This window comes from Aquihabitans sp. McL0605 (assembly GCF_049993875.1).
Lineage (GTDB): Bacteria > Actinomycetota > Acidimicrobiia > Acidimicrobiales > Iamiaceae > Aquihabitans.
Genome location: NZ_CP188252.1, coordinates 4,142,989 through 4,599,415, shown reverse-complemented (window position 1 = coordinate 4,599,415; position 456,427 = coordinate 4,142,989). Strand labels below are relative to the sequence as shown.

Annotated in this window: 426 protein-coding genes, 7 tRNA genes, 1 other RNA gene, 3 pseudogenes and 1 riboswitch (2 of these 438 running past the window's edge); of the genes and pseudogenes, 168 read left to right on the top strand and 269 right to left on the bottom strand. The window is 71.8% G+C overall.

All coding sequences use genetic code 11. The annotated features are described in order from the left end of the window. The 21 genes from ACPPVX_RS21355 to ACPPVX_RS21255 form a co-directional block, all read right to left on the bottom strand. On the bottom strand, positions 1-138 hold the beginning of the coding sequence (locus ACPPVX_RS21355; protein WP_426572600.1) for a TraR/DksA C4-type zinc finger protein. It extends 573 nt beyond the left edge of the window; the window shows 138 of its 711 coding nt (coding positions 1-138); the start codon lies at positions 136-138; its stop codon lies beyond the left edge, outside the window. A 5-nt stretch (positions 139-143) separates the two neighbouring features. Beyond that, a complete protein-coding gene (locus tag ACPPVX_RS21350) occupies positions 144-1,313 on the bottom strand; it encodes a DivIVA domain-containing protein (protein WP_426572599.1) in 1,170 nt (389 codons plus the stop codon). Between the two features lie 122 nt (positions 1,314-1,435). Then, positions 1,436-2,014: a cell division protein SepF gene (locus ACPPVX_RS21345; RefSeq protein WP_426572598.1), complete on the bottom strand. Its 579-nt coding sequence runs from the start codon at positions 2,012-2,014 to the stop codon at positions 1,436-1,438. Positions 2,015-2,024: 10 nt separating this feature from the next. Beyond that, positions 2,025-2,711 carry a YggS family pyridoxal phosphate-dependent enzyme gene (locus tag ACPPVX_RS21340; protein WP_426572597.1) on the bottom strand — a complete coding sequence of 229 codons (687 nt, stop codon included), beginning with the start codon at positions 2,709-2,711 and terminating at the stop codon, positions 2,025-2,027. Then, the gene (locus ACPPVX_RS21335; RefSeq protein ID WP_426572596.1) at positions 2,708-3,355 is read right to left on the bottom strand and encodes a laccase domain-containing protein; all 648 of its coding nucleotides are present in this window, start codon (positions 3,353-3,355) and stop codon (positions 2,708-2,710) included. Before ACPPVX_RS21335 ends, ACPPVX_RS21340 begins: the two co-directional genes overlap by 4 nt. 11 nt (positions 3,356-3,366) lie before the next feature. Then, complete coding sequence (gene ftsZ / locus ACPPVX_RS21330) at positions 3,367-4,479, bottom strand: cell division protein FtsZ (RefSeq protein WP_426572595.1); 1,113 nt, start codon at positions 4,477-4,479, stop codon at positions 3,367-3,369. Between the two features lie 157 nt (positions 4,480-4,636). After that, positions 4,637-5,479, bottom strand: coding sequence for a cell division protein FtsQ/DivIB (locus ACPPVX_RS21325; RefSeq protein WP_426572594.1), 843 nt, complete (start codon positions 5,477-5,479; stop codon positions 4,637-4,639). Next, a complete protein-coding gene (gene murB / locus ACPPVX_RS21320; RefSeq protein ID WP_426572593.1) occupies positions 5,476-6,417 on the bottom strand; it encodes a UDP-N-acetylmuramate dehydrogenase in 942 nt (313 codons plus the stop codon). The genes ACPPVX_RS21325 and murB overlap by 4 nt, the downstream gene beginning before the upstream one ends. After that, positions 6,414-7,841: a UDP-N-acetylmuramate--L-alanine ligase gene (gene murC / locus ACPPVX_RS21315; RefSeq protein ID WP_426572592.1), complete on the bottom strand. Its 1,428-nt coding sequence runs from the start codon at positions 7,839-7,841 to the stop codon at positions 6,414-6,416. Before murC ends, murB begins: the two co-directional genes overlap by 4 nt. Beyond that, positions 7,834-8,946, bottom strand: a complete 1,113-nt coding sequence (locus tag ACPPVX_RS21310; RefSeq protein WP_426572591.1) for a UDP-N-acetylglucosamine--N-acetylmuramyl-(pentapeptide) pyrophosphoryl-undecaprenol N-acetylglucosamine transferase — start codon at positions 8,944-8,946, stop codon at positions 7,834-7,836. The genes murC and ACPPVX_RS21310 overlap by 8 nt, the downstream gene beginning before the upstream one ends. Further along, positions 8,946-10,163, bottom strand: coding sequence for a putative lipid II flippase FtsW (gene ftsW / locus ACPPVX_RS21305; RefSeq protein ID WP_426572590.1), 1,218 nt, complete (start codon positions 10,161-10,163; stop codon positions 8,946-8,948). The genes ACPPVX_RS21310 and ftsW overlap by 1 nt, the downstream gene beginning before the upstream one ends. Then, positions 10,160-11,509 carry a UDP-N-acetylmuramoyl-L-alanine--D-glutamate ligase gene (murD, locus tag ACPPVX_RS21300; protein WP_426572589.1) on the bottom strand — a complete coding sequence of 450 codons (1,350 nt, stop codon included), beginning with the start codon at positions 11,507-11,509 and terminating at the stop codon, positions 10,160-10,162. The genes ftsW and murD overlap by 4 nt, the downstream gene beginning before the upstream one ends. Continuing rightward, entirely contained in the window at positions 11,506-12,573 is a 1,068-nt protein-coding gene (mraY, locus tag ACPPVX_RS21295) for a phospho-N-acetylmuramoyl-pentapeptide-transferase (RefSeq protein ID WP_426572588.1), read from the bottom strand. Before mraY ends, murD begins: the two co-directional genes overlap by 4 nt. Then, complete coding sequence (locus ACPPVX_RS21290; RefSeq protein WP_426572587.1) at positions 12,570-14,006, bottom strand: UDP-N-acetylmuramoyl-L-alanyl-D-glutamate--2,6-diaminopimelate ligase; 1,437 nt, start codon at positions 14,004-14,006, stop codon at positions 12,570-12,572. The genes mraY and ACPPVX_RS21290 overlap by 4 nt, the downstream gene beginning before the upstream one ends. 4 nt (positions 14,007-14,010) lie before the next feature. Next, complete coding sequence (locus tag ACPPVX_RS21285) at positions 14,011-16,137, bottom strand: penicillin-binding transpeptidase domain-containing protein (RefSeq protein WP_426572586.1); 2,127 nt, start codon at positions 16,135-16,137, stop codon at positions 14,011-14,013. Next, on the bottom strand, positions 16,134-16,673 hold the full coding sequence (locus tag ACPPVX_RS21280) for a hypothetical protein (RefSeq protein WP_426572585.1): 540 nt from the start codon (positions 16,671-16,673) through the stop codon (positions 16,134-16,136). Before ACPPVX_RS21280 ends, ACPPVX_RS21285 begins: the two co-directional genes overlap by 4 nt. Further along, positions 16,670-17,653, bottom strand: coding sequence for a 16S rRNA (cytosine(1402)-N(4))-methyltransferase RsmH (gene rsmH / locus ACPPVX_RS21275; RefSeq protein WP_426572584.1), 984 nt, complete (start codon positions 17,651-17,653; stop codon positions 16,670-16,672). Before rsmH ends, ACPPVX_RS21280 begins: the two co-directional genes overlap by 4 nt. Positions 17,654-17,669: 16 nt before the next feature. Continuing rightward, the gene (locus ACPPVX_RS21270) at positions 17,670-18,200 is read right to left on the bottom strand and encodes a division/cell wall cluster transcriptional repressor MraZ (RefSeq protein WP_426572583.1); all 531 of its coding nucleotides are present in this window, start codon (positions 18,198-18,200) and stop codon (positions 17,670-17,672) included. A gap of 81 nt (positions 18,201-18,281) precedes the next feature. Further along, positions 18,282-18,971, bottom strand: coding sequence for a lipoyl protein ligase domain-containing protein (locus ACPPVX_RS21265; protein ID WP_426572582.1), 690 nt, complete (start codon positions 18,969-18,971; stop codon positions 18,282-18,284). Beyond that, positions 18,968-20,074, bottom strand: coding sequence for an enolase C-terminal domain-like protein (locus tag ACPPVX_RS21260; protein WP_426572581.1), 1,107 nt, complete (start codon positions 20,072-20,074; stop codon positions 18,968-18,970). Before ACPPVX_RS21260 ends, ACPPVX_RS21265 begins: the two co-directional genes overlap by 4 nt. Beyond that, positions 20,071-20,325 (bottom strand): hypothetical protein, encoded by a 255-nt coding sequence (locus ACPPVX_RS21255; protein ID WP_426572580.1) that lies wholly within the window; start codon positions 20,323-20,325, stop codon positions 20,071-20,073. Before ACPPVX_RS21255 ends, ACPPVX_RS21260 begins: the two co-directional genes overlap by 4 nt. Positions 20,326-20,436: 111 nt before the next feature. Between ACPPVX_RS21255 and ACPPVX_RS21250 the strand changes: the two genes are divergently transcribed. The 3 genes from ACPPVX_RS21250 to ACPPVX_RS21240 are packed head-to-tail and all read left to right on the top strand — an operon-like array spanning position 20,437 to position 24,787. Continuing rightward, the gene (locus tag ACPPVX_RS21250) at positions 20,437-21,423 is read left to right on the top strand and encodes an AAA family ATPase (RefSeq protein WP_426572579.1); all 987 of its coding nucleotides are present in this window, start codon (positions 20,437-20,439) and stop codon (positions 21,421-21,423) included. 2 nt (positions 21,424-21,425) lie between these two features. Continuing rightward, complete coding sequence (locus tag ACPPVX_RS21245) at positions 21,426-22,586, top strand: DUF58 domain-containing protein (protein WP_426572578.1); 1,161 nt, start codon at positions 21,426-21,428, stop codon at positions 22,584-22,586. Beyond that, on the top strand, positions 22,583-24,787 hold the full coding sequence (locus ACPPVX_RS21240; RefSeq protein ID WP_426572576.1) for a transglutaminase TgpA family protein: 2,205 nt from the start codon (positions 22,583-22,585) through the stop codon (positions 24,785-24,787). The genes ACPPVX_RS21245 and ACPPVX_RS21240 overlap by 4 nt, the downstream gene beginning before the upstream one ends. 53 nt (positions 24,788-24,840) lie before the next feature. Here the strand turns inward: ACPPVX_RS21240 and ACPPVX_RS21235 are convergent, their stop codons facing one another. The 4 genes from ACPPVX_RS21235 to ACPPVX_RS21220 all read right to left on the bottom strand — a co-directional run bounded on the left by ACPPVX_RS21235 (position 24,841) and on the right by ACPPVX_RS21220 (position 27,932). Next, positions 24,841-25,257, bottom strand: a complete 417-nt coding sequence (locus ACPPVX_RS21235) for a DUF3040 domain-containing protein (RefSeq protein ID WP_426572575.1) — start codon at positions 25,255-25,257, stop codon at positions 24,841-24,843. Positions 25,258-25,359: 102 nt separating this feature from the next. Next, complete coding sequence (locus ACPPVX_RS21230) at positions 25,360-26,676, bottom strand: DNA polymerase IV (RefSeq protein WP_426572574.1); 1,317 nt, start codon at positions 26,674-26,676, stop codon at positions 25,360-25,362. Next, positions 26,673-27,161, bottom strand: coding sequence for an NUDIX hydrolase (locus tag ACPPVX_RS21225; RefSeq protein ID WP_426572573.1), 489 nt, complete (start codon positions 27,159-27,161; stop codon positions 26,673-26,675). Before ACPPVX_RS21225 ends, ACPPVX_RS21230 begins: the two co-directional genes overlap by 4 nt. A gap of 39 nt (positions 27,162-27,200) precedes the next feature. Then, positions 27,201-27,932 (bottom strand): polyprenol monophosphomannose synthase, encoded by a 732-nt coding sequence (locus tag ACPPVX_RS21220; protein ID WP_426572572.1) that lies wholly within the window; start codon positions 27,930-27,932, stop codon positions 27,201-27,203. 90 nt (positions 27,933-28,022) lie between these two features. Between ACPPVX_RS21220 and ACPPVX_RS21215 the strand changes: the two genes are divergently transcribed. The 6 genes from ACPPVX_RS21215 (at position 28,023) to ACPPVX_RS21190 (ending at position 32,958) form a co-directional block, all read left to right on the top strand. Next, entirely contained in the window at positions 28,023-28,352 is a 330-nt protein-coding gene (locus tag ACPPVX_RS21215; protein ID WP_426572571.1) for a hypothetical protein, read from the top strand. Then, positions 28,349-29,149: an inositol monophosphatase family protein gene (locus tag ACPPVX_RS21210; protein ID WP_426572570.1), complete on the top strand. Its 801-nt coding sequence runs from the start codon at positions 28,349-28,351 to the stop codon at positions 29,147-29,149. Before ACPPVX_RS21215 ends, ACPPVX_RS21210 begins: the two co-directional genes overlap by 4 nt. 85 nt (positions 29,150-29,234) lie before the next feature. Then, the gene (locus tag ACPPVX_RS21205) at positions 29,235-30,119 is read left to right on the top strand and encodes a carboxylesterase family protein (RefSeq protein ID WP_426572569.1); all 885 of its coding nucleotides are present in this window, start codon (positions 29,235-29,237) and stop codon (positions 30,117-30,119) included. 78 nt (positions 30,120-30,197) lie between these two features. Next, positions 30,198-30,878: a response regulator gene (locus tag ACPPVX_RS21200; protein ID WP_426572568.1), complete on the top strand. Its 681-nt coding sequence runs from the start codon at positions 30,198-30,200 to the stop codon at positions 30,876-30,878. A gap of 5 nt (positions 30,879-30,883) precedes the next feature. Further along, the gene (locus tag ACPPVX_RS21195; RefSeq protein WP_426572567.1) at positions 30,884-32,380 is read left to right on the top strand and encodes an ATP-binding protein; all 1,497 of its coding nucleotides are present in this window, start codon (positions 30,884-30,886) and stop codon (positions 32,378-32,380) included. Then, the gene (locus tag ACPPVX_RS21190) at positions 32,377-32,958 is read left to right on the top strand and encodes a GerMN domain-containing protein (protein ID WP_426572566.1); all 582 of its coding nucleotides are present in this window, start codon (positions 32,377-32,379) and stop codon (positions 32,956-32,958) included. Before ACPPVX_RS21195 ends, ACPPVX_RS21190 begins: the two co-directional genes overlap by 4 nt. Before the next feature lie 10 nt (positions 32,959-32,968). Here ACPPVX_RS21190 and ACPPVX_RS21185 read toward each other — a convergent pair whose 3' ends face one another. Further along, positions 32,969-34,027, bottom strand: a complete 1,059-nt coding sequence (locus tag ACPPVX_RS21185) for an ATP-dependent 6-phosphofructokinase (protein ID WP_426572565.1) — start codon at positions 34,025-34,027, stop codon at positions 32,969-32,971. Positions 34,028-34,088: 61 nt separating this feature from the next. Between ACPPVX_RS21185 and glpK the strand changes: the two genes are divergently transcribed. Next, the gene (glpK, locus tag ACPPVX_RS21180; RefSeq protein WP_426572564.1) at positions 34,089-35,600 is read left to right on the top strand and encodes a glycerol kinase GlpK; all 1,512 of its coding nucleotides are present in this window, start codon (positions 34,089-34,091) and stop codon (positions 35,598-35,600) included. A gap of 29 nt (positions 35,601-35,629) precedes the next feature. Here glpK and ACPPVX_RS21175 read toward each other — a convergent pair whose 3' ends face one another. Then, on the bottom strand, positions 35,630-36,286 hold the full coding sequence (locus ACPPVX_RS21175) for an ACT domain-containing protein (protein WP_426572563.1): 657 nt from the start codon (positions 36,284-36,286) through the stop codon (positions 35,630-35,632). 103 nt (positions 36,287-36,389) lie between these two features. Here ACPPVX_RS21175 and ACPPVX_RS21170 point away from each other — a divergent pair, with 103 nt between their 5' ends. Further along, positions 36,390-36,998, top strand: a complete 609-nt coding sequence (locus ACPPVX_RS21170) for a TetR/AcrR family transcriptional regulator (RefSeq protein WP_426572562.1) — start codon at positions 36,390-36,392, stop codon at positions 36,996-36,998. A gap of 62 nt (positions 36,999-37,060) precedes the next feature. On the opposite strand, the gene ACPPVX_RS21165 is transcribed toward ACPPVX_RS21170, so the two are convergent. Both ACPPVX_RS21165 and ACPPVX_RS21160 read right to left on the bottom strand, forming a co-directional pair. Continuing rightward, positions 37,061-38,059 (bottom strand): LLM class flavin-dependent oxidoreductase, encoded by a 999-nt coding sequence (locus tag ACPPVX_RS21165; protein WP_426572561.1) that lies wholly within the window; start codon positions 38,057-38,059, stop codon positions 37,061-37,063. 60 nt (positions 38,060-38,119) lie between these two features. Continuing rightward, positions 38,120-39,295, bottom strand: a complete 1,176-nt coding sequence (locus tag ACPPVX_RS21160; RefSeq protein ID WP_426572560.1) for an aminotransferase class I/II-fold pyridoxal phosphate-dependent enzyme — start codon at positions 39,293-39,295, stop codon at positions 38,120-38,122. 113 nt (positions 39,296-39,408) lie between these two features. Here ACPPVX_RS21160 and ACPPVX_RS21155 point away from each other — a divergent pair, with 113 nt between their 5' ends. After that, a complete protein-coding gene (locus ACPPVX_RS21155) occupies positions 39,409-39,915 on the top strand; it encodes an inorganic diphosphatase (protein WP_426572559.1) in 507 nt (168 codons plus the stop codon). A gap of 65 nt (positions 39,916-39,980) precedes the next feature. Here ACPPVX_RS21155 and ACPPVX_RS21150 read toward each other — a convergent pair whose 3' ends face one another. From ACPPVX_RS21150 to ACPPVX_RS21105, 10 genes are all read right to left on the bottom strand, one after another. Next, the gene (locus ACPPVX_RS21150) at positions 39,981-42,548 is read right to left on the bottom strand and encodes a hypothetical protein (protein WP_426572558.1); all 2,568 of its coding nucleotides are present in this window, start codon (positions 42,546-42,548) and stop codon (positions 39,981-39,983) included. A gap of 88 nt (positions 42,549-42,636) precedes the next feature. Then, complete coding sequence (locus tag ACPPVX_RS21145) at positions 42,637-42,936, bottom strand: hypothetical protein (protein WP_426572557.1); 300 nt, start codon at positions 42,934-42,936, stop codon at positions 42,637-42,639. After that, positions 42,933-44,207: an ArsA family ATPase gene (locus ACPPVX_RS21140; protein ID WP_426572556.1), complete on the bottom strand. Its 1,275-nt coding sequence runs from the start codon at positions 44,205-44,207 to the stop codon at positions 42,933-42,935. Before ACPPVX_RS21140 ends, ACPPVX_RS21145 begins: the two co-directional genes overlap by 4 nt. Continuing rightward, positions 44,204-44,647 carry an SRPBCC family protein gene (locus tag ACPPVX_RS21135; RefSeq protein WP_426572555.1) on the bottom strand — a complete coding sequence of 148 codons (444 nt, stop codon included), beginning with the start codon at positions 44,645-44,647 and terminating at the stop codon, positions 44,204-44,206. The genes ACPPVX_RS21140 and ACPPVX_RS21135 overlap by 4 nt, the downstream gene beginning before the upstream one ends. Positions 44,648-44,719: 72 nt before the next feature. Then, positions 44,720-45,166: a hypothetical protein gene (locus tag ACPPVX_RS21130; RefSeq protein WP_426572554.1), complete on the bottom strand. Its 447-nt coding sequence runs from the start codon at positions 45,164-45,166 to the stop codon at positions 44,720-44,722. Beyond that, the gene (locus tag ACPPVX_RS21125) at positions 45,163-46,290 is read right to left on the bottom strand and encodes a glycosyltransferase family 4 protein (RefSeq protein ID WP_426572553.1); all 1,128 of its coding nucleotides are present in this window, start codon (positions 46,288-46,290) and stop codon (positions 45,163-45,165) included. Before ACPPVX_RS21125 ends, ACPPVX_RS21130 begins: the two co-directional genes overlap by 4 nt. Next, a complete protein-coding gene (gene queG / locus ACPPVX_RS21120) occupies positions 46,287-47,441 on the bottom strand; it encodes a tRNA epoxyqueuosine(34) reductase QueG (protein ID WP_426572552.1) in 1,155 nt (384 codons plus the stop codon). Before queG ends, ACPPVX_RS21125 begins: the two co-directional genes overlap by 4 nt. A 20-nt stretch (positions 47,442-47,461) precedes the next feature. Beyond that, a complete protein-coding gene (locus ACPPVX_RS21115; protein WP_426572551.1) occupies positions 47,462-47,680 on the bottom strand; it encodes a hypothetical protein in 219 nt (72 codons plus the stop codon). Positions 47,681-47,745: 65 nt separating this feature from the next. Further along, positions 47,746-49,125 carry an NYN domain-containing protein gene (locus ACPPVX_RS21110; protein WP_426572550.1) on the bottom strand — a complete coding sequence of 460 codons (1,380 nt, stop codon included), beginning with the start codon at positions 49,123-49,125 and terminating at the stop codon, positions 47,746-47,748. Positions 49,126-49,185: 60 nt separating this feature from the next. Beyond that, positions 49,186-49,419 (bottom strand): hypothetical protein, encoded by a 234-nt coding sequence (locus tag ACPPVX_RS21105; RefSeq protein WP_426572549.1) that lies wholly within the window; start codon positions 49,417-49,419, stop codon positions 49,186-49,188. 69 nt (positions 49,420-49,488) lie between these two features. Here ACPPVX_RS21105 and ACPPVX_RS21100 point away from each other — a divergent pair, with 69 nt between their 5' ends. Genes ACPPVX_RS21100 through ACPPVX_RS21090 form a run of 3 tightly spaced genes read left to right on the top strand, consistent with a single transcriptional unit; the run spans position 49,489 to position 52,090 of the window. After that, the gene (locus ACPPVX_RS21100; RefSeq protein WP_426572548.1) at positions 49,489-51,177 is read left to right on the top strand and encodes a DEDD exonuclease domain-containing protein; all 1,689 of its coding nucleotides are present in this window, start codon (positions 49,489-49,491) and stop codon (positions 51,175-51,177) included. Beyond that, positions 51,174-51,803: a hypothetical protein gene (locus ACPPVX_RS21095; protein WP_426572547.1), complete on the top strand. Its 630-nt coding sequence runs from the start codon at positions 51,174-51,176 to the stop codon at positions 51,801-51,803. The genes ACPPVX_RS21100 and ACPPVX_RS21095 overlap by 4 nt, the downstream gene beginning before the upstream one ends. 11 nt (positions 51,804-51,814) lie before the next feature. After that, the gene (locus ACPPVX_RS21090) at positions 51,815-52,090 is read left to right on the top strand and encodes an Lrp/AsnC family transcriptional regulator (RefSeq protein ID WP_426572546.1); all 276 of its coding nucleotides are present in this window, start codon (positions 51,815-51,817) and stop codon (positions 52,088-52,090) included. A 1-nt stretch (position 52,091) separates the two neighbouring features. Here the strand turns inward: ACPPVX_RS21090 and trpD are convergent, their stop codons facing one another. Next, entirely contained in the window at positions 52,092-53,156 is a 1,065-nt protein-coding gene (gene trpD, locus ACPPVX_RS21085) for an anthranilate phosphoribosyltransferase (RefSeq protein ID WP_426572545.1), read from the bottom strand. Between the two features lie 81 nt (positions 53,157-53,237). On the opposite strand from trpD, the gene ACPPVX_RS21080 reads away from it, so the two are divergent. From ACPPVX_RS21080 to ACPPVX_RS21070, 3 genes are all read left to right on the top strand, one after another. Next, positions 53,238-53,885, top strand: coding sequence for a cytochrome b N-terminal domain-containing protein (locus tag ACPPVX_RS21080; RefSeq protein WP_426572544.1), 648 nt, complete (start codon positions 53,238-53,240; stop codon positions 53,883-53,885). 85 nt (positions 53,886-53,970) lie between these two features. Next, positions 53,971-54,942, top strand: a complete 972-nt coding sequence (locus ACPPVX_RS21075; protein ID WP_426572543.1) for a GlxA family transcriptional regulator — start codon at positions 53,971-53,973, stop codon at positions 54,940-54,942. Between the two features lie 82 nt (positions 54,943-55,024). Further along, positions 55,025-55,678: a DJ-1/PfpI family protein gene (locus tag ACPPVX_RS21070; protein ID WP_426572542.1), complete on the top strand. Its 654-nt coding sequence runs from the start codon at positions 55,025-55,027 to the stop codon at positions 55,676-55,678. Between the two features lie 12 nt (positions 55,679-55,690). On the opposite strand, the gene ACPPVX_RS21065 is transcribed toward ACPPVX_RS21070, so the two are convergent. The 6 genes from ACPPVX_RS21065 to ACPPVX_RS21040 form a co-directional block, all read right to left on the bottom strand. After that, entirely contained in the window at positions 55,691-56,176 is a 486-nt protein-coding gene (locus ACPPVX_RS21065) for a hypothetical protein (protein ID WP_426572541.1), read from the bottom strand. A gap of 92 nt (positions 56,177-56,268) precedes the next feature. Then, complete coding sequence (locus ACPPVX_RS21060) at positions 56,269-57,333, bottom strand: hypothetical protein (RefSeq protein ID WP_426572540.1); 1,065 nt, start codon at positions 57,331-57,333, stop codon at positions 56,269-56,271. A 2-nt stretch (positions 57,334-57,335) separates the two neighbouring features. Then, positions 57,336-57,758, bottom strand: a complete 423-nt coding sequence (locus tag ACPPVX_RS21055) for a nitroreductase family deazaflavin-dependent oxidoreductase (RefSeq protein ID WP_426572539.1) — start codon at positions 57,756-57,758, stop codon at positions 57,336-57,338. 122 nt (positions 57,759-57,880) lie between these two features. Continuing rightward, positions 57,881-59,050, bottom strand: a complete 1,170-nt coding sequence (locus tag ACPPVX_RS21050) for an acyl-CoA dehydrogenase family protein (protein ID WP_426572538.1) — start codon at positions 59,048-59,050, stop codon at positions 57,881-57,883. Between the two features lie 79 nt (positions 59,051-59,129). Further along, positions 59,130-59,636, bottom strand: coding sequence for a GNAT family N-acetyltransferase (locus ACPPVX_RS21045; protein ID WP_426572537.1), 507 nt, complete (start codon positions 59,634-59,636; stop codon positions 59,130-59,132). Positions 59,637-59,638: 2 nt separating this feature from the next. Then, entirely contained in the window at positions 59,639-59,869 is a 231-nt protein-coding gene (locus ACPPVX_RS21040; protein WP_426572536.1) for a WhiB family transcriptional regulator, read from the bottom strand. 415 nt (positions 59,870-60,284) lie between these two features. Between ACPPVX_RS21040 and ACPPVX_RS21035 the strand changes: the two genes are divergently transcribed. The 12 genes from ACPPVX_RS21035 (at position 60,285) to ACPPVX_RS20980 (ending at position 70,830) form a co-directional block, all read left to right on the top strand. Next, positions 60,285-61,946 carry a glycerol-3-phosphate dehydrogenase/oxidase gene (locus ACPPVX_RS21035; RefSeq protein WP_426572535.1) on the top strand — a complete coding sequence of 554 codons (1,662 nt, stop codon included), beginning with the start codon at positions 60,285-60,287 and terminating at the stop codon, positions 61,944-61,946. A gap of 92 nt (positions 61,947-62,038) precedes the next feature. Further along, positions 62,039-62,332, top strand: a complete 294-nt coding sequence (locus ACPPVX_RS21030) for a putative quinol monooxygenase (protein ID WP_426572534.1) — start codon at positions 62,039-62,041, stop codon at positions 62,330-62,332. Positions 62,333-62,378: 46 nt separating this feature from the next. After that, positions 62,379-62,558, top strand: a complete 180-nt coding sequence (locus ACPPVX_RS21025; protein WP_426572533.1) for a DUF1059 domain-containing protein — start codon at positions 62,379-62,381, stop codon at positions 62,556-62,558. A gap of 66 nt (positions 62,559-62,624) precedes the next feature. Then, positions 62,625-63,521 (top strand): N-carbamoylputrescine amidase, encoded by an 897-nt coding sequence (gene aguB / locus ACPPVX_RS21020; RefSeq protein ID WP_426572532.1) that lies wholly within the window; start codon positions 62,625-62,627, stop codon positions 63,519-63,521. Next, complete coding sequence (locus ACPPVX_RS21015) at positions 63,521-64,525, top strand: agmatine deiminase family protein (RefSeq protein ID WP_426572531.1); 1,005 nt, start codon at positions 63,521-63,523, stop codon at positions 64,523-64,525. Before aguB ends, ACPPVX_RS21015 begins: the two co-directional genes overlap by 1 nt. A 20-nt stretch (positions 64,526-64,545) precedes the next feature. After that, positions 64,546-66,063, top strand: a complete 1,518-nt coding sequence (locus ACPPVX_RS21010) for an FAD-binding oxidoreductase (RefSeq protein ID WP_426572530.1) — start codon at positions 64,546-64,548, stop codon at positions 66,061-66,063. 10 nt (positions 66,064-66,073) lie between these two features. Further along, positions 66,074-66,571: a hypothetical protein gene (locus ACPPVX_RS21005; protein WP_426572529.1), complete on the top strand. Its 498-nt coding sequence runs from the start codon at positions 66,074-66,076 to the stop codon at positions 66,569-66,571. Continuing rightward, positions 66,568-68,007 carry an FGGY family carbohydrate kinase gene (locus ACPPVX_RS21000; RefSeq protein ID WP_426572528.1) on the top strand — a complete coding sequence of 480 codons (1,440 nt, stop codon included), beginning with the start codon at positions 66,568-66,570 and terminating at the stop codon, positions 68,005-68,007. Before ACPPVX_RS21005 ends, ACPPVX_RS21000 begins: the two co-directional genes overlap by 4 nt. A 129-nt stretch (positions 68,008-68,136) precedes the next feature. Continuing rightward, complete coding sequence (locus ACPPVX_RS20995; RefSeq protein WP_426572527.1) at positions 68,137-68,805, top strand: ferritin-like domain-containing protein; 669 nt, start codon at positions 68,137-68,139, stop codon at positions 68,803-68,805. A 25-nt stretch (positions 68,806-68,830) separates the two neighbouring features. After that, a complete protein-coding gene (locus tag ACPPVX_RS20990; RefSeq protein WP_426572526.1) occupies positions 68,831-69,547 on the top strand; it encodes a hypothetical protein in 717 nt (238 codons plus the stop codon). Positions 69,548-69,612: 65 nt separating this feature from the next. Next, positions 69,613-69,994: RNase P RNA component class A (gene rnpB / locus ACPPVX_RS20985), an RNA gene on the top strand. A 137-nt stretch (positions 69,995-70,131) separates the two neighbouring features. After that, the gene (locus tag ACPPVX_RS20980) at positions 70,132-70,830 is read left to right on the top strand and encodes an SDR family NAD(P)-dependent oxidoreductase (RefSeq protein ID WP_426575067.1); all 699 of its coding nucleotides are present in this window, start codon (positions 70,132-70,134) and stop codon (positions 70,828-70,830) included. Between the two features lie 83 nt (positions 70,831-70,913). Here the strand turns inward: ACPPVX_RS20980 and ACPPVX_RS20975 are convergent, their stop codons facing one another. Continuing rightward, positions 70,914-71,132 carry a hypothetical protein gene (locus tag ACPPVX_RS20975; RefSeq protein WP_426572525.1) on the bottom strand — a complete coding sequence of 73 codons (219 nt, stop codon included), beginning with the start codon at positions 71,130-71,132 and terminating at the stop codon, positions 70,914-70,916. Between the two features lie 97 nt (positions 71,133-71,229). Then, positions 71,230-72,888 carry a LuxR C-terminal-related transcriptional regulator gene (locus ACPPVX_RS20970; protein ID WP_426572524.1) on the bottom strand — a complete coding sequence of 553 codons (1,659 nt, stop codon included), beginning with the start codon at positions 72,886-72,888 and terminating at the stop codon, positions 71,230-71,232. 212 nt (positions 72,889-73,100) lie between these two features. On the opposite strand from ACPPVX_RS20970, the gene ACPPVX_RS20965 reads away from it, so the two are divergent. The 3 genes from ACPPVX_RS20965 (at position 73,101) to ACPPVX_RS20955 (ending at position 76,375) form a co-directional block, all read left to right on the top strand. Then, positions 73,101-73,919: a class I SAM-dependent methyltransferase gene (locus ACPPVX_RS20965; protein WP_426572523.1), complete on the top strand. Its 819-nt coding sequence runs from the start codon at positions 73,101-73,103 to the stop codon at positions 73,917-73,919. 129 nt (positions 73,920-74,048) lie between these two features. After that, entirely contained in the window at positions 74,049-74,606 is a 558-nt protein-coding gene (locus tag ACPPVX_RS20960) for a dihydrofolate reductase family protein (RefSeq protein WP_426572522.1), read from the top strand. Positions 74,607-74,719: 113 nt separating this feature from the next. Beyond that, entirely contained in the window at positions 74,720-76,375 is a 1,656-nt protein-coding gene (locus ACPPVX_RS20955) for an alkaline phosphatase D family protein (protein WP_426572521.1), read from the top strand. An 18-nt stretch (positions 76,376-76,393) separates the two neighbouring features. Here ACPPVX_RS20955 and ACPPVX_RS20950 read toward each other — a convergent pair whose 3' ends face one another. From ACPPVX_RS20950 to ACPPVX_RS20940, 3 genes are read right to left on the bottom strand one after another with little or no spacing between them, the layout of a single operon-like run. Next, complete coding sequence (locus ACPPVX_RS20950; RefSeq protein WP_426572520.1) at positions 76,394-76,870, bottom strand: hypothetical protein; 477 nt, start codon at positions 76,868-76,870, stop codon at positions 76,394-76,396. 13 nt (positions 76,871-76,883) lie between these two features. Beyond that, a complete protein-coding gene (locus ACPPVX_RS20945; protein WP_426572519.1) occupies positions 76,884-77,606 on the bottom strand; it encodes a zinc ribbon domain-containing protein in 723 nt (240 codons plus the stop codon). Continuing rightward, the gene (locus ACPPVX_RS20940; protein ID WP_426572518.1) at positions 77,603-79,750 is read right to left on the bottom strand and encodes a transglycosylase domain-containing protein; all 2,148 of its coding nucleotides are present in this window, start codon (positions 79,748-79,750) and stop codon (positions 77,603-77,605) included. The genes ACPPVX_RS20945 and ACPPVX_RS20940 overlap by 4 nt, the downstream gene beginning before the upstream one ends. Before the next feature lie 214 nt (positions 79,751-79,964). Between ACPPVX_RS20940 and ACPPVX_RS20935 the strand changes: the two genes are divergently transcribed. Continuing rightward, entirely contained in the window at positions 79,965-82,859 is a 2,895-nt protein-coding gene (locus ACPPVX_RS20935; RefSeq protein WP_426572517.1) for an EAL domain-containing protein, read from the top strand. Here the strand turns inward: ACPPVX_RS20935 and ACPPVX_RS20930 are convergent. Together ACPPVX_RS20930 and ACPPVX_RS20925 are read right to left on the bottom strand one after the other, a co-directional pair. Next, complete coding sequence (locus ACPPVX_RS20930) at positions 82,843-84,960, bottom strand: alpha-galactosidase (protein ID WP_426572516.1); 2,118 nt, start codon at positions 84,958-84,960, stop codon at positions 82,843-82,845. The genes ACPPVX_RS20935 and ACPPVX_RS20930 overlap by 17 nt on opposite strands. A gap of 110 nt (positions 84,961-85,070) precedes the next feature. Further along, positions 85,071-87,253, bottom strand: a pseudogene (locus ACPPVX_RS20925) (ArnT family glycosyltransferase). A gap of 174 nt (positions 87,254-87,427) precedes the next feature. Between ACPPVX_RS20925 and ACPPVX_RS20920 the strand changes: the two are divergent. Next, positions 87,428-89,338, top strand: coding sequence for a DUF4214 domain-containing protein (locus ACPPVX_RS20920; RefSeq protein ID WP_426572515.1), 1,911 nt, complete (start codon positions 87,428-87,430; stop codon positions 89,336-89,338). 98 nt (positions 89,339-89,436) lie between these two features. Then, positions 89,437-90,621 (top strand): NAD(P)/FAD-dependent oxidoreductase, encoded by a 1,185-nt coding sequence (locus tag ACPPVX_RS20915; protein WP_426572514.1) that lies wholly within the window; start codon positions 89,437-89,439, stop codon positions 90,619-90,621. A gap of 46 nt (positions 90,622-90,667) precedes the next feature. On the opposite strand, the gene ACPPVX_RS20910 is transcribed toward ACPPVX_RS20915, so the two are convergent. The 4 genes from ACPPVX_RS20910 to ACPPVX_RS20895 form a co-directional block, all read right to left on the bottom strand. Beyond that, a complete protein-coding gene (locus ACPPVX_RS20910) occupies positions 90,668-90,931 on the bottom strand; it encodes a YciI family protein (RefSeq protein WP_426572513.1) in 264 nt (87 codons plus the stop codon). A 95-nt stretch (positions 90,932-91,026) separates the two neighbouring features. Beyond that, a complete protein-coding gene (locus ACPPVX_RS20905) occupies positions 91,027-92,157 on the bottom strand; it encodes a peptidoglycan-binding domain-containing protein (RefSeq protein ID WP_426572512.1) in 1,131 nt (376 codons plus the stop codon). A gap of 237 nt (positions 92,158-92,394) precedes the next feature. Then, a complete protein-coding gene (locus tag ACPPVX_RS20900; RefSeq protein WP_426572511.1) occupies positions 92,395-92,760 on the bottom strand; it encodes a cupin domain-containing protein in 366 nt (121 codons plus the stop codon). A 142-nt stretch (positions 92,761-92,902) separates the two neighbouring features. Further along, positions 92,903-93,490 (bottom strand): hypothetical protein, encoded by a 588-nt coding sequence (locus ACPPVX_RS20895; protein ID WP_426572510.1) that lies wholly within the window; start codon positions 93,488-93,490, stop codon positions 92,903-92,905. A gap of 289 nt (positions 93,491-93,779) precedes the next feature. Between ACPPVX_RS20895 and ACPPVX_RS20890 the strand changes: the two genes are divergently transcribed. From ACPPVX_RS20890 to ACPPVX_RS20860, 7 genes are all read left to right on the top strand, one after another. Continuing rightward, positions 93,780-94,625, top strand: coding sequence for an alpha/beta fold hydrolase (locus ACPPVX_RS20890; protein WP_426572509.1), 846 nt, complete (start codon positions 93,780-93,782; stop codon positions 94,623-94,625). A 114-nt stretch (positions 94,626-94,739) separates the two neighbouring features. Next, positions 94,740-95,414, top strand: a complete 675-nt coding sequence (locus tag ACPPVX_RS20885; RefSeq protein ID WP_426572508.1) for a response regulator transcription factor — start codon at positions 94,740-94,742, stop codon at positions 95,412-95,414. After that, positions 95,411-96,745, top strand: a complete 1,335-nt coding sequence (locus tag ACPPVX_RS20880) for an ATP-binding protein (RefSeq protein ID WP_426572507.1) — start codon at positions 95,411-95,413, stop codon at positions 96,743-96,745. Before ACPPVX_RS20885 ends, ACPPVX_RS20880 begins: the two co-directional genes overlap by 4 nt. A gap of 74 nt (positions 96,746-96,819) precedes the next feature. Further along, complete coding sequence (locus ACPPVX_RS20875) at positions 96,820-97,170, top strand: PepSY domain-containing protein (RefSeq protein ID WP_426572506.1); 351 nt, start codon at positions 96,820-96,822, stop codon at positions 97,168-97,170. Then, on the top strand, positions 97,167-97,973 hold the full coding sequence (locus ACPPVX_RS20870; RefSeq protein ID WP_426572505.1) for a hypothetical protein: 807 nt from the start codon (positions 97,167-97,169) through the stop codon (positions 97,971-97,973). The genes ACPPVX_RS20875 and ACPPVX_RS20870 overlap by 4 nt, the downstream gene beginning before the upstream one ends. Before the next feature lie 87 nt (positions 97,974-98,060). Further along, positions 98,061-100,847 carry a hypothetical protein gene (locus ACPPVX_RS20865; RefSeq protein WP_426572504.1) on the top strand — a complete coding sequence of 929 codons (2,787 nt, stop codon included), beginning with the start codon at positions 98,061-98,063 and terminating at the stop codon, positions 100,845-100,847. 305 nt (positions 100,848-101,152) lie between these two features. Next, the gene (locus ACPPVX_RS20860; RefSeq protein WP_426575066.1) at positions 101,153-102,889 is read left to right on the top strand and encodes an adenylate/guanylate cyclase domain-containing protein; all 1,737 of its coding nucleotides are present in this window, start codon (positions 101,153-101,155) and stop codon (positions 102,887-102,889) included. Here the strand turns inward: ACPPVX_RS20860 and ACPPVX_RS20855 are convergent. Beyond that, positions 102,849-102,922, bottom strand: a tRNA-Val gene (locus ACPPVX_RS20855). The two genes, ACPPVX_RS20860 and ACPPVX_RS20855, sit on opposite strands and share 41 nt — an antisense overlap. 148 nt (positions 102,923-103,070) lie before the next feature. On the opposite strand from ACPPVX_RS20855, the gene ACPPVX_RS20850 reads away from it, so the two are divergent. Beyond that, positions 103,071-103,478 (top strand): DUF3224 domain-containing protein, encoded by a 408-nt coding sequence (locus ACPPVX_RS20850; RefSeq protein ID WP_426572502.1) that lies wholly within the window; start codon positions 103,071-103,073, stop codon positions 103,476-103,478. A gap of 19 nt (positions 103,479-103,497) precedes the next feature. On the opposite strand, the gene ACPPVX_RS20845 is transcribed toward ACPPVX_RS20850, so the two are convergent. Both ACPPVX_RS20845 and ACPPVX_RS20840 read right to left on the bottom strand, forming a co-directional pair. Beyond that, entirely contained in the window at positions 103,498-103,926 is a 429-nt protein-coding gene (locus ACPPVX_RS20845; protein WP_426572501.1) for a PaaI family thioesterase, read from the bottom strand. Next, a complete protein-coding gene (locus ACPPVX_RS20840; protein WP_426572500.1) occupies positions 103,923-105,179 on the bottom strand; it encodes a cytochrome P450 in 1,257 nt (418 codons plus the stop codon). Before ACPPVX_RS20840 ends, ACPPVX_RS20845 begins: the two co-directional genes overlap by 4 nt. A gap of 194 nt (positions 105,180-105,373) precedes the next feature. On the opposite strand from ACPPVX_RS20840, the gene ACPPVX_RS20835 reads away from it, so the two are divergent. Further along, positions 105,374-106,096: a hypothetical protein gene (locus ACPPVX_RS20835; RefSeq protein WP_426572499.1), complete on the top strand. Its 723-nt coding sequence runs from the start codon at positions 105,374-105,376 to the stop codon at positions 106,094-106,096. Between the two features lie 36 nt (positions 106,097-106,132). Here the strand turns inward: ACPPVX_RS20835 and ACPPVX_RS20830 are convergent, their stop codons facing one another. After that, positions 106,133-106,618, bottom strand: a complete 486-nt coding sequence (locus ACPPVX_RS20830) for an NUDIX hydrolase (RefSeq protein WP_426572498.1) — start codon at positions 106,616-106,618, stop codon at positions 106,133-106,135. A gap of 30 nt (positions 106,619-106,648) precedes the next feature. Continuing rightward, positions 106,649-107,416, bottom strand: coding sequence for an inositol monophosphatase family protein (locus ACPPVX_RS20825; protein WP_426572497.1), 768 nt, complete (start codon positions 107,414-107,416; stop codon positions 106,649-106,651). 85 nt (positions 107,417-107,501) lie between these two features. On the opposite strand from ACPPVX_RS20825, the gene ACPPVX_RS20820 reads away from it, so the two are divergent. After that, positions 107,502-108,074, top strand: a complete 573-nt coding sequence (locus tag ACPPVX_RS20820; protein ID WP_426572496.1) for a hypothetical protein — start codon at positions 107,502-107,504, stop codon at positions 108,072-108,074. A gap of 85 nt (positions 108,075-108,159) precedes the next feature. Beyond that, entirely contained in the window at positions 108,160-108,957 is a 798-nt protein-coding gene (locus ACPPVX_RS20815; protein ID WP_426572495.1) for a uridine kinase family protein, read from the top strand. A 296-nt stretch (positions 108,958-109,253) separates the two neighbouring features. Here ACPPVX_RS20815 and ACPPVX_RS20810 read toward each other — a convergent pair whose 3' ends face one another. The 11 genes from ACPPVX_RS20810 to ACPPVX_RS20760 all read right to left on the bottom strand — a co-directional run bounded on the left by ACPPVX_RS20810 (position 109,254) and on the right by ACPPVX_RS20760 (position 120,618). Then, on the bottom strand, positions 109,254-110,783 hold the full coding sequence (locus ACPPVX_RS20810; protein ID WP_426572494.1) for a sialidase family protein: 1,530 nt from the start codon (positions 110,781-110,783) through the stop codon (positions 109,254-109,256). A 98-nt stretch (positions 110,784-110,881) separates the two neighbouring features. Next, the gene (locus ACPPVX_RS20805) at positions 110,882-111,589 is read right to left on the bottom strand and encodes a VIT1/CCC1 transporter family protein (RefSeq protein WP_426572493.1); all 708 of its coding nucleotides are present in this window, start codon (positions 111,587-111,589) and stop codon (positions 110,882-110,884) included. A gap of 82 nt (positions 111,590-111,671) precedes the next feature. Further along, positions 111,672-111,747: transfer RNA gene (locus ACPPVX_RS20800), tRNA-Ile, on the bottom strand. A gap of 44 nt (positions 111,748-111,791) precedes the next feature. Then, positions 111,792-112,412: an LON peptidase substrate-binding domain-containing protein gene (locus ACPPVX_RS20795; protein WP_426572492.1), complete on the bottom strand. Its 621-nt coding sequence runs from the start codon at positions 112,410-112,412 to the stop codon at positions 111,792-111,794. A 47-nt stretch (positions 112,413-112,459) separates the two neighbouring features. Beyond that, the gene (locus tag ACPPVX_RS20790) at positions 112,460-113,527 is read right to left on the bottom strand and encodes a hypothetical protein (protein ID WP_426572491.1); all 1,068 of its coding nucleotides are present in this window, start codon (positions 113,525-113,527) and stop codon (positions 112,460-112,462) included. Positions 113,528-113,676: 149 nt separating this feature from the next. Then, positions 113,677-113,752, bottom strand: a tRNA-Asn gene (locus ACPPVX_RS20785). A 93-nt stretch (positions 113,753-113,845) separates the two neighbouring features. Further along, positions 113,846-115,153, bottom strand: coding sequence for an RNA polymerase sigma factor RpoD (gene rpoD, locus ACPPVX_RS20780; protein ID WP_426575065.1), 1,308 nt, complete (start codon positions 115,151-115,153; stop codon positions 113,846-113,848). A gap of 5 nt (positions 115,154-115,158) precedes the next feature. Next, positions 115,159-116,940, bottom strand: a complete 1,782-nt coding sequence (gene dnaG / locus ACPPVX_RS20775) for a DNA primase (protein WP_426572490.1) — start codon at positions 116,938-116,940, stop codon at positions 115,159-115,161. Positions 116,941-117,060: 120 nt separating this feature from the next. Next, positions 117,061-118,275, bottom strand: a complete 1,215-nt coding sequence (locus ACPPVX_RS20770) for a TerC family protein (protein ID WP_426572489.1) — start codon at positions 118,273-118,275, stop codon at positions 117,061-117,063. Between the two features lie 161 nt (positions 118,276-118,436). Continuing rightward, positions 118,437-119,276, bottom strand: coding sequence for a class I SAM-dependent methyltransferase (locus ACPPVX_RS20765; RefSeq protein ID WP_426572488.1), 840 nt, complete (start codon positions 119,274-119,276; stop codon positions 118,437-118,439). A 16-nt stretch (positions 119,277-119,292) separates the two neighbouring features. Beyond that, entirely contained in the window at positions 119,293-120,618 is a 1,326-nt protein-coding gene (locus tag ACPPVX_RS20760; protein ID WP_426572487.1) for a glycine--tRNA ligase, read from the bottom strand. 81 nt (positions 120,619-120,699) lie between these two features. On the opposite strand from ACPPVX_RS20760, the gene ACPPVX_RS20755 reads away from it, so the two are divergent. Both ACPPVX_RS20755 and ACPPVX_RS20750 read left to right on the top strand, forming a co-directional pair. Continuing rightward, positions 120,700-121,638, top strand: coding sequence for an RDD family protein (locus tag ACPPVX_RS20755; protein WP_426572486.1), 939 nt, complete (start codon positions 120,700-120,702; stop codon positions 121,636-121,638). Positions 121,639-121,678: 40 nt separating this feature from the next. Next, positions 121,679-122,503 carry an RDD family protein gene (locus ACPPVX_RS20750; protein WP_426572485.1) on the top strand — a complete coding sequence of 275 codons (825 nt, stop codon included), beginning with the start codon at positions 121,679-121,681 and terminating at the stop codon, positions 122,501-122,503. Positions 122,504-122,510: 7 nt separating this feature from the next. On the opposite strand, the gene recO is transcribed toward ACPPVX_RS20750, so the two are convergent. Continuing rightward, entirely contained in the window at positions 122,511-123,218 is a 708-nt protein-coding gene (gene recO / locus ACPPVX_RS20745) for a DNA repair protein RecO (RefSeq protein ID WP_426572484.1), read from the bottom strand. A 12-nt stretch (positions 123,219-123,230) separates the two neighbouring features. Then, positions 123,231-123,962 carry a polyprenyl diphosphate synthase gene (gene uppS / locus ACPPVX_RS20740; RefSeq protein ID WP_426572483.1) on the bottom strand — a complete coding sequence of 244 codons (732 nt, stop codon included), beginning with the start codon at positions 123,960-123,962 and terminating at the stop codon, positions 123,231-123,233. Between the two features lie 108 nt (positions 123,963-124,070). On the opposite strand from uppS, the gene ACPPVX_RS20735 reads away from it, so the two are divergent. After that, entirely contained in the window at positions 124,071-125,003 is a 933-nt protein-coding gene (locus ACPPVX_RS20735; RefSeq protein ID WP_426572482.1) for a YihY/virulence factor BrkB family protein, read from the top strand. Between the two features lie 251 nt (positions 125,004-125,254). Beyond that, complete coding sequence (locus ACPPVX_RS20730; protein ID WP_426572481.1) at positions 125,255-127,147, top strand: ATP-dependent DNA helicase; 1,893 nt, start codon at positions 125,255-125,257, stop codon at positions 127,145-127,147. 38 nt (positions 127,148-127,185) lie between these two features. Here the strand turns inward: ACPPVX_RS20730 and era are convergent, their stop codons facing one another. The 4 genes from era to ACPPVX_RS20710 form a co-directional block, all read right to left on the bottom strand. Then, positions 127,186-128,028, bottom strand: coding sequence for a GTPase Era (era, locus tag ACPPVX_RS20725; RefSeq protein ID WP_426572480.1), 843 nt, complete (start codon positions 128,026-128,028; stop codon positions 127,186-127,188). Next, the gene (locus ACPPVX_RS20720; protein ID WP_426572479.1) at positions 128,025-129,488 is read right to left on the bottom strand and encodes a hemolysin family protein; all 1,464 of its coding nucleotides are present in this window, start codon (positions 129,486-129,488) and stop codon (positions 128,025-128,027) included. Before ACPPVX_RS20720 ends, era begins: the two co-directional genes overlap by 4 nt. Before the next feature lie 88 nt (positions 129,489-129,576). Beyond that, complete coding sequence (ybeY, locus tag ACPPVX_RS20715; RefSeq protein ID WP_426572478.1) at positions 129,577-130,134, bottom strand: rRNA maturation RNase YbeY; 558 nt, start codon at positions 130,132-130,134, stop codon at positions 129,577-129,579. Beyond that, positions 130,131-131,099: a PhoH family protein gene (locus ACPPVX_RS20710; protein ID WP_426572477.1), complete on the bottom strand. Its 969-nt coding sequence runs from the start codon at positions 131,097-131,099 to the stop codon at positions 130,131-130,133. Before ACPPVX_RS20710 ends, ybeY begins: the two co-directional genes overlap by 4 nt. Positions 131,100-131,226: 127 nt before the next feature. Between ACPPVX_RS20710 and ACPPVX_RS20705 the strand changes: the two genes are divergently transcribed. Then, positions 131,227-131,781, top strand: coding sequence for a hypothetical protein (locus tag ACPPVX_RS20705; protein ID WP_426572476.1), 555 nt, complete (start codon positions 131,227-131,229; stop codon positions 131,779-131,781). Between the two features lie 15 nt (positions 131,782-131,796). Here ACPPVX_RS20705 and ACPPVX_RS20700 read toward each other — a convergent pair whose 3' ends face one another. Then, positions 131,797-132,024 (bottom strand): helix-turn-helix domain-containing protein, encoded by a 228-nt coding sequence (locus ACPPVX_RS20700; protein WP_426572475.1) that lies wholly within the window; start codon positions 132,022-132,024, stop codon positions 131,797-131,799. Between the two features lie 168 nt (positions 132,025-132,192). Here ACPPVX_RS20700 and ACPPVX_RS20695 point away from each other — a divergent pair, with 168 nt between their 5' ends. Next, on the top strand, positions 132,193-133,512 hold the full coding sequence (locus ACPPVX_RS20695; protein WP_426572474.1) for a hypothetical protein: 1,320 nt from the start codon (positions 132,193-132,195) through the stop codon (positions 133,510-133,512). A 4-nt stretch (positions 133,513-133,516) separates the two neighbouring features. Here the strand turns inward: ACPPVX_RS20695 and ACPPVX_RS20690 are convergent, their stop codons facing one another. Beyond that, positions 133,517-134,275 carry a cupin domain-containing protein gene (locus tag ACPPVX_RS20690; protein WP_426572473.1) on the bottom strand — a complete coding sequence of 253 codons (759 nt, stop codon included), beginning with the start codon at positions 134,273-134,275 and terminating at the stop codon, positions 133,517-133,519. Positions 134,276-134,373: 98 nt separating this feature from the next. Here ACPPVX_RS20690 and ACPPVX_RS20685 point away from each other — a divergent pair, with 98 nt between their 5' ends. Beyond that, positions 134,374-136,605 (top strand): hypothetical protein, encoded by a 2,232-nt coding sequence (locus tag ACPPVX_RS20685; protein WP_426572472.1) that lies wholly within the window; start codon positions 134,374-134,376, stop codon positions 136,603-136,605. A 27-nt stretch (positions 136,606-136,632) separates the two neighbouring features. Here the strand turns inward: ACPPVX_RS20685 and ACPPVX_RS20680 are convergent, their stop codons facing one another. The 7 genes from ACPPVX_RS20680 to ACPPVX_RS20650 all read right to left on the bottom strand — a co-directional run bounded on the left by ACPPVX_RS20680 (position 136,633) and on the right by ACPPVX_RS20650 (position 145,164). After that, entirely contained in the window at positions 136,633-137,145 is a 513-nt protein-coding gene (locus ACPPVX_RS20680; protein ID WP_426572471.1) for a DUF4395 domain-containing protein, read from the bottom strand. Between the two features lie 55 nt (positions 137,146-137,200). Continuing rightward, positions 137,201-139,780 carry a DNA translocase FtsK gene (locus tag ACPPVX_RS20675; protein ID WP_426572470.1) on the bottom strand — a complete coding sequence of 860 codons (2,580 nt, stop codon included), beginning with the start codon at positions 139,778-139,780 and terminating at the stop codon, positions 137,201-137,203. 193 nt (positions 139,781-139,973) lie between these two features. After that, positions 139,974-141,635: a ribonuclease J gene (locus tag ACPPVX_RS20670; protein WP_426572469.1), complete on the bottom strand. Its 1,662-nt coding sequence runs from the start codon at positions 141,633-141,635 to the stop codon at positions 139,974-139,976. Beyond that, positions 141,635-142,522, bottom strand: coding sequence for a 4-hydroxy-tetrahydrodipicolinate synthase (gene dapA, locus ACPPVX_RS20665; RefSeq protein ID WP_426572468.1), 888 nt, complete (start codon positions 142,520-142,522; stop codon positions 141,635-141,637). Before dapA ends, ACPPVX_RS20670 begins: the two co-directional genes overlap by 1 nt. Positions 142,523-142,685: 163 nt before the next feature. Next, a complete protein-coding gene (locus tag ACPPVX_RS20660) occupies positions 142,686-143,846 on the bottom strand; it encodes a ferritin-like domain-containing protein (protein WP_426572467.1) in 1,161 nt (386 codons plus the stop codon). A 12-nt stretch (positions 143,847-143,858) separates the two neighbouring features. After that, positions 143,859-144,497, bottom strand: a complete 639-nt coding sequence (locus ACPPVX_RS20655; RefSeq protein WP_426572466.1) for a TetR/AcrR family transcriptional regulator — start codon at positions 144,495-144,497, stop codon at positions 143,859-143,861. 85 nt (positions 144,498-144,582) lie between these two features. Then, complete coding sequence (locus ACPPVX_RS20650; protein WP_426572465.1) at positions 144,583-145,164, bottom strand: TetR/AcrR family transcriptional regulator; 582 nt, start codon at positions 145,162-145,164, stop codon at positions 144,583-144,585. 61 nt (positions 145,165-145,225) lie between these two features. On the opposite strand from ACPPVX_RS20650, the gene ACPPVX_RS20645 reads away from it, so the two are divergent. Further along, positions 145,226-145,687: a universal stress protein gene (locus ACPPVX_RS20645; protein ID WP_426572464.1), complete on the top strand. Its 462-nt coding sequence runs from the start codon at positions 145,226-145,228 to the stop codon at positions 145,685-145,687. A gap of 6 nt (positions 145,688-145,693) precedes the next feature. Here ACPPVX_RS20645 and ACPPVX_RS20640 read toward each other — a convergent pair whose 3' ends face one another. Further along, complete coding sequence (locus tag ACPPVX_RS20640) at positions 145,694-146,569, bottom strand: SURF1 family protein (RefSeq protein WP_426572463.1); 876 nt, start codon at positions 146,567-146,569, stop codon at positions 145,694-145,696. Positions 146,570-146,688: 119 nt separating this feature from the next. On the opposite strand from ACPPVX_RS20640, the gene ACPPVX_RS20635 reads away from it, so the two are divergent. After that, positions 146,689-147,036: a hypothetical protein gene (locus ACPPVX_RS20635; protein ID WP_426572462.1), complete on the top strand. Its 348-nt coding sequence runs from the start codon at positions 146,689-146,691 to the stop codon at positions 147,034-147,036. Positions 147,037-147,063: 27 nt separating this feature from the next. Here the strand turns inward: ACPPVX_RS20635 and ACPPVX_RS20630 are convergent, their stop codons facing one another. After that, positions 147,064-147,291 (bottom strand): hypothetical protein, encoded by a 228-nt coding sequence (locus ACPPVX_RS20630; RefSeq protein WP_426572461.1) that lies wholly within the window; start codon positions 147,289-147,291, stop codon positions 147,064-147,066. Positions 147,292-147,552: 261 nt separating this feature from the next. Then, on the bottom strand, positions 147,553-149,184 hold the full coding sequence (locus tag ACPPVX_RS20625) for a long-chain fatty acid--CoA ligase (RefSeq protein WP_426572460.1): 1,632 nt from the start codon (positions 149,182-149,184) through the stop codon (positions 147,553-147,555). Between the two features lie 185 nt (positions 149,185-149,369). On the opposite strand from ACPPVX_RS20625, the gene ACPPVX_RS20620 reads away from it, so the two are divergent. Genes ACPPVX_RS20620 through ACPPVX_RS20605 form a run of 4 tightly spaced genes read left to right on the top strand, consistent with a single transcriptional unit; the run spans position 149,370 to position 153,320 of the window. Continuing rightward, the gene (locus tag ACPPVX_RS20620) at positions 149,370-150,128 is read left to right on the top strand and encodes a DedA family protein (RefSeq protein ID WP_426572459.1); all 759 of its coding nucleotides are present in this window, start codon (positions 149,370-149,372) and stop codon (positions 150,126-150,128) included. After that, positions 150,125-150,856 (top strand): hypothetical protein, encoded by a 732-nt coding sequence (locus ACPPVX_RS20615; protein ID WP_426572458.1) that lies wholly within the window; start codon positions 150,125-150,127, stop codon positions 150,854-150,856. The genes ACPPVX_RS20620 and ACPPVX_RS20615 overlap by 4 nt, the downstream gene beginning before the upstream one ends. Next, positions 150,853-152,229, top strand: a complete 1,377-nt coding sequence (locus ACPPVX_RS20610) for an NAD(P)/FAD-dependent oxidoreductase (protein WP_426572457.1) — start codon at positions 150,853-150,855, stop codon at positions 152,227-152,229. The genes ACPPVX_RS20615 and ACPPVX_RS20610 overlap by 4 nt, the downstream gene beginning before the upstream one ends. Further along, positions 152,226-153,320: a hypothetical protein gene (locus tag ACPPVX_RS20605; RefSeq protein WP_426572456.1), complete on the top strand. Its 1,095-nt coding sequence runs from the start codon at positions 152,226-152,228 to the stop codon at positions 153,318-153,320. Before ACPPVX_RS20610 ends, ACPPVX_RS20605 begins: the two co-directional genes overlap by 4 nt. A gap of 3 nt (positions 153,321-153,323) precedes the next feature. On the opposite strand, the gene ACPPVX_RS20600 is transcribed toward ACPPVX_RS20605, so the two are convergent. From ACPPVX_RS20600 to ACPPVX_RS20590, 3 genes are read right to left on the bottom strand one after another with little or no spacing between them, the layout of a single operon-like run. Continuing rightward, positions 153,324-154,103 (bottom strand): class I SAM-dependent methyltransferase, encoded by a 780-nt coding sequence (locus tag ACPPVX_RS20600; protein ID WP_426572455.1) that lies wholly within the window; start codon positions 154,101-154,103, stop codon positions 153,324-153,326. Positions 154,104-154,109: 6 nt separating this feature from the next. After that, the gene (dapB, locus tag ACPPVX_RS20595) at positions 154,110-154,901 is read right to left on the bottom strand and encodes a 4-hydroxy-tetrahydrodipicolinate reductase (protein ID WP_426572454.1); all 792 of its coding nucleotides are present in this window, start codon (positions 154,899-154,901) and stop codon (positions 154,110-154,112) included. Next, positions 154,901-155,362: a hypothetical protein gene (locus ACPPVX_RS20590; RefSeq protein WP_426572453.1), complete on the bottom strand. Its 462-nt coding sequence runs from the start codon at positions 155,360-155,362 to the stop codon at positions 154,901-154,903. The genes dapB and ACPPVX_RS20590 overlap by 1 nt, the downstream gene beginning before the upstream one ends. Before the next feature lie 144 nt (positions 155,363-155,506). On the opposite strand from ACPPVX_RS20590, the gene ACPPVX_RS20585 reads away from it, so the two are divergent. The 3 genes and pseudogenes from ACPPVX_RS20585 (at position 155,507) to ACPPVX_RS20575 (ending at position 157,775) form a co-directional block, all read left to right on the top strand. Further along, positions 155,507-156,838: a class I SAM-dependent methyltransferase gene (locus ACPPVX_RS20585; RefSeq protein ID WP_426572452.1), complete on the top strand. Its 1,332-nt coding sequence runs from the start codon at positions 155,507-155,509 to the stop codon at positions 156,836-156,838. A 28-nt stretch (positions 156,839-156,866) separates the two neighbouring features. Continuing rightward, a pseudogene (locus ACPPVX_RS20580) lies at positions 156,867-157,244 on the top strand (VOC family protein); the annotation flags it as partial. A gap of 45 nt (positions 157,245-157,289) precedes the next feature. Then, positions 157,290-157,775 carry a DinB family protein gene (locus ACPPVX_RS20575; protein WP_426575064.1) on the top strand — a complete coding sequence of 162 codons (486 nt, stop codon included), beginning with the start codon at positions 157,290-157,292 and terminating at the stop codon, positions 157,773-157,775. A 12-nt stretch (positions 157,776-157,787) separates the two neighbouring features. Here the strand turns inward: ACPPVX_RS20575 and ACPPVX_RS20570 are convergent, their stop codons facing one another. From ACPPVX_RS20570 to ACPPVX_RS20545, 6 genes are all read right to left on the bottom strand, one after another. Further along, positions 157,788-159,812, bottom strand: a complete 2,025-nt coding sequence (locus ACPPVX_RS20570; protein WP_426572451.1) for an acyltransferase family protein — start codon at positions 159,810-159,812, stop codon at positions 157,788-157,790. A gap of 17 nt (positions 159,813-159,829) precedes the next feature. Continuing rightward, positions 159,830-161,074 carry a M16 family metallopeptidase gene (locus ACPPVX_RS20565; protein ID WP_426572450.1) on the bottom strand — a complete coding sequence of 415 codons (1,245 nt, stop codon included), beginning with the start codon at positions 161,072-161,074 and terminating at the stop codon, positions 159,830-159,832. Between the two features lie 117 nt (positions 161,075-161,191). Further along, the gene (locus ACPPVX_RS20560; RefSeq protein ID WP_426572449.1) at positions 161,192-163,627 is read right to left on the bottom strand and encodes a polyribonucleotide nucleotidyltransferase; all 2,436 of its coding nucleotides are present in this window, start codon (positions 163,625-163,627) and stop codon (positions 161,192-161,194) included. 198 nt (positions 163,628-163,825) lie between these two features. After that, on the bottom strand, positions 163,826-164,089 hold the full coding sequence (gene rpsO, locus ACPPVX_RS20555; protein ID WP_426575063.1) for a 30S ribosomal protein S15: 264 nt from the start codon (positions 164,087-164,089) through the stop codon (positions 163,826-163,828). A gap of 158 nt (positions 164,090-164,247) precedes the next feature. Then, entirely contained in the window at positions 164,248-165,384 is a 1,137-nt protein-coding gene (locus ACPPVX_RS20550; RefSeq protein WP_426572448.1) for an alpha/beta fold hydrolase, read from the bottom strand. Between the two features lie 85 nt (positions 165,385-165,469). Further along, positions 165,470-166,426 carry a bifunctional riboflavin kinase/FAD synthetase gene (locus tag ACPPVX_RS20545; protein ID WP_426572447.1) on the bottom strand — a complete coding sequence of 319 codons (957 nt, stop codon included), beginning with the start codon at positions 166,424-166,426 and terminating at the stop codon, positions 165,470-165,472. Between the two features lie 433 nt (positions 166,427-166,859). Between ACPPVX_RS20545 and rsgA the strand changes: the two genes are divergently transcribed. Both rsgA and ACPPVX_RS20535 read left to right on the top strand, forming a co-directional pair. Further along, positions 166,860-167,927 carry a ribosome small subunit-dependent GTPase A gene (gene rsgA / locus ACPPVX_RS20540; RefSeq protein WP_426572446.1) on the top strand — a complete coding sequence of 356 codons (1,068 nt, stop codon included), beginning with the start codon at positions 166,860-166,862 and terminating at the stop codon, positions 167,925-167,927. A gap of 228 nt (positions 167,928-168,155) precedes the next feature. Beyond that, complete coding sequence (locus tag ACPPVX_RS20535) at positions 168,156-168,395, top strand: helix-turn-helix domain-containing protein (protein WP_426572445.1); 240 nt, start codon at positions 168,156-168,158, stop codon at positions 168,393-168,395. 42 nt (positions 168,396-168,437) lie between these two features. On the opposite strand, the gene ACPPVX_RS20530 is transcribed toward ACPPVX_RS20535, so the two are convergent. The 5 genes from ACPPVX_RS20530 to ACPPVX_RS20510 form a co-directional block, all read right to left on the bottom strand. Then, positions 168,438-169,328, bottom strand: a complete 891-nt coding sequence (locus tag ACPPVX_RS20530) for a hypothetical protein (RefSeq protein WP_426572444.1) — start codon at positions 169,326-169,328, stop codon at positions 168,438-168,440. Between the two features lie 212 nt (positions 169,329-169,540). Continuing rightward, a complete protein-coding gene (locus ACPPVX_RS20525) occupies positions 169,541-170,758 on the bottom strand; it encodes a hypothetical protein (protein ID WP_426572443.1) in 1,218 nt (405 codons plus the stop codon). After that, positions 170,755-171,822: a WxL protein peptidoglycan domain-containing protein gene (locus ACPPVX_RS20520; protein WP_426572442.1), complete on the bottom strand. Its 1,068-nt coding sequence runs from the start codon at positions 171,820-171,822 to the stop codon at positions 170,755-170,757. The genes ACPPVX_RS20525 and ACPPVX_RS20520 overlap by 4 nt, the downstream gene beginning before the upstream one ends. Positions 171,823-171,951: 129 nt before the next feature. Further along, positions 171,952-174,186, bottom strand: coding sequence for a WxL domain-containing protein (locus tag ACPPVX_RS20515; protein ID WP_426572441.1), 2,235 nt, complete (start codon positions 174,184-174,186; stop codon positions 171,952-171,954). Between the two features lie 127 nt (positions 174,187-174,313). Then, positions 174,314-176,008, bottom strand: coding sequence for a hypothetical protein (locus tag ACPPVX_RS20510; RefSeq protein ID WP_426572440.1), 1,695 nt, complete (start codon positions 176,006-176,008; stop codon positions 174,314-174,316). A 338-nt stretch (positions 176,009-176,346) separates the two neighbouring features. Between ACPPVX_RS20510 and ACPPVX_RS20505 the strand changes: the two genes are divergently transcribed. After that, complete coding sequence (locus tag ACPPVX_RS20505) at positions 176,347-178,026, top strand: class I adenylate-forming enzyme family protein (RefSeq protein ID WP_426572439.1); 1,680 nt, start codon at positions 176,347-176,349, stop codon at positions 178,024-178,026. 6 nt (positions 178,027-178,032) lie between these two features. Here the strand turns inward: ACPPVX_RS20505 and ACPPVX_RS20500 are convergent, their stop codons facing one another. Continuing rightward, a complete protein-coding gene (locus ACPPVX_RS20500; protein WP_426572438.1) occupies positions 178,033-179,505 on the bottom strand; it encodes an MFS transporter in 1,473 nt (490 codons plus the stop codon). A 211-nt stretch (positions 179,506-179,716) separates the two neighbouring features. On the opposite strand from ACPPVX_RS20500, the gene ACPPVX_RS20495 reads away from it, so the two are divergent. Both ACPPVX_RS20495 and ACPPVX_RS20490 read left to right on the top strand, forming a co-directional pair. Further along, a complete protein-coding gene (locus tag ACPPVX_RS20495; RefSeq protein ID WP_426572437.1) occupies positions 179,717-180,094 on the top strand; it encodes a TraR/DksA family transcriptional regulator in 378 nt (125 codons plus the stop codon). 1 nt (position 180,095) lies between these two features. Next, positions 180,096-180,566 carry a hypothetical protein gene (locus ACPPVX_RS20490; protein ID WP_426572436.1) on the top strand — a complete coding sequence of 157 codons (471 nt, stop codon included), beginning with the start codon at positions 180,096-180,098 and terminating at the stop codon, positions 180,564-180,566. Positions 180,567-180,617: 51 nt separating this feature from the next. On the opposite strand, the gene ACPPVX_RS20485 is transcribed toward ACPPVX_RS20490, so the two are convergent. The 5 genes from ACPPVX_RS20485 to ACPPVX_RS20465 form a co-directional block, all read right to left on the bottom strand. Continuing rightward, positions 180,618-181,859 (bottom strand): hypothetical protein, encoded by a 1,242-nt coding sequence (locus ACPPVX_RS20485; protein ID WP_426572435.1) that lies wholly within the window; start codon positions 181,857-181,859, stop codon positions 180,618-180,620. Between the two features lie 87 nt (positions 181,860-181,946). Next, complete coding sequence (locus ACPPVX_RS20480; RefSeq protein ID WP_426572434.1) at positions 181,947-182,234, bottom strand: hypothetical protein; 288 nt, start codon at positions 182,232-182,234, stop codon at positions 181,947-181,949. A gap of 272 nt (positions 182,235-182,506) precedes the next feature. Next, complete coding sequence (locus ACPPVX_RS20475; RefSeq protein ID WP_426572433.1) at positions 182,507-185,629, bottom strand: DEAD/DEAH box helicase; 3,123 nt, start codon at positions 185,627-185,629, stop codon at positions 182,507-182,509. Between the two features lie 212 nt (positions 185,630-185,841). Further along, positions 185,842-186,954, bottom strand: a complete 1,113-nt coding sequence (locus ACPPVX_RS20470) for a DUF1214 domain-containing protein (RefSeq protein ID WP_426572432.1) — start codon at positions 186,952-186,954, stop codon at positions 185,842-185,844. A gap of 89 nt (positions 186,955-187,043) precedes the next feature. Then, the gene (locus tag ACPPVX_RS20465) at positions 187,044-188,093 is read right to left on the bottom strand and encodes a DUF4328 domain-containing protein (protein ID WP_426572431.1); all 1,050 of its coding nucleotides are present in this window, start codon (positions 188,091-188,093) and stop codon (positions 187,044-187,046) included. A 206-nt stretch (positions 188,094-188,299) separates the two neighbouring features. On the opposite strand from ACPPVX_RS20465, the gene ACPPVX_RS20460 reads away from it, so the two are divergent. Next, on the top strand, positions 188,300-190,645 hold the full coding sequence (locus ACPPVX_RS20460) for an MMPL family transporter (protein WP_426572430.1): 2,346 nt from the start codon (positions 188,300-188,302) through the stop codon (positions 190,643-190,645). On the opposite strand, the gene ACPPVX_RS20455 is transcribed toward ACPPVX_RS20460, so the two are convergent. Next, positions 190,646-190,918, bottom strand: a complete 273-nt coding sequence (locus tag ACPPVX_RS20455) for a hypothetical protein (RefSeq protein ID WP_426572429.1) — start codon at positions 190,916-190,918, stop codon at positions 190,646-190,648. 159 nt (positions 190,919-191,077) lie between these two features. Here ACPPVX_RS20455 and ACPPVX_RS20450 point away from each other — a divergent pair, with 159 nt between their 5' ends. Beyond that, on the top strand, positions 191,078-191,983 hold the full coding sequence (locus ACPPVX_RS20450; protein WP_426572428.1) for an alpha/beta fold hydrolase: 906 nt from the start codon (positions 191,078-191,080) through the stop codon (positions 191,981-191,983). A gap of 268 nt (positions 191,984-192,251) precedes the next feature. Here the strand turns inward: ACPPVX_RS20450 and ACPPVX_RS20445 are convergent, their stop codons facing one another. Beyond that, complete coding sequence (locus tag ACPPVX_RS20445; RefSeq protein ID WP_426572427.1) at positions 192,252-195,182, bottom strand: vitamin B12-dependent ribonucleotide reductase; 2,931 nt, start codon at positions 195,180-195,182, stop codon at positions 192,252-192,254. Positions 195,183-195,806: 624 nt separating this feature from the next. Between ACPPVX_RS20445 and ACPPVX_RS20440 the strand changes: the two genes are divergently transcribed. Continuing rightward, positions 195,807-196,247 (top strand): MarR family winged helix-turn-helix transcriptional regulator, encoded by a 441-nt coding sequence (locus ACPPVX_RS20440; protein ID WP_426572426.1) that lies wholly within the window; start codon positions 195,807-195,809, stop codon positions 196,245-196,247. A gap of 34 nt (positions 196,248-196,281) precedes the next feature. Here the strand turns inward: ACPPVX_RS20440 and ACPPVX_RS20435 are convergent, their stop codons facing one another. Then, entirely contained in the window at positions 196,282-198,543 is a 2,262-nt protein-coding gene (locus ACPPVX_RS20435) for a molybdopterin-dependent oxidoreductase (protein ID WP_426572425.1), read from the bottom strand. Between the two features lie 37 nt (positions 198,544-198,580). On the opposite strand from ACPPVX_RS20435, the gene ACPPVX_RS20430 reads away from it, so the two are divergent. Continuing rightward, the gene (locus ACPPVX_RS20430; RefSeq protein WP_426572424.1) at positions 198,581-199,315 is read left to right on the top strand and encodes a dihydrofolate reductase family protein; all 735 of its coding nucleotides are present in this window, start codon (positions 198,581-198,583) and stop codon (positions 199,313-199,315) included. A gap of 36 nt (positions 199,316-199,351) precedes the next feature. Here the strand turns inward: ACPPVX_RS20430 and nrdR are convergent, their stop codons facing one another. Then, positions 199,352-199,837, bottom strand: coding sequence for a transcriptional regulator NrdR (gene nrdR / locus ACPPVX_RS20425; protein ID WP_426572423.1), 486 nt, complete (start codon positions 199,835-199,837; stop codon positions 199,352-199,354). 42 nt (positions 199,838-199,879) lie between these two features. Then, entirely contained in the window at positions 199,880-200,320 is a 441-nt protein-coding gene (locus tag ACPPVX_RS20420) for a LysM peptidoglycan-binding domain-containing protein (protein ID WP_426572422.1), read from the bottom strand. Between the two features lie 208 nt (positions 200,321-200,528). On the opposite strand from ACPPVX_RS20420, the gene lexA reads away from it, so the two are divergent. Next, the gene (lexA, locus tag ACPPVX_RS20415; protein WP_426572421.1) at positions 200,529-201,161 is read left to right on the top strand and encodes a transcriptional repressor LexA; all 633 of its coding nucleotides are present in this window, start codon (positions 200,529-200,531) and stop codon (positions 201,159-201,161) included. A gap of 4 nt (positions 201,162-201,165) precedes the next feature. Here lexA and ACPPVX_RS20410 read toward each other — a convergent pair whose 3' ends face one another. The 12 genes from ACPPVX_RS20410 to ACPPVX_RS20355 form a co-directional block, all read right to left on the bottom strand. Then, a complete protein-coding gene (locus ACPPVX_RS20410; protein WP_426572420.1) occupies positions 201,166-201,627 on the bottom strand; it encodes a peroxiredoxin in 462 nt (153 codons plus the stop codon). A 90-nt stretch (positions 201,628-201,717) separates the two neighbouring features. Further along, positions 201,718-202,440, bottom strand: a complete 723-nt coding sequence (locus ACPPVX_RS20405) for a hypothetical protein (RefSeq protein ID WP_426572419.1) — start codon at positions 202,438-202,440, stop codon at positions 201,718-201,720. 7 nt (positions 202,441-202,447) lie between these two features. Then, positions 202,448-203,512 carry a succinyl-diaminopimelate desuccinylase gene (gene dapE / locus ACPPVX_RS20400; protein WP_426572418.1) on the bottom strand — a complete coding sequence of 355 codons (1,065 nt, stop codon included), beginning with the start codon at positions 203,510-203,512 and terminating at the stop codon, positions 202,448-202,450. Then, a complete protein-coding gene (locus ACPPVX_RS20395; protein WP_426572417.1) occupies positions 203,509-204,573 on the bottom strand; it encodes a hypothetical protein in 1,065 nt (354 codons plus the stop codon). The genes dapE and ACPPVX_RS20395 overlap by 4 nt, the downstream gene beginning before the upstream one ends. A gap of 77 nt (positions 204,574-204,650) precedes the next feature. Continuing rightward, positions 204,651-205,757 (bottom strand): pyridoxal phosphate-dependent aminotransferase, encoded by a 1,107-nt coding sequence (locus tag ACPPVX_RS20390; RefSeq protein WP_426572416.1) that lies wholly within the window; start codon positions 205,755-205,757, stop codon positions 204,651-204,653. A 5-nt stretch (positions 205,758-205,762) separates the two neighbouring features. Next, entirely contained in the window at positions 205,763-206,794 is a 1,032-nt protein-coding gene (dapD, locus tag ACPPVX_RS20385) for a 2,3,4,5-tetrahydropyridine-2,6-dicarboxylate N-succinyltransferase (RefSeq protein ID WP_426572415.1), read from the bottom strand. Positions 206,795-206,834: 40 nt separating this feature from the next. Further along, the gene (gene hflX, locus ACPPVX_RS20380; RefSeq protein WP_426572414.1) at positions 206,835-208,283 is read right to left on the bottom strand and encodes a GTPase HflX; all 1,449 of its coding nucleotides are present in this window, start codon (positions 208,281-208,283) and stop codon (positions 206,835-206,837) included. Continuing rightward, positions 208,280-209,128, bottom strand: coding sequence for a diaminopimelate epimerase (gene dapF, locus ACPPVX_RS20375; RefSeq protein WP_426572413.1), 849 nt, complete (start codon positions 209,126-209,128; stop codon positions 208,280-208,282). Before dapF ends, hflX begins: the two co-directional genes overlap by 4 nt. Before the next feature lie 72 nt (positions 209,129-209,200). Next, positions 209,201-210,166, bottom strand: a complete 966-nt coding sequence (gene miaA, locus ACPPVX_RS20370; protein WP_426572412.1) for a tRNA (adenosine(37)-N6)-dimethylallyltransferase MiaA — start codon at positions 210,164-210,166, stop codon at positions 209,201-209,203. Continuing rightward, positions 210,159-211,979 carry a glycoside hydrolase gene (locus ACPPVX_RS20365; protein WP_426572411.1) on the bottom strand — a complete coding sequence of 607 codons (1,821 nt, stop codon included), beginning with the start codon at positions 211,977-211,979 and terminating at the stop codon, positions 210,159-210,161. The genes miaA and ACPPVX_RS20365 overlap by 8 nt, the downstream gene beginning before the upstream one ends. A 4-nt stretch (positions 211,980-211,983) precedes the next feature. Continuing rightward, complete coding sequence (gene miaB, locus ACPPVX_RS20360) at positions 211,984-213,426, bottom strand: tRNA (N6-isopentenyl adenosine(37)-C2)-methylthiotransferase MiaB (protein ID WP_426572410.1); 1,443 nt, start codon at positions 213,424-213,426, stop codon at positions 211,984-211,986. Between the two features lie 61 nt (positions 213,427-213,487). Beyond that, positions 213,488-214,177: an SDR family oxidoreductase gene (locus ACPPVX_RS20355; protein ID WP_426572409.1), complete on the bottom strand. Its 690-nt coding sequence runs from the start codon at positions 214,175-214,177 to the stop codon at positions 213,488-213,490. A 267-nt stretch (positions 214,178-214,444) separates the two neighbouring features. On the opposite strand from ACPPVX_RS20355, the gene ACPPVX_RS20350 reads away from it, so the two are divergent. Both ACPPVX_RS20350 and ACPPVX_RS20345 read left to right on the top strand, forming a co-directional pair. Continuing rightward, positions 214,445-214,843 (top strand): hypothetical protein, encoded by a 399-nt coding sequence (locus ACPPVX_RS20350; RefSeq protein ID WP_426572408.1) that lies wholly within the window; start codon positions 214,445-214,447, stop codon positions 214,841-214,843. A gap of 105 nt (positions 214,844-214,948) precedes the next feature. After that, the gene (locus ACPPVX_RS20345; protein ID WP_426572407.1) at positions 214,949-215,521 is read left to right on the top strand and encodes a hypothetical protein; all 573 of its coding nucleotides are present in this window, start codon (positions 214,949-214,951) and stop codon (positions 215,519-215,521) included. A gap of 269 nt (positions 215,522-215,790) precedes the next feature. Here the strand turns inward: ACPPVX_RS20345 and recA are convergent, their stop codons facing one another. Together recA and ACPPVX_RS20335 are read right to left on the bottom strand one after the other, a co-directional pair. After that, positions 215,791-216,825 (bottom strand): recombinase RecA, encoded by a 1,035-nt coding sequence (gene recA / locus ACPPVX_RS20340; RefSeq protein WP_426575062.1) that lies wholly within the window; start codon positions 216,823-216,825, stop codon positions 215,791-215,793. Between the two features lie 316 nt (positions 216,826-217,141). Continuing rightward, positions 217,142-217,891 (bottom strand): sulfite exporter TauE/SafE family protein, encoded by a 750-nt coding sequence (locus tag ACPPVX_RS20335; RefSeq protein ID WP_426572406.1) that lies wholly within the window; start codon positions 217,889-217,891, stop codon positions 217,142-217,144. Positions 217,892-217,961: 70 nt separating this feature from the next. On the opposite strand from ACPPVX_RS20335, the gene ACPPVX_RS20330 reads away from it, so the two are divergent. The 3 genes from ACPPVX_RS20330 to ACPPVX_RS20320 all read left to right on the top strand — a co-directional run bounded on the left by ACPPVX_RS20330 (position 217,962) and on the right by ACPPVX_RS20320 (position 221,417). Next, a complete protein-coding gene (locus ACPPVX_RS20330) occupies positions 217,962-218,882 on the top strand; it encodes a LysR family transcriptional regulator (protein ID WP_426572405.1) in 921 nt (306 codons plus the stop codon). Between the two features lie 122 nt (positions 218,883-219,004). Continuing rightward, entirely contained in the window at positions 219,005-219,472 is a 468-nt protein-coding gene (locus ACPPVX_RS20325; protein ID WP_426572404.1) for an RNA polymerase sigma factor, read from the top strand. Next, positions 219,465-221,417, top strand: coding sequence for a hypothetical protein (locus ACPPVX_RS20320; protein ID WP_426572403.1), 1,953 nt, complete (start codon positions 219,465-219,467; stop codon positions 221,415-221,417). Before ACPPVX_RS20325 ends, ACPPVX_RS20320 begins: the two co-directional genes overlap by 8 nt. Positions 221,418-221,439: 22 nt before the next feature. Here ACPPVX_RS20320 and ACPPVX_RS20315 read toward each other — a convergent pair whose 3' ends face one another. Next, positions 221,440-222,762 (bottom strand): competence/damage-inducible protein A, encoded by a 1,323-nt coding sequence (locus ACPPVX_RS20315; protein WP_426572402.1) that lies wholly within the window; start codon positions 222,760-222,762, stop codon positions 221,440-221,442. Between the two features lie 71 nt (positions 222,763-222,833). On the opposite strand from ACPPVX_RS20315, the gene ACPPVX_RS20310 reads away from it, so the two are divergent. After that, complete coding sequence (locus tag ACPPVX_RS20310; RefSeq protein WP_426572401.1) at positions 222,834-223,751, top strand: class I SAM-dependent methyltransferase; 918 nt, start codon at positions 222,834-222,836, stop codon at positions 223,749-223,751. After that, entirely contained in the window at positions 223,748-224,302 is a 555-nt protein-coding gene (locus ACPPVX_RS20305; RefSeq protein WP_426572400.1) for a hypothetical protein, read from the top strand. Before ACPPVX_RS20310 ends, ACPPVX_RS20305 begins: the two co-directional genes overlap by 4 nt. Before the next feature lie 7 nt (positions 224,303-224,309). On the opposite strand, the gene pgsA is transcribed toward ACPPVX_RS20305, so the two are convergent. Beyond that, positions 224,310-224,924: a CDP-diacylglycerol--glycerol-3-phosphate 3-phosphatidyltransferase gene (gene pgsA / locus ACPPVX_RS20300; RefSeq protein WP_426572399.1), complete on the bottom strand. Its 615-nt coding sequence runs from the start codon at positions 224,922-224,924 to the stop codon at positions 224,310-224,312. 8 nt (positions 224,925-224,932) lie between these two features. Then, positions 224,933-226,222 (bottom strand): 30S ribosomal protein S12 methylthiotransferase RimO, encoded by a 1,290-nt coding sequence (rimO, locus tag ACPPVX_RS20295; RefSeq protein WP_426572398.1) that lies wholly within the window; start codon positions 226,220-226,222, stop codon positions 224,933-224,935. A 101-nt stretch (positions 226,223-226,323) separates the two neighbouring features. Here rimO and ACPPVX_RS20290 point away from each other — a divergent pair, with 101 nt between their 5' ends. Then, complete coding sequence (locus ACPPVX_RS20290) at positions 226,324-227,181, top strand: galactose-1-phosphate uridylyltransferase (RefSeq protein WP_426572397.1); 858 nt, start codon at positions 226,324-226,326, stop codon at positions 227,179-227,181. Further along, positions 227,178-228,176, top strand: coding sequence for a galactokinase (galK, locus tag ACPPVX_RS20285; RefSeq protein WP_426572396.1), 999 nt, complete (start codon positions 227,178-227,180; stop codon positions 228,174-228,176). Before ACPPVX_RS20290 ends, galK begins: the two co-directional genes overlap by 4 nt. 24 nt (positions 228,177-228,200) lie before the next feature. On the opposite strand, the gene ACPPVX_RS20280 is transcribed toward galK, so the two are convergent. Both ACPPVX_RS20280 and ACPPVX_RS20275 read right to left on the bottom strand, forming a co-directional pair. Then, positions 228,201-228,908, bottom strand: a complete 708-nt coding sequence (locus tag ACPPVX_RS20280) for a helical backbone metal receptor (protein ID WP_426572395.1) — start codon at positions 228,906-228,908, stop codon at positions 228,201-228,203. Beyond that, positions 228,905-229,576, bottom strand: coding sequence for a PH domain-containing protein (locus tag ACPPVX_RS20275; RefSeq protein ID WP_426572394.1), 672 nt, complete (start codon positions 229,574-229,576; stop codon positions 228,905-228,907). The genes ACPPVX_RS20280 and ACPPVX_RS20275 overlap by 4 nt, the downstream gene beginning before the upstream one ends. Before the next feature lie 73 nt (positions 229,577-229,649). On the opposite strand from ACPPVX_RS20275, the gene ACPPVX_RS20270 reads away from it, so the two are divergent. Then, positions 229,650-231,746 carry an ATP-dependent helicase gene (locus tag ACPPVX_RS20270; protein ID WP_426572393.1) on the top strand — a complete coding sequence of 699 codons (2,097 nt, stop codon included), beginning with the start codon at positions 229,650-229,652 and terminating at the stop codon, positions 231,744-231,746. A gap of 28 nt (positions 231,747-231,774) precedes the next feature. After that, entirely contained in the window at positions 231,775-232,269 is a 495-nt protein-coding gene (locus tag ACPPVX_RS20265; RefSeq protein ID WP_426572392.1) for a DUF2505 domain-containing protein, read from the top strand. On the opposite strand, the gene ACPPVX_RS20260 is transcribed toward ACPPVX_RS20265, so the two are convergent. Next, positions 232,270-233,022: a PaaI family thioesterase gene (locus ACPPVX_RS20260; RefSeq protein WP_426572391.1), complete on the bottom strand. Its 753-nt coding sequence runs from the start codon at positions 233,020-233,022 to the stop codon at positions 232,270-232,272. A gap of 32 nt (positions 233,023-233,054) precedes the next feature. Beyond that, entirely contained in the window at positions 233,055-233,825 is a 771-nt protein-coding gene (locus ACPPVX_RS20255) for an exodeoxyribonuclease III (RefSeq protein ID WP_426572390.1), read from the bottom strand. 43 nt (positions 233,826-233,868) lie between these two features. On the opposite strand from ACPPVX_RS20255, the gene ACPPVX_RS20250 reads away from it, so the two are divergent. Beyond that, entirely contained in the window at positions 233,869-234,489 is a 621-nt protein-coding gene (locus ACPPVX_RS20250) for a DsbA family oxidoreductase (RefSeq protein WP_426572389.1), read from the top strand. A gap of 61 nt (positions 234,490-234,550) precedes the next feature. On the opposite strand, the gene ACPPVX_RS20245 is transcribed toward ACPPVX_RS20250, so the two are convergent. After that, complete coding sequence (locus ACPPVX_RS20245) at positions 234,551-235,975, bottom strand: histone H1-like repetitive region-containing protein (RefSeq protein WP_426572388.1); 1,425 nt, start codon at positions 235,973-235,975, stop codon at positions 234,551-234,553. A 77-nt stretch (positions 235,976-236,052) separates the two neighbouring features. Here ACPPVX_RS20245 and ACPPVX_RS20240 point away from each other — a divergent pair, with 77 nt between their 5' ends. Further along, positions 236,053-236,670, top strand: a complete 618-nt coding sequence (locus ACPPVX_RS20240; RefSeq protein ID WP_426572387.1) for an HAD-IA family hydrolase — start codon at positions 236,053-236,055, stop codon at positions 236,668-236,670. Between the two features lie 28 nt (positions 236,671-236,698). Here ACPPVX_RS20240 and ACPPVX_RS20235 read toward each other — a convergent pair whose 3' ends face one another. Together ACPPVX_RS20235 and polA are read right to left on the bottom strand one after the other, a co-directional pair. Next, on the bottom strand, positions 236,699-237,133 hold the full coding sequence (locus ACPPVX_RS20235; RefSeq protein WP_426572386.1) for a nuclear transport factor 2 family protein: 435 nt from the start codon (positions 237,131-237,133) through the stop codon (positions 236,699-236,701). A 38-nt stretch (positions 237,134-237,171) separates the two neighbouring features. Then, positions 237,172-239,847 (bottom strand): DNA polymerase I, encoded by a 2,676-nt coding sequence (gene polA, locus ACPPVX_RS20230; RefSeq protein ID WP_426572385.1) that lies wholly within the window; start codon positions 239,845-239,847, stop codon positions 237,172-237,174. A 158-nt stretch (positions 239,848-240,005) separates the two neighbouring features. Here polA and ACPPVX_RS20225 point away from each other — a divergent pair, with 158 nt between their 5' ends. Beyond that, on the top strand, positions 240,006-240,383 hold the full coding sequence (locus tag ACPPVX_RS20225; protein ID WP_426572384.1) for a glyoxalase superfamily protein: 378 nt from the start codon (positions 240,006-240,008) through the stop codon (positions 240,381-240,383). A gap of 2 nt (positions 240,384-240,385) precedes the next feature. On the opposite strand, the gene ACPPVX_RS20220 is transcribed toward ACPPVX_RS20225, so the two are convergent. The 3 genes from ACPPVX_RS20220 to ACPPVX_RS20210 form a co-directional block, all read right to left on the bottom strand. Then, positions 240,386-240,964: an ANTAR domain-containing response regulator gene (locus ACPPVX_RS20220; RefSeq protein ID WP_426572383.1), complete on the bottom strand. Its 579-nt coding sequence runs from the start codon at positions 240,962-240,964 to the stop codon at positions 240,386-240,388. A 24-nt stretch (positions 240,965-240,988) separates the two neighbouring features. Continuing rightward, a complete protein-coding gene (locus ACPPVX_RS20215) occupies positions 240,989-241,231 on the bottom strand; it encodes a hypothetical protein (RefSeq protein WP_426572382.1) in 243 nt (80 codons plus the stop codon). A gap of 93 nt (positions 241,232-241,324) precedes the next feature. Further along, positions 241,325-242,551: a serine hydrolase domain-containing protein gene (locus ACPPVX_RS20210; protein WP_426572381.1), complete on the bottom strand. Its 1,227-nt coding sequence runs from the start codon at positions 242,549-242,551 to the stop codon at positions 241,325-241,327. A gap of 143 nt (positions 242,552-242,694) precedes the next feature. Here ACPPVX_RS20210 and ACPPVX_RS20205 point away from each other — a divergent pair, with 143 nt between their 5' ends. From ACPPVX_RS20205 to ACPPVX_RS20175, 7 genes are all read left to right on the top strand, one after another. After that, positions 242,695-243,831, top strand: a complete 1,137-nt coding sequence (locus tag ACPPVX_RS20205) for a winged helix DNA-binding domain-containing protein (RefSeq protein WP_426572380.1) — start codon at positions 242,695-242,697, stop codon at positions 243,829-243,831. 26 nt (positions 243,832-243,857) lie between these two features. After that, entirely contained in the window at positions 243,858-245,747 is a 1,890-nt protein-coding gene (gene malQ, locus ACPPVX_RS20200) for a 4-alpha-glucanotransferase (RefSeq protein WP_426572379.1), read from the top strand. Positions 245,748-245,827: 80 nt separating this feature from the next. After that, the gene (locus ACPPVX_RS20195) at positions 245,828-246,187 is read left to right on the top strand and encodes a YciI family protein (RefSeq protein ID WP_426572378.1); all 360 of its coding nucleotides are present in this window, start codon (positions 245,828-245,830) and stop codon (positions 246,185-246,187) included. Positions 246,188-246,237: 50 nt separating this feature from the next. Continuing rightward, positions 246,238-247,377, top strand: coding sequence for an RNA polymerase sigma factor (locus ACPPVX_RS20190; protein WP_426575061.1), 1,140 nt, complete (start codon positions 246,238-246,240; stop codon positions 247,375-247,377). 86 nt (positions 247,378-247,463) lie between these two features. After that, positions 247,464-250,166 carry a LuxR C-terminal-related transcriptional regulator gene (locus tag ACPPVX_RS20185; RefSeq protein ID WP_426572377.1) on the top strand — a complete coding sequence of 901 codons (2,703 nt, stop codon included), beginning with the start codon at positions 247,464-247,466 and terminating at the stop codon, positions 250,164-250,166. Between the two features lie 66 nt (positions 250,167-250,232). Next, a complete protein-coding gene (locus tag ACPPVX_RS20180; RefSeq protein WP_426572376.1) occupies positions 250,233-250,487 on the top strand; it encodes a hypothetical protein in 255 nt (84 codons plus the stop codon). 2 nt (positions 250,488-250,489) lie between these two features. Beyond that, complete coding sequence (locus ACPPVX_RS20175) at positions 250,490-251,320, top strand: DUF4386 domain-containing protein (protein ID WP_426572375.1); 831 nt, start codon at positions 250,490-250,492, stop codon at positions 251,318-251,320. 75 nt (positions 251,321-251,395) lie between these two features. Here the strand turns inward: ACPPVX_RS20175 and ACPPVX_RS20170 are convergent. From ACPPVX_RS20170 to ACPPVX_RS20155, 4 genes are all read right to left on the bottom strand, one after another. Next, positions 251,396-251,481: transfer RNA gene (locus ACPPVX_RS20170), tRNA-Leu, on the bottom strand. Positions 251,482-251,540: 59 nt separating this feature from the next. Beyond that, positions 251,541-252,005, bottom strand: a complete 465-nt coding sequence (gene bcp, locus ACPPVX_RS20165; protein ID WP_426572374.1) for a thioredoxin-dependent thiol peroxidase — start codon at positions 252,003-252,005, stop codon at positions 251,541-251,543. A gap of 44 nt (positions 252,006-252,049) precedes the next feature. Then, complete coding sequence (locus ACPPVX_RS20160) at positions 252,050-252,457, bottom strand: globin (protein WP_426572373.1); 408 nt, start codon at positions 252,455-252,457, stop codon at positions 252,050-252,052. A gap of 11 nt (positions 252,458-252,468) precedes the next feature. Then, a complete protein-coding gene (locus tag ACPPVX_RS20155; protein WP_426572372.1) occupies positions 252,469-252,804 on the bottom strand; it encodes a hypothetical protein in 336 nt (111 codons plus the stop codon). A gap of 32 nt (positions 252,805-252,836) precedes the next feature. Between ACPPVX_RS20155 and ACPPVX_RS20150 the strand changes: the two genes are divergently transcribed. Together ACPPVX_RS20150 and ACPPVX_RS20145 are read left to right on the top strand one after the other, a co-directional pair. Further along, positions 252,837-253,505 (top strand): dienelactone hydrolase family protein, encoded by a 669-nt coding sequence (locus ACPPVX_RS20150; RefSeq protein WP_426572371.1) that lies wholly within the window; start codon positions 252,837-252,839, stop codon positions 253,503-253,505. A gap of 51 nt (positions 253,506-253,556) precedes the next feature. After that, a complete protein-coding gene (locus ACPPVX_RS20145; protein ID WP_426572370.1) occupies positions 253,557-254,045 on the top strand; it encodes a hypothetical protein in 489 nt (162 codons plus the stop codon). 6 nt (positions 254,046-254,051) lie between these two features. On the opposite strand, the gene trpA is transcribed toward ACPPVX_RS20145, so the two are convergent. The 8 genes from trpA to ACPPVX_RS20105 form a co-directional block, all read right to left on the bottom strand. After that, positions 254,052-254,861, bottom strand: coding sequence for a tryptophan synthase subunit alpha (gene trpA / locus ACPPVX_RS20140; protein WP_426572369.1), 810 nt, complete (start codon positions 254,859-254,861; stop codon positions 254,052-254,054). Further along, entirely contained in the window at positions 254,858-256,051 is a 1,194-nt protein-coding gene (gene trpB, locus ACPPVX_RS20135) for a tryptophan synthase subunit beta (protein ID WP_426572368.1), read from the bottom strand. Before trpB ends, trpA begins: the two co-directional genes overlap by 4 nt. Before the next feature lie 102 nt (positions 256,052-256,153). Then, the gene (locus ACPPVX_RS20130; RefSeq protein ID WP_426572367.1) at positions 256,154-256,843 is read right to left on the bottom strand and encodes a phosphoribosylanthranilate isomerase; all 690 of its coding nucleotides are present in this window, start codon (positions 256,841-256,843) and stop codon (positions 256,154-256,156) included. 10 nt (positions 256,844-256,853) lie between these two features. Further along, entirely contained in the window at positions 256,854-257,756 is a 903-nt protein-coding gene (locus tag ACPPVX_RS20125) for a cytochrome c oxidase assembly protein (protein ID WP_426572366.1), read from the bottom strand. Between the two features lie 13 nt (positions 257,757-257,769). Then, a complete protein-coding gene (locus tag ACPPVX_RS20120; protein ID WP_426572365.1) occupies positions 257,770-258,444 on the bottom strand; it encodes an SCO family protein in 675 nt (224 codons plus the stop codon). Further along, complete coding sequence (locus ACPPVX_RS20115) at positions 258,434-258,946, bottom strand: copper chaperone PCu(A)C (RefSeq protein WP_426572364.1); 513 nt, start codon at positions 258,944-258,946, stop codon at positions 258,434-258,436. Before ACPPVX_RS20115 ends, ACPPVX_RS20120 begins: the two co-directional genes overlap by 11 nt. Before the next feature lie 90 nt (positions 258,947-259,036). Next, entirely contained in the window at positions 259,037-259,822 is a 786-nt protein-coding gene (gene trpC / locus ACPPVX_RS20110) for an indole-3-glycerol phosphate synthase TrpC (RefSeq protein WP_426572363.1), read from the bottom strand. Between the two features lie 21 nt (positions 259,823-259,843). Continuing rightward, complete coding sequence (locus ACPPVX_RS20105; protein WP_426572362.1) at positions 259,844-260,407, bottom strand: J domain-containing protein; 564 nt, start codon at positions 260,405-260,407, stop codon at positions 259,844-259,846. Between the two features lie 97 nt (positions 260,408-260,504). Here ACPPVX_RS20105 and ACPPVX_RS20100 point away from each other — a divergent pair, with 97 nt between their 5' ends. Both ACPPVX_RS20100 and ACPPVX_RS20095 read left to right on the top strand, forming a co-directional pair. Further along, positions 260,505-261,188, top strand: a complete 684-nt coding sequence (locus ACPPVX_RS20100; protein ID WP_426572361.1) for a response regulator transcription factor — start codon at positions 260,505-260,507, stop codon at positions 261,186-261,188. A 5-nt stretch (positions 261,189-261,193) separates the two neighbouring features. After that, the gene (locus tag ACPPVX_RS20095) at positions 261,194-262,552 is read left to right on the top strand and encodes an ATP-binding protein (protein ID WP_426572360.1); all 1,359 of its coding nucleotides are present in this window, start codon (positions 261,194-261,196) and stop codon (positions 262,550-262,552) included. Here ACPPVX_RS20095 and ACPPVX_RS20090 read toward each other — a convergent pair. The 6 genes from ACPPVX_RS20090 to ACPPVX_RS20065 all read right to left on the bottom strand — a co-directional run bounded on the left by ACPPVX_RS20090 (position 262,545) and on the right by ACPPVX_RS20065 (position 267,385). Continuing rightward, complete coding sequence (locus ACPPVX_RS20090; RefSeq protein ID WP_426572359.1) at positions 262,545-263,405, bottom strand: YgfZ/GcvT domain-containing protein; 861 nt, start codon at positions 263,403-263,405, stop codon at positions 262,545-262,547. The two genes, ACPPVX_RS20095 and ACPPVX_RS20090, sit on opposite strands and share 8 nt — an antisense overlap. A gap of 18 nt (positions 263,406-263,423) precedes the next feature. Further along, a complete protein-coding gene (gene trpE / locus ACPPVX_RS20085) occupies positions 263,424-264,953 on the bottom strand; it encodes an anthranilate synthase component I (RefSeq protein WP_426572358.1) in 1,530 nt (509 codons plus the stop codon). Between the two features lie 2 nt (positions 264,954-264,955). Continuing rightward, positions 264,956-265,312: a phosphoribosyl-AMP cyclohydrolase gene (gene hisI / locus ACPPVX_RS20080; RefSeq protein WP_426572357.1), complete on the bottom strand. Its 357-nt coding sequence runs from the start codon at positions 265,310-265,312 to the stop codon at positions 264,956-264,958. A gap of 44 nt (positions 265,313-265,356) precedes the next feature. Further along, a complete protein-coding gene (locus ACPPVX_RS20075) occupies positions 265,357-265,650 on the bottom strand; it encodes a GroES family chaperonin (protein ID WP_426575060.1) in 294 nt (97 codons plus the stop codon). A 123-nt stretch (positions 265,651-265,773) separates the two neighbouring features. Beyond that, positions 265,774-266,556, bottom strand: coding sequence for an imidazole glycerol phosphate synthase subunit HisF (gene hisF, locus ACPPVX_RS20070; RefSeq protein WP_426572356.1), 783 nt, complete (start codon positions 266,554-266,556; stop codon positions 265,774-265,776). A 43-nt stretch (positions 266,557-266,599) separates the two neighbouring features. After that, positions 266,600-267,385 (bottom strand): GNAT family N-acetyltransferase, encoded by a 786-nt coding sequence (locus tag ACPPVX_RS20065; RefSeq protein WP_426572355.1) that lies wholly within the window; start codon positions 267,383-267,385, stop codon positions 266,600-266,602. A 62-nt stretch (positions 267,386-267,447) separates the two neighbouring features. Between ACPPVX_RS20065 and ACPPVX_RS20060 the strand changes: the two genes are divergently transcribed. Next, positions 267,448-268,455: an NADP-dependent oxidoreductase gene (locus tag ACPPVX_RS20060; RefSeq protein ID WP_426572354.1), complete on the top strand. Its 1,008-nt coding sequence runs from the start codon at positions 267,448-267,450 to the stop codon at positions 268,453-268,455. A gap of 22 nt (positions 268,456-268,477) precedes the next feature. Here the strand turns inward: ACPPVX_RS20060 and hisA are convergent, their stop codons facing one another. Continuing rightward, entirely contained in the window at positions 268,478-269,212 is a 735-nt protein-coding gene (gene hisA, locus ACPPVX_RS20055; RefSeq protein ID WP_426572353.1) for a 1-(5-phosphoribosyl)-5-[(5-phosphoribosylamino)methylideneamino]imidazole-4-carboxamide isomerase, read from the bottom strand. A 242-nt stretch (positions 269,213-269,454) separates the two neighbouring features. Between hisA and ACPPVX_RS20050 the strand changes: the two genes are divergently transcribed. Further along, entirely contained in the window at positions 269,455-270,291 is an 837-nt protein-coding gene (locus ACPPVX_RS20050; RefSeq protein WP_426572352.1) for an acyl-CoA thioesterase, read from the top strand. Between the two features lie 24 nt (positions 270,292-270,315). Here ACPPVX_RS20050 and ACPPVX_RS20045 read toward each other — a convergent pair whose 3' ends face one another. The 8 genes from ACPPVX_RS20045 to nth form a co-directional block, all read right to left on the bottom strand. Continuing rightward, a complete protein-coding gene (locus ACPPVX_RS20045) occupies positions 270,316-271,293 on the bottom strand; it encodes an LLM class F420-dependent oxidoreductase (RefSeq protein ID WP_426572351.1) in 978 nt (325 codons plus the stop codon). A 170-nt stretch (positions 271,294-271,463) separates the two neighbouring features. After that, positions 271,464-271,754: a hypothetical protein gene (locus ACPPVX_RS20040; RefSeq protein WP_426572350.1), complete on the bottom strand. Its 291-nt coding sequence runs from the start codon at positions 271,752-271,754 to the stop codon at positions 271,464-271,466. 180 nt (positions 271,755-271,934) lie between these two features. Beyond that, on the bottom strand, positions 271,935-272,570 hold the full coding sequence (hisH, locus tag ACPPVX_RS20035) for an imidazole glycerol phosphate synthase subunit HisH (protein WP_426572349.1): 636 nt from the start codon (positions 272,568-272,570) through the stop codon (positions 271,935-271,937). Between the two features lie 10 nt (positions 272,571-272,580). Next, the gene (gene hisB / locus ACPPVX_RS20030; RefSeq protein WP_426572348.1) at positions 272,581-273,177 is read right to left on the bottom strand and encodes an imidazoleglycerol-phosphate dehydratase HisB; all 597 of its coding nucleotides are present in this window, start codon (positions 273,175-273,177) and stop codon (positions 272,581-272,583) included. Next, positions 273,174-274,247 (bottom strand): histidinol-phosphate transaminase, encoded by a 1,074-nt coding sequence (hisC, locus tag ACPPVX_RS20025; RefSeq protein WP_426572347.1) that lies wholly within the window; start codon positions 274,245-274,247, stop codon positions 273,174-273,176. The genes hisB and hisC overlap by 4 nt, the downstream gene beginning before the upstream one ends. Before the next feature lie 4 nt (positions 274,248-274,251). Continuing rightward, positions 274,252-275,541, bottom strand: a complete 1,290-nt coding sequence (hisD, locus tag ACPPVX_RS20020; protein WP_426572346.1) for a histidinol dehydrogenase — start codon at positions 275,539-275,541, stop codon at positions 274,252-274,254. Positions 275,542-275,684: 143 nt separating this feature from the next. Next, entirely contained in the window at positions 275,685-275,879 is a 195-nt protein-coding gene (locus ACPPVX_RS20015; protein WP_426572345.1) for a hypothetical protein, read from the bottom strand. A gap of 335 nt (positions 275,880-276,214) precedes the next feature. Continuing rightward, positions 276,215-276,871 (bottom strand): endonuclease III, encoded by a 657-nt coding sequence (gene nth / locus ACPPVX_RS20010; protein WP_426572344.1) that lies wholly within the window; start codon positions 276,869-276,871, stop codon positions 276,215-276,217. A gap of 72 nt (positions 276,872-276,943) precedes the next feature. On the opposite strand from nth, the gene mshD reads away from it, so the two are divergent. Together mshD and rlmN are read left to right on the top strand one after the other, a co-directional pair. Then, positions 276,944-277,723 carry a mycothiol synthase gene (mshD, locus tag ACPPVX_RS20005; protein WP_426572343.1) on the top strand — a complete coding sequence of 260 codons (780 nt, stop codon included), beginning with the start codon at positions 276,944-276,946 and terminating at the stop codon, positions 277,721-277,723. Then, positions 277,723-278,790: a 23S rRNA (adenine(2503)-C(2))-methyltransferase RlmN gene (gene rlmN, locus ACPPVX_RS20000; RefSeq protein ID WP_426572342.1), complete on the top strand. Its 1,068-nt coding sequence runs from the start codon at positions 277,723-277,725 to the stop codon at positions 278,788-278,790. Before mshD ends, rlmN begins: the two co-directional genes overlap by 1 nt. 19 nt (positions 278,791-278,809) lie before the next feature. Here the strand turns inward: rlmN and ACPPVX_RS19995 are convergent, their stop codons facing one another. Then, a complete protein-coding gene (locus tag ACPPVX_RS19995) occupies positions 278,810-280,972 on the bottom strand; it encodes an FG-GAP repeat domain-containing protein (RefSeq protein ID WP_426572341.1) in 2,163 nt (720 codons plus the stop codon). 73 nt (positions 280,973-281,045) lie between these two features. Next, positions 281,046-281,810 (bottom strand): NTP transferase domain-containing protein, encoded by a 765-nt coding sequence (locus ACPPVX_RS19990; protein ID WP_426572340.1) that lies wholly within the window; start codon positions 281,808-281,810, stop codon positions 281,046-281,048. A 109-nt stretch (positions 281,811-281,919) separates the two neighbouring features. On the opposite strand from ACPPVX_RS19990, the gene ACPPVX_RS19985 reads away from it, so the two are divergent. Then, positions 281,920-282,378 (top strand): MaoC family dehydratase, encoded by a 459-nt coding sequence (locus tag ACPPVX_RS19985; protein ID WP_426572339.1) that lies wholly within the window; start codon positions 281,920-281,922, stop codon positions 282,376-282,378. A gap of 27 nt (positions 282,379-282,405) precedes the next feature. On the opposite strand, the gene ACPPVX_RS19980 is transcribed toward ACPPVX_RS19985, so the two are convergent. Next, positions 282,406-283,209, bottom strand: coding sequence for a VIT1/CCC1 transporter family protein (locus tag ACPPVX_RS19980; protein WP_426572338.1), 804 nt, complete (start codon positions 283,207-283,209; stop codon positions 282,406-282,408). Positions 283,210-283,351: 142 nt separating this feature from the next. Between ACPPVX_RS19980 and ACPPVX_RS19975 the strand changes: the two genes are divergently transcribed. Then, a complete protein-coding gene (locus tag ACPPVX_RS19975; protein WP_426572337.1) occupies positions 283,352-284,932 on the top strand; it encodes an AMP-binding protein in 1,581 nt (526 codons plus the stop codon). A 9-nt stretch (positions 284,933-284,941) separates the two neighbouring features. Here the strand turns inward: ACPPVX_RS19975 and ACPPVX_RS19970 are convergent, their stop codons facing one another. Then, positions 284,942-286,219 (bottom strand): septum formation family protein, encoded by a 1,278-nt coding sequence (locus tag ACPPVX_RS19970; protein WP_426572336.1) that lies wholly within the window; start codon positions 286,217-286,219, stop codon positions 284,942-284,944. A 207-nt stretch (positions 286,220-286,426) separates the two neighbouring features. Here ACPPVX_RS19970 and ACPPVX_RS19965 point away from each other — a divergent pair, with 207 nt between their 5' ends. Next, complete coding sequence (locus tag ACPPVX_RS19965; RefSeq protein ID WP_426572335.1) at positions 286,427-288,058, top strand: acyl-CoA synthetase; 1,632 nt, start codon at positions 286,427-286,429, stop codon at positions 288,056-288,058. A gap of 12 nt (positions 288,059-288,070) precedes the next feature. Here the strand turns inward: ACPPVX_RS19965 and ACPPVX_RS19960 are convergent, their stop codons facing one another. The 3 genes from ACPPVX_RS19960 to coaE are packed head-to-tail and all read right to left on the bottom strand — an operon-like array spanning position 288,071 to position 290,446. Beyond that, a complete protein-coding gene (locus ACPPVX_RS19960; protein WP_426572334.1) occupies positions 288,071-288,700 on the bottom strand; it encodes an MBL fold metallo-hydrolase in 630 nt (209 codons plus the stop codon). Continuing rightward, entirely contained in the window at positions 288,700-289,797 is a 1,098-nt protein-coding gene (locus ACPPVX_RS19955) for an S-(hydroxymethyl)mycothiol dehydrogenase (RefSeq protein WP_426572333.1), read from the bottom strand. The genes ACPPVX_RS19960 and ACPPVX_RS19955 overlap by 1 nt, the downstream gene beginning before the upstream one ends. A 49-nt stretch (positions 289,798-289,846) precedes the next feature. Beyond that, positions 289,847-290,446 (bottom strand): dephospho-CoA kinase, encoded by a 600-nt coding sequence (gene coaE, locus ACPPVX_RS19950; RefSeq protein WP_426572332.1) that lies wholly within the window; start codon positions 290,444-290,446, stop codon positions 289,847-289,849. Between the two features lie 54 nt (positions 290,447-290,500). Between coaE and ACPPVX_RS19945 the strand changes: the two genes are divergently transcribed. Then, positions 290,501-292,213: a histidine kinase gene (locus ACPPVX_RS19945; RefSeq protein WP_426572331.1), complete on the top strand. Its 1,713-nt coding sequence runs from the start codon at positions 290,501-290,503 to the stop codon at positions 292,211-292,213. A 56-nt stretch (positions 292,214-292,269) separates the two neighbouring features. Continuing rightward, a complete protein-coding gene (locus ACPPVX_RS19940) occupies positions 292,270-292,920 on the top strand; it encodes a response regulator (RefSeq protein ID WP_426572330.1) in 651 nt (216 codons plus the stop codon). A gap of 98 nt (positions 292,921-293,018) precedes the next feature. On the opposite strand, the gene ACPPVX_RS19935 is transcribed toward ACPPVX_RS19940, so the two are convergent. The 11 genes from ACPPVX_RS19935 to ACPPVX_RS19885 form a co-directional block, all read right to left on the bottom strand. After that, positions 293,019-293,246 (bottom strand): Flp family type IVb pilin, encoded by a 228-nt coding sequence (locus tag ACPPVX_RS19935; RefSeq protein ID WP_426572329.1) that lies wholly within the window; start codon positions 293,244-293,246, stop codon positions 293,019-293,021. A gap of 78 nt (positions 293,247-293,324) precedes the next feature. Then, positions 293,325-294,863 (bottom strand): hypothetical protein, encoded by a 1,539-nt coding sequence (locus tag ACPPVX_RS19930; protein ID WP_426572328.1) that lies wholly within the window; start codon positions 294,861-294,863, stop codon positions 293,325-293,327. Positions 294,864-294,873: 10 nt separating this feature from the next. Then, positions 294,874-295,785 (bottom strand): type II secretion system F family protein, encoded by a 912-nt coding sequence (locus ACPPVX_RS19925; protein WP_426572327.1) that lies wholly within the window; start codon positions 295,783-295,785, stop codon positions 294,874-294,876. A gap of 7 nt (positions 295,786-295,792) precedes the next feature. After that, positions 295,793-297,724 carry a type II secretion system F family protein gene (locus tag ACPPVX_RS19920; protein ID WP_426572326.1) on the bottom strand — a complete coding sequence of 644 codons (1,932 nt, stop codon included), beginning with the start codon at positions 297,722-297,724 and terminating at the stop codon, positions 295,793-295,795. Next, positions 297,724-299,121 (bottom strand): CpaF family protein, encoded by a 1,398-nt coding sequence (locus ACPPVX_RS19915; RefSeq protein ID WP_426572325.1) that lies wholly within the window; start codon positions 299,119-299,121, stop codon positions 297,724-297,726. Before ACPPVX_RS19915 ends, ACPPVX_RS19920 begins: the two co-directional genes overlap by 1 nt. Positions 299,122-299,276: 155 nt before the next feature. After that, on the bottom strand, positions 299,277-300,542 hold the full coding sequence (locus tag ACPPVX_RS19910; protein ID WP_426572324.1) for an AAA family ATPase: 1,266 nt from the start codon (positions 300,540-300,542) through the stop codon (positions 299,277-299,279). A gap of 72 nt (positions 300,543-300,614) precedes the next feature. Then, entirely contained in the window at positions 300,615-301,478 is an 864-nt protein-coding gene (locus ACPPVX_RS19905; protein WP_426572323.1) for an RcpC/CpaB family pilus assembly protein, read from the bottom strand. Positions 301,479-301,666: 188 nt separating this feature from the next. Then, complete coding sequence (gene rpsA, locus ACPPVX_RS19900) at positions 301,667-303,139, bottom strand: 30S ribosomal protein S1 (protein WP_426575059.1); 1,473 nt, start codon at positions 303,137-303,139, stop codon at positions 301,667-301,669. 39 nt (positions 303,140-303,178) lie between these two features. Then, the gene (locus tag ACPPVX_RS19895; protein WP_426572322.1) at positions 303,179-303,934 is read right to left on the bottom strand and encodes a class I SAM-dependent methyltransferase; all 756 of its coding nucleotides are present in this window, start codon (positions 303,932-303,934) and stop codon (positions 303,179-303,181) included. A 28-nt stretch (positions 303,935-303,962) separates the two neighbouring features. Further along, complete coding sequence (locus ACPPVX_RS19890) at positions 303,963-304,991, bottom strand: hypothetical protein (RefSeq protein ID WP_426572321.1); 1,029 nt, start codon at positions 304,989-304,991, stop codon at positions 303,963-303,965. 66 nt (positions 304,992-305,057) lie between these two features. Further along, a complete protein-coding gene (locus ACPPVX_RS19885) occupies positions 305,058-305,762 on the bottom strand; it encodes a YaaA family protein (RefSeq protein ID WP_426572320.1) in 705 nt (234 codons plus the stop codon). A 38-nt stretch (positions 305,763-305,800) separates the two neighbouring features. Here ACPPVX_RS19885 and ACPPVX_RS19880 point away from each other — a divergent pair, with 38 nt between their 5' ends. Both ACPPVX_RS19880 and ACPPVX_RS19875 read left to right on the top strand, forming a co-directional pair. Further along, on the top strand, positions 305,801-306,499 hold the full coding sequence (locus tag ACPPVX_RS19880; RefSeq protein WP_426572319.1) for a ubiquinone/menaquinone biosynthesis methyltransferase: 699 nt from the start codon (positions 305,801-305,803) through the stop codon (positions 306,497-306,499). After that, positions 306,496-307,758, top strand: a complete 1,263-nt coding sequence (locus ACPPVX_RS19875) for an isochorismate synthase (RefSeq protein ID WP_426572318.1) — start codon at positions 306,496-306,498, stop codon at positions 307,756-307,758. The genes ACPPVX_RS19880 and ACPPVX_RS19875 overlap by 4 nt, the downstream gene beginning before the upstream one ends. 201 nt (positions 307,759-307,959) lie before the next feature. Here the strand turns inward: ACPPVX_RS19875 and menD are convergent, their stop codons facing one another. Further along, positions 307,960-309,708 carry a 2-succinyl-5-enolpyruvyl-6-hydroxy-3-cyclohexene-1-carboxylic-acid synthase gene (gene menD / locus ACPPVX_RS19870; protein ID WP_426572317.1) on the bottom strand — a complete coding sequence of 583 codons (1,749 nt, stop codon included), beginning with the start codon at positions 309,706-309,708 and terminating at the stop codon, positions 307,960-307,962. Positions 309,709-309,743: 35 nt separating this feature from the next. Between menD and ACPPVX_RS19865 the strand changes: the two genes are divergently transcribed. Further along, positions 309,744-310,487, top strand: a complete 744-nt coding sequence (locus ACPPVX_RS19865) for an alpha/beta fold hydrolase (RefSeq protein WP_426572316.1) — start codon at positions 309,744-309,746, stop codon at positions 310,485-310,487. Here the strand turns inward: ACPPVX_RS19865 and ACPPVX_RS19860 are convergent. Next, entirely contained in the window at positions 310,480-311,361 is an 882-nt protein-coding gene (locus ACPPVX_RS19860) for a 1,4-dihydroxy-2-naphthoate polyprenyltransferase (protein WP_426572315.1), read from the bottom strand. The two genes, ACPPVX_RS19865 and ACPPVX_RS19860, sit on opposite strands and share 8 nt — an antisense overlap. 71 nt (positions 311,362-311,432) lie before the next feature. On the opposite strand from ACPPVX_RS19860, the gene ACPPVX_RS19855 reads away from it, so the two are divergent. Beyond that, complete coding sequence (locus ACPPVX_RS19855) at positions 311,433-312,632, top strand: AMP-binding enzyme (protein WP_426572314.1); 1,200 nt, start codon at positions 311,433-311,435, stop codon at positions 312,630-312,632. On the opposite strand, the gene ACPPVX_RS19850 is transcribed toward ACPPVX_RS19855, so the two are convergent. From ACPPVX_RS19850 to ACPPVX_RS19815, 8 genes are all read right to left on the bottom strand, one after another. Continuing rightward, entirely contained in the window at positions 312,629-313,063 is a 435-nt protein-coding gene (locus ACPPVX_RS19850; RefSeq protein ID WP_426572313.1) for a CBS domain-containing protein, read from the bottom strand. The two genes, ACPPVX_RS19855 and ACPPVX_RS19850, sit on opposite strands and share 4 nt — an antisense overlap. Positions 313,064-313,154: 91 nt before the next feature. After that, complete coding sequence (locus ACPPVX_RS19845) at positions 313,155-314,108, bottom strand: sulfate/molybdate ABC transporter ATP-binding protein (protein WP_426572312.1); 954 nt, start codon at positions 314,106-314,108, stop codon at positions 313,155-313,157. Then, entirely contained in the window at positions 314,105-314,935 is an 831-nt protein-coding gene (locus ACPPVX_RS19840; protein WP_426572311.1) for a sulfate ABC transporter permease subunit, read from the bottom strand. The genes ACPPVX_RS19845 and ACPPVX_RS19840 overlap by 4 nt, the downstream gene beginning before the upstream one ends. Beyond that, positions 314,928-315,671 carry a sulfate ABC transporter permease subunit CysT gene (gene cysT, locus ACPPVX_RS19835; RefSeq protein ID WP_426572310.1) on the bottom strand — a complete coding sequence of 248 codons (744 nt, stop codon included), beginning with the start codon at positions 315,669-315,671 and terminating at the stop codon, positions 314,928-314,930. The genes ACPPVX_RS19840 and cysT overlap by 8 nt, the downstream gene beginning before the upstream one ends. Positions 315,672-315,817: 146 nt before the next feature. Next, complete coding sequence (locus tag ACPPVX_RS19830) at positions 315,818-316,852, bottom strand: sulfate ABC transporter substrate-binding protein (RefSeq protein WP_426572309.1); 1,035 nt, start codon at positions 316,850-316,852, stop codon at positions 315,818-315,820. Between the two features lie 219 nt (positions 316,853-317,071). Next, entirely contained in the window at positions 317,072-317,725 is a 654-nt protein-coding gene (locus tag ACPPVX_RS19825) for a transglycosylase family protein (protein ID WP_426572308.1), read from the bottom strand. A gap of 377 nt (positions 317,726-318,102) precedes the next feature. Then, a complete protein-coding gene (locus tag ACPPVX_RS19820) occupies positions 318,103-318,702 on the bottom strand; it encodes a nitroreductase family protein (RefSeq protein WP_426572307.1) in 600 nt (199 codons plus the stop codon). Positions 318,703-318,742: 40 nt separating this feature from the next. Then, positions 318,743-319,411, bottom strand: a complete 669-nt coding sequence (locus ACPPVX_RS19815) for a hypothetical protein (protein ID WP_426572306.1) — start codon at positions 319,409-319,411, stop codon at positions 318,743-318,745. A gap of 190 nt (positions 319,412-319,601) precedes the next feature. Between ACPPVX_RS19815 and ACPPVX_RS19810 the strand changes: the two genes are divergently transcribed. Both ACPPVX_RS19810 and ACPPVX_RS19805 read left to right on the top strand, forming a co-directional pair. Further along, positions 319,602-319,883 carry a hypothetical protein gene (locus ACPPVX_RS19810; protein ID WP_426572305.1) on the top strand — a complete coding sequence of 94 codons (282 nt, stop codon included), beginning with the start codon at positions 319,602-319,604 and terminating at the stop codon, positions 319,881-319,883. Then, positions 319,873-320,178: a hypothetical protein gene (locus ACPPVX_RS19805; RefSeq protein ID WP_426572304.1), complete on the top strand. Its 306-nt coding sequence runs from the start codon at positions 319,873-319,875 to the stop codon at positions 320,176-320,178. The genes ACPPVX_RS19810 and ACPPVX_RS19805 overlap by 11 nt, the downstream gene beginning before the upstream one ends. A gap of 5 nt (positions 320,179-320,183) precedes the next feature. Here the strand turns inward: ACPPVX_RS19805 and ACPPVX_RS19800 are convergent, their stop codons facing one another. After that, positions 320,184-320,936 (bottom strand): sulfite exporter TauE/SafE family protein, encoded by a 753-nt coding sequence (locus ACPPVX_RS19800; RefSeq protein WP_426572303.1) that lies wholly within the window; start codon positions 320,934-320,936, stop codon positions 320,184-320,186. Between the two features lie 89 nt (positions 320,937-321,025). Here ACPPVX_RS19800 and ACPPVX_RS19795 point away from each other — a divergent pair. The 5 genes from ACPPVX_RS19795 to ACPPVX_RS19775 all read left to right on the top strand — a co-directional run bounded on the left by ACPPVX_RS19795 (position 321,026) and on the right by ACPPVX_RS19775 (position 324,515). After that, positions 321,026-321,100 (top strand) — tRNA-Cys (locus tag ACPPVX_RS19795). A 308-nt stretch (positions 321,101-321,408) separates the two neighbouring features. Continuing rightward, the gene (locus ACPPVX_RS19790; RefSeq protein WP_421119445.1) at positions 321,409-321,609 is read left to right on the top strand and encodes a cold-shock protein; all 201 of its coding nucleotides are present in this window, start codon (positions 321,409-321,411) and stop codon (positions 321,607-321,609) included. Positions 321,610-321,707: 98 nt separating this feature from the next. Continuing rightward, positions 321,708-322,685: a Bax inhibitor-1/YccA family protein gene (locus tag ACPPVX_RS19785; RefSeq protein WP_426572302.1), complete on the top strand. Its 978-nt coding sequence runs from the start codon at positions 321,708-321,710 to the stop codon at positions 322,683-322,685. 67 nt (positions 322,686-322,752) lie between these two features. Beyond that, positions 322,753-323,673, top strand: a complete 921-nt coding sequence (locus ACPPVX_RS19780) for a zinc ribbon domain-containing protein (RefSeq protein ID WP_426572301.1) — start codon at positions 322,753-322,755, stop codon at positions 323,671-323,673. Then, complete coding sequence (locus ACPPVX_RS19775) at positions 323,670-324,515, top strand: SDR family oxidoreductase (protein ID WP_426572300.1); 846 nt, start codon at positions 323,670-323,672, stop codon at positions 324,513-324,515. Before ACPPVX_RS19780 ends, ACPPVX_RS19775 begins: the two co-directional genes overlap by 4 nt. On the opposite strand, the gene ACPPVX_RS19770 is transcribed toward ACPPVX_RS19775, so the two are convergent. Then, the gene (locus ACPPVX_RS19770; RefSeq protein WP_426572299.1) at positions 324,492-325,091 is read right to left on the bottom strand and encodes a TetR/AcrR family transcriptional regulator; all 600 of its coding nucleotides are present in this window, start codon (positions 325,089-325,091) and stop codon (positions 324,492-324,494) included. The two genes, ACPPVX_RS19775 and ACPPVX_RS19770, sit on opposite strands and share 24 nt — an antisense overlap. A 92-nt stretch (positions 325,092-325,183) precedes the next feature. On the opposite strand from ACPPVX_RS19770, the gene ACPPVX_RS19765 reads away from it, so the two are divergent. Both ACPPVX_RS19765 and ACPPVX_RS19760 read left to right on the top strand, forming a co-directional pair. After that, the gene (locus ACPPVX_RS19765; protein ID WP_426572298.1) at positions 325,184-326,713 is read left to right on the top strand and encodes a flavin-containing monooxygenase; all 1,530 of its coding nucleotides are present in this window, start codon (positions 325,184-325,186) and stop codon (positions 326,711-326,713) included. 21 nt (positions 326,714-326,734) lie between these two features. Continuing rightward, complete coding sequence (locus ACPPVX_RS19760; RefSeq protein WP_426572297.1) at positions 326,735-328,222, top strand: right-handed parallel beta-helix repeat-containing protein; 1,488 nt, start codon at positions 326,735-326,737, stop codon at positions 328,220-328,222. Here the strand turns inward: ACPPVX_RS19760 and ACPPVX_RS19755 are convergent. Beyond that, positions 328,210-329,403: a low temperature requirement protein A gene (locus ACPPVX_RS19755; protein WP_426572296.1), complete on the bottom strand. Its 1,194-nt coding sequence runs from the start codon at positions 329,401-329,403 to the stop codon at positions 328,210-328,212. The genes ACPPVX_RS19760 and ACPPVX_RS19755 overlap by 13 nt on opposite strands. A 38-nt stretch (positions 329,404-329,441) precedes the next feature. Here ACPPVX_RS19755 and ACPPVX_RS19750 point away from each other — a divergent pair, with 38 nt between their 5' ends. From ACPPVX_RS19750 to ACPPVX_RS19740, 3 genes are read left to right on the top strand one after another with little or no spacing between them, the layout of a single operon-like run. Next, a complete protein-coding gene (locus ACPPVX_RS19750; protein ID WP_426572295.1) occupies positions 329,442-330,947 on the top strand; it encodes an AMP-binding protein in 1,506 nt (501 codons plus the stop codon). After that, complete coding sequence (locus ACPPVX_RS19745; RefSeq protein WP_426572294.1) at positions 330,944-331,636, top strand: hypothetical protein; 693 nt, start codon at positions 330,944-330,946, stop codon at positions 331,634-331,636. The genes ACPPVX_RS19750 and ACPPVX_RS19745 overlap by 4 nt, the downstream gene beginning before the upstream one ends. 58 nt (positions 331,637-331,694) lie before the next feature. Beyond that, positions 331,695-332,252 carry a hypothetical protein gene (locus ACPPVX_RS19740; RefSeq protein WP_426572293.1) on the top strand — a complete coding sequence of 186 codons (558 nt, stop codon included), beginning with the start codon at positions 331,695-331,697 and terminating at the stop codon, positions 332,250-332,252. A 29-nt stretch (positions 332,253-332,281) separates the two neighbouring features. Here ACPPVX_RS19740 and ACPPVX_RS19735 read toward each other — a convergent pair whose 3' ends face one another. Then, positions 332,282-332,710, bottom strand: a complete 429-nt coding sequence (locus ACPPVX_RS19735) for a PPOX class F420-dependent oxidoreductase (RefSeq protein ID WP_426572292.1) — start codon at positions 332,708-332,710, stop codon at positions 332,282-332,284. Positions 332,711-332,762: 52 nt separating this feature from the next. Between ACPPVX_RS19735 and ACPPVX_RS19730 the strand changes: the two genes are divergently transcribed. Next, on the top strand, positions 332,763-333,224 hold the full coding sequence (locus ACPPVX_RS19730; RefSeq protein ID WP_426572291.1) for a universal stress protein: 462 nt from the start codon (positions 332,763-332,765) through the stop codon (positions 333,222-333,224). A 9-nt stretch (positions 333,225-333,233) separates the two neighbouring features. Here the strand turns inward: ACPPVX_RS19730 and ACPPVX_RS19725 are convergent, their stop codons facing one another. Then, positions 333,234-333,986 (bottom strand): ArsR/SmtB family transcription factor, encoded by a 753-nt coding sequence (locus tag ACPPVX_RS19725; RefSeq protein ID WP_426572290.1) that lies wholly within the window; start codon positions 333,984-333,986, stop codon positions 333,234-333,236. Between the two features lie 69 nt (positions 333,987-334,055). Then, the gene (locus tag ACPPVX_RS19720) at positions 334,056-334,529 is read right to left on the bottom strand and encodes a polyketide cyclase (RefSeq protein ID WP_426572289.1); all 474 of its coding nucleotides are present in this window, start codon (positions 334,527-334,529) and stop codon (positions 334,056-334,058) included. Between the two features lie 94 nt (positions 334,530-334,623). Between ACPPVX_RS19720 and ACPPVX_RS19715 the strand changes: the two genes are divergently transcribed. The 3 genes from ACPPVX_RS19715 (at position 334,624) to ACPPVX_RS19705 (ending at position 338,254) form a co-directional block, all read left to right on the top strand. After that, positions 334,624-336,159, top strand: a complete 1,536-nt coding sequence (locus ACPPVX_RS19715) for an SDR family NAD(P)-dependent oxidoreductase (RefSeq protein ID WP_426572288.1) — start codon at positions 334,624-334,626, stop codon at positions 336,157-336,159. Between the two features lie 113 nt (positions 336,160-336,272). Beyond that, on the top strand, positions 336,273-337,724 hold the full coding sequence (locus ACPPVX_RS19710; RefSeq protein WP_426572287.1) for a DUF4214 domain-containing protein: 1,452 nt from the start codon (positions 336,273-336,275) through the stop codon (positions 337,722-337,724). 14 nt (positions 337,725-337,738) lie between these two features. Further along, positions 337,739-338,254, top strand: a complete 516-nt coding sequence (locus ACPPVX_RS19705; protein ID WP_426572286.1) for a DinB family protein — start codon at positions 337,739-337,741, stop codon at positions 338,252-338,254. A 33-nt stretch (positions 338,255-338,287) separates the two neighbouring features. On the opposite strand, the gene ACPPVX_RS19700 is transcribed toward ACPPVX_RS19705, so the two are convergent. The 14 genes from ACPPVX_RS19700 to ACPPVX_RS19635 form a co-directional block, all read right to left on the bottom strand. Beyond that, complete coding sequence (locus ACPPVX_RS19700) at positions 338,288-339,268, bottom strand: ketopantoate reductase family protein (protein WP_426572285.1); 981 nt, start codon at positions 339,266-339,268, stop codon at positions 338,288-338,290. Between the two features lie 83 nt (positions 339,269-339,351). Next, positions 339,352-339,424, bottom strand: a tRNA-Gly gene (locus ACPPVX_RS19695). Between the two features lie 47 nt (positions 339,425-339,471). Continuing rightward, entirely contained in the window at positions 339,472-340,473 is a 1,002-nt protein-coding gene (locus ACPPVX_RS19690; protein WP_426572284.1) for a zinc ribbon domain-containing protein, read from the bottom strand. 68 nt (positions 340,474-340,541) lie between these two features. Then, on the bottom strand, positions 340,542-341,171 hold the full coding sequence (locus ACPPVX_RS19685; RefSeq protein WP_426572283.1) for a DUF4202 domain-containing protein: 630 nt from the start codon (positions 341,169-341,171) through the stop codon (positions 340,542-340,544). Next, complete coding sequence (locus ACPPVX_RS19680; RefSeq protein WP_426572282.1) at positions 341,164-341,394, bottom strand: hypothetical protein; 231 nt, start codon at positions 341,392-341,394, stop codon at positions 341,164-341,166. The genes ACPPVX_RS19685 and ACPPVX_RS19680 overlap by 8 nt, the downstream gene beginning before the upstream one ends. 34 nt (positions 341,395-341,428) lie before the next feature. Next, positions 341,429-342,109, bottom strand: coding sequence for a hypothetical protein (locus ACPPVX_RS19675; RefSeq protein WP_426572281.1), 681 nt, complete (start codon positions 342,107-342,109; stop codon positions 341,429-341,431). Positions 342,110-342,128: 19 nt separating this feature from the next. Further along, positions 342,129-342,926, bottom strand: coding sequence for an Fpg/Nei family DNA glycosylase (locus ACPPVX_RS19670; protein WP_426572280.1), 798 nt, complete (start codon positions 342,924-342,926; stop codon positions 342,129-342,131). Then, positions 342,919-344,118: a trans-sulfuration enzyme family protein gene (locus tag ACPPVX_RS19665; protein ID WP_426572279.1), complete on the bottom strand. Its 1,200-nt coding sequence runs from the start codon at positions 344,116-344,118 to the stop codon at positions 342,919-342,921. The genes ACPPVX_RS19670 and ACPPVX_RS19665 overlap by 8 nt, the downstream gene beginning before the upstream one ends. Further along, positions 344,115-345,344: a homoserine O-acetyltransferase MetX gene (gene metX / locus ACPPVX_RS19660; RefSeq protein ID WP_426572278.1), complete on the bottom strand. Its 1,230-nt coding sequence runs from the start codon at positions 345,342-345,344 to the stop codon at positions 344,115-344,117. Before metX ends, ACPPVX_RS19665 begins: the two co-directional genes overlap by 4 nt. Before the next feature lie 59 nt (positions 345,345-345,403). Further along, positions 345,404-345,524, bottom strand: a riboswitch (SAM-I-IV-variant riboswitch). A 126-nt stretch (positions 345,525-345,650) separates the two neighbouring features. Then, entirely contained in the window at positions 345,651-347,036 is a 1,386-nt protein-coding gene (locus tag ACPPVX_RS19655; protein ID WP_426572277.1) for a DUF222 domain-containing protein, read from the bottom strand. 255 nt (positions 347,037-347,291) lie between these two features. Next, positions 347,292-348,455, bottom strand: a complete 1,164-nt coding sequence (locus ACPPVX_RS19650; RefSeq protein WP_426572276.1) for a DEAD/DEAH box helicase — start codon at positions 348,453-348,455, stop codon at positions 347,292-347,294. Positions 348,456-348,634: 179 nt separating this feature from the next. Beyond that, positions 348,635-349,120, bottom strand: coding sequence for a glutathione peroxidase (locus tag ACPPVX_RS19645; RefSeq protein ID WP_426572275.1), 486 nt, complete (start codon positions 349,118-349,120; stop codon positions 348,635-348,637). Positions 349,121-349,144: 24 nt separating this feature from the next. Beyond that, positions 349,145-349,708 carry a hypothetical protein gene (locus tag ACPPVX_RS19640; RefSeq protein ID WP_426572274.1) on the bottom strand — a complete coding sequence of 188 codons (564 nt, stop codon included), beginning with the start codon at positions 349,706-349,708 and terminating at the stop codon, positions 349,145-349,147. A 68-nt stretch (positions 349,709-349,776) separates the two neighbouring features. Then, positions 349,777-350,025 (bottom strand): MGMT family protein, encoded by a 249-nt coding sequence (locus ACPPVX_RS19635; protein WP_426572273.1) that lies wholly within the window; start codon positions 350,023-350,025, stop codon positions 349,777-349,779. Positions 350,026-350,100: 75 nt separating this feature from the next. Here ACPPVX_RS19635 and ACPPVX_RS19630 point away from each other — a divergent pair, with 75 nt between their 5' ends. Both ACPPVX_RS19630 and ACPPVX_RS19625 read left to right on the top strand, forming a co-directional pair. Next, positions 350,101-350,898 carry a phytanoyl-CoA dioxygenase family protein gene (locus ACPPVX_RS19630; protein ID WP_426572272.1) on the top strand — a complete coding sequence of 266 codons (798 nt, stop codon included), beginning with the start codon at positions 350,101-350,103 and terminating at the stop codon, positions 350,896-350,898. Then, positions 350,891-351,724: a serine hydrolase domain-containing protein gene (locus ACPPVX_RS19625; protein ID WP_426572271.1), complete on the top strand. Its 834-nt coding sequence runs from the start codon at positions 350,891-350,893 to the stop codon at positions 351,722-351,724. The genes ACPPVX_RS19630 and ACPPVX_RS19625 overlap by 8 nt, the downstream gene beginning before the upstream one ends. 10 nt (positions 351,725-351,734) lie before the next feature. On the opposite strand, the gene ACPPVX_RS19620 is transcribed toward ACPPVX_RS19625, so the two are convergent. The 4 genes from ACPPVX_RS19620 to ACPPVX_RS19605 all read right to left on the bottom strand — a co-directional run bounded on the left by ACPPVX_RS19620 (position 351,735) and on the right by ACPPVX_RS19605 (position 356,639). Next, positions 351,735-352,700: a TauD/TfdA family dioxygenase gene (locus ACPPVX_RS19620; RefSeq protein WP_426572270.1), complete on the bottom strand. Its 966-nt coding sequence runs from the start codon at positions 352,698-352,700 to the stop codon at positions 351,735-351,737. A 102-nt stretch (positions 352,701-352,802) separates the two neighbouring features. Beyond that, a complete protein-coding gene (locus tag ACPPVX_RS19615) occupies positions 352,803-353,690 on the bottom strand; it encodes a MurR/RpiR family transcriptional regulator (protein WP_426572269.1) in 888 nt (295 codons plus the stop codon). A gap of 52 nt (positions 353,691-353,742) precedes the next feature. Further along, a complete protein-coding gene (locus ACPPVX_RS19610; RefSeq protein ID WP_426572268.1) occupies positions 353,743-354,786 on the bottom strand; it encodes a phosphotransferase family protein in 1,044 nt (347 codons plus the stop codon). A 56-nt stretch (positions 354,787-354,842) separates the two neighbouring features. Further along, positions 354,843-356,639 (bottom strand): acyl-CoA dehydrogenase, encoded by a 1,797-nt coding sequence (locus ACPPVX_RS19605; RefSeq protein WP_426572267.1) that lies wholly within the window; start codon positions 356,637-356,639, stop codon positions 354,843-354,845. Positions 356,640-356,717: 78 nt separating this feature from the next. Here ACPPVX_RS19605 and ACPPVX_RS19600 point away from each other — a divergent pair, with 78 nt between their 5' ends. Both ACPPVX_RS19600 and ACPPVX_RS19595 read left to right on the top strand, forming a co-directional pair. Beyond that, the gene (locus tag ACPPVX_RS19600; protein WP_426572266.1) at positions 356,718-357,482 is read left to right on the top strand and encodes a response regulator transcription factor; all 765 of its coding nucleotides are present in this window, start codon (positions 356,718-356,720) and stop codon (positions 357,480-357,482) included. Then, positions 357,479-358,477, top strand: a complete 999-nt coding sequence (locus tag ACPPVX_RS19595) for a sensor histidine kinase (RefSeq protein WP_426572265.1) — start codon at positions 357,479-357,481, stop codon at positions 358,475-358,477. Before ACPPVX_RS19600 ends, ACPPVX_RS19595 begins: the two co-directional genes overlap by 4 nt. Positions 358,478-358,486: 9 nt before the next feature. Here the strand turns inward: ACPPVX_RS19595 and ACPPVX_RS19590 are convergent, their stop codons facing one another. Beyond that, a complete protein-coding gene (locus ACPPVX_RS19590) occupies positions 358,487-359,320 on the bottom strand; it encodes a polyphosphate kinase 2 family protein (RefSeq protein ID WP_426572264.1) in 834 nt (277 codons plus the stop codon). A gap of 10 nt (positions 359,321-359,330) precedes the next feature. Further along, positions 359,331-360,038, bottom strand: coding sequence for an AMIN-like domain-containing (lipo)protein (locus tag ACPPVX_RS19585; protein ID WP_426572263.1), 708 nt, complete (start codon positions 360,036-360,038; stop codon positions 359,331-359,333). Between the two features lie 68 nt (positions 360,039-360,106). Here ACPPVX_RS19585 and ACPPVX_RS19580 point away from each other — a divergent pair, with 68 nt between their 5' ends. Continuing rightward, positions 360,107-361,795 carry an N-acyl-D-amino-acid deacylase family protein gene (locus ACPPVX_RS19580; RefSeq protein WP_426572262.1) on the top strand — a complete coding sequence of 563 codons (1,689 nt, stop codon included), beginning with the start codon at positions 360,107-360,109 and terminating at the stop codon, positions 361,793-361,795. Here ACPPVX_RS19580 and ACPPVX_RS19575 read toward each other — a convergent pair whose 3' ends face one another. Continuing rightward, positions 361,796-363,574, bottom strand: coding sequence for a hypothetical protein (locus tag ACPPVX_RS19575; RefSeq protein WP_426572261.1), 1,779 nt, complete (start codon positions 363,572-363,574; stop codon positions 361,796-361,798). It lies immediately after the preceding gene. Between the two features lie 156 nt (positions 363,575-363,730). On the opposite strand from ACPPVX_RS19575, the gene mutM reads away from it, so the two are divergent. From mutM to ACPPVX_RS19560, 3 genes are read left to right on the top strand one after another with little or no spacing between them, the layout of a single operon-like run. Next, complete coding sequence (gene mutM, locus ACPPVX_RS19570) at positions 363,731-364,531, top strand: bifunctional DNA-formamidopyrimidine glycosylase/DNA-(apurinic or apyrimidinic site) lyase (RefSeq protein ID WP_426572260.1); 801 nt, start codon at positions 363,731-363,733, stop codon at positions 364,529-364,531. Positions 364,532-364,559: 28 nt separating this feature from the next. After that, positions 364,560-365,354: an SDR family oxidoreductase gene (locus ACPPVX_RS19565; RefSeq protein WP_426572259.1), complete on the top strand. Its 795-nt coding sequence runs from the start codon at positions 364,560-364,562 to the stop codon at positions 365,352-365,354. Positions 365,355-365,369: 15 nt separating this feature from the next. Next, the gene (locus tag ACPPVX_RS19560) at positions 365,370-365,972 is read left to right on the top strand and encodes a hypothetical protein (protein ID WP_426572258.1); all 603 of its coding nucleotides are present in this window, start codon (positions 365,370-365,372) and stop codon (positions 365,970-365,972) included. Between the two features lie 93 nt (positions 365,973-366,065). Here the strand turns inward: ACPPVX_RS19560 and ACPPVX_RS19555 are convergent, their stop codons facing one another. The 4 genes from ACPPVX_RS19555 to ACPPVX_RS19540 all read right to left on the bottom strand — a co-directional run bounded on the left by ACPPVX_RS19555 (position 366,066) and on the right by ACPPVX_RS19540 (position 369,152). After that, positions 366,066-367,199 carry a ferritin-like domain-containing protein gene (locus ACPPVX_RS19555; protein WP_426572257.1) on the bottom strand — a complete coding sequence of 378 codons (1,134 nt, stop codon included), beginning with the start codon at positions 367,197-367,199 and terminating at the stop codon, positions 366,066-366,068. Between the two features lie 147 nt (positions 367,200-367,346). After that, positions 367,347-368,270, bottom strand: coding sequence for an amidohydrolase family protein (locus ACPPVX_RS19550; protein WP_426572256.1), 924 nt, complete (start codon positions 368,268-368,270; stop codon positions 367,347-367,349). A 31-nt stretch (positions 368,271-368,301) separates the two neighbouring features. Further along, entirely contained in the window at positions 368,302-368,613 is a 312-nt protein-coding gene (locus ACPPVX_RS19545) for a hypothetical protein (protein ID WP_426572255.1), read from the bottom strand. Further along, the gene (locus tag ACPPVX_RS19540; RefSeq protein ID WP_426572254.1) at positions 368,610-369,152 is read right to left on the bottom strand and encodes a hypothetical protein; all 543 of its coding nucleotides are present in this window, start codon (positions 369,150-369,152) and stop codon (positions 368,610-368,612) included. Before ACPPVX_RS19540 ends, ACPPVX_RS19545 begins: the two co-directional genes overlap by 4 nt. A gap of 342 nt (positions 369,153-369,494) precedes the next feature. On the opposite strand from ACPPVX_RS19540, the gene ACPPVX_RS19535 reads away from it, so the two are divergent. After that, positions 369,495-370,091 (top strand): DUF433 domain-containing protein, encoded by a 597-nt coding sequence (locus ACPPVX_RS19535; protein WP_426572253.1) that lies wholly within the window; start codon positions 369,495-369,497, stop codon positions 370,089-370,091. Positions 370,092-370,097: 6 nt separating this feature from the next. After that, positions 370,098-370,604: a DUF5615 family PIN-like protein gene (locus ACPPVX_RS19530; protein ID WP_426572252.1), complete on the top strand. Its 507-nt coding sequence runs from the start codon at positions 370,098-370,100 to the stop codon at positions 370,602-370,604. Positions 370,605-370,667: 63 nt separating this feature from the next. On the opposite strand, the gene ACPPVX_RS19525 is transcribed toward ACPPVX_RS19530, so the two are convergent. From ACPPVX_RS19525 to ACPPVX_RS19505, 5 genes and pseudogenes are all read right to left on the bottom strand, one after another. After that, a complete protein-coding gene (locus ACPPVX_RS19525; RefSeq protein WP_426575058.1) occupies positions 370,668-371,609 on the bottom strand; it encodes a class I SAM-dependent methyltransferase in 942 nt (313 codons plus the stop codon). A gap of 258 nt (positions 371,610-371,867) precedes the next feature. Further along, positions 371,868-372,056: pseudogene (locus tag ACPPVX_RS19520) on the bottom strand (GNAT family N-acetyltransferase); the annotation flags it as partial. A gap of 201 nt (positions 372,057-372,257) precedes the next feature. Further along, positions 372,258-375,917 carry a multifunctional oxoglutarate decarboxylase/oxoglutarate dehydrogenase thiamine pyrophosphate-binding subunit/dihydrolipoyllysine-residue succinyltransferase subunit gene (locus ACPPVX_RS19515; protein WP_426572251.1) on the bottom strand — a complete coding sequence of 1,220 codons (3,660 nt, stop codon included), beginning with the start codon at positions 375,915-375,917 and terminating at the stop codon, positions 372,258-372,260. 46 nt (positions 375,918-375,963) lie between these two features. Beyond that, entirely contained in the window at positions 375,964-376,836 is an 873-nt protein-coding gene (locus ACPPVX_RS19510; RefSeq protein WP_426572250.1) for an ABC transporter permease, read from the bottom strand. Then, on the bottom strand, positions 376,833-377,807 hold the full coding sequence (locus ACPPVX_RS19505) for an ATP-binding cassette domain-containing protein (protein ID WP_426572249.1): 975 nt from the start codon (positions 377,805-377,807) through the stop codon (positions 376,833-376,835). The genes ACPPVX_RS19510 and ACPPVX_RS19505 overlap by 4 nt, the downstream gene beginning before the upstream one ends. A gap of 107 nt (positions 377,808-377,914) precedes the next feature. Here ACPPVX_RS19505 and ACPPVX_RS19500 point away from each other — a divergent pair, with 107 nt between their 5' ends. The 4 genes from ACPPVX_RS19500 to ACPPVX_RS19485 all read left to right on the top strand — a co-directional run bounded on the left by ACPPVX_RS19500 (position 377,915) and on the right by ACPPVX_RS19485 (position 382,163). Then, positions 377,915-378,421, top strand: a complete 507-nt coding sequence (locus ACPPVX_RS19500; protein ID WP_426572248.1) for a MarR family winged helix-turn-helix transcriptional regulator — start codon at positions 377,915-377,917, stop codon at positions 378,419-378,421. A gap of 92 nt (positions 378,422-378,513) precedes the next feature. After that, the gene (ettA, locus tag ACPPVX_RS19495) at positions 378,514-380,190 is read left to right on the top strand and encodes an energy-dependent translational throttle protein EttA (protein ID WP_426572247.1); all 1,677 of its coding nucleotides are present in this window, start codon (positions 378,514-378,516) and stop codon (positions 380,188-380,190) included. After that, on the top strand, positions 380,187-381,389 hold the full coding sequence (locus ACPPVX_RS19490; RefSeq protein WP_426572246.1) for a hypothetical protein: 1,203 nt from the start codon (positions 380,187-380,189) through the stop codon (positions 381,387-381,389). The genes ettA and ACPPVX_RS19490 overlap by 4 nt, the downstream gene beginning before the upstream one ends. A gap of 114 nt (positions 381,390-381,503) precedes the next feature. Continuing rightward, complete coding sequence (locus tag ACPPVX_RS19485; RefSeq protein WP_426572245.1) at positions 381,504-382,163, top strand: GAP family protein; 660 nt, start codon at positions 381,504-381,506, stop codon at positions 382,161-382,163. 12 nt (positions 382,164-382,175) lie between these two features. On the opposite strand, the gene ACPPVX_RS19480 is transcribed toward ACPPVX_RS19485, so the two are convergent. Then, on the bottom strand, positions 382,176-382,778 hold the full coding sequence (locus tag ACPPVX_RS19480; RefSeq protein ID WP_426572244.1) for a DUF998 domain-containing protein: 603 nt from the start codon (positions 382,776-382,778) through the stop codon (positions 382,176-382,178). 53 nt (positions 382,779-382,831) lie between these two features. Here ACPPVX_RS19480 and ACPPVX_RS19475 point away from each other — a divergent pair, with 53 nt between their 5' ends. After that, complete coding sequence (locus tag ACPPVX_RS19475; RefSeq protein ID WP_426572243.1) at positions 382,832-383,524, top strand: HAD family hydrolase; 693 nt, start codon at positions 382,832-382,834, stop codon at positions 383,522-383,524. 18 nt (positions 383,525-383,542) lie between these two features. On the opposite strand, the gene ACPPVX_RS19470 is transcribed toward ACPPVX_RS19475, so the two are convergent. Together ACPPVX_RS19470 and hemW are read right to left on the bottom strand one after the other, a co-directional pair. Next, a complete protein-coding gene (locus ACPPVX_RS19470) occupies positions 383,543-384,481 on the bottom strand; it encodes a hypothetical protein (protein WP_426572242.1) in 939 nt (312 codons plus the stop codon). Positions 384,482-384,518: 37 nt separating this feature from the next. Next, a complete protein-coding gene (hemW, locus tag ACPPVX_RS19465) occupies positions 384,519-385,580 on the bottom strand; it encodes a radical SAM family heme chaperone HemW (RefSeq protein WP_426572241.1) in 1,062 nt (353 codons plus the stop codon). A 214-nt stretch (positions 385,581-385,794) separates the two neighbouring features. Here hemW and ACPPVX_RS19460 point away from each other — a divergent pair, with 214 nt between their 5' ends. Next, positions 385,795-386,364 (top strand): transcriptional regulator, encoded by a 570-nt coding sequence (locus ACPPVX_RS19460; RefSeq protein WP_426572240.1) that lies wholly within the window; start codon positions 385,795-385,797, stop codon positions 386,362-386,364. Here ACPPVX_RS19460 and ACPPVX_RS19455 read toward each other — a convergent pair. The 6 genes from ACPPVX_RS19455 to ACPPVX_RS19430 form a co-directional block, all read right to left on the bottom strand. Then, a complete protein-coding gene (locus tag ACPPVX_RS19455) occupies positions 386,345-387,061 on the bottom strand; it encodes an RsmE family RNA methyltransferase (RefSeq protein WP_426572239.1) in 717 nt (238 codons plus the stop codon). The two genes, ACPPVX_RS19460 and ACPPVX_RS19455, sit on opposite strands and share 20 nt — an antisense overlap. 7 nt (positions 387,062-387,068) lie before the next feature. Further along, positions 387,069-388,184 (bottom strand): molecular chaperone DnaJ, encoded by a 1,116-nt coding sequence (dnaJ, locus tag ACPPVX_RS19450; RefSeq protein WP_426572238.1) that lies wholly within the window; start codon positions 388,182-388,184, stop codon positions 387,069-387,071. A gap of 2 nt (positions 388,185-388,186) precedes the next feature. Then, positions 388,187-389,185 (bottom strand): heat-inducible transcriptional repressor HrcA, encoded by a 999-nt coding sequence (hrcA, locus tag ACPPVX_RS19445; RefSeq protein WP_426572237.1) that lies wholly within the window; start codon positions 389,183-389,185, stop codon positions 388,187-388,189. 96 nt (positions 389,186-389,281) lie between these two features. Further along, a complete protein-coding gene (locus tag ACPPVX_RS19440) occupies positions 389,282-390,658 on the bottom strand; it encodes a cryptochrome/photolyase family protein (RefSeq protein ID WP_426572236.1) in 1,377 nt (458 codons plus the stop codon). Positions 390,659-390,709: 51 nt separating this feature from the next. After that, positions 390,710-392,494 (bottom strand): translation elongation factor 4, encoded by a 1,785-nt coding sequence (gene lepA / locus ACPPVX_RS19435; protein WP_426572235.1) that lies wholly within the window; start codon positions 392,492-392,494, stop codon positions 390,710-390,712. A 70-nt stretch (positions 392,495-392,564) separates the two neighbouring features. Beyond that, positions 392,565-392,819, bottom strand: a complete 255-nt coding sequence (locus ACPPVX_RS19430; RefSeq protein WP_426572234.1) for a hypothetical protein — start codon at positions 392,817-392,819, stop codon at positions 392,565-392,567. A 150-nt stretch (positions 392,820-392,969) separates the two neighbouring features. Between ACPPVX_RS19430 and rpsT the strand changes: the two genes are divergently transcribed. Next, positions 392,970-393,236, top strand: coding sequence for a 30S ribosomal protein S20 (gene rpsT, locus ACPPVX_RS19425; RefSeq protein ID WP_426572233.1), 267 nt, complete (start codon positions 392,970-392,972; stop codon positions 393,234-393,236). A 91-nt stretch (positions 393,237-393,327) separates the two neighbouring features. On the opposite strand, the gene holA is transcribed toward rpsT, so the two are convergent. From holA to trxA, 6 genes are all read right to left on the bottom strand, one after another. After that, the gene (gene holA / locus ACPPVX_RS19420) at positions 393,328-394,362 is read right to left on the bottom strand and encodes a DNA polymerase III subunit delta (RefSeq protein ID WP_426572232.1); all 1,035 of its coding nucleotides are present in this window, start codon (positions 394,360-394,362) and stop codon (positions 393,328-393,330) included. Further along, complete coding sequence (locus tag ACPPVX_RS19415) at positions 394,359-394,712, bottom strand: hypothetical protein (protein WP_426572231.1); 354 nt, start codon at positions 394,710-394,712, stop codon at positions 394,359-394,361. Before ACPPVX_RS19415 ends, holA begins: the two co-directional genes overlap by 4 nt. 33 nt (positions 394,713-394,745) lie before the next feature. Further along, entirely contained in the window at positions 394,746-396,542 is a 1,797-nt protein-coding gene (locus ACPPVX_RS19410) for a ComEC/Rec2 family competence protein (RefSeq protein ID WP_426575056.1), read from the bottom strand. After that, positions 396,535-397,314, bottom strand: a complete 780-nt coding sequence (locus tag ACPPVX_RS19405; protein WP_426572230.1) for a helix-hairpin-helix domain-containing protein — start codon at positions 397,312-397,314, stop codon at positions 396,535-396,537. Before ACPPVX_RS19405 ends, ACPPVX_RS19410 begins: the two co-directional genes overlap by 8 nt. A gap of 112 nt (positions 397,315-397,426) precedes the next feature. Next, the gene (locus tag ACPPVX_RS19400; RefSeq protein ID WP_426572229.1) at positions 397,427-397,753 is read right to left on the bottom strand and encodes an eCIS core domain-containing protein; all 327 of its coding nucleotides are present in this window, start codon (positions 397,751-397,753) and stop codon (positions 397,427-397,429) included. 56 nt (positions 397,754-397,809) lie between these two features. Beyond that, positions 397,810-398,532, bottom strand: coding sequence for a thioredoxin (gene trxA, locus ACPPVX_RS19395; protein WP_426572228.1), 723 nt, complete (start codon positions 398,530-398,532; stop codon positions 397,810-397,812). 72 nt (positions 398,533-398,604) lie between these two features. Here trxA and ACPPVX_RS19390 point away from each other — a divergent pair, with 72 nt between their 5' ends. The 5 genes from ACPPVX_RS19390 (at position 398,605) to ACPPVX_RS19370 (ending at position 402,832) form a co-directional block, all read left to right on the top strand. Further along, the gene (locus tag ACPPVX_RS19390) at positions 398,605-399,642 is read left to right on the top strand and encodes a phosphotransferase family protein (protein WP_426572227.1); all 1,038 of its coding nucleotides are present in this window, start codon (positions 398,605-398,607) and stop codon (positions 399,640-399,642) included. 5 nt (positions 399,643-399,647) lie between these two features. Continuing rightward, positions 399,648-400,523: a proteasome assembly chaperone family protein gene (locus ACPPVX_RS19385; RefSeq protein WP_426572226.1), complete on the top strand. Its 876-nt coding sequence runs from the start codon at positions 399,648-399,650 to the stop codon at positions 400,521-400,523. A gap of 7 nt (positions 400,524-400,530) precedes the next feature. Then, positions 400,531-401,067 carry a gamma-glutamylcyclotransferase family protein gene (locus ACPPVX_RS19380; RefSeq protein WP_426572225.1) on the top strand — a complete coding sequence of 179 codons (537 nt, stop codon included), beginning with the start codon at positions 400,531-400,533 and terminating at the stop codon, positions 401,065-401,067. A gap of 144 nt (positions 401,068-401,211) precedes the next feature. After that, positions 401,212-401,763 carry a hypothetical protein gene (locus tag ACPPVX_RS19375; protein WP_426572224.1) on the top strand — a complete coding sequence of 184 codons (552 nt, stop codon included), beginning with the start codon at positions 401,212-401,214 and terminating at the stop codon, positions 401,761-401,763. A 58-nt stretch (positions 401,764-401,821) separates the two neighbouring features. Further along, a complete protein-coding gene (locus ACPPVX_RS19370; RefSeq protein ID WP_426572223.1) occupies positions 401,822-402,832 on the top strand; it encodes an LLM class F420-dependent oxidoreductase in 1,011 nt (336 codons plus the stop codon). 16 nt (positions 402,833-402,848) lie between these two features. On the opposite strand, the gene ACPPVX_RS19365 is transcribed toward ACPPVX_RS19370, so the two are convergent. Then, a complete protein-coding gene (locus ACPPVX_RS19365; protein ID WP_426572222.1) occupies positions 402,849-405,701 on the bottom strand; it encodes an ATP-dependent DNA helicase UvrD2 in 2,853 nt (950 codons plus the stop codon). 137 nt (positions 405,702-405,838) lie between these two features. After that, entirely contained in the window at positions 405,839-411,142 is a 5,304-nt protein-coding gene (locus tag ACPPVX_RS19360; RefSeq protein WP_426572221.1) for a DUF7507 domain-containing protein, read from the bottom strand. Positions 411,143-411,829: 687 nt separating this feature from the next. On the opposite strand from ACPPVX_RS19360, the gene leuS reads away from it, so the two are divergent. The 3 genes from leuS to ACPPVX_RS19345 are packed head-to-tail and all read left to right on the top strand — an operon-like array spanning position 411,830 to position 415,494. Then, a complete protein-coding gene (gene leuS / locus ACPPVX_RS19355; protein ID WP_426572220.1) occupies positions 411,830-414,655 on the top strand; it encodes a leucine--tRNA ligase in 2,826 nt (941 codons plus the stop codon). Positions 414,656-414,679: 24 nt separating this feature from the next. Then, a complete protein-coding gene (locus tag ACPPVX_RS19350; RefSeq protein ID WP_426572219.1) occupies positions 414,680-415,102 on the top strand; it encodes a hypothetical protein in 423 nt (140 codons plus the stop codon). A gap of 5 nt (positions 415,103-415,107) precedes the next feature. Then, positions 415,108-415,494 carry a hypothetical protein gene (locus ACPPVX_RS19345; RefSeq protein ID WP_426572218.1) on the top strand — a complete coding sequence of 129 codons (387 nt, stop codon included), beginning with the start codon at positions 415,108-415,110 and terminating at the stop codon, positions 415,492-415,494. Here the strand turns inward: ACPPVX_RS19345 and ACPPVX_RS19340 are convergent. From ACPPVX_RS19340 to ACPPVX_RS19305, 8 genes are all read right to left on the bottom strand, one after another. Further along, positions 415,475-415,921, bottom strand: coding sequence for a nuclear transport factor 2 family protein (locus ACPPVX_RS19340; protein ID WP_426572217.1), 447 nt, complete (start codon positions 415,919-415,921; stop codon positions 415,475-415,477). The two genes, ACPPVX_RS19345 and ACPPVX_RS19340, sit on opposite strands and share 20 nt — an antisense overlap. After that, complete coding sequence (locus ACPPVX_RS19335) at positions 415,918-416,811, bottom strand: TIGR03619 family F420-dependent LLM class oxidoreductase (protein WP_426572216.1); 894 nt, start codon at positions 416,809-416,811, stop codon at positions 415,918-415,920. Before ACPPVX_RS19335 ends, ACPPVX_RS19340 begins: the two co-directional genes overlap by 4 nt. Before the next feature lie 20 nt (positions 416,812-416,831). Continuing rightward, positions 416,832-417,614, bottom strand: coding sequence for a PfkB family carbohydrate kinase (locus tag ACPPVX_RS19330; protein WP_426572215.1), 783 nt, complete (start codon positions 417,612-417,614; stop codon positions 416,832-416,834). After that, entirely contained in the window at positions 417,611-418,639 is a 1,029-nt protein-coding gene (locus ACPPVX_RS19325; RefSeq protein WP_426572214.1) for an N-acetylglucosamine kinase, read from the bottom strand. The genes ACPPVX_RS19330 and ACPPVX_RS19325 overlap by 4 nt, the downstream gene beginning before the upstream one ends. A gap of 343 nt (positions 418,640-418,982) precedes the next feature. Further along, a complete protein-coding gene (locus ACPPVX_RS19320) occupies positions 418,983-419,615 on the bottom strand; it encodes a TetR/AcrR family transcriptional regulator (protein WP_426572213.1) in 633 nt (210 codons plus the stop codon). A gap of 123 nt (positions 419,616-419,738) precedes the next feature. Continuing rightward, positions 419,739-421,196, bottom strand: a complete 1,458-nt coding sequence (locus ACPPVX_RS19315; RefSeq protein WP_426572212.1) for an aldehyde dehydrogenase family protein — start codon at positions 421,194-421,196, stop codon at positions 419,739-419,741. Further along, complete coding sequence (locus tag ACPPVX_RS19310; protein WP_426572211.1) at positions 421,193-422,107, bottom strand: SDR family NAD(P)-dependent oxidoreductase; 915 nt, start codon at positions 422,105-422,107, stop codon at positions 421,193-421,195. Before ACPPVX_RS19310 ends, ACPPVX_RS19315 begins: the two co-directional genes overlap by 4 nt. Further along, positions 422,107-423,396: an amidohydrolase family protein gene (locus tag ACPPVX_RS19305; RefSeq protein ID WP_426572210.1), complete on the bottom strand. Its 1,290-nt coding sequence runs from the start codon at positions 423,394-423,396 to the stop codon at positions 422,107-422,109. The genes ACPPVX_RS19310 and ACPPVX_RS19305 overlap by 1 nt, the downstream gene beginning before the upstream one ends. A gap of 81 nt (positions 423,397-423,477) precedes the next feature. On the opposite strand from ACPPVX_RS19305, the gene ACPPVX_RS19300 reads away from it, so the two are divergent. The 9 genes from ACPPVX_RS19300 to ACPPVX_RS19260 all read left to right on the top strand — a co-directional run bounded on the left by ACPPVX_RS19300 (position 423,478) and on the right by ACPPVX_RS19260 (position 437,505). Further along, positions 423,478-424,143 (top strand): TetR/AcrR family transcriptional regulator, encoded by a 666-nt coding sequence (locus ACPPVX_RS19300; RefSeq protein WP_426572209.1) that lies wholly within the window; start codon positions 423,478-423,480, stop codon positions 424,141-424,143. A gap of 25 nt (positions 424,144-424,168) precedes the next feature. Further along, positions 424,169-424,933 carry an acetoacetate decarboxylase family protein gene (locus tag ACPPVX_RS19295; RefSeq protein ID WP_426572208.1) on the top strand — a complete coding sequence of 255 codons (765 nt, stop codon included), beginning with the start codon at positions 424,169-424,171 and terminating at the stop codon, positions 424,931-424,933. Positions 424,934-424,962: 29 nt separating this feature from the next. Further along, the gene (locus ACPPVX_RS19290) at positions 424,963-426,210 is read left to right on the top strand and encodes an amidohydrolase family protein (RefSeq protein ID WP_426572207.1); all 1,248 of its coding nucleotides are present in this window, start codon (positions 424,963-424,965) and stop codon (positions 426,208-426,210) included. 38 nt (positions 426,211-426,248) lie between these two features. Continuing rightward, the gene (locus tag ACPPVX_RS19285; RefSeq protein ID WP_426572206.1) at positions 426,249-427,508 is read left to right on the top strand and encodes a cytochrome P450; all 1,260 of its coding nucleotides are present in this window, start codon (positions 426,249-426,251) and stop codon (positions 427,506-427,508) included. Between the two features lie 745 nt (positions 427,509-428,253). After that, positions 428,254-429,798, top strand: a complete 1,545-nt coding sequence (locus ACPPVX_RS19280; RefSeq protein ID WP_426572205.1) for a type I restriction-modification system subunit M — start codon at positions 428,254-428,256, stop codon at positions 429,796-429,798. Beyond that, positions 429,795-430,955 carry a restriction endonuclease subunit S gene (locus ACPPVX_RS19275; RefSeq protein WP_426572204.1) on the top strand — a complete coding sequence of 387 codons (1,161 nt, stop codon included), beginning with the start codon at positions 429,795-429,797 and terminating at the stop codon, positions 430,953-430,955. Before ACPPVX_RS19280 ends, ACPPVX_RS19275 begins: the two co-directional genes overlap by 4 nt. Next, entirely contained in the window at positions 430,952-434,368 is a 3,417-nt protein-coding gene (locus ACPPVX_RS19270) for a DEAD/DEAH box helicase family protein (RefSeq protein WP_426572203.1), read from the top strand. Before ACPPVX_RS19275 ends, ACPPVX_RS19270 begins: the two co-directional genes overlap by 4 nt. 202 nt (positions 434,369-434,570) lie before the next feature. Next, positions 434,571-435,920, top strand: coding sequence for a serine/threonine-protein kinase (locus ACPPVX_RS19265; RefSeq protein WP_426572202.1), 1,350 nt, complete (start codon positions 434,571-434,573; stop codon positions 435,918-435,920). Positions 435,921-436,182: 262 nt separating this feature from the next. Then, on the top strand, positions 436,183-437,505 hold the full coding sequence (locus ACPPVX_RS19260) for a TRM11 family SAM-dependent methyltransferase (protein ID WP_426572201.1): 1,323 nt from the start codon (positions 436,183-436,185) through the stop codon (positions 437,503-437,505). Here the strand turns inward: ACPPVX_RS19260 and ACPPVX_RS19255 are convergent. From ACPPVX_RS19255 to nadD, 5 genes are all read right to left on the bottom strand, one after another. Continuing rightward, positions 437,502-439,997, bottom strand: coding sequence for an ATP-binding protein (locus tag ACPPVX_RS19255; RefSeq protein WP_426572200.1), 2,496 nt, complete (start codon positions 439,995-439,997; stop codon positions 437,502-437,504). The two genes, ACPPVX_RS19260 and ACPPVX_RS19255, sit on opposite strands and share 4 nt — an antisense overlap. 724 nt (positions 439,998-440,721) lie before the next feature. Then, positions 440,722-440,794: transfer RNA gene (locus ACPPVX_RS19250), tRNA-Ala, on the bottom strand. 67 nt (positions 440,795-440,861) lie between these two features. Further along, positions 440,862-441,233: a ribosome silencing factor gene (gene rsfS, locus ACPPVX_RS19245; RefSeq protein WP_426572199.1), complete on the bottom strand. Its 372-nt coding sequence runs from the start codon at positions 441,231-441,233 to the stop codon at positions 440,862-440,864. After that, the gene (locus ACPPVX_RS19240; protein WP_426572198.1) at positions 441,233-443,029 is read right to left on the bottom strand and encodes a LytR C-terminal domain-containing protein; all 1,797 of its coding nucleotides are present in this window, start codon (positions 443,027-443,029) and stop codon (positions 441,233-441,235) included. Before ACPPVX_RS19240 ends, rsfS begins: the two co-directional genes overlap by 1 nt. 4 nt (positions 443,030-443,033) lie before the next feature. Continuing rightward, positions 443,034-443,627 carry a nicotinate-nucleotide adenylyltransferase gene (gene nadD, locus ACPPVX_RS19235; protein WP_426572197.1) on the bottom strand — a complete coding sequence of 198 codons (594 nt, stop codon included), beginning with the start codon at positions 443,625-443,627 and terminating at the stop codon, positions 443,034-443,036. 179 nt (positions 443,628-443,806) lie between these two features. On the opposite strand from nadD, the gene ACPPVX_RS19230 reads away from it, so the two are divergent. The 5 genes from ACPPVX_RS19230 (at position 443,807) to ACPPVX_RS19210 (ending at position 449,937) form a co-directional block, all read left to right on the top strand. Then, a complete protein-coding gene (locus ACPPVX_RS19230; RefSeq protein WP_426572196.1) occupies positions 443,807-444,637 on the top strand; it encodes a sigma-70 family RNA polymerase sigma factor in 831 nt (276 codons plus the stop codon). 61 nt (positions 444,638-444,698) lie between these two features. After that, positions 444,699-446,051 carry a class II 3-deoxy-7-phosphoheptulonate synthase gene (locus tag ACPPVX_RS19225; RefSeq protein WP_426572195.1) on the top strand — a complete coding sequence of 451 codons (1,353 nt, stop codon included), beginning with the start codon at positions 444,699-444,701 and terminating at the stop codon, positions 446,049-446,051. Between the two features lie 160 nt (positions 446,052-446,211). After that, positions 446,212-447,984: a nitrite/sulfite reductase gene (locus tag ACPPVX_RS19220; protein WP_426572194.1), complete on the top strand. Its 1,773-nt coding sequence runs from the start codon at positions 446,212-446,214 to the stop codon at positions 447,982-447,984. Between the two features lie 56 nt (positions 447,985-448,040). Next, positions 448,041-448,724, top strand: coding sequence for a phosphoadenylyl-sulfate reductase (locus ACPPVX_RS19215; RefSeq protein WP_426572193.1), 684 nt, complete (start codon positions 448,041-448,043; stop codon positions 448,722-448,724). Positions 448,725-448,800: 76 nt separating this feature from the next. Next, positions 448,801-449,937: a serine hydrolase domain-containing protein gene (locus tag ACPPVX_RS19210; protein WP_426572192.1), complete on the top strand. Its 1,137-nt coding sequence runs from the start codon at positions 448,801-448,803 to the stop codon at positions 449,935-449,937. 6 nt (positions 449,938-449,943) lie between these two features. On the opposite strand, the gene ACPPVX_RS19205 is transcribed toward ACPPVX_RS19210, so the two are convergent. From ACPPVX_RS19205 to ACPPVX_RS19185, 5 genes are all read right to left on the bottom strand, one after another. After that, on the bottom strand, positions 449,944-450,600 hold the full coding sequence (locus ACPPVX_RS19205; protein WP_426572191.1) for an O-methyltransferase: 657 nt from the start codon (positions 450,598-450,600) through the stop codon (positions 449,944-449,946). Further along, positions 450,597-450,818, bottom strand: coding sequence for a DUF2630 family protein (locus ACPPVX_RS19200; protein ID WP_426572190.1), 222 nt, complete (start codon positions 450,816-450,818; stop codon positions 450,597-450,599). Before ACPPVX_RS19200 ends, ACPPVX_RS19205 begins: the two co-directional genes overlap by 4 nt. 296 nt (positions 450,819-451,114) lie before the next feature. Next, positions 451,115-452,614, bottom strand: coding sequence for a vWA domain-containing protein (locus tag ACPPVX_RS19195; RefSeq protein ID WP_426572189.1), 1,500 nt, complete (start codon positions 452,612-452,614; stop codon positions 451,115-451,117). Positions 452,615-452,624: 10 nt separating this feature from the next. After that, the gene (locus ACPPVX_RS19190; RefSeq protein ID WP_426572188.1) at positions 452,625-453,530 is read right to left on the bottom strand and encodes an AAA family ATPase; all 906 of its coding nucleotides are present in this window, start codon (positions 453,528-453,530) and stop codon (positions 452,625-452,627) included. A gap of 204 nt (positions 453,531-453,734) precedes the next feature. Further along, entirely contained in the window at positions 453,735-454,985 is a 1,251-nt protein-coding gene (locus ACPPVX_RS19185; protein WP_426572187.1) for a glutamate-5-semialdehyde dehydrogenase, read from the bottom strand. Between the two features lie 43 nt (positions 454,986-455,028). On the opposite strand from ACPPVX_RS19185, the gene ACPPVX_RS19180 reads away from it, so the two are divergent. Beyond that, positions 455,029-455,625 carry a GNAT family N-acetyltransferase gene (locus ACPPVX_RS19180; RefSeq protein WP_426572186.1) on the top strand — a complete coding sequence of 199 codons (597 nt, stop codon included), beginning with the start codon at positions 455,029-455,031 and terminating at the stop codon, positions 455,623-455,625. Positions 455,626-455,635: 10 nt separating this feature from the next. After that, positions 455,636-456,427: the 5' portion of an AAA family ATPase gene (locus ACPPVX_RS19175; protein WP_426572185.1), read on the top strand. 705 nt of this gene lie beyond the right edge of the window; 792 of the gene's 1,497 nt are visible here — the first part of the coding sequence; it begins with the start codon at positions 455,636-455,638; its stop codon lies beyond the right edge, outside the window.

Genomic DNA, 456,427 nt, shown 5'->3' with positions numbered 1-456,427 from the left:
CACGGCCTTCTTGGCGGGCGCGGCCTTCTTGGCCGCCGCCTTCTTGGCGGGCGCCGCCTTCTTGGCCGCCGCCTTCTTCGCAGGCGCGGCCTTCTTCGCTGGTGCGGCCTTCACCACTGGCCCTCCCCGCTTGGCCATCTCGATCAGTGCTTCCGGCCGAAGCGCCAACCGCGCCGATCGTCGTCGTCGAACAGGGCGTCGGACGGCTCGTGCTGGGCATCGTCACGAGGACCGAGCGGCTCGTCGTCGGCCATGGCCTTGCGGAGCTCGGTCAAGAAGGCGTCGTCGTCGGCATCGACGACCGCCTCGTCGCTGAGACCCAGCTCGACCGCGCTCACCGGTGCGGTGGGCGGTCCCGACTCGGTCGGATCGTCGAGGCCGGGTGCCTCGTGATCGATCTCGTCGAAGGCCAGCGCTGGTGGCGGTGGCGGTGGGGCCGGAGCCTCGGCCGCAGGCGTGGGCTCCGGCGTGGCCTCGACCACGTCGGGCTCGGGATCGGGATCCGTGGCGAGCTCATCGGTGGGCTCGGCCGCAGCGTCGACCGGAGCCTCGGGCTCGGGGGCCGCGGCAGGAGCCTCGGCGGGCGCATCGAGATCGGAGAAGTCGGGGAGCTGCGGGTCGGCCAGCGCCGGGGCCGGAGCCATGCGGAAGCCCGACGGGTCGTCGAGGATCTGCTGCAGCTCCGCCAGGGTGGACCCCAGCTGCGAGCGCTGCTCCTCGACATGGCGCTCGAGCACGTTGACGTCGCTGCGCAGCGACTCGCGGATGCCCTCGAGCTCGGTGATCTCGCCCGCCAGGCGCTGGCGCGCCTCCCGGCGCTCTCGCACCGCCTCGGCCTCGATCTCGGCCTTGCTGTCGGCCGAGCGCTTGTCGGTGTCGGCGTTGAGCGTGGCCGCCCGGGATTCGGCGTCGGCCACCATCGAGGTGGACTGCTCCTTGGCGGCGGCCAGCATCTTGTCGGCGTCTTCACGAGCTTCGCGGACCGCGGCGTCGGCGGTGCGCTGGGCCATGACGAGGGTGCGCTGGGCCTGGGCGGCCGTGTCCTCCTCGGACGGGCCCGACGGGGCGGAGGCGAGCCGCTCGGCCACCCGGCGCTCCACCTCGGCTTCGACCACGGCGGGATCGGGGGCCCCCGGGGCGCCACCGCCACCGGCCTTGGCCTGGTCGAGGGCCTGCGTGAGCTGGACCTCGACCTTGCCGGCCATGGCCGCAGCCCGATCGAGGAAGTCGTCGACCTCGGTGGGGTCGTACCCCTTCCCTCGGTACTTCTTGAACTCGGCGTGCTCGAGCAGGCGCTTCAGGGTCAACTCCATGGCGCCCACCCTACCCTCGCGCCCCGACCCGAGATGCGTCTCCGTACCACGAAACGTGACGGATCGGCCGCTGCGTGCGATCGGCCGAAACCTGGCGGTCCGTCATCGACGGCCGCCACCGGTCAGGTGTCGTAGCCGCGCTCGTGCAGGCGGCGGCGCTCCTCGGTGGAGACCTCGACGTTGGTGGGCGTGAGCAGGTACACCTGGTTGGCGACCCGTTCCATCTGCCCGCCGAGGCCGTAGCAGAGGCCGCTGGCGAAGTCGATGAGGCGCCGGGAGAGATCGCGGTCGGCGCCCTGCAGGTTCATGATCACCGGCTGGCTGCCCTTGTACTTGTCGGCGACGTCCTGCGCCTGGTTGAACGACGTGGGCATCACCACGAACGGCTTGGCGTTGGGCACCACGGGCATGGGACGCACCACCTGCGGACGGGGACGGACCTGGCCGACGCTGGACGGCGAGACGGTCTGGCCGATGTCGGCCGCCTCACGCGGATCCCCAGCTCGAGGGTTGATGGGCCGCACCGACCCGATCCCCGACGGCTCATCGGGCAACGACGACGACGGGGACGAGGGCTGGGGGCGCGAAGGAGCGCGGGTCTGGGAGGCACCTCGCTCCGGTTCCTCGGGGTACTCCCTGCCGTACTCGTCGTACTCGGCGTCGTCGCCCAGCCCGAGGTACACCATTGCCTTGCGCCACATGACCCTGAGACTAGCGGGGACCAGCCGGTGCACCAGGGACGGACGGACGTGGACCGAAGAGGGCCGAACCGACGCGGACCATCGTGGCCCCCTCGGCGACCGCCGCCTCGAGGTCGCCGGACATGCCCATCGACCTCACCGGGAGGTTCAGCGTGTCGGCCAGGCCCCGGAGCAGGCGGAAGCCGGCCTGGGCCTCGGCGGGGTTCCCGGTCCGCCCCACGGTCATCAGGCCCTGGACCGCCAGGCCGGCGTCGGTGAGGCGCGCCACGAGCTCGGCCGCGTCGCCGGGGTCGCAACCACCCTTCTGCGGCTCGTCGGAGACGTTGACCTGGACGAGGATCCGGGCTCCCGGCGCCCGCTTGGCGACCTCGAGACCGAGGTCGAGCCGATCGATGGTCTGCCACAGGTGGACGAGCGGGGCGAGCGAACGGACCTTGTTGCGCTGCAGCCGGCCGATGGCGTGCCAGCGGACCTCGAAGCGCTCCGCCACGACCGGCGCCTTGGCCACCAGCTCCTGCGCGTAGTTCTCGCCGAGGTCGATCAGGCCGGCCCCCGCCGCCGCCAGGGCGATCTCCGGGCCGAACCCCTTGGTGACGGCGAGCAGCTGGACCTGGTGGGGGTCTCCCCCGGCCGCGGCGATGCGGTCCTGGACCCGGTCCACCCGCGCCGCGAGCACGGCCGGGTCGGGTGCGGTCACGGCTCGATCCAGGCCACCACGGCCTGGCGGGCGGTGTCGGCGCGGGCCCGGAAGGACCAGTGGACCGGGCTGCAGGCGGTGCAGGTGCCCAGGTCGGTGAACGGCACCCCGAGCTGGGCACAGGCGGCGGCGACCCCACCAGCGACGTCGAGGGCGGGCGTGCCCCAGGCGGTGGCGGCGCGCACCGACGGGCCGTAGCGCTCGGCCACGAGGTCGAGCTCGGGCCCGTCGAACTCGTAGCAGCGGGCCCGGATGCACGGGCCGAGCACGGCGCGCACCGAGGTGGCGCCCAGCGCGGCCATGGCCTCGACCGTGGCCTCGATCACGCCGGCGTGCAGGCCGCGCCAGCCGGCGTGGGCCACGCCGACGACGCCGTCGCCCTGCAGCAGGACGGGGGCGCAATCGGCGGTCTGGACGGCGAGCGCGGCGCCGGGCACCGCGGTGACCGCGGCATCGGCGTCGGTGCCGGCGTGCTGGCCCGGGTGCTCGACGGTGACCACGCGGGGGCCGTGCACCTGGCTCAGCCAGCTCCAGAGGTGGGGCGCGATGGCCGCCCGGCGCGCCGCGAGGCCGGCGGGCTCGGACCCGATGGCCAGGTCGCCGTCACCGGTGTCGGTGAAGCGGGCGTGGATGCGACCGGGCATGCCGGCAGCCGCTACTTCAGGAAGGACGGAACGTCGAACTCGTCGTCGCCGCCGTCGCCACCCTGGTCGTCGGGGTCGTCGTCGGCGAACAGGTCGCTCGAGCTCGACGGACGGGGCGGGCGCGGGGCGTCGCCGGCCGCACCCTCGCGGCGGGGAGGACGGCCGGTCTTCTCCTCCCACCGGTCGAAGCCGGCGGCGATGACCGTGACGCGGACCTCGTCGCCCATCTCGTCGTCGATGACGGTGCCGAAGATGATGTTGGCGTCGGGGTGGGCCACGCCGTGGATGACCTCGGCGGCCTCGTTGACCTCGAACAGGCCCAGGTCGGAGCCGCCGGCGATGGAGAGCAGGATGCCGCGGGCGCCTTCGATGGACGCCTCGAGCAGCGGGCTGGAGATGGCGCCTCGCGCGGCGTTGAGCGCCCGGCCCTCTCCGGTGGCGCTGCCGATTCCCATGAGGGCGGAGCCGGCGTTGCTCATGATCATCTTCACGTCGGCGAAGTCGGTGTTGATGACGCCCGGCGTGGTGATGAGGTCGGTGATGCCCTGGACGCCCTGGAGGAGGACCTCGTCGGCCATCTTGAAGGCGTTCATCATCGACGTCTTCTCGTTCGACACGGTCAGCAGCCGGTCGTTCGGGATGACGATCTGGGTGTCGACCTTCTCCTTGAGCTTCTGGATGCCGGTCTCGGCCTGGACCGAGCGGCGCCGGCCCTCGAAGGCGAACGGCCGGGTGACCACGCCGATGGTGAGGGCGCCGATGCCCTTGGCGATCTCGGCGATGACCGGGGCGGCGCCGGTGCCGGTGCCGCCGCCCTTGCCGGCGGTGATGAACACCATGTCGGCGCCCTGGAGCACCTCTTCGATCTCCTGGCGGTGCTCCTCGGCGGCGAGGCGGCCGACCTCGGGGTCGCTGCCGGCGCCGAGGCCACGGGTGAGCTCGCGGCCGATGTCGAGCTTGATGTCGGCGTCGGACATCAGGAGGGCCTGCGCGTCGGTGTTGACCGCGATGAACTCCACGCCCTTCAGGCCGGCGTCGATCATCCGGTTGACGGCGTTGACGCCGCCGCCGCCGATGCCGACGACCTTGATCACCGCCAAGTAGTTCTGGGGATTTCCGGCCATGACTTCTACCTCCACGCGCGGTGGTTGGAAGGGGAACCCTCAACGGAAGATGGAGGGATGGGTAAACCTTGACGAACGGTTGACATTAGCTCGGGCGCCCTGGAGCGAGCGGCCTTCGGGGACAGTCTTGCGGGTGGACGGGAGATCGCGTGGGATCTCACCGCCGGGTCAGCGTGGTGGCGCGGGGGACGCTCACGTCGATGGTGTCGATGGTGGAGCGACCAGCCTGTTCGAGGAGCACCACCAGAGCATCGGCCTTGGCGGTGGGCAGGCTGTCATCGCCCCACTGCACCACGATCCCATCGGTCAGGACCAGCTCGAAGCCGTCGCCCGAGGGCTTGGCCGACGCCACCTCCGAGCGCAGGGCCTCGGGCATGGCGGCGAGGACGGCGGCCACCGAGCGCTGCCGGCTGCCCAGCACCTCCCCCGCCGCCGCCGGAGCGCCCTCGATCACGGGCAGGGCGGTGGTCCCGGCCGGTCCGAGGGAGCGTCCGTGCGCATCGACGAGGACGGCCGAGCCCCCCGAGCCGGCGATGGCAACGGGTGTGCGCTCCACGATCGCGACCCGCACGGTGCCGGGCCACGACCGGGTGACGCTCGCCTGCTCCACCCAGGGCAGCCGCTCGAGCCGCGCCTCGGCCGCACCGGGGTCGACCGACACCATCGGCTCCCCAAGGCGGACGCCGATGGCCCGCCGAGCCGCCGCGTCGGCGGTGTGCGATCCGCCGTGGACGACCAGGTGGTCGACGTCGAGCAGGGGCGACTGGGTGGCCGCCGCCACGCCGGCCAGGGCCAGCACGGCGAGCACCAGCAGCGACACGACGCGGAGGCGGCGGCGACCCTGGTCGCGGGCCACCTCGATCCGACGGGCCTGGAGCCGCGGATCGACCAGCGACGGGCTCGCGGGGCGCTTGGTCCGCCGGCCTGGCCTGGTCGACTTGGCCGGCCGGGCCTGCTTGGGCGGCTTGGTGCCAGCCCGGAAGACGGTCTCGGAGCTCACGGCGCCAGCTCCGGCATGGGGTCGAACCCGACCAGGTGCGTCTCGGGGTGGAGGTCGACGCCCGCGTGCTGGTGCACCCGGCGCCGCACCTCGACCATGAGCGCCCAGATGTCGGCGGCGCGGCCGCCTTCGTCGGACTGGATGAAGTTGGCGTGCTTCGGGGACACCTCGGCGGTGCCGATGCGCAGGCCCTTGAGGCCGGCGGCCTCGATCAGGCGGCCGGCGGAGTCGCCCTCGGGGTTGGTGAACACCGAGCCGGCGTTGCGACCGCCGGGCTGGTGGTCGCGGCGCCACTGGGTCTTCTCCTTGATGGCCGCTCGGGCCACCTCGGGATCGGCCGGGGTGAGCTCGAGCTCGGCCCCCACCACCACCTGGGCCGCGGTGATCGAGGAGGTCCGGTACCCGAGGTGGAGGTCCGCTGCCGGCACCTGACCATCGTGGCCCGACCCCAGGTCGACGACGCGGACCCTCACGAGGGCGTCGGCCATGTCGGCATCGGGAACGCCGGCGTTCATGCGCACCGCCCCGCCGATCGAGCCGGGCACCCCGGCGGCCCACTCGAACCCCGTGAGGCCTGCTGCCGCGGTCTGGCGGGCCACCACCGGGAGCTTGGCGCGGGCGCCGGCGCGCACGGTGGTGCCGTCGATCTCGACCTCGGCGAACGCCGGCCCGAGCACCAGGACGAGGCCGGGGAAGCCGTCGTCGGCCACCAGCAGGTTCGATCCGAGGCCGACCACGAGCACCGGGACGGGCTCGGCGGCGCTGGCCAGCGCCGCGGCGACCACCGCGAGCTGGTCCTCGTGGGCCACCATCAGCTGCAGCGCCGCCGGACCGCCGGCCCCGTAGGTGGTCAGCGCCGCGGTGGACGCCTGGCGCCGGACGGTGGGCCCGAGGCGGGTGGCCAGGGCCTCGAGCACCTCGTCGGAGGGGGCGTTCACCGGCTGCCGCCCGCGTCGAGGTCGATCAGGCGGCGGCCGAGCTGCCACACGTCGCCGGCTCCGACCGTCAGGAACAGGTCGCCCGGACGGAGGGTGGCCCGGGCCCAGCCCGCGGCGTCGTCGAGCGTGGGCACCCAGGCCACCTCGGCCCAGGGGCGGACCTCGAGCACCTCCTCGACCAGGAGCCGACCGGAGATCCCGGCGATCGGGTCCTCGCCGGCCGCGTAGACCTCGGTGATGGCGATGACGTCGGCGAGGGCGAGGGCGGCGCCGAAGTCGGCGAGCAGGTCGCGGGTGCGGGTGTAGCGGTGCGGCTGGAACACGGCGACCACGCGGGGCCAGCCCGCCTCCTTGGCCGAGGCCAACAGGGCCCGGACCTTGCCGGGGTTGTGGGCGTAGTCGTCGACCAGAGTGGCGCCGAACGCCTCGCCCACCACCTCGAAGCGCCGGGTCACGCCCACGTAGCCGGCCAGGGCCTCGACGGCCGCAGGCGCGGAGATCCCGAGCTCGAGGGCCACGGCGACCGATACGGCGGCGTTGCGGGCGTGGTGGCGACCCGGCGTCCCCACGGTGACGGGCCCGAGCTCCCGGCCCTGGTGCCGCAGGCCGAAGCGCGTGTGCAGCCGCTCCACCTCGACCGAGTGGACCTGGAAGTCGGCCTCGGGCCCCTCGCCCACCGTGGTGGCCCCGACGGCCGCGGCCACCCGGGCGGCGCGGGGGTCGGTGACCTGCTCGCCGCGGGGGTCGTCGATGCACACGACCCCGGTGCGCGCCTCGCCGAGGAACCGCAGGAACGCCGCCTCGATGGCAGCGATGTCGTGCCAGAAGTCGAGGTGGTCCTCGTCGATGTTCGTGACCACCGCGATGTCGGCGCCCATGCGCAGGAACGTCCCGTCGCTCTCGTCGGCCTCGACCGCGAACGCGCCCGCCTCGGACCAGTGGGCGGCGCGGCCGAGCCCGAGCGGCGTGGCCCCCACGAGGTACGACGGGTCAGCGCCGGCCCCGTCGAGCAGCGTGGCGAGCATGGCCGTGGTGCTGGTCTTGCCGTGCGTGCCCGACACCGCCACGGTGGGGCGGGCGGCGCACACCAGCGCCAGGATCCCGGCGCGGTCGAGGACCGCGCAGCCGGCCTCGGCGGCCTCGGCGAGGTCTCGCTCGGTGGGCGGGAAGGCCGTGGAGTGGGCCACGATCTCGGCGCCGTGGGGCCGGGCCGACGAGAACAGCTCGGTGGCCGGGACCACCTCGGGCTCCACGCCGGCGGCGATCAGCGCCGGCCACACCGCGGTCTCGTTGACGTCGGAGCCGGTGACCCGGTGGCCCATGGCGGCGAGGATGATGCCGATGGCGCTGATGCCCGCGCCGCCGACGCCGACGAGGTGCACGGCGCGCGGCGCGCCGAGGTCGGCACCGGTCGGGTCAGGCACGGGCGGAGCGCTCCACGACCGCGGCCACCTGCTCGGCCGCATCGATGGTGGCCCCCGACCGCATGGCCGTGCGCATCGCTGCGAGGTGGGCCGGGTCGTCGAGCAGGGCGGTGAGCTCGAGCTGGAGGCGATCGACGTCGAGCTCCGAGTCGACCACCACGACGGCGCCGCCGAGCGCGGCGACGGCGTCGGCGTTGGCGCGCTGGTGGTCGCGGGTGGCGATGGGCAGGGGCACCAGCACGGCCGGGAGGCCCGCGGCCATCAGCTCGAACACCGAGCCTCCGGCGCGGGTGACGGCCAGATCGCTGGCATCGAGCAGGAGGTGCATCCGATCCTCGTACGGGATCACCTGGTAGACGATGCCGCCATCGGGGATCTCGGGCGCCTGGCCGGTGGCGGCGCTGAAGCCGTTGCGGCCCACGACGTGGCGCACGGCCAGGTCGGAGCGGTGAGCCCACCGGGTCACGACGCCCTGGACGGCATCGTTGATGCGGCGGGAGCCGAGCGAGCCGGCGAACACCCCGATGACGGTGCGGTCGGCGGGCAGGTCGAGCTGAGCGCGGGCGGCCGCGGGGTCGGGGTGCTCGGCCATGGTCCGGATCTCCGGGCGCAACGGGTTGCCCGTGACGGTGGCGTGCGGCAGGTCGGTGCCCTCGAACGACACGGCGGATGCCGTGGCGAAGCGCCGCAGCGCCCGGTTGACCGCGCCGGCCCGCTTGTTCTGCTCCAGCAGGACGAGCGGCACGCGGCAGAGCACCGCGCCCACGCCGCAGGCGAAGCTGGCGTAGCCCCCGAGGACCACGACGACCTTGGGCTTGCGCCGGCGGACGATGCCGATGCCGCGGGCGAGCGCCCGCACCAGGTCGATGCCGGCGGCCACGTTGGCCAGGGTGAGCCGGCGCTGGATGCCTCGGCCCGGGAGCACGTCGACGGTGAACCCGGCCTGGGGCACGAGCTCCTGCTCGGGCCCGCGCTCGGCGCCCACGAAGTGGATGGTGGAGGCCGGGTGGCCGGCGGCGACGAGCGCACGGGCCACCGACAGGCCGGGCAGCAGGTGACCAGCGGTGCCGCCCCCGGCGACCAGGGCCCAGGTCTCGTCGGCCATCAGGCGGCGTCCCGGCGAGTCGAGCGGGGCTGGTGCTCGGCCGGGTGGCGGGCGATGTTGAGGAGCATGCCGGTGGCGGCCAGGTTGATCACCAGCGAGGAACCACCGAACGAGATGAACGGCAGCGGCACGCCGGTGATGGGCATGATGCCGATCACCGCACCGATGTTCATGAACGCCTGGATGCTGATCCAGGCGGTGATGCCGGTGGCGACCAGCATCGAGAAGCGGTCGCGGGCCCGGGCGGCGATCCAGGCGCCGGTGCAGGCGATGCCCAGGAACAGCAGCACCACCGACATGGCCCCGACGAGGCCGAACTCCTCACCGATGACGGCGAAGATGAAGTCGGTGTGGGCGAAGGGCAAGAAGCCCCACTTGGCGGTGGAGCGGCCGAGACCCCGGCCGAGGATGCCGCCGTTGGCGATCCCGACGAGCGACTGGACGTTCTGGAGGCCGGTGTTGGTGGGGTCGGCCCACGGGTTCAGGAACCGGAGGAACCGGGTGCGGCGGAACGGGGTGTAGGCCACCGCCCCGATGGCCAGGATCGTGCCGGCGACGGCCGTGAGCGACAGGCCGAGCAGGGGCACGCCGGCCATGAAGAGCATGGCCAGCACCATGAAGGCGATGATGATCGTGGTGCCCAGGTTGGGCTGCAGCATGATCAGCCCGGCCACCACGGCGAGGTACGCCACCACCGGAGCCAGGCACCAGCGCCAGTCGCGGATCTTGTCGGCACGGCGGTCGAGCAGGTCGGCCACGAACAGCAGCAGGCCGAACTTGGCGAACTCAGACGGCTGGATCTGGATCGGGCCGGCCCCGAGCCAGCGGGTGGCACCGTTGGCCGACACGCCGATGCCGGGCACCAGGACCGCCACGAGCATGGTGATCGACAGCAGCAGGAACGGCTTGGCGAAGCGGCGCCAGAACTCGACGGACACGAGGAACGTGGCGAGCAGGCCGATCGAGCCCAGCACGGTCCACAGCGCCTGGCGCTCGAACATCGACCACGGCACCGCACCGGCGCGCACCGACGGGACCGACGACGCCGACATGACCATCACCAGGCCGAACAGGTTGAGCACGGTGACGATGGCGGCGAGGAGCCAGAACGCGGGGGTGGCCACGCCCGGGATGGCGAGGTGGCGGCGGCGGCGGGCCTGGACCGGGTGGCCGGTGCGGCCGCGGAGCGCCGGGTGCCCGAGGGTGGTGGACGTCACGACGCCTGCTCGAGGTGGTGGCGCACGGCGCGCTGGAAGTCGTCGCCGCGCTCGGCGTACGAGGAGTACCAGTCGAACGACGCGCACGCGGGCGAGAGCACGACCACGTCGCCGGGGGCGGCGAGCGACGCCGCCGCCACGACGGCTTCGTCCATCGACCGGGCGGTCACCGTGGGCACCTCGTTGCGGAACACGGCCTCGACCTCGCCGGCGGCATCGCCGATGGCCACGACGGCCCGGAGGTGGGGGGCGACGAGCGCGAGGTCGGAGAGGTCGAGGCCCTTGTTGCGGCCACCCGCGATGAGCACGGCCGAGGCGAAGCCCGACAGCGCCGCCACCGTGGCGTGGGGCGCGGTGGCCTTGGAGTCGTCGTACCAGCGCACGCCCCCAGCCTCGCCCACCAGCTCGACCCGATGGGGGAGGCTGCGAAAGGCACGGAGAGCACCCCGGATGCCATCGAGGGACGCGCCGGCCGCCAGCGCGGTGGCCGCGGCGGCGAGGGCGTTGGAGCGATCGTGCGGCAGGTCGCGCGTCAGCTCGTCGGCGCGCAGCAGCCGCAGGCCGTCGGGACCGACCAGCCAGCCGTCGTCGACGTGCCAGTCGGCCGGCTCGACGAGGCCGAACGTCTGGGTCCGCTCCCCCTGCGGCGCCCACCGCATGACGACGGGGTCGTCGGCGTTGGCGATGGCGGTGCCGCCCAGGGCGTGGTTGGCCCAGACCCGGGCCTTGGCCGCCTCGTAGCCCTCGAGGTCGAGGTGCACGTCGAGGTGGTCGGGGGCGAAGTTGAGCCAGGTGGACGCCACAGGCCGGTGGCCCGTGGCGAACGTGAGCCGGAACGACGACGCCTCCACCACGAACACCTCGGTGGCCGGGTCGTCGATCGCCTCGACGAGCGGCACCTCGACGTTGCCGGCGGGCACCGCCGCGATCCCCGACGCGACGAGCATGTCGGTGACCAGGGTGGTGACCGTGGTCTTGCCGTTGGTCCCGGTGATCACGGCCACCGGGCGGTCGTCCCACGCCGCGGCCAGGTCGAGCTCGCTGCGCACCGGCACGCCGGCCGCGACGGCGGCGGCGAAGATCGGGTGGCGCTCCGGGATGCCGGGGCTGGGCACGACGCCGTCGTGCTCGGCCACCAGGGCAACCCAGTCGGCGGGCGGATCGACCCACGTGGCCCCGACGGCGGCAGCACGAGCCGGCCCGTCGGCTCCGGCCCCGTCATCGGTGGCGGTGACCGCCGAGCCGCGCTGCGCCAGCGCCCGGGCGACGGCCTTGCCGGTGACGCCGAGACCGAGGACGAGGGCCCGCTGCGGGACGAGCGCGCTGCGCTCGGCACCTGCGGTCATGGCTTGGGCAGCGCGGGCAGGGCCGGGAGCGTGGTGAAGTCGGCGTAGAACATCCCGAGCGCCAGGGCGGTGGCGAGCCCGGCGATCATCCAGAACCGCACGATCACGGTGGTCTCGGGCCAGCCGCGCAGCTCGTAGTGGTGGTGGATCGGCGCCATGCGGAACACGCGCCGTCCGAACACCCGGAACGAGAACACCTGGATGATCACCGACACGGCCTCCACCACGAACAGCGCCCCGATGATGGGCAGCAGGAGGATGGTGTTGAGGGTGAGGGCCAGCCCGGCCAGGGCAGCGCCGATGGCCAGCGAGCCCGTGTCGCCCATGAAGATCTTGGCGGGGTGCGCGTTCCACCACAGGAAGCCGGCGCAGCCGCCGAGCATCGCCGCCGCCACCACCGCCAGGTCGAGGGCGTGCTCGACCCCGTACACGCCGGGGTTGCGGAAGGCCCAGAAGCCGATGATGGTGAAGCAGGCGAACGAGAAGATCGACGATCCCGCAGCCAGGCCGTCGAGCCCGTCGGTGAGGTTGACGGCGTTGGTGCACGCCATGATCACCACGACCGACAGCAGCACCCACCCGACCTTGCCGAAGTCGATGCTGAGCAGCGCCGACGAGTCGAACGAGCTGTAGCGGGTGAACGACAGCTGGGTGTGGTTCTTCGTGAGGGTGACGGTGGCGATGCCGAACGCGCCGGCCACGAACAGCAGGCCCAGGACCTTGGCCCGCTTGTTGAGGCCGAGGTTGCGCTCGCGGGTGATGCCCAGCCAGTCGTCGAGGAAGCCGACGAGCCCGGCGCCCACCACGAGGGCGAGGACGAAGATCCCCGAGCGGGTGAACACCACCCGGCTGCGCAGGTGGGCGACCGTGTAGCCGACCACGGCGCCGGCGACGATGGCGATGCCGCCCATGGTGGGGGTGCCGGCCTTCACCTGGTGGCCCTCCGGGCCCTCCTCGCGGATGTGCTGGCCGATGCGGTGCTTCTGGAGCCAGACGATCAGGTAGCGGGTGCCGACGAGGGACACGGCGAGGCTCAGGCCTCCGGCCATGAGGAGGGCGATCACGAGCCGGCCTCCCCGGCGCCCGACCAGCCGGCCGCGACCAGCGCGCCCCGCAGGACCTCGCGGTCGTCGAACTCGGTGATCACGTCGCCGATGATCTGGGTGGTCTCGTGGCCCTTGCCGGCCACGAGGAGCACATCGCCAGGGCCCGACTCCTCCACGGCGAGCGCGATCGCGGCGGCGCGATCCGGCTCGATCCGGAGGTCGTTCGGCTGGTCCATCCCGTTCTGCACAGCAGAGATGATCGCAGCCGGGTCCTCCCCCCGGGGGTTATCGGTGGTCAGCACGACCACATCGGCCAGCTCACCTGCGGCTTCGCCCATCTTGGGGCGCTTGCCCGGATCCCGGTCACCGCCGGCTCCGAACACGATGATGACGCGACCGGTCGCCAGCTCCCGCGCCGCCTCGAGCAGCTGGCGGAGCCCTTCAGGGGTGTGGGCGTAGTCGACCGCGGCCAGGAACGGCTGGCCGTTGTCGATGCGCTCGAAGCGCCCGTCGACCACGCCGGCGCCGGCCAGGCCGCGCGCGATGGCGTCGACCGGCACGCCCAGGGCCTCGGCGGCGGTGGCGGCGGCGAGGGCGTTGGCCACGTTGAACCGGCCCGGGAGCGGGAGGTCGATCACCGCGCCCCGCCAGGTGAAGCGCGACCCCTCGGCCGAGAGCGAGAGGTGCTCGGCCTGGTCGAGCGAGTAGCCGATGTACGGCACCTGGGCGGCGTCGGCGAGCAGGCGGCCGTGCGGCTCGTCGAGGTTGAGCACCGCGAGGTCGCAGAGCTCGGGACCGAAGAGGCGGGCCTTCGCCGCGAAGTAGGCCTCCATCGTGCCGTGGTGGTCGAGGTGGTCCTGGCTCAGGTTGGTGAACACGGCCACGCGGAACCGGCAGCCGTCGACCCGGTGGAGGTCGAGCGCGTGGGACGACACCTCCATGGCCACCAGCTCGCGGCCCGCCGACGCCATCTCGGCCAAGAGCTCCTGCAGCTCGGGGGCCTCGGGCGTGGTGCGGGCGCCGGTGAGGGTGCCGATGACCCCGGACGGGCGCCCGGCGGCCGCCGCTATGGAGGCCAGGAGGGCGGCGATGGTGGTCTTGCCGTTGGTGCCGGTGATGCCCACCAGCTCGAGGGACTCGGAGGGGAACCCGTGCACGGCGGCGGCGAGCGGGCCCATGGCCCGGCGGACCGACGGCACCACCAGCTGGGGCACGTCGACGGCGAGCCGGCGCTCGCAGAGCAGGGCCGCCGCGCCGGCGGCGACCGCCGCCTCGGCGAAGTCGTGGCCGTCGAACACGGCACCCGGGACGCAGCAGTACAGCGAGCCGGGGCCGACCCGGCGGGAGTCGTGGGTGATGGCCGTGACGGCGACGGCGGGATCGCCCACCAGGTCGAGCGCGCCGAGCGACCCCCGGCCCGTGGCGGCCGTCACCAGTTCTCGGAGCTCCATCGGCTCAGCCTTGCGGAGTGGAGGTGCTGCTGGCGACATCTTCGCCGTCGACCTCACGGGCCGACGCCGACAGCTCGGGCACGGCGTGGTCAGCCGGGTCGAGCAGGGCGGGCGGCGGGACCTCGTAGCGGCGCAGGGCCGTGGCGGCGAGGTGGGCGAACACCGGAGCGGCGATGTCGGCGCCGTAGATCGAGGTCCGGGGATCCTCGACCGTGACGATGATCGAGAGGTCGGCGCCGTTGATCATGCCGACGAAGCTGGACTGGTACTCGTAGCGCCCGTTGGCGTCGAGGTAGCCGTCCTCGGCCCCCGGGATGTTCTGGGGGATGCGGGCGGTGCCGGTCTTGCCGGCGGCCTCGTAGCCGGGGACGGCGGCGTCCTTGCCGGTGCCGTCGGAGACCACCTTGGACAGCATGGCCTGCATCTTGGCGGCGGTGTCGGCCGAGATGACCCGGTGGCCCGAGGACGGCTCGGTGGGCACCTGACCCGCACCGCTGTCGGTGGAGGCCACCAGCTTGGGGGCCACGTAGACGCCGTCGTTGGCGACGACGTTGTACGCGGCCAGCATCTGGAGGGCGCTCACCGCGATGCCCTGCCCGATCGGCATGGCGCCGATGTCGGAGCCGGACCAGTCCTGCGGGTCCTTCAGGATGCCCCGGGTCTCGCCCGGGAAGCCGAGGCCGATGTCCTGCCCGAAGCCGAAGTCGCGCAGGTAGTGGTCGATCCGCGCCTTGCCGAGCTGCTGAGCGATCTTGATGGTCCCGATGTTCGACGACGTCACCAGGATGTCGGTGGTCGACCACGCCGATGCCGGGTGCAGCTCGCTGTCGTGGAACACCCGGTCGGCCACCTGGAGCTGATCGGGGACGTCGAACATCGTGGTGGGCGTCACCGCGCCGTCCTGGATGGCCCCGGCGACGGTGATCATCTTGTTGACCGAGCCGGGCTCGAAGACCGAGGTGACCGACCGGTTGTCGCGGGTGTTGGCGATCTTGCCCTGGTCGTCCTTGGCCACGCTGGCCATGGCGAGGACCTCACCGGTGCTCGGGCGCATGATCACGGCCTGGCCGCTCTTGGCGCCCGACGCCGCCACCTCGTCGGAGATGGCGTGCTCGGCTTCGTACTGCAGTGACTGGTCGAGGGTCAGGTAGAGGTCGGTCCCCTGCTTGGCCGGGTCGAGCTTGCGGTGGCCGCCGGCGATCGGCTTCCCCCACACGTCCTGCTCGTAGTACAGCTTCCCCGGCTGCCCCTTGAGCTGGCGGTCGTACTCCCGCTCGATGCCGGAGATGCCGCCGGTCTGGCCCTCGGCGGTCTTCTGGCCTTCGGGGAGGGCGTGGCCGACCACGGCGTTGGCCAGGTCGCCGTTGGGGTTGCTGCGCAGGTACTCGTCCTCGAGGGTGATCCCCTCGAGGTCGCTCTTCGCCTGGGCCGCCTTGATCTTGGTGACCTGGGCCTGGGTGATCTGCTTGGCGATCACCTTGTAGCGCGACGTGGTGGTGAGCTCGGCCTGGATCCCGGCGGCGTCGGCGCCGAGGATGCGGGCGAGGGCGTTGGCCGTGGCGACGGGGTGCTTCACCTGCGCCGGGTCGGCCACGACCATCGGCTCGGCCACCGACATGGCGAACGCCTGGCCGTTGCGGTCGTAGATGGCACCCCGGCTGGCGGGAAGGGCACGCGAGCCGTCGCGCTGCGACTGGCCGTAGGCCACGTAGCGGGCGGGGTGGACGACCTGGACCTTGACGAGCTGGACGCCCACGGCGGCGACGACGGCCACCATCGCGATCACGAATGCGAGGAGGCGGCGCCGGGTGCGGGTGCGCAGCTGGGCTCCGGTGAGCCCGGGGACCGTCGGCCGCGCCGGACGGACCGGGCGCGGGGCGGGGGCGGTGGCGATGCGGCGCGGCCCGCTGGCGGAGGTGGAGCGGGACGGCGGAGCCGAGGGCGGGCGCGACGCCCGAGGCGCGGACGGGGGCGTCCGCAGCGAGGCGGAGCGAGGGGCGCGGGCCGTCGTGGCCGCGGGCTTCTTCGGGGCCCGGCGGGGGGCCGGGCGCGCCGGCGCCGGCCGCGTGGCCGGGCGCTGGTCGTGGATCGTCGTGCTGGACGGTCGGCCGAAGAAGTCGTCGTCGCTCACTGGGCGGCTGCTCCCCCGTCGGCGGTAGCCAACTCGTCTCCGGTGGAGCCGCTGCTGCTCCCGCTGGTGGACTGGGGTGTGGTGCTGGTGGAGCCCGGCGTGGTGTCGGTGGTGGTGGCCTCGTCGGTGGACCCGGTCACGATGGGCTCGGCGTCGGTGCCGGGGCTGAGCCAGTGCTGGCGGTCCGCGGGCACCATGCCCATCTTCTCGGCCTCGGCGGCGATCCGGGCCGGCGACTGGAGGTCGGCGAGCTCGAGCCGCTCACGGGCCAGCTGGCTGCGCTGGTCCTGCAGCTCGGTGTCCATGTGGTCGAGGTTGGACTGCCCGCTGACGAGCAGCCCGTGGAAGATCGCCGATGCCATGAGCGAGCCGAAGATGAGCCCGGCCGCGACGATGAAGACGGCGCCGGTGCGGCGGCGGCGGAGCGCCTGGCGACCGGTCGGCGCGACGACTCGAAGGTGGGCGCGGCGGGCGGCGGGGTCGGGCGGGGCGGCGCGGCGCGGCGTGGGGCGGGGAGCGCGGACGGGACTGGTCATGGCTGGTCCTCGAGAGACGGGTCGGGCAGCTTCTCGACCGCACGGAGGCGGGCGCTCGCAGCACGCGGGTTGGTGGCGATCTCATGCGACGACGGCGTCCAGCCGCCCCGCTTGAGCAGACGGGCCTCGGGCACGGCCCCGCAGCCGCACGGGAGACCGGGTGGGCAGGTGCAACCGCCGTCGTCGGCGCGGCGCAGCCGCTCCTTCACGATGCGGTCCTCACCGGAGTGGTAGCTGATGACCACGAGGCGCCCCCCAGGGGCCAGGACCTCGATGGCGGCGTCGAGCGCAGGCGGCAGCACGTCGAGCTCCTCGTTGACGTGGATGCGCAGGGCCTGGAAGGTGCGCTTGGCGGGGTGGCCGCCCTTGCGGCGGGCCGGCGCGGGGATGGCCGTCACGACCACCTCGGCCAGCTGGGCCGTGGTGGTGATGGGCCGGGCCCGCACGATGGCGCGAGCGATCCGGTTGGCGAAGCGCTCGTCGGCGTTGCGGCGCAGGATCGCCGCCAGGTCGTGCTCGTCGGCGGTGTTGACGAGGTCGGCGGCGGACTGACCGCTCCCCTGGTCCATGCGCATGTCGAGCGGGGCGTCGTGGCGGTACGAGAACCCGCGCTCCCCGTCGTCGAACTGCGGCGAGCTCACGCCGAGGTCGAACAAGACCCCGACGATCGGTTGGCTGGCGGCGCCGGCCTCGGCGACCACGGTCGCCAGCTGGTCGAAGCGGGCGTGGTGCGCCTCGGCCCGATCGCCGAACGGGGCGAGTCGGGCCATCGCTGCGGCCAGTGCGTTCCGATCGCGATCCAGTCCCAGGACCCGCAGGTCCGGGCGCGACTGGAGCACGGTCGCCGCATGGCCGGCGCCGCCAAGGGTGGCGTCGACGATGGTCCCGGCGGGCACGGGGTGGAAGAGCTCCACCACGAGGTCCACCAGGACCGGATCGTGGACGAACGGACGATCGTTGGACGGGGGCAGATCGGTCATGAGCGCGGGCACCTGATCACGCCGGGCCCGTCGGGAGGCCGCTGTGGGTGTCGAACAGGAGGTCGACGTCGTCGAGCTTGGGGCCCTCTTCGTCGTCGAACCGCCGGGCGGGCCAGATCTCGATGGCCTCGACCGCACCGGCGAGCACGACCTCGACCTCACCGGTCAGCCCCACCTGCTCGCGCAGCTCAGGCGGCAGGACGAGACGGCTCTGGCGGTCGACCGAGATGCGAGGGGCCGACTTGAAGATCCGCAGGCGGGTCTTCGGGTCGAGGAGGCCGCCGGGCTGGCTGGCCTGCATGGCGTCGACCACCGCTTCGAAGCCCCGCGGCGTCCAGAGCATGAGGTGCTCGGTGCGGTGGGCGCGGACGAGGGCGGCGTCGGTGAAGGCGAACTTGAACGCCGACGGCAGGGCGAGGCGGCCGCTCGCTTCGAGGCGGGTCCGGTAGGTGCCGGAGAAGGGGTGGTGGCCGAAGACGGGCGGGCGCGGCTCGAGCAGCGCTCCTGCCGCCTCCCCCGCGATTCGTGCCTCGCCACCAGCTGCCATTGCTCTCCACTTTATTCCAATTCTCTCCTGATGCAAGGAAGAATGTGGAACAACCTGCAGGAACGCTCCATCCGCTCCCGGTCAGTCGGCCGGAGCGCGGACCGCGAGGCGCAGCAGCTCGACGACGCGCGCCGGCGCCACGTCGCCCACCCCCATGGCCAGGGGCTCGAGCTCGCGGATGGCGATCTTGCGATCGATGTCGTCGAGCGCGAGCAGCCCGACGAGGGCGGCCGGGTCCCACCGGTGGAGCAGGGCGCACTGGTAGCGCGCCGCGGCCCGGGTGCGCCGCTGGGAGATCCCCACCACCTTCCGCTCGCCGACGGTCACCTCGCCCGGGCCGAGGCCGGCGAAGCACACCAGCTCGGACCACGGTCGGCGCAGCAGCGGCCCTTCGTAGGCCGTGGCATCGGGGAACCCGAGCTCGGCCACCACCCGGCTCCACGCCTGCCCGAGCCAGTCGAACGACCGGCCCACGTCGGCCGTCCACCGGGGGTCGGTCACCGGCAGCACCACATCGATCCACGTGACCGCGCCCGGGACGAGGTGGACCGCTCCTCCCCCGCTGCGCCGGCGGGCGACCTCCACGCCGGCGGCGGCGGCCGCCTCGTGGTCGACGATCTCGTCGCGCTGGGTGCTCCCCAGCACCAGCGCGGGCCAGGCCACGTCGAACCACCACAGCACCGGTGCCGGCGGATCGGGCACCTCGAGCTGGTGGAACGCCGCGGCGGAGCCCACGTCGTGGTGCTCCACAGGCCACCCGAGGATGCTCACCGGACCACCTCCAGCCGATCGACGGCGGCCCGCTCGAGGTGGGCGGCGATCGGGGTGCGGCCGATGCCCGGGCCATCGGGGGTGATCATCCGGCCCGAGGCGTTGGTCTCGAGCGGTTCGGTCACGTCGAGGTCGAAGTAGGCGTGCGACGGGCCGAGGTCGGTGGGCAGCGTGCAGCCGGGCAGCGCCGCCACGGCCAGGGCGGCCGCCCGCCCGACGCCCGACTCGAGCATCCCGCCCACGAACACGTCGAGGCCCGCGTTGCGGGCGTGGGCGACCATGGCGGCGGCCGCGTGCGGGCCTCCGCAGCGGCCGGGCTTGACGTTGATGATGCTCCCGGCCGCCAGCGCCACGGCTGCGTCGAGCGCCCCGAGCGAGGTGATGGACTCGTCGAGAGCGATCGGCGTGCCGCACTTCTGGGCCAGGTGGGCCGATTCGACGAGCGCCTCGGCCGGCGCCGGCTGCTCCACGTAGGCGAGGTGGACGTGCTCGAGCCGCCGGAGCGAGTCGAGGTCGGCGGTGCCGTTGAAGTCGACGGCGATCTCGAGGTCGGGCCACGCCTGCCGCACCGCACCCACCGCCGCCAGGTCGTCGCCCGAGGGCGTGACCTTGAGCTTCACCATCGACGCCCGCGCCTCGATCCGCTCGTCGACCGCCGCCACCAGATCATCGATGCGGTCGCGGCGACCGATCACCGCGCACTGCGGCACCGCCACCAGCGGGTTGGCCCCGAGCGTGGCGGCCAGCTCCACGGCGAGCGGCCGCTCGGCCCGGCGCAGCACCGCGTCGGTGAGGGCGGTCACGATCGACGCCGTGGCCAGCGGGTGGCCGACCACGTCGAGCGGGCGGCCGGCCAGCAGTGCCGGGGCCAGCTCGTCGCGCAGCACCAGCCAGGCACCGGCGGTGTGCTCGCTCGTGTAGGTGGGCCGGATCAGGGTGGAGCACTCGCCCCAGCCGACCACCCCGTCATCGAAGCGGACCGACACGAGGATCAGGTCGCGGAGGTCCTCGCGGCCGTGGGCCGCCCGGTGGGCGTGCTGGAGCGGGAGCTGGACCCTCCACAGCTCGACCGCCTCGAGCGCCGGCGCCCCCCTGCCGCTCACGTCAGCTGGTGGAAGGAGCGGCACCAGTGCAGGTAGGTGACGACGTCGGCCGGTGCCGGCTCCCGATCGGAGCCGTACTGGGTCTCGAGCCGGAACCGGAGGTACTCGGGCTCGGGGACGGGCAGGAACGGCGATCGCCGCCACCACCCCGGACGGGCGAGGCGGAAGAGCTGCACCAGGGCGACGCCCCACAGCGAGGGCCGCACCAGCACACCCGAGCCGGCGCGAAGCCACCACTGCACCGAGGTCATCGCGCCTGCTCCACGCATCGAGCATGTCACGTCGGCCAGGGAAAGGCGCTGCGGAAACCTCGCGGGCGGGCCTCTATCGTGGGCCGTTCAACCTCGACCGGGAGCCGACGCGTGTCCACGCAACCCATGGCGGAGCGACCAGAGAGCTTCAACGACCTCCACCGAGCGCTGGCCCACAACATCGGGCAGGTGATCCAGGGCAAGCCCGAGGCCATCGACCTCGTCCTCCTCGGCCTCATCGCCGAGGGCCACCTCCTGGTGGAAGACGTCCCCGGCGTCGGGAAGACGAGCCTGGCCAAGGCGCTCGCCCGCTCGATCGACGGCCAGTACGGCCGCATCCAGTTCACCCCCGACCTCCTCCCGTCCGACGTGGTCGGGGTCAACGTCTGGAACCGCGCCGCCGGGCAGTTCGACTTCCGCCCCGGACCCATCTTCGCCAACGTGATCCTGGCCGATGAGATCAACCGCGCCTCGCCCAAGACGCAGTCGGCCCTGCTCGAGGCCATGGCCGAGCGCCAGGTCACCATCGACGGCACCACCCGCCACCTCCCCCCGCCGTTCCTCGTGATCGCCACCCAGAACCCAATCGAGAACGAGGGCACCTACCCGCTGCCGGAGAGCCAGCTCGACCGCTTCCTGCTCAAGGTGTCGGTGGGCTACCCCGACCGCGATTCGGAGGTCCAGATCCTGACCACCCACGGCGACAGCGACCCCCTGGAGACGCTGCGCCCCGTGGTCACCGTGGCGCAGGTGAACGGCCTCGCGGCCGCCGCCCGCACGGTCCACGTCGCCCCGAGCCTCCAGGGGTACCTGGTCGACCTGGCCGACGCCACCCGCCGCCACCCCCACGTGTCGGTCGGTATGTCGCCCCGAGCCACCCTCGCCCTCCAGCGCGTGGCCCGGGCGCGGGCCGCCACGCGCAACCGCGCGTACGTGACCCCCGACGACGTCAAGGCGCTCGCGGTCCCCGTGCTCGCCCACCGCCTCCTCCTGTCCCCGGCCGCCCGGGTCGCCCAGGCCACCGCCGCCTCGGTGGTGGCCGAGGTGCTCGACCAGGTCCCCCAGCCCGAAGCCCGACCCGTGCAGACCGCCGGCTGACCATGCTCACCAAGCCCGGCTGGCTCGTCGCGTGCGGAGCGGTGATCGCCGCCCTGGCCGGCCGCCTGTTCGGGGTCGAGGAGCTGTTCGTGATGGCCGCCATCGCGGGCGCGCTCCTGGTCGTGGCGCTCCTCTCGGTGCGGCGCCGGACCCCCACCGTCACCATCGTCCGCCGGCTCAACCCGCACCGCGTCACCGTCGGCGCCCTGGCGCGGGTCGAGCTCGCCATCAGCAACCGCACCACCACGCGTGTGCCGCCCATCTCGCTCGTCGACCCGGTCGAGGGCACCATCGGCGCCCGGCTGTCGGTCGGGCCGTTCGCCCCGGGTGACCGCCAGGACGTCGGCTACCGGCTGCCCACCGCCCGCCGCGGCCTGCTGCACATCGGCCCGCTCGATGCCGAGCTGGTCGATCCGTTCGGCCTGGCCCGGCGGTCGCTCGGCGGCCCCGACACGCTCGTCATCACCGTGCTGCCCGCCATCGATCCGGCGCCGGCGCTGCCCATGGGCGGCGGCCGCCACGAGCCGCTCCCGGGCATGAGCCGGCGGTTGGCGGCCACGGCGGGGGTCGACGATCTGGTCACGCTGCGGCCCTACGTCGTCGGCGACGACCTCCGCCGGGTGCACTGGCCGTCCACCGCCCACTCCGACGAGCTCCAGGTCCGGCGCGACGAGGAGCGCTGGCAGGGCCACCTGACCCTCCTGCTCGACGCCCGGTCCGGCGTCCTCGGCGCCGCCGACTTCGAGCGAGCCATCTCGGCCGCCGCGGGCGTGGTCCACAGCATCGCCGAATCGGGCGACCGGGTGCGGCTGGCCGACACCGGTGGCACCGACTCCGGAATGGTCGATGCCCGGCGCGGCGCCCACGCGCTGATGGAGGACCTGGCGCTGGTCGACCAGCACGCCGCGGAGGAGGTCGCGCTCCCCCACGCCGACCCCCGCCGGCCCACCCCGCTCGTCTTGCTCACCGGCCGGGATCCGAGCGGCCTCGTCGCCGGCCTGGTGGCCTGCGGGTTCCCCGACCTCACCGTCGTCCGGTTCGTGGCCGACGACGGTGGCCAGCGGCCTCCCGGCCGGGTGGTGACGGTGCTCCCCGGCGAGACCTTCGCCGGTGCCTGGGCCCGCCAGGTGGTCGTCCACCGCGGCGCGGCGGTGCCGCGGTGACCGCCCCGCGCCCCGCCGTGCGCCGTCCGTCGCCGTGGGCGGAGGTGCCGCTCGTGGTGGTGAGCGTGGCCGTCACCATCGGCTTCATCCGGGTCTACGACACGTGGTCGTTCCTCGTCGCGCTGCTGGCGTTCGCCCTCGGCGCCCATGCGCTCGCCATCGCCACCCGGCGCCGGGCCACCCCGGGCCTCGCGGTGGTCGGGCTGGCCATCGGTGGTGCTGCGGTCGCCGTCGGCTGGATCCTCTTCCCGTCCACCACCGCCTGGGGCATCCCCACCACGGCCACGTGGACGGCCGCGGTCGACTCGCTCACCGTCGCCCGGGACCGCTACCCCGTCGTCATCGCCCCCACCGACGTGCTCCCCGGCTTCCAGCTCGCCGCGGGCCTGGCCCTGTGGGTGGCGGCGTGGTTCGCCGACTGGACCGCCCACCGGCTCCGCGCCACCGCCGAGGCCCTGGCCCCCACCACCGCGGTCTTCGTGTTCTGCGCCGTGCTCGGATCCGGGCGCTACGAGGTGGCGTGCACGGCGGCGTTCGCCGCCGCCGCGCTGTGGTTCGTGGCGGTGCAGCGGTCGGCCTCGCTCGAACGGGACCAGGCCTGGCTCCCCACCAACCGGGTGACGGCGCGCGCCGTGCTCCGGTCGGCGTCGGTGGTGGCCGTGGTCGCCGTGTTCGCGGGGGCGGTGATCGGTCCCCGCCTCCCCGGCGCCCAGGAGGACGCGGCGGTGTCGTGGCGCGAGAGCAAGGGCGGCGACAGCTCCCGGGTCACGGTGTCGCCCATGGTCGAGCTCAAGAAGCGGCTGGTCGACCAGAGCGACCGGGAGATGTTCGAGGTGCAGTCGTCCGAGCGGGCGTACTGGCGGTTGACGTCGCTCGACGTGTTCGACGGGGAGATCTGGTCGAGCAGCGGCCACTACAAGGCGGCCGGCACCGACCTCCCGTCGGAGGAGCCGGCGGGCCAGCCGGCGCACACCATCACCCAGAAGGTGAAGATCAAGGCGCTGTCGGCCATCTGGGCCCCCTCCGCCTTCGAGGCGGTCAGCGTCCGATCCACCGACCAGCCCCTCCACTGGGACCCCGACTCGTCGACGCTCATCGTCGACTCGTCGCAGCCCACCTCCGATGGCCTCACCTACACGGTGCTCTCCCGGACCCCGAACATCGAGCGGGCCAAGCTGGAGTCGGCGGGCGCCACCGACCCCCAGGCCATCACCGACACCTACCTCGGCCTCCCGTCCGACTTCCCCTTCTACGCCAGCGACCTGGCCCGCGCCGTCACCCGAGGCGCCGTCACCCGCTACGAGAAGGCCCGAGCGCTGCAGGACTGGTTCCGGACCCAGTTCAACTACTCGCTCGACACGAAGGCCGGGCACGGCGACGACGCCCTGGTCAGCTTCCTGCAGAGCGGCGAGGGCTACTGCGAGCAGTTCGCGGGGGCGTACGCCGCCATGGCCCGCTCGCTCGACATCCCCGCCCGGGTGGCCGTGGGCTTCACCCCCGGCAACGAAGACCCCGACGACCCCGACGTGTACCACGTGCTCGGACGCCATGCCCACGCCTGGCCCGAGGTGTACTTCCCGGGCAGCGGCTGGGTTCCCTTCGAGCCCACGCCCGGCCGCGGCATGCCCGGGGCCCAGAGCTACACGGGCGTCGCCGAGCAGCAGGACCTGGCCCGCCCGATCACCATCACCACCACCTCCACCGCGCCGCCCACCACCGTCACCACCGCTCCCGGTGACCAGAGCCGCACGTCGGCCGACGACAAGCCCGACAACCGCACCCGCACGGTGGGCGGGCCCAGCACGCCGGGGCCGTCCACCACGGGCTCGGTCCTGCGGGTGATCGCCCTGCTGGTGGCCGCCGCCGTGGCCCTGGGCGGCCTGATCGTGTTCAGCCGCCGCCGGCGGCGAGCCCAGCGCCTCGCCGCGCTCGACGAGGCCGACCGGTCGTGGGCGCGCGTCGAACGGGCGCTGGCCCGGCGGCGCGGCCTCGCCCAGGAGCCCTCGGAGACCCACCTCGAGTTCGCCCGCCGCGCCGGGCCCGAGCTGGGCGACCTCGCCCTGCCGCTGCGGGTGCTGGCCTCGCTGGTGACCGAGAACCGCTGGTCGCCCGATGCGCTCAGCGCCGCCGAGACCGAGCAGCTCCACGACCTCGCCGACCAGCTGATCGCCGGCCTCGAGTCGAAGGCCGCGGTGGGCTAGAGCCCTGCGCCGCATCCGGACCCGAACCTGGATCTGCGGCCGGAGCCGGAGGGTCAGGAGCGGTCGTCGCTGTTGTCGCCCTCGGCGTCGTCGTCCTGCGGGCGCAGCCGGTTGCGGACCCGGTCACCCGTGTCGCCGAAGTAGTCGCGCAGGCCGCCGGTGCGCAGCGACGCAGACAGCTGGGCCATCCCCGCCCGACCCATCTTGCGGAGGCTGCGCTCGAACCAGAGGGCCGCTCCGAGCATCACCACGAACCCGCCGAACGAGACCGTGAAGTTGATGGCGGTGGCGAGGGCCACGACCAGCACGATCACACCGACCACGAACAGGGCGGCCGCCCAGCGCATGCGCCGGAGGCAGTGGGCGTACAGCGAGTGGTTGCCGATCTCGCCCGCCAGGTCTGGGTCGGTCGCGTAGAACTGCTGCTCGATCTGCTGGAGGATTCGCTGCTCGTCCTCAGAAAGCGGCACGTGATCAACCCTTTCGAACCACCGGGAGGCCCAGCCCGGCCCGACCAGTGTCGCACAGGACGAACGAGGCGACAACGCGTCGCGCCCACTTCTCTGGGCGGGTCAGGGGCCGCTCGGGGCGTCGTCGGGCCCCCACTGCTGCTGGCCCTTGCGAGCGACCCGGATCCCCGACGGCCCGGCCAGGCTGGCCGGGCCCAGCGCATCGGCTCCGAACCGGGCCCGCACGGCGTCGATGGCCTCCTCCGCCTGGCTCCAGTCGGAGGCTCGACCGCCATCGCCGGGCGACAGCAGCTCGTCGAACGACAGCTGGCGGCTGGCGCCGTCGTCGAGCTGGGCCACGCCCAGCCCGAGCAGCCGGACGCCCGGGGCGACATCGACCTCCGCGAGCAGGTCGCGGCCGATCTGGGCCAGCTGGTGGCCGGAATCGACCCCGCCATCGATGGTGAGGGACCGGGTGATCGTGGAGAAGTCGCCGAAGCGCACCTTCAGCGTGACCGTGCGGCCCACCAGCCCCGCCTGGCGGAGCCGGCTGCCCACCGCGTCGGCGAGGCGCACGACCTCGACCTCCAGGTCGGGGCGCCGGTGGCGGTCGCGGGCGAAGGTCTCTTCGTGGCTGATCGACTTCGGAGCGTGGTCGGGCACGACCGGGCGGGGGTCGCGGGCGTGGGCCAGCGCATGGAGGTGCCCGCCGGCCGCCGCGCCCACGCTGCCCACCACCGTGGCGAGCGGCAGGCGGGACAGGTCGCCCACGGTGCCCACGCCCAGCCGCTGCAGCCGGGCGAGCGTGGCCGGGCCGACGCCCCACAGCGCCTGGACGGGCAGGGCGTGGAGGAACTCCAGCTCGGCACCGGGCCGGACCTCGAAGACGCCGGGGCCCGGCACCGGGCCCTGGGGCGAGGCCTTGGGCTTGGCCGACTCCGATGCCAGCTTGGCGAGGAACTTCACCCGGGCCACTCCCACCGAGCAGGTGAGCCCCTCCTGGTCGAGGATCCGTGCCCGCAGGGCGTGCGCGATCTCGACGGGCGTCCCCAGCAGCCGGCGAGCGCCGCGCACGTCGAGGAAGGCCTCGTCGAGCGAGATGGGCTCCACGAGCGGGGTGAACGAGCCGAAGATCGCCATCACCCGCTCGCTGACCTCGCGGTAGCGGTCGTGGTCGCCCGGCAGGAACACGGCGTGAGGGCACAGCCGCCGGGCCCGAGCGCCGGGCATGGCCGAGTGCACGCCGTAGGCCCGCGCTTCGTAGGAGGCGGCCGCCACCACCCCGCGCGCCCCGGAGCCGCCCACGACGACGGGCTGGCCGCGCAGCTCGGGGTGGCGCAGCAGCTCCACCGACACGAAGAACGCATCCATGTCGACGTGGAGGATCCCGGCCTCGCCCGGAGCGCCCTCGATGGTGGAGGCCCCGGCCTCGGCGCTCACGGCAACGTGGAGACGGTGAGGCTCGCCAGGTCGGACCCGGCCACGTGGTACCGGAAGCTGCGCTCCACCAGCCAGCGCTGCCCCAGCCAGGCCGACAGCGGCTCGCGCACCCAGGGGTGAGCCTTCGCCAGCCGGTCATCGCACTCGCCCAGCGCCACGTAGGACGCGTCGAACACGATCCCGTCGGGGTCGTCGAGGACCAAGGACCCTTCGACCGCCGCAGCACGGTGCACCTCGGCGCGAAGGTGCCAGCCCAGGTCGGGCGCCTCGACCTCGATGCGGTAGAGCAGCCCGTCCCAGCGCGACACCACCAGACCGGTCTCCTCGGCGACCTCGCGCTCGAGGCCCTCGAGGACGCCTTCGCCCTCGTCGATCACGCCACCGGGCGTCGACCAGTCGACCGAGCCGTTGCGGCGGCGGTTGGCCACCAGGAGGACCCCCTGGGGTCCCTCGATCACGGCGCCTGCCACGAGCCATCGCTTCACGGCGGTCATTCTGCCAGCGGGTGGACCCCGCCGCGACGCTCAGCGCAGGCGGCGGATCCGGCGGACGCGGTCGCGCACGCCCCAGCGGGTGACGAGCCAGAGCGCTTCGCTGACGATGTTGGGGTGCATCTTCGACACCCCTCGCACCCGGTCGCGGAACACGATCGGGATCTCCTGGATGGTGCCGCCCGCCTTGTTGACCTCGTAGGCCATCTCGATCTGGAAGCCGTAGCCGTCGGCGCGCACCTGCTCCATGCCGATCTTCTCGATGATCGCGGAGCGGTAGGCCCGGAAGCCGGCGGTGGCGTCTCGCACCGGCATGTGGAGCATGAAGCCCACGTACCGGTTGCCCCACTGCGACAGGAGGCGGCGGTGGGTGGGCCACCCGGGGACGGCCCCGCCCGCGATGTAGCGGGATCCGATGGCCAGGTCGGCGCCGCCCTCGGTGACCGCGGCCACGAGCGCCGGCAGCACCTCCGGGTCGTGGGAGAGGTCGGCATCCATCTCGATCAGGACGGTGTGGTCGCGCTCGAGGCCCCAGGCGAAGCCGGCGCGGTACGAGGGGCCGAGACCCGACTTGGCCGACCGGCGCAGCACGTCGATCTGGCCCAGCCGCTCGCCCGCCGCCTCGGCCAGATCGGCGGTCCCGTCGGGGCTGCCGTCGTCGACGACGAGGACGCGCGCGTCCGGGAGGCACTCGCGGACTCGGCCGAGCACATCGTCGATGTTCTCGGCTTCCTGGTAGGTCGGGATGATGACGAGAGGGCCCATCGGGCCGTCACTCTAAGTCGACGGACGGTCGCGCCCGAGACGAGGACCACGAGATGGGTCGACGGACCTACCGATCGGTAGCTTGGACCCATGACCGATCCTGCCCCCTCGGGCGGCGGAGCACGCCTCGATTCCGCCCTGCCCTCCCAAGGAGCCCGCTTCCTCGCGCTCGCCGCCATCGTGGTCGCGGGCGTGTGCGGCGGCCTGATCGGGTGGAAGGTCGCCGACCTCCAGATCGCCGGCGACAGCCAGCTCATCCCCGGGCTCATCGGGCTGCTGGGCGCGGCGTTCGCCGCCGGCGGCGTGGCCGTCGTGGCCGTGCTGGTGCTGCGGGCCATGGGCGAGTGGAACACCATCGTCGAGACCGGCGACCCTGCTGCCGCCCGCAAGGCGCAGCTCGAGGCCAAGCGGAAGTCGTGACCGTCGACCCCGCGGCGCTGCTGGCGCTGGCGGAACCGATCGCCCGCGAGGTGGCCGACCGGCTCCGCACCTCGCTCGACGGCGCCGGGCCCGCCATCACCTCCAAGAGCACGCCCACCGACCTCGTGACCGAGCTCGACACCTGGGCCGAGGGCCACATCACCGAGCGCCTCCTCGCGGCCCGGCCCGACGATGCGGTCCAGGGCGAGGAGGGTGCCGACATCGCCGGAACCAGCGGCATCATGTGGTCGATCGACCCCATCGACGGCACGGTCAACTTCGTCCACGGCATCCCGGGCTTCTGCGTGTCCATCGCCGCGCTCGTCGACGGCGCGGCGGTGGCCGGCGTGGTCGCCTCGCCGCTGCACGACGAGGTGTTCACCGCCACGCTCGGCGGCGGCGCCTTCCGGAACGGCGCGCCGATCCGCTGCGCCGAGCCGGCATCGGTGGCGCGCTCGGTCGTGGCCACCGGGTTCGGGTACGACCCCGCCCGCCGCACCCGCCAGGCCGAGGTGGTCACCCGGGTCATCTCCCAGATCGCCGACGTGCGCCGGTTCGGGGCCGCCGCCGTCGACCTCTGCTGGGTGGCCTGCGGACGCGTCGACGCCTACTGGGAGGTGGGCCTCAACCCCTGGGACCACGCCGCCGGCGCGCTGATCGCACGCGAGGCCGGCGCCACGGTGACCGGGCTGACCGCCGACGAGGTCCCCAGCGAGCGCTTCACGCTGGCCGCCCCGGCCGTCATCTGGTCCGAGCTGGCCGGGGTGCTGGCCGCGGCCGGCGCCGCCGACGTCTGACCCGGCGCCGGGCACTCGGGCGCCGCGGGTTGACGCAGACCGCCGCGGCCGCCACAGTGCACGCCACTCGGATCTAGGGGAGCACATGCGCCGACGCCACCTTCGCCCACGTCTCATCGCGGCCGCCGCGGCCACCTGCGTGCTGCTGGCCGGCTGCCAGCAGCTCCACACCCAGGTGCCCAAGGGCGCGGGCACGCTGCGGTACCGCGACGCGGTGTTCAGCCAGGTCGACGTCAGCAAGGACGTGACCTACGGCCACGCGGCCGACCTCACCGGCAAGGACGTGTCCCTCGAGCTCGACGTGTACCAGCCCCACGGCGATGCGGTGACGGCTCGTCCCGCCATCGTCTGGGTGCACGGCGGGTCGTTCAAGACCGGCGAGAAGACGTCACCCGAGATCGTCGACGAGGCCACCACCTTCGCCAAGAAGGGCTACCTCAACGTGTCGATCGAGTACCGGCTCTCGGGCGGCTGCGCCCCGTTCACCAGCCAGTGCCTCGACGGCATCGCCATGGCGTACCACGACGCCCAGGCGGCCATCCGCTTCCTCCGCGCCAACGCCTCCACCTACGGCGTCGACACCGACCGGATCGCCGTGGCCGGCACCTCGGCCGGGGCGATCACGGCCTACAACGTGGCCTTCGGCTCCAAGTCGGTCGGCCACAGCGGCAACCCCGGCTACTCCTCGAAGGTGGCGGCCGCCGTCTCGCTGTCGGGCGCGTCCATCGGCACCAGCCCGAGCGCCGGCGATCCGCCCACGCTCGACTTCCACGGCTCCGCCGACCCGATCGTGCCGCTGACGTGGCTGACCTCCACGCTCACCAAGGCCCGCACGGTGCACCTGGTGGCCGAGCAGGTGCTGTGGGACGGCGACGGCCACGTCCCCTACGGCAAGCACCGCACCGAGATCCTCGACGACACCCGCAACTTCCTCTACGCCACCATGGACCTCGCGCACGCCGCCAGGTAGCCGTCACCAGGTCGGTCGCGGCGGTGTCGCGGCGACGCGCCGCGTCCGATCAGGTCCGCTCCCCTACGATCGTCAGCCGTGGGCACCCGGATCTTGAGCGTTGAGGATGATGAGCGGATCCGCACGGCGGTGCGCCTGGCCCTGGAAGACGAGGGCTGGACGGTCGACGAGGCGGAGAACGGCGAGGAGGCGCTGGTGAAGTTCGCCCAGTCGCCCACCGACGTCGTGCTCATCGACATCATGCTCCCCGACATCGACGGCTTCGAGGTGTGCCGCGCCATCCGGCGCCAGTCCGACGTGCCGATCGTCATGGTCACGGCACGAGACGACACCCACGACGTGGTCGCCGGGCTCGAGGCCGGGGCCGACGACTACCTCACCAAGCCGTTCGCCCCGAAGGAGCTCTCGGCCCGCATCCGCGCCCTGCTGCGCCGGGCCCGCACCGCCGACCCCGCGAGCCCGCACCTCCGCTTCGGCGACCTCGAGGTCATCCCCGACCAGGGCGTCGTGCGCCGCGGCGGCCGTGAGGTGCACCTCACCAAGACCGAGTTCAAGCTCCTCGTGGAGCTGGCGTCGTCGCCCGGCAAGGTGTTCAGCCGCGAGACCCTGCTCGACAAGGTGTGGGGCTACGACTACTTCGCGGACGGCCGCCTCGTCGACGTCCACGTGCGCCGCCTGCGCACCAAGGTCGAGGCCGATCCGGCCAACCCGCGCCACGTCGTGACCGTGCGCGGCCTGGGCTACAAGCTCCAGACCTGAGGACCGTGGCCCTCCCCTCCGATCCGGTGGCCGACGACGGCGAGCCCGATCGCCACCGTTGGTACCAGGGCATCCGGCCGCCCCGGCTCGGGCTGCGCGCCCGCATCACGCTGGCGTTCACCCTCGGCGCCGCCCTGCTGTCCACCCTGCTGGCCGGCACGACGTGGGCCCTCACGCGCGAGAACATCCTCGACCAGCGCGAGAGCGCGGTCACCCGCCAGGCGTTCCGGAACTCCGCGGTCGTCCAGTCGCAGCTGGCCACCGGGCAGGAGGACACCGACCTGCGCGTGATCCTCAACTCGCTCGACAACGAGACGCCGTCGCGGGCCGTCGTCCGCGACGCCTACGGGCGCTGGACCAACCAGAGCACGGCGTTCGACGAGGCCGCCATCCCCGACTCCCTCCTCCAGATGGCCGAGGAGGGCACCCCGTCGCGCATGCGGGTGGCCATCGACGGCGAGCCCGAGCTGCTGATCGGGATCCCGCTCCCCAGCGTCGACGGCCTCTACTTCGAGTTCGTGCCCCTCACCGATGCCGAGAGCACCCTCGAGTCGCTCTCCACGTCGCTCTTCGGCGCCGCCCTGGTCACCACGCTCGCCGGCGCCGCCGTGGGGTGGTGGGCGAGCCGCCGCACGCTCCGCCCGCTGGCCGACGTGTCCATGGCCGCCGAGGCCATCGCGGGCGGCCACCTCGAGACGCGCCTCGGTGCCGCCGACGACCCCGACCTCGGCGTGCTGGTCGCCTCGTTCAACCACATGGCCACCGTGCTTGAGGAGCGCATCGAGCAGGACAACCGGTTCGCGTCCGACGTCAGCCACGAGCTGCGCTCCCCGCTCATGACCCTCTCGGCATCGATCGAGGTCCTGTCATCGCGGCGCGAGGAGATGCCCGACGCCTCGGCCCAGGCCGCCGTCGACCTGATGGTCGCCGACGTCGCCCGCTTCAAGCAGCTGGTCGAGGACCTGCTCGAGATCTCCCGGTTCGACGCCGGTGCCGCCCGCCTCGACCTCAGCGAGATCCGGCCCGGGGAGCTGGCCACCCAGTCGGTGGCCTGGTCCCCCACCCCCGACGTGCCGATCGAGCTCGACGCCGATCTGGCGGGAGAGTTCATCCGCGCCGACAAGCGCCGCCTGGTGCGCGTCATCGCCAACCTCCTCGACAACGCCCGCAAGTACGGCGGTGGCGCCACGCGGGTGGAGGTGCGGCGCATCCCCACCGGCATCCAGTTCGCCGTCGAGGACGGCGGGGCCGGCGTGCCCGAGGACGAGCGCGACCTCATCTTCGACCGCTTCTCCCGCGGTGCCGGCTCCAACCGGCGCGCCGGCAGCGAGGGCGTGGGCCTCGGCCTGTCGCTCGTCGCCGAGCACGTGGCCCTCCACAAGGGCAAGGTCTGGGTCGAGGACCGCCCCGACGGTGAGAGCGGCGCCCGCTTCGTCGTCGAGCTCCCGGTCGCCTGGGACGAGGAGCGAGCGCACGCCGACGAGGACCTGGACCTGGCATGAGCACCTCCCCCACCTCCCCCCGCCGCGCCCTGGTGGCCGCCGCCGCCGGCGCCCTCGCCGTGGCGGCCCTGGCGTCGTGCGGCGTCCCCATCGACGGATCGCCACGGGCCATCAACCAGACCACGGTGACGAGCGATGTCAGCACGCCCACCACGATCCCCCGCACCGGGGCCCAGGAGGTGTCGGTCTACTTCCTCAACGGCGAGCGCCTCGAGCGGCAGGGGATCCCCGTCGAGGGCGACCCCACCATCGGCAAGGCGCTCGACCACGTCCTCCAGGCGCCGGTCGACGGCGGCGACAGCGACCTCCGCACCGCGGTCCCGCCGCGCACGCAGCTGCGCAACGTCGACGTCACCGACGGCGTCGCCACCATCGACCTGACCGGCGAGATCAACGACATCAGCGGCCCGGCGCAGAAGGAGGCCTTCGCCCAGATCGTGTTCACCGCCTTGTCGTTCGACTCGATCCAGAAGGTCCGGTTCCTCATCGACGGCGAGGTCGTCGACGCGCCCACCGACGACGGCAACCTGGCGCTGATCTCCGCCGAGAACTACGACAAGCCCCTCAACCCCCGGTAGCCAGCCCGAGCTACGAGGGCGGGAGCGGCGTGCGGGGGTGCTGCGGCTCGAACAGCGCCGCGGTCCGGAGCAGGTCGGGCTCGACCATCTTGAGGTGGCCGACCCCCTCGGCCACCGGCACGCGCACGATGGCGCCGTGCTGCAGCGCCACCATCGAGCCGAACGCCCCATCGGCCACGGCGTCGACCGCTGCCACCCCGAAGCGGGTGCCGAGCACCCGGTCGAACGCCACCGGCGTGCCGCCGCGCTGGACGTGGCCGAGGATCGTGGTGCGGGTCTCGATGCCGGTGAGCATCTCGAGCTCTCCCGCCACCACGTTGGCGATCCCGCCCAGCCGCTGGTGGCCGTAGGCGTCGACCGGCGGCTCCTTGAGCGTGAGCGTGCCGGGCTTGGGCAGCGCCCCCTCGGCCACGACCACGATGGTGGCCCAGCTGCCCTGGCGGTGCCGGGCCGTGATGCGGCTGGCGACGTCGTCGAGGTCGAAGGGCTCCTCGGGCACGAGCGTGACCGCGGCGCCGCCGGCGATGCCCGACCACACGGCGATGTGGCCGACGTGGCGGCCCATGACCTCGACCACGAGGACCCGGTCGTGGCTCTCGGCCGTGGTGTGCAGCCGATCGATGGAGTACGTGCAGATCTCCACGGCGGTCTGGAAGCCAAAGGTCATCTCGGTGCTGGCGATGTCGTTGTCGATGGTCTTGGGCACGCCCACCACCGGCACCCCGTCGTTGTGCAGGTCGTTGGTGACGCCCATCGTGCCGTCGCCACCGACGGCCACGATGGCGTCGAGCTGGTGCCGGGCCAGGGCCTCCTCGACCTGCTGGACCCCATCGGGCTGCGTGTACGGCTGGTCGCGCGAGGTGCCGAGGATGGTGCCGCCGCGCGGGAGGATGCCCCGGCAGCGGTCGATCGTGAGCGGCTCCCACGTGTCGTTCAGCACGCCGCGCCAACCGTCGCGGAACCCGACGACCTCGCCGCCGTACTCCACGTCGACCGTGCGGACCGCGGCCCGCAGCACCGCGTTGAGCCCGGGACAGTCGCCCCCACCCGTCAGGATCCCGATCCGCATGGGCGGAGCCTACTGACGCCCCGGCGGTCCCCGATCCGCCTCGGCGGTAGCGTGCGCCGCCATGGCTGTCGTGATCGCCCTCGACGCAGGCACCACCGGTGTCCGCGCCTTCGCCGTCGACCAGTCGGGCCGTGCCGTCGGGTTCCGGTACCGCGAGTTCACCCAGCACTTCCCGCAGCCGGGCTGGGTCGAGCACGATGCCATGGAGATCTGGCACGCCATCGTCGGCACCGCCGCCGAGCTGATCTCGTCGCTCCAGGAGCCCGTCGCCGCCATCGGGATCACCGACCAGCGCGAGACCATCGTCGCCTGGGACCGCCGCACCGGGCTCCCGCGCCACCGCGCCATCGTCTGGCAGGACCGGCGCACCGCCGCCCGCTGCGACCAGCTCGCCGCCGACGGTCACCTCCCGCTCGTCCGCAGCACCACCGGTCTGGTGCTCGATCCGTACTTCTCGGCGTCGAAGGTCGAGTGGCTGCTCACCGAGGGCGGGGTCGAGGCCGACGAGAACCTGGCGATCGGCACCATCGACTCGTGGCTGCTCTGGAACCTCACCGGCGGCCAGGTCCACGCCACCGAGCCCTCCAACGCCAGCCGCACGATGCTGCTCGACATCCGCACGCTCACGTGGTCGCCGGAGCTGTGCGACCTGTTCGGCGTGCCCGCCCACGTGCTGCCGGAGGTGCGCCCGTCGAGCGGCCGCTTCGGCGTCACGCACGAGCGGTCGGGCCTGCCGCCGGGCATCCCGATCAGCGGGATCGCCGGCGACCAGCAGGCGGCCCTCTTCGGCCAGGCCTGCTTCGAGCCCGGTGACACCAAGAACACCTACGGCACCGGCTCGTTCGTGCTGATGAACGTGGGCGGGACCTGCCCCGAGCCGGTCGAGGGCCTCCTCACCACGGTGGCGTGGAGCATCCCCGACGACGGCTCCCGGGGAGGGCACGGCGGCACCCGCACCGACTACGCCTTCGAAGGCGCCATCTTCTCCACCGGCTCGGCCATCCAGTGGCTGCGCGACGGGCTCGGCATCATCGCCAGCGCCAAGGAGGCCGGACCGCTCGCGGCGTCGGTCGAGACCACCGACGACGTCTACTTCGTCCCCGCCTTCACCGGCCTCGGCAGTCCGTGGTGGGACCCGTACGCCCGCGGCACCCTCGTCGGCGTCACCCGCGGCACCACCCGGGCCCACCTCGTCCGAGCCGTGATCGAGGCGATGACCTTCCAGACGCGCGACGTGATCGACTCGATGGTCGCCCACTCCGGCCACGCGGTGAACGGGCTGCGGGCCGACGGCGGCGCCGCGGTGATGGACCTGCTGCTCCAGCTCCAGGCCGACCAGCTCGGCGTGCCCGTGCGCCGGCCCCGCGTGCAGGAGACCACCGCCCTCGGTGCCGCCTACCTGGCCGGGCTGGCCGAGGGCGTCTGGGCGTCCACCGACGACATCTCGGCCAACTGGGCCCTCGACGCCGAGTTCACCCCCAAGGCCGACCGCACCGACGCCGACCGCACCCACCGCCGCTGGCTCCAAGCCGTCGAGCACAGCCGCGGCTGGGCCCAGACTCCCCCGGAGTAGCCGCGAGCGAAGCGAGTGACGAGACGGCGTCAGCCCTCGAGCTCGGCCCAGCGCAGGGAGATGATGGTGGCGAGGGCGTCGAGCTCGAGGCGCTCTCGGGTCCGCCAGGCGATCTTGTCGCGACCGGCCACCACGGCCAGGTCGACGGCCGGCATCATCGACCAGATCACGTCGTTGCCGCCCTGGTCGGCGCCGCGCCCCGAGCCCTGCAGCTGGGCCGCGGTGCTGGAGCCGTGGACGAAGGCGACGAGCCAGCTCTCGCTGGGCGCCCGATCGCCGGCGATGAGCGTGGTCGACGCCTTGAGGTCGACCACGGCCACCCACGCGGCCGACAGGGACAGCGGGGCGACGTCTCGGGCCACCTCGAGCAGCGCGCCTCGGTCGGACGCCTCGATGAGCTTGCCGGCGGTCTCGAGCGTGGCCCGCCGGGGATCGTGGCCGTCGGGGCCGACCGAGCGCACCTCCTCCACCTGCACGCCGTCGACCTGGCGCACCTCGCTCACGAGCAGGTCGACCAGCGTGGCGTCGGGCAGCTGGACGACGAGCTCATCGACCGCCTGGCCCTCGCCGGTCTCCAGGATCTCGATGCCGACGACATCGCCCTTGACCGCGCCGATCCTGCTGGCCACCGCACCCAGGGCACCGGGACGATCCGGCAACCAGACCCGCAGCACGTAGCTCTCCATGGGCGCGACCCTAGGCGTCGGATGTGAACGGACTGTTTCTTCACCGAGGCGGTCGGGCCCCCTACTTGACCGGGTGGTCAAGTGCCCGTACCGTGCGCGCCCGATGGACCGACGGCTGACCCAACGAGGCGAGGAACGTCGGCGCCAGCTGATGGAGTACGCCACTGCCCGCTTCGCCGAGAACGGGTTCCACCCCACCTCGGTCGCCGAGATCACCGAGGGCCTGGGCGTGGGCAAGGGCGTCTTCTACTGGTACTTCGACTCCAAGGAGGAGCTGCTGCGCGCCATCCTCGCCGACGCCCAGCACGACCTCCGCCGGCGCCAGCGGGCCGCGGTGTCGAAGGCGGACTCGCCGTCCGACCGCATCGAGAACGGCATCCGCGCCTCGATGGCGTGGTCGATCCAGCACCCCGACTACTTCCGCCTGGTGCAGTTCGCCGCCACCGACGACCGCTTCAGCGCCGGCATGCGCAAGGGCGAGCAGGTGGCCGTCAAGGACGCGGCCAAGGTCCTGTCCGAGGCCATGGATGCCGGCGAGATCGCTCGGGGCGACGCCGCGCTGCTGTCCCACGCGCTGCTCGGCGTCCACACCCACCTCGTGCACCTCGTCCACCGCGGCGTGCTCGAGCCCACCGACGAGGTCATCGACACCGCGGTGAACTTCTGCCTCCACGGCCTCCTCGGCCGGCCCGAGGTCGCCGCCGACGCCTGAGCGCCGGTGCGGGGGGCTACCGGTCCCCCTCCCACCGATCCCGGCGGTGCCGGATCCCTGGGTCAGGCCGGGACCAGATCGGCCACGTCGGCCAGCAGCTCCAGCGACCGGAGCCGGGCCTCGATGTCGGGCGACGACGGGGCCACCATCAGCTCGTCGGCATCGGCGTGCACGGCGAACGACGCCAGGAACTCCTGCGCCTCGTCGGGGGTGCCCACCGCCGTGTAGCGCATCATCTCGGCGATCTGGTGGCCCTGGGGCGACGCCAGGATCTCGTCGGCCTGCTCGTCGGTGACGGTGATCCCCTTCTGCACGAACATGCGCACCCGCGACCGGCGGACGGCCAGCAGCTGGGCCTGGGCGTCGTCCGCGGTGTCGGACACGATGGCGTTGACCCCGGCGATGACGTAGGGCTCGGCCAGCTGCTCCGACGGCTGGAACTCGTGGCGGTAGGTGCCCACCGCCTGGCGCAGCGCCTGAGGCGAGAAGTGGGAGGCGAACGCGTACGGCAGCCCGAAGGCGGCCGCCAGCTTGGCGCCGAACAAGGACGACCCGAGGATGTAGATCGGCACGTTGGTGCCCTTGCCGGGGGTGGCATCGACCCCCGGGATCACCGAGGCGCCCGTCAGGTAGCCCTGGAGCTCCTGCACGTCCTGCGGGAAGCGGTCGGACGACGTGTGGTCGCGCCGCATCGCCCGCAGGGTGCTCTGATCGCTGCCCGGCGCCCGGCCGAGGCCGAGGTCGATGCGGCCGGGGTGGAGCTCCTCGAGCGTGCCGAACTGCTCGGCGATCGTGAGGGGCGAGTGGTTCGGCAACATGATGCCCCCGGCGCCGAGCCGGATGGTCTCGGTGTGCGCGGCCACGTGGGCGATGAGGACGCTGGTGGCCGAGGATCCGATCTGCGCCATGTTGTGGTGCTCGGCGTACCAGACCCGCCGGTACCCGCGGCGCTCGGCCAGCCGGGCCACGGCGACGCTGTTGGCGAACGCGTCCCGTGCGGTCTGGCCCTTGCCGATCAGGGCGAGGTCGAGGATGGACAGGGCGGGGGGCGTAGCAGGCACGTCTGGGTCCAACCGCTGAGCGCCCTCGCCTATTTCGCGGGCGGCCCGCGTCGGCGCCGCTCAGCCGAGCTTGGTGAGCGCCTTGCGCATGCCGCGGACGGCCTGCTGGATGCGCTGCTCGTTCTCGATCAGGGCGAACCGGACGTGGCCGTCGCCGCCCGGGCCGAAGCCGACGCCCGGCGACACGGCCACCTGCGCCTCGCGGACCAGCATCGACGCGAACTCGATGGAGCCCAGCTCCCGGTACGGCTCGGGGATCGGGGCCCAGGCGAACATGGTGGCCTGCGGCGGGGTCATCTCCCAGCCGATCCGGTTCAGGCCCTCGCAGAGCGCATCGCGACGGGCCTGGTAGATCGGCAGGACCTCTCGGGGGTGGTCCGGATCCTCGTTCAGCGTGACCGTGGCCGCGATCTGGATGGGCTGGAACGTGCCGTAGTCGAGGTAGCTCTTGAGCTTGGTGAGAGCGGCGACGATCTCCGGGTTGCCCACCATGAACGCCACCCGCCAGCCGGCCATCGAGAACGACTTCGTCATCGAGTACAGCTCGACAGCGCACTCCTTGGCGCCCTCGGCCTGGAGGATCGACGGCGGCTCGTAGCCATCGAACCCGAGCTCGGCGTAGGCGTTGTCGTGGACGACGACCACGTTCTTCTCGCGGGCGAAGTCGACCACGCGCTGGAAGAAGTCGACGTCGACGCACGCCGTGGTGGGGTTGTGCGGGAACGACAGCACGATCACCCGGGGCTTGGGCCACGAGTACTCGTACGCCTCCATCAGGTTCTCGAAGAAGTCGATGTCGGTCCCGATCGGGATCTCGCGCACGTCGGCGCCGGCGAGGTGCGGGCCCCAGATGTGGATCGGGTAGCTGGGCGACGGCACCAGGGCGGCGTCGCCGGGCTGGAGCAGCACCCACATCAGGTGGCTGAAGCCCTCCTTGGCCCCGATGGTGGAGATGATCTCCTTGTCGGGGTCGAGCGTGACGCCGAAGCGGCGCAGGTACAGGTCGGCGACGGCCTCGCGCAGCTTCGGGATGCCCCGGCTCGAGGAGTAGCGGTGGTTGCGGGAGTTGTGGGCGGCCTCGGACAGCTTCTCGACGGCGATGGCCGGCGACGGCAGGTCGGGGTTGCCGAAGCCCAGATCGACCACGTCGACCCCCGCCCGCCGAGCCTCGACCTTCAGCCCATCGATGATGGTGAAGACGTACGGCGGCAGGTTGGTGATCCGGCGAAACTCCATCCGTTCACGTTAAGCCGTGGCACCTGCACCGGCCCACATGCGTTCTGGCCTGGGGTTCCGTCCGCGGCAACCCGGCTCGGGGAGGGCTGCGGGCCACCTGGCATGCTGGGCGGATGGCCGAACACACCGACTACGTCCCGATCGTGGTGGAGATCCCCCGGGGCAGCCGCAACAAGTACGAGATCGACCACAAGACCGGGGAGATCTGGCTCGACCGCCGCCTGTTCTCGGCCACCGTCTACCCCGCCGACTACGGCTACGTGGAGCACACGCTCGGCGAGGACGGCGACCCGCTCGACGCCCTCGTCATCATGGAGGAGCCCACCTTCCCCGGCTGCCGCGTGCGCGCCCGCCCCGTCGGCGTGTTCTGGATGGACGACGACGCCGGTCCCGACGCCAAGATCATCTGCGTCCCCTACGGCGACCCCCGCTGGGACCACGTCCAAGACATCGACCAGCTCCCGATGTTCCTCACCGACGAGATCGAGCACTTCTTCGAGGTCTACAAGCAGCTCGAGCCCGGGAAGTTCGCCAACACCAAGGGCTTCGAGGGCCGCGACCAGGCCGAGGCCGAGATCGCCGAGAGCCTCGCCCGCGCCAAGGGCACCGACTTCGAGTAGGCCAGCCGCGAGCAGCCGTGAGGGCTGGTCGATGTTCCACCCCTGACGGGGAGGATCGACCAGCGCTAGGCGGAGTGGACCAGGGCGCGCTCGGAGCCGATCTGGGCGGCCCAGGCCACGGCGGCCTCGCGGTCGCTCACCAGCACCACCTGCACGGCGTCGGCCAGGCGGACGAGCCGGTCGAGGACCGAGGTGAGCTCGTCGTCGTCGAGCACGGCGAACGGGTCGTCGAGCACGAGCGGAACCGACCCCGCCAGCCCCACCGAGCGCAGGGCGGCCAGACGGGACATGAGCTCCCAGTCGATGTCATCGACGAGCTTGGCCCGGTCGAGCTGAGCCGCCTCGGCCGACGCCGCTTCCTCGGTGGCGGTGGCCTGGGCGAAGGCAGCATCGACCTCGGCGAGCGACGCCGCGGTGGTCTGCTCGGCAGCCGCCGCCTGGGTGACGAGCTGCTCGGCGTTGGCCACCCGCTCCTCGGAGGCCTGGACCATGGCGTCGACACCCGAGGCGCCCACGGCGTCCTCGACGGCCCGGCGGGCGGCATCCTCACGGACCGCGGAGCGGGTGAGCGCCGCCTCGGCCTCGCCAGCGGCGGCGACGGCCGCATCGAACGACGGGCCGTTGGCGAGGGACACGTCGGTCTCGGCCTCGGCGACCGCGGCGGCGGCCTCCTCCTCCTCGGTGGTGCACCGGGCCAGGTCGGCCTCGAGGGTGGTGAACGAGTCGCTGGCCCGACGGTGCTGGGCCACGGCGTCCTCGGCAGCGGCGACCGCAGCCTGGGCGGCTTCGACCTCGGCCCACCGCGCCTCGCGCAGCGTGACCGACTGGGCCGCCGGATCGGCATCCTCGGGGGCGGCGCTGCTGAGCGGCTGGGCCAGCTCGGGCAGCGGCACCAGCAGCGGCACCTCGTCCTGGCCCCGCTCGCGGGCGGCCCGGACGGTGGCGATGGCATCGTCGAGCGCGGCGAGGGCCGTGGCGATCTCGTCGCGCCGCTCGTCGGCCGTGTCCTGCTCGGACAGGTAGAAGCGGGCCAGCATCACGAGGTCGTCTCGGTCGTACGGCGGGCCCACCACGGCGACGCCCGCGAAGTTGAGCTCGGTGGCCAGCTCGGCCGACGCAGCCTCGTCGGGGGCCACCGGCTCGCGCAGCGCCCGCAGCTCCTCCTCGGACTCGGGGCCGGTGGGCTCGTGCCCGAGCAGGGCGGCCACGCGGGGGGCGACGGCGTCACGGCGCTGGAGCAGCTCCGTGCGCCGACGGGCGCGGTCGGCCGCTCCCGGCAGGGTGGCGAGCTGCTCCTCGGCCGTGCTCAGGTTGGTGCGCGCCGCATCGAGCACGCTGCGGTTGGCGGAGCCGACGCCCCGGCTCGACGAGCTCATCATGTAGTCGGCGTAGGTGGAGAAGCCGAGGCGCTCGAGCACCCGGCGCTCCTCGATGCGGGCCTCGTCGAGCTTCTTGCGGAGCCGGCTGCCACCGAAGCGGGCCTCGGTGCGGTCCTGGGCCTCGAGCACGAGGGCGTGGGCCGCTTCGACCTTGACGATCTGCTCGGGGGTCAAGACGGGCTGGTTGTACTCGACCTCGGCCTCGATGACCTGCTGGCGGGCCTCGGCGACGCGCTGCTCGGCCGCGTACTCCGCGTCGGAGACGCCGGCATCGAGGGCGTTGAGCTGCTGGTGGAGATCTCGCCAGGTGTCGGCCAGCGCAAGGGCCGCGACCACGGGCGGGGCCTCGCTGGTGGCGCCGAGCATGCGGTCGAGCGCGCCCTGCACCCCGCCGGAGTCTCGGCTGCCGACGGCCTCCTGGAGGCGCACGATCTCGACGCGCCGGCGCTCGAGGTCGGCGAGCATCCGGCTGGCCGGGCTGCTGTCCTTGTCGGGATCGGCCTCGCCGGCGGCGGCCTCGGCGGCGGCGAGCTCGGCGCGGCGGGCGACGAGCTGATCGGTGGGGTCGTCGGCGATGAGCGGCCGGGCCTGCTCGACGGCAGCGGCGGCGTCGGTGGCCTTCGCCATGGCCTCGCGGCGGTGCTCCCGGGTGCGCTCGAGCCGTTCCGCCGCGGCCGCTCGGGCCTCGCTGGCCACGTCTCGGGCCAAGACGGCCTGGTTGAGCGCCTCGAGGTTGCGGGCCCGCTCCTCGACGGCCGACGCGATCTCGGCCTCCATGCGAGCCCGGGCAGCGTCGGCGGCGGCGATGGCCTCGCGGGCCGCGCCGTCGCCACGGCGCAGCTCGTCGAGCTCGCCGAGCGCGGCGGTGCGCTCGGCTACGGCGGCGCCGAGCGCCTCGCGCTGGCGGGTGATCTGCTCGGTGAGCTCGCGGCGGCGGATCAGGGCCCGGTCGCGCTCGGCCACGGCCTCGGCCACCCGGGGATCGTGCCCCGGGAGCTCGGCGGCGCGCACGACGGACGGGACGGGCCGTTCGAGGTCGAGCAGTGCGAGCGACGTGCGGTCGAGCGGGAACTCGATGCCGTGGGCGATCAGCTCGCCCTTCGCGTCGAGGTCGGTGCCCGAGGCCAGCCCGCCGAGCACCTCGATGAGCCAGGCGCGCCGCAACGGGTCGAGGCCCCTGACCACGGTGACCTGCCCGTGCAGGTCGACCGCGGGGCGGTCACCAGCGACGTCGCGCACCTGGAGCACCTTCACTGCAACCCTCCATCTCCGCGAGCGATCGCGGGACCAGCCAGGGGGACGGTACCTGATGGGCCGTCGGCCCGGTACCGCCCGGAGGCGATCAGGACACCGGGATGCGCTGGACCGGGGGCTCGCCGTCGTCGTCGTCGGGTCGGTGCGGGGCCGTTCCGGAGCTGCGGGGCCGACGGCCGGCCACCGATCCGAGCAGATCGGCGATCCCGGCGGCGGCCTTGGGGTCGTCGACGAGCTCCTCGGCGACGTCGAGCAGCGCCCGCGTGGCCGCGATCACCTCGTGGGCGGCGCGCTGGAGGTGCTCGAGGCCCGACTGGACGCGCGGATCGTCGGTGAACGCGTCACCCGTCGGTGGCTCGGCGCCGAACGCCGGCCCGGGCTCGGTCATCGGGCCCGGCCCGCCGTCCGCTCGCCGCGACGGGCCCACCCGGTGGATCTCGCCGGTGGAGCACCACCTGCATCGGTCGCATCGACCCCGTCGGCATCGGCATCGGCATCGGCCGAGAACGTGACCCGCAGCTTGCCGTCGCGCAGGGAGGCGGCCCGGACCTCCCGGCGGCGCAGGGAGTCGGGCAGCAGGAGCGCCCGGCGGTGGCTCCCGACGCGGATGAGGAGCTCGTCGTCGCGACGGCCGAGCTCGAGCTCGTCCTTGTCGGCGAACGGCAGCTCGACCGACAGCTCGTAGCCGGTCCCCTTGCGGACGACCTGGAGCGGCTCGCCCGGGTGCAGCACCGCCGCCGGATCGAGGTCGGCGTAGAGGTGCTCGGCGAAGGCGCGCAGGGCGGTGACACCGACCAGCTCGTCGGACGCCAGCTCGGCGCGGAGGATCGGCAGCGGCGCGAAGCCGTCCTCGATCGACGACAGGTGCTCGGCGTGGCGGGCCTTCCACTCCTGGAACCAGGGGTCGGTGATGGCCTCGGGGAGCAGGCGGTTGGCCACCACCGCGTCGACCCGGTAGCCGAACAGCGACAGGTAGGTGTAGGTGCGGCGGGCCTCGGCCACCACCAGCCGCTCGGGGTTCACCACCAGGCGGACGCTGGTGCGCGAGGTGTCGGTGAGCAGCTCCCGCACCCCGTCGAGCCGGTCGTAGAACTTGGCGGCCGACCCGAAGACCTCGTCGCCGGGGACGGGGAGGCCGGCCATGCGCCCGAGCAGCGGCGACACCACCTTGTTGAGCTTGCGCGACGTGGGGAACACGCGGTCCATGTACCAGCGCAGGATCTCGGGGAGGCTCAGCAGGCGCAGCGTCTCGGCGGTGGGCGCGCAGTCGACCACCACGACGTCCCACTCGCCGCTCTCGGCGTAGGCCTTGATGTCGCTGAGGCTGAAGATCTCGTCGAGGCCGGGGATGACCGACAGCTCCTCAGCCTCGATGGCTGCCACCCCGGCCCACTGGAACACCTCGAGGAGCCAGGCCTGGATCTCCTGCCAGGTGTCCTCCATGCGAGCCTGGGCATCGAGCTGCTGGCCCCACAGGCCGGGCACGATCTCGACGGCCAGGTCGCCCAGGTCGACCCCGAACGCGTCGGCCAGCGAGTGGGCCGGGTCGGTGCTGAGGACCATGGTGCGCAGGCCGGCATCGGCGCAGCGCAGGGCCGTGGCAGCCGCGGTGGTGGTCTTGCCCACCCCGCCCTTGCCGGTGAAGAGGAGGACCCTCACGCGGGGCCCGATCGCTCCGCGTAGGCCTTCAGCTCGTGGAGCGCTGCGTGCATGATCTTGGTCTGGGTGCGCCGCTTGACGAACCCGGGGAGCGGGACCACCAGCTCCACCTCGAGCTCGTAGACGACGTCGGTGGCGCCACCGGCGTCGGCCAGCAGGTAGTGCCCGTCGAGCTTGCGCATGATGTCGCCCTCGGAGAGCACCCAGCGGAACACGTTCGGGTCGGTGTGGTCGTAGGCCAGCGTGTAGTGGATCGAGCGGCCCATGCCGGCGGCGCGGAAGCGCACCGAGGTGCCCCGGCCCTGATCATCGGTCTCGAGGACCTCGACCGACTTCAGGTCCTTGGCCCACTCGGGGTAGCGCGGGAAGTCGAGGAGGATGGCGCGGACCGCGTCGGGTGGGGCGGCGATCGTGGTCGTCTCGGTCGCTCGATCAGCCATGGGTCCAGGACGCTCCAGATGGTCGGTGAGACGTGCGGTTCCAGGGTTGGTCCCCGGGCACAGGGGCCGAGGCTACCCGTGGGAGGAGTCGTCCCGGGGCGGGAAGGTGGCGTACGACGATGCCCACCAGGCGATGATGCCGATCCCCCACAGCGGGGCCATCACCTCGAACGGGAACGGCCTGCTCACCGCGATCGAGACGGCGGCGATGGCGATCTGGGCGAACCAGAGGCCCATGAACACCCGCTGGGTCTCCTTGGGCGCCGAGTCGGTCAGGTAGAAGAGCCCGGCCATGTCGATCTGCTCGGTGCGGCTGCGGCCGACGGCGCGGAAGAACCCGATGCCGAAGCCGATGCAGCCGCCGATGAACAGGGCGCCCGACACGATCAGGTTGAGGATGGTGATCGCATCGGCGTTGCTCACCGCCAGCAGGATCAGGACCACGAACATCGCCACGGTGCCGATGAGGTCGGCCACCAGGAGGCTGCGGCCCTCGATGTCGGGCAGGAGCCTGCTCACCGGAACGCCGATCCATCGAGGGCGGTGCGGAGGCGGGCGGCCAGCACGTCGTAGGCGAACGACTCCTCGGCGCGCCGGCGGGCCGCCTCGCCCATCTGCCGGCGCAGGTCGGGGTCGACGATGAGGGTGCGCAGGGCCTCGGCCAGCGCGGCGACCGAGGTGGGGTCGCTCACCACCAGCCCGGTCTCGCCGTGGACGACGGCCTCCGCCGCTCCCCCGCTGTCGCCCGCCACCTGCGGGACGGCGCACGCCGCGGCCTCGAGGAACACGATGCCGAACCCCTCCTGCTCCAGGCCCAGCCACCGGTTGCGGCAGTCCATGGCGAAGATGTCGGCGGCGCCGTAGAGACCGGGCAGGTCGGCATCGTCGACGCGGCCGACCATCCGGACGGGTGCGCCCAGCTCGGCGATCAAGCGCTGGAGGCGGGCCTCGTCGCGGCCCCCGCCGCCGATCACCACCTCGAGCCCGGGGTGGATGGGCGCCAAGCGGGCGGCGGCGCGGATCAGCACGTCCATCCCCTTGCGGGGCACCAGGCGGCTGACCGACACCACCAGCGTCGACTCCGGCGCCACCCCGAAGCGGGTGCGCACCTCGGCGCGCTGCTCGTCGTTCAGCGGGACGAACCGGTCGGTGTCGACCCCCGGCGGGACGAGCACCACGGGCAGGCCGCGGCGGGCGGCCCGCTCCCCCTCGTCGGCCGGGTAGCCGCCCGCTGCGATGACGATCTCGGCCCCCCGCAGGACCCGGGCCAGCGCGTGGCGCGGGCCCGGGACCCGGCCGGGCACGGTGATCTCGGCGCCGTGGAGCACCAGGCCGTACGGGCGGGCGAGCGAGGGGCCCACGTGCCCGAGCGGCAGGGCCGGGTCGAGCAGCACGATCTCAGCCCCCACCCGCTCGGAGGTCTCGTCGATGCGCCGCACCAGCGCCGAGGTGGGGAGCATCACCGAGCGCTCGATGCGCTCGACGTGGATGGGCGCGGCCGCATCGAACTCGTGGGCGCCCGGGTACGGCGTGGTGAGCACGGCGGCCTCGTCGGCCGGGAGGCGGCGCCACAGCTCCCACAGGTACGACTGGATGCCGCCGATCTTGGGAGGGAAGTCGTTGGTGACGAGGAGGTGCTTCACGCCGTTCCTCGCGGCGCCACGGGCGCAGCCAGCTCGGCCTGCACCTCGGGATCGGGGTCGTCGGCGAGGTCCACCAGCAGATCGTCGCACCCGAGGCGCCGCGCGGACCACACGGCGTGCGCCCGCAGGAGCGCATCGGAGCCGCTCAGGGCCCTGGTGAGCGCGGCGCGCACGACCGGATCGGTGCCATCGCCGACGTTGCCCAGGACCACCAGGGCGTTGCGGCGCAGGTACCGCGGGTCCCGGTTCGGGATGTACCAGCGGCCGTGGCGGTCGAGGAGCTCCTGATCGGACGCGGCCAGGACGCCCAGCACCGGGACCCACGCCTTCTCGGGCCGGCCCAGCGCCACCGCCACCCCGCTGCCACCGGGCGCAGCCCGGCGGCGCTCCAGCCGGTTGGGCGGGCAGACCTCCTGGCAGTCGTCGCAGCCGTACAGGCGATCGCCCAGCGCCACCCGCTGGTCCCGGGGGAACGAGCCCGTCACCTGGAGCGACCACGACAGGCAGCGGCGGGCGTCGACCGTGCCGGGCGCCACGATGGCCCCCGTGGGACACGCCGGCCGGCAGCGCTCGCAGGTGCCGCACCCGTCGGCCACGTGACGGCCCTCCGGGACGCCGTCGATCTCGCTGAGCTCCAGGTCGGTGAGCACGGTGCCGAGGAGGTACCAGCTGCCGCGGCCGGGCAGCAGCAGGTTGGCGTTCTTGCCGAACCAGCCGAGGCCGGCCCGCTCGGCGACCGGCCGGTCGACGAGGTGGTTCTGGTCGGACACCACGCACGCCCGGTGCCCGGCCTCGACCAGCGCATCGCACACCGCCTGCAGCCCGGCCAGGAGCCGGTCCTGGTCGTCGGCCCACACGTAGCGGGCGACCCGGGCGAGCGGCCCCACCCCGTCGGGGGCGGGTGGGAGGTCGCGGTGGTACGAGGTGGCCCCGGCGATGAGCGTGCGGACCCCCGGCAGCGTGCGCTCGGGCTGGGTGGAGCGCTCGGGCTTGCGGTACGTGAACTGCATCGAGCCGTTGAGGCCGGCGGCGCGCCTCTCCTCGAGGATCTGGCGGGCGTCGTCGAACGGCTCGGCGGTGGTGGCCGCCACCACGTCGAGGCCCGCCGCCCGGCCACGCGCTTCGAGATCGGCCCAGCGCACCTGCCCCACCGGGCCATGGTCGCGCAGCGCTACCCGGTGGAGCGGATGTGGCGCAGCGGCGGGGCCAGGCCGGCGTCGTCGAGCAGGCGCAGGGCCCGGGCCTCGGCGAGGTCGACCACCACGGGGGTGTCGGCCTCCGCCCCGCACAGGAACGTGATGATGCAGTCTTCGCACGCATCGGTGGCTTGCAGGGCGCACTCGTCGCAATCGATGCGCAGGACGTGATCGGACTCTTCGATGCGGTGCATCAGGACCTCCTGTGGTGGGGAGGCCCATCTTCCCCAGGGGGTCCGACAGCGAGGCCGGCGCGGCGTCAGCGGCCGGCTGCGACGAGGAACGCCCGAGACCCGACGGCCACCGCGCCGAGGCGGCGGGCATCGGCGGCCACGGCCCGGTCCGAGGACACCACCACCACCGCCTGGTCCACGGGCGTGGCCACCAACAGGTCGGTGATCGCGTCGTCGGCGGTCTGGCCCGTGGCCGAGAACCGCACCCGCACGGTCTTGCTGGCCTTGGGGGCGGTGACGGCGTCGTCGCCGTCGAACACCACGATCACCTTGGCGCCCGAGCGGGCCTGGACGTCGTCGAGCAGGGCGACCGTGCGCCGGCGCTCCTCTTCGGGCGCCAGACCCGACCAGGCGGCGCGGGCCACGTTGTAGCCGTCGACCACGAGGAGGTTGGAGGCGGTGGCGATGAGGTGCCGGTGGGCTTCGACCGTGCCGTCGAAGACGCCCGGCGGCAGGGCGGGGTGGCGGCGCGCCCCGCCCTTGGCCTTGTGGCCCTTGGCCTTGTGCCGCTTGTCGGGCGCACCGTCGTGGCTGCGCTTGGCCTTGCGGCCGGGCTCGGGGTCAGCAGCCGCCCCGGGGGCCGGCGCGGCGGTGAGCGCCGCGGCGGCTCCGGCCAGCGACGCAGCGAGGTCCTCGGCCGCCTTGGCCGCGGCGCGGATCGAGGCGCCGACCGCCGCTCGATCGATGCCGTCGTCGACCGGTGGCTGCTGGGCCTGCTGCGGTGGCGGCGCGGCCGGCAGCGGGATCGTGGGGACCGCGACGGCGACGGCCGGCGGGGCGGCGGAACCAGGAGCAGGGGCGCCGCTCGACCGCACCTGCCGCAGCTCGGCCTCGGCCTGGCGGGTGGCCTCCCGCGCCACCTTGAGGTCTCGGCGCGCTTCGGCCAGGCGGGCCTCGACGTCCTTCGACGTGCGCACCGCAGCGTTGCGCTCGTCCTGCAGGGTGCGCACCGACTCGGCCAGGCGGTCGCGCTCGGCGCGCAGCTCGACCCCGATCTTGCGCGCCTCGGCCAGCTGGTCGGCCGTGCGGCGGCGGGCGGCGTCGGCATCGGCTGCCGCCTTGCGGAGCCGGGCCACGGCGGCCTTCTCGTCACGGCGCCCAGGGGCGGCTTCGGCGGGCTCGGCCGACGGTGCTGCCGCGGCGGCGGCCTCGGAGGGAGATCCGGCGACGGCCGGGTCGGCCATCCAGTCGACGGGCCGGTGCAGCCACAGCCACCCGGCTCGGCCGAGGGCGGCCTCGTCGGCCTGCTCGGCCACCCGGGCCCGGAACATGCCGTCGTCGTCGACCACCCGCTGGATCACGCCGTAGGCGGCCGACGACAGCCGCGAGAACCCGAGCACGGGCCGCAGCGCACCCGGGGCCGGGACGCGCGGGTCGGCGGCCTCGCCCTCGATGGCCACCGCCACGGCCAGACGGCACGCAGAGCGGAGGGCCTTCGGGTCCAGGTCGGGACCCGGGGGCGTGGCTCAGCCCTCGGTGGCGGTGTCGACGGATTCGTCGAGCGGTTCGACGTGCCCGGCGGCGCCGCACCAGCGGCACTCGACCGACTCGATCGCCTCGTCGAGCACCTGCTCGTCCTCGACGGACAGCTCTCCTCCCACCGTGAAGTGGTGGTAGGCGCGGGTGCGACGGGTCGATGTGACGTCGAAGCGGGTCAGGTTCCCGCACGACGTGCACCGGTAGCGGGCAGTGGAAGGCACCCGCCGATCGTATCGGCCCGTCGGAGAAGAACACTTGTTCGGAGAACGCTTGTTCGCTACGGTCCGCCCATGCAACGCAGCTTCGATGAGCTCGGCACCCCGCTCGACGAGGTCACGTTCTGCGTGCTGGACCTGGAGACCACCGGGGGCACCGCGGCCGATGGCGGCATCACCGAGATCGGGGCGGTCAAGCTGCGCGCCGGCGAGCAGCTCAGCACGTTCCGCACCTTCGTGAACCCCGGCCACTCGATCCCCCGCCAGATCACCATGCTCACCGGCATCTCCGAGTCGATGGTGGCCGACGCACCCCCGCCCGACTCCGTCCTCCCCACGTTCCTCGAGTTCATCGGCGACGCGGTGATCGTGGGCCACAACGTGCGGTACGACCTCGGCTACCTCAACGCCGCGCTCGAGCGCTCGGGCCGGCCCAAGCTGGCCAACCGCGTGCTCGACACGCTGCGCCTCGCCCGGCGGCTCGTCCGCGACGAGGTCCCCAACTGCAAGCTGGGCACCCTGGCCAACCGGTTCCGGCTCCCCCACCAGCCCAGCCACCGGGCGCTCGACGACGCGCTCGCCACGGGAGACCTGCTGCACCTGCTCATCGAGCGGGCCAGCGCGTTCGGCGTCTGCGGGCTCGACGACCTCATCGACCTGCCCACCATGGCCGCCCACCCGCAGGCCGCCAAGCTGCGCCTCACCGACCACCTCCCCCGCAAGCCCGGCGTCTACCTGTTCCGCGACGGTGGCGGCCGCACCCTCTACGTCGGCAAGGCCACCGACCTGAGGTCGCGCGTGCGGTCGTACTTCTCCGGCGACGATCGGCGGAAGGTCGGCCAGCTGCTGCGAGAGGTCGAGCGCATCGACCACGTGGTCTGCCCCAGCGCGCTCGAGGCCGCCGTGCTGGAGGTGCGGCTCATCCACCGGCTCGAGCCGCGGTTCAACCGGCAGTCCACCACCTGGCGCCGCTACTGCTACCTGAAGCTCACCGCCGAGGCGTTCCCGCGGCTGTCGGTGGTGCGGGCCATCCGAGACGACGGCGCCCTCTACCTGGGCCCGCTCCCGTCGAACAAGGCGGCCAAGCGGGTGGCCGAGGCCATCGAGACGGCCGTGCCGCTGCGGCGCTGCACGGGATCGCCGTCGGCATCGAGCCGCACCGGGTCGTGCGCGCCGGCCCAGCTGGGCGTGGCCACCTGCCCCTGCGCCGGGGCGATCGGCCCGGAGGCCTACGCCGCCCTGGTGGCCACCGTGCGGCGCGGCCTCCTGCACGACCACGCCCTCCTGTTGGGGCCGCTCGAAGCCAAGATGCACGCGCTGGCCGCCGAGGAGCGCTTCGAAGAGGCGGCCGACATGCGCGACCGCGCCGCCGCGCTGGCGGCCGCGCTCAAGCGCCAGCGCCGGTTCGACACGCTGCGGCGGGCCGGACGGGTGGTGGTCGAGGTCGACGGCCAGTCCCGCGCCGAGCTGCTGCGCGGCCGCCTCGTCCGCACGTGGACCATCACCAAGCAGGGCATCAGCGCGGTGCCCCTCCCGCTCGACCTCGACCCCGCGGCCCCCGACCACCTCGCCGTCCCGCTCCCCGGCGATGCCACCGCACCCGGCGCGCCCCTCCCCAAGGCCCTCGCCGACGAGCTGGCGTGCGTCGCCCAGTGGCTCGACCGGCAGGGCCACCGCATCCGCGTCATCCACGCCGACGGCGCGCTGGTCCCCGCCGGTCCGCCCTTGCCAACGTTCGAGCCGCCGGTACCCTTTCGGAGGTGAACTGGTTCCTGGTCACGTTCCTCGGCACGGCGGGCGTGATCATCGTCGCGGCGTGCGTGGCCGCCCTGTTCGTGCGCCACCGGCTCCGCCGCCGCCACCGGGTCCACCCCAAGGTGGCCACCGGCGCGCCGATCACCTGGCTGGCCGATCCGCGGCCGCCGGCCCGGCTCCACCGCCGCCTGGCCAAGGTCGGCCGCACCGCCGGTGCGGTCGCCGACGACCACCGCATCCCGCAGAAGCGGCTGCGCCGACCGGTCGAGCAGCCGCCCATGGTCGAGCTGGCCGAGGAGCTCCGCCAGCAGGCCGTCAACCTCGACCACCAGCTCGCCCGCACCTCGCAGCTGCCCAGCGGGGTGCGCCGCTCGCACCTGGCCGAGCTGGCCCGATCGGTGTCCGAAGCCGAGTTCACGTGCGTCCGCCTCGTGTCGGTGAGCACCACCGTCCGCACGCCGGCGGTCCTGGCCGGCGGGTCTCGCACCGACCACGCCGGCGACATCACAAACGTGGCCGGTCAGGTGGAGCGCCTGGCCGAGGCCCACCGCCTGCTCCAGCAGATCGACGAGCGGTCCGGGCTCGCCGCCGGTCCGGTGGCCACCTCGCCCACCCAGATCACCGCCCGCCGCTAGGGTCCGCGGCCATGGTGCACGCGTTCTTGCTGATCAAGTCGCAGCCGGCCCGGGTGGCTGCGCTCGCCGACGAGCTGACCGAGGTCGACGGGATCGCGGAGGTGTACTCGGTGGCCGGCGACGTCGACCTGATCGCGGTCGTCCGGGTCGCCCGCCACGACGATCTCGCCGATGTGGTCACCCGCGGGGTGGCGGCGCTGCCCGGCATCGTGGAGACGCGGACCATGGTGGCGTTCCAGGCGTTCTCGAAGCGCGACCTCGACGCCCTCTGGGACCTGGGCGAGTAGGTCAGGCCGGCTCGTCGAGCTTGGCGGCCTGCGACTCGGCGACCAGGCGCTCCAGGGCGGCGGCGGCCTTGCCCTCGGCCAGCGACGTGCGGGCGGCGTCGACCCCGTCGCTCCAGGTCTCGACCAGGCCCGCGGCCAGGAGGCCGGCGGCGGCGTTCAGGGCCACGATGTCGGACCCCGGCCCCGGCGTCCCGTCGAGGATGATCCGGGCGAGGCGGGCGTTGGTGGCGGGGTCGTCCCCGCGCAGCGCGTCGAGGGTGGTGAGCGGGATGCCGTGGTCGGCCGGGTCGATGTCGTAGGTGCGGACCTCGCCGTCGCGCAGCTCGTGGACCGTGGAGGTGGTGGTGGTGGTGAGCTCGTCGAGCCCGTCGTGGCCGAACACCACGAGCGCTCGCTCCGAGCCGTTGGCCGCCAGCACCTGCACCATGCGCTCGGCCATGGCGCCGTCGGCCACCCCGGTCACCTGCCGGCGGACGCGGGCGGGGTTGGCGAGCGGGCCGAGGAAGTTGAACACGGTGGGCACCCCCAGCTCCTTGCGGGTGGGCCCGGCGTGGCGCATGGCCCCGTGGTACCGAGGGGCGAAGCAGAAGCCCATGCCGGCCTGGCTCACGCAGCGCGCCACGCCCTCGGGGCCGAGGTCGAACGCCACGCCCAGCGCCTCGAGCACGTCGGCGGTGCCGCTCGACGACGACGCCGCCCGGTTGCCGTGCTTGCAGACCCGTCCGCCTGCGCCGACGACGGTGAGCGCGGCGAGCGTGGACACGTTGATGCTGTGGGACCGGTCGCCACCGGTGCCCACCAGGTCGATGACCCCCTCGGGGTCGTCGAGCTCCACCCGCACGGACCGGTCGAGCATGGCGTTGACCAGGCCGATCAGCTCGTCGGTGGTCTCCCCCTTCATGCGGAGGGCGACGATGAAGCCGGCGATCTGGACCGGGGTGGCGTTGCCATCGAGGATCTCGCCCATGGCGGCGGCGGCCGTGGCCCGGTCGAGGTCGCCCCGCTGGGTGAGGGTGCCGAGCACGCTCGCCCAGCCGCCGGTCTGGTCCCACGTGAGCCCTGTCATGGCCGACAGCATGTCAGGTGGCCGCCGGGCCGCCGTCCACGGTTCGCCAAGGCGACCTGGCGCCACGGGTACCGTCTGGCCATGACGGCGATGGCGGAAGCGGCGGCGCGGCCCACCGAGGCTGGGTCGGAGGCGAACGACCGGCTCCGGGCGGTGCGGCGAGCGCTGGTGTGGGCCCTCACGGCGGAGGTGGCCCTGCTTGCGCTCACCGGCGTGTACCTGGCGTTCTTCTACCGGCCCACCGCGTCACAGGCGTGGAACGACATCTACCAGCTGCACGCGTCGGTCACGACCGCCACCCGGGTGCGCACCGTGCACCGCTGGACGGCGTGGGCCGCCATCTCCACCGCGGTGCCCCTGGGCGGCGTGCTGCTCGGAGAGGGCGTGGCGCGCTGGCACGGCCCCGACCGCAGGCGCCGGGGCGTGGCGACCGGGCCGCTGGTCGTGCTCGGGATCCTGGTCGCCGCCTACCTGGGGACGCTCCTCCCGTGGGATCAGCTCGCGCTCTGGGCCGTCACGGTCGGCACGGACATGGCGGGCTACCGACCCCTGTTCGACGACAAGGTCCGGTTCGTGATCGTGAACGGGAGCCAGGTCGGCACCGCCACCGTCCTCACCGTGCTCCTGCTCCACGCCATCGTCGTCCCGGGGCTGGTGCTCGGCCTGCTCGGGCTGAGCAGCGCCCGGGACCGACGGGGCCCACGGGCGCCCGACCAGTCCGAAGGCTGAGCCACCGGCCGGTGCGGCTGCGGCTGGCAGGGATCGTCAGAAGGTTGTCATTGCCGCCAGACGCAGTCGGGCGCACACTGACGGCGTGAGCACGCCGCGAACCATCGTCCTCGTCGCCTTCGACCACCTGCAGCTGCTCGACCTGGCCGGGCCCGTCGAGGTGTTCGACGCCGCCGACCGGATCGTCGGCGGCGGGATCTACGAGACCACGATCGCCACCCCCGACGGCGGGCGGGTCCGGACCACCAGCGGCATCGAGATCGGCGCCGACCGGGCCATGGCCGACGTCCCCGACACGTTCGACACCGTGATGGTCGTGGGCGGGCGCGGCACCCGGCCTCTCATGGCCGACGAGCCCTTCCTGGCGAGCCTGCGGGACCTGGCCGGTCGCGCCGATCGCATCGCCTCGGTCTGCTCCGGGGCGCTGGTGCTGGCGGCCGCCGGGCTGCTCGACGGGTACCAGGCCACCACCCACTGGGGCTCGTGCGACCTGCTCGCCGAGGTCAGTGGTCAGGTGGAGGTGCTCCCCGACCAGATCTACGTGCACGACCGGGATCGGTGGACCTCAGCCGGGGTCACCGCCGGGATCGACCTCACCCTGGCCATGGTCGAGGCCGACCACGGCCCGGAGCTGGCCCACGAGGTGGCGGCGTGGCTGGTGGTCTTCGCCCGCCGCCCCGGCGGCCAGGCCCAGTTCAGCGCCCAGCTCCAGGCCCAAGCGGCCCGCACCCCCGCCATCGCCGGGGTCCAGCGGTGGCTCCCCGACCACCTCGCCGACGACCTCACCGTCGACCGCCTGGCGGAGCGAGCCGGCATGAGCCCCCGCAACTTCGCCCGCGCCTTCCGGGCCGAGACGGGCACCACGCCCGCCGCGCACGTCGAGGAGCTGCGCGTCGAGGCCGCCCGCCGCCTCCTCGAGACCACCGACCAGACCGTGGCCTCGATCGCCCGCCACGTCGGCATCAAGCACGCCGAAACCCTTCACCGGGCGTTCGGCCGCCGCATCGGCACCACCCCCGACCGCTACCGCCAGCACTTCGCCCGCACCCCCGCCTGACCCCGTCGATCTCAGGTCACCAACCCACCTCACCGGGGCCTGATCGACCCGAGAATCCGCATCACCGATCCAAGGAGCAACCATGCAGATCGCCATCGGCCTCTACCCCGAGTTCACCGCCCTCGATGCCATCGGCCCGTACCAGGTCTTCACCCAGGTCCCCGGCGTCGAGGTGGTGCTGTGCGCCGCCCAGCGCGGCCGGCTCTCCGACGACAACGGGCTGCTGCACCTCGACATCGAGCACACCTTCGACGAGATCGCCGCACCCGACCTGTCGCTGGTGCCCGGTGGCTTCGTCACCCGGCGCCTCGCCCGCGACCGGGACCCGATCGTCGACTGGGTGGCGTCGACCCACGCCACCTCCACCTACACCACCTCGGTGTGCACCGGCGCCCTGCTGCTCGGCGCCGCCGGCATCCTCGACGGCCTCGACGCCACCACCCACTGGTACGCGTACGACGAGCTCGCCACCTACGGCGCCACGCCCACCGAGCAGCGGGTGGTGCAGCAGGGGAAGATCTGGACCGCTGCAGGCGTGTCGGCCGGCATCGACCTGGCGCTCACGCTGGTGGGCGAGATCTGGAGCCCCGAGCTGTCGCAGGCCATCCAGCTGGGCATCGAGTACGACCCCCAGCCCCCGTACGACAGCGGCGCCCCCAGCAAGGCCGACCCAGAGGTCCTCGCCCTGGTCCGGGCCGTCAGCGCCGAGAAGGAAGCCGCCGTCCGCGCCGGCTGACCCGGGACCCGGTCACGCCACCCGGCACGGATGGGCCCCGACGACCGTGGCCTCGAACCCGACACGAGGGGCATCGCCTTCGGTGATCTCGTCCAGGTAGGCATGGGCGCTCCACGCCCCGAAGGACCGATGGAGCTCGGTCGTCGCTCCCGGCGACCGCGTGCCGATCCAGCCCTGGGCGTGCAACGCCGCCACGATCCGCTCCGCCGTGGCCCCGACGTCGTCCGGGGCCGCGGCCCAGGTGGCGCTCGCCGCGGGCTGGAACACGCTGCCGCTGTCGATCGCGCAGCCCCGGTACGACGCCGGATCACCGGACCCCTGGGGCACGCCGACGTCGTGTACCTCCGTCACGATCTGATCGAGGCGAGATTCGGTCAGCGACAGCTCCGATCGATCGGCGGTCCAGGTGGGCTCGTCGATGGAGGTGGCGGCATCCACGAGCGTCCAGGCCGCCATGCCCAGCAGGCCCACCACCACGAGGATCACCCCGATCACCACCCAGGTGAGCGGCCGGTTCCACCGTCGGACGGGGACCTCCGCCCTGCCGTGGTCGCCCGCCGTGTCCGTGGTGTTCGCCGTGTCCGCTTCGATCAGTCGAGCCTACGCACCGTCACGCCCACCGCCGAGGGCACCAGATCGACGATCCGCCACGAAGGGTCCACCGCCAGCAGGGCGGCGGTGAGCTCGGCGGCCGTCGTCGCACCCGGCCCGCGGCCGGTGACGATCGTGAGCGAACCGCCGTCTCCGCCGGCACCGTTGACCTTCCACCCGGCGGCGCCCCGCGACCGGGCCACCTCGATGGCGGCCTGGTGGGCGGGCCCGATCAGGCCGGCGTGGAGCGAGCGCTGCGCCTCGGTGGACGCGGTCAGCACCTCGGCCCAGCGGTCGACGTCGCCCTCGGCCAGCGCGGCGGCCGCGCCGCCGGCCAGGCTGGCCAGGCGGCGCAGCGCCCGACGGGCCCGGTCGTGCTCCACCCCGCCGCACCCGACCATCGCGTTGATGACCTCGGCATGGACCGCAGACGAGTCGTGCGGCCCGAACACCACGGTCACCAGCCGCTCCCCCAGCTCGTCGAGGGCGGCGGCCGACACGGCGACCGGCTCGTGGCGCGCCTCGGGGTAGGCACCGATCGCCAGCAGGCCGCAGCCGCCCATGGCCGCCGCCCACTGGTCCTGCACGCCCGACTCGCGCCCGGCCCGCTCGGCCTCGACCTGGTGGGCGAGCACCGCGACGTCTGCCGGCGTCCGGGTCCCCCCGACCAGCGCATCGAGCGCGGCGATGACCACGACCACGACCGAGGCCGATGTGCCGAGCGACGCGCCGGCCGGCACCGCGGCCGTGACCCGGACGGTGGCCGACAGCCCGGCGGGGAGCGCGCCGTCACCGAGCACGGCCCAGATCGCGTGGTCGATGATCGGGTGGTCCGGCTCGATCGCGCCGGACGAGATCCCGTACCGGCTGCCGACGTCGGGCAGGTCCACGAGCACGGTCGCCTGCTGCGAGGCGTCGGCGTCGACCAGGCTGGCCTCGACGGTCACGCCGGGACCGACGGCGAGGTGGCACACCCGACCCGGCGCGCCGAACCAGGTGTCGGTCCACCCGCCGACATCCGCGACCCGGACCGGTGCCGTGGCCACCACCCGCCGGCCCAGCACGGTCAGACGCGGTCGAGGACGACGACCGGGATGATCCGGTCGGTGGCGTCCTCGTAGCCCTGGAACTGGGGGTAGGCCAGCTTCTGGCGGGTCCAGAGGTCTTCGCGCTCGTCGCCCTCGGCCACGCGCGCCCGGACGGGGAACGACTCGGTGCCGTACTCCACCGTGGTGTCGGGGTTGGCCACGAGGTTGTGGAACCAGTCGGGGTTGTCGGGAGCGCCGCCCTTGGAGGCGAAGATCACCAGGCTGTCGCCCTCGACCAGCGCCATCAGCGGGGTGAGGCGCACGGTGCCGGTACGGGCGCCGGCGTGCGAGACGATCACCATCGGCGCACCCTCGAACGGGCCGCTCACCTTGCCCTCGTTGGCGCGGAACTCGGCGATGATCTGCTGGTTCCAGTCGTTCATGGCGGCGGCGTCGGACACGGTGGTTCCCTTCGTGGACCGGGACGTTCCCGGTCTCCCTGCTCGGACGAGCCGTCCCAAGCTACTGCTGTGCCGGCGCCTGTGGTTGCAACTTCAACTGTCCAAGTCTCAAGCAGGGTCCGTCAGTCCCACCACAGGTCGTGGGCCAGGACGCCACGGGCGATGAGCCCGAGCTGCACCTGGGAGGTGCCCTCGACGATCGTCAGCTGCTTGGCGTCGCGGTAGTACAGCTCGGTCATGTGGTCCTTCATGTAGCCGGCGGCGCCGAGCATCTGGAGGGACAGGTTCGAGGCCTTCACCGCCACCTCGGTGGCGTAGTACTTGCACATCGACAGGTACGGCACGTCCTCCTTCTGGTACCGGCCGGCGTCGGCCATGGACGCGGCGCGGTAGGTCAGGAGGCGGGCCGCCTCGATCTCGGTGGCGAGCTTGGCGATCTCCCACTGGATGCCCTGCATGTCGGCGATGGTCTTGCGGAACGCGGCGCGCTCCTTCACGTACTCGGTGGCGTACATCAGCGCCCCCTCGGCCAGGCCGATGCCGCGGGCGGCCACGATGGGCCGCATCGAGTTGAGCCCCTGCATGGCGAGCTGGAAACCGCCGATCTCGCCGATCACGTTCTCCTTCGGCACCCGCACGTTGGTGAGCAGCAGCTCGCCGGTGTCGACGCCGCGCACGCCCATCTTGCGATCGGTGGAACCGACCTCGACGCCCTCCCAGCTCCGCTCCACGATGAACGCCGAGATGGAGTTGTGGTTGCGCTCGGTGACGTCGTCGGAGGTCTTGGCGAAGACCGTGTACCAGTCGGCTTGGACCACGCCGGAGATCCAGCACTTGGTGCCGTTGAGCACCCACTCGTCGCCGTCCTGCACGGCCTTGGTGCGCATGCCCATGACGTCGGAGCCGGCCTGCGGCTCGCTCAGGCAGAACGCGGCGCGCTTCGAGCCGTCGGCGATGGGGGCGATGTACTTCTCGTTCTGCTCGGGTGAGCCGGCGATCATCACCGGGCCGGTGGGCAGGCGGGTGAGCAGCAGCATGAGGGCAGCCGTGTTGGAGTACTTGGCCACCTCCTCGATGGCGATGGTGAGGCCCAAGATCCCGGCCCCCGAGCCGCCGAGGTCCTCGGGGATGCACAGCCCGAGCAGGCCCGCGTCGCGGAACACCTCGAACAGGTCCTGCGGGTACTCCCCCGTCTCGTCGATCTCTTGTGCTCGGGGCTTGACCTTGTCCTGGGCGATGCGCCGGCAGGTCTCCTGCAGCGCGGCCAGTTCCTCAGAGAGCTCGAAGTCCATGGCCGCCGACGGTACCGGCGCCGGGTTCGACCGGTCAGATCCGAGTGCCGCGGCGACGACCCCCCGTTGACGAGGTGCGTCAGAGGGGGCGGATCATGGCGACCTGGTTGAGGCGCGGGTCGAGCTCGTAGGGGATGGTGGCGCCGGTGGGCGCGAAGCCCTCGTTGCGGTAGAAGGCCTTGGCGAACTCGTTGCGCTCGACCACCCACATGCGCAGGCGATCGGCGCCGATGGTCTCGGCCCACTCGGCGACGGCGGCGAGCAGCGCGGTGGCCACGCCGACGTCGCGGTGACCGGGTGCCGACCAGAGGCCGACCAGGTTCACGATGCCGCTCTCGTTGGCGTACGCCCCGATCATCCCGACGGGCTCGGTGGCGGCGCTGGGGTCGGCGAGCTCGGCGAAGAAGGTGGCCTGGAGGCCGCCCGACGCGTTGGCGATGGCGGCTTCGACCCAGTGGTCGTCGCCGCGGGCCTCGGCGCGGGCCAAGGTGGTGGTGGCGTCGCCGGGGGCATCGGCCAAGGCGGCGAGGCGGATCGCCCGCAGCCGCGGTCCCTCGTCGGGTCGGATGCGGCGGACGACGAACACGGTCAGGCCGTGCGGCGGCGCTGGCGGATGATCCGGCGTCGCTCCCGCTCGGTGCAGCCGCCCCAGACGCCTTCCTTCTCGCGCCGGGTCAGGGCGTACTCGAGGCACGCACCCTGGACCGGGCACACCGCGCACACCTGCTTGGCAGCGTCGGCTTCTTCATCGGTCTCCGGATAGAAGGCCTGCGGATCGAGGCCGTGGCAGGCCGCCTTCGTGCGCCAGGACAGGTTCATGGTTGGAGGGTCACTCCCTCGACGGGCTCCGGTCAGATGACGACATGGTCCTGCTGGACCACACCAGGGTTCGTGCGAGGCCGTGCACCGGGGGTTCGCAGCCCGGTACCTGGGTCGCACACGAAGGGCTGAGTATGGTCTCCCGCCTCGGCGGGTGTCCACACCGATCCCCGGCAGGCCGGAAGATCGTCCGGCGCCGCGGCCGGGGTCAGCCGACGAGGTCGGCCACCAACTCCGTCAGGTTCCCGTCAGACCGGGCGGGGGCGCGACCGGGATCCCGCCCGGCCGGAGCCGGTGGCAGGCGCTCGACCCGCGAGCCCGGCGCGCTGTGACGGTCGGCATCCACTGGCCCCTGGCGGGAGGGCGCCCCATAGGATCGGACGATGCACCAGGTTCCTGCCCCGCGGAGACTTCGATGACCGGCCCCGCGTGGTTCGATCGTGCCGACGGGCTCCGCCGCCTCGGCGACGACCCGTTCGACGTCCTCGTCGTGGGTGGTGGCATCACCGGGGTGGGCTCGGCGCTCGACGCCGCGTCCCGCGGCCTCCGCACGGCGCTCATCGAGCGCGACGACTTCGCCTCGGGCACCTCGTCCAAGTCGTCCAAGCTGGCCCACGGCGGCCTCCGCTACCTCCAGCAGGGCGAGATCCGGCTGGTGTACGAAGCCCTCGCCGAGCGCCAGCGGCTGATCCACAACGCCCCGCACCTCGTGAAGCTCCTCCCCTTCCTGCTCCCCGTGTTCCAGGGCTCGGGCGGCGTCATCAACAAGAAGCTGGCCCGGGCGCTCGGCATGTCGATGTGGATGTACGACCTCACCGGCGGGGCCCGCATCGGCAAGTTCCACGAGCGGCTCACCCCGGAGCAGGCGCTGGCGCACATGCCCACCCTGCCCAAGGAGAAGCTGGCGTCGTCGTACCTGTACCACGACGCCACGGTCGACGATGCCCGGCTGAGCCTCACCGTGGCCCGCACCGCGGCCATCGAGTTCGGCGCGGTGGCGGTCAACGGCGCCGCCCTGGTCGGCATCGACAAGGACGGCAGCGGCAAGGTGGTCGGCGCCCGCGTCCTGGCCGACGGCCAGGAGATCACGGTGCGCTGCTCGGCCATCGTCAACGCAGCCGGCGTCTGGTCCGACGAGGTCCGCACCTTCGACGAAGGCCGCGACCCCGACTCCATCCGCCCCGCCAAGGGCGTCCACATCACCGTGCCTTGGGAGAAGATCCGCAACGACATCGCCGTCGTGGTGCCGGTCCCCAAGGACAAGCGCGCCGTGTTCGTGGTGCCGTGGGGGGACCTCACCTACATCGGCACCACCGACACCGACTACGACGGCCCCAACGAGGATCCGCCGGTCACCCGCGAAGACGTCGACTACCTGCTCCGCGCCATGCGGTTCACCGGCATCACCGACAAGGACGTCGTGGCCAGCTGGGCCGGGCTGCGGCCCCTCGTCAAGAGCGGTGGCTCCGGCCGGACCGCCGACCTGTCCCGCCGCCACAAGGTGGTGGCCTCGCCCTCCGGCGTGGTCTCGGTCACCGGCGGCAAGCTCACCACCTACCGCGAGATGGCCGCCGACACCATCGACGAGGTGGTCGACGTGCTGGGCTCCAAGGTCTCGGGCATCGCCCGCGGCTCGCGCACCAAGAAGATCCGCCTCCGGGGGGCCGAGGGCTACGAGGCCCTGTCCGCCGACAGCGATCCCGTCGCCGTCCACCTCGCCAACCGCTACGGCGGCGAGGGGCGCACGGTCCTGGCGCTCGCCGAGGCCGACCCCGCGCTCGCCGAACCGCTGGTCGCCGGGCTCCCCTACGTCCGGGCCGAGGCCGTCTACGCGGTGCGCCACGAGATGGCCCGCTCCGTCGACGACGTGCTGAGCCGCCGCACCCGGGCCCGGCTCCTGGCGCGAGACGCGTCGGCCGCCGCGGCCGACGACGTGGCGTCGCTCATCGCTCCCCTCCTAGGGCTCAGCGATGCGGAGGCCGCGGCCCAGGCCTCGGCCTACCGCGCCGCCGTCGAGCACGAGCGCACCACCGCGGAGCTGCCCGAGACCGCGCTCGACGCCCACCAGGGCGCCTAAGGGGGGGACGCCACCTCACCCTCCCCCTTCACGGATCGGGCGCGCGGCGCGACACTGGGAACCGTTGCTCCACAAGGGTCCAGGTGGTTCTGATGGCGTACGTCCAGATCATCGAGGTGAAGACCTCGCGCTACGACGAGATCGAGCGGCTCCACGAGGCGTGGCGGGCCAACACCGAGGGGACGCGCACCACCGTGGGTGAGCAGGTCCTGCGCGACCGCGACCACCCCGACACGTACGTCATCGTCGTGCAGTTCCCGTCGTACAAGGACGCGCTGGCCAACAACGACCTGCCGGCGACGGCCAAGTTCGCCGAGGAGCTCAGCGCCTTCGTCGACGAGCCGCCCCAGTTCCGCAACTTCGACGTGGTGAGCACCGACACCTGAGGCCGCGCCCGGGATCATCTCGGGCACCGAAGAAGAGGGGGCCGTCATGGCTCGAATGGTTGCCGACTGCCGGGACTTCCCGAGCGACTCCGGGTGCACGCTCACCATCGCCGGCGAGGAGGGCGAGGTGCTCGATGCCGCCGTCGCCCACGCCATCGCCGTCCACGGCCATGCCGGGGAGCCCGATCTGCGCGACAAGATCCGAGAGGGGCTCAAGGCCGAGTAGCCCACCGGGGCGCCGCCACCGGGGTACCGTCCGAGCAGCATCCCGACGCCTGCGAGGTGGTCTCCCATGAGGAACGTCACGGTCGCGTCCGTGCAGATGGCCATGGCCGACGACGTCGACGCCAACGTCGCCGCGGCCGAGGGCCTCATCCGCGACGCGGCCGGCCGCGGCGCCCAGATCGTGCTCATCCCCGAGCTGTTCGAGGGCCACTACTTCTGCGTCGACCAGCTGCCCGAGCACTTCGCCCGGGCCCACCCCTTGGAGGGCCACCCGACGGTCGAGCACTTCCGGTCCGTCGCAGCCGAGCTCGGCATCGTGCTGCCGATCAACGTGTACGAGCGGGCCGGCCAGGCCACGTTCAACACGGTCGTGGTGATCGACGCCGACGGCACCGCGCTCGGCACCTACCGCAAGAGCCACATCCCCGACGGCCCCGGGTACACGGAGAAGTACTACTTCAACCCCGGCGACACCGGCTTCCGGGCCTGGCCCACGCGCCACGGGATGGTCGGCATCGCCATCTGCTGGGACCAGTGGTTCCCGGAGGCGGCGCGGGCCATGGCCCTGGCGGGCGCCGAGGTGCTGCTCTACCCCACCGCCATCGGCAGCGAGCCGCCCGACCCCACCTACGACTCCAGCGGCCACTGGCAGCGCACCATGCAAGGGCACGCGGCCGCCAACCTGATGCCGGTGGTCGCCGCCAACCGCTACGGGTTCGAGCAGGGCAAGGCCGACCGGTCGATCACCTTCTACGGGTCGTCGTTCATCACCGACAGCACCGGGGCCAAGGTGGCCGAGGCCGGCCGCGACGCCGACGCGGTGCTCACCGCCACCTTCGACCTCGACGACCTGGCCGCCCAGCGCAGCGCCTGGGGCCTGTTCCGCGACCGCCGTCCCGATCTGTACGGGTCGCTGCTCACCCTCGACGGCACCACCAACCCCCGCGCCCCGGGAGCGCACTGATGGGCCGGCTGCGGATGCCCGCCGAGTTCGAGGGCCACGAGCGCACGGTGATCGCCTGGCCGTGCCGCGACGAGATCTACCCGGGTGCCCTCCTCGACGAGGCCCGCGACGCCCACGCCCAGCTCGCGCGGGCGATCGCCCGCTACGAGCCCGTGTCGGTGATCGCCCGCCCTGGCGACGCCGAGGACGCCGAGGCCCGCCTGGGCACCGGGATCGACGTGGTCGAGCTCCCCATCGACGACTCGTGGTTCCGCGACTCCGGGCCGATCTACGTGTTCGACGGCTCCGATCGCATCGCCCTCGACTTCGTGTTCAACAGCTGGGGCGAGAAGTTCGCCCCCTGGGACGACGATGCCGAGGTAGCCCGGCGCTGGGCCGAGCAGGCCGGTCACCCCCGCCGGTCCGTGCCGATGGTGTTCGAGGGCGGGTCGATCACCGTCGACGGCATCGGCAGCGGCGCCACCACCATCCAGTGCCTCCTGCACCCCAACCGCAACCCCGGGCTCACGCAGACCGAGATCGAGGACCAGGTGTGCGATGCGCTCGGCCTCGACGCCATGATCTGGCTCCCCTACGGCCTGGCCCTCGACGGCGACACCGACGGCCACGTCGACAACGTCGCCGCCTTCACCCGACCCGGCACGCTGCTCGTGCAGGGCTGCGACGACCCCACCGAGGACGACTGGGTCCGCATGGACGTGAACCGGCGGGTGGCGCAGGGCCACCCCGACGCTCACGGCGAGCGCATCGAGACGGTCGTGGTGCCCGTCCTGCCGTTCGTCGAGCGCGACGGCGTCCGCCTGGCCGTGCCGTACCTCAACCTCTACGTCGGCAACGGGTTCGTCGTGGTGCCCACCTGCGGCCATCCGGCCGACGGCGACATGGTGGCGCTCATCGCCGAGCAGTTTCCCGGCCGGGAGACCTTCCCGCTCGAGATCGGCACGATCCTCGCCGTCGGCGGCGGCGGCATCCACTGCATCACCCAGCAGATCCCCGCCACCTGATCGTCCTAGGGTGCGGCTCGATGAGCCCTGCAACGAACGTCGGATCACCCACGCCGCCCATCGACATCGCGGGTGGTGCCGCCGAGGCCACGGGTCGTCTGACCGCCCCGGTCGTGCTGCTCGACGACGGGTTCCTCGCCCAGCTCGGCGAGGCGTGCGCCGACGTGCGCCTCGATCCCGGCGAGCGGGCCGAGGCCAGCCGCGACTGGTGGCCCCTCGCCATGGTCTGGGCCACCCAGGGCCAGGTGGGCCAGGTGGCCGGCGCCGTGGCCCGGCCCACCTCCACCGACGAGGTCTCGGCCGTGATGCGGGTGTGCAACGACGCCCGCATCCCCGTCACCCCGGCCGGCGGCCGCTCCAGCGTGGTGGGCGGCACGGTCCCCGTGCACGGCGGCGTGGTCCTCGACCTCACCGGTCTCGTCGGCATCGAGGAGGTCGACGTCGCGTCCGGCACGGTCCAGGTCCTGGCCGGCACCTTCGGTGACCTGTTCGAGGCGGAGCTGCAGCGCGACCACGGGGTGACGGTGGGCCACTGGCCGCAGTCGATGGCGCTGTCGACCGTGGGCGGCTGGCTGGCGTGCCGAGGGGCTGGCCAGCTGTCGAACCGCTACGGCAAGATCGAGGACATCGTGCTGGCGCTCGAGGTGGTGCTGGCCGACGGCACCGTCGTGCACACGGGCGCTCGCGCCCCGCACGCCGTGGGGCCCGACCTCACCCACCTGTTCGTGGGCGCCGAGGGCACGCTCGGCATCATCACCCGGGCCTGGCTGAAGGCCTGGCCGGTGTCCGACCAGACCACGCGGGGCGCGTGGAGCTTCCCCACCTTCTCGGCCGCGCTCGACGCCATGCGGCGGATCACCCAGCGCGGGGCGCCGGTCGCCGTCCTGCGTCTGTACGACGGCATCGAGTCGCAGCGGAACTTCAGCACCGAGACCACCGACAACGTGCTGCTGGCCTACGACGAGGGCGACCTCACCATGATCACCGCCGCCATGCAGGTGGTGGTCGAGGAGTGCGCCGAGGCCACCCCGCTCGACGACGGCCTGGTGGAGCAGTGGTTCGGCCACCGCAACAACGTCGACGCGCTCGAGGCGCTCATCTCGCGGGGCTACGTGGTCGACACCATGGAGGTCTCGGGCCCGTGGTCGGCGCTCGACGACATCTACGAGGCCGCCACCGCCGCCATCTCGGCCGTGCCCGGCACCCTGGCCGCCTCGGCGCACCAGTCGCACTCGTACGTCACGGGCGGCTGCCTGTACTTCACGTTCGCAGCGCAGGTGGGGCCCGACGAGCGCGAGGCGTACTACCGGGCCGCGTGGGATGCCGGCACCCGAGCCGTGCTCGCCCACGGCGGCACCCTCAGCCACCACCACGCCATCGGCCTCAACCGAGCCCGCTTCATGCCCGAGGTGCTGGGCACCGGCCTCGATGTCCTCGCCGCCGTGAAGGCATCGCTCGACCCCAACGGCATCTGCAACCCCGGCAAGCTCGGCCTCCCCGACCCGTTCGGCGGCCAGGCCTGGCCCGAGGGCGAGTGATCGCAGACCCATGAGCTTCGACGACCCCAACGATCACGACCACGACCCCGACCTCGCGCCCGACCACCCCACCGGTCCCGCCCGCAGCCAGCCGGCGCCCCCAGCGCCCCTCGCCGACGGGCAGATCTCACGGCTCGTGGTGTTCCGCGGCGCGGCCACCGGGCTGCTGATCGCCATGCCCGCCGCGTTCGTCAACGTGGTGGTGTCCGATCAGAAGCCCAAGCCCCAGGCCGCGATCAACCTGTCGTTCCTGGCGGTGCTGATCGGCTTCATCCTGGCCGGGTGGCTGGCCGGCCGGGAGGCCCCGAGCGTGCCCTCCAAGCACGGCGCCGCCGCCGCGTTCGTGGCGTTCATCCCGATCGAGGTGATCGGCATCCTCGGCCGCCTCGACCGGGGCGAGGCGCTCAGCCTCGGTTCCATCATCTTCGTGGGCCTGCTCGCCGCCTGTGCGGGCACGGCCGGCGCACAGCTCGGCGCGGCCCGCAGGGCCCGGAAGGAGTCCCCATGAAGCTGCTCGTCGTCGATGTCGGCACCAGCGGCGTGCGCGCAGCGGTCGTCACGCCCGAAGGCGGGGTGATCGTCAGCCACCACCAGGAGGTGCTCCCCTCCTCGCCCGCGCCCGGCATGGTGGAGTTCGACGCGGTCGAGATGGCCGAGGCCGTCCTCGCCGTCGCCACCAAGGCCAGTGCCGAGGCTGGGCAGATCGACGCGGTCGGCATCGCCAACCAGCGGGCGTCGACCATCGTGTGGGACCGCGGCACCGGCGTCCCCGTCGGCCCCGGCCTGGGCTGGCAGGACCTGCGCACCGTGTTCGACTGCATCATGCTGGCCGAGCAGGGCTTCCGCCTCGCCCCCAACCTGGTGGCCACCAAGGCCGCCAACCTGCTCAAGGGCGCCGACCCCGACGGCACGCGCGACCTGTGCGTCGGCACCGTCGACTCGTGGGTGGCCTGGACCTTGTCGCAGGGCGCCGTCCACGTCACCGACACCAGCAACGGCGCGCTGTACGGGCTGCGCACCGGCGACCAGAGCGACTGGGACGACGCCGCCCTGGCCGCGCTCGGCATCCCGCGGCAGAGCCTCCCCGAGGTCGTCGACTCGGTCGGCATCGTCGGCCGCGCCACCGCGCTCCCGGGCTCGCCGCCCATCGCCGGCATCCTCGGCGACCAGCAGGCGTCGCTGCTGGGCCAGGGCTGCGTCCGCACCGGTCAGGCCAAGATCACCTTCGGCACCGGCGGCATGCTCGATCTGTGCCTCGAGGATCGTCCGGCGTACGCCACCCAGGGCACCGGTGGCACCTTCCCGATCGTCACCCGCAGCGCCGACGGGGTCCGCCGGTGGGGGCTCGAAGCGGTGATGCTCGCCGCCGGCACCAACGTCGAGTGGCTCCGCGACGACCTCCAGATCATCGCCGACGCCGCCGACTCGCACGCCGTGGCCTCGCAGTGCGAGACCAGCGACGGGGTCGCCTACGTGCCCGCGCTGCTCGGCCTGGGTGCCCCCACGTGGGACTACGGCGCCCGGGGCACGCTCCTCGGCCTCACCCGGGGCAGCGGCCGCCCGCAGATCGTCCGGGCCGTCCTGGAGGGCGTCGCCCAGCGCGCCGCCGACCTGGTCGAGGCGGCCGAGACCGATGGGGGGATCCCCATCCCGGTGCTGCGCGTCGACGGCGGGATGACCGCCAACCCCACGTTCCTCCAGGCCCTCGCCGACGCCACCCAGCGCCGAATCGAGGTGTCGCCCGAGCGCGAGGCCACCACCCTGGGCGCCGCCTACGCCGCCGGCCTGGCCATCGGTGCCTGGCCCGACGACGACGCGATCGCCGCCTCGTGGCAGCCCTCGCAGGTGCTCGAACCCATCGGTTCGTTCGACCGGGAGCGTTGGGCCGACACCCTGAAGCGGGCCCAGCGGTGGTTCCCCGATCTGTCCGCCATCTCGTTCTAACCTGCACGCCGTCCGGCCCGCTTGGACGTGACCCCCTCCGGTTGAGCACACTTCACCGAGGCATGTCCTGCGTGCTCACCACCTCGGCGCTCGTCGCGCCTCGAACCGTCATCCTCAGGAGGAATCCGCGTGCAGACCGACCAGTCGACTGACTCGGCCACTGTCACCACTCGCCGGGCCTTCCTGACCCGCACGGCCGTGGGTGGCGCGCTGGCCGCCGGGGCCGTCGCCCTGCCCCTCTCCGCGCTCATGACCAGCGCCGGAGCCCAGGAGGGCGGCACCCTCAAGGACCTCGAGGACTTCGACTACGTCGCCTTCGCCGGTCCGCTCGAGCTGGCCGCCGTGCAGGCGTACACCACCGCCCTCAACCTCGGGACGCTCGACAGCGAGTGGACCGCCCACGCCCAGCAGTTCCAGGCGAACCACCAGTCCATCGCCGACGGCCTGGTCACGGTCGGAGACCCCAACGCCGCGGCCCCCATCGCCGATGTCGCCTTCGCCAAGACGGCCAACGACGCCATCCGCGCCGCCGGCGACCAGAACGGCGTGCTCCTGGCCCTCTCCAACGTCGAGGACACGCTGGCCGCCACCCACCTGGCGGCCGTGCGGCTCCTCCTCGAGGAGTCCACCGCCAAGACCGCCACCCAGATCCTCACCACCGAGGGCCAGCAGGCCGCCCTGCTCGCCGTCGCCGCCGGCACCCCGGTCGCCGAGGTCACGCCGCCCACGTCCACCGCCGACGCCGCGCTGACCATCACCACCACGACGACCACCACCTCGACCACCGCAGCCAACTGAGCGCCGGAAGCACCAGGAGCCCACGATGACCCCCACCGACACTCCCGCCTCCGGCACCAGCCGCCGCCAGCTGATCGTCACCGGCGCCTTCGGGGCCGCCGCCACGGCGTTCCTCGCCGCGTGCGCCGGCACCAAGAGCGACGCGGTCGCCGGCCAGTCCGGCCTCGACCCCACCACCACGCTCAACGCCCCCTCGGCCCCCATCAAGGACGCCAGCGAGGCCGATCTGGCCTACAACACCACGCTCCTGCGCACCGCCACCTCGCTCGAGCTGCTGGCCGCCGAGCAGTACAAGAAGTACGGCCCGGTCCTCACCGACGCCGACTGGAAGGCCTCGGCCGCCCGCTTCGCCGTCGATCACCAGGCGGCCGCCGACAAGTTCAAGGCGGCCACCACCGCCAAGGACCGGGTCGACAAGCCCAACGCGTTCCTGCAGGAGAACACGATCGACCCGATCGCCGACCAGCTGGTCAGCAACGGCCCGATCCTCGACTTCTTCGCCGCCCTCGAGAGCACCATCGCCGCCACGTACATCGCTGCGGTCGGCCAGTTCACCACCGCCTCCGGCCGGGCCGACTTCGCCGGCTTCGCCGAGGCCTCGGCCCGGCGCAACGCCGTGCTCGACAACACCGGCACCGGCGGCTTCCCCACCTCGGCGCTCTACCCGCTGCAGGACCTCATCCCCAACGAGGCCTACGTGACGGTCGAGACCGACGACAAGAACGCCGTCGCAGCCAACTGATCCTCCCTGATCCGCTCGTCGGCTACCGCCGACGGCGAGCCATCAGCCACACTGGTCACCGACGATGAGTCGGCCGGGTGGCCGCGGCACCGGAACCGCTCCGGCGGCGATGGTGTCGAGGAAGGTCGGGGCTCCACAGGGCGCCGGTGCTGGCGAGAGCCAGGTGGGAGCGATCTCACGGACCGGGCAACAGAGAACAGACCGCCGATGGCCGGGCTCGCCCGGCACAGGTAAGGCTGAAACGGTGCGGTAAGAGCGCACCAGCAGTCGGAGCGATCCGGCTGGCTTGGCAACCCCCACCAGGAGCAAGGCGAAATCGAGGGCAGGGCTGCCCGTCCGCTCCTCTCACGAGGAACCCTCAGGTGCGCCGCACAGATGGATGGTCACCGAACCGGACCCCCGCAAGGGACCGGGGAACAGAACCCCGCCTACAGGCCGACTCATCGTCACCTTCGGGCCTGACCCTCCCGGCACAGAGGGTCGACGTGTTCGATCCGATGCTCCGCGTCTCGGTCGCTTCGGTCGCCTTGCTCGATGAGCACGGCGGCACCGCAATCGGGTCGGGTGCCGCCATCCTGGGCGCCATGACCACGACGCTCATCACCGGAGCCAACAAGGGGCTGGGGTTCGAGACCGCCCGCCGGCTGGTCGCCGCCGGCCACACCGTGCTCGTCGCCAGCCGCGATGCCGAGCGAGGGCGGGCCGCTGCCGAGGTGCTCGGGGCGCAGGCGATCCAGCTCGACGTCACCGACGATGGCTCGGTGGCCGCCGCCGTCGACGCCGTCGCCGCGCTCGACGTGCTCGTCAACAACGCCGGGATCGCACCGGTCGACGACCACGGCAGCGAGCCCGGGGCGGCCGACCTCACGGCCGACCTCATGCAGCACACGTTCGCGACCAACGTGTTCGGGCTCGTCCGGGTCACCCATGCCTTCCTCCCGCTGCTCCAGCGCTCGCCCGCGCCGGTCATCGTCAACGTGAGCAGCGGCTTGGCGTCGCTGGCGCACCTCTCCACCCCGGGCACGCCCCGCCACGAGTACCCCGGCGTGGCCTACCCCGCGTCGAAGACGGTGGTCAACGTGCTCACGGTCCAGTACGCCAAGGCGTTCCCGGCGATGCGCATCAACGCCGTCGAGCCGGGCTTCACCGCCACCGACCTGAACCGGGGCACCGGACGCCAGACGGTCGAGCAGGGCGCCGAGATCATCGTGCGCATGGCCCAGGTCGGCCCCGACGGCCCCACCGGCGGCTACTTCGGGCTCTCGGGCCCCCTCCCCTGGTAGCCACCCACCTCACCCCGGGCGCGTGCAGAACCGTGTCGCCGGCACCACCTTCTGCCTGCCGACCGGGCCACCCCGACGAGGGGTCAGTGGAGGTCGGCTCGGTGGCGGGCGGTGCGGCCGGGCTGGGGCTTTCCCTTGACCTTCACCTCGCACCGCGGGCACGCCTTGGGGCGACCCGGGTGGAAGTTGCCGCCCAGCTTGTCGGAGACCTTGCGCCCGGGCAGGCCGCACAGCGTGTCGCCGGTCGACGGATCCACGGCGTGGAGCTGCAGGTCGAAGCCTCGGGCCTGTCGGTAGGTCATGGCTCCGGTCTACCCCTCATCGGCGCTCGCGTGAAGCCTTCGGCGCCGACGAGGGCGGCCGAGATCCGTGCCGGGTTCGGCGAGGGGGCGGGGGCGGCTAGAGGACCAGGTCGTGGGCGAACGCGTAGGCGGTGGCGGCCGAGCGGGACGTGACGTCGATCTTGGTGAAGATGTTCGAGAGGTGGCGCGACACCGTCTTCTCGCTCAGGTGGAGGCGCTGCGCCATCTGCTTGTTGGTGAGGCCCTCCGCCACCAGCCGCAGCACCTCCGCCTCGCGCTCGGTGAGCCCCGCGGGGAGCGGGGGTGCGGTGCCGGTGATGTCGTGCAGGTGGCGCAGGTCCAGGGCCGCGCCCAGGTGCTCGAGGCGGTCGCGCGCCGCCTCGAACGACGCGGTCGCACCGTCCAGGTCGCCGGCCTCGCGGCAGGCGGCCCCCTGCAGCATGCGCGCCGTCGCCGACTCGTGGGGGATGCCGAGCTCGTTCCAGCGCTCGGCCGCGGTGCGCAGCGTCGCGCAGGCGCAGACCTCGCCCGACGCCAGCTCGACCCGGCCCTCGGCGGTGAGCGCCGCCGCCGCGATCGACGGGCTCGAGAAGTCGACGCCGACGGACTGCAGCTCCTCCACCGCGGCGCGCGCCGTCGGCAGATCGTCGGCCGCCACCGCGATCTCGACGAGGGCAGGGAGCAGCTGGGCCCGGGCCAGGCGGTTCCAGGTGATCTCCCCGACGGCGTGGGTGATCATCGACAGCGCCTCGATGACCCTCCCCTGCGCCAGGCGGACCAGCGCCAGACCGGGCTGGGCCCGCCCGCTGATCGCCTCGGCCTCGGCGAACGCCTGCTCGGCCCCCACCAGGTCGCCCATGCGCCGGCGGATCTCGCCGATCTCGGCGTGGCCGGCCGCCGCGTTCATCACGTTGAGGTCGGCCAGCTCGTCGCACGCCCGCCTGGCCTCCTCCTCGGCGCGGTCCCACTCGCCCCGGGCGCGCAGCGAGGACGCGACGTGCACGCGGCACAGGCCGGGGAACACCGCCATCGGGTGGTCCTCGGCCCAGCGCGACGTGGCCTCGCTCCACTCCCCCGCCCGCCGCAGATCACCGAGCGCCTCGCAGGCGCTGATCAGGCTGCAGTACACCTTGCCGGTCGAGTACGGCCGGAGGCGCCCCTCCACGGCGAACAGCATGGCCTCGTCCATCAGCTCCAGGCCCTCGACGGCCAGGCCCTCGTCGATGCGGATCCGCCCCAGCGTCTGGAGCGCCTCGGCCTCGATGTCGGCGGAGCGCAGCCGGCGGCCCAGCGCCACGGTGTCGGCGGCGGCCCCGGCGGCGGTGGCCAGCTCGCCGCGGCCGTGGGTCACCTCGGCCTCGCGGAGCACGAGCGACCCGTACTCGACGGACTCCTGCTCGTCCTCCAGCGCCCGGCGGGCCCGCCGCAGCCATGCGCCGGCGATCGATGGGCGGGCCTTGAAGGCGTGGTGCTCGTAGAGCCACACCGCGCACTGGCCGGCCGCCCGCCGGTCGCCACGGTCCTCGAACGACCGATACGCCGCCTCGCGGAGGGAGATGCACTCGTCGAGCCGGCCCAGCCACCATGACGCCTCGGCCAGGAGGTCCAGCCGCTCCGCCTCGAACTGCTCCTCCTGCGCCGTGCCGAGCCGCTGCGAGCCGGCTGCGAACGCAGCGGGCCAGTCGCACCGGGCGAGCAGGGCCCGGGCGTCGGCCAGGGGATCGGTGGCGTCGGGGCCTTCAGGGGTGGCCGCCATGGCTCGCGACGGTAGCGCCAAGGCGGCCGTGCCCGCCCTGGGAACGGCCGCGTGGGGTGAACGCCCCACGCGCCCGGTGCCGGCGCGATGCACGGTTTGCCCGATGCCGCGAACCGGCCGGTTCTCCACGATGGACACACGGGTGACGCCCACAGCAGCGCCGCCCGCCGACCGCAACAGCGGCGGAGCAACCGATCAAGGAGAACGGAAGCATGAACCCCAACAAGGCACTGTGGGAGAAGGGCGACTTCACCCAGATCGCGGCGAGCATGCGCCGCAGCGGCGACGAGCTCGTCGACCGCATCGGCACCGGGCCGGGCCAGCGGGTGCTCGACCTCGGCTGCGGCGACGGCACCACGGCGCTCCCCGCCGCCCGGCGCGGCGCCGACGTCCTCGGCGTCGACATCGCCGCCAACCTCGTCGAGGCCGGCAACCGCCGGGCCGTCGCCGCCGGGCTGAACAACCTGCGGTTCCAGGAGGGCGACGCCTCGCACCTCGACGACCTCGGCGACGCGCAGTTCGACCTCGTCGTGTCGATCTTCGGGGCCATGTTCGCCCCGCGGCCCTTCGACGTCGCCGAGGAGATGGTCCGCGTGACCAAGCCCGGCGGCCGCATCGTGATGGGCAACTGGATCCCCGGCGACCCCACCCTCGTCGCCCAGATCCTGAAGATCTGCTCGGCGTACGCGCCGCCCCCGCCCGAGGGCTTCGTCAGCCCGATGACGTGGGGTGTCGACGAGCACGTGGTCGAGCGCTTCACGTCGGCCGGGATCCCCGGCACGGCGATCTCCCTCGAGCGGGACACGTTCGTGTTCGAGCAGCCCACGCCGACCGCCGACTTCCTGGCCAACTTCCGCTCGTACTACGGCCCCACCATGAACGCCTACGAGGCCGCCGAAGCTGACGGCAAGGGCGAGCACCTGCACAAGGAGCTCACCGACCTGTTCGCCGAGCACAACACCGCCACGAGCGATGCGGAGACCCGCATCCCGGCCACGTACCTGCGGGTGACGGTCCAGCCACCGGCCTAGCAGGGCGCAAGACCGAGGTGCGTCCCGCCCGTGCCGACCCTCGCCACCCCGGATCGACGAGCCCGAGCCCCCCTCCAGCGTCGAGACTGGGCTGGCAGAGGGTCTGCACCGCGCACCTCCGGAGGCACCGTGGCCAAGCTCACCTACCTGGCGATCACCTCGCTCGACGGCTACATCGAAGACGCCGACGGGGGGTTCGGCTGGGCGGCACCCGACGCCGAGGTCCACGCGTTCGTCAACGACCTCGAGCGACCCGTGGGCACCCACCTCTACGGGCGGCGCATGTGGGAGACCATGGAGGTCTGGCAGACGATCGGCGAGCAGCCGGGCCTCGATGCCGTGGAGATCGACTTCGCCCAGGTGTGGCGGGCCGCCGACAAGGTCGTGTACTCCCGCACCCTCGATGCCGTGTCGACGCCCCGCACCCGCCTCGAGCGCGAGTTCGACGCCGCCGCCGTGCAGCGCCTGAAGGACGAGGCGGAGCGCGACCTCAGCATCAGCGGTCCGGGGCTGGCTGCCCCTGCCTTCCGGGCCGGGCTCGTCGACGAGGTCCACCTGTTCCTGCACCCGGTCGTCGTCGGCGGTGGCAAGCCCGGCCTGCCGCGCGGCCTCCGGATCGATCTCGACCTCGTCGACGAGCGCCGGTTCGCCTCGGGCGTCACCTACCTCCACCTCCGCACCCGCTGAAGCCCGGCGTCGCCCGCCTCGGGGTGCAGGACCGTGGCGCAGCGACACGGTTCTGCACGCGCCAGCCGTGGGTGGGCGGGTGAGCGGGCGGGGGGCCGGTAGGGTCGCCAGCCGTGACCTCGGGGGATGAGCTGCGCCAGGACCTGTCGAACCGGGTGCTGCTGCACCGCCGGAAGTTCCTGGGGCTGATGGCCGCAGGCGCCGGGGCCGCGGTGCTGGGGGCGTGCTCCAGCTCGGGCGGCTCGGAGGGGGCCAAGGCCACCACCACGACCGGCGCCCGCACCACGACGTCGCTCGGGAAGCCGATGCCGCCGCCGGAGGCGAAGGGCATCGACAGCGACCCGTTCCTGCTCGGGGTGGCATCGGGCGATCCGCTCGCGACCTCGGTCATCTTGTGGACCCGGCTCGCCACCGACCTCGTCGATCCCACCGGGCTCGGCGGCCTCGGCGACGCCGACCACGCCGTCCTGTGGGAGGTGGCCGGCGACAAGGCGTTCACCGAGCTCGTGGCCAGTGGCACCGAGCCCGCCGGGGCCGAGTTCGGCCACAGCGTCCACGTCGAGGCCGACGGCCTGCAGCCCGACACCTGGTACTGGTACCGCTTCCGGATCGGCACCTACACCAGCCCGGTCGGCAAGACCCGCACCACGCCGGCCGACGACGCCGAGGTCGACCAGCTGCGGTTCGCGTTCGCGTCGTGCCAGCTGCGCACCGCGGGCCACTGGACGTCGTACCCGCACCTCGTGGCCGACGAGCCCGACCTCGTCTTCTTCCTCGGCGACTACATCTACGAGTACCCCGGCGGCACCGGCGACCTGGAGAACCCGCTGCCGGCCGAGCCGCAGACGCTGGCCGACTACCGCGTGCTCTACGCCTACTACCAGGGCGACCAGCGCATCCAGGACGCCCACGCGGTGGCACCGTGGGTCATCACCTGGGACGACCACGAGGTGGAGAACAACTACGCCGCCGGGGTGCCCGAGAAGGCGGCCGACCAGCCCACGTTCCCGGCGCGCCACAAGGCGGCGTACCAGGCGTTCTGGGAGGCCCACCCCATGCGCATCGACCCGCCGGCGAAGGACGGCTCGCTGCTCGTCTACCGCGACTTCCAGTACGGCAAGCTGGCCCGGTTCTTCGTGCTCGACGGCCGCCAGCACCGCAGCGACCAGGCGTGCGACGACAAGATCGGCATCAACGCCGACGACTGCCCCGAGCTCGGCGACGCCGACCGCACCATGCTCGGCACCGAGCAGGAGCAGTGGCTGAGCACGGGCCTGAAGCATGGCGGCGCCACGTGGACCGTCCTGCCCCAGCAGACCGTGGTGAAGGCGCTCGTGCTCGGCTCGATCGTGCTCAACGTCGACCAGTGGGACGGCTACCCCGCCGCCCGCACCCGGCTCCTCGAGTCGATCCAGGACGCGGGCATCGAGAACGTGGTCGTGCTCACCGGCGACATCCACGCCGGCGGCGCCGCCGACCTCCGGCTGCCCGACGCCGGGGTGACCGGCGCCATCGTCGCCCACGAGTTCGTCGGGCCCGCCATCTCGTCGCCGGGGTTCGGGGCGATCGCGTCGGGCCTCGACCTCTCCGCGTTCGGCCTGGCGTACGCCAACTTCGAGGACCACGGGTACGTGCGCTGCACGGTGACCCCCGAGAGGTGGACCACCGAGTTCCTGGTCGTCGACACGATCGACGCGCCCACGTCGGCGATCAAGGTCGACGCCACCGTCGAGGTGCTCGCCGGGACCCCCGGCATGAAGCGCATCTGATCGGTTCGACCCGAGCGGTCAGGTGGGCACGTCGAGGCGGCCCTCGGTCCAGAACCGGCGGCGCTTCTCGGGATCGTCGAGCCCGAACCACCGGTAGGCCCACACGCCCACCCCGATGCCCACCAGCTCGAGCACGAGCGAGACGCCGAGGTGGGTCCACTCGGGGATCTGCTGATCGGCCCCCTCGATGCCGCCGAGCGGCCACCAGAACACGCTCGTGATCATGAACGAGCCGTCGAGCACGAGGTGCGCCATCATCCCGATCGGGATGCCCAGCAGCCGCCGCCGCAGCAGCCGACGGTTCCGCGTGGCGACGATCATGATCCCGAGCACGGCGACGGCGCCGATCACGGAGTGGAGGATGCCGGGGCCGCCCAGCAGCCCTTCCCCGACGGGCAGGATCGAGCCGATGACCACCGTGCGGTAGTCGATGCCCGGGCTCTTGAAGACCACGGCCACCAGGACGACCGACAGCACCGCGAACCAGATCAGCACCGCGCGACGCCGGTCAGGGGACGAGGATGCGGCCGCACTCTTCGCAGTGCGCCACCTCGCCGGCGGGCAGCTTGCGCATGCGGGCGGCCTCCATGGCCGACAGCGTGAGGTGGCAGCCACCGCACTGGGCGCCCACCAGGCGGGCGACGCCGATGCCGCCGCGACCGCCGCGCAGCGCCTGGTACTCGGCCAGCAGCTCGGCGGGGACGGGCTCGAGCGACGAGGCGCGCAGAGCGACCTCGGCATCGATGTCGGCGAGCACCTCGGCCTCCGACGCGGTGAGGCGCAGCTCGGCGTCGGCCAGCACGGCCCGCCGCTGCTCGACGGTGGCCTCCAGCTCGACCAGGCGGGCCTCGACCGGCTCGACCTGCTCCATGATCTCGATCTCGTTGTCCTCGAGCAGGGAGATGCGCCGGCTCAGGGCGTCGATCTCCTTCTGCAGGTCCTGCAGCTCACCGGGCGAGGTGACGGTGCCGCTGTAGAGCTTGGTGTCGTAGCCGGCCCGCTTCTCCTTCAGCAGCTCGACCTCGTCGTCGACGCGCTTCTGCTGGCGGGCGAGGTCGTCCCGGGTGACGGACTCGGCGGCGAGCGACCGCTCGGTGTCGGCCAGGGCGTTGGCCGCCCCGTCGCGCTGCTCTCGAGCCGGGAGCGACTCGTGGAGGTGGTGCAGCTGATCCAGCTTGGTGTCGTGCGCCTGCACGTCGAGCAGGGCGAGCAACGCCGGATTGTCTGTCATTCGCCAGCTCCTGTGTTCCCCCCACCGAAGCCCGGCGTGGTGGGCGGAACGGTATCGGCTGGCGCGGTGCCCGTGGTCGTGCCGCCGCCGGTGGTGCCTCCGCCGGTGGTGGTGCCCCCGCCGCGCCCCGTGCCGCGCCCCGACGACTTGGACGACCCGCCGGACCCGCCGACCTCGTTCGGGATCCTGCCGACGTTCTTGCCCTTGCGGGTGGGGTCGGGCGGGACGAACTCCTGGATGGGCTGGCCGTCGAAGAGCGACGAGTAGAAGCGACCCCAGGTGGCGGCCGGGTACCGGCCGCCGGTGGCGCCGCCCAGGCCGGCGTTGTCGAGGCTGATGCGACCGATGGGAGCTCCCATCCAGATCGCGGTGGACAGCTGGGGCGTGTAGCCGACGAACCAGACATCGCTGGACTCGTTGGTGGTGCCCGTCTTGCCGGCGGCCGGCTGGCCGTTGTCGATCTGGGCCCGGGTGCCGGTACCGCCGGTCACGTTGGCCTGGAGCACCTTGTTGACCAGGCGGGCCACCTGCGACTCGACGACGCGGACCGGCTTGAGCTGGTGCTGGTACAGGACCTTGTGGTTCCGGTCCTCGATCCGCTCGATGTAGTACGGATCGTTCTGCATGCCGTCGTTGGCGAAGGTGGCGTAGGCCGACGCCATGTCGATCGGGGTGATGTCGTAGGTGCCGAGCGGCAGGGACCGCACGTTGGCGAGCGGGCTGCGCACACCCAGCCGCTTGGCCATGCCGATGACCTTGTCGATCCCGACGAGCTGGCCCAAGCGCACGAACGCGCAGTTGGACGACTCCTGCAGCTGGTGGAGGATGGTGGAGGTGCCGCCCTTCTCGGTGGCGGGGGCGTAGTCGGGCTCGCCCTTGGTCCGGATCACGCACCGGCTGCCGCTGACCGTGTCGTCGGGGATGTAGCCGTTCTCGAACAGGGTGGCCAGCACGAACGTCTTCATCGACGAGCCGGGCTGGCGGCCGGGGAGGTGGGTGGCGAGGTTGAACTGGTAGGTGTCGAAGCCCGGGCCCCCGACCATGGCGCGCACGGCGCCTGTGGAGGGCTCGATCGACGCCATGGCCTCGGTGCCGAAGGTGGTGGACCCGTCCTTGGGGTTGGTGATGCCGAAGGTGCCGTTGCCGTTGTTGGTGGGCAGCGTCTCCATCGTGCCGTTGCGGGCCTGCTTCGCCTTCTCCTGGTAGTCGGGGTTGAGCGTGGTGAACACCCGGATGCCGCCGTCGAACACGGTGCGGTTGCGGGCCGCCGGCGTGGCGCCGAGGCCGAACGAGGGGTCGTCGAGCAGCTGCTGCTTGACCTCCTCGACGAAGTAGTCGCTCGGGGGGGTGGGCACGTTGGGCGTGGTGGGCAGCGGGACGCCCTCGAAGAACTTCACCTCGTTCGTGGTGAGCCGCTTGGTGGCCAGGAGGCGCTTGAACACCACGTGGCGGCGCTCGATGGCCAGCTTGGGGTGCTTGAACGGGTCGTAGTTGCTGGGGCTGCGGATGAGGGAGGCCAGGAGGGCGCCCTCGGCCCAGTTGAGCTGGCTGATGTCCTTGTTGAAGTAGTACTCCGACGCCGCCTGCACGCCGTAGGCGCCGCCGCCGAAGTACACGCTGTTGAGGTAGCGCTCCAGGATCTGGTCCTTGGTCATCTGCTTCTCGAGCTCGACGGCCAGGAACGCCTCGCGGATCTTGCGGCTGAGGTCCTGCTCGTTGCCCACCAGCGAGTTCTTGACCACCTGCTGGGTGATGGTGGAGCCACCCTGGCTCACGGAACCGCTCCCCAGGTTGGCGTCGACGGCCCGGCCGATGGAGCGGATGTTGACGCCCTTGTGGTGGTAGAAGTTCTCGTCCTCGGCGGCGAGCACGGACCCGATCACGGTCTGGGGCACCTTGTCCAGGCTGACCTGCACCCGGTTCTCGTTCTTGCCGTTGATCAGCACGCCCATCTGGTTGCCGGCGGTGTCGTAGATGTACGAGCGCTCGGCGAGGGGCCGCAGGTCCAGGCGCTCGTGGTTCGAGCGGTGGGCGCTGACCAGGTGGACCACCTGCGGACCGATGATGGCGCACGACGCGGTGAGGACGCCCACGAGGGCGACCATCACGACGGAGAAGCGCAGGAGACGTTTCAGGTAGACCACGGCTCGTAGAGCGTACTGGCCCTGACCTCCCGAACTCGGGCGCGCAGGGAGGGGTACGCTCACGGCCCCAGCCGATGTCAGCTCCGGAGGCCGTGCGCCATGGTCCGTGCCCAGCGATCGCCCGTCGGCGCCATCGCCCACCAGGTCACGAGCCACGCCCGGCACGTCAGGGCGCCGGGGTCGGGCCGGCGGTAGCGCACGAGATGCGGGGGGAATGATGGAGCGGGAGGCCCAGGCCGAGGTGGCGGCACCTGAGCGCCAGCCGTTGCACGCCACCGACCGGCGCCTCGACACGGCGTTCGCGGCCCTGAGGCAGGCATCGACCGACGCGTTCTTCCACTGCCTGCAGCGCGAGGCCGGCTCCAACGAGATGCCGCCGATGCTGCGCGAGCAGCTGCCCGCGGCGCGCTGGATCCCGACCGAGATCCACCCCCTCACCTACATCGACCCCACCGACCACCTGGCCGTCCACAAGGCCTGGCTCCAGGCGTGCCACGGCCCCGACCGGGTCGGCCAGGCCACGGTCCGCACCATCCAGCCGCTGACGAGCGACGACGGCGCCGTCGTCGGGCCCACCGGCCTCTACGAGGCGGCGCTCGTCGACCTCATCGGCACCGACGGCTTCGACACCGTGGTGGTCACGCTCACCCCGATCGACGCCGACGACCGGCAGCTGGGGGTGGTCACGCCACCACCGCGGGGCGCGTCGAGCTTCCGGTTCCGGTTCGACCTGCACGGGACCATCACGGGCGGCACGATCAGCGTCGCCTCCCTGCTCGGCCGCTCGCTCCCCGACCTGACCGGCACGCCGGTGGCGCCGCTGATCCACCCTGACGACCTCGAGACGGCCTCGGGCACCTGGGACGACGTGCTGGCCAAGCCCGACCAGTCGCAGACCGTGCGCATCCGGCTCCAGCACGCCGACGGCAGCTGGCGCTGGTTCCACCTCACGGCCTGGAACGCGCTCGACGACCCCGACACCCCCGGCGTGGTCTCGGAGTTCCACGACATCCATGCGCTGGTCGAGGCCGAGCAGGCCCTGCACGCCAGCGAGCTCGGGTTCCGCACGTTGGCCGAGTCGCTGCCCGTCGGCGTGTCGGTTCTCGACCAGGACGGCCGCATCCTCTTCGCCAACCACCGCCTGGTCACGATCCTCGCCGACGCCGGCCTCATCGAGACCGACCCTCCCCCGCCCGTCCCCGACCCCGGTGGGCCGGGGTTCGTCAGCAACTGGACCGAGCTGGTGGTGCCCAGCTTCGCCAGCGAGGTGGCCGATCTGCTGCGCGCCGGCGACCCCTCCGCCGACGCACCGGCGTCCCGCCAGATCGACGTCACCGGGCCCGATGGCCAGTCGATCCACCTGCTCGTCCAGGCCGTCACCATCTGGAACCACGAGGGCCGCAGCGTCATCGTCAGCGTCCAGGACGTGTCCGAGGAGGTCCGGGTCAGCCGCTCGCACGCCCGCCTCGTCCAGGTGGTCGACGAGGTCGACGACGTGGTCATCCTGTGCCGGATCGACGACACCATCGCCTACCTCAACCAGGCCGCCCGCCGCTTCCTCGGCGAGGAGGCCGTCGGCCGCCCGATGAAGGCGTTCATGCCGCCGCAGGTGCGCGCCATCACCGAGCAGGCCATCGAGCCCCGCCTCCTCGATGCGCTCGGGTGGCGCGGCGACCTCGACATCATCGACCTCGAGGGCGCCAAGCACACGATGGCCACCACCGTCAGCCCGGTCGTCGACCCGAGCCGCGAGGAGCTCCACGTCGGAATCACCATGCGCGACGTCACCGCCGAGCGGGCCCACGAGCGGGTGCTCGCCCGCCAGGCCCGCCACGACACGCTCACCGGGCTCCCCAACCGGTTCGCGCTGATGGAGCTGCTCGACGCCCAGCACCGCCACGGCGATCCCGACGACGACGTCGCCGTGTTCTTCGTCGACCTCGACAACCTCAAGATCGTCAACGACGGCCTGGGCCACAGCGCCGGCGACCGGCTGCTCGTCGCCGTGGCCGACGAGCTGGCCAAGGCCGCGCTCGGCGACACCGTCGCCCGGTTCGGCGGCGACGAGTTCGTGGTGGCGCTCGAGGGCGTCGGCCCCGACACCGCCCTCGCCCAGGCCCAGCGGTTCCTCGACGCTGTGCAGCGCGCCGAGGTGGCCGGTGTGTCCAACGACGTGTCGGCGAGCATCGGCGTCGCCACGGCCAAGCGCAGCGACGCCGATCCCGAGGGCCTCATCCGCGACGCCGACGCGGCCATGTACGCCGCCAAGCGGGCCGGCCGAGCCCGGTGCGCGCTGTTCGACGACCAGCTGCGCGACCGGGTCCGGCGGCGGTTCCGGCTCGAGTCCGCCCTGCGCACCACGCTCGAGCTCGACGAGCTGGCCGTCCACTTCCAGCCCATCGTGTCGCTCGACGACGGTGCCGTCACCGGGCTGGAGGCCCTGTGCCGGTGGAACGACGTGTCGCCGAGCGAGTTCATCCCCATCGCCGAGGAGTCGGGGCTGATCCTCGCCCTCGGGTCCGAGGTGCTGGTCAAGTCGCTCGAGGGCGCGGCGTTCATCCGCGCCGCCCACCCGCACCTCCACGACCTGCGCATCGGGATCAACGTGTCGGCCCGGGAGCTCGACCAGCCGCACTACGCGGCGCGCACGCTCGAGATCATCGAGGCCAGCGGCGTGCCCAACGAGTCCGTCGTGCTCGAGCTCACCGAGTCGGTCCTCATCGACCCGCGCGACGAGATCGACGTCGTGCTCCGCACGCTCCGCGACGCCGGCGTCGGCCTCGCCCTCGACGACTTCGGCAGCGGCTACTCGTCGCTCACCTACTTGCGCCGGTACCCGATCGACGTGCTGAAGCTCGACATCTCCTACACGCAGGCGATGGTCCACGACGCCGAGACGCGGGTGATCGTCGAGGCGCTGGTCTCGATGGCCAACCGGCTCGGGCTGCGGGTGGTGGCCGAGGGCGTGGAGACCCAGGAGCACCTCGACCTGGTGTCGGCCCTCGACATCACCTGGGCCCAGGGCTACCTGGTGGGCCGCCCCGCCAGCCGCGACGACCTGCTCGCCGGCGGCCTCGGGCCCGTGCCCCAGATCAAGCCTCGGGGCTGATCACCCACACCCGCGCGCTGGGGGCGGCATCGGCCGGCCACGGCACCCCGGTGGCCGCCAGCTCCGAGCCCAGCCGCTGGAACACCGAGCCGGCCTCGGCGGATCCGGGGGTGGCGTCCTCGACCAGGTAGCGGCGGTCCCCCACCAGGCCCGGGACGGCGATGCCCTGCTGGCCGTCCGGGGTGCCGGCACCGTCATCCTCGAGCCGGTAGGCGAACACGACCGCGCACGGGACCTCGGGATCGGAGGCGTCAACGGGCGCCGGGTCCAGGTAGGCCAGCGCGGCGCGGGGACCGTCGACGGGCGAGACGAGGCGGTGCAGGTCGCCGAACTGGACGAGTGGGCGGATGCGCTTGGAGGAGGCCGCGGCGGCCGTGGCCACCTCGAGCTCGTCGTCCGTCATGGCGCGGGGATCGATGTCGAAGCCGAACCGGGCGCTCATGGCCACGGCGCAGCCGAACGCAACGGGCTTCTCGCCCCAACGGGTGACGTGGGCGCCGAGCACCATCGAGGGCAGCAGGTGCGACGCACCCCACTGGATCCGCACCCGGTCGACGGGGTCGGTGTTGTCGGAGGTCCAGATCTCGTGGAACCAGCGCAGGGTGCCCAGGTCGGAGCGGCCGCCGCCGGACGCGCACGCCATGAGCTCCACCTCGGGGTGACGGCGGGCCACCTCGGCCATCACCTCCTGCGTGGCGCGGACCCGGTCCATCGGCAGGTGCGCCTGGCGGTCGGCGGCGAGGGCCGTCGACCCGGCCTCGAACACGTCGCGGTTGGCGTCCCACTTGAGGTAGCTGATGCCGGGGTGCATCGCGAGGGCTCGGTCGATCACCTCGATGACGAACGCCTGCACGTCGGTCCGGCACAGGTCGAGGATCAGCTGCTGGCGCTCCTCGCGCCGCTCGCGGCCGGGCTCGGCGATCACCCAATCGGGGTGGTCGCGGTACAGCTCGGACAGGGGGTTGACCATCTCGGGCTCCACCCACAGCCCGAACCGCAGACCGGCGGCGAGCGCGTGGTCGATGACCCCGCTCAGCCCGTCGGGGAACTTCTGGGCGTCGACCATCCAGTCGCCGAGGCCCTGGAGGTCGTTGTCGCGCGGGTGGGTGCTCCCGAACCAGCCGTCGTCCATGAGGAACAGCTCGGCGCCCACGCGCTGGGCGCCGTCGATGACCGCGTTGACCGGCTCGGTGGCGAGGTCGAAGAACATGGTCTCCCAGTTGTTGAAGACCACGGCTCGGGGCCGGTCACCGTCGCGGACGACGTGCTTCCGCACCCACGGGTGGAGGGCCCGGGTGATGGGCCCGATGCCCTGGTCGGACCAGGCCAGCACGGCGGGCGGCGTGACGTGGCGCTCGCCCGGATCGAGGGTGCGCTCGGCCCCGCGGTGCTGCGCGCCGGCGATGAGGCGGCAGGCGCGGTGCATGCCCATCTCGGCGTCGAACCGGGTGTCGCCGCCCCACGCCACGGTTGCGGCCAGCACCGAGCCCTCGGTCTCGGTGGCCCGGCCCTCGCCGGCGAACAGCACGATGGGCTCGCGGTGCAGCGACGAGCGGACGCCGCCGGCCGACGCCACCGTCTTGGTGCCGGGCGTGATCCGCTCGGTGGTCTCGGTCCACTCGTGGGCCCAGCCGCCGCCCCAGTGGGTGAGGTGCGGATCGGTGCCGGGCAGCGCCGGCGAAGCCGACGCGGCCTGGTGCAGCGTGATGGGCGCGTCAGCCCCGTTGACCACCTCGACCCACTGCTCGATCAGGTCGTGGCGGGGCCAGGTGCGGAAGCACAGGGTGACCGTGAGCGGGGCGACGCGATCGATGAGCTCGATCCGGTGCACCTGCCCGTGGCCGTGCGGCTCCTGCGCGGCCGCGTGGAACACCAGCCGGGTGCCCACCGCGCCGTCGGCGTGGGTGACCCGCAGCGCCGGCTCGCGCAGGATCTCCTCCCCGAACGTGGGGTACGCCAGCGGGTAGATCACCGTGGGCAGCGCCGGCTCCGCCATCGTGGCCGGGTGGCCGAGCGCCATCTGGTGCAGCCGACCGTCGTCGCCCACCTCCAGCACCAGCGCGGTGCCACCCCCGTCGATCGTGAACCGTTCCCCTGGCATGCAGGCCAAGCTACGTGACCTCCTCCCACCCCCTGCCACGACGAACGTCGCACCAGCCGGGGCCGGATCTCGGCCCCAGCGGCACGACGTACGCCACGGTTCGCCGGGGGTCAGCTGGAGGTGGAGGCGGTGAGGTCGTAGACGGTCACGCCGCCCACGGTCTTCGCGGTGAAGTTCGAGGTGACCCACGAGGTGATCTGGCTCGACGTGCCCGACGAGCCCATCCCCATGCCGCCACCCATCCCGCCGCCACCCGAGATGAAGTAGTGGATCTGGCCGTTCGCCACGTACCGCTGGAACTGGGCGAGCGTGGGGCTCGGGTCGGAGCCGTTGAAGCCGCCGATCGCCATGACCGGCTCGTCGGCAGCGAGCTGGAACCCGGAGGCCGAGTTGGAGCCGATGGCGGCCGCGACCCAGGTGTAGTCACCGGCGTCCTGCTGGAGGAGGGCGGTCACCTCGTCGTTGGAGACGCTGCCGTTCAGGAGGCCTCCCGCGCTGGCCGCGCCGCCGTCGCCCGTGGTGGTGCCGGTGCCGCCGGGAGCCGCCTGGGTCGCGGTGCCCGTCCCGTTGCCGGCGGTGCCGCCGCCCGGGAGCCCGCCACCAGGGAACCCACCAGCGGGGAACCCACCGCCGAAGCTCCCCGGTCGACCCATGCCGCCGGGACCGCCCGGACCGCCGAAGCCCCCGCTGGTGCCGGGGCCGGCTGTCGGGAGCGAGCCCGAGTGGGTGGTCGACGCCGTCTGGACGCTGTAGGCCGCCGGGCCGCCGGGCCGGCGAGGCTCACGACGATGGCGCCGACGGCGATGGCCGTGCCGATGCGGCCGGTCAGCCGGGGGGCGAGGGCGATGAGGGCGGCGAGCCCGAGGCCGCTGAGGAGGATGGCCGACTGGAGCGTCGGCATCCAGTTCGGGGTGCGCTGCATCAGCGTCCACGCCCACCAGGTGGTGCCGGCGAGGGTGCCGGCCATGGCGAGGCGGGCCCACAGGACCGTGCGCTGCTTCCAGAGGTCGACGGCACCCATGCCCACCAGGGCGCCGATGGCCGGGGCGAGCGCCACCGCGTAGTACGGGTGGATGATCCCCTTGCCGAAGCTGAAGGCGGCGGCCGTGACCACCAGCCACCCGCCCCACACCAGGTAGGCGGCCCGGGACCGGTCGGTGCGCCCGGCCCGGCCCCGCATCGCCAGCCCGGCGATCAGCAGGACGACGGCGGCGGGCAGCAGCCACGACGCCTGGGCGCCGAACTCGTTGTCGAGCATGCGGTGCCACCCGGTGGCACCCCACATCCCGGTGGTGCCGTTGCCCCCGGCACCGCCGCCGACGCTGCCGGTCTCGTTGCCCGTCAGGCGGCCGAGGCCGTTGTACCCGAGGACCAGCTCCATGATGCTGTTGGTCTGCGAGCCACCGATGAAGGGGCGGGACGACGCCGGCCACAGCTCCACGATGGCGATCCACCAGCCGGCCGACGCCACCAGGGCGATGAAGGCGCAGGTCGACTGCACGAACCGCCGCCGGAAGGTGGTGGGTGCGCACACCAGGTACACCAGGGCGAACGCCGGGGCGACGAGCAGCGCCTGGAGCATCTTGGTGAGGAACCCGAAGCCCACCAGCGACCAGGCGAGCAGCAGCCACCTCGTGCTGGCCACCTCGACCGCCCGCAGCAGGGCGTAGGCGGCCCCGACGAGCAGCAGCACCAGGAACGCATCGGGGTTGTTGAACCGGAACATCAAGGTGGCCACCGGCGTGAGCGCCAGCACCGCACCGGCGATGAGGCCGGCGGCGGCGCCGTACCAGCGCTTCACCGCGGCGTAGAGCAGGCCGACCGACGCCACGCCGGCGAGGGCCTGCGGCACGAGGATGCTCCAGGCGTTGACACCGAAGATGCGCGCCGCGATCCCCATCGTCCAGAGGGCGACGGGGGGCTTGTCGACGGTGATCGAGTTGGCCGAGTCGGACGACCCGAAGAAGAACGCCTTCCAGCTGTGCGTGCCGGCTTGGACGGCGGCCGAGTAGAAGCTGTTCGCCCACCCCGAGGCGCCGAGGCCCCACAGGTAGAGCACGGCAGTGGCGCCGAGGAGCACCAGGAACGCCGGGCGGGCCCACGACGGGTCGCCCTCGGGGCCGTGCCACAGGCGCTGCACCCGGCCCCGGTCCCCTGGCGCGCCGACGCCGGGCGGGGCGTCGCCGGCAGCAGGCCGGTCGCCGGCAGCACCGGCAGACGGGGTGGCACCGATCGGCGGCAGCTGATCGGTCCGGGCGCTCTGGGGATCCATGGTCGTGGCCATGGACGACATCGTGCGGGCGGCGTCTGGGAGGTTCCTGGGAACGGTCGTGGAACTCTCGCCGTTCACGGGTCGCCGCTTGCCGGTCCTGGTCTCGAACCGTTCGCTCGGCGTTCACCTCACGCCCCGATCCGTGCCCGCGGGGCGGCCTAGGGTGGCGCCCGTCTGGTGCAGGGGGAGATCCACATGACACGAGCAACACCCGTCACGTCCCGCGTCCTCGCGGCCGTCCTCGTCGCCGCCGCGGCCTTCGCGGGGCTGGCGGCGATCCCCGCACAGCGGGCCGACGCGGCCGGCGTCACCACGCACGCGTGGATGGCCGCCGAGGCCATCGACCAGGTGACGAGCCCGCAGCTCAAGGCCCTGCTCAACGGCAACGCCGCCTACGTGCGCGCCGGCGCCCACTTCCCCGACTCGGGCTACGCGCTGACCAACAAGTACGGCGAGGAGGCGCACTGGCAGCGGTTCCACGACGCCTACCTCGCCCAGATCCTCACCCACACCGAGTGCACCGACCTGGCGGCCGTCCACGGCCCGTGCGCGCCGGAGATCGCCTTCCTCATGGGCATGTCGGCCCACGGCATCGGCGACCAGGTGTGGGACTGGCTGTTCGAGCCCTACGTCGCCGACCTGGGCGAGTACTACACGCCCAGCGACCTGGCCGGCTACGCCAACGAGGGCGGCGCCGAGACGCAGATGGACCTCGCCGCCATCGCCGACCACGGCCAGCCCACCACGGCGCCGGTCGCCTTCCCGTCGCACCCCGACATCCTCGCCGCCTTCGCCTCGATCGGGTTCACCGCCGTCGACGACTCGCAGCTCAACCTCGGGCAGATCGCGATGAGCGTCGTCCACCAGGTCGAGGCCGGCTGGGCCCCGACCCACATCGACGCCCTCCACCAGGCCATGCCGTGGACCTCCCACAACCTGGTCACCGCGCCCGGCGGCGTGGACTTCGCCGCCACGGCCATCGCCGGCGTCTGGAACGCCCTGTGGGGCAAGCTCAACGGCTCCCAGCCCAAGACCTCCGTGTCGATCACGTACCCCGCCGACGGCGACCGCCGCGTGCCGGCCGGCGGCTGGGTGCGCAACCACCAGCCCGGCTCGGCCCGCGGCCGCGGCGGCGCCCGGAACCGCATCGCCGCCGTCCTCACCTACTCGCGGCCCTACACCGGCAGCGCCGGCACCGTGAGCGACGCCCTCCCGGCCGGCTCGATGACCTTGAACGAGCGCGACTCGGGCGACCCGGTGGCGATCGAGGCCGACTGGCCGCGCAGCGTGCCGTACGGCTCCGACGCCGGCGAGCACATGATCGACATCCAGCCCGCCGCCGACCTGGAGCCGTGCACCTGGTACCGCGCCGGCGTCACCTCCAACGTGCACGATGCGCGCAACGAGCCGGTGGTCCCCACGACCTGGGACTTCCGCACCGGCACCGATGCCGCCGGCGACCGCTGCGCCGACGACCCGTACAACGCCAACGAGAAGTTCGCCCGGAAGGTCACCGCCGACCTGCTCGACCGCACCAGCACCGACCCCGAGCTCCAGGACGTGAACTCCACGATCGAGCGCGGGCGCAGCCGCAAGGCGTACACCGCCACCGTGCTCGCCTCGGCTGAGGAGCGGGCCAAGCTCGTCGACGACAGCTTCCAGCACTACCTCGGCCGGTCGACCGACCCGACGGGGCTCACGTACTGGTCGAACCAGCTCAAGAAGATCTCGCTGCCCGAGCTCCAGTCCCGCCTGGCCGGCTCCGACGAGGTGTACCGCCGCGCCGGCTCCACCAACCGCGGCTACGTCCAGGCGCTGTACCAGCTCGTGCACGGTCGAGCGACCGATCCGAGCGGCGAGGACTACTGGACCGCCCGCCTCGATCACGGCATGTCCCGCGGCGTGCTGGCACGCACCCTGCTCACCAGCCACGAGTCGGCGCAGCGCACCGTCGTGCAGTCCTACGACGACCTCCTCGGCCGCACCCCCGACCCCAGCGGCAAGGCCTACTGGACCGGCGTGCTCGAGCAGCGCGGCGATCCCCGCTCGCTGTGGCAGTCGATCATCTTGAGCCCCGAGTACGACCGGCAGGCCCAGGGCGCCTGAGCCCCGCCGCCGATGGCGCGCCGGCCCCCTCCCGCGTGGGATCCTCGACATCCCGCCGGCACCTCGTGCCACCCATCGTCCCCCAGGGAGTGGCGCACGTGCCCGAGACGCCGAGCCCAGCACCGGTCCAGCCCGCCGCCCAGCCCCGCCACGGGGCCCGTCCTCGGGTGATCGTCGCCGGCCTGGGTGACACCGGGCTGCTGGTGGCCACCCGGCTCGCCCGGACCTGCGACGTCGTCGGCATCTCCACCCGGCCCGCCCTCGTGAGCGGCCAGGAGCTGGGCAACCGGCTCACCGACCCCGACCGCTGGCGGCGCAGCTACCTCGTCCCGTTCCACCGGTTCCGCGGCCTCGACCGGATCCGCACCGTCCACGGCCGGATCAGCTCGGTCGACCTGACCCGCCGCGAGGTGCACGTCGAGGGCGTCGACGGCGACACCGCGGTGGAGACCTACGACCTGCTGGTGATCGCCACCGGCGCGTCGAACGGCTTCTGGCGCCACGACCGGATCGAGGACCTCCAGGCGATCGACGACGACCTCGCCGCCGTGTCGACCCAGCTCGAGGCGGCCACGAGCGTCGCCGTGGTCGGAGGGGGCGCGACGGGCGTGAGCGTGGCCGACAACCTGGCCCGACGCGGGGGCGCCCAGGTGCACCTGTTCCACAGCGGCGACGAGCCGCTGCCCGGCTACCACCCCAAGGTCCGCCGCTGGATCGTCCGCGAGCTCCAGGGCAACGGCGTCGAGTTGCACCCCGGCCACCGCGCCGAGCTCCCCGACGGGTTCACCGGTGATCGCCTCACCACCGGGCCGGTCTCGTGGTCCAGCGGTCAGGAGCCGTTCGAGGCCGACATCACCCTGTGGGCCGTGGGCGGCATGCGGCCCCACAGCCGGTTCCTGCCCCGCGAGCTGCTCGACGACGACGGCTTCGTCCGCGTCGACGAGCACCTGCGGGTCCCCGGCCACCCAAACGTGTTCGCGGTGGGCGACGTGGCGGCCAGCGATCCGTTCCGCAGCTCGGCGCGCAACTGGGGCTGGCAGGTGGTGGTGGCCAACGTCAAGGCCCGCACCGGCGGCCGCGACCGGAAGCTGAAGCGGTACCAGGCGCCCGAGCACCGGTGGGGCTCGATCCTCGGGCTCCAGGACGACGGGCTGGTCGTCTTCCAGCCTGACGGCAAGCGCGTCCGCATCCCGCGCTGGATCGCCGAGCCGCTGCTGTTCCGGCTCTTCACCACCCGCTACCTCTACGGCGGCCTCCGTCCCCACCGGCCCGGCCACCGCTGATCGAGCCCTCTGCGGAGGGCGTGCCGCTCCCCGGGAGGGTGGCGGCTCAGGTGAGGAGCTCGTCGCCCCACGGTCGGATGGCGTACGAGGCGACGAGGCCCTCGAGGATGAACGGGTCCTGCGCGGCAAAGCGCTCAGCCGCCTCCTGGGACCGGAAGACCGCCATGTTCCCGCCATCGAGGAACGGGCCGATGCCGACTACGTCGCCCCGCTCGATGAACACGTCGACGATGACCTTGTGGCGGGGGTAGACGGCCATGATCTCGTCCATCGACGCGCCCGACGACGTGCCGATCACGACGTACTTCACCCCTGGTGCTCCACGGCCGGCAGCGTACGCGCCCGCCCGACCCTGGCCCCCCGGAGCGTCGCGCGCCGTGGCACCGAGGTTCGGGCCGAACCGGGCTACGGCGTCGCGGTGGTCGTCGTCGCCGGACCGTTCGTGGTGGAGGTGACCGGCACCGTGGTGGTGGTCGTCTCGGGTGCCGTGGCCTTGGCCAGGGCAGCCTCGAAGGCGGCCAACGTGGCCGCGTCGACGGCCCCGGTGGCGGGGACCCCGAGTGCGGTCTGGAACGTCTTGAGCGCCTCGGTGAGCGCAGGGGTCCAGGTGCCGTCGACCGGCCCGTCCCAGTAGCCGGCGAGCTTCAGCGTCTGCTGCAGCTGGACGACGGACACGGTGGCCGCCTTGGCGACTGCGCCCCCCTTGGCACCGAGCTTGGCCCCGAGCGCCGCCTCGGTCGCCTGGTCGACGAAGCCGGTCACGGGTAGGCCCGCCTCTTGCTGGAGGGCCTTGACCGCGGCCACGGTCTCGGGACCATAGATCCCGTCGGCCCTGCCCGTGAAGAGCCCCGCACTGGTGAGCGCCTGTTGGAGGCCGACGGTGTAGTCGTGGACAGCGGCGTCGGCCTGCACCTGCTGCTCGTCGGTCAGGCAGCCGGCGTCGGAGAGCAGCCGCAGCCACGACATCTCGAGGGCCACGGCCGCGGCGTTGAACTCGGCCGAGGCCTGGGCCAGCGGTGTGGCATCGGTGATGCCCTTCTGGGCCGTCGTCAGATCGGTCTCCGCCTGCTTCACACGGTCAACCGTCGCAGCCGGAGCGAGGGGCTCGATCGGTGCGGTGGTGGTCGAGGCCGCGACCGTGGTCGACGAGCCCGCCGCCTTCGCCTCCTCGGCGGCCAGATCCGCCTTCGCATCCGCCAGCTTGTGCTCGGCGTCGTGCCGCGCCTGGTTGGCCTCGACCGCGGCGTGGCCGGACGAGATGGCCTGTTCGGAGGGGTCGGCCAGGTCGCTCCCGCCGTCGCGCACGTCGCCGACGGTCGGGGCCGTCTGGCGCAGCACGTTGCCGTAGCGGTCGAGCGCGGTGATGTACGTCTGGGCATCGCCGCAGAACACCTTGCTCTTCGCCTCGAGGTCCGCGTTGGCCTCGGTCACCGCCTTCTCGGCGCTCGTCACCCGGGCCTGTGCCGTCTTGGCGCCGTCCGGACCGCTGCTGCCGCAGGCAGCCAAGAGGCCGGCCAGCCCGATGACGGCGGCCACCACCGTCGTCCTGCGCCTGGTCTGACCACGATCGATCCCGCGTACCTTCATGGTGTTCCCGCTTCCCCATCTGGCATCCGGCGCTGTGGCCACGCCACCGCGCTGGGTGAGCATGGCACACGATCACCAGTGTCGGACGGAGATCCGCACCGGACCGGCCACCGCTGATCGAGCCCGGTCAGGCCGGTCCGGCCGCTCGCACCCCGAATGGAGGCGCCAGCGGCCCGGAGGCGCCGATCAGGTGGAGGCGGCGTACTTCTCGGCCGTGGAGCTGTCGAACTCGTAGGCCACGAGCGGCTCGCTGCTCGTGACCCAGGCGTCGTGCCCGGCCTCGATCACGTAGGCCTCGCCGGGGCCGACGTCGCCCTCGGTCCCGTCGTCGTGCACGACGTGCATCGAGCCCGACGAGATGACGCCGACGTGGTGGGCCTGGCAGCTGTCGCCGCCCACCACCGGCTTGATGCACTCTGACCACCGCCAGCCCGGCTGCGCGGTCAACCGCGCCGCCTTGACGCCGCCGAGGTCGACGACGTCGAGCTTGGTCTTCTGGGGCGTCCGGCTCTCGTCGGGCGCGTCGAAGCTGCGTACCGATAGTCCTGCCATGGGATTCGTCTCCCCTTGCTCAGGCACCGATCACAGGGCCCCGCGCCGGCGCTCTGGCTGACGACGCTACGCCCGCGATCGACCGGTGTCACCAGCTGCGTGCCCGTTGCCGTGCCGCAGGTCGTGCGTGTGGCGTCTGGCGTCAGTCGAAGTGGGGGTCGGGGAGGTCGATGAAGGTCGGCTCTCCCGCCATCATCTCCTGGTAGCGGTTGTCCATCTCCTCGTCGTTGCCGCTCTCGCCGGCGCGGGCTGCCTCCTCGGAACGGAAGTACACGAGCTGCGTGAACTCGCCGTCGAGGCCGTGCCAGCCGAACCAGCCGCCGAGGATGTCGGGGCGGCGCTGGGCCAGCTCGCCCTGCATCGACTGGAGCATCGTGCGGGCCTGCTGCTGGTCCTTGACCCGGCCCTGGATCACCTGGACGAACCCGGCGTCGTCGGAACCGCCGGCCATGAGGGTGTCGACCTCGCTGCAGTCGGAGAACGCGGGATCCGCGAGCAGCGGTTCCATCCCGGCCCACCACTCCCCTTGCTCGGGGCGCTCGCTGTTCGTCTTGGCGTCGACGTCGCTCTCGAAGCGGGCGGCGATGATCGCGGTCCCGTCGGGGGCGATCCCCCAGGTGCAGCCCAGGTACCCGACCGCACCGGGCTTGAGCTCCTGCGGCCAGCGGTCGGCCTGGACCCGGAACCGGTCCTCGTCGGTGACCCGTCCCTTGATGATCTGGATGAACATGGTCTTCTCCTCGTCGTGTCAGTGGCCGCCGTCGTTCGCACCTCCGTGGCGATGAGGGACACGAGATCGCGGTGGCGCCGTCGAGCTCGCAGCCTCCGAGGGCCGGTTCTCGTCGGGCGAGCCGAGGCTCCGGCCCGATCGTCCTGCCAGGTGATGCTCCCCTCTCTTCGAGCTCCGGTGAACGGGCGCGGAGGGCACTGGTTCGACCCTACGCCTGTCCCTCCCGGCTGTCACCGGACGCGGCCGACCGTCCCCGGCGCGGGTGGCCGATCCCTGCGAGGCTGCGCCGGTGCCGCACCTGACCGCCGCCGACGGAGCCGAGATCGCCTACGCCGTGGCCGGGTCGGGGCCGGCCGTGTTCCTCCTTCCCGGGATGGCCTCGCCCGGGGCCACCCTCGGGCGCGTGCTCACGACGCCGCTGGTGGCGGCCGGGCACACGGTGATCACCATCGACCCCCGCGACACCGGGGCATCGACTCGGTACGACGGCACCAGGATCGACCTGGTCGCGGTCCTCGATGGCGACTTCGCCACGGTGCCCTACACGTATGCCGACATGGCGGGCGATGCCCTCGCCGTGCTCGATGCGGTGGGCATCGCCTCGGCCACCTGGGTCGGCTACTCGATGGGTGGCTCGGTCCTTGCCGCCATCCAGGCCCGGGCGCCCGAACGGGTCGACGCGCTGGTGTACTTCGCCTCGGGCCCGGGGTTCGGTCGGGCCGCCACGCCAGAGGATCTGGCGCACGTGCTGCGTGCTCCCCCCGCCGACCGGAACGAGGCGGTGGCGTGGAGCATCGACTTCGCCGAGTACACGTGGGGACGGCACTTCGATCCTGAGCGCGACACCCCGACAGCCGAGCTGTTCGTCGACGAGATGGGGTTCTGGGGCGTGCCGATGGGCCACATCTCCGCCGGGCTCGTCGGCAACCCCGGCGTGACCACCATCACCCCCGACGAGCGCCGCACCACCGTGGTGTTCGCCGACGAGGACCCCGGGGCTTCGGGCTGGCGGGCGTTCGCGGCGACGATGCCGGATGCGACCGTGGTCGAGCTCGGTGCCTGGGGCCACTGGTTCCCCGATCGCGGTCCCTGGCCCAAGGTGATCGCCGCGATCATCGACGCCGCCCCGACCTGACCCGCCACGACCGAGCGGAGGCAGACCGACCGCGATCGAGGGCTCGTCGTCGCCCTCCGGGCGTACCGTTGACGGTGACGTCGGGCCTCACCCGAGGCACTCGGAGGCGATCTCATGCGACTCCTGGTCGTGGAGGACGAGCCCAAGCTCGCGGGGCTGCTGCGACGTGGGCTGGAGGAGGACGGCTACGCCGTCGACGTCACCGGCAGCGGCGCCGAAGCGGTGTGGTTCGCGACCGAGCACGCCTACGACGCGATCCTGCTCGACCTCGGCCTCGAGGACGTCGACGGGATCGAGGTCTGCCGCCGCCTGCGGGCCGGGAGCCGGTGGTCGCCCATCATCGTGGTGACGGCCCGTGAGCGCGTCGAGGACCGGGTGTCGGCGTTGGACGCCGGTGCTGACGACTACCTGGCGAAGCCGTACTCCTTCGCGGAGCTGCTCGCACGGATCCGAGCGCTGGTGCGGCGCGGCCAGCCCCCGCGACCGGTCGTCTTGGCGATCGGGGGGCTCGAGCTCGATCCGGGCACCCGCGCGGTGGCGCGCGACGGCACGCCCATCGCCGTGACCAGCAAGGAGTTCTCGCTCCTGGAGTACCTGATGCGGAACCCCGGCCGCGTGCTCGATCGCGCCGAGCTGATCGAGCACGTGTGGGACTTCGCGTTCGCGGGCGACCCGCGCATCGTGGACGTCTACGTCCGGTACCTGCGCCAGAAGATCGACGAGCCGTTCGGGACCTCCTCGATCGAGACGGTGCGGGGCAAGGGCTACCGGCTGAAGGCGGCGACGTGAGCCACAGCATCCGCCTGGGGCTCGTCCTCCTGTTCACCGCCACCATGGCGCTCGTGCTGCTCGCGATCGGTGCGTTCGTGGCTGCGGGCTTCCGCCACGAACGCGACGGCGCGATCGATGCGGAGCTGCGGGCCCGGGCCGCTGCGGTCCTGGCCGCCGGGCCGCAATCACCGCGCCCGGAGACCGTCACGCTGCTGGGCACGACCGACGAGCACTTCGGCCAGATCCTCGGTCGAGACGGCTCGGTGCTCGTGACCAGTGCCGCGCTTCGGCCGGTCCCGATCATCGCACCCGATCCCGCCGGCCTGCGGACCACGTACGTGCAGACCCGCGCCGAGCGCCGGCACGTGCGGGTGCTGGTCGACCGTTCCGCTGCCCGGACGATCGTGGTCGTCTCGGCGCTCGATGACCGAGACGACGCCATGCGCCACCTCGTCATCCTCCTCTGGCTCGGGGGCGCCGCGACCCTGGTCGCGGCCTCGATCCTCGCCTGGCTCCTCGCCGGCGCCTCGCTCCGCCCCGTCGAGCGGATGCGCGCCGAGGCCGCCGGCTACTCGGCGTCCGACCTGCGGGGGCGGCTGGATGTGCCGCGCACGGGCGACGAGCTGCGGCAGCTCGCCGAGACGCTCAACGCGATGCTCGACCGCATCCAGGGCCGGTTCGACGAGCAGCGCACCTTCATCGACCGCGCCAGCCACGAGCTCCGGACCCCGCTCGCCAACCTGACGATGGAGCTGGAGCTCGCCATGCGCCACCAGCGCTCCGAGACCGAGCTCCGGGAGGTGGTCGCCAGCCTGGCGCAGGAGATCCACCGGCTGAACCGGCTCGCCTCCGACTTGCTCATGCTGTCGCGGGCGTCCGATGGCGAGATGAGGCTGCAGGTCGAGCGGATCGATCTGACGGCGCTGGTCGGCGACACCGTCGCGAGCTTCCGCGCCCGGGCCGAGGCCGCGGAGGTGTCGCTCGAGACCGACCTGCCCGCCGTGGAACCGCTCCTCGCCGACGAGGACCTCTTGCGACGCGCCCTCACCAACCTGCTCGACAACGCCCTGCGGGTCTCGCCCACCGGGGGGAGCGTGACCATCTCACTCGCAGCCACAGCCGACACCGCGACGATGACCGTCACCGACGACGGCACCGGCTTCTCGCCGGAACTGCGCGCGCACGCGTTCGACCTGTTCGCCCGCGGGGCCGGCCCTCGCCGCGCCGACGACGGCCCCGGGCTCGGGCTGAGCGTGGTGGCCGCGGTGGCGCAGGCGCACGGTGGTCGAGCCTCGATCGATGAGGACGGCCCGCACACGGCCGTCAGCCTGTCGATCCCCCGGCGTTAACCGGCCTCCAACACGTACCCGTCCACACTGCGGTGATCGGACGAAGGTGCTGACCACCACGAGGAGACACAGACATGTCGACGCGAACGAAGTTCATCATCGGGGCGGCGGCGGCGGGCGCCCTGACCCTCGGAGCCGGCGTCGCCGCCACGGCGAACGTCGGCTCCCGCAACACGGACCCGGTGGCCGAGCAGCGGGCCGAGCAGCACTACACCGACGCGCACCGCGGCCAGGCGCACGTCACCCAGGCGCAGGCGGAGCGGCTCGCCCTCTCGGTCCGGCCCGGGCAGCTCATCGAATCCCACCTCCAGGACGAGGGTGACGGCCTCCGGTGGGAGGTCAAGACCGCCGACGCCGATCACGTGTGGGAGGTCCAGCTCGATCCGGCGACCGGCGCCGTCGTCGGCAACCAGGTGTCGGAGTGAGCGCCCTGCAGCGCGGCATCGCCGCCGGGGTCTGCGCGCTGACGCTCGCCGCGTGCGGATCGAGCTCCGGCACGGCCAGCCGATCGCCGACGACCACGCCCACGACCGCGACGACGAGCGGTCCGCAGCCCGCCGGGCAGCCGCCGTCAGGGACGGTCGGGCCCGGTTCGGCCTACGACCCGCCGATCGACCCCGCCGACTTCCAGGCGACGGTCGACAACCCGTGGTTCCCGCTGGAGCCCGGTTCGTCGTACGTCTACACGGGCGTCAAGGACGGCACGCCCGCCCGGGACGTCTACCGGGTCACCCGGTCCACCCAGACGATCGACGGGGTGCCCTGCGTCATCGTCGACGACCGCCTGTACCTGGCCGGGCACCTGGAGGAGAAGACGTCCGACTACTACACCCAGGACAAGCAGGGGAACGTCTGGTACTTCGGCGAGCGCACGGCCGAGCTCGACCCGACGGGCAAGGTCACGAGCACCGAGGGCAGCTGGCTCGCCGGGGTGCGAGGCGCCAAGCCCGGCCTGTTCATGGAGGCGAACCCCGTGGTCGGGCACGCGTACCGGCAGGAGTACGACCGCGGCAACGCCGAGGACCAGTTCCGCGTGGCGTCCCTGACCGAGCCGGTCACCGTCCCGCTCGGCCACTTCACCGACGCGCTGCTGACCGAGGAGACCACGGCCATCGAGCCCGGCACGCTCGACCACAAGGTGTACGTGAAGGGCATCGGCGAGGTCGCCGAGATCACCGTGAAGGGACCGCCGGAGCGGGCCCTCCTGGTCAGCTACCGGAAGGGCTGACCGGCTGGGCACCTGCAGGCCAAGGGCGCGTGCCTTGTCGATCGCCGCGGGGCGGCGGATACTGGCGAGGGCGACCGAGGAGCGCTCATGCAGGAGAACCGCTGGCTGCCGTCCGGCACGGTGACCTTCGTGATGACCGACGTCGAGGGCTCGACCAGCCTGTGGGAGCAGCACGCGGATCTCGCCGGCGCCGTCATCGAGCAGCACGACACGGTCCTGGAGGCGGCGGTCGACGCCGCCGGCGGCTTCCTCCTGAAGGCCAAGGGCGAGGGCGACTCCACCTTCTCGGTGTTCGGTGACGCCGCGGACGCGCTGGCGGCGGGTGTGGCGATGCACCGCGGGCTGGCTCACCAGACCTGGCCCCGTGACCTGGTTCCGCGCATCCGCACCGCCGTGTACACGGGCGAGGCCGAGCGGCGCGACGGCGATTACCACGGCGTCGCTGCGAACCGGGGCGGTCGGCTACGTGGCACCGCGCACGGTGGCCAGCTGATCTGCTCGCAGGCCACCGAGGAGCAGGCGCACGACCGCCTGCCGAAGGGGATCTCGCTGCGCGACCTCGGCCTGCACCGCCTGCGCGACATCGCCACCGCCGAGCACGTGTACCAGGTCGTCCATCCCGACCTGCCCGACGAGTTCCCACCGCTGCGCTCGCTCGGCGTCCGCCAGAACCTCCCTTCACCGCGCACGACGCTCGTGGGCCGCGAGGCCGATGTCCTGGCGGTGGCGCAGCACCTCGTGGCCGGGCGTCTCGTCACCCTCACGGGCGTCGGCGGCTGCGGCAAGACGCGACTCGCGATCGCCGTCGCGTGCGAACAGCTGGAGCGCTTTCCGGACGGCGTGTTCTTCGTCGACCTCGCCCCGCTCGCGGAGGGGTCGGAAGTGCCGGGCGCCGTTGCCGCTGCCGTGGGGTTCACCCGGATGGCGCTCGGGACCGGCTCGGGTGTCCCAGCCCACGAGCTGCTCGATTTCCTCGCCTCTCGTTCGTCGTTGCTGGTCATCGACAACTGCGAGCACGTCGTCGACGCCGCAGCCGAGCTGGTCGACGAGCTCCTGGAGCGCTGCCCCGGTGTCAGCGTGCTCGCCACGAGTCGCGAGGCGCTCGACATCGACGGCGAGCAGACCGTGGCCGTCTCGACCCTCGCCGTCGACCACGGCGACGCGCCAGCGGGGCTGCCGCCGGCGGCTCGGCTGTTCTGCGACCGGGCGGTTCTCGCCCAGGCCGACCTCGTCTTCTCGGCGCAGGACGAGCGCGACGTGGAGGAGCTCTGCCGGCACCTCGACGGCATTCCCCTGGCCATCGAGCTGGCGGCCGCCCAGGCCGCGCACCTGTCCCCCCGAGAGATCCTCGATCGCCTCGACGACCGCTTCCCGATGCTGGCGGCCGGCCGGCGGCGCCACCCGCGCCAGCGGACCCTCCACGCCACGCTCGACTGGAGCCACGACCTCCTCTCCGACGACGAGCGCACCGTCCTGCGCCGGCTCGCAGCCTTCCCGGGCACGTTCTCCCACGCGTCGGCCGAGGCGGTCTGCGGGTCACGGGGACTCGACGACTCGCTGCGCTCGCTGGTGCACAAGTCGCTGCTCGTGATGCAGCACGACGACGACCACGGGCGGTACCGCCTGCTCGAGACGGTGCGGGCCTACGCCGAGGAGAAGCTGGTCGAGGCAGACGAGGAGACCTTCGCCCGAGACTGCCACCGGGATCACTTCCTGACGTGGGCTGAGGCCATCCCCGCCAGCCACACGCTCCTCGATCCCCAGGGCGTGATCCGCAGGGAGCACCACAACCTGATGGCAGCCCTCCAGTGGTCCGAGACCGGAGACCGGGCCGACCTGATCGCCCGGCTGGCCGGCACGATGAACCGGATCTGGCTCGGCGACATCGGCACCGGCCGTCGGTGGCTCGCGCTGGGCGTCGTGGCCGCCGACGACCTCGAACCCGAGCAGCGGGTGCGGGTGCTCACCGTCGACGCGCACATCGCGGTCGTGGCCATGCAGGCCGCCGAGGGCGTCGAGGTGCGCCAGGCCGCGGCCGCCGCCGGGGACGAGCCCGGCCTGTGGTCGTCGTTCGCGGTTGCGCTGCTGTGCCTCAACACGGCGATCCACGCGTTCCAGTCGAAGGACCCGGACCTCGTCGCGGCGTCGCACCAGCTCGGCGAGAAGGCGGTCGAGCTCGCACCCGACGACATGGCGAGAGGCCTCGCCTGGTTCTGGGTGGGCCAGGCCCGGATCTTGACCGATGACATCGACGGTGCCCTCGAGGCGCTGGCCGAGGGCTCGCTCGAGGTGATCCCTGGTGGCGACATGTCCCCGGTGGCGCTGGCCTTGTACGCCGGTCTGCTTCACGTCGTCGGCCGGCACCGCGAGGCCCTTGCTGCCGCCACCGACGTGTTCGAACGGGCGAAGACGTACCCGGCCACCGGGCTGTGGGCGTGGACGATCTACTGCTCGCTCCCGTTCGCGCTGGAGCAGAGCCAGCACGGCCGCCACGCCGAGGCGTCGAGCTTCATGCGCGAGCTCCTCGAGGACGGTGGAGCCCTGCAGACGCCGGGCGTGATGACCTCGGTCGTCGTGGTCCTCGGCGCCATGGCCTGGCTCCGCGGTGACTGGCGCTCGGCCGGCCTGCTGCTCGAGGTGGCCGGACGGGCGATGATCGAGGGCGGGATCCGCACACCGCTCGACATCGTGCTCTACTCGCACTACGAGGCCCAGGTGAAGGTCGCGCTGCCTGACGAGGTGATCGCGTCCAACCGCACCGTCGCCGCCGAGATGACGATCGCTGACGCCATCGCTCTCGGCCTCGGCGGGGGTGCGTCTCCCCAACACCTGGTGGGCCCACGGGGGCTCGAACCCCCGGGCGCCGCCTCGTAGACGCCGGCACCCGCGCTCGGGCTGAGGTTCTCGATGCGTCGGGAGCATGCGCCTGGGAGACTGGCGGCGTGTCCACGCGTGAGGCGCTCCTCAGCGATGCTCGGGCCGAGTACGGCCACAGCCAGTGGTCCGCGGCGCGGGCCGCGCTGCAAGGCGCGGACGCCGATCAGGCGCTCGAAGCCGACGACCTCGAACGCCTCGCCTGGTCCTGCCGCTGGGACAGCGACTCGGCTGGGTTCCTGAACGCCCTCGAACGGGCGGAGGTGGCGTTCACCGACGCCGGTGACCTTCCGGGTGCCGCCCGCATGGCCTTGGAGCAGGCCCGCCACCACACGATGATGCTCGACAGCACGGTCGGGCTCACGTGCTACCTCCGCGCCACCGAGTACCTGGCCGATGCCCCGGAGTGCGCCGAGCACGCGCAGGCCCAGTGGTCGCTCTCGTTCGCGCTGATGGAGGGCGGTGACGCCGACGGGGCTCGGGCCGCGCTCCTCGACGCTCGCGCGATCGCCCGACGGGTGGGCAGCCCGGGCACGGAGGCGATGGCGGTGCAGGGGCTGGCCCACGTGGCCACGGCCACCGGCGACGTCGACGAGGTGCTCCCGCTGCTCGACGAGGCTGCCGCGCTGGCCATGAGGCCAGGCGTCGCCCCGGTCCACGCCGGTTACGTGTACTGCGCCGTGATCTCGATCTGTCGAGCGCTCTGCGACTGGGGGCGGGCGACCGAGTGGACGAAGGTGTCGACGCGCTACTGCGAGCGCGAGTCGATCGCGGGATATGGAGGGCTGTGCCGCTTCCACCAGGGTGAGATCGACCGGCTCCACGGACAGCTGGCCGAGGCGGAGCACCGGGTCCTGCAGGCGTGCGAGGAGCTGCTCGGGGTCAACCGGTACAGCGCCGGGTGGGGGTACAGCGAGCTGGTCGAGATCCGGGTGCGCCGGGGCGACCTGGTCGGCGCCGAGGAGGCGCTGGCCGAGGCGATCGCCTTGGGTGACGACGGCCAGCCGGGACGGGGGCGGCTGCTGCTGGCGCAGGGCGATGCCCGGGCGGCGGCGCGGAGCCTCAGCCGCTCGCTCGCCGACCCCGGCTTCCTCGCTCGGGAGCGCCGGGTCTTCCTCCTCCCCGTGTACGTCGCAGCGTGCGTGGCCGTGGGTGATGAGCAGGCCGCCGCCGAGAGCGTCGCGGAGCTGGAGGAGCTGGCGCGGAGGTTCGGCACCACGGGACCGGCGGCGGCCGCCGCCGTGGCGCGGGGGCACCTGGCGCTGCACCGGGGCGAGACCCAGGAGGCGATCGCCGCCCTGGAGAAGGGCGTCCACCTCTGGAGCGAGGTCGAGGCCCCCTACGAAGCCGCGCAGGCACGGGTGCTGCTCGCGCAGGCCCTGACCGCCGACGGAGACCACGCCGGCGCGCGCCTCGAGCTCCAGGCCGCCGCCCGCCTGGCCGATGAGTTCGGCGTCGCCGTCGACCTCGACATCGCTCCCGTCCGGTCCGAGGGAGCCCGCACCGTCCGCACGTTCCTGTTCTCCGACATCGTCGACTCGACGCGCCTGTCCGAGGCCATGGGCGACGCCGCGTGGGAGCCGTTGCTGCAGTGGCACGACCGCACGTTGCGGGCCGAGTTCGAGCGGTGGCACGGCGAGGAGATCAAGCACGGGGGCGACGGCTTCTTCGTCGCGTTCGCCGATGCCGACGATGGCATCGCCTGTGCCGCCGCCATCCAGCGCGCCCTGGCGCGCCACCGCGCCGAGCACGGGTTCGCGCCGAGCATCCGCATCGGGCTCCACGCGGGCGAGGCCACTGCCCGCGAGGACGACTACTTCGGATCGGCGGTCACGCGGGCCGCTCGCATCTCGGCGAAGGCCGGTGCCGGCGAGGTCCTGGCCAGCGCCGACCTCGTCGCCGCCTGCCGCCGCGAGGTGCCCGTGTCGGAGGAGCGAACCCTCCAGCTCAAGGGCATCGCCGACCCCGTCACCGCGGTCCTGGTGACGTGGGACCGACCCGTGGGCGCAGAGGGACTCGAACCCCCGACATCTGCCTTGTAAGGGCAGCGCTCTAGCCAACTGAGCTATGCGCCCGGAGCGGGTCACGCTAGTGGGCGGGCCTGACCAGGCGGGAGGGCGATCGCAGGGGCACCACCAGCTCACCCTCGTCCCGATCGAGTCTGGCCGGCCCGCACCTCGGGTACTCCTCTCCTACTGGATACGACGAGGCCGGGAGGCCGAGATGACCGCGCAGCGGGGATCCACTGCGGTGGATGCCACCTTCAAGATCGCCAACTGGGTCGAGGCCGCCGTCGACGGCTTGCCCGAGGAGCACAAGATCACCCGGGCGACCGTCACCAAGAACTACGGCGGCGACATCGACGGCACGTCGCTCACCGAGTGGTCGATGGCCTACCTGCCCGGCGGCTCGGCGCGCTTCGTCGGCATGGAGCGCATCGAGGGCACCATCGCGGGCCGCAGCGGCACCGTGGTGCTGCAGCACCTCGGAGCGTTCTCCGACGGCGTGGCCAAGGGCTCCGTCGAGGTGGTCCCCGGGTCGGGTACCGACCAGCTCACCGAGGCGTCAGGCGCCGGCGTGTTCGTGGCCGATCCGGCCGGCACGCTGCGCCTCGACCTCACCTTCGCCTGACGACGAACCTGACCGCCGGTCAGGAAGGCAGCGGGCGCCGGCGAGGCACGACCATCATCCCCACGTCGGCCGACGAGATGAGGTGGCCGCCGCCGTCGTGGATCTTGCACTCGATCACGATCATCTGACGGCCGTCGCGCACCACCTGGGCGCTGGCGGTCACCGAGTCGGTGCGGGGCTGGCCCAGGTACCGGATGTGGATGTCGGCGGTGACGAGCGACTCGACCTCGAGGTCGATGACCCGGGTGCGGACGGCGGCCAGCGCCGACGCCAGGTCCACCAGGGTGGCCAGGGCGCCGCCGTGGAGGTTGTCGTTCACGCCGAACGACTCGGCGCGCACCGGCATGCTGACCCGGCTGATCGGACCGTCGGCCTCGGGGTGGACCTCGAAGCCGAGCAGGTTGTGGAGCGGGATGCCGCCGTCGGCACCCTGAGCAGGAGCGGTCACGAGGCCCGCTCGCGGATGGTGCACGTCACCGGCAGCGAGTCGAGGCTGCGGATGAACAGGCGAGCGCCCCACTGCGGTTCGCCGGCGAGCTGGAGGTCGTCGAGCCGGGCGAGGATCGCCTCGAACGCGATGTCGGCCTGGAGGCGGGCCAGGTGCGAGCCGAGGCAGGCGTGGACGCCGGCGCCGAACTGGAGGTGCTGGGTGGCGTCGGCCCGGTCGACCACCACCTGGTCGGCGGTCTCGCCCCACCGGGCGGGATCCCGGTTGGCCGACGCCGGGCTGGCGTAGATCACCTCGCCGGCGGGGAGCTCCACGTCGCCGACCATCGTGGGCTGGGTGGTGATGCGGCGCATGAAGTGGTTGGGCCCGTCGTAGCGCAGCAGCTCGTGGACCGCGTTGCGCACGAGCGACGGGTCGGCCTTGAGCTTGGCCAGCTGGTCGGGGGCGCGGAGCAGGGCGAGGGTGCCGGTGCCGATGATCGAGGCCACGGGCTCGTGGCCGGCCAGGTAGAGGGTGACCAGCTGGGCGATCAGCTCCTCGTCGGTGAACGGGATGCCGTCGTCGTCGGCCGCGTTGACCAGCGCCGACATGAGGTCGTCGGCCGGCTCGACGCGCTTCTCCGCGGCCTGGATGACCAGGTAGTCGTACATCTCGTCGAGAGCGGCGAAGCACTCGATGCGCTCGGCTTCGGTCATCACCGGGTCGACCGTGCGGGCCACCTGCTGGGACAGGTAGCGGAACCGGGCGTGGTCCTCGTCGGGCACGCCCAGCATCTCGGAGAAGATCTCGACGGGCAGCGGGTAGGCGAAGTCGGCGATGAGGTCGAGCTCGACGGTGCCGGTCCCCCGCTCCTCGCGCAGCTGATCGAGGGCCCGCTCGATGCGCTCCACCACCTGGGCCCTCAGCCGCTCGATCTCACGGGGACGGAACGGCTCCGACATCAGCCGGCGGACGCGGGCGTGATCGGGGTCGTCCATCAGCACGATGGTCCTCGACGCCCGCTCCCGCTCGGCGAGGCGAGCGAGCTCCATCTTCGTCAGCGGGTTGGGCGTGGCGTTGTGGATGTCGCTCGAGATCGATGGATCCCGCAGCAGCTTCGACACATCGGCGAAGCGGGTGACCACCCAGCCGTGGAGCAGCGCAGACCGGTGCACCGGGTCGCCGTCGCGCAGCCGCGCGTACTGCGCGTAGGGCGACTCGACGTAGCCCTCCTCGAACGGGTCGAACACCGCCGACGTCCCCTGCTGCTGCATCGGTCCCCTCGTGCTGGTGATGCGGTCGGAGCGCTGGTTCTACCACCTCGCGAGGCCGGTGACCCCCCGTGGCCCGCCGCGCGCAGGCAGTGGCCACCAGCCGTTCCACGGGTCCGCCACTCACGGTCGTAGCGGGGATACCGTGAGCGATCCCGACGCGTGCCTTCCGGTCGGGACCTCCTGGAGGGAGCTGCGTGGGCGTTCATTCCTCGACCGACGAACGAGACGCCCTCCTCCGCGACCACCTGCGCGACCTCAGCCACCTGCCGCTCCTCTCCGACGGCGAAGAGCTGGCGGCCGCCGCCACCATGGCCGACGGCCGGGCCGCCGAGAACGACCTGGCCGCCATGGGCGGCCGCCCCGCCATCAACCTCGCCGACGCCTCCGACCTCATCGAGCGGGTGCGCCGCGGCGAAGAGGCCCGCGAGCGCCTGATCGGGTCCACGCGCCGCCTCGTCGTGTCGCTCGCCCGCCGCCACCCGTGCGAGGTCGACGTCACCCGGGCCATGCTCACCGCTGGCGACGAAGCCATCGGCCGCGCCGCCGACCGCTACGACCCCACCGGCGGCCTGCCGTTCAGCTCGTTCGCCCGCTGGTGGGTGGAGCGGGCACTGCGAGAGGTCGACCGCCACCCGGCCCGGGGCATGGAGTCGGCCCCCACCCCAGCCGACCCAGCGCTTCTCACCGCCCTCGGCCACCTCCACCGCGCCGACACCCGGGTCATCGAGCTGCGCCTCGGCCTCCACGGCGGCCCGCCTCTGTCGGGCGGCGACACCGCTCGCGTGCTCGGCATCGACGCCGACGAGGAGCACGAGCGCGAGGAGATCGCCGTCGCCAAGCTGCGCCACCCGTGCACGCCGGGCGACCTCACCCACTTGCGCAGCCTCTCCCCCCGCTCGCCCGCCCCCGTCACCTGACGCCGGCGCAGCGGGCCGACGTCCCTTAGCGAGCGGTCAGCGGTTGATGCCCTGGGCGCGGGCCAGGGTGAGCAGCGCCGTCACCGTCTCGTGCTGCAGCTCGGGGAGCGCATCGCGGGGGAACCACCGGGCCTCGAGGATCTCGGGCGATCCGGGGGCCACCGAATCGAGGTCGGCATCGGCCACCGGCTTCGCCCGGTAGATCACGTCGACCCGCTGCGGCTCGGCGTCGACCACCACCTGGGCCTCACCGATCAGATCGATCGCCAGCCCGACCTCCTCGAGCACCTCCCGGCGGGCGCCGTCGGCCGCGTCCTCTCCGCGCTTCAGCAGGCCACCGGGCACGCCCCAGCGCTTGCGGTACACGTGGCGCACCAGCAGCAGGTGGTCGTCGTCGCGCTCGATGAAGCACATGGCCCCGACGGTGTACGACGGCGCCACCGTCCGCACGGCGCGACGGCGGGCCCAGGTGGGCAGCCGCTGGTAGGTCCGCAGCAGTGAGAGGTGGAGCTGGTCTCGCACCGTTCGAGCCTACGGCGCCGGACCCTCCGGTCAGCCCGCGTTCCGGCTGGGGTGCAGGGCGAGCAGGGCGGCGGTGAGCTGAGGCGTGGCCCCGGCCACCGGGGTGCGACGGTCGGCGTGCTCGAGCGTCACCAGGCTGCGGCCCTGCGCGTCGACCACCTCCACGCCGGCCTCCTGGCACACCAGCAGCGCACCCAGGTAGTCCCACGAGCCGAGCTCGTCGGTGGTGGCGTCGAGGTAGCCGTCGAGCGTGCCGTCGGCCACCGCGCACAGGTCGAGGGCGGCCGCCCCGAACGCCCGGTACTGCGCCCAGCCCCCGTGCCCCGACGGGACGCCGTTGAGCCCGATGATCGCGTCGCCCAGCACCGAGCAGCCCGACGGCCGGATCGGCTGGCCGTCGCGGGTGGCGCCCTGGCCGCGCACCGCCGTGTAGCGGACGTCGTGGCGGAGGTCGGTGACGACGGCGACCAGCGGCCCGTCGGCATCGACCGCGCAGAGGCTCGTGGCCCACCAGCTCATCCGGCGCGACGCGTTCGTGGAGCCGTCGAGCGGGTCGACCACCACGGTGATCTCGCGGTCGGGGTCGGTCCGGCCGCTCTCCTCGCTCAGCACCCCGTAGCCCGCGGGGGTCAGCACGGCGAGGGCGGCGCGGTCGGCGGCCAGGTCGCTGTGGTGCTGCCCGGCCTTGCCGCCCGTCTCGCCCCAGTCGACCGTGGCCGCGAGCGCCGACTCGATGGCCTCGGCCGCCTCGGTGAGGACCCCGAGCACCACGAGCGGATCGCTGGAGCCGGAGGTCATGGAACCCGACGGTAGCGGGCACGTGGGCGATCGCCGGCCGACGTGGCAGGCTGAGGCTTCCCCCTTTCCCACACCAGGAGCAGCTGTGGCGGTCATCGATGTCGCCGGTTTCGTGGCCGATCTCAAGGACCACGCCGTCGATCACGGGTTCCACGTCCACGACGAGCGCCACTTCGTGGAGACGTACTCGCTCCGGCAGGCCTGGGAGGTCGACCTGCACCCCGAGGACGCCTGCGGGGGCCCGCTCGACCTGCACCTCGCGCTGGAGATCGATCCGCGCGTGCTGCTGTCGTTCGAGGACCTCGTGCTGGAGCTCGAAGAGGCCGACGACGACTCCGATCCGCCCGACCTCCACCGCTTCCCGCTCCACTTCAACTGGGGCCTCCCCCCGCTTCCCTTCGGCCCCGACCTGTTGGTCCTAGCCACCGACCTCGCCGGTGTGGGCGGCCCCGACCTCCCGCTCGAGGTGTCGGCCATCGACTCGTTCGCCTCGGTCACCGACGGCGCCGACCGCACGGTGAGCATCGTGGCCAAGGTCGAGGTGTCGCTCTCGCAGGTGTACCTCGGCCAGCAGGACCTGCTGTGCGACGTGCTCGACCGCTGCCACCAGGTGAGCGCCTACCTCCTCGACCGCGCCCCCGCCTGGCTCGGCGACTGACCACCCTCAGTTCGCGCGCCGCACCTGAACGGCGGGTGAACCCTCCATGTGCGTCGGGCGGCTGGGGCTGGCACCATGGGTTCCCGTGCAGGACAACGTCGAGCCCGGGGATCGCTGCGCCGATGTGGTGCTCCTCGTCGGCCCGTCGGGCAGCGGCAAGACCTACCTCGCCAACTCGGTGGGGCTCCCGATCCTGGCGCTCGACGACTTCTACCGAGCCGACACCGACCCGGGCCTGCCCCGCCACCCCGACGGCCTCGTCGACTGGGAGCACCCCGGCTCGTGGGACCCGGTCGCAGCCGAAGCCGCGCTCGAACGGCTCTGCTGCACCGACCAGGTCGAGGTGCCGGACTACTCGTTCAGCCGCAACCGGGCCGTCGGCACCAAGGTCGTCACCCGCGACGGTTGCCGCGTCGTGGTCGCCGAAGGCATCTTCGCCGCCGAGCTGATCGAACCGCTGCGGGCCTGCGGACTGCTGGCCGACGCGCTGCTGATCCGCCAGAACCGCTGGGTCACCTTCGCCCGCCGCCTCGTGCGGGACCTGCGCGAGGGCCGGAAGTCGCGCTGGTACCTGGTGCAGCAGGGCTGGGCGAAGACGTGGGCCGAGCCCGCCGTGGTGGCCCGCCAGCTGGGCAAGGGCGCCCGCCCGGTGTCGAAGCCCGAAGCCCGGGCGATCCTCGCGGAGCTCGCCGCCCGCCCCCCGATCGAGGCACCGGCCCCGCCGGCCGAGCCGACCACGGACCTCCCGGTCGCGCCCACCGCGGAGCCGGCCGTCGACCTCCGCACGGAGCCCTCCGCCGAGCGACCGACCGAGCCGCTGGTCGTCCCTCACCCGGCCGCCGAGCGCCACGCGCCCACGGCCCCGCGCTACGTCCAACGCTGAAGCCGAAGCCGCGGCACCAACCGCCGGAAGCGGCACCCCCTGGCCCACGCCCGACCACCCTGCCCGAACTTGTTGCTGTGGGTGTCAGCTGGAGCACTGGGTGCAACAAGTTCAGGAGGCGAATCAGATCCACGGACGCCCCAGGACGAACTTGTTGCAGTGGGTGTCAGCTGGAGCACTGGGTGCAACAAGTTCAGGAGGCGAATCAGATCCACGGACGCCCCAGGACGAACTTGTTGCAGTGGGTGTCAGCTGGAGCACTGGGTGCAACAAGTTCCCCACGGGACCGGATCAGATCACGACGCGGCGGTGATGCGCAGGAGGACGATGGGGGCAGGCGCCGGGTCGCCGAGCTCGGGGTTGGGCCGCCCCGGCCTCCGGGCCACGGTCGCCAGCACCACGCCGTCGCGCACCGTGGCGGCGGAGGCGACGGGCCCGTAGCGGAGCGGGACGAGCAGGTCCGACCAGTGCTCCGGGGCCTGCGAGGTGAGGCGGGTGGTGGTCCACGTGCGTCCGTGGTCGGTCGAGGTCACCAGCGATGCTGGGTACTGGCCGTCGTCGTCGCACCACCCGGCGGCGACGATCAGGTCGCCGGTGACGTGGGGCTCATCGATCCCCACGTACCCCCGCCCGGAGGTGTCGTGGCACCCGTGGTAGGTGATCTTGCGGATCCGCTCCTTGCCCTCGACGATGCGGGCGGCCCGGGCTTCGCTGCAGTCGCAGGCCGAGTCCTCGTTCCACGTCCCGACCTGCGCCCCGTCCGAGGCGGGGACGATCTCGGCGAGGGAGTCCACGATGTCGCGGCCGCCGTTGCGGTTGAGCGGGGGCAGCACCTGGTCCTGCTCCCACGTGTCCGACCCGGCGGCGAGCACGACCGGTGCCCGGTAGTCGCCGATCTCGAGCCGGTCGCCGTCGACGCGGTCGGGAAGGCTGGGGTCGGCGGCGAGCCAGGTCTCTCCCAGGTCGGTCCACGCCTTTCCGTCTGAGCTCGCGTACGACTCGATGCTGCTCCGGGCTGGAGCACCTGGCACCGCGCCGGCGCCTCCCTCGCCGACCTCCGGCAGCGGAGCGGCGTCGCAGCAGCTGCCGTCCGGTCGGAGCCACGGCGTGCTCGCCGTGCGGACCAGCACCACCCGCTTGGTGGTCGCCATGACCCGGGTGATCTGCTCGTCCCCCTTCTCGGTCGGGGCGAACGAGCCCGAGGTGACCCGCTGGAACGTCCGGCCCTCGTCGGTGCTCGTCCAGACGCCGGTGTCGTGATCGAGCAGGGCCGGGCCGTACGGAGGCGCGGCGAGCGGGGCGATGTGCCCGGCGAGCACCACGAGCTTGCCGACGGCGGCCGCCCCGATGATCGTGGCGCCGCTCCCCGAGGGCACGGGCAGGTCGAGGGCCGACCATGACGCACCTCCGTCGCGGCTGATGGCGGCGGACTGGCCCACCTTCTCGAGCGTCCCGGCGGCGTCCTTGAGCTCCCACGTCCGGGTGGCGATCAGCGCGTCGCCGACGGTGAACAGGCGCGGCTGGCCCACCGCGTCGCCCTTCACGGGCAGGTGGGTGTTGGCCTGGGCCCACGTCGAGCCCCCGTCGGCGGAGTGGAGCACGAGACCGACATCGGACGTGGTCTTCCGCGAGGCCAGCACGTCCACCTGGTCGCCACGGGCGACCACGTCGTGGACCGTGCCGACCGGGCCGACGTAGCGAGCGTCGACCCGGACGCCCTCGGCCAGGTCATCCCCCGAGCCCGAGCCGGATCCGCAGGCCACGGCGGTGCCCAGGACCACTCCGGCCGCCACAGCCACCGCCACCCACCGCTTCGCACCAGCCATGCCGCCCGCCCTCCGTTCCCGCCTGCCGACCACCACAGCCTGCTCCACCGGCACCCGCCGGCACCGTCACGTCGACGCCGGCGGTGGGATCGGTCCGATCAGAGCAGCAGCTCGCCGGCCAGGTAGCTGACCACCATCGTGAGGACGCCGACGACCAGGGTCCTGGCCAGCATGCGACGCGGCGTCAGCTCACCGGCCCGGGCCGCCACCAGCGACGAGAGCACCAGCGCGACCACCACCGCCACCAGGATCGCCCGCGGCTCCACATCGACCGGTGCGAAGTACGTGATCAGCAGGGGCACGACGGCGCCGGCCATGTAGGCGAGGCCCGCGCCCAACGCGAACGAGACCGGGAAGCTGGCCGGCATCGGCTCGTCGAACTCGTACTCCCACTCGAGCTGGGCAGCGAGGGCGTCGTGCTCGGTCAGCTGGCGCGCCACCTCGGCCGCGGTGTCCGGGCGGAGGCCCCGGTCCTCCCAGTGGCGCGTCAGCTCCTCGAGCTCGCCTTCGGGATCGGTGGCCAGATCGTGGCGCTCCTGTTCGGTGTGCAGGAGCTGCGCGTCGCGCTCGGCCGCCTGCTCAGCCCACGACGCTCCGCCCACGCTGAGCCCGCCGGCGATGGTGGCGGCCGCGGCCGTGAACAGGAGGACCCGGTTCGACGCCCCGGCGCCGGCGAAGCCGAACAGGAGCCCGGCCGTGGCGATGACCCCGTCGTTCGCCTCGATCGACCAGGACCGGAAGGCAGCGGCACCGTGGAAGTGGCTCCGGAGCTCCGACCACCGCCCTGCCTTCGGACTCCGCTCCATCGCCACCCTCCAGGTCCCGCCAAGCGTACCGGTGGCATCCCACAGGGGTCCTCGACCGGGCCACCCAGAGGCCGCAACGGTGTGGTGGGGCGGGCGGGAATCGAACCCGCAACCTAGGGATTATGAGTCCCCTGCTCTGACCATTGAGCTACCGCCCCGCCGAGGATCTTGGCAGACGGCAGCTCGAAGTCCGCCGACCCGGTCAGAGGTCTTCGAGGCGGGCGGTGATCATCAGCTCCTGGTCGTCGAGGAGCTCCTCGAGCAGGGCGAACCGGGCGTCGACGCTCGGCGCCACCAGGAGGCGCTGCCGGTCGAGCGCACCGAAGGGGGCCAGGGTGGCGATCTGGTAGCTGCCCTCGACGAGGTCGTCGCTCAGCTCCACGTCGGGCGAGACCTCGGCCCCCAGCCGTACCGCCAGCGTGAGCACCCGCCGGAGCTGGGCCACGCGATCGGCGTAGGCCACGGTGGCATCGTCGTGGTCGTAGGGGACCACGTCGGGCCACTCCTCCACGTCGGCCACCGGGTAGCGGTCGTCGGGCCGCCAGCCCTCCACGCGGAACCGGCGGCTCCCCACCGCGAGCAGCGCCCAGCGACCGTCGTCGAGCTCCTCGGCCTGGACGATCTCGGCCATCGTGCCCGCCATGGCCCGGATGTCGCCGCCACCGACCTCGCTCCCCCGCTCGATCATGACCACGCCGAACTCGCGGTTGCCGGCGAGGCAGTCGCGCACGAGCACGCGGAACCGCTCCTCGAAGATGTGCAGCGGCATCACCATCCCCGGCAGCAGCACCGACCCCAACGGGAACATCGGTCGCTCAGCCATGGCCGGACCCTACCCAGGACCTCCGCGCCCCAGTCACCGCCGACGGTTCAATCGGCATGCCGGCTGATCCGGATGAACCGCCCGTCGGGCGATGCGAGGGCGCTGCAGGAACCGCCTCCCGCGGGAACGCTGTGCTCGATGGAGCGGAACGTCTCTCCCGAGGGCAGGTGGAACGTCGAGTCGACCGTGTCCCCCGCCACACCGGAAGGACCGACCTGGAACTGGGCGAGCAGATCGGCGAACGCGGCGTCGACATCCTCGGCGGCGACCACGCTGGTCGACCCGTTGTCCCAGCCATCGCCCACGAGGGTGGCGCCGGCAGGGAGGACGGTCTTGGCGTACCCCGTCGACTCGAAGCAGTTGACCTCGCTGCCGAACTGCTGGCCCGGCTTCGCCGTCGGCTGGGGCACCGGATCGGGCAGCCAGGCGGCGGCTCCCGCTGGTACCGGCTCGGGCCCAGGGATCGCCGCCGGGTCGGGGCTGTTCTGGGTCTGGCGCACCAACGAGGTCAGGTAGGACGAGGCCTCGCCCACGGGACCGAGGGTCGGCCCCCGCACGAGCGCCAGGGTGGGCGGGACCCGGTCGTCGGTCTGCAGGCTCATCGAGAAGGCGCTGGTCGCCTTCGGCCCTCCCGCGGGGGCTTGGGCGCTGCACGCGACCCCGATGGCTCCTCGGGGTCGCTGGTCCCTCACCGCCAGCGCCGCCAGGATCTCGTCGCCCGACTTCGGTCCGGCGTCGTCGGGGAAGGTCCCGCCGGCGTACGTCCAGGTGCAGCTGTCGGCGGAGCCCGGCATGGCCGGCGCCCCGTCCAGCGCCCGGATCTGGGCGGCCAGGTCGTCCCACGCCGCGAACGGGTCGCCGTCGATGGTCATCAGGGCGGTCCAGGTATCGGCCTCGGTCGATCCGCCGATGGACGCACTGAACGGCTCCCAGAACAGCGAGCCCGCCAGGGCAGCCCCTGCCGGGACCTTCAGCCCATCGGCCAGCGGCGCGCCGCCCGGCGACCCCTTGGGCGCGGCGGGGCCGCCGGACGCGGCGCCCGACGACGCGGCGCCCGAGGACCCGGAGCCGCAACCAGCCAGCAGCCCGCTCAGCATCACGGCCAGGACCAGCACGATGTGCCTGCTCGTGGTCGCCCTCGCCGTCGTCGCCATGTGTTCTCCCCCACCCGTTCGTCCGCCCAGGTCGGAGCCTACGAGCCGGAAACGACACAAGCCTGAGAGCCGGAAACGACACAAGCCGGCCCGTGAGGACCGGCTTGTTCTGGCTCGGGGGGTGGGGCTCGAACCCACGACATTCTGATTAACAGTCAGACGCTCTGCCGGCTGAGCTACCCCCGAAGGCGAGTGGTCAACCTAGCAGCGGGGGCCGGCTCGGACGAACCCCAGATTCGACGTGGGCCGCCTCGAAACCGCGGTGACCAGGCGCTGGGTTCAGTCGCCGTCGAGGTAGTCGCGCAGCTTCTGGCTGCGGTTGGGGTTGCGCAGCTTGGCGAGGGTCTTGGCCTCGATCTGGCGGATGCGCTCGCGGGTGACGCCGAACTCCTTGCCCACCTCTTCGAGGGTGCGGGCCTGGCCATCGTCGAGGCCGAACCGCAGCCGGACGACCTCCTTCTCGCGGTCGCTCAGCTCCGACAGCGCCTCGACCACGGCCTTGCCCAGCATGTTGCGGGCGGCCATCTCGGCGGGGGCGTCGGCCTGGGTGTCCTCGATGAAGTCGGACAGCTGGGAGTCGTCGGTCTCGCCGACGGGCGAGTCGAGCGACAGCGGGTCCTGCGAGATCCGCATGATCTCGCGCACCCGGTCGGGGGTCATGTCGACCTTGGCGGCCAGCTCCTCGACGGTGGGGTCTCGCTCGAGCTCCTGCATCATCTGGCGCTGGATGCGGTGCACCTTGTTGATCGACTCGACCATGTGCACGGGGATGCGGATGGTGCGGGCCTGGTCGGCGATGGCCCGGGTGATGGCCTGGCGGATCCACCACGTGGCGTAGGTGGAGAACTTGAAGCCCTTGGTGTAGTCGAACTTCTCGACGGCCCGCATCAGGCCGAGGTTGCCCTCCTGGATCAGGTCCAGCAGGTGCATGCCGCGGCCGACGTAGCGCTTGGCGATCGACACGACGAGGCGCAGGTTGGCCTGGATCAGGTCGCTCTTGGCGCGCTCGCCGTCGCGCGACGTGCGCTCGAGGCGGCGCCGGGCCACCAGGTCGAGCTCTTCGATGCGGCCGGCGGCGGCCAGCTCGGCCAGGCGGTCGCCGGCCTGCCCGCCGGCTTCGATGCGCCGGGCGAGGGTGACCTCCTCCATGCCGGTGAGCAGCGGGACCCGACCGATCTCCTTGAGGTACACCCGGACCGGATCGGCGCTGCCGGAACCGGAGCGGTCGGCGCTCACCCGGGGCGTCTTCACCAGCTTGAGGCGGCGGCGCTGGCCGTCGTCGTCGGACGCCAGGTCGATGCCGCCGAGCGGGTCGGCGAGGACCTCATCGACGTGGACGGCGGCGTCTCGGGCCTCTTGGGCCTCGAGCTCGGCGGCCACGGCCGCGGGGTCGATCTCGTCGTCGAGCGTGATGCCGTGCTCGGCGAGGAGCTTGCGGATCACGTCGAGCTCCTGGTCGAAGTGCTCGACGTCGATCTCGACGACCTCGCACACCTCGGCCTGCGTGACGGTGAGGGAACCATCGTCCTTCGCCCGTTGGACGAGCTCGTCCCACGCAGAAGGGTCGGTGGTGGGAAGGGCAGCCATGTCGTTCATGCGTCTTCCTCCCCCCGTCGTGCGAGCCACGCTAGCAACTCATCCTCGCCCATCTGATCGGGCGGTGCATCGGGACCGATCGACTCGAGCCGGCTCAGCAGCCACCGGTGCTGCTCGAGGAGCAGCCGGTACTCGTCGCCGCGGAAGTCGCCGGTGAACGCGTTCAGGTCGCGCTGCAGGTCAGCGGCCGCGCGCTCGCCGAGATCCTTCAGCAGCAGCCGCCGCACATCGGTGGGGTCGGCGTCGGTGTCCTCGACCGCGAGCCGGGCCAGCAGCTCGCCGACGAGCGGGTCGGCACCCTCGACCGCGACGTGGAGATCGCCGTCGGCCTCCTGGAGCGCGACGAGCGCGGCGCGGTACAGGGGCTCGTCGAACAGCGCCACGTCGAGCAGCGGCAGCACGGTGGCCGGGTCGGCGATCGCCTGGCGCAGCGCTTCGGTCTCGGGGGTGTCGGCACGAGGGGGCCGCCGGACCTCGGTGGGCACGCGCACCCGGGGCCGAGCGCCGCCCGATCGCAGCGAGGCGCGCAGGCGGTCGGGGTCGAGGTGGCAGCGCTCGGCGATGGTCATGACGTACTGGTCGCGGACGAACTCGTTGGGGTGCTCGGCCACCGCGGCCAGGGCCACTTCGGCCACCTTGCCGCGGCCCTCCGGCGTGCGGAGATCGGCCGCCGCGAGGATGCGGTCGATCCGGAACCCGAGGAACGGCTGGGCGTTGGCGATGGATGCCCGCAGGGCGCCGGGGTCGGACCGGGCCAGGTCGGCCGGGTCGCCGCCGGGCGGCAGCGCGGCCACGGCCACCTCCACCTCGTGCTTGCGCTCCCACTCGTAGACGCGGTCGGCGGCGGCCTGGCCGGCGGCGTCGGGGTCGAACGCCAGGACCAGGCGCGGGGCGAAGCGCTGGATCGTGCGGACGTGCTCGTCGGTGAGGGCGGTGCCGCAGGTGGCGACGGCCCGGTTGAGCCCCACCTCGGCGAACCCGATCACGTCGGTGTAGCCCTCGCAGATGATGACCTCGTTCTCCCGCACCGCCTCGTCCTTGGCCCAGTTGAGGCCGTAGAGCACCTTGCTCTTGCGGTACAGCGAGGTCTCGGGCGTGTTCTGGTACTTGGGCGGACGGCCGCCGGGCATCATGCGGCCGCCGAAGCCGATGGGGTCGCCCTGCACGTCGAAGATCGGGAACAGCACCCGGGCCCGGAAGAAGTCGTTGGTCCCGCCCTGCTTGCTCTCGCGGCCCAGCCCGGCGTCTCGCAGCACCTTGGGCGAGAACGGCAGCGCCTTGACCAGCTGGTTCCAGTCGTCGGGCGCCCAGCCGATCTTGTACTGGCGGACCCGCTCGCCGTCGAAGCCCCGGTCGCGCAGGTAGCGGCGGGCCGCACCCGAGTCGGGGCCGGTGAGCAGCCGCTCGTGGTACCACTCGACCGCGGCCACCATCGCCTCGCGGAGCTTGCCCCGCGCCTCGCGGCGGTCGCCCTCGGCCCGGTCGGTGTAGCGCAGCGCGATGCCCGACTTCGACGCCAGGAACTCCACCGCCCCGGCGAAGTCGAGGTGGTCGATGTCGCGCACGAACGAGATGACGTCGCCCTTGGCCTGGCAGCCGAAGCAGTAGAAGACGCCCTTGTCGGCGTTGACCGAGAACGACGGGCTCTTCTCACCGTGGAACGGGCAGAGGCCCGTCCAGTTGTTGCCCGCCTTCTTCAGCTGCGTGTGGGCCGAGATGACCGCCACGATGTCGGCGGTGTCCCGGACCCGCTGGACGTCTTCGTCGAGGATGCCCATCAGCCCGCGGATCGGCACACGTGGTGCGACGGGTCCAGGGGGCGGAGCATGCGGCGGACGGTACCAGCGCCGCGGCTGGCACCGTCCCCCGGATCAGGCGATCAGGCCGCCTGGCCCATGTCAGCCCTTCGGTTCGTCGACCGGCTCGTCAGCGGCGACGGGATCGGGCGCGTCGGGCCTGGTGCCGGACCGAGCTCCGGGGTCGGCCGGACCGGCGTGGGCGCCCTGGTCGTCGAACTCGGGGCCGACGCCGGCCAGGGCGTCGGCCTCCGCCGCCGCCTCGGCGACCAGCACCGACCGATCGATCCCCTCGCGCCTGTCGGCCGCGAGCGACGCCACCATGGTGATGGCGAGCAGCACGCAGATGACCACGAGCGACGTCCAGGTGGGCGGGTGCAGCCCGAGGAAGAAGCTCGCGAGCATCTTCAGCCCCACGAACGCCAGGATCAGGCCCAGGCCGATGTTGAGGTAGCGGAACTTGTCCTGCATGCCGTTGAGCAGGAAGTACAGGGACCGCAGGCCCAAGATGGCGAACGCGTTCGAGCTGAACACGATGAACTGCTCGTGCGACACCGCCAAGATGGCCGGGATCGAGTCGACGGCGAACACCACGTCGGTGGTCTCCACCATGATCAGCACCGCCAGCAGCGGCGTGGCCACCCGACGGACGTTGCGCGCCGTGATCAGCTTCCCAGTGGCCTTGTCGGTGGACTCCACCTCGTCGGTGACGTGGGTGAACATCTTCTGGCCGTCGTACTCGGTGGTCGACGGGATGATCCTGTTGACGATCTTGAGCACCGGATTGTTCTCCGGATGCACCTCCTGATCGTCGTGGAACGCGATCTTCCACGCCGAGTACAGGAGGATCACGCCGAAGATCACCAGCACCCACTCGAACGCCTGGATCAGCGCCACGCCGGCGAAGATGAAGATGGCGCGCAGCACCAAGGCCCCGAAGATGCCCCAGAAGAGCACCCGGAACTGGTACATCTTCGGCACCGCGAAGTAGCTGAAGATCACGGCCCAGACGAAGACGTTGTCGATCGAGAGCGACTTCTCGATCAGGTAGCCGGAGATGTACTCCTGCGAGGCCTGGCTGCCGTGCCACCAGTAGACGACCCCGGTGAACGACAGGCCGATGGCGATCCAGATCGACGACTCGATCGCCGCTTCCTTGAACGTGATCTCGTGCGCCGTGCGGTGGACGAGCAGCAGGTCGGCGATGATCAGCGCGGCGATGAACGCGATGAACAGGCCCCACTGCCACGGGTGCACGTCGAAGCTGGCGAAGTGCTGGGAACTGCTGCTGGCTTCGGCCAACACGAGGGAAAACATGAAGGTGTGCTCCGGCTGGGTGGATCGGTGTCCTCAGCCGGAAGTCTCTCCGTTCCCTGGGGAACCTGCCGCCCCGGGCGCCGTGAGGGCACCGTGCTGACGTTGCGACAACGAGGGATACTCCCTCCCGGTCCGACCAGCCTACCGTGGGGACGGAGGGGTCAGGTGCGACCGGCCGCGGCGGGGCCCGGCGCCTCGGCCAGCAGGGTGAACATGAGCGGCAGCCGGGGCGTCCCCTCGGGGAACCGGTAGCAGCCGTCGCGGCGCTCGAGGAACGGGAACCTCGGGAACAGCGTGTGGTCGTACTCCTGGAAGGCCCGGACCTGCAGCCCCTGGGCCAGCACGGCGGTGAAGATGTCGCCCAGCGTGTGCTGGTGCTCCACCGTGGCGTTGTTCTCCGTGACGGCCGTGGGGTCGGCGTAGGACCCGGGGTCGTCCCAGATGAACGGGGTCTCGGCGAAGTAGTCGTGCTCGATCGCAGGCGTGGACGGCGGCTCGTCGTCGAACACCCAGGAGATCGGGTGGAACTCGGCGAGGAGCAGGCGACCTCCGGGCTTGATGAGCGCCGCCACCACCTCGGCCCAGCGCGTGAGGTCGGGCAGCCAGTTGAGGGCGCCGAACCCCGTGTAGACGATGTCGAACTGCTCTCCGCCCAGCGCATCGACCGCGTCGTAGACGTCGGCGCGCACGAACCGGGCATCGAGGCCCAGCTCGTGCGCCAGCGCGTTGGCGGTGTCGACCGCCGGCTGGGAGAAGTCGAGCCCGACCACGGAGGCGCCGTGGCGGGCCCACGACATGGTGTCGGCGCCGAAGTGGCACTGGAGGTGGGCGAGCCGGAGGCCCGACACGTCGCCCAGCAGCTCGACCTCGAAGGGCCGCAGCCGGTCTCCGCCCGCCTTGAAGCCCTCGACGTCGTAGTCGTCGGAGCCGACGTGCAGGGGGACGCGCTCGTCCCACCAGGCCTGGTTCAGCTCCCGCCAGTCCGCCGGATCGACCGCCATTGCCCGGACGTCCTGCTCAGAGCCCGAGCTTGGTGCGGACGTGATCGACGATCTGGTCGAGCGGCACCCGGTCCTGCTCCATGGTGTCGCGGTCCCGCACGGTGACCGCGTGGTCGTCGACCGACTCGAAGTCGAACGTGATGCACAGCGGCGTGCCCAGCTCGTCTTGGCGCCGGTAGCGCTTGCCGATGTTCTGGGTCTCGTCGTAGTCGCACATGAAGTGCGGCTGCAGGGTGGCCAGCAGCTCCTGGGCCGGGCCGGTGAGCTCGGGCTTCTTGCTGAGGGGCAGCACGGCCACCTTGTAGGGGGCCAGGCGGGGGTGCAGGTGCAGGACCGTGCGGGTCTCGCCCCGGACCTCCTCCTCGTCGTAGGCGGCCATCAGGAACGCCATCATCGTGCGGGTGGCGCCGGCCGCCGGCTCGATCACGTGCGGCGTGTACCGCTCGTTGGTCTGCGGGTCGAAGTAGTCGAGCTTCTCGCCCGAGGCGGTGGCGTGGGCGTTCAGGTCGTAGTCGCCCCGGTTGGCGATGCCCTCGAGCTCGTCCCAGCCCCAGGGGAACAGGAACTCCACGTCGGCGGTGCCCGAGGAGTAGTGGCTCAGCTCGTCGGCCTCGTGCTCGCGGAGCCGCAGGGACTCGGCGGGCATGCCCAGGTCGAGGTACCACTGGAAGCGCTCGTTCTTCCAGTACTCGTACCACTCCCCCGCCTCGGCGGGCGGCACGAAGAACTCCATCTCCATCTGCTCGAACTCACGGGTCCGGAACACGAAGTTGCCGGGCGTGATCTCGTTGCGGAACGACTTGCCGACCTGGGCGATGCCGAACGGCGGCTTCTTGCGGCTGGTCTGGAGCACGTTCGAGAAGTTGGTGAACATGCCCTGCGCCGTCTCGGGACGGAGGAAGACGTCGTGGCCCGAGCCCTCGACCGGGCCGGCGTGCGTCTTGAACATGAGGTTGAAGTTGCGCGCCTCGGTGAACGAGTCGTGCTCACCGCAGTTGGGGCAGGTGTGCGGGTCGTCGAGCTTGTCGAGGCGGAACCGCTCGTTGCAGTGCTTGCAGTCGACCAGGGGGTCGGTGAAGTTGGCCAGGTGGCCCGAGGCCTCCCACACGGCGGGCGGCGAGAGGATGGCCGCATCGAGGCCGAGCACGTCGTGGCGCAGCTGCACCATCGAGCGCCACCAGGCGTCCTTCACGTTGCGCAGCAGCAGCACGCCGATCGGCCCGTAGTCGTAGGTGGACCGGAAGCCGCCGTAGATCTCCGACGAGGGGAAGACGAAGCCGCGGCGCTTCGTGAGGTTGACGACCTTGTCGAACAGCGTGGGATCGGGGGCAGGGGAGGACATAGGGGTCACGTTAGTGGGGGGCCACAACCCCTCCCATCTGCGATCCCTGGGGCCCGCCGGGCCGTCGCTAGGGTTCCCGAGGTGACGGCCCACTACGCCCCGACTGCCGATCCCACGAAGATCGAGTTCCGGCGCATCGCGGCCTGGACCATCGACCTGGCGATCTTCCTGGCCCTGTTCTTCGGCGTGCTGGCCCTCACCGGCGGGGTCACGTGGCACTCCAAGCAGTTCGACACGTCCAACGCGGCCGTGAAGTACTGCAACACGGTCAAGACCTCCGACACGCAGGGCTGCGTCCCGATCAACGACCAGGCGGTGCTGGTCAACATCAAGGGGCGGGTCGACGGCGTGTGGCTGGTGAACTTCATCGCCTACGTCCTCATCCAGGGGATCACCGGCGGCAGCATCGGCAAGCTCCTGATGGGCCTGCGCGTGGTCGACGTCAACGGCGCCCGGGCCGGCATCGGCAAGTCGGTCCTCCGCACCGTGCTGTGGATCATCGACGCCATCACCTGCGGGATCCCCATCGTGGGCGGCGTGCTCATGGTGTCCACCAAGGGCCACCGGCGGGTGGGCGACATGGCCGCCGGCACCTTCGTGGTCCGCAAGGAGCGCGTCGGCGAGCCCATGGCCCACCTGCTCCTGCCCACCCCCGCCGAGGCCGGCTACTACGCGTTCCCGCCGCCCGGCTACGGCCCGCCCCCGGGCTACGGCCCTCCCCCTGGCTACGGTCCGCCCAGCTACGGTCCGCCGCCCGAGCAGGGCCCGCCGCAGTACCCGCCGCCCGGTTCCGGTGCGGCCCCCGGGGCCCCGGGCAAGGTCTGGTCGGCGCCGTCGGCCCCGCCCGTCCCGCGCCACGATCCGTTCCACGAGCCCGAGCCCGAGCCGATCACGGCTCCCGACACCGACGGCCCGCACTGGGACGAGGTGCGAGAGACCTACATCCAGTACGACCGCAGCGTCGAGTCGTGGGTGGAGTGGAACGAGAAGGCCAAGCACTGGCGCCCGATCGACACCTGATCGGGCGGCAGCCGACACCAGCACCCTGGAGGGGCGGGCGATGACAGCATTCGGCGGAGCGCTCAGCGATCCCACCAAGATCATGGGCGGGCGCATCGGCGCCTACGTGGTCGACACCCTGATCGCCGCGGCAGTGATCGCAGCGTTCTTCTTCACGTTCGAGGCCCACAAGCTCGACTCGTTCCGCCTCCCGACCGCCGAGGCCGCGAGGATGGAGTGCGAGTCCATCAGAGGCGCGGCATCGTTCCAGTTCGACGACGACCCCAGGGTGGACCACCCGGCGTGCCTCGCCATCGGCGACAAGGTGTGGCTCGCGACGCGCAGCCAGGCTGACGCGATCCGACGGGACGTCACCTTGGTGGCTGCCGGGTTCAGCTTCCTCAACTGGGTGCTGCTGCCCACGCTGACCGGGGCCAGCCTCGGCAAGTTCCTGTTCGGGCTGCGGGTGGTCACCTCCGACGGCCAGACGGCGGGCTTCGGCCGCCAGCTCGGGCGCTGGGCCCTGCTCATCGTCGATGCCGCGTGCTGCTACCTGCCGGGCCTGCTCACGTCGTTCAACACGAAGGGCCACCGGCGCGTCGGTGACCTGGCCGCCAGCACCTTCGTCGTCCACCGCAGCGCCGCAGGCCGGCCGCTCGCCATCCCCGGCCTCCTCGTCGTCCACGGCCGCGACCCCATGGCGGCGTGGTCGGGCGCGCCCCAGGGGCAGGCGGGGTACGCCGCGCAGCCGGCGGGCGCCCCGAGCGCCATCGACGGCCCGGTGTTCGACCCGGCCCGGAACACGTACGTGCGCTACGACCAGGTGAGCGGCAGCTGGTTCCAGTGGGACGACCGCACGGCCTCGTGGGTGGCGCTCTCCACCTGAGCGCCGGTCACTCGAGCAGGCCCACCGACCGGAGGCGCCGTTCCAGGTGGTGCTCCATCACCCGGGTGGCCAGGTGGTCGACCTCGTGCGTGGCGCTCGACGGCGGCTCGTCGAGGGCGACCGCCAGGCGCCCGCCCAGGATGTCCTGCAGCATGCGCACGGCGTCGGGCGACACCCGGGTGCCGCGCCGGTGCTCGGTGCACAGCAGGCCACCCGCCTCGGGGTCGAAGGCCACCAGCGCCTCCGAGTCGCACATCGCGCAGTGCTCGACGATCGGGCGGAAGCCCTCGAGCGCGAGCAGCTTCCAGTGGAACCCCGCCACCATCAGGGCGCTGTTGCGGTCGGCGATCGTCCGCAGGCCGCCCACGAGCATCCGGTACAGCTCGGGGTTGGGCTCGCGCTCGAGCGAGAGCTGGTCGACCGCTTCGAGCATGGTGACGGCCCGCGTGAGCCGGTCGAGGTCTTCGCGGATCGCCCGGAAGTGGTCGATCGACTCGGCCTGGGTGACGATGTCGAGCTCTCGCCCCTCGTACAGCTGGAGGGCGACGTGGGTGGGCGGCTCCAGGCGGGCGCCGAACTTCGACTTGGTCTTGCGCACGCCCTTGGCCACCGCCCGGACCTTGCCGTGGCGCTCGGTCATGAACGAGACGATGCGGTCGGCCTCGCCCAGCTTGTAGGTCCGCAGCACGATGCCCTGATCGCGGTAGAGGGCCACGGCGCTCGGCTCCTACGAGGGCGACACGGCGCCGAAGCGCCGCTCGCGCGCCTGGTACTCGCGGATGGCGTCGGCCAGGTGCTGCTTGCGGAAGTCGGGCCAGAGCACGTCGGTGAACACCAGCTCGCTGTAGGCCAGCTCCCACAGCAGGTAGTTCGAGATGCGGAACTCACCGGAGGTGCGGACCATCAGCTCGGGGTCGGGCATCTTGGGGTCGTAGAGGCGGGCGCGGATCGCCTTCTCGTCGATCTTGTCGGGCTTCACCCCGTCGGCCACCAGCTGCTTGACGGCGTCGATGATCTCGGCTCGGCCGCCGTAGTTGAACGCGATCGTGAAGGTGAGGCCGGTGTTGTGCTTGGTGAGGTCGGTGGCCCAGTCGATCCGGCCGGCCACGCCGCGCGGCACCCGCCAGTCGCGGCGGCCGATGAACTGGATGCGCACGTTGCGCGCGTGCAGGTCCTCGGCGTGGCGGTCGAGGATGCCCTTGTTGAACCCCATGAGGTAGCGGACCTCGTCGGTGGGCCGCTTCCAGTTCTCGGTGCTGAACGCGTAGACGGTGAAGTAGTCGAGACCCAGCTCGATGGCGCCGTCGAGCGTGTCGAACAGCGCCTCCTCCCCTGCCGCGTGGCCCTCGGTGCGCTTCAGCCCCCGCTGGGTGGCCCAGCGTCCGTTGCCGTCCATCACCGCGGCCACGTGGCGAGGGATGCGCTTCATGTCGATGCCCGTGAGGTCCACGTTTCGCAACCTATCGCCCGGCTCCCTGCGCCCCGGGCCAGGCCCCCCCTACCGTCTGCCCCACGCCGGTCGGGGGTACCCCCACCAACACGACGGACGCCGGAAGGATCCCAGGCCATGAAGGAGAAGCTGCGAGCGCTCGGTCGCCGCTGGCCGTGGCTCGGACGGGCCCTCGACGTGCAGGACCGCATGGGCGAGATCAACGGCGGCTTCGCCGCCTCGGCCATCACGGTCACCGTGTTCATCTCCATCTTCCCGCTGCTGCTCGTCGTGATCGCCGTCGTGGGCTACCTCGCCGCCGGCAACGACTCCCTGGCGCCCGACCTGATCAAGGCCCTGGGCCTCTCCGGGCCCGGCGCCCAGACGCTCACCGACGCGCTCGACAAGGCGGCGGCCAGCCGGCAGGCGGCCACGGTGATCGGCCTGGTGGGTCTGGCGTGGGCCGGCTCGGCCGTGGCCGTCGCGCTGCAGCAGGGCGTGCGCATCCCCTGGCAGGAGCGCTCCAACGGCATCAAGGACCGGCTCATCGGCATGGCGTGGCTGGTGGGCGCGTTCGTCGGCTTCGCCCTGTTGATGGCCCTGAGCGGCGTCCTCGGCTTCCTCCCCGACTGGGCCCCCGCCCCCGTCGCCACCCTGCTGTCGATCCTGTTCAGCACCACCATCGCCGCCATCTTCTTCGCGTGGGTCTTCTGGGGCCTGGGCACCCGCCGGGTGGGCTGGCGCGACCTGCTCCCGGGCGCACTGGTGGCGGCGGTCGGCTTCGAGATCCTGGCCCTCGTCGGCACCGTGTACGTCCCGAAGCTGGTGAGCCGGTCATCGGCGCTGTACGGCTCGATCGGTGTGGTCTTCGCCATCCTCGCCTGGCTGGCGCTGTTCGCCCGCCTGCTCGTGTACTCGTCCACGCTCAACGCCGTGCTCTACGAGGCCCGCGAGGGGACGGTGGAGGTGCCCGTCCACGTCCCCCGCCTCCCCGGGGTCGACGCCGTCGGCGCCACCAGGGGCGGCGTCATCCTCACCGCCACCGACGACGCCCCCGCCGTCCCCACCTGACCCCAGCCCCTCCCCCCCCACCTCGCGTCGCTCCCCCGATCGCACGAACTTGTTGCAGCCAGTGCTCCATGCAGCACTCGCTGCAACAAGTTCCCGGGGGCGATCCACCCGGCCCACCCCGCCGACCCAACTTGTTGCAGCAGATGTTCCATACAGCACTCACTGCAACAAGTTCGGGAAGTGGGAGGTGGGGTGGGGAGGTCGAGCGGGTGGTCGACCAGGTGGTGGGTGGCGGCCGCTAGGTTCGACCGGTGCCCCCTGGAGATCGAGTCGTCGCCGCCCTGGCGGGCCTGGCTGGTGCGGTCCCGCAGGGCGAGCGCCGCGAGCCGCAGGAGGCCATGGCGATCGAGGTCGCCGAGGCCATCTCGAAGCGCCGCCACCTGCTCGCCCAGGCCGGCACCGGCACCGGCAAGAGCTGGGCGTACCTGGTGCCGGCCATCCTGGCGGGCAAGAAGACCGTGGTGGCCACCGCTACCAAGGCGCTCCAGGACCAGCTCGCCGGCAAGGACCTGCCGTTCCTCCAGGAGCACCTCGACCGGGAGTTCGACTTCGCGGTCCTGAAGGGCCGGTCCAACTACGTGTGCCGCCAGCGCCTCGTCGAGATCTCGGGCGAGGGCCAGATGGCGCTCGACGGCCTGGCCGACCGCGCCTCGCCCACCGAGCTCAACGCCCTGAAGCTGTGGGCGTCGGAGACCGTGTCGGGCGACCGGGCCGAGCTGCCGGTGGAGCCGTCGTACCAGGCCTGGGCGGCGGTCAGCGTGTCGGCCCAGGAGTGCCCCGGCGCCCGCAAGTGCCCCAGCGGCGAGAGCTGCTTCGCCGAGGCGGCGCGCCAGCGAGCCGGCGAGGCCGACGTGGTGGTGGTCAACCTGCACCTCCTCGGGCTCGACCTCGCCACCGACGGCGCCATCCTCCCGGAGCACGATCTCGTGGTGGTCGACGAGGCCCACCAGCTCGAGGACATCGTGTCGGACACCTGCGGCTTCGAGCTGTCGGCCGGACGGTTCCAGAACCTCGCCCGATCGGTGCGGTCGATCCTCGACGACCCGGCCAGCGTCGACGACATCGAGACCTCGGCGTCGCTGCTGTCCGCGGTGCTGGCCGACCACGTGGGCCGCCGGCTCAAGGGCACGCCGGATCCGGCGCTCACCGAAGCCCTGGTGCTCGCCCGCTCACGGCTCGACCGGGTGGCCGCCTCCCTGCGGAAGATCCCCGACAGCGCGTCCGAGGACGTGAAGAACCGCAAGGACCGGGCGGTGCAGCTCACCGGCCACCTCCAGGCCGACCTGGCGCTCGCCACCAACGTCCCCGAGGGCTCGGTGGCCTGGGTGGAGGGCCCCGACGGCAACCCGAAGCTGCGGCTGGCCCCGCTCGACATCGCCGAGCTGCTCCGCGAGAAGCTGTGGGACGCCGGACCGGCCGTGCTCACCAGCGCCACGCTGCCCGCGGGCATGTCCGACCGGCTCGGCCTGGTGGGCGACGACCACAAGGCCATCGACGTCGGCAGCCCGTTCGACTACGAGCACCACGGCCTCCTCTACTGCGCCACCCACCTGCCCGATCCGCGCGAGGGCAGCTACGAGGCCGCCCTGCACGAGGAGCTGCTGGCGCTGATCACCGCCGCCGGCGGACGGACCCTCGCCCTGTTCACCAGCTACCGGGCCATGGACGCCGCCATCGCCGCGCTCAAGGGCAAGCTCCCCGGGCCCCTGCTGGGCCAGCGCGACCTGCCCAAGCCCGCGCTCGTCGACGCGTTCACCCGCGACCCGTCCGCCAGCCTGTTCGCCACCATGGGGTTCTGGCAGGGCATCGACGTCCCTGGCCCCACCCTGTCGCTCGTCACCATCGACCGGCTCCCGTTCCCCCGCCCCGACGAGCCGCTCCTCCAGGCCCGGCGCGAGCAGGCCAAGGCCGACGCGTTCCGCACGATCGACCTGCCCCGCACCGCCACCATGCTCGCCCAGGGCGCCGGCCGGCTGATCCGCAGCCGCACCGACCGGGGCGTGGTGGCCGTGCTCGACTCCCGCCTGGCCAAGGCCAAGAGCTACCGCTGGACCCTCCTCGAAGCGCTCCCACCGTTCCCCCGCACCAAGGACCGCGCCGAGGTCGAGGCGTTCCTGAAGGAGATCACCGCCGACGACGCGTGACGCCGCCGGCGGCGGGGATCAAGCGGCGGTCGAGATGGTCAGTAGCCGAGGCGCTCGAGGGCCCGCGACTTGCGCTGCCAGTCCTTGTCGACCTTCACGAACAGCTCGATGAACGCGCCCGGCGGGAGCTGTCGGCGCACGTTGATGCCGACCTGCTTGAGCACCGCACCCTTCTTGCCGATGACGATCCCCTTCTGGGAGTCGCGCTCGACGAGGATCTCGACGCGGATGCGGGGCCACTCCCACTCGGTGACGCGGGCGGCGACGGAGTGCGGCACCTCGTCGTGGGTGACCGCCAGGAGCTGCTCGCGGACCAGCTCGGCCACCCAGAACGCCTCGGGCACATCGGTGACCATGTCGTCGGGGTAGTACGCCGGGCCCTCGGGCAGCCGGGCGACCAGCGTCTCGAGCAGCTCGGGCACACCGGCGCCGGTCTTGGCCGAGATCGGGAAGTACTCGTTGCCGCCGGCCAGCTGCTCCGCGGCGGCGTGGAGCTGGGCCAGCACCTCGGTGGGCTCGGCGATGTCGGTCTTGTTGACGACGATGATGGCGTTGGCCGGGACCCGCTCGGCGATCCACTTGTCGCCGGGACCGATGGGCATGGTGGCGTCGACCAGCAGGCACACGATGTCGACGTCGCCGATGGCCGCGTCGGCGGCATCGTTGAGCCGCTCGCCGAGCAGCGTGCGGGGCTTGTGGATGCCCGGCGTGTCGACGAACACCACCTGCGCGTCGGGCCGGGTGAGGACCCCGCGCACCTGGGTGCGGGTGGTCTGCGGCTTGTCGGAGACGATGGTGACCTTCTGGCCCAGGATGTGGTTGAGCAGCGTGCTCTTGCCCACGTTGGGCCGGCCCACGAGCGTGACGAAACCCGACTTCATGCGCTGGCACTCCGGTCTTCCGCCTCGGTGGGCACCACGGCGATCGCAGGCTCCTCGGTCTCATCGGCCTGATGGGCCTGATCGGCCTGCTCGGCCCGTTCGGCCTTCTCGGCCCGCTTGTCGGACCGGCGGCTGGCACGGGAGTCGGCGGCGTCGTCGGCCTCGGCCTCGTCGGCGGCGGTGAGCTCGAGCTCCTCGATGCGGACCCGCATGATGCGGCGGCCCTGGACCCGTTCGACGGTGAGACGGGCGCCGGGCACCTCGACCGCGTCGCCGGACACGGCCATCCGGCCCAGCTCGGAGAGCACCAGGCCGCTCACCGTGTCGAAGTCTCCCTCGGGGAGGTCGATGGCGAGCAGGTCGTTGGCGTCGTCGATCGTGAGCGAACCGCTGATGCGCATGCCGCCGGAGGGGACGTGCTCGAAGCGGGCGTCCTCGGTGTCGAACTCGTCGACGATCTCGCCCACCAGCTCCTCGATCAGGTCTTCGAGGGTGACCAGCCCGGCGGTGCCGCCGTACTCGTCGATCACGACGGCCATGTGGAACTGGTCGGCCTGCATCTCGCGGAGCAGCTCGGAGACCGGCTTGGTCTCGGGCACCGCCTTGGCCGGGCGGGCCAGGTTGGCGACGGGCTCGTCCTCGCGACCGTCGCGCTCGGCGCGCATGAGGTCCTTGGCGAACACGAGGCCGATGACGTCGTCGATGCCCTCGCCGAGCACGGGGATCCGGCTGTAGCCGTTGAGGAGGACGACCTCCATCACGTCGGCGACCCGGAAGTCGTGGTTGACCGTGACCATGTCGGGCCGCGGGACCATCACCTCGCGGGCCACGGTGTCGCCGAACTCGATGATCGACTCGATGAGGCGGCGCTCGTCGGCGTCGATCTGGTTGGAGTCGGCCGCCTCGGCGGCCACGGCGAGCAGCTCCTCCTCGGACACGAACGGGCCCTGCTTCAGCCCTTTGCCGGGGAGGATGACGTTGGTGAGCCCGATCAGCATGCGGGCGATCATGCGGAGCGGCCACAGCTCGACGAACACCTTCACCGGGCGAGCGGTGGCGAGCGCGGCCCGCTCGGAGTGCTGGAGGGCCCACGTCTTGGGGGCCGCCTCGGCGAACACGAACACCACGCCGACGTTGACGACCGTGGCGATGACGACGCCGATCCCGCCGAAGAGCTCGCCCGACACGATGCCGGTGAGCGTGGCCTGCACGATCTGGCACACCAGCGCCACCAGGAGCAGGGCGTTGATCCAGCGCTCAGGGGCGTCGACCAGCTCCTTCAGCGCGGCCGAACCGGGCCGGCCCTCCTCGTGCAGCCCCGCAGCCTTGGCACGCGAGATCCGGACGATCGCGGTCTCGGCGATGGCCGTGCCGACCGCGATCAGCAGCAGCACGACGATCGCGACGATCATCCAGATGTCGGTGGTGGAGATCTCCGACGCCAGGAGCAGGCCGCTCACGTGCGGACCTCCGGCGCGGTGGGAGCCAGGAGCGTGCGCCACGAAGAGCACCGTCCTGGCCCGGGACTGCCAGGGTCGGTCGTGGCGGTCACCGGGGGCTCCGGTGGAACCGGTCGAGCAGCTCGCGCTCGCGGGCCTGCATCACCGTGGTCTCCTCTGGTTCTGCGTGGTCCATGCCCAGCACGTGGAGGATGCCGTGGACCACGAGCAGTGCGATCTCGTCATCGTAGGTGCCCGCGTGGGACGGAGCGTTGCGGGCGGCCACCGCGGGGCACACGACCACGTCGCCCAGCAGGAGCGGGACGTCGTCGATCGGGCCGCGGTCGGGACCGCTGGACGATCCGTCGGGCGACCGGCCGATCATGATGTCGTCGTCGTCGATGGGGAACGAGAGGACATCGGTGGGACCCTCATAGCCCATGAACTTGAGGTTGAGCTCGGCCATGGTGGGCTCGTCGACGAACAGCAGGGCCAGCTCGGCGTCGCCCGTGACCCCTTCGTCCTGCAGCACGTTGCGGGCGAGGGCTTCCCAGCGCTCCACCTCGACGGGCTGCGCCGACTGCTCGTCGGCCACGAAGACCTCGATCTCGCCCTCGTCGCCCCGGCGGCGCGACCGACCGTTGGACGGGGGCGCCGGGCGGATCACGGCTGCACCGGACCCGGGTTGGTGGCGGCGTCTCGCTCGTACGCGTCGACGATGTCGGCGACGATCCGGTGCCGGACCACGTCTCGGCCGGTGAGCCGCACGAAGGCCAGCCCGTCGATCCCGCTCAGGATGCGCTCCATGGACAGCAGGCCCGAGCGCCCGCCGGCGACGTCGACCTGGGTGCTGTCGCCGGTGATCACCGCCTTCGAGCCGAAGCCGATGCGGGTGAGGAACATCTTCATCTGCTCGGGCGTGGTGTTCTGCGCCTCGTCGAGGATGATGAAGCTGTTGTTGAGCGTGCGGCCGCGCATGAACGCCAGGGGCGCCACCTCGACCGTGCCCCGCTCGAGCATCCGGCCCGCCGCCTCGGCATCGACCATGTCGTGGAGGGCGTCGTAGAGGGGGCGGAGGTACGGGTCGACCTTGGCCATGAGGTCTCCGGGCAGGAACCCCAGCCGCTCGCCCGCTTCGACCGCGGGACGGGTGAGGATGATGCGATCGACCTCTTTGGCCTGCAGCGCCTGCACGGCCATGGCGACCGCCAGCCAGCTCTTGCCGGTGCCGGCCGGACCCACGCCGAAGGTGATGATGTTGTCGGCGATGGCGTCGATGTAGCGCTTCTGGCCGCTGGTCTTGGGGCGGACCCGCCGGCCCTTGGCCGCCTTGAGCACCTCGGTGGTGAACACCTCCGCGGGGTGCTCGTCGGCCTTGATCATGTCGATGGTGCGCGCCAGCAGGGCCGGGTCGACCTCCTGGCCCGCCTGGAGGAGGGTCACGAGCTCGCCGAACAGCAGACCGACCCGGTCTGCGTCGGTCCCTCCGATGACGACCTCGTTGCCGCGGACGTGGATGGTGGCGTCGGGAAAGGCTGCTTCGACCATGCGGAGCAGCTCATCGCGCTCACCGAGCAACGGACGCATGAGGTGGTTGCCGGGGACGTGGATGGTGAGTTGCGTGGTGGTCAAAGCTGGCTTTCTGCGCGGGTGGTACCAGCGTAACGCCGCCTGCCCCCGCAACCGCTGTGATTGGCCGATGCCACAGACAGATGGCACCACGTGACCTGAGGGCCGCGCCCACCTACCGTCCGCAGCCATGAGAACCACGGCGGATGACGACATGGACGATCCGGTGGACCGGGAGCTGCGCGACCTGATCGCCGCGCAGCGCCACGAGGCCCAGGCGCAGGAGCGGCGGCACCGCTACTGGCTGCTGCGCCAGGCGGAGGAGTCGGGCACCCTGCACGGGGTGCTCGCCGACCTGGCCGATCTGCGAGCCACCGTGCGCGTCGACACCTCGGTGTCCACGGTGGTCGACGCCGTCGTGGTCGAGGTGGGCCGTGACTTCGTGGCGCTCGTCGAGCCCGGCGGCAAGCGTCACGTGCTCGCCATCGCCGCCCTCACCGCCGTCCGGCGCTCCACGAGGACCCGACCCGTCACCGGTGACCGGCCGGTCGACGCCTCCACCGACCTCGCCGACGTGCTGCGCTCGGTGGCGCCCGACCACCCCGAGATCACGGCGGTCCTGAGCGACGGCACCTCCGTCGTCGGCATCCTGCAGAGCGTGGGCGGCGATGTGGCGAGGCTGGTGGCCGATGGCGGGGAGGCCTACGTGCCGATGCGCGCCATCGTCGAGGTCACCATCGCCTGACGGCGAGGTGCAGCGTCAGTCGTCGCCGTCGCTGCTCTTGTCGCCGGTGCCCACGACCTCGGGGTACAGGTGCTCGAGCGTGCCGGGGGTGATGCGGCTGGCCTCGATGAACTGCTCGACATCGTCCTGCTTGAGGCGGATGACCCGACCGAACCGGTAGCCGGCGATCTGGCCCTCGTCGATGAAGCGGTACAGCGTGCGAGGGGTGATCCCGAGGTACTTGGCAGCTTCGGCGGTGCTCAACCATTGAATAGGGGTGGACATGCAGGAGATCTTAGCGCCTTCAAGTCATTTCATGCCGGGCCATGCTCATGACCTGCGACACCTCGGGCGCTGCTGGCGCTCGGCGGGCGACGGTGCTCCTCGGTGTTCTTCGGGCGCCGGCCGGGGCCGGTCCGGGAGCAGGACCGGGTGACCGCCGGGAGCGGACGGCACCGCCACATCGCCCTCTTCGCCGAGCGGGGGTCGCCGCTCCTGGCCGCGCTGGACGTGGGGTTCCCACCCGCCCGCTCCTCCGCCGACACACCCGTCGCGGCGCCGGAGCTCGTCGTCTACGGCACCACCGCCCAGCTCCTCGCCGCCATCGCCAGCGGCCGGTTCACCGCCGCCGTGCTCGACGCCGGCACCGGACGGGTCGATCGTGACCTCCTCCACACCCTGGCCGGCGCCGAGGTGACGACGCTGGTGATCGACCGCCGGCTGCCCCGGCGCGACTGGGTGGCGCTCGGGGCGTCGGCGGTCGCCGGTGTGCCCGCGGATCACGCCGCGCTGGTGGACGGGGTGCAGCAGGCGCCGCTCGGTCGGCCCGCCTCCCCGGCCCACCGCGCCCCGTTCGGCGCGCTCATCGCGGTGATCGGCGGGGAGGGGACCGCCCGAGCAACCACCACGGCGGTGCTGGCGCAGGCGTGGGCCGACCGGGGCGAGCCGGTCGTGCTGGCCGACCTGGCGGTCCACGCCCACCAGCGGGTGCTGCACCACGTCCGCGACGACCACACCGGCCTGATGGACCTGCTCGAGGCGTGCCGGTTCGGCCCGCCCGGCTCCGACCTCATCGACGGCACCACCGTGCCGGTCCCCGCCCGCGGCTACCGGCTCCTTCCCGGACTGGTGCGGTCGAGCGACTGGATCGCGGTCCGCCCTGCTGCACTTGCGGCCGCCCTCGACGGCCTGCGCGCCCGGGGCACGACGGTGGTCGCCGAGGTCGGGAGCGACCTCGAGGGCGAGGAGGCCACCGGCTCGATCGACATCGCCGACCGCAACCTCCTGGCCCGGACCGTGGTGCGCGCCGCCGACGCGGCCGTGGTGGTGGCGATGGCCTCCCCCACCGGCCTCCACGACCTGGCGGCCCTCCTGGGCGACCTCCACGACCTCCACGACACCGACACGCCTCGACCCGTCGTGGTCGCCCTCGTTGCCACGCCGCCTCGGCGGCAGCCCCGCCGGCGGCAGCGGGCCATCACCCAGGTCCGGGACCTGCTCCACGGCCACAGCGCCACGTGCGATCCGCGCGGCGTCCTCGTGCTGCCCAGCGCCCATCGAGAGGAGCAGCACCATCCGGCGCGGCGCCTCCCCAGGCGGGTCGGCCGCTTCGGCCGGGCCCTCGCCGCCCGGATCACCGAGCTCGACGATGCGGCGCAGCCACGATCCCCGGGTCGAGCCGCAGAACCCGTGCCCGTGGTCCCGGGTCAGCTCGGGCACTGGCTGGGCCCCGACGGGGTCGACCCCGCGTGAGGCGCTACGGCGAGACCGTGCCGGGCTGGATCACACCCAGCTCGCCGCAGCACCCGTAGCGGCGCTCCAGCGGCGGGGGCGGGAGGACGTGCACGCCGCTGTCGACGAGGTGATCGCCCGACCCGGCGAGCAGCGCCGCCAGCTGCTCCCCCGTCGCCTGCACCGCGGCCTGGGGCCCGGCCTTCCAGAGCGCCGCCCACCCGGGGACCGACGGCCGGACCAGCTCGACGGCCCGGCGGTAGAGCTGCGCCAAGGCGGCCGGGCCGCCTTCGATCAGCTCGACGAAGCCGGCCACGGCCAGGTCCTTGCGGGCCCGGACCGCCTGGTCGTCGGCCGCCGTGGTCTGCGCGTAGCTCGGCAGCGTGGCGGAGCGGGCGTAGCGCTGGGGCTCGGCGAGCACCTCGTCGGGGAACGTGATCACCATGTCACCGGCCTCGGGCAGGCCGGCGTTGGCCATCAGCACCAGGATCTCCAGATCGCCGGAGTCGTTCACCAGCCGGTGCACCGTCCCGGGGGTGAACCAGGCGAACGAGCCGGCCTCCAGCGGCGTCTCGTGGTAGCCGTCGCCGCCCAGTGTCAGCACCCGACCCGACCCTCGCACCACCGCGTACGCCTCGGTGCAGGCGGTGTGGAGGTGGGGCGTGCCACCGGCGAGCCCGTCGACCGCCGCCGACCCGTACACGCGCAGGTGGCTCACGGCGACGCCGCCGGGGAACGGCGGGGTCCCCGGGTCGGCGCGGTGCCCGCCGGGAACCTCGATCACGCGCTCGCTCCGTCCACGGTGCCAGCTTGCCCGATCGGTCGCCCTCCTCGGCGGAGGACAGCCGGTAGGTTCTGGCCGTTCGACCAAGGGGGGACCGGGTGCGACGGATCGCAGTGTTGGTGGCCGCGGCCGCGATGGCCGCCGGGATGGTGTCGTGCACCAGCGACGATGCCAAGGACAGCGGGTCGACCACGACGCCGACGGGCGCGGCGGCCCTCCCGGCGTCGGAGACCGCGGGCCTCATCCCGGCCAAGGCGTGGCGCGCCCGTCAGGACGACTACCTGGCGTTCGCGTCGGGCCAGGACCTCGACCCGGGGAGCCCGCTCTCGCTGCTGGCCCACGCCACCGCCGACGAGCGCGCCGGCAAGGAGCCCGACATCGATCAGGCCACCGTCGCCGACTTCCAGCCCATCTTCGACAAGCTGGAAGCGTTCGAGGACACGGGCGACTTCGACATCAACAACCTGCTGTTCCTCTGGAAGCAGCAGCACGGCCACCTCGACCCGGACCTGGCCGCCGCCGTCAAGGAGCGGATCCTCGCGTTCAAGTACTGGTGGACCGAGCCCACCCCGAAGGGCATCGTCGACAACCAGTACTACTGGACCGAGAACCACCAGGTCATCTACCTGGCGAACGAGCTGGTCGCCGGCGAGACCTTCCCCGACGAGACGTTCACCAACAGCGGCATGACCGGCACCGAGCACGTGCAGCACGCCACCGAGCGGCTCGAGAAGTGGTTCGCATCGCGGGCGAAGTTCGGGTTCAGCGAGTGGCTGTCGAACGTCTACTGGAGCGAGGACATGAAGGGCACGCTGCTGCTCGCCGAGCACGCCACCGATCCCAAGATCGCCCGCCTGGCGTCGATGACCCTCGACATGATGTTCACCGAGCTCGCCGGCCACGTGCAGCAGGGCACCTTCGGGTCCACCCACGGGCGGACCTACCAGAAGGACAAGCTCAACGGCCGCGACGAGGACACGTTCTCCACCGCCAAGCTCGTCTTCGACAACACGCCGATCGCGTACCCCAACGCCGACAACGCCACCCTCCTCGCCACCGCGGCCACCTACCGGCCGCCCGAAGTCACCGTGAAGATCGCCAACAGCGCCGACACCGCCGTCTTCCGGACCAAGTCGAGCCTCCCCCTCGACCCCAACGCGCCCGTCGACCCCGACGTGAAGGCGCCGCTCGGCACCACCTTCGACGGCGAGGACGGCCTGATGACGTGGTGGGGCCTCGGCGCCCAGTTCCCGTGGCAGATGGTGCCCAACTCGGTGGCCACGGTGAAGGAGTACGACCTGTTCAAGACCCACAACTTCCAGCAGGCCTCGGCCCTGGAGCCCATCGTCGCCACCAGCGACGACGCCGCGCTCCAGGCCTTGGCCCACTCGCTGGCCACCCAGGTGAACCCCGGGCTGCTGTCGCAGGTCGACACCTACACGTGGCGGTCCCCCAACGTGATGCTGTCCACCGCCCAGGACTGGCGGCCGGGCCAGCGCGGCGAGCAGGACCACATCTGGCAGGCCACGGTCGACCCCGACACCTTGGTGTTCACGCAGCACCCGAGCGTCGACGTCTCCACGGCCGATGACGCCAGCGACAACAACAGCTACTGGACCGGCGACGGCGCCATCCCCCGTGCCGCCCAGCACGAGAACGTCAGCATCGCCATCTACGACCCGTCGTACGCAGGCGACGGCGGTGTGGGCAGCGGCGCCTACTCCTTCACGTACCAGGACTACACGCACGCCTTCTTCCCCACCGAGCACTTCGACCAGGTGGTCCAGCGCGACGGATGGACCATCGGCCGCAAGGGCGACGGCTACATCGCTCTCTGGTCGGCCCGCCCGACCGAGTGGCGGACGTACCAGAAGGGCCAGTTCACCCGAGACCTCACGAAGGACTTCGATCTGGTGGCGCCCGGCGGCCCGAGCAACGTCTGGATCACCGAGGTGGCCGACGCGTCCGACTACGCCGGCAACGCCGACCCGTTCGACTCGTTCGTCGAGGCCATCACCGCCACCAAGCCCAAGGCCAGCGGTTCGGCGCTGTGCCCGGCGAACGCCCGGTGCCTGCAGGCCGGCCTGTCGGTCACGTACGACTCGCCGAGCCAGGGCGAGCTCACCTACGGCTGGGATCCGGCCAAGCCCACCGCCGACCAGGTGCCGTTCACCATCGACGGCAAGGACCAGGACCTCCACCCCGACGGGCTGCGCTGGGACGCCCCCTACGCCAAGGCGAGGTTCGACGACGGGACCTACGACGCCAGCCTCGGCGGCGCCACGCTCCACCTCGACTTCACCAAGGGCACCCGCACCACGACCCGGTAGCCGGGGCCGAGGACGGCGCCGGCCCGGTCAGACCGAGAGCGGGTCGCGGCCCGGCTCGGGGATGCGGGCCCAGATGTTGCTGCACTCGACGCACACCGACTCGGGGATGACGCCCGCCTTCATGAGCAGGGCGAAGATCTGGCAGCCCAGGCAGAAGGCGAACACGCTCTCGAGCGTGGCTGCCACCGTGATGAGGGCGACCAGGACCAGCGCCACCGGGGCGTTGCCGAAGGCGAACCACGAGACGGCGGCACCGACCGACAGGGTGGCGCCGATGCCCTGGGCGAAGCGCTTGGGCGGGCCGGGGACCATCTTCGGCTCGAACGGCAGGGCCGGCGTGATGACCCGGGTGACCAGCTGGCCGAGCGGGCTCATCGTGGGCCCGGTGAGCACGCGGGCCACGAAGCCGTAGGCCAGGAGCCCGATCGCCCACGTCTGCCCGCCGATCAGGATGAACAGCGTCAGCAGGACCACCCCACCCGCCACCAGGCGCGCCGAGACCTCGTTGACCGGGTTGGGGAAGCGGAAGAACGTGCGCACGGCAATACCCTACCCAGCAGGTCAGGAATTGCCACCACCGCCGGGCGGCAGGCGCCTAGGGGATGATGGGACCGGCGACGTCGTCGGGGTTGAGGGGCTCGTCGACCCCGAGGTCTCCCCCGCTGCCGCCGCCCTCGAGCTCCTCGGGGGTCATCAGGACATCGCGGGACTTCGATCCGGTCGAGGGCCCCACCACGCCGCGCTCCTCGAGCTCGTCCATGAGGCGCCCGGCGCGGGCGAAGCCGACGCGCAGCTTGCGCTGGAGCATCGAGGTGGAGCCCAGCTGGCTGCGCACGACCAGCTCGGTGGCCTGGGCGAGCAGGTCGTCGTCGCTGTCGCCGGATCCGCCCCCGGTTCCCCCGCTGCTCGAGCCCATCGACGAGCCGCTCGCTTCTTCGCCGCTGCCCTGGACCGCTTCGTCGTAGACCAGCTCCGGCGTCTGGCGCTTCCAGAAGGCCGCGATGTTGCGAACCTCCTCCTCGGTGACCCACGAGCCCTGGACGCGCTGGGCGATCGACGAGGACGGGCCGAGCAGGAGCATGTCGCCCTTGCCGAGCAGCCGTTCGGCGCCGGTCTGGTCGAGGATGACCCGGGAGTCGGTGGAGCTCGACACCGCGAACGCCAGGCGGGCGGGCACGTTGGCCTTGATGAGGCCGGTGATGACGTTGACCGACGGGCGCTGGGTGGCGATGACGAGGTGGATGCCGACGGCTCGGGCCATCTGCGCCAGACGGCAGATCGACTCCTCGACGTCTCGGGCCGCCACCATCATGAGGTCGGCGAGCTCGTCGATGACGACCAGGATGAACGGCATCCGCTGGTAGTTGGTGACCGACTCGGCATCGGGGCCGAGGAGCTCGGCGTTGGGGTCGGTGAGGTCTCCCCGGTCGAACGCCGCGTTGTACCCGGTGATGTCTCGGAACCCGCACTCGGCGAGGAGGTCGTAGCGGCGCTCCATCTCCCGCACCGCCCAGGCCAGCGCGTTGGCCGCCTTCTTGGGGACGGTGACCACCTCGGTGAGCAGGTGGGGCAGCTTGTTGTACTGGCCCATCTCCACCCGCTTGGGGTCGACCAGGATCATGCGCACCTGGTCTGGGGTGGACCGCATCAGGATCGACGTGAGCAGCGAGTTGAGGCAGCTCGACTTGCCGGCGCCCGTGGCGCCGGCGATGAGGATGTGGGGCATGGCGGCGAGGTTGGCGAGGATGGCCTTGCCGTCGATGTCTCGCCCGATGGCCACCTCGAGGGGGTGCGTGGCGGCACGGGCCTCGGGGCTGGTGAGGATGTCGCCCACCGTGACCAGCTGCTTGCGCACGTTGGGGATCTCGACGCCGATGGCCTGCTTGCCCGGGATGGGCGCCAGGATGCGCACGTCGGGGGTGGCCATCGCGTAGGCGATGTCCTTGTGGAGGCTGGTGACCCGGGCCACCTTGACGCCGGGACCGAGCTCGAGCTCGTAGCGGGTGACGGTGGGCCCGACGGTCATGCCGACGAGGCGGGTCTCGACGCCGTGCTCGGCCAGGGCGTGCTCGAGGTTGCGGCCGGTCTCCTCGACCAGCTTGCGGTCGACGCTCTGGTTGCCCGACGTGGACAGCAGCTTGGTGGGCGGGAGCTTCCACGCCGACGGCTGGGTGCCCGGCGGCAGGGCGATCTCGAGCTGCTCGGGCGGGTTGTCCGGGTCTGGCTCGGCCACGACGGCCTTGGGCTTGCGCACCCGCTTGGGCTTGGTCTCGGCACCCGCAGGATCCTGGTCCTGGTCGTAGAAGGCGCTGCCCTTGGCCCCGTCTCGCAGGTCGATCTCGCCGGGCACCACCACGGTGGGGTCGTCGCCCTCGCCTTCCGCGGCGCGCTCGCTGCCGAGCGAGAACAGGTTGCCGAGCAGCGCGCCGGCGGAGCGGCCGACCGGTCGGGCGCCGGCGGCGACCCCCGCGGCGCTCTTGCCGACCACGTGGCGCACCGTGGTGCGGGTGATGACCAACGCGCCGGCGAAGCCGATGGCGAGGAACGCGACCGCGGCACCGACGGGGCTGATGGCAGCACGGATGGGGCCGCCGATGGCGGCACCGAGGTAGCCGGCGCCGTCGGACATGGCATCGGCCCCATCCGAGAAGGCGGGAGCGCCCCGGACCAGGTGCAGCAGGCCGAGGCCCGAGATGACCAGCAGCACGCCGCCGAAGATGTTGCGGGCGAAGGGGTGCTCGGCCGCGGCCGGGTCGTCGTCGACCACGGTGGGGTCGTCGGCGCCGGCCTCCTTGGGCAGCGGGGCGCCGCGCACGAGCAGCGCGCCCAGCACGACGAGGAGGATGGGGATGATGACGCGGGCCGCGCCCACCACGATGCCGACCCCGTCGGCGGTGCCCCGGCCGACCGGACCTCCGGCGTCGGCGTAGACGCCCATGCCGGCCACGACCCCCACGACGATGAGCACGATCCCGGCGAAGTCGGCGCCGTGGCCGCGGCTGGCGTGGGCCAGCGAATCGAGCATCCGCACGGTGAGCGGCTCGGAGGCCGGTGCCGAGGCGCGCGAGCGCGCTGAGCTGGTGCTCTTCTTGGCCGGAGGGCGCTTCGAAGACGTCCGCGAGGCGGGCTTCTTCTTGGCTCCCGACCGGTTCGGGGTCCGCTTCGTGGCAGTCACAGTGGCTACGACGCTACCCGGGGGGTCCGACACATCCGTGGAGGGTTCCCCAGGCGCTGGGAGTGCAGGTGGGGCGCCCTCGGTGGCCGGCGACGCCGCCCACCACCTCGGGCCCCGTCACCGGATGCTGGACGCGCTACCCGCAGCCGGCGGCTGGGCCTCCACCCCACAGGACCCTGGCGAGGACGTCGGCTCAGAGCGACATGACGACGGGGACGATCATGGGGCGCCGCTTGGTGCGGTCGCTCACGAACTTCCCGGCCTTCTTGCGGACCACCCGCTGGAGGGTCTCGCTGTCGTGGTCGCCCTTCTCGAGCGACAGCATGACGGCCTCGGCGATGAGGTTGCGCATCTCGTCGAGCAGCTCCTCGGCCTCGTCCGCGTAGATCCAGCCGCGGGTGATGACCTCGGGGCCGGTGATGATCTCGCAGCTGTCGTGGTCGACCGTGACGATCACGACCACCACGCCCTCCTCGGCCAGGACCTGGCGGTCGCGGATGACCCCGTGACCCACGTCGCCGACGATGCCGTCGACGTAGAGGTAGTTGGCCGGCACCGATCCGTCCTTCTTGATGCCCTTGTCGGTGATCTTGATCCGGTCGCCGTCCTCGCAGATCAGCACGTTGCTGTCCTTGACGCCCATGGTCCGGGCCAGCTCGGCGTGGGCCTGCATGTGCCGGTACTCGCCGTGGACCGGGATCATGAACTCGGGCCGGATGACCGAGATCAGCGTCTTGATCTCCTCGGCCTTGGCGTGGCCGGTGGCGTGGACGTCGTGGAGGCCGGAGTGCACGACCCGGACGCCGATGCGCGCCATCGAGTTGATGACGTTGGAGACGTTGGTCTCGTTGCCCGGGATGGGGTGCGAGGAGAGGATCACGGTGTCCTTGTCGTTCAGCGTGATCCAGCGGCTCTCGTTGGCGGCCATCTTCGCCAGCGCCGACATGGGCTCGCCCTGCGACCCGGTGGAGATGATGCACACCGTGCCCGGATCGAGGTCCTTGACGTCTTCGATGTCGAGGAGCTTGTTGTCGGGGATGGTGAGCAGGCCCATCTCCTTGGCCAGCCGCACGTTCTTCTTCATCGACATGCCGAGCGTGGCGATCACGCGCCCGTTGGCGATGGCGGCGTCGGCGATCTGCTGGACGCGGTGCACGTGGCTGGCGAAGCAGGCGGTGATGATGCGGCGGCCCTTGTTGGCGGCGATGAGGTCCTCGAGGACCTTGCCGACCGACTTCTCGGAGCGCGAGTGGCCGTGCTGGTCGGCGTTGGTGGAGTCGCCCAGCAGGAGCCGCACGCCCTCGTTCTGGGCGATGGCGCCCATGACGCCCAGGTCGGTGAGGCGGCCGTCGACCGGGGTGAGGTCGAGCTTCCAGTCGCCGGTGTGGAGGATCGTGCCCTGGGGCGTGTGGAACGCGGTGGCGAAGCCGTGGGGCACCGAGTGGGTGACCGGGATGAACTCGCAGTCGAACGGGCCGAACTTGCGGCGCTCGTTGTCCTTCACCACGATCATCTCGGTGCGGTCCATGAGACCGGCCTCGTCGATGCGGTTGGCGGCGAAGCCCAGGCTCAGGGCCGAGCCGATGATCGGGAACGACAGCTCCCGGAGCGCGAAGGCCAGGGCGCCGTGGTGGTCCTCGTGACCGTGGGTGACGATGCAGCCGACGATGTCGTCCTTGCGCTCGATGAGCCACGAGAAGTCGGGGAGGACCAGATCGATCCCGAGCATGTCGGCCTCGGGGAACATCAGGCCGCAGTCGAGCAGCATGATCTTGCGACCGATCTCGATGGCGGCGCAGTTGCGGCCGATGTCACCGAGCCCGCCGAGGAAGGTGACAGAAACAGGTTCGGACATCAGATGGGGTATCCCAGGTTGGTGAGGACGGATGCAGCGGCGTCGGCGGTGCCCTCAGGCGCAGGGCCGAGCGGGAGCCGGCACTCGCCTATGGGCACGCCGAGCACCCCCATCGCCACCTTCACGGCCTGGGAGAACACGCACGTGTCGCTGTTCATGTAGCGGTAGCTCGGCAGGAGCCGAGCATCGATCTGGCGGGCCTTGTCGGTGTCGCCCTTGGCGAACGCCTCGAACATCTCGCCTTGCAGGGCGCCGGTCCAGTGGGTGGAGACGCCGATGACGCCCACGGCGCCGTAGGCGGCGAACGCCAGGCTGAGCGGCTCGTCGCCGCTGTAGACCTCGAAGCCCGCGGGCGCCTCGGCCAGCAGCACCGCGGCGCGCGACGGGTCTCCCCCGGCGTCCTTGATGGCGACCACGTTCGGCACCTGCTGCGCCAGGCGCAGGATGGTCTCGTTGGCCAGCGCCCGCCCGGTGCGGCCCGGAACGTCGTAGAGCACCACGGGCAGGTCGGTGGCCTCGGCGACGGCACGGAAGTGCAGCTCCAGGCCCGACTGCGGCGGCTTGTTGTAGTACGGCACGACGGCGAGCACGGCGTCCATGCCCGCCTCGGTGGCGGCGCGGGTCATCTCGACGCTGTGGGCGGTGTCGTTGGTGGTGGACCCGGCGATGAGCGGCACGTCGACCGCGTCGCGCACGACGCGGAACAGCTCGATGCGCTCGGGGTCGGTGAGGACCGCGCTCTCACCGGTGGTGCCGGCCAGGACCAGGGCATCGTTGCCGTGCGCCACCAGCCACTTCGCCAGCGTGCCGGCGGCCTCGGTGTCGAGGGAGCCGTCGGCCGCGAAGGGGGTGGCCATGGCAGAGATGACCGCGCCGAACCGAGCCATCAGATCGATCCCGCGGAGGATGCACGCATGGCTCGAACCCTACCGGCCCCACCCCCGGCCCTTCCGCAACGGTTCGGGACGCGAGGGAGGGACGGCCTGGTGGCCGTCCCTCCCTCGGTGGCCGACGATCGCACCGTCGGCCCGGTTCCCCTGCCGGTGACGGCTAGGCGCTGAGGGATGCGGCCGATGCCGACAGCTCGGCGTCGCCCAGCGCGAACGCCTGGTACTCGTCGCTGGTGTCGGTGAGGTCCTCGAACTGGATCACGCCCAGCTCCTCGAACTTGTGCCGGAGCCAGCCGTCGTTGCGATTGAGCAGTCCGAGCTTCTTGCAGTTCGGGACGATCTTGGTGAACAGCATCTGCTGGAACAGGAGGCGGTTGGGGTTCTCGATCAGCAGCGGCAGGACCTCCTTGGGCTTGAGGCCCATGCGCTCCCACACCTCCTGCTGCATGAACCGGTCGCGCATGCGCACGGCCGCCTCGAAGGCGAACTCCTGGCGCTCGAACATCTCGGCGTCGGACAGGTCGGCGTAGTACTCCTTCAGCGACAGCACGCCGAAGGCCACGTGGCGGGCCTCGTCGCTCATGACGTAGCGCAGGAGCTGCTTGAGGAGCGGCTCGGTGGTCATCTGGTGCATGAACCCGAAGGCCGCCAGCGCCAGGCCCTCCACCATGATCTGCATGCCCAGGTACGTCATGTCCCAGCGCGAGTCCCCGATGATGTCCTCGAGGAGCAGGCCCAGGTGCGGGTTGAGGGGGTAGTGGCCGTTGAGCTTGGTGTCGAGGTACTTGGCGAAGACCTCGACGTGGCGGGCCTCGTCCATCACCTGCGTGGACGCGTAGTACTTGGCGTCGATCCACGGCACGGTCTCGACGATCTTGGCGGTGCAGATCAGCGCCCCCTGCTCACCGTGCATGAACTGGCTGAGGCTCCAGTTCTGGAACTCCATCCCGAGGTTCATCCACTCGTCGTCACCCCAGTTGGCGAACGGCGTGTGCCTCAGGTCGACGTCGCCGAAGCTGCCGAGCGCCATGTTGTCCTTGGCCACCTGCTCCTGATCGACCACGGTGTCCCAGGGGAGGTCGGTCTCGCCGTTCCACATCGAGACCTTGGCCTTCTCGTAGAGCTTGTTGAGAGCCGGCCGGCTGCCCTTCTCGTAGTCCCACGTGAAGATGGCGTCGGAGTTGTCCTTGACCACGCGGATGGCCTCGTCGACGTCGGGCGCCGACACCGACAAGATGGCTTCGAGGTCGTTGAGCTCGGCTCGACCGATGAGGTCTTGGTTGGTCGATGCCGAGTTGGTCGGTTCCGTGCTGGTTGACATGAGCGTGGCTCCTCAGGTGCTGGGACGGGTGGGGACGATCTGCGCGGCGAACGCCGGGATCAGGAAGCGATCGACCAGGCCCCGGGCGTCGCCGATGACGGCGAGGTCGAGGTCGGCCTGGGGGTTGAACAGGTAGGTGATGAACAGGCGGGCCCCCCACTCGGCGGCCCAGGCGGCCCGGTCGGCGGGCAAGAAGCGCTCGAGGTGCGGGCCCACGGCGCCGGCGGTGTGCCGGTACACGAGGTCGACCTGGCGGAAGCCGAGGAACGGGAGGAACAGCTCGGGCTCGTGCTCGAGGATGAACTGGGCGCCGTCGTGGTCGCGCACCAGGCGGGCGGCCACCACCATGGCCCGGGTGAGGGCATCGGCCAGCTCGTCGGCCGCATCGATGGCATCGAGGATGGCACCGAGGTAGGTCTGGAGCTCACGGGCGGCGAGGGCGTGGAACAGGTGCTGCTTGCCGCCGGGGAAGGCCCGGTAGAGGGTGGCGCGCGAGCAGCCGGCCTCCTTGGCCACGTCGGCGAGCGCCGTCTTGGACACGCCCCAGCGCGCCACGAGCACGAGCGCGGCATCGAGGATCCGCTCGGTGGCCTCGGATCCGGCCGCCGGCGCGTCGGTGTCGACGAGGCGCAGCGCAGGGACCGAGGTCATGGTGAGACACTAAGATGGTAAATGTCTCATCGTCAACGTGTTCCACCCATGACCTTGGTCACAGCGGCGGCCCCAACCGCGGGCCTCAGGTGGCCAGGACCGCGGGCTGCACGATGGCCACCAGGAGCTCGTCGCGGACCAGGTGGCGCACCGAGTCGGGATCGGTGAGGTCCCACCGGCCCTCGGCCAGGATGAACGACAGGCCCATGCGCGCCAGCCAGTCCCCTGCCTCCAGCGGGTCGACCCCGGGCAAGAGATCCACCTGGCGCAGCTTGTCGGCCAGGTAGTCGCGCAGCACCGCCTGCACCTGCGGCGCCGACTGGGTGAGCTGGGGAAGGAGCCGCTCGGGCTCGGTCTCGAGCACCTTCTGGAGCACCACGTGATCGTCGACGGCGCGGTGCGCGTGCATGAGCGCCTCCTCCACGAGCGTGGGGAAGTCGGGGGCGTCGTTCACCGCCAGGGCCAGCTCGTGGAAGAACTGGCTCACCGCCCAGGTGATCGACTCCCCGATCAGCTGCTCCTTGCCGTCGGGGAAGTGGCGGTAGACGGTGGCCCGCGCCACCTTCGCCTCGCGAGCCGCGTCGTCCACGGTGGTCTTGGCGATCCCGTACCGCCCGAGGCACACGACGGTGGCCCCCAAGATCCGCTCCCTGACCCCGTCGCTCACCCCGCCACGCTACCCAGGCGCCGGCGCGCACACGAGGGAGCGACGCGCGAGCATGACCTGCATGTCGACCGTGCTCCTCGCAACCGATGGCTCCGATCTGGCCACTGCCGCCATGGCCCAGGGCATCGCCATCCTCGGCCACGACCACACGTTCATCACCCTCGCGGTCGTGACCCCGGCGTTCGTGCCCACGGCGTCGGTGAGCCCGATGGACACCCACCCCACGCTGGTCGATCCGGTGCTCGAGAAGGAGCTCGAGGACGAGCAGCGCGCCACGAGCGACTCCGAGATCCACGAGCTCGACGCCGCGCTCGGCATCACCGCCGAGCACCTGGTCAAGACGGGCGAGCCGGGACCCACCATCTGCGACGTGGCGGCCGACACCGGTGCCAACGTCGTGGTCATCGGCACCCACGGCCACGGGTGGTTCAAGCGGGTGATGATGGGGTCGGTGAGCACGCACGTGCTGCACCACGCGCCCTGCCCGGTGCTGGTGATCCGCACCGCGGAGACGCACGACTAGCGACGATCAGCCGGAGGGGTCACCCGTCGGGGCCGCCGGGCTGACCAGCTGCGCCCCGTCCTCCGGGTCACCGCCATCGGGTTCGGCCTCGTCGGCCGCCGCCGCGTCGAGTGCAGCGTTGCGCTCCTCGCGCTCGATCTCCCGGGCCCGCCGCCGCAGGATGAGCGGGTAGATGATCAGCGTCATCAGCGAGAACGAGAACCACTGGAGCGCATAGGAGAGGTGCGGCCCCTCGTCGAGGGCGGGGGCCGGGACCGGCTCGGGATCTGCCGCCCTGATGGCGGGCTTCTGGACCTGGAGCTGCAGGACGTACGGCAGCAGGTCCTCGTCGACCTGCTGGTCGAGCCGGGCGACGTCGGCCCGGGCCAGGTCGGTGAGCGTGCCGGTCTTCGGATCGACCGAGCCGAAGCTGCCGCGGGTCTCGGTCTCGCGCACGAGGCCCGTCACCGTGACCTCCCCCGTGGGCGCTGCGAAGCGCTTCGGCACGGCGTCGTACTCGCCGCTGTTCGAGATCCAGCCGCGGTTGACCACGAGGGCGGTGCCGTCGCTCAGGCGCAGCGGGGTGAGGACCCACGAGCCCGGGGCGCTGTCGTTGCTGCGCCCTCGCACCAGGACCTGCTGGTCACCGAGGTAGGTGCCGGTGGCCGTGGCCCGCCGGAACTCGAGCCCGCCGACCTTGCCGTACTGCCCGGGAGCAGCCAGGTCGCCGGCCTGGGCGACCGGCTCCTCGGAGCGGGCCGTCACGCGGGCGTTGCGGTCGCGCTTCTCCTGCAGGCGGTGCAGCTGCCAGATCCCGAGGTTGATCATGATGACCACCAGGCTCAGCACGAAGATGTGCGAGAGGATCCACTTGGGACGGAGGGCGAACCGGTACCGCGACATCGCCACGGAGGCTAGGCACGCCACCCCCCGCACCCGAAGTCGGGGCGGCCGCCATCTGTCACTCGCCCCTCGATCGGTCTCCGGTCGACCGATGGCTCGCCGGTTCGTAGCCTGCCGGGATGGTCGACACCCCGATGAGCAGAGCCTGCACCACCTGCGGTGCCGAGGTTCCGGCGCACCGATCGGTCTGCCCGGTGTGCTCCTCGATCCAGCCCGCCGAGGCCGCGCTCGCCACCGACGCGACCGCAGTCCCTCGCACCGTGATTCGCCCGGGTGCTCCGGGAACACCACTCGTCGATGCCGGCCCTGCGGTGGAGGTCGGCGCCGGACCTCAGACCGCCCCGTCCGCCCCCCCGCCGCCAAAGATCCGTGACACCGCCACCGTCACCCACCACCGGCTGCCCTACCTGCTGGTGGTGCTGGCGGTGGTGATCGTCGCGGCCATCGCCGCGTTCGCGCTGCTCTGACCCGCCGCCTCGCCCGTCTTCGACCGATCAGCGATCGGCCGGCGGGTGGTGCGTGTCGCCGGACCGCTCGACCTGGGTCCGCACGCCGCTGTCGACGAAGGTCCGGCCCTTGTGGCCCATCTCGAGGTCGTCCTCGGCGTGCTTGGCCGTTGCCTTGATGCGCTGGCCCAGCGCTTCGAGGCGGGCCTTCTCGGCGGCGATGTCGAGGTGGTCGTGGTGCTCTGTTGGTTCGGGTGCCTGTTGGTTCTCGCTCATGCCCTCCGGTACCCACCGAGCCCGTCTCCGAGCCACGCGGTCAAGCCCAGGGCGGCCCGTCGGTGACCCTGGTTCCTGGCCCGGCCTCGGGGGTCAGACGGTGGGGAGGGTCTGGCCCTCGAACTGGGCGCGGCGGTCCTTCTTGGACGACCCATCGTCCGGGTCCACGTTCCGTCCACGAACGTTCTGTGATCGCCCGGGGAACCGACCGGGTGATCACAGAACGTTCGGCTGGGTCGGCGGGGGTGGAGGTGCGCCGGGTCAGGCGGTGGGGAGGGTGTAGTCCTCGAACCGGGCGCGCAGGTCCTTCTTGGAGAACTTGCCGACGCTGGTCTTGGGGACCTCGTCGATGAAGACGATGTCGTCGGGGAGCCACCACTTGGCGACGCGGCCGTCGAGGAACTCGAGGATGTCCTCCTTGGTGGCGGACTCCCCTTCCTTCAGCACCACGCAGGCCAGGGGGCGCTCCTGCCACTTGGGGTGGGACACGCCGATGACGGCGGCCTCGGCCACGGCGGGGTGGGCCATGATCTCGTTCTCCAGCTCGACCGAGCTGATCCACTCGCCGCCGCTCTTCACCACGTCCTTGGTGCGGTCGACCAGCTTGATGTAGCCGTCGGCGGTGATGGTGGCGACGTCGCCGGTGCGCAGCCAGCCGTCGTCGGTGAACGACTCGGCCGAGCGGTCGTCGTTGTAATAGGTCTTGGCGATCCAGGGACCGGCGGCTTGGAGCTCGCCCCGGGAGTCGCCGTCCCACGGCACCTCGGAGCCGTCCTCCTGCGACAGGACCCGCAGCTCCACGCCGAGCAGCGGGAGGCCCTGCATGGCCCGGATGTCGGCCAGCTCCTCCTCGGGGAGGCCGCGCAGCTTGGACTTGATCTCGCCGACGGTGGCCACCGGGCTGGTCTCGGTCATGCCCCAGGCCTGGTAGATCGGCAGCCCGAGCTGCTCGCGGAACGCTTCGGACAGGGCCTTGGGCACCGCCGAGCCGCCGCACGGGATCACGCGCAGCGCCGAGGTGTCGCGGCCCTTCAGCGCCGGCAGCACGCCCATCCAGATGGTGGGCACGCCGGCGGCGACGGTGACCCTCTCGCTCTCGATCAGCTCGGCCAGCGGGTCGGCGGCCAGGTTCGGGCCCGGCATGATCAGGTCGGCGCCGCAGGCGACGGCGGCGTGGGCCAGGCCCCAGGCGTTGGCGTGGAACATGGGGACCACCGGCAAGATGCGGTCGGACTCCCGGGCGCCGAAGCCGTCGGCGAACATGGCCGCCATCGTGTGCAGCATCGTGGAGCGGTGGCTGTAGACCACGCCCTTCGGGTTGCCCGTGGTGCCGCTCGTGTAGCACATCGATGCGGCGAGCGATTCGTCGGCGACGTGGAACTCGACCCCCGACGCGCCGGCCAGCAGGTCCTCGTAGTCGTGCAGCTCCATGCCGGCCGGCACCTCGGCGGTGTCGAACGGTCCCCCGTCGTCGATCACCACGATGTGGCGCACCGTGGTGAAGGTCGACAGCAGCGGCCACAGCAGCCCGGCCACCGTCTTGTCGACGAAGATGACCTCGTCTTCGGCGTGGTTGACGATGTAGGTGATCTGCTCGGGGAACAGGCGCAGGTTGAGCGTGTGCAGCACGCGGCCGGTGCACGGGGCGGCGAAGTACAGCTCGAGGTGGCGCGAGGTGTTCCAGGAGAACGTGGCGACGCGGCCGTCGGCGGAGATGCCGAGGCGGTCGAGCGCGCCGCCGAGCCGGCGGGTGCGCTCGGCCCAGTCTCCGTACGAGATCCGCTCGCGCCCGGTGGGCAGGGCCGTGACGACCTCCTTGTCGGGGAACAGGCGCTCGACCCGGTGGAAGATGTGCGGGAGGGTGAGCGGGTAGTCCTGCATCAAGCCCTGCATGAGTGTGTCCCCTTGTGTGCGTGGTCGGTCGGCGTGCCGTCGGCCGACGAGCCCTGATCGTCAGCTGGTGGCGAACCTAGCCAAGCTGGTCGGGGCGCGCCGACGGCCCCTCTCGACGCCCTCCGGTCGGTGTCGGAGCGGTGTCCCGGCCGGGTCCGGGTGGGCCGCCTGCCACACTTGACGACTTGGACGAGCCCAGCGACACCCCCGAGGGCCCTGCCGCGGTCGCCGCCGCGCACCACCACCCCGTGCCCCAGGGGCCGCCCAGCAACGCCCTTCGCAACATCACCATCGGCGTGCTGGTGTTCCTGGTGGTGGTGGCCAACGCCGGCAACATCTTCTTCGCCACGTTCGTCAACGCCCACCCGCTGGCGCTGATCGCCATGAACGCCAGCAACCGCAACCTGGCGCTCGTCTCCAACAACCTGGCGCCGTTGTCGTTCTTCCTGGTCGGGTTCGCCCGCCTGTTCGCGCCGGACCTGTTCTTCTTCTGGATCGGCCGTTGGTACGGCGATGCCGCCATCCGGTGGATGGAGCGCAAGGCCCCCAGCTACGGGCAGCTGCTGCGCCAGCTCGAAGGGTGGTTCGACAAGGCCCGGTTCGTCGTGGTGGCCATCGCGCCCAACAACCCCGTCTGCCTGTTCGCCGGGGCCGCGGGCATGGGCATGTGGCCCTTCCTGATCGCCAACGTGGTCGGCACCATCGGTCGGCTCATCCTGATCCGCCTGTTCAGCAGCGTGTTCGCCGACCTTCTGGGCAGCATCAAGGACTTCATCGGCACGTACCGCTGGCCGCTCACCGCCCTGTCGCTGGTGCTGGTGGCCTTCACCATCTGGAACGACCGCCGAGGCGGGCGCGACGGCATCGGCGACCTGGTCAACCTCGAGGAGGGCATCTCCGAGGCGGAGGCAGAGCTCGAAGCCGAGGCGCTCGAGAGCGAATGACCGATCCCGCCGCCCCGGCTCTGGCGCACCTGCCTCCCCCCACGCGCCTGCGGCGCAACCTGGTGTTCGGCACCATCGGGGCCGCGGTCGTCCTCGGCTGGGTGGGCGACGCCCTCTGGGGCTCGCTCATCGACCGCAGCCCGCTCACGCTGCTGCTGCTGAACGCCAAGCCCCGCTACCAGCTCCTGACGGTGAACGAGCTCTCGCCGTGGGTCTTCTACCCGGTGGCCCTCGTCCGCCTGCTGATCACCAAGCCCCTCGTGTGGCTGGTTGGGGCCTGGTACGGGCCTCGGACGGTCGGCTGGATCGAGTCCCGGTCCGAGCGCTCCGGCCGGTCCATCCGATGGGTGCAGAAGCACTTCCCCCGGTACGGGTGGATCATCATGCTGATCACCACCTCGAACCCGATCTGCCTGCTCGCCGGCTCGGTCGGGTATCCGCTGATCTGGCTGATGGTCTGGGCGCTGATCGGGACCACCGTGCGGCTCATGGCGGTCGACTTCGTGGGCGGCGCCCTGTCGGATCAGATCGACTGGTTCGTGAGCTGGGTGGTCGACCACCGCGTGCTGGTCGTGGCCCTGTCGATCACGGTCGTGCTGGTGGGCGTCTGGTGGCAGCGGCGCCAGGGCACGTCGCCGCTCGACGAGCTGGCCTCGCTCGAGGAGGGGGTCGAGGAGACCGCCGAGGAGTCTGCGACGGAGACGGCCGACCCGGAGGTGGAGGGGTGAGCGCCAGCGCGGTCGACGCCGACGTCGTCGTGGTCGGTGGCGGCACCGCCGGGCTCCAGGCCGCGCTCCAGCTGGCCCGCGTGGGCCGCTCCGTGGTGCTGCTCGAGCGGCGGGCCGAGGGCAAGAGCGGCGCCCGCTGGTGCAACGGCACGGTGGCGTGGCAGTTCGAGCGGGCCGGGCTCGCCCCTCCCGTGGCGCCCGAGCTCCGCGCCGCGGGTGGCGCTGCGCACATGATCAGCCCGACCGGGGCCCACCGGTTCACCATCGGCGCCAGTCCGATCGGCGAGGTCGACATGCGTGCGCTCGTCGACCGGCTCCAACGAGACGCCGTGGCGGCCGGGGTCGACATCCGGTGGGGGGTCACCGACATCGACGTCGAGCTGACCCGCGGCCGGCCCACCTCGCTGACCGCCACCCAAGACGGCGAGCTGCTCACGGTGTCGGGGCGCCTGTTCGTCGATGCCGCCGGCTACACGGGCGTGATCCGCGACCAGGTGCCCGCGCTGGTGACCCTCTGCCCCGAGGTCACCGCCACGGACCTGTGCTCGGCGCAGCAGCTCGTCCTCCACGTCGACGATCCCGAGGGGGCACGGCGGTACCTGGCCGAGCAGGGTGCCGAGCCGGGCGACGCGATCATCGCCATCGGGATGGCCGGCGGCTACTCCACGGTCAACATCAACGTCGACGAGGCGCTGGAGGAGGTGGCCGTGCTCACCGGGTCGATCCCCGCCCTCGGCCACGCCTCCGGGCCCGAGCTGCTCAAGGCCGTCCGGGACGAGCACCCGTGGATGGGCCGGACCATCTTCGGCGGCGGCGGGCTGATCCCGCTGCGGCGCACCTACGACCGCTTCACGGCCCCGGGGATCGCACTCGTGGGCGACGCCGCCTGCCAGGTGATGCCGGGCCACGGCAGCGGGATCGGCTTCGGGCTGATCGCCGGCAAGGTGCTGGCCGAGGCGGTGGCGGGCGCCGCCGATCCAGGCGGTCCCGATGTGCTCTGGCGCTACCAGGCGTCGTACCTGCGCGAGTTCGGCGGCACCCTCGCCGGCTACGACGCCATCCGCCGGATGAGCGTGAAGCTCGGTCCCGACGGCGTCGAGGAGCTGTTCGCCTCGGGCGTGTTCTCGCCCGCGCTCGTGCTGCCCGGGCTCGACCAGAAGGTGGCCGCCCTCGGTCCGTCCGACACCGCGGCCGCCGCCCGCGCCCTGGCCGGCCGGCCTCGCATCGCCAAGGTGGTGGTCCCCGCGCTTGCAGCCCTCGCCTCCGCCCAGGCCCTGTACCGCACGTACCCGCGCACGCCGTCGCCCCGGGCCTTCGCCACGTGGGCGGCCTCCTCCCGCGCGCTCCTCCCCCGCCAGGGTGCGGCCGGTTGAGCGAGACCGAGCGCACCGGGCCGCCGCCCTGGCTGATCCGCAGCCGGCAGGTGTCGCCGCACCGCGTCGAGGCCACGGTCGACGGACTGCCGGTGCGGGTCGAGTGCCCCGACGCGCCCCTGGTCGACGTGCCCGAGGCGTGGGGCAGCGCGTTCGCCCTCCCCGCGTCGCGGGCGGGGGCCGACCTCGACCTCGCGGTGCCGGTGGACGCCGCGTGGGCCGACGGCGCCCGGCGCAACGTCGCCCTCGCCGCCGGGTGGTGGGGCGGCCGAGCCGACCTGGTGGTCCACGCCCCGCGCTCCGGGCGGGTGGCCGCCGTGCGCCGGCGGGCCCGGCCCCCGGTCCCGGCCGGCGGCCGCGCGCTCTGCTTCACCGGCGGGGTCGACTCGTTCTTCTCGCTGCTCGGCGACGCCCACCAGCCCACGTGCCTGCTCTACGTCGTGGGGTTCGATGTCCCAGTCGGCGACCAGAGCCGGATCGACCACGTGGTCGGCCTCGTGCGGTCCGTCGCCGCCGAGCGGGGGCTGCCGGCCCTGATCGTGACGACCGACCTGCGCGACCACCCGCGCTTCGCCGCGGTCAGCTGGGAGCACACGCACGGGGCCGCGCTCGCCGCCATCGGCCACCTCCTGAGCGCCACCGTCTCGACGCTCGTGGTCCCGCCGTCGTACGGCGCCGACCGGCTCGTGCCGTGGGGGTCGCGGCCCGACCTCGACACCGGCTGGAGCGTGCCGGGCCGGCTCGTGGTCGAGCACGGCGACGCGTCCGGCCACCGGCTCGACCGCGTCGGCGCCATCGCCCGAGACCCGCTCGTGTGGCGCCACCTCCGGGTGTGCTGGCAGAACGTCGGGTCCGACCTGAACTGCGGCCGCTGCGAGAAGTGCGTCCGCACGATGGCGATGCTGGCTGCCTCCGACGTGCTCGACGAGTGCGAGACGTTCCCGTCGCGCCGGCACCTCCCCGCCGCGATCGACGCCATGGAGCCGATCCCGGCCGGGACGATCCCGATGTGGACGGACCTCCTCACCATCTCGCTGCGGCCACCCGAGCGCGACGCGGTGGACCGGCTGCTGGCCCGCAGCTCGGGCTGAGCGTCAGCCCGCTGCGCCTGCCGGACCGGCGGTGCGAGCGACGACCGCCCGGAGCCCCCAGCGCAGCCCCGACCGCCCGGCCTCGTCGTGCTCGATGCCGGGCCCGGCTCGGAGCGCCGCCAGCACGTCGGCCGGGGCAGCCTCCTCCAGCGCGAACAGCTCGGTGCAGAAGGCGGTGAGCTCGGCGTCGTCGTCGGCCCACCAGTGGTACCGGCCATCGACGACGCGCACGTCGACGAACCCGGCGGCCTCGACCTGCGCCGCGGTGTCGTCGGTGAAGAACCGGCCGGCGTGCCCGGTGGAGGTCCACTCCCCCACCACGCCGTCGAGGAACACGGCCTCGGGCGAACCGCTGATCACGTCGACGGCGGCGAGGCGGCCACCCGGGCGCAGCAGCCGGTGCCAGGCCGTGAACAGCTCGAGGTGATCGTCGGTGTGGTGCATGCCCGCCACCGACACCACCACGTCGGCCTCGCCCTCGGCCAGCGCGGCCCCGGTCAGGTCGCTCTCGATCGGCTGCAACCCCCGTTCGCGGCTGCACTCGAGGAACACCGGCGAGGCGTCCACGGCCCGCACGTGCACGCCCGCGGCGACGTGCTCGGCGAGGTACCCGCCCCCCGACGGGATGTCGACCAGCACCTCCCCGGGCCGCGGCTCCACGAGGCCGAGCGCGAACGAGAGCTCCTCGGCGCGCACCGTCGGCCACCGGCGCATGGCTGCGTCGTAGCGGCGACCTCGCAGCTCGAAGGTGTCGTGGTACCCGTCTCGGGTGTCGCCCGGCACGGAGGTCTACAGGTCGAGGTAGGCGTCGAGGCCCACGGTGACCCCGGGGTGATCGGCGATGCGCTTGGCGGCCAGGACGACGCCCGGCATGAAGCTGCTGCGGTCGTAGCTGTCGTGGCGGATGCTCAGCGTCTGGCCCGTGGTGCCGAGCACCACCTCCTGGTGCGCCACCATCCCGCGCATGCGCACGGCGTGGACCCGGATGCCGGCGGGGCCCGCTCCCCCTCGGGCGCCCTCGACCACCTCGGTGGTGGTGGGATCAGGCGCCCAGTCGGGGCTGGCCGCGGCCATCCGCTCGACGGTGCGCATGGCGGTGCCCGACGGCGAGTCGATCTTGGCGTCGTGGTGGAACTCGAGCACCTCAGCGGTCTCGAACCACGGCGCCGCCAGCTCGGCGAAGCGCATCATCAAGATGGCGCCGATCGCGAAGTTGGGCGCGATCAGGCAGTTGCTCGCCGTGAACGACGAGCGGAACCCGTCGAGGTCTTCCGGCGAGAAGCCCGTGGTGCCCACCACCGCGTGCACCCCCTGCGCCGCGCACCACGCCAGGTTGCTGCGAGCGGCGTCGAGGTGGGTGAAGTCGACCATGACCTGCGGGAGCTGCTCCGGGTCGAGGTGCTCGGCCTTGGCCGCCACCTCGAAGTCGAGGTCGACCTCGGCCGCCTGGCGGATCGGGATCCCGGCGGCGCCGGGGTCGACCGCGGCGACGAGCTCGAGGGCAGGGTCGTCGTGCACGGCTCGGCACACGGTTGCACCCATGCGTCCGGCCGCGCCGAAGACGCCGACGGTGATCGCCATCAGAGCGGCGGAGGCGGGGGCGGCACGGCACCCGGAGGGGGCGGCGGCACCGAACCCGCGGGCGGCGGGGGCACGGCCCCGGGAGGCGGCGGGGGCACCGCGCCCGGAGGAGGCGGCACCGAGCCGGAGGGCGGAGGCGGCACCTCGGCCCCGGGCGGCGGTGGGACGCTTGCCGACGGAGCGGGAGGCGCGGCGGCCTCCGGCGCCTCCGGGGAGTCGTCGGGCGCCGACGAGCCCAGCGGGCCGTGCTCGGCTTCGTGCGCGTGCAGGGCCTCGGTGATGCGGGCGATCTCGGCAGGGCCCTTGCCGTCGTCGCGGCCCGTGTCGATCGCGTAGTGCCAGGCGCCGAGCGAGCGCAGGAGCCCGTCGGCCTTCTTCTTGGCCTGCGCCTCGTCGAGCTTGTCCTGCCCTTGCTTGATGGTCTGCTCCGCCGTGGCTTTCACCTTGTCGAGGAAACCCATCGCCCGCTCCTTGGTCGTCGGCCGCGCGGCCGCGCGCTTGGTCGAAGTATGGCCCATCGAGCCCGCGACCAGCACCGACAGGGTTGCAACTTCCGGACGAACCGCCAGACTGTGGGCGCACTCGCACGAGAACCGGAGGCTGCCATGGCCCGTACCTCCTCACGATCGCCCCGCACGGTGGCCGACGAGCTGACGCCCGTCCTCCACCAGATGCTGGGACCCGACATCCCCTTCGCCCTCCGCGCGTGGGACGGGAGCAGCATCGGACCGACCGATCCACCGGTCACGATCGACGTGCACAGCCCGAGCGCGGTGCAGCACCTGATGTGGTCGCCCAACGAGCTCGGGCTCGCGCGCGCCCACGTGTCGGGGGCGCTCGACATCGACGGCGACATCTTCGACTTCCTCGCCGTGCGCGACCTGATGGTCCAGCGCGACCCCGACGTGAGCCTGAAGCTGGGGCTGCGCGGCAGCATGCGGCTCGCCGGCAGCCTCAGGCGCCTCGGCCTCCTCGGGCGCCGGCCGCCCCTCCCGGCCGAGGAGCTGCGGCCCCGGGGCCGGCTCCACACCCGTTCGCGCGACGCGGCGGCGATCGCCCACCACTACGACGTGTCGAACGACTTCTACCGGATCCTGCTCGGGCCGAGCATGACGTACTCGTGCGCCTACTGGTACGAGGACGGGCTCGACCTCGCCGACGCCCAGGAGGCCAAGTACGAGCTGATCTGCCGCAAGCTCGGGCTCCGCTCCGGCATGCGCCTGCTCGACGTCGGGTGCGGCTGGGGCTCGATGGCCATCCACGCGGCCAAGCACCACGGTGCCGTCGTCGTCGGCATCACCATCTCCGAGGCGCAGGCCGAGCTGGCCCGCCGGCGCGTGGCCGAGGCCGGGCTGGCCCGCCGGGTGGAGATCCGGGTGCAGGACTACCGCGACGTCGACGACGACCCGTTCGACGCCATCAGCTCCATCGGCATGTTCGAGCACGTCGGCGAGCAGCAGATGGCCGAGTACCTCACCGACCTGAAGGGCCTGGTCCGGACCGAGGGGCGCATCCTCAACCACGCCATCTCCCGCCCCAACCCCGACGACAACGCCGGGGTCGACCCCAAGTCGTTCATGGGCCGCTACGTGTTCCCCGACGCCGCGCTCCTCGAGGTGGGGACCGTCGTGTCGGCCATGCAGCGCACCGGGCTCGAGGTGCGAGACGTCCAGTCGCTGCGCGAGCACTACGCGCTCACGCTGCGCGCCTGGGTCGCCAACCTCGAGGCCGATTGGGACGAGGTCCAGCGCCTCGTCGGCCCCGGGCGGGCGCGGGTGTGGCGGCTGTACCTGGCCGGGTGCGCGCTGGGCTTCGAGCAGGCCCGCACCTCAATCCACCAGGTGCTGGCGGTGCGCACGAGCGAGGATGGGACTGCGAGCGTTCCGGCCACCCGGTCGACGTTCGAGGTCGACCGGGACCACCCCGTCGACCACTGACCCGCACCCTCCCCCACCCCAAGGATCCATGACCTCCTCCATCGGCGCGATCAGCATCGACTGCCGCCACCCGTACCCGCTCGCCCAGTTCTGGTCCCAGGTCCTGGGCTTCACCGACGACCCGGACAACCCGAACGCACCTGACGATCCCGAGGCGCTGCTGGTCGACCCCCGCGGGCTGCACCCCGCGCTGATGTTCCTGCCGGTGCCCGAGGGCAAGACGGTCAAGAACCGGGTCCACCTCGACCTGCGCCCGTCGGTGCTCCGGGATGTGGAGGTCGAACGGGTGCTCGGCCTCGGGGCCACCCTGGTCGCCGATCGGCGCAACGACGACGGCACCGGCTGGGCCGTGCTCGCCGACCCGGAGGGCAACGAGTTCTGCATCGAGCGCTCGGCCGCCGAGCGGCCCGAGCCGGGCCCGGTCGACACCGGGCGCCGCGAGTACCCCGACGTGAAGGCGGTCAGCGAGCGCGTCGGGCTCGAGCGCACCCTCGACTGGTACCGCGAGGGGGTCATCGCCAAGGTCCAGGGCCTCCCCCAGCACCTGGCCGTCGCCACCCCGCTGCGCTCCGGGTCGACCATCGCCGGGCTGGTCAAGCACCTGGCGCTCGTCGAGGACTCCTGGTTCGCCGACGACTTCGCCGGTCTCGATCCGCTCCCCTGGTGGGCCGACGTCGACTGGGACGCCGACCGGGACTGGGAGTTCCACTCAGCCCTCACCGAGCCCATCGAGCTGCAGGTCGACCGCTACCGGGAGGCGTGCGAGCGAGCCCGGGAGATCGCGCGGGGCCGCTCGCTCGACGACGTCGGGGCCGACCACTCCAGCGGCGAGTTCACCCTCCGGTTCGTGCTGCTCCACATGATCGAGGAGACGGCCCGCCACCTCGGCCACCTCGACGTGCTGCGCGAGCTGCTCGACGGCACCACGGGCGAGTAGGCCTGCCGGCGCCTACTGCCCGGTGAGCGCGGGACCGATCCAGGTGTCCCAGGCCCACCGGCCCCCCTCGGGCGAGACCACGTGGACCTCCTTGCCCATCGCCTGGTCCTTGGCGGCGGTGGGCCGGCCGGCCGGGTCGCCACCCACGCACACCGCACCGGTGGGGGCGATGACGTCGACCTGCCGGCCGTGCCGGGTGGCGTCGTCGGCCACCTCGTGGATGAGCCGGTTGATCCAGCGGATGTAGTCGGGATCGCGCCGCGCTGCCACCGCCTTGGACCCCGGGCAGGAGAACTCGACCATGGCGAACCGGGCGCCGGCGGCGTTGGCGGCGTCGATGCGCGCCAGCATCCGGTCGCGCAGCAGCGTCCGCACCTGGGGCGACCGGGCCGGGAGCACCGTGCCGTCGGGCGCCCGGACGCGCGACCACTCCCAGGCGCCGGGCAGGAGCACCACGACATCGGGATCGGCCTCGAGGCCGACGGCTTCGGCCTGCGGCTGCTTGGCGCAGTCTCGGTTGGTGGCGACGAACGGCGCGTCGTCGCGGTCGAGCGGGTAGTCGTAGCCGTCGGCGGCGAGGAGCCCGCACCCCAAGATCGCCCGCGTGTCGATCGACCCGATCCCCGGGGGCAAGTCGGCGCCGACGGGCCCGTAGAAGCCCATGGTCCAGGCCACCGAGTCGCCCGACAGCATCACCTTCAGCAGCGGGGGCTGCCCCGGCGCCGCGGTCACGGTGGGCGAGGTCAGCCCCGCCCGCAGCGCCGAGGACGAGGCCTCGGCCGTGTCGACCCGCTGGTACGCAGGGGGCGGCACGGCCAGCACGAGCGCGGTCACGAGCACGCCCGCGGCCCCCACGATGCCCACCGTCCACGCGGTGCGCCGGACGGCCCCCCGCCGGGCCCAGCCGGTGCGGCGCCGGATCGGATCCTCGACGAGCCGGAAGCTGGCCTCGGCCAGGGCGAGGGCGCCCGTGACGGTGACCAGGGCGAGCCACGGTCTGGCCAGGCTGGGCCAGCGGAACGCCACCAGCACCTGGATGGGCCAGGACCACAGGTAGATCGCGTACGAGCGCGATCCGAGGTACCGGGCGATGGGAGCGGTGGTGGTCCACGCCAGCACCGACCGGTCGCCGCGGTGCACGGTGGAGGCCCGGGCCACCACCGCCGCCGACGCCAGCGAGGCCACCACCAGAATCCCGTTGCGGTACAGCGCGGGCGAGGCCACGTCGGCGGTGGCGACGAGCCCCACGAGCACGACGGCACCGACCGCACCCACGGCCCGACCGGCGCGACCCGCGACCGCCCGTGACCGGCCGCCCGCCAGGACGCACGCGAGGGCGCAGCCGAGCAACGGGGCCACCGCCCGCGTGTCGGTGCCGACGTAGACGCGCGACAGGCGCTCGGGCGCGAGGTGGTGCGAGAGGAGCAGCTGCCACGCGGTGCTCGCTACGGCACCCACGACGGCGACGGTCCCGACCACGGCCGCGAGCGAGCGCCCGGTGCGTCGGGTCACGGCGGCCGAAGCGACGAGCGCCAGCGGCCACACCAGGTAGAACTGCTCCTCGATCGACAGGCTCCAGGCGTGCCGGAACAGGTTCTGGCCGCTGGCCCAGTACGACGGGCCCTGGACCTGGCGCCAGTTGGCCCACCACGTCAGCGTGGCCACACCGTCCCACCCGAGGGCGTGCCACTGGTTGCGCGGCCACCCCACCAGCACCGCCACCACCGTCACGGCCCCGACCACCACGAGCAGGGCGGGCACCAGGCGGCGGACCCGCCGGCCCCAGAACGCCAGCAGCCCCAGGCGGCCGGTGGTGCCGATCTCGCCCAGCGCCAGCCCCGTGATCAGGTAGCCCGAGAGCACGAGGAACACGTCGACCCCGAGGAACCCGCCGCTCAGGTACCCGAGGTGGTACGCCACGACGGCCACCACGGCCAGGCCGCGCACGCCGTCGAGGCCCGGGCGGTGGGTCCACCCGACCGCCCGTTCGGCGGCGTCGGCGTCGAGCGGGGTGACCGGCTCCTCCACCACCTCCACGCGTCGACGCCTTCCGTTCAGGAGCCCAGGTCGGCGTCGGTGAGGGGGCCCACGCCGCACACGGTGGGGCTGGTCCCCAGGACTCGCTTGGCCACCCGGACGACATCGTCGGGGGTGACCGCGCGGAGCTTGGCCAGCTGCTCGTCGACCGGGGTGACGCGGCCACGGGAGCACACGTGGTTGCCGAGCCGCGCCATCACGCTGCCGCTGTCTTCGAGGCCCAGGAGGAACGAGCCCTCGAGGAACCCGAGGGCCACCTCCCACTCGCGCTCGGTCACCCCGTCGGCCACCAGGTCGGCGGTGATGTCGAGGAGGAGCTCGCGCACCTCGGCCACGCGCTCGGCGCCGGTGCCCACGTAGGCGGCGAGCGAGCCGGCATCGGAGAACGAGGCCACCGACGAGAACACCGAGTAGGCCAGGCCGCGGTCTTCGCGGATCTCCTGGAACAGCCGGCTCGACAGGCCCCCGCCGAGGATCTGGTTGCACACGCCGAGGGCGTAGCGGTCGGGGTCTCCGGCGGCGAGCGCCGGCCACACCAGGCACAGGTGCGCCTGCTCGGAGGGGCGCCGGAGCAGGGCGTGCTCCTTCCGCGGGATCGGACCGTCGGGAGCCTGCCGCTCGGGCCGCTCGCCGGCGGCGCGGTACGGGAACTGCTCCCCCGCCGCCACCACCTGCTCGTGGTCGATCGCGCCACCGGCGACGAGCACGAGGTTGGCCGGGTGGTAGTGGTGCTCGAAGAACGCGGCGATGCGATCGCGGTCCATGGCGTCGATGGTCTCGAGCGTGCCCAGCACCTCCCGGCCCAGGGGGTGGTCGCCCCAGAGGGCTTCGTGGGCGAGCGACATCACCCGATCGTCGCCCTCGTCCTCGGCGAGGTGGAGCTCCTCCAAGATGACCTGGCGCTCCGATTCGACGTCGTCGGCATCGAACGCCGGCGAGGTGACGACGTCGCACAGCAGCTCGAGGCCCACGTCGGCCGAGCGCTCGGGGACCCGCGTGTAGAACGCGGTGTGCTCGTGGGCGGTGTGGGCGTTGAGCTCGCCGCCGACCGCCTCGATGGCTTCGGAGATCTCGCGGCCCGACCGCTTCTCGGTCCCCTTGAACAGCAGGTGCTCGAGGAAGTGGGAGGCGCCGGCCAGCTCGTCGGACTCGTCACGGGCACCGACGCGCACCCAGCAGCCGAAGCTGGCCGAGCGGGCGCCGGGCATCGCTTCGGTGACCACGGTGAGGCCGGAGGGGAGGTCGGTGCGCTGGATGGTCAACGGAGGCTCGATTCAGAGGGAAAACCACGTCGGTCCCAGCCGAGGCTGGGACCGACGCGCACTACGGAAGGTTCCGGTCAGGCGCGGAGCGCCGGGACCGAAGGATGGTGCTGGTGATCAGCGACGACCGCCGCCACGGCGACCGCCGTCACGACCGCCGGAGCGACCGCCGCTGGAGCGGCCGCCACCGGAGCCACCGGGACGCTCGGAACCGGGACCGAGGTCGCCGAACTCCTCGCGGACCTCGGCGTCGAACGCGTCCTCGAAGGACACGGTCTCCCGGGCCGGGCTGGAGCTGCTCGACTCGGCCGGGGCGTCGTCGGAGCTGCTGGAGCTGGAGCTGGAGGTGGTGCGGGCCGGAGCGGCATCGCCGGAGCCGCCGCCAGAGGCGAGCGGGGTGACCGGCGTGAGGCTGACCTTGCCGTTCGGGTCGACGTCGTCGACCTTGACCTCGATCTCCTGACCGAGCTCGAGGACGTCCTCGACCTTCTCGATGCGCTTGCCGCCACCCATCTTGGAGATGTGCACCAGGCCGTCACGGCCCGGGAGGATGTTGACGAACGCACCGAACTTGGTGATGTTGACGACGCGACCCATGTAGGTGGCGCCGACCTCGGCCGACGGCGGGTTGAGGATGAGCCGGATCTGGCGCTCGGCCTCGGCCACCTTGTCGAGGTCGTTCGAGCCGATGCTCACGGTGCCGATCATGCCGTCGTCATCGATGGAGATGTCGGCGCCGGTCTCGGCCTGCATGGCGTTGATGACCTTGCCCTTCGGGCCGATGATCTCGCCGATCTTGTCGATCGGGATCTCGAAGCTGATGATCTTCGGAGCCGACGCACCGACCTCGGGACGAGGCGCCGCGATGGCAGCGTTCATGACGTCGAGGATCTCGAGGCGGGCCACCTTGGCCTGGTCGAGCGCCGCGGCCAGGACCTCGGACGGAAGGCCCTCGATCTTGGTGTCGAGCTGCAGGGCGGTCACGAACTCGGCCGTGCCGGCCACCTTGAAGTCCATGTCGCCGAAGGCGTCTTCCGAACCGAGGATGTCGGTGAGGGTGACGTACTTGTCGCCGTCGTAGATGAGGCCCATGGCGATGCCGGCGACCGCAGCCTTGATCGGCACGCCGCCATCCATCAGCGAGAGGGACGAGGCGCAGACCGAGCCCATGGAGGTGGAGCCGTTGGAGCTCAGGACCTCGGACACGAGGCGGAGGGCGTAGGGCCACTCCTCCAGCGAGGGGACGAGGGGCAGCAGGGCCCGCTCGGCGAGCATGCCGTGACCGACCTCGCGGCGCTTGGTGCCACCCATGCGACCCGTCTCGCCGTTGGCGTAGGGCGGCATGTTGTAGTGGTGCATGTAGCGCTTCTTGGTGACCGGGTCGACGGTGTCGAGCATCTGGTCCATCTTCGGCAGACCGAGGGTCAGCACGTTGAGGACCTGGGTCTCACCCCGCTGGAACAGGCCGGTGCCGTGCGCCGTGGGGATGAGCCCCACCTGGGCGGACACGGGCCGCAGGTCGGTGACGCCACGGCCGTCCATGCGGACGCCCTCGTCGATGACCCGCTGGCGGATGATGGCCTTGGTGAGCTCCTTGAAGGCGCTCTTGACCTGGCGGGACTGGCCCTCGAGGGCGCCGCCCTCGCCGGTGAGCTCGGCCACGACCTCGGCCTTGATGGCGTCGTTGGCGGCGTTGCGCTCGGTCTTGTCGGTGATCTGGTTGGCGGGGATCAGCTTGGCCTCGGCCGCAGCCTTGACGGCCGCTTCGACCTCGTCGGAGTAGTCGATCTGGTTCTCCCAGACGATGGCGGGCTTGCGGCCCACCTTGGCGACGAGCTCGTTCTGGAGGGCGAGGGACTCGGCGATCCAGACCTTGGCCGCATCGAGGCCGCCGGCGATGACCGACTCGGTCACCTTGGGGGCGCCGTCCTCGTAGTAGGTCCAGGCCTTCTCGGTGCCGGAGGCCTCGACCATCATGATGGCGATCTCGCCGTTGACCTCACGGCCGGCGACCACGATCTGGAAGGTGGCTTCGTCCTGCTCTTCGAAGGTGGGGTACGGGATCCACTGGCCGTCCTGGCTGTAGGCCAGGCGCACGCCACCGATGGGGCCCTCGAAGGGGAGGCCGGTCAGCATCAGCGCGGCGGAGGCGGCGTTGATGGCGACGACGTCGTAGGGGTTGACCTGATCGGCGCCCTGGACGGTGATGACGACCTGGGTCTCGTTGCGGTAGCCCTTGGGGAACGACGGGCGCAGCGGCCGGTCGATGAGGCGGCAGACGAGGACGGCGTTGTCGGAGGGACGGCCTTCCTTGCGGAAGAACGAGCCGGGGATCTTGCCGGCGGCGTACGCCTTCTCCTCGACGTCGATCGTCAGGGGGAAGAAGTCGGTGCCCTCGCGGACCTCCTTGGCGCCGTTGGCCGTGGCCAGGATCTGGGTGTTGCCCAGCTTGGCGACGACGGCACCCTGCGACTGGGGTGCGTACACGCCCGTCGACAGGGTCAGGACCTTGTCGGTCCCGGAAACGGGACCACTTACGGATACTTCAGCCATGTGGCTATCTCCTCTGGGGCCGAGTGCCCCGGTGAAGGCAGATCCCGTGCAACCAGCTCCCAGTCGACGATCTCCCGACCCCGATGGCCGAGCGATGGGCGACTGGCAACTGACTTCGTGGAACCCGCCGGTTTGGTTTGTTTGTGTTGAAAAGTCCACGAGCGGCCCCGGAGGGCCGCTCGTGGCAGAGCTTGGGACCTAGCGGCGCAGGCCGTGGGTGGCGATGATCGTGCGGTACCGCTCGACGTCGTTGTTCTTGACGTAGTCGAGCAGGTTGCGGCGACGACCCACCAGCATCAGCAGGCCACGCCGGCTGTGGTGGTCCTTCTTGTGCACCTTGAGGTGCTCGTTGAGGTGGTTGATGCGCTTGGTGAGCAGCGCGATCTGCACCTCGGGCGAACCCGTGTCGGTCTCGTGGAGGCGGTGCTCCCCGATGACCTCGGGCTTCTGGCGATCGATGATCTCAGACAAGTTCCTGGTTTCCTCTTTGGGTTTCGGACCCGGCCCCACGACCCGCAGCGTGCTGCTGCCTGGCCTGGAGCGGACGCGCCCCGATTGGGCACAGCGATCCATGGTAGCCGTCGAACCCCCGTTCGCCCCAATGGGGTCTCACCCGAGCGTCAGCGGGGCAGATCGACGTGCCAGTGGAACTTGGGGCGGAGGGGGCCGGGCTCGATGGCGTCGAGGTCGATCTCGGGGGTGAGGGCCAAGATGGGCGCATCGGGCTCGTAGAAGGCGGCCTCGATCTCGTCGAGCGATGCGTCGGGGGCCAGGCCCAGCTCGGCGAAGTCGCGGGCGCGGGCCGCCTGGCTGATGGGGCTGTCGAACATCTCCCGCAGGATGGCGGGCAGGGTCTCGGGGTCGCGCAGCAGCCACGAGTGCCGGCCGCCCTCGACCACGACCACCATCCCCTTGGCCAGCTTGGCGGCGCTGCGGGCGGTGGACAGCGGCACGACGATGTCGCGGTCGCCGTGGATGGCGATGACGGGGACGCCCTCCCGACCGAGCTTCTCGAGCATCCACTTCGACGACCGGGACCGCAGGATCGACACGCCGGGCCCGATGAGGTGCAGCGGGTTCTTGGCGTGGCTGACGACCATCGGCATGGCGAGGCGGCCGAACTTGACCGCCTGCACCGGGTCGCGCACGAACGGCAGCGTGCTGAAGGAGTCGGCCATCAAGATGCCGCCCACCCCGGCCAGCAGGAACGGGTTGAACCGCGACAGCGCCACGATCCGGTCCCACGGCTCGCCCACGATGGCGTCGAGGAGGATCACGGCCAGCGCCCGTTCGGGCTCGCGGGCCGCCAGCTCGGTGACCAGGCGGCCACCCATCGAGTGCCCGGCGAACACGGCCTTGTTGATGCCCAGCTCGTCGACGACGCGGCCGAGCAGCTTGGTGTACTCCTCGAAGTTGGCGCCGCCGGCGGGCAGGCCCTGGGTGCCGCCGTGGTTGGCCACGTCGATGGCCACCACCTTGAACCCCGACGTGACGATGCGGCTCAGCGTCTGGGCGTAGAGCATCCCCTCGGCGGAGTAGCCGTGGATGAGCACGATGGGCACGCCGCGGCCGCACACCGACACGGCCACCTTGTGGCCGTCGGCCAGGGCGATCGTGTGGCGGGCGAGCCGGGGCAGGTGCGTCGAGCGGGTCTCGGCCGTGGTGCCCGGTCCGAGCAGCGTGTCGTCGTGCGACGTGGCGAGGACGTCGATGCCGCTCGAAGCTTCGGGTTCGGTGCTGGCGTCGGTGGTACCCATGGACGGCTCCCCTGTCTCCCTCCGTCGGCACAGCCCGCGGATCAAGTGTGCCCCACCCGCTGGAGCACCCGCGCGGACCCAGCCATCAAGGGAGCAGCAGGGCCTGCGTCTGTTCGACGTCGGCGCGCATCTGGGCGATGAGCGGGTCGATGCCGTCGAACTTCACCTCGCCTCGCAGCCGCTCGACGAACCGGACGCGCACGGCCTCGCCGTAGAGGTCGCCGGCGAAGTCGATCAGGTGGCACTCGAGCAGCGGGGCGCCGGTGGGCCGCTCGTAGAACGTGGGCCGGTGGCCGAGCGACATGGCGGTGGCGTGGACCGTGCCGTCGGCCCGCTCGAACCACCCGGCGTAGATGCCGTCGGCGGGGAGCTGGATCTCGTCGGGGATCTGGAGGTTGGCCGTGGGGAAGCCGAGGTCGCGGCCCCGCGCGTCGCCGTGCTCGATCGTGCCGCGCACCTCGTGGGGCCGGCCGAGCAGGGAGGCGGCCCCCCGGACATCGCCGTCGATCAGCAGCGACCGGATGGCGGTGGACGACACGATGCCCGCGCCGTCGGTGGGCCGGCCGTCGACGCCGACGAGCGACAGTCCCTCGACGGTGAAGCCCAGCGCTCCGCCCATCTCCTCGAGCAGCGCGACGTTGCCGCCGCGCTTGTGACCGAAGTGGAAGTCGGCACCCACGACGACGGCCCGGGCGGTGAGGCAGCCGACCAGGACCTCGTGCACGAACTCCTCGGCCGTCTCCTTGGCGCGCTCCTCGTCGAAGTGCACGACGTAGGTGGCATCGACGCCGGCCGCGGCCAGCAGTTCGAGCTTCTGGTCGAGGTCGCACAGCAGGCGGGGTGCCGACTCGGGCCGCACCACCATCGCCGGGTGCCGGTCGAAGGTGACCACGACGGTCTGCAGGCCCTGCGCCTCGGCGAGCCGGCGGACCTGGTCGATCACCGCGCGGTGCCCGAGGTGGACGCCGTCGTAGGCGCCGATCGTGACCGCGCTGGGCTCCAGCGGCGTGGGGCACGGACCGACTCCGTGGATGACCTGCACGGCGTGGACGCTAGGGACGCACCACCGCAAGGGCCAACTCGTATCCAGGTCTTCTCACTCGTTCGCTCCGTCGCTGCGCTCCTCCGCTCCCTCCGTTCGTCGAGCTTTCGATCGACGGGCTGACGCCCGGCTGTCCTCGCTCGGGCGCACGACTGCGTCGCACGCCTCCGTCTTGAGGGCTCCGCCCCCCAAACCCCTCGGGCTCGCTCCGCTCGGAACCCCCAACCCCACCGACCCGACGAAACCCCGATCCTCAGGCTGTGGGGCTGCGGTAGCGTCTCGACGTCCGAAGATCCCGAGCGCTACCAGGAGGGCGACGCCATGACTGCTCACTGCTCGCCCCTCCTGCCGCGCCCCTGACGAACAGCGAGCGCGGCTTGTCACCGTGCTCTGCTCGCACCGCAGCCGCGGTGCCCGTTCCCAAGGATCTGGCTTGACCGAACTCCTCGCTCGCTACGGCTGGGACGACCGCTGGTCGTCTCGCTTCGACGAGTACCTCACCACCTCTGCCGCCGCCGAGGTCGACGGCCCCGTCCCCGGGCGGGTCATCCGCCACGACGGCGCCGGCCTCATGGTCGCCCTGGAGTCCGGGCCGGTGCGCGCCATGTTCGGCCCGCCCATCACCCCGCGCCCGGTCGTGGGCGACTGGGTGGTGCTCGACCGCACCAGCACCCCCGTGGCCACCCTCCCCAGGGACTCGCTGCTGCGCCGCCGCGCCGCCGGCACCAGCGAGAAGGAGCAGGCCATGGCGGCCAACGTCGACCTGGTGCTCGTGGTGTGCGGCCTCGACCGGCCCGTCCGCGGCGGTCGCATCCAGCGCACCATCACCATCGCCCTCGACGCCGGGGCGGAGTCGCTCGTGGTGCTCACCAAGGCCGACAAGGTGGGCCCGGAGGTGGCGGCCGAGGCGGAGATGATCGCCCACGAGGTCGACGCCGCCCTGGAGGTCGTCACCCTGTCGGCCAAGGGCGGCTGGGGCATCGACGACCTGCTCGATCGCGTCGGCCAGCGGACGGTGGCGCTGATCGGCGAGTCGGGCGCCGGCAAGAGCACCCTCGTCAACGCGCTGATGGAGGGCGAGGTGGCCGCCGAGGGCGACGTCCGCGAGGGTGACTCGAAGGGCCGCCACACCACCACCCACCGCGAGCTGCACCTGCTCGACGGCGGCGGGGTGCTGGTCGACACGCCGGGCATCCGTGAGGTCGGCATCTGGACCGACACCGACGCCGTCGCCGAATCGTTCCCCGACATCGAGGAGCTGGCCGAGCGGTGCCGGTTCCGCGACTGCGCCCACCAGAAGGAGCCCGGCTGCGCCGTTCGCGCCGCGGTGGCGGCCGGGACGCTCGCACCCGAGCGGCTCGAGGCGTGGCGGGCGCTCGACGCCGAGGCGGCCTCGGCCGAGCTGCGCGCCGACGTCGTCGAGCACCGGCGCCGCAACCGCCAGTTCGGCCGCATCGCCCGTGAGGCGCAGCAGCTGAAGGACGATCGCCGGAACCGCTAGCGGCGCCCCGGAAGCATCGGGCCTCCGATCGCTTGCGGGTGCGAGCGATCACCGACCGGTGGCTCGCCGGATGCTGTTGGGTGATATCAGTGTCACCCACACAGGTTAAATTGTTGGCAGATTGCCGACAGCAACATCGCAGAACGTGCTAGGAAAGGCACGCTGCGCGGTGGGTGTTGTGGGGAGCGAGGGGCGTTCCCACCAGGACCGGGCACGACAGGGGCGAGGGTGCGCGACGACGAGTCCTCCGGTCCGGCCTTGCGGCCGCAACCGCTGACGCCAACCGAACGAGCAGTGTGCGACAAGGTCGCGGACGGGCTCACCAACCGCCAGATCGCGGATGCGCTGTTCGTCACCGTGAAGGCGGTGGAGTTCCACATCCACAACTCCTTCCTCAAGGTCGGCGTGAACAACCGCACGCAGCTGGCGATCGCCCACCTCAGCACCCGGGCCGTGCCCGAGGCCTGAGCCCGTACCGCTGGAGGCACCGCCGACCGCGGTGCCCGCTCGTCAGTCGGCCGACCCCACCAGCTCAGACCGGCGCGGGTCGGCGTCATCGGCGGTGTCGGTGCCGGCCGCCGCTCCGGCACCGGCGTCCCGCGGCAGCCGGGCCACCACCCGGCCGGCGAGGCTGCGCGCGTCGACCCCCGCGGCCCGAGTGCCCTCGAGCCGGGCGACCGCCGCCGCGGCCACCGCAGGGGCGATGCTCGATGCCTCCGACGATCGCTGGACCCGCGTGCGCAGGGCGTTGCGGCCGGCGAGCAGCAGCACCTCGAGCAGGATCAGGCCAGGAACGATCAGCACCATCCAGGGGAACGACGAGGTCTCGGCGCCGAAGCGCTGGGAGCCCTGCGGCGCCACCAGGCGCGCCGCCACCTCGAAGTCGCCGTGGGCGAACGGGCCGAGGTCGACCGGCACCTCGTAGGAGCGGGACTCCCCCGGCTCGAGGCTGCCGGTCGGCGGCGCCCGCAGGACCTGGTTCGGATCACCCTGCGGTCCCGCACTCAGGCCGACCGCCATGTCGTCGGCGAGGGTGCCGCCGTCGTTCGTCAGCGTGTAGTGGAACGTGCGGGTCGGGCTGGCGCCGAACCAGGTGGTCCACGTGCTGTCGCCGGTGAGCTCCACGTCGGACACCACCACGTGGGCGTCGGGCGCGGAGGTGGTGCCGGGCGCCTGCCCGATGGGCTCGGCGGTCACGTCCATGTCGGTGATCTCGATGGGAGTGGTGATCGAGGAGTCGTCGATGTTGCTGCGGACCCGCACGGTGCACGGGCACGGTGCGGGCGGACGGGCCACGTGGAGCGGCCCAGAGAACGAGCCGCTGGCGTCGACCTCGATGTCGACCGCCGTGGCATCGTCGCAGCCCAGCGCCGAGGAGACGTGCGACCCGCACACCTCCATCAGTACCAGCTCCCCTGGAGGGAAATCGTGGCCGGAGACGGTGACCCATCCGCCGATGGAGACGGTGCCGGTGCTCAGCGCAACCTTGGCCCCATCCTCCCAGGTCCTCGTCCCGGCCGACGCGCCGGCGCTGGCGGCCCCCCGGCCTACCAGCGCCGACGCGATCATGAGGGCGACGGCAGTCCGTGCCGCCGTCCCGCGAGTTCTCACGGTCAGCCTCTCTCGGCCGGTGCGGCCGGTGGAGGCGGAAGGGAGGAGAGGTGCTCGCGCAGCGCGCGGGCGGCGTCGGCCTTGCCCGGCGCACCCAGCTGCTCGGCCAGCTCCTGCTGGAGCCCCGCCGCCAGCGAGGCCTCGTCGGTGGCGCCCAGCTGGTAGCGGGCCGCCATGGCGGCAGCCACGGCCGGACCCACCCGCGTCGCCGTCGCCGCAGGGCTCTCCCCCGCTGATCGAGCGGACACCAGCTCGCCCTGGAGCACGTCGGCCAGCTCCCGCTCGAGGGCATCGGGGTCGTAGCCGCCGGGTGGCGGCGGGGGCGGACCGACGGGGGGCTCGGAGCGGCGCGACCGGGTCAGGCGGGTGAACAGCAGGACCACCAAGACGATGGCGACCACCGTGACGAGCAGGGCCAGCAACCACGGGAAGGTGGACAGGGTGGCCGAGTCGTCGATGGTCCGGCCGCCGGTGCCGGCGCTGACCACCGCCGTGTAGGAGCCGGCGCTGAGCGCTGCGGTGTGGATCGGGAACGCCAGCGTGCGCTTCTGGCCGGGCTGGAGGCCCCGCACCTTGTGAATGCCGACCACCCGGCTGGGGTCGTCACCCCGCCCGTAGGTGAGGGTGACGGGCAGCTCGACGATCGGGATGGTGCCGACGTTGCGGATCGTGGTGACGACGGTGCGGGTGTCGGGAAGGCCGAACCGGGAGCCGAGCGACGGGCTGTCGCTCACGTGCGTGCCGGTGACGGTGAACTCCGGCACCTTCGACACCGACTTCTTGGGGGTGGCGGTGGGCGCCCCGGTGACCTCGTAGGGAAGGTCGATGGGGTGCTGGCCGTCGAACGTGGCGATCGACACCACGCACGGGCACGGCGCGGGCGGGACACCTATGACCAGCGTGGCCGCGAAGCTGCCGTTCTTGTCGGCCGCCTTGGTGACGGCGTTGGACCGGAGGCAGTCGACCGATCCGTTGAGGTGGAGGTTGCCGCACAGCTGCACCTGGACGATGGTCTGGCCGGGCCAGTCCTTGCCGATGACCTCGACCGTGTCGCCCGTCGTGCCGATGCCGTTGGACAGCGTGGCAGTGGGCGTCGGCGCGCGCTCGGGAGTGCCGGTACGCCCAGGGGCGGCCGAGGCGACCGTCGCCGAAGCCCCCAGCAGCGCGAGGAGGAGCAGGCCGGCGACGACCGATCGGATTGCGGTGAGCGATCGGCTCACGCGTTGACCGGCTCCGCCTGGCGGGCGACCTCGCCGGCGGGCGGGCCCGAAGGGTGGGTGCGGCGGTCGCGCCGACGGCGGCGACGGCGCACGAGCAGCACCACCGCCGCGGCCAGCAGCATGCCGAGCAGCAGCAGGAGCGGCCAGGGCACGATCCAGGCCACGGACTCGGCGCTGGCGTGGGCGTCGCCGTCGGCGGCCGCCACCTTCACCGTGACCGGACCGATCACAGGCAGGCCCTTCCACGAGTCGCGGAACACGACCGAGTTGCCCGGAAGGAGGCCGTGGACCACGTGCACGGGGAGCCTGGGGTCGGGCCCGCCGAGGCCTCCGGAGACGGTGGCGTGGACCTTGGGCGAGATGGTGGCGTTGCCGGTGTTGGTGACCTTGTACGAGACCGTGCCCGACTTCGACCCGCCGACGCCGAGCGGCGGCGCGTGGGTGGTGATCTTGGTGTCGCTGATGCCGACCTTCTCGGAGACGGGACCGGCCACCCGCACGTACAGGCGGATGCCGAGGACCCGCATGATGTCGAGCTTCACGCCGGAGCTCTGGGTCTGCCCCTCGGGGTTCACGTCCATGGCGGCGATGGCACCGGCGTGATCGCCGGGGCCGGCGTCGTCGGGCACCTTGATCTCGAACGGGATGACCACACGGCGCCCGGGCTGGACCGTGTAGGCGTCGGTCGCCAGCGTGACCCACTTGGAGACGCCCTTCTTGGCGTCGGTGGCGCTGCGGATGGCGAACTGACCGCCGTTCGGGGTGTTGTAGGCGTCGGCGGAGTAGATCGCGAACGAGATCGGCGCCGTGGTGGTGTTGGCGATGGCGACCGAGTCGCGCAGGGCCTGACCCGGCTGGAGGTCGAGGATGTACCAGTTGCGCCCCGGGCCGCTCTGCGACGAGGTGGGAGCGAAGCTCCAGGGGCCGGGCGACGGGCTGGCGGCTTGATCGCCGCCTCCGCCTGCGTCTTGGGCGGCGCTCGTGCCGGGCAGAAGGCCGGCGACGAGGATGGCGAGGAGAGCGGCGATGACGCCGAACCGGGGGGACCTCGACTTGGAACTCATGATGCTCCTGGGTGGGTGACGGGGTGAACGTTTGTCGGTGGCGAACGGCGGGTGACGGATGGTCGAGCGAACGGCAACGGCTCCGGGGTCCGAAGACCCCGGAGCCGGAGCAGTGGTTGCCCAGGTCGCCTAGACGGCGGTGAGGGTCAAGGTGGCCTGGTAGAGGCCGGCGTTCGTGGAAGGCGGCACCGACATGGTCAGTGCACCGTCAACCGTGAACTTGCCGCCGCCATGGGTCGGTGCAGCGCTGCACAGACCGAGGGCGGTGGAGGTGCTGAGGACACCAGCAGCTCCTGCCGTGACGGCGGCGGTCCCTCCAGCCGTGTTGCCGTCGGTGACGGCGCAGGCAGGAGTGAGGTGGACCGAGCTGGCCGGCAGGACCTCGTTGACGCCGCCGGCTCCGGTGACCAGGTCGGTCATCGTGGCGGAGACGTCCCAGCCAGCGCCGGCGCCACGGGCGTCGGTGATGCTGATCTGGTTGATGTTGCCGTTGACCGTCTGCGTCGAGCCATCGAGCTTCATGCCGTAGCAGGTGGTCTTGTTGGCCTCGGTGCAGGCGTTGCCGGTCGTGGTGCTGTTGAGCACCACGAACGGGGTCAGCTGCGACCAGGTGAAGTCACCAGGCTGGATGTTGAGGTACAGGCTCTGGTTGAGCGTGCACCCGGCCAGCGGCGAACCGCTCCCGCAGCTCTGGGCGTTCTGGTTGATCGAGAACGGAGCCACAGCGGCGAGCGAGCCCGGGTTCAGCGGCGACGGCGGCTGCGGGTACGCAGGGTTGCCGTCGGCCAGCGCGATGAGCGCCGTGCCGGCGGGCGTGGTGACCGTGCCGGTCAGTGCGCCCGAGCCGTTGATGACCACGTTCACCGGTGCGGCCAACGGGTTGCCCGTACCGTCGGCGGCGACCACGACCGTGGTCGCACCCGAACCGGGGTTCCAGTTGGTGCCGGTGACGTTGACCGCGCCGTTCGCCGGGCCGGAGCCAGCCGAGAGCGCGATCGTGGGCGTGCCCAGGATCAGGAGCGAAGCCCGGTGATCAGACTCCGAGCCGGCGGTCACCGTGAGGCGCCGGTTGGCGCCCTGGGTGGCCGAAGCGTCCACCGTGGCGGCACCGGTCAGCTGACCGGAGCCGTCGATGGATGCCGAGACGCCGCTCAGCCCGGAGGCATCGCAGTTGGTTCCGGCGCTGTCGCACAGCTGGACCGTGGGGGTCCCGCCGGGCGTCCAGTTGCCACCACCGAAGTTGATGGTGTTGCCGGAACGAGCCGCGGTCGTCACGAACTGGGCCGGAGCCCCACCGATGCCGGTGATGCTCGTGACGGTCGCCGTCGGGATCGGCAGCGCCGTGACGTCGATGGCACCGAAGCCGCCGGCACCGGTCGCCGTGTCCGGCGCGGTGAACGGCAGGTCGTAGGCCGTCGTCGGCGGCGTCCCGGAGGTCGTCGCGGTCCACGAGCCGCCCATGCACACGAGGCTCGGGGTGATGCCCGGGCCGAGGGAAGCCTTGATCTCGGTCTGGTGGGCCGACGGGTTGATGATGCCGCCGCCGAAGCCGATGCCGGTGTTGCCGTTGCCCAGGGGCACCGGGTCGCCGGTCGTGCTCGAGTTGCCGAGGATCTGGAACTTCGCCTGGTACGGAGCGGTGATGCCCGGATCAGCCGTGAAGGAGCCCGCCTGCGTTCCGATCACCAACGGGATGTCCGAGGTGAGGAACTGCCAGATGCGGACCGGATCCGAGCCCGTGGCCGTGGCGGCCAGGCTGAGCTGAGCGGTGCTGCCGGTCTGCGAGACGATCGTGGCGGCGGTGGTGAAGCCGTCGCCGCTGTCGTACACGTTGGCGCCCACATCGGCGGCCGTGAAGGTGCCGGTGATCTGGGTGCTGCCGCTGGTGAAGCCCACCGTGCGCACGTCGCCCGGCTGAGGCAGCGGGATGTCCGTGGTGTCGGTGATCGTCACCGGGCTGCCGGTCGCGCCGTAGAGCGGAGCGATCGTCACCTGGTCGTTCAGGATGGTGATGGCCTGCGGGCCGATCAGGGCGTACGCGCCGTTCAGGAACGAGGCCGAGACCTCCGCGGTCGCCTTGAAGCTCACGCCGAAGGTGTCACCCGGGTAGATCGCCGACGTGTTGCCGCCCGAGAGCGGGCTGGTGATCGTCGAGTCGATCTTGTAGTCGAGCGAGAACTTCGTCGGCTGGAACGTGTTGTTGCACGCGGTGTGGACGATGTCGCTCTGGGTGACCGGCGGATTGCCCGGATTGGGGTTCGTCACGGCCCCGGATGGAGACGACACAAGGGTCGCCGTCGCCACCGCGAATGCGGCGACGCCGGCGAGCCTTGCTCGTCGAGTTCGTGTTGCTGACTTGGACATTGCACTCCTCTGTTGGTGCGATCCGCGGCGAACGCCGGCGGGGGGAACTCCAAGGCCACGAGGGCCAGGCGTCAGATCGAGCCCTCCTCCATCTCGGGTGGCATCGGGCCACGGGTGGTTGGAGACATCAGGCGGTCCTCGCTCGCGGGGGGCGAGGCGGAGCGACCGCGGACCAGAGCAGGTACCCGACCTGGATCATCAGGAGGCCGGCGAGCAGCTCGACCACGAGGCTGTGACCGTCGACACCGGTGCGAGCCAGGGTCCCGCCGTCCGATCCGCTCCCGGAGGAGCCCGCCGCCGTCCCACCGGAGCTGGGTGGATCGGCGGCGGGCGCAGTGGTGGTCGTGGTCGCGATGGGGGGACCGGCGACGACGCTCACCACGAACGCCTGGGTGTTGGCGTCGGGCTCGCACACCAGGGTGACCTTCAGCGCATCGTTCAGGGTGACGACCAGGGTCGTCTTGCCCATCCGGAACTCGGCGTTGCCGCCGGTCGCCTGGAACCGGACGTCACCGGGCTTGAAGGTGATGGTCAGCGGCTGCGTCACCCCGCCGACCGTGACGATCGGCCCGATCACCACGTGCAGCGGCTTGCCGTTCGCCAGGGCGGGAGCCGTGTTCTTGCCGGCGACCCCGGTGGTGACCAGGGCGTCGACCGAGTCGGTGCCGGCGACCCCGCTCACGAGCGACAGGAGGTCGCCCGGGATGGTCACCTTCCACTCCTGGTCCACGACGTCGAGCACGTCACCGGACCGGATGTTGGTGCTGGTGGTCCCCGCGACGTTGAACGTGATGGCGTACTTGTCCGAGGTGATGTCGTTGCTGCACTGGCTCGGGTAGTCGGACGCGCCGCTCACCTCGGTCTGCGAGGGCGGCGGGTTCGTGGTGGTCGTCTCGGTCGGAGCGGTGGTCGACGTGGTGGGGTCGGCCGTCGTGGAGGTGGTGGGGTCAGCCGTCGTCGACGTGGTGGGGTCAGCCGTCGTCGACGTGGTGGCGTCGGCCGTCGTCGACGTGGTGCCACCCGTGGTGGTGGAGGTGGTGCCGCCCGACGTCGTCGACGTCGTCCCGCCACCGGTGGTCGAGGTGGTCCCACCACCGGTCGTCGAGGTGGTCGCGCTCGAGATCGTCACGTTGCCGAACCCGACCGGCGCGATGAGCGGCGGCACGTAGTCGGCACCCGACTTGGTCCACGAGCCGCCCATGCAGACGAGGAACGGCTTGATGACGCCGCCCGCCAGGCTGGCCTGCGCGTAGGTCCGGGCCCCGGTGGTGGTGAGGATCACGTTGCTGGCCGTGCCCGACCACCCGTACTCGGTGACCCCCGCCGGCTTCGTGTCGGTGGGCGCCCACGAGTTGCCTTGGATCCCGAACTTCGCCGTGCCCGACGTCGCCGTGAACGTGCCGGTGACCGTGCCGATCGGGATGGTCACCCCGTTCGCCACCGGGATGGCGGCCGGAGCCGGGATGGTGAAGGTTGCCGCCATGTTCGCCTGCACCGCGGCTCCGGTCGCCCCCGCGAGCGGTCCGATCGTGACCTTGTTCTTGGTGATCGGGACCTCGACCGATCCGAGGATGTTGTAGAGGCCGTTCAAGAAGTCAGCCGACACCACCATCGACACCTGGAAGTCGACGGTGAACGTCGAGCCAGCGGCCACCGGGTTGGCCGACGGCGTCGAGACGACCTTGTAGGTCAGCGGGAACTTGGTCGGCTGGAACGTGTTGTTGCACGCCGCCACCACGTCGGTGGAGACCGATGCGCCCGCCGCCGGGGCCGATGCCGGCGAGGCCATCACGTACAGCGCCGACGACGTGACCACCGCCATCAGGGCGACGGCGATCCTTGCTCCGCCGCGCGTCGTGCGCCGGCGTACCCGTGCCTGTGGTCCCACCCGTATGCCCCCATGCGTCGGTGATGGAGGACACCGCCCCTGCTGATGCCTCCGCCCAGAGTGTGAGCGTTTGCGCGCAAGAGAGCACTTGGGAAAACCCTAGCTTCTGCCTTGTGACGAGTGTCACAAGCCGGTAAAGGGTGTCAAAGGGGCCGAGAAGTTCTTCGGACGTTAGAACAGGTTTCACTTTTCCCGTCGCGACCTGGTCCTCACCGCCTGGTCGGGCCGACACCACTTGACCCGCCGGTCAGGGTGCGGTTGGCTCCTCCCCTGTGACCCTCAGCTACGAAGAAGCCGTCGCCCAGATCACCGCTCCCGGGGAGCGGTACGAGACCACCGAGATCGACGTGGGCGGGGTCACCTACACGGCGTTCAAGGGCGCGCCGGGCACGCTGAAGGACCTGTTCGACCTCACCCGCCTCTACGGCGACACCGAGTACCTGGTCTACGAGGACGAGCGGTACACCTACGCCGAGGTGTACGCCCGGGCCGACGGCATCGCGGCCGCCCTCGTCAACGACTACGGCGTGGTCAAGGGCGACCGCGTCGCCATCGCCATGCGCAACTACCCCGAGTGGATCTTCACCTACCTCGGGGCGATCTCGATCGGCGCGGTCATCGTGTCGATGAACGCCTGGTGGACACCCGACGAGATGGCCTACGGCCTCGAGGACTCGGGCGCCAAGGTGCTGGTGGCCGACGTCGAGCGGGTCGAGCGCAGCAGGGACGCGGCCGCGGCGCTCGGCATCCGCACCATCGGCGTGCGCCTGCCCGCCGGCGACGTGCCCGACTCGGTCGAGCGCTGGGAGGACGTCGTGGTGGTGGGCGCCGAGCGGCCCGACGTGGCCATCGACCCCGACGACGACGCCACCATCCTCTACACCTCGGGCACCACCGGGAACCCCAAGGGCGCGGTCTCCACCCACCGGGCGGTCATCCAGGCGCTCATGGGGTTCGGCTGCAAGTCGTCGATCGACTCGCTGCGCCGGCCCGAGGAGGCCGCCGGACGCACCGGCGCCCCCGTGTTCATCCTCATCGTCCCGCTCTTCCACGTGACCGGCAACGTGCCGGTGTTCCTGGGCTCGCTCATCTCGGGCCTCAAGCTCGTGGTGATGCACAAGTGGGATGCCGGCCGCGCCCTCCAGCTCATCGAGCGCGAGCGGGTCACCAACTTCATCGGGGTGCCCACCCAGAGCTGGGACCTGCTCGAGCACCCCGACTTCGAGAAGTACGACACGTCCACGCTCACGTCGGTCGGTGGTGGCGGCGCACCGGCCCCGCCGCAGCTGGTCGGCCGGGTGGGCTCGTCGTTCAAGACCGCCAAGCCCAACATCGGCTACGGCATGACCGAGACCAACGCCTACGGCCCCGGCAACAGCGGCATCGACTACGAGAGCCGCCCCACCAGCACCGGCCGGTCCACCCCGATCCTCGAGGTCGAGATCCGGGACCCGGAGCTCCACGCCGTGCCCGCCGGCGAGCTGGGCGAGATCTGGATGAAGGGCCCCAACGTCATCCGCGGCTACTGGAACAAGCCCGAGGCCACCGCCGAGACCATCGTCGACGGCTGGCTGCGCACCGGCGACCTCGGCCGCATGGACGCCGAGGGCTTCGTGTACATCGAGGACCGGGCCAAGGACATGATCCTGCGAGGCGGCGAGAACGTCTACAGCGCCGAGGTCGAGGCGGCCATCTACGAGCACCCCGCCGTGTACGAGGCGGCGGTCTTCGGCCTCCCCCACGAGCGCCTCGGCGAGGAGGTGGCGGTGGCCATCGTCCCCCGCGACGGCCAGGCCATCGACACCGACGAGCTGCGCACCTTCCTCGCCGAGCGCATCGCCCCGTTCAAGATCCCCACGCAGGTGTTCCTCTTCGACGAGGCCCTCCCCCGCAACCCCGCCGGCAAGATCCTCAAGCGCCAGCTGCGCGACGACCTCACCGCGCAGGCGTAGGCGCGGTCAGGTGGCCTGGGCGGGGACGCGCTTGGGCATGCGGCCGGACGCGAGGAGACCGCCGAGGGCACCGGCCAGGGCGAGGGCGAACACCCACGTCACGGTGTGATCGACCGCCCACCCCCGGCCGTCGCCGAGCGAGATGATCCCCCCGCCGACGCCGACCCCGAGGGCGATGCCCACCGCGTCGGCCAGCTGGATGGCCGCGCTGGCGCTGCCCTCCTCGCCGGGCTTCGCCGACGCCAGCACCGTGACGGCCTGCGGGGCGTAGGCGATGCCGATCCCGAAGCCCGAGATCGCCCACGCGACGACCGCGAGCGCCACCGGCAGGCCGAGCGCCACGCCCAGCATGGTGCCGACCCCGGCGGCCAGGGCCGTGAACCCGATCCGGTCGAGCGCGCGAGGGCCGATCCGGTCGATGAGGTGGGCCTGGATCCACGACGCTGCCGTCCAGGTGAGCGCGCTGACGGTGAGCGCCGCCCCCGCGATCCAGCTCGAGCCGCCACGGCCGTCGACCACCGCGAGCGGGACGTAGGCATCGGCGGCGAAGAAGCCGAACGTGAGCAGCCCCCGCACGGCGACGGTGGCCGGCACCCCGCGCTCCAGGCGGAGGGTGCCGTGGGGCAGCAGGTGGACGAGGGCGTTGACCGCCAGCGGGACGCCGACGAGGAACAAGACGACGGCCACCACCACCGGCACCCCGCTGGCCGCCACGAACGCAGCACCGATCCCCAGGACCAGCAGCACGACCTGCCGGAGGCGGAGGTTCTCGGCCGTCCGGCGAGCGGCATGGGCGTCGTCGTCGAGGTCGGCTCCCACCGGCGCACCCATGGCGGCCAGCACCGGGACGGTCATGATCCCGGCCACGATGACGAGCGGCACCAGGATCAGGAACACGAACCGCCACGACAGCGCGTGCTCCACGAGGAGCGCGGCTGACGGGCCCACCAGGCCCGGCACCACCCAGGCCGTCGACATCACCGCGAACATCTTCGGGCGCAGCGGCGACGGGATGCCGCGCCCGATGGCGGCGTACCCGATGGCCGGGATGGCGCCGGCGCCGAAGCCCTGGAGGATCCGTCCGGCGACGAGCATGGGCATGCTGGCGGCACCGCCGCCCACCACGAGCCCGACGGAGAACAGGCCGAGCCCGACCGTGTACGGCAGCACCAGACCACGGGTGTCGGCGAGCTGACCGGCGACCACGATGCCCAGGAGGCTGGCGAGGAAGAAGCCGCTGAACACCCAGCCGTAGAGGCCCAGACCGCCGAGGTCGTCCTTGACGTCGGGCATGATCGCCGCGATCGCCATGGCCTCGAACGCCACCAAGGTGACGGTGAGGACGAGCCCGATGACCAGCTGGCGCCGGTGCGGGGCGAACAGCCCGCCCTCGACCGCATCGGCCTCCGCCGCGGCCTCGGCCGACGCCGCGGGCCCGACCTCGGACGCAGGCGTGGGGAGGACGGGCTCGATGGTCATGACCCGTCGAGCTTAGGGAGGCGGCCGGGCCGCCCGACAGAGAGAGGTCAGGCGACCACCGTGAGCAGGACCCCGCGCCGGGGCGTCCGCCGCTCGTGCCGCCGACCCCTCCGCCATGGCTCGCCCGGGCCGGATTTCCCGCCCCAGGATGCGCGAAAGCAGGGCACGACACGGTATGTTGCCCGCTCCCCCCGTCGAGAGAGGCTTCCCGATGACGTCTTCGCTGACCGTCGCCAAACACCGCGCCAACCTGCACAAGCTCCGTGAGGAGACCGAGGCCGGCATCGTCACGCTGCAAGCCAGCTACAACGAGCTCGACCCCGAGGAAGCAGCCAGCGACGTGGGCGCCGGCGAGGACGAGGGCGGCTCCGAGGGAGACCTCACCCGCTTCGAGCGCGACCGCATCCGGGCCCGCATCGCCGAGGAGAAGCTGTTCCTCGAGGTGATCGACGCCGCCGAAGAGCGGACCCAGCACCGCGACTGGAAGAACTGCACCAAGTGCGGCAACCCGATCGGCGACGACCGGCTCGACGCCCTGCCCGCCACCGAGCTGTGCGTCACCTGCAAGGCCAACCGCGGCAACTGGTGACATGAGCGGCCACGCCGATCGGGCGCTCCCGGCCCGGCGGGCCTATGTGGTCGACACCGAGCAGCTGGCGGCTGTGGTCGTCGAGATCGACGCCACCGAAGACCCCCAGGGCCTTGCGGTCCTGCAGGCCGGGCTGCACGAGGTGCCCGAGGGCAGCACGCTGATCCACGGCTACAACGTCACCACCGCCGGGCTCGGCGCGTGGATCGGCGATCGCCGCGTGCGCGTCAGCATCTGGCCGGCCCTGATCGATGCGGCCGGCGAGATCTCCGCCGACGATCCCACCGACCCCGACGCCGACGTGCTGGTGGTCGACATCGATCCCCTGGAGTTCGGCGCCGAGCTGGAGCACCTCGTCCGCCTGGGCCGCCTCATCGTCGCCGGGCCCGAGAGCGGCCCGGTGCCGCTCGTGGTCGACCTCGACCAGGAACTGCTGCGCGAGGTCGTCGACCAGGCCTCCGACCGCTCGTAGCCCTCGCCTGCCTGCCCCCGCCGCACGCGGGGCCACCCGAGGCCGCAGCGTTCAGGTGCCGCCGTGCACGTGGTCGCACAGGCGGGTCTCGCCCGCTTTGATCTGGCCGGCACCGATGCCCTCGAGGGCGGCGAACGGACCGCACGGGTTCTTGGTGATCCAGACGTGGAGCATGGGCACCGGGGTGAACGCCTGCAGGTCGCCCGGGCAGTCGCCCCCCGAAGGGCGCAGCCCGGCCACCACGGGAGCCGTGGGGTCGTTGCTGAAGCAGAGGTTGTCGTGGATGTGCCACTGGGTGAGCGCACCACCGACGTCGGGCACATCGTCGAGCGTGGTGCCTTCGCGCAGCATGAACATGGCCGACACCAGCGTGCGCGACCCGTTGGGCCCCGGCACGTAGACCAGCGACTCCGGGTGGTCCGGGTCGAGCACGTGATCGTCGTCGATCGTGTCCCACTTGATGAAGTGCTCGTGGCCCGTGTAGGCGTCGCCGATGCTGTGGTAGCCCTCGGCCTCGGCCACCCGGTAGTCGGCGAAGTGCGGGAGCCGGATCAAGGTGATGGCGACCAGGTTCTCGGCTCGGGCCTGCTCCTCGGGGGTGACGCCCGGGACGCCCGACAGGTCGATCGGCTGGGTGGGGTCATACACCTTGGTGGGCAGCACGGTGGCGGTGTGCGTGTGCGCGGCGCCCGACGCGTCGACCGCGCCGCCGGCGTGCGTGTGGCCCGCGGCGACCTCGCCGGTGCCGTGGGTGTGGCCGCCGGCATGGCTGTGCGAGCCCGCCGCCACCATCCCCGTCAGGGCGACCACCGTCATGCCCGCGCCCAGCACCCCGAGCAGCGTCCGCCGGGGCGGCACCGCCTCGGAACGGTCGGCGGCCATCGTGCGCACCAGGAGCCCCCGCAGCGCCACCACGACGGCGACGACCGCCAGCGTCGCCGCCACGCCATCGGCGAACTGCACGCCCTCGGCGACCTCGAGCCCGTCGACGAACGAGATGCCGGAGGTCTTCGCCAGGATCCAGCCGCCGAACGCACCCCCGTTGATCACGACGCCGGCCACGGCGAGGACGCGGCCGCTGCGGACCAGCGCCACCGCCCCCCAGCCGATCTGGAGCAGGGCGAGGGCCGCGAACGCGATCACCGCCTGGCGGTGCTCGCTGTGCACCCCGATCGCCGCGGCGTGGATGGCCCCGGCTCCCATCGAGGCGATGGCCCCGATCGCCAGTGGCGAGTAGCCCGCGGCCCGCCGGCCGGATCGGTCGTGATCGACGTCGACAACGGTCGCACTCATGAGAAGCCCCTGCCGCTCGTGGACCGGCCCACCCTACGGCGCCCGACGCTCGGCTGACGGGCGGCCGGGATGCCTGCTGGCCTGCGGTCAGCCGTGGGAGCTGCGGTCGGGCTGCTCGAGCAGGCCGGCCACGTCGGCCAGCGCCCCGGCGAGCATCGAGGCGCGCACCAGCACGCGGGCGATCTCGTGCTCGGCCTGCTGCCCCTGGCCGTGCAGCGGTGGGTCGCCCAGCGAGCGCACGATCATCGTGGGGTCGGTGGCGACGTAGATCGGCCGCGGGTCGGGCAGCTGCGGCACCGGACGCCAGAGGTCGGTGGGCTTGAGCTTGTTCCCCTGGCGGCGCCGCCCGCCCTTGCGCCGGCTGTTGCCACTCACTTCGTTCGCCTCCGCCCCATCGAGGGGCCGTCGTCGGGAGCACACGCCTCGCGGCGGCGGGGCTGGCGTGCTGCTGTGCTCATCGGTTCGCTCGCACGCTCGCTCACTTCGTTCGCCTCCGCCCCATCGAGGGGCCGTCGTCGGGAGCACACGCCTCGCGGCGGCGGGGCTGGAGTGCTGCTGTGCTCATCGGTTCGCTCGCACGCTCGCTCACTTCGTTCGCCTCCGCCCCATCGAGGGGCCGTCGTTCGCTGCACTTCGTTCGAGCTCGATCATTCGTCGTCCTCCGTGAGGAGCGTGTCGTCTCGGAGGCCGAGCGCCACGCGGAGCTGGTTGGCATCGAGGTCGGCCAGCGAGCTCGAGCCGGGCAGGATGAGGTCGGCGATGTGGCGCTTGCCGGCCACCACCTCCTCGACCCGCTCGTCGACGGTGCCGGGGCACACCAAGCGGTGCGACACGACCGTGCGGGTCTGGCCGATGCGCCAGGCGCGGTCTCGGGCCTGGTCCTCGACCGCAGGGTTCCACCACCGGTCGTAGAGCACGACGTGGTTGGCGGCGGTGAGGTTGAGCCCGGTGCCGCCCGCCTTGAGCGAGAGCACCAGGGCGCCGGCCCCCTCCGCGGCCTGGAACTCGGCGATCATCTTGTCTCGAGCCCCTCGGGCGAGGCCGCCGTGGTAGCAGGAGATCGACTTGCCGGTGACCTCGGTGAGGTGGTCGGCCATCTTCTTCCCCCACTCGGCGAAGTGGGTGAAGATCAGCACCTTCTCGTCGCCGGCGAACACCTGCTCGACGATCTCCTCGAGGCGGGTGAGCTTGCCCGACCGGCCGGCGAGCGGCTTGTCGTCGGCCTGGTACGCCGCCGGGTGGTTGCAGATCTGCTTGAGGGCGGTGATGGCGGCGAGGATGGCGCCCTGCTTGGGCTCGCCCCCGCCCACCTGGGTGGCGTCGGCCACGAGTCCGTCGAGCACGGCCTGGTAGAGGCCGATCTGCTCGGGGGTCATCATGCAGTGGTCGAGCTCGTCGATGCGATCGGGGAGCTCGGCGGCCACCTCGGGCTCGCTCTTGGTGCGGCGGAACACGAGGATGCCGTTGAGGGCCCGCAGGGCGGCTTCGCCCTCGCCCTGCATCTGGGCGATGAACCCGGCCCGGGCGCCGACGAGGCCGGGGTTGGTGAAGTCGAGGATGGCCCAGAGGTCGCCCAGGCCGTTCTCGATGGGTGTGCCGGTGAGGGCGACGCGGGTGCGGGCGTCGAGGCGGCGCAGCTGCTGGGCCGTCTCCGACGTGTGGTTCTTGACGGCCTGCGCCTCGTCGAGCACGACCTGCGACCAGGACCGGTCGGCGAGCGCATCCATGTCTCGGACCGCGGTGCCGTAGGTGGTGATGACGACGTCGGCGTCTCGGAACGCCCGGTCGAAGCCGCTGGCCGGGGCGCGGTTGGCGCCGTGGTGGACGACGACGCGCACGTCGGGCGTGAACTTGGCCGCCTCGGCCGCCCAGTTGCCGACGACGGCGGGCGGCGCGATGACCAGGGCGGTGCCGTCGCCGGTGGTGCGGGCGAGGTGGGCGAGCATCGTGGGCGTCTTGCCGAGGCCCATGTCGAGCGCCAGGCAACCGCCGAGCTCGACGGTGTGGAGGAACCCGAGCCAGGCGAGCGCCTCGGCCTGGTAGCTGCGCAGCTCGCCCACGAAGCCCTCGGGCCGGGTGATGGGATCGGTGGAGATGTGCGATGCCTTCTCGAACAGCTCCGACGCCCACCCGTCGCCGGCCACCGTGACCCCGCCGGCGAGGTGGTTGCCCTCGAGGCCCACCGAGTGCCGCAGGATCTCGGCGCCGGTCATCTTCGTCTTGTCCTGGCGCTCGGCGAGTGCCGCGGCGGCCTCCTTGAGGTCGACGGCATCGAGCTCGACCCACTTGCCGTGCGAGCGGACCAGGGGCCGGGCCTCGGCGGCGAGGCGGGCGATGTCTTCGGCCGTGAGCTCGACGTCGTCGAACAGCACCGACCAGCTGACGTTGGCCAGCTGGTGGGCCCCGACGACCGAGTCGCCGCCCAGGGACTCCGCGAACAGGCGCAGCGAGGGCGACGGCTTCTTCCGCGACAGCGCCGGGACGCGCAGCTCGAAGCCGGCGGCCTCGAGCAGCGGACCGGTCACGGTCATCAGCTCCCAGGCCTCGTCCTGGCTCAGGTACACCTGGCCGCGGCGCAGGGCGCCGGGCCGCAGGAGGGCCGGGAACACCCGCTCGACGCGGTTGAGCTCGTCGGCCAGCGGCTTGGTGGCCTTCCCGTCGGCCAGCGCCTGCTCGATGGGGAGCAGCGTGCCCTCGGCCCCCGGGCCCAGCACCGACAGGAACCAGGCGTTGCCGGAGTCGGGGGGATCGAGCGTGACGACGAGCTTGACCCGGGCGGTGCCGGTGAGCGGCTTGGCCCACCGGTCGATGCGCTTGGACACCTCGGCGCCGGCGGCCACCGGCGCCTCGAACGTGGAGCCGTCGAGGCGGGTGACGAAGGCCTCGGCGACCGCGGACGTGGTGCGCACGACGGGCGGCGGGGCCGGGAACTCGAGCATGCCGGCGGCCTGGCGGACGATGGTCTCGACGACGGCGCCCTGCACCGCGAGCGTGACGTTGCGCGGGTCGCCGTGGGCGATGGCGGTGACGGGCCCGGGCATGGCGGCGGCCATGGCGGCGATGACCGAATCCTCGACGAGCGCAGGGACCCACTTGACCGCCAGGTCCATGGCCCGGCCTTCGGGCTGCTTGGCCCCGGGCAGGGTGGGGACCACCGCACCGCGCGCCACCAGCCGGACGGCGGCGACGGCCACCCGACCGAGCCACGCCACGCTGGCGCCGACGCCTTCGCGGCCCAGGCCACCGCCGACGGCCACGAGCCAGCCGAGGGCCTCGCCGATCGGGATGGACAGCGCCGCCGCGCGGGTGCCGCCCGGGAGCGCCACCGCAGGGTGCACGCTCCAGCCGACGGCCGGGCCGCCGATGGCCTCGAGGCGATCGGAGAGCTCGTCGGCCGTGGCCGGCACCGTGCCGGGGCCAGCGGCCCACACCACGATCAGGCCCGAGGCCCACGAAGCCTGGAGGCGGACCTCGCCGGCGGGATCGGCTGCGGCGATGGCGGCGATGGGATCGTCGGTCTTCGAGAGCAGGTCGTAGGCGGCCTCGAGCTGGGCCAGCTCGGCCTCGAAGTCGGCGACCACCTGGGTGCGCTCCGGGCCGGGCAGCAGGCGGACCGCTTCGAGGCGGTCCTCGATGTCCTCGAGCAGGTCCTCGACGACGTCGCGCCAGCGGACCGGATCGGTCTCGAGCAGGTGCAGTTGTTCTGGGGTGGCGCTGCCGTCGGCCGCCGCCCACGCGGCGTCTTCGAGCGCTTGCAAGGTGTCAGACATGGAAGACCGGGCGCTCCCTGCGCCTGGATCCAGCGATCGCACGATCCCCGGATCCTCCGCTCACGGCGTCTGGAGGCAAACCGCCCCGGACTGGACGATCCCCTACCCCCTGCTGCGCAGGAGGGACGCCGAGCAACGATCAGTATATCGGTGCCGCACCACCGGTCGTTGCATCCACGAACCGCTCCCGCAAGGTCGGACCGTGGATCTGGTCAGGCGAGCGAATCGACCGGGACCACCTCGGCGACAGGCGTGGCGACCGGACCCTCGGGCAGCATGAAGCGCCAGAACACCAGACCGAACGGTCGGCCCTCGGTGCTCAGCCAGTTGGGCACGCCGGGATCGCGGTGGGCGATCACCACGCGGAAGCTGCCGTCGGCGTCGAGCACGGACTGGGCCCGGTTCAGGCTGACGGGCCCGCGGAGGTAGTCGAACGTCTGGAGCTGGCGGTTCCAGAGCGAGACGCTGGCGCAGCGGCAGTCGGGCCACGTGGCCCGCACCACGAGCGCGTCGTCGGGCCCGAGCAGGTACGGCGCCATGCTGTAGGCCGCGTCGGCGGCGGCGAGCGCGTGGGCCCCGGGCCGGACGGGCGGCGGGAACTCGTGGGGCGTGCGGGACACGAACGCCGGCACCTCGCCCTCCCCCGGCTTGGCCATCGAGTCCATGGTCCGCGACCGCACGTAGGTGGCCATCCTCCTGATCGATCGGGCGACCGACTCGTCGGTGGGTGCGGGCGGCGCCGCCGGGACGTCGCCGTCGACCAGCTCGATCGCCAGGCCCAGGTCGACCCCGGGCGGCGTGGCCGGGGGGACGGCCTGCTCCCAGTAGTGGCGCACCGTGATCCGCGATGCGTCGTCGGCCAGGCCGAGCCAGTTGCGCTCCTGCTCCGGGCCCCCGAGGACCACCTCGAACGACCCGTCGGGAGCGACGTCGATCTCGGTGTCGTTGAGGACGCCGACGGTGCCCGAGGGGAACGCCCCCTCCTCGGCCCCGGCCTCGATGGTGATCGACACGTACACCGCTCCTCCGGTGCGGCCGCGGACCCGGTAGGTGCCCGCCGGGCGCACCGGCGCATCGTGGTACCGGGCGTCGGCGTTGTCGCCCAGCGCCTTGCGCCACGGGGTCACGATCTCGCGGAACGTGGGGTGCGCCGGATCCTGCTCGAACTGCGTCTCCACCCCCGTGGCCAGGTGGTGGATGATCACCCGCAGGCCCTCGGCCACGTCACCGGGGTCGGTCAGGCCCCACTCCTCGCCGGCGAAGCGCTCGCCCACCTCCGCCAAGGTGGCCAGCAGCTCGGCGTACGCCTCGGTGCTCTGCGTCAATCGACCATCCCCTGTCCCCGCGCGCCGCGCTGGCGTGCCGGGACAGGATGCCATCGCTCCCGATCGGGCGCGTGCGGAGGTCGGCGGTGTCAGCGGTGGCTGGGCACCCCGAGGGCGACGGCCCGCGCCGCCAGCCGCTCGCAGAGCCCGCGGACGATCATCACCGCGAGCACCGCCGCCACCACCAGCAGCGCCGAGCCGATGGTCGACCAGAGCATCCGACCGCGCAGGGATGCGCCGCCGTCGTTGGAGAAGCCGACGCTGATCCGGGTGATCACGGTCGCACCGATCCAGCACGCCCACCACCAGCCGATGAGCGGAGTGCCCTTGGGCTTGGCCCACGCGGAGCGTCCCTGCGGTCCCGCCGGAGCAACCGGCTCCGATGCCCTCCACGCCTCGCTCATCACCTGCGCCGGCTTGACGAGGTTGGCGAACGGGATGAACCACCACCCGACCGCCCAGCCGGGCGAGGTGTCGAGCCGGGCCCCCGCTCGCAGCGGGCCCACGAGGTTCGAGAACACCCGGTGGAGCCAGATGAGGAACACCACGACGGTGGGGAGGATCACGAGCAGACGGATGGTCCCGGCCAGAGCGGCAAGGTTGTCGGCCCCGTGGAGCTGGTCGTAGGTGACCGTCCCGGGGTGGTCGAGCGCCTTGCCCAGCAGCTGCCAGCGGGCGAACTCGGCGCCGGTGGCCAGCAGGGCCGCCAGGCCCGACGCGGCGAGCAGCGCCTGGGTGGCGGCGCCGATCGTGTCGACCGGGTGGTAGTAGGGGTCGACCGTCGACGGCGGCGCCTGCAGCCACTGGTAGCCGTCCCACCACGCCGTGGTGCCGATCGGCGTGGTGTACCAGCCAGGCGGCACCGCGGCCGGCGCGGACGATGGCGGCGCCGGCACCGCCGGTGAGGCGTACCCCGCCGGCGCAGGTGGCGGCGGGACCGAGGGAGAGGCGTATCCGGGCGGCGCGGCCGGCGGGACCGCCGGTGGCGGCGGCGCGGCTCCCCAGCCCGGCACCGGTGCCGCCGGGCGCGGCTCGTACGGGGCTCCGAACGGCGGCGGGGTCGGCGGCGGATCGGCCACCGGCTCCCGCTGCTGCTGCCAGCTCGTTCCGCCGTCTCCGCCCCGCCATGGATCGCTCATCGGCCGGACGATACCGATCCACCGCACCCCATCGTGGGACCCACGGGCGGCGGCCGACCCGAGATCGAGCAGTTCCCTGCTCAAAGGCGTTTCGACGCTGCGGGGGCAGGCCGTAGGCTCGGACCGGGCGGTGGTCGGGTTCGGTGCGGTGCGCGTCGAGATCCATCGCCGTCGGCCGGACACCACATCGCAGGAGAAGCTCACCCGTGTTCCAGAAGCTCGGACCATGGATGCACGACCACCGACGGTGGGTGCTCGCCGCCTGGCTCGTGGCGCTCGTCGGCTTCAACGCGCTCTCGGGCGCGGTGGGCGACGGCTTCCACGACAACTTCAACCTCCCCAACGTGGAGTCGAAGCGCGGCGCCGACATCTTGAAGGCCGACTTCGGCGGCCAGGGTGCCGGCGCCAGCGGCACCATCGTCTTCAAGGCCGACCAGGGCGTGAACGATCCGGCCGTGAAGAAGGGCATGGAGCACGTCTTCGCCGAGGTGGCCAAGGCCAAGGGCGTCACCCGCGTGGTCAGCCCGTACACCGCCGAGGGCGCGCGCCAGATCGCCGCGCAGGGCCCCGATGCCGGGAAGGTCGCCTATGCCAACGTGGAGTTCCCGGCCGACACCGACCAGGCCGCCGCCGGCAAGGTCCGAGACCTGATCGTCGGGGAGTCGCCCAAGATCGAGGGCCTCCAGATCGAGCGCGGCGGGTTCATCTTCGCCGAGTTCGAAGCGCCGTCCACCGAGGCCCTGGGGCTGGCGTTCGCCATCGTCATCCTGATCGTGGCGTTCGGCTCGGTGCTCGCCATGGGCCTGCCCATCGGCGTGGCGCTGTTCGGCATCGGCATCGGCAGCGCGCTCATCGTCCTGCTCAGCAACGTGCTGTCGGTCCCCCAGTTCGCCACGTTCCTCGGGGCCATGATCGGGCTGGGCGTCGGCATCGACTACGCCCTGCTCATCGTCACCCGGTACCGGGAGCAGCTCCACTCGGGCCACGACGTCCGAGAATCCATCGGCATCGCCATGGACACGGCCGGCCGCTCCGTGCTGTTCGCCGGCATGACCGTCGTGATCTCGCTGCTCGGCATGCTCCTCATGAAGGTGGCCTTCGTGCAGGGGCTGGCGGTCGCGGCGTCATCCGTGGTGCTGGTCACCGTGCTGGCGTCGCTCACGTTGCTCCCCGCCCTGCTCGGCTTCGCCGGCGCCCGCATCGAGGTCACCCGCCGGCGCGGCCTCATCGCTGCTGGCCTCATCGCCGTCGGCCTCATCGGGTTCGGCCTGGCCATCGACGCCCTGATCATCGCCTTCCCGGTGGCCATCATCGTGCTGATCGCCGGCATCTGGGCCAAGCCGCTCAAGGTCGAGGTGCCGCGCAAGGAGCCCAAGCCGCTGCGCCAGACGTGGGCCTACCGCTGGAGCCGGGTCGTCCAGCACCGCCCGTGGCCGGTCGCCATCGGCTCGACGCTCGTCCTGCTGCTCCTGGCCATCCCCGTGCTGAGCCTGCGCCTCGGGTTCTCCGACGAGAGCAACTTCCCCAAGGACACGTCCACCCGCAAGGCCTACGACCTGCTCGTCGACGGGTTCGGCGCCGGCTTCAACGGGCCGCTGCTGCTCACCGCCAAGACCGACGGCCCGGTCGACCAGGCCAAGCTCGACGCCATCACCAAGGCCGTCGGCGCCGACCCCAACGTCGTGTTCGCCTCACCGGCACAGATCAACGATCCCAAGGACCCCACGGCCGTGCTGTGGACCGTGATCCCCAAGACCGGACCGCAGGACGAGGCCACCACCGCGCTCATCCACCGCCTGCGAGACGGCACGCTGCCCAGCCTGGAGAAGCAGGCGGGCATCGACGTGCTCGTCACCGGCCAGGTGGCGGTGAGCGTCGACTTCTCCAACCTGCTGGCCGGCCGGCTCCCCTACTTCTTCGGGGCCGTGCTCCTGCTGTCGTTCCTGCTGCTGATGACGGTGTTCCGATCGTTGCTGGTGCCGCTCAAGGCCGTCATCATGAACCTGCTGTCCATCGGCGCCGCCTACGGCATCGTCATCGCCCTGTTCCAGTGGGGCTGGCTGTCCGACATCACCGGCGTGCAACCGGCACCCATCGAACCGTGGATGCCGATGATGATGTTCGCCATCGTCTTCGGCCTGTCGATGGACTACGAGGTGTTCCTCCTCTCCCGCATCCGCGAGGAGTGGCACCGCACCGGAGACAGCCACCGCTCGGTGGCCGACGGCCTGGCCGCCACGGCCAAGGTCATCACGGCGGCGGCCGCCATCATGGTGTTCGTGTTCGGCGCCTTCATCCTGGAGTCCGACCGCACCGTGAAGCTGATGGGCACCGGCTTGGCCACCGCCATCCTCCTCGACGCCACCATCGTCCGCATGCTGCTGGTGCCCGCCACCATGGAGCTCCTCGGCGACCGGAACTGGTGGCTGCCCGGGTGGCTCGACCGGATCCTCCCCAACGTCGATGTCGAGGGCCACGCCGACGACTCCCTCTTCGAGGACGACGACGACCAGAGCGACAGCGACGCCGACCAGGTGCTCACCAACGCCTGATCAGGCCGTGTCCAGCCCCGGCAGGTCCTCGGTGGTGATCACCTGGGACTGCCGGGGAACACCTTGTCCATCAGCACGGCGTGCACCTCCAGGTCGGCGTCGGCCACGGCGTCGCGCCGGACATAGATCCGGGTGGTCCTCGTCGGAGAACCCCACGCGCACGTGGCCGATGGTGAGGCCGAGCCGGCGGGCGGTGGCGATGGTGGCCGCCACGCGGGCCAGGAGGTCGTCGGCATCGGGGCGGCGGCCGAGGATGCCGTGCTGGAGATCCATGACGAGCAAGGCGGTGCGGGCGTTACCCGGGAACGCCTCCGCCAACCGTCGGCTGGTCCCTGAGCCCCGGGCGTTCTGGGATGGTTGCCGTCGCCCGGAACTGCGTTGCCTGGTAGGGCGCGGATCGATACTGTCCGAGACCCGACGGGAGGGCCGTTGATGCCGCAAGCAGTTGTTCGAGGCGACATCGCCCTTGAGTACGAGACGTTCGGTGACCCGGCCGACCCAGCGGTCTTGTTGATCGCCGGGTTCGGCGTGCAGATGCTCTCGTGGGACAGCGGCTTCTGCGAGGGCCTCGCCCGGCGCGGCCGGTACGTGATCCGGTTCGACAACCGGGACACCGGCTTGTCGACGAAGCTCGACCAGTTCCCCGTAGACCGGGGTCAGCTCATCAGCGCCGCATCGAGTGGCGACCTCGAAGCCGTTCGGGCCCTCGCCCCCTACCGGCTCGAGGACCTGGCCGACGACGCCGCATGCCTGGTTGGAGCGCTCGGCCTCGACCGGGTTCACGTCGTCGGGTCCTCGCTGGGGGGCATGGTCGCCCAACTCGTTGCGATCCGCCATCCGAATCTCGTGGCCACCCTGACCTCGATGATGTCGTCGACCGGGTCGCCCGAAGTGGGGCAGTGGAGCCCAGAGGCGTTCGCCGCGCTCATGAGCCCGTTGCCACCCGACAGAGACGGCTACATCGCCGGCACCGTCGCTGCCTCGCACGTGTGGTCCTCGAAGCGCTACTTCGACAACACCTCCGCCGCTGCCCTCGCCGCGGCCAGCTACGACCGAGGGCTGTGCCCGGGTGGAACCGACCGCCAGCTCGCAGCCCTCCTCGCCACTGGTTCGCTCGAGAACGACCTCGCCGGTCTGCGCCTCCCGGTCCTGGTGATCCACGGCACGGACGACACCCTGATCGCACCGAGCGGCGGCGAGCGGACTGCCGAGCTCATCCCTGACGCCGAGCTCCTCATCGTGACCGACATGGGCCACGACCGGCCCGAACCACTCTGGCCGACCCTCTGGGACGCCATCGCCACCCTCACCGACCGGGACGGGCGTCGAGCGCCCTAGCAGCCGACACCCAGCCGTGCCCCGAAACCGGGGGGCGGGGACTTGTCTCACGTCGTGCGGAGCCTCGTGGCTTCCGCCTCTCGTGTGGAGATGGCCGAGGGCCCGGCGCTCTCGCACCGGGCCCTCAGACCGCTTCTTCGCCTTCAGCCTCGTCGTCAGGTGACCGGTGTGCTCTCGCCGTGTCACCGGTGCCATCCCGGGCTGTCACCAGGTGAAGGAACCCGGTGACACCGGTGGTAGATCCGGTGACATCGGAGGGGTTTTCACATCAGCTGCAGCCGCTGGTGCTGCCGCAGCTGGGGCAGGCGTGGCACGAGCCGGCCCGCTGCATCTGGACGCCGCACTGGTAGCAGTACGGGGCGTCGGAGTGGGCCGCCGATGGCTGGACCTGCGGCGGGGTGTGCTGGTGGGTGCCGGTGGTCAGGTCGGTGACCCCGGCCCGGTCGAGCAGGCTCGGCTGGGCCGGCTCGGCGCCCGCATCGGCCGCGGCGTCGTCGAGCTTGATGACCAGCTCCGACACCGACGGGATCGACTTGGGGTCAGCCGCCAGGTCGGTGCCCTGCCGGCTCTCCACCACGGTCTCCTCGACGCCGGGCAGCGTGGGCTGCGTGCGCTCCGAGACGGTGAGGATGCCGAGCTCCTCGCGCTCCTCCTTCGACAGGTAGTCGATGGCGAGGCGGCGGAAGATGTAGTCGAGCAGCGACGACGCGATGCGCAGCTCCGGGTCGTCGGTCATGCCGGCGGGCTCGAAGCGGGTGTTGGTGAACGCCTCGACGAACGCCCGCAGCGGAACGCCGTACTGGAGGCCGTAGCTGAGGCTGATCGACAGGGCGTCCATGATCCCCGCCAGGGTCGAGCCCTGCTTGGCGACCTTGAGGAACACCTCGCCGGGACGGCCGTCGCTGTACTCGCCGACGGTGACGAAGCCCTTGCAGTCGGCCACCCGGAACTCGAAGGTCTTCGAGGACCGGTTGCGGTCGAGCTTGGTGCGGACGGGGGTCTTCACGACCTTCTCGACGATGCGCTCGACGACCCGCTCGACCTCGACGACCTGCGGGCCGGCGATGACCAGCTCACCGGTGTTGGTGGCCGCCTTGCCCTCCTCGGCGTCGCCCTTCTTGGCCATCGCCAGCGGCTGGGCCACCTTGCAGTTGTCGCGGTAGATGGCGACGGCCTTCACGCCGAGCTGCCAGGCGTCGATGTGGAGCTGCTCCACGTCTTCGACGGTGACGTCCTCGGGCATGTTGACGGTCTTGGAGATGGCGCCGGAGATGAACGGCTGGACGGCCGCCATCATCCGCACGTGGCCGGAGTAGTGGATCGTGTTGTCGCCCATGGAGCAGGCGAACACCGACACGTGCTCGGCGGCCAGGTGCGGGGCGCCGAGGATGCTCTTCTCCTCGTCGATGTAGGCGACGATGTCGGTCACCTCGACGGGCGAGTAGCCCAGGCGGCGCAGGGCACGCGGGATGGTCTGGTTGACGATGGTCATGTTGCCGCCGCCGACCAGCTTCTTCATCTTGACCAGGCCGAGGTCGGGCTCGATGCCGGTGGTGTCGCAGTCCATCATGAGGCCGATGGTGCCGGTGGGCGCCAGGACCGAGGCCTGCGAGTTGCGGACGCCGGACGCCTCGCCCAGCTCGCACGCTTCGTCCCACGAGTGCTGGGCCGCCGACAGCAGCTCGGCCGGGACCAGCTCCTCGTCGATCTTGGCCGCTTCGTCGCGGTGCATGTTGAGGACCCGGAGCATGTGCTCGGAGTTCTCGGTGTAGCCCGAGAACGGGCCCATGCGGGCGGCGGTGCGGGCGGAGGTGGCGTAGGCGTGCCCGGTCATGAGGGCGGTGAGGGCACCGGCCCAGGCCCGGCCCTCGTCGGAGTCGTAGGCGAGGCCGAGCGCCATCAGCAGGGCGCCGATGTTGGCGTAGCCGATGCCCAGCTGGCGGAACTTGCGGGAGGTGTCGCCGATCGGGTCGGTCGGGTAGTCCGCCCGGCCCACCAGGATCTCCTGGCCGGTGAACATGATCTCCACGGCCGCCTTGTAGGCCTCGACGTCGAACGTGTCGTCGTCGTTGAGGAACTTGAGGAGGTTGAGGCTGGCCAGGTTGCACGCCGAGTTGTCGAGGTGCATGTACTCCGAGCACGGGTTCGAGCCGTTGATCCGGCCCGTGTTGTGGGCGGTGTGCCAGCGGTTGATCGTGGTGTCGAACTGCATGCCCGGGTCGGCGCACTCCCAGGTGGCCTGGCTGATCTGGCGCATGAGGTCTCGAGCCCGCATGGTCTTCTTGATCTCGCCGTCGGTGACGCCCCGCAGGTTCCAGTCGGCGTCGTCGACGACGGCCTGCATGAACTCGTCGGTCACCCGGACCGAGTTGTTGGCGTTCTGGTACTGGATCGAGTGGCTGTCGGCGCCGTCGAGGTCCATGTCGAAGCCGGCGTCGCGCAGGGCGCGGGCCTTGTGCTCCTCACGGCTCTTGCACCAGATGAACTCCTCGATGTCGGGGTGGTCGACGTCGAGGATGACCATCTTGGCGGCGCGGCGGGTCTTGCCGCCCGACTTGATGGTGCCGGCGGACGCATCGGCGCCGCGCATGAAGCTGACCGGGCCGGAGGCGGTGCCGCCGCCCTTCAGGTACTCCTTCGAGGAGCGGATGCGGGAGAGGTTGACGCCGGCCCCCGAGCCGCCCTTGAAGATCACGCCCTCTTCCCGGTACCAGTTGAGGATCGAGTCCATCTCGTCGTCGACCGACAGGATGAAGCACGCCGAGGCCTGCTGCGGCACGCCCTTGACCCCGATGTTGAACCACACCGGCGAGTTGAAGGCGGCCTTCTGGTGGACCAGGAGGTGCTTGAGCTCGGCTCGGTACGTCTCCGCCTCGTGCTCGTCGACGAAGTAGCCGCCCTCGATGCCCCACGTGGTGATGGTGTCGGCCACCCGGTCGATGACCTGCTTGAGCGACGACTCGCGCTCGGGCGTGCCGAGGGTGCCGCGGAAGTACTTCTGGGTGACGATGTTGGTGGCGTTGAGCGACCAGGTGTTGGGGAACTCGACCCCGAGCTGCTCGAAGGCGGTGCTGCCGTCGCGGAAGTTGGTGATGCGCGAGTCGCGCAGCTCCCACGTGACCTCGTCGTAGGGGTGCACGCCCTCGGTGGTGAAGTGGCGGCGGATGCCGATGCCGGTCTGCTCGGGTGCCATGGCCATGGGTGTGCTCCTCGGGAGAGGTAGGAGGTCAGGAGAGGTGTCAGGTGTCCGGGGTGCCGGATCGTCGGTCGGCGGGCAGGCCCACCAGTCCGGGCGGCGCTGCCCAGACCACAACCCCTTGTGGTTGAGACGGCCCCTGTCGCCTCAGCACCACAAGATGTAGAACCCAAACTACACCACGGTAACTACATCGGTGTCAACGGGTTCGCGCAGGTTTCTGCACGACCCGCCGCCTACCCCACCAAGGTGCGGACAGGACAACGGACACCGGGCCGATCGGGCAGGTCGAAGGGAGATGGGACCGCCTCGACGGCAGTGCCCATGGGCCTCCCTCACGTACTCGCTCCACATCTCCGAACCAGTTCGGCGATGCGGAGATCCCACACCACTTGTTCCGACCGTTCGACCCGGCATCCGTTGACGCCGAGGACAAACCTACGGTGCTTGCCCTGTGGGTTGTAAGGGGAACAACCCTGTGAATTACGCGGGGATTTCTCCCAGGTTCATCCACACGCCCGCGTGCGGTTGTGGATTGGGGCCCCGATGCTGTGGGTAGAACGGCCCCACATGAGTGACCACGGCGAACCCCCATCGAGCCTCGTGAACGATCCGAGGCTGACCACCATGGGCCTGTTGCTCGAGACGCACGCTGGCGTGCGCTCGGCCATCGAGCCCGACCTCGAGATCCACGGCCTCAACGGCTCCGCCTTCGAGGTGCTGGTCCGGCTGGCCCGCTCCCCCATGCGCCGGCTGCGCATGACCGAGCTGGCCGGGCAGTCCACCCTCTCCAACAGCGGCCTCACCCGCGTCATCGACCGGCTCACCGACGCCGGGCTGGTGTCGCGGGCCCAGCACGACGGCGACCGGCGGGTGTACTACGCGGTCATCACCCCGCGGGGCCTCAGCCAGCTCCTCGCCGCCTTGCCCTCGCACCTCCACACGGTCGACAAGATCCTCACCGACGTGCTCAGCGCCGACGAGCTGCACGCGTTCGAGACCGCGCTGCGCAAGATCCGGTCGGTCGTGAAGCCCGACGCCGACCCCGACATCGCCGCCTCCGCCTGACCGCGGGCGGCCCCACTCCGGGGCGCCCGCCTGGTCAGGCCGGGACCACAGCCACCGGGATGCCGTTGAGGACGGCGTTGCCAGACGGCACGTCGACCACCTCGTCGTCCGACAGCAGGTTCGAGTTGACCCCGGCGTGGCGTCCGGCCACGCCCAGGCGCACGCCCGGCAGGTCGTGGCCCCACCCGTGCGGGAGGCTCACCACGCCGGCGCGCACCGCGTCGGTGACCTCGACGGGCACCTCGAGCGTGCCGACGCGGCCCGTCACGATGGCGTCCTTGCCGTCGACCAGGCCCCAGCGCTCGGCGTCGTCGGGGTGGACGTGGAGCGTGCACCGCGGCCGGCCCTTCACCAGGACCTCGACGTTGTGCATCCACGAGTTGTTCGACCGGAGGTCTCGGCGGCCCACCAGGACGGCCTCGGGCACCTCCCGGTCGAGCGCGGCGGCCAGGCGCGGCAGGTCGGCCATGACCTGGGGCACGTCGAGCTGGATCATCCCGGTGGGCGTGCGCAGCACGTCGGGCAGCCGCGGCTCGAGCGGACCGAGGTCGACGCCGTGCGGGTGCGCCAGGAGCACATCGAGGGTCAGCGGCGCCACCCCGGGGGCCACCTCCTCGGTGCGGGCGCCGAAGCCGTCGCCGTACGGGCCGGTGCGCAGCATGAGGTCGAGGATGCGCTCGGGACCGCGGCGGGGTGCCAGCGCGGCCAGGATCTCCTCCGCCTCCCGCCCGGCGACCGAGCTGTGGGGATCGGCGATGGCGCCGTTGACCAGCGTGGAGATCACCAGGTCGTCGACGACCGAGGGGTCGGCCTCGGCCCCCAGCCCCTGGGCGATCAGGGCCAGCTTGGCCAGGATCTCCCACTCGTCGGGCTGGCCGTCGTCGAGCGGCAGCACCGGCGGCGAGTAGTTGGCCACGTTGCGGATGGCCACCTGGAGCAGCGCGAGGTCGTAGTGGCCCTTCTGCAGGGAGCTGGGCGGCGGGAGGATCACGTCGGCGTGCCGGGTGGTCTCGTTCACGTAGATGTCGACGGCGACGTAGAAGTCGAGCTGGTCGAGCGCCTGGTCGAGGCGGCCGCCGTTGGGGGTGGACAGCACCGGGTTGCCCGCCACGGTGACCATGCCGCGGATCTGGCCGTCCCCGGGCGTGTCGATCTCCTCGGCCAGGCACGACGCCGGCAGCTCACCCATGGTCTCGGGCATGCCCCGGACCCGGCTGCCGTGGCGCCCCACCTCGAGCTTGCGGCCGGTGCGGGGGGCACCACGGGTGTTGGACGCCCCCGCAGCCGCCCGGGCGAACATGGCGCCCCCGGGTCGGTCGAGGTTGCCGGTGCAGAGGTTGACCACGTCGACCAGCCACGAGGCGATGGTGCCGAACTCGGCGGTGGTGGTGCCCATGCGGCCGTACACCGCCGCGCTCGGCGCGTCGCTGAGCTCGAGGGCCAGGCGCCGGATCTCGGCGGCCTTCACGCCCACGGACGGCGCCACGGCCTCGGCGGTGAACGGCGCGAGGGCGACGAGGACCTCATCGAGGCCCTCCACCCACTCCCCCGCCGCACCCGGCTCGATGCAGCCTTCCTCCACGAGGGTGGTGACGAGGGCGGCGAGCAGCAGCGCATCGGTGCCCGGGCGGATGGCCAGGTGCCAGTCGGCCTCCTCGGCGGTGCGGCTGCGGCGCGGGTCGACCACGATCAGCTTGCCGCCGCGCTCGCGCATCGCCTCGATGCGGCCGGGCCAGTCGGGCGCTGTGGCCAGGCTGCCGTTCGACACGTACGGGTTGGCGCCGAGGATCAGCAGCAGGTCGGTGCGATCGACGTCGGGCACCGGGATCGTGAGCCCGCCACCGAACATCCAGGCCGATGACAGCTCCTTGGGCCGCTGGTCGACGGTGCTCGCCGAGAACACGTTGCGGGTGCCGAGGCCCTTGAGCAGGGGCTTGAGGTACAGCAAGGCCGAGAGGTTGTGGGCGTTGGGGTTGCCGACGTAGACGCCGAGGGCGCCGCGACCGTGCTGGTCGATGACCTGCGCCAGGCCCTCCTCCACCGCCGCGAACGCCTCGGCCCAGGTGGCCTCGACGAGCTCGCCACCGCGGCGCACGAGGGGCGTGCGCAGGCGGTCGGGGTCGCCGTGGAGCTGTCGGAGCGTGGACCCCTTGGGGCAGATGTAGCCATGGCTGAACACGTCGTCGCGGTCGCCGCGGATGCGCGTGACCTCGTCACCGGCCACCGTGATCTCGAGGCCGCAGCCGGCTTCGCACAGCGGGCACGTACGGATGGCGATGCGCTCGTGATCGGACATGGACCCATGCTGCCAGGGCCAGCAGTACCGTGCCCGGGTGCGCCAGTTGCTGCCCGAGCCCGCCGACGTCGACCCGTTCCACCAGCACGCGGTCGCCCAGCGACCGGCGCCGCCCGGCCGACCGTGGATGGCGCTCAACATGGTGTCGAGCGCCGATGGCGCCACCGCGCTCGGCGGCGTGTCGGGGCAGCTCGGCGGCGCCGCCGACCTGGCCGTGTTCCGGGCCCTCCGGGGCGTTGCCGACGTGATCGTCGCCGCCGCCGGCACGGTTCGAGCCGAGGGCTACGGGCCGCCGCGGCCCACCGCGGAGGTGCAGGAGGCTCGCCTGGCCCGAGGCCAGGCCCGCGTGCCCCGGATCGTGGTGGTGAGCCGGACCCTCGACCTCGACGAGACCACCAGCCTGTTCACCGACGCGGTCGAGCCGCCGCTGATCTTCACGGTCGAGGGGGCTCCCGTGCACCGGCTGGCCGCGCTCGAGCCCGTCGCCGACGTGCGGGTGGCGGGCGTGGGGTCCGTCGACTTCGCCACCATGGCGACCGTGCTCGGCGACCTCGGTGCGCGCTGTGCGATCGTCGAGGGCGGACCGGTGCTCAACGGTCAGCTGCTCGAGGTCGACCTCATCGACGAGCTCAACCTCACGCTCTCCCCCATGCTGGTCGGCGGGCGCAGCCGACGGGCGGTGGTCAGCGACGAGGAGACCGCACAGCGGTTCCGCCTGGCGCACCTCTGGGAGTCTGACGGCGAGCTGCTGGCCCGGTACGTGCGCCCCTGATCTGGGGGGAGCCGACGGCGGCCACCCGCCTGGCGCTCAGTGGCGCTTGGGCTCGGTGGCCTTGGTGAGGCGAGAGGGGCCCATCAGCTCGTCGAGCTCCCGCTCGAAGTCGGCGAGATCGTCGAACTCCTTGTAGACGCTGGCGAAGCGCACGGCGGCCACGACGTCGAGGTCTCGCAGGTGCTCGAGCACGGCCCGGCCGACGCGGTCGCTGCTGACCTCGGTCCCTTCGAGCCGGAGCGACTCCTCGACGGCGGTGGCGATGCGATCGAGGTCGGCGGCATCGACCGGCCGACCCTTGGTGGCCAGCCGCAGGCCCGAGACCACCTTGGCCGGGTCGAACGGCTCGCGGTCCCCGGAGCGCTTGACGACCAGAAGTGGGACCTCCTCGAGGCGCTCGAACGTGGTGAACCGGCGCTGGCAGGCGAGGCAGGCGCGGCGACGACGGATCAGCAGCCCGTCTTCGGACTGCCGGGAATCGATGACCTTGTCTTCGAAGGTTCCACAGGCTGGGCAGCGCACGGGCGTGACGCTACTGCCACGGGCGCGGTGCGCCCGTTCGCGTCAGGCGGGAACGACGATCTGCTCACCCGGCTGGAGGATGGTGGTGCCGTTCAGCTCGATCAGCCGATCGACCAGGGGACGCACGTCACCGGTGGGCTGGAGACGGCGGGCGATGCTCCAGAACGTGTCGCCTGAGTGCACCTCGAGCTGGGCCGTGGTGCCGGCCGCCACACCGGCGGCGGCCGAGGTTCCGGCCGAGGCGCCAGCAGACGGGGCGCCAGCAGACGGGGCGGGAGCGAGCCCGGCGAGGGCACCGCTGCCGATGGCGATCGACAGCAGGACCACCAGCACGATCCCGACGACGGCGGCGACGATGTGGGCCGGTGTGAGGCCGAGATCGATCGGCGCCTCGACCGTGCGCCCTCCGTGGGCGGTGACGAGGCGGAGCGCGGGGCGCTGGGGAACCGAGGTGTGCGGGCGGGGTTGGATGATCGCAGCCATGGAACAGATACTCCCCAGGGGGTCTGACATCGAGACGCTTCCGAACGCTCGTTCCACGAACGCCTGTTCGGACGTGGACACTGTAGGCACGAACAGTCGTTCGCCGTCAAGCCCGGGAACGAACAAATGTTTGCCCGAACACCTGCGCGATGCTACGGTCACGGTCGACCACTTGTTCGCCCTCCCGGGCATCACACGAGGAGCCCCCATGACCGACCAAGCGCTCACCGCCCGCCAACGGCAGATCCTCGAGTGCATCGATGCCTCGATGCGCGAGAAGGGCTACCCGCCGTCGGTCCGGGAGATCGGCGAGACCGTCGGACTGGGGTCCCCGTCCACGGTCCACTCCCACCTCTCCACCCTGCAGCGGCTCGGGTTCCTCCGCCGGGACCCGTCCAAGCCCCGCGCCATCGAGGTCCGCTGGGACGCAGCGTCCGGGGCCGCCGTCGAGCGGCGCCCCATCCGCCACGTCCCCCTCGTGGGCGAGGTGGCGGCCGGCACCGACGTGCTCGCCCAGCAGAACGTCGAAGAGGTGGTCCCCGTCCCCGCAGACCTCACGGGCGACGGAGACCTCTTCATGCTGAAGGTCCGTGGCGACTCCATGGTCGATGCCGGCATCCTCGACGGAGACTTCGTGGTGGTTCGCTCCCAGCCCGAGGCCCGCAACGGCGAGATCGTCGTCGCCGGCATCCCCGGCGAGGAGGCCACGGTCAAGACCTACAGCCGCAGCGGCGATCAGGTCGTGCTCACGCCCCACAACCCGCGCCTCGAGCCCATGGTGTTCCCGGCGTCCGAGGTCCAGGTGTTCGGCAAGGTCGTCACCGTCATGCGCAAGCTCTGATCGCTCAGAGCTTGCCGATGGCCGCGGTGTAGCGCTCCTTCTCCCGGGCGGTGCCCAGGCTGTCGGTGGCGAAGGTGTCCACCAGCACGCCGTCCTTGCCGATGAGGAACGTGGCTCGGATGGCACAGCCCAGATCCTCGTTGAACACGCCGTAGGCCTGGGCCACGGCTCCATGCGGCCAGAAGTCCGAGAGCAGCGGGAACGTCCAGCCCTTCTGGTCCGCCCACACCTTCTGGGAGAAGCGCGAATCGCACGACACGGCGAGCACCTGCACGCCGGCCTGCTCGTACTCGGCGATGTCGTCGCGCAGCTCGCACAGCTCGCCTTCGCACACCCCCGTGAACGTGAACGGGTAGAAGACGAGGGCGACGGCCTTCTCGCCGGCGAAGTCGCTGAGCGACACGTCGGTGCCGTCCTGGTCCTTGAGCGTGAATGCGGGGGCGGGCTGTCCGACGTCGATGGCCATGGGTGCTCCTGTGCTGGGTGGGATCGGCGCAGTGTACGGAGCTGTCCGACCCGCCGCGCTCCTGGTCCGCGGCACGGGCGGAGCACCACCTCAGCGAGCTGGGGGCGCCATCCGCCGCAGCACGGCGGCAGCCGCCACCGCCAGTGCGTCGTCCACGTCGTCGCCTTGGCCGTGGCGGACGGTGAGGGTCACGAGCGCCCGTCCCCGCCACAAGGTGAGGTGCTCGTACTGCGTCACCAGACCCGACTCCACCGTCCCGGTCTGGTCCTCGACGGTGATCCAGTCGACGGGGTCGGGGGCGTCGGCCTCCGTGCTCCCGGCCGGGGCCGACAGATCTGCGACGGCCGGGCGGTCACCGCGGCGCCGCAGCGCCTCGATCCAGCCAGGGGCGCGGTCGCGCTCGGTCCACCGCTGGCGCCACACGGCGTCGAGGCAGATCGTCCCGAGCCGGTCCCACGCGTCGCGGTGCGCCGCCCGATCGGCGGGATCGTCATCGGCGAAGACCTCGGTGCGCACGACGGCCAGCACCCCCGCGCGCCGCAGGCGCCACGCTGCGCCCTCGTCGAGCGCGGTGAGGCGGCGCCGAGCCCGGATCGTCCGCAGCTCCTCCGACGCCGGATCATCGCCGTGGGGGTCGAGCCGCTCGGCGTTGTTGAACATCGGCACCGACTGCCAGCCCTTGCCCAGGTCGGATCGAGCCAGGAGGGGGCGCTCGGCGAAGGCCTGGTCCTCCGGGTCCCACCAGGGCGCCTCGCCCCCGGGGCCGGTCCGACGCCCCTCGGCCCCGGCCTTCTGCTTCCTCCCGATCGCCACCGGTGGGTCAGACGCCCGTCGTCAGCAGGTCGACCAGCGCCTCGTAGCACCGCTCGATCGGCGCACGGTCGACCCGCTCGTCGGCGGTGTGGGCGAGCGTGGCATCGCCGGGTCCGAAGTTGGTGGCCGGGATCCCGTGGGCGGCGAAGCGCGCCACATCGGTCCAGCCCAGCTTGGCCCGCACCGGCAGGTCGTTGCGCTTGATCAGGGCCTGGAGCACCGGGTGGTCGAGCGCCGGCGGGGCCGCGCCGGACAGGTCGGTGAGCTCCACCCGGTCCTCGTCGTCGACGAACGGGGCGATCAGGTCCCGGACCACCGCCTCGGCCTGCTCTGACGTGTGGTCGGGCGCGAAGCGGTGGTTCAGGGTGACCGTGGCGAGATCGGGGACGACGTTGCCCGCCACCCCGCCCGACACCGCCACCGCCTGGAGCGCTTCCCGGAACTCGCAGCCGTCGATGACCGGGCGCCGCTCGGGGAACGCCTCCACCGCGGCGAGGAGGCGGCCCAACCGGTGGATGGCGTTGCGGCCCATCCACGGACGGGCGGTGTGCGAACGGGCCCCGCGGAGCGCCACCTCGATGCGCAAGGTGCCCTGGCAGCCCGCCTCGATGGTGGCGTCGGTGGGCTCGCCGAGGAGGGCGACGTCGGCCTCCAACAGGTCGGGGCGCTCGCGGAACAGGTGGGCCAGGCCGTTGTGGACGGCGGCCACCTCCTCGGCTGCGTAGAAGACGTAGGTGACCTCGACGGCGGGGTCGGTCACGGTGCGCGCCAGCTCCAGCATCACCGCGACGCCCGACTTCATGTCGGTGCAGCCGAGGCCCCACAGCGTGTCGCCCTCGATGCGCGGGGTGGCGTTGCCGTTGACCGGGACGGTGTCGGTGTGCCCGGCGAGGAGCACCCTGGTGGAGGCCGAGCCGGTGGTGCGGGCGACCAGGTTGTGGCCGACCCGGTCGAGGGTGAGCGACGGGACCGCCCCGAGCTGCTCGACGAGCCAGTCGACGATCAGCTCCTCGTCGTGGCTGACCGACGGCATGGCGACCAGGTCGCTCGTGAGCTGGAGCAGGTCGGTCACGATGGTGGGCCCTCGGTGGGCTCGCCCTCTGCCGGAGCCGGAGCGGGAGGCGCGGCGGGCGGAGGCGGGGCATCGGGCGGAGGAGGCGCGGCGCCCGGCGTGGCGTCCGGGGCGGTGGGCGGGACCCACGGCTGGCCCGGCATCGGGGCCGCAGGCGGTGGCGGCGGCGAGCCGGGAGCGGCCGGGGGCGGGACCCACCCCGGCGCGGGCGGGGGCGTCCACGCGGTGCCCGGCTGCGGCGCGCCGTACCCGGGCTGGGCGGGCGGCGCCGGCGGGTAGCCGCCGGCCGGCGGGTAGCCGGGTGCGGCCGGGTAGCCGGGGGCCGGTGAGCCGGGTGCACCGGGGTAGGCGCCGACGGGAGCACCGGGGGCGCCGGCCCACGCGGCGGGAGCGGCGCCGTAGCCACCGGGGTACGGGAGCGGCGGGGCCGACAGCCGCCGCTTCGAGCGCGACCGCTTCACGGCGAACACGATGATCAAGATGATGCCGATCAGGACCAGGGCGCCACCGGCGAAGATGCCGCCCACGATGCGGGCCAGCCCGTTGAGCCGCAGGCCGCCGCCGATCGCGAAGCTCGTGTAGGCGCCGGTCTGGCCGCCCTCGATCGCCTGGATGGTGTAGGTGCCCGGGGTGGCGGCGTAGAAGGTGGCGATCCGCACGCCCTCGTGACCGTTGTAGACGTAGGTCTGCGAGCCGGGCGCCCGGTCGACGTTGACGTGCGTGCCGTCGGGCCCGACGATGGTCACGAGGACGTTGGGGACGAAGCCACCCGAGGTCGATGTGGTGAACGAGGGACCGCTCTCGCTGGTGGGCCGCTCCAGGAAGATGCTCTTCGTGCCGGTGTCGTCGAGGTGCACGGTGCCACCGGAGAGCGGCACGCGCTGGAGGCCGTCGAAGCCGTCGACGAGGGCACGGGCCCCCGACACGACCAGCGTCACGCCGAGGACGATCCCGACGATGACCAGCACGACACCGATCCAGATCCCGGCCGCGCCCTTGGGCTTGCCCGCGGGGGCGGCCGCAGCAGGCGGGTAGGCGGCCGGCGGGGCAGGTTGTGGCATCACCCGCACAGTCTCGCCGATCTCACACGGCGCGCGGCGCGACTTCCCGACGCCGCCGACGCCGTCGCCCGATGGGCTCAGGCGGTGAGCCGCTCCATGGCCAGGGCGATCCGCTCGAGCGGCTGCACCGCGGCGATGCGCACGTGCCCGGAACCCGCAGGCCCGTAGAACTCGCCCGGGCTGACCAGCGCCCCCGCGCGCTCCGCCAGCCGCCCGGCCAGGGCCCAGGCGTCACCTCCAGGCGCGGCCACCCACAGGTAGAACGCGCCGGCTGGAGGCTCGACCGTGAGGCCGGACGCTCGCAGCCCGGCGGTGAGGGCATCGAGGCGCTCGGCGTACCGGGCCCGCTGCTCCACCACGTGGGCGTCGTCGTCCCAGGCCAACGCCCCGGCGGCCTGCACCGGGCCGGGCACCATGAACCCGGCGTGCTTGCGCACCTCGGACAGGTACCCCACCAGCTCGGCGTCGCCGGCGTAGAAGCCGGCGCGGGCGCCGGCGAAGTTCGATCGCTTCGACAGCGAGTGCACGGCGACGACGCCGTCGGTTCCGTGGGTGAGGATCGTCCGAGCCGGACCGTCCCAGGTGAACTCGGCGTAGCACTCATCGGAGAACACCGGCACCCCGTGCTCACGGCCCCAGGCCGCAGCAGCACCCAGGTCGTCGAGACCGCCCGCCGGGTTGCCCGGGGTGTTGACCCACAGGCACAGCGCCCGGGCGGCGTCGGCCTCGTCGATGGCGTCGAGCCGGATGCGCCACTGGTCGTCGACGGGTACCGCCACGGCCCGGCAGCCCGCCAAGGTGGCGCCCATGGCGTACGTGGGGTAGCTGATCTCGGGGTACAGGACCGTGTCGAGGTGGGGGCTGCGCAGCCGCAGCCACTGGGGCACGCCGGCCACCAGCTCCTTGGTGCCCATGCACGCCGCCACCATCGACACGTCGAGCTGGGCACCGAACCGGCGGGCCAGCCACCCGAGCGCCGCGGTGCGGTACGCCACGGTGCCGAGCGACGGCGGGTAGGTCTGGGCCGCGGCCGGATCGGCCATCGCGGCTGCGGTGAACGCCGGCGGCGGGTCGCACGGGGTCCCGATCGAGAGGTCGACGAGACCGCCCGGCAGGCGCGACGCCACCTCCTGCAGGGGCTTCAACCGGTCGTAGGGGTACGGCGGAGGGGTGAACCCGGGCATCGCCGTCAGTCGTTCTGGTGGAGGGCGGTGTTGAGCGAGCCCCAGTCGACCGTCTGCGACAGGACCTCCATCACGCCGGTCGTGGAGTTCTGGCGGAAGAGGAGGTCGCTCTGGCCCGACAGGTCCGCGGCCTTCACGACCTGGCCGTCGGGGGTGGTGACCCGGGTGCCGCCGAGGATGTAGCAGCCGGCCTGGACGGTGCAGCGATCGCCGAGCGAGATGCCGAGGCCGGCGTTGGCACCGAGCAGGCAGGCCTCACCGATCGAGATCACCGTCTTGCCGCCGCCCGACAGCGTGCCCTGGATCGACGAGCCGCCACCGATGTCGGAGCCCTCCCCCACCACGACGCCGGCGCTGATGCGCCCCTCCACCATGGAGTTGCCCAGGGTGCCGGCGTTGAAGTTGCAGAAGCCCTCGTGCATGACCGTGGTGCCCTCGGCCAGGTGGGCGCCGAGGCGGACGCGATCGGCGTCGGCGATGCGCACGCCGCTCGGGACCACGTAGTCGACCATGCGGGGGAACTTGTCGATGCCGTAGACGGTGACGTTGTGGCCGGCGACCCGGAGGCGCATCCGCGTCTGCTCGAAGCCCTCGACCGCGCACGGTCCGGCGCTGGTCCACACGACGTTGGCCAGGAGCCCGAAGATGCCGTCGAGGTTGCAGCCGTGGGGGCGGATCAGGCGGTGCGAGAGCAGGTGGAGCCGCAGGTAGCAGTCGTGGGCGTCGATGGGCGCCGCATCGAGGTCGTCGATGAACGTGACGACCGCGGCGCGGCGGACCCGGCGCAGGTCGTCGGCGGCGGTCAGCTGCTGCACGTCGACGCGCAGGTAGTCGAGCGCCTGGCGGCGGGTCAGCTCGTAGGTGCCACCCGACCCGTGGTGCGAGAGCTCCTCGGCCAGCCGCAGCGCCCCCTCGGTCATGCCCATGATGGGCTCGGGGTACCAGGTGTCGAGCACCTTGCCATCGGCCGCGCTGAAGCTGGCGATGCCCACGGCCCAGGCAGAGTTGGACGAGGTCGAAGCGTCAGGATCGGTCACGGCGACACCGTACCGGGAGCTGGGGCGGCGCTCCGAAGGACTACGCGACCCGCCACGACTCGAGCTTGGCCGAGGCGGCCTCGTCGAGCCGGGCGGTCAGGACCATGCCGCCTTCGGCGACGGTCTCGCTGAGCACCTCGCCCTCGCGGTGGACCTCGGCGAGCACGTCGCCCCGGTCGAACGGGATGAGGAGGTCGACCACCGTGGTCTGGTGGCGGAGCCGGTCGCCGATGGTGAGCAGGAGCTGCTCGACCCCCGCCCCCGTCACCGCGGAGATGCCCACCGAGCCCGGGTTGCCGGCCACCAGCCGGGCCACCTCGGTGGTGCGGTCGGCCTTGTTGAAGCAGAGCAGCTCGGGCACGTCGCCGGCGCCGATCTCGCCGAGGACGTCGCGGACGGCGTCGATGTGGCTCTGGGGGTCGGGACCGGACCCGTCGACCACGTGGACGAGCAGGTCGGCCTCGGCGGCGACCCGCAGCGTCGACTTGAACGACTCGACCAGCTGGTGGGGCAGCTTGCGGACGAACCCGACGGTGTCGGTGAGCAGGACGGCCTCGCCACCGGGCAGCTGGAGACGGCGGGTGGTGGCATCGAGCGTGGCGAACAGCCGGTCCTCGACCAGCACGCCCGCGCCGCTCAGCTGGTTGAGGAGCGTGGACTTGCCGGCGTTGGTGTAGCCGACGATGGCCACCTGGCCGGCCCGGCTGCGGGTGCGCTGCTTGTGCTGCGTGTCGCGCTGGTGCGAGATGTCGCGGAGCTCCGCCTCCAGCTTGTGGATGCGGCGGGTGATGCGGCGGCGGTCGGTCTCGAGCTGGGTCTCACCCGGGCCGCGGCTGCCGACCCGGGCGCCGCCGCCGGCCGCCATGCCACCGGCCTGCTGCGAGAGGTCCTTGCCCTTGCCGCGCAGGCGGGGCTGGAGGTAGCGGAGCTGGGCCAGCTCGACCTGGGCCTTGCCCTCCACGCTCGAGGCGTTCTGGGCGAAGATGTCGAGGATCACCGCGGTCCGGTCGAGCGCGGTGCGCCCGAGCTGCTTCTCGAGGTTGCGCTGCTGCGCCGGGCTCAGATCGTCGTCGAACACCACGGTGTCGCAGTCGAGGGCGATCGATAGGTCCTTGAGCTCGGTGACCTTGCCCTTGCCGATGTAGGTGGCCGGGTCGGGCGCCGAGCGGCGCTGGAGGATGCGGCCCACCACGTCGGCCCCTGCGGTGTCGACGAGCAGCGCGAGCTCGTCGAGGTCGGACTCGGTGCGCTCGGGGTCTCCCCCACCGAGGGTGACGCCCACCACGATGATCCGCTCCCGGAAGGACCGGTCGATGAGGGCGCTGGAGGTGCCGCCGAAGTCGCCGAACGCGCCACGGTGGGACTCCTCGTCCTCGGCCTCGATGAGGTCGGAGAAGTCGTCTTCGGGCGCATCGAACGCCGCCGCATCGAAGGGCGTGTCGAGGTCGTAGTCGAGGTCGCCGGGGACCGGCTCGTCGGTGTCGCTCACGCGGTCACCACGATGCCGGCGATGAAGGTGGACGGGCCCCGCAGGACCATCGGATCGCCCACCAGGACCTGGACGTCGCCGCCGGGCATGTGCACGGTGACCTGGTCGCCGGTGAGGCCCCAGTCGTGAGCGGCCCGCGCCACCGCGGTGGCACCGGTGCCGCACGCCTCGGTGACGCCCGCGCCGCGCTCCCAGACCCGCATGGTGATCGCGTCGGCCTCACCGGGCGTGGGGGCGACGAAGTGCACGTTCATCCCGGCGTCGTACGCGGCCTCGTGGGTGGCGCCGGCGACGGCGAGGTCGATGGCCTCCGGGTCGTCGACCAGCAGCACGAGGTGGGGGTTGCCGAGGTCGAAGGTGGCCGCCTTCAGGGCGTCGAGCCCGAGCGAGCGGGCGTCGCCGGCCGCATCGGTGGGCCGGTCGGCGGCGGGACCGGGCCGAGCCGGGCCCATGTCGACGCTGGCCTCGATGGTGCCCTGGTGGCGGGCGCCCGTGTTGGTGGCCGTGTACTCGACCGTGCGCAGGCCGCCGCCGGTCTCGATCACGAGCGTGCCGCGCTCCTGGTTGCGGCGCATGGCCTCGGCCTGGGCGAGGCAGCGGATGCCGTTGCCGCTCATCTCCGCGATCGATCCGTCGGCGTTGATCAGGGTCATCACCAGGTCGGCCCGGCCGGTGCCGTGCAGGCCGATCAGGAGGCCGTCGGCCCCGATCCCGTGGTGGCGCCGGCACCAGCGCTGGGCGCGCTCGATCCACGCCGCCCGGTTCTGGACGGCCGGTGCGTCATCGGTGAGGTGGACGAGGAAGTCGTTGCCGAGGCCGTGGTGCTTGGTGAGGCGAAACGTCATGAGGCCCCCAGTCTCGCAGCCCCGCACCCAGATGCCCACGCCGATTGCCACCCCATCCCGGCAGCGTGGGGGTCAGGGCCAGTGGTGGGCGGCGAGGGCGAGGAGGTCGTCGGTGCGGGCGGCGGGGTCGGGGTCGGCATCGAGCCAGGTGATGCGGGGGTCTCGGCGGAACCAGGCGCGCTGGCGGCGGGCGAAGGCGCGGGTGCGGCGGACGGCCTCGTCGAGGGCACCGTCGAGCGTGGGGTCGGTGCGACCGGATCGCTGGGCCTCGACGTGGGCGAGGAGCTCTCGGTAGCCGAGGGCCTGGGCGGCGGTGCGGCTGAGGTGCGGGCCGTCGGCGAGGCGCTCGACCTCAGCGACGAAGCCGTCGGCCACCTGCCGGTGGTACCGCGCCTCGATGCGGTCGGCCACGACGGGCTGCGGCAGGCGGATGCCGACCTGGAGGATGGGCGTGTCGGCGTGGGTGCCCACCCCCGGGCCGTACGACGAGAACGGCCGGCCGCTGCCCAGCGTGACCTCGAGCGCGCGCAGCACGCGGCGGCGGTTGGTGGGCTCCATGCGGCTGGCCGCCAGCGGGTCGAGCTCGGCGAGGCGGGCGTGGAGCGCGACGGTGTCGACCTCGGTCTCCAGCTCCGCCGCCACCTCAGGGAAGCGACCGGGGATCTCGAAGCCGTCGATCACGGCCTGCAGGTAGAGGCCGGTCCCCCCGACCAGGACGGCGCGACGGCCACGGGCCGCGATGTCGGCCAGCGCGTCGGCCACTGCGGCCTGGAAGGAGTGGACCTCGAAGGGCTCCCACGGCTCGACCAGGTCGATGAGGTGGTGGCGCACCTCGGCCTGCTCGGCCGTAGTGGGCTTGGCGGTGCCGATGTCCATGCCCCGGTACACCTGCATCGAGTCGACCGAGACCAGCTCCACGTCGCCGCGGTGCCGGGCGAGGGCCAGGGCGAGCGCCGACTTGCCCGACGCGGTGGTGCCCACGATCGCCAGCGGGGGTGGGGCACCTTGGGGCAGCAGCCGGTGGGCCGCCTCAGCCATCGAGTGCGGCCTCGTCGGCCGCGAGGGTCCGTTCGAGGTGGGCCAGGCTGTCGACGAGGCCGCCGATCCGGGCCCGGCCCAGCCACGCTGTGCGCTGGGACGAGATGACATCGGCCAGGTCGTCGGCGCGGTCGGCCAGCGCCGGCACGCCCTCGACATCGCCCTCGCCGTCGCCGAGCAGGCGCCACGCCCCCTGCCGGGCCAGGCGCGTCACGGTGGTCAGCTCGGCGATCAGCTGACGGGCGCCCGGCCCGCTGATCTGGGCATCGGCGATGCGGCCGTCGACGTCGTCGAGCGCCGCCAGCACGTCTCGCACCGCGTCGGGGTCGGCTGCGCCGGTGACCAGCAGCGGGAGGTGCGGGAAGAGCGCGGCCGCGAGCGGGCTGGCGTTGAGCCCCTGGCGACCGGTCCGCCGCCAGAGCCCGCCGAGCGTCTGGATGGCGCCACCCAGCTGCTCGCCGTGGTCGTCGAACACGTGGCGGTCGAGCACCAGGGCGACATCGAGGTCTCGGTTGGCCTCGAGGCACCAGGCCACGGCGCCTCCGTGGATCAGCGGGCCGTAGGTGATCGACGGCGGGTGGTGGTGACCGTTGTCGCCCCACGCCGCCACCAGGTACCCGCCCGCGCCGTGGCGGATCGCCACCTCGGCGGCGTCGAGCTGGTTGGCGAGCGCGTTGTCCCAGCGGCCGACGAGCGAGTTCCAGTCGCTGGTGCCGGGCGCGACCCAGAACGGAACGCCGGCGGCGGCGAGCGGGGCGATGTTGGCCTCGAAGCCGCCCGACGTGTCGGTGTCGATGCCCAGGTCGTACAACACCGTGGCGAGCGCATCCGGGATGTCGGGCCGGTCCTCGGGGGCGCTGGGCGCCTCGTACAGCCAGGCGACGGGGACCACGCCCTCGGGGAGGGTGGAGGCGAGCTCGGGGTAGCGGCGCAGCACGTCGGCCCAGATCTGCACCTCGTACCCGTCGGCCAGCAACGGGTCGACCAGGCGCCGGACGTGCTCGAGGTACACGGCGCCCTTGCCCCGCTCGGCACAGGCCTGGGCGCTCACCCCGCGGCCCAGCTCGAAGGTCTCGTCGCAACCGATGTTGACGCGCTGGCTGCGGACGGCCCCCATCTGCTCGCGGACGAGGTCGAGCGCGAACGCGGCGTTGTCGGGGGTGGGCGCCAGCACGGCCGGCGGGAAGCGGAGCCCGGCCATGACCTCGACGCCCTCAGGCGCCTCCGCCCGGTCGACGTACTGCGGGTGCGAGAGCCAGCGCTCGAAGTGGCCGAAGCAGTTGCGGTTGGCGACGAGCTCGATGCCGGCGTCGGCGCAGCGGCTGTCGAGCCACGTCAGGTCGTCGGGCGTCAGCGGGGACGCATCGCGCCAGACCACGTCGTGGCCCTCGTGGGCGAACGAGTGCTCGGTGTAGAGCTGGAGCTGGTTGTAGCGGGCGAGGGCCAGGACCTCGACGTACTCCCCCAGCGTCTCGCGCGTGGGCACCCGGTCGCGGCTGACGTCGAGCATGAAGGCGCGCACGGCGATGTCGGGGTGGTCCTCGACGTGCACGCCGAGCACCCGGCCCTCGACCGGCCGATCGAGGAGCTGGCCGAGCAGCGCCCGGCCGTAGCGGAGGCCGGCATCGTCGGCGTGGGTGATGCGGGCGCCGTCGGCGTCGATGTCGAGGCGGAAGCCCTGCGGACGGATCGCCGGGTCGACGGCGGTGGCCACGGCGCAGGCGTCGACGAGGGGCCCGACCCCGGTGACCTGCAGGACCTGCGGGCGCGGCACCAGAGCCAGTTCGCCGATCGACACCGACCAGGTGCTCACCCTGTCAGCCGGCGGCGACGGGGATGCGGGTGCGGTGGCGGGCCGCCGCCGTGACCTCGATGAGATCACCGCGGAGGAAGTGCGGAGCGGCGGCGGTGATGCGGACGTCGGCGTAGGTGCCGACCCGCAGCGGCGACTCGCTCGCGAAGTGGACCAGCTTGTTCTGCCGGGTGCGCCCCGTCAGGACCGACGGGTCCTTGCGCGACGGGCCCTCCACCACGACCTCCTCGACCCGCCCGATGCGGGCCTCGTGCTTGCGCAGGGCCGAGCGCTCGAGCACCACCTTGAGGCGGTCGAAGCGCTCGGCCACCACCGCGGGATCGACGAACTGGTCGACCATCTCCGCCGCCTCGGTGCCGGGCCGGGGCGAGTAGATGAACGTGTACGCGGAGTCGTACTCGGCGGCGGCGGCCAGGGCGAGGGTCTGCTCGAAGTCGTCGTCGGTCTCGCCGGGGAAGCCGACGATCAGGTCGGTGGTGACCGCCAGGTCGGCGATGGCAGCCCGGGCGGCGGCGAGCTTCTCGAGGTACCGCTCGGCGGTGTAGCCGCGGTGCATGGCGGCGAGGACCCGGTCGCTCCCGGACTGCACCGGCAGGTGCAGGTGCTCGCACACCTCGGGGGTCTCGGCCATGGCCGCGATGGTCTCGGGCCGCAGATCCTTGGGGTGCGGGCTCGTGTAGCGGACCCGGCGGATGCCGTCGACGGCGCCGACCGAGCGCAGCAGCTCGCTGAACAGGGGGCGGACCCGGACGTCGTCACCGGCCCGGCGGGCGGCGAGGGTGAGATCGCGGCCGTAGCTGTTCACGTTCTGGCCGAGCAGCGTGACCTCGGTGACTCCGTCGCTCGCCAGCCCGGACACCTCGTCGACGAGCCGGTCGTAGGGGCGCGAGATCTCCTCGCCGCGCACCGCCGGCACGATGCAGAAGGCGCACGAGTTGTCGCACCCGATCTGGATGGTGACCCACGCGGTGTACCCCTCGTCGCGGCGAGCGGGCATGGCCGACGGGAACAGCTCGTGATCGTCGGCGACGGTGGCCTCGAGGATCTCGGTGAGCGGCCCCTCCTCCCGCGAGCGGTGCAGCAGCTCGGTGGCGCGGTGGACGTTGTGGGTGCCGAAGACCAGGTCGACGTAGGGCGCCCGCTCCTGGATGCCCTCCTTGTCCTTCTGCGCGAGGCAGCCGGCGACCACGATCTCCATGCCCGGCTTGCGGTCCTTCACCGACTTCAGGTGGCCGAGCGTGCCGTAGAGCTTGTTGTCGGCGTTCTCGCGGATGCAGCACGTGTTGAGGACGACGACGTCGGCCTCCTCCAGGTCGGTGGTGGCCTCCATGCCGTCGGCGTCGAACAGCCCCGAGATCCGCTCCGAGTCGTGCTCGTTCATCTGGCAGCCGAACGTCCGGACGAGGTACCGCCGGGGCGCAGCGTCGGAGGCGGGCAGGTCGGTCATGGCCCAGCAACTCTACGACCGCAGGCCCGCCGCCTCCCGATCAGGTCCGGACGCCGACCGTTCAGCCGACGGGGAAGGCCATCGGGTCACCGGCGAGACCGGCCTTCACGCCGCGGGTGACCTCGTCGGCCAGGACCTCGTCGGCGCCCGCCTCCACGCCGTCGAGCGCCTGCGCCGCCACCTCGCGGGGCGCGATCTTGGGGGCGTCGATGCTCGCCGCCATGTCGGTGTCGATGTAGCCGACGTGGACACCGGTGACGGTGGTGCCGGCCGGGGCGAGCGCCGAGCGCAGGGCGTTGGTGGCCGACCACGCCGCCGCCTTCGACGCGCTGTACCCGTCGCCGGCGGAGATCCACGACAGCACCGAGTGGACGGTGACCACGGCCCCGCCGCCGTGCGCCGCCAGGATCGGGGCGAACGCCCGGGTGACGGCGATGGGCCCGAAGAAGTTGGTGTCCAGGTCGGCCTGGATGGCGGCGAAGTCGCCGTCGGCGATGCGGGCGCCGCTGTGGCTGCCGGCGTTGTTGATCACGAGGGTCACGTCGCCGGCCCGCGCGGCCGCCGCCTCGACCTGGGCTGCGTCGGTCACGTCGAGGGCCAGGGGCGCGACGCGCGGGTCGTCGCTCGGCTCCGGCGTGCGGGCGGCGGCGTAGACCTTGACCGCGCCGCGGGCCAGGAGCTCCTCGACGAAGGCAGCCCCCAAGCCGCGGTTGGCGCCGGTGACGAGTGCGGTCGAGCCTTGGATCTGCATGGTTTGCTCCTGGGTAGGGAGTGGCCCGAACGGGCCACTCTGTTGCATCATGCAACTCACTTCGACGGTCAACCATTCCCGATCCGTCGATCCGGTGGAGACGGGCCCGCTCGAGCGCCGTCGTGCCTCCCGGCGTTCGTCCGGCCGCGCGCCGTGGTCGGCGGCGGCGGATCGCGAGGTCGCCTACCGCGAATGGTGGTGGTGGGCCAGCAGCCCCGCCTGCACCGTCATCGGGGCACCGCTGTCGAGCACGTGGGGACACCCGTGATGAGAGCAACGATCGCTGGGCTCGGAGCCCTGGCCGCCGCCATCTTGTTGAGTGGCTGCCTGCAGCTGCAGATCAGTCCGGTCCTCGATCGCAGCGCGACCATCCGCCACGGCTCGCTCGAGCACCTCACCGTCACGGGCACCATCTCGTGCACCCGGAGCGAGCCGGTGGACCTGTTCCCGACGTTCACCCAGAGGTCGACGACCGACGAGCCCGAGTCGGTCAACATCCCCTGCGAGCCCGGCACCCCCCGCCCGTACACGGTCCGGTTCGAGGTGACCCACGGCTTCGTGACCGGCCAGATCCAGGCCTCCATCCAGTACTGCACCAATCCGTCGGTGGAGCTGAACGAGGACTGCGTGACCGTGTCGCGGGTGCTCACCGTGACCTCGCCCTGAGCGGGGAGGGCGCTCCGGCCCGGCGCCGGCGGCCCGTCCTCGAGGCGAACCAACGCCGTCCCCGGCGAGCGGACGCGCGAAGCTGGATCGATCGACGATGGCCTGGTGGTGCCGACCGATCACGAGGGTGCGCTGATCGCCATCCTCCAGGCCGCGCATGCCGGCGAGCTGGCCGCGGCCTACGCCTACCAGGGCCACTGGCGCTCCCGCATCGGTGCGAGGCGCCGAGCGGAGCGCGAGGAGATCAAGCGCATCGAGGCCGCCGAGTGGCACCACCGCAACCAGGTGGCCGAGCTGCTCGCCGCCCTGGGCGCCGGGACGGTGCGCTGGCGCGAGGTGCTGATGGGTTCGATCGGCCGGTTCTTCGGGGCGCTGTGCTTCGTGGGCGGACGGTTCCTGCCCATGTACGCGGCCGGCCGCCTCGAGGCGATGAACGTCGGCCAGTACGTCGACGCCGCCGCCCACGCCCGAGCCTCGGGCCACAATGCGTTCGGCGACCAGCTCGACGAGATGGTGGCCGAGGAGGCCCGCCACGAGGCCTGGTTCTCCGACCAGTGCCGTGGCCACTGGGCACTCCCGGCGGTGAGCGTGCTCGGCGGGTGGTCGCCGGCCGAGCTCACCCCGGAAGCCGAGTCCGGGCGCACCGCCGAGCCGGCGCCTCAGACCGCAACCGACTGACGCGGCGCCTGCCTCACCGGGGACGCGCCGAGAGCGCCCGGCCCCAGCTGGTCCGGACGCCCTCGACGGGTGTGGGGGAACGTGTCCCCGGTTCGCCTGATGCCGCGCAGGGTCAGGCCGCTGCTGGAGCAACGGTTCCTTCCCTGGGGTTCAGGCGGGTGGTGCGCTGACCGGACGTGGCGCCGTCCGGTCAGCGACGAAGGGTGTGCCCTTCGCCCGGCCCCCTGGACAAGGGCCGGGCGATCACGGGACGACCGACAGAAGGCGGTTCAGTCGAGCGTGATGGGCAGATCGTCTGGATCCAGCTCGAGGTCGACCTCGGTCTCCTCGGCTGCGTTGGGGTCGTTGTCGATCCCGACCTGGACCCGGATGCGTTCGGAGACCTCGACCATGATCTCGGGGTTGTCGGTGAGGAACTGCTTGGCGTTCTCCCGGCCTTGGCCGAGCTGCTCGCCTTCGTACGTGTACCAAGCACCCGACTTCTTCACGAACCCCATGTCGACACCGATGTCGAGCACGGAGCCCTCCCGGCTGATGCCACGCCCGTACATGATGTCGAACTCGGCCTGCTTGAACGGTGGGGCCACCTTGTTCTTGACCACCTTGACCCGGGTGCGGTTGCCCACGACCTCGACGCCGTCCTTGATGGACTCGATGCGGCGGATGTCGAGCCGGACCGATGAGTAGAACTTCAGCGCCCGGCCACCAGGCGTGGTCTCGGGCGAGCCGAACATCACGCCGATCTTCTCTCGCAGCTGGTTGATGAAGATGCAGATGGTGTCGGTCTTGTTGAGGTTGGCGGTGAGCTTGCGCAGCGCCTGCGACATGAGCCGGGCCTGGAGGCCGACGTGCGTGTCGCCCATCTCGCCTTCGATCTCGGCGCGCGGCGTGAGGGCCGCCACCGAGTCGATCACCACGATGTCGAGCGCACCGGAGCGCACCAGCATGTCGGTGATCTCGAGGGCCTGCTCGCCCGTGTCGGGCTGGGAGATGAGCAGCTCGTCGACGTCGACCCCGATGGCCCGGGCGTAGACCGGGTCCATGGCGTGCTCAGCATCGACGTAGGCGCAGATGCCGCCGTTGCGCTGCGCCTCGGCCACCACGTGCATGGCGAGGGTGGACTTGCCGGAGGACTCCGGGCCGTAGATCTCGATGACGCGGCCCCGGGGCAGCCCCCCGACACCCAGTGCCAGATCCAGCGCCAGCGCACCGGTGGGGATGGACTCGATGGCCATCGACCCCTTCTCACCCATCTTCATGACCGAGCCCTTGCCGAACTGCTTCTCGATGCCGGCCAGAGCCATGTCGAGTGCCTTGTCTCGCTCCACTGCGTTCTCCTTCTCGTGAACCACGACGGTGTTTGTGTGGCTGCGGCGAACGCAGCGATCCGATGCGATGGACCCTACGGAGGGGGTCTGACAGCGAAGCCGCCGGAGCGGGCCGAGCTGCGTGCTCCGGCGCACCGGAACAACACCCATGGTATTTCGAACACCTGTTCGGAGGCAAGGACCTTCGGCAAGAAATCCGAGATCGTCGCCGAGCACCCGCCGCGCCCCGCTGGGTGCCGCGCCACCCCGGGCCGGGACGCGCGCCTGCGGTCAGGAGCGGCGCACCGACGGGTCAGGCGAAGGCAGCGATGAGGAAGCCGGTGCCCAGGAGGGCGAGGACCGCGCCGTAGCCGCGCTCGAGGCGGCTCGGGTCGGTCCGCAGGGCCACCCGGGCACCCAGGCCCGACAGCGGCACGGAGCCCAGCGCGAAGGCGGCCACGACGGTCATGTCGATGTGGCCGAGCGCCAGGTGGATCAGCGTCCCGGGGACCGCCAGGACGGCGGCGACGGCCAGCGAGGTGCCGAGGGCCGGCTTGATGGCCATGCCCAGCACGGCGATGAACAGCGGGGCGAGGAGGAAGCCGCCGCTGTTGGCGAGCAGGCCGGCGGCGAGGCCGGTGACCACGGCGACCCCGATGATCAGGGCCCGGCGAGCGGGCTCGTCGGTGTCGACCTCGACGTGGGCCGGGCTGAGGAGCATCCGGATGCCGAGCACGGCGATGACGGCGTCGGTCACGTAGATGAGCGAGCGGGCGTCGATGTAGCGGGACCCGAGGGCGCCGAGGATGGTGGCCGGGACGCCGGCGATGAGCGACCAGGTCAGGACGTTGCGGTCGATGAGGCCCTTGCGCCGGTACCCGTCGGCGGCCACCAAGGTGCCGGGCACGGTGGCCGGGAGCGGGGCGACCAGGGCGATCACCGGGGGGATGCCGAACGCCATGAGGATCGGGGTGGCCAGGGCGGAGCCGCCCTTGCCCAGCAGGCCTCCCAGGAACCCGATCCCTGCGCCGATGGCCATGATCAGGAGGAGGTGGGAGGTCACGAGACCAGCATCCGCCTGGTCGATCGAGAAGTCCAAGACGTAGATGCGATGAACTACATAAGCTGTGCCTATGGATCTCCGCCAGGCCGCCTACGTCGTCGCCGTGGTCGACCACCAGACGTTCACGGCCGCGGCCGCGTCCATCCCGGTCAGCCAGCCCGCCCTGTCGCAGGCCATCGCCTCGCTCGAGCGGGAGCTGGGCACGGACCTGTTCCACCGCATCGGCCGCACCGTGGTGCTCACGCCCGCCGGGGAGGCCTTCATCGAGCCCGCCCGCCGCATGCTGCGCGATGCGGAGGTGGCCCGCGCCGCCGTGTCGGACGTGGCCGGCCTCGCCAGCGGGCACCTCGACATCGTCGCCCTCCCCACCCTGGTGGTGGAGCCGCTCGTCGAGCTGGTGGGCCGCTTCCGCAAGCTCCATCCCGGCGTGCTCGTACGCATCACCGAGCCCGAAGACGCTGAGGGCATCGTCGCCCTGGTCCGCTCGGGCGCCAGCGAGCTCGGCCTCGGCGACGTGGCCCCCGACGACCGCACGATCGCCGTCGACCACCTCGGCCGCCAGTCGCTGCTGGCCGTCCTGCCCCCCGGCACCCCGCTCAGCGCCGACCGGCAGCTGCCCGTCACCCGCCTCGCCGGGTTCCCGCTCATCACCACCCCGCGCGGCACGTCGAGCCGCCGGCTGCTCGCATCGGCGCTGCGCCAGGCCGACCCCGATGCCGACCCGCGCATCGGCGTGGTCACCGAGCACCGCGAGGCGATCGTCCCCCTCGTCATGGCCGGCGCCGGTGCCGCCGTGCTCCCCGAGCCGCTGGCGCGCGCCGCCGCGAGCCTCGGCGCCGTGGTGGCACCGCTCTCGCCCCCGCTGGAACGAGACCTCTACCTCGTGCGGCGGGACGGCCCGCTCTCCCCCGCGGCCCGGGCGTTCCGCACCCTGGCGCTCGCCCATGCCGACCCCGCCGCGTCCCCCGCCCCCAGGGACGGCGAGTCGTGAGCCCAGGAACGGGGACGGCGCGCAACAGAACCCGCTGCCCGTTCGTCTGACAGGGTGTGCACCATCCGGCGGAGACCACCTCGATCATCGGCGATCCCGCCCGCCCAGCCGGGCGACCCCACGTGAGCGGCCACGCTCAGCTCGAGGCGCTGTACCACGAGCACTACGAGGCGTCCGTCCGCCTCGCCCACCTGCTCACCGGTGACCGGGCGCGGGCGGAGGAGCTGGCCCAAGACGCGTTCGTCCGGATCGCGCCACGCCTCGCCACCACCGACAACCCGGGCGGCTACCTCCGCACCGTGCTGGTGAACCTGTGCCACGACGCCGGCCGTCGGGCCACCCGGGCCCGGAGCCACCCGCACGACGCGCCCGCCTCGGCCCCGCCGCCCGCCATCCCCGCCACGTCCACCGCGGTCTGGCACGCGCTCCAGACGCTCCCCGAGCGCCAGCGCACCGCCGTCGTCCTCCGCTACTACCTCGACCTCCCGACCGACGAGATCGCCGAGCTCCTCGACGCCCGGCCCGCCACCGTGCGATCCCTCGTCCACCGCGGCCTCACCACCCTCAAGGAGGTGGTCCCCCATGACTGAGCCCACCGACCACGAGCCCGTCGATCCCGCCGACCCCGCCGACGCGGCCGACCGGGCGTGGTTCCACCAGCAGGTCGACCCGGTGATCGACGCCGAGCCCATCGCCGACGCGTGGACCGCCATCTCGGCCCGCGCCGCCGCCGGCGACGGACCAGACCTCGTCTCGACCCAGCGGCGGCCGCTGGCCCGGTGGCTCGGCGCTGCGGCCGTCATCGTCGTGCTCATCGGCGCCGCGGCGGTCGTCGCCAACCGTCGGTCCGACGACGGCTCCGACGTGGTCACGGGCGGCGCCGCCGACGCGACGGGCTTCTACATCCCCCACGACCTCCCCGACGGTTGGTCCCTCCACCTCGTGGAGATGATCTACTTCGGGACCTGCGCCACGGCGTCGCACGACTGGACGGGCCCCGCGGGCACCGCCTTCCCACGGACGCTGCACCTCACCTACGACGGCTGCGACACGCAGGCGATGGTGCAGGACGGGCCCAGCTCGGGGGCGCTCGGCCCCGGCGTCGACCGGTCGGCGCTGCTGGTGCGGGAGAGCACGCCGCTGTCCCAGGAGCTGCTCTGGCGGAACCAGGGGGCGTGGGCCCTCACATCATCGGGCGGGATCTCCGGCACCGATCTGATCGAGGCCGGCAAGGCGATCGTGGCCGACCCCTCCTCGGCCGATCCGCCGCTGCCCGGCTACACGACCACCAGCACCAGCTACACGCCGCCGGTCCCCGCGTCGCCCACGGTGATCGTGCAGATGACCACCCCTGCCGGCGACACGCTCGCCTACCGGCTGGCGGCTCCGGGCAAGGGGCCCGACGCCGATCCGTTCACCACCGACGTGCCCGTGGCCATCGCCGGTCAGGACAACCGGGTGGTCCTCCGCGACGCCCACACCGAGCGATGGGGCCCGAGCGGTGGCCGTGCCGGGCGCGATCCGAGCGCGCGCTATCTCGGATCGTGGCCGGGCGCGTCGATCGACATCCCCCGTTGGACCATGATCGCGGACTCCGTCATGACGCCACCCCAGCCCGGCTCCGCGATCGACGACGACACGGTCCGCACCCTGGTCGGCTCCCTCCGCCCGGCCACCGCCGACCAGTGGCGGGCCTTCCTGGCGACGGCAGCCACGGCGACGCCCGATTGGCAACTCAACCGCGCCGCGTCGCTCGTCGACGATGCCATCCAGGGCACCACCGGGACCACGGCGCCGTCTGCCCCGGCGACCAGCACCACCGGCTTCCCCGCCACCACCACGACGGCCGCAGGGGCTTCGGACGCGACCGACGGCTATTCCGAACTGCGCGATCTCGGCTTCCGCCTCGAGCTGGCGGCAGACACGGTCCGCTCGGGCAGCTCGGTGGAGGCGACGCTGGCCGTGCACAACCGGTCGGACCAGCCCGTCACCCTGACCCAGTGCACGCTGCTCTACGCCAGGCTCGGGCTCGTGAGCACCAAGGACCCCGACGCTTCCCTGCCCCCGGTCTCGGGCGACCACTGCGTCTCGTCCCCGCTCGACCTCCCGCCCGTCGGCCCGACGATCGTGCCTGCCAACGGCGACCTCCGCCTCCCGGTCACCTGGCGGACGCCGTCCGGTCTCCAGGCCCTCAGGCCCGACCGCGATCCGAAGCACGACGGCACCACGTTCCTCGGCACGCTGCCGCCCGGCACCTACGACGCCGTCATCGAGATCCCGGGCAGGACCAGCGACGGAGGGGCGACCACAGCGATCACGGTCACCGAGCCGCTGTGCCCCACGACCGACGATCTCGTCCGCTCGTACCTCGACCTGACCTCCGAGCAGGCCGCCAGCCAGGCGATCGCCGACGGGCTCGCCTACCGGGCCGTCAGCATCGACGGCGTGGGACAGGCGATCACCGAGAACCTGCGGTGCGACCGGATCAACGTCGCCCTCGTCGACGACATCGTGGTCGGCCTCGTCCGCTACTGAACCACCGAGAGGAGCGACAGGGTCAGCCGTCGCTGCCGAAGGGGTCGGGGTCTCGAGCAGAGCCGAGGAGCTTGAGGCGCAGGGCGTTCATGGCGGTGATCACCGTGAACTGGCGGATCTGGAGGCGGTCGCCGAACAGGGGGACGTGGAACGCCTCGGGGCCGGCCTCGCCGCTGAGCGGACCGAGGTCGATCGCCACGAACACGGTGCCGGCCGGATGGCCCTCCTGCTCGTCGGGGCCGGCCACGCCGGTGACCGCCACACCCACGTCGGCGCCCAGCACCTCACGGGCGCCCACGGCCATCGCCGACGCGGCCTCGAGCGAGACGACCGGGCCCTCGGGCACGTCGAGCACGTCGAACTTCACCTGCGACGCGTACGAGACGATCGAGCCGCGGAACACATCGGATGCGCCCGGCACGTCGGCGACGCGAGACCCCATCATCCCGCCGGTGAGCGACTCGGCCAGCCCGAGCGTGAGGGGGCGGCCGAGCCCCAGCCGCTCCCCCGCCGCCCGCAGCTCCTTGAGCACCGAGGCCTCGATGGTCTCGTCGTCGACGCCGAAGACGAGGTCTCCGAGGATGGCCCGGATCTCCCGCTCCTCCTCCGCCACCAGCGCCTCGGCCGACGCCTCGTCGGCGCCCTTGGCGGTGAGCCGCAGCTTGATGCCCTCGATGCCGCTGGCGTTGTAGGCGAGCGTGGGGTTGCCCGAGCCGTCGAGCACGGCGATCCGTCCGGCCAGGCGCTCTGCCAGCCCGGACTCGCTCTCGCCCCAGGTGCGCAGGGTGCGGCTGAAGATGGTGGACACGTCGCCCGAGCGGCGCTGGAGATCGGGGACGATGGCGGCGAGCACCAGCTCCTGCATCTCGCGGGGGACGCCCGGGACGGCGTAGAGGACCTTCTCCTCGCCGTTCCACGTGACCGGGCAGATCAGCCCGGGTGCCGTGCCCGGCTGCGGGTCGCGGATGGCCGTGGCCCCCACGGGCACCTCGGCCTGGCGCAGGTTGTTCATCGGCATGCGCCGGCCCCGCGAGCTGAACATCAGCTCGATGCGGGCGGCCAGCTCGTCGTCGAGCTCGAGGTCGACGCCCATCACCTTGGCGATGGCCTCCTTGGTGATGTCGTCCTGCGTGGGGCCGAGCCCGCCGCAGCAGATCACGGCGTCGGACCGAGACAGCGCCAGCTCCAGCGTGGCGACCATGCGGTCCATGTTGTCGCCGACCTTGGTCTGGAAGAGCGAATCGATCCCCGCGATGGCGAGCTGCTCTCCGATCCACGACGAGTTGGTGTCGACGATCTGCCCGAGGAGCAGCTCCGTCCCGATGGCAACGACCTCACAGCGCATCGGCGCACCCTACGACCGGCCGCGCCCGGTGCGGGCCGACGGTTCCCGCCGAGTCGTGGGAGCCTGATGCCGTGCGATCGACCGAGCGCATCGAGGTCACCGACCTGGTCCTCGACATCGGCCCCGACGGGGTCCGACGGCCGGTCGACGCGGGCGCGGTGATCCAGGCCTGCCTCGATCACGGCGACCGCCGCGCCGCCCGCATCGCCCGGTCCCTGCCCACGACCGACGGCGTGCTCGACCCCGACCGCGTCGACCACCTCCTGGTCGCCGTCCACGGTGAGATCCAGCGCCTCGCCGAGGAGTTCCACCACGGCGCGCGCGTGTGGGCGATCGTCGGCCCGATGCTCGACGCGCTCCGAGCGGCGGGGGTCCCGCCGCCGTACCGGGTGGTCGATGTCGGCTGCGGGACCGGCTACGTGGTCCGCTGGCTGGCGGCGAACGCCCGGGCCCCGGACGTGTCGTTCGCCGGCGTCGATCTCAACCCCGCGCTCATCGCCGCTGCCCGCGGTGCTGCGCTGGAAGAGCACCTCGACTGCGACTTCCACGCCTCCGACGTGTTCGCGCTCGACCTGCCCGCCACCGTGCTGATCTCGACGGGCGTGCTCCACCACTTCCGGAGCGCGGCCCTCGAGCGGTTCTTCCGGCTCCACGAGGAAGGCACCGCGCAGGGGTTCGTCCACATCGACTTCGAGCCGTCGCCGATCGCCGGCCTCGGGGCCTGGCTGTTCCACCACACGCGGATGCGGCTCCCGCTGTCGCGCCATGACGGCGTCCGGTCGGCCCAGCGGGCCTACCCGGCCGAGCTCCTCGTCGAGGTGACCGCCACCCAGGCGCCGTCGTTCGCCACCTGGGTGTCCGACCGGACCGTGCGGGGCACCCCGTTCCCGTGCGCGCTCACCAACCTGGTCGGCACCCGACGCAGCCTCGGGCCCGACGCGATGACGGCGGTCGGCCACCGCCCCCGCCACGGGAGGGGCCGAAGGTGAGCGCCGTGCGGCTGGCGGCGGTGTGGGCCCTGGTCACCTTGGACTGCGCCCTGATGGGCTACCGGCTGGCGATGGGTCGATCGCTGCACCTCGACAAGCGCCGGCTCCACCAGCAGGCGTCGATCCGCGCCGGACTGCTCGGCCTGATCCCGATCGCGGCGGTCACCGCGCTGGCGCTCGGGTTGGCTCGTCCCGACGGCCCGCTCGACGCCCACGCGCTCGACGATGCGCTCGGGCGGTTCCTGGTCGTGGGCGGCGCCTACGCCGGGATCGTGCTCGTCGGCACCGCGCTCTGCCTCGTCCCGTCGGTGACGGTCCGGACCGTGGCGAGCATCGCCATCTTCGGACCGCTGACGCTGCTGCGCCCGCTCATCGTGGTGGTGACGGTGGCCGCCGCGGTGCTCCCCGACCCGAGCGCCCCGCTGGTGGTGCTCGGCCTGCTGGTCGCGGTCCCGGGCGTGGCCATCGAGCCGATCCTCGACCGCCGCATCGCGGCGGCGCTCTCGGCCGCGCCTGCGCCTGCGCCTGCAGCGGCGGGGGCGACCGGCTGAACAGCCCTCAGGCGCTGGTGGTGCGGTGGCCGAGCGTGGTGGCGGCGCCCCGGCCGTCGAGCAGGTACTGGGCGCCGGAGATGTAGGTGAGGGCGACCGCGATCCACAGCACCGTGGTGGCGAGCAGGTGGTAGTCGGCGGTGACCGGGAACAGGGCGAACGCCACGGCGAACTCCTGGACGACGGTCTTCAGCTTGCCCAGGGTGCGGGCGGGCACGGCCAGGCCCTGGCGGCCGAGGTGCGTCCGGTAGACGCTGATCGCCACCTCCCGGATGGCGATCAGCAGGACGGGCACGATCCAGAACCGGCCCGCCGCCACCAGCGCGAACAGGGCGCCGAGCACCAGCACCTTGTCGGCCAGCGGATCGAGGAAGGCGCCCGACCGGGTGGTGCCGTGCTTGCGGGCGAGGTGGCCGTCGATCCCGTCGCTGAACGCCAGCACGGTCCAGAAGGCGGCCGCCGCCCACGAGGAGGGCTCCTTGACGATCATCACCAGCAGCGCCGGCGTCATCACCAGCCGGAGCATCGTGATCATGTTGGCTGGCGTGAGGAGCGCGCCCGGGCCGTAGCGGTCGTCGATCGGCACCGGGCCGTGCGTCTGGTCGTGCTCCCCCATGGACATCGCCGCTGCTACTCCGCCTCGAGGTCGGGCCCGAGGGCGCCGGTGACGGTGAGCGTGGCGAACGTGCCGGCGGCCAGATCGTGCGGAACGGTGATGATGCCGTCGATCTCAGGGGCTTCGCGGTGCGAGCGCGCCGTACCAGGGGTGTCCACGAGGACTTCGACCTGCGTACCGATCAGTTCGTCACGTTTTCTCGCCGTGATCTCGTCCTGCAGCTCGCGCAGCTCGGCCAGCCGGTCGGCGACGAGCTCCTCGTCGACCTGGCCGTCGAGGTCGGCGGCGTAGGTGCCGACCTCGGGCGAGTAGGCGAAGAAGCCGCACCAGTCGACCTGGGCCTCCTCGACGAACTGGAGCAGCGCGTCGTGGTCGTCCTCGGTCTCACCGGGGTAGCCGACGATGAAGTTGGAGCGGAACGCGGCGTCGGGCTCGCGGCGGCGGATGTCGTCGATGCGGCGGAGGAACTTCTCGCCGTTGCCCCACCGGCGCATGCGGCGCACCAGCGGCGGCGACACGTGCTGCAGCGAGAGGTCGAAGTACGGCACGCCCGTCTCGCAGATGGCGTCGATCAGCCCGTCGGTGAGATCGGACGGGTAGAGGTACAGCAGCCGGGTGCGGGCGACGCGCTCCGACACGGCCCGCACCAGCGGGACGATGGCCCGCTCGCCGACGCCCTGGTCGCGCCCGTAGGCGGCCAGGTCCTGGGCGACGAGCACGATCTCCTGGGCATCGAGCGCCTCGACCTCGTCGAGGATCGTCTCGATGGTCCGCGAGCGCTGCGGGCCCCGGAAGCTCGGGATGGCGCAGAACCCGCAGGCACGGTCGCAGCCCTCGGCCACCTTCACGTAGGCCCACGGCCGGGTGGAGCGGGGGCGGGGCAGGTTCAGCAGGTCGAAGGTGGGCAGCGACGGCTTGCGGCCGATCGCCACGGCCGTGGCCGTGGCCGAGCTGGGCGCGGCATCGTCGCCGTGGTGGTGGTCGTCGTGGACGGCGTGGCCGAAGCCGGCGACCAGGTCGATCTCGGGCATGGCGTCGGAGAGCTCGTCGCCGTAGCGCTCGGCCATGCAGCCCGTGACCACCAGCTTGGCGCCGGGCGCCTTGTGCTCGGCGAGGGCGAGGATCGTGTCGATGGACTCCTGGCGGGCCTCGCCGATGAAGGCGCAGGTGTTCACGACGAGCAGCTCGGCCTGATCGGGATCGTCGGTGGACGCGAACCCGTCCGCGCCGAGCTGGCCGACGAGCTTCTCGGAGTCGACCTCGTTCTTGGGGCACCCGAGGGTGACCAGGTGGTACCGCGACATGGCTCAGCAACGCTACTGGCCCGGACCCCCGACCGAGCAGCCCGGGGCCGCCGGCTCGGCGCTCCGCTGGTGACGGCGCCGGCGCGTAGGTTGCGGGGCGCATGGAACTCCGGATCGACCCGCTGACGGGCGTGCAGGTGCAGGTCACCGGTAGCCGCCAGACCCGGCCCAACCGGCCCACCACGGGCTGTGCGTTCTGCGTCGGGGGCACCGAGGCACCCGACCCCTACGTGGTGAAGGCGTTCAAGAACCGGTGGCCGTCGTTCCCCGACGAGCGGTGCGAGGTGGTGCTCTACGCCCCCGACCACGATGCGCGTCTCCCCCACCTGCCGCTGAGCCACGTGCGCCTCGTGGTCGACCTGTGGGCCGAGCGCACCGCCGCCCTCGGGGCCCGCGACGACCTGGCCTACGTGCTGGTGTTCGAGAACAACGGCGAGCAGGTGGGCGCCACCATCCCCCACCCCCACGGCCAGATCTACAGCTACCCCGACGTCCCGGCGCTGCCCGCCACCGAGCTGGCCCGGCTGGCCGAGGGCCACCGCCTGCTCGAGGACGACCGGCCCGAGCTCACGGTCATCGAGCGCGACGGCTGGCGGGTGTGGGTGCCCTCCGCCCCCATCTACCCCTACGGGATGCGGGTGGCACCGCTCGAGCAGCGCCCCGACCTCCCCTCGCTGACCGACGCGGAGCGCACCGCGTTCGCGTCGGTGTTCAGCGAAGCCCTCCGCCGGCTCGAGGGCGTGTTCGACCCGCCGATGCCGTACACGTTCTGGATCCACCAGCGGCCCTTCGACGGCGGCGACTGGCCGCAGGCCTGGATGCACGTCGAGATCGCTGGGCCCCACCGCGCGCCCGGCGTGATGCGCTACGTCGCCGGGGCCGAGCTCGGCAGCGGCGCCTACCTCAACCCGGTGCCGCCCGAGGATGCCGCCGCCAACCTGCGGGCCGTGCAGCCGTGACCCTCACGGTGGTCGCGCCCGGCCGGGTGAACCTGATCGGCGAGCACACCGACTCCAGCGGCGGCCTCGTGCTGCCGCTCGCCATCGACCTCGCCACCACGATCACCGGCACCCGAGGCGGCGACCGGATCGTCCTCACGTCGGCCACGGAGGCCGAGCCCGCGATCGTGCCGCTCGCGGTCGACGACCCTGCCGCCCTCTCCGGCTGGGCCCGCTACGTGGCGGGCGTGGTGGCGGAGATGGCCCCCACGGTCGGGTTCACGGGCACGGTCACCACGACGCTCCCGGTCGGCGCCGGGCTGTCGTCGAGCGCCGCGCTGGAGGTGGGCGTCGCCCTGGCCCTCGGGTTCGGCGGCACCGTGGTGGAGCTGGCCGAGCTGACCCAGCGGGCCGAGCAGCGGGCCTCGGGTGTCCCCTGCGGGGTCATGGACCAGCTGGCGTCGGCCGGCGGGGTGGAGGGGCATGCCCTGCTCATCGACTGCCACGCGCTCGAGATCACGCCGATCGCCATCCCCGACGGCGTGGAGATCCGGGTCATCCACTCGGGCCAGCACCGCGAGCTGGCGGCGTCGGCCTACGCCGAGCGGACCGCGTCCGTCGCCGCCGCCGAGGCCGTCCTCGGCCCCCTCCGCCTCCTCGTCGACCCCGCGTCCGCCGACGCCCTCGCCGATCCCGTGCTGCGCCGCCGGGCGCGCCACGTCATCAGCGAGAACCAGCGCGTGAGCGACGTGGCCGCGGCCCTGCCCGCGGGCGACCTCCAGGCCGTCGGCCGGGCGATGGCCGCCAGCCACGCCTCCCTGCGTGACGACTTCGAGGTGTCGACGGACGTGCTCGACGCGCTGGTCGATCGCCTGGCCGCCACGCCCGGGGTCATCGGTGCCCGGCTCACCGGCGCCGGCTTCGGCGGCTGCGTGGTCGCCCTGACCCGACCCGGCGCGCTCGACGAAGGCTGGCTGGTCCGCGCCACCGGGGGCGCCCGAGTGGACCTGGCGTAGCCAGGCGTCGCCGGGCGGCGGGATCTACGCCAGCACGGCAGCAGCGATCGCGGCATGGAGGCGGCGGCGGGCCTGGGGCGTGCACACGCCCCACCAGAACAGGTCCTGGCCGTCGACCTCGACGACCGGCGCGATCGGTCGGAACACCTCGAGGTGGAACGGCTTGAACGCGTACGGCTCGGTGGGCGCCAGCACGACATCGGCGCCGCGGTCGGCGACGGCGGTCAGCTCGATCGTCGGGTACCGGTCGCCGTCGCCCCCGAACGCGTTGACCACGCCGATCGACGCGAGCAGCGACGAGCCGTAGGTGTCGCCCGACAGCGTCATCCAGGGCCGCCGCCAGATCGGGATGAACGCCCGGAGGTCGAGCGCAGGGAGCAGGTCGTCGGCCGGCTCCACGTCGACGTCGAGGCCCAGGACCGCGGCCAGCGCGTCGAGCGCAGGGGCGACGTCGGCGACCGACCGCGGCGAGCACGAGTGCACCGCGATGCCGTGGGCCACGAGCGCATCGGCATCCTCCCGGCGGTTCTCCTCGTCGTTGACCACGACGAGATCGGGCTCGAGCCCGACGATGTCGGCGATCTCCGGGTTCTTCGTCCCTCCGACCGACTGGATCCCCGGCTGCTCGCAGAACCGCGTGCACGCGACGGGCACGATGCCCCACGCCAGCAGCGTCTCGGTGATCGACGGGACCAGGCTCACCACCCGCACGGCACGGTGGGCGGTGCTCACATCCGGTCGAGCAGCTCGGCCTTCTTGCGGGCGAACTCGGCGTCGCTCAGCACGCCGCGCTGGTGCAGCTCGGCCAGCTGGTCGATCTGCTCGGGGATGGTGTGGGCCTGCGGCGTGGTGGGGTCGGCCGGCGCCCGCGATCCCGAGCGTCCCGCCTCGCCCATGCGCTCGAACTTGCGGTTCTCGTTGGCCTCGATCTGCGTGTAGATCTCCTTCTGCACGATGCTCGGCCGACGGACGTTGCGGAACTCGTTGGCGCCGGTCTCGCTGGCCGACTCGATCTTCAGGTCGCCCGCCCCCACCAGGCGCTCGAGCGGCCCCTGGTTGAAGAACACCGTGTTGACCCGCTCCAGCGGGATGTCGACGCCGCGCTTGGCGATGATGCCCTCGCGGTTGATGATGCGGTCGGTGGTGAGCACGAAGTGGGTGTTGGTCCAGCGCGCGTACGTGAGCCCGAACCACCCGAGGCAGATGAGGAAGCCGACGCCGGCGACACCGGCGGAGCCCGTGTCGAGCCAGCTGGCGCTCGGGTTCCAACCGAGCAGCAGCAGCCCGACGATGATCATGGCGATGAACACGCCCGTGGACAGCGCCATGAAGAGCCAGTGCGGGCGCAGGTCCAGCACGATCTCTTCACCGTCGTTGAGGAGCTTCGGAGGAAAGGCCACGGAGCGAGTGTAGGTCGGTCCTGACGAGCGGTTCCGTGACGATGACCCCGGCTGCGGCCCTACGCTCGCGGCCGTGGACCCGGACCGACTGCTCGATGGGCTCGACCCCTCCCAGCGGCGCGCCGTCACCACCGAGTCCCAGCCGCTGGCCATCCTCGCGGGCGCCGGCTCGGGCAAGACCAGGGTCCTGACCAGGCGCATCGCCCACCGCTGCCTCACCGGCACCGCCGACGCCCGCCACGTCCTGGCGCTCACCTTCACCCGCAAGGCGGCCAACGAGCTCGACACCCGCCTGCGCCAGTTCGGCCTCCGAGACCTCCCGGCCGCCGGCACGTTCCACGCCGTGGCCTACGCCCAGCTCCGCACGCGCTGGTCCGGCGCCGGGATGGCCGCCCCCACGCTGCTCGACCGCAAGGGCCGGATCCTCGGGCGCATCCTGGGCGGCACCACGCGCGTCTCGCCGATGGACCTCGCCGCCGAGATCGAGTGGGCCCGCGCCCGCCTCATCCCGCCCGAGCGCTACCAGCTGGCCGCAGCCCAGGCCGACCGCCGCCTGCCCGTCGATGCCGAGCGCGTGGCCGAGTGGTACCGGCGCTACGAGGAGGACAAGCGCAAGCGGGGGCTGGTCGACTTCGACGACCTCCTCGCCCAGTGCGCCGATGCCATCACTGCCGACCCGTCGTTCGCCGCGGCCCAGCGCTGGCGGTTCCGCCACCTGTTCGTCGACGAGTACCAGGACGTCAACCCGCTCCAGGAGCGCCTGCTCCGGGCGTGGCTCGGCGACCGGCCCGACCTCGCGGTGGTGGGCGACCCGAACCAGGCGATCTACGGCTGGAACGGAGCCGACCCGTCGTACCTGCTCGACTTCGCCGCCCAGCACCCCGGTGCCGAGGTGCTCGAGCTCGAGCACTCGTACCGCTCCACGCCGCAGATCCTCCACACGGCCGCGGCCGTGCTCGCCTCGGGCCGGCCCGGGGCGCGCCACGCGCTCCAGGCGCACCGCAGCGACGGTGTCGTCCCCGCGGTGATCGGCTACTCCTCCGACCTCGACGAGGCCCACGGCATCGCCCGCGCCGTGCACGACAACCACGTGCCCGGCCGCCCCTGGTCGGCCCAGGCGGTGCTGGTGCGCACCAACGCCCAGACCACCCTCATCGAGGCCGCGTTCCGCCGCGCCGCCATCCCCCACCGGGTCCGCGGCGCCGGCCGCCTGCTCGACGATGCGGAGGTGCGAGACCTCCTCGGACGGTTCGACAAGCTCCGCGAACCGCTCGCCACCACCCTCACCGACCTCGAGGCCAGCATCGCCAACCAGCGCGCCGTGCTCGTCGAGTCGCTCGGCGGGGGCACCGCCGATCCCGACGACCCCGCCCCCGTGATCGACGAGTCGAGCGCCGCCGGCCGCAAGCTCGTCGCGTTCGAGCAGATCCTGCGCCTGGGACGAGACCTGCTCGTCGTCGAGCCGACCGCCCGCACCGACGGGTTCAGCGGCTGGCTCCGGGCCACGCTCCAAGAAGACGGCGCGGAGGTCCGCAACGCGGTGAGCATCGTGTCGTTCCACGCGGCCAAGGGCCTGGAGTGGCCGGTCGTCCACCTCGCCGGCGTCGAGGCCGGGTTCGTCCCCATCACCCACGCCCGCACGGCCGACGAGCGCGCCGAGGAGCAGCGGCTGTTCTACGTGGCCGTCACGCGCGCCGCCGACGTGCTGCGCTGCACCTGGTCCGAGCGGCGCACGTTCGGCGCCCAGACCGTCGATCGCAAGCCCTCGCCGTACCTCGCCTGGGTCCGCGCTGCCGCCAACGATCTGGCCACCGAGGTGGTCCACGCCGACGATCCGCTCCCCGCCGTGGCCGCGTCGCGCGCCGTGCTCGACAGCACGCTGCAGGGTGAGCGGCCGCTGCACGACGCCCACGTGCTGCGCACCGCGCTGCAGGCGTGGCGCACCGAGGTGGCCCGCCAGGCCGGTGTCCGCCCCACCGTCGTCCTCGCCGACAAGGCGCTCGAGGCCATGGTCCGCACCCGACCCCGCACCGACGACGACCTGGCCGGGCTGCGAGACATCGGTCCGTCCACCCGCGAGCGGCACGGCGCTAGGTTGCTCGCCGTCGTCGCCGAGTGCAGCCACCCCACGCCCGCGGCACCGGCCCAGGACCACCTCACCGGCACCTGAGCCGCCACGCAGACCAGCAGGAGCACCCGTGCGCTTCGAGATCAGCCAACGGTTCACCCACCCGGCCGCCGCCGTCGACGAGGCCTACACCGACCCGGCCCTCTACCCCACCCTCGTGGGGCTCCCGAACCTGGGCGACATGCGCGTGCTGAGCCACGAGCGGAGCGGCGACACCGCCAAGCTCCGCGTCCACTGCAAGTTCGTCCGCGAGTTCTCACCGGCTGTCGCGGCGGCGATCGATCCCAGCAAGCTGTCGTGGGTCCAGGAGTCGCAGCACGATCTGGCGGCGGGCACCACGACGTTCCGCTTCGTCCCCGACAACTACGCCGACCGCTTCTCTGCGTCGGGCGGGACCCGAATCGTCTCGAACGGCGATGGCAGCCTCCGCACCCTCAGCGGCGACCTCAAGGTGCGGGCGCCGCTGGTGGGCGGCCGCGTGGAGAAGGCCATCGTCGAGGGGCTCGAGGAGTACCTCCACGCCGAGGCGGCCCTGGTGGACCGCTTCCTCGACGGCGGCGCCTGATCAGCGCAGGTCGTCCTGCCGGGCCTCGCGCTCGGCGAGGAGGTCGAGGAACTGGCCGGGCCCCATCGAGATGAACGTGCCCTTGGCGGTGGCCGTGATCTTGTCGCCGGCGTAGATGGCGCCCTCGGTGAAGATCTTCCGGCGCTCGACGCCGACGAGGCGACCCTCGATGCGCAGCGGGACCTGCAGCGGCGTGGGCGACTCGTAGCGGACGGTGAGCGTGCCGGTCATGCCCGGCGCACCCGACAGGGACTGGGTGGCCCCCAGCAGCTCGTCGAACGCGGCCGCCACGTAGCCACCGTGCACGCACCCGGGCGGGCCCTCGTAGGCCTGGCCGAAGGTGACCTCGGCGATGATGACACCGTCCTCCTCGCGGATGGTCATGGGCGGGGCGAGCGGGTTGGCGATGCCGATGAGCGGGCTGTGGTCGAAGAGCGGGTCCTCGCGCTTGCCGGCGTTGGCCTGCTCGGAGAACCCGTACAGGTCGCGCTGGCCGTGGCCCTCGAAGCGGCTCGCCGCCGACGCCACCTCCGCGGTGGCGGCGATGATCACGTCGTCGGGCGCGTCGGTGGCGACGAGGCGATCGACCAGGTCGCGGGTGGCATCGGCGAGGTCCTTGAGCGCCTCGCGGCGCGGGGAGAGATCGGTCTGCACCGCGGCTGCCCGCAGCCGGCGGGTGACGGCATCGAGGTGCTCCGGGTCGGCGCCCGACAGCGCCGGCAGGTGGGCGGGAGGAAGCTCTGCGTCGGTCATGGGTGCTCCGGGGTGGGACGGGCCGGTACGCGCTACTCGGCCAGGTCGATGATCACGGGGGCGTGGTCCGAAGGCTTCTCACCCTTGCGGGCCTGGCGGTCGATCGTGGCGAACGTGGCGCGCGACGCCACCGACTCGGTGGCCATGACCAGATCGATGCGCATGCCGCGGTGCTGGTGGAAGTCTCCGGCGCGGTAGTCCCACCAGCTGTAGAGCTTGGGCTCGGGCTGCAGCCGCCGGAAGGTGTCGACCAGGCCCCACGCCTCGAGGTCGGCGAGCGCGGCGCGCTCGGCCGGGCTGGTGTGGGTGCTGTCGACGAACTTGGCCGGGTTGTACACGTCGTCGTCGGTGGGGGCGATGTTGTAGTCGCCCGCCACCACGACCGCATCGCCGGGGGTGCCCTGCGAGTCGAGCAGGGTGCGCAGCTGCGCCAGCCACCGGAGCTTGTACTGGTAGTGGTCGTCGTCGAGGGTGCGACCGTTCGGCACGTAGGCGCTGGCGACGCGGATGCCGCCGCAGGTGGCCCACACCAGCCGGGCCTCGGGATCGTCGTCGCCGGGACCGAAGCCGAACATCGGATCGTCGAGGCCGACGCGGCTCAAGATGGCGACGCCGTTCCACCGGCCCTCACCGTGGTGGACCGACTCGTAGCCCATCGACTGGAAGGTCATCGCGGGGAACGCGCTGTCCGCGAGCTTCGTCTCCTGGAGGCAGACGATGTCGGGCTCGACATCGGCGAGCCAGGCCTCGACGCGGCCCAGCCGCGCCTTCAGCGAGTTGACGTTCCAGGTGGCGAGGCGCACGCGGGCGACCCTAGCGGCCGTTCGCCGCCGTACGATCCGACGGATGGAGGCCACCTGCTGGAGCGACTACCTGTGCCCGTGGTGCTACGTGGGCCAGGACCGGAGCCGGCTCCTGGAGTCGCTCGGGGTCACCGTCGTGCACCGCCCCTACGAGCTCCACCCCGAGATCCCCGCCGAGGGCCGGTCGATCAAGGCCGACGGCCGGATGGCCCCGACGTTCCGTCGCATCGCTGCCGAGAGCGAGGCCGTGGGCCTCCCGTTCCGGGCACCGGTCCGCATGCCGAACACCCGGCGAGCGCTCGAGACGGCCGAGTGGGTGCGGCTGCACCACCCCGATGCGTTCGACGAGCTCCACGCCGCCCTGTTCGACGCCCACTTCGCCCGGGGCCTGGCCATCGACGACCCCGACGTCATCGACGAGCTCGTCCGCAGCGCGGGCGCGCCGGCCGCGGCCGTGCGCGAGGCCGTGACCTCGGGTGCCGCCCACGACATCGTGTCGACGTCGATGGACGAGGCGCGCGCCACGGGGGTGTCGTCCACTCCCACCTGGGTCCTGGATCACGGGTTCACCGTGCCCGGGGCGCTCGATCGCCCGACGTTGGAGCGCTGGGTCACCAAGCTGGTGGCTCGCTCCACTCCCCCCTCGCCGACGCCCCACCGCTGAAACGCGGCGGGAGGGCCGGGCGACACCGCACCCGGCCCTCCACCAACGAGGAGTCCGCTGACTACTTCTTCTTGGCGGGCGCCTTCTTGGCCGGGGCCCGCTTGGCGGGAGCCTTCTTGGCCGGCGCCTTCTTCGCGGGCGCCTTCTTGGCCGGAGCCTTCTTCGCGGGCGCCTTCTTCGCGGGCGCCTTCTTGGCCGGAGCCTTCTTCGCGGGCGCCTTCTTCGCGGGCGCCTTCTTGGCCGGAGCCTTCTTGGCCGGAGCCTTCTTCGCGGGCGCCTTCTTGGCAGGAGCCTTCTTGGCCGGAGCCTTCTTCGCGGGCGCCTTCTTCGCGGGTGCCTTCTTGGCCGGAGCCTTCTTTGCTGCGGCCTTCTTGGCCGGAGCCTTCTTGGTCACTGCCATGCTGGGTGCCTCCTCGGCTGGTTGGGTTTCCCCATCGGAGGCGGCGCCCCCGTGGAGAACTGTTGCAGAAGGCGCGGCGTCCTCGCTCGATCCCACACCAGGGACCGCAAGGTCGATCCCCCGACGCGGGGTGTCGAACGCCGTGACGATGAACGTCCCCTCCTCGCCCACCGTCAGCACTTCGCGTGCCTTGGTGGGAGCGGGGACCGCCATTGCCTTGAGCGGGATGTAGCACTGCGCGCCGTCGACCGTGGCGTACGCGCCGTGCGATGAGAACCGATCGACGGTGGCCGCGACGAGCGAGCCGACCGGATGGTTGCTGACGAACGTGATGAAGGGCATCGGTTCGTTGATCGGAGTGGAGGCCTTGCCGCTGGGACGGCGACGGCGGTTGCGCGACGAGCCCTCGCCCGGCGCGGCCTCGGTGCCCGAGGCACTCGCGGTGCTCGGCGCCTTGGCCGCCTGCTTGGCCGGCGCCTTCTTCGACGCAGCCTTCGCCTTGCGCGGCGCGGCCTCGGGTGCGTCGGTTGCGGCCGACTTCTTGGCGCGGCGCCCGCCTGGCGGCGGCCCCGTGGGCATGGGGAGGGGCAGGTTGGCCAGGTCGGAGCCCGACGACGTGCCCGACCGCTTGGAGCGGCCCTCGCGCGTGGCGCGCCGGCTGGTCGGCCCGCGCACCGGGGTGCGCCACACGAAGACCCACCCGACGCTCGGCACCGGCTTGCCACCGAGGAGGCGGCCCTCGTCGAACAGCCACTCGTAGCTGCCGTGGAACTCCTGGAAGGAGTCGTTCGAGAAGACGGTGGCGTTGGCCTTGTCGGCGACCTGGAGGATGAACGCGTCGCCGCGCCCGATCGCGCCGGCCGGCGGCGTGACGAGCTCGCCGTTGACGATGCCCTCCTCGAACATCGCCCGCTCGCTCTCATCGATGCGATGACCGAACGTGGCATCGACGATGACCGTCAGCATGAGGTCGCCGTACTCATCGAGCAGCGCGCGAACTGCCTCGTCGAGTTGAGCGAGGCTGGGCGCGGTGCGCCCTTCGGTTGCGATGTTGGATCCGTCGACGATGACGTGGGTGATGGCCATGTAGCTGCCAAGTCAAGCACCTTGCGCGCACGTGACGTGGGACCGTGCGCTGCGTGAACGCGACCTACCATCGCCGAGTGACCATCGCTGCCGTCCTGTTCGACTTCGGTGGCGTGATCACCACCAGTCCGTTCGAAGCGTTCGCGCGCTACGAGCGCGACCACGCGCTGCCCACCGACTTCCTCCGCACGGTCAACGCCACCGATCCCGACACCAACGCGTGGGCCCGGCTCGAGCGCAGCGAGATCGACCTCGGCGGGTTCGATGCCGCCTTCGCGATCGAGTCGGAGCGGCTCGGCCACCGCGTCGACGGGCGCGACGTCCTCGCCCTCCTGTCGGGCGACCTCCGCCCCGAGATGGTCACCGCGGTCGAGCGCTGCGGGCAGCGGCTCAAGACCGGGCTGCTCACCAACAACGTCGTCGGCATGGACCCCAGCGGGGCCATCGCCGAGGTGCTCACCCACTTCGACGCGGTCATCGAGTCGAGCGTGGTGGGCGTCCGCAAGCCCGATCCGGCGTTCTACGAGCTGGCCTGCGAGGCCCTGGCCATCGCCCCTGACCAGGCGGTGTTCCTCGACGACCTGGGTGTCAACCTCAAGCCGGCCAAGGCCATGGGCATGGCCACCATCAAGGTCGGCGACGCCGCCGCGGCGCTGGACCAGCTCGAGGCGCTCGTGGGCTTCCCGCTGCGCTAGCGCCAGGGGAAGGGCCGGGTGGCAGGGGCTACTGGTAGCCCTCGGCGATGTGCTCGACCCACCACGCCGGCGCCGCGTTCATGAGCGTCGACAGGTCGAGGTAGTCCCACCAGCGCGCCACCTTGCCGTCGCGCACGTCCATCACCGAGGTGAACGGGAGGCGGACGGTGTGCTCCTCGTCCCACGTCCACGTCTCGGCGTGCTCGGTGATCACGCGATCGCCCATGGCGGTGATCGGACCGTCGTGGAGGTCGTACGCCTGGAGCGGCGCGATGCCCAGCGCGAGCCGAGCCTCGGTCGCTGCGGGACCGACCGCGCCATCGTCGATGCCGATCACCGGCACGTCGACGTAGTGACCGTCATCGGCCATGAACGCGCCGACGGCCGCGAAGTCTCGTCGCCCGAGCGCGTCCCAGAACGCGGTCACGAGGGCGATGTTGTCGGCAGTGGTCTGGTCGGTCATGGGCGTGGAGCCTCGCGCACCGCGGCCTCGCGCGCTGGCTACTTGGCGTCGGCCCAGGTCTTGCCGAACGAGAGGTTCACCTCGAGCGGCACGCGCAGCTGGGCGGCGCCGTGCATCACCGACAGGGTGAGCTCGGCCACCTCGTCGTGCTCCTCGGGCGGCACCTCGAGGATGACCTCGTCGTGCACCTGCAGGACGATCCGGCTCTGCAGCCCTCGCTCGCGCAGGGCGCGGTCGAGGCGGATGAGCGCCACCTTGAAGATGTCGGCGGCCAGGCCCTGGATGCCGGCGTTCATGGCCTGGCGCTCGCCCGCCTGCTTGATGCCGCGGTTGGGCGAGGCCAGCTCGGGGATGGGCCGGCGCCGGCCGAACAGCGTCTCGGTGTAGCCGCGCTCGCGGGCCTCGGCCACGGTGCGCTCCATGTACGCCTTCACCGACGGGAAGGCCTCGAAGTACGCCTCGAGGATCTCCGATGCCTCGGTGCGCGAGATGTTGAGGCGGGTGGCGAGGCCGTAGGCCTCCATGCCGTACGCCAGGCCGTACGAGACCATCTTGGCCTTGGCCCGCTGGCCCCCGTCGACGTCTTCGGGGGCGACGTGGAAGACCCGCGCCGCGGTGGCGGTGTGGATGTCGTCACCGGCGTCGAACGCGGCGATCAGGCCCGGATCCTCGGCGAGGTGGGCGATGCACCGCAGCTCGATCTGGTTGTAGTCGGCGACGAGCAGCTCGAAGCCGGGCTTGGGCACGAACGCCTTGCGGAACGCCTTGCCCTGCTCGGACCGCACCGGGATGTTGTGGAGGTTGGGAGCATCCGACGACAGGCGGCCGGTGCGGGCGACGGTCTGGTTGAACGTGGCGTGGATGCGGTCGTCGGGGCCCACCTCGGCGAGCAGCCCGGTGCCGTAGGTGGACCGCAGCTTCTCGACCTCGCGGTACCGGAGCAGGTGCTCGATGATCGGGTGCTGCCCCTGCATCTTCTCGAGCGAGGCGGCATCGGTGGAGAAGCCGGTCTTGGTCTTCTTGGTGGGCGTGAGGCCGAGCTTGTCGAACAGGATGGCGCGCATCTGCGGCGTGGAGTTCACGTTGAACGGCTCGCCCGCGTCTTCCTGGATGGCAGTGGCCAGCTCGGTGACCTCAGCGGTGAGCTGCTCGTTGAGCCGCACCAGCTCGGCGCGGTCGACGCCGACGCCGACGTGCTCCATCTCGGCGAGCACGGCGACGAGCGGCGTCTCGATCTCGTCGTGGAGCGAGCGCAGCCCGTTGGCGTCGAGCGAGGCGAGCATCGGCTCGACCAACCGGTCCACCGCCAGGGCGTGGCGGGCGGTGAGCAGCGCGAGGTCGACCGTGTCGCCGCCGAGGTCGAGCTGGCCGGAGGGCGCCGCCGACCCCGAGGGGAGCTCGAGGTGGGCGTAGCGGGCGAGCACGTCCTCGATGGAGTAGCGCGTCTCGGCCGGGTCGAGCAGGTATGCCGCCAGCGTGGTGTCGATGGCGATGACCGGCAGCGGCGCCGTGTCGTCGCCGTCGAGGAGGCTGCGGAGGATGGGCTTGGCCGGGTGGGCCGCGATGGTGCGCGCCGCGAACGCGGCGCGCAGCGCGTCTCGCACCGCGGTGTCTCCCAGGAGCGCCACCGGCAGCCACGCCACCTCTGCACCCGCGCTGTCGGTCACGAAGGCCACGCCCTCGATGGGCGAGCGTCCATCGACCCCGCTCCACGCGCCGGCCACGGCCAAGGGACCGGAGCCGGCGGCCGCGGCGGTGAGCACCTCGACGGCGCGCGCCGCATCTTCGAGCGGCTCCACCTCCGCCTCGAGCACGTCGACCGCGGAGGTGCTGGCGCCGAGGTCTGCTTCGAGCGCCTCGGACAGGCGGTCGTAGAGGCTCTTGAACTCGAGGAAGTCGAACAGGGCCCGCACCTCGTCGGTGTCGGGCTGGGGGAAGCCGAGCTCGTCGAGCTGGACGGGCAGCTCCACGTCTCGCAGCAGGGTCATCATCTCGACGTTGCTGCGGGCCTGGGCCTCGTGCTCGGTGAGGTTCTGGCGGAGCTTGGGCGTCTGCTCGTCGACGTGCTCGAAGATCCCGTCGAGCCCGCCGTAGAGGTTGATGAGCTTGGCAGCCGTCTTCTCCCCCACTCCCGGGATGCCCGGCAGGTTGTCGGAGGGGTCGCCGCGGAGCGCGGCGTACTGGACGTACTTGGTGGGGTGCACCCCGGTGCGCTCGACGATGCCGGCCTCGTCGTAGTTGGCGTAGTCGGAGACGCCGCGCTTGTTGTAGATGACCCGGATGTGCGGGTCCTGCACGAGCTGGTAGCTGTCTCGGTCACCGGTGACGATCAGGACGTCGTCACCCCGGGCGGCGGCGAGCGTGGCGAACGTGGCGATGATGTCGTCGGCCTCGACGCCCACCTGCTCGATGGCGGTGACCCCGAGCGTGTCGACCACCTGGCGCACCAGCGGCAGCTGCTGGCGCAAGATGTCTGGCGCGGCGATGCGGTTGGCCTTGTACTCCGGGTCCCGGTCGTGGCGGAAGGTCTTCTCCGGGCGGTCGAACGCCACCGCGATGGCATCGGGCTTGTGGTCCCGCACGAGGTTGATGAACATCGACGTGAAGCCGAACACCGCGTTGGTGACCTGGCCCGAGGCCGTGACCAGATCGGTGGGCAGGGCGTGGAACGCCCGGTACGTCAGGGAGTTGCCGTCGATGAGCATGAACCGCATGGGAGCCGATCGTACGGGGTGGGTCTGACAGCCGCGACGGGCCGCTCGCCTCGCAGGTCAGCCCCCTCGGCGCGCGGCCCCCGCTTGGCTGTCAGACCCCCTGCGGAGGATGGGGTGAGCGACGGCACCGGGCCGTCGACCGATCCCCGAGGTGCCTCATGGACTGGAAGCTGGAGCTCGTCATCCTCCCCGTGACCGATGTCGACCGGGCCAAGTCGTTCTACGTCGACCAGGTCGGCTTCGTGGCCGACCACGACCAGCGGGTCAGCGAGGCGCTGCGCTTCGTGCAGCTCACCCCGCCCGGCTCGGCGTGCTCCATCGCCTTCGGCGAGGGCCTCACCGATGCCGAGCCCGGTTCGATCCGCACCTTGCAGGTGGTGGTCGACGATGCCGATGCGGCGCTCGCGCACCTCCGGGCCAACGGCGTCGAGTGCGAGGGCGTCGACGATCAGCCGTGGGGCCGCTTCATCTACTTCACCGATCCCGACGGCAACGGCTGGGCCGTGCAGCAGATCGTGATCCCGGACCCGTCTTGAGGTCAGGCCGGGGTGAGGTCGCCGTCGAGCACCCGCTGCGCCACGGCCTTCATGGTCTGGCGCTCCTTCATGGCGGTCTTCTGGATGAAGGCGAACGCATCGGCTTCGGTGAGCCCGCCCTGATCCATCAGCTGGCCCTTGGCCCGGTCGACCGCCTTGCGGGTCTCGAGCTGCTCCTCGAGCGACGTGGCCTGGTCGTGCAGGGCCTTGAGCTCCTGGAACCGGCCCAGGGCCACCTCGATGGCAGGGAACAGGTCGGCCTTCTGGAACGGCTTCACCAGGTACGCCAGGGCGCCGGCGTCTCGGGCCCGCTCGATCAGGTCGCGCTGGCTGAAGGCGGTGAGGATCAGCACGGCAGCGCGGCGCTCGCCGGCGATCTCCCGCGCGGCCGACAGGCCATCGAGACCGGGCATCTTGATGTCGAGGATGGCCACGTCGGGGTTGTGCTTCCGCACCAGCTCCACGGCCTCATCGCCGCGACCCGTCTCGGCGACGACCTCGTAGCCCTCCTCTTCGAGGGTCTCCTTGAGATCGAGGCGGATGATTGCCTCGTCTTCAGCGATCACGACACGGGTGGGCACCGTTGCTCTCCAGTGTTTCTGTTGTCAGGTGGTGGCGAGGAGCCGGTCGAGCAGCTCGTCTTGGGTGGTCTCGAGTTGGCGGACCTCGGCCAGGAGGTCGGCGTGGTGGCGGCGCATCGCATCGGCGTGGCGCTCGGCCTCGTGGTGCTCCTGCTCGGCGAGCGGCGTCTCCGACACCAGCGCCCGCAGGCGGGCCTCGTCGGCCTCCTCGGCGAGGTGGGCCAGCTGCTCCTCGGCGACCGCGAGGTCGCGCGAGACCGTCTTCATGCGGTCAGACACGTCCTTCAGACGCCGTTCGATCAAACTGCGGCCCACGCGGCGAGTCTAGGCACGGCCCTGTCCTCGCCCGACCCACCTCCGTCACGCGGGCCCCGGCCCGGCTCCGGCCAGGCCGGCGAACGCCCCGGTCCAGAAGGCTGCGCACACCGCCGGAGGCTCCGGCGACGTCCACATCTGGTTCGTCATCAGCACGCCCACCAGGCCTTGCCGCGGGTCGTTGGCCCACGAGCTGCCCAGGCCGCCGTCCCACCCGTACGTGCCCTCGGCCGGGCCGCCCGGGGTCGACGCCAGGCGCACGCTCACGCCGTAGCCCCAACCGGCCCGACCGTCCGGGTCGGGGCCGGCCTCGGCCACCTGCGCCGCGGTCAGGTGGTCGGCGGTCATCTGTGCCACCCCCTCGGCCGACACCAGGCGGGTGCCGTCGGGCGCGGTGCCGCCGTCGAGCAGCAGGCGGGCGAACGCGAAGTAGTCGTCCACGGTCGACACCAGCCCGGCCCCACCAGAGGGGAAGGCAGGCGGGCGGGCCCACTGGCCGTCGGCCGCGTCGAACACCTCGCGACCGTCCGCGCCCGAAGAGGTGAGGCACGGCCCGAAGCGGTGGCGCTGCTCCGGTGCCACCGAGAAGCCGGTGTCGGCCATGCCGAGCGGCTCGAAGATCCGGTCGGCGAGCACCGCGTCGAGCGGGCGGCCCGCGGCGCGGGCCACCAGCACCCCGAGGACATCGGAGCCGGTGTGGTACATCCACCGCTCGCCGGGCTGACGGGCCAGGGGCAGCGATCCCAGGAGGCGCATCCACTCGTCGGGCGCCGGCTGCTCCTGGGGCCGGGGCGGGCCCACGGCCATGCCGATGCGGGCCATCTCGTCCATCACCGGCTGCGGACCGGTCGCGGAGAAGTCGTACCCGTGCCCCAGCCGGAACGTCAGGAGATCGTCCACGGTGATCGGCCGCACCGCGGCCACGGTGTCATCGATGGCCCCTTCGGGGTCGGCCAGGACCCGTCGGTCGGCCAGCTCCGGCAGGAGGTCGTCCACCGGATCGTCGAGGCGCAGCACGCCGTCGTCCACCAGCATCAAGGTGGCCAACGCGGTGATGGGCTTGGTCATCGACGAGATGCGGAAGATCGTGCTGCGGTCCACGGCCTCCGACGATGTCGCGGTCGGGTCCACCGCTCCCGCCGCCCCCACGTGCACGTCGGCGCCGCTCGCCACCAGCCAGGCCAACCCGGTCTGCTCGTCCTGGTCCACCATCGCCTGGAGCCGCGCGTCGAGCGGCGCCATCGCGTCCCGATCCAGACCTGGTCCGTGCATGTCGTCCTCCTCGCGGCCCGAGCGCCTGCCCTGGTTCGACGGTACCGAAGGCGTGCCCTCATCGGTGATGGGGCCCGCCGGTCCTGCAGCCGCGGCGCCGATCGGCACAATGGGCCGGGTCGCCCTCGATGTGGAGGATCCCGTTGACGCCCCCGAAGCTCACCCGCAGCCAGGTGATCGCGTTCCGCCTGCGCCAGCACCAGCTCGACGCCCCCAGCCCCGATGGCCAGGTGGGCCTGCTCGACTACGGCGTGCAGGACACCGGGCCCGACGGCGCCGCGTGGGCGCTCGCCATCCGCGGCGCGACCGCCCCGCCCCACGACGTGGCCTACGCCTGGACCCTGCGCGGCGCGCCGCACGCCTACCGCCGGGCCGACCTCGCCGCCGTCGCCACCGCCACCGCGCCCTACGACGAGGACGACGCCTCCAAGCGGATCTTCGACGCCAGCAAGCCCCTGAAGGCCGCAGGGATCTCCACGCTCGACGCCCTCCGGGAGGTGGCCGCTCAGCTCCGGGAGCTGGCGGCGAAGCCAATCGTGAAGGGCGACGCGTCCGGGGCACTGGGCGATCTGCTCGGTCAGCCGTTCCTGCGGTACTGCCGGGTGTGCGAGGCCACCCACATCTACGAGCTCCCGTTCCGCCTGGCCGCGCTCCAGGCCGGCCTCGAGCTGGAGGCCGGGACGTCACCACCGATCCTGCGGCGAGCGCCGAAGCTGAAGCCGGCCGACTTCCAGCACCTCGCCGGCGAAGCCCGCCCTGAGCACGACGTGATCCGCAACCACCTCCGCTTCTACGGCCCCGCCACCATGAAGGACGTGGCGGCCTTCGTCGACATGCCCCTCAAGACGGTCAAGGCGCACTGGCCCACCGATGCCACCGAGGTCAGCGTCACCGGTGCATCCGGCCCGACGGGTTCACCACCGAGGTTCCTGCTCGACGAGCACGTCGCCGAGGCGACCGGCGCCGAGCCCCCGTCCCCGGAGGGGGTCGCGCTCCTCGGCCCCTTCGACCCCTACCTCCAGGGCCGCGACCGCGAGCTGCTGGTGCACGACGCGGCTCGGCGCAAGGCGCTGTGGCCCACCATCGGCCGACCCGGAGCGATGGTGGCGGGAGGCGAGGTGGTGGCCACCTGGCGGCCCAAGACCGCCAACGGCAAGCTCACCATCCGCCTCGAGCCGTGGACCGAGCTCACCCCTGCCGTGCGCGCCGGCATCGAGGCGGAGTCGGCGCGGCTGGCGGACCACCGTGGCGTCACCCTGGCGGGGATCGTGGACGAGTAGGGCGGCGGGCCGGACACAATGGGTCCATGGCGACCAGCGACCCAGCCGCAGCCGACCCGCCCGCCGACTGGGGGATCCAGCCCGGCTACCACGACGTCTGGGGCTCGTGGAAGACCCCGAGCGACGAGGCCGAGACCCTCATCCGGCGGGCCATGGGCGCCCAGACCGATGACCCGGCCGAGCGTCCGCCCGAGAGCACCCCGCTGCGCATCGTCCACCCGGGAGACGCCGGAGCGTCGAGCACCACCGGACCGTCGTGGCTCACGCTCGAGGACGGCGTCCAGATCCAGCTGGCCAACGGCCTGCTCCCGCCCGACCTGCCGCTCGGCTACCACCGCATCGAGTCCGATGCCGGCCGCTCGGACCCGCAGGTCGAGCACCTCATCGTCGCCCCGCCGCGCGCCCACCTCGACGACGCCATGCGCCTCTGGGGCATCACCGCCCAGCTCTACGCGGCCCGGTCCCGCCAGAGCTGGGGCATGGGCGACCTCACCGACCTCGGCGTCCTGATCGACTGGGCCACCGAGCGCGGCGCCGGGATGATCGGGCTCAACCCGCTGCACGCCCCCGCCCCCGTCGGCCCGCCCGCCAACAGCCCCTACTCCCCCAGCACCCGACGGTGGCGCGACCCGCTCTACCTCGACGTGTCCGAGCTCCTGGGCGAGGTCGACCCGGCCACGCGGGTCGAAGCCGAAGCGGCATCACGGCAGCTGAACGCGGGGGGCCGCATCGACCGCACCGCGGTCTGGGAGCTCAAGCGGACCGTGCTCGACGCCCGCTGGGCCCGGGGCGTCAACGACCCCGCGTTCGACACGTTCCGGGCCGAGCGGGGCGATGCCCTGACGCTCTGGGGCACGTACTGCGCGCTGTCCGAGCAGCACGGTGCCAGCTGGCACACCTGGCCCGAGGACCTCCGCCATCCCCACACCCCGGCGGTCCGCCGCTTCGCCTCGTCGTCCGCCGCCGCCGAGCGCATCGCGTTCTGGTCCTGGCTCCAGTTCCTGATCGAGGGCCAGTTCGCCGCCGCCGGCGCCCAGGAGGTGGTGGTGACCGACCTCGCCGTGGGCTTCGCCCCCGATGGGTTCGACGCCTGGGAGTGGCAGGACCACCTGGCCGAGGGCTGCCGCATCGGCGCCCCGCCCGACCTGCTCGGCCCCGACGGCCAGGACTGGGGCCTGCCGCCGTTCGTCCCGTGGAAGCTGCGGTCGCAGGCCTACCGGCCGTGGGCCGAGACGCTCCGGGCCAACCTCCTCCACGCCCGCGGGCTGCGGGTCGACCACGTGATGGGGCTGCTGCGCCTCCTGTGGATCCCGCCGGGCCTGACCGCGGCCGACGGCGCGTACGTTCAGTGGCACGGCACCGAGCTGCTCGACATCGTGGCGCTCGAGAGCGCCCGGGCCGGGGCGTTCGTGGTGGGCGAAGACCTCGGCACGGTCGACCCCGGCATCCAGGACCAGCTCCGCCGGCGCGGCCTCCTCAGCACCCGCCTCCTGTGGTTCGAGGATCCGCCGCCGAACGAGTGGCCGCAGCAGGCCATGGCCGCCATCACCACCCACGACCTGCCCACGGTGGCCGGGGTGTGGAGCGGCGTCGACCTGGCCGACCAGCGCGCCGCCGGGGTCACCGTGCCCGCCAACGGCGACGACGACTTCCGCCACCGGCTCCGCGTCGCCGCCCACTGCGACGACGCCGCCCCGGTCGACCACGTGGTGGTGGCGTCGTACCGGCGGCTGGCCGAATCGCCCTGCATGATCGTCACGGCCGCCCTCGACGATCTCATGGGAGCCGAGCACCGGCCCAACGTGCCCGGCACCATCGACGAGCACCCCAACTGGCGCATCCCGCTGCCGGTCCCGCTCGACGACCTCGAGGCCACGCCGCTGGCCGACCGCATCGTCGACGCCCTCCAGCGCTGAGCGAGAATTCTCGCGATGACCTGTCGATCCCGGCGGCCCCCGTTCGTCTCCAAGGCATCCAACGACACGAGGAGCACTCGATGAAGTACATGCTGATGATCCACCAGGGCACCACCCCCACCCCGCTCGACCCCGAGGCCTGGGCCACGCTGTCGGCCGACCAGCAGCAGGAGATCTACGCCGCCTACAAGGCCGTGAACGAGACCCCCGGCGTCATCCCGGGCAACGGCCTGCAGCCCCCGGAGACCGCCACCACGGTTCGGGTCAGCAACGGTCAGACCATCACGACCGACGGGCCGTTCGTCGACTCGAAGGAGGCCCTGAACGGCTACCTGATCTTCGAGGCCGACGACCTCGACGCGGCCATCGAGCTGGCCGCCAAGATCCCTGCCGCCCGCCTCGGCGGGGCCATCGAGGTGCGGCCCATCATGGAGTGGTGACGATCCTCGATCGCACGTTCCGCGACCACTGGGGCAGCGTCCTCGCGGCCATGATCGGCTTCCTCGGCGACTTCGACCTCGCCGAGGAGGCCGCCCAGGACGCCTTCGCCATCGCCGCAGAGCGGTGGCCACGAGACGGCCAGCCCGACCACCCACGAGCGTGGCTGATCACCACCGCCCGCAACCGAGCGATCGACCGCGTGCGGCGCAGCAAGACCCTGGCGGCCAAGACCGACCTGCTCCGGGTCACCGAGGCGACCGAGGTCGCCGATCCGATGGACGAGGCGATGGACGACACGACCTTCCCCGACGAGCGCCTCGAGCTGATCTTCACCTGCTGCCACCCCGCGCTGGCGGTCGACGCCCAGGTGGCGCTGACCCTGCGCACCCTCGGCGGGCTGAGCACCGACGAGATCGCCCGGGCGTTCCTCGTGCCCGAGGCCACCATGGCCCAGCGCCTGGTCCGGGCGAAGCGCAAGATCAAGGCTGCGGGCATCCCGTTCCGGGTGGCGCCGGACCACCTGCTCGATGAGCGCCTCGCGGCCGTCCTGGCCGTGATCTACCTGATCTTCAACGAGGGCTACGGCGGCCGCGGCGACCTGGCGGCCGAAGCCCTCTGGCTGGGCCGATCGCTGGTGGAGCTGCTCCCCGACCAGCCAGAGCCGGTGGGCCTGCTGGCGATGATGCTGCTGCACGACTCGCGGCGACAGGCGCGGTTCCGTGACGGCGATCTGGTGCTGCTCGCCGACCAGGACCGTTCGCTCTGGGACGCCCAGCAGATCACCCATGGCCGGGCCCTGCTCGGCCGGGCGGCGGCCATGGGCGGGCGCGGGCCGTACGTGCTGCAGGCGGCCATCGCCTCGCTGCACGCCGACGACCACCAGGACTGGTTCCACATCGCCGCCCTCTACGGCGAGCTGGCCCACCTGACGGAGTCGCCCGTCGTGCAGCTCAACCGGGCCGTCGCCGTGGCCGAGGCCGAGGGCGCCGAGGCCGGCCTCGAGATCGTGGACCGGCTCCCGCTGCAGGACTACCGCTACTTCCACAGCACCCGCGCCGAGCTGCTCGACCGCCTGGGTCGCCCTGCCGAGGCCGCCGACGCCTACCGGCGGGCGCTGGAGCTGGTGCCCGACGACGCGGAGCGCCGCCTGTTCGAGCGCCGCCTCGCCGAGCTCACCACCTCGAGCTGACCCCGCCCCGAGGCCTGCGTTGGTGGCACGATGGCCCCACGCGGTCGGCCCACGACCCAGACCAGAGCGCAGAGGGGGCGGCCAGGGTGGTACCGCTCCTCGAGACCAAGCTCCACCTCCCCCGCCGGTCGGCCACGGGCATCTCCCGGCCACGGTTGGACGAGCAGCTGTCGGGGACCGCGAGCGCGGCCCTTGCCGTCGTGTCGGCTCCCGCCGGCTTCGGCAAGACCACGGCCGTGGTCGACTGGCTCGACTCGCTCCCTCCGGGCGAGCCGCACCGGGCGTGGCTCTCGCTGGACGATCGCGACGACGACCCCGCCACGTTCTGGACCTACGTCGTCGCCGCCCTCCGACGCGCGCTCGGCGAGGAGCTGGTCGACGCCAGCTGGGCCCTCCTCCAGGCCCAGGCGCCCATCGAGGCGGTGGTGGCCACGCTCGTGAACGAGCTGGTCGCCGTCACCCCGGGCGTGGTCCTGGTCCTCGACGACTACCAGGTGATCGGGTCACCCGAGATCCACCAGAGCGTCGCCCTCCTGCTCGACCAGCTCCCGGTGGGGTCGCGCCTCGTCATCGCGACACGAGCGGACCCGCCGTTGCCGCTGGGGCGCCTGCGGGCCGGGGGAAGGCTCGTCGAGCTCCGCGCCGCCGACCTGCGGTTCACCGCGAGCGAGACCGCCACCTACCTCGCCGGGGCCACCGACGCGGCGATCTCGTCGGACGACGTGGACGCGCTGGCGCAGCGCACCGAGGGGTGGGCGGCTGCGCTGCAGCTCGCGGCCCTGTCCGTGCGCGGGCGCGAGGACATCTCCTCGTTCGTCGCCGACTTCGCCGGGGACGATCGCTACGTCGTCGACTACCTCGCCGAGGAGGTGCTCGACCGGCAGCCCGACGACGTCCGGCGGTTCCTGCTCCAGACGTCGATCCTGGAGCGGCTCAGCGGTCGACTGGGCGAGGCCGTGACCGGGCAGCCGGGCGGCCAGGCGATGCTCGAACGGCTGGAGCGAGCGAACCTGTTCCTCGTACCGCTCGACGACCGTCGCCGCTGGTACCGCTACCACCACCTCTTCGCCGACGTCCTTCGCGTCCACCTCGCCGAGGAGCAGCACCAGGCCGTGGAGGGGCTCCACCTCCGGGCCAGCGCCTGGTTCGAGGCCGACGGCGACCTGCCCCAGGCGCTCCACCACGCAGTGGCGGCCGGCGACCTCAGCCGGGCCGCCGACCTCACGGAAGCCGCGATCCCGGCGTGGCGACGAGACCGGCAGGAGGCGACGATGCGCTCGTGGCTCGAGCTCCTGCCCGACGATGAGATCCGGTCCCGGCCGGTCCTGATCGTCGCGGCCGTCTCCGCAGGGGCGGCCGTCGGCGTGTTCCATGCCGACGCCGAGGAGCGCCTCGACGAGGCCGAGCGCCTGCTCGAGCGCGGTGGCGCAGAGCCCCGCCGCGACGAGTCCCCGCTGCTGCGCTCGCTGCCCGCGACCATCGAGGTCTACCGCGCCGCGATCGCCCTGACCCACGGCGACCTCGACGGGACGCAGCAGCACGGTCGGCTGGCCCTCGAGCGCGCCGCGCCCGACGACCTGATCGTGCGCCCGAGCGCCAGTGCGCTGCTCGGCCTCTCCTCCTGGGCCGCGGGCGACATCGGCACCGCGCTCTCCCGGTACACCGAAGCGGTCGTCGGGCTGCGCGACGCCGGCCACCTGTCCGACGCCCTGGGCTGCTCGATCACGGTGGCCGACCTGCTCCTCGCCCAGGGCCGGCTGCAGGACGCGCTCCGGACCTGCACCGACGGCCTCGAGCTGGGGACGAGCGGCCTGACTCCGCTCCGAGGCACGGCCGACATGCACGTCGGCGCGAGCGAGGTCCACCTCGCCCGAGGCGACCTCGACGCGGCGAGGCACCACCTCGACCGCAGCGCCGAGCTCGGCGAGCACAACGGCCTGCCGCAGCACCCCTACCGGTCGCGCCTGGCGATGGCCCGCCTGCGCGCCGCCGAAGGCGACGTCGACGCCGCCGTGGCCCTGCTCGACGAAGCCACCGCCGTCTACACGACCGACTTCTCCCCCAGCGTCCGTCCGATCCCCGCGGTCCGTGCCGCGCTGCAGGCCGACCACGGCGACCTCGAGCAGGCGCTCCGGTGGCAGCGCGAGCGAGGCCTCACCGCCGACGACGACCTCGACTACCTCCACGAGTTCGAGCACATCACCACCGCCAGGGTCCTGGTGGCGCACGCCCGCTCGGCCCCGGCCGACGGCGATGCCCACGGCGCGGCCCGGCTCCTGGAGCGCCTCCTGGCCGACGCGGAGCAGGGTGGCCGGGCGGGCACCGCGCTCCAGATCCGGGTGCTGCTGGCCGGCGCGGCCCAGGCCCGAGGCGACCGGGACGCGGCCCTCGCCCACCTCGACCTGGCCGTCGAGCAGGCGGCACCCGAGGGCTACGTCCAGGTGTTCCTCGACGAGGGCCCGTGGATCCGGCCCCTGCTCGAGACCCTGCTCGACCGCGGCCGGTCCGCGGCCCACCTGCGACGCGTGCTCGGGCTCCGGACGGAGCCGGTCGCCGGGCGTCGCGCCCAACCCCTCATCGACCCGCTCAGCGACCGCGAGCTCGAGGTGCTCCGACTGCTCGCCGGCGACCTGACCGGACCGGCGATCGCCCGGGAGCTGAACGTGTCGCTCAACACGCTGCGCACCCACACCAGGAACATCTACGCCAAGGTGGGCGCGACCAGCCGCCGAGAGGCGGTCAGCCGGGCCGCGGCGCTCGATCTGCTCACCCACCGCCCCCGTCCCTGAAGATCACCACCTCGATCACCAGATGTGGTGATGACCGCTCACCAGGTCGCTTCGTACGGTCCAGAGGTGAGCGAACGAACGAGCAGCCAGGAGCCTGACGGGCCGTACGAGATCCGGCTCCAGGGCCGCCTCCACCCCCGTTGGAGCGACCGGTTCGACGGCCTGGCCGTCAGCGCCCAAGCCGACGGCACGACCCTCATCCGAGGCGAGGTCGTCGACCAGGCCGCCCTGCACGGGCTGCTGCGGCGCGTGGCCGACCTCGGCCTGCCGCTGCTCTCGGTCACCCGCACCACCACCGACCCGACGCAACCCAGGAGCTGACCATGACCACCACCACCACCACCACCAGGACCCACGGCACCGCCACGACCACCGGCACCGACCACCTGACACCTCCCGAGGGGGCAGGGGCCGACCGGCGGGCCGCACGGATCGCCGGCGCGCTCTACCTCGTCACGTTCGTCGCCTCGATCCCGGCGCTGCCGCTCTACCACGACCTCCTGAAGGACCCGAGGTACCTCCTCACCGGGGGCAGCGACACCGGGGTGCTGGTCGGGGCCTTCCTCGAGATCATCTGTGCCCTGGCGGGCATCTTCACGGCGGTCGTCCTCTACCGGGTCGTCCAGCGCCACGACCGCACCCGAGCGCTCGGCTTCATCGCCTCCCGCACCATCGAGGGCGCCATGATCGCCGTCGGCGTCGTCTGCGTCCTGGGCGTCACGACGCTCCACCACGACGCCCAGGGCGCCTCGGCCACCGGGGGCACGGCGCTGCTCGGTGCCGCCCGGGGCCTGGTGGCCGTGCACGACTGGACGTTCCTGGTCGGGCCCGGCGTGCTGCCCGCCATCAACGCCTTGTGCCTCGCCACGGTGCTGTACCGCACGCGGCTCGTCCCCCGCATCATCCCGGCGATCGGGCTCGTCGGCGCCCCGCTCCTGCTGATCTCGAGCACCGGCACCCTGTTCGGCGGCTGGGACCAGGTGTCGGGACCGGCGTTCCTCCTGGCCCTCCCCATCGCCACCTGGGAGTTCTCCCTCGGGGTCTGGCTGGTGGTCAAGGGCTTCCGGACCCCGGCCCTGCCGACGACGGCACCCGTCGTCGACGCCGACGGCGACCCGGAGCCCGAGCCGGTGCTGGTCCCCGTCCCCGCCTGAGGACCGCGCCGTCGGCATCCCACCCGCCGCTGCCCTCCGGGGCGGCGGCGGGGCCGCGCCCGGGGCAGGGCGATCTGGTGCCCGGGGCGGGACTCGAACCCGCACGCCCTTTCGGACAGAGGATTTTGAGTCCTCCGCGTCTGCCATTCCGCCACCCGGGCGGGTGGTGCTGCGACCGACGAGTGTAGGCGGCGCCCTCTCGGGCGCTGCCACCGCTTGCTCAGCCTTCGGCGAGCGCCTTGAGCAGCTTGGTGGGCGTGTCCTTGGGGCTGATCTTGGGCCAGCTGTGGCTGACCTTGCCCTTCTCGTCGATCAGGAACGCCGAGCGGATGATCCCCATGTAGCGCTTGCCGTAGTTGACCTTCTCGCCCCACACGCCGTACTTCTCGGCGGTCTCGTGGTCGGGGTCGGACAGCAGGGTGAAGCCCAGGCCGTACTTCTCGTCGAACTTGGCCAGCTTCTCGGGCTGGTCGGGGCTGATGCCGATGATCACCGTGTCGCCGATGTCGCCGGCGATGTCTCGCAGCGCGCACGACTGGGTGGTGCAGCCGGGCGTGTCGGCCTTCGGGTAGAAGTACACGAGCACCTTGCGCCCCTTGAACGACGACAGACGGAGCTTGGCCCCGTTCTGGTCGTTGAGGTTGAAGGCGGGAGCGCGGTCACCAGCAGCAGGAGCATCAGCCATGGCGCTCACCGTACCGGCTCCCCCGGCCGCCGTGGCCCGGTGGGTCAGGGGCGCAGGCCGAGCGGGCTGTCGTTGATCATGTGGGTGCTGGCCAGCTCGAAGTAGTCGATCATCCGCTGCTCGAGCTCCGGCGTGAGGCCACCCGTCTTGATGGCATCGACCATGTGGCCGAGCCACGCGTCGCGCTCGGCCTGGCCGATCACGAACGGCGCGTGGCGCATCCGCAGGCGCGGGTGGCCGCGGTCGTCGGAGTACATCGCGGTGCCGCCGCCCCAGTACTGGGCGATGAACCCGGCCGTGTGGGTGATCGAGTCGGTGAGGTCGTCGGGGTAGAGCGGGCGCAGGACCGGATCGTCGGCCACGCCTGCGTAGAACCGCTCCACCATCGCCACGAACCACGGCAGCCCGCCCACCGCCTCGAACACGTTCACCTCGGGCCCGTCGACCGGCATGCTCACCACGATCAGCTCCCTGCGACCTTCGGCTTGGGCCCACCGCCGGGGCCGAAGAAGCCGCCCTCGGGGCGGGCGTGGGCGTGGAAGTGGTTGGGGATGTTGCGCATGTTCCCGTCGACCCAGTGGGCGCCGAGGTTGGCCTGGGCCACCCGGGCGAGCTGCGCCATCATGTGGCCGCGCTCGTGCTCGGGAGGCTCCGTGCCGTGGCCGCGCCACACCACCATCGGTGTGGCGCAGATCTCGCAGTCGGCGATCCAGCACACGTCGTCCTCGTGGTGCCAGGGCGTGATCTTCGCCGCTTCGCAGAGGGGGCAATCAGCATCGAACGCACGGGCCTCGGTCACGGCTGCCAGCGTACGGCGGTACCGTCACCGGGATGGCAGCGTCGAGCGGATCCGCAGGACAGGGCTACGTGGTGGCCCCGGATTCGGGCTCGGGCCCCGGTGTCTTGGTGCTGCACGCGTGGTGGGGGCTCACCCCCTTCTTCCACACGGTGTGCGACCGCCTGGCCGATGCCGGGTTCGTGGCCCTCGCCCCCGATCTCCACGGCGACGGCCGCACGGCCGAGACGCCCGACGAAGCCGAGGCGCTGCTCGCCGCCACCGACCCCAACCGCACCGCCAGCCTGGTGGTGTCGTCGCTGTCCGCGCTGCGCGGGATGCCGGCCACGCCGGCGGGCCGCATCGGCATCCTCGGCTTCTCGATGGGCGCGTCGTGGGCGTTCTGGGCCGCCACCCGGTTCCCCGACGACGTCGCCGCCGTCACCGCCTACTACGGCAGCCAGGACATCGACTTCTCCCCCGCCCGCGCCGCGTTCCAGGGCCACTTCGCCGAGATCGACGAGTTCGAGTCCGATGACGACGTCGCCTACCTCGAAGCCCAGCTCCGCCTGTGCGGCCACCCGGTCGAGTTCCACCACTACCCCGGCACCGGCCACTGGTTCGCCGAATCCGATCGGCCCGCCGCCTACGTGCCCGCCGCCGACGACCTCGCGTGGGAGCGCACCATCGAGTTCCTCCACCGCCAGCTCGATCACCAGGACTGACCACCGGCCGTGACCCGAGGGCGGGAGGGGCGGGCGGTACGGTTCGTCGCCATGACGTTCCCACGCCCCAGCACCCGCGCCGTCGCCGCCACGCTCCTGGCCGCCGCGCTGGGGGTGCTGGCCCCGGCCTGCTCATCGGGCAGCAGCGATGCCAAGCCCACCGACACCAAGGTGAGCCTCGGTGGCGCCGCCGAGGTCGACAAGAGCACCACCACGAGCGCCGCCCCCACCACCACGGTGGCGCCGGTCCCGACGGGGCTCCCCGACCAGGAAGCTGCCGCCAAGAAGCTCTACGACGCCTGGTTCGCGAACGACAAGGTGACCGCGGCCACGGTGGCGGACCCCATGGCCGTCGACGCCATGTGGAAGACGGCCAAGGGCGACTACTCGCTCTACAACCACTGCTCCACCGGCGAGTTCGACACGTCGGGCTGCCTGTTCCGGGGCAACAACGGCACCATCCAGATCGACCTCGAGAAGCGCAACGGCAACTGGGTCGTGGCCGGCGCGTTCTACAGCGACCCGTCGTCGGGCGGCTGACCCACCTCAGGACTCGTCGAGGGCGCGCCGGAGGCTGGCGACGAAGTCGTGCAGCTGCTCGGGGCTCTCGCCGTCGAGGATGCGCCGCACCACCGCGGTGCCGACGATGGCACCATCGGCCTCGGCCGACACCTCCACCGCCTGCTCGGGCGAGCTCACCCCGAAGCCCATGAGCACGGGCTTGTCGGTGAGCGCCTTGATGCGCTTGGCCAGGACCGCGCCCTGCTCGCCGAGCGAGGCGCGCTCGCCGGTGATGCCCATGAGGTTGACGCCGTAGATGTAGCCGCGGCTCTGCTCGCACACGCGGGCGAGGCGGTCGTCGGGGGTGATCGGCCCGGCCATCAGGACCGTCTCGATCCCCGCCGGATCGGCGGCGGCGCGCCACGGGCCCATCTCCTCCATGGGCACGTCGGGCAGGACGATGCCCGAGATGCCGGCCTCGGCCATCTCGCCGGCGAAGCGCTCGTCACCCATGTGGAAGACGAGGTTGTAGTAGGTCATCGCCACGAGGGGGACGCCGGCATCGATGCCACGGAGGGCCGCGAGCACCGAACCCGGGGTGGTGCCCTGGCGCAGCGCCAGCTCCGACGCCTGCTGGATGACCGGTCCGTCCATGGCCGGGTCGGAGAACGGGATGCCCAGCTCGATCACGTCGGCACCGGCATCGGCCATGGCCCGGATGTGCTCGGTCCAGGGGCCGAGGCCGCCGGTGAGGTACGGGACGAGCAGCTTGCGCCCGTCGTCGCGCAGGCCCCGCAGCCGGGCCTCCATGGGTCCGGGCGCGGGTGCCGCGGGGAGCGGCTCGGCCGGGCTCACGACAGGTCTCCGTCGAGGATGTCCATCATCTGGGCCACGTCCTTGTCGCCCCGCCCGGAGAGGTTGAGCAGCACGGTCTGGCCCTGCATGTTGGGGGCCTCGCGCAGGATCCACGCCAAGCCGTGGGCGGGCTCGAGGGCCGGGATGATCCCCTCGGTGCGGGTGAGCACCTTGAAGGCATCGATGACCTCGTCGTCGGTGACGGCGTGGTACTGCGCCCGGCCGATGTCGGACAGGTGGGCGTGCTCGGGGCCGACGCCCGGGTAGTCGAGCCCGGCGGAGATCGACTGCGCCTCCTCGACCTGCCCCCACTCGTCCTGCATCAGGTAGCTGTGCATGCCGTGGACGACACCGGGGATGCCGGCGCCCACCGCCGCCCCACCGGCCGGCTCGACGCCCACGAGGGCAGCCGACGTGTCGGCGAACCCCGAGAAGATGCCCGCCGCGTTGGAACCGCCGCCCACGCAGGCGACGATCACGTCGGGGTCGGCGCCGCCGAGCAGCGCCCGGGACTGCTCACGGGCCTCGTCGCCGATCACCCGGTGCAGCTCGCGCACCAGCCACGGGTACGGGTGCGGGCCCATGACCGAGCCGAGGCAGTAGTGCGAGGTCTCGACGGTGGCGACCCAGTCGCGCATGGCCTCGTTGACCGCATCCTTGAGCGTGCGGCTGCCCGACAGCGCCGGCTTCACCTCGGCCCCCAGGAGCTGCATGCGGAAGACGTTGAGCTTCTGGCGCTCGATGTCGACCTCGCCCATGTACACGGTGCACTCGAAGCCCATCAGGGCCGCCGCGGTGGCGGTGGCGACGCCGTGCTGGCCGGCGCCCGTCTCGGCGACGAGGCGGGTCTTGCCCATCCGCTTGGTGAGGAGCGCCTGGCCCAGCACGTTGTTGATCTTGTGCGAGCCGGTGTGGTTGAGGTCTTCGCGCTTGAGGAGGAGGCGGATGCCCAGCTCCTGGGACAGGCGGTGGCACTCGGTGAGCGGCGACGGGCGCCCGGCGTAGCTGCTGAGCAGGTCGTCGAGCTCGGCCCGGAAGACGGGATCGGCCCACGCCTCGCGGAAGGCGGCGTCGAGCTCGATGCACGCGGGCATGAGCGTCTCGGGGATGAACCGGCCGCCGAAGCGGCCGAAGCGGCCGTTGGCGTCGGGCTCGCCCATGAAGGGCGAGTCGGGGGCAGGGGCAGTCATGGGAACCTCACGATACGAAGCGGCCGCAGGCCGCGGACAACTGACAGGACGGACCAGGGGCCCGGTTGGTGGGTCAGTCGCTCCGCCATCGCCCGCCGCGGGTCACAGCGAGCCGTCCTGCATCCAGTCGAACGGCGCGCCCGAGCCGGGATCGGGGCCGAACTCGTCGTCTTCGGCCGGCGCCGCGGCGCGGGCCTGCTCGATGAACCCGCGGACCTTGTGGGCATCCTTCTGGCCCGGCTCGCCGCGCTCGGCCTCGACGCCGGTGGCGACGTCGACGCCCCACGGCTTGACGCTCCGGATGGCGTCGCCCACGTTCTCGGGGGTGAGGCCGCCGGCGAGGATCACCTTGAGGCCGTCGGGCCGGCCCTCGGCGAGCGACCAGTCGAACACCTCGCCCGAGCCGGGCTCGGGCGAGTCGATCATGATGGCGTCGGCGCCGTAGCTCGCGGCCTGCTCGAGGTTGGGATCTCCCGCGGCGAACGCCTTGATCACGAACGGCACCCGCTCGCGGATCCAGCGCGTGGTCTCGGCGCTCTCGTGGCCGTGGAGCTGGGCGGCGCGGAGCCCGGCGCTGTTCACGATCTCCACCACCCTCGACGCGGCTTCGTCTCGGAAGATGCCGACGGTGAGGATCTCGGGCGGCAGCCGGCGGGCGATGTCGCGGGCGAGCATCGGCGCGATCTGGCGGCGGGAACCCGGGGCGAAGTTGAACCCGAGCGCGTCGGCGCCCATGGCCACGGCCAGCAGGGCGTCGTCCTCTCGAGTGATGCCGCAGATCTTCACGAACACACCGTGGAGGCTACGGGGTGCTGCTGGACACCTCTTGGATGGGTTTCCGCGGCTGGCGGTCGAGGGCCATCTGCTCGTAGCCCCAGTGCAGGAACCGGAAGGAGATCTGCAGCCAGAGCACGACCATGCCGCCCACCTGCAAGATGGCCGCAGCGGTCTGCTGGTCGCTCACCGCGTCGAACCCGGCGATCGCCCGCGGGGCCAGGTCGTAGGTGCGGTAGATCGGGAAGTCGGCCCAGGTCATGAAGAACCCGGGCAGCACCGGCACGATCGACTGGATGATCAGGTACGCCAGTGCCACCGCGCCCGTCAGCCGGGGCACGCCGGGGTGCGGGCACTGCACCGGCATCCACAGCACGAACCCGGCCAGGATCCACATGAAGTCGAGGCCGAACGCCCCGTACGGGGTGGACACCATGGGATCGAGCACCGCGGGGGCGTTGACCAGGAGCAGGGTGACCGAGGCGACCGGGATGGCCACGATGGGTCTCGCCGACCAGCGCAGGACCGTGAAGCGCCGGCCCCAGCCGAACAGCCGGACGGCCAGCGGGGCCGGGCAGGAGAAGAGCAGCAGCGGCGCCACGGCGAAGACCATGAGGACCTGGCGCACCATCTGGGCGGAGGCCAGGTAGCCGGCGCCCAGCGTGGCGAGCGGCCAGTCGAGGCAGGCCCACAGGCCGAGGAGGCCGAAGACGAAGGCGACCGTGCGGGTGGTGCTGGAGCTGGGGTACGCACCGCTGCCCTTGCCGAGCGCGGCGGCCTCCCGGGCGTCGAGCTCCACCTCCTGGTACTGGCCCCGCCAGTGCCACCACGCCGCGATGGCGAGCACGCCGAGCACGATCGCCCAGGCGCCCGCGTACGGCTTGGGCGTCCAGGTCCAGTTGCGGAGGGAGCTCGAGCACCACCAGCTCATGGGACCAGCCTGCTCACTTGAACGTGCCCTCGTCGAGCCGGGGCAGGTCCTTGACCCACTCCTGCTGGCGGACGGCGTCGCCGTCGTAGATCCGGTGGGCCAGGTTGTCCTTCGTGTACACGAGCACGCGGGACGAGTGCCCGACCAGGTACTCGCCGTTGGCGTCGGGCTGGCCGATCTCGATCGGCGGGTTGAACACCTGCTTGTTGGCGGTGGCGATGACGTGCTCGCTGCCGGTCAGGCCCAGGAAGGTGTGGTTGATCCGCCCGAGGTACTCGGTGAGCTGCTTCGGCGTGTCACGGGCGATGTCGACACCCACGAACAGCACCATCGGCGCGCTCCCCGGGCCGTCGCCGATCTTCTCGATGGCGCGGGCCAGCGCGTTGAGGGTGGTGGGGCACACGTCGGGGCAGTTGGTGTAGCCGAAGAAGAGCATCGCCAGCTTGCCGTCGGTCTTCTCCCGGAACGGGAACGGGTTCCCGTGCATGTCGGTGAACGTGACGTCGGGCTTCACCAGCCCGGGGTCGACCACCTCGCCGCCCCAGCCCTTGGCGCCGTCGGCGCCATCGGCAGGATCGGGCGTGCTCGAGGGGCCGAGGCCGCACCCGGCGAGCGCGGCGACGGCCAGCCCGGACGCGGCGACGCCGAGGAACCGGCGCCGGTCCCAGTGCAGGAGATCAGTGGTCATGGGTGCCTTCCGGTGCGCTGCCGGGCTGGATCACCTTGGCGGTGGCGGTGACCGTGCCGGCGTGTTCGAACGTGAGGGTGAGCGGGACGTCGTCGCCCACCTGGAGGTCATCGGTGATCCCGGTGAGCATGACGTGGAGCCCACCGGGCTCGAAGGTCACCGATGAGCGGGCCGGGATCGCCAGCTTGGGCTGCTCGACCATGGTGGAGCGGCCCTCGGCATCGGTCTGCGTGCGGTGGACGGTCACCGTCTTGGCCACCGGGCTGGCCACCGAGAGCAGCTCGTCGTCGGTGCCGGTCCCGTTGCGGATCACCATGCGGACGGCGGCCACGGACGGGTTGGCCGGCCAGTCGACCGTGGGTGCCTGCACCGAGACCTTGCCGTCATCGGCCGCAGCCGATGCCGTGCCCGATCCTGATCCGGAGCCGCACCCGGCGGCACCGGCCACGAGGCACAGGCCCACCACCAGCGCGGCGAAGGAGGAGCGGAGAGGCGAGGTCATGGGCGGGGGCTTTCGGGTCCAGCTTGGCCCGCGGGAGGGCCTGGTTGGTAGTCGGCCCGGACCGACGTCGAGTTCCCGACCGGAGGCGGATCAGGAACGGGGGATGGCACGCAGGGCTGCCACCGCGGCGCCGTGATCGCCGGCGGTGACGAGCGACTCCCCGACCAGCACGGCGTGGTAGCCGGCTTCGGCCAGGAGGGTGGCATCGGTCACGTCCCGGACGCCCGATTCGGCCACCCGGACCACGCCGGCGGGCATCTGCGGCGCCATGCGCACGGCCCGGTCGGTGTCGACCTCGAAGGTGACGAGGTCGCGCTGGTTGACCCCGATCAGCGAGGCCCCGACCGCCAGCGCCCGCTCGAGCTCGGCTTCGTCGTGGATCTCCACGAGCGCGTCGAGGCCCAGCTCGAGGGCGAGGGCGTGCAGGTCGGCCAGCTCGGCGTCGTCGAGGGCGGCGGCGATCAGCAGCACGGCGTCGGCACCCATGATCCGGGTGTCGCACACGTCGGCGGCCCCCACGGTGAAGTCCTTGCGCAGGACCGGGATGGCCACCGCCGCCCGTGCCGCTTGCAGATCCCCGTCGACCGCGGAGAACCAGTCGGCATCGGTGAGCACCGACAGGCAGGTGGCGCCACCGGCCGCGTAGGCCGACGCGACCGCCGCCGGGTCGAGGTCTCGGTTGAGGTCGCCCTTGGACGGCGAGGCCCGTTTGACCTCGGCGATCACGGCCAGACCGTCGGCCGCCGCGAGGGCGGCGGCGAAGCCCCGCGTGGGCGGCAGCGCCGCCGCCTGCTCCCGCAGGTCGTCGACCGACCGCTGGTCGGCCGCGGCCGCCTCACGGTGGGCAGCGACGATGCGATCGAGGTACGTGGCCATCCGTCCGAACGTACCCGAGGGTCAGCGCCGTCGACCCCTCGACATCTCGTACATCGGCAACATGATGAACAGCCCGGCCGCCAGGATCAAGGAGATGAAGCCCAGGGCGACCAGCTCGTTGAGCTTCACCGCCAGGCCCACGAACACGCAGACCACGGCGGCGGCGAACAACCCGACCGGCAACATGGTGAGCGCGGTGCGGCCCGTCGACCGGGGCACGTCGGGCGGCAGCTCGTCGTGCTCGTCGGCCCAGGCCTCGAAGTCGTCCATCCAGCCGTCGTCGCCCGCTCGGGGCGTCCAGCCCTTGCCCTCGGGCACGATGGGCTCCCGGGCGGCGCGCCGCGACACCCCCGGATCGTTGGCCGCGTGCACCGACCGGTCGTACGCGACGCGCGACGCCGGATCGCTCAGGACCTCCCAGGCCTCGTTGAGCTCCTGCATGCGGCGGGCGTTGGCCGTGCGGGTGGCCTCGTCGGCGTGGGCGTGGAAGTCGGGGTGGTAGCGGCGGGCCGCGGCCAGGTAGGCGCGCTTCATCGCCGCCGTGTCCGTGCCGGGGGGCACGCCGAGCACCTCGTAGTGGTTCACCAGAACCCGATCGTACGGCCCGACGAGGCGGGGCAACGGCTTGTCGGCTTCGGACACCCATCACGGACTCCTCACGAATCGGTGCCAGCATGAAGCGGTGCGCACGGGTGAGACCACGGTGGTGGTCGTCGAGGACGATGCCAACATCGCCGGGCTGGTCGACCTCTACCTGCGCGACGCCGGGTTCCGCGTGTCGCTCGCCGATCGCGGCGAGAAGGCGCTCGACTTGATCCGCGCCCGCCAGCCCAACCTGGTCATCCTCGATGTCGGCCTGGCCGGCGACCTCGACGGCTTCGACGTGTGCCGCTCGCTGCGCACCCACTCGCAGGTGCCGATCCTCATGCTCACCGCCCGCGACGGCGAGGACGACCGCATCCGCGGGTTCGAGGTGGGCGCCGACGACTACCTGATCAAGCCGTTCTCGCCCCGGGAGCTGGTGGTGAGGGTTCAGGCGATCCTGCGGCGCGCCGACCCCGACCGCGCGGCGTCGGCCGCCAGCACCGTGATCGCCGGGGGCGTCGAGATCGACGCGGTGCGGCGCGAGGCGCGCGCCGGCGGCACGCCCGTGCAGCTGGCCGCCCGGGAGTTCGACCTGCTCGCCCACCTGGGCACCCACCGGGGCCAGGTCCTCTCGCGCCAGCAGCTCCTCGACGGCGTGTGGGGCGAGGGCTGGGTCGGCGACGAGCGCACCGTCGACGTGCACGTCCGCCAGCTGCGCAAGAAGCTCGGCGACCACCTCCCCCTCACCACGGTGTGGGGCGTCGGCTACCGGCTCGACTGACCGCGATGCGCCGCCGCTTCCTCTTCGCCATCCTCGGCACGGTCGTCCTGGCGCTCGTCCTGTCGGGCACCGGCACCTACCTCCTGCTGCGCCGCCAGGCGCACCACACCGCCGAGGCCAGCCTGCGCGCCGAGGCCGAGAGCCTGGTGGGCCTGGTGGCCAACGCCGCCGACTCGCCCAACGGCGCCGCGCTGCAGCAGAAGAAGCTGGTCTCGGGGTTGCGCCTCGAGGGCATCGGCGTGCTGGTCCTCGGCCCGGCGGGCGTCCTGCGCGGCGACCTCCCCGACGGCGTGGCCGCCGGTGACGTGCCCAAGGCCATGATCGAGTCCGGCACCACGTTCAGCGGGCAGCGCGCCGGACTGACGTGGGCCGCGGCCAGCACCCCCGGTGTGCGGGGCAGCACCGTCACCATCGTCATCACCCGCCAGACCGAGGCGCCGCGGCTGCCGATCGGCTGGTTCCTCATCGGTGGCGGCCTCGCCCTGGCCGTGGGGGCCGCGGTGGCCGCCTGGCTGAGCGACACGCTCACCCGCCCGCTGCGCCGGGCCCAGGCGGCCACGCTCCAGATCGCCGGCGGCGACCTGTCCACCCGGCTCCCCGATCCCGAACCGCAGGCCCACGACGAGGTGGCCGAGCTCACCCGCTCGATCAACGCCATGGCCGCCGGGCTGGCCCACAGCCGCGGCCTCGAGCGCCAGTTCCTCATGTCGGTCTCGCACGACCTGCGGACGCCGCTCACCTCGATCCGGGGCTACGCCGACGCCATCACCGACGGCACGGCCACCGATCCGGTCGTCGCGGCGCGGGTCATCAGCGCCGAGTCGCAGCGGCTCAGCCGCCTCGTCGGCGACCTGCTCGACCTGGCCCGGCTCGATGCCCACGAGTTCACGCTGGAGCTGCGCCCCGTCGCCGTCAGCGAGGTGGTCACCGACACCACCGAGGGGTTCCGGCCCACCGCCGAGGAGGCCGGCATCACCCTCACGGTCATCGAGCCGGCCCACGCCACCGCCTCGTCGATCGACCCCGACCGGCTCGCCCAGGCCATCGCCAACCTGGTCGAGAACGGCCTCAAGTACGCCACCTCGGCGCTCATCGTGGAGACCCGGGTCGGCGAGCAGGGCGAGGTGCACGTCCAGGTGGCCGACGACGGGCCGGGCATCGCTCCCGCCGACGTCGCCCACGTGTTCGAGCGGCTCTACGTGACCGACCGCCGGCCCAGCCGCCAGGTCGGCGGCAGCGGGCTGGGCCTGGCCATCGTGCGCGAGCTGATCAGCGGCATGGGCGGCCAGGTGTGGGTGGAGTCACCCGCCACGCCCGACGGTCGCGGCGCCCGCTTCGTGCTGGCGTTCCCGCCCCTCAGGTGATGGGGAGGGCGACGAGGCGGGCGGGGACACCGGCCACCTCGGCCTTGGTGCCCTCGGCGCCGACCTCGATGCTGCGGGGGACGAACCCCAGCGCGACGGTCTCGCCCCGCTCGCCGTCGAGCGCGCTGCTCGTGACCGCGCCCGCGGCGGCGCCGTCGACGGTGATGACCGTGCCGGGTGCAGGGGGCGGGCCGTCGATCACGATGCCCATGAGGTGCCGGGGGACGTTGCCCCCGCGGCTGTCGATGCGGGCCACCAGCTCCTGGCCCGTGTAGCAGCCCTTGGTGAAGCTGACCGACGAGTCGATCACCCACTGGCCCACCGTGGCCGGGATGGTGTCGCCGTCGAGCTCGCTCCCCCAGGCCGGCACGCCGGCGCGGATGCGGAACGGCTCCAGGTCCGATGCATCCACCTCCACCGCACCGGACGGGAGCTCGGCCACCGCCGCCGCGTCGGCCCCGACGAGGTCGAAGCCCACCGCACCCAGCCCGGGCAGCGGCAGGGCGTCGTCCGCCAGGCTGGCCGGTGCCTCGGCGCCCCGGACCGACAGGGTGGCCACCTCTGGGGTGACTGCGATCGCGGCCTTCGTGCGCAGGAGGAACCGCGACAGCCGGGGCTGCCACGCGTCGCCCGCCCCGGCGTCGACGTCGATCGCGAACGAGTCGTCGGCGGTGCGGCGGATCCGGCCCCAGCCGTCGACCTTGCCCTGCGGCGCCAGCACGAAGGTCGACGCCGATGCGCCGATGGCCAGGCCCAGCACGTCCTGGCTGATCTGGCCCTGCAGGTACGTCGCCGCGTCGGGCCCCGACACGGTCACGACGTCACGGGTGGTCCAGGCATAGGAGGCGCTCATGCTCGCCAGTCTGCCGGGTCAGGCGCGGAGAGCGGCTCGGGCGGCGGTCATGCGGCGGGCGGCGGGGACCGCCGCGAGCAGGGCGCGAGCCTTGTTGCGGGTCTCGAGCTCCTCGTGGGCCGGGACCGAATCGGCGACGACGCCGGCGCCGGCCTGGACGCACGCCCGGCCGTCGGGCAGGCAGACCATGGTGCGGATGGCGATGGCGGTGTCGATGTTGCCGGAGAAGTCGAGGTAGCCGACGACGCCGGCGTACGGCCCGCGCTTGGTGGGCTCGAACTCGTCGATGATCTCCATGGCCCGCACCTTGGGCGCGCCCGACACGGTGCCGGCGGGCAGGGTGGCCCGCAGCACGTCGATGGGGCCGAGGCCGTCGGCCAGCTGGCCCACCACCTGCGAGGTGAGGTGCATGACGTGGCTGTAGCGCTCGAGCGTCATCATCTCGGTGACCTTCTCGGTGCCGAAGCGCACCACCCGGCCCACGTCGTTGCGGGCGAGGTCGACGAGCATCACGTGCTCGGCCACCTCCTTGGGGTGCTCGCGCAGCTCGGCGCCGAGGCGGCGGTCCTCCTCGTCCGTCTTGCCGCGGTAGCGGGTGCCGGCGATGGGCCGCGAGATGACCTCGCCGTCGCGGAGCAGGACCATGGGCTCGGGCGACGATCCGACGAGGGTGACCTCGGGGTGCCGCACCAGGTACATGTACGGGCTGGGGTTGATCTGGCGCAGCACCCGGTACACGTCGAACGGGTCGGCATCGAGCTGGAAGTCGAAGCGCTGCGACAGGACCACCTGGAAGATGTCGCCCGAGAGGATGTACTCCTTGGCGGCGTCGACCGCGCCCTCGTAGGCGGCGGCCCCGAGGTTGGAGACCACCTCGGGCAGCGGGTCCTCCGGGTCGGGCGGGGCCACGAACGGCTCGTCGAGCGGGGCGGCACCGTCGGCCGCGAGCTGCTCCAGGCGGGCGACGGCCTCGTCGTAGCAGCGGTCGAGGTCGTCGTCGGAGAGGTCGTCGGCCAGGGCGTAGGCGTTGGCGATGAGCACCACGCGCGAGCGGAAGTGGTCGAACGCGGCCAGCTCGCCGGCGATCGACAGGACGGCCTCGGGGAGCTGCTGGTCGTCGGTGGGGACGTCGGGCAGGCGCTCCACCTCGCGGACGACGTCGTAGCCGAGGTAACCGACGATGCCGCTGTGCAGCGGCGGCAGCCGGTCGTCGGCGGGCGAGCGGTAGGTGGCGAGCAGGCTCTCGACGGCGCCGAGGATGCCCTGGTCGAGCACGATGTCGGGCGGCAGCTCGCCGCCGTGGACCTCGACCTGGCCACCGCGGCTGATCAGGGTGGCCGCGGGCCGGCGGCCGACGAACGACCACCGGCTCCAGCGCTCGCCGTGCTCCACCGACTCGAACAGGAAGCCGGGCTCGCCGTCGCGGGTGAGCCGGGCGAAGGCGGCGACGGGCGTGATCAGGTCGGCCAGCAGCTCGCGCCACACCGGGATGACCGTGTACTCCCGGGCGAGGACCTTGAACTCCTCGCGGGACGGGCGGACGGTCACGCTCAGCCGCCGAAGGAGCGGTAGAAGCAGGTCTTGTTGCCGGTGTGGCAGGCGCCCTTGCCCTCTTGCTCGACGACGAACAGCAGCGTGTCGCCATCGCAGTCGTAGTAGGCCTCGCGCACGAACTGGCGATCACCGGAGGTGTCGCCCTTGCGCCACTCCTCCTGGCGGGAGCGGCTCCAGAAGACGGTGCGGCCCTCCTCGAGCGTGCGCTGGAGGGTGACCTCGTTCATCCACGCCATCATCAAGATCTCGCCGGTGCCCTGCTCCTGCACGATGGCCGGGACCAGGCCGTCGTGGTCGTACTTGACGTTGGCGAGGTCTTCGGTACGGACGGCGATGGGGGTCACGGCAGGCATGGCGGCCAATCGTAGGTTCTGGTCCGCCGAGCGCCGAAGTGGGTTCAGAGGTACAGGCCGGTGGAGCCCTCTTCCAGGCGCTTGGCCGCCACCGCGTGGATGTCCCGCTCCCGCAGGATCAGGTAGTCGGTGCCGCGCACCTCGACCTCGTAGCGGTCCTCGGGGTTGAACAGCACCTGGTCACCCGGCTCCATGGACCGGACGTTGGGCCCGACGGCCACCACCTCGCCCCAGGCCAGGCGCTTGCCCATCTGGGCGGTGGCCGGGATGAGGATGCCGCCCGTGGACCGACGCTCCCCGTCGGACTCCAGGTCGACGAGGATCCGGTCGTTCAGCATCTTCACCGGCAGCTTGTCCGCTCGTGACGACGAGAACGTGCGAGGCGTCAACGGGGCGTCGGCGGTGCTGTCGGGCGTGGCTGCGGCGTCGTCGGTCACGCCCTCGACGGTACCGGCTGCGACTCAGGCGCCGTCGGGCGGGCGCACGGTGATGCCCGCGGCGGCCATCACGGCCTTGGCCTCGGCGACGGTGTGCTCGCCGAAGTGGAAGATCGAGGCCGCCAGCACGGCGTCGGCGCCGCCCTCGGTGACCCCGTCGGCCAGGTGCTGCAGGGTGCCGACCCCACCGCTGGCGATGACCGGCACGCCCACCGCGTCGCTGACGGCCCGGGTGAGCTGCACGTCGAACCCGTCGCGGGTGCCGTCGCGGTCCATGGAGGTGAGCAGGATCTCGCCCGCACCCCGGCGCACGGCCTCGACCGCCCACTCGACCGCGTCGAGCGGCGTGGGGTTCCGGCCGCCGTGGGTGAACACGCCCCAGCCGGCGGACGGGTCGTCGGCCGAGCGGCGGCGGGCGTCGATGGCCACGACCGCGCACTGGCTGCCGAACTCGTCGGCCACCTCGCTGATGGCCTGGGGCCGGTCGATCGCCGCGGTGTTGAGCGACACCTTGTCGGCCCCTGCCCGGAGCATCTTGCGGGCATCGTCGACGGTCCGGATGCCACCCCCGACGGTGAGCGGGATGAACACCTCCTCGGCGGTGCGGGCCACCACGTCGACCATGGTGTCGCGGGCATCGCTGCTGGCGGTGATGTCGAGGAAGATCAGCTCGTCGGCGCCCTCGGCGTCGTAGCGGGCGGCGAGCTCGACCGGGTCGCCGGCATCGCGCAGGTCGACGAAGTTGACGCCCTTGACCACGCGGCCGGCGGTGACGTCGAGGCACGGGATGACGCGGGCGGTTCGCACCGGGGCGACGGTACCGCCGGGTGCCGGGCGCCCCCAAGCGTGATCAGCGGGGCGGCTCGGCCTCGGAGCGGTAGTGGTACCCGTGGCTGATCACGAACTCGAGCTCCTCGTAGAGGCGGATGGCCCCGGCGTTGTCGGTCTCCACCTGGAGGTAGGACCGTTCGACGCCGCGCTGGCGAGCGGCCTCCTGCAGGGCGTGGACGACGTGCGACGCCACGCCCTGCCGCCGGTGCTCAGGCGCCGTCCCCATGCCGAAGATGCCGAGCCAGCCGTCGTCGAGGACGCCGAACCCGACGCCGACGACCTGCCCGTCGACCCGGTACGACGCGCCCAGCGCCCGGTCGCCGAGGGCGGTGAGCATCCGTCCGTAGGCCTGGGTGCGCGCCACCTCCACCGGACCACCGCCGAACACGACGCCGTAGGCGTCGGCCCAACCCTCGTCGATCCCGGTGGCCACCTCGACGCGCTGCCGCGCGTTCTCCACGCACTGGTCGCACACGAAGACGTCCTGGGCCGTCATGAGGTGGACCGGCGCCTCGAAGCCGAGGCCCGCGGCCTCGAGCCACGCGTCGACGAGGTCCCACTCGGGCAGGGCCGTCGAGACCTGCACGATCAGCCGCAGGCCCTGGTGGTGGTACCAGCGGCGGACCTGATCGAGGCCGTCGACGAAGAGCATCCGGTCCTCCGCGGCGTCGACCGGCGGGACGGCGACGTTGCACCGGCGGAACGGCAGGTCCGGGGCGGCCTTGCACCACCAGCCACCGACGTCGGCCTCGATGGGCGACACGGTCGCCGCGGTCGCGATCTCGTCGAGGCGCCGTGGATCCATCCGCTCGGTCTACCCGCGGCGGCCTCGGAGCGAGGGCCGGGATTCGGCGCGAGGATGCCCCCATGAGCGAACAGAACCGCCGCCTCGTCCTCGCCCAGCGCCCCACGGGCATGGTCGACGACACCATCGTCCGCCTCGAGACCGAGGACGCACCCGAGGCCAAGACCGGACAGGCGGTCGTCCGCGTCACCCACCTCTCGATCGACCCCACCATCCGCACCTGGATGGACGACGCCCCCGGCTACCTCCCGCCCATCGAGATCGGCGCCGTGGTCCGCAGCGGCGGCCTCGGCACCGTGGTGTCCTCGCAGAACGACGACTTCCCGGTGGGCGCCACCGTCTTCGGGATGCTCGGCTGGCAGGACTACGCGCTGCTCGACGGCACCCCCGGGGAGGGCCAGGTGGTGCCCGACGGCATGGACCCCACCGCGGTGCTGAGCGTGTTCGGCGTGACCGGCATGACCGCCTACTTCGGCCTCCTCGACATCGGCGAGCCCAAGGAGGGCGCCACCGTGGTCGTCTCGGGGGCGGCGGGCGCCACCGGCTCGGTCGTCGGGCAGATCGCCAAGATCAAGGGCGCCGCCAACGTGGTGGGCATCGCCGGCTCCGACGAGAAGTGCGCGTGGCTCGTCGACGAGCTCGGGTTCGATGCGGCCATCAACTACAAGACCGAGAACGTCGCCAAGCGGCTCCACGAGCTGTGCCCCGAGGGGATCGACATCTACTTCGACAACGTGGGCGGCGAGATCCTCGACGCCGCACTCGGCCAGCTGGCCATGAAGGGCCGGGTCGTGTGCTGCGGCGCCATCTCGGCCTACAACGACCGCGAGGCATCGCCGGGCCTGCAGAACTACTTCACGCTCATCACCAAGCGGGCCCGCATGGAGGGCTTCTTGATCCTCGACTACGTCGACCGCTTCGGTGAGGCCCAGGGCGAGCTGTTCGGGTGGGTGCTCGAGGGCAAGCTCAAGCACGCCGTCCACGTGGTCGAGGGGCTCGAGCACGCGCCCGACGGCCTGAACCTGCTGTTCACCGGCGGCAACACCGGCAAGGTCATCGTCGAGCTCTGAGCGCGACGCTGCTCGCCGGCGGCTACTCGGTGCGAGCGGCGGCGAGGGCTTCGTCGATGGTGAGCGCGCCCTCGTAGAGCGCCTTGCCCACGATGGCGCCGGCGAGCGGCGTGCCCTCCTCGCCGAAGCTGGCCAGCGTCCTCAGGTGGTCGGCGCTGCCGACCCCGCCCGATGCGATGACCTCGGTCTCGAGCGTGTCGAGCAGCTCAGCGTAGAGATCGACATCCGGGCCGGTCCCGGCGCCGTCGACGTTGATCTGCGTGACGATGATGGCCGCGAACCCGGCGTCGTCGAACTCGGCGGCCACCTCCGCGAGCTGGCGACCGGAGCCCTCGACCCACCCCCGTACGGCCACCTCGCGGCCGCGCACGTCGAGCCCGAGCGCCACCCGGCCGGGGTACCGCTCGGCCAGCGACCGGGCCCACGCCGGGTCATCGAGCGCCGCGGTGCCGATGACGACCCGCGCCACGCCGGCATCGAGCAGGGCCAGGGCGCTCTCGTCGTCCCGGACGCCTCCCCCGGTCTGGACCGGCACCCCGACCGCGGCGGCGATGGCGGCGATGACCGGCCGGTTGACCGGCTCGCCGGTGCGGGCGGCGTCGAGGTCGACCACGTGGATCCACGGCGAGCCGGCGTCGGCGAAGACCTTGGCCTGGGCGACGGGGTCGTCGCCGTAGACGGTCTCCTGGGCGAAGTCGCCCTGGTAGAGGCGGACGCACTGCCCGCCGCGGAGGTCGATCGCCGGGTAGAGGTCCATGGCTCCATCTTGGCGGGCGCTCCCGCTCCTCCCCCAACGCGACCGCCACCCCGCCCGGTGCGTCATCCGCCCCGCCCGGATACGGCCCGCCCATGACCGCTGTCTTCGTCCACGGAGTGCGGGCCACCGATATCGGCAACGAGTGGGGCCCGGGCATCGACCAGATCATCGAGGACTGCTGGGACGGCATCGCCTAGGGGCTCCACCGGCAGCGCTCGGCGGGCTGCGGCAGACTCGCCCGCATGGGTGACCTGGGCGTGGACACGCAGGTGACGGAGCTCGGCGATGGTCGCTTCACGGCCACGCCCAGCGCAGCGTGGGAGATCTGGGGCCCCATGGGCGGCTACATCGCCTCGTTCGCCGTGCGCGCCGCCGGTGCCGAGGCAGAGGGACGGCGGCCCGCGTCGTTCTCCTGCCACTACCTCGGCGTGGCCGCGTTCGAACCGATCGACATCGTGGTGGAGACCCGCAAGGGCGGGCGCAGCGCCCTGTCGCAGCGGGTGGAGATCACCCAGGAGGGCCGGCCGATCCTCGATGCCATGGTCTGGAGCACCGCCGAAGCCCCCGGGCTCGAGCACGACGAGACCACCCCGCCCGACGTCCCCGGCCCCGACGACCTCCCGAGCATCACCGAGCTCCTCGCCGACGACCCGGACGCCAAGCCGCCGTTCCCGTTCTGGGAGAACTTCGATGCCAAGCCCATCGGGTTCCACCGCGACTGGCCGCCGCCCGGCCCGCTCCCGGCCACCTGGGCCAACTGGCTGCGGTTCGAGCCCGGCGCCACGTTCGCCGACCCGTGGGTCGACGCCTGCCGCAGCGTGATCCTGGTCGACCTGCCGAGCTGGCCGGCCGGGAGCCGGCCGCACGCCTGGACGAACCCGGCGTTCATCGCCCCCACGCTCGACCTGAACGTGGCGTTCCACCAGCCAACGGCCACCGAGCCGTGGTTGCTGTGCGAGGGCACCGCGCCGCTCTCGACGGGCGGGCTGCTGGGCTGGACGGCCCGGGTGTGGTCGCCGGGCGGCGCGCTGCACGCGTCGGGCGGAGGCCAGTGCCTCTACCGGGCCGTGCGGGCCTGACCGGCGGCGGTCAGGCCCGACCGATCAGCCGACCACCTTGGCCAGCGTCTCGCCCAGGAGCGAGACCCGGCCCTCGAGGTGGCCGTTGGCGATGGCGCTGACGGTGATGCCGGTGACGCCGTCGATCAGGTAGCCCGAGAACAGCTCGCCGATCTCGTCGGGGTCGCCGTACGGGATCAAGGCCCGGAAGTTCTCGGCATCCTCCTCGGACATCGAGGCGACGTCGAGGCCGCGGCTCAACAGCGCGGCATCGAGCTCGGCCTTGGCCTGGTCGTGGGTGGGAGCGACACATGCCCGACCCATGACCGAGACGCCGATCTCGGAGCGGTCGCGGCCGAGGCGCTCGCAGTGGGCGGCGAGGGCATCGAGCTTGCGCGGCACCTCCTCGATGGGACAGGTCAGGTTGGACTCGTCGCCGTACTGGGCCACCAGCCGCAGCGTCTTCTTCTCGCCGCTGCCGCCGATCATGATCGGGATGCGCCCGAGCGGGGCCGGCGAGTTCACGGCCTCGGACACCTGGTACCACTTGCCGTCGAGCGAGGGCTTCTCCCCGTTGAGCATGCCGGTGATGATCTGGAGCGACTCCTCGAGCCGTTCGAAGCGATCGGTGAAGGTGCCGAACTCGAAGCCGAGCGAGTCGTGCTCGAGCTCGAACCAGCCGGCGCCGATGCCGAGCTGCGCCCGGCCCCCGGACACGATGTCGAGCGCGGTGATGGTCTTGGCCAGCAGCGTGGGGCTCCGGTAGGTGTTGCCGGTGACCAGCGACGACAGCCGCACCGTCGACGTGTGCTGGGCCAGGGCCGACAGCAGCGTGTAGCACTCGAGCATCTCGAACTCGGGCGGGCCGAGCATCGGCAGTTGGTAGAAGTGGTCCATCACCATGACGGTGTCGAAGCCGCTGGTGTCGGCCTCCCTGGCCTGCTGGGCCACCAGGCCGAACAGGTCGGCCGGCGCCGTGCCGGGGTAGGTGAAGTTGGGGATCTGGTAGCCGAGTTTCGTCACGGCGCGACCCTACGACCGCCCCGCTACGAATGCGCCCGATCTCGGCAGGTTCCCTGACCAGATTGGTCAGCGACCACCCGGCGGGCAGTCCCTCCCCGGCCACGTCACAGCGACAATCGAGCCCGAGAGCAGACCAGCGTGGGGTTGGCCAGGTGGCTTGCGCCGAGCGGTCAGGGGGCGAGCTGGCGGGCTCTGGTGCGGATCCTTCGGGCGGTTCGCTCGGGGATGGCCTTCGCTGCGTACGTTGCTCGACTGATCTTCACCACTCGGCCGCGAGCGATCTCCCAGCGGAGAGCGTCGGAGACCTCCTTCGACGGTCGGCCTCGCAGCTCGAACCCATCACGTTCGAGGAGGCCCACCAGCCGAGCCACGGTGAGCGGGCCCGCCGCCGCCAGGTACGTGGTGAGGAGGTACCGCAGATCGCGGCCGCTGATGGGCTTCGGGGAGTGGGTGACGAGCATGCACCCATGCTGCCGAGGGGGTCTGACACCGGACCGCCGAGCGATTGTCGCTCCGACGTGGCCGCACGCGGACCACCCCCATCGGCGCTCGGCACCCCGACCAGACGACGCACCCATCCTGCCCAGTTCGCGATCGTCGCTCCGACGTGGCCGGTGACGGACCACCTGGACGCAACGTGATCAGGCGCAGGCGGTGACGAAGCTCTCCAGGAGGTGGAGGCCGTTGTGGGCGCTCTTCTCCGGGTGGAACTGGGTGGCCCACAGCCGGCCGCGCTGGACGGCGGCCACCGCGTCGACGCCGTACTCGCAGGTGGCGGCGATGTCGTCGGGGGCGGCGTCGGCCCAGTACGAGTGCACGAAGTACATCCAGCACGGATCGGGCTGGCCGTCGGCCATGTGGGTGGCCGAGCCGTTGGGCGATGCCCAGCGCAGCACGTTCCACTGCATCTGCGGCCGCTTCACCGTGTCGGGCAGCAGGCGGACGCGGCCCGGCAGGACGCCGAGGCCGGCGGAGTCGGGCGACTCGTCGGACCCGTCGAACAGCATCTGCATGCCCACGCACACCCCGAGGAACGGCTTGCCCGTCCCGGCGGCGGCCGCCGCGGCCGCCTCGTGGGCCACGTCGGCCAGGCCGGCGCCGGCGAGCGCGTCCATGCACCGGCCGAAGTTGCCGACGCCGGGGAGCACGACACCGGCCGCCTCGGCGATCAGGCCGTGGTCGGCGGTGAGGCGGGCATCGGCGCCGACCTTCTCGAGCGCCTTCTGGGCGCTGCGCAGGTTGCCGATCCCGTAGTCGAGGACCGCGATCAGGGTCACGGGGCCACCGTCACAGGGTGCCCTTGGTGGACGGCACCGCGGTGCCCTCCACCCGCACCGCGTCGCGCAGGCAGCGCGCCACGCCCTTGAAGGTGGCCTCGACGACGTGGTGCGTGTTCACGCCGGCGCGCCTGTTGACGTGCAGCGTGATGCCGGCCGCGGTGGCGAACGACTGCCAGAAGTGCTCGGCCATCTCGGGGTTGAACGGCGGCGTGCCCAGGGGCAGGACCTCGCCGAACGGCACGTCGTACGCGAAGTACGGCCGGCCCGACAGGTCGAGGGCCACCTCGATGAGCGCCTCGTCGAGCGGGAAGAGGCCCGACGCGAAGCGGCGCACGCCGGCCTTGTCGCCCAGCGCCTCCTTGAAGACCTCGCCGAGCAGGATGCCCACGTCCTCGACGGTGTGGTGCCCGTCGACGTGCAGGTCGCCGGTGGCCTCGATCTGCAGGTCGAACCCGGCGTGGCGCCCGATCTGGTCGAGCATGTGATCGAAGAACGGCAGGCCCGTGGACGCGGAGACGGCCCCGGTGGGCCCGTCGACGTCGAGCGAGATCTCGATCGACGTCTCCTTGGTGGTGCGGGACCGCGAAGCGGTGCGGGGGCTCATGTCAGGACCTCTCGGAGAGCGGTGAGGAAGCGGTCGTCGTCGTCGCGGGTGCCGATGGTGACGCGCAGGCAGCCCTGGAGGCCGGGCCAGCCCGAGCAGTTGCGCACCAGGACCGAGCGGTCGACCAGGCCCTGCCACACCTCGTCGGCATCCGCGGCGGTGGGGCGGAACAGGATGAAGTTGGCGGCGGAGGGCCACACCTCGAGCGGCAGGTCCCGGAGGGCGGCGTCGAGGCGGCCCCGCTCCTCGGTGAGCAGCGACACGCGCTGCTCCATGTCGTCGACGTAGCGCAGGGCCAAGATGCCGGCCGCCTGCGACAGCGAGTCGAGGTGGTACGGCAGCACCACTTTCTCGAGCTCGGCCACCACCCACGCCGGGCCGATCAGGTAGCCGAGGCGGACCGCCGCCATGGACCACGTCTTCGAGTAGGTCCGGGTGACCACGAGGGGTCGGTCGTCGCTGATCAACTCGAGCGCAGACCACGGCGCGAACTGCCCGTACGCCTCGTCGACCACCAGCAGCCCGCCGATGGCCTCGACCTGGGCCAGCACGTCGAGCACCGTCTCGCGGGTCTCGACCAGTCCGGTGGGGTTGTTGGGCGAGCACAGGTAGGTGATGGCCGGCGACGACTCGGCGAGGACTCGGCCCACCTCCTGCGGATCGAGCGAGAGGTCGGCGGCGCGGCCCCCCACGGCGACCGTGGCGCCGGTGATGCGTCCGATCTGGGAGTGCATGGCGTAGGTGGGCTCGAACACGGCGATGGCCCGGCCCGGCCCGCCGTAGGTGAGCGAGAGGGTCTGGAGCACCTCGTTGGACCCGTTGGCGGCGAAGACCTGGTCGGCGTCGACGCCGTGCAGCTCGGCCAGCCGGGCCCGCAGCTCGGTGGCCCCGCGGTCGGGGTAGCGGTTCCAGTCGACGCTGGCGATGTGGTCGGCCAGCGCGGCGACGAACCCGGCGGGCGGCGGCAGCGGCGACTCGTTCGTGTTGAGGCGCACGTCGACCGACACCTGCGGCGAGTGGTAGCCGTCCATGAGCGCGATGTCGTCGCGCGGGGCGATGCGGGGAGCCACCGGCTCAGCCTTCCCGGTGGAGGCGCCGCAGGACGCTGTCGGCGTGGGCGGCCAGGCCCTCGGCCTGGGCGATGGCGGCGACGACCGGGGCCGCCTGGGCGACGGCCGCCTGCGACAGCGTGATGACGTGGACGTCCTTCTGGAAGTCGCTCACCGTGAGGGCCGAGCCGAACCGGGCCGTGCCGTCGGTGGGCAGGACGTGGCTGGGCCCGGCCAGGTAGTCGCCGACCGAGGCGGGTGACCACGGGCCGCAGAACACCGCGCCGGCGTGGCGGACCAGCGGGACCAGCGCCTGCGGGTCTTCGGTGATCAGCTCGAGGTGCTCAGGGGCGATGGTGTTGGACACGGCCAGCGCCTGCTCGGGCGAGTCGACCAGCACGGCGTAGCCGCCTTCGGCGAACGTCGACTCGATGTCGGCACGCCTCGGCGCCACCGCCACCTGGGCCTCGATCTCGGCGCAGATCGCATCGAGCGCGCCGGCATCCCAGCTGATCAGCCACGCCAGGCCGCCCGGGCCGTGCTCGGCCTGGAGGATGACGTCGACCGCGGCGAGGTCGGGCGGCGCGGAGCCATCGGCGATGACCACCACCTCGGACGGCCCGGGGAACGACGACGGCACGCCGACCAGGCCGGCCACCTCCCGCTTGGCGATCGCCACGAACACGTTGCCGGGTCCCACGATCACGTCGACCGGGCGGACGGACTCGGTGCCGTACGCCATGGCCCCCACCGCCTGGGCCCCACCGATGCCGTACACCTCGTCGACGCCGGCGATGGCGGCGGCGGCCAGGGTGACGGCCGGGACCGAGCCCGACGAATCGGGCGGAACGCACAGGACGACCTGCTCGACGCCCGCCACCTTGGCCGGGATGGCCGTCATCAGCACGGTGCTCGGGTAGATGGCCCGCCCGCCCGGCACGTAGCAACCGGCCCGGTCGACGGGGACCTTGCGGCCCTCGACGACGATGCCGTCGCGCTCGTAGGTGTGGTCACCGACGAGCTGCTGCTCGTGGAAGTCGCGGATGCCTGCGGCAGCCGACTCGAGGGCCGAGCGCAGCTCGGGATCGAGGCCTTCGAGCGCCGCCGCGATCGCCTCGGGCGGCACGCGCAGCTGAGCGGGACGGACGCCGTCGAACCGCTCGGTGAGGTCTCTCACGGCGTCGTCGCCGCGCTCGCGGACCGCGGCGAGGATCTCCTTCACCGCGGCGACCGGGCCCTCGGTGGCCTGGGCGGGCCGGGGCAGCTTGCCCCGCAGGTCGTTGCCTGCGCCCCGCAGGTCCAGTCGGTTCAGCACGATCGCCGAGGCTACTGCTCCGCCTCTCCGGGCCTTCAAGGCCCTTTCCTCGCGAGGCACGGCGGCCCACGGCGATTCGGACCTCCCCGATCCATGCTGACCCGCCCCCGCGAACCCGTGCGGTGCTCGGGAGCGCGTCGCCCTCAGCTCTCGAGTGAACGCCTCGCCCGACCGATCGCGCGCTGCGCCATCTGCAGGGACCGTTCGGCTTCGTAGAGCGCGGTGGCCGCCTCGGACTCGCGCGCTTGGATGTCCTCGGCCATCGCCGCCACCCGCTCCGCGGCATCGTCGATGGTGGCGGCGAGGGCGGACAGCTGGGAGTCGTGGAGCGAAGCCATCTCCCGAGTCTGCCGTGGAACGGCCGGACGCCCGCAGCGGAGGGCCCGGCCGTCGCCGCGCACGAGCAGCACCACCGCTACGGATGAGCAGCACCACCTGAGAGGAAAAACAGCACCGCCGCCCCGAAGGGCGGCGGTGCAGCGACACCAGGCGGCGGATCCCGGCGTCGCGTCCAACGAGGTGGCGGGTACCTCGTCGGGGGTCACTATAACCACACCGTTCGGAGAACGTCACGCCGTTGCGCACGCAAATGTCCGTGTTTAACCGTGACATGGGTCACGCCCCCGTGGGGTCGCTGACACCCCTCGTCAGCGACCCGGGCCGGCGGGCGCGGTCAGGCGAAGAGGCCCGCCGACGGGCAGAAGTCGGCCAGGGTGCACGTGCCGCAGGCCGGCTTGCGCGCCGAGCAGACCCGACGGCCGTGCAGGATCACGCGGAGGCTGAACTGGCCCCGCTCGGCCGCCGGCACCATGGGGTTGAGCTCGAGCTCGACCTTGACCGGATCGGTCTCCTCGGTGAGCTCCAGGCGGTGCGCCAGGCGCAGCACGTGCGTGTCGACGGGCAGGCCCGGGAGGCCCTGCGCCACCGAGCGCACCACGTTCGCGGTCTTGCGCCCGACCCCCGGCACGGTGACCCAGTCGCTCATGGCCGTGGGCACCTCGCCACCGAAGCGGTCGAGCAGGGCGTTGGCCATGCCGATCAGGCTCTTGGTCTTGTTCTTGTAGAAGCCGGTGGACCGGATGATCTCCTCGACCTCGAGCGGCTCCGCGTGGGCGAGCGCCTCGGCATCGGGGTACCGGGCGAACAGCGTCGGGGTCACCATGTTCACCCGGGCGTCGGTGCACTGGGCCGAGAGGATGGTGGCCGCCAGGAGCTCGAACGGGTTGGTGTGGTTCAGCTCGCAGAGCTCCACCGCCGTGCCGGGGTACTCCAGCGCCAGGCGCTCGTGGACTCGCCGGGCACGGCCGGCTGCGGTTCGGGGTCGGGCCATGGTCGGAGGATACGCACCTCCGCCGAGGGTCCCAGCGGGATCTGGACCGGGCGGTCGCTAGCGTCGACCTCCATGACCGCGACCGACCACCCCGTCACCGGCACGGCGGTGATCGTCCGGGTCGAGCCCGTCGGCGACGACCAGCTCGACATCGGCATCCGCGGCTCGCTCGACCTCACCGCCCCCGACGTCGTCACGGCCACGGTCGCCGCGGTGCGCCGCGAGCACGCCGCGTCGCCGGGCCGTCGGCTCCGCCTCATCGCCGACCAGCCGCCCGAGGGCGACCGGCCCCTGCCCGCCCTCGTGGCCGACGCCCTCGGCGTCCGTCCCTCCCGCGAGCTGCACCAGCTGCGGCGGCCGCTTCCCGTCGCCGACGACGACCCCGGCCGCGAGGGCACCCCTGCCCTGCGCCTCCGCCCGTTCCGGCCCGGCGCCGACGACGAGGCGTGGCTGCGGGTCAACAACGCCGCCTTCGCCACCCACCCCGACCAGAGCGGCCAGACCACCGAGTCGCTCGCCCGCACGCTCGCCGAGCCCTGGGTCGACCTCGACGGCTTCCTCGTCAGCGACGATCCCGACGCCCCGGGCGAGCTCGCCGGCTTCTGCTGGACCCGGGTCCACCCCGCCACCGACGACGATCCGGTCCTCGGCGAGATCTTCGTGATCGGCGTGGCCCCTGCGCACCACGGCAAGCGGCTCGGCGCCACGCTGGTGCTCGCCGGCCTGGACCACCTGGCGTGGTCGGGCATCGCCACCGGGATGCTCTACGTCGAGGGCGACAACGCCCCCGCCCAGAAGCTCTACGCCCGCCTGGGCTTCCGACCCCACCTCATCATCCGGATGTACACCTGATGCCCGCCACCGTGGCCCGGTCCCGCTACGACTGGACCCGCGACGAGCTCACCGACCTGCTGGCCGGCGAGCCGCGCTACCGGGTCGACCAGGTCTGGGAGGGGCTGTACCAGCACGGCACCGAGCCCGACCAGTGGAGCAACGTCCCCAAGGCCCTGCGCACCCGCGTGGCCGAGCAGCTCCCCTCGGGGCTGACCATGGCCACCGAGTCGGTGAGCGACGACGGCGAGACGGTGAAGTGGTTGTGGACGCTCGCCGACGGCCACCAGGTCGAGACGGTCCTCATGCACTACCCCGACCGCACCACCGTGTGCGTGTCGTCCCAGGCCGGGTGCGCGATGGCGTGCAGCTTCTGCGCCACCGGCCAGGCCGGCTTCGACCGGCACCTCACCGTGGGCGAGATCACCGAGCAGGTGGTGCTGGCCCGCCGCCGGTCCGCCGAGGTGGGCAAGCGCCTGTCCAACGTGGTGTTCATGGGCATGGGCGAGCCGTTCGCCAACTACGACCGCACGTGGGAGTCGATCCACCGGATCCACGACGACCTCGGCCTGGGCGCGCGCCACCTCACCGTGTCCACCGTGGGGGTGGTCCCGGGCATCCGGCGCCTCACCGAGGCCGACCTGCCGGTCAACCTGGCCGTCTCGCTCCACCTCGCCAACGACGCCGAACGCGACGAGCTGGTGCCCATCAACCGCCGCTACCCGCTGGCCGTGCTGGCCGAGGCCTGCGCCGACTACATCGACGCCACCCACCGGCGCCTGTCGTTCGAGTGGGCCCTCATCGACGGCGTGAACGACACGCCCCGCCACGCCCGCGAGCTAGCCGCCTACGCCCGGCCCCTCCGGGCCCACGTCAACCTGATCCCGCTCAACCCCACCCCGGGCTACGCGGTCCGCGGCACGCCCCCCGCCGGTGTGCGGGAGTTCGCCGAGACCCTGGGCGACCTGGGCATCAACGCCACGGTCCGCCGCACCCGCGGCACCGACATCGACGCGGCCTGCGGCCAGCTCCGCGCCACCCACTCGGTGGAGCCGGTCACCATCGCCCCGCCCACCCGGCGCGACTGAGCCCGAGGCGCTCCGCCCGTCAGTGCCACCAGACGGCATCGGGGGTGGGCCCGGCCGCGTACCAGAGCACGCCGTCGGTCCCGCCGGCGCTGAACGCGCCCACCACGGGCTGGTGCGGACCGGGGGCGTCGAGGGCCGCGCCCGTGAGGGCACGGCCCGCGCTCCAGCGCCACCAGCGGTCGGAGTCGGTCCCCGGCCGGTACCAGACGATGTCGTCGCGACCATCGCCCTCGAGGTCGGCCACGAACGGCTGGTAGCTCGTGGACACCGTGGTCGACACGTGGGCGAACGCCCCGCCGGGCGCCCCGAACCAGATGCTGTCGGCGGCCGATCCCGGGGCGTACCAGAAGATGTCGTCGCGGCCGTCGCCGTCGAGGTCGCCCACGAGCGGCAGGTAGGTGCCGCCCACCTTCACCGGGACGCTCGCCACCCCGCCGGCACCGCGGTGCAGCCACAGCGCATCGGGCGCCGAGCCGGGGCCGTACCAGAAGATGTCGTCGCGGCCGTTGCCGTCGAAGTCGCCGACGTACGGCTGGTAGGTGCCGGCCACCTTCTGGGCGGCCTTGGTGAAGGCGGTGCCGTTCCAGGTCCACACCGAGTCGGCCAGCGCGCCCCGCCCGTACCAGAAGATCTCGTCGTCGCCGTCGCCGTCGCGATCGAGCACGAGGGGCACCAGGCCCTTCGCAGTGGTCAGGTGGATCGACGTGAACGTGCCGTCGCCCTTGCCGTGCCAGAGGTACGACGCGCCGGTGGCCGAGTCGTACCAGAGGAGGTCGTCGCGGCCGTCGCCGTCGACGTCGAGCGGGCGGACGGTGTCGTAGGTGCCCGAGATCGACACGGTGGACGAGGCGAACCCGCCGCTCCCCTGGCCCCGCCAGAGCGGGTCGGTGGCCGGGCCCGGCGCGTACCAGAGCACGTCGCCCCGGTGATCGCCGTCGACGTCGAGGCTGATCGGGCGGTAGGTCCCGGTGACGTCGAACTGGGTGGTGGTGACGCCGGCCGGCGAGCGCGGGACGCACGCACCTCGACCGGTGCTCACGTCGCACAGGCCCGAGCTGGCCACCCAGGTCAGGCCCGATCCCGCCTGGTTGGAGCGAGGGCGATCGTTCTTGCCGATCTCGCGGCTGGCCGAGATGTCGATGTCGTACCCGGTGTCGACGGCCAGCCAGTGCCGCTCCTCCCGGCCGTTGCGCTCGAGCACGTAGAACGGCTTGGAGAGCGGGGCCGGCGCCACGGTGGGGCTGCCGCCGCCGGGGTTGACCGTGGCCCAGCCGGTGGCGCCCTCGATGGTCCCCACGGACGGGTCGATGTACCAGCACGGGATGACGTCGGTGCTGCCGGCCACCGTGCACGAGCGGGCCTTGGCCCCGCCGGTGACCGAGATGCCCGGCACCAGGGTGATGTCGGCGAAGGGCTGCGCGCTCGCGGTCATCTCCTGGAACACCTGCTCGCACGCGGTGCACGGGTAGCCCCACGGGGCCCACGCCGCGTTCCGGCGCTCGGCATCCGTGAACGGCGCGGCGTGGCCGATCAGCGACGCGGACGGGGTGCAGTAGCGCGACGCCATCCCCTTGGCCACGTCGGCCGAGACGGTCCCGACGTCCATCCGCTCGATGGCGGTGAACGGCGCCCCCACCCCCGCGGTGTCGTACTGCCAGATGCCGATGCCGGGGTGCCAGTAGGCCCGGGGGTACGCCGTGTTGGGATCGCGGAACGCGTACAGGCCGTAGTTGGCGTTGGCGTTGGTGTCGGTGGCCATCACCCCGGTCCACTCGTCGTAGCGGGAGAGGGTCATGGGCGAGGGCGCGTTCGCCGCCGAGGTGGCGGCCGACGACTCCTTGAACACCGGGGCCACGACGAGGGCGGTCAGCCCATCGTCGGACATGGTGCAGCTCCGTGCGGTGGCCGCTGACGACGCCTGGATCGCGTGCCACGGGTCGGCACCGAAGTACCGCTGGGTGGGAGCGGCCCTGGTCGATGCAGCCGAGGAGGTGGTGGCCTCCGGCGCGGGCGACCCCTCGGGCCCATCCGGGCCGCCGACGGGGATGCCGTCGGTGAACCCGGCCGGCAGGTCGCCGGCCGGCGCGCCCTGGGCCCGGGCCGGCAGCGCACCTGCCACCACGACGGTGAGGACTGCGGCGACCACCACCCGCGGGAGCCACCCCCGATCGACTCGCACCATGGGCGCCACGCTAGGGCGCGCCGCGGTGCGTGAGGGTGTCACCTCAGCGCGTGGCGGCCCTCACCAGGGCCCCTCAGCGCACGAGGACGGTGACGTCGGGCGTCCGGATGGCGTCGACCAGCACCTCGCCGGCCGCCACCGACGCGCCGTCCCACACGACCGAGCGCACGATGCGGGCGCCCGCACCGACGGTGGCGGCGGGGTCGACGACCGCGGCTCCTCCCGATGCCAGCAGGTTGGCCGCCAGGTAGTCGGCCGGCGTGCCGCAGTCGACGAACGCGGCGCCGGTCGTCACCAGGTCGAGGGCTCCGGCCTCGTGCTCGGCGCGCCAGCTCACCTCGTAGAGGCCGCTCGGCACGGGCTCCAGCGCCGCCACCACCCGGGCAGGGAGCAGGGCCACGCCGCAGTAGCGCAGCGAGCCGAAGTCACCCCGGGCGGGGTCGTCGACGCAGAGGAGCCGCACCCGCTCCCGATCCCACGATCCGGTGAAGTCCGTCAGGTCCAGCGCCGGCGCCAACCAGGCGTCGGCGTTGGCCACCACCACGGGCCGGCCGTCGAGCCAGGGCCGCAGCACACCGATCGCCCCAGCGGTGCCGAGGGCCACGGGCTGCTCGACCGACCGGTGGACGTCGGCCGGCAGGTGGAGGTCGAGCTGGTCGGCACCGTGGTGGAGGTTGACGGCCAGCCCCTCGGCATGGGGCCGCAGCCGGGCCAGGGCCAGATCGACCAGCGGCACCCCGCCCACGGGGCACAGCGCCTTCGGACGCGCCCAGGTGACCGGCTCCAGGCGGCGCCCTGCTCCCGCCGCCAGCACCACCCCTGCCACGTCGTCTGCCATGCGCATCACCCGTCGTCGGATCCGTGGGCGGACCGTGACCCTGGTCGCGGACCATTCTTGCCGCCCCACGGAGTCGCCCCAGCCGATGCCCCCGGGCCATGCTGGGGCCATGACCACCGTGATTCAAGGCATTGCCGGTTTGAAGGAGCTCGTCGGGACCCACCTCGGCTACTCGGACTACTTGGAGATCAGCCAGGAGCGCGTGAACACGTTCGCCGACGCCACCGGCGACCACCAGTGGATCCACGTCGACCCCGAGCGGGCCAAGGCGGAGAGCCCCTTCGGCGGCCCGATCGCCCACGGCTACCTCACGCTGTCGCTCGGCCCCGTGCTCGCCCCGCAGATCATGCGCGTCGAAGGCATCAAGATGGCCGTCAACTACGGCGCCGCCAAGGTGCGGTTCCCGTCGCCCGTGCCGGTGGGGTCGAACCTCCGCCTCGGTGCCCAGCTGACCGAGGTCGAGGACATCCCCGGCGGCGCGCAGGTCTACATGACCTTCACGTTCGAGGTCGAGGGTGCCCCCAAGCCCTCGTGCGTGAGCGAGATCATCTTCCGCTACTACGAGTAGCCGGCCGGCCGCCGCCGTTGCGGCGGGTCAGGCCACGGACACGTTGAAGAGCTGGCCGACGAGCCAGGCGATCGCCATGGCGGCGCCGCCACCCAGCAGCACCCGCACGGCGGGGCGCAACGGTGGCGCGCCGCCGAGGCGCGCCCCCACGGCGCCGAGGACCCCGAGGCCGATGAGCGTGGTGCCCACCAGGACGGGCACCCGGATCGAGGCCCCGGCGACCAGCACGAAGAAGATCGGCAGGAGCGCGCCCACCGCGAACGAGGCGGCCGACACCACGGCTGCCTCCAGCGGGTTCGACAGCGCGCCGGGATCGATCCCGAGCTCGTCGCGGGCGTGGGCCGTGAGGGCATCGTGCTCGGTGAGGGCCTCGGCCACCTCCCGGGCCAGCTCCTTCGACAGGCCTCGCCCCCGGTAGATCGCCGCCAGCTCGTCGAGCTCGGCCGAGGGGATCTCGCGGAGCTCCTCGGCCTCGATGGCCAGATCCGCGCGCTCCGCGTCGCGCTGCGACGACACCGAGCTGTACTCCCCGATGGCCATCGAACCGGCCCCGGCCACCAGCGCCGCGACCCCGGTGGCCAGCAGCACCGTGGAGTCGGCCGACGCCGACGCCACCCCCACCAGCAGGCTCGAGGTCGACAGCAGCCCGTCGTTGGCGCCGAGGATGGCGGCCCGCAGCCAGGTGGCCCGGTGGCCGGCGTGCTCCTCCTGGTGGCGCCGCGTGGTGAGCCGGCGGCTCCCGCGACCGATCGACGGCCCGAGCCGGGCCGTGCGCGACCGCAGGGACAGGCCCTGGCGGGCCTCGTCGGGGGCAGGGGCGTTCGTGCTCATGGCACCATCGTGGTGCGCCGACGGCCGATTCACCGACCTGTCTGCCGAAGATCAAGGATCGCTCGGGTCGTCCGTCAGGCCTGCCGAACACCGCTGACGCCTCGATTTCGACGCCAAAACCGACCGCCAGTAGCGTGCGCGGGTGCTGACGTGGAACCTGGGCGACCTCTTCGAAGGCGTGGTCGATGCCGTGGGTGACCGGGTGGCGATCGTGGCCGGCGACGTGCGCCTCACCTTCGACCAGCTCGACCAGCGGGCCAGCCGGCTGGCCAACCTGCTCACGGCGAACGGTGTGGGCGCCGGCGACCACGTGGCGCTGGCCTTGCGCAACGGCAACGAGTACCTCGAGGGCATGCTCGCCGCCTTCAAGGTGCGCGCCGTGCCGATCAACGTCAACACCCGGTACACGATGGACGAGCTGCGCTACCTGATCGACGACGCCGCGCCCCGCGTCGTGATCCACGAGCCCGACCTGACCGACCGGATCACCTCCGCGATCGAGGATCGGTCCGACCGTCCGTGGTGCCTGGCCCGCGGCGAGGCCTACGAGCACGCCCTGGCCGAGAGCTCGCCCGAGCGCCCCGACGTCGTGCGATCCGGTGACGACCGCTACCTCCTGTACACGGGCGGCACGACCGGCCTCCCCAAGGGCGTCGTGTGGCGCCACGAGGACCTCCTGTTCGCCGCGCTCGGCGGCGGCAACCCGGGAGGCGACCCCGTCGAGGCACCGGAGGAGGTCGTCGCGAACGCTCGGCTCGGCCGCACCCGCTGCCTGCCGGCCTCGCCGTTCACCCACGGCACCGCCCACTGGACCGCCCTCTCGACACTGCTGCACGGCGGCACGGTCATCGTCGACACCGCGGCCACGTTCGACGCGGTGCGCCTGTGGGACCTCGCCGAGCAGGAGCGGGCCACGATCCTGGTGATCGTCGGCGACGCCTTCGCCCGCCCGCTCGCCGACGCCCTCGGCGATCACCCCGACCGCTGGATGCTCGACGACCTGCTCGTGCTCCTCTCGGGCGGCGCCGTGCTCTCGCCCGTCGTCCGCGACGCGCTGCTGCACCACGTGCCGTGGATCGTGGTCGTCGACGGCTACGGCACCTCCGAGACAGGCGGCCAGGGCCAGATGCCCACCTGGGCCGGCCAGCCCTCCACCTCGCTCCCCCGCTTCCACGTCGACGAGAACACCACCGTGCTCGACGACGCCGGCCGCCCGGCGCCTCCGGGCAGCGGGCTGGTCGGTCGCCTCGCCCGCCGGGGGCGGATCCCGCTCGGCTACCACGGCGACCCCGCCCGCAGCGCGGAGACGTTCGTCGAGCTCCACGGCCAGCGCTGGGCGATCCCCGGGGACCTGGCTCGGGTCGAGGCGGACGGCTCGATCACGCTGCTCGGCCGCGGGGCCTCGTCGATCAACTCCGGGGGCGAGAAGGTGTTCCCCGAGGAGGTGGAGCGCGTGCTCAAGGCGCACTCCGACGTCTTCGACGCCGTGGTCGTCGGCGTCCCCGACGACCGCTTCGGCGAGCGGGTGGCCGCGGTGGTGGCCCACCGCGCCGACCGCAGCGTCGACCTCATCGGCCTCGAGGCGCACTGCCGCACCCACCTGGCCGACTTCAAGGTGCCGCGGCGCGTGGTGGTGGTCGACGCGGTCGTCCGGCGCCCCTCGGGCAAGGTCGACCTCGAGTGGGCGGCCGTCACCGTCCTGGCGGGCCACCCGCCCGCCTGACGCGCGCGGTCAGTCGACCAGGGCGCTGCTCCGGGTGGGGGTCACCAGCGCGCACACGACGTCGTGGTCGGCATGGTTCCAGCCCTTCTCGGTCGGGTACTCCGCCCGGAGCGTGACGGTCTTGCCCTGGGACCGCAGCCGGACCACCGCCGACCCGCACCGGGTCGAGACGAGCCGCTGGAGGGCAGCGGCGCCCGGGTAGGCGGAGTCGGCATCGCGATCGACCGCGAAGGCCTTCGAGACCTCGATGACGTGGGGGCTCGTGCAGCCCACCTGCTTCGGGGCCATCGACACCTCCACCCGGTCGAACTCGCGCATCACGTCGTTGGCCTGCCAGCAGGTGCCGGCATCGCGGGCCGGGCGCTTCCAGCCGTGGTCCTGGAGGAGCTTGGCGCGCTGGTACCCCCAGCGGGCGCTCTGCACCGACGACAGGTCGCCGACCCCCAGGGGTGCCGCCGACGCCGGCTGGGTGCTGAACACCGCGATGACCGCAGCGCCCAGGGCCACGGCCACGCCGAAGGCCAGCACCAGCGTGACCACCGACAGCCACAACCCCCGACGGCGCTCAGGGTGGATCTGCACGTTCCGGCGGCCGCGGGCGGCATCGACGATCGACATCACCACCGCCACCGCCGCGACGATCCACAGGAGGGCGACCAGCACCGGGCTGTCCACCACGTTGCTCACCCCGAACGCGAGGACGGCGACGAAGAGCGCGATGGGGGCGTTGCGCGCCGATCGGTCGAGGTGGCGCGTGGCGGGCGGCTCGCGCGGCGGGACCCGCCGCTCGACACCTGGCTCGGCCTGGTGGCCGGCACCCTCAGCGGCACCCATGCGGAACGTGGTGGTCGGCTCGGGCTCCTCGGGGGCGGGGGTGACCTCGTCGATGAGGCCGGGCAAGGAGCCGACGGCGGTGGGTGGGAGCGCCGCGGTGGGCGGGCCATCCGGAGGCGGGACGGCGTCGGGCGCGGCCGGCACGACCGGTGCGGCCGGCGCGACCGGGGCCGCCTCGTCGTGCTCGGAGCCCAGCTGGTCGTCGACGGCGGTCGCCGCCCCCACCGCAGCGAGCTCCGGTGGCGCGAGCGCCAGCTCGACGCCGCCCCCGTCGGCGGCCGACGTGAGATCGGCCGCGTGGTGGAGCCCGGCCATCTCGGACCGGACGATCACCACCTCGCTGCTGCTGAGCTCGGCACCGGCCCACGTGGCGTCGATGCCGAAGCGCTGGCACTGGTCGAGCACCGCCGAGGCGGGCACCTCGAGCTCGGCGGCGAGCTCCGAGACCTTCATCGTGCCGACCCCGCTGCCGGGCAGGGGTACCAGAGAACCCGTGCTGTGGCCATGATTTCCTCCCACCGTGCGCGATCCCTCGTTCGCGCACCGGTCACGGAGCGTAGTGGTCGCGGGCCCGTCGAGTGGCGACGAGCAGGGTGGTGCCGCCGGCCCCTGGCTACGCTCGACCGACCACCACCCACCAGCGCGCTCAGGGGAGCACCGATGGCATTCAACCTGGCTCAGGTCCACGAGGCGGTCTCCGCCGCCAACCCCGATCGCCCGGCGATCACCTGGGGTGATCGGCAGTGGACCTACCAGCAGCTCACCGAGCGCACGCGGCGGTTCGCGAACGCCCTGCTCGAGCGGGGCATCGGGGTGCACCGCGAGCGCGGCGAGCTGGCCGGCCACGAGTCGGGTCAGGACCACGTCGCCCTCTACCTCCACAACGGCAACGAGTACCTCGAGGCCATGCTCGGCTCCTTCAAGGCCCGCGCCGCGCCGTTCAACGTGAACTACCGCTACGTGGCCGAGGAGCTCCAGTACCTCCTCGACAACGCGCAGTCGAAGGTCGTGGTGTTCCACTCGACCTTCGCGCCGGTCCTGGCCGAGGTCCTGCCGCAGCTGCCGTGCGTCGAGCTGCTGGTCCAGGTGGACGACGACTCGGGCAACGAGCTGCTGCCGGGGGCCATCGAGTACGAGGCGCTGCTGGCGGCCTCGTCCGCCGAGCGCCCCGATGTGGAGTGGTCCGCCGACGACCTCTACATCCTCTACACCGGCGGGACCACCGGCATGCCCAAGGGCGTCCTGTGGCGCCAGCACGACATCTTCATCGCCGCCATGGGCGGGCGCCCGTTCGGCCAGAAGGACGCCTTCCCCGACCTCGACGCCGTCGTCGAGACCTCGAGGAACGGCGGGGTGGGGATGATGTCCGCCGCCCCCCTGATGCACGGCGCCGCCCAGTGGGCCACGTTCACGTCGTTCACCAACGGCAACACCGTCGTGATCCCCCACGAGACCCGCAAGATGGTCCCGAGCGACATCTGGAGCACGGTCGCCGAGCAGAAGGTCCTGACCCTCCAGATCGTGGGCGATGCCATGGCCCGCCCGCTCATCGACGAGCTCGACGTCAACACCTACGACCTCTCCGGCTTCCTCGCCCTGGTCAGCGGCGGCGCCGCCATGAACTCCACGCTGAAGGACCGGTTCCTCGAGCACGTCCCCCACGCCGTCGTCCTCGATGCGGTCGGGTCGTCGGAGACCGGAGCCCAGATGGGCCACACCTCCATGAAGGGCGCCACCGCCACCGGCACCTTCCAGCCCGGCCCCGAGACCTCCGTGGTGGCCGCCGACCTGTCGTCCGAGCTCGCCCCCGGGTCCACCGAGACCGGCTGGCTGGCCCAGCGGGGCCACGTCCCGCTCGGGTACCTCGGCGACGCCGCCAAGACCGCCGCCACGTTCCCCGTGATCGACGGCGTGCGCTTCGCCGTGCCCGGCGATCGCGCCAACTGGCACGCCGACGGCATCATCGAGCTCCTCGGCCGAGACTCCGTCACCATCAACTCCGGTGGCGAGAAGATCTTCGCCGAAGAGGTCGAGCAGGCCCTGGCCCACCACCCGTCCGTGTACGACGTGATCGTGGTCGGCCGGCCGAGCGAGCAGTGGGGCTCCGAGGTGGTGGCCATCGTCCAGCTCGCCGAGGGAGCCGACGCCACCGACGACGAGCTGCTGGCCGAGGCCGTGACCCACGTCGCCCGGTACAAGCTCCCCAAGGCGTTCGTCTACCGCGACACCCTGGTCCGCTCCCCCGCCGGCAAGGCCGACTACCGCTGGGCCAGGGAGCAGGCCCTGAGCTAGCGGCCCGGTCTGTCAGCCGAGGTCGGCGAGGGCCTGGCGGATGCCGTCGGCCTCGGCACCGATGGTGGTGTCGTCGCCGTGGCCGGTGTGCACGACGGTGCCGGCGGGCAGGCGCAGGAGGCGGCGCTCGATCGAGTGGAGGATCGTGGGCTTGCTCGAGAACGACCGGCCGGTGGCACCCGGGCCGCCGTTGAAGAGCGTGTCGCCCGAGAACAGGACGCCCTCGCCTTCGCTGTAGAGGCAGCAGCCGCCCGGGCTGTGCCCCGGCGTGTGGAGGACCTGCCAGGCCCCTCCGGCCACCTCCACGTGCTGGCCGTCGGCGAGCGCGGCGTCGACGGGGCGGTCGGGGTTGACGACCTCCCAGAGCATCGTGTCGTCGGGGTGCAGCCAGATGGGAGCACCGGTGGCCTCGGCCACCTCGACCGCCACGTTGATGTGGTCGTTGTGGCCGTGGGTGCACACGAGCGCTACCACCCGCCGGCCCCCCACCGCGTCGACGATGGGCGCGGCCTCGTGGGCGGCGTCGATGACCACCACCTCCTGGTCGTCGCCGACGAGCCAGATGTTGTTGTCGACGGCGAAGTCCTCGCCGTCGATGGAGAACGTCCCGCTGGTGACCACCCGCTCGATCCGAGCGGCCATCAGCCGACCACCTGGTCGAACACGACCACCGAGCGGAGCACCTCGCCGCGCTCCATGCGGTGGAAGGCCTCCTCGACCTGGTCGAGGGCGATGGTCTCCGACACGAAGCGATCGAGGTCGAGGCGACCCTGGAGGTAGAGGTCGATGAGCATCGGGAAGTCGCGGCTCGGGACGCAGTCGCCGTACCACGACGGCTTGAGCCGGCCGCCCCGGCCGAAGAAGTCGATCATGGGCAGCTCGATGCGCATCTCGGGGTTCGGCACCCCGACCTGCACCACGGTCCCGGCGAGGTCTCGGGCGTAGAAGGCCTGCTCGAGCACGGCCGGGTGGCCGACGGCCTCGATGCACACGTCGGCCCCGTTGCCGTCGGTGATGGCCTGCACCGCTTCGACGGCATCGACCTCGGACGCGAGCACGGTGTGGGTGGCCCCGAACTCCCGGGCCAGCTCGAGCTTCTTGGCGTCGAGGTCGACCGCGATGATCGTGGACGCGCCCGCCAGGCGGGCGCCCATGATGGCGGCGTCGCCGACGCCGCCGCACCCGAACACGGCCACGGAGTCGCCCGGGCCCACCTCGCCCGTGAACATGGCCGCGCCGATGCCGGCCATGACGCCGCAGCCGAGCAGGCCCGCGGCCTCGGGACGGGCCGCAGGGTCCACCTTGGTGGCCTGGCCCGCAGCCACGAGGGTCTTCTCGGCGAAGGCGCCGATCCCCAGGGCCGGGCTGAGCTCTCGGCCGTTCAGCTTCATCTTCTGCGTGGCGTTGTGGGTGGCGAAGCAGTACTGCGGCCGGCCGCGGCGGCACGACCGGCACTCGCCGCACACCGCCCGCCAGTTGAGGATCACGAAGTCGCCCGGGGCGACGCTGGTGACGTCGGGGCCGACGGCCTCGACGATCCCAGCGGCCTCGTGGCCGAGCAGGAACGGGAAGTCGTCGTTGATGGCGCCCTCGCGGTAGTGCAGGTCGGTGTGGCAGACACCGCAGGCCTGCACCTGGATCAGGGCCTCGCCGGGGCCGGGATCGGGCACCTCGATCGTCTCGACCGTGACCGGTGCCCCCTTGCTGGTGGCCACCACTGCCTTCACCTGCTGTGCCATCGACGTCCCCTTCGCTCGCGAACGAGCCGACGGTAGCCCCGGCCGCAGGTCAGGCGGAGCGGAGCTGCTCGATCCACTCCCACGCCGCCGCCACCTGGGCGTCGAGCGCCTCGATGGAGCCGCTGTTGTCGATGACGACATCGGCCTTGGCGACGCGCTCCTCGCGCGAGGCCTGGCGCGCGACACGGGCGCGCGCATCGGCTTCGGAGAACGAGCGGTGCTCGACCAGCCGGGCGATGGCCAGCTCGGGATCGACGTCGACGACGATCAGCCCGACCATGTCGGACCGGCCGGACTCCACCAGGAGCGGGACGTCGAGCACCACCACGTGGTCGGTCTCGGCCTGCTCCGCCATCCGCCGCTCGATCTCGGCGTGCACCGCGGGGTGCACGATCAGGCCGAGGTCGCGCAGGGCGTCGGCATCGTTGAACACGATGTCGGCGACGGCCTGGCGGCGCAGCGCGCCGGCATCGTCGAGGATGTCGGGCCCGAACCGCTCGACCATGGCCGCCAGCACGGGCTGGCCCGGCGCCTGCAGGTCGTGGACGATCGCATCGGCGTCGATGACGACCGCGCCGCGGCGGGCGAGCTGGGCGGACACGGTGGACTTGCCCGACCCGATCCCTCCGGTCAATCCGATGAGCAGCATCCCCCCAACGTAGGACCCCCATCACAGCCGGCGGGAGTCGTAGCCTGGCGCACGATGACCGTCACCGCCGACTCCTCTCCGGCCATCGGGGGTCCCGGCGCGTTCTCCAGCCGGGGCTCCGGCAGGGGGCCCGCCGACGTCCGCGTCGACCAGGTCGCGGCGTTCCGCCCGGCCATCCTCGGCATCCGCGGCGGCACCACCGCCGTGTCGGTGGCCCTGGCCAGCCCCGCGTTCGCCGACGGCGACCTCTGGGTCGTCGGCTGGTGCTTCCTGGTGGTCGGGTACAACGTCTTCCGCATCGTCCGGCCGCTGCGGTACGTCGACGACACCAAGAGCCTCCTGCGGGTCCTCGGCGAGGTGGGGTTCCTCACGATCGCGGTGGCCGCCACGGGCTACTGGGAGTCACCGTTCGTCTTCGCCCTGATCACCGCGGTCATGGTGGCGGGCTTCGCCGAGGGCTTCGCCTTCGCCATGCGCGTGAGCATCGCGGCCTGCTTGGCCATCGGCATCCCCTTCCTCCTCCAGGACGGGACCACGGTCGAAGACATCCGCACCACCGCCCAGTGGACCGTCGAGCTCATCCTGGTCGCGCTCATCGCCGGCTACGCCCGCCGCGTCACGGGCGAGGCCGACCGGGCGCACTCGCTGGCGCTCGACCGCCTCGGGCGCCTCGCCGACGCCAACACGCTCCTGTACTCGCTGCACCGGGTGGCCCAGTCGCTGCCGGCCTCCCTCGACCTCGAGGAGGTGCTCGACACCACGATGGGCCGGCTCCGCGACCTGTTCACCTTCGACGCCGCCACCCTGCTCCTCCTCGACGAGACCGACGAGACCTGGCAGGTGATGCGCTGGGACGGGCCGCGGCCGGCGCCGCGCTACCTCACCCACGAGCTGCCCGCACCCCTGCGAGAAGCGCTCGAGGTCCGGCACCCGGTGATGGTGAACGAGCTGCTGCACGAGGGCGGAGGCGTATCGGTCGAGATGACCGCCGGGCTCTACGCGGCCCTTCCGGCGCGCCAGGCGGTGGTGGGGCTCGTGGCCCTCGAGCACCGCGCCCACGGGCACTTCGAGCTGCGCGACATGGAGCTGCTGAACGGGTTCGTGGAGCCGGCCGCGCTCGCGGTCGACAACGCCCGCTGGTTCGCCCGGCTGCGCACCGTCGGCGCCGACGAGGAGCGCACCCGCATCGCCCGCGACCTGCACGACCGCATCGGCCAATCCCTCGCCTACCTGGCCTTCGAGCTCGACCGCATCGTCAAGACCGACGGGCAGGGCAAGCCGGTCTCCAACCAGCTCGGCCAGCTCCGCAACGACGTCCGGTCCGTGATCGGCGAGGTCCGCGACACCCTCTACGACCTGCGCACCGACGTCACCGACGTCAAGGACATGCCCGCCACGCTCCAGGAGTTCCTCGACCGGGTGGCGGCGCGCAGCAGCCTCGAGACCCGGCTCGACCTCCGGGTCACGGGCCGCCTCCCGCTGCTGCAGGAACGGGAGCTCTGGCGCATCGCCCAGGAGGCGGTCACCAACGTCGAGCGCCACGCCAAGGCGTCGAAGGTGGTGGTCACGTGGCAGAGCGACGGGGGCCGGGCCCTGCTGCTGATCGCCGACGACGGCATCGGGTTCCCCACGTCCCGGGCCGGCCGCCTCGACAGCTACGGCATCGTCGGGATGCGCGAGCGCGCCGCCAGCATCGGCGCCACCCTCGACATCAGTGGGACCCCCGATGTGGGCACCACGGTGCGGTGCGAGGTCCGCCCCATCTGACAACCCGCTGTGCCAGGATGACCCCCGCTTCGACGCCCGCTGCACGAGAGGAACACATGGCCATCCGCCTGATGCTCGCCGACGACCATCGCATGCTTCGAGAGGGGCTCCGACGGTCCCTCGAAGACGAGGGGTTCGATGTCATCGGCGAAGCGCCCGACGGCGATGCGGCGGTTCGCCTGGCCGATTCCCTCCGACCCGACGTGATCTTGATGGACGTCACCATGCCCGACGTCGACGGCGTCGAAGCCACCCGCCGGATCCACCAGCAGCACCCGGAGATCCGCATCGTCATGCTCACGATGCACGCCGACCAGAGCGTCATCGCCGATGCCCTGAGGGCCGGCGCCTCGGGCTACCTCGTGAAGGACTGCAGCACCGACGAGATCGCCGATGCCGTGCGGATGGCCGCCAGCGACGACGCCACCCTCTCCCCGGAGCTGGCGAACGCCATGCTCGTCGAGGTGCGGCGGATCGATCCCGACTCGGTGGCCGACGACTCCGATCGCGTGGTGACCAAGCGCGAGGTCGAGGTGCTCCAGCTGATCGCCGACGGTTGCTCCACCCCCGAGGTGGCCGAGCGCCTCTTCATCAGCCAGAAGACCGTGAAGAACCACCTGGCGTCGATCTACCACAAGCTCGATGCCCGGGACCGCACGCAGGCCGTGCTCCAGGCCGTCCGCATGGGCATCGTCCGCCTGAGCTGACGGACCCAGACGCGACGATGGGGCAGGCCGTTTTCGGGCCCACCCCATCGTTGGTTCCCTCCATCACGGAAACCGGGAATCGATCGCGCCTCGTGCCGTCAGGGCTGCGACTTGGCCGGGCAGGCGGTGCTGAGGCTGTTGTTGCCGTTGTAGGCGGCGTCGATGCAGTTCTTCGACGTGCCGAAGCCGCCACCCGTCGAGTTGCCGAAGAACGAGACGGCGCTGAAGACCACGACGGCGATCAGGGCGAGGAGCAAGGCGTACTCGATCGCACTCGCGCCCCGCTGACCCTTGCGCGGGGTGCGCTGCTTGGGGTGGTTGTGCATCGCGAGCCTCCAGGGGGGATACCTTCCCCTTGAACATCGGCGGGTCGATGCTCGCTCTGGATAGGCCATGCGACTCAATCAGGGTGAGCTGGCACCCACCGGCACGGCCACCATCCAGCCCGTCTCCCGGTGCACGATCTTCCAGCCGTGGGCCGGGTCCTCCAGCCAGTCACCGAAATCGCTGTCGGTGTCCCAGAGGACCGCAGATGCGTCAGCACGGTCCAGGACGGCCTGGTAGTCGGCGCCGTGGTCGAGCAGGGCGGCGTAGTCGGTGATCACCGCATCGGGGTACATGTCGACGCGGTCATCGATGAACACGTGCACCTTCTCGGGCCCGTACTCGACCTCGAGGTAGTTGCCCACGAAGTCTCGGGTGACCACCCGATCACTTCGATCGAGCAGGCCGTTTCCTCGCATCCACTTCGCCGACTGCACCGGGTAGTCGACGAGGTTCAGGTTCGGGGTCTGCAAGATGCCGACGGCGAGGACCAGCGCCATGAGCGCCAGCAGGGCGACCCGGACCGGGCGCAGGATCCGCCGAGGCTCGAGGCCGTCGAGGACGCCGAGGCCGTGGGCGGCCGCGGCCATGGCCGGGATCATGATCAGGCTGGCGTGGACGATGTTGCGGCTGCTCTGGACCGAGAGCGCCGCGAACAGCACCACCGGCACGGCGTTGCGCCAGCGCCGCCCTCGCCAGACGATCAGCACGAGGGCCAGGATCACCTGGATCGCGAAGGCCTTCTCGGCCCACGACGACCACGTGGGCGACTGCCACTCAGCGATGTGGGAGAACGCGTCGCGCCGCTGGAGCAGCTGCACGGGGAACACGAGGAGCCGCCAGCCGAGCGGGCTGAGGATCCCGCCCAGGAGCGTGCCCAGGCCGGCCCACCCCAGGACCCGGAGCTCGGTGGTGGGCCGCTCCCGGTCGAGCAGGCGGCCGAAGCCGAACGCCACGATGGCCATGATGGCGATGGGGAACGATCCGTGGACGTTGACCCAGACCCACATGATGGGGACGAGCCAGCGCGGGTCGAGCCGGTCCTCCAGGGCGAAGAGGACGGCCATCAGGAACAGCAGGCTGAAGATCAGGGGGCGCTCGACCCAGAAGCCGGCACCGACGCACAGCACGGGGACCACGATCGCGAGGCGGCCGATGAGGCCCTTCGCCGGGCTGGTCAGCCGCCAGGCGAGGGCGGCGAGCGCCGCGCAGATCACGCCCACCACGACCCGGATGCCGACGAGGCCGAACACCTTGTCGATGCTGGCGTAGATCACGCTGGCGCCCCAGCTCTGCACCGTCCACGCTCGGCCGGGCGCCGTGAACGAGTACGGGTCGGTGCGGGGGATGGCGTGGTCGTGCAGGATCATCCGACCGGTGGCCAGGTGGGTGAAGAAGCTGTTGTCGTGCAGCGAGTGCAGGCCGATGCGCAGGCCCACCAGGGCCAGCAGGATGCCGATGATCTGGCTGAGGGTCGCCCCTCGGGCCCGCTCCCCCGCCGACTCGGCCGGCTCGGTGGGCGTCGAGGCGTCGCCGGCACCCGTCGGATCGGGGTCGTCGACGCCGTCGCCGGTGCCGTGGGCCGCGAGCCCAGGTGCAGATTCCACGCTGCTCAGCATGACCGCAGGGTCAGAAGGAATTGCGGATGTTGATGATGGCGGGGCCGATGACGACGACGAACAGCGCGGGGAACACGCAGAACACCATCGGGATCATCATCTTCACGGGCGCCTTCTGGGCCTTCTCCTGCGCCATCTGGCGGCGCTTGATGCGCATCTCGTCGGCCTGGGCGCGGAGCACCCGGCCAATGGACACGCCGAACGTGTCGGCCTGCAAGATGGCGAGCACGAACGAGCGCAGCTCGGGGACGTCGGTGCGCTTCTCCATGGCCCGCATGGCGTTGGCGCGGCTGGCACCGGCGCGGACCTCGCCCAGCATGCGAGCGAACTCCTGGGTCAGGGCCCCGGGGACCGACGACACGGTCCGGTCGAGCGCCTGCTCGAAGCCGAGGCCGGCCTCGACGCTGATGACCAGGAGGTCCAGCACGTCGGGGAGCTTCTGCTTGATCTCGTGCTGGCGCTCCTCGACCCGCCGGTTCAAGGTGGCGTCGGGGCCGAAGATCAGCACCGCGGCCATCACGCCCGAGAGGAGGAGACCCATCTTGCCGCCGATGCCCAGGACCCCGAAGAAGAGGATGAACATGAGCGGCGTCAGGGCGAAGGCCACCACCTTGATGGCGATGAAGCGGTCGACGGCGTCGGCCGAGGTGTTGCCGGAGGCGGTGAGCCGGGCCCGGACCTTGTCGGTGTAGCCGTCGGGGGTGAACCGCTTGCCGAGGGCGACGAGGCGGTCCGTGAGGGGCTGCACCGTGCGCTCGCGCATCGGCTTGAGCAGCTCCTGGTCGCGGACGTTGTCGACCTCGTAGCCGTCGAGCTGGCGCAGCGACGCGCGCACCGTGGCCTTCTCGTCGGCGCTGGAGAGGATCGTCCACAGCCCGACACCGATGGCGCCGGCGAGGAGGGCAAGAGCGATGGGAAGCATGCGGGCCTCAGATCTCGATGTTGATGATCTTCTTCATCCAGGCGAACCCGATGAGAAGAGCAGTGGTGGCGGCCGCGAGGAGGCCGTGGCCCATGCCCGTGGTCCCGAGCGGGTTCATGTAGGTCGGGTTCGACAGCCACATGAAGGCGCCGAGGCCGACCGGAAGGAGGCCGAGGATGATCGCCGACATCTTTCCTTCGGCGGTGAGTGCCGCGATGTCCCGGCGCAGGCGCTCCCGGTGGATCATGGTGTCGGCCACGGTGAGGAGGAGCTCCGACAGGTTGCCGCCCACCTCCCGCTGGATGCGGATGGCCATGACGGCCCAGGCGAAGTCGGCACTGCCCATGCGCTCGGCCACGGAGTCCATGGCGTCCTCGATCTCACGACCGAGGCGGGCCTCGGTGATGACCCGGCGGAGCTCCTGACCCATGGGGTCGGTGACCTCCTTCGAGACCGCCTCGACGCCCTGGAGCAGCGAGTAGCCGGCACGGAGCGAGCCCGAGAGGAGGTTGAGGGTGTCGGGGAGCTGGGCCTGGAAGGCCTTGCCCCGTCGAGCGGCCAGGAAGTTGACCACGGCCGGCGGGACGAAGACCGACAGGACCAGGATCGCCATGCCCGGCACGAAGCCGCCGAGCACGAAGGCCAGCAGGGTCAGCAAGATGGCGGCGGCGCCGTAGAAGAACATCGCCTCGGCTGCCCGCAGCGGCAGGTCGGCTCGTTCGAGGGCCCGCTCCACCTTCACCAGGAAGCCCTGGCGCTCGGCGAACTCCTCGGTGAGCTCGACGGCTCGCTGCAGGAGTGCGGTCTGGGCGAGGGCGCCGTCGAGCTCGTCGTTCGGGACGGGACCCTCGGAGTAGGGGCGGAGGACGGCGTTGAGGCTCTCGTCGGTCGTGGTCACCAGCGAGGCGACGGCGAAGGCCAGCAAGCCGGCCGCCAGCCCGACGAGCACCAGGCCGAGGGCGCCGCCGGCCTTGCCCTGGAGGGCCTTGGGCCCGAACGGCTTGGGCGGCGAGACCACCTCGGCGGTCGCCGCGCCTTGCACGTTGGCGCCGGCGACGTACGACGCCTTGCGCTCGAGGTTGCCGACGCTGACGGCCACATCGACCTGACCTTGCGACACGTTCGACGCATAGGTGGCGACGTACTGGCTCTGGAGGGTCGAGGCGAGCGACTCGAAGGCCTTCTGGGTGGCCTCGCCCTTGCCGGCGGTGAAGCTGGCCCCGCCGGTGCGGTCCATGATCGCGGCGTTCGAGGCGTGGTCGACCTCACCGTTGTGGTCGAGCTCGACGCTGAAGAAGGCGGCGCCCGAGCTGACGACCGCGGCCCGAGCCAGGTCGAACGATGCGGACGAGCTGTCGTTCTTGCCGTCGGTCACGAGCACGATGTTCGGCTGGAGGTCGTCGACCGAGTCGAACAGCTTCGTGGCCTTGTTCACGCCGTCCCACGTGGCGGTCTTGCCGTCCGCCGGGGCGGCCATGGCGTCGATCGCATCGTCGAGCTGTGCCGTGTTGTTCGTGAACGGCGACTCGACCACGACGGTGTTGCTGAACGACACGATCGCCATCTCGTCGCCCTGGGGCAGGTTGGCGACGGTCTCCTTGAGGCCCTTCTTGACGTCGCTCAGCGCGCCGTCGTTGCCCATCGAACCGGAGAGGTCCACCACGTAGACCGTGCCGAGGCGGCTGGAGGTCTTGTTCAGGTTGGTGAGGTCCGTGACCGTCTTGGACGTGCCGTTCTCACGGATCACCAGGCTCTTCAGGTCGGTGGGCTGGCCGGTGTACAGGAACGTGACCTTGATGGCCTTCTTGTTCGTCCCGTCGATCCCGCGCACGGCGAGCATGCTGTCCTTCGCCTGACCCGACGCCATCGGCGCGGCGAGCAGCGCGGCCATCGACGCGAGGACCGCGACGACGACCGCCATGGTCCCTCGGCGGCGCATCACCAGGCACCCTGGGCGCGCTTGGCGAACGCCTCGGGCTGGAAGACCTCCGGGCCGAGGCGGATGCCCTGGTCGGCGAGCTTCTCGGCGAACTTGGGACGGACGCCGGTCGCCTTGAGGTGGCCGCGGTAGCGGCCGTGCTCGTCGACGCCCATGCCGAAGTCGAAGATGAAGACGTCTTGGAGGGTGATGACGTCGCCTTCCATGCCTTGGATCTCGGTGATGTGGGTGATGCGGCGGGTGCCGTCGCGGAGGCGGGTGAGCTGCACGATGCAGTCGATGGCCGAGGCGATCTGCTCGCGGATGGCCCGCACCGGCAGGTCGAAGCCGGCCATGAGGACGAGCGTCTCCAGACGGGAGAGCGTGTCTCGGGGGGTGTTGGCGTGGATCGTGGTGATCGACCCGTCGTGGCCGGTGTTCATGGCCTGGAGCATGTCGAGGGCCTCGCCGGCGCGGCACTCGCCGACCACGATGCGGTCGGGCCGCATGCGGAGGGTGTTCTTGACGAGGTCGCGGATGGTGATCTGGCCCTTGCCCTCGATGTTCGGGGGCCGGGCCTCCAGCGCCAGGACGTGATCCTGGTGGAGCTGGAGCTCCTTCGCATCTTCCACCGTGACGATGCGCTCGTCTGCGGGGATGAAGGAGGAGAGGACGTTGAGCGTGGTGGTCTTGCCGGTACCGGTACCACCGCTCACCAAGATGTTGAGCTTGCCGACCACCATGGCCTGGAGGAACCGGGCCGACGCGGCGTTGAGGGTGCCGAACCGGATCAGGTCGTCGATCTGGTAGGGGTCCTTGGCGAACTTCCGGATGGTGAGGAAGGGCCCGCCGATGGCGAGCGGGTGGATCACCGCGTTGACGCGGGAGCCGTCGGGGAGGCGGGCGTCGCAGAGGGGCTGCGCCTCATCGATGCGCCGGCCGACCTGGCCCACGATCTTGTCGATGATGCGCCGGAGGTGGGTCTCGTCCACGAAGCTGGCGGTGGTCTTCTCGACCTTGCCCGACTTTTCCACGTAGACCGAGTTCGGCCCGTTGACCATGACTTCGGAGATGTCCTCGTCCTTGAGCAGCCGGTCGATCGGGCCGTAGCCCAAGATGTCGTCGGAGACGTCCTGGATCAGCTGGGCCTTGTCGGCGGCCGACAGGGGCGCCCGCTCCTGGGCGAGGGCGGACTGCAGCTGCTCCTGCACCCGGCGGCGCAGGTCGTCCTCGGACAACCGCTTGTCGTAGAGGATCGGACCGAGCTCGTCGATCAGGTGGTGGTGGATCTTCTGACGAAGGTCGTCGAGGACAGGGTCACGTCGGCTGCCTCCACCGTTGACGCCCGGCGTGGAGCCGTTGGCGGAACCGGAGGAGCCGTTGCCCTGCTGTTCGTGGAGGCGCTTGTAGAGGGACACGTAGACCTATCGGCCCATCCGCTCCCGGGTTGAGCACGATGTCCCGGTTTCACCACCGGTGACCAGCCACCACCCAGCGCGACCTCCGACGCGACACCGGCCGCCCCAGGAGGGCAGCCGGAGTGTCAGCGGTCTGGCTCGGAGGCCCGGAACAGCTACCGCTTCTTCTTGGCCTTCGCGTCGACGCGGGGGGCGAAGCGGTCGGCGAGCTGCTCGAGCGACTTGGCGATCGAGGACCGCGGCGCATCGATGACGACCGGGGTGCCCTTGTTGACCGATTGGGGCACCACGATGTCGGAGGGGATGAGGGCATCGGCCTTCACCTGGAGCGTGCGCTCGACCTCGCTCACCTCGAGCTTCACCTTGGAGTTGGCCCGGTTGAGGATGAGGTGGATCTTGCTCATCGGCGTGTTGAGCAGGCGCAGGGTCTGCAGGCCGATCTTCACGTTCTTGATGTTGGGGATGTCCATCCCGGCGACGAGGAGGACGTCGTCGCTCTCCTCGATGAGACCGAGGACCACGTCGTTGAAGTACGCCGGCGTGTCGACCACCACGTAGCTGCAGAAGGTGCGCAGCAGCCGGATGATGGCGTTCATCTGCTCGGCGCCGATCTGGTCGGCGAACGCCGGCTCCAGCGGCGCGGGCAGCACCTTGAGCCCCGAGGGCTGGTGGACGGCGAGCAGGCTGTCGAGGAACCCGACGTCGAGGCGGTCGAACGAGCCGACGGCGTCGACGATGGTGTGCTGGGGAGCCAGCTTGAGCATCACCGCGATGTCGCCGAACTGCAGATCGGCGTCGACGAGGGCCACGGGGCCATCGGCCCGCTGGGCCAAGATGACGCCGAGGTTGGTGGCGAGCACCGACTTGCCGGCGCCGCCCTTGGTGGAGAAGACGGTGATGACCCGGCCCTGGGCGCTCGTGTCGTCCTCGCCGGAGGGCGCGGCGGCCATGGTGGCGCCGTAGCCGCTGGGGACGGCGGCAGCCACGAGGCTCCCGCTGACCCGGCGCACGGCTTCGTTGAGCTGGCCGGTGTCGACCGGGGAGCCGAGCACGTCGCGGACACCCGAGCGCATGGCCCGCTGGAACACCTCGGTGGAGAGGTTGTCGGCGATGAGGATGGCCCCGATGTCGGTGCGGCGGGCGAGCATGCCCTCGGCTCCGGTGACCCCGGGGACGACCGAGCAGGACGGCCCGAGCACCAGGAGGAACGGAGAGGTGAACCGCTCCTCGACGCCATCGAGGCTCTCGAGGGCGATCGCCCGCTCCCCCAACTGCATGGCCAGCCGGCTTCGCACCGACGGATCGGCCTCCACCACCACGATCGGCGTGGAGCTATCAGATGTGGGGAAGGTCGACATGGCCCTCGGTGCTTGGCTGGTGGCGCTGGTGGGCGGATCCTCCGCCCAAAGGTACTCGCTCATGGCTGTGGTCCGAACCTGGAGGGGGTGGTGGATGACCGCATGGTGGAGACGGCGCCGGCCGGCACTCGAGCCTCAGTCTGCGCTGCGTGCGCCGTCGGGGCCGTAGGGGGTCAAGATGGCCGGATCGTCCGACGGGAGCGTCGAGAGGTCGATCTCACCGGTGGGCTTGGGCACGTAGTCCTTGGAGACCAGGGTGAGGTAGAGGTTGGCGGGCGGGATCGTGGCCAGGACCTGCGCCGCACCGACCGGCACGATGAAGGTGATGAGCCCGCTGTTGGCCACCGGGGTGGCGGGGGCACCGGCGGCGGGCGCCGCGGTGGCACCGACGGACTGGGTGCCGACGAACAGCACCTGGACCTTCTGGTAGAGGTACCGGGCCTGGGCGGAGCTGATGTCGGTGGTGCCGCCGCCGCTGCCGCTGCTGCCGTCGCCGCTGGCGGCGGTGCCGCCGGCGACCTCCTTGAACTTGAGCACCATGATGTTCACGTAGTCGCCAGGGACGATCAGGCCGGCCACGCCGCGGACGTCGTCGACGTTCAGGGTGTAGGTGGTCTGGTCCTTGTTCTGGATCTTGGTGAGCGTGTCGGCGTTCGACGTGTGGGCGTCGGGGTCGGTGGGCTCCACGAACATGTCCTGGACCACCACCTGGTTCGCCACGAGGTCACCCTTGGCCACGCGGCCCTGGATGTCGTCGAGGCTGACGATGGCGTTCGCCGGCTTGAACTTGCGCGGGATGCTCTCCTGCACGATCGACGCCTGCGCCACGGCCCCTGGGGTCCCCTTGGCGATCGCCTCCTTCACGAGGAAGACCTTGACCCGCTCGGCGTCGTTGTACGCCTGGTCCTGGATGCCCCCGACGTAGTTCCACACCAGGAACGACGCGAGCGCTCCGATGGCGATGGCTGCGATGAGGATGAGTGTCCGGCGTTGGCTCACCGTGGACCCCTTCGAGGTTGGGCGCACACCGAGGTCGGTGTGCTTGCGACAGCTTCTCTGTCGGCCGGGATGACCTCATGCGCAAGGGTTTCCCATCGATTTCTGGTCCACCTGACCTACTCCGGACGCGACGGTGCCCCGCCCGGAGGCGGGGCACCGTCGAGTTCGTCTGCGTGGTGGGGGCGAGATCAGGCCTCGGCAGGAGCCTCGGGCTCGATCGCCTCGTCCGCCGCAGCTTCGGGCTCGGCCGGAGCCTCGGGCTCGGCCACAGCACCGTCTTCGGCACCGGGGGCCGGCGCGTCGGCGGCGAGGGCCTCAGGGTGCTCGGCGTAGTACTCGGCCCAGGCTTCCTGTGCCTCGGACGACTCGCCGCCGATGAAGTTGCCCTCTTCGTCGTAGGCGTGCTCGCCGAAGTGCTCCTGGTACTCGGCCGACACGGTGCCGCCCTCGGCCGCCTGCTTGATCGAGAGGCTGATCCGGCGACGCTGGAGGTCGAGGTCGATGATCTTGACCCACAGCTCCTCGCCGGGGGTGACGACCTGCTCGGGGAGGTCGACGTGGTGCGCCGACATCTCCGAGATGTGCACGAGGCCCTCGATGCCGTCGCCGACCTGGACGAACGAACCGAAGGGCACCAGCTTGGTGACCCGGCCGTAGACCAGCTCGCCGACCCGGTGGCCCGAGGCGAACTCCTGCCACGGATCCTGCTGGGTGGCCTTGAGCGAGAGGCTGATGCGCTCCCGGTCGAGGTCGACCTCGAGCACCTGCACGGTGATCTCGTCGCCGACGGCCACGACGGAGCCGGGGTGGTCGACGTGCTTCCAGGACAGCTCGGACACGTGGACGAGGCCGTCCATCCCGCCGAGGTCGACGAACGCACCGAAGTTGACGACGCTCGACACCACGCCGGAGCGGATCTCGCCGGGCTTGAGGTTCTCGAGGAACTCCTCGCGCTGCTCCTTCTGCGTCTCCTCGAGCCAGGCACGGCGGGACAGCACCACGTTGTTGCGGTTCTTGTCGAGCTCGATGATCTTGGCTTCGAGGGTGCGACCGACGTACGGCGCCAGGTCGCGGACCCGGCGGAGCTCCACCAGGGAGGCCGGGAGGAAGCCGCGGAGGCCGATGTCGATGATGAGACCGCCCTTGACGACCTCGATCACCGGGCCGGACACGACGCCGTCCTCTTCCTTCTTCTTCTCGATGTCGCCCCACGCCCGCTCGTACTGCGCACGCTTCTTGGACAGGACGAGGCGTCCGTCCTTGTCTTCCTTGGTGAGGACCAGGGCCTCGATCTCATCGCCCATCGACACGACCTCGGAGGGGTCGACGTCGTTGCGGATGCTCAGCTCGCGGCTGGGGATCACACCTTCGGACTTGTACCCGATGTCGAGCAGGACCTCGTCCTTGTCGACCTTGACGACCGTGCCGAGCACGATCTGCCCGTCTTCGACGCTGACCATGGTGCCGTCGATGGCGTCTTCGAAGCTGCCTTCGAGGTCGTTCGCCGTGATCTGGCGAGGGACGTACTCCTCGATCTCGGCGGGTGGGGTGAGGGTCGATTGATCGGACACGGATGCTCTTCTCGGGTGGATGGGAAGTAGGTGGATGGGATGCCGTGCACCAGACGGCGCACAGGGAACTAAAAACCTACCAGCAGGCAGGGCGTGGCCTCAATGTGCGGGGTCGGGCCGAGCCGCCGCTCAGACCTTGCGGGCCACGAGCAGGAACTCTTCGCTGTCGAGGCCGGGCTGGTCCCGGCCGTAGCGGCCCGGGCTGACCGACCAGATGTGGTCGGCGCGCAGACCCACGCGGTGGGCCAGGAGCCGGAGCTCGCGGGGCGTGAAGCAGGTGGTCCACAGATCGGCGTCGGCGTCGACCCCCTGCTCGTCCTTGATGGTGGTGCGCTCGTGGTTGACGCCTCGGTCGACGTGGAACTCGCTCCCCATGGCCTCGACGTGGCGCACCTGGAAGTAGGCGCTGAACGCGGTGACCGCTGCGGCCCCTCCGGGCTCGAGCGCCCGGGCGATCCCGTCGAGCACGTCGAGGTCGGGGTCGAGGGTCCGGCCGTCGGCGTCGACCACCTGCGGCCCCCAGTCGGCCAGGCCGAACGCGCCCTGGCACAGGGAGATGGCGGCGTCGAACCCTCCGTCGAACGGCAGCGAACGGGCATCGAGCCGTTCGAACGTCACGCCGGCCGGAGCATCGGCCCGGGCCAGCTCGACGAACCGCTCGCTGATGTCGATCCCGTGGACCTCGATCCCCCGCCGGCCCAGGGCGTGGGCGTGGCGCCCGGGCCCGCAGCCCACGTCGAGCACCCGCATGCCCGGCTGCAGGCCCAGGGCGTCGACCAGGAACGCCACCTCCTGCTCGGTGCCCTTGGTGAAGGAGTACCGCAGGTAGGCGGCGCCCAGGTGGTCGGCGAGGTCCTCGAAGCCGTGGTCCCGGGGGCTGCTCATGCTCCGAGCATGCCAGCCGGGGCCGGGATCACTTGCAGAGGTAGCTGATCTGCGTGCCGAACTCGTTGGCGCCGTTGACCGCCTTCAGCATCTCGATGCGATCGATCTTCCCGGCGAGCTGGGTGAAGCTCGAGCTCGACTCGACCGCATCGAAGAACTCGTCGTACGCCGCCTCGTACCGGGCGATCTCGTTCTTGTACATCGGGGCCGCACCCGAGGCCATCAGGGCCACATCGCTCTGCCAGCGGCTGCGGCGGTCGCGCACCAGCTGAGCCAGCTCGCCGTAGTCCTTGTCCCCCTCGGCCGCCACGATCCGGAGCTCGAAGGTGCTGATGGCGATGCCGCCGCGGCAGAACCGCTCGAGGTCGACCACGTCGTCGACGCCCTTCGGCGCGGTGGTCGCCGGTGCCGGCCGGGTGGTGGTCGTCTTCGGCGCATCGGTGGTGGCCGTGTCCAGCTCGTCCTCGAGGCGCTTCTGGTCGGCCGCTATCGCCTGCTCGCGCTTCTTGTCGGGACCGGTGTTCGACACCATGAAGGCGAAGAGGCCCACCACCAGGACCCCGACGACGCCGATCGCGGCCATCTGGCCGCGGCTCAGGCCCGAGCGACCGGCGTCCGGTGCGGGTGCACCCATCGGTGGGGGGCCGACCGGAGCGCCCCACGCGGGGGGCGGGGGCGGTGGCGGTGGGGGCACCGCCCCGGGGCCCAGGGGCGCGGCCTCGTAGGAGAACTGCGGCCCGAGGTGCCCGGGAGCGGGCGCGGCGGGCACCGCCCCTGGCGGCGGAGGCGGCGGAGGCGGCGGCGTGGGCGGTCCCCAGTTGGCAGGGGCCACCGGCGGGCCCCACATGCCCGAGCCTCCGGCGGGGGCCGGGGCCGGAGCGCCGATCGGCGGCGCCGGGAGGGCACCCGGGGCGCCGAAGTGGGCGCGCAGGGCGGCCACCTGCTCGGCGGTCACCTCAGACGCAGGCGACAGCTCGCCGAGGCCGAGCGCCGCAGCCGCATCGACCAGGTCGGGGGAGCGCTTGTCGAGGGAGATCGCGAGTTCGTAGAGCAGCACTGCCGGGCACCTCAGCCGCCGAAGGGACGGACCTCCCATCGGTCCGGCTGCGCTCGGCTTGAGGGATCAGGGCTCGAGACGGAAGATCACGGCCGCGTGGCGTCCCTCGCGCTCGGTGGCGATCGGATCGAAGCGGTAGCCGAGCGGGTGGTCGAAGGCCTCGAGGTCGTCGACGCCGGCTCCGGGGTGGGCGGCGAGCCACCGGACGAGCGAGCCCTTCAGGAGCTTGTTCCAGTGGCTGACGGTGGCGCCCGAAGCATCGACGAACCGCACCGTCACCCGCTCGAGGGGCTCGAGGTCGGGCCAGGTGATGGCCGCCGAGTGCTCGATGGGCAGCAGGTCCCACACGCGCCCCCGCAGGACCAGGGGTGCCAGCCCCGCGGTCACCTGCGGCCGCCACCACGTGGCCAGCCGACCGAGCGGCGCCACGCTGGCGCTCATCTTGAGCTTGTAGTGCGGGATCGGGTCGCGGGGCGCCACCAGGCCCCACAGGCCCGAGGCGATGAGCACCGACCGGTCGAGCCGGCGCCGCTCCACCCCGGGCAGGGTGCGGTAGGCGAGCTCCTTGTAGAGCACGCCGGTGTACCGGTCGATCGCCGCCATCGTCGGCCCGACCCGTGCCGGGTGCCGGGGGCCGAGCGCCTTCAGGACCTTGGCCCGACCCGGGTCGAGGGCGGCGAGCGCCATGGTGCCCGGCGCCCACGGCGGACCGGCGCCTTCGAGCGCCTTGCCCTCCGACGGTGGCAGGAGGATCAGGGTGCGACGGGCCATGGGCGGCGACAGTAGCGATCCGCCGTACGATCCGAGCCATGGCCAGCGCGCAGACCGAAGGGCTCCCCACGGGAGACGAGAAGGTGGAGGCCGTGCGGTCGATGTTCGACGCGATCGCCCCCCGGTACGACCTCGTCAACCGGCTCATGACGTTCCGGATGGACGTGGGCTGGCGCAAGAAGACCATCGCCTCGCTTGGCCTGCGGCCCGGGTCGGTGGTGCTCGACCTGGCGTGCGGAACCGGTGACCTGTGCCGGGGCCTCGCGGGTGCCGGGCTCTCCCCCGTCGGCATGGACCTCTCCTACGGCATGCTCGCCGCCGCCCGCACGGAGGCGCCGCTCGTCGAGGCCGACGCCCTGCGGCTGCCCATCCCGGATGCCTCGGTCGACGGGGTCACGTGCGGCTTCGCCCTGCGCAACTTCAAGGAGCTCCAGCCGTTCTTCGCCGAGCTCGGCCGGGTGGTCCGCCCCGGTGGGCGCATCGCCCTGCTGGAGGTGGCCGAGCCGCCGAACCCGTTCCTGCGCTGGGGCCACGGCATCTACTTCGGCAAGATCGTGCCGCTCATCGGCGGGCTGCTGTCCGACGGGTCGGCCTACCGCTACCTGCCCAAGTCGGTGGCGTACCTCCCCGAGCCGGAGGTGATGCTCGAGCAGCTCGGCGGCTCCGGGTTCGTCGACGTCGACCGGCGCCTCCTGTCCACCGGCATCTCGCAGCTCATCACCGCCACCCGCGCATGACCGAGGCCTGGGCCCCTGGTCCGACCGACGACGTGGGGGTGGTCGCCCGGACCCGGCGCCTCGACCACGATCCCGACCTGCTGGCCATCGCCGGCGGCGACGGCCTCCTGTTCGCCCGCGACCGCTGCGGCTTCGCGGGTCGGGGCACCGCCCTGCGGCTGCCGCGAGCGCAGGCCGATGGGGTGCTCCGGTCGATCCCCACCGACGACGACGTCCGCCGCTCGGGCACCGGACCCGTGGCGTTCGGGGCCCTCCCCTTCCTTCCCGACGCGCCGGCCGAGCTGCTCGTCCCCGACGTGACGGTCGGGCGCGACGCCGACGGCACCCGCTGGATCACCACCGTGGTCTCCGCCGGCCCCGGCGCCGACGAGCGCCACGACGCGCTGGCCGCCACCACCCTGGCCCACCTGCCCGCCGCTCCCACGCCCGCCGACGGGCCCGGCTCGTTCGAGGTCCGCTCGGCGCGCCCGCCCGAGGCGTGGACCCAGGCGGTGGCCACCGCCACCGAGCACATCCGCGCCGGTCAGCTCGACAAGGTGGTGCTCGCCCGGGAGATCACCGTCACGGCCGATCGTCCCATCCCCATCGCCACCGTCCTCACCCGGCTCGCCGCCGGCTACCCCGGGTGCTTCCTCTACCTCGTCGAGGGCTTCTGCGGCGCCAGCCCGGAGCTGCTCGTCGGCCGGTCAGGCGACGTGGTACGGGCGCAGCCCATGGCCGGCACGGTCCCCCGCTCGGGAGATCCGGCGGTCGACGCCCGCCGCACCGCCGCCCTGCTCGCGTCGGCCACGTACCGCCACGAGCACCAGGTGACCATCGATGCCGTCCACGATGCGCTCCTCGCGTTCTCGTCGTACGTCGACTACGAGCCCGAGCCATCGGTCGTGCCGCTCGCCAACGTCTCCCACCTCGCCACCTCGGTCGAAGGGCGGCTGTCCCACCCGCCCGCGTCGGTGCTCGAGCTGGTCGCCGCCCTCCACCCCACCCCCGCCATCTGCGGCCGGCCGCGCGACGCGGCGCTGGCGCTCATCGCCTCGCTCGAGGAGCTCGACCGCGACCGCTACGCCGGCGCCGTCGGCTGGACCGATGGCCAGGGCAACGGCCAGTGGGCGGTCAGCATCCGCGGCGCCGCCATCGACGGCAACGTGGCCCGGGTGATCGGCGGCAACGGCATCGTCGGCGACTCCGATCCCCCCACCGAGCTCACCGAGACGAGAGCCAAGCTCCAAGCCATGCTCGGCGCCATCGTCCGGCCGTAGGTCTCGTCACTCGTTCGGCTGCGCCTCACTCCGTTCCTCGCACTTGAGGAGCTCCTGACGTCGCCGTCTTCGCTCAGGGGCACGACTGCGTCGCACCCCTTCGACTGAAGGGGCTCCGCAAGCTCCGCCCCCTCAGACTCCCCCGGGCTCGCTTCGCTCGGAAACCACAGGCTCGATCGCCAGCGCTTCTTGGGGGTGCGGTCAGCGGAGTGCGGCCAGGGCGGTGGCGACGGCGGCGTGGATCTTGTCGTGGATGGCGACGTTGTCGGTGCGGTCGGTCCGGATGCGCACCAGCCGGCTTCCTCCGGCACCGACCGACGCGCGGACCGCGGTGTCGACGTCGGCCCCTCCCGCCGGCTCCACCGTCATCAGCCCGTGCGCCGCGGCCAGCAGCGTGAGGTCGACGCCGTGCGGCGTGCCGAACAGCTGCTCGAAGCGGTCGCCGGCCAGCGTGGTGGCCTGAGGCAGGAACGAGAAGATGCCACCACCGTCGTTGTCGACCACCACGATGGTCAGGTCGACGCCCCGGTCGGCCAGGCCCAGCAGCGCGTTCGTGTCGTGCAGGAGGGCCACGTCGCCGATCAGCACGGCCGTGGCGGCGCCGCTGCTGCGGGCGGCGAGGGCGGCACCCACGCCGGTGGACACGACGCCGTCGATCCCGTTGGCCCCGCGGTTGGCGAGCACCCGCAGGTCGGTCCTCGGCGCCGCGAACCACTCGAGGTCGCGCACGGGCATCGATGACGACACCACGAGGGTGGATCCCGGGGGCAGCGCGGCGGCGACCGCCCGGGCGATGCCCGGCTCCGTGGGCGCCTCGTGGCGGGCGAGCACCGTGTCGATGGCCTCTTGCGCGGCCGCCTCGGCGCGGGCCCACGAGCCCGTCCAGGCGGCGTTGGACTCGGTGCGCCCCCCGACCAGGTGGATCAGCGCCTGGCCGGCCGCGGCGGGGTCGGCGTGCAGCACGTGGGCGGCCGTGCGGGCCGCGTCGAACCAGCGGCCGTGCGCATCGACGGCCACCTCGGTGGCGCCCGACGCGGCCAGCCACTGCCCCAGCACCTTCGACGCCGGGGGCTCACCGAGGCGCAGCACCACATCGGGCCGCAGCGCGGCGGCGGTGGACTCGTGCCGGAGGATGGCATCGAACGCGGCGATGACGCCCGGCTCGGGGATCCGGCACCCCGAGCGGGGATCGGCCAGGACCGGCCAGCCCGTGGCGGCGGCGAGCGACAGCACCACGGCGGGATCGCCGGCGCCGCCACCCGCGACGATCACGCCCCGGTCGGCGTCGAGCAGCTCGGTGAGGCGGGCGGTGCCGAACCGGTCGACGGCCGCCCGCCGTCCTTCGGTGGTGTGCCACGGCGCGCCGTGCGGCCGCCCCTCCGGCAGGGCGCCGACCCTCCCGACCAGGGGCTCGCGGAACGCCAGGTTCACGTGGACCGGACCAGGGCCGCGCGGCCCGGTGGTGGCCTCGGCGATGCTGCGCGCGGCCAGCGAGCGCCAGGTGCCGGCGCTCACGGCGTCGGGCACGCCGGGATCGGTGAACCACCGCGCCGCGTCGCCGAACAGCCGGACCTGGTCGACCGTCTGGGGCGCACCGACGTGGTGGAGCTCGGGGGGCCGGTCGGCCGTGATCACCACCACGGGAACCGATGCCTGATGGGCCTCGACCACGGCCGGGTGCAGCTCCACCGCCGCGGTGCCGCTGGTGGTGAGCACGACGGCGGGGCGCCCGGAGGCGAGCCCGAGCCCCAGGGCGACGAACCCGGCGGCGCGCTCGTCGTGGTGGACGTGCACGGCGATGCGCTCGTCGGCGGCCAGGGCGAGCGCCATCGGCGTGGAGCGGGAGCCGGGTGACACGACCGCATCGGTCACGCCGCCGCGGACCCACTCGTCGACGAGCGTGGCGCAGAAGGTGGCCTGGGTGTCCTCGGGGCGGATGGCGTCGCTCACCTGCCCATCTGAGCACAGGGTGCGAGGATGCAGCGATGGCAGCCGCCCCCACTCCCCCGGTCGTGCTCCTCCACGGCTTCACCCAGACCGGCGCGAGCTGGCGGCCCGTCGCCGACCTCCTGCGCAGCTGGCGGCTCGACCCGGCCACCCCCGACCTCCCCGGCCACGGCACGGCCGGCGACCTCCGCTTGGACCTCGCCGGGAGCGCCGCCCGCATCGCCGACCTGATCGGCGGCGAGCCCGCGATCGTCGTCGGCTACTCGATGGGCGGCCGCACTGCGCTCCGCCTCGCCCTCGACCATCCGGGATCGGTCCGCTCCCTGGTCCTCATCGGCGCCACGGCCGGGATCACCGAACCCGGAGCGCGGACCGCTCGACGAGCCGCCGACGAGGTGCTCGCCCAGCGCATCGAGCGCGAGGGCGTCGAGCCGTTCCTCGAGGAGTGGCTCGCCCAGCCCCTCTTCGCCGACCTCGAGGTCCAGCCCGACGACCTGGCCGCCCGTCGCGCCAACACGCCGGAGGGGCTGGCCTCGTCGCTCCGCCTGACGGGCACGGGCACGATGGATCCGCCGTGGTGGGACGAGCTGGCGGCGATCGACGCCCCGACCGTGGTCACCTGGGGGGCGCGAGACGCGAAGTTCGCCGCCCTGGGCCAGCGCCTCGTCGATGCCATCGGCCCGAACGCATCCGGGATGGCCGTCCCCCACAGCGGCCACGCCGCCCACCTCGAGGTCCCGGCCGCGTTCGCCGAGCTCGTGGTGACCCGGTTCGTCAGATGATGATCGACAGCCCGATGGTGAAGAGGAGGCCGAAGGCGAGCTGCGCCTTGCCGGTGTCGCCCAGCACCCCGATCAGGTCCGGGCCCTTGGCGCCCATCAGCACCGACAGCACCGGCTTGCGGGCCACGAAGATGGACAGCAGCGCGGCCGAGGCGAACAGCCGGCCGCTGAGCCCGGCGACCAGCGGCACCATCACGAACGCGCCCACGATCATGGCGACGTAGAGGAACCGGGTGCGCTGGTCGCCCAGCCGCACGGCCAGGGTGCGCTTGCCCACGAGCGTGTCGCCGGGGATGTCGCGCAGGTTGTTCACCACGAGCATCGACGTGGCCAGGAGGCCGACGGGGATCGAGGCACCGAGCCCGAGCAGGGTCAGCGAACCCGTCTGCACGTAGGTCGACCCGGCCGTGGCCACCACGCCGAAGAACACGAACACGAACGCCTCGCCCAGCCCGGCGTAGCCGTAGGGCTTGGGGCCCCCCGTGTAGAACCAGCCTGCGGCGATGGCCGCCGCGCCCACCACGAAGAGGATCGGGCTCACGGCGACGGCCAGCGCCGTGCCCACCAGGCCGGCCACGGCGAACGACAGCAGGGCTGCCTTCTTGACCGAGCTCGGCTTCGCCAGGCCCTGGCCCACCAGCCGGACGGGTCCGACGCGCTTGTCGTCGGCGTCGGTGCCGCGGATGCCGTCGCTGTAGTCGTTGGCGTAGTTGGTGGCGACCTGCAGCGCCAGGGCCACGACCATGGCGGCCACCGCCCGCCACCAGATCAGGCCGCCGGGAACCTCGCCCACCGCACAGGCGGTGCCCACCGCGACGGGGACGATGGCGGCCGGCAACGTGCGGGGCCGAGCGCCCGCCACCCAGATGTTCATCGCCCGAGTCTGGCCCGATGGCGGCGCCGGCCCCGAACCGGGGGCACCCACCCACCTGGCAGGCTGGCGCCATGGCACGGCTCGTGGCGATCAGCACGTTCTGGAACGGGCCCGTGATCGAGCGCATGGTCCGCACCTCGTGGGACCGGGGCGACGCGGTCCTGATGGTTCCCGGCGACCTTCCCTCGACAGCCCGCCAGCACCTGCTGGCAGCCACCGCCCCCAGCGTGGAGCTGACGTGCGACGACGACGGCCGCATCACCGAGGCCCCCACCGGGCTCGACGCGCCGCCGCTCGACGACGGCGACGCCCTGGTCGTGGTCACCAGCGGCTCCACCGGGGTCCCCAAGGTCCTGGTCCACACGCACCGCTCGCTGCGGGCCCACGCCGATGCGGTCCACGAGCACCTCGGGGTCGATCCGGCCCGGGACCGTTGGCTGGCCTGCCTGCCGCTCAACCACCTCGGCGGGTTCGGCGTGCTGGCCCGGTCGATCCTGACCGCCACCCCGGTCGACGTCCTGGACGGCTTCGACGAGCGGGCTGTGACCGCGGCCCCCGCCGAGCGGGGCTCGACCCTCGTGTCGCTCGTGGCCACCGCGCTCGATCGGGTCGAGGCCGATCCCTACCGGTGGGTCGTGCTCGGCGGATCGGCCGACCCCACCCCTCGCCCCTCGAACGTGGTCCACACGTACGGCCTCACCGAGACGGGCGGAGGCGTGGTGTACGAGGGCGTGGCCCTGCCGGGTGTCGAGGTGCGCGTCGATCCCCCCTCCGCCGGGGCCCGGGCCGGCGCCATCGCGCTGCGCACGCCCACCACCGCCCGCGGCCGGCGCGGCCCCGACGGCTCGACCTCCCCGCTGGTCGGCCCCGACGGCTGGCTCGCCACCGGCGACCTCGGCCGCTGGTCCGACGACGGCCGCCTCCTGATCGACGGGCGGGCCGACGACCTCATCATCACCGGCGGCGAGAACGTCTGGCCCCTCCCCGTGGAGGAGGCGATCCGGACCCACGGGCAGGTCGCCGACGTGATGGTCCACGGCGCCCTCGACCCCGAGTGGGGCCAGCGCGTGGTCGCCGTCGTCGTCCCCGCCGACCCCTCGAGCCCACCGACGCTCGAGGCCCTTCGCGGCCACGTGAAGCAGACCCTCCCGGCATCGAGCGCGCCCCGCGCCCTCCGCCTGGTCGACGTGATCCCCCGCACCGCGCTGGGCAAGCCGCGACGGCCGGTGGCGCCTCCGCCCGCCGGCGACAGCGAGATCGGCGGCCGCTAGTAGGGGTGGGCGATGTAGTCGTGCATCGCCCGGGTCTCGGTCTCGAGCGTGGCGATGTGGTGCTTCACGACGTCGCCGATGCTGACCAGCCCGACCAGGGAGCCGTCGACCACCACCGGCATGTGGCGGATCCGGCGCTCGGTCATGGTGGACATGAGCTCCTCGACCGTGGTGTCGGGTTGGCACGTCACCACCTCGGAGGTCATCAGCGACGACGCCGTGGCCGCCAGGAGGCCGTCGTCGGGCCGCGCCAGGGCCCGGACGATGTCGCGCTCCGACAGCACGCCGTCGATCGACCCTCCGCCTCCGGTCACGACCACCGCACCGATCCGGTGCTCGGCCAGCACGATGGCGACCTCGGCGACGGTGGCCTCCGGGCGCACCGTGACGACGTCGGTCCCCTTGGTCTGCAGCAGAACGCTCACCTGCATGGCGACCTCCTCGGCTCTTGGGCTCACCTCCATCGAACCACAGTTGGCACCCGAAGGTGACCGCGGTCACCAGAACCTGGACACCTGCTGGTCAGCCGGCCATCGTCACCCCGGGCGCCGGCTCGAGCCACACCGCCGACCCCTCGGCCAGGCCCAGCGAGCGGGCCTCGGCACGGGTCAGCGCGACCGAGGTGGTGGCGCCGTCGACGGCCACCTCGATGCGGACCTCGAAGCCCACGCGGTTCAACCGCTCGATGGTGCCGGCGTCGGCGCCTGGTGCCGGCGAGGCCAGCACCGCGATGTCGTGCGGGCGGATGGCCTGGCCCCGGAACTGCGTGACCGGGCCGAGGAAGCTCATGACGAAGTCGCTGGCCGGCTCGTCGTAGAGCTGGTCGGGCGTCCCGATCTGCTCCACGCGGCCTTCGTTGATGACGACGATCTCGTCGGCCACCTCGAGGGCCTCCTCCTGATCGTGCGTGACGAACACGGTGGTGACGGGCACCTCGTCGTGCAGGCGCCGCAGCCAGTCGCGCAGCTCCTTGCGGACCTTGGCGTCGAGGGCGCCGAACGGCTCGTCGAGCAGCAGCACGTTGGGCTCCACCGCCAGCGCCCGGGCGAGGGCCATGCGCTGGCGCTGGCCTCCGGAGAGCTGCGAGGGCAGCCGGTCGCCGAACTGGTCGAGGTGCACCAGTTCGAGCAGCTCCTGGACGCGCGCCTTGATCTCCGCCTTCGGCCGCTTGCGGATCTCCAGGCCGAACGCCACGTTGCGGGCGACCGTGAGGTGCTTGAACGCCGCGTAGTGCTGGAACACGAAGCCGACGTTGCGCTTCTGGGCCGGGAGGTCGGTGGCCTCGATGCCCTCGATGGCGACCGTGCCCTCGTCGGCGAAGTCGAGGCCGGCGACGATCCGCAGCAGCGTGGACTTGCCGCCGCCGCTCGGCCCGAGCAGCGCGGTGAGCTGGCCGGTGGGGATGGTGAGGTTGACGTCGTCGAGGGCGACGAACGAGCCGAACCGCTTGGAGACGTTGCGGATCTCGATGCTCATGAGGGGTCCTTGGGACGGATGAACGACACGATGATGATGCAGAGGACCGAGGCCGAGGCCAGCAGGAACGCCGCCGCGTACGCGGTCGACTGCTCGAAGTCCTGGTACTTCTGCTCGACCACCAACGTGGCGGTCTGGGTCTGGTTGACGAAGTTGCCCGACACGATCTTCACGGCGCCGAACTCGCCGAGCGATCGGGCCAGGCTGAGCACCACGCCGTAGACGAGGGCCCAGCGGATCGCCGGAAGCGTGATGCGCCGGAAGGTCTGGATGGCGTTGGCACCGAGGCTCTGGGCGGCGAGCTCCTGGTCGGTCCCGATCTCCTGGAGGATCGGCACCACCTCGCGCACCACCAGCGGCAGCGACACGAACACGGTGGCCATGACCATGCCCGGCAGAGCGAAGATCACCGGGAACCGGGCCGACTCCAGCGCCGGTCCGAACCACCCGTTGCGCCCGTTGTAGACGAGCACCAGCGCCAGACCGACCACGACCGGCGAGACCGCGAGCGGGAGGTCGATGAGCGCGCTGAGGAGCCGGCGCCCGGGAAAGCGGTAGCGCACGAGCAGCAGCGAGATGCCCACGCCGAACACGGCGTTGATGGCCACCGAGATGAGCGCGATCTCGACGGTCAGCCACAGGGCGTGGACGACCACGGGGTCCTGCAGCGCCACGCGCAGCGACTCGAACCCGTGGTTGAACGTCTCCTTGACCACCAGCGAGACGGGCCAGGCGACGAGGAAGAAGACGTACCCGACGGCGATGGACCGGAGGACGTAGGTGAGGGGCCCCTTGCGGGTGCGGCGGTCGCGGGCGGTCCTAGCCACGGCGGGCCACCCGCCGCTGGATGATGTCGAGCACCACGATCACCAGGAACGACACCGCCAGCAGCACCGAGGCCACCACGGCCGCGGCGGCGGTGTCGCCGTTCTCGATGTACGTGAGCATGCGCACCGAGGTGACCTCGGTGCGCATGGCGAGGTTGCCCGACAGCAGCACGAGCGAGCCGTACTCGCTGATGGCACGGGCGAACGACAGCGCCGCGCCCGAGGCGATGGCCGGGGCCAGCGCCGGAAGGATGATCCGCCGGAACGTGACGATGCGGCTGGCCCCCAGCGACGCCGCCGCCTCCTCGACCTCGACATCGAGCTCTTCGAGCACCGGCTGGACCGTGCGGACGACGAACGGGAGCGTCACGAACGCGAGGGCGAGGTACACGGCCTTCTGCGTGTTGGCGACGTTGACCCCGAGCGGGCTCTGCGGACCGTAGAGCGAGAGCAGGACGAGGCCGGCGACGATGGTGGGGAGTGCGAACGGGATGTCGATCAGCACCTCGAGCAGCCGCTTGCCGAAGAAGTCGTCGCGCACCAGCACCCAGGCGATGAGCGTGCCGAGCACGACGTTGGCGGCGGTGACGTAGAGCGCCTGCGTCACCGTGAGGCGGATGGCCGCGGCGGTCTGCGGGTTGGTCAGCACGTCCCAGAACCCGGCCCAGCCGATCGACGTGGACTGCACGATCACGGCGGCCAGCGGGATCAGGACGAGCAGGCTGAACCAGAGCACGGCGACGCCGAGCCCTGCTCCCGATGCGGCGGTGAGGTGGCCCGGAGCGCGGCGCCGCCGGCGCCGCCGCGCCGAACGGGCCGAAGCGGCTGGAGGGGCCGAAGGCGCGGGACGGGCCGCGGCCGGAGCCGTCGCTTGCGCGGCGGTCAACTCTTGCCCGTCGCCTGCTGGATCTGGGGCACGAGCCCGTTGTCCTCGTCGAAGAACTCGTCGTTCACCTTCGACCAGCCACCGAAGTCGTCAGCGATGGTGAGGAGGTTCTTCGGGGTGGGGAACGCGGCGGACGGATCGTTGGCCCCGTCGACCTGGATGCTGTCGGTGCCGTCGGCGATGACCGGACGGAAGCCCTTGCGCACGAACTCGGCCTGGCCCGCCGGGCTCAGCACGTAGGACAGGTAGTCCTTGGCCTTGGGGTTGGCCTTGATCAGCGTGGTGCCCGGGTTCTCGATGAGCAGGGTGGAGTCGGGGACGATGTAGTCGAGATCCTCACCCTGCTGCCGGGCGAGGATGGCCTCGTTCTCGTAGGAGATGAGCACGTCGCCGGTCCCGGCGAGGAACGCCGTGGTGGCCTCGCGCCCGCTCCCCGGCAGGGCCACCGCGTGCTTGAAGAACTTGGTGAGGTACGCCTCGGCATCGGCCTTGGTGCCGCCGTCGGCGATCACCTGGCCGTAGGCGGCGAGGATGTTCCAGCGCGCCGAGCCCGACGAGCCGGGGTTGGGCGACACGATGCCGATGTCGCCCTTCACGATGTCGTCCCACCCCGTGATGTGCTTCGGGTTGCCCTTGCGGACGACGAGCACCACCACCGAGCGGGACACGATGCCCTTGGTGGGGTTGGCCTGCCAGTCCTCGGCCACCAGGCCGGCCTTGACGAGGCGGGTCACGTCGCCCTCGAGCGAGAACTGCACGTAGTCGGCGTCGGCCCCGGCCTCGACGGCACGGCTCTGGTCGCCCGATGCGCCGTACGACTCCTTCCAGCGGACGCCCTTGCCCTCGGGGGTCTTGGCCCACGTGGCCTGGATCGCGTTGTTCGGGGCCTTGGCGACCGAGAAGCCGACCAGGGAGAGGGTGGACCCGCCCGAGCCGGAACCGCTGCCGTCGGATGCGGCGCTGCCGCACGCCCCGAGGAGCAGCGATCCGGCGACGGCGAGGGCGAGCGCGGCCTTGGTACGGGTTCTCATGGGTTCGGTCCTTCCACCCCGTCGCCGGGATTCCCTGTATTTCCTATGGAGTCGGGGGATAATACGGAAATACGAGCAACCATGTCAAGAATGGAGTGAAGGGTGAGGTGCCGGCCCGTCCGAGCCGTCACCTCACCCGGGACGCGACACGGCCCCCGGCACTGCCGGGGGCCGTGTCTCAGATCATCGGCATCGGGCCGAGGCCCGGGCGAGCTGGGCTCAGCAGGCCGACCAGTGGCCGCAGCCGGAGCCGCCGGCCCACAGCTGGCGCGCCTTGGCGTCCTGGACGGACTCGGGAGCCTGCGAAGCGCTCGAGTAGCCGCCGTAGCCGGCCCACGTGGAGTCGAGGAACTGCCACTTGCCCGACGCGGACGAGCTGGGGTTCTTGGCGGTCAGCGAACCGCCGGACTCGCGGTTCATGATGTAGCAGGGCGGCAGGTCGCCACCGCAGCGGCCCGTGCTCGGGCCCGCAGCCGGAGCCTGGCGCGTGACGGGAGGGGCGACCTTCTTGACGGGCGGAGGGGGCGGGGGCGGAGGAGGCGTCACCTGGAGGGCCGACACCTTGTTCGAGGCGGTGACGGCGGAGAGCACGGTGATGTCACCGAGGCGACCGAAGGCGGTCGACTTCTTCAAGGCCTTCTGACGGACCGGCTTCGCGGCCGTGGCGGGCTTGGCGGGGGCAGCCGCCTTGACCGGCTTCTGCGCCGGGGCCGAGGCCGGGTCGGCGGCGACGGCCTGGGCGGCGACGGCCACGAGGCCCAGCGCCAAGATGCTGACCAGCACGGGCCAGCGGCGGGCACGCCGTGCAGGCGTGCCGGGGGTACTCGGGGGTTGGTCGGCGCGCTTGGTGGCGCGCGCAGGTGCGGTCTTCATGTGATGGGAACTCCCTCGGGTGGAGACAGAAGGTGAGCGGGGGCAGATGCGCACCGCAGCGCTCACGGGGTAGGTCGGAACATTGTGTCACGAGATCCACCTTTTCGTAACCCAATCGACACGTGAGAATCGTCACATTTGATGCTTTAGATCACTTTTATCGCTGGATCAGATGACCTCGCCCGGGCGGGCGCACCCCGCCGACAGGCGGTCGACGCCTGCCCGAAACGACGGCTGACCAGCCCCGACGAACGCCGGTCCTCCCCCGTCCACCCCTGCGCCAGGGCCGAGATCGGGCCCTCAGGGCCGGCGCCGGGCGCGAGCAGATCGACCGTTCGGTGTTACACCTGTCACCGACGATCACGTCAGCGAAACGGTCACCAACGGCCGCGGTGGACGACCTCATCGAGCGATCGGCGGGGGCGCGAGGCGGATCGGCCCGGCTCGTCGGGGGCCGGATGACCGATGGCGATGGCCCCCGCGATCCGGCGATCGGCCGGGATCCCGAACGCCACGGCCACGGCCTCCTCGTGCCCGAAGAGCCCGAACAGGCACGCCCCGAGCTCTTCGTCGACCGCTCCGAGGAGCAGGTGCTCGACCGCGGCGCCGGCATCGACCCACCAGTACGGGACGGGCCACGCACCGGGCCCCGAGCCGAGGCCCGTGGCCGCCTTGTCGGGCTCGGCGTAGCGGGCGACGTAGGCACCCGGGTCGACGACCACCAGCACCAGGCTGGGCGCCACCACCAGGCCCGGCCACCGGAACCCGGCGCGGCGAGGCTGGGGCAGGGTCACGTCCCAGTAGCGGCCGACCGCTTCGGGCCCCTCGAGCACCACCAGGTCGATGCCCTGGCTGTGACCGGCTGACGGAGCCCGGCGGGCCAGGTCGCACAGCCGGTCGAGCACGGCCCGGTCAACCGGCGCACCGGTGAACGCCCGCACCATGCGGCGGCCGTGGACCGCCTCGTTCAGCTCCACGGTCGGGCGCTCCTGCGCCTCGCCCGAACGGCCTGCCGGCTCAGGTGAGCTTGAGCAGGTCGTCTGCGGTGGCCCACCCGAAGGCGATCAGGGCGTCGCCCCGGCCATCGTCGACCTGCGTGAAGAACTCCGCGTACCCCGGGTCGAGCTTCTCCGGCTTGAGGGTCTCGTGGTCGAGGACCTCGGGGTAGTTGTTGTCGCCCCGCACGACGAACGAGCGCTCGTCGTAGCGGCTGGCGTTGATGCCGAAGCGCTTGGCCAGGCGGCGGCCCCAGGCCCGCTCCTCACCGGTGGCGAGGTAGTCGGGGCGGGGGACGATGTCGACGAGGGTCTTGAACGCCTCGTAGCCCGACACGGTGGCGAAGCGGGTGCCGACCAGCACGTCTTCGTCGGGGAAGGCGAGCACGGCCCGGCGCAGCTGGTCGTTCACGATGGCCCGCAGGACGGTCTCGCGCTTGGAGGTGCGCTTGATCGATGCGAGGCCCACGATCACGCTCGGCGTGCCGCCGATGCGCTCGAGGGTGCTGAACGAGAAGCCCTTCAGACGGCCGGCTTCGCGGGCGAGGGTGACCAGGACCCAGGCCTCGGCAGCCTTCGAGAGGACGCCCACCTCGAAGCGGCTCGGGCCATCAGCACACAGGTCGGCCATCTCCGCCAGTTCGGCGTCGCCCAGCTGGGTGCAGTCCTTGGTCTCGACTTCAATAGCCATGAGCCTGCCCTGAACCCCTTCGACACGGTGAACTCGTGGGTTCCAAGTTCAGTCGACCGGGCCAGCTGACGCAACTTGAGATCCGGCGGGCGCTCCCCGACGTCGGGGTGCGCCACCGGGAAGATGCGCTGCGCGAGGATGCGAAGGCCCCGCCCCACCGTGCCCGCAACCCAGCCGGAAGATGTCCTCCATGCCAGCCCGAACCCGTCGCTCCCTGGTGATGCTGATGGCGGTCTCGCTGCCGCTCGTGCTGGTCGCGTGCGGTGGCAAGGGCAGCAGCGACCCCGCCACCACCGGCCCCACCGACCAGGCGCAGGAGCAGCTCCGAGACTTCGGGCTCACCGCGGCGCAGGCCGCCTGCGTCGTGAAGGAGGTGGGGGCCGAGGCCGTCATCGAGGCCTCCGACATGAACGCCTTCGCCGACAGCCAGCAGTACCGCGACGCCGCGAAGGTGTGCATCGATGACCACTGATCCGGCCCGCCGCCGCCGTCGCCCCCGGGCCATGGGTGCCGTCGCGGCCGTGGCCCTCGTGGGCGCCCTCGTCGTCGCCGGCTGCAGCTCCGACCCGCCCGATCCGGTGCAGCAGCGCAAGGACCGCGTGCAGGCCCGGCTCGAGGACTCGTTCAGCCAGGCGCAGGCCACCTGCATCATGAAGGTGCTCAAGCCCGAGACCATCGCCGCGCTCGACCGGACCACCACCCTGCCCAAGGGCGACGACCTCGACGTGTACTCGGCGGCCGTCGTGGCCTGCGTCGGCGGAGGCTGACCGGCTCAGGTGAACGCCAGGTAGCCGGCGAGGCCGACCGAGAACACCACCACACCGATCCGCAGGACGTTCTCGTTCACCTGGCGCGACAGGTGCGCACCCGCGTAGCCGCCGATCAGGGTGGCGGGTGCGGCGATGGCCACCGCCGCCCACTGCACCGGGCCGAAGAGCCCGAAGATCACCAGGCTCACCGTGGAGTCGACGACCGACATGGCGGCCTTGAGGCCGTTGAGCCGCCGGAGCCCTTCGGGGATGGTGAGCGAGAGCACGCCGAGGAAGACGACGCCGAGCGCGGCGCCGAAGTACCCGCCGTAGACGCTCGCCGCGAAGATCGCCACCACCTGCACCCGCCGCGTCCACGGGCTCGCCTCGACCGGCTCCCCCACCCGCCGCGCCACGAACGGCTGGATCGCCACCAGCAAGGCCGCGAACAGCACGAGCACAGGCACCACCTGATCGAACGCCTCGGTGGAGGTCGACAGCAGCAGCACGCAGCCCACGATCGACCCGAGGAGCGTGGCCACGGCGAGGCGCGTCAGGCGGTGGCGCTGGTCGAGGATCTCCTCGCGGAACCCGTAGCTGCTCCCGAGGTAGCCCGGCCAGGTGGAGACCGAGTTGGTGACGTTGGCGGCCAGCGTGCCCATGCCGGTGGCGACGAGCGCAGGGAACAAGACGAGCGAGCCGCCGCCCGCCATCGCGTTGATGGCCCCGCAGGCCAACCCGGCCAGCGCCACCAGCACCATCTCGCCTCCGGACACCGGCTCAGGGTAGGTGGTGGCTCCCCGCCACCCGGACCGGGTTCCGGGCGCCGGAGGGCCAGGGGCACTCCGCTAAGGTGTCCCGGCCTGGCGGCGTGGCCGAGTGGCTTAGGCAAGGGACTGCAAATCCCTGTACGGGGGTTCGATTCCCCCCGCCGCCTCCAGTGCGAACGAGATGCCCGTCGGCCCAGCGCCGCCGGGCAGCTCGCGTTCCGGCCGGTTCCGCGCCGGCCAGGCCCAAATGGAACCGGTCCGCCAGGCACCCGGTTCGAGCGCTCCGGAGGGCGGTTCATCCGTGGCCCGACGCCGCCGGATCCGCCGTTGATGAGGGCGTCGAGCGGCCGGATCCCCGCTGAATGGGCCCGCGCAAGAATCGCCGTTCACCCCTTCCAACGCCGAGGATCGTGTCCTAACCTGTGCGACGGGCACGTCGCCCGCATGCGCTCACGCAAAGCACAGAGAGAGAAATACCTTGGCTACAGGCACCGTGAAGTTCTTCAACTCCGAGAAGGGCTACGGCTTCATTTCCCGTGAAGATGGCGACGACGTGTTCGTCCACTTCTCCAACATCCAGGGCTCCGGCTACAAGACCCTGGACGAGGGCCAGCACGTCGAGTTCGACGTGGCCCCCGGCCGCAAGGGCGAAGAAGCCCAGAACGTCCGCGTGGTCTGAAGCCCCAACGCGATCGATGAAGGGCCGCCGGTCGCCATGACCGGCGGTTCTTCGCGTCCCGAGCCGGTTCGCGCGGCCCGGTCGGGCAGACTGCTCCCATGAGCAACCCGGCCCTCAACCCCAAGATCTTCGAGCGCGAGACCGCAGCCAACGATCAGGGCGCCTTCACGCCTGGTTGGGGCTCCCCCGCCCAAGAGGTGCCGCCGAACCTGTTCGGCCAGCCCGGGTCCACCCCGCCCGGCGGTGCTGCCCCCGGTGCGGCCACCGGGCCGTACGCATCGGGCCCCGGTGCCTACCCGCCCGTCCCCACCCAACCGGGGACCACGCCTCCCGGCACCACGCTGCCGCCCGGGCGTCCGGTCGACCACGGCGACACGATGCGCATGAGCGGCACGATGTCGGCCTCGGCCATCCTCCTCGGCATCTTGCTGGTCGGCGCCTGGTTCGGGTGGCAGGCGGTCACCGTCACGGTGAGGAGCATCGCCCCCGACGGCTCGAAGTCCTACGCGATCGACATGCCGCCGTGGATCTTCCTGGCGATGATCGTGGGGTTCGGCCTCGCCATCCTGACCATCTTCAAGCCCAGGCTGGCCCGCATCACCGCACCCTTCTACGCCGTGGCCGAAGGCGTGTTCCTGGGGGCCATCTCCGCCGCCTACAACGCGCAGTGGGACGGCATCGTGCTCCAGGCCGTGAGCCTCACCATGGGCGTCTTCGTGATGATGCTCATCCTCTACGCCACCGGCACCATCAAGGTCACCAACCGCCTCCGCACCGGGATCATCGCCGCCATGGGCGCCGTGTGCCTGGTGTACCTCGTCACCATCGTCGCCTCGCTCTTCGGCACCACGGTGCCGATCGTCAACGACGCCAGCGCCCTCGGCATCGGCTTCAGCCTCCTCGTGGTCGGCGTCGCCTCGATGAACCTGCTGCTCAACTTCGACTTCATCCAGCAGGCGGTCGACAACCGGGCCCCTCGCTACATGGAGTGGTTCGCAGCGTTCGGCCTCATGCTCGCCCTCGTCTGGCTGTACCTGGAGATCCTGCGGCTGCTCGCCAAGCTCCGCTCGCGCTGAGGGCGCAGCCTGACCTGGCGGGAACGTGCAGAATGGCCCGGTCCGCGTGCCGAGGAAGGCTGTTCGAGTGACCGAGACGATCTCCTGCCCCAACTGCAGCGCGACGGTGCCCGGCACCGCGGCGTTCTGCACCAGCTGCGGCCAGCCCCTGGCCAGCCCTGTCGCTGCTCCGCCGCCGCCGTCGGCCCCCGCCGACGACACCCGGATCCAGAGCCCAGGGCTCCACGACGCCACCCAGGTGGCCGCACCTCCGGTCGCGCCTCCGCCGGCCTCGGGGCCGTGGGGCCCCAGCACGCCGCCCGCGGCACCTCCCACCGCCCCGGCCCCCGGCTCGCCGTGGACCCCGCCGCCGGCCCCATCCGCCCCGCCCGGCGCGTGGCAGCAGCCCACCGCGCCGCCGGCGTCGACGGTCAGCGCAGGCCCCGCGTACTCGCCCGGCGCGCCGCCGGTCACCGGCCCGCCCGTGGCCGGCCAGACCTGGTCGCCCCCTCCGGCCGCCCCAGGGGCCTGGCCCGGAGCGGCACCGGCCGCGGCGGCCACCGCTCCCACCAAGGGCACCAAGTCGCCCATCGGTGGCGTGGTCGCCCTCATCGGAGCTGCCCTCACCATCGTGGGCGTGTTCTCCGGCTGGGTCACCCTCGACCCGGGTGGCAACAGCGAGACCGTCTCGGGCTGGTCGCTCACCGGCGGTGGCGGCCTGCTGAAGAGCAACGACCCCTACGCCATCCTCGCCCTGGGCGTGGTGGGCGCCCTGATCGCCATCCTCTTGTTCACCGGCACCGCCCGCACCCTGGTGCGCATCGCGGCGGTGGTGGTGGGCGTCGCCATCGTGGCGGTGGCCGCCGTGAACTGGTCCTCGATCGCCAGCTTCGTCACCGATCACCTGCCGACGTCGTTCCAGGCATCCACCGCCATCGGCTTCTACCTGGCGATCGCGGGCGGCATCCTCATCGCCATCGCCGGCCTCTTCCCGGCCGCGAAGAAGTGAGCGCCACCCACCCCCTCGAGGGCACCGGTGCGCTCGTCACCGGCGGCGGTAGCGGCATCGGCCTGGCCTGCGCCGTGCGCCTCGCCACCGACGGCGCCACCGTCACCATCTGCGGCCGCACGGCCGAGCGCCTGACCAGCGCGATCGACGAGACCGGCCCCATCGACGGCCCCGGATCGCTCCACGCCATCGCCGCCGACGTCACCGACGAGGCCGCCATGGCCGCGGCGGTGCAGGCCGCCGAGGCCAACGCCGGCGGTCCGCTCGGCATCGTGGTGGCCAACGCGGGCGGCAGCACGTCGATCGGCCCGGTCACCCAGCTCGGGCGCGACGAGTGGGACGCCACCACCGCCGTGATCCTCACCGGCACCATGCTGGCGCTCAAGTACGGTGCCGCCTCGCTCGTGCGCGGAGGCGGCGGCTCGTTCGTGGCCATCTCCTCCACCGCCGGCTCGCTCGTCCACCCGTGGTTCGGCGCCTACGGTCCCGCCAAGGCGGCGGTCAACCAGCTCTGCCGCCAGGCTGCCGACGAGCTCGGCCCCAGCGCGGTCCGCGTCAACTCGGTGTGCCCCGGCCTCATCCGCACCGAGATGGTGGAGATGATCACCGCGGGCGGCGGCGTGCTCGACTCCTACGAGGAGAACACGCCGATCGACCGCATCGGCGAGCCCGATGACATCGCCGCGATGGTCCGCTTCCTCGTCGGGCCCGAATCCACCTGGCTCACCGGCCAGGTCATCACGGTCGACGGCGGCCAGAGCCTGCGGCGGGGCCCGTCGCTCGCTGAGTTCATCGAGCCGCTGTTCGGCGCCGACGGACTACGGGGCGTGGTCGGCTCCTAGCGCCAGCACCACCAGCTGGGTCAGCGAGTCGTTCAGGAGCCGCAGGAGCTGCTCCTCGGTGAGCACCGGCTGGTCGACCCACGTGGTGGTGACCTCCTCGGCGAACGCCACCCACCCTCGCACCACGAGGCGGAAGGCCGGGGAACCGTCGACCGGCCCGAGCTTCGACACGATCCGGTCGACGACCCGGCCGCGGGTCTGCTCGAACAGGTCCTGCATCGCGTCCTCGCTGCCCCCGGGACCGCGCACCAGGTTGACGTAGCCCACCCGGTTGTCGGCCACGTAGCGGACGAACGCCTCCATGCTCTGCTCGAGCTGGTCGTCGAGCGACAGGGCGGGGTCGGGCTCGGTGACGGCGATGAAGTCGTCGGCCGCGGCCTCGGCGATGGCCCGCAGGAACGCGGGCCGTGAGCCGAAGTAGTGGAAGACCAGCGCCTTGGAGATGCCGGCCGCCTCGGCCACCTCTTCGATCGACAGCTCGTGCAGCGCCCGGCCCGCCAGCATCTCCAGGCCCAGATCGAGCAGCTGGCGACGGCGCTCGTCGGGGCTGAGGCGGGTGCGGGTGGTCGACGTCACGACGCCATCCTATTGACCTGCGGTCAGCAGTTCCATAGTCTCTGTTGACCGAAGATCAACAACGTCTCCCTGCCGCCCCACCAGGAGCCTCTGTGACCATTACCGCACCCACCCGCACCGCCGCTCCCGATGCCACCGCCACCAGCGCCCGCGTGATCATCGTGGGCACCGGCTTCTCGGGCATCGGCATGGCCGCCCAGCTCAAGCGCAGCGGGATGGACGACTTCTTGATCCTGGAGCGCGCCGACGACGTCGGTGGCACGTGGCGCGACAACACCTACCCGGGCTGCGCGTGCGACGTCCCGAGCCTCCTCTACTCGTTCTCCTGGGCCCAGAACCCCGACTGGTCCGACACGTTCTCGCCCCAGCCCGAGATCTGGGAGTACCTGCGCACCGTCGCCAAGGACGAGCAGCTCGACGCCCACACCCGGTTCGGCCACACCGTGCAAGGGGCCCGCTGGGACGAGACCCGGCGGGTCTGGAGCATCGAGACCTCCGAGGGCACCTACGAGGCCCAGGTCCTCATCGCCGGCCTCGGCCCGCTCAGCGAGCCGTCGACGCCCCACCTCCCCGGGATCGAGTCGTTCGAGGGCACGGTCTTCCACTCGGCCACCTGGGACCACGACCACGACCTCCGCGGGGAGCGCGTCGCGGTGATCGGCACCGGCGCATCGGCCATCCAGTTCGTCCCGGCCATCCAGCCCTCCGTCGACCACCTCACCGTCTTCCAGCGCACGCCCCCGTGGGTGATGGAGCGTCGCTCCCGCCCCATCGGCAGGTTCGAGCGGACCCTGTTCAAGCGGGTGCCCGGCGCCCAGCGCCTGGCCCGGGCCAGCATCTACTGGGCCCGTGAGCTCACGGTGATCGGCTTCACCCGGCGACCCCAGATCCTCAAGCGGGCCGGCAAGCTGGCCCTGGCCCACCTGCACCAGGCGGTCGAAGACCCCGAGCTGCGCCGCAAGCTGACCCCCAGCTACGCCATGGGGTGCAAGCGCATCCTGCTCAGCAACGACTGGTACCCGGCGCTCACCCAGCCCAACGTCACGCTCGAAGACGCGGGCATCGCCGAGGTCAAGGCCCACTCGATCGTCACGGTCGACGGCACCGAGCACCCCGTCGACACCATCATCTTCGGCACCGGGTTCCAGGTCGCCGACATCCCTGCGGCGCAGAAGATGTGGGGGACGGGCGGCGTGAACCTGGGCGAGAAGTGGTCGGAGAGCGCATCGGCGTACCTGGGCAGCACCGTCGACCAGTTCCCCAACCTGTTCTTCCTGGTGGGGCCCAACACCGGGCTGGGCCACTCCTCGATGGTCTTCATGATCGAGTCGCAGGTGAGCTACGTGATGGACGCGCTCCGCAGCATGGACCGCACCGGCGCCTCCACCGTCGAGGTCCGGCCCGAGGCGGTCGAGGCGTACAACGTGGCCCTGCAGGAGCAGCTCGGCGGCACGGTGTGGAACACCGGCGGCTGCAAGAGCTGGTACCTCGACAAGACCGGCAAGAACACGTCGCTGTGGCCCGACTTCACGTTCGTCTTCCGCAAGCGCACCCGCCGGTTCGACCCCGACCACTACGTCGTCACGCCCGCCGGCCGAGCGGCACCCACGGTCGCCGACTGAGGCTCCACTACCGTCTCGTCGATGCGACGAGGAGGGTGGTCGGTCCTGGCGGCCTGCGCTGCGGTCGTCGCCGCGGCCGTGCCGCTCGGGGCTGCGCCCGCCGGGGCCGCACCGGCGGTCATCGGGTGCGGCCAGGCCGCGGAGCGGGTACAGATCACGGCCGACGCGGACCTCGACCCGACGTGCACCTACACCGGCGGGTTCGACATCACCGCCTCGAACGTCACCCTCGACTGCAGGGGTGCCCACATCGTCGGCGGTGACGCCGATGGCATCGGGATCCACCTCCACGCCCCCACCGACGCCGCCATGCACGACGTCACCGTCACCGGCTGCGACGTCTCCGGGTTCACCAACAACCTGCGCGTCACCCGCGACGGGTTCGGCGCGCTCGCCGCCGGCCACGAGTACGAGGGCGGCACCTCCGCTATCACCGTGGCGCACAACCGCTTCCACGACTCGAAGGGCGTCGGCGTCTACGTGAACGCCTACGTCAGCGGCGTGACCATCGCCGACGACGCGTTCCACGATGCGGGGAGCACGGCGATCTACCTGGAGACCGGGTCCCGGCAGAACACGATCGAGCGCAACGAGGTGGTGCACAACGGGTACGGCGAGAACGGGACCGCAGGCCAGACGTTCGAGTTCGGCGGGAGCACCGTCTGGTACTGGGGCACGGGCCGCGAGGGCCTGGCCGTCGACGGCTCGTACGACAACGTGATCCGCCGGAACCACTTCGAGCGCAACTCGAACGGCGGCATCTTCCTGTACGAGAACTGCGGCGAGAACCAAGACGACCCGAGCTGGATCGAGCGCCGCTACCCCGCCGAGCGCAACCGCATCGAGGGCAACTCGTTCGCCTCGGAGCGCACCGGCGTGTGGGTGGCATCGCGCCAGGGCGAGAACGTCTTCCCGATGGACTGCTCGGACCCGGCCTACGTGACCGGCCCGGTGCTGCGGATCAGCCTCGATCACGCCCCGTCGAACACGATCCTCGCCAACTCGTTCACCGGCGTCACCTACGGCGTGCGGGTGGAGGACGACGACACCACCGTCGAGGGCAACTCGTTCAGCGCGTCGTCTCCCGACCACCACGCGGTCATCGTGGGCACGCCGTACCGGACCACCGACCTCCACCAGCCCATCACCGGCACCGTGCTGCGCTCGAACACCTCGGCCATCGCCGGCAACGACAGCCCCTACCGCTGGGTCCACGGCACCACCGCCACCACCGTCGAGGGCAACCAGGCGCTCGGCCAACCGGTGGGGATCTGCCAGGGCGAGCCGCCGCCCCGATCGCTGTTCGTGATGGTGATCGCGGTCGCGGCCGCCGAGCCCGACGGCTCGGAGCCGCCGACGCCCGACCTCACGTTCCCCACCCTCGGCGCGCTGGCCAGCTGCCAGGGGCCGGCCGCGACGTCCACCACCACGTCGACGACCGCACCTCCGACCAGCACGGCGGCCGCGCCGGCCGCGCCCGTGACCGGATCGGCCGACTACGCCGGCTGAGGGCCGGCGGCTGCGATCCGCCGATCCGAGGTGACGACGTCGATCGCCACCACGATGGCCATGACCAGGCCCATCAGCGCCACGTCGGTGCCCAGCGGCACCTCGGCCACCGCCGCGACGACCACGATCATCACCCCGCCGATCACCAGCCGGATCGTGCGAGCGGCCGGCTCGCGGTGCAAGAAGCCCTGCAGGAGCGCCATCGAGATGAGCGACAGCGCGGCCGGGATGGCCACCGCCATCGCCTGGCTGACCGGAGAGATCTTCAGGTCGGGCCCCGGCAGCTCGGCCGCCACCCCGATGCCGGCCCCGACGGCCGCCAGCGACGCGAACAGCACGTAGTGGCCGTAGCCCCAGGCGAACGCACCCCGGCGGACGCCCTCGAGGGGCTCGTGGGCCCCCCGCTCGAAGTACAGCCACCACAGCCCGAAGACGAGCACCAGGCCGCCTCCGGCGATGGTGAGCAGCTCGGCCGACACGCCGCCGTCGAGGGCTCGGCGGATGGCGCCCGTGGCGGCGAGGATCGACTCGCCGATCACGATGATCGTGAACAGCTCGTAGCGCTCGGCGATGTGGCGGGGGTGCCACCCGGTGGCGCGGGCGTCGGACTCGGCGATGGCGGGGATCGCCAGCTCGACCACGACGAGGACGGCGAACGACGCCATGCCCCACTGGCTGGGCAGGGCGAGGCGCGCCACCCAGAAGACCTGCACGACCGCGATGCCGATGGCGTAGCGGAGGGCGGCGTCGCCCCGCTCCCCCGACGCGCGGGACGCTCGGGCCCACAGGCCGACCATGGCCAGGCGCATGACCACGTAGCCGAGCGTGACGAGGCCGTACTCCCCGTCGAACGCGTCGGCGATGCCCACCGCCACGATCAGCACGCCGATGATCTGGACGAACACCAGGAGCCGGTACGGCACGTCGTCGGTGTCGAACGCCGACGCGAACCACGTGAAGTTCATCCAAGCCCACCAGATGGCGAAGAACGTCGCCAGGTAGCCGACCAGCCCGTCGTGCAGGTGCGCGGCCGCGATCTCGTGGTGGAGCCCGTCGGCGGCGACCGAGATCGCCACCACGAAGCTCAGGTCGAAGAGGAGCTCGAGCGGGGTGGCGGCGCGGTGCTCCTCGGTGTGGTCGCGGCCGACCATCGGGACCACGTGACGGCGGACGCTGGTCATCGGCGCATCGTAGGAGGCACCTCGGTACGGTGACGACGATGACCCCTTGGGCCGCCCACCTCCCGCCCGGACTCGCACCCGACGACGTGCACCTGCTCGCCGCGGCCAGCCTGCCCGGCTCCTGGACCGCCCGCTGGGCCGCCGACCCGGCCCACCCGACCGTGCACGACGACCGCGAGGGGTGGATCACGGCCGACGAGCTGGAGCACCGCTCGCGGGCGGTGGCCGGGCGCCTGGCCCACGCCGGACTGGTGCCCGGCGAACGCGTCCTGATCTCGGCCGCGGCCTCGGTCGAGCTCGTCGTGGCCCACGTGGCCGCCATCCGCCTCGGGCTGGTGGTGATCCCGGCGAACACCGGCTACCTCGAGCGCGAGGTGGCGCACATCGTCACCGACGCGGCGCCGTCGCTCGCGGTGGTCGACGACGAGGAGCGCGGCCGGTGGATCGCCGCGGCCGCAGGTGACCGCGAGGTGCTGGTGGTGGGCACCGACGTGGCGATCCCCGACGGGCCCGATCCGGCGTGGCTCGACGGCGTCGGCTCCGACGACCCCGCGATCCTCGCCTACACCTCCGGCACCACCGGGTCCCCCAAGGGCGCCCTCCTGTCGCACGGCAACCTGCTCTCATCGGCCGAAGCCCTGCGGCTCGCGTGGCGCTGGAGCCCCGACGACCGCCTGGTCCTGCCCCTCCCCCTGTTCCACATGCACGGGCTGGGCGTCGGGCTGCACGGCACGCTCACCGCCGGCGCGTCGGTGGTGCTGCGCCGCGGGTTCGAGGTGGCGGACACCCTGGGCGCCATCGGCGAGCACCAGGCCACCCTCTTCTTCGGGGTGCCCACCATGTGGTCGCGGCTGGCATCGTCCGGACGGCTGGACGAGCTGCGTGCCCTGCGCCTCGGCGTGTCGGGCTCGGCCCCGCTCGCCGCCGCCTTGCACGAGGAGATCACGGCCGGGTCCGGCCAGCGCCTGATCGAGCGCTACGGCATGACCGAGACCGTGATGAACGTGTCGAACCCCTACGACGGCGACCGGCGCCCCGGCACCGTCGGCCTCCCGCTCCCCGGCGTCGACCTGCGGCTGGCCGAGGGCACCGACGAGATCCTGCTCCAGGGCCCGAACGTCTTCTCCGGCTACTGGCAGCGGCCCGAGGCGACGGCCGAGACCTTCGTCGACGGGTGGTTCGCCACCGGCGACGTCGGCGCCCTCGACGGCGACGGCTACCTCCGCATCGTCGGCCGGCGCAAGGAGCTGATCATCAGCGGTGGCTACAACGTGTACCCCCGAGAGGTCGAAGACGTCCTCCGGGCCCACGGCGACGTGATCGACGTCGCGGTCGTCGGTCTCCCGCACCCGGATTGGGGCGAGCAGGTCATCGCCGTGGTCGAAGGCGCACCGGGCCCCACCAGCGAGGCCGACCTCCTCGCGCTCGCCACCGCCGGCCTGGCCGCGTACAAGCGGCCCAAGCGGGTGGTGTTCGTCGAGGCCCTCCCTCGCAACGCGCTCGGGAAGGTGGTGAAGGGCGACGTGGTCGACCAGGTGCGATGACCTCCGAAGCCACCTCCGACGCCACCTTCGTCGCCACCCGCCTCGCGCTCCAGGCGGTGGCCGAGCACGTCTTGTGCGCGGCGCGCCACGCGGCCACCGGACGCATCGGGCTGCGGGCCGCTCCCGGCGGTCCCACCACGCCGCCGTTCCCCTCGGACCACGGCGACCGGATCGTCGCGATCGAAGGGGTCGACCTGGTGGTCCGCGACGATCGCGGCGAGCAGCGAGCGCCCCTCACCACCGTCGGCGCCGCCGCCGCGCTCGCCGGCACCTCACCAGGGGCGCCGACCCACCTGTTCACGCCCACCACCCCGCTCGAACCCGACGCTCCGCTCGCCATCGATCCGACGGCAGCGGCCACGTTCGCCGCGTGGTGGCTGCTGGTCGACGGCGCTCTGGAGGTCCTGCGCGCCGAGCACCCCGACCAGGAGCCGACGATCGTGCAGCTGTGGCCCGAGCACTTCGACATCGGCTGCCAGCTGGGCTCGGTCAACTACGGCGGGTCGCCGGGTGACACCGCCGATCCCCTCCCGTACCTCTACGTCGGCCCGTGGACCCCGCCCGAGCCCGATGGCGGGTACTGGAACCGGCCGTTCGGCGCCGTCATCGCCGCCACCGAGGTCCCCGACGTGGCGGCCGCCGCCGCCTTCCTCCGCGAGGGCTACCGGCGCAGCCAGGCGCTCGCGTAGCCGAGCCCCATCCGGCGCCACCCTCAGTTCCCGGTCGCCCGTGCCGATCGGGAGGCCCATGTCGCCGGACCGATCGCAAGATCCCCATCCCGAGCGCCGCCAGGACGCCGGCCTCTCCTACGACCCGGACGGGGGGCGCCTCCGCATGGGCACGGCCAACGTGGTCCTCGGGTCAGGCTGCGGCAACCGCGAGGTGCTCGACGCCTACGTAGAGCTGGCCGCCCGGTGCCGTGGCGACCAGGTGGCCCACCTGGTCGAGGTCCGCCAGGAGGACATCGACGCCCTCGCCGCCGTCTTGGACCTCGACGCCATGAACCTGAGCGCGCAGATCGAGCAGGTGCTCGGCACCAGCCGCGCCGATGCCCAGCGCATCGTGGTGCGGCTCCGCGAGACGCGCCTGATCGGCGGCATCACCAAGGCGGCGATCGGCGTCACCATCGCCGGGGCGCTCGTGGCCGGGTGCAGCGCGCCCGGGACGTCCGAGCACGCGTCGACGACTCCCGCGAAGGCCGAGCAGACCTCCACCACCGAGGGCGTAGAGCTCATCCCCCCGGCTTCGGTGGACAAGCCCGACACCGGGCTGATCCCGCCGGCCGAGGTCGACCGGCCCGACTGAGCGTCCGGCCCGCGACCCGCCGCCCGCACTCAGTCGGCGATGCCGAGCGTGCCCGTGATCTTGGTGGGCGTGACCGTGACCAGCAGCTCGCCCGGGACGCCGTTGCGCTCGCCGTACTCCTCGGCGCGGTGGTCACCCATGTAGCGCGCCCCGATGATCCCGGCCCAGCGGCCGACCTCGGCGAGGTCCTCGCTCACCTCCGCCGTGCCCCGGACGATCACGAACGAGAATGGCGGCGTCTCGTCGTCGAAGCACATGGACACGCGCGGGTCGCGCTGCACCGCCAGGCCCTTGGCGGTGTCGGCGCCGGTGTTGAACACCAGGCGGTCGCCGTCGCGGGCGACCCACACCGGAGCGACGAGCGGCGCACCGGACGCGGTGACCACGGCGACCTTGGCGGTGCGGGCCTCGGCGAACGCCCAGTCGAGGGCGGCGGACGGATCGAGGTGCGTGGCCATGCGAGGAGTCTGCCAGCACCGACGGCCCCTGCCTCGCGGGTACCGTGCCGCCATGACGTCTCCCGTGCTCCTGTGTGCCGATGGCTCCGACCACTCCACCGCCGCGCTGCGCGCCGGCCTCGCGCTGCTGGCGCCGGCCACCCCCCTGATCATCGTGACGGTGATGCTCGAGCCCGATCCGGGGCTCGTCACCGGGACCGGCATCGCCGGCGGCGTGATGTCGCCCGAGGCCTTCGACCAGCTCGAGTCCGACGCGGTCACCGACGCCAAGCTGGTGGCGTCGGAGACGCAGGCGGCGCTGGGCCTCCACGACGCCGAGGCCCGCGTCCTGCGCGGCGACCCCGGCGGCTCCATCTGCCACCTGGCCGAGGAGCTCGGTGCGTCGGCCATCGTCATCGGCTCCCGCGGCCGAGGCGGGATCAAGCGGGCCGTGCTCGGGTCGGTCTCCGACCACGTGGTCCGCAACGCCCCGTGCACCGTGATCGTCACCGGCCCCAAGGCCACCGACGACTGAACGGGCCGCTCAGGCGTACATGAGCGAGCCCGGCGTGGTGAGCACGGCGCCGGTCTCGATCCACGTCTTGAGCCCCGAGAGGATCATCGGCCATCCCCCGTAGATCTCGGGGTGGGCGTCTTCGCGCAGCTCGTCGTGGGTGAGGGTGAGCAGGCACGAGTCCTCGACCTGGGTGATCTCCCACGTGACCCGTGAGAAGCCCTGGGCCTTCACGTCGTCGCTCCAGAGCGCCCGCATGGTCTGGACCAGCTTGTGGGGCGGGTCGATCTCGAGGACCTCGCCGTCGCCGAGGGGGCCGGGGGCCTTCGGGTTGGTCATCGTGACGGTGCTCCCGACGGACCAGTCGGTGTCGACGCTGTTGCCGAACATGAACTTCGGCCGCTCGGTCGGGCTGGTGATCGCATCCCACAGCCGCTCGGGGGTGGTCCGGATGTAGATCTCGTAGATCTTCTCCATGGTGGTCTCCATTCGTTGCTTGAGGTCGCTGAGGCCGGCGACCCACGGTTCGGCGTACTTGCTCACCCAGCGGTCGTGGACCAGCCGGATCGGGACCGCGTTCAAGAAGTGGAGCTTCTCCCTGCCCCGCTTGCGCGTGACCACGAGGCCGGCGTCCTCGAGCACCTTCAGGTGCTTCATGACGCCGAAGCGGCTCATCTCGAACCGCTCCTCCAGCGCGCTGAGGGTCTGCCCGTCCTGCCGGAACAGCTCGTCGAGCAGCTCCCGCCGAGTGGGGTCGGCCAGCGCCTTGAACACATCGTCCATGCCGTGATGATATGTGACCTTTTGGTCACCTGTCAACGGATGGCGGCGAGGACCGCAAGGGAGAGAGGGCTACTGGTCCCAGGTGCCCTTGCGCACGGTGCGGTCGAGGATCCCGAGCGTGGCCCGCAGGGCGCCTTCGGAGATGATCGGGAAGATGTTCGCGTCGCGCCAGTCCTGGCTGATCTTCGACCAGTCGTAGTACGAGGTGACCAGCGTGGCGCCGTCGACCGGTTCGAGCGTGTAGCCGTAGGTGTGACCGATGTTGAGCTGGCCCTGGATCGACCACTCGATCTCCCGGTCCTGCTCGAAGGTCTCGATGACGATCGTGACGTCGTAGAGGCCCATCGGGAAGTCGTTGAGCGCCTCGCGGTCCATGTGGACGACGAACGAGTCCCCCACCGCTCCGACGGTGCTGCCGTCGGCGGACATGAGCATCCCCGAGCTGTCGATGGCCACGTGGCCCTCCGGGGTGGCCAGCACCCGGAAGATGGCGGCGGGCTCGGCGGGGATGGTGCGCTGCACCTCGATGCGTTCGGTGGTCATGCCCGCATCCTGCCAGCGGGCTGCCCGGGCTGCACCGGTGCCGCCTAACGTCGTCACCGACCCGAACCTCCCCGACCGGTCAGCAGTGAGCACCGTGCCCGACGAGAACCTGACCGACCGGCTGCGCGCCGCCACCGAACTGCTCGAGGCGGTGGTCAGCGACCGCTCGGCCCTCTACGGCCTCACCGAGCAGGAGCGGGCCCGCTTCCTGGCAGCAGCCGGCGACGTGTTCTGCCCCGACGTCGACGACCGCCGCCAGTGGGCCAAGGCCAAGCGCCGGAAGGCCCGGGCCGACAAGCTCGAGCGCGAGGAGCAGGTGCTGGCCGAGACCGGCATCCGCGCCCTGCGGGCCAAGCCGGTCTTCACCTCGCCCAACGTCTTCGCGCCCGAGGGCGTGGTCGCCACCGGGTTGGGCGACGGCACCGCCGAGCCCGCTCGCGGCGCGGTCGGCACCGACGTGAGCGAGCGCCACTGCTACGTCTGCAAGGTCCACTACCTGCAGGTCCACCACTTCTACGACCAGCTGTGCCCGGCGTGCGCCACGCTCAACGAGCGCAAGCGCACCGAGACCACCGACCTCACCGGCCGGGTCGCCCTGCTCACCGGCGGGCGGGTCAAGATCGGCTACCAGGCCGGCATCAAGCTGCTGCGGGCCGGCGCCGAGCTCATCGTCACCACCCGGTTCCCCCGCGACTCGGCGGTCCGCTACGCCAGCGAGCCCGACTTCGACCAGTGGGGCCACCGCCTCGAGATCTACGGCCTCGACCTGCGCCACACCCCGAGCGTCGAGGCCCTGTGCCACCACCTCGACACCACCCGCGGCCGCCTCGACTTCATCGTCAACAACGCCTGCCAGACCGTCCGCCGCCCACCCGACTTCTACCGCCACATGATGGAGCTCGAGGTGGGCTCCCTCGCCGACCTGCCCGCCGACGCGCGCGGGTTGCTGGGCGGCGTCGACGGGCTCCGCAGCGCCGAGCTGCTCGAAGGCCCCGGCGTCCTGCTGGAGTCGGCGGCGGCCGTGGCGGCCACCTCGGCGGAGATGTCCCAGGCGGCGCTGCTGCCCGACGAGCACGAGCCCCAGGCCCACCTGTTCCCCGAGGGCCGGCTCGACCAGGACCTGCAGCAGGTCGACCTCCGCGGCCGCAACTCGTGGCGCCTCACCCTGTCGGAGGTGTCGTCGGTCGAGCTGCTCGAGACGCAGCTCGTCAACGCGGTAGCCCCGTTCGTGCTGAACGCCCGCCTCAAGCCGCTGATGCTGCGCACCCCCGAGCGCGACAAGCACATCGTCAACGTGTCGGCGGTCGAGGGCCAGTTCTACCGGCGGTTCAAGACCACCCGGCACCCCCACACCAACATGGCCAAGGCCGCGCTCAACATGATGACCCGCACCTCGGCGGCCGATTACCACGCCGACGGGATCCACATGAACAGCGTCGACACGGGCTGGGTCAGCGACGAGGACCCGGCCGAGATCGCCAGCCGCAAGACCGCCGAGCACCGGTTCCACCCGCCGCTCGACATCGTCGACGGCGCCGCCCGCATCGTCGATCCCATCATCGACGGCTTCAACACCGGCACCCACGTGTGGGGCCAGTTCCTCAAGGACTACACGCCCACCGACTGGTAGCCCGCTGACGGTTCCGTCAGGCGACAGCGACCGACGGCGTAGCTAGCGTTCCCGCCAGAACCGCGCAACGCGGGAGGCCGGCCGGCGGGGCTGGACGGCGGAGAGGGGCCACCATGCGTGCTCACCGGATCGCTCTCATCGTCGGGGTCGTGGCGGCGGCCGCTGCCGGCTTGACCGTGACGCCCGCGGCCGCGGCCGGTCCGCCGGCACCGGCGAACGACGACTTCGCTCACGCCCAGGCCCTGACCGGCAGCGCGGGCGACGTCACGACATCGAACGCCGGCGCTACCACCGAGCCCGGCGAGGCGGACACGATCGCCGGCCTCCACAGCGGCGCCTCGATCTGGTACTCGTTCACCGCGCCCACCTACGGCACCCTCCTCGTCGGCTCGTGCGGCGACCCCGACCTCGTCGTGGTCGGCGTGTCCACTGGTGCGGCGCTGGGCTCGCTGACCCCGAGCACCGCCTACACCGGGTGCAACGGGAGGTACACGGACGCCCTGCTGGTGAAGGTGCTGCCGGGGACGACCTACCGGATCGTCCTCGCCGGGATCGACCAGGACACCTCGGCCCCCTACCAGGGACCGATCGGGTTCAGCTGGCGGTTCACCGAGGCAACCCGCGCGGCGGGGCCCACCCACGTCTACGTCCAGCCGGAGTCGCACCAGGTCACGGTGTCGTGGCCCGCGCCGGAAGACGACGGCGGGGCCGACATCACCGGCTACGTGATCACCGCCCGCGTCAACGGCGTCGAGAAGGCGACCAAGACGGTCGGGACCGAGCCCGTACCCCAGGTGGTGACGGGCCTGCCCAACGGGAAGCCGTACCGGTTCGATGTCGCCGCCATCACGGTGGTGGGGGTCGGCTACCCCAGCCCACCGTCCGAGACGGTGATCACGGGCCATCCGTGGTTCCCGTTCGCGGGGTGGTCCGACTACGTCAAGCGGCAGTACCACGACATCGCCGGGAGCACGCCGACTGCCTCGTCGCTGGCGTCCTGGGTGGCCAAGCTCGACGCGAACGACGGGGCACGAGCAGATCTGGTGGTCGCGCTCCGGCGCTCGCCGGACAACGTCACGAACGTCGACCCTCTCATCCGCCTCTACCGGGCCCTGCTGGCCCGGCCCCCCGACAGCGCCGGCCTGCACTACTGGATCGGCCGCCACCGGGCCGGCACGGCCACGCTCGCCGACATCGCCACCACCATGGCGACCGGGAGGGAGTGCAGGAAGCTCTGGTTCCTGATGACGAACACGCAGTTCGTCGACCACCTCTACGACGACGTGCTGGGCAGCTCGGCCGATGCCTCGGGACGCCGTGACTGGGTCAAGAAGCTCGATGAGCACCGGTCGACGCGCGCCGCGGCCGCCGCGCACTTCGCCGCGCTCAAGCAGGCGAAGGGCTACCTGTTCTGGGAGCTCGATGCCGAGGCGGACTACGCACTGCTGCTGCACCGGGGGCCCACCTCCGACGAGCTCTCCCAATGGATCTTCCCCACCCGCGGCGACCCCCTCTCGGCGATCCTCGGCAGCGCCGAGTACCAGCTGCTGCTGCGGTCGGCCTAGGGCAGGTGGGACCCGTGCCGACCGTCGATCCCCGAGCAGCCGAGAAGGCCGTGCTGGTCGCCTACCTCGGCGCGCAGCGGCGCCACGTGCTGGGCATCCTCGACGGGCTGGACGACGAGGCCATGCGGCGGCCCGTCCTCCCGTCGGGATGGAGCTGCGTCGCCATGGTCCAGCACCTCACGCTCGACGAGGAGCGGTTCTGGTTCGGGGCGGTCATGGCCGGCGACCAGGAGGCCATCGACGAGCTCGGTGCGGCCGGCGACACGTGGACGGTGGCGCCCGACCTGCCGGTCGCCGAGGTGATGGCCCGGTACCGCTCCGAGATCGAGCGCTCCGATGCGATCATCGCCGGGCTCCCGCTCGACGCCCCGCCCGCCTGGTGGCCCGGTGAGCTGTTCGGCGACTGGCGCCTCGACGACCTGCGCGAGGTGCTGCTCCACATGATCGTCGAGCTGGCCTGCCACGCCGGCCACCTCGACGCCGCCCGCGAGCTCATCGACGGCCGCCAGTGGCTCGTCCTCACCGACTGATCGACGGGCGAGCACCGACGCGGCGGTGCGCCCTCAGGCGGGGCCGTCCGCCAGCAGGGCGAACAGGTCGTCGGCCGCCATCGACCGCGGGGCTCGACGCTCCCGGGCGGCTTGGCGGGCCAGGCGCTGGAGCAGGGCGTTCACCGGCGTGTCGACGTCGTGGAGCCGGCCCAGCAGGGCGATCTCGCCGTTGAGGTGATCGGTCTCGATCGAGCCGGCACCCCGCTCGAGGCTCTGCCACCCGGAGCCGCCGCGCCGGGAGCGACCGGCGATCGGCTGCTCCTGGATGAGCTCGCCGCGGCGCTCGGCGTCGTCGGCTTCGCTCACCACGTCGAGGCCGGCCGCGGCGAAGCACCGCACCCCCTCGTCGACCGCCTGCACGTACAGGTCGACGCCTCGGCCCTGGAACCCGCACAGGGCGTCGACGGCGTTGGCCAGGTTCAGCAGCAGCTTCCGCCGCTTCCACCGCATGATGTCGTCGCGGACCTCGGACACGAAGCCGGCCGACCGGAACGCCTCCGCGATCGCCGCGGTGGTCTCGTCGGCGCCCGCCGGATAGCGACCGATGTCCAAGATCCCCTCGACCGGGCTCGACCGGGCCTGCACCACGCCGGGCTCCAGGTGGGTGGCGGGGAACATCACGCACACGCCGTGGACGTGCTCGAAGGTGCGCAGGAGCAGCCGTTCGTTCTCGACGCCGTTCTGGAGCGAGACGACCGGCGTCGCCGGATCGACCGTGGCGAGGAGGTCGGCGATGGCGGCCGGCGAGTCCTGGCCCTTCACGGTCAGCAGGACGACGTCGCCGTCGGCCGGTTCGATCTGGTCGGGATGGCCGACGACCGGGATCGGCAGCGTCACCACGCCGGTGGGGCACTCGACGCGCAGCCCCTGGTGGCGGATGGCATCGAGGTGGGCGCCCCGAGCCATCAGCACCACGTCGTGGCCGGCCTGGAACAGGCGCCCACCGACCACCCCACCGATCGCCCCGGCACCGTGGACGAGGAACCGGCTCATGGCGAGGACCCTAGCCACGCCCGGGCCCGCCGATCACCGGGCGAAAACGACGAAACCCCCTCCTGAGAGGGGGTTTCGCTCCGAGCGGACGACCGGATTCGAACCGGCGACCCTCACCTTGGCAAGGTGATGCTCTACCAACTGAGCCACGTCCGCGTGGGGTGTTCACCATAGCGCGAGCGCCCGGCGGCGCCGAAACCAGATCAGCCGGTGGCGCCGGTCCGGTACCGGATCCGTTGCGCCATCTCGACGGCGAGTGGTCGGTCCTGGATCTGGTCGAGCACCAGCTGTCCGCCTTCGGCCACGAGGGTGAGGCTGGCCGTGCGATCGTCCTGCCACCCCTGCACGTCGAGCGTAGGCGTCACGTCGATGACCTGGGTGAACGGCTTCCACAGGCGGTCGTCGACGAGCAGCAGCGACCGGTCGGTGAGCACCAGCACGGCGGCGTTGCCCTCGAGCTTGCCGCCGACGACGGCCTCGACCGTCTCGCCCTCTCGCAGCAGCGCCCCGGCCACGGCGACCGCGGTGCGCGTGGCCTTGCGAGGGCCGGCTCCGAGCCGGGCCACGGCCGCGCCGAGGGCGTTGGGATCGGCGAACCCGGCCGGGGCGACCGGCGGAGGAGGCGGTGCGTACGCCCCGGGTGCGGCGTAGCCCCCAGGCTGGGGCTGGCCCCATGCCGGGGGCGGAGGGGCGTAGGTCTGCGGCGGCGGCGGGGGCGGCGCGTACCCACCCGGCGCTGGAGGCTGCGGGTACGTCGGCGCGGGCGGCGGGGCCGGGTACGTCCCGGGCGGCGGGAAGGCCTGGGCGGGCGGCGGAGGCGGGTATCCCTGGGGCGCCGGCGGGTAGGCCTGCGGGGGCGGCGGGTACGCCTGGGCCGGCGGCGGAGGCGGATAGGCCGCTGGTGGAGGCGGGTACGCCGGGGCCCCGGGCGGGGGCGGATAGGCCGCAGGTGGGGGCGGGGCCGGGGCCTCGGGCGGAGGCGGCAGCGCCTCGGCCGGGGGCTCGGCGGCCACGAGGGGCTCGTTGTCCTCGGCACCCATCCAGGCCGGCACCTCGCGGCCGCCGTCGGGCGCTTCGGGGGCGGGCGCCTCGGAGGCCGGAGCCTCAGCGGCCGCCTCCACCTCGGCTGCCGTCAAGGGCGATCCGCAGGCCATGCAGAACTTGGATCCGGCTTCGTTCTCGGCACCGCACGCTGCACACTGCATCGCTCACCCTTCCGATGGCTCGTCGGGCTGAGCGTAGGTGACCGGAGGACCGCGCCTCGGCCGATGCCCTACGGGCCCGAGTCGGCCGCCGGCGCCACCAGGGCCGCCTGCAGGAGGGCCGCACCGCGGTCGGTCATCTCCACCGTTCCGGCGGCGTCGAGGCCACGTGGGCTCATCTTGGCGATGGTCTTGCGGACCACCTCGACCATGCGGTCGTCGCCCAGCTGGTCGGCCAGCTCGTCGAACTGGAGCTGGAGGAACGCCAGGCAGAGGGCGTCCTCGTGCGTCTGGACCTGGGGATCGGAGCCCAGGCCGCGCTTGGCGACGATGGCGGCGACCCGCTCGATCTCGCCGGCGTCGTAGCCGTGCGCCTCCAGGATCTCGGCCACCTCGGCGGCCTGGCGCTTCTTGTGGTCGGCGCGCCAGCGCAGGTAGCCGGCCCGACCCTCGGGGTAGTCGGTGCGCGGCGACACCCACCGGCGCAGGTGGTGGGCTCGAGCCGCGAGGAGCTGGAGCTCGCCGGCCCCGGGATCGAGGGCCAGGACCCAGCCTTCGACGAGGTCGGCGTGCACCAGCTCCTTCGGCTGCTCGACCCCGTCGACGAGCACCGTGACGGGGTCGTCGGCGTTGGCCGCGTCGATGGAAGCGACGGCCCGCTCGAAGCGCGCCGAGCCCTCCGAGCCGGAGGTCTCAGCCATCGGACCCCGGGGGGCGCAGATCGATGCGGAGCGTCAGGATCCCGTCCTCGAGCACGCCGGAGGCATCGCCGATGATGGCGAAGTCCTGGAAGTCGGTCTGGGCCTGCTCGACCAGGCGGGTGCGCTCCTCGCCCCCGACCGGTGGCAGGTTCCGCTTCCGGACGGCGGAGGCCCGGTCGCGGAAGCGAGCGAGCATTGCGTCGATGTCGAGCGATTCGGCCATGGCCCGACGCTAGTGCCGGGTGCCGGTGCTCCGGTCAGGGCTGGTCGGAGATCCCGAGCGCCTTGCGGCGAGCCGCCGAGCTGGGCCGGGCGGGAGCACCGACGGCGGGAACCTCGATGCGCTCGTTCTCGCCGGTGCCGAGCGGCTTCCAATCATCGTCGGCCGCCTCGTGATCGGTGCCGGGCACCGAGCGGTCGGCGGCGAGCACCTCGGCCGGCGGGGCCGTGGCGCCGACGACGACCTCGTCGCTCGCGGGAGCGGGGGCCGCCTCGGCCGGGGTGGCGGTGAAGATCGCGTCGTCGTCGAGCGTGTCGTTGACCGAGAGGACCGCGGGCTCCGCGGCCTCGTCGACCTCGACCGGCTGGGGCTTGGTGGCTCGCCAGTACCGCACCGTCAGCAGCGTGAGGGCCAGGGCGACGACGAGGAGGGCGCCGATCACGGCGGCCACCTTGCGGCTCTCGGTGACGAGGCGCTGGGCCGGCGGTCGAGGCGTGTCGACCACCGTGTCGGCGGCCGTGGTGGTGGGCGCGGCGGTGGCGGCCACCGGGGTGGTGGTGGCGCCGACGACGGTGGTGGTGCTGCCGGTGAGCTGCCCGCCGAGGGCGGCGCCGGTGCTGTCTTGGGCCGGTGCCGCTCCCGAGAGCGACGGCAGGGCGATCGACGCGGCGAATCCGAGCACGACGACGAGCAGGAAGGTGCGGAGTCGGGGAGCCACGAAGAGCAGATGGTATCGGTCAGCCTGCGGCGGACTGACCGCAGGCCCCGCACGAGTAGGTGGTCCGGCCACCGATCGTCCGTCGTTCGAGGGGCGATCCGCACCGCGGGCAGTGGCCGTCGCGGCGCCGCTGGTCCTGGAGATCGCCCATGTGGGAGCCGCCGCGCTCGAACAGGTCGGTCACCGTCGCCACGATCCGGCGCTGGAGCCGACGACGCTCGGCGAGGGTCAGGGACCCGGCAGGCCGGGCCGGATCGAGCCGGGCCCGCCACAGGGTCTCGTCGACCAGCAGGTTCCCGAGCCCGGCGATGCGGGCCTGGTCGAGCAGCCGGGCCTTGAGCGGCGCCTGCGATCCGGCGAGCGCCGCCGTGAGCTGGGCCAGGGTGATGGACCACGCGTCGGGGCCGAGGGCGCCGCGGTCGGGATCGAGCTCCACACCCCCGAGCCGGCGCGGGTCGGAGGTGACCAGGCGGCTCCCGTCGGAGAAGCGCAGGGCGAACCGCTCCCACTCGGGCTTGTCGGCGTGCGGCCAGTACTCCAGGCGGTCGATGGGCGACTCGTCGTCGAGCAGCAGGCGTCCGGTCATGCCGAACCGCAGCCCCAGGACCGGACGGACCGGACCCAGGTCGACCAGGAGCAGCTTGCCGACTCGCTCGGTGCCCTCGATGGTGGCGCCCTCGACCGCGGCGATCACCTCCGCCGGCGTGATCCCGCCCTTCAAGAACCAGCTGTCGGGTGCCTCGACCACCTCGACGGTGCGCCCGACCGCCCTGTCGGCCTGCCGCCGGTAGGCCTCGACCTCGAGGAGCTCAGGCACCAGCGCCCGCGGCCGACGCCACGGCCAGCGCCTGGGTGAAGTCGGCGATGACGTCGTCGGCGTGCTCGAGCCCCACCGACACCCGGATGGTGCCCGGCCCGATCCCGTTGGCGGCCAGCTCCTCGGGGAGCAGGTTCACGTGGGTGGTGGACGCGGGGTGGGTGACCAGGGTCTCGGGGCCGCCGAGCGAGGTGGCGTGCTGGGCGATGCGGACCGCCTCGACGAAGCGGCGACCGCCCTCGAGCCCGCCGACCACGTCGAACGCGATCAGGGTGCCGCCCGACGACATCTGGCGGGCGGCCAGCTCGTGCTGCGGATGCGAGGCCAGGCCCGGGTAGCGGACGTCGGTGGCCGCGTCGTGCGCCTCCAGGGCCGAGGCCAGCGCCAGCGCGGTGGCCGACTGGCGGGCGACGCGGATGGGCAGGGTGCGGATGCCGCGGGTGGCGTTGAGGGCGTCGTACGGCGAGGCCGACGCGCCCTGGAGCACGGCGAAGCCCCACAGCCAATCGATCAGCTCCCGGCTGCCGGCCACCACGCCGAGCGTGGCGTCGTTGTGGCCGGCGATCCCCTTCGTGGCCGAGTGCAGCACCAGGTCGACGCCGTGGCGCAGCGGCTGCTGGAGCACGGGGGTGCCGAAGGTGGAGTCGACCACCGTGACCGGCCCGGCGATCGCGCCCAGCTCGTCGAGGTCGATGACGTCGAGCTTGGGGTTGGCCGGGGTCTCGGCGAACACCAGCGTGGTCTTGCCGGGGATGACCGCCGCGGCGAACGCGCCGGGCTCGGTGCCGTCGACGAACGTGACGTCGATGCCGAAGCGCGGGCACACCGCCTGGAACAGCAGCTGGGTGGCGGCGTACAGCTGGCGCTGGGCGACGATGTGGTCGCCCGACGAGCACAGCCCGAGCACCACGGCGGACACCGCGCCCATGCCCGACGAGAACGCCCGGGCCGCCTCGGCCCCCTCGAGCTGGGCGATCGCCTGCTCGAACCCGCTCACGGTGGGGTTGCCGTACCGGGAGTAGAAGCGGTCGGCCCCGACCGAGGTGGCCATGCGGCGGGCATCGTCGACCGAAGGCGACACGAACGTGGAGGTGGGCCACAGCACGGGGGCGAGCGACGTGGCATCGCCCACCCGCCCGGTGCGGATGGCGACCGTGTCGGGGTGCAGGCCGGGATCGTGGTCGTTGCTCACTGCGGGGTCGTCTCCAGGAACGGGACCAGGGCATCAGCCACCTGGTCGTGGTCGATGAGGAAGGCGTCGTGCCCGTGCGGGCTGTCGATCTGGTGGTAGACGCCGGTGCCGCCGACGGCCTCGACCCCCGCCACCAGGTCCACCGACTGGTACTCGGGGTAGAGGATGTCGGAGGTGATGCCCATGGAGAGCACGGGCGCCGAGATCCGCGTGAGCGCCGCGGCGAGGCCACCTCGCCCGCGACCCAGGTCGTGGAGGTCCATGGCCTTGGTGAGCAGCAGGTACGAGTTGGCATCGAACCGGCGCGCCAGCTTGATGCCGTGGTAGTCGAGGTAGCGCTCCACCTCGAACCGCTGCCACATCTCGAAGCGGCCGTTCAACGGCTCGACCGGCTCCCGCCCGAACTTGTCGGTGAACACGTCATCGCTGCGGAACGTGACCTGCGAGATCTGCCGGGCCAGGGCCAGGCCCGCGTGGGGGCCGTCGCCGGGCACGGCGTCGTAGTAGTGGCCGTCGCGCCACTTCGGATCGAGCGCGATCGCCCGGCGACCGGTGCTCCACCAGGCGATCTGCTGGGCGGTGGCGGCGGTGCACGTGGCCATCACGGCCAAGCGCGCGACCCGCTCGGGGTACATGACCGCCCACTCCAGCGCCTGCATCCCACCCATCGACCCGCCGACCACGGCGTGCCAGCGGGCGATGTGCAGCGCGTCGGCCACCCGGGCCTGCGTGCGGACCATGTCGCGGATCGACACCACCGGGAAGTTGGGGCCGTAGCAGCCGCGCCGGTCGGGCATCGGCGACGCCGGGCCGGCCGATCCCTGGCAGCCCCCCAGCACGTTGACGCACACGACGAACCAGCGGTCGGTGTCGAGCGACTTGCCCGGCCCGATGAAGTCGTCCCACCAGCCGGGGGTGGGGTGGCCGTCGCCCGCGGGGCCGGCGGCGTGGGCATCGCCGGTGAGGGCGTGGCAGACCAGCACGGCGTTGCTGGCGTCCTCGTTGAGGGTGCCCCACGTCTCGAAGCAGATGAGGAGGTCGTGGAGCTGCCCACCGCCCTCGAGGACGAACGCCCGGTCGACGGCCATCCGCATGAACTGCCGTTGGCCCGGAGGGTCGCTCGGGTGCCACGCGCCGGTGGCGGGCACCGTGCTCGAGTGCGGCTGGATCCACGGAGGGATGGCCAAGGAGGCGGCATCGGACCAGTGCCCGGCGGCTTCTTCCATGATCGACCTCCTCGCGGATCTGCGGGGTTCGGTCACCTGGTGCCAAGCGGCGGGCCGGAGCCCGGACACTTCGTTGCCGGCGGCTGCCGGCCACATCCCCGCCCGGAGGCGAGAGGCACCTTGGGTGTCCTTCCCAGGTTGCCGGACCTGGGAGAACCCAGGCCGCTCTTGATGACGAGCGCCACTGTATGCGAAGACCGGCCACCCGGAGCGAACCGAATCCGGGGCGCGCCGAAGCACCCACCTCAGGGTCGGCGGGTCGGTGCGTGGAGACGCGCGGGGCTGGGGTGCGAACCGAGCGAGAGCTCAGGCGTCGGCGGGGCCGGCCCGGGTGGGGTCGATGGGGGCGCCGCCGGCGGGGCTGTCGGGTGGGGGCGGCACGGCGCCGGGCCGGTGGCCCGTGACCGGCGGCGGAGGCGGAGGCGGATCATCGTCGTCAGCGGAGGCGCTGCCGGCGGGAGGGTCTGGGAGGCGGGCGTTGAGGTGGAAGCCCCAGCGGTCGAGGCGTTCGCCGGTGGGCGGGATGTAGCGGTGAGGACGGATCCCCACATCGGCGGCAACGTCGCGGACCCGCTCGGCCGGGGTGGTGGCCGGCGCGGGAGGCGCCGGCCGGACGGGGTGGCCGACGGCATCGAGCGGCAGGCCCCGGGCGTTGGTGAACACGACGCCGGGTGCGGCGTGCCGAGGGAGGTCGGCGTTGCCGTCGATGCCGAGCGTGCCCTGGTGGTGGCAGCGGTGGTGGTGGCCGCACAGGGTGATGAGGTTCGACGTCTCGGTGGAGCCGCCGTCTTCCCAGTGCCAGATGTGGTGGATCTCCAGGCCGCTGGTGCGCCCACAGCCCGGCACCGAACAGCAACCGCCGTCGCGGTGCTCGACCGCACGGCGCAGCCGCCGGTTGATGGCACGGGTGACACGGCCGACGCCGATGGGGGCGATGCCGTCGTGCACGATGCCGCGCAGACGGGCATCGCAGAGGATGTGGCGGCGCTGCCCCTCGGGCAGGACCACCCCGAGGTGGGTCATCAGCTCCAGGCTGTTGGGACCCGCTTCGAGGTGGGCGTGGACCAAGTAGCGGTCGGTGCCGGGGCGGGCCGCCTCGCCGGCGCGCAGCGCCGCCTCCGCCAAGGCGACGAGGGCATCGGCGGCGTAGACCGGCTCCGGGTCGACGCCCTCGGGCGCCGTCGCCCTGGCCTGCCGTCGCAGATCCTCCTCCATGCCCTTGAGCGCCTGATCGAACACCGCACCCTTGGCCTCGGGCAGGCGGATGTGCGCGAAGTAGCCCCGCTCGTCGTACCCCCTCGACACGCTGCCGTGGAGCTCGGGATCGGGACCGGGATCGGCCCCCGGTGCGGGCTCGGGCTTGGGCTTGGGGTCGCGGTACCACGGCAGCGCCTGGCGCAGCTGCTTCACCGTGCAGCACTGCGCGACGCGGGCCGCCGACTCGTCGTAGCGGGCCGGCACGTAGCGGGCGACCTCGGCCGCCTGGTCCACCGTGAGCTCCCCCGCCGCCAGCGCGGCGAGGGTGTGGGCCAGCTCCTCGGCCCGTTCGGCCAACCGCACGATGTCGCCGGCGCGGCCCGGAGCGACTCCCGCCCGCCAGGCCAGCCACTTCTGCGGCGACAGGTTGTCGCCGCCCGACACCCCCGCCTGGACCCCGCGCCGCGTCAGCTCCACGAGCCGCGCCTCGGCCACGTTGATGACCCCTTGGACCTAGGCGATCTCCTCGCAGATGGCGTCATAGGCGGCGTCCGCCGCTGCGCCCGCCGCCCCAGCGGCATCATCCGAGTGGCGGGGCGGGGTCATGCACCTCAGTGTACGACGCCCTCACCAAACATCGAACGTTTGTTCGATGTTCCTCACGGCTTCCAGCGATGCCTCAGGCCGGGGCCATCGCCCCCATCAATACCGGACACCCGCCTGCTGACGGCCCGCCGGGCCGACGCTGGATCAGACCTTCTCGACGGGCACCCAGTTGGTGAGGTCCTGGAGGATGGGGTTGTTGGAGAACACCTCGGGCATGGGCTGGTCCTCGCCGAGGCGCTTCTGGAGGCGCTTGACCTCGAGCTCCTGGTCCCAGAGCAGCAGGGTGACGACGAGGCCGCCCTGGCCGGCACGAGCCGTGCGGCCCGAGCGGTGGAGGTACGCCTTGTGGTCCTCCGGCGGGTCGAAGTGGATCACGATGTCGATGTCGTCGACGTGGATGCCGCGGGCGGCGACGTCGGTGGCCACGAGCACGGAGAGCTTCCCGGCCATGAAGTCGGCGAGCGACTTCTCGCGCTGGCTCTGGCGCAGGTCGCCGTGGATGGCCGCGGCCTTCACGCCCTGCTCGTTGAGCTGGTCGACGAGCTTGTCGGCCATGCGCTTGGTGCGGGTGAACATGAGCGTCTTGGTGCCGCTGCGGGAGATGGCCGCGGCCACCTTGACCTTGTCCATCTGGTGCACCCGGAGGAACCGCTGCGTCATGCTGGCGACGGTGACGCCCTCGGACTCGACCTCGTGGCGGACCGGGTCGGTCTGGTAGCGGTCGATCAGGCCCTGGACCACGCCGTCGAGCGTGGCCGAGAACAGGAGGGTCTGGTGGTCGCCAGGGATGTGGCGGAGGATCCACTCGACCTGGGGCATGAAGCCCATGTCGGCCATGCGGTCGGCCTCGTCGAGCACCACGATGCCGACGTCGGTGAGGTCGAGCTCCTTGCGGTCGATGAGGTCGATCATGCGGCCGGGGGTGGCGGCGATGACCTCGACGCCCGCCTTCAGCTTCTTGATCTGCTTCTCGATGTCGGCCCCGCCGTAGATGGCCGCGACGGTGATGTCGCGCACGGCACCGATGGGCTCGAGCTCTTCCTTCACCTGCGTGGCGAGCTCCCGGGTGGGGACGAGGATGATGGCGCGGGGCCGACAGGGCTCGGCGGTCTTGACGGTCTGCAGCACGGGCAGGCCGAAGGCGAGGGTCTTGCCCGAGCCGGTCTTGGCCTTGCCGCACACGTCGCGGCCGGCCAGCGCATCGGCGATGGTCAGCTCCTGGATGGCGAACGCGTGGGTCTTGCCCTGAGCGGACAGCACGCCGGCCAGGTCGGGGGCGACGCCGAGGGCGTCGAACGAGGTGGTCACTGGTTGTCTCCGGATTCTCTTCGAGTGGAGGGTCTTCCTCCGGCTCTCGAATCGATGAGACGAACGCGTTGCGAGGTGACCCGCGGATCCGCCCGACAAGCAGTTTGGGCGCTGACCCGCTCGTCCCAGGTTAGAGGTCCGAGCGGTCCGATCCGCGATCCCCCTGATGACCCCTCAGGTCAAGCGGGGAGGTTGGCCTCGATGGCGGAGACGATCGCCGGGTCCTCGGGCTCGACGCCGGGACGGAAGCGGGTCACCTGGCCGCCGGGGGCGACGAGGAACTTCTCGAAGTTCCACTGCACGTCACCGGCCGCGCCGTCGGCGTCTTCCACCTGGGTGAGCTCCGCGTAGAGCGGGTGCTGGCCCTCGCCGTTGACCTCGATCTTGTCGAACATCGGGAAGGTGACGCCGTAGGTGGTGGAGCAGAAGGTGGCGATCTCGTCGTTGCTCCCGGGCTCCTGGCCCAGGAACTGGTTGCACGGGAAGCCGAGGACCGTGAAGCCCTTGTCGCCGTAGGTCTCCTGCAGCTTCTCCAGCCCTTCGTACTGCGGCGTGAGGCCGCACTTGGAGGCGACGTTGACGACCAGCGCCACCTGGTCCTGGTAGTCGTGGAGGTCGGCGTCGGACCCGTCGAGGGCCTGCACGGGATGGTCGTAGATGCTCATGGCCGGGACCCTATCTGCGGCCGCTCACGTCGGGACGAGGGACTCCATCCACTGCGTCCGGACGTCGTAGCCATCGGTGTTGTAGTGGATGCCGTCTCCGGCGCGCAGCGAGTCGACGTCGGCGCGGGCGTTGATGAACGCATCCCAGTCGGCGACCTTCAGCGAGGGGTGGCGGCCGGGTGCTGCGGCCAGCGCGGGGTTGACCCCCTCGGTCGCCGGGGCCAGGTGCGTGGTGCCGGTGTCGACGTTGACCCAGGTGACCGGGACGTCGGGGCCGATCACCTCCATCATCTTGTCGATCCGTCCGGAGAAGGCCTGCTCGGACAGGTAGTAGTCGTTGGTCCCCAGGGCGATGATCACCTGGTCGAAGCCTTCGGGGTGGTGCTCGGTGGCCGCCAGGATCCCCGCCTCGGTGCGCCGGCCGATGACCGCATCGATCGTCCAGGTGCCGGGACCGTGCTTGCCGAGGCCCTGGAGCTGGCAGCCGAACGTGAGCGAGTCGCCGATGACCAGCACCTTGGGCCCATCGTCGTGGGAGCACGCCGCCAGCCCGGCCACCGACAGGACGGCCACCAGCAGCAGGGGCACCAGCGAACGTCGACCCCAGACCATGACCGCCTCCAGACCGGAGCAAGGTACTACCGGGGAAGTGCAGGTCAGCGTCGCCGCACCCGGCCGTTGCGGAGCTCGACGCCCTCGGCCGCCAGCCGGCGCTCGTGCTCCGCCTCGTGACCGGGGACCAGCCGGCCCGACGCGTTGACCACCCGCCACCACGGGTACGCCCCGCCGCTGGTCGCCAGGATCCGGCCGACGGCTCGGGCGGCACCGGGGAACCCGGCCTCGGTGGCCACCTCGCCGTACGTCACGACATCGCCCGGGTGGAGCCCATCGAGGACGCGGGCCACGGCGGCCTCGAACGCATCGCCCTCACCTGCGGTTCCCCGACCCCCACCCACGAGGACCGGCCTACCATCTGCCTGGTGGCTGATCCAGACCTCGCCGAGCAGGGCTACACCATCCTCCGGGATGTGATCAGCGCCGACCTCGTCGCCGAGCTGCTCGACGACCTCGATCGGCTCCACGTCGAGCTGGGCACCCGGCCCGCCACCAACGGGTTCGAGGGCACCGAGACGCTGCGGGTCTACAACCTGCTGGCCCACGGCCCCGTGTGGCAGCAGGTCCCCGTCCACCCGGCCGTGCTGCCGGTGGTCGAGGGCGTGCTCGACGCCGGGTGCCTGGTGTCGTCGCTGTCGTCGATCGCCATCGGACCGGGCGAGACCGAGCAGCCGATCCACGCCGACGACCAGATCATCCCGCTGCCGAAGCCGCACGTGCCCACGGTCTGCAACTCGATGTGGGCGCTGACCGACTTCACCGAGGCCAACGGCGCCACCCGCATCATCCCCGGATCGCACCTCGCCGACCGCTCTCCCGACTTCGGCACGTCCTACGACAGCATCCCGGCCGAGATGGAGGCGGGCAGCGTGCTGATCTGGCACGGCAGCCTGTGGCACGGAGGCGGCGCCAACACCACGTCCGAGCGACGCGTGGGCATCGCCATGAACTACTGCGCGGGCTGGATCCGACAGCAGGAGAACCAGCAGCTGGGCATCCCCACCGAGGTGGCGCGCACGTTCAGCCCGCGGCTCCAGGAGCTGTGCGGCTACGGGGTGTACCACGGGCTGATCGGCCACATCGACCGCCGCTCCCCTGCCGACCGCCTGCTCGCCGACGGCGCCGCCCCCGGCGACGACGGGATGGTCTGGGACGTTGTCTGAGGACGCCCACCTGGCGGCAGCCCTCTGGGAGACCGGGGGCTGGGAGGCCACCAACATCGCCGCGGCCGTGGTCGGGCCCGAGGCCACCCTGGCCACGATCGGGCCCGGCGACCGCTCGTTCCGCCTCGCCTCGGTCACCAAGCTGCTCGCCGCCTACGCCTGCCTGATCGCGGTCGAGGAGGGCACGCTCGACCTCGACGAGCCCACCGGACCTCCTGGGGTCACCGTGCGCCACCTGCTCGCGCACGCCGGCGGGTACGGCTTCGACACGGGCGTGCTGCTGCTCCCCGAGCGCAAGCGCATCTACTCGAACACCGGGTTCGACGCCCTCGGCGAGCACCTGGCCCACGCCGCCGGCATGCCGGCGAGCGACTACGTCACGCTGGCCGTGTTCGAGCCGCTCGGCATGTTCCACACCGACATCCGCGGCGGGTCGCTCGCCCACGGCGCCTGGTCCACGGGAGCCGACCTCGCCAAGTTCGCCGGTGAGCTGCTGCGGCCGACGCTGGTGCACGCGGCCACGCTCCACGAGGCCACCACGGTCGCCTACCCCGACCTGGCCGGCATCTTGCCGGGCATCGGCCCGCAGCGGCCCAACGACTGGGGCCTCGGGTTCGAGATCCGCGGCTACAAGACGCCGCACTGGACCGGCCGGCTCAACTCCCCCGCCACGTTCGGCCACTTCGGCGCGGCCGGCACGTTCCTCTGGGTCGATCCGGCCATCGAGCGCAGCCTGGTGGTGCTCACCGACCGCAACTTCGGCCCCTGGGCGCTGCACGCCTGGCCGCCGCTGTCCGACGCCGTGGTCAACGCCTCGTCGCGCTGACCGGCACCCGTCAGGCGGCGGCTGGCCCTGCGAACGACGTGGTGATGATCCGGCCGTCGCGCTCGCCGGCCGATGGGGCCAGGCTGCCCACCACGAAGCTGCGCTGCAGCCAGCGGTCGCTGCCGTCGAACCGGGCCTGGAACGGGCGCCGGCCGTGCACGCACCGGGTGTTGTCGATCACGAGCAGGTCGCCGTCGGTGAGGGTGATGGCGCGCTGGCGCTCGGCCACAGCGGCGTGGAGGTCTCGGAGCGCGGCCTGGGCCCGTGCGGTGGTGCCGGTGGTGAGCTCGGCGTCCCAGCAGAGCCAGGGCTGGTCGTCGGAGCCGCCGAGCACCGGCCGTGGGGCGCCGACCGCCTCGCCCGGACGCCCGCCGAAGGACTCGTCGACCGCGGTGCGGAACTCCGGCCGGCGCAGTGCATCGATGCTGGCGGGCGCGAGCGCGGGCAGCAGGTCGTGCACCGACGCGATGGTGGTGGCGGCGGCCGGGTCGCCCCGGAGGCACAGCAGCAGCAGGTAGCGCGGGCCGTGGGGGTGGAAGGCGGTCTCGGTGTGGAACGCGAGGTCGACACCCGACGAGGTGGAGGTCTGGCGGCCGACGTCGGCGCGGGTGGGGACCAGGTTCTGGACGATGGATCCGCCGTGCTCCGGTGCGTAGCCGACGGGCTCGCCGAGTCGGCGGGCGATGGCCAGGAGCACCAGCTCCGACCGCAGGTCCTTGCCGGTGGGGGCGGTGGGCGCGGCCGGTGTGGCGGGGACGGTGCCGACCGGCACGTTCCGGATCAGCAGGGCACCGGCCGGCCCGGGGTCGTGGGCGAACGCATCGAGGGCGTGCTCGAGCTCGGGGTCGAGCGAGCGCCCGGCGCTGGACGCGGCGGCCACGAAGGCCTCCTCGTCGGGGTGGACACCGACAGGTGCCGCCAGCTGCGAGAAGGCATGGAACCCGCCCGGATGGGTGGGGAGCGCTGCGACAGCCACGGGTGGTCCTCCTTGCGGTGCGACGGCGACGAACCGTCCGAAACGTTCGTTTCAGGATACCACCTCGTCTGAAACAGATGTTGCAACCGCTCGGAAGCCCGGTCAGCCGTCGGTGAGCGCCTCGAGGGCCTGCCAGGTGCGCTCCACCCGGTCGAGGTCGGTGGTGGCGTCGTCGCGCAGCTCCTCGGCCACGGCGGCCACGAGGGCGGCGAGCAGGGCCAGGGCACCGACGTAGTTGTCGAAGGGCCCGATCCCCTCGCCCTCGACCACCAGGAGGGCGCGCGACAGCCGGGCGAGCGGCGAGAGGGGCCCGTCGGTCAGCGCGATCAGCACGGCGCCCTCGGCGACGGCGTGATCGACCGCCCGCAGCAGCCACCGGTCGTAGCGGCGGAGGTCGAGGGCCAGCACCACGTCGCCCGGGTCGAGCCGAGCGATGGACTGCCCCACCGACACCGGGGTGCCGCCGACCACCTCGACCTGCGACCGCAGCATCCGCAGCTCGTCGCCCGCGTGCCCGGCGATGCCGGCACCGGCATCGCCGGCGATCACGGCGATGCGCCGGCCGCGGTCGGACAGCAGCCGCACGGCATCGTCGAACGCAGCCCGGTCGATGCCCGACAGCGTGTCCTCGACCGCCTCGATCGACGTGGCCATCGCCCGGGCCACCACATCGCCGGGAGGGAGGTCGCGGATGCGCACCGCGGCGGGACGCAGCCGGTCGGCCAGCTCGGTGCGGACGGCGTCCTGGAGCCCCACGAAGCCGTCGTAGCCCAGCCTCGCGGCGAGGCGGACGACCGAGGCGCCGCTCGCCCCCGCCGCGCGGGCGACATCGGCCACGGTGCCGAAGGCCACGAGCTGCAGGTCGGCCGCCACGACGTCGGCCACGCGCCGCTCAGCGGGCGTCAGCGAGGCCGAGGCGTTGCGGATGCGGACGACCACGCTCGTGCCCGGCACGCCACCAGGGATCTCTGCTGCTCCGTCTGCTCGCACCGCGCCCACCGTACGCGCCCACCCGGCACCGATCGTCCCGAGCGCGGACCGATCAGTAGTGGACGGACGCCTCGCCGTTGAAGCGGTCGAGGTAGTGGGTGCCGCGCAGGGCCTGCGAGAGGCGCTGGTACGGGTGGTGCTTGTGCAGCCGGGTGAGCGACTCCTGCGGGGGGAACTCGAGGATCTCGCGCACGTCCCAGGCGATGCTGTAGAGGCGAACGCGATCGAGCTGCCGGGGGTGCGAGAACAGCTCGGGGTACTCCTCGGCGAACCACCACGGCACCTCGGCGTAGTCCTCGGCCTTGGTCAGGTGCTCGTAGTCCGGGGCCACGTGGAGGTGGGGCAGGGCGCAGAAGCGCATGAGCACATCGAGGTCGAGGTCGGGCGGGCCGGGGCGGGCGTACTCGAAGTCGAGCAGCGCGGTCACCTCGCTGCCGTTCCACATGATGTTCTCGAAGGTGAGGTCGCCGTGGACGATCGTGCCGGCGTCGAACGGGTCGAGCGCATCGGCCGTGCTCCGCACGAGGTCGGCGGCATCGTCGAACAGCGACGGATCGACGTTCGGCAGCTGCCCGGCGCGGGCGATGGCGTTCAGGAGCCGCTGGACCGCCTGGCTGCCCGACGGGGCGGGATCGAGCAGCTGGGGCGCGTCGTGGAGGCCGTCGAGGCGGGGGCACGGGGTCTGGTGCACCGCCCGCAGGCGCGAGGCGATCTTGCGCACGGCCGCGCGGCGCTCGTCGGTGGACAGCGTCGGCCAGGCGCGGCTCAACGGGACGCCGGGCAGGCGCCGGACCACGAGCCAGTCGTCGCCGACATCGCCGCCGTGCTGGATCAGGGGCGGGTAGCCCACCTCGGGCGGCAGGACCTGCGAGAGCACCGCCTCGCGGTGGAGGCGGTGGCTGGCATCGCGGTTGATGCGGACGACCAGGTCATCGGTCATCCACACCTCGTTGGTGACGCTGTCGGCCCGGGCCAGCCCCACCGAGGAGGCCCCGATCGCCTGGAGCGCCCCGAGGGCGCGCGCCCTCCCGAGCCCAGTCGCCATCGGTGCACCGAGGGAAGGAGAGATGCGGGTGCGGTCCACCAGCTCGTCCATCGGCCGACCTGGCGGCTTCATGAGCCAAACGGCCTAGTGAAGCCGCCCGGCCGGGATCAGAGCTGCTCGGCGGTGAGGGCGAACAGGTCGGCCTTGCCGGCCTTCACCGGAGCCACCAGGCCGTGGACCTGCGGGAGCAGGTGCTCGGCGAAGAAGCGGGCCGTGACCAGCTTGACCTGGGCGAACTCGGCGTCGGGCGAGCCGGCGTCGATCAGCCGCTTGGCCACGAGGCCCTGGACGGCCATCAGCCAGCCGGCCACGGTGGTGGCGAACAGGCGCTGGTAGGGCGAGGCCGCCGAGAGCGCCTGGACCGGGTCGGCCATGCCCTCCGAGAGGATCCAGCCGGTGGCGTCTTCGAGCGAGGCCACCGCCGCGGCCAGCTCCCGGTGGATGGGGGCGAGCTCGTCGCCGGCCCCCGCCAGCTCCTCGACCGTGGCCTTCATGCGGGCGAGCTGGTCGTTGTAGACGCCGCCGGCGCGCATCGGGAGCTTGCGCCCCACGAGGTCCATGGCCTGGATGCCGTTGGTGCCCTCGTAGATCTGCGTGATCTTGGTGTCGCGGTAGTACTGGGCGACACCGGTCTCCTCGATGAAGCCCATGCCGCCGTGCACCTGGATGCCGAGCGACGTGACCGTCTCGGCCACATCGGTGCAGTAGCTCTTGGTCAGCGGGATGAGCAGGTCGACCATCTCCTGGGCGGCCGTGCGGGTGGGCTCGTCGGCGCCGTAGCGCAGCACGTCGATCTGCTCGGCGACCTTGTAGGCCAGCAGCCGCATCGACTCGGTGTACGACTTCATCGTGAGCAGCTGCCGGCGCACGTCGGGGTGCTCGATGATGAACGACTTCTCCCCGCGGGCCGCACCGGGGGCGAAGCCCTGCTTGCGCTCCTTGGCGTAGCCGAGGGCGTGCTGGTAGCTGCGCTCGGCGAGGCCCAGGCCCTCGACGCCCACGCCGAGGCGGGCGTTGTTCATCATCGTGAACATGTACCGCATGCCGGCGTTCTCTTCGCCGATCAGGTAGCCGATGGCGCCGTCGGAGTTGTCGCCGTAGGCGAGCACGCAGGTGGGGCTGGCCTTGATGCCCATCTTGTGCTCGACCGAGACGATGTGGACGTCGTTGCGCTCGCCCAGGCTGCCGTCGTCGTTGACGAGGAACTTGGGGACGATGAACAGCGAGATGCCCTTGGTGCCGGCGGGGGCATCGGGGGTGCGGGCCAAGACGAGGTGGACGATGTTGTCGGTGAAGGGGTGCTCGCCGAACGTGATGAAGATCTTCTGGCCCGAGATGCGGTAGCTGCCGTCGTCGGCCTTCACGGCCTTGGTGCGCAGGGCGCCCACGTCGGAGCCGGCGTCGGGCTCGGTGAGGTTCATCGACCCGGTCCACTCGGCCGACACCATCTTGAGGAGGTACTTCTCCTTCTGCTCCTCGCTGCCGTGGTGGAGGATGGCGTCGATGGCGCCCTGGGTGAGGAGGGGCGCCATGGCGAGGGCCATGTTGGCGCTGTTGAGCAGCTCCTGCTGCACGATGCCCACGAGCCAGGGGAAGCCGCCCCCGCCGTACTCGGGCGCGAACGGCACCGCGCCCCACCCGGCGTCGGCGTAGGCCCGGTAGGCCTCCTTGTGCCCGGTGGGCGTGACGACCTCGTCGCCGTCGACGTGGGTGCCCTGCTCATCACCGATGGCGTTGGTGGGCGCCCAGACGTCGGCCATGAGGCGGCCGAACTCCTCGAGCACGCCGTACACCGAGTCCGCATCGATGTCGTGGTACGCCTCGAGCTTGCTCAGCTCGTCGATCGGCGTGACGTGGTCGAGGAGGAACTTGATGTCCTGGAGTGGCGGCGCGTAGTCAGACATGGCCGCAACGCTACGGCCCCGCTGGTCGGAGCAGCCAGTTGCCGGTCGGGCCGCGGCGGGCTTCGTTAGGGTTCGGCCATGGCCCGCCAGATCCTCGTCGTCGAGGACGAAGCCCTGATCGCCGACGCCATCGCGGCCCGGCTCCGCAGCGAGGGCCACGAGGTCCGCGTCGCCGGCGACGGCCCCACCGGCGTGGCGTACGCCGAGCGCTTCGAGCCCGACCTGGTGATCCTCGACCTGATGCTGCCGGGGCTCGACGGCCTCGAGGTGTGCCGGCAGATCCAGCGCGACCGGCACGTCCCCGTGATGATGCTGACGGCTCGAGACGACGAGACCGACCTGGTCATCGGCCTCGCCGTGGGCGCCGACGACTACCTCACGAAGCCGTTCTCCATGCGCGAGCTGGTGGCGCGGGTGCAGGCGCTGCTGCGCCGGCTCGACGCCCTCGCCGGGCGCACCCAGCCCAAGAGCATCCGCCTCGACGACGACATCGAGATCGACGTCGAGGGCCGGCGGGTCCGCCAGCACGGCGAGGTGGTCCACCTCACCCCCACCGAGTTCGACCTCCTCAGCGGCTTCGCAGAGCGTCCGGGCCGGGTGCTCACCCGGGAGCGCCTCCTGATGGACGTGTGGGGCTACCGCGACGGCTCCGGCGCGCGCACGGTCGACTCCCACGTGCGGGCCCTGCGCCGCAAGCTCGGCGACAACGTGGTCCGCACCGTCCACGGCGTGGGCTACGCGCTGGGCGAGTCCGGTGCCGAGGGCGAGGGCGAGGGCGATGCCGGTGCCGACGGCGATGGCCCTGCCCCGGGTGAGGACGAAGCCGAGACCAGCTCCGCATGATCGGCAACCCGCTCCAGCGGATCAGCTCGATCAAGCTGAAGTTCAGCATCGTGATCGTCGCCGCCGTGGTGGTCACCCTCGCCGTCAACGAGATCGGCCTGGCGCTCAACTTCCGGGCCGGGTTCCGCGCCGGGGTGGCGGCGATCATCGCCCTCGGCATGGTGCAGCTCATGGCCAGGGGCATGACGTCGCCGCTGCGCTCGATGGAGCGGGCGGCCACCGCGATGGCATCGGGCGACCTGAGCGAGCGGGTCACCTCGAACTCGTCCGACGAGGTGGGCCGCCTCGCCTTCGCCTTCAACCACATGGCCGACGAGCTGGCGGCCGAGGACCAGCACCGGCGCGACCTCATCGCCAACGTGTCCCACGAGCTGCGCACGCCGATCTCGGCCCTGCGCGCCACGCTCGAGAACGTGGTCGACGGGGTGGTCACGCCCGAGCCCGCCCTGCTGCGCACGATGCTCGCCCAGACCGAGCGGCTGCAGCGCCTGGTCACCCAGCTCCTCGACCTCAGCCGCCTCGAATCCGGCGGTACGCCCCTGCACCGGCTGCCGTTCCCGGCCGTCGAGCTGCTCGACGCCGTGGCCGACGAGGCGGCGCTCCACTCCCCCGACCTCACGTTCGACGTGGTCCTCGACCCGCCGGAGCTCGTGGTCGACGGCGACCCTGAGCGCCTGCACCAGGTGCTGGGCAACCTGGTCGAGAACGCCGCCCGGTTCGCGCCCGACGACACCGCCGTGGTGCTCACCGCCCGCCAGACGAGCGAGCTGGTGGTGTTCGAGGTGGTCGACCAGGGCCCGGGCATCCCCGAGGAGTCGCTCAGCCGGGTGTTCGACCGGTTCTACCGGACCGATGAGGCCCGGAGCACCGACGAGGGTGGATCCGGGTTGGGGCTCGCCATCGCCCGTTGGATCGTGGAGCTCCACGGCGGGCACATCCGCGCCGAGCGGATCGAGCCGCACGGCTGCCGGATGGTGGTGGAGCTGCCTGCCTGAACCGGGTGCTCAGACCACGACCAGGCCGTCGAGCCCGGGCTCCTCGGGCGGGAACTGCGGGTCCATGTCGTGCAGGTGGGCGAGCAGCACGTTGAGGATGGCCCAGTTGCGGTACCACTTGCGGTCGGCAGGGATCACGTACCACGGGGCGTGGTGCACGGAGGTCTGGCCGATCGCTTCCTCGTAGGCCACCTGGTAGTCGTCCCAGCGCTTGCGGACGTCGAGGTCGGCCGCCGCGAACTTCCAGCGCTTGGTGGGATCGTCGAGGCGGGCCTGCAGGCGCTCGGCCTGCTCGTCCTTGGAGATGTGCAGGAAGAACTTCACCACGCGGGTCCCCGACGCGGACAGCGTCGACTCGAAGTTGCGGATCTGCTCGAACCGGGCCCGCCACACGGCCTCGGGCACCAGCTCGTCGACGCGGGCGATCAGCACGTCCTCGTAGTGCGAGCGGTTGAACACGCCGAGCTCACCGTGACCAGGGGCTTCCTTGTTGATGCGCCACAGGAAGTCGTGGTCGAGCTCCTGGGGGGTGGGCGCCTTGAACGATGCCACGCGCACCCCCTGCGGGTTCACGCCGGTGAACACCTTGCGGATGGTGCCGTCCTTGCCGCCGGCGTCCATGGCCTGGAGGACGATGAGCAGCGACTGGCGGTCCTCGGCCCACAGCCGGGTCTGCAGCTCGCCCAGCGCGACCACCATCGCGTCGGAGACCGGCTCGGTCTCGGCTTTGCTGCCGGGCGCGCCCTCGGTGCTGCGCGTGTCGATGTCGTGCAGGCCGGGCGTGGAGCCCGGGGGCACGAGCCATCGCTTCGCGTGGTGGGCGTGGTCATCCGCGGCGGCCATGGGTCACACGCTAGGGGGAGGCAGGGGCGGCGAGGTCGATCGCGATCCGCGTGGGGTCGCTGAGCGTGGACACCCGGAACGGCACCCGCTCGGTGGCGCCCGCCACCCACGTGAGCACGTTCTCGAAGTCGCCGGTGCGCACCAGGTCGGTGATGACCTTGGTCTGGCCCGCGACCGAGATGCGATCGGGCCCGCCGTAGACGACCGTGAGCTGCGGCGCGCTGAGGTCGACCCCCGACGCCGGCTCCAGCACGATCTCCAGGTAGGCCTGGCCGGTGACCTCGACGGGCTCGCCGGACCCGTCGGCCGTGATGGGACCGTCGACCCACTGGACCCGGTAGCCCGGCACCGGCGTGCCCGCGAACTGGAAGACGATCCGCTCGAAGCCCTTGTTGCGGCCGACGCGCACGGCGCTGAGCAGCGCGGTGCCGGTGCCGTCGCCCGGCGCGGAGCGCTGCGCCTCGGACGCGTCGGCGAGGCCGGACGCCGCCGTCGTGGTGGTGGCGGATCCCGCCGACGTGGAGCTCCCCGCGGCGGTCGACGTGGTGGCCCCGCTGCCGGCGACCGGGCCCGCCGAGCCCCCGGCGCTGGTGGACGATCCGGCCGGATCGGACCCCGATCCAGACCCGCCGCAGCCGGCCAGGCCGCCGACCAGGGCCAACGCCGCCAGCCCGGCCGCCACCCCGCGGAACGTCATCTTCCCCTCCCCTGCACCCATGGCCTCACCCTACGATGCCCAGCGAGCGGCTCGGACCGGGCCGCGAACCGCCTGGGACAGGGGCCGACATGCACGACGTGATCATCCGCGGAGGGACCGTCGTCGACGGGACGGGTGGCCCGGCCCGGGTCGCCGACGTCGCCGTGACCGACGGGGTCGTGACCCACATCGGCGCCGTCGAGGGCGAGGCGGCTCGCACCATCGACGCCACCGGGCGCATCGTCACCCCGGGCTTCGTCGACATCCACACCCACCTCGACGCCCAGATCTCGTGGGACCCGCTGGGCACGTCGTCGTGCTTCCACGGGGTCACGTCGGTCGTGATCGGCAACTGCGGCGTGACCTTCGCACCGTGCCGGCCCGAAGACCGTCGAGGACTGGCCGAGATGATGGAGTCGGTCGAGGACATCCCCGCCGACGCCATCATGGAGGGCCTCTCGTGGGAGTGGGAGACGTACGGGCAGTACCTGAGCGAGCTCGACCGCCGGCCCAAGGGGCTCAACGTCGGCGGCATGGTCGGCCACAGCGCGCTGCGCCGCTACGTGATGGGTGACCGGGCGCTCGACACCGATCCCACCCCCGACGACCTCGAGGCGATGGTCGAGCTGGTCGACGAGGCGATGGGTGCGGGCGCCCTCGGCCTGTCGTCGAGCCGCACGATCCTCCACACCGGTGCCGACGGCCAGCCCATCCCCGGCACCTTCGCCGGGCTCGACGAGCTGCTCGCGCTCACCGGTGTGCTCGGCCGCCACGGCACGGGCGTGTTCGAGACGGCCGCGATGCTCGGCTCGCAGAACGGCGCCACCCCCGAGAGCACCGTCACCGAGGTGGGGGTGCTGGCGGCCATCAGCCAGGCCACCGGGCGGCCGGTGTCGTTCGGCCTGACCCAGACCATCGCGGGAGCGGGCCTGCACCGCCAGGTGCTCGAGCTGGTCGCCGAGGCCAACCGGGACGGCGCCCAGGTCCACCCGCAGACCACGGTGCGGTCCGTGGGCGTCCTGTTCGGCCTCGCCCACCACACCCCGTACGGCGGCTGCCCCGCCTGGCAGGCGCTCAACGACATGGGCCTCGACGAGCGGCTCGCCTACGTCCGCTCCGAGGCCCGGGCCGAGCTGATCTCCCAGGCCGACGGCCGGGAGGGCGGCATCGACCCGGCGCTCCTGTTCCCCCTCGACACCGTCCCGGCCGACTACTCGCTCGACCCTTCGACCTCGCTCGCCGCGCGCGCCGCGGCGGTCGGCAAGGGCCCCGCCGAGCTGTGGCTCGACCTGCTCGACGCCACCGACGGGGCCTGCCTGCTGGTCTGGCCGTTCCTCAACCAGACGCCGGCCGAGGTCGAGCACCTGCTGGCCGATCCCAACGTGGTGCTGGGCCTCGCCGATGCCGGCGCCCACGTCGGCCAGATCATGGATGCCAGCCAGCCCACCTGGTTCCTCGCCCACTGGGTGCGGGACCGGGCGCTCTACTCGCTCGAGGACGGGATCGCCCGCCTCACGTCGATCCCGGCCGACCTGTTCGCCATGCCCGACCGCGGCGTGCTCGCCGTGGGCCGGCCGGCCGACCTCAACGTGATCGACCTCGAGCGCCTCGGGCTCCCGCTGCCCACGTTCGCCCACGACTTCCCGGGCGGCGCAGGACGTTGGGTCCAGGGCGCCGACGGCTACGACGTCACGATGGTGAACGGCGTGGTGACCGTGGAGCACGGCGTGCACACCGGCGCGCTGCCGGGCGTCACGCTGCGCAGCAACGGGGGCTGATCAGAGCTCGGCGTCGAGCGCCAGGTTGGCGGCCACGATCGGGTCCTGCTCGATCTCGCCGTCCGACGCCTGGTCGATCTGGGCGGCGCCCGCCGGGTCGATCATCACGATCGAGCCCCGCTGGAGCGGACCGCCGTCGTTGCCGCGGCGCAGGTCGGCGGTGCCGTCGGCGATCAGGACGAACGACGACCCGTCGGGCTCGACGACGGCCAGGGCGGTGGCGCCCGGATCGACCGTGAGCCGGCCCTTGGGCAGATCGATGCTCAGCAGCTTGGCCTCGCCGTCGCCGGGAGACGCCCAGCACCAGCCGTCGCGGAGGGCGACGACGGCCCGATCGTCGAGGATCGACGCCGAGGCCAGGCGGGCGCCGCCGAGGCGGACGATCATCCCGGGCACCGCGAGCGTGCCGTCGGCGCCGACCGCCAGCTCGACGCTGGAGGCGGCGACGGGTGCGACCGGGGCCTGGGGCGGCGCCGGCCGGGCCGCGGCCGGGACGGCGGGCGCCACCGGGGCCATGGGCGGCATGGTCCGCGGCGCGACCACGGAGCTGGGTGTGGCGGGCAGGGTGTCGAAGCCGGGGAGCCGGTTCGAGCGGGTGGGCATGGCGGCGGGCGGCAGGGAGGGCGCCGGCAGCGGCGACCGCTCACCACGGTCGAGGGGGGCCGGGACCTCTGGATCGGCGGCCGGGGCGGAGGGGTCGAGCCGCTCGAGCAGGTCATCGTCGGCGGTCGAGGTCATCGGACCGGGGGTCCCGGTGGCGGGCAGCGCCGTGCGCCGGCGCTCCGGCGGGCGATCCCGCCGCACGCGACGGCCGACGGGGCCGGCGACGAGGCTCCCCGAGGGCGGCGCGTCGTCGTTGAGGACGGTGACGTCCGCGGCGGCGGCCAGCTCCGACTCGAGCTGCTGGGCCATCTGCGCATCGACCTCGGCGGGGACGGGACGGTCGAACGGCGAGCCGCCGGCGGCGTCCTGGAGATCCGACGACGCGATGCGCTCCTCGGGGATGTGCTCGAACGACTCCTCGCCGAGGCGGGGCGGCGCCAGCTCGGCAGGGTGCCACATCTCGCTCGGGCGGATCGGGTGCGGTGCGGGCTGCACCCAGATCTGGTGGTCCGTGTCGTACTGGGAGGACAGGGTCGCGGCCGCGTCGGGGTCGACCACCTGCGAGGTCTCGGCCGCGTCGACCGGCGGGGACGGCAGCTCCGCGGTCGGAGCTGGAGGGGGCGGCAGCTCCGCGGTCGGAGGGGGCGGGGGCGGCAGCTCCGCGGTCGGAGGGGGCGGGGGCGGCAGCTCCGCGGTCGGAGCTGGAGGGGGCGGGGGCGGCAGCTCCGCGGTCGGAGCTGGAGGGGGTGGGGGCGGCAACTCTGCGGCGACAGGCGGAGGAGGCGGCAGCTCGGCGGCGGGAGGCGGCGGGAGCTGGGCCGGCGGAGGCGGGAGCTCGGCCTTGGCGCTGGCCTTCGCCGCCGCCTTGGTGGCCGACTTGGACGCCGACTTGGGCGCGGCCTTCGCCACCGGCTTCGTGACCGGCAGGTCGGGCGTGGCGTCGGTCGCGTAGAGCGACGAGATCTCGTGAGGGTCGTCGTACTCGCCGCCGTCGCGCAGGTCGGTCCAGATGTCCTCGGCGCTGCCCACCTGGGTGACGCCGCCCTCGTGCTCCTCGAGCGCGTCCTCGCGGATGCCGTCGAGCTCCTCGAGCCAGCCCGAGCGAGACTTCCGCTGGAACAGCGCGGCGCGCATCGTGGCGGCCGAGATCGAGGTCAAGAACAGTCCAGCGAACACGTGCCACCATCGGCACGACGGCTCGGGTCCTGAGCGTGTTCCGGCTGGAATCAGGACAATCCGAGCGATGACCAGGTCGTTCACCACCGTGCGTGGGATTCCGAACGCGCCCGGCCACCCTGTGCGATGGGTGGCGGGGGCCGGTACCGTCGCACCGTGCCAGAGCTCCCCGAGGTCGAGACCGTGCGCAGGGGTCTGGCGCCGGTGCTGCTCGGCCGCCGCATCCTCGACGCCGACGCCCACCCGTCGGCCAAGTTCCGCAGCGCCACCGAGGCCATCGGGACCACGGTCACCTCGCTCGACCGGCGGGGCAAGTACCTGTTGATCGGCCTCGACGACGGTCGCCGGCTGGTGGTGCACCTCGGGATGACGGGCCAGTTCCGGGTCCAGCGCCCGGGGCAGGAGCCCGACCCCTACGTGCGGGCCTGGTGGCTGCTCGACGACGACCAGACCCTCGAGTTCCGCGACGTGCGCCGGTTCGGGCGCATCGCCGTGGTCGGCGACGACCTCAGCGCCCTCCCCACGCTCGCCGCCCTCGGGCCCGAGCCCTTCGACGACGACTTCACGGCCGAGCACCTCTGGGCGGCGGTGAACCGCAGCACCATCCGCGTGAAGACGCAGCTGCTGGGCCAGCGGGTGGTGGCCGGGGTCGGCAACATCTACGCCGACGAGGCCCTGTGGCGGGCCCGCGTCCACCCCGCCAGCCGCCGCATCACCAAGCCCGCGGCCGGACGGCTCCGCGACGCGATCGTCGACGTGCTCGCCGAGGGCATCGACAACGGTGGCACCACCCTGCGCGACTACCGGACGGTCGAAGGGGGCGAGGGGGCCAACCAGCACCGGCTCGACTGCTACGGCCGGGCGGGGCTCCCCTGCCCGCGCTGCAACGAGCTCCTGCGCCGGTCGGTCGTCGACGGGAGGGGCACCACGCACTGCGCCCGCTGCCAGCGCCGCTAGCCCGGCGGCTGGGATACGGTCGCCGACCATGGCCGACGCTGCTGCACCCACGCCCCTCTCCGACCTCTTCTCCGTCGCAGGGAAGGTGGTGGTGATCACCGGCGGCACCCGCGGCATCGGCCGGATGATCGCCGGCGGGTTCGTGGCCGGGGGCGCCACCGTGATCGTCTCGTCGCGCAAGGCCGACGCCTGCGCCGCCACCGCCGAGGAGCTCTCGGCCTACGGCTCGTGCACCGGGATCGCCGCCGACCTGTCCACCGAGGCGGGGGCCGAAGGCCTGGCCGCGGCGGTCGGCGAGCTGCACGACCACGTCGACGTCCTGGTCAACAACGCCGGCGCCACGTGGGGCGTCCCCCTCGCCGAGCACGACACCGCCAGCTGGAACCGCGTCGTCGACCTCAACGTCCAGGGCGTCTTCCACACCACCAAGTTCTTCCTCCCCCTCCTCCAGGCCAACGCCAGCGCCGACGAGCCGTCCCGGGTCATCAACATCGGTTCGATCGACGGCCTCCGGGCGCCGGTGATGGAGACGTACTCGTACGGCGCCTCCAAGGCCGCGGTGCACCACCTGACCCGCCACCTGGCCAAGCACCTCGCCCCGACGGTCACCGTCAACGCCATCGCCCCCGGCCCGTTCGAGTCGAAGATGATGGCCGCCACCCTCGACGCCTTCGGCGAGCAGATCGCCGCCACCACGCCGATGCGCCGGATCGGGCGTCCCGACGACATGGCCGGGGCCGCCCTGTTCCTGGCGTCCCGGGCCGGCGCGTACCTGACCGGTACGGTCATTCCCGTCGACGGTGGGATCTCCACCACGGCCTGAGGAGGAGCACACCCCATGACCGACGAGGACGAGCCCACCGGGGCCTGGACACCAGCCGACGACACCGGCGCCACCCAGCCGGTGGGCGGGGCCGAGCCCGGCGACAGCCCCGGGCCCCCCGACGACGCCACCCAGATCGTGCCCGGCGTCCCGGCCGATCCCGGGTCCGGCATCGCCGGCGACGCCACGCCCGCGGCCGGCCTCTACGTCCCGCCGCCCGATCCCGGCGCGGGCGGCTACGGCGGCGACGGCGGTCCCGAAGATCCCGCGGGCACGGGCGAACCGCCCAAGGGCGGCGGCAACGGCCCGCTGATCGCGGTCATCGTCCTGCTGGTGCTCATCATCGGCGTCGGCGCCCTGCTGTTCATCACCTCGAACAACAACGACAACAGCGACACCACCACGACGACGTCGTCCACCACCACGTCCTCGTCCACCACGTCGACGACGATCCCTCCCACCACCACGGCCCCGCCGGCCACCACCACCGCTCCGCCCGCCACCACCACGGCGCCGCCCGCCACCACGACCGCGTCGCCGCCCACCACCACGGCCCCGCCCGCCACCACCACGACGGCGGCCCCGCCCGCCCAGACCACCACCACCGCCGCTCCCTAGCGGCAGCACTGAGCACCGAACGCGAACGGAGGGGCCCCCTGGGGCCCCTCCGTCGCGTTCGGGTGTGGTGGTCGGCCCGTGGGGCCGGGCCGGTCAGGCGGTGGCCGACTCCGACAGCTCGGCTTCGCCGAGGGCGAAGGCCTCGTACTCGTCGCTGGTGTCGGTGAGGTCCTCGAACTGGATCACACCCAGCTCCTGGAACTTGGTGCGCAGCCAGCCGTCGCCGGCATCGAGGAGGCCCAGCTTCTTGCAGTTGGGGACGATCTTGGAGAACAGCATCTGCTGGAACAGCTGCCGGCCCTCGTCCTCCATGACGAACTTGATGGCTTCCTTGGTGTCGATGCCCATGCGGGCCATGACCTCTTGCTGCAGCAGGCGGTCCCGCATGCGCACGGCCGCCTCGAACGCGAACTCCTGGCGCTCGCGGATCTCGGGGAGGGTCAGCTCCTCGTAGTACTCCTTGAGGGTGAGCACGCCGAAGGCCACGTGGCGGGCCTCGTCGCTCATGACGTAGCGGAGCAGCTGCTTGAGGAGCGGCTCGGGCGTGGTCATGTGCATGAGCCCGAAGGCCGCCAGCGCGAGGCCCTCCACCATGATCTGCATTCCCAGGTAGGTCATGTCCCAGCGGGAGTCCCCGATGATGTCGTCGAGGAGCAGCCCCAGGTGGACGTTGAGCGGGTAGTGCCCGTCCAGCTTGGTGTCGAGGTACTTGGCGAAGACCTCGACGTGGCGGGCCTCGTCCATCACCTGCGTGGCCGCGTAGTACTTGGCGTCGATCCACGGCACGGTCTCGACGATCTTGGCGGTGCAGATCAGCGCCCCCTGCTCGCCGTGCATGAACTGGCTGAGCATCCAGTTGTTCGACTCGAGCCCGAGCTGGTCGAACTCCTTGTCGGACCACTTCTCGAACGGGGTGCCGGCGGTCTGCGCCTTGCGGGTCTCCTCGGTCTGGCCGAAGGCCTGCCGCTGCATGATGACCATCTCCATCGGGTCGACGTCGATCGACCAATCGAGATCGGTCTCGCCGTTCCACTGGCTGTGCTTGGCCTTCTCGTAGAGCTTGTTCAGCGCCGGGCGCCGGCCCTTCTCGTAGTCCCACGTGAAGATGGCGTCGGCGTTGTCCTTGACGGCGCGGACGTTCTCCTCGCCGTCCTCGGCCGCGATGGCCAAGATGGCCTCGATGTCGTTGACGTCGGCGCGGCCGATGAGCTCTTCGTTGGTCGACATGACCGGACTCCCCTTGATCGAGTGTGCAGGCGCGGCCCACCTATCGGCAGGATCCCCCAGATAACGAACGTTATTGCAGGTGGGCTCCGCCGTCTACAGGCCATCGGTCACACCCGCTCGACCCGGCGACCGGCTCCGTCGGCCGGCTCAGTCGGTGGGGTACGGGTGGGGCGCACCGCCGAAGACGGCTTCGGCGTTGCCGTGCAGGAACTTCTCCCAGACGTGGTCCCGGAACGGGACCTGCGGGAGCTCGGCGTGGATGCGGTCGAGCGTGAGGCCCGCCGCCCAGTAGCCGGCGAAGATGATCTTGTCGGCGCCGCGGGTGTTGGCGAAGTCGATGATGTCCTGCGGGTAGTGCTTCGGGGCGAACGCCGAGGTGGAGTAGTAGAGGTTCGGCCACTTGAGCAGGAGCTTCACCATCAGCTCGGTCCACGGCTCGGCGCCGTGGCGGGTGACGATCTTGAGCTCGGGGAAGAACCAGCAGACCTCGTCGAGCTGCATGGGGTGCTGGGCCATCATCGGGAGCCGCGGCCCCGGCACGCCGGCATAGACGACGATCGGCAGCCCGGCCTCCACGCACTTGGCGTAGATCGGGTACATCTTCTTGTCGTCGAGGGGCACCTGCGGCAGCAGGGCCGTGCCCCAGGTGTGGACCGCCTTGAGCTGGGTGCCCCAGGTCTCGATGGCGCGGTCGATCTGCCGGAGCGCCTCCATGCCGGTGTTCGGGTCGACGTTGAGGATCCCCCAGAACTTGTCGGGATGATCGGTGAGCGCCCGCTTGGCCAGCTCCTTCTCCGTGATGTTGGTGAGGAACCGGGTGATTCCGAAGCGCTCCATCTCGGCCAGCACCAGCTCCAACGGATCGTCGATCTCGTCGTAGGTGGGGATGTCCTTGAACATGTACCCGGCCGGCATCTCCATCGTCTGCGTCTCCTTGTCGAGGGACGCCTTGCGGATGTAGTCGTAGACCTTGGCCTTGGCCTCCCGGACGTCGGGGAACGACAGGAACGTGTCGATCACTCCCCCCGCGCGGGCAGCATCGAAGGCGGCATTGCCGGTCGGTTCAGGCATGCGCCGAACCTACCCGAAACAAGAACGCGTTCTAGTTGAGTCGGTCCCGGACGCGTTCGACCACTGCAGGAGGGAGACGACGGCGGACGCCGATCAGCGTCAGCAACATGCCCAGGTACACGAGCGCGATCAGCACGAACGGGACAGGCACCACCCCAGGGAGGGCGACCAGCGGCACCGCCATCACGGCGGCGAAGACCAGGGCACCCACGGGCGGCGGCAGGAGGAGCCAGCGGAACATCCAGCGGTTCACGCCCCGGATCGGCGGAGCCGGCTCTCCAGCGATCTGACGGCGACGCGCCTCCTCGGCCTTGGCTCGGAGGCGTGGTGGGAGCTCGGTCACCGCGGATCGTCGCTCCAGTCCTCGACGGGATCGGCGAGGGCGCCGATCGGGGCGGTCAGGTCGAGGGAACGGGCGAACGCCATCACGTGCTGGTCGATCGAGCGCAGCGCACCGGGGGTGAGGCCCAACCAGAGGCCGTCGAGCTTGGCCTCGCGGTCCTCCGAGGCCAGGATCTCGAGCGAGTCGCCTCGCCCGCGGGCCCGCCGGGCGCTGCGGACCCCCACGGCCTGGATCTCGTCCCACCGGAACGCCAGCCGGCTCCCGAACACCGGGAGGACCGAGAGGCCGGCGCGGTCGGCGACCACGATCGGCCGCACCGCGAACGACGCCACGAACGCACCGATCACCCCGAACCCGAACGCGAGGTACCGGCTCTCGACGGGCCCGCCCGACACGAGCGAGGCGATCCCGTAGCCGAGCCCGGCGACGGCCAGCACGCACCACAGCGCGACCACCCCGGCCGCGTAGTGCACCACGAGCCGCTCGCCGAGGAGCTTCGGCCGCGGCGACAAGAGACGGGGAGTGATCGGATCCGACACCGACGCGACGCTACAGAACTCGGCTGACGCCACTGCGTCGACTATGTCAGTTCCGCGTCGTCCGGCTCTCCGCTAGAGCCACTCAGAGCCACATGGAGCCCTCGGAGTGAGCGGCTCGGACATCCCCGGGAGGTTCCGGCCTAAAGAACCCGGATGGTCAACCGGACTCGGGCCGAACTGACCCCGAAGGCCTGGTCAGCCCGGGGACCACCTGCACCGCCCCCGATGGCTCGCCGGACTCGCGCAGGGTACGGTTCCAACGTGGCTAGCGGTGGAGCTGAAAGCGCCTCAGGGGTTGGTGCAGGCGTATATGACCTCCGCTATGCAGCGTTCCTCCTCGGGATGGACGAACGTCAGCTCGTTCGCTGGGCCAACCCAACCCTGGGTGGGCTTCCTGCGTTGCTGCCACCCAGCCACAAATGGGCCTACTCGTTCCATGACCTGGTCAGCCTCGCCGTTATTGCCGTCATGAAGCAGCGCCAGGTGTCGACCAGCGCCGTCCGCCAATCGATCATCTACCTTGGAGCGAAGTTTGAAACCGAACGTCCGCTTGCTCACAAGAAAGTCGTCGGTCAGCTGATGACGGCAGGTGACGCGGTACTCCTCGGAGACGGTGAGGAAGCTAGCGCCGGGGGTCAGATGGCAATGCTTGAAACCGTCGAGACTTATCTTCGTCGCATTGAATACGGCAAGGGATCGAGAATGGCTAGTTTGTGGCGCCCCGCCAGGTACGTCACGCTCGACCCGCAAGTCCAAGCCGGCGCACCTTGTATTGCTGGAACGCGCGTACCTACCACCACCGTGTGGGGTCGGATGGAACGTGGTGAATCCGCCGGGGACGTCGCATGGGACCTTGAACTTGAGGTCCGGGCCGTACGAGCCGCCGCGCGCTTCGAGGCGAACCTGCACGACAGCCACGGCCTTGCTCTCGTAGCCTGACAAGCCATGGCGGACAGGAGGGTGAAGCTCCGAGTCGTATTCGACGAGCAGATGAGCGTGCGCGTGGCCCGGGCTCTCGCTGCTCTGGGGAAGCCGGTCACCTTCATCGGCCAGAAGGGTCAGCTCCCGAAGGGATCCCTAGACCCGGAGGTCGCCTCCTTCGCCAAGGTTGAGAAGCGCGCCGTCTTCACCGTCAACTACGACATGGTCCTGGCCGCATGCGATCAGCAAACACGGTTTATATGGTTCGACAAACGCGGTCGAGAGCCACTAATGATCGAACTAGCATCTATCTGCCTATCGCAATGGCCACAGTGGGAGGCTGCGATGGCAGATCCAGGCGTTCATTGCCTGAAGGTCGGCCGGAAGTCACTTGAGGCGCTCAGCCTCCCAGAGGCTCGCCGTCGGGCGACTCGGCGATATTCCCAAATGCTGCGTGCGAACAAGGCAGGCGTGGTGCGCAAGGCAAACCGGAATCAGGGAACATTGATTTTTCCTGATGACGAGGACTAGAGCAATTTGCAAGAACTCATCTGCCACTGTTTGCCGTGGCGCCTGGAATCTATGAGACGAAGGTCACCGGACCCGTGCAACGAAGATCAGCTCCTTCGCTCGACGATCGTCGCGTGCGAGTGGTGACGTCCAGTCGCCAAGGCGAACCGGCTCAAGCCGCAAGACATCAAACCCGGCAGCGACCAGCGTTTCATACAGCTCCGTGATGCCAAACCTCCGGTCACGAACGATCAGCTCGCAAGGCAGGCGGCCGGGAACACGCTCAAATTGCTCCTTACGAAAGTAGACACCATCGAAATAGACAAGCTGGTTTACATCAAATACCGAGCCCGTCTGTTCCATGGACTTCGACGGGGGTAGCCGTTCAAGTGTGCGAACCAACTCCCCGCGGGTAGTTGGGCGGCGGTCGATTGAAAGATGACCGAGAGTGACATCCGTGTTCATTGCACTACCGACGAGAACGCCTCCGGGGCGGAGGCATGCCCTGATCGACGACAGCAGCCGCTCATCGTCGTTCCGGTCAGCTGACGAGCCAAGGACATCATAAAGGCACAGCGCGGCATCAAACCCGTCTTCGGGAATTCCCTGCCGCGCATCAAGTACCGCAAACCGGGCAGACCCAGATGCCACGTCGTTGGCTCGTTCGACCAACCGTGGGGCAATGTCGATTCCGAGAACGTCAATCCCATACTCAGCGAGGATGTTCGCATGTCGTCCGTCGCCGCACCCGACATCCACCACCCGTTGGGCATCGGGCCCAATCTGCTCTCTCACCCAGTCGACCTCAGTGCCGGTGTGGTTCCGCCAGGCGTGGTCGCCGTCGAGAGTCATCCCTTCGTAGGCGCGAATCCAGCTTCGATCAGACCCGTTCAGAAGCACCGCCAATTGGTCCTCAGTCAGATCCTGGGCTTCCTGCTCGCTGAAGGTGCAAGCCAGCCACTCCTCGCCCTCACCTATCTCACCGAGTGCCCAGGGGCGGTCAGCGCGCCGCGCACGGTCTCGCATATTTCCAACCTCGCTATGGTCGATTGTGAATCCAGTGTCCACCTTGGGGGCCGGCCGCTCAGGGCCGGCCACCAAAATCTCCGGTATGTAGCTCACACTCTTGTGGAGAGCGGGGAGTAGCTCGTCTGCATGCTTGCGGATCGTTGCCGCCCGGCATGGACGTCTGGTGGCCGTCTCTAGAGCACGAACGGCGAAGGGGTTCGCCGTAGCAAGGCCCCACGCGTGGCAGTCTGAGAAATGCCAGACGCCGTACAGAAGTGAAGTCCCGACCTTCTGGTTCTGATAGCTCCCGTGGACCACCAACTGTGAAACCCACTGCACCAATCCCCGCTTAGGGAGGTCGAACTGGACGGCCGCGCAGTAGCCCACCAGGGTGCCATTGAAGCGCGCGGACGCAAACCAGGCGTTCGGGTCGTCAAGTGCCCTGGTTAGCCGGGCTACCGACATTGTCACGCGCTCACCAGCCCGGGGGTCTGACGCCGCCCAAACGCCGTAGTGCGCCGAATATAGATCAGCAGCCTCCGTCAATAGCTCCCGGTCGTGGCACACATCTACGCCCGGAATCCAATCCCACTCGAACGCCCAGAGGCGATCATCGCTGGGCGAGGATGCATCCGAACGAGGTGCTGGAGCAATCGCCACTATGCCCTAGAGGCCGTCGAAGGTCTGGTCGAGGATCTGGGTCTGCTCCTGGACGTGGATGGCGTGGCTGCCCGTGGCCGGGCTGCCCGACCCGGTGCGGCTGACCTGGCGGTACTTCACGCCTTCGCCGACGAGGGGCCAGAGCCGCTCGTTGACGAACGCCCGCGGGCCCATGTTGTCGGGCTCCTCCTGGAGGAAGACCACCTCGGAGGCGTTGGGGTACCGGGTGAGCAGCTCGGTCACCTGCTGGTACGGGAACGGGTACAGCTGCTCGATGCGGATGATGGCGGCGGGGTGGTTGCGCTCGTCGCGGCGGGCGATGGCGTCGTAGGCCACCTTGCCCGAGCAGAACACGAGGCGCTGGACGGCGTTCGGATCGGCCACCCCGGGATCGTCGAGCAGCTCCTGGAACGAGCCGGTGGTGAGCTCGGAGATGGGCGACCGAGCGGTCTTGGCCCGCAGCAGCGACTTCGGCGTCATGACCACCAGGGGCTTGCGCACCTCGCGGTTCATCTGGCGCCGGAGCAGGTGGAAGTACTGGGCCGACGTGGTGGCGTTGGCGACCTGGATGTTGTCCTCGGCGCACAGCGTGAGGAAGCGCTCGACCCGGCCCGACGAGTGCTCCGGGCCCTGGCCCTCGAGGCCGTGCGGGAGCAGCAGGACCAGGCCCGAGGTCTGGCCCCACTTGTCCTCCGCGGCCACGAGGTACTGGTCGATGACGATCATGGCGCCGTTGACGAAGTCGCCGAACTGCGCCTCCCACACGACGAGGGCGTCCTTGTGCACGACGGAGTAGCCGTACTCGAAGCCCATGGTGGCGTACTCGCTGAGGAGCGAGTCGTAGATCCAGAACTTGGCCTGATCGGGGCTGAGGTTGGCGAGCGGGGCGTACTCGGCGCCGGTCGTGTAGTCGGACAGCACGGCGTGGCGCTGCGAGAACGTGCCGCGGCGGGTGTCCTGGCCGGAGAACCGGATCGGGTAGCCCTCGAGCACGAGCGAACCCATGGCCAGCGCCTCGGCGGTGGCCCAGTCGACCTCGCCCGACTCCACCATCTTGGTGCGGGTGTCGAACTGCTTGGCCAGCTTGGGGTGGACCTGGAAGCCCTCGGGCACGGTGGACAGGCCGGCGTAGATCCGAGCGAGCGTCTCGCCGGGCACGCCGGTCGCGGCGTGGGGCAGCACGCCCACGGCCGGCGGGACCGGCAGGGCGATGACCTCGTCGTCGGGCTTGTCGGCCCGCGTCTCGGTGAGCGCGGTCTGGAGGCGGGCGCTGAAGTCCTCGAGGGCCTTCTCGGCGTCGTCGATGGAGATGTCGCCCCGCTTGACGAGGGCCTCGGTGTAGAGCTTGCGGACCGAGCGGCGGGCGTCGATGCGCTTGTACATCAGGGGCTGGGTGTAGCTCGGGTCGTCGCCCTCGTTGTGGCCGTGGCGCCGGTAGCAGACCATGTCGATCACGACGTCCTTGTGGAACGCCTGGCGGAACTCGAAGGCCAGCCGCGCCACGCGGACGCAGGCCTCGGGGTCGTCGCCGTTCACGTGGAAGATCGGCGCCTCGATCATCTTGGCGACGTCGGTGCAGTACTCCGACGAGCGGGCCGACTCCGGCGCGGTGGTGAAGCCGAGCTGGTTGTTGATGATCAGGTGGACGGTGCCGCCCACCCGGTAGCCCTTGATGGTGGAGCAGTTGAGGGTCTCGGCCACGACGCCCTGGCCGGCGAACGCGGCATCGCCGTGCAGCAGCACCGGGAGCACCGAGAAGGCCTCGGGGTCGTTGATGACGTCCTGCTTCGCGCGGACCATGCCCTCGACCACCGGGTCGACGGTCTCGAGGTGGCTGGGGTTGGCGGCCAGCTCGATGGGGATGGTGGGGCCGTTGCGGCTGGTGAAGGTGCCGGTCTGGCCGAGGTGGTACTTCACGTCGCCCGAGCCCTGGGTGGAGTCGGGGTCGATGTAGCCCTCGAACTCCTTGAAGAGCTGGTCGTAGCGCTTGCCCACGATGTTGGTCAGCACGTTGAGGCGGCCGCGGTGCGACATGCCCAGCACGGCGCTGTCGAGGCCCTCCTCGGCGGCGGCGGTGAGCACGGCGTCGATGATCGGGATGGCGGACTCGGCGCCCTCGATGCCGAACCGCTTCTGGCCGACGTACTTGGTGGCCAGGAACTTCTCGAACGCCTCGGCGGCGTTGAGGCGGCCGAGGATGTGGCGCTGCTCGTCGGCGTCGATCCGGTCGTTGACCCCTTCGACGTGCGCTTGGATCCAGGCCTTCTGCTCGGGCTCGGAGATGTGCATGTACTCGATGCCGATGGTGCGGCAGTAGGCATCGCGCAGGACGTGCAGCAGGTCGCCCAGCTTCATGCGGGTGGTGCCGGCGACGCCGCCGGTGAGGAACTCGCGCTCGAGGTCCCAGATGGTGAGGCCGTAGGTGGCGGGGTCGAGCTCGCTGTGCATCACGGGCTCCTTCCACGCCAGCGGATCGAGGTCCGCGATGAGGTGGCCGCGCACCCGGTGCTGGTTGATGAGCGTCTGGACGTTCATCTGCTTCTCGAGGCGAGCCTGCTCCTTGTCGAGCGGGTTGGCATCGACTCGCCACTCGACGGCCTCGTAGGGCACGCCGAGCGACCGGAAGATCTGGTCGTAGAAGCCGTCGGCCCCCATGAGCAGCTCTTGGATGCGCTTCAGGAACAACCCGGACTCGGCGCCCTGGATGATGCGGTGGTCGTAGGTGGACGTGACCGTCATGACCTTCGACAGGCCCATCTCGGCGAGGGCCTCGGGATCGGACCCACCGAACGCGGCCGGGTAGTCGAGCCGGCCGACGCCGACGATGACGCCCTGCCCGGGCATCAGGCGCGGCACGGACTGGACCGTGCCGATCGTGCCGGGGTTGGTGAGGGTGATGGTGGCGCCGGCGAAGTCGTCGGGGGTGAGCTTGTTGGAGCGGACCTTGCGGATGACGTCCTCGTAGGCACCGAGGAAGCCGCGGAAGTCGAGCGTGTCGGCGTCGCGGATGACCGGGACCAGCAGCGTGCGTCCATCGCGCTTCTCGACGTCGACCGCCAGGCCGAGGCCGACCGTGGGGTGGCGCACGATGCGGGGCTTGCCGTCGGGGCCCTCGAGGTACGAGGCGTTCATCTGCGGCACGTTGTCGGCGACGGCGCGCACGATGGCGAAGCCGATGATGTGGGTGAAGCTGACCTTGCCGCCGCGGGTGCGGCCCAGGTAGCCGTTGATGATCCGGCGGTTGACCTCGAGCAGCTTGGCCGGGACCTCACGGAACGACGTGGCCGTGGGGACCCCGAGGCTGGCCTCCATGTTCTGCACGATGCGGGCCGAGGCGCCGCGCAGCGGTTCGCCGGGGACCTCCTCGGTGCCGTCGGGGGCGATGCCGGTGGACTTGGGCGCGGCGGGCGCGGGGGTGGCCGCCGCCACCGGGGCCGGCGCGCCGGCCTTCACGACCGGCAGCTGGCCCGTCTCGGCGGTGCGTCCCGTAGCCGGGAGCGACTTGTCGAGCGTGCTCGCCGTCACGTCCGAATCCCGCTGGTAGTCGGCGAAGAAGTCGCGCCAGCTCTCGCTCACCGCCCCCGGGTTCTGGAGGTACTGCTCGTACATCTCATCGACGAGCCATGCGTTCGGCCCGAGTGCGTCGTTGCTGTGGTTCTCACCCATCGGAGTCGATCCTAACGAGAGGCACCAACCACCGATCCTGCCCAGGTCAGCTCTTGTTGAACTGGCGCACCGCGAGGGGCACGAACACGGCCAGGATGGCGGCCATCCAGAGGAGCGCTCGCAGCACGTAGCCCGTGGTGTCGGTGGTGAAGACGCCGGCCTTCTGCAGCGCCTGGGCCGCCTCCGGACCGAGCATCAGGCCCCGGGCGGCGTTGACCACGATGGTGACGGGCTGGTGCTCGGCGAACGCCTGGAGCCATCCGGGCATGGAGTTCACCGGGACGAACGCCGAGGAGGCGAACGTGAGCGGGAACATGATCGGGAAGGCCACGGCCTGGGCCGCCTCGGCGTTGGCGGCCTTGAGGCCGATGAAGGCCATCACCCACGACAGGGAGAAGGCGAAGGCCAAGACGATGAGCAGGCCGAGGACGATGGCAGGCAGCGACCCCTGCGGCCGGAACCCCACGGCGAAGCCGACGGCGAGCATCACCAGGACCACCCCGGTGTTGCGGACGAGGTCGGCGCCGGTGCGGCCCGACAGCACGGCCATGCGCACCATCGGGAGCGAGCGGAACCGCTCGATGATCCCGCTGCCGAGGTCTTCGGCCAGGCCGATGGCGGTGGCGGTCGACCCGAACACCACCGTCTGCGTGAAGATGCCGGGCATCAGGTAGTTCACGTACTGCTGGCCCGGGATGATGATGGTCCCGCCGAAGACGTAGCGGAACAGCAGCACGAACATGATCGGCTGCACGAAGGTGAAGACCAGGAGCTGCGGCACCCGGGTGTAGTGGAGGAGGTTGCGCTTGCCGAGGGCGAGCGTGTCCTTGACGGCCCAGGTGAGCTTGGAGCTCGTGCCGCTGGCCCCGTGGGGCGCGGTGGTCGTGGTGGGTGCGGTGGTGACGGTTGCGGCGGTCATGCGGCTTCCCCTTCCGGATCGTCGGTGGCCACTTCTTCGGCGCGTCGGCCGGTGAGGGACAGGAACACGTCGTCGAGGCTGGGCTCGCGGACCGTGAGGCCGCCGACCTCGAGGCCGGCGGCATCGAGCGCCCGGAGCACCTCCATGGCGGTGCGGGCGCCGTCTTCGACCGGGGCGTGGACCATGGGCCCCTCGACCTCGGCGCCATGGACGACGCTGGTGACGGTGGCCAGCGCGGCGGTGGCGTCGGCGTGGGTGGCGAAGGACATCTCCAGGACGGTGGCGCCCATCTGGCTCTTGAGCTCGCTGGCGGTGCCGTCGGCGATGACCTGGCCCCGGTCGATCACGGCGATGCGGTCGGCGAGCACGTCGGCCTCCTCGAGGTACTGCGTGGTGAGCAGGAGGGTGGTGCCGTCGGCCACCAGCTCGCGGATGAGGTCCCACAGGTCGTTGCGGCTCCGCGGATCGAGACCGGTGGTGGGCTCGTCGAGGAACAGCACCGGCGGCCGGTGGACCAGGGATGCCGCCAGGTCGAGCCGGCGGCGCATGCCGCCGGAGAACGTCTTGAGCGGACGGTCGGCGGCGTGCTGCAGCGCGAACCGCTCCAGCAGCTCCTCGGCCCGTGAGGCGATGACCCTCTTGGGCTGGTGGGTGAGCTTGCCGACGAGCTCCAGGTTCTCCCGACCGGTCAGCTGCTCGTCGACGGCGGCGTACTGGCCGGCCAGGCCGATGAGGCCGCGGACCTCGTTGGGGTGCTTGGTGACGTCGAGGCCCAGCACGGTGGCCAGGCCGGTGTCGGGCTTGATGATGGTGGTGAGCACCCGGACGGCGGTGGTCTTGCCGGCCCCGTTGGGCCCGAGGAGGCCGTAGACGGTGCCGGGCTCGACCACGAGGTCGATCCCGTCGAGCGCCTGGACCTCGCCGAACCGCTTGGTGATGCCGGAGACCTCGATGGCAGGAGTGGTGGACATGGGTAGTCACGCTCGCGGATCCTTTGAGATATGTCAAGCATTGATTCTTCACAATGGTTCAAGATCCACAATCATTGTTCCTTGACAAGAGTTGGTACCGTGAGGGCATGGGCCTACCTGCAGACCTCTCGATGCCGGCCGCGCCGCCCGGTGCCGACGAGCGCACCCGCCTCGCGGTCGACGCCTGGGGCCAGATCGCCCGGCTGTTCCTGTCGCAGCAGTCGCGGCGCGAAGAGGTGGCGCAGGAGCTCGGCCTGCACATCAGCGACATGATCTCGCTGTTCCACATGCAGCCCGACGAAGGGGTCAGCCAGCGCGCCCTCGCCGAGCACTGGGCGTGCGACCCGTCGTGGGTCACCAACCGGATCGACCGGCTCGAGCAGCTCGGCCTGGTCGAGCGCCGCCTCTCCCCCACCGACCGGCGGGTCAAGGAGGTCTGGCTCACGCCGGCCGGCCAGCAGACCCGCCAGCACGGGATGGACGGGTTCTCCGCGCCGCCGGCGCTGCTGGCCGAGCTCAGCCTCACCGACCTCCGCGGCCTGGCCAAGGCCCTCGGCAAGCTCGACCTGCCCGATCCCACCCGGGTCGTCGTGCCCGCCCCACCGGCCGGCTGACCCCGAGCCCTCGGGCGGTTCCGGCGCCCCCACTACCCTGGCTCGTCGGCGCCGGCAGCCCGGCGCTCCCGTCTCCAGGAGGTTCCGCTGCCATGGCGGCCCAGTACATCTACTCCATGCACAAGCTGACCCGGTTCTACCCGCCGGACCGCGAGGTGCTGAAGGACATCAGCCTCTCGTTCTACCCGGGCGCCAAGATCGGCGTCCTCGGCGCCAACGGTGCCGGCAAGTCGTCGCTGCTCAAGGTGATGGCCGGCAAGGACGACGGCTTCACCGGCGAGGCCCGCCTCACCCAGGGCTTCACCGTCGGGATGCTCGAGCAGGAGCCCCACCTCGACGACAGCAAGAACGTCAAGGACAACGTGCTCGACGGCGTCGCCGAGGTGGCCGGGCTGCTGACCAAGTACGACGAGTGCCTCGCCAAGTACGCCGACCCCGACGCCGACTACGAGAAGATCGGCGAGGAGCAGGCTCGGCTGGAGGCGGAGATCGCCGCCAAGGGCGCCAACGACCTGGACCGCAAGCTCGAGATCGCCATGGATGCGCTGCGCCTCCCGGCGCCCGATGCCGAGGTCACCAACCTCTCCGGCGGCGAGAAGCGCCGCGTCGCCCTCTGCCGCCTGCTGCTGTCGGCCCCCGACCTCCTGCTGCTCGACGAGCCCACCAACCACCTCGACGCCGAGTCGGTGGCGTGGCTCGAGCGCTTCCTCCGCGACTACGCCGGCACCATCGTCGCCATCACCCACGATCGCTACTTCCTCGACAACGTGGCCGGCTGGATCCTCGAGCTCGACCGCGGCCGGGGCATCCCGTTCGAGGGCAACTACTCGGGCTGGCTCGAGCAGAAGACCGCCCGCCTCGCGCAAGAGGAGAAGCAGGCGTCAGCGCGCCAACGAGCCCTCAGCGACGAGCTCGAGTGGGTGCGCATGTCGCCCAAGGCCCGCCAGTCCAAGGGCAAGGCCCGCCTGGCCGCCTACGACAAGCTGCTCGAGGAGTCGAAGCAGGCCGAGGGCCGGGACCAGAAGCTGCAGATCTTCATCCCCTCGGGCGACCGCCTCGGCGACCAGGTGATCGAGGTGCAGGGCCTGAGCAAGGGCTTCGGCGACAAGCTCCTCATCGAGGACCTGTCCTTCTCGCTGCCCAAGGCCGGCATCGTCGGCATCATCGGCCCCAACGGCGCCGGCAAGACCACCCTGTTCAAGATGCTCACCGGCCAGGAGCAGCCCGACGCCGGATCGATCACCGTCGGCAGCACCGTGCAGATGGCCTACGTCGACCAGAGCCGAGACAGCCTCGACGACAGCGCCACCGTCTACGAGGAGATCACCGGCGGCAAGGACGACCTGGTCGTCGGCGGCCGCGAGATCCACGGCCGGGCCTACGTGGCGTCGTTCAACTTCACCGGCTCCGACCAGCAGAAGGACGTCGGCGTGCTGTCGGGCGGCGAGCGCAACCGGGTCCACCTCGCCAAGCTCCTCAAGGAGGGCGGCAACGTGCTGCTCCTCGACGAGCCCACCAACGACCTCGACGTCGACACCCTCCGCGCCCTCGAAGAGGGCCTCGAGTCCTACGCCGGCTGCGCCGTGGTCATCTCCCACGACCGCTGGTTCCTCGACCGCATCGCCACCCACATGCTGGCGTTCGAAGGCGACTCCCAGGTCCGCTGGTTCGAGGGCAACTTCTCCGAGTACGAGGCCTTCCGCAAGAAGGAGCTCGGCGCCGAAGCCGACCAGCCCCACCGCATCAAGTACAAGCCCCTGGCTCGATGAGCAGACGGCCCCGGCCGCCGCTGACGCTCCGCGCCGCGGCGGTGATCGCCACGGTCGTGGCGATCTGCTTCGGCGTCGCGTTCATGGTCATCGGATCGTCGATCGCCCGGGACTCGCTCAGCTACCTCGACCTGGCGAGGGATCTGACCCACGGGCGTGGGTTCGGCGACCCGAGCTACGAGAGCGCCACGCACTTCCCCCCGTTCACGTCGATCCTCGTCGCGGCCGTGAGCGTGACGGGCCTCTCCGTCCAGACCTCCTTCGGCCTGGTCAACACCGTGGCCCTGGCGGCGTCGGTCCTCGGCGTCAGCGCCCTCTTCCGCCAGGCCGGTGGGCGCCGACCCGGGGTGGCGCTGGTGCTGCTCCTCTGGGTGGCCGCGGGCGGCGCCAGCACCACGCTGTTCAGCGCGGCGCTCTCGGAGGGCCTGTTCATGGCCGTGTCGATCTGGGCGGTGGTCCTGACCGAGCGGTGGGCCGTGCGGGCGTCCCCGTCGACGGCCGCGATCGTCTGGGTGCTCTGCGCGGCGGCCGTGGCGACTCGCTACGTCGGCGTCGCCCTGCTCATCGCCTGTGCGCTCCGCCTGTTGCTGCAGCCCGGTCGGGCCCGACGGTTCACCGCGGCCCTCGTCCCCCTCTCCGCCGTCGTGCCCCTGGGGGTCTGGTGGCTGGCGTACCACGGCCACCAGGGCCGGGACCCGGCGTTCGTCGCCAAGCGCGCGCTCAGCGCCGCCACCGTGTTCCACAGCCTGGGCGCGCTGGGCTCCTGGCCGATCGGGATCCCCTACGCCGAGAACAACGACATGGTCACGCCGGCGATCGATCGGCTGATCCGCGGGGGCTTGGCCCTCGTGGCCATCGGCATGATCGCAGCGGGCGCCTGGTGGCTCTTCCGGGGGTGGCAGCGCCACGGCGGGGCGCTCGGCCTCCTCGTGGTCGTACGCGACCGGGCCTGGCTCACCGCCGTGCTCGCCACGGCCGCCAGCGTCGGCCTGCTGGTGGTCTGGCGCTTCGCGATCGGCTACCACATCTTGTTGCGGTACTGGACCCCGGCCCTGCTGCCGGCCGCGGCGGTGGGCGCCGCGTACGTCTCCCTGCGGCTCGAGGGCGCCTCACCCCTGGTCCTGCGACGAGCCACCGTCGTCGGCGTGCTGCTGCTCGGCGCCAACCTGGTGCTGACGCTGTACAACCTGGCCGTCTGACGTCGTCCGGGCCGCCAGCGCCCGCCCCTGGTCCCCATCAGGGAGGGCGCGCTGTGCCAGAGTGACGCGTCCCAGGCCCGCCGTCGCCGGAGCGTTCCCCATGCAGAACCACCGGTGAGCGACCTCGTCCGCACGCTCATCGTGTGCGGGCTCATCAGCGGGACGCAGCCGTTCACGATCATGGGCATGTTCCTCGTGCTCGGCGGGAACAACGGGAACCGCAACGTGTGGTGGTACCTGTTCGGGTGCTTCTCCATCCAGTTCGTGATCGTGGTCATCGTCGGCGAGCTCGTCGGCGGCACCGTCGACTCGACCTCGTCGCCGGGGCGGTCGCTCATCGGCCTGCGCGTCGCGGCGGGCTTCGTGCTCGTGCTCCTCGGGCTGTGGTTGCGGCGCGCTCCCACCAAGGAAGCCCCCGAGACCCCCAAGGCGTTCGACCGGCTCAACACCGTCGGCGCCGGCGCCGCCTACATCGGCGGCATCCTCATCGCCGACTACCAGGGCTCCGTGCTGGCGGCCAGCGCGCTCGCCACCGCCGACGTGACCCACTCGCAGGTGCTCATCGGCTGGGCGGTCTACTGCCTGTTCGCCACCGGCCTGCCGGTCCTGGCCGCCTTCGCCACCATCCACTCGGCCCGGGCCGAGGCCAACCTGCACCGCACGATCGACTGGGTCATGCGCAACCGGCGGGCCCTCGCCTCGTGGATCTGCATCATCGGCGGCCTGTTCCTCTTCGGCGACGGCCTCGCCGACTACGTGAAGGCCTCCGGCTGACCGAGCCGGCGATCAGGCGGCGGGGCGGGGCCGGGCGGCCGCCCGGAACAGTGCGAAGCCGGCGGCCACCAGCCACACGTCGCCGACGGTGAGGCCGAGGCGCTGGAAGAAGCCGTTGGCATCGCTCACCGTCGTGGCCACGAGGCAGGCGCCCGAGGTGATGCCGCCGGCGATGGCCAGATCGGCGGCCCGGCCGTACCCGAGCGACCGGAGCGGACCGGCCGACACGATGGGCAGCGCCGTGATCGAGGCGTAGCCGACGCCGGCGGCCACCCCGTGCCAGGTGTCCATCGAGGCCGAGTGCTCCAGGGGCAGCGCGGCCACAGCGATGGTTGCGGCGCCGTTGACGGCCGCCAGCGCCCAGCAGCGGCGCAGGGGCGAGGCTCGCAGGGCGGTGCTGCCGACGAGCACCGCGGCGCCGTACGCGACGAACGCGGTGGTCATCAGCCCGCGCTCGGGCGCACCGACCGCGGCGAGGCGGCTGATCGCGTCATCCACCGGGGAGTACCCGGGCGTACGGGCCCCGCCGATCACCCACCCACCGATGAACGCCGCGGGGCCGATGACCAGGCCGAGGGCCGACCACCGCCGGGTGGTGGCGAGCGATCCCCTCACCACCGCTCCCCTCGCCATCCAGCGACGCTACTGCCGTCGCCTACCGTCGAGGCATGACCGATCGCAGCATCGACGTGGTGTTCCTCGATGCCGGCGGGGTGCTCGTCTGCCCCAACGAGGAGCTCATCGCCGAGCGGTTCGCGGCGGCCGGCTTCGAGGTCGACCCCACGCTCCTGTTCGCCGCCCACTTCCACGGCGTCCTCGCCATCGACACCGCGCAGGCCGAGCCCGAGGTGTTCGACGACTACCACCTCGCCTACAGCTCCCACCTCGGGCTCGACCCCGAGCGCATCGATGAGGCCGCTGCGGTGCTCGAGGGCCTGTGGGCGGTGTCGGGCCTGTGGCGCCAGCCGCTGCCCTGGGCCGCCGAGGGCCTGGCCGCCATCGCCGCCACCGGCGTGCCGATCGTGGTCGTGTCCAACGCCGACGGCACCGTCGCCGACGTCCTGGGCGCCACCGGCCTGCTGCAGGTCGGACCGGGTCCCGGCGTCGAGGTGGTGGCGATCGTCGACTCCGGTGCCGTGGGCGTGGCCAAGCCCGATCCGGCCATCTTCCACCTGGCCCTCGAGATCGCCGGCACCACGGCCGATCGGGCCATCCACGTGGGCGACGCCTACCAGTACGACGTGCGCGGGGCCCGGGCGGCCGGTGTCCGGCCCATCCTCGTCGACCCCCTCGGCCTCCGGACCGACGCGGACTGCGAGCGGGTCGCCTCGCTCGTCGACGTCGCCGCCCTCATCGACTGACGGCGCTGAGGCTCCCGCTCAGCCGCCGGCGGCGCAGGAGGGGTCGGCCGCCACGTCGGTGGGCACTTCGATGGTCACGGGCTCGTCGACGTGCTGGAGGTCCCAGAGCGTGTGGATCGACGCGTGGTCCCCCGCCGGACCGGCGTCGTCACCGCCGGCCGCCGCGAGCACGGCGAACGGCAGCCACTGCTCGATCTTCGTGTCGAGGTCGTGCTCGATGGTGACTCGGGCTGCGGTGGTCCGACGAGCGAGGCCCTCGGCCGAGCCGGGGTGCTCCACCAGGTACGACGGGGCGACGCCCAGCGACGCGGGCAGCTCGACCTCGAACGTGGATCCGACGAGCGTGGTCACCGTCGGCTCCGGGTCTCCGACCTGGTCCAGCGCCGCGAAGGGTCCGAGCTGCGCCAGGTCGTGCACGTCGACGGCATCGAGCCCGGCGGCCTGGACGACCCCGGGGTCGACGGCGACCCACTTGGCGCCGCAGCGCTCCTGGGTGTCGGCGCCCGCCATGAACATGCCGGCCTTCGAGTAGTTGAACTCGATGCTCGTCCTCGCCCCCGTCTCCTCGGTGACGCCGATGGCGCCGGCGAGCAGCCCACGGTCGCGATCGAAGATGACCGTCTGCGACACCCGCCCGCTCCCGAGGCGCTCGCCGGTGTCGTCCTGCACCACGTCGGTGATGCGGCTCAACCGGCCGGTCCTCGCGTGCCCGGCCACGGCCACCTGGCTCCACGGGATGGGTTCGGCCGCGACCGTGGTCGAGGGCGCCGCGCTGGTGGACGTGCTGCTGGACCTGGTGGCGGACGTGGTGGCGGACGTGGTGGAGGCTCGGTCGGTGGTCGACGTCGCCGCCTTCGGCGCGGGCTCGGCGGCGTCGCCCCCGTCGGCGCTGCACCCGCCGAGGGCCAGCGCCCCCGCCACCAGCAGGATCACCCATCCACCGCCGACCGCTCGCATGGCCACGGACTGTACGCAGCGGCGAACGGCCAGTCGGTCACTCCAGCCGGATGGCGACCTCGTTGGCGAGGAGGCGGCCCGCGGTGGTGAGCACCACGCGGTCGCCATCGGTCTCGACGAGGCCCTCGAGCTGGTCGACGAAGCCGACGGGCACCTCGGCGGCGGGGATGCCGGTGCGGGTGCGGATGGCGAGCTGGAGGCCCTCGACCCGGCGGCCGTCGGCGTCGAGCTCCTCGCTCCCCGCCTCGGGCGAGGCGCCCTCCTCGATGGCCTTCACGTAGCGCTCCGGGGTGCGGAGGTTCCAGTAGCGGCGGCCGGCGAGGTGCCCGTGCGCCGCGCACCCCACGGCCAGGTACTCGCCGCCGGACCAGTACAGGTGGTTGTGCCGGCACTCGTGGCCCGGCTTGGACCAGTTGGAGATCTCGTACCACTGGTACCCGGCGCGAGCGAGGCGGTCGGTGGCCAGCTGGTACTCGTCGGCCTGGGTGTCGTCGTCGGGGTGGCGGGCCGGGTCGGCGGCCAAGGGGGTGCCGGCTTCGACCGTGAGCGCGTAGGCGCTGATGTGGTGGGGATCGAGGGCGATGGCGGCGTCGAGGGTGGCCTCCCACTGCTCGAGCGTCTCGCCGGCGGCGCCGTAGACGAGGTCGATGTTGACCGCGAGCCCCGCCGAGTGGGCGGCCTGCACCGCTCGGCGCACGTTGGCGGGATCGTGCTCGCGGCCGAGCGTGGCGAGGACGGCGACGTCCATCGACTGGACCCCGATCGACAGGCGGGTCACGCCGCCCTGGGCGTAGGTGCGGGCCCGGGCCTCGTCGAGGTCGTCGGGGTTGCACTCGATGGTGACCTCGGCGCCGGGGGCGAGCGGGATGGCCGAGAGGACCTGGACCAAGCGGTCGGCGTCGACCAGCGTGGGCGTGCCCCCGCCGACGAAGACGCTCGTGATCGGCGGGAGCCCGTCGGCCACCGCCTCGCGGATCTGGCGCTCGCACGCGGCGAGGTAGCGATCGGCGAGGTGGAGGCGGTCGGTCCACGTGGCGAACGCGCAGTAGTCGCAGCGGTGGCGGCAGAAGGGCACGTGGAGGTAGAGCCCGAACGACACCCGGGCATCGTACCGGCGACCCGCGCCGGGTCCCTTGGTGGCGCGGTGGTGGCGGCGCGGTGGCCGGCCCTGGACGGCGCTCCAGGTATCGAACACGCTCTGCGAGATTCGCTCGAGGAGCAGCCACGTATCGTGACAAAACCGCGCTGCGTGGGCTAAGGTCTGCGGCGAGTGCGAAGCGTGCGCACCCGTCACCTCAGGAGACCACAGCATCATGACGCCTCCGTCAGCGGAAACCGAGCTCGATCCCGAAGCCACCGAGTACGCCCGCCTGGTGGGCGAGCGGCTGCGGGCCATCCGTCGCCAGAAGCGGCTCTCCCTCCAGGAGGCCGAGGAGCTGTCGGGCCAGGAGTTCAAGGCCTCGGTGCTCGGCGCCTACGAGCGCGGCGAGCGGGCCATCTCGGTGCCCCGCCTCCACCGCCTCGCCACCGTGTACCAGGTGCCGGTCGACCAGCTCCTGCCCCGAGACCCGGGTGACCCGCGCTCCGACGGCCCGTACCTCGACCTCACGGCTCCCACGGCCCCGGCGCCCCGCAAGATCGTCATCGACCTGGGCCGCCTCGACGACATCGGCGGCCCCACGGGCGAGATGCTGCGGCGCTACCTGGCCATGATCCAGGTGCAGCGCCAGGACTTCAACGGCCGGGTGCTGACCATCCGCCGCGACGACCTCCGCGCCATCGCCTGCATCCTCGACACGCCTCCGGATCACGCCACGGAGCGGCTCGAGCAGCTGGGCATGCTGTTCCAGGGCACCCCGGTGCTCACGAACCCCGCTCGCTGACGCACCCGGCGCGCAGCGCCACCAGCAGCGCCCCGGCCACGATCGCCGCGGTCTCAGCGCGCAGCACCCCGGGAGACAGAGCCACCGTGGGCAGGTCGGCGGCGCGCTCGGCGTCGTCCCACCCGCCTTCGGGGCCGACCAGGATCGTCGGCCGCTCGAGGCTGGGCGGGGCACCGCCGCGGTCGGCCAGGCACGCGCCGGCCCGCGCCGCGATCGCGGTGAACCCGGTGACGGCCTCCACCGTGGGCAGCCACGCCTGACGGCTCTGCATCGCCGCCTCCCGCGCCACCTTCTGCAGCCGCTCGTGGGCGGCACCGGCCTTGGCCGCGTCCCAGCGAACGACCGACCGCGCCGCCTCGAACGGGCAGATCGAGTCGACCCCGAGCTCGGTGAGCTTCTGGACCACCAGCTCGGGCTTGGTCCCCTTGACCAGCGCGAACGCCACTCCGACCGCGGTGGCCGGGCGCGCCACCCGCACCACCTCGCCCGTCACCTCCGGCGACGCTCCGGCCATGCGGGCGGGCCGCCATCCACCCGCGCCGTCGCCCACGATGATCGCGTCGCCGTCGCGGATGCGGCGGACCCGGGCCAGGTGGTGGTGGTCGACGTCGGTCAGGACCGGCCGGTCGAGGTGGTCGACGAAGACCAGCGGGCCGCCGCCGGACGGGATCTCGGGCGCCACCGCCGGCTCGACCATGGCCGGGCTAGTGGAACGCCGACTTGATGCGGGAGAAGAACCCGCGGTCGGCGGGAGCGACGTCTTCGCCGCGCGCCGTGGCGATCTGGCGCAGCGCCTCCTCCACCTCGGGCTCGAGGTCGAGCGGGGTGTCGACGATGACCTGGACGAGCAGATCGCCGCGGCCGCGGCCCCGCACGTGGGGCACGCCCCGGCCGCGCAGCCGGAACACCTTGCCGGCCTGGGTGCCGCGCGGGATGACGAGGTCTTCGTCGCCGTCGAGCGTGGCGAACGAGATGGCGGCGCCGAGGGCGGCTTGGGTGAACGGGAGGTGGAGGTGGTGGACGAGGTCGTCGCCCTCACGGGAGAAGCGGGCGTGGGGCTCGACGCGCACCTGCACGTAGAGGTCGCCGGTGGGGCCGCCACGGGGGCCGACCGCACCGAAGCCGCTCAGCCGCAGGGTGGACCCGGTGTCGACGCCGGCGGGGATGTCGATCGTGTAGGTCTTGTCGGTGACCTCGCGGCCCTCGCCCTTGCAGGTGGGGCACGGCTCCGGGATGATCTGGCCCGCCCCGCGGCACACCGGGCACGGCCCGGCCGTGACCATCTGCCCGAGGATCGACTGGCGCACCTGGCGGACCTGGCCGGCCCCGTTGCACTGCGAGCAGGTCTCGGCGTGGGTGCCGGGTGCGGCGCCGGTGGCCTCGCACGTGACGCACGCGATCGCCGTGCGGACGGTGACCTCCTGCTGGGCGCCGAAGACCGCCGACTCGAACGGGATGTCGACGGCGACCTCGAGGTCGGGGCCCGCCGAGGGGCCAGGGCGGCCGCCGCCGGGGTTGGCGCCCCCGCCGCCACCGAAGAAGGCATCGAAGATGTCGCCCAGGCCACCGCCCGAGAACCCGCCGAACGGATCGCCCATCTGCGGGCCGTCGGCGCCGAAGCGGTCGTAGCTGCGCCGGCGCTCGGAGTCGCTCAGCACCTCGTAGGCGGTGGCCACCTCCTTGAAGCGGGCCTCCGCGGTGGCATCGCCGGGGTTGGCGTCGGGGTGGTAGCGCCGAGCAGCGACGCGGTACGCACGCTTGATCTCGTCGGTGGTGGCGTCTCGCTCGATCTCGAGGAGCTCGTAGTAATCGGTGGACACCTTCAGCCTTCGCTCAGTCGGTTCCCGAGCCGTTGGCCGACGACGGCGACGGCGGCAAGGGCTTGGGGATAGTTCATGCGGGTGGGGCCGAGCACGCCGACCGTGCCGACCTGCTCGCCGTCGACGGTGTACGGGGCCACCACCAGGGCGCAGTCGGCGAGGGGCTGCATGCCCGTCTCGCTGCCGATCGCCACGTTGAGGCCGCGGTCGACCACGTCACGCAGCAACGTGACCACCACGAGCTGCTGCTCGAGGATGGTGAGCACCGAACGGACCGTCTCGACCGCCTCGAACGACGCCGCCATGCGGGAGGTTCCGTTGACGTAGACGTGGTCGATCTCGTCGTGCCCGCCGGAGGCCACCGCGGACCGGACCGCGGCCAGCACCTCCTCGACCGGGGCGTCGGGGGCCGGGGGCACGGCCGCGGCCGCCGACAGGGGCGCCCCGCTGACGTGGCCGAGCACGGCGCGGCCGGCCTGGGCCAGCACGTCCTCGTCGACATCGGCCGCCAGCTCGATGGTGCGCTTCTCGATGGCCCCGTTGCCGAGCACGGCGACGAACAGCACGGTGCTGGGGGCGAGCGACACCAGCTGGACCGAACGGACCGTGGCCACCTCGTGCGGGGAGCCCACGACGACCGCCGCGTAGTCGGTGAGGCCGGTGAGGAGCCGGGTGGTGTCGGCGAGCATCTGCTCGATCTCGCCGTGGGCCTGGTCGAAGAAGGCCCGCACCTGCTGGCTGGCGTTGCGGTCGAGCGAAGGCTGCGTGAGGGCGTCGACGAAGTAGCGGTAGCCCTTCTCGGTGGGGATCCGGCCGGCCGACGTGTGCGGCTGGGCCAAGAAGCCCTCGGTCTCCAGCGCCGCCATCTCGTTGCGGACGGTGGCCGACGAGACCTGCACCCCGGGCGCGCTGGCGATGTGGCCGGAGCCGACGGGTTGCGCGGTCTGGATGTACTCCTCCACCACAGCACGGAGGATCGATGCCTTGCGCTCGTCGAGCACGCACACCTCTCAGGTCTCGTTGGCACTCGATCCTACCGAGTGCCAACGGCCCGGAGCAGGTTGCCCCCTCAGGTGGGTGTGACCTGCCCGTCCGGCTCAGCGCTGCTGGTACCGGGCGAGGGTCTCGGCGCGCTCGGCGGCGTGGTCGACGATCGGTGGCGGGTAGCCGTCGGCGGGCGCCCCGAACAGGTCGCCGGCCAGCTTCCACGGCTCGTGGACGGCCGACCCCTCCATCGCCCGCAGCTCCGGCACGTAGCGGCGCACGTAGTCGCCGTCGGGGTCGAACCGCAGGCCCTGGGTGGTGGGGTTGAACACCCGGAAGAACGGGGCGGCGTCGGTGCCCGTGCCGGCGGTCCACTGCCAGCCGTGGGTGTTCGACGCCAGGTCGCCGTCGTACAGGTGGCGCAGGAACCAGGCGGCCCCTCGCCGCCAGTCGAGGTGCAGGTCCTTCACCAGGAACGAGGCCGCGATCATGCGGACGCGGTTGTGCATCCACCCCTCGTCGAGCAGCTGGCGCATGCCCGCGTCGACGATCGGGTACCCCGTCCGGCCCTGGCACCAGGCATCGAAGCGATCGTCGGCCAGGCTCCCGGTGTCCCAGACGAGACCGCCGAGCGAGGCGTTGACGTTGCGCCGCACGGTCTCGGGCGAGTGGTACAGCACGTCGGCGTAGAACTCGCGCCAGGCCAGCTCGGTGGCGAACGTGCTGGGCCCCGGCTCGTCGGACAGCCGGGCCAGCAGCTGGCGGGGATGCACGGTGCCGAACTTCAGGTGAGGCGACAGGCGGCTGGTGCGGTCGTGGTCGGGCCGGTCGCGGCCGTCGCGGTACCCGCCGACGAGGCCGTCGAGGAACGCGTCGGCGGCGTCGTGGGCGGCGCGCTCCCCTGCCGGCGGCATGGGCCCCCGCGCCTCGGGCTCGGGGGTGGGCGGTCGGCCGCCCCCGGCCAGACCACCGACGAACGAGGCCGTGGGGACGCTCTCGAGCGGAAGGATCCACCCGTGCTCCCGCCACGCTCGGGCGAACGGGGTGAACACCTTGAACGGCGATCCGCTCTTCGTGAACACCGACCCGGGCGCCACCGCGTACGGGCTGCCCACGCGCCGGAGGGCGCGGCCGTCGGCCAGCAACCGGACCTCGACCTCGTCGTCGCGCCGCCGTCCGTACGGGCCGAAGTCCTCGGCCACGTACACCGTGGGCGCCTCCACCTCCGCCGCCAGCGACGCCACGACCGCGGCCGGATCTCCGGCCCGCTCCACGAGGAGCCCGCCCAGATCGGCGTCGAGCGCATCGAGCGTGGCGTGCAGGTACGCGGTGCGGTTGGCGCCCGCGTGCGCGGCGAGGACCGAGTCGTGCACGAACACGGGCACCACCAGGTCGTGGGCGCGCGCAGCCACCCGCAGGGCAGGGTTGTCGGCCAGGCGGAGATCCCGCCGGAACCAGACGATCCCGATCGAACCGGGCGTGATGGCCATCTGCCGGGGTCTACGAGGCCGAAGGCCCGGTCGGATGCACCAGGAGCGAGATCAGTCGTCGAGCTTGAGGGCGCTCACGAAGGCTTCCTGGGGAACTTCGACGCGGCCGATGTTCTTCATCTTCTTCTTGCCCTCCTTCTGCTTCTCGAGCAGCTTGCGCTTGCGGGTGATGTCGCCGCCGTAGCACTTGGCCAGCACGTCCTTGCGCTTGGCCTTCACGGTCTGGCGGGCGATGATCCGGCCGCCGATGGCCGCCTGGATCGGCACGTCGAACATCTGGCGCGGGATGAGCTCCTTGAGCTTCTCGCACATCTTGCGGCCGTACTCGTCGGCCTTGTCGCGGTGGATCACCATCGAGAAGGCGTCGACCGGCGTGGCGTTGAGCAGGACGTCGACCCGGACGAGGTTGGAGATGTCGTACCCGGCCGCCTCGTAGTCGAGGGACGCGTAGCCCTGGGTGCGGCTCTTGAGCTGGTCGAAGAAGTCGGTGACCACCTCGGCGAGCGGGATCCTGTACTTGAGCTCGACCCGCTCGGGCGACAGGTACTCGAGCTTGTCCATCTCGCCCCGCCGCGTCTGGCAGAGGTCCATGATCGTGCCCGTGTAGTCGGACGGCGTCAGGACGGTGACGTCGAACCAGGGCTCCTCGATGCTCTCGATCTCGGCGGCGGACGGCATCTCGGACGGGTTGTCGACCTCGACCTGGTCGCCGTTGGTCTTGTTGACCAGGTAGGCGACGCTGGGCGCGGTGGCGATGAGGCTCAAGTCGAACTCGCGCTCGAGTCGCTCGCGGACGATCTCCATGTGGAGCAGGCCGAGGAAGCCGCAGCGGAACCCGAAGCCGAGGGCGCCCGAGGTCTCGGGCTCGAACGTGACGCTGGCGTCGCTCAGGCGCATCTTGTCGAGCGCCTCGCGCAGGTCGGGGAACTGATCGCCGTCGATCGGGTAGATGCCGCAGAACACCATGGGCTTGGGGTCGCGGTAGCCGTCGAGCGGGACCTCGGCCCCGTGGCGGGCGGTGGTGACGGTCTCGCCGGAGCGGGCCTCGGCGACGTCCTTGATGCCGGCGATGAGGTAGCCGGTCTCGCCGGGGCCGAGCTCCTTGACCGGGGTGGGCGTGGGGTTGCGGACGCCGACCTCGTCGGCCTCGTAGCTGACGCCGGCCTGCATGAACTTGAGCTTCTCGCCGGTGCGCATGGTGCCGTTGACCACGCGGACGCTGGAGACCACGCCGCGGAACTGGTCGAAGTGCGAGTCGAAGATCAGGGCCTGGAGCGGCTCGTCGACGTGGCCGGTGGGAGCCGGGATGCGCTCGATCACCGCCTCGAGCAGCTCGGGCACGCCCTCGCCGGTCTTGGCGCTGATGCGCAAGATGTCGTCGGCCGGGATGCCGAGGATGTTCTCGATCTCGGCGGCGTACAGGTCGGGGTCGGCGGCGGGCAGGTCGATCTTGTTGAGGCAGGCGACGATCTCGAGGTCGTTCTCGAGGGCGAGGTAGCAGTTGGCGAGGGTCTGGGCCTCGATCCCCTGGGCGGCGTCGACCAGCAGGATCACGCCTTCGCAGGCGGCGAGGGAGCGGCTGACCTCGTAGCCGAAGTCGACGTGGCCGGGCGTGTCGATCATGTTCAGGGTGTGGCCCTGGTACCCGAGGGTGACCGACTGCAGCTTGATGGTGATGCCGCGCTCGCGCTCGATGTCCATCGAGTCGAGGAACTGGGCCCGCATGTCTCGGGCGCTGACCGCGCCGGTGACCTCGAGGATCCGGTCGCTCAGCGTGGTCTTCCCGTGATCGATGTGCGCGATGACGCTGAAGTTGCGGATGCGGGACTGGTCCATGGGGCCTTCGACTGCGGAGCGGGTCTGACGACGCTACCAATCGGGCCGGTTCGCCCGACAGCCCACCAGGTCAGGCGAACACGACGGCAAGGACGATCGTCACCGTCATGGTGACCATGGCGAGCACGAGCATCCGAGTCTGGTCCGCCATCTTCCCGACCAGCTCGGCCCGGAGATCCGCACCGAAGACGGCGAGGTCCGACTTGGTCACGAGCTCGTTCGGGTCGGTGGGAAGGAGGTCCATCAGCGTCTCAGCGGTGTCGGCGCCCCACGTGTCCCGAGCGTGCTCGTAGAGGGCGTGGCGGCGAGCGATGTCGGTGGTCATCGTGGTCCTTCGGGAACGGGTTGGCAACAGGTGGACCCGGGTGGGCCGAAGGGGTGGTGAGCAACATCGTAGGAGCCGGGTGTGACACGGAGGGGTTGGCCCCACTACGCTGGTCCAGCTTTCAGACGTAGAAGTGGAGCACGAGCCACCGTGGCCAACATCAAGAGCCAGATCAAGCGCAACCGACAGAACGAGAAGGCCCGCATCGCCAACAAGGCGGTGCGTTCCGAGCTTCGCACGCGCACCAAGGGCGCCATCTCCGCCGCCGAGTCCGGCGCCGAGAACGCGGCCGACGCCGAGCGCATCGCGATGAAGCGCATCGACAAGGCCGCCACCAAGGGCGTGATCCACAAGAACGCTGCGGCCCGCCGCAAGTCCCGCCTGGCCAAGCGCCTCGCGGCAGCCTCTGCTGCCTGACACCCGGGCCGGCACGCCGGCCCGCTGATCGACCCCGCTCACCGCAAGGTGGCGGGGTCGTTCCTCGTTTTGGGCCCGGTGCCGCGGCCGGTCAGCGCGACGTGCGCGAGAGGCGGGCGAGGCGGGCGACGAGGACCTCCATGATGAGGTCGTCGGGCCAGGCCCGCGAGCCGCGGAGGTCGACGTCGGCGCCGGCCAGCAGGGCGAGGGAACGCTTCAGGCCGGTCGAGCCCAGCTTGCGGCCCTGGTTCATGGCCTTCTTGGCCGGGAACGTGGAGCCCTTCATGCCCAAGATGGCGGCGGCGTCCTTCTCGCTGCGCACGTTGGCGCCGTCGAGCTTGATCATGCGGAGGTAGTGCGACTGCAGGGTGGCCATGATGGCGAGCGAGTGGCGGTCGCCGGCCCCCATCATCCGCTGGAGCCGATCGAGGGCGAGGGGCACGTCGCCTTGATCGATGGCGTCGGTGAGGTCCCAGGGCGGCACGCCACCGGCCTGGCCGATGAACGGCTCCACATCGGCGAGCCGCAGCCGGGTCCCCGGCGTGAACGCGCCCTTGAGCCGCTCGATGATGCCGACGACGGCGCCGCCGTCCTCGCCGATGTTCTTGACGATCTTCTCCCGCACCGCCGGCTCGATGTCGAGGCCGGCCTCGGCGAACTGGTCGGCCACCCAGGCCGACATGCCCTTGCCCGACGCCGCATCGGTGCTGATGACCTCGCCGCCCGCCGCGGTGACGGCCTTGGTGAGGGCGGGCGGCAGCTTGGGCGACTTGGTGAACGGCTCGCCGTCCTCGCTCTCGCGGGTGAGCGCCGTCTTCTCCCCCACCAGGACCAGCGCCGCGAACGGCGAGGGGTCCTCGAGGTAGGCCACCACCCCGGCCACCTCCTCGCCCTTCGAGAAGCGGCCGAACTTGCGGACGACGACGATGCGGTGGTCGGTGAGGAACGGCGGGGTTTGGGCGGCATCGAGCGCGGCGGCCAGCTTGGCCGAGTCGAGGTCGAACTCGTCGACGAGCAGCGACCGGTCACCCCCGTCGACCAGCTGGTCGATGAGCGTGCTGGCGGCGTCGCCGAGCAGCACCGGATCGCTGCCCTTGAGCAGGTAGACGGGCTTGCGGGCGGTCACGGCGCCACCTCGTGGGCGGCGGCCGCGTCGAGCAGCCCGAGCACCGTGCGCACCCGTTCCACCCGGCGGGCATCGATCCCCCGCACCTCGTCGACGCCTGCGGCCAGCGCGGCCGTGGCCACCCCGATCTCCCAGCCGGCCAGCTCCTCGCCGGCAGGATCGCCGAGCGGCTCGGCGATCACGATCACGGACCGCCCGGCACGGTGCGCCCGCTCGACCGCCGCTCCGAGCCAGGCCGGCACGGTGGCGCGGACCACCACGGCCAGGACCAGATCGACCACGTCGCCCGCCTTCGCGAGGGCGTCGTCTGCCTCGGCAAGGTTCTCGATGCGCACGTGTTCGACGACCACCGCCGGACCCTACCGCCCACCCCCGCCACCGGGTCACGGCGGCTCGGCGACCACCTCGGGCGGGCCCGGGGGCACCACGTCGATGGTGAGCGAGCCCAGCCGCAGCCGGACCGGCGCCGTGGTCCGGGCATCGAGCACGCGACCGACCGGCCACCGGTGGCGCACGCTCCTGGCCAGCCCCGCGACATCGCCCCCGTCGATCAGGAGCAGATCGATCCGGCGCACCCCGGCCCCGCGCAGGTCCTGGAGCACGCCGCCCGGCTGCGCCCTCGACGGCAGCACCACCACCGTGGCGCCCCCGCCGCGGTGGACCACGGCCCCGTGCCCGAGCGACTCGCTCGGCGGCGGCGACCGCAGGACCAGCGCCGGAGCGAGGAGCGCCACCACGGCCACCACCCCGGCACCCACCCGCAGGCGAGGCACGCGTGCGGCGACCAGGGCGGCGGCCACCAGCACCGCGAGGTGCGGCCAGCCGATGGTCCCCAGCGGGAGCGACGCCCCGATCCGGGCGACCGCGGCCACCCACCCGATCATGACCTGGGTGGGTAGGTGGACGATCCGGGCGACGGCGGGGCCCCCGATGCCCGCGACCACGCCGGCGGGGAGGCCCCACGTGGTGACGACGCCGGCGACGGGGACGGCGAGCGGGTTGGCGACGACCGACACGACGGGCAGGCCTCCGGCCCGAGGGATGAGCACCGGGGCGACCCCCACCTGAGCGGCCAGGGTGACGCCGACGGCTTCGGCCAGCAGCCGCGGGCCGGGCAGGAGCCGGGCGATGGGCTGGGCCAGCACCGCGATCGCCAGGGAGGCGCCCACCGACAGCTGGAACCCGACGGACCGGACGAGGAGCGGATCGATGAGCACCAGCCCGGCGACCGCCAGCGCGAGGGTGCGCACCGCCCCGACCGGCCGGCCCACCGCTCCCGCCGTGACGGCGATGGCCGCCATGGCCGACGCCCTCAGCACCGAGGGCTCGAACCGGGTCACCACGGCGAAGGCCCCGATCACGGCGATGGTGAGGAGCCACCGTCCCCGCCACGACAGTCTCCGCAGGACGGGCGCCACGAGGACCAGCACGTAGGCGACGTTCTGACCCGAGACCACCAGGACGTGGGTGAGGCCCGAGCCGCGGAAGTCGTCGACGATCTCGGGGGCCTGGTTGCGATCATCGCCCAGCACGAAGCCCCCGTACAGCGAGCGCTCGGGCTCAGGCATCACAGCCGCGCCGTTCGACAGCAGCCGTCGGAAGCGGTTGGCGGCCCGCCACGGCGCGGCGCCACCTCCGGACCGCTCGGCCGTGGTGACGGTCAAGCGCCCGGCGACGTGGCGAGGCACCAGCCACGGCGAGTGCGGCGGAGGAGGGCCCAGGTGGCCGGTGACCAGCAGCACCTCCCCTGCCAACGACGCGCCGAGGGCTCCCGCGGCCGCGCCGCTGGCCTCGACCTCGACGCGGTGGCCGTCGACCCTGGCGTCGGCGGTGGCGCCGAAGGGCGTGGTTGCCGGGTCGGCGACCAGGGTGACGGTGCCCTGGAAGGGGCGGGCCCCGAGCGGCGCGAGCCCGGCGTAGGCCCGAGCGCCCAAGGTGCCCGCCAGCACGAACACAGCGACGACCAGCACCGCTGACCGGCGCACGAGGACCCCGGTGACCGCCAGGCCCACGCCGATCGCCAGGGGCAGCGGCCGGTGCCACCACGCCCCGAGCGAGGCGGCAACCGCCAGCGCCACCGCGGCCCCGTCGCCGAGCTGGCCGCGGACCGCCAGGGGCCCGGGGAGCGGGGGTGACGATGCCCCCGCCGGTTCGGCGGACCGCTCGGCCTGGTCAGACACGGACAAGCGGGCGCAGCTGCTCGAGCTTGGCGTCGCCGATCCCACGCACCTCCAGCAGGTCGTCGACCGAGGAGAAGGGCCCGTTCTGGTCCCGGTAGCTGAGGATCGCCGCGGCCGTGGCCGGACCGACGCCGGGGAGCGCGTCGAGCTCCTCGGCCGTGGCGGCGTTGAGGTCGACCGGGTCGGCAGGGGTGACGGCGGCCCCGGCACCCGACCCTGATCCGGCGACGGCGCCACCGGAAGCGCCGCCGCCTCCGCCCGAGCTGCCGGCGATCACGTCAGGAGCCTCGGTCTGACCGATGGCCGGCACCCAGATCCGCTGGCCATCGGCCAACGGCGAGGCCAGGTTCACCCGGTCGGTGTCGGCCCGGTGGGTGAACCCGCCCGCCTCGTGCACCAGGTCGACGACGCGGGCGCCGGTGGGCAGGTGGTACACCCCCGGCTTGGCCAGCGCCCCCGCGGCCTGCACCACCAGGTCGGCCACGGTGGTCGAGGTCGATGAGGGCGAGGCCGAGAGCGGGGCGCCGGTGGACGCGCTCGCGGCCGACGCGGCCCCCGATGGCGCCAGCGGGAGCGACGACTCGACGGGTGGCGCCGCGGGCCGGAGCAGCCACCAGCACGCCACGCCCGCCGCGCACAGGAGGGCCGCGCCGACCAGCCACCCCATCGTCGGGCGGGGCAGGGGCCGGCCCAGGACGGTCCGGGAGGCGAGCCCGGTGGAGAACGGCGAGGGGTCGTCGAGATCGGGACGGTGGATGGAACGGTGGGCCATGGCCCCTCCGAGCGCGCATGAGCGGGCAGGACGGGGAAGGCGATCGGGAACCTACCGGCGGCAGGCCGGGCGCCCCACCCGCGGGGAGGCAGAGGCGCCGGAACGCTCCGCTTCAGTCGCAGCCGATGTGCAGGAGCCGGCGGGCGCGCCACTCGGCGCTGACCTCGGCGGGGATGCGGCGGTACGCGGCCTGGTGGCCGTACCCGCGGGCGCGCCAGGTGCCGTAGGCCACCAGGTAGCGGGTCAAGAAGCCGGCGAAGCCCAGCCGCTGGTACTGGCGCACGTGCTCGAGCTCGTGGGCGAGGAGGTGCTCGTTGCCGGCGTGGCGCGAGCGCACGATCACCAGCGACCCGAGGGTCCACGCGGCCGCACCCGGCGGTACCGGCCCTCCCACCCAGAGGCGGTAGCCGGGTCGTCGCTCGATCGTCCCGAGAGCCACGCGGCCAGCCTTGCGGGTGGGGTGGCTCCGGCGCGGGATGCCCGCGCCAGACCCCGTCAGAACATCTGGCGGGACAGCTGCTTGCGCCACTCGGCCGTGCGGGGGTCGTCGGGGCCCATCAGCTCGAGCAGGTCGAGGAACTGCTGGCGGGCATCCTCGTCGGCCTTCACGTTCGGGAGCAGGTCGGCCAGGGTGGCCTCGACATCGGCGAGCGGGCCGTCGGCCCCGTCGCCCCCTTCGGCGCCGGTGCGGGCCAGGGCGGCCACCCGACGGGTCTCGGCCGTCTCGGGGATCTTCGCCAGGGTGGCGAGCGCCTCGTCGGTGCGCCCCTCCGCCACGTAGAGCTCGGCGAGGGCGACGGTGGCCGCGGGGTGCCCGGGCACGGCAACCAGGGCCTGCTGCAGCGCCACCTCGTCACCGGCATCCATCAGGTCGGCCACCAGCTGCTCGTCGGCGCTCGGCAGCACCTGCTCGATGAAGTCCCGGACCGCCGCCTCGGGCTGGGCGCCGATGAAGCTGCCGGCGATCTTGCCGTCGCGGATGGCGAACACCGCCGGGATGCTCTGCACGTTGAACGACTCGGCCAGGCGCGGGTTGGCATCGATGTCGACCTTGGCCAGCACGACCTGCCCGTCGGTCTCGTCGATCACCTTCTCGAGGATCGGCGTGAGGGCCTTGCACGGCCCGCACCACTCGGCCCACAGATCGACGATCACCGGCACCTCGTGGGACCGGGCCACGATCTCGGCTTCGAACGTTGCTTCCGTGACATCGACCATCCGGCAACGATACCGGCGCACCCCGCCCGGCCCGCCGGTGGGCCGGCGGGACGAGGGCTAGGTTCGGCCGTGATGAACGACGAGGCATCCATCCCCGGCATCGACGTCCCCGCGGTGACCGCATGGTTCACGGAGCACGCCGACGCGGCACCCCCGCTGTCGTTCGAGCTCATCGCCGGCGGCCGCTCCAACCTCACCTACCGGGTCACCGACACCGCCGACGGCGACTGGGTGCTGCGCCGCCCACCCACCGGCCACGTGCTGGCCACGGCCCACGACATGGGCCGCGAGCACCGGATCATCTCCGCCCTCGCCCCCACCGATGTGCCCGTCGCCCCGGTGGTCGGCCTCTGCACCGACGAGAGCATCAACGGCGCGCCCTTCTACGTGATGGAGTTCGTCGACGGCCTCGTCATCCGCGATGCGTTCGTGGCCGACAAGCTCACGGTCGAGCAGCGCGCCGCCGCCGGCCGCTCCATCGCCGCCACGCTGGCCAAGATCCACGCCGTCGACCCCGACGCCGTGGGCCTCGGTGAGCTGGGCCGCAAGGAGGGCTACATCGCCCGGCAGCTCAAGCGCTGGAGCAACCAGTTCGAGCAGGCCCGCACCCGTGAGGTCGAGGAGGTCACCGCCGCCTACGAGCGGCTGCTCGAGCACATCCCCGAGCAGGGCGCCCCGGCCATCGTCCACGGCGACTACCGGCTCGACAACTGCATGGTCGACGACGACGGCGACGTGATCGCGGTGCTCGACTGGGAGCTCTGCACCCTGGGCGATCCCCTCGCCGACCTGGGCGTCTTGATGGTCTACTGGACCGAGGCCGGCGACCAGCTCGCCGCCCTGCCCGGCTCGGCCACCACCCTCGAAGGGTTCCCCAGCCGCGCCGAGCTGGTGCAGGCCTACCAGGACGCCGGCGGCCGGCCCGTGGGCGACCTCGACTACTACGTGGCCTTCGGCTACTGGAAGCTCGCCTGCATCCTCGAAGGCGTGTACACCCGTTACAAGGCCGGAGCCATGGGCGACGACGGTGCCGATGCCGAGGCGTTCGGCAGTACCGTCCGCCTCCTGGGCCGAGCGTCGCTCGACGCCCTCGACCGGATGGAAGCCTGAACCCCTTGCTGTACGAACTGCACGACCAGCCCTCACTCGAGGACCCCGTCATGGTGATGGTGCTCGAAGGCTGGATCGACGCGGGCTACGCCGCCACCACCGCGGCCCAGACCCTGCTCAACGGCATCGATTCGTACCCCGTGGCCACGTTCGACACCGATGCCCTGCTCGACCACCGGGCCCGCCGGCCCGTCATGCACCTCGTCGACGGGGTCAACACCGGTCTGTCGTGGCCCAGCCTCGAGCTGCGCGCCGGCATCGACGAGGCGGGCAACGACCTCCTCCTGCTCCTCGGCGCCGAGCCGGACCACTCCTGGAAGGCGTTCACCGAGGCCGCCCTCGGCCTGGCCCAGGCGTTCGGCACCCGGATGGTGGTGGGCCTGGGCGCCTACCCGGCCGCCGTGCCCCACACCCGGCCCGTCACCCTGTCGGTCACCGCCGCCACGCCGGAGCTGGCGTCGGTCTCCGGCCTCCTGCGGGGCACCCTCGACGTGCCCGCCGGCGTGCAGGCCGTCATCGAGCGCCGCTGCGACGAGCTCGACATCCCGTCGATCGGCCTCTGGGCGCAGGTGCCGCACTACGTCAGCGGCGACCCCACGCCCTACTCCGCCGGCAGCCTGGCCCTGCTCCGCCACCTCGAGCGCGTCGCCGGGCTCACCTTGCCCACGGGCAACCTGGCCCAGGACGCCGAGGACACCCGGCAGCGCCTCGACACCGCCGTCGAGGGCAACGTCGAGCACCTCGGGATGCTCCACGCCCTCGAGGCCCGCCACGACGAGATGACCCAGGCCGCGCCCACGCCCGACGCCGACATCCCGTCGGCCGACGAGCTCGCCGCCGAGGTCGAGCAGTTCCTCCGCGACCAGGGCCCCACCGAGTAGTCGTCCCGTGGCCGCGGGCGACCGGTGCGTGTTCGCCTACGGGTCGCTCATGCAGCCGGGCTCGGTGCTGCGCACGCTCGCCCACCGGTCCGCGCCCCCGGCCGCGGCACCGTTCGTGCTCCACGGGTGGCGGCGGTCGTGGGACGTCGTGTCGGCCCGCACCTTCGCGCTCGCCGGCGACCCCACCGGCCCGATCCACCGCCGGCTGGTCCTCGGCCTGACCGCCGATCCCGACGGCGCGTGCCAGGGTTTGGTCCTGCGGCTCACCGAGCCCGATGTCGCCGCGCTCGTCGGGCGCGAGGCGGCGTACCAGCTGGCCGAGGTGGGTGACGTGGCCGGTGACGGGGCCGGCGAGGCGGTGTGGACCTTCGTGCCCCGGGAGGGTCGGCGGCTCGGGGCGGTCCCCGTCGCCGAGCCGCTCGTCGTGGAGCGGGCCTACCTCCACGAGTGCCTCGATGGCGCCACGGCCCACGGGCTCGCCGCCGCCGCCAGGGAGATCGACGCCGCCCGCACCGGGCTGCGCCTCGCCGACGCGACTTCCTGAACGGGCGCGTCCGGCCTGTCGCGGACGTCGGGCAGCTCGTCGTCGACGTCACCACGATCGATCTGCCTGCGGTGGAGCAGCTCTTCGCGTAGGTTCCACCGTGGCGACCAGCGGGCACCGATGCCTGCACCAGGAGGTCCTCTCGTGAACCTGACCATCGTGAAGACGCTGTCGAAGGGCGAGCAGTCGCTCATCATGGACACCCGGCCCAAGCGGCTCGACGGGCTGTCCGAGGACGCGCTGCTCGACCTGCACGCCCGGGTGCGGCGCGGTCGCAACAAGTACGCCAAGAACTACCGCCAGGCCGCGCGCAGCCAGGTGAGGGCCGACCGGGCGCGCGGCGCGGCCAGCAAGAAGAGCCGGGGCGACAGCCAGCGCGCCGAGGTGTTCGAGGATGCCCTGGCCCGCGTGAGCGACCGGCTGTCCAAGGCCGCCCGCAGGTCGGCCACCGACCTGCGCAAGAAGCGCCTCGCCGCGGTCAAGGCCGAGAAGGCCAAGAAGGCGGCCAAGACCAAGAGCGCCAAGGCCAGGGCCGCCAAGGCGAAGGCGTCGAAGGCCAAGGCCTCGTCGTCGGCGAAGGGCAAGGTGGCGGGCAAGGGCACCAAGCGGTCGAAGGCGAAGACGCCGGTGGGCAAGAGGTCGGTGGCCTCGCAGCGCGCCACCAAGGCTCGCAAGGGCGCCAAGCGCGGCCGGTAGCCCAGCACCGCCGCCGCCGGCTCGACAGGGCCGGCGTCCGGTCGCGTAGGTTGCGGCCATGTTGGTAGACGGAGGCATCGGGTCCGATCTGGCGCGCGCAGCAGAGGGCGCCCGCATGCAAGAGGAGCTGGGCTTCGACGGCCTGTGGGCGGCCGAGACCAACCATGACCCGTTCCTGGCCCTGACCTTGGCGGCCGAGCACACCAGCCGCATCGAGCTGGGCACGGGCATCGCGGTGGCGTTCGCGCGCAGCCCCATGACCCTGGCGCAGACCGCCTACAACCTCAACGCCTTCGCCGAGGGTCGCTTCCTGCTGGGCCTCGGCTCCCAGATCAAGCCGCACATCACCCGCCGCTTCTCCATGCCGTGGTCGCACCCCGCCGCCCGCATGCGCGAGTTCGTCCTGGCGATGCGCGCCATCTGGGAGAGCTGGGACCAGGGCACCAAGCTCGACTTCCGCGGCGACTTCTACGAGCACACCCTCATGACGCCGTTCTTCAACCCGGGCGCCAACGAGTTCGGCGCACCGAAGGTGTTCCTGGCCGCCGTGGGCGAGCTGATGACCAAGGTGGCCGGCGAGGTCTGCGACGGCATGCTGTGCCACGGCTTCACCACCGAGTCGTACCTGCGCGAGGTCACCACGAAGGCCCTCGACGAGGGGTTCGCAGCCAGTGGCCGCACCCGAGCCGACATCCAGCTGTCGCTGCCGGCGTTCGTGGTGACCGGGTCCACCGAGGAGGAGATGGCCGGAGCGGCCAAGGGCGTGCGGGAGCAGATCGCGTTCTACGGATCGACCCCGGCGTACCGGGGCGTGCTCGAGCACCACGGGTGGGGCGACCTCCAGCCCGAGCTCAACGGCCTGTCGAAGCAGGGCAAGTGGGTGGAGATGGGCACGCTCATCGACGACGAGATCCTGCGGACGTTCGCGGTGGTGGCCGAGCCCGACCAGGTGGGCGACGAGCTGCTGGCCCGGTTCGGCGACCTGGTCGACCGGGTCAGCTTCTACGCCCCCTACAAGGCGGGCCCCAGCGCGTTCGGCCCCGCCATCGAGCGCCTCCGCACCGCCTGAGCCAGACCGATCAAGGTCAGTCGGGGGCCTCGTCGAGGGCGGCGAGGATGTCGTCGCCGTAGCGGTCGAGCTTGGTGGGCCCGATGCCGTCGCAGGCGACCAATCCGGCGGCGTCGGTGGGGCGGGCCAGGGCGATGCCGCGCAGGTGGGCATCGCTGAGCACCACGTAGGGCGGCACGCGGTCGTCCTTGGCGCGACGGGTGCGCCACGCCCGCAGCACCGCCTCGGCCGACGCGGCGCCGCCCCACAGCTCGGTGGGCGGCTGGAGCGGAGCCGTCTTGCCCTGGTGCTCGACCCGCTCGCCGTAGCGCACCGTCAGCGAGCCGCCGCCGGCGAGGGCGATCTGCGCCGACCGGGCGTCGACCGCCTCGACCTTGCCCTCGTAGCCGCCCAGCACCTTGACCGACCGGCCCTGCTCGGCCGTGATCCCCTCGACCGCACGGGACGCCTTGCCCTTGATGGCGGCGCCCTTCTTGAACAGCGGCTCCACCGTGGCGCTGCGGGGCGCGGGCGCCCGCTCGGTGCGAACCGGCGCCGTGCCGTCGAGCTCGGCGAGGAACGGCGACAGGCGGGTGGTGTCGGCCAGGAGCGCCACGCGGTGCCGACCCCGGGTGATGGCCACGTGGAGCACGCGGCGCTCCTCTTCGCGGTCCTCGCCCAGGCGGTGGGGCATCACGCCATCGGACACGCCGAACACCAGGACGCGGTCCCACTCGCGGCCCTTGACCCGGTGGATGGTGGAGAGCAGGACGCCGTTCGGATCGCGCTCGCGGCCGAACAGGGCGCGCAGCCACGGCTCGAACCCGGCCGGGTCGGGGTGCAGGTCGGCCACCCCGAGCAGCCCCTCGAGGTCGTCGAGGTGGCTCGATCCCTGGGCGGCGCCCGTCTGGTCGAGCATGCTCATGGCCGAGCCGAGCCCGATCTGGTCTCGGACCAGCTCGAGGATCGAGCGGGTGGTGCCGCCACGGGCGGCGCCGACGACCAGGGTGAGGTCGTCGGCCAGGTGCAGGACCTTGGCGGCCTCCTTGTCGGGCACCTGGTCGGCGATGGACCGGAGCTGCTTGACCGACCAGGAGGTGCGCCGCTCGAGCCGGTCGGGGAACCACTGGGGCAGGCCCCGGGTGGGCCGGCGCATGATCTCGACGATGTCCCGGGGGTTGATGGCGTCGCCCGAGGTGGCGATGCGCAGGTAGGCCAGGGCGGCCCGGAGACCCGTCCGCTCGAGCACCTCGGCCCGGAGGACCGAGTTGAGCGGGACCCCCGCCTCGGCCAGCGCCACCTGGGGCGCGAGCAGCAGCGAGTTGACGCGGGTGAGCACGGCGATGGCGCTCGGCTCCACCCCCGGTTCGGCCAGCCAACCGCGGACCACCTCGACGGCGGAGGACGCCCCGTCGTCGGGTGCGTGCTTCACCGTGCGCAGCGAGCCGGTCGCCGCATCGGCCGCCGGCCCGGCGTGGATGTCCTTGGCCACGCGCCGCCGGTTGTAGCCGAGCAGGGTGCGGGCGCCCTCGACCACCTCGACCGGGCACCGGTAGTTGACGGTGAGCGGGTGCGACGCCGCGCCCGGGAAGAGCGCGTCGTAGTCGATCAGGTAGGCCGGGTCGGCGCCGATGTGGCCGTAGATCACCTGGTCGTCGTCACCCACGCCGAACACGTCGAGTGCGGGCAGCGACAGCAGGCGCAGCAGCAGGACGTGGGCTGGCGTGAGGTCCTGGAACTCGTCGACCAGCAGGTGCCGGCAGCGCTGCTGCATCGACCGGCGGAACGGGCCGTCGGACAGCAGGGCGGAGATGGCGGCGTAGATCTGCTCGTCGAAGTCGACGGCGCCGCGCGAGGCGAGCTGCTCGCGGTAGGGGCCGAAGATCTCCTGGAGGCCATCGACGTCGTCTCGGGATTCCTCGACGGCGCGAGGCGAGCGCAGGCCCAGCCGGACCAGGCCGAGCGCCTCGAGGTAGGGGCCGATCGGGTCGGTGTTGGCGCGCTGGCGGCGCCGGCCGGGCAGCAGCGACTCGACGAGGCGGCGGCACTCGCGCTCCTCCAGCACCGCCGGCGAGCGGCCGAGGTGCTGCGCCACCACCCAGAGGCCGAGGGAGTTGAGCGTGCGGACCCGGGGCCGGAACGCCTCGGTGCGGCGCTCCAGCTCGAGCTGCGCCTCCTTGTTGTACGCCACGGCCAGGACGGTGTCTCGCTCCCAGCCGCGATCGCCGAGCAGGTGGCGCAGCCGTTCGGTGAGGACGCGGGTCTTGCCCGACCCGGCGGGGGCGATGACCCGTGCGGGCCCGCTGAGGTGCGCCACGGCACCGAGCTGGTCGGGCGCCAGGTCCGCGGCGGGCTCGGCCGGCGGCGGGGCCACCTCGGCGCGACCGAGCTCGACCGACTCGGAGTGGACCACCCGCTGGCCGGCCACGAGGTCTTCGGGCCACGGTCGCCGGGGACCGCCGTCGACCCACGCCGGCACGGCCCCCGGGAGCACCACGTCGGCGACCCCGTCGGGCGTGTCGGCGGCGCCGGCGCGAGAGGCCTTGCGCCCCCACCACCAGATCAGCTCGCCGGAACGGGCGTCGTAGGTGTTGGCCCAGACCAGGAAGTGGAGCCGGTCGAACGACGGCTCGACGTCGGGGTCGAGCGACCACGGCTCGTCGGTGATGGCCACCGGCTCGCGGAACCGGGCCGGATCCACCGCCAGCTCCACGACCACCGGGGTGCGGTCGGCCCACGCCTGGTGCAGCTGCCCCACCACGGCGGACGGCGCCTTCAGCACCGCTTCGTCGATGGTCACGACGGGCGCGCTCATCCACGCGGCGGGGATGGCAGCTCCTGCGTTGATGACGACGCCGCGACCGAGCGCGACCGGTCCGGGGACGGGCACGGCTCCCAACCTACGCAGGCCCAGTGACAGCGACGACGACCCCGCCGGGACGTGGCGGCCGCGGCGGCCCCGACCCGGCCACGGCGTCGGTCCCGATCGGGACCGACGCCGCTACAGCGGGCGGGAGACCGCTGCGATCAGCGCCGGTTGCTGAACCGGACCCGCCGTCCGAAGAGCACGAGCCCGCCGACGGCGACCAGGCCGAGGGCGAAGGCGACCAGCGGGGCCGGGTCGCTGCCCGTACGGGGCAGCGTCCCCGTCTCGGTGGACTCCACGGCCGTCGGGGCGGCCGTGGTGGGGGTGGTCGTGGTGACGTCCACCTCGTCGGGGTCGACCTGCGCCGGCACCGTCGTCACCTCGTCGTGGTTGTTGGAGTCGTCGGGGTCGTCCGTGTCGGAGGAGACGTCGGCCACGTTGACGATGTCCTTGCCGACCACCGAGGCGTCGACCGTGACGTCGACCGTCACCACCGACTCCTCGCCCGAGGCGAGCAGCGCCCTGGTGCAGGTGACCACCTGGCCGTCGATCCCGCACGCCCACCCGTCGCCGCTGGCGGCGGTGGCCGTCAGGCCGTCGGGCAGGGTGTCGACCACCACCGGGGCGGCCGCCGTGGACGGACCGTCGTTGGTGATCGTCAGGGTGTACGAGCCCGGCTTGCCGGCGGTGAGCGTGTCGCCGACCAGCGCCTTGTCGACGGCCAGGTCGGCCGAGGCGGTGATCGAGGTGACGGCGCCATCGCCGGCGGTCGCCGGGTTGCCCTCGTCGTCGACCGCCGTGGCATCCACCACGTCGGCCTCGGTCTTGGCCTCGTCGCCGTTGACCGCCAAGGTGAACGAGCAGTCGTAGTGCCCGCCGATGGCGATCACGCCGCCCGTCGCACACGTGGTGGACACGATCGGGGCGGAGGTGCTCGTGATGTCGAACGCCGTCCCTCCCTCGATGGTGTCGGTGAGGTCGGTCAGGGTGACCGGCTCGGCGGTGGACGTGTTGGTGACCGACACGTTGAAGGTGACGTCGCCACCGGGGGCCGCCAGGGTGGCGTCGCCGTTGTCCTTGACCACCGAGATGGTGGGCAGGACGTCGGCGACCTCGACGGTGTCGTTGTCGCTCGGCGTCACCGAGTGGCCCTCGTCATCGGTCAGCGTGAAGCCGATCTCGTCGAGCACCGTGACCCCGGCGTCCTTCCCGCTGATCAGCAGCGTGAAGTGGCACGAGTAGGTGGCACCGGGGGCGAGCAGGGTCCCGGTGGCGCACGTGGTGTCCGTGACCGCGCCGGCCACCTTGGTGACGTCGACGGTCAAGCCGTCCACGTCATCGGTGATGTGGCTGACGGTCGCCGACTCGGTGGCCGACGTGTTCTTGACGGAGACGTCGAACACGACCGGGCCGCCGGGCTCGGGGACGGTGTCGGTGCGGGCCTTCTTGGTGGCCGTGCCCTCGGGCAGCACGTCGGTGACATCGACCACGGCGCTGGCCGAGGCCGTCACCGTGTGGGTGGCCGCCGAGGTGTCGACCGCGGGGATGGCAGGAGCCGTGTCGTCGTCGTGGCCGTTCACCGTGACGGTGTCGGGCACGGAGTCGCCCCCGTTGCCCGAGACCAGCAGGGTGAAGGTGCAGCTGACCGAGTCGCCGTGGGCGAGGCTCGTGCCCAGCAGGTCGTCACAGGTGCCCGTGACGTTGAAGGGCGAGCCGCCCGACACGGAGTCGACGATCGAGTCGAAGGTGACCGTGTCCGCCGGCGACGTGTTGGTGATCTCGAGCGTGTAGGTGACGTTGCCCCCAGGCTCGGGGACCGACGGGACCGAGGGCGTCTTGGTCACCGAGATGGACGCCGCCACGTCGGTGATGTCGACGATCTCGGAGCCGGTCCCGGTCACCGGCACCTGGTCGTCGTCGACGCCGTTGACCACGACCGTGTCACCGACCGCGTCACCCGCGTTGCCCGACACCGTGAGGGTGAAGGTGCACGAGGTCGAGGCACCGGGGGCCAGGACCGTGCCGATGAGCGCCGTGCAGGTGCCGCCTGCCGCGGTGGGAGCGCCCCCGCCGACCGAGTCGGTGATCGAGGTGATCGTCACCGAGTCGGCAGCCGAGGTGTTCTTCACGGTCACGGTGTAGGTGACCGGACCACCGGGCTCGGGCACCGAGTCGACGTTCGCCGTCTTGGTGACCTGGAGCGACGAGGGCACGTCGGTGATGTCGACGCTCTCGTCACCGTGTGCGGACACCGGGTGGCCGTCGTCGTCGGTTCCGCCCACGACGACGGTGTCGTCGACGGTGTCACCGGGCTTGCCGGAGACGGCCATGGTGAACGTGCAGCTCGTCGAGGCCCCGGGGGCGAGGACGGTGCCGATGAGGGCGCTGCAGCTGCCGCCGATCGAAGCGGCCGCTCCGCCTTCGACGGAGTCGGTGACGGACCCGAGGGTGATCGAGTCGGTGACCGACGTGTTCTTGATGCCGACCGTGTAGGTCACGTTGCCGCCCGGCTCGGGGACCGAGCCGACGTTGGCGGTCTTCGTCACCTGGAGCGACGAGGCGACGCCGGTGATGGTCACCACGGCGGCGTCGGTGTCGGTGACGTTGTTGCCGTCATCGTCGGCGGCGCCGACCGAGACCACGTCGTGGACCGAGTCGCCGTCGTTGCCCGACACCGGCATGGTGAACGTGCAGGACGTGCCGCTGCCGGCAGCCAGGGTGGTCCCGACCAGGGCGGCGCAGGTGCCGCCGGCGGCCGACGCCGGCGCGCCCTCGACCGAATCGGTGATGGAGCCGATCTTGACGGGCTCGGGCGACGTGTTCTGGATGGTCACCAGGTACGAGACCGGGTGGCTCTGGCCGGGCGCCGTCTCGGCGACCGACGTGGGCGTCGGGGTCTTGGTGATGTTGATGGTGGGCAGCGTGTCGGTGACCGCCACCTCGGCGCTGCCCGTCGCGGTGACCTTGTTGTCGTCGTCGTGGCCGCCGACCGTGACGGTGTCGTCGAGGTCACCGTCGGACAGGGTCGCCTTGTCGACGACCGTCGCCACGGTGAAGGTGCAGCTCACGTTGGCGCCGGCAGCGAGGGAGCTCCCCAGCAGCGGTGCACAGGTGGTGGCGCTGATGGGCGGAGCCACGACCGTGGCGTCGATGGCCGAGCCGCCCTCGATCGAGTCCTTGATCGAGTCGATCGTGACCGCCTCACCGCCGGTGTTGGTGATCTTGACCGTGTAGGTGATGGCGCCGCCGGGCTCGGCGATCGTGGTCACCGAGGGGGTCTTGGTGACGGCGAGGGTGGGAGCCACGTCCGTGATCGACACCGAGGCGGTGTCGTTGTCGGTGGCCTCGTTCTGGTCGCTGTCCTTGGCGATGGCGGTGACCTTGTCGCTGACGCTCGTGCCGCCGTTGCCCGTCACCGGAGCGGTGAACGTGCAGGAGGCCGACGAGCCGGCGCCGGTCACGGTGAGGACCTTGCCGATGAGCGGTGCGCACGTGGTGGCCGTGATCGGCCCGTTGACCGTGGTGATGTCGAGGGCGCTCCCGCCGGCGATCGAGTCCTTGAGCGAGGTGATGGTCAGCGGCTCCACCGAGGTGTTGGCCACGGTGACCGTGTACGTGACCGGCCCGCCGGGCTCGCCCACCGTGGACGTGCCCGCGGTCTTCGTCAGGTTGATGGTGGGGGCCGGGGCCGTGTTGGTGAACGTGCAGACCACGTCCTGGCCGGGGCCCACCTTGACCGATGCGGGCGACTGCTGGCCGGTGCAGGTCGAGGAGGTGAGCTGCCACGGCGCCGAGTTGGTCTCGGCGATGTTGTACGTGCCGACGGCGGTGGTGACCTTGCTGCTCGACGTGGTGCCGCCCGAGGTGGTCAGGTTGAAGCTGCCGAGGTTCGGGACGTTCGACGTGAACGAGAACGTCCCGTCGGCACCGATGGACTTCTTGACCACGGTGATGGATCCGGGCTTGGCCGTGTTCGTGTACGAGCACTTCCAGTTCTGGCCCTCTGCGACGGTCAGCTGGAGCGGCGAGATGGTCTCCACGCCCTGCGTGCCGAGGTTGTCGCAGGTGGCCGAGGTCTGGTCGAACCCGGCGTTGGCGGCTTCGGTCACCGAGTAGGTGCCGGGGACGACGCCGGTGAAGGTGCCGGTGCCGCCGTCGGCGATCCCGGTCTTCGTGCCGATCGTGGTGTTGCCCTGCTTCAGGGTGAAGTCGAAGGTGTCGGACAGGCCGGCCGGCACGGTCTTCTTGGCCACCTGGATGGTGGCCGAGCGGATCTGGCGGTTGTAGACGTCGCAGTTCACTGCCTTGTTGAGCCCGACCGTGATCCCCTTGAGCTCGGCCGTGTCCTTCGATTGGTTGGCCGCGTTCGTGCCCACCGTGTTGAACAGCTCGGCGGGCGCGTTGCCGTCGAGGCTGTTCACCGTGCAGTGGGCGCCGTTGTAGACCCAACCCGTCTTGGCCGTCTCGGACAGGTCGACGGAGGCGGAGTTGGCGTCCATCTTCCACTTGAAGCTGACGCCGCCCGACGAGTCGGTGGTGGCGCTCGAGGTCGCCCCGGAGGCGCCGCTGGGCGACGTCCACGAGGTGGGCGTGGGCGTGACGCTCAGGCCGAAGGTCCAGGGGTTGGCGGCGTCAGCCTGCACCGTGGTGCCGTCGGCCTTCTGGAGCATCTTGGTGACGTTGACCGACGGGGCGCAGAGGTCTCGCACGAAGGCGTTGATGATCGCCTGGAGCTTCGTGAAGTCGGGAGCGATGGTGTAGTCGGCCGTGCCGAACGGGATGCTCGGGTTGCCGCTGCCGTCGAGGGTGAGCTCCTCGTCGCCGGTGACGTCGTTGAGCCGCTGCTTGCTGGCGGCGCCGGTCAGGCCGACGCCGATGCCGAACATGTGGGCGCCGCTCTTCTTGATGGCGTCGGCCTCGTAGACCGCGGCGGTCACGTTGGCGGCGTCGACGGTGTTGCCGTCGCCGTCGGTCGCGGTGCTGCCGTCGTCCTCGTGGCCGTCAGGCTCGGTCTGGTTGCGGTAGGTCGGGTCGCCGTCGGTGATGAACACGACGAGGTCGCCAGGGCCGCCGTTGCTGCGCCGCGCCACCTCGAGGCCGTCATCCCAGTTGGTGCCGCCTCGCCCCGCCCCGGTGATGGGATCGGTGTAGAGCGCCGGGTCCCGGAACACGATGTTGTTGAGGACCGGCGAGTGGCTGCCCGCCGAGTTGATCCCTTCGGCGTCGGTCGCGAAGTCGACGACCTTCACCTGCGACGGCGTGCCCACGAGCGCGGACGCGAAGGTCTGCGCGGCGGTGCGCACGGTGGTCTGCTCACCGCTGTCGATCGAGTTCGAGTTGTCGAGGACCAAGGTCACATCGAGCCCGCACACCGACGGCAGATCGGGGTTGCCGTCGGTCGCCGGCGTGCTCGACGCCAACGGCGCCAGACCACCGATCACGACCGCCGCGACCGCCGCCGCCACCCCGAACCGCTTGGCCCGCCGTGACGCGCCACGGCCAAAAGAAAGAGATCCCGCAATCCTCTTCATCGCCCTACTCCCGCAAGTTGGTTTGATTCCCGCAACATGAGGAGCCGGTTTCGCTTCGCTCCACCCAACCCAAGGGCGACCAGTACGGGTTGGGGATCAATGCGCATCCCTCAAGTTGGGAGGACGCTACACGGTCCGTCCACGAACCCACAATAGGTTCTGGACAATTCACCTGAGTTGGACCAAATGACCCATGCGCGCAATGCCAATGTACGATCCGAGTGATGACTCGGATACGGATCCGGACCCACCCGATCGGGTGAGACGCGACGCTGCCCCCGACCACGTCGTCGAGGGCAGCGTGTGGCGGTCGACCAACGGGGTGCCACCAAGCGGGCCTGAACCGGTGAGGCAATACACCGCTGGAGGTCCTGTCCCCAGTATCGGCGCCGTCCCGGCTCCGGCTGAACCATTCCCTCATCAGGGGCCGAACGGCCTATGCGCCCGGGGCCGTCACCTCGACGACCGACATCGGCAATGGCCGCGGGACCCGTGCGGTCCCTTCGGCCGATCGACCTCCTCATCGATGCCGTGGCGGTCCCGCACCGCCCTCGCGAGACCAGCGCGGCGACCCACCGATCGGGCTTCGGGCCGAACGGAAGGGACAGGTACCGTGCACCCATGGCCGAACCGACCTCCTCCGACGCCGCCGACCTGCCGCAGCACCGCTACGACGCCGCGCTCGCGCAGGACATCGAGGCGCAGTGGCAGCAGCGCTGGGAGGAGCAGGGCACCTTCCACACCCCCAACCCGGTCGGCCCGCTCTCCGACGGGTTCGCCGAGGTTGCCGACCGGCCCAAGAAGTACGTGCTCGACATGTTCCCGTACCCGTCGGGAGCGGGGCTCCACGTCGGGCACCCGCTCGGCTACATCGGCACCGATGTGTTCGCGCGCTACCTGCGCATGAGCGGGCACAACGTCGTGCACACCATGGGGTACGACTCGTTCGGCCTTCCCGCCGAGCAGTACGCGCTCGCCACCAACACCCACCCTCGCACCACCACCGAGAGCAACATCGTCAACATGGAGCGCCAGCTCCGCCGCCTCGGGCTGGGCTACGACCGGCGCCGTTCGGTGTCCACCACGGACGAGGCCTTCTACCGCTGGACGCAGTGGATCTTCCTGCAGATCTTCGGCTCCTGGTACGACGCCGACGCCGACCGGGCGCGCCCCGTGGCCGAGCTGGAGGCCGAGCTCGACGCCGGCACCCGCGAGCCCGCCCCGGGCACCAACCCCGGCGGAACCCCGTGGGCCGAGCTCGACGCATCGCAGCGGCGCACCGTGGTCAACGCCCACCGCCTGGCCTACCTGGCCGAGGTGCCCGTCAACTGGTGCCCCGGCCTCGGCACGGTCCTGGCCAACGAGGAGGTCACCGCCGACGGGCGCTCCGAGCGCGGCAACTTCCCCGTCTACCGCCGGCCCATGAAGCAGTGGATGCTGCGGATCACCGCGTACGCCGACCGGCTCCTGGCCGACCTCGACCTGCTCGACTGGACCGACGCCATCAAGAGCCAGCAGCGCAACTGGATCGGCCGCTCCACCGGCGCCGAGGTCTCGTTCGCCACCCCGGCCGGGCCGCTCACGGTCTTCACCACCCGCCCCGACACCCTGTTCGGCGCCACCTACATGGTCGTCGCTCCCGAGCACCCGCTCGTCGGCGCGCTCACCACCCACGGCCAGGCGGCTGCGGTGGAGGCTTACGTGGCCGAGTCGTCGCGGCGCTCCGACCTCGACCGGCAGACCGAGGGCAAGGACAAGACGGGCGTCTTCACCGGCACCAACGCCACCAACCCCGTCAACGGCCAGGCCATCCCGGTGTTCGTGGCCGACTACGTCCTCATGGGCTACGGCACCGGCGCCATCATGGCCGTGCCCGCCCACGACCACCGCGACTTCGAGTTCGCCCAGGCGTTCGACCTGCCCATCGTCGAGGTCATCGCCTGCCCTCCCGGCACCGACCGCGACGCCGGCGCCTACGTGGGCGACGGCGCGGCCATCAACTCCGCCAACGACGAGATCTCCCTCGACGGGCTGGCCGTGGCCGAGGCCAAGGCCGCCATCATCGGGTGGCTCGAGGCCAAGGGCCTGGGCACCGGCACGATCCAGTACAAGCTGCGCGACTGGCTGTTCAGCCGCCAGCGCTACTGGGGCGAGCCCTTCCCCATCGTCTTCGGGGCCGACGGCGAGCCGCAGGCCCTGCCCGAGTCCGAGCTGCCCCTCCGCCTGCCGCCGATGGACGACTTCTCGCCCAAGACGTCCGACGACGAGGACTCCGAGCCCGAGCCGCCGCTGGGTCGCATCGCCGAGTGGACCTCCGTCGACCTCGATCTGGGCGACGGCTCGAAGACCTACCGGCGCGAGGTCAACACCATGCCCAACTGGGCCGGGTCGTGCTGGTACGAGCTGCGCTACCTCGACCCCACCAACGACGAAGCGTTCGTGGCCGCGGAGAACGAGCGCTACTGGATGGGCCCGCAGTTCCCCGGCGACGGCGGCGGCGTCGACCTCTACGTCGGCGGCGTCGAGCACGCCGTGCTGCACCTGCTCTACGCCCGCTTCTGGCACAAGGTGCTGTTCGACCTGGGCCACGTGTCGTCCAAGGAGCCGTTCCGCCGCCTGTTCAACCAGGGGATGATCCAGGCCCACGTCTACCGCGACGACCGCGGCTTCCCCGTGCCCGCCGAAGACGTCGTGGCCGACGGCGACCGCTACCTCTACGAGGGCAAGGAGGTCACGCGTGAGCTGGGCAAGATGGGCAAGTCGCTCAAGAACGCCGTGGCGCCCGACGAGATGTGCGAGCGCTACGGGGCCGACACGCTGCGGCTCTACGAGATGTTCGGCGGCCCGCTCGACCAGAGCCGCCCGTGGGACACCACCGCGGTGGTCGGCATGTACCGCCTGCTGCAGCGGGTGTGGCGGGTGTTCGTCGACGAGGACGACGGCACGCCGCGCGTCTCCGACGACCAGCCCGACGAGGACACCCAGCGCGCCCTGCACCGCACCATCGCGGCGGTGCGAGACGGCATGGAGACGCTGCGGTTCAACACCTCGATCGCCCGCATCACCGAGCTGACCAACCACCTCACGTCCACCTACCCCGACGGTGGCGTGCCCCGCACGGTGGCAGAGCCCCTGGCGCTGCTGCTCGCCCCGGTGGCCCCCCACATCGCCGAGGAGCTCTGGGCGCGGCTCGGCCACCCCGACTCGCTGACGTACCAGGACTACCCGGTCGCCATCGAGGACTGGCTGGTCGATGCCTCGGTGGAGCTCCCGGTGTCGGTCAACGGCAAGGTCCGCGGGCGCATCATCGTGGCCGCCGGCTCCGATGCTGCTGCCCTCGAAGCCGCGGCCCGGGCCGACGACAAGGTCGCCGCCCTGCTCGACGGCGCCACCGTCCGCAAGGTGATCGCCGTCCCCGACAAGATGGTCAACTTCGTCATCGCTTGACGACCCCTTCACGATCGGCGGCGGATGCACCTGACCTTCACCAGAGGCAAGACCGGCCTGGTCGTCGGCATCGTGCTCAGCGTGCTCGGGGTGGCCCTGCTGGCCACCACGTACCACAAGGAGCTCGACGTCGATGTGCCCGCGGGAGCGCGCGAGATCGAGCAGCCCGCGCCGACGATCACGTGCGAGGCACCGATCGTCGACGGGTTCCACGACGAGCCCCAGGGCTGGGTCAACTACGCGCCGAACACGGGCGTGGCGTTCGCGGGCCACGACACGTTCTCCGGCAGCTGGTGCAAGCCCGAGTCGGTCCAGCGCGGCACCCTGGGGCTGACCCTGCTCAGTGTCGGCGCGCTCATCTTGGTGGTGCCCCCGATCCGCCGCCGCCGGGCCGGGCGAGCGTCGGAGCCGATCGACCACCTCGGCGCCCCGGTCGTGTTTGACTGAGCGCCGTGCATCCCCGGCGGGTCCCCACGTTCATCGGCCTCGGCCTCGTCGTGCTGGGCCTGGTGGTGGTGCTGCTCCCCTACCGAGCGCACGTCACGGTCACCGTCGGGTTCGACGCGACGGCGTACTCGATGCAGTGCCAAGCACCGCTGATCGATCGGGTGACGTCGGACCCGCCCCAGGTGTGGCACCTGAGCGGATCCGGCGCCGTGGCGGAGGGGTTCGCCACCTCCCCGAGCCCGTGCCACAGCGAACGCGGCGTCCGAGGCCTCGCCGGGGTGGCCCTGATGGCCACGGGTGGCGCGGTCTGGGTGGTGGCGCGCCGCCGGAACCTGGCGCGGGATGCGGAGGCCGCCGTGGCGCCGGTTCCGGTCAGCTCGGCGCAGCCGTGAAGCGCAGCTGGTCGATCTCCCAGAAGGCGCGGAGGCTCTGCACCTTGCCGGTGTCGTCGACCTTGTAGATGGCCACCATCTCGCCGGCCACGTTGGAGCCGTCGGGGAACGTGGTGGTGATGGTCAGGTAGTTGGCCACCTCGTTGCCGCCGGCGTGCGACGAGATGATGTCCATCCGCACGGGGTTGGTGGCGATGACGTCGTCCCAGAACGCGCCGATGCCGTCGTGGCCGTGGTGCCCGAGGCCGGTCTCGTCGAGGAACGACACGCCGACCGGGTCCTGCACCACGCCGTCGGTGGCGAACAGCCCGACCCATCCCTCACGGTCGCGGGCCTGGACGAAGGCGCGGGAGCGCAGCGAGGCGGCACGGGCCGAGCGGTCGTCGTCGGCGGGGTGGGGCAGGTCGAGGTAGTCGAACGCGGTCAAGGGGTGATCTCCAGGTCTCGGAGGGGGTGGATGACGTGCTCGGCGAACCACGCCACCGAGTCGAGCTGGTGCTGGAAGTCGTTGGGATCGCCACCGGCGAAGTACCACGGCACGGTGATGACGTCGGTGAGCCCCATGGCCGCGAGCGGGGCCATGTCGTCGACGGTGGCGGGCACGATGGGCGTGGCCTTGATCTCGAACGGGTCACCGGCGCGGCCGGCGGCGTCGAGCTCGGTGCGCAGCCCGGCGATGAGCGGCTCGAGCGAGTCGGGCGTCACCTGGGCGCCGATCCACCCGTCGCCGACCCGGGCGGCGCGGCGCAGGCCGGGCTCGCTGTGGCCGCCGACGTAGATCGGCACGGGGTGGTCGGGTGAGGCGGGCGGCTCCATGCGCAGCCGGTCGAAGTCGTAGTGCTGGCCGTGGTACTCGACGTACCCGCCGGCGATGACCAGCCGCATGATCTCGATCTGCTCGTCGAGGCGCTTGCCGCGGGTCTTCATCTCCTGGCCGAGCCACCGGAACTCCTCGGGGATCCAGCTGAGCCCGACGCCGAGGCCGATCCGCCCGGGGAACATGGCCGCGATCGAGCCGAGCGACTTGGCCACCAGCAGCGGCTCGCGCAGCGGGGTCTTGAGGACGTTGGTGTAGAGGTTCACCCGTTGCGTGGCGGCGGCCACCGCGGGCATGCCGACGAGCGGATCGACGAACGGCGAGTCGTCGGCCCAGAAGCGCTTCCCGTCGGGCGTGAACGGGTACTCCCCCGACACCTGCTCGGGGTAGAACACCGAATCGGGGAAGCAGACGGAGTCCCAACCGGCGTCCTCGGCGGCGCGAGCCAGCGGGAGGATCCGTTCGGGCGGGGTCATGGCGAGAGCGAGCGTGAACTGCACGCCCGCATTCTGACGCATCGTCAGGTGATGCCGCCCACATGGTCGGCCGCGGTGCGGTTGGCCCGGCGCAGGGCCTCGTCGAACGGGGCGCCTCCGGCCAGCGCCAGGAAGAACGCAGCGGCGAACACATCGCCGGCCCCGATGGTGCCGACCGGCGAGACGTGGTCCAGCACGATGCCCGCCACGTCGACCTCCAGGGCCCCCTGACGCCCGAGGCAGCCCCGCTCGCCGCGGGTGATCGCCAGCGCCAGCCGGTCGAGCGTGGACGGCTCGGCCACCAGCGCGTACTCGTCCTCGCTGAGCACCGCGGCGTGGACGTGCGCAGCCCACCAGGCGTCGAGGTCGGGGCGGCGCAGCAGGGCGCCGGTGGCATCGGTGGCCCGCAGCATCCCCTGCGGTGTGATCCCCACGAACGGCGCGCCCTGCACCGAGGCCACCATGGCCGGGGTGACCTCGCCCATGATCGGGGCCAGGTGCACCACGTCGGCGCCGATGCCCAGGTCGACCAGCGAGACGTCGATCGGGTCGGCGGCGCTGGCCAGCCGCTGCGGACCGAGGTCGGCGTCGGCGGAGAACTCGAACACGGTGTCGACCGCCGAGCGCTGCACCGTGACCTTCACGTCGGGCATCGACTCGCGCAGGGCCCGTTCCAGCTCCTCGGTGCCCGAGGTGACGATGTGGGCGTCCCAGCCCTGGGCCAGCGCCAGCCGGCTGGCGAAGAGGACGCTGCCGCCGAGGCGCCGCTCGGCATCGCCGGCCACCACGTCCCAGCAGACGGAGCCGATGGCGACGTAGCTGGTCACGCCGGCGAGCCCTTGGCCCAGAGCAGGCCGGCCTCGAAGGTGTCGACCGCGTGGTCCTCGGCGGGGCCGGGCTGGCCTCCGGGGCCCTTGCGCAGCACCAGGCGGAACGAGCCGGCCATGGCCACGTCGCCGGGGTAGACCACCGCGGGCTGCCGACCGGTGGCGGCGATCACGGCCCGGCCGAAGCGCACCCGGTAGATCTGCTGGTTCCACAGGCCGCCGAAGCACCCGAGCGTGTGGATGCCCGTGAACTCGCGGAAGGCGCCGGCCACCGTGTCGGCGAGCAGGCGGACCTGCTCCTCCACCAGGGCCTCCGAGCGCGGGTCGCCCTGGGTGGCGAGGCGCAGCACCTCGGTGGCGAACGACGCGATGTGGCTCTTGTCGACCTCGGGCTTGTAGATCAGGTCGAAGAGCTCGTCGGTCGCGGCGATGCCGAGGCGGTCGCGCACCTCGTCGGCCAGGAACGAGCCGTTCGAGCGGCCCTCGCTCACCAGCAGCACCTCTCGCAGCGCGGCCCGCCCGAGCGCGTAGCCCGAGCCCTCGTCGCCCAGCACGTAGTCCCAGCCGCCGAAGCGCCGGCTGCCCTGGTCGAGTGCACCGGCCAGCACGGCGCTGCCGGTGCCGGCGATCACGGCGACCGCAGGCTCGAGCTTGGCCGTGGCCGCCCAGCACCCGATCGTGTCGGCCACCACCGAGATGGTGGCGGGCTCGGGCACCACCTGGCGAACACCGCGGGCCAGGACCGCAGCGTGCGCCTCGGTGTCGACCGAAGCGCTGCTCACGAGCACCGCCGTCGGTGCCAGCGGCCGCGCCGCGGCGGCGAGGGCCGCGGCGATCACCGCCCGGATGTTCTCGGCGGCGACGTCGTCGCCCGCGGAGCGGCTGTTGGTGGGTCCGCCGCTGGCGTACCCGAGCACCTCACCGCTGGAGGTGGCGACCGCGGCGCGGCTGCCGGTGCCGCCACCGTCGACCACGACGACCGTCGACACATCGGGGAACGAGGGGATCGATCGGAGCCAGTCCACGGCGGGCGATGGTAGCGGCCTCCCCCATCAGCGATCCGGTGGGCGACGGGTCGGTGCCGCCGCTCGGGTGGTTGCGGGACCGGGAACGCGTGTGCAGGCTGGATCCGATCTACGGTTCCCGCCCGGTGCGGGCGCTCGATGCGACCCGATCGCACCCTGCCCCACTCCCACAACAGCCAGGTGCCCCATGTACTACGTGCTCGGAACGCTCATCTTCGCCGTCCTCGCCATCATCGTCGTCGTCGCCTTCTTCAAGCAGCGGAACCAGCGCGGCCGCTTCGACGATTGAGCTGACCGGGCCGGCCGGCTGCGCTGGCGGACCGCCGCGGTCGCGGCAGGCCGATCAGCCGGGTTCGGCCGCCAGGGCGATCTCCGAGAGGATGTGCGCCTTGAGGCTGTCGGCGAGGCGCTGCTCGATCGCGGGGTCGGTCCCGGAGATGGTGAGCAGCGAGAGCCCGATCGCGGCGCAGAGGGAGAGCTCGACGGCCGCGAGCACGCGGATCGGCTCGACCTGGGCCTCGATCAGCACGCCGGCCAGGTCGGCGACGTAGACCTCGGCGCTGCGGGCGTTGAGCACGTTGAGCTGCTGGGCGAGGGCCGGGTCGATCCGCGCTGCGGTGTGGAGCTCGAACTGCGCCCGGGTGGCGGGGTCGAACACCGCGGCCATGATCGTGTCGATCATCTGGCTGACGCGCTCCTCGATCGGTGCCGTGGTGTCGGTGCTGTGGACCACCGCGTCCCTGCTGGCATCGCTGAGGTGGTTGGTCAGGGCGAGGATCAGCTCGAGCTTGTTCCCGAAGTGGTGGTGGACCGCTCCGGATGAGACGCCGGCCGCCTTGGCGACCGCCGCGATGGTCACCCCGTCGAGCCCGCCCTCGACCAGGCGGCCGGCCGCAGCATCGAGGATCGCCTGGCGCGTGGCGGTGCGCCGCTCGTCCTGGGTGCGCCGACGCGCGGGGGCTGGCTCCGGTGGCATCGCCCGACGTTACGTCGCGAGGATGGGGAGTCGGCAGATGGTCCCCCGCCCCCTAGGCATCGCCCCTGGTCACGCCCCTCGGCCTCCGACATACCGGCTGAGCGATCGGTATCGAGCGTCAGCTCAGCTCGGCCAGATCACCGACTGGAGCTCGCTGTAGGCGGCCAAGCCGTAGCTGCCACCGTCGCGACCGATCCCGCTCTGCTTGAACCCTCCGAAGGGGGTCTCGGGGTTCCGGCCCATCGTGTTGACGGCGACGTTGCCGGCTCGCAGCCGCGGCGCCAGCCGCAGGGCCCGAGGGGTGCTGGCCGTGTACACGTAGTCGTACAGGCCGTAGTCGCTGTCGTTGGCGATGGCGATGGCCTCGTCCTCGTCGTCAAAGGGGATGACCACCACCACCGGGCCGAAGATCTCCTCGCGGCTGATCGCCATGGCGTTCGTGCACCCGGTGAACAGGGTGGGGTTCACGTAGAACCCCTTGGCGATGTCGGGCCGATCGCCCCCGGCCGCCAGCTCGGCCCCGCCGTCGATCCCGCCCTGGATGTGGGTCAGGACCCGGTCGCGCTGCGCGCTGCTGATCAGCGGGCCCACCAGCGTGGCCGTGTCGCGGGGGTCGCCGACGGTGAGGAACGCCGGGACGGCGGTCAGGTTCTCGACGAGCTGGTCGTAGATGCCGCGCTGGGCGAGGACCCGGGTGGGCGCCGTGCAGATCTGACCGGAGTGGAAGCCCCAGACCGAGGCGATGCCGCTGGTGGCGGCGCCCAGGTCGGCGTCGTCGAACACCAGGCAGGCGCCCTTGCCGCCGAGCTCGAGCAGGAGCCGCTTCATGGTGCGCCCACCGGCGGAGGCGATGGCCTGGCCGACCGCGGTGGAGCCCGTGAAGCTGACCATGTCGACGTCGGCGTGGGTGGTCAGGGTCTCGGCGGGGGCCACGTCGGTGGTGGTGATGGCGTTGACGACACCGGGCGGGAAGCCGGCCTCGTGGCACAGCTCGACGAGCCGGAGCACCCCCAGCGGGTCCTGCGGCGCCGGCTTCACGATCACCGTGTTGCCGGCCGCCAGCGCCGGCCCGATCTTCCCGGCCATGTTGACCAGCGGGAAGTTGTACGAGGTGATGGCGCTCACCACGCCCACCGGCACCCGCTGGGCGAGCGCGTTGGTGACCGCAGCCGGTCCGAGCGCGCTGGCCTCGGCGATGCTCGGGGGCAGCGGCGTGACCGTGGGCTCGAGCGCCCCGCGCGCGTAGCGGCGGAACCGGTGGGCGGCGTGCGGGACCTGGATGTTGGTGCAGGTCCGGCGGGTGCCCCCGGTCTCGGCGATGGTGAGCTCGATCAGCTCGTCGCGGTCTCGCTCGATCAGGTCGGCCACCCGGTCGAGCAGCTCGGCCCGCTCCTCGGGCCGGGTCGCCGACCAGGTGTCGAACGCACCCCGAGCCGCCGCCACGGCATCGGCCGCCTGGGCCGCGCTGGCCTGCGGCGCCTGGGCGATGACCTCCTCGGTGGACGGGTCGACGATCTCGTAGGTCCCCCCACCGCCCTCGACCCGATCGCCACCGATCAGCAGGCGGTACTCGCGCGTCACACCGGCATCCCGTGGTGCGGCGGGACCAGCTGCTGGCCGATCGCGTCGGCGCGCCGGTGGAGCAGGGCGACCGTGTCGTCGAGGTTCCGGCCGATGATGAAGTGCCGCGCCGCGGTCTCGGTGACCACGAACTCGCCGAGCTCGTCGAGGTCGGCTTCGGCCACGTTGCGCCCGGCCTTCGCCAGCATGTCCTTCATCTGGTCGAACGTCATGCTGGTCCGGCCGGTGGCCGCGCCCTGGCGCTGGAGGTGGTCGGGGCGGTTGCGGCTGGCGGTGAACAGGCCGGTGCGCAGGAGCCCGCCCGATGGGTAGAACACCGACGCCCGCAGCGCGGTGCCCTCGGAGACCAGGTTGTGGTGGAGGGCCTCGGTGAAGCAGCTGACCGCCGCCTTCGACGCCGCGTAGACCGACGCGGTGGGGACTGGGGCGAAGCCGCCGTCCCCCGACGAGGTGTTGATGATCTGCCCGGGCTCGCCGCCCTCGATCATGCGGGGCACGAACGCGGCGGTCATGAACGCGGTGCCGAACACGTTGACGCCGAAGCACCAGCGCCAGTCGTTGGGGTCCTGCTGCCAGGGCTTGCCGCCCCCGCCCGAGGTGACCCCGGCGTTGTTGTAGAGCAGGTTGACCCGACCGTGCAGGTCGTACACGTGGTCGGCCAGCGCCGCCACGGAGTGCTCGTCGCTGATGTCGGTCCGCCAGCCCGACACCGGGCCCAGGGGCGAGAGGTCGGCGATGGCGGCATCGATGGCCGAGTCCTCGACATCGGCGATCACCACGGTGGCACCGTGGCGCAGCAGCGCGCCCACGATCCCCCGCCCGATCCCGCCGGCCCCGCCGCTGACCACGGCCACCATCCCGTCGATGTCGAGCGGCGGCGCCGCGTCGACCTGGGTTCCGTCGCCGGCCATCAGCCCTTCCACTCGATGCCGTAGTCGTCGAACCAGAACCGGGCCTCGCGGATCGCGTTCGGCGGGGTCCGCAGCTCGAGGTCCTGGTGGAGGTCGGTGGGCCTGGGGCCGATGTCGGCGGCGATCGCGCTCAGGGCGTCGATGTCGAGGTCGTAGCAGCGGACCGCGTTGAGGCCGAGCAGCAGCCGGGTCTCCTCGACGGGGATGGGTTGGAAGTCGGTGGACAGCCGGGTGGCGGTGTTGGGCCACGTGCCTTCGGGGTGCGGGTAGTCGGTGCCCCACATCAGGCCGTCGAGGCCGTTGACGTAGCGCCGGCGGAGCTCGACCTTGCTCATGGCCGACGCGCCGATGAAGACGTTGGTGCCGATGTACTCGGACGGGAGCCGCTGGATCAGGCCCTTGGTCCGCGACGCCATCTTCTTCACCTTCCAGTTCTGGCCGCCGAACATCACGTCGGTCTTGAACAGGAGGTCGCCCACCCACCAGGAGCCGCACTCCACCGGTGCGTACTTGAGGTCCGGGAAGCGGTCGAACGCACCCGAGAGCAGGAGCTGCCACAGCGGCCGGTGGGTCCAGAAGGCCACCTCCAGCATGAACTGGGCCATGTTGTCGTTGTAGGCGTCGGTGTCGGCCTCGCCGGAGTGGGTGTGGACCACCAGTCCGGCCTCGGCGCACGCCGCCCACACCGGGTCGTACGAGGCGTGGCCGTACGACGGGTTGTCGTGCCACATGGTCGGGATCATGATCCCCTTGATCCCAGGCTTGCCCGCCAGGACCTCGATCTCCTTGACCGCCTCGTCGATCCCGTGGGTGATGGGCACGAGGGCGACGCCGGCGCGGCGCGGCGGGTTGGTGGCGCAGAACTCCTCGAGCCACCGGTTGTGGGCGCGGGCCCCGGCCCACGCCAGCCGCGGGTCGGTGATCATCCCGGCCTGGAGCCCGGCGCCGAACGGCGGGGCCTCCATCCCGGTGACCGAGTCGCCGTCGGCGAAGATCACCTCGCCGGCCACGCCGTCGGCATCGAGCGTCTTGTCGCGGATCTCGGGGTCGAACGCCCCCTTGAGCCCCACCTCGTTGTCGCGCTCCCACTGCTCGACGTACGCGCCGTTCATCTCCTCGACCATGGCCCGGTGCTGGTGGCGCGTCGTCAGCCACTCGTCGAACTCGGCGTGCGCCGACTGCTCCAGGTAGGGCCGGTAGTCCTCGACGTACAGGCCCGCATGGGTGTCCGACGACACGATCACGTACGGGGCGTTGCTCTGGTCGATGCCTTCGACAGGACTGGCCATGACGTCTCCTTGCCGTTTCTGTAACGGTGTCTTAGAGTGCGTTTGACACTGTTACAGAAGCGATGAGGACGCGCAACCCCCATGGCCCGGACGGCGACACCAGCAGACGAGGACGCCACCGCCGGCCCCGGCCGGCGCACGGGCCTCGACCGCGACGACGTGGTCACCGCGGCGCTCGACCTGGTCGAGCGGGAGGGGGCACCGGCGCTCAGCATGCGCCGCCTCGCCACCGAGCTCGACGTCGCCACCCCCACCATCTACTGGCACGTCGGCAGCCGCGACGAGCTGGTCGCGGCGGTGATCCGCCTCCAGTCGAACCGCCTCGCCGAGCACACCATCTCGGGCGCCACGCCTCGCGAGCGCGTGTTCAGCGCCGCCCGCCACATCTGGACCAGCTCCATCGAGCACCGGGCCATCACCTCCCTCGCCCACCAGGCCGGCATGTCCTCGCTGCTGGCCCACCACCTCGAGGCGGCCGTGGTGACGGAGCTCGAGGCCTCCGGGCTCGTCGGCCAGGAGGCTGCCGATGCCACCCGGGCGATCCTCATCACCGTCGGCGGCTCGCTCCTCCTCGTGCTCCGAGACCTCTCCACCCACCCGCCCGAGTCCCGGCCCGACTCGCTCTGGGCCGACAGCGACGCATCGATCACCGACGAGACGCGCGCCGCCCTGCGCGCCGAGCCCGATCTCGATGCGGTGTCCGCCGTCGCCCTGCGCGCCGTGATCGACCACTACGTACCGGCATGACCACCGACCCCACCCAGGAGCAGCGATGACCGAGGCACCGATGTCCGAGCCGGGCGAGATCGCCGGCTGGCCCAAGCTCGTGGTCACCTACGGGACCGACCCGGCCAACATCGCGCCCCTGCTGCCGCCCGGGATCGAACCGCTCGAGCCCACGGTCACAATCGCGTTCTACTGCGTGCCGGTCCTCGGCGAGCCCGAGTACGGCGTGAGCGTGAAGGTGGCCGCCGGCTGGCAGGGCGTGGCCGGCCAGTACAGCCTCGGCCTGGGCATCGACCAGGAGTCCGCCGTGCACATCAGCGCCGAGACCAACGGCCAGCCCAAGTTCCTGTGCGACATCACCTTCTTCCGGCTCGGCGACGCCGTCACGGCCCGGGCCACCCACCAGGGGTACACCTTCGTCGAGTTCACGGGGACGTCAGCGGGAGCCATCGAGCCGCGGACCGGCGAGTTCACCGAGCACGAGTGGTGGACCAAGTACTCCCGGGCCATCGGGGGCGCGCCGAACCAGTACGACTTCGCACCCCATGTCGTCGACGTGTGCACCGCGTTCGAGCCGCGCCACCTCGAGGCGGTCGACGGCTCGCTCCTGCTGCGAGACAGCCCGTGGGACCCCATCGCCCGGCTGCTCCCCGTCACCACCGCCACCACGGCGCACCTGGTGACCAACACCCCGAAGGCCCGGTCGCTCACCAACGCCGGCCCGCTCGATCCCGATGCCTTCTGGCCCCACGTCGACGTGATCAGCGGCAGCCGCTGGCCCGGCGAGCGCGGCGGCCCCCGCCCGTCCTGAACCACCCACGACAGAACCGAGGTCCCCACATGGGAGCCACCACCGACAACTACGTCGTCATCTCGGCCGACTGCCACGGCGGCGCCAGCATCGCCGGCTACAAGCCGTTCCTCGCCTCGAAGCACCACGCCGACTTCGACGCGTGGGCGGCCGACTTCGAGAACCCCTACGACGACAACACCAACGCCGACGCCGACCGCAACTGGAGCTCCGAGCGCCGGCTCCGGGAGCTGGAGGCCGACGGCGTGGTGGCCGAGGTCCTCTTCCCCAACACCATCCCGCCGTTCTTCCCGAAGGTGTCGCTCGTCAACCAGCCGCCCGGCGCCACCGAGGGCGACCTGGCGCAGCGCTGGGCGGGCCTCCAGGCCCACAACCGCTGGATGGCCGACTTCTGCGCCCAGGCCCCCGGCCGTCGAGCCGGCATCGCCCAGATCATGCTGCACGACGTCGATGCGTCCGTGAAGGAGATCGAGTGGGCCAAGGCCAACGGCCTCACCGGCGGCATCCTCCTACCGGGTGCCCCTCCCGGCTCGGGCGTCCCGCCGCTGTACGCCCCGGACTACGAGCCGATCTGGGCAGCCTGCGAAGACCTCGGCCTCCCGGTCAGCCACCACAGCGGCAGCGCCGTCCCCGACATGGGCCCCTACCCAGCGGCCCAGATGATGTTCCTCCTCGAGGTGACCTGGTGGGCGCACCGCACCCTCTGGCACCTCATCTACTCCGGCGTCATGGAGCGCCACCCCGCGCTGCAGTTCGTGTTCACCGAGCAGGGCACGGCCTGGATCCCGGAAGAGCTGACCCGGCTCGACTACTACCGCGGCCGGCTCTCGGGCACCGGCGGGGCCAGCGGCTCGCAGGAGGCCAAGTTCGGCGCCGGCGTCGTCGACCAGCTGTCCCTGTCGCCGTCGGAGTACTTCCAGCGCCAGTGCCACCTGGGGTCGAGCTTCATCCGCAAGGCCGAGGTGGCCATGCGCGAAGCCGTGGGCGTCGACCGGATCATGTGGGGCAGCGACTTCCCGCACCTCGAGGGCTGCTGGCCGTTCTCCCGCCAGCACCTGCGCTTGGCGTTCGCCGACGTCCCCTCCGACGAGGTCCGCCTGATGGTCGGCCGCAACGCCGCCGACGTGTACGGCTTCGACTGGGACCTCCTGGAGGACCTGGCGGACCAGCACGGCCCCACCGTCGCCGAGGTGGCCCAGCCCCTCCCCGCCGACGACATCCCCGACGAGTCCCTCCGCTGCCCGGCGTTCGCGGCGGCGAGGTTCCTCGGCAAGTAGCCCCCGCCCCTCCCCCGATCCAGGAGCACCACAGACCGATGCCGACCCCGGAGCTCACCGAACCGGTCACCTTCAACCCGCTGGCCGACGGCTTCGTCGAGTGGCCGTACCACCAGTACGCCCGCCTGCGCGCCGAGGACCCGGTGCACCGGTCCGAGCTGCTCCACGGCTGGTGCGTCACCCGCCACGCCGACGTCAACGCCATCCTGCGCGACCCCACCGTGTCGTCGGAGATCGACAACGCCGAGCCCACGCCCCTGACCATCGACGAGATCGCCCGCCGCGACCAGCTCTCGCAGGGCGGCCGGACGGTCGTGCTCCTCGACGATCCCGACCACGCCCAGCTCCGCAGGCTGATCTCGAAGCCGTTCCGACCCCGAGAGGTCGATGGCCTGCAGGCGCTCGTGGAGGACCGGGTGCGCACCAAGGTCGACCAGCTCGTCTCCGACAAGGGCACCGGCCCCGTGGAGCTGGACCTCATCGCCGACTTCGCCTACCCCCTGCCCGTCGAGATCTTCTGCGAGATGCTCGGGATCCCCGAGGAGGACCATCCGGGCTTCCGGTTCTGGGTCAACTGCATCGCCCGCTCCCTCGACCCGGTGATCGACCCGGTCGAGCGCCAGGAGCTGGTGGACCACATCGCCGACATGCAGGCGTTCCTCGAGGAGCTGATCGCCGAGAAGCGCTCACGCGACGATGACGACATCCTCTCCGGGCTCATCCACGCCGAGGAGGACGGCGAGCGCCTCACGCCCGAGGACCTGCTGGCCCAGATCGTCACCCTCTACGTGGCCGGCCACGAGCCCACCGCCGGCCTCGTCGGCAACGGCATGCTCGCCCTGCTGCGCCAGCCCGACCAGTGGGCGCTGCTGCAGTCCGACCGGTCCCTGCTCCGCAACGCCGTGAGCGAGCTGCTGCGCTACGACGGCCCGAACCAGTTCGTGCGCCGGGTGGCCATGCGCGACATGGACTTCGACACCCCCGCCGGCCGGGTCACCATCCCCGCCCGGTCGGTGGTCTACGCCTCCCCCGGCTCCGCCAACCGTGACGAGGCCCGCTGGGGGGCAACCGTCGATCAGGTCGACATCACCCGCGAGGACGCCGGCCAGCACCTCCAGTTCGGCGCCGGCATCCACGCCTGCCTCGGCTCCCACCTGGCCCGCCTCCAGGCCGAGACCATGTTCACCGCCCTCCTCGACCGCTTCGACGGCATCGAGCTCGCCGGCGACCCGACCTGGAGCACCCGCATGGTGATCCGCGGCCTCAACCAGCTCCCGGTCCGCGCCACCCTCCGCTGAGAAGCGCCTCCGACGGGGCGCCGCAGACCCGGTCCGCGGCTGCCCCCGAAAACGACGAAAGCCTGGTCTGCTGACCAGGCTTTCTTCGTGGAGCTAAGGGGAATCGAACCCCTGACCTCTTCCATGCCATGCACATCCAGGGGCGCTTCACAGACCCGAATATCCCCCCAGATGTGCGTTTCAACGTCACCAGGATTTTCGCTAGCGCAAGTCCTGGTGGTGCCGGAGGGCGACCGGGTCGCGTCTCCGACAGGATCGGTGCGGAATCTGACGGAGGCCGCATCGGCACCGGGTCGATGAGACGATCGAGCGCTCCCGCGGCGGCCAAAGCTGGTCCTCGCTGTGGGGATCTCGCGTGGATGGGGATCGGAGGGTCCCCTCGATCGCCAGAGAGCTGCATTGTCACGAGCCTGTGACCTGGGTTGTGGCCAGACTCGGGCCTCCTTCAGATCAGCGTGACCTCTTCCATGCCGAGGAAGATCGTGCCAGTTGGGCCCGCCCGACACGCGGGACGGTCACAGACCGTGCAGGGCGAGGCAGGCGCTCCCACGGGCAACGCTCGGCGGGTGGACAAGGAGCACGGCCTGCGATGCTCAGGTGCCACCATGGAGTCGCACGCCGAGACCGATCAATCTCCGTGCGGCGGAGAGGGCGCCGAGGCGCAAGGAGGGGACGACTACATGCTGACCGATGAACGAGCCCGGAAGCCTGACGGCATCGCCGCGACCACGACCGGGGCAGGTCGATGATTACTGGCGAGCTCAAGTCCAGGATCGACGCCGTCTGGAACGATTTCTGGTCCGGGGGCATCTCCAACCCGCTCGAGGTGATGGACCAGCTCACCTACCTGCTGTTCATCAAGGGCCTTGACGAGGCCCAGACCCGCGCCGAGCGCAAGGCCAACCGCACGGGCCAACCCGTCGAGAACCCGATCTTTCCCGCCGGGGACTACACGCCCGACGGCCTCACCGAGAGCCGCCCCTACGACGACCTTCGCTGGGACCGGTTCAAGAACCTCTCCGCCGCCGACATGTACGAGGTCGTCGACAAGTACGTCTTCCCGTTCATCCAAGCCCGCGCCGCCAACAGCACCCACGGCCAGCACATGCGCGACGCCCGCCTCACCATCTCCAAGCCCGCCCTGCTCCAGAAGGCCGTCGACGGACTCGACGCCATCCCCATGGAAGACCGCGACACCAAGGGCGACGTCTACGAGTACATGCTCTCTAAGATCGCCACCGCAGGGCAGAACGGCCAGTTCCGCACCCCCCGCCACATCATCCAGCTCATGGTCGAGATGACCGCCCCGACCCCCGGCGACGTCATCGTCGACCCCGCCTCGGGAACCTGCGGCTTCCTCGTCGCCGCCGCCGAGTACGTCAGCGACCACCACCCGGGCGTACTCACCGACCCGGTCACGTCCAAGCACTTCAACGAAGGCATGTTCAACGGGTACGACTTCGACAACACCATGCTGCGCATCGGGTCGATGAACATGCAGCTCCACGGCGTCCAGAACCCCGACATCCGGTACAAGGACTCCCTCGCCCAGGAACACGCCGGCGACATCGAGGCCTACAGCCTCGTCCTCGCCAACCCGCCCTTCGCTGGTTCGCTGGACTACGAGTCCACCGCCAAGGACCTCCAGCAGGTCGTCAAGACCAAGAAGACCGAGCTGCTCTTCCTCGCCCTGTTCCTGCGGCTCCTCAAGCCCGGAGGCCGCGCCGCTGTCATCGTTCCCGACGGTGTCCTCTTCGGCTCCAGCAAGGCCCACAAGGAACTCCGACGCATGCTCGTCGAAGACCAGAAGCTAGACGGCATCGTCTCGCTCCCGTCCGGCGTCTTCAAGCCCTACGCCGGCGTCTCCACCGCCATCCTCCTGTTCACCAAGACCAATAGCGGCGGCACCGAACACGTGTGGTTTTACGACCTCCAGTCCGATGGCCGAAGCCTCGATGACCGCCGTAATCCCCTGCTCCCTGAGGAGAAGCTCGGTATCACCGCCGCTCTCACGAGTGACGACCACTCCAAGAACAACCTTCCGGATGCCGTCGCCCGCTGGCGTGACCGCACCGGCGGCGAGCTCACCCGGACCCGCACGGATCAGTCTTTCACCGTCCCCAGAGCCGACATCGCCTTCAACGACTACGACCTGTCCATCAACCGCTACAAAACGATCGTTCACGATGAGGTGGAACTCGCTAGTCCGACAGACATCCTCGGCAAGCTGGACGCACTCGAGGATGAGATTCACTTGGGACTAGCCGAGCTCAGAACGATGCTGTCTTGACCGTTCCAACCGTCGCGCTCGGCGATGTCGCATCGTTCCTCAACGGCGGGACGCCGAGCCGCGCAAGATCGGATTACTTCGAGGGTGAGATCCCCTGGATCACCGGTGCAGACATCTCAGACGAGATTCTCGTTGGCGATGGAGCAAGGTCACACATAACTGCGGAGGCCATCAGGCATAGTGCAGCGAACCTGGTACCTGCCGGGACCGTTCTGCTCGTCACCCGCACGGGGGTCGGGAAGGCCGCCATCGCAGGGGTAGCTCTGTCTTACAGCCAAGACATCACTGCGGTGTTACCTGACGCAGCCCATCTGGACCCCCGCTATCTAGTCCGGTGTCTCCAGGATCAAGCACCACGCTTCAAGGCATTGGCCCAAGGCGCAACCATCCAGGGAATCACTCGAGCGGTCGTCGAGGAAACTGAGATCCCCTTGCTGCCTATTCAACAGCAACAACGGATCGCCTCGCTACTCGATCGTGCCGATGATCTCAGGTCGAAAAGGCGCTCGGCTAACGAGCTGCTACGACAGCTAGAGGACGCCAGTTGTGCGCGCTTCGTTGCCGAGCAACGGGACGCGCCGGTGTTAGCGCTAGCGGAGGTGGCCGAACGCGTGACCGTGGGTCACGTCGGTCAATCGTCGGCACACCTGGACCCGCTCGGCGTCCCTTTCTTGCGCACCGGAAACGTCGGCGACGGCCGGATCCTTCGCGACAACCTCCTCCGGATCTCGCCCTCGTTCCACTCGACGCTGCGGAAATCGACCTTGGGGACGGGCGACCTAGTGATCTCGAGGCATGTCTCCCGTGCCGTCCGCGCTGCTGTGGTTCCACCGGAGTTGGACGGCGCAAACTGCGCGAACATCATCGTGGTTCGACCTGGCGAGTTCTTGAGCGCCGAGTACCTCCTGGCTCTGCTTCGGCTCCCCCGCACGCAACGCTTCCTGTTAGGCCGGCAGGTCGGCTCTGCGCAATCGGTTGTGAACACAAGCACCCTCAAGGGGTGGCAGATCCCCGTGCCGCAGCGCGAAGCCTTAGAGGAGTTCGACCTTCGCGTCGCTCACGTTCGCTCACTCGGCGAAGCACAGGCGTCATCGCTGGGGGAACTCGAAGCCCTGTTCGCCTCGCTGCAGCAGCGGGCTTTCCGGGGCGAGTTGTGATCGGGTCGCAGTTCTCGTTCCTGGCGGGCGAGTTCGGTGACCAGTTCATCCTGGCTGAGTGGGCCGAGCGACATGCGCTTTCAGATCCGGGGCCGGCAGTGATCCACGCACGGAGGGCGTTGGAGTCCGGGGTCAAGTGGATGTTCGACCACGACCGGGCGCTACCTCGGCCATGGGAGAACCAGCTCAACGCGTACCTGAACGAGCCGGCGTTCAAGGCGTTGGCGAACGGTCTGGTGTTCCAGACAGCGAAGAAGATCCAGCGCGCCGGCAACGCTGCGGTCCACGAGTCGAAGGAGCCGACTCAGCTAGAGGCCGTCGAGGTGATCTCGGCCCTGTTCCAGTTCTGCTTCTTCCTCGCTTTCACCTACGGCCGCTCCAGCAAGCCCGACCCGACGGTGAAGTTCGACCCGCGTGCGCTCCCTCGTCCGGGTGCCACCGAGCAGGCGTCGCTCAAGGAGCGCCAGGACCTCGAGCAGCGATTGGCCGAGGAGGCACGCAACAACGAGATTGCCCGGCAGCAGGTTGCCGAGCTGTCCAACACCGTCGACCAGCTCGAAGCTGAGCACGCCGCCCTCCTCGAAGAGGTGGCGGCCGCAAAGAAGGCGGCTGCAACATCGGCGGTGCCGATCGAGGCACACGATTGGTCGGAGCTCGAGACACGCCGGTACAAGATCGACGCGCTGCTCGCTGAGGCCGGCTGGAAGCTGACCGACGCCCGTGACCGCGAGTTCGAGGTCCACGGCATGCCCTCGAACTCAGGCGTCGGGTACGTCGACTACGTGATGTGGGGAGACGACGGGCTCCCGTTGGCGATCGTCGAGGCCAAGAAGACCCTCGTCTCGCCGCTCACCGGGCAGCAGCAAGCGAAGCTCTACGCCGACTGTCTGGAGCAGGCAACTGGGCAGCGCCCAGTCATCTTCTACTCCAACGGCTACGAGCACTGGCTGTGGGACGACACCGGCTTCCCGCCCCGGTCGGTGCATGGCTTCTTGACGAAGGATGAACTGGCTCTGCTCATCCAGCGGCGCACCTCGACGGTGCCCCTGGCGTCACTCGACGTCAACGACGACATCGTCGAGCGCTACTACCAGCGCCGTGCGATCACGGCGATCGGTGAGCGCTTCGAGATCGACAAGCAACGCAAGTCGCTGCTCGTGATGGCCACCGGAGCCGGCAAGACCCGGACAGTGATCGCCTTGGTGGATCTGCTGATGCGAGCGGGTCTGGTGAAGCGGGTCCTCTTCCTGGCCGACCGGACGGCACTGGTGAACCAGGCCGTCAACGCGTTCAAGCTGCACCTCCCGGACTCGGCACCGGTGAACCTCGTGTCGGAGGGCGGCGAGACCGGCCGGGTCTACGTGTCGACCTACCAGACGATGGTCGGCAAGATCGACGAGTACCGCGCCGACGGCACCCGCCGTTTCGGCGTAGGCCACTTCGACCTGGTGGTGATCGACGAGGCGCACCGGTCGGTGTACCGCAAGTACCGGGGCATCTTCGACTACTTCGACTCGCTGCTGGTCGGCCTGACCGCCACCCCGAAGGACGAGGTCGACAAGAACACATACGACCTGTTCGACCTCGAGACCGGGGTCCCGACCGACGCCTACGCACTCGACGATGCCATCGACGACGAGTTCTTGGTCCCTCCCCGGGGTGTGTCGATCGAGACCAAGTTCCTCCGCGGCGGCATCCGCTATGACGACCTCACCGAGGACGAGAAGGACGTCTGGGACGAGCTCGAGTGGGGCGAGGACGAGGACGGCAACCCGCTGGACCCGCCGGCCGAGGTCGACGCTGCGGCGCTGAACAAGTTCCTGTTCAACGAGGACACCGTCGATAAGGTCCTCGAACGGCTCATGACCAACGGGATCAAGGTCGCGGGCGGCGACCGCCTGGGCAAGACGATCATTTTCGCCAAGAACCAGCGCCACGCCGACTTCATCTACGAGCGGTTCGTCGCCAACTACCCCCACCTCGAAAACGGCAACTTCGCCAGGGTCATCACCCACAGCGTGAAGTACGGCCAGAGCCTGATCGACGACTTCTCGATCAAGGATAAAGCCCCCCACATCGCCATCTCGGTCGACATGCTCGACACCGGCATCGACGTCCCCGAGGTCGTCAACCTCGTCTTCTTCAAGCTCGTTCGCTCCAAGACGAAGTTCTGGCAGATGATCGGCCGCGGCACACGGCTCTGCCTCGACCTGTTTGGACCCGGGGACCACAAGACACACTTCAACGTCTTCGACTTCTGCGGGAACCTCGAGTACTTCAGCCAGCCCCTCGTCCCTGCCGAGGCGACCGGGGGCACGCCGCTCAGCGAGCTCATCTTCCAGACCCGGCTCGAGCTCATCCAGACCTTCGACACGATCCAGGCTCACGACGACGAACGCGCCGAGGTCGCCCACGTGCTCCGAACTGCGATTGCGTCGATGAACCCCAACAACTTCCTCGTCCGACCCCACCTCGAGCTCGTCGAGAAGTTCCGCAACGAGAAGCCCTGGGACACCATGTCCGTCGGTGACCTCGCCGCCCTCGCGTCCCGCGTAGCGAAGCTGCCCGCCGAACTCGACCCGGAACACGAGGACGCCAAGCGGTTCGACGTTCTCCTGCTCAACGCCCAGCTCGGCGTGCTTCGGGGCGAGCCCTACGAACGGCAGCGCCGCAAGGTCATGGCCATCGCCGGGGCGCTCGAGGACCAGCAGACCATCCCCGTCATCGCCGCCCAGCTCGAGCTCATCCAAGACATCCAGCACGACGAGTGGTGGATCGATGTCAGCTACCCGATGCTCGAAGAGGTCCGTAAGAAGCTCCGGCTCCTCGTTCCGCTGATCGAGCGTTTGAAGAAGAGCGTCATCTACTCCGACTTCCAGGACATGATCGGCGCCACCAGCGAGATCGACCTGCCGGGCACCGGTGGTGCCGCAGGGACCAGCCCTGAGTTCGCCCAGTTCCGCAAGAAGGCCGAGCACTTCCTCAAGGAACACCTCGCCGAGGAAGCCGTCGCCAAGGTCCGCTCGGGGGACCAGCTCACCGATGCCGACCTCGGCGAGCTCCAGCGCATCCTCGTCGCGGCCGGCATCGGTGATGACGAGACTTTCGCGGCAGCAAGCGCCAAGGCCGGCAGCTTCGGCCGGTTCGTCCGCTCTCTCGTCGGCCTCGACCGGAACGCCGCGAAGGTCGCCTTCGCCCACTTCCTCGACAACAAGCAATACAGCAAGAACCAGATCGAGTTCGTGAACCTAATCATCAACGAGCTCACCGAACGCGGGCTCGTCGAAGCGGCCCGCGTCTACGAGACCCCCTACGACGGCATCGCCCCCGAAGGCCCCGAAGCGATCTTCGTCGAGGCCGACCTCGACAAGCTCTTCGCGACCCTCGCCTCCATCAGCTCGTCAGCCGGCTGAAGCCGATGGTCCTATCCCGAGTCGGCTAGTCGACCAATCGTCGGGCCCCTCATTCAGCGGCCAGAGGTGACCAAGCACAACGATGCTCGCCCGTGGCTGGGCGAGAATCTCGCGGCATCGACCTCGGTTCCTTCGGGTGGCTGCCAGGATGGCTGGCCGGGAGCACGCTGCGCGGCGTGACGAGGAGGAGGAGGGACCCGCCATGGAAGACCCATGGACTGAAGTTCTGTCCCAGGCGCGTTCGGCGCGGTCCGACTACGCGCTCGACTCCCGACCGCTCGATGACAGTGGGGGGCAGGCCGTCGTGTTCAAGGGCACACACAAGCCGACGCACACGCCGATCGCCATGAAGCGCCCACATGATCCCAACCCCGACGCCGTTGCCAGGATGAAGCGGGAGATCAAGGTCGGTCGAGCGCTCGACAGCAATCGCAACGTAATGCCGGTCCTCGATGCCTCTGTCGACAACGACTGGTTCGTCATGCCCCTCGCAAAGGACAATGCAGCAGCCTCACGCGAATTGCTGGCCAGCGACAGGGACCAACTGCGACGATTTGTCACCGCCGTAGGTTCGGGCTTGGAGGCCGCTCATTCCAGCGGATGGGTTCATCGGGACGTGAAACCTGAGAACATCTTGCGGCTGGCCATACCCGGAAACCGGCTGCGGTGGGTCGTTGCTGATTGGGGCCTCGGTCGCGGGCCACGGGGCGGCACCACGGTCCCCGGCAGAACACGCATCGGAGCAGCTCTCGGCACGGAGGGTTTTGCGGCGCCGGAGTTGGCGATCGATGCGCACCAAGCGGGACCAGAGGCGGACATCTACAGCCTCGGCCAGGTCATCGGCTGGGTCCTTACTGGAACCCTCCCCCAGCCCAACATCTCGCTGCTACCGCCTTCCGGGCCCTGGAGGTCGGTCGTCCGTCGAGCGACCGCACAACACCCCGCGCACCGTCCCCAGACGGTAAAGGATCTAATGGAACTCATCGGGCACCACCTTGATGACCCTGAACCCGATCTGCTCTCGGCGGCGGAAGGGCTAGCGGCATCTGCGAAGGGCGGAAACAACCAGGCAGCGTTGGATCTGCTGCAACTGGGCCATGACAACGCTGAGGACTACGACCTACACATCGACGTCATATCCGAACTTTCGGCGGCATCCCTGCGCTCAGTAGCGGATACGCGCCCTGATCTGCTTGGATCTGCGGCACAAGCGCTGGGCAACCACCTCGGCGGCGACTGGGGATCGAGGGACTTCAAGCACGCCGACCAGGTGATCCTGTTCCTCTACCGCCTCGCCCTGGCGTCGACCCATATCCACGATCTGGACCTTCTGGAGGATGCAGCCGAGGCACTCTTCAAATGGGATGACGAATGGAACCAGTTTCGACCTCAGAACTCCATACAGTCCTGGCTCCGGGGTCTTCGGGGCGAAGAAGCCCGTGTTGTAGCCAGCGTCCTTCGCTCATACCCGCAATCTCGCGAGCACTTTCGGGAGGTCGGAGACGACCGCCGTGCTGACGAACGCCTTCGCGCAACGATTCGAGCGGGCTAACGCCTGGCGCTACGCCAGCATCTAGCGATGGGCGACGTCCCGGCAACCCTCATCCCGGAAGTGGGTCCAGGTAGTCGCAGGCAGGCGCGCTGCGTGTCCGACCCGGCTTGCTGGCGCAAGGTGGCTCCGCGGTTCCGAGGTCAGACCCTCGCTCAACCCCGGGCGCCGCCCGGCCGCAGCCTCTCCTCCGAGCCGAGCGCACCTCTGGCTTCGCGGTTCGACTACCACGCTCGGGTCGCCGACCTGAAAGACTCGCCGGCTCATGCCTGAGTGCCCCGACCCCCTCGACATCCTCGCCCACACGCCGGCGCCCAAACTGACCCACTACCTGTTTCGCTACCCAGCCAAGTTCCATCCCCCTGTGGCTCGAGCACTCATCGAGCGATACTCGGAGCCCGGAGGCACCATCTACGATCCGTTTATCGGTAGTGGCACCCTGCTGGTCGAAGCGGCCAGCGCCGGCCGAAACGGGATCGGGTCCGACATCGATCCTCTTGCAGTAGCGATTGCCCAAGTGAAGACTCACGTGTTCAGGCCGGCCCAGCTGCGTCAGAGTGCCGCGGCACTCACCGCTGCCTTGGCTGGCCTGGAGCGTCGCACAGGCGGCTACGAGCGGCTTCAGTGGCAAGACATTGCCGAGACAACCTACGAGCGGCGCGCCTCCAGCTTGCGGGCCTGGATTCCTGCGATCCCCAACCTCCACCACTGGTTCAGGAGATACGTCATCCTTGAGCTTGCTCAGATGAAGCGTGCTCTCGCCGAAATCGACGTCCCGGAGTCCCACCGCGCATTTCTTTCGATCGTATTCGCCTCGATTATTCGGAATGCCTCCAACGCGGACCCAGTGCCAGTATCGGGTCTCGAGGTGACTTCACACATGCGGGCCCGCGACGCCGCCGGCAGGGTCGTGAACCCGCACGCCCTGTTGCGAGATGCCCTCGCTCGATCCCTGAAGGCTGCGACGGACTTCGCCGAAGCTGCGAAGGCCGGCACCTCACAGGAGGTGTACCTGCACGACGCAACACGTCCAGCTACTCACGTCCATTCGCCTGTGGACACCGTGATCACCTCGCCCCCGTACTACGGCGCCGTGGACTACTACCGGCGACATCAGCTGGAGATGTTCTGGCTGGGCCTCACCAAGACCCAAGCTGATCGCCTGTCCCTATTACCTCAGTACATCGGTCGCCCCAAGATTCCGATGCGCGATCCGCTGCTCAAGCAGGACACCCCAGCGGGACCGGAAGTAGCCCGATGGCTGGAACACCTAACGAAAATCAACACCAAAAGTGGGCTGTCATTCCGCCACTACATGATCGCAATGTCACGTGTATTCATCGCCCTCGCTCCAGTGCTCACAGCTGGATCCCCTGCGGTGTTCGTTGTCGGAGACAGCACCTGGCACGGAACCCGACTTCCGACCCAGCAGCTCTTCGCAGAGCTCGCCGGTAGGGCCTTCCATCTAGACGAAGTCCTGAGCTACCCCACGAAGAACCGGTACATGTCCTACACCCGCCACAACGGCGCCGATATCGGGGCGGAATACGTTCTGGCTTTTCGCAGGTCCACAGTTCCAACTCCCTAGGGCACGTCCTCATCTGCGGCAAACCGACTGGCCCGTCGCGTCGGTGCACCCCGCCCCGTGATCGAGCCGGCGCGCCGGTCCAACTCGTCATAGCTGCCGCGGAGAATCAGGCGGCCATCTCGCATCCGAAGGATGCCCTGGCTTGCCGTAACCACATCGGCCACGGCACGGCGGATGTCAGCAAACTTGGTCGAGCTGAAGTCGGGGCGACCCGTAATTTCGGTGGCGATCGCCTCGACCGTTCGTGCCTTATCCGGCATACGACCGTCCAGCGACCGGAGGGCATCGATCACGGCGGCGTTTAGGGCGTGGTGGTCATCGCCACCGACGGTGAGCAGTGCATCGACCGCCGCAGCGACCTGGTCAGGGGTAAAGCTTGCCGTCACAATGGCGAGGATCTCGGACGCAGAAATGTGGCGGGCTTGCGACAGCTCGACGACTCGCGCCAGCTGTTCAACCGTCCAACATGAGATGCCGAGGTTCTCAGCTCGCTTCGCAGCTTGGGCGTAGTCACCCAGTCCCTTTCCGGGGTAGGTGGGGGCGACGAGCAGGCAGCCCACAGCACCAGGCTCGTCCTTCATGTGCTGTGCGAGCCCAGCGAAGTCAATCGCACCGAGTCCGGGCTCGTCTTGGGAGGACTTGGCCTCGAGGATGATCTTCTTCTCCCCAGCTGGGTAGTCGGGGTACTTCGCCACACCATCAGGATTGCCCGCCCCACCAACGTGCCTCGCCACGAAGCCAACAGCCCGGGCAGCGATCACGAGGTTGATCTCAAGGTCGTACTTGTCATCAGCGCTGTCTCGCAGCTGAGCTGCGATCGCTGTGACGCTCGTCAGATGGTCGTCGGCCAAGCTGCGAAACAAGCTGTCCCGTCGAGCAAGGAGCTCAGAGATCAGCACCGGCGAGAGCCCCGTCTGACGGAGATAAACCTCAAGCAACACTTCCGACGTCAGCAGGTCTCGGAGAAGAGGTTGTGAGTTTGGCTCGTCGTGAGCCTGCACCAGCGGGTGCTCGACATTGATCCAAAAAGTTGAGTCAGCTGGATCGAAGGCGACCACCGGTCCGGTCGATCCGGCCTCGCGTTCCGAGTACGTGTATCTCGTCCGATTCCCCGAGTACAGCTTTTCGATCAGCTGTGCCCTCTCCGCCGCTTCCGGCAGGAGGAGATATAGCCACTCGTCATCTCCAGCGACGTCATCGTCGTACTCATCGTCGTAGGGATCGTCCGACAGGGCGTCCGCTAGCGGGTCCTCGACGAGATCCTTGTCGACCCGCTCACGCTTCGACTCGTTCTTGCGCTTCTCGTCCTCCTCTCGCTTCTTCTTCTCGGCCTCCCACCGCGATCGAGCCTCCAGGAACAGCTCCGACAGCAGACCCTGGAGTTCCACGATGTCATCAGACGCCTCGAAACCCTCGCGGGAGGCTGTGACTGCGCCATCGAGGTCATCTGCTTCGATGTCCGCACGAAAGCGATTGAACACGGAGTAGGACAGAGGATCGAGACCGAACAGCGGATCCCCCTCTTCCACCAGGCGATCTCGAACGCGAACGAAGAAGCCGTGGCTACGGACTAGGTCGCTGCTCTTGCCGCCATAAAGCGACTGCTCAGTAATGATGACTTCACCGCTGATGCCGCTGGGAAACGTGTCGCTCACGATCCTGTCGCCCTCTACGCGGGTCTGCGTTCCGAACGTCGCTTCGTGCGAATCCAGTCGAGCCTTGGGAAGCTCATGAACGCCAAAACGAGCGACAGCTTTGAAGGTCGCCTTATGGCTCACGACTTCCGAGTTGTTCAAAAACAATTTGAAGTCCGGCTTCAGCGGCATCGCGGTCGACAGGACCCACTTGAGTCCCCTCGTCTGGATTCTCCCTAGCTTTGGCTTCAATTCCTCGAGGACAGCGAGCGTCCAGCGTTGGGCATCGATCAGATCCTTCGGTTCGAGTTCAAGGCTCGCAAGAGCAGCCTTGAACTCGTCACCACGCAGACTCGCGTCCGAAACGGTCCGGATGGTGAGGCCGAGTGGCTTGCCGCCCTCAGCATCATGGGCGAAATCTCGAAAATCCATGGTGACCGCGTGTATTCCGGTAGCGGTCTTGGAGATGTAAGTGACGACATGCGCTATTGAATAGGTCGCCAACTTGCCGATGCCGAACTTGCCGATCTGCTTTCGACCGATAAGTTTGGCGATCTCCTCGCTTCGCTTGTTGCTTCGCCCGATCTGCCAGAGATCTTTCAATCCGTCCGGCGTCATACCGACGCCGTCGTCGTACACGAGTAGGTACGGTCGATCTGCTGGCGGTAGCGGAATGCTCAAGCGGCACTGCCGAGCATCCGCGTCATAGGAGTTGACCACCAGCTCCTCGATTGCCTTCAACGGCGATTGGTACATCTGCTCTGACAGCAGGTGGACAAGTTCGTTCGACAGAGTGACGGTGATGTCCCCGGCCGGAGCCCCATCCTCGACGATCGCCGCGAGGGCGGCATCGCTCACGCCGTCGCCTCATCTTCTCTCGTAGCCGTCAGCCTGGCCTCGCCGGGCAAGTCACGAGACCTTGCGATGTCCGCCGGGGTGAGGTGTTCAAGCATCCGCGTAGCATCGCAGACGAATCGGACATCCGCTGCATGCGGGTGACAGACACACCCCGTCTCGGCTCCCACAGAGCGACCCCCGCCGCTGCGAACGCATCTGGCCCCTTCGCCGCCTTCACCGGGATCCGCTGCTGCAGCGTCGGCCGCGAGGATCTCGCCCGCGGTAACCACTCTGGTTAGCTCGTCAGACCAGAACGTAGGCCTGGCCTGCCGACCAGCCTTCCCGGTAGAGCTTGCGGGAATGCCACACCTGGGCCTCTTCCATGCGATGAGCGGAGGCACGTTGACCACTCCCCATCGGCACAGGCAGGTCACGCACATGTTGACTCCCAGGGAGCCACTCGTGACAACCGGCTTTGGAATCGCGGCCAGGGTGCGGGCCACACAACGATGCCCGCTCCGGATGAAGTGAGCTGTGACGGCCTCCGTCAGAGCTCGAGTCCCCTCCCTCCCGCCTCGGGCTGGCCCCGGCGTCGGGCAGGCGCGCGGCAGGTCACGAAGCCTGATTGACCGCCGTCGCGCATTGGTCCGAGGTCGCGCGGGGATTTCGCGGGGATGGCGGGTGGGATGGCTGCGCGCAGAGCGAAAACGAACGAAGGCCCGGTCTGTGACCAGGCCTTCTTCCGTGGAGCTAAGGGGAATCGAACCCCTGACCTCTTCCATGCCATGGAAGCGCTCTACCAACTGAGCTATAGCCCCGAGGGAGCAGTGACCTTAGCAAGCGGACCCGTCTGCTCCGAATCCGGTTCCCCGCGTGAGGCAGGGCCTAGGCCGGAGCGGATTCCCGCCAGTCGACCCGGTCGACGTCGGCCCACAGCCGCTCCAGGTCGTAGTAGGTGCGGGTCTCGTCGAGGAACACGTGGACCACGAAGTCTCCGTAGTCGAGCAGCACCCAGCGGAGGTCGTCGAGGCCCTCGACGCGCACCGGCCGCGGCCCGCCGGCCGCGGCGATCTGCGCCTCGACCTCCTCGGCGATGGTCCGGACCAGCCGGGTGTTGCCGCCCGACGCGATGACGAAGTGGCTGCAGAGCGCCAGCACGGGACCGACCTCGAGCACGACCACATCCTCGGCGGACTTGGCATCGGCGGCCCGGGCGGCCGCGATGGGCCAGTGGGCGTCGTCGTCGATGTCGGTCATCAATCGCCTCCGGGGACGGTCACGTCGGGGGTGGTGGAACCGGGGGTGCCCGATCCCCCATCGCTGCCGAGGACATCCTTCCCCAGCACGATGGTGAGGTCGACGGTATCGGGTGCTTCCCGGTCGAGCCGAACCTTCCCCTTGGCGCCCAGCACCTTCGACACGAGCTTGGCGACGTTCTTCTTCGCCGGATCGCCGTAGACCACGGTGGTCTCGCCCGTGCCGAACGACGGTCCGTTGCCGAGGATCGTGACGGCGCCCCCGCTGCTGACCACCGAGCGCACCACGTCGGACGGGATCGCATCGGGGGACACGCCGTTGAGCAGCCGCACGGTGAAGCGCGAGCCCGGGTACGCCGGCGTGGGCGACGCCACCGAGTTGGTGACGAGCTCGTTGACGGCGCCCTTGTCGATCGTGAAGGTGCCGGGAGCAGCGGAGTTGGCCTGCACCGGGAGGGTGTCGTAGGAGACCGGGCCCTTCGCCAGCTCTCGGGCGAACCGGCCGATGCCCGTGGTGGACTCCCCGGGCACCGAGTCGCCGCCGGCGGCCTTCACCTGGGCCAGCCACGCCGACCACACCACCTCGTGGCGGTTGAGCCGGTTGAGATCGCTCTCGCCGGGAATGGTGGTGGCGAGGTACTGCCCGGCCTGGTCGGCGGACACCTCGGTCTGGCCGGTGGGGATGACGGTCCCGTTGCCCAGGTCGACGACATCGGGGTTGTCGATCTTGAGCGGTGCCACCGGCGCCACCAGCTGCGACCATCCGGCGTCGCCCAGGTCGATGATCTCGTCGACGCCCACGTTGAGGAGCATGCCCACGTTGGCCGCCAGGCGGGCCCGGGCGTTGGCGGGGTGGGCGGCCCCCACCCGGTACGAGTCCCGGAGGGTGCCGATGCCGTAGGCCGGGTGGGTGACGGCGGTGTCGAGGGGGATGAAGATCACCGAGCCACCGCCGTTGGCACCCGAGAGCGCCATGAAGGTGACGGCGTTCGGCATGTGGTTCTGGTCGAACTGGATGGCCACGGCCGTGGGCGTGGAGTCGACCTGGGCCTCGAAGCCGGGGTCGGTCGGCGACAGCGACTGGCCGTTGTACTCGCCGGCCTTGCTGTCGGCGATGAGCTTGGTGCCCAGGTAGCCGAGGACGGGGATCGACGCGATCAGCCCGACGAGGACCACCGCGAAGGTGACCCGGCGCCACATCGGCGGCTTCGGGCGACCGCCGTGGCGAGCGGCCGGAGCGCCGGCGTCCCCGCCGTCGGAGGCGAGCGGAGCCGGGGCAGCCGGAGCCGGGGCCGCCTGGGGCTTCGGTGCGATGCCGCGGGGCGTGGTGGCCCCCGTGGCGGCCAGGGCGAGCACGGGATCGCGCTCGGTGTCTGCCGGCGTGGCGTCGGGGGCCTGGGCGGGTGCGGGCGTGGGCGCCGTGAAGGCGACCGGCGGCGCGTCGACCGCGCTCGGTACGTCGACCGCGCTCGGTACGTCGACCGCGCTCGGTGCGTCGATGGTGACCGCAGCTCCGTTCGCCGCCTTGCGGGCCGACCTCGGGAGCTTGGAGGGCTTCGTCGCGACGGCAGCCGTCGCCGTGGCGGCCGGCACGGTGGCTGCTTCCACCTGGCCGGACTCGGGATCGATCCTCAGCGGGATGCCCTCGTCGGGCTCCAGATCGGGGATGCGCGCCAGCGAGTCGCGGAGGCTCTCCCGGGCCCGGACGGGCGTGCCGTCGATGCCGAGCGCGCGGCGTCGAGCGGCGACCCCGGGGCGAGGGCGCCGCGACGAACTGGGCGGCTGCTCCGGAGTCATCGGGTCAACGATAGAGGCCGCGCCGGTCTATCCAGGCCGCGACCCCCTCTGGGGTCAGGTGGCGGATCGACCGGCCGTCGCCGACGCGTGCCCGCAGCTCGGTGCTGGAGAGCTCCAGCTCGGGGATGTCGACCCGCACCCAGGTGAACCGCTCGTCGACCGGCGTCGGCTCCCCCGGGCGATCCACGACCACGAGCGTGGCCCCGGCCGCGACCTCCTCGTAGCGCTCCCAGGTGGTGAAGCCGGAAGCGGCGTCGTCGCCCAGGATCACGAACAGGTGGGCGTCGGGCTCGATCCGGCGCAGATCATCGAGGGTGTCGGCGGTGTACGACGGCCCCCCTCGTTGCAGCTCCAGGTCACTGGCCTCCAGGTACGGCGTCTCCGCCACGGCGGCTCGCACCATCGCCAGCCGGTCCTCGGCGGCGCTGATCTCGCGGCTGCCCGCCTTCTGCCACGGCACGTTCGCGACCGTGAGGAGGACGAGGTCTAGATCGAGCGCGTGCTGGGCATCGATCGCGGCGACCAAGTGGCCGATGTGAGGAGGATCGAAGGTTCCCCCGAAGATGCCGATCCGCCGGCCGCCTCGGCTCCGAACCATCAGCGGACCATCCCGCGCCGGCCATCGGCCATGCCGGTGACGGGTGTCACCACCAGGCCGGGAAGAAGAACGGGGGTGCGCACGGTTCGAAATTACCTGGAAGAAACTTGCCGCATGCACTTCGCTGAAGTGGGCGCGGCGGGAATGGTCACCGCACCAGAGCTGTTGGAGAAGTCGTCATGAGCGATTCCGTTGGTCAGTACCTGAATGAGATCGGCGCCGTTGCGCTGCTGAACGCCCAGGAGGAGCGAGAGCTCTCCCAGGTGATCGAGCGCGGCGTGGCCGCACGCGAGCGCATCGCCAACGGCAGCACCGCCGCCGAGGACCGTCGGCTCGACCGCGCGGCAGCCCGCGCCAAGGACCGGTTCATCCGCGCCAACCTCCGCCTCGTCGTCTCCATCGCCCGCCGCTACCCCCTGCCCCCCGGCATGGAGCTGCTCGACCTCGTCCAAGAGGGCAACCTCGGCCTCGAGCACGCCGTCGACAAGTTCGACTGGCGCAAGGGGTTCAAGTTCTCCACCTACGCCACCTTCTGGATCCGCCAGGCCATCGGCCGGGCCCTCGACCAGAAGGCCAGCCTGGTGCGCCTCCCGGGCGACCGCTCCGCCAGCCTGCGCGCCGCCCTGCGCCAGGTCTCGGGCGACGGCGACGAGCTCGATGACGAGCACGCCCGCCTCCACCGCCTCGCCACCCCCACCTCGCTCGACCGCTCGGTCGGAGACGACGACGGGTCCGAGCTGGTCGACCTGCTCGCCGATGCGGCACCGGGCCCCGAAGAGCTCGCGCTCGCCAACGAGGAAGACCGCATGGTGACCGGGCTGCTCGACGTGCTCGACGGTCGGGCCCGCTTCGCCGTGGAGCAGCGCTTCGGCCTCCACGACGGGCGCAAGCGCTCGTACCGCGAGGTCGGCGAAGAGCTGGGTGTGACCGCAGAAGCGGCCCGTCGCATGGTCAAGCGGGCGGTCAACACCGTGCGCAACGAAGCCACGGCCCGCACCGACGCCGCTTGACGCTCGAGGCTCGAACGCAAACCACTTTGCGTTCGAGCGCCGCGTCGACCACCCTTTTCACGTGAGCACCACCTCCGCCCCATGGTCGCCGCGCTCCTGGCGCGAGTTCCCGGCCGCCCAACAGCCGTCTTGGCCCGACGAGGCCGCCCTCGAATCGGTCCTCAAGCAGATGAGCAGCATGCCGCCGCTCGTGTTCGCCGGCGAGGCTCGAGACCTGACCGCGCGCCTCGGCTCGGTGGCCAACGGCGAGGCGTTCCTGCTGCAGGCCGGCGACTGCGCCGAGTCGTTCGACGCGTTCGGTGCCGATGCCATCCGCGACAAGCTCAAGGTCATCCTCCAGATGGCCGTCGTGCTCACGTACTCGTCGGGCGTCCCCACGGTGAAGGTCGGCCGCATCGCCGGCCAGTTCGCCAAGCCCCGGTCGTCGGACACCGAGACCATCGGAGACCTCACCCTCCCGTCGTTCCGGGGCCACCTGGTCAACGACATCACGCCCACCGAAGCCGCCCGGATCCCCGATCCGCAGCGGCTCCTGCAGGCGTACCACCAGTCGTCGTCCACGCTGAACCTGCTGCGCGCCTTCACCAAGGGCGGCTACGCCGACCTGGCGCGGGTCCACACCTGGAACCAGGAGTTCGTGGCCGCCAGCACCGAGGGCCGGCGCTACGAGCGCCTCGCCGACGAGATCGATCGCGCCCTCCGCTTCATGAAGGCCTGCGGCATCGACACCCAGTCCACGCCCAACCTCCACGAGGCCGACCTGTTCACCTCGCACGAGGCGCTGGTGCTCGGCTACGAGGAGGCGCTCACCCGCCAGGACTCGCTCACCGGCGACTGGTACGACTGCTCGGCCCACATGGTGTGGATCGGCGAGCGCACCCGCCAGCTCGACGGGGCCCACCTCGAGTTCTTCCGCGGCATCAAGAACCCCATCGGCTGCAAGATCGGCCCCACCGCCACCCCCGATGAGGTCCTCGCTCTGTGCGAGGCGCTCAACCCCGAGAAGGTCCCCGGCCGCCTCACGCTGATCACCCGGATGGGCGCCGACAAGATCGAGGCCGGCCTGCCGCCGCTGCTGCGCGCCGTCCGAGACGCCGGCCACCCGGTGGTGTGGGCGTGCGACCCGATGCACGGCAACACGATCACCGCGCAGTTCGGGCAGAAGACCCGCCGCTTCGACGACATCCTCGCCGAGATCGCCGGGTTCTTCGCCGCCCACGACGCCGAGGGCACCTGGGCCGGCGGCGTGCACGTCGAGCTCACCGGCGACGACGTCACCGAGTGCCTCGGCGGGGCCGAGGCCATCCTCGACGCCCACCTCGGCGACCGCTACGAGACCATGTGCGACCCCCGCCTCAACGGCCGCCAGTCGGTCGATCTGGCGTTTGCTGTGGCCGAGCTCCTGCGGAAATAGCCCCGGGATCGGGAGATTCCCGCTGACCAGGTGCTGGTCAGCGGGCATGTGCCGTGACTTCCGGCTCAATTGTTGACCCAGGTGCTCAAGATTTGCGACGCTGGTGGGAATTCGTGACCTGTCTGGTCGGTTATCCGACAGGCACTCAAGGGAGCCCTTCATGTTGCAGCAGCGCGAGATCGATCCTGGCCAGGCGGAGGACATCGACAAGTTCGAACGCATCCTCGCCGGCTACCTCGACGGGACCATCGACGAGGACATCTTCCGCGTCTTCCGTCTGACGAACGGCATCTACGGCCAGCGCCAGGGCGGGCACAACCAGATGCTGCGCGTCCGCATCCCCTACGGCGGCGTCACCCCCGAGCAGCTCGACATGTTCGGCCGCATCGCCGATGAGTACTCCCGCGGCTGGGGTCACATCACCACCCGCCAGAACATCCAGCTCCACTACGTGCCGCTGGAGCGGGTCCCCGATGCCATGCGGGATCTCGGCCGGGTCGGGCTCACCACGCGAGAGGCGTGCGGCGACGCCGTCCGCAACGTCATGGGCTGCCACCTCGCCGGCGCCTGCCCGCAGGAGCACCTCGACATCACGCAGTGGGCCGAGGCCGCCAACCGCCACTTCCTGCGCAACCCCATCGCCCAGCGCCTCCCGCGCAAGTTCAAGATCAACTTCTCGGGCTGCGAGACCGACTGCGGCCAGGCCATGTTCAACGACGTCGGCGTCGTCGCCAGCCGCCGTGAGGCCGAAGACGGCTCCGTCGAGCTCGGCTTCCGGGTGTTCGTGGCCGGCGGCCTCGGCGCCAACCCGTTCCCCGCCCTCCTGCTCGAGGACTTCACGCCTCGAGAGGAGCTCCTCCCCACGCTCGAGTCGATCCTGCGGGTCTTCCACCAGACCGGCAACCGCGACAACAAGCTGCGGGCCCGCATGAAGTGGGTCGTCCAGACCCTCGGCTGGGAAGAGACCCAGCGGCGCATCTTCAAGGAGCGCAAGTTCCTGCTGGCCTCCAACACGTGGCCGGGCGGCATCCCCGAAGAGGTAGAGAAGTACGGCGACGCCCCTGCCGGCGTGCACGCCACGGTCACGCCCACGGTCATCGGCCAGGGCACACCCGTCACCATCACCTCCAAGGTCCCCTACGAGCGCTGGGCCGAGGGCAACGTCGTGCGCGGCGCCGCCAAGGGCACCGTGTCCGCACTGGCGTACGCCCGCCTCGGCGACATCACGTCGGACCAGTTCCGGGCCCTCGCTTCCATCCAGCGGGAGTTCGGCGCCTCGGTGCGCCTCACCAACCGCCAGAACCTGGTGTTCCGCGACCTGACCGAGGAGCAGCTGCCCAAGCTGTTCGATCGCCTCGCCGCCATCGGCATGGCCGAGCCCGGCACCGAGCTGGCCCGAGACGTCGTCGCCTGCCCCGGCGCCGACACCTGCAACCTGGCGGTCACCCAGTCCCGGGGCCTGGCCGACGCCATCGGCACCCGGCTCGAGGAGGAGGGGCTGTCCGAGGTGGGCGGCATCCGCACCAACATCTCCGGCTGCACCAACTCCTGCGGCCAGCACCACATCGCCGACATCGGCTTCTCCGGCGCCGAGCGTCGGGCCCACGGCCAGTCCGCCCCCGGCTACACCATGCTGCTCGGCGGCTACGTGGGCGACACCGAGATCAACTTCGGCGAGCGGGCCCTGCGCCTGCCCGCCAAGGCCGCGCCCGAGGCGGCGGTCCGGGTGGTCCGCAAGTTCTCCGAGGAGCGCGAAGCAGGCGAGACCTTCCGCGGCTGGATCGACCGGTCGGGCGGCGTCAAGGTCCTGGCCGAAGGGCTGAAGGACCTCGACGTGTTCCCCACGCCCGAGGAGAACCCCGAGTTCTACGTCGACTTCGGCGAGACCGGGCCCTACGTGGCCGAGGTGGGCGAGTCGGAGTGCGCCACGTGAGCGTTGCCGAGTCCCAAGAGACCGCTGTCCGCCTGAACGCCCCGGGAGCCCCCCGCATGAGCCTCGTCGAATCGGCCCCTGTCGACTACACCGACCAGGAGCTGGCCGAGATCAGCCACGAGTTCGAACGGCTGCCCGCCAGCAAGATCATCCAGTGGGCCGTCGACCAGTACTCGCCGCACCTGGCGATGACCGCGTCGATGACCGACGCCGTGCTGATCGACCTCGCCACCAAGGTCGACCCGGGCGTCGAGGTCATCTTCATCGACACCGGCTACCACTTCCCCGAGACCCTGGCCACGGTCGAAGAGGTCCGTCGGCACTACGGCCTCAACCTGCGGATGATGACCGTCGCCCGCCAGGAGGAGGAGCTCTGGCAGGCCGATCCCGAGAACTGCTGCTCCGCCGTCAAGGTGGGTCAGCTCGACCGGGCCCTCGCCGGCAAGTGGGCCTGGATGAGCGGCCTCCGCCGCGGCGAGGCGGCCACCCGCGCCGGCGCCCCCATCGTCTCCCGAGACCTCCGTGGCCTGATCAAGATCAGCCCGCTGGCCACCTGGACCGACGAGGACGTCGACGACTACATCGCCGACCACGACATCATCGTGAACCCCCTCACCAAGCAGGGCTACCCGTCCATCGGCTGCATGCCGTGCACGTCGCCGGTCGCCGAGGGCGAAGATCCCCGCGCCGGCCGGTGGCGCGGCAAGGACAAGACCGAGTGCGGCCTGCACCTGGCCTGAGCCGGCCTCCGCGCACCGCCTGACCCGCGGGTCAAGATTTCGCTAGGGTCCCGCCAGTTCCCACTGGAGGTACCCCATGACCGAGATCCACGGCACCTGCAAGCCCGAGTTCGACAGCGTCCGCACCGCGTTCGCCGCCAACTTCGACGCCGGCATCGAGCGGGGCGCCAGCGTCTCGGTCACCCTCCGCGGCGAACCCGTGGTCGACCTGTGGGCGGGCGACGCCGACGGCGCCGGCACCCCGTGGCAGCAGGACACCATCGTCAACTGCTGGTCGGTCACCAAGACCATGTCGGCGATCGTGGTGCTCGTGCTGGCCGACCGGGGCGAGCTCGACCTCGACGCGCCCATCGCCGCCGTCTGGCCCGAGTTCGGCGCCGGCGGCAAGGGCGACGTCACCATGGCCCACGTGCTCGGCCACACCTCGCCGGTGCCGGGCTTCTCCCCCGCCATCGCCGCCACCGACCTCTACGACCACGACCTCTGCGCAGCCAACCTCGCCGCATCGGAGGCCTGGTGGCCGTCGGGCACCCACGCCGGCTACCACGCCATCACCCAGGGCTACGTCGAGAGCGAGGTCGTGCGGCGCCTCACCGGTCGCACCATCGGCCAGTACTTCCGCGACGAGATCGCCGGACCGCTCGGGGCCGACTTCCACATCGGGCTCCCCGAGTCGGAGGAGCCGAGGGTCGGCGAGATGGTGCCGCCGGGGAACGTGCTGGGCGCGCTCGAGGGCGCCGACACCGCGTCGATGGACTTCCGGATCCTGGCCAGCGCACCGGTGTCCGGCGAAGAGCAGAACACCCGGGCGTGGCGCGCCGCCGAGATCCCGTCGGCCGGCGGCACCGGCAACGCCCGCTCGGTCGCCCGGGTCCACGCGCTGATCGCCAACGGCGGCACGCTCGACGGCGTCCGGATCCTCTCGCCCGAAGGCGTGGAGCGGATCTTCACCGAGCAGTGGAACGGCCCGGTGGACGCGCTGGGCATGACCATGCGGCTCGGCACCGGGTTCGGCCTGATGAGCGAGTCGACGCCGCTCAGCCCCAACCCGCGATCGTGCTTCTGGGGCGGGTGGGGCGGCGCGATCTGCGTGATCGACGCCGACCTCGAGCTCTCGGTGGCCTACGTGATGAACAAGATGGCCGGCGGCCTGGTGGGCGACCTGCGCGGCGCCGTGCTGGCGCTCACGGCCATCGGCGCGGCGTCGGCCTGAGCCGGATCAGCGCTTCTGGCTGATGGTGAGGCCGTCGGCCACGGCCATCAGCGCCGTCATGACCCGCTCATCGGACGCCGCCCGGTCGTTGTAGGCCCGCAGCGCCTCGGTGGCCTCGCTCGTGTCGTCGGGGTTGACCACGTTGCCGCTCCACAGCGTGTTGTCGGCCACGATCCAGCCGCCGGGCCGCAGACGCGGCACCAGCTCCTCGTAGTAGCCGGCGTACCCCGGCTTGTCGGCGTCGATGAAGGCGAAGTCGATCACTGGATCGGTGGGCAGCGCCGAGAGCGTCTCGAGGCCAGGGGCGATGCGCAGGTCGATCTGCCCCGAGACCCCCGCGTCGGCCCAGCCGCGACGGGCGATGGCGGTCCACTCCTCGCTGACGTCGCAGCACAGCAGCCGGCCGCTCGGGCCCATGCCGCGGGCGATGCTCAGCGCCGAGGTGCCCGTGAACGTGCCGACCTCGACCGCGTTGGTGACCCCGGCGAAGCGCGTGAGCATGGTGAGGAACGCGGCCTGGTCGGGACCCACCTGCATGCCGGCCCGATCGCCCAGCTCCTGCGTGCGGGCCGTGAGCCAGGCCATGACCGGGTCGACCGGCTCGGTGTGGCTCGTGACGTAGGCGTTCAGGCGATCGTCGAGGAGGAAGGAGCGAGGGCTCACTGCTGGTACCCCTCCACGACCCCTTCGGGGCGCACATCGGAGGTGTCGGGCTGCTGGTTGTCGCGGCGGGCCCGGCGCTGGCGCAGGAGGTCCCAGCACTGGTCGAGCGTGACCTCGATGTGGGCGAGGCGCTCGGGATCGGGCTGATCGCCGGCGCGGATCTCGTGCTCCTCCTCCACCAGCTTGTGGATCGTGCTGATCAGTGCATCATCGGCCATGGCCTGCTCCTCCGTGGGGTCCGTCCGCACCGCACCGTACCCGCCACCACCTCGCACGCGGCCGGCCGTCAGCAGGGTGCCGGCCGCCGTGTTCTCGCTGCCACGAGGGCGGGGCCCGCTCCGGCGGTGCGCTCAGCCTGCCGCCGCCCGCCCCGGCCCGCTCGGAGGCGGCGGAGCGTGGCGAGCGGCCTGAGGATCAGCTGCGGAGCGGTCCACCGGAACAGGTCCCAGGTCCCGATGGGGCGGCCGATCCGGCGTTCGACCACCGCGCACCGGGCGACCAGGCCCGGTTCGCGTCAGGCGAGGTGCTCGACGAAGCGCTCGAGCTGGCGCAGGTTGCGGCACTCGAAGACGTCGTCGCAGTGGGCGCCGTAGTCGCCCACGATGGAATCTCCGGTGTCCCAGTAGCTCTTGGGCTCGGGGTTCAGCCAGTACACGTGGCGGGCCTTGTGCTGGATCTCCTTGATCACCCAGGCCTGCGACGCGTGGTAGTTGTTCCGGGCATCGCCGAGGATGATCACGGTGGTCTTGGGCCCGATCTCCTTGCCCCACTTCTGGTGGAACACCTCGAAGGCGTGGCCGTAGTCGGAGTGGCCGTCGACCCACACCACGTCGGCCTCGGTGTTGACCCGGTGCACCGCCTCGGTGACGTCTTCGACGCCCTCGAAGTAGCTGGTGACCTCGTCGATGCCGTCGATGAACACGAACGACCGGACCTTCGAGAACTGGCCGCTGATCGCGTAGACGAGCATCAGCGTGAACCGGGCGAACGCGGCGACCGACCCGGAGATGTCGGCGATCACGAAGATCTCGGGCTTGTGCGGCTTGGGGTGGCGGAACTTGGGCTCGGCCGGGACGCCGCCGTAGCTGAGCGAGGCGCGGACCGTGCGCCGGAAGTCGAGCGGGCCCTTGCGGTTGTGGCGGCGCTTGCGGGCCAGGCGCACGGCGAGCCGGCGGGTGAGCGGGATGAGCGCCTTGCGCAGCCCGACCATCTCCTCGCGGCTGGCGTGCATGAAGTCGACGTCTTCGGGCAGGGGCTTGCGCAGCGTCTTGGCCATGGCCTCGACACCCCGGTCGGCGACCAGGCGGCGACGGATCTCCGCCTCGATCTCCTTCTTGAGGCCCTCGACGCGGTGCTCGTACTCGTCGTGCTCGAGGCGCTCCTCGAGCGGGCTGAGCGGCTCGCCATCGTCGGTGGCCTGCTGCCGGCGCTGGTCCATCATCTTCTCGAGCAGACCGTCGAGATCGAGGTTCCGCAGCGTGCGGTACAGGTAGTAGGTGCCGCCGACGGGGCGACCGGGCTCCATGCCGGCGAAGCGCTTCACGGCCTGACGGGCGATGGCGCGCATGAGGGCCTCGTCGCCCTTCATCATCGCCTGGTAGAGCAGCTTCTGGAGCTCCTCGGGCGTGAGGGCGTCGCCGCCGCCCTGGCCGGACTGGCCCGAGCCGCCTTCGCCCTGGCCGTCTCGCTCGTCGTCGTCGAGCAGGTCGGCGAGATCGGGGTCGAGCGTGTCGTCGTCGATCCCGTACTTGGCGCCGCGGAGCGAGAAGTAGACCTCGAACACGGTCTCGAACGAGCGCCAGTGGGCGTTGTTCTTCACCAGCGTGGCGGCGAGCGCGTACTTGAAGGTCTCGCGCTCCTCGAGCGGGATGTGCTCGATGGCCGCCATGGCGTCGAGGTTCTCCGTGAGGCTGACGGGCAGGCCCGCCTCGCGCAGCTCGACGATGAACCCGTTCAGCAGGTCGAGCAGCGGCTCACCGACCGTCTTGACCTCGGGCTCCGCGGTGTCGGTCATCGGGCGTGGGCTACTTGGGCCCCGGGGCGAACTGCTTCGCACCCTGCTTGTCGGCCGCGAACTCCCGGACCGCCTTGGCGATGTCGGACTGGTACTTCAGCAAGATGTTGGCCGTGGACGTGGCCGTCTCGGCGTCGATCTGCTCGACCCCGAGCAGCATCAGCGTGTTGGCCCAGTCGAGCGTCTCGGAGACCGACGGGCTCTTCTTCAGCTCGAGCTGCCGCAGGGAGCGGACGATGCGGGCCACCTGGTCGGCCAGGTTGTCGGTGATGTCGGGGACCTTGGTGAGCACGATCTCCTTCTCGCGCTCCAGGTCGGGGTAGTCGACGTGGAGGAAGAGGCAGCGGCGCTTCAGGGCCTCGGACAGCTCACGGGTGTTGTTGGAGGTGAGGAACACCAGCGGGATCTGCTTGGCGGTGATCGTGCCGAGCTCGGGGATGGACACCTGGTAGTCGGAGAGGATCTCCAGCAGCAGGGCCTCGGTCTCGACCTCGACGCGGTCGACCTCATCGATCAGCAGCACCACGGGATCGTCGGCTCGGATGGCTTCGAGCAGCGGGCGCTCCATCAGGAACTCGTCGGAGAAGAGGTCCTCCTCGACCTCCGTCCACGAGTCGCCCTCGCCGGCGGTGGCCTGGATGCGCAGGAGCTGCTTCTTGTAGTTCCACTCGTAGAGCGCCTTGGCCTCGTCGAGCCCCTCGTAGCACTGGAGGCGGATGAGGCGAGCGCCCAGCATCTCGGCCACCGACTTGGCCAGCTGGGTCTTGCCGGTGCCGGCCGGCCCCTCGACCAGGATGGGCTTCTGGAGCCGGTCGGCCAGGTAGACGATGCCGGCGATGCCTTCGTCGGAGAGGTAGTCCACCTTGCGAAGCCCTTCGCGGACCTCGGACACGGACTCGAAGCGGGGATCGGTCATCCGGGCAGGTTACCGCTGCTCTTGACCGGCCGGTCAATCGTGTTTCACCACCCGATCGCCGTGCCCCACCCCCTCCCGACTCGGCACGGATCGCCCCCCGCCTGCGTCCTGGATCCGTGCCCGGTTCCCCGTCCGGTTCGACGTGGGCACCGAACCCGGACGACGTGGTCCGGGATCGGTGCCGGGCTCGGGAGGAGGGGTGGGTCAGCTGCGGATCTGGCCGGAGCCGCGGACGATGTACTTGGCGGTGGTGAGCTCGCGGAGGCCCATCGGGCCACGGGCGTGGAGCTTCTGGGTGCTGATGCCGATCTCGGCACCGAAGCCGAACTCCTCGCCGTCGACGAAGCGGGTGGAGGCGTTGACGAGCACGGCGGCGGCATCGACCTGGCGGGTGAAGCGGTCGGCAGCCTCGACCGAGCGGGTGACGATGGCCTCGCTGTGCCCCGACCCGTAGCGGGCGATGTGGGCGATGGCCTCGTCGATGCCGTCGACCACGCCGATGCTCAGCTTGAGGTCGAGGAACTCGCTGGCCCAGTCGTCTTCGGTGGCCGGGCCGGCGGCGGGGAGCAGCGCCCGCGTGGCGTCGTCGCCGACGAGCTCGACGCCCGACAGGGCGATCTCGAGCGCCGGCAGGAACGCGTGGGCGACGGCGCGGTGGACGAGGACCGTCTCGGCCGCGTTGCACACCGACGGGCGCTGGGTCTTGGCGTTGACGATGATGCGGCCCGCCATCTCCAGGTCGGCGGTCTCGTCGACGTAGATGTGGCAGTTGCCGTCGCCGTCGATCACGTAGGGCACGGTGGCGTGCTCGAGGATCGACGCGATCAGCGACGGACCGCCCCGGGGGATGAGGCAGTCGATCGAGCCCCGCTGCTGCATGAACTCGACTGCGGCTTCGCGGCTGGTGTCCTCGACCAGGACGAGGGCATCGGCGGGAAGGTCGACCTTCTCGTAGGCCTCACGGAGGACCGCGGCGATGGCGACGTTGGAGGTGATGGCACCCGACGAGCCCCTGAGGAAGGCGGCGTTGCCGGACTTGAGGCACAGGCCAGCGGCGTCGGAGGTGACGTTGGGGCGGTTCTCGTAGATGATCGCCACCACGCCGAGCGGGACCTTGACCCGGGATATCTCCAGGCCGTTCGGCCGCACCCAGCCGTCGAGCACCTCGCCCACCGGGTCGGCGAGGCCGGCCACCTGGCGGAGCCCACCGGCCATGGCGCGGACGCGCTCGTCGTCGAGCCGAAGGCGGTCGACCACCGTGGGGGCGACACCGGCGCCCTCGGCGCGGGCCACGTCGGTGGCGTTGGCCCGCAGCAGGTCGGCGGTGCGATCGACCAACAGGTCGGCTGCAGCCAGCAGGGCCTCGTCCTTCTGGCTGCTCGACGCGGTGGCGAGCACGCGGCTGGCCGCCTTGGCCCGGCGGCCGAGGTCGGCGATGGGGGTGGGTTCAGGCACGACGAGAGGCTACCGGGGCCAGGCGTCGTCCTAGGGTGGCGCCGTGCCCGACGTCCGCCCCGCAACCGAAGCCGACCTCCCCGCGATCGGCCGCACCCTCGCCGCCGCGTTCGAGGACGATCCGATCTGGCTCTACCTCGCCTCGCCCAAGGCCGACTGGGCCCCGAGGGCCGCGGCGTGGTTCGAGGCCGACGCCCGCGCCCAGCTGCGGGGCCACGGCGAGGTGCTCGTCGACGACGAGGTTCGCGGCGTCGCCATCTGGGCCACGCCGAACCACTGGCGCGGCACCGTGGGCGAGGCCGTCGCCATCGCCATCCCGTCGGCCCGCCTGTTCCGGGCCGGGCTCCCGCGCTCGATGCGCACCCTCATGCGCATGGAGGGCAAGCACCCGAAGGACCCCGAGCACTGGTACCTGGCGATCCTGGGCACCGATCCGGCGCACCAGGGCCACGGCATCGGCAGCGCCCTGATCCGCGAGATCACCGATCGCTGCGACGCGCAGGGGCTCGGTGCCTACCTCGAGTCCTCGAAGGAGACCAACGTCCCCTTCTACGCCCGCCACGGGTTCGAGGTGCGCGAGGAGATGGAGGTCGGCGACGGCCACAAGATCTGGCTGATGTGGCGGGACCCGCGCGGGTGAGACGTTGGCGGTGAACGAGGCGAAGCAGATGCAGCGCGCCGTCGAGGCGTTCGTCGGCGAGATCGCGGGGTGCATGCGCGGGGTGGTGGCCAAGCTGCCCGAGCTCGACGGCAAGGCCATGGACCGCGACGTCGCCACCGAGGCGTTCAACCTCACCGCCGCGCTGATCGACGTCGATCGCAGCCACACCGACGACGAGCTCTGGGGGCTCATCTTGGGCTTCGGGCGCTGGCTCCCCGACCAGATGGCGCGGGCCAAGCCCGACGACCTCCGGCGCAGCGACCTGCTGGTGGGACGCGCCACCTGGCTGGATCAGGTGTCGCCCATGTTCGAGATCCTGGTCACCGCCGACCGGCGCTTCGGCACCGACTTCAGCCGCACCTACTACGACCGGGCCCTCAACCTGGCCTTCACCGTCGCGGCCCTCGAGGCCGCGCCGTCGAGGGCCGAGCTCCAGGCCATCGACCGGTTCCGCACCGACATGCTCGACGCCATGGCCGGCCTGCCGTCGTCGCCCCTGCCGCCGCGCACCGGTGGGCCCGGCACGGGCATCCCCCAGCAGCCGGGCCCCGGCGCTCCGGCCACCGGCGTCCCCCAGCCGGCCGGCGCCGACCAGCACCCGATCGATCTCCCGCCCGGGGCGGCTCCCGCCGAGGAGCCCCTGCCCCCGGCCCGGCCGCTCGAGGAGCTGCTGGCCGAGCTCGACGACCTCGTCGGCCTCGACAGCGTCAAGACCGAGGTCCGGTTGGTCACCAACCTCCTGCGCGTCCAGCAGCTGCGCCACGAGCGCAACCTGCCCACC

Bases quoted from the DNA above. Each gene is read 5' to 3' on its own strand.
- ACPPVX_RS21350 (WP_426572599.1), bottom strand. From the start codon at position 1,313: ATGGAGTTGACCCTGAAGCGCCTGCTCGAGCACGCCGAGTTCAAGAAG.
- ACPPVX_RS21345 (WP_426572598.1), bottom strand. From the start codon at position 2,014: ATGTGGCGCAAGGCAATGGTGTACCTCGGGCTGGGCGACGACGCCGAG.
- ACPPVX_RS21335 (WP_426572596.1), bottom strand. From the start codon at position 3,355: ATGCCCGGTCGCATCCACGCCCGCTTCACCGACACCGGTGACGGCGAC.
- ftsZ (WP_426572595.1), bottom strand. From the start codon at position 4,479: ATGGCCGGAAATCCCCAGAACTACTTGGCGGTGATCAAGGTCGTCGGC.
- ACPPVX_RS21310 (WP_426572591.1), bottom strand. From the start codon at position 8,946: ATGGCCGACGAGACCTGGGCCCTGGTCGCCGGGGGCGGCACCGCTGGT.
- murD (WP_426572589.1), bottom strand. From the start codon at position 11,509: ATGACCGCAGGTGCCGAGCGCAGCGCGCTCGTCCCGCAGCGGGCCCTC.
- ACPPVX_RS21290 (WP_426572587.1), bottom strand. From the start codon at position 14,006: ATGGAGCTCCGAGAACTGGTGACGGCCGCCACGGGCCGGGGGTCGCTC.
- ACPPVX_RS21280 (WP_426572585.1), bottom strand. From the start codon at position 16,673: ATGACCAGTCCCGTCCGCGCTCCCCGCCCCACGCCGCGCCGCGCCGCC.
- rsmH (WP_426572584.1), bottom strand. From the start codon at position 17,653: ATGACCGATCTGCCCCCGTCCAACGATCGTCCGTTCGTCCACGATCCG.
- ACPPVX_RS21270 (WP_426572583.1), bottom strand. From the start codon at position 18,200: ATGGCAGCTGGTGGCGAGGCACGAATCGCGGGGGAGGCGGCAGGAGCG.
- ACPPVX_RS21255 (WP_426572580.1), bottom strand. From the start codon at position 20,325: ATGACCTCGGTGCAGTGGTGGCTTCGCGCCGGCTCGGGTGTGCTGGTG.
- ACPPVX_RS21245 (WP_426572578.1), top strand. From the start codon at position 21,426: ATGCTCACCAAGCCCGGCTGGCTCGTCGCGTGCGGAGCGGTGATCGCC.
- ACPPVX_RS21220 (WP_426572572.1), bottom strand. From the start codon at position 27,932: ATGGGCCCTCTCGTCATCATCCCGACCTACCAGGAAGCCGAGAACATC.
- ACPPVX_RS21215 (WP_426572571.1), top strand. From the start codon at position 28,023: ATGACCGATCCTGCCCCCTCGGGCGGCGGAGCACGCCTCGATTCCGCC.
- ACPPVX_RS21205 (WP_426572569.1), top strand. From the start codon at position 29,235: ATGCGCCGACGCCACCTTCGCCCACGTCTCATCGCGGCCGCCGCGGCC.
- ACPPVX_RS21190 (WP_426572566.1), top strand. From the start codon at position 32,377: ATGAGCACCTCCCCCACCTCCCCCCGCCGCGCCCTGGTGGCCGCCGCC.
- ACPPVX_RS21185 (WP_426572565.1), bottom strand. From the start codon at position 34,027: ATGCGGATCGGGATCCTGACGGGTGGGGGCGACTGTCCCGGGCTCAAC.
- glpK (WP_426572564.1), top strand. From the start codon at position 34,089: ATGGCTGTCGTGATCGCCCTCGACGCAGGCACCACCGGTGTCCGCGCC.
- ACPPVX_RS21175 (WP_426572563.1), bottom strand. From the start codon at position 36,286: ATGGAGAGCTACGTGCTGCGGGTCTGGTTGCCGGATCGTCCCGGTGCC.
- ACPPVX_RS21170 (WP_426572562.1), top strand. From the start codon at position 36,390: ATGGACCGACGGCTGACCCAACGAGGCGAGGAACGTCGGCGCCAGCTG.
- ACPPVX_RS21160 (WP_426572560.1), bottom strand. From the start codon at position 39,295: ATGGAGTTTCGCCGGATCACCAACCTGCCGCCGTACGTCTTCACCATC.
- ACPPVX_RS21155 (WP_426572559.1), top strand. From the start codon at position 39,409: ATGGCCGAACACACCGACTACGTCCCGATCGTGGTGGAGATCCCCCGG.
- ACPPVX_RS21145 (WP_426572557.1), bottom strand. From the start codon at position 42,936: ATGACCGAGCCCGGGCCGGCGTTCGGCGCCGAGCCACCGACGGGTGAC.
- ACPPVX_RS21135 (WP_426572555.1), bottom strand. From the start codon at position 44,647: ATGGCTGATCGAGCGACCGAGACGACCACGATCGCCGCCCCACCCGAC.
- ACPPVX_RS21115 (WP_426572551.1), bottom strand. From the start codon at position 47,680: ATGCACCGCATCGAAGAGTCCGATCACGTCCTGCGCATCGATTGCGAC.
- ACPPVX_RS21100 (WP_426572548.1), top strand. From the start codon at position 49,489: ATGCAACGCAGCTTCGATGAGCTCGGCACCCCGCTCGACGAGGTCACG.
- ACPPVX_RS21090 (WP_426572546.1), top strand. From the start codon at position 51,815: ATGGTGCACGCGTTCTTGCTGATCAAGTCGCAGCCGGCCCGGGTGGCT.
- trpD (WP_426572545.1), bottom strand. From the start codon at position 53,156: ATGACAGGGCTCACGTGGGACCAGACCGGCGGCTGGGCGAGCGTGCTC.
- ACPPVX_RS21080 (WP_426572544.1), top strand. From the start codon at position 53,238: ATGACGGCGATGGCGGAAGCGGCGGCGCGGCCCACCGAGGCTGGGTCG.
- ACPPVX_RS21070 (WP_426572542.1), top strand. From the start codon at position 55,025: ATGCAGATCGCCATCGGCCTCTACCCCGAGTTCACCGCCCTCGATGCC.
- ACPPVX_RS21050 (WP_426572538.1), bottom strand. From the start codon at position 59,050: ATGGACTTCGAGCTCTCTGAGGAACTGGCCGCGCTGCAGGAGACCTGC.
- ACPPVX_RS21040 (WP_426572536.1), bottom strand. From the start codon at position 59,869: ATGAACCTGTCCTGGCGCACGAAGGCGGCCTGCCACGGCCTCGATCCG.
- ACPPVX_RS21035 (WP_426572535.1), top strand. From the start codon at position 60,285: ATGACCGGCCCCGCGTGGTTCGATCGTGCCGACGGGCTCCGCCGCCTC.
- ACPPVX_RS21030 (WP_426572534.1), top strand. From the start codon at position 62,039: ATGGCGTACGTCCAGATCATCGAGGTGAAGACCTCGCGCTACGACGAG.
- ACPPVX_RS21025 (WP_426572533.1), top strand. From the start codon at position 62,379: ATGGCTCGAATGGTTGCCGACTGCCGGGACTTCCCGAGCGACTCCGGG.
- aguB (WP_426572532.1), top strand. From the start codon at position 62,625: ATGAGGAACGTCACGGTCGCGTCCGTGCAGATGGCCATGGCCGACGAC.
- ACPPVX_RS21015 (WP_426572531.1), top strand. From the start codon at position 63,521: ATGGGCCGGCTGCGGATGCCCGCCGAGTTCGAGGGCCACGAGCGCACG.
- ACPPVX_RS21010 (WP_426572530.1), top strand. From the start codon at position 64,546: ATGAGCCCTGCAACGAACGTCGGATCACCCACGCCGCCCATCGACATC.
- ACPPVX_RS21005 (WP_426572529.1), top strand. From the start codon at position 66,074: ATGAGCTTCGACGACCCCAACGATCACGACCACGACCCCGACCTCGCG.
- ACPPVX_RS21000 (WP_426572528.1), top strand. From the start codon at position 66,568: ATGAAGCTGCTCGTCGTCGATGTCGGCACCAGCGGCGTGCGCGCAGCG.
- ACPPVX_RS20990 (WP_426572526.1), top strand. From the start codon at position 68,831: ATGACCCCCACCGACACTCCCGCCTCCGGCACCAGCCGCCGCCAGCTG.
- ACPPVX_RS20980 (WP_426575067.1), top strand. From the start codon at position 70,132: ATGACCACGACGCTCATCACCGGAGCCAACAAGGGGCTGGGGTTCGAG.
- ACPPVX_RS20975 (WP_426572525.1), bottom strand. From the start codon at position 71,132: ATGACCTACCGACAGGCCCGAGGCTTCGACCTGCAGCTCCACGCCGTG.
- ACPPVX_RS20970 (WP_426572524.1), bottom strand. From the start codon at position 72,888: ATGGCGGCCACCCCTGAAGGCCCCGACGCCACCGATCCCCTGGCCGAC.
- ACPPVX_RS20965 (WP_426572523.1), top strand. From the start codon at position 73,101: ATGAACCCCAACAAGGCACTGTGGGAGAAGGGCGACTTCACCCAGATC.
- ACPPVX_RS20945 (WP_426572519.1), bottom strand. From the start codon at position 77,606: ATGACAGACAATCCGGCGTTGCTCGCCCTGCTCGACGTGCAGGCGCAC.
- ACPPVX_RS20935 (WP_426572517.1), top strand. From the start codon at position 79,965: ATGATGGAGCGGGAGGCCCAGGCCGAGGTGGCGGCACCTGAGCGCCAG.
- ACPPVX_RS20930 (WP_426572516.1), bottom strand. From the start codon at position 84,960: ATGCCAGGGGAACGGTTCACGATCGACGGGGGTGGCACCGCGCTGGTG.
- ACPPVX_RS20920 (WP_426572515.1), top strand. From the start codon at position 87,428: ATGACACGAGCAACACCCGTCACGTCCCGCGTCCTCGCGGCCGTCCTC.
- ACPPVX_RS20900 (WP_426572511.1), bottom strand. From the start codon at position 92,760: ATGGCAGGACTATCGGTACGCAGCTTCGACGCGCCCGACGAGAGCCGG.
- ACPPVX_RS20895 (WP_426572510.1), bottom strand. From the start codon at position 93,490: ATGTTCATCCAGATCATCAAGGGACGGGTCACCGACGAGGACCGGTTC.
- ACPPVX_RS20885 (WP_426572508.1), top strand. From the start codon at position 94,740: ATGCGACTCCTGGTCGTGGAGGACGAGCCCAAGCTCGCGGGGCTGCTG.
- ACPPVX_RS20875 (WP_426572506.1), top strand. From the start codon at position 96,820: ATGTCGACGCGAACGAAGTTCATCATCGGGGCGGCGGCGGCGGGCGCC.
- ACPPVX_RS20865 (WP_426572504.1), top strand. From the start codon at position 98,061: ATGCAGGAGAACCGCTGGCTGCCGTCCGGCACGGTGACCTTCGTGATG.
- ACPPVX_RS20860 (WP_426575066.1), top strand. From the start codon at position 101,153: ATGGCCTTGGAGCAGGCCCGCCACCACACGATGATGCTCGACAGCACG.
- ACPPVX_RS20850 (WP_426572502.1), top strand. From the start codon at position 103,071: ATGACCGCGCAGCGGGGATCCACTGCGGTGGATGCCACCTTCAAGATC.
- ACPPVX_RS20840 (WP_426572500.1), bottom strand. From the start codon at position 105,179: ATGCAGCAGCAGGGGACGTCGGCGGTGTTCGACCCGTTCGAGGAGGGC.
- ACPPVX_RS20825 (WP_426572497.1), bottom strand. From the start codon at position 107,416: ATGACCTCCGGCTCCAGCGATCCGCTCGTGGTGCTCGGGGTCCTCACC.
- ACPPVX_RS20810 (WP_426572494.1), bottom strand. From the start codon at position 110,783: ATGGCTGGTGCGAAGCGGTGGGTGGCGGTGGCTGTGGCGGCCGGAGTG.
- ACPPVX_RS20805 (WP_426572493.1), bottom strand. From the start codon at position 111,589: ATGGAGCGGAGTCCGAAGGCAGGGCGGTGGTCGGAGCTCCGGAGCCAC.
- ACPPVX_RS20795 (WP_426572492.1), bottom strand. From the start codon at position 112,412: ATGGCTGAGCGACCGATGTTCCCGTTGGGGTCGGTGCTGCTGCCGGGG.
- rpoD (WP_426575065.1), bottom strand. From the start codon at position 115,153: ATGGCTGCCCTTCCCACCACCGACCCTTCTGCGTGGGACGAGCTCGTC.
- dnaG (WP_426572490.1), bottom strand. From the start codon at position 116,940: ATGGGCATCCTCGACGAAGACGTCCAGCGGGTCCGGGACACCGCCGAC.
- ACPPVX_RS20770 (WP_426572489.1), bottom strand. From the start codon at position 118,275: ATGTTTTCCCTCGTGTTGGCCGAAGCCAGCAGCAGTTCCCAGCACTTC.
- ACPPVX_RS20765 (WP_426572488.1), bottom strand. From the start codon at position 119,276: ATGGCGGTCGATCCGGCGGACTGGCGGGAGCTGAACCAGGCCTGGTGG.
- ACPPVX_RS20760 (WP_426572487.1), bottom strand. From the start codon at position 120,618: ATGTCCTCCCCTGCCCCCGATCCCACGCTGTTCGACAAGGTCGTCAAC.
- ACPPVX_RS20750 (WP_426572485.1), top strand. From the start codon at position 121,679: ATGACAGCATTCGGCGGAGCGCTCAGCGATCCCACCAAGATCATGGGC.
- ACPPVX_RS20735 (WP_426572482.1), top strand. From the start codon at position 124,071: ATGAAGGAGAAGCTGCGAGCGCTCGGTCGCCGCTGGCCGTGGCTCGGA.
- era (WP_426572480.1), bottom strand. From the start codon at position 128,028: ATGAAGTCGGGTTTCGTCACGCTCGTGGGCCGGCCCAACGTGGGCAAG.
- ACPPVX_RS20705 (WP_426572476.1), top strand. From the start codon at position 131,227: ATGAGAACCACGGCGGATGACGACATGGACGATCCGGTGGACCGGGAG.
- ACPPVX_RS20670 (WP_426572469.1), bottom strand. From the start codon at position 141,635: ATGTCCGAACCTGTTTCTGTCACCTTCCTCGGCGGGCTCGGTGACATC.
- dapA (WP_426572468.1), bottom strand. From the start codon at position 142,522: ATGGCTCGGTTCGGCGCGGTCATCTCTGCCATGGCCACCCCCTTCGCG.
- ACPPVX_RS20660 (WP_426572467.1), bottom strand. From the start codon at position 143,846: ATGTCAACCAGCACGGAACCGACCAACTCGGCATCGACCAACCAAGAC.
- ACPPVX_RS20655 (WP_426572466.1), bottom strand. From the start codon at position 144,497: ATGACCTCGGTCCCTGCGCTGCGCCTCGTCGACACCGACGCGCCGGCG.
- ACPPVX_RS20645 (WP_426572464.1), top strand. From the start codon at position 145,226: ATGTCGACCGTGCTCCTCGCAACCGATGGCTCCGATCTGGCCACTGCC.
- ACPPVX_RS20640 (WP_426572463.1), bottom strand. From the start codon at position 146,569: ATGTCGCGGTACCGGTTCGCCCTCCGTCCCAAGTGGATCCTCTCGCAC.
- ACPPVX_RS20635 (WP_426572462.1), top strand. From the start codon at position 146,689: ATGGTCGACACCCCGATGAGCAGAGCCTGCACCACCTGCGGTGCCGAG.
- ACPPVX_RS20630 (WP_426572461.1), bottom strand. From the start codon at position 147,291: ATGAGCGAGAACCAACAGGCACCCGAACCAACAGAGCACCACGACCAC.
- ACPPVX_RS20625 (WP_426572460.1), bottom strand. From the start codon at position 149,184: ATGCAGGGCTTGATGCAGGACTACCCGCTCACCCTCCCGCACATCTTC.
- ACPPVX_RS20615 (WP_426572458.1), top strand. From the start codon at position 150,125: ATGACCGATCCCGCCGCCCCGGCTCTGGCGCACCTGCCTCCCCCCACG.
- dapB (WP_426572454.1), bottom strand. From the start codon at position 154,901: ATGGCGATCACCGTCGGCGTCTTCGGCGCGGCCGGACGCATGGGTGCA.
- ACPPVX_RS20590 (WP_426572453.1), bottom strand. From the start codon at position 155,362: ATGGGTTTCCTCGACAAGGTGAAAGCCACGGCGGAGCAGACCATCAAG.
- ACPPVX_RS20585 (WP_426572452.1), top strand. From the start codon at position 155,507: ATGGCCCGTACCTCCTCACGATCGCCCCGCACGGTGGCCGACGAGCTG.
- ACPPVX_RS20560 (WP_426572449.1), bottom strand. From the start codon at position 163,627: ATGGCTGAAGTATCCGTAAGTGGTCCCGTTTCCGGGACCGACAAGGTC.
- ACPPVX_RS20550 (WP_426572448.1), bottom strand. From the start codon at position 165,384: ATGGGTACCACCGACGCCAGCACCGAACCCGAAGCTTCGAGCGGCATC.
- ACPPVX_RS20530 (WP_426572444.1), bottom strand. From the start codon at position 169,328: ATGGAGGTGTGCGGGTCGCACGTCTCCTCGGCGCTGGGCTGCGACGAT.
- ACPPVX_RS20520 (WP_426572442.1), bottom strand. From the start codon at position 171,822: ATGAGTTCCAAGTCGAGGTCCCCCCGGTTCGGCGTCATCGCCGCTCTC.
- ACPPVX_RS20515 (WP_426572441.1), bottom strand. From the start codon at position 174,186: ATGTCCAAGTCAGCAACACGAACTCGACGAGCAAGGCTCGCCGGCGTC.
- ACPPVX_RS20510 (WP_426572440.1), bottom strand. From the start codon at position 176,008: ATGGCGGTGGTCACGTCGTCGGCGCTGTACGTGATGGCCTCGCCGGCA.
- ACPPVX_RS20500 (WP_426572438.1), bottom strand. From the start codon at position 179,505: ATGACCATCGAGCCCGTCCTCCCCACGCCTGCGTCCGAGGTCGGGCCC.
- ACPPVX_RS20495 (WP_426572437.1), top strand. From the start codon at position 179,717: ATGACGTCTTCGCTGACCGTCGCCAAACACCGCGCCAACCTGCACAAG.
- ACPPVX_RS20490 (WP_426572436.1), top strand. From the start codon at position 180,096: ATGAGCGGCCACGCCGATCGGGCGCTCCCGGCCCGGCGGGCCTATGTG.
- ACPPVX_RS20485 (WP_426572435.1), bottom strand. From the start codon at position 181,859: ATGAGTGCGACCGTTGTCGACGTCGATCACGACCGATCCGGCCGGCGG.
- ACPPVX_RS20475 (WP_426572433.1), bottom strand. From the start codon at position 185,629: ATGTCTGACACCTTGCAAGCGCTCGAAGACGCCGCGTGGGCGGCGGCC.
- ACPPVX_RS20465 (WP_426572431.1), bottom strand. From the start codon at position 188,093: ATGAGCGATCCATGGCGGGGCGGAGACGGCGGAACGAGCTGGCAGCAG.
- ACPPVX_RS20455 (WP_426572429.1), bottom strand. From the start codon at position 190,918: ATGGATCTCCAGCACGGCATCCTCGGCCGCCGCCCCGATGCCGACGAC.
- ACPPVX_RS20450 (WP_426572428.1), top strand. From the start codon at position 191,078: ATGCCGCAAGCAGTTGTTCGAGGCGACATCGCCCTTGAGTACGAGACG.
- ACPPVX_RS20445 (WP_426572427.1), bottom strand. From the start codon at position 195,182: ATGGCCATGGCACCCGAGCAGACCGGCATCGGCATCCGCCGCCACTTC.
- ACPPVX_RS20440 (WP_426572426.1), top strand. From the start codon at position 195,807: ATGGGCCTGTTGCTCGAGACGCACGCTGGCGTGCGCTCGGCCATCGAG.
- ACPPVX_RS20435 (WP_426572425.1), bottom strand. From the start codon at position 198,543: ATGTCCGATCACGAGCGCATCGCCATCCGTACGTGCCCGCTGTGCGAA.
- ACPPVX_RS20420 (WP_426572422.1), bottom strand. From the start codon at position 200,320: ATGGCTGCGATCATCCAACCCCGCCCGCACACCTCGGTTCCCCAGCGC.
- lexA (WP_426572421.1), top strand. From the start codon at position 200,529: ATGACCGACCAAGCGCTCACCGCCCGCCAACGGCAGATCCTCGAGTGC.
- ACPPVX_RS20410 (WP_426572420.1), bottom strand. From the start codon at position 201,627: ATGGCCATCGACGTCGGACAGCCCGCCCCCGCATTCACGCTCAAGGAC.
- ACPPVX_RS20395 (WP_426572417.1), bottom strand. From the start codon at position 204,573: ATGCCACAACCTGCCCCGCCGGCCGCCTACCCGCCTGCTGCGGCCGCC.
- ACPPVX_RS20390 (WP_426572416.1), bottom strand. From the start codon at position 205,757: ATGCCCGGGTTCACCCCTCCGCCGTACCCCTACGACCGGTTGAAGCCC.
- dapF (WP_426572413.1), bottom strand. From the start codon at position 209,128: ATGACGTTTCGCCTCACCAAGCACCACGGCCTCGGCAACGACTTCCTC.
- miaA (WP_426572412.1), bottom strand. From the start codon at position 210,166: ATGGCTGAGGCGGCCCACCGGCTGCTGCCCCAAGGTGCCCCACCCCCG.
- miaB (WP_426572410.1), bottom strand. From the start codon at position 213,426: ATGACCGACCTGCCCGCCTCCGACGCTGCGCCCCGGCGGTACCTCGTC.
- ACPPVX_RS20355 (WP_426572409.1), bottom strand. From the start codon at position 214,177: ATGCAGATCCAAGGCTCGACCGCACTCGTCACCGGCGCCAACCGCGGC.
- ACPPVX_RS20350 (WP_426572408.1), top strand. From the start codon at position 214,445: ATGAGAGCAACGATCGCTGGGCTCGGAGCCCTGGCCGCCGCCATCTTG.
- recA (WP_426575062.1), bottom strand. From the start codon at position 216,825: ATGGCTCTGGCCGGCATCGAGAAGCAGTTCGGCAAGGGCTCGGTCATG.
- ACPPVX_RS20330 (WP_426572405.1), top strand. From the start codon at position 217,962: ATGGATCTCCGCCAGGCCGCCTACGTCGTCGCCGTGGTCGACCACCAG.
- ACPPVX_RS20320 (WP_426572403.1), top strand. From the start codon at position 219,465: ATGACTGAGCCCACCGACCACGAGCCCGTCGATCCCGCCGACCCCGCC.
- ACPPVX_RS20315 (WP_426572402.1), bottom strand. From the start codon at position 222,762: ATGCGCTGTGAGGTCGTTGCCATCGGGACGGAGCTGCTCCTCGGGCAG.
- pgsA (WP_426572399.1), bottom strand. From the start codon at position 224,924: ATGTCCATGGGGGAGCACGACCAGACGCACGGCCCGGTGCCGATCGAC.
- rimO (WP_426572398.1), bottom strand. From the start codon at position 226,222: ATGTCGCGGTACCACCTGGTCACCCTCGGGTGCCCCAAGAACGAGGTC.
- ACPPVX_RS20290 (WP_426572397.1), top strand. From the start codon at position 226,324: ATGGAACTCCGGATCGACCCGCTGACGGGCGTGCAGGTGCAGGTCACC.
- ACPPVX_RS20260 (WP_426572391.1), bottom strand. From the start codon at position 233,022: ATGACCGACGCAGAGCTTCCTCCCGCCCACCTGCCGGCGCTGTCGGGC.
- ACPPVX_RS20250 (WP_426572389.1), top strand. From the start codon at position 233,869: ATGGAGGCCACCTGCTGGAGCGACTACCTGTGCCCGTGGTGCTACGTG.
- ACPPVX_RS20245 (WP_426572388.1), bottom strand. From the start codon at position 235,975: ATGGCCATCACCCACGTCATCGTCGACGGATCCAACATCGCAACCGAA.
- ACPPVX_RS20235 (WP_426572386.1), bottom strand. From the start codon at position 237,133: ATGACCGACCAGACCACTGCCGACAACATCGCCCTCGTGACCGCGTTC.
- polA (WP_426572385.1), bottom strand. From the start codon at position 239,847: ATGCGGTTCATGCTCATCGACGGCAACTCCCTGACGTACCGGGCGTTC.
- ACPPVX_RS20225 (WP_426572384.1), top strand. From the start codon at position 240,006: ATGGACTGGAAGCTGGAGCTCGTCATCCTCCCCGTGACCGATGTCGAC.
- ACPPVX_RS20215 (WP_426572382.1), bottom strand. From the start codon at position 241,231: ATGAAGACGGTCTCGCGCGACCTCGCGGTCGCCGAGGAGCAGCTGGCC.
- ACPPVX_RS20210 (WP_426572381.1), bottom strand. From the start codon at position 242,551: ATGCACGGACCAGGTCTGGATCGGGACGCGATGGCGCCGCTCGACGCG.
- malQ (WP_426572379.1), top strand. From the start codon at position 243,858: ATGGCGACCAGCGACCCAGCCGCAGCCGACCCGCCCGCCGACTGGGGG.
- ACPPVX_RS20195 (WP_426572378.1), top strand. From the start codon at position 245,828: ATGAAGTACATGCTGATGATCCACCAGGGCACCACCCCCACCCCGCTC.
- ACPPVX_RS20190 (WP_426575061.1), top strand. From the start codon at position 246,238: ATGATCGGCTTCCTCGGCGACTTCGACCTCGCCGAGGAGGCCGCCCAG.
- ACPPVX_RS20175 (WP_426572375.1), top strand. From the start codon at position 250,490: ATGACCACCACCACCACCACCACCAGGACCCACGGCACCGCCACGACC.
- bcp (WP_426572374.1), bottom strand. From the start codon at position 252,005: ATGGCTGATGCTCCTGCTGCTGGTGACCGCGCTCCCGCCTTCAACCTC.
- ACPPVX_RS20160 (WP_426572373.1), bottom strand. From the start codon at position 252,457: ATGCCGGTCGACGGGCCCGAGGTGAACGTGTTCGAGGCGGTGGGCGGG.
- ACPPVX_RS20150 (WP_426572371.1), top strand. From the start codon at position 252,837: ATGGCAGCGTCGAGCGGATCCGCAGGACAGGGCTACGTGGTGGCCCCG.
- ACPPVX_RS20145 (WP_426572370.1), top strand. From the start codon at position 253,557: ATGACGTTCCCACGCCCCAGCACCCGCGCCGTCGCCGCCACGCTCCTG.
- trpB (WP_426572368.1), bottom strand. From the start codon at position 256,051: ATGACTGCCCCTGCCCCCGACTCGCCCTTCATGGGCGAGCCCGACGCC.
- ACPPVX_RS20125 (WP_426572366.1), bottom strand. From the start codon at position 257,756: ATGAGCTGGTGGTGCTCGAGCTCCCTCCGCAACTGGACCTGGACGCCC.
- ACPPVX_RS20120 (WP_426572365.1), bottom strand. From the start codon at position 258,444: ATGACCACTGATCTCCTGCACTGGGACCGGCGCCGGTTCCTCGGCGTC.
- ACPPVX_RS20115 (WP_426572364.1), bottom strand. From the start codon at position 258,946: ATGACCTCGCCTCTCCGCTCCTCCTTCGCCGCGCTGGTGGTGGGCCTG.
- trpC (WP_426572363.1), bottom strand. From the start codon at position 259,822: ATGGCCACGTACCTCGATCGCATCGTCGCTGCCCACCGTGAGGCGGCC.
- ACPPVX_RS20095 (WP_426572360.1), top strand. From the start codon at position 261,194: ATGCGCCGCCGCTTCCTCTTCGCCATCCTCGGCACGGTCGTCCTGGCG.
- ACPPVX_RS20090 (WP_426572359.1), bottom strand. From the start codon at position 263,405: ATGAGCGCCTCCTATGCCTGGACCACCCGTGACGTCGTGACCGTGTCG.
- hisI (WP_426572357.1), bottom strand. From the start codon at position 265,312: ATGCCTGCCGTGACCCCCATCGCCGTCCGTACCGAAGACCTCGCCAAC.
- ACPPVX_RS20075 (WP_426575060.1), bottom strand. From the start codon at position 265,650: ATGCTGAACGACCGGATCCTCGTCGACCTGGAGTCCGACGGGGAGCGT.
- ACPPVX_RS20065 (WP_426572355.1), bottom strand. From the start codon at position 267,385: ATGGATCCACGGCGCCTCGACGAGATCGCGACCGCGGCGACCGTGTCG.
- ACPPVX_RS20060 (WP_426572354.1), top strand. From the start codon at position 267,448: ATGAGCGAACAGAACCGCCGCCTCGTCCTCGCCCAGCGCCCCACGGGC.
- hisA (WP_426572353.1), bottom strand. From the start codon at position 269,212: ATGGACCTCTACCCGGCGATCGACCTCCGCGGCGGGCAGTGCGTCCGC.
- ACPPVX_RS20050 (WP_426572352.1), top strand. From the start codon at position 269,455: ATGGGTGACCTGGGCGTGGACACGCAGGTGACGGAGCTCGGCGATGGT.
- ACPPVX_RS20040 (WP_426572350.1), bottom strand. From the start codon at position 271,754: ATGCTCGTCACCCACTCCCCGAAGCCCATCAGCGGCCGCGATCTGCGG.
- hisB (WP_426572348.1), bottom strand. From the start codon at position 273,177: ATGAGCCCCCGCACCGCTTCGCGGTCCCGCACCACCAAGGAGACGTCG.
- ACPPVX_RS20015 (WP_426572345.1), bottom strand. From the start codon at position 275,879: ATGGCTTCGCTCCACGACTCCCAGCTGTCCGCCCTCGCCGCCACCATC.
- nth (WP_426572344.1), bottom strand. From the start codon at position 276,871: ATGGCCCGACCCCGAACCGCAGCCGGCCGTGCCCGGCGAGTCCACGAG.
- mshD (WP_426572343.1), top strand. From the start codon at position 276,944: ATGACCGCGACCGACCACCCCGTCACCGGCACGGCGGTGATCGTCCGG.
- rlmN (WP_426572342.1), top strand. From the start codon at position 277,723: ATGCCCGCCACCGTGGCCCGGTCCCGCTACGACTGGACCCGCGACGAG.
- ACPPVX_RS19995 (WP_426572341.1), bottom strand. From the start codon at position 280,972: ATGGTGCGAGTCGATCGGGGGTGGCTCCCGCGGGTGGTGGTCGCCGCA.
- ACPPVX_RS19990 (WP_426572340.1), bottom strand. From the start codon at position 281,810: ATGGCAGACGACGTGGCAGGGGTGGTGCTGGCGGCGGGAGCAGGGCGC.
- ACPPVX_RS19985 (WP_426572339.1), top strand. From the start codon at position 281,920: ATGACCACCGTGATTCAAGGCATTGCCGGTTTGAAGGAGCTCGTCGGG.
- ACPPVX_RS19980 (WP_426572338.1), bottom strand. From the start codon at position 283,209: ATGAGCACGAACGCCCCTGCCCCCGACGAGGCCCGCCAGGGCCTGTCC.
- ACPPVX_RS19970 (WP_426572336.1), bottom strand. From the start codon at position 286,219: ATGAAGGTCTCGGAGCTCGCCGCCGAGCTCGAGGTGCCCGCCTCGGCG.
- ACPPVX_RS19965 (WP_426572335.1), top strand. From the start codon at position 286,427: ATGGCATTCAACCTGGCTCAGGTCCACGAGGCGGTCTCCGCCGCCAAC.
- ACPPVX_RS19960 (WP_426572334.1), bottom strand. From the start codon at position 288,700: ATGGCCGCTCGGATCGAGCGGGTGGTCACCAGCGGGACGTTCTCCATC.
- ACPPVX_RS19955 (WP_426572333.1), bottom strand. From the start codon at position 289,797: ATGGCACAGCAGGTGAAGGCAGTGGTGGCCACCAGCAAGGGGGCACCG.
- coaE (WP_426572332.1), bottom strand. From the start codon at position 290,446: ATGCTGCTCATCGGATTGACCGGAGGGATCGGGTCGGGCAAGTCCACC.
- ACPPVX_RS19945 (WP_426572331.1), top strand. From the start codon at position 290,501: ATGACCGTCACCGCCGACTCCTCTCCGGCCATCGGGGGTCCCGGCGCG.
- ACPPVX_RS19940 (WP_426572330.1), top strand. From the start codon at position 292,270: ATGGCCATCCGCCTGATGCTCGCCGACGACCATCGCATGCTTCGAGAG.
- ACPPVX_RS19935 (WP_426572329.1), bottom strand. From the start codon at position 293,246: ATGCACAACCACCCCAAGCAGCGCACCCCGCGCAAGGGTCAGCGGGGC.
- ACPPVX_RS19930 (WP_426572328.1), bottom strand. From the start codon at position 294,863: ATGCTGAGCAGCGTGGAATCTGCACCTGGGCTCGCGGCCCACGGCACC.
- ACPPVX_RS19925 (WP_426572327.1), bottom strand. From the start codon at position 295,785: ATGCTTCCCATCGCTCTTGCCCTCCTCGCCGGCGCCATCGGTGTCGGG.
- ACPPVX_RS19920 (WP_426572326.1), bottom strand. From the start codon at position 297,724: ATGCGCCGCCGAGGGACCATGGCGGTCGTCGTCGCGGTCCTCGCGTCG.
- ACPPVX_RS19910 (WP_426572324.1), bottom strand. From the start codon at position 300,542: ATGAGCGAGTACCTTTGGGCGGAGGATCCGCCCACCAGCGCCACCAGC.
- ACPPVX_RS19895 (WP_426572322.1), bottom strand. From the start codon at position 303,934: ATGAGCAGCCCCCGGGACCACGGCTTCGAGGACCTCGCCGACCACCTG.
- ACPPVX_RS19885 (WP_426572320.1), bottom strand. From the start codon at position 305,762: ATGGCCCGTCGCACCCTGATCCTCCTGCCACCGTCGGAGGGCAAGGCG.
- ACPPVX_RS19880 (WP_426572319.1), top strand. From the start codon at position 305,801: ATGGCCAGCGCGCAGACCGAAGGGCTCCCCACGGGAGACGAGAAGGTG.
- ACPPVX_RS19875 (WP_426572318.1), top strand. From the start codon at position 306,496: ATGACCGAGGCCTGGGCCCCTGGTCCGACCGACGACGTGGGGGTGGTC.
- ACPPVX_RS19865 (WP_426572316.1), top strand. From the start codon at position 309,744: ATGGCAGCCGCCCCCACTCCCCCGGTCGTGCTCCTCCACGGCTTCACC.
- ACPPVX_RS19860 (WP_426572315.1), bottom strand. From the start codon at position 311,361: ATGAACATCTGGGTGGCGGGCGCTCGGCCCCGCACGTTGCCGGCCGCC.
- ACPPVX_RS19855 (WP_426572314.1), top strand. From the start codon at position 311,433: ATGGCACGGCTCGTGGCGATCAGCACGTTCTGGAACGGGCCCGTGATC.
- ACPPVX_RS19850 (WP_426572313.1), bottom strand. From the start codon at position 313,063: ATGCAGGTGAGCGTTCTGCTGCAGACCAAGGGGACCGACGTCGTCACG.
- ACPPVX_RS19845 (WP_426572312.1), bottom strand. From the start codon at position 314,108: ATGAGCATCGAGATCCGCAACGTCTCCAAGCGGTTCGGCTCGTTCGTC.
- ACPPVX_RS19830 (WP_426572309.1), bottom strand. From the start codon at position 316,852: ATGAGAACCCGTACCAAGGCCGCGCTCGCCCTCGCCGTCGCCGGATCG.
- ACPPVX_RS19825 (WP_426572308.1), bottom strand. From the start codon at position 317,725: ATGAAGACCGCACCTGCGCGCGCCACCAAGCGCGCCGACCAACCCCCG.
- ACPPVX_RS19815 (WP_426572306.1), bottom strand. From the start codon at position 319,411: ATGGCTATTGAAGTCGAGACCAAGGACTGCACCCAGCTGGGCGACGCC.
- ACPPVX_RS19810 (WP_426572305.1), top strand. From the start codon at position 319,602: ATGCCAGCCCGAACCCGTCGCTCCCTGGTGATGCTGATGGCGGTCTCG.
- ACPPVX_RS19805 (WP_426572304.1), top strand. From the start codon at position 319,873: ATGACCACTGATCCGGCCCGCCGCCGCCGTCGCCCCCGGGCCATGGGT.
- ACPPVX_RS19785 (WP_426572302.1), top strand. From the start codon at position 321,708: ATGAGCAACCCGGCCCTCAACCCCAAGATCTTCGAGCGCGAGACCGCA.
- ACPPVX_RS19760 (WP_426572297.1), top strand. From the start codon at position 326,735: ATGCGACGAGGAGGGTGGTCGGTCCTGGCGGCCTGCGCTGCGGTCGTC.
- ACPPVX_RS19755 (WP_426572296.1), bottom strand. From the start codon at position 329,403: ATGACCAGCGTCCGCCGTCACGTGGTCCCGATGGTCGGCCGCGACCAC.
- ACPPVX_RS19750 (WP_426572295.1), top strand. From the start codon at position 329,442: ATGACCCCTTGGGCCGCCCACCTCCCGCCCGGACTCGCACCCGACGAC.
- ACPPVX_RS19745 (WP_426572294.1), top strand. From the start codon at position 330,944: ATGACCTCCGAAGCCACCTCCGACGCCACCTTCGTCGCCACCCGCCTC.
- ACPPVX_RS19740 (WP_426572293.1), top strand. From the start codon at position 331,695: ATGTCGCCGGACCGATCGCAAGATCCCCATCCCGAGCGCCGCCAGGAC.
- ACPPVX_RS19735 (WP_426572292.1), bottom strand. From the start codon at position 332,710: ATGGCCACGCACCTCGATCCGTCCGCCGCCCTCGACTGGGCGTTCGCC.
- ACPPVX_RS19730 (WP_426572291.1), top strand. From the start codon at position 332,763: ATGACGTCTCCCGTGCTCCTGTGTGCCGATGGCTCCGACCACTCCACC.
- ACPPVX_RS19725 (WP_426572290.1), bottom strand. From the start codon at position 333,986: ATGGACGATGTGTTCAAGGCGCTGGCCGACCCCACTCGGCGGGAGCTG.
- ACPPVX_RS19720 (WP_426572289.1), bottom strand. From the start codon at position 334,529: ATGACCACCGAACGCATCGAGGTGCAGCGCACCATCCCCGCCGAGCCC.
- ACPPVX_RS19710 (WP_426572287.1), top strand. From the start codon at position 336,273: ATGCGTGCTCACCGGATCGCTCTCATCGTCGGGGTCGTGGCGGCGGCC.
- ACPPVX_RS19700 (WP_426572285.1), bottom strand. From the start codon at position 339,268: ATGAGCCGGTTCCTCGTCCACGGTGCCGGGGCGATCGGTGGGGTGGTC.
- ACPPVX_RS19690 (WP_426572284.1), bottom strand. From the start codon at position 340,473: ATGCAGTGTGCAGCGTGCGGTGCCGAGAACGAAGCCGGATCCAAGTTC.
- ACPPVX_RS19685 (WP_426572283.1), bottom strand. From the start codon at position 341,171: ATGGCTGAGACCTCCGGCTCGGAGGGCTCGGCGCGCTTCGAGCGGGCC.
- ACPPVX_RS19680 (WP_426572282.1), bottom strand. From the start codon at position 341,394: ATGGCCGAATCGCTCGACATCGACGCAATGCTCGCTCGCTTCCGCGAC.
- metX (WP_426572278.1), bottom strand. From the start codon at position 345,344: ATGGAAGAAGCCGCCGGGCACTGGTCCGATGCCGCCTCCTTGGCCATC.
- ACPPVX_RS19645 (WP_426572275.1), bottom strand. From the start codon at position 349,120: ATGAGCATCTACGACCATCCCGTGCAGGCCCTCGACGGGTCCGACGCC.
- ACPPVX_RS19610 (WP_426572268.1), bottom strand. From the start codon at position 354,786: ATGGACGAGCTGGTGGACCGCACCCGCATCTCTCCTTCCCTCGGTGCA.
- ACPPVX_RS19605 (WP_426572267.1), bottom strand. From the start codon at position 356,639: ATGTCTGACTACGCGCCGCCACTCCAGGACATCAAGTTCCTCCTCGAC.
- ACPPVX_RS19600 (WP_426572266.1), top strand. From the start codon at position 356,718: ATGGCCCGCCAGATCCTCGTCGTCGAGGACGAAGCCCTGATCGCCGAC.
- ACPPVX_RS19595 (WP_426572265.1), top strand. From the start codon at position 357,479: ATGATCGGCAACCCGCTCCAGCGGATCAGCTCGATCAAGCTGAAGTTC.
- ACPPVX_RS19590 (WP_426572264.1), bottom strand. From the start codon at position 359,320: ATGGCCGCCGCGGATGACCACGCCCACCACGCGAAGCGATGGCTCGTG.
- ACPPVX_RS19585 (WP_426572263.1), bottom strand. From the start codon at position 360,038: ATGGGTGCAGGGGAGGGGAAGATGACGTTCCGCGGGGTGGCGGCCGGG.
- ACPPVX_RS19580 (WP_426572262.1), top strand. From the start codon at position 360,107: ATGCACGACGTGATCATCCGCGGAGGGACCGTCGTCGACGGGACGGGT.
- ACPPVX_RS19565 (WP_426572259.1), top strand. From the start codon at position 364,560: ATGGCCGACGCTGCTGCACCCACGCCCCTCTCCGACCTCTTCTCCGTC.
- ACPPVX_RS19560 (WP_426572258.1), top strand. From the start codon at position 365,370: ATGACCGACGAGGACGAGCCCACCGGGGCCTGGACACCAGCCGACGAC.
- ACPPVX_RS19555 (WP_426572257.1), bottom strand. From the start codon at position 367,199: ATGTCGACCAACGAAGAGCTCATCGGCCGCGCCGACGTCAACGACATC.
- ACPPVX_RS19550 (WP_426572256.1), bottom strand. From the start codon at position 368,270: ATGCCTGAACCGACCGGCAATGCCGCCTTCGATGCTGCCCGCGCGGGG.
- ACPPVX_RS19535 (WP_426572253.1), top strand. From the start codon at position 369,495: ATGGACGAACGTCAGCTCGTTCGCTGGGCCAACCCAACCCTGGGTGGG.
- ACPPVX_RS19530 (WP_426572252.1), top strand. From the start codon at position 370,098: ATGGCGGACAGGAGGGTGAAGCTCCGAGTCGTATTCGACGAGCAGATG.
- ACPPVX_RS19525 (WP_426575058.1), bottom strand. From the start codon at position 371,609: ATGCGAGACCGTGCGCGGCGCGCTGACCGCCCCTGGGCACTCGGTGAG.
- ACPPVX_RS19515 (WP_426572251.1), bottom strand. From the start codon at position 375,917: ATGGGTGAGAACCACAGCAACGACGCACTCGGGCCGAACGCATGGCTC.
- ACPPVX_RS19510 (WP_426572250.1), bottom strand. From the start codon at position 376,836: ATGACCGCCGCAACCGTCACCACCGCACCCACCACGACCACCGCGCCC.
- ACPPVX_RS19505 (WP_426572249.1), bottom strand. From the start codon at position 377,807: ATGTCCACCACTCCTGCCATCGAGGTCTCCGGCATCACCAAGCGGTTC.
- ACPPVX_RS19500 (WP_426572248.1), top strand. From the start codon at position 377,915: ATGGGCCTACCTGCAGACCTCTCGATGCCGGCCGCGCCGCCCGGTGCC.
- ettA (WP_426572247.1), top strand. From the start codon at position 378,514: ATGGCGGCCCAGTACATCTACTCCATGCACAAGCTGACCCGGTTCTAC.
- ACPPVX_RS19490 (WP_426572246.1), top strand. From the start codon at position 380,187: ATGAGCAGACGGCCCCGGCCGCCGCTGACGCTCCGCGCCGCGGCGGTG.
- ACPPVX_RS19475 (WP_426572243.1), top strand. From the start codon at position 382,832: ATGACCGATCGCAGCATCGACGTGGTGTTCCTCGATGCCGGCGGGGTG.
- ACPPVX_RS19470 (WP_426572242.1), bottom strand. From the start codon at position 384,481: ATGCGAGCGGTCGGCGGTGGATGGGTGATCCTGCTGGTGGCGGGGGCG.
- ACPPVX_RS19460 (WP_426572240.1), top strand. From the start codon at position 385,795: ATGACGCCTCCGTCAGCGGAAACCGAGCTCGATCCCGAAGCCACCGAG.
- ACPPVX_RS19455 (WP_426572239.1), bottom strand. From the start codon at position 387,061: ATGGTCGAGCCGGCGGTGGCGCCCGAGATCCCGTCCGGCGGCGGCCCG.
- ACPPVX_RS19440 (WP_426572236.1), bottom strand. From the start codon at position 390,658: ATGGCCATCACGCCCGGTTCGATCGGGATCGTCTGGTTCCGGCGGGAT.
- lepA (WP_426572235.1), bottom strand. From the start codon at position 392,494: ATGGACCAGTCCCGCATCCGCAACTTCAGCGTCATCGCGCACATCGAT.
- ACPPVX_RS19430 (WP_426572234.1), bottom strand. From the start codon at position 392,819: ATGACCACCGACATCGCTCGCCGCCACGCCCTCTACGAGCACGCTCGG.
- ACPPVX_RS19405 (WP_426572230.1), bottom strand. From the start codon at position 397,314: ATGGCCCACCGTTCCATCCACCGTCCCGATCTCGACGACCCCTCGCCG.
- trxA (WP_426572228.1), bottom strand. From the start codon at position 398,532: ATGGTCGATGTCACGGAAGCAACGTTCGAAGCCGAGATCGTGGCCCGG.
- ACPPVX_RS19390 (WP_426572227.1), top strand. From the start codon at position 398,605: ATGAACGACGAGGCATCCATCCCCGGCATCGACGTCCCCGCGGTGACC.
- ACPPVX_RS19370 (WP_426572223.1), top strand. From the start codon at position 401,822: ATGTTGGTAGACGGAGGCATCGGGTCCGATCTGGCGCGCGCAGCAGAG.
- leuS (WP_426572220.1), top strand. From the start codon at position 411,830: ATGGCCGAACCGACCTCCTCCGACGCCGCCGACCTGCCGCAGCACCGC.
- ACPPVX_RS19350 (WP_426572219.1), top strand. From the start codon at position 414,680: ATGCACCTGACCTTCACCAGAGGCAAGACCGGCCTGGTCGTCGGCATC.
- ACPPVX_RS19320 (WP_426572213.1), bottom strand. From the start codon at position 419,615: ATGCCACCGGAGCCAGCCCCCGCGCGTCGGCGCACCCAGGACGAGCGG.
- ACPPVX_RS19310 (WP_426572211.1), bottom strand. From the start codon at position 422,107: ATGGCCGGCGACGGAACCCAGGTCGACGCGGCGCCGCCGCTCGACATC.
- ACPPVX_RS19305 (WP_426572210.1), bottom strand. From the start codon at position 423,396: ATGGCCAGTCCTGTCGAAGGCATCGACCAGAGCAACGCCCCGTACGTG.
- ACPPVX_RS19300 (WP_426572209.1), top strand. From the start codon at position 423,478: ATGGCCCGGACGGCGACACCAGCAGACGAGGACGCCACCGCCGGCCCC.
- ACPPVX_RS19295 (WP_426572208.1), top strand. From the start codon at position 424,169: ATGACCGAGGCACCGATGTCCGAGCCGGGCGAGATCGCCGGCTGGCCC.
- ACPPVX_RS19290 (WP_426572207.1), top strand. From the start codon at position 424,963: ATGGGAGCCACCACCGACAACTACGTCGTCATCTCGGCCGACTGCCAC.
- ACPPVX_RS19285 (WP_426572206.1), top strand. From the start codon at position 426,249: ATGCCGACCCCGGAGCTCACCGAACCGGTCACCTTCAACCCGCTGGCC.
- ACPPVX_RS19280 (WP_426572205.1), top strand. From the start codon at position 428,254: ATGATTACTGGCGAGCTCAAGTCCAGGATCGACGCCGTCTGGAACGAT.
- ACPPVX_RS19265 (WP_426572202.1), top strand. From the start codon at position 434,571: ATGGAAGACCCATGGACTGAAGTTCTGTCCCAGGCGCGTTCGGCGCGG.
- ACPPVX_RS19260 (WP_426572201.1), top strand. From the start codon at position 436,183: ATGCCTGAGTGCCCCGACCCCCTCGACATCCTCGCCCACACGCCGGCG.
- rsfS (WP_426572199.1), bottom strand. From the start codon at position 441,233: ATGACCGACATCGACGACGACGCCCACTGGCCCATCGCGGCCGCCCGG.
- ACPPVX_RS19240 (WP_426572198.1), bottom strand. From the start codon at position 443,029: ATGACTCCGGAGCAGCCGCCCAGTTCGTCGCGGCGCCCTCGCCCCGGG.
- nadD (WP_426572197.1), bottom strand. From the start codon at position 443,627: ATGGTTCGGAGCCGAGGCGGCCGGCGGATCGGCATCTTCGGGGGAACC.
- ACPPVX_RS19230 (WP_426572196.1), top strand. From the start codon at position 443,807: ATGAGCGATTCCGTTGGTCAGTACCTGAATGAGATCGGCGCCGTTGCG.
- ACPPVX_RS19220 (WP_426572194.1), top strand. From the start codon at position 446,212: ATGTTGCAGCAGCGCGAGATCGATCCTGGCCAGGCGGAGGACATCGAC.
- ACPPVX_RS19215 (WP_426572193.1), top strand. From the start codon at position 448,041: ATGAGCCTCGTCGAATCGGCCCCTGTCGACTACACCGACCAGGAGCTG.
- ACPPVX_RS19210 (WP_426572192.1), top strand. From the start codon at position 448,801: ATGACCGAGATCCACGGCACCTGCAAGCCCGAGTTCGACAGCGTCCGC.
- ACPPVX_RS19200 (WP_426572190.1), bottom strand. From the start codon at position 450,818: ATGGCCGATGATGCACTGATCAGCACGATCCACAAGCTGGTGGAGGAG.
- ACPPVX_RS19195 (WP_426572189.1), bottom strand. From the start codon at position 452,614: ATGACCGACACCGCGGAGCCCGAGGTCAAGACGGTCGGTGAGCCGCTG.
- ACPPVX_RS19190 (WP_426572188.1), bottom strand. From the start codon at position 453,530: ATGACCGATCCCCGCTTCGAGTCCGTGTCCGAGGTCCGCGAAGGGCTT.